Origin of the sequence: Micromonospora purpureochromogenes, from assembly GCF_900091515.1 — a bacterium.
Lineage (GTDB): Bacteria > Actinomycetota > Actinomycetes > Mycobacteriales > Micromonosporaceae > Micromonospora > Micromonospora purpureochromogenes.
This window is the reverse complement of record NZ_LT607410.1, coordinates 1,405,974-1,861,432: the sequence shown is the minus strand read 5'-3', so window position 1 is coordinate 1,861,432 and position 455,459 is coordinate 1,405,974. Positions and strand designations below refer to the sequence as shown.

The following is a 455,459-nucleotide window of genomic DNA, read 5'->3' as shown; positions in this document are numbered from 1 at the left end:
TGGTCAGCCGGCTGATCGCCGAGCGGGGCTACCCCACCGGGGATTTCTCGGACCAGATCGCCCATCTCTCCGTCGACCACGCCCGCACCCTCACCCACTACCGGGACGCGCACGAGATCCGGGTGCGCAACGAGCGCGGTGAGGCCAGCACCGAGGAACTCCGCCAGGCCGTCGTGCACTATCGCGCCCTCTTCGCCGACCTGCTCGGCGAGGAGCCGGTCGGGCACCGGCCGCCGGAGCAGCGCCGCCCGGACAGCCCGCACGACGTCACCAGCCACTGAGGAGCCGACGATGCGCCAGGAAGAGCAGCAGGGCAGCACCGACCACCCGGAGGCGGTCCGCTCCGCCCCGGTGCCGGTCCCCCCGCCGGACGCCGCGACCCGGACACCGCGGGACGACCGGGACAGCCGGGCCGACATCCCCGACGACGTGCTGGACGACCGTGGCACCTTCGACGACCCGCGGGTGGCCGCCGACCGGCGCGTCGACGACCCCGACGACACCCGCCCGTACGACGTGCGTGACCGCGACGACGCCGACGGCGACGGACGGCCGGAGTTCCACGAGCCGGCGTCGCCGCCGACCGCCTTCGCGGGCGCGACCTCCGTGGGCGACGCGGTCGCCGCGTCGGCGCTGGCCGGCGGCCCCGCGGAAGAACGCGACCCCCGGGGCGAGGACACCGTGGCGCCGGGTGACGGCGCGCCCGGGCGGACCGAGCCGTTCGACGACGAGCGGGCCGACCCGACCGCCGCGGACCGGATCCACGACCCCCAGCGGTGGGAGGCCGAGCACACCCCGGACGGGGTACGCCCGGGCGGCGACGCGCCGGCGAAGGGCGCGGCCGGGTACGGCAGCGCCGAGCCGACCATGGTCGACCCGGACGCCGAGGCGCCGGAGGGTGGCGCGACGGCGGCTGCGGCCGGCGTCGGCGCGACCGGTGCCGCCGGTGCCGCCGGGGTGGCCGAGGCGGCCCGGCCGTCCGGAGCGAACGTCCCGACGCACGCGGCGACGCTCTTCGAGGCGGACTCGGCGCAGGCTTTCCGGGACCGCTGGCGGGAGGTGCAGCTCCGCTTCGTGGACGACCCCCGCGCGGCGGTCGGCGAGGCCCAGTCGCTGGTCGAGGAGGCGATCCAGGCCCTCTCGGACGCGCTCGCCGCGCAGAAGGAGAAGCTCGGCGGCTGGCAGACCGCCGGCTCGGCGGACACCGAGCAGCTGCGGGTGGCAGTGCGCCAGTACCGCGACTTCCTGGATCGGGTCCTCGGACGCTGATCACCTACCGGACGCCCCGGCCGGATCGTCGGCCGGGGCGTCCGCGTGCGGACCGGACGAACGGCAGGAGATCGGTCGTCCAGGGGGTGACAGCCGTCCAGTACCGAGGAGGCCCGCACGGCGTGACCTCCGCCGGCATGGGCCGGTCCCAGCGGGGTACGCGAGATCAGGGACGCGCCTGGGACAGGAGGTCAGCACCATGACGGATCGTGACCCGAACCGCCGACCGCTGGAGGAGAGCCCGGAGGTGGCCGCCGCGGTCGACGACGAGACCACCGTGCCGCAGTTGGCCACCGGGGGCGGGCCCGACCGGGACAACCCGTCCTTCACCGAGCCCGGTGGCGGCGCGGGCGGCGGCGTGTCGACCGAGGATTTGCTCGGCGACCCGTACGCGGCCGGCACCGGCGCCACCGGCACCGGCACGGGGGCCGGCGGGGACAACATCCGCACCGGGGCCGAGCAGCCCTGGGAGCCGGAGGATCTGGTGATGGCCCGTGGGCAGGACATGACGCCGGCAAACCTCGAGCGGGCCCGCCGCGACCTGGCCGAGCACGGCCGGGCCGCGATCGAGCGGACGGTCCCCTGACCGGCACGCCGCCGCGGACCCGCGCGCCGGAGCGCCGGGTACGGCGGGGGCCCCTGACCCGACCGGATCGACCGGTCGGGCCAGGGGCCCGTGGGGAACCCGCCGCGGCGGTGCCTCACTCCCGCCGCGGCGGGTGGGCCGTCCGCCCGGTGCTCAGAGCGCCGGGTAGGCGTTCTTCATGAGCTCCTGGAACTGTGCGGAGAACCAGGCGCCGGAGATCGGCGCGTTCGGCAGGGCGCCGCTGAGGCTGTTGCCGTTGCGGGCGTTGCCGGTGTAGGTCGGGTCGCACATCCGGTCGAAGCCCTTGCCCTCGTTGTTCGGGATCAGGCTGCTGGAGCCGTCCGACTCGCCCGGGGGCTTGACCCAGACGTACGCGTCGATGCCCGGCTCCGGCGCGGCCTTGGGCCGCTCGCCGAGGCCCGCGCCGGCCTGGTTGCACCAGTTGCCGGCGTGGATGCGGCGGTCGATGCGGCCACCGTTGACGTAGGTGTCCACGCTGGTCGTCGCGCCCGGGCCGGTGGGTCGGGCGGTGCCGCCCCAGCCGTTGCGGGAGGTGTCGATCAGCATGCCGATGTTGGCGTCGAAGCCGGTGGAGACCAGCTTGGCGCGGAACGCCTGGGCGAACGAAAGCTCGTCGACGTACTGGTTCCAGTCGATCCACTTGGACTGCCGGACGGTCTGCCCGTTCACCGTGTCGGTGATCTTGATGTACGGCTCACGCAGCGCCGAGTAGTTCGCGGTGTTGACGATGAAGCCGTGCACGTTCTTCACGGTGCTGCCGGAGGCGGTGGCGGCCTGGTAGAGCTGGGTCGCGGTTGGGCCGAGGTTGCTGTCCCAGCCGATCCAGCCGTGGTGGGCGGCGTCGATGTAGTTGTAGACGTTGCCGATGGCGCCCAGCTTGGCCAGGGCGTACCCGACACCGTTGACGTACGCGCCGTTGGCCTTGACCGTGTCGCACATCGCGGTGCCGCCGGGCTGGCCGGAGGTGTTGGTCACCAGGTTCGGCAGCGAGTCGATCTCGATGATGTTGACGATGCGCAGGCCGGCGTACTTCGGGTCGGCCTGGATCGCCGCGATCGGGTCGATGTACTCGGCCTTGTACCGGGGCAGTTCCTCCGGACCCAGCTCACCGTTGGAGGCGAGCGCCGCGCAGTCCCGGCCGGGCAGGTTGTAGATGACGAACTGGATGTAGCCGGCCCCCTGGGCCAGGGCCTTGTCCAGGTGGTCACGCACGCCCATCGAGCCGTTGGAGCTGCTGCCGGTGGTGCCGTTGATGGCGGCGATCCGGTCCAGCCAGACGGCGGTCGGGTTGTTCGACACCCGGCTGCCGCCGGGCTCGGCGTCCGCCTTCGCCTTCCACTCCGGGTTCACGTACCCCTTGACCCCGACGTACGGGTTGTCCACCTTCTGGCCGGGGGTGGTCGGCGTCGGGGTGGGAGTGGGGTCCGTGGGCGTCGGGGTCGGGTTGGTGGGCGTCGGCGTGGGGTTCGTCGGCGTCGGCGTCGGGTTGCCGCCGTTGCAGACCGTCCCGTTCAGGGTGAACGAGGTCGGCTTCGGGTTGCTGCCGCTCCAGGCGCCGTTGAACCCGATGCTGGTGCTGGCGCCGGTGCCGAGCGACCCGTTCCAGGACTCGCTGGCCGCGGTGACGTTCTGGCCCGTCTGCGACCACTTCGCCGACCAGCCCTGCTGCACCTTCTGGCTGCTGTTCGGGAAGGTGAAGCCGAGGTTCCAGGAGCTGACCGGGTCACCGAGGTTCTTGATGGTGACGGTGGCGGTGAACCCGCCCGGCCAGTCGCTGGTGGTGTAGTCGACGCTGCACTGGGTCGCGGCCTGCGCCGCGGTGACCGGGATGGCCACCATCCCGCCCGCGACCAGGACGCTCGCACCGGCTAGCGCGACCGTCCGGCGCCGGCCGGACAGGTTTCTCCACAGATTCATGCCACTGAACTCCTTGGGCGAGACCGGATCCGCGTACGGCCCGGCGGAATGGCCCGGCTGGACGTCCCCGCGGGGACGGTCCTCGGCGCCAACGGGATATCTCGGGGGTGCCCGACCCGGACGGGCGTGGTGGTGGTGACGTCGACCGGTCACGCGGACCGGTCCAGCGGCGACGCCGTCCGGTCGGACCGGTTGCCCTCGACGTCTGCCTGCGCGGTGTGGCTCCCCGAACCGCGTGCAGCGATTCTTGCATGGGAGCGCTTCCATAGCAATGACTCGATGCGGCCCGCCACGAGGGCCGAAACGGTACGGCGTGGCCCGGGTGACGCAGCCCGAGCGCCACCGCCCGGGACGGCACGGCTGGGCCTGGACGGCCGCGAGATCCACAAAAGCCGCTTAGCACTCCAAACTCACTGATCGCCTAAAAACAACTAAACACGAATCTTTCCCCGGAAAGGTCGCGAAGCGGTCTAACGTCGGTCGTAGCTCGAGGGACGTCGGGCTCAGGACAAACAGGGATGGAGTGAAGCAGGTCATGGCTAAGAAGATGCTCGGGAAGCTCGTTGCGGGTGCCGCTCTCGGCGGCGCGTCCCTGCTGCTGTTCTCGCCCGGGGCGGCGAACGCGGCCAGCGCGTACACCGTCGACAAGCCGCAGGTCAGTCTTCCCGGTACCTGCTCTGGGGACCACGAGGACTGGGACCACAAGGACTGGGACCGCAAGGACTGGGACCGCAAGGACGAGGACCGCAAGCACGACGACGGCAAGGACCACGACGGCAAGCACGACGACGGCAAGCACGACGACGGCAAGGACCACGACGGCAAGGACGAGAACGGCAAGCACGACGACGGCAAGAACCACGACGGCAAGGACGAGAACGGCAAGCACGACGACGGCAAGAACCACGACGGCAAGGACGAGAACGGCAAGGACTGGCAGGGCAACGAGTCCTGGCAGTCGGGGGCCGATGGCCAGGGCGGCGGCATGCTTGCCGACCAGCCGGGCAAGGAGCAGGACCGCAAGGACGAGAACGGCAAGCACGACGACGGCAAGGACCACGACGGCAAGGACCGCGACCGCAAGGACGAGGACCGCAAGCACGAGGACGGCAAGCACGACGACGGCAAGGACGAGGACCGGAAGGACCACGACCGCAAGGACGAGGACCGGAAGGACTGGGACAACCGGAGCTGGGACAGCCGGGACGAGGACCGCAAGGACCACGACCGCAAGGACCGCGACCGGTACTGCATGCCGCATGGCGGCGTCGACGGCGGTGACGGTGGCATGACCACCACCAGCCTGGACCGCAACATGGCCGCCAGCGGGGTGGGCGTCATCGGTGCCGCCGCCCTGGGCGGCATGATCCTGCTGCGCCGGCGTCGGGCCGATGGCCTCGTCTGACCAGACGGCGACACGGGCCGGCGGCCGTCACGGGAGACCGTGGCGCGCCGCCGGCGCCGCCGTCGTCGTCCTGCTGGCCATGGTGGGCGCCGGCATGATCGGCGCGTCGCTGCGGACCGAACCGCCGCCCCGCCCCCCTCAGCCGCGGGCCCAGTCCGCCCCGCAGACCCCCGCCGCCGAGCCGGACGCCGTATCCGGCGAAGGCCCGGTCGAGGCGGTGGAGGTGCCCCCCGCCGCGTTGTCCCGATCCGCCCCCAGCACCATTTCGATCCCGCGCATCGGGGTCGACGCCGAGATCATGACGTTGGGCACCAACCCGGACGGCACCGTCCAGGTCCCCCCGCTGGACCAGGCCCAGCGTGCCGGCTGGTACTCCCCCGGGCCCAGCCCTGGCGAGGTCGGCAACGCGGTGATCGTCGGGCACGTCGACTCGGCGAAGCTCGGCCCCGCCGTCTTCTTCGAACTCGGCGCGCTGTTGCCGGGTGACACCATCACCGTCACCCGCGCCGACGGGGTCAAGGCCACCTTCGCCGTCGACGAGGTCCGGTCGTACCCGAAGGTGTCCTTTCCCACCGAGCTGGTGTACGGCCCGAACGACAAGCCCGCCCTGCGGGTGGTGACCTGCGGCGGCGAGTTCGACCAGGCCGCCGGCAGCTACCCCGACAACATCGTCGTCCTCGCGACGTTGACCGCGTGAACGCGACGCGCCTCCGGCGGGACTACGTCCCACCGGAGGCGCGTCGGCGTACTCGTCAGGCGGCGGCGGAGGTCCGCACCAGGGTGCGGATCTGGCGCAGCAGCACCGACAGGGCGGCCAGGTCGGCCCGCGACTCGTCGAACTCCCCCATCGCCCGGCGGGCGCGGTGGATCGAGGTGGCGTTCGACTGCTCCCACTGGAGCACCCGCTCGTTCGAGGGCAGGTTGTCCGGGGTCGAGCCGAGAACCTCCGCGGTGAGCGCGGCCAGCGCGGCGTACAGGTCGTAGCGCAGCGCCATCCGGGCCAGCGTCTGCCAGCGGTCCTCCCGCGGCAGCAGGGAGATCTTCGACAGCAGGGAGTCCACCCGGAACAGGTCGGACAGGACGAAGTAGACCGAGGCCACCTCGCCCACGTCCCGCCCGCTGGAGGTGGCCGTCTCCACCACGTCCAGCAGCCCGAAGCTGTACATCAGCCGGGTCGCCTGCTCGGCCAGGTCGCGCGGCAGGCCCCGGTCGGTCATCGAGTCGATGTGCGCCGCCAGCGATTCCCGCTCGCTGCCGTAGAAGCGGTCCTCCAGGTCCGGCAGGAGCCGGGCCACGCCGTCGCGCAGCCGGTTGATCTCGGCCGGCACGTCGATCGGCGAGCGCCGGTTGGTGACCAGCCAGCGCACCGCGCGGTCGAGCAGCCGCCGGGTGTCCAGGTAGACGCTGGTCTGCAGCTCCGGGGAGACCTTGTTGTCCAGCGCCTCGACGGCGTCCCAGAGCTCGCGCAGCCCGAAGACCTCGCGGACCACCACGTACGCCCGGATCACGTCCGCCGCCGACGCGGCCGTCTCCTCGACGACCCGGAAGACGAACGAGATGCCGCCCCGGTTGATCGCCTCGTTGACCAGCACCGTGGTGACGATGTCGCGGCGCAGCCGGTGCTGGGCCATCCGGTCGGCGAAGCGCTCGCGCATCGGCGTCGGGAAGTAGTTGACCAGGACCTCGGTCGTCCACTCCTCGTCGGCCAGCCCCTCGGCCAGGATCTCCCGCTCCAGCACGATCTTGACGTACGCGAGCAGGACCGCGAACTCCGGCGCGGTCAGCCCGGACTCGGTGCGGACCGCCAGTTCCTCGTCCGGCGGCAGCGCCTCCAGGGCCCGGTCGAGTTGACCGGCCCGCTCCAGCTCGTTGATCATCCGCCGGTGCACCGGGAGCAGCGACGCGGCCTGGGCCTGGGAGTTGTTGATCGCCCGCGCCTGGTCGTAGTTGTCCCGCAGCACCAGCTCGGCGACCTCGTCGGTCATCTCGGCGAGCAGCTCGTCCCGCGCGGGGACGTCCAGCGCGCCGTCGGCGACCGCCGTGTTGAGCAGAATCTTGATGTTCACCTCGTGGTCGGAGCAGTCCACTCCGGCCGCGTTGTCGATGAAGTCGGTGTACATCCGTCCGCCGGCCAGGGCGTACTCGATCCGGCCGAGCTGCGTGCAGCCCAGGTTGCCACCCTCGCCGACCACCCGGCAGCGCAGGCTCTTGCCGTCCACCCGGATCGCGTCGTTGGACTTGTCGCCCACCTCGGCGTTGGTCTGCGTCGACGCCTTCACGTAGGTGCCGATGCCGCCGTTCCAGAACAGGTCGACCGGCGCGGTGAGGATCGCCTTCATCAGCTCCTGCGGGCTGAGCTGCGTCGTGTCCTCGTCGAGGTCGAGCACCGCCCGGACCTGCGGCGTGATCGGGATCGACTTGGCGGTACGCGGGAAGATCCCGCCGCCCTCCGAGATCAGCTTCCGGTCGTAGTCCTCCCACGACGACCGGGGCAGCTCGAACAGCCGCTTCCGCTCGGCGTACGAGGTGGCCGCGTCCGGGTCCGGGTCCAGGAAGATGTGCCGGTGGTCGAAGGCGGCCACCAGCCGGATGTGCTCCGAGAGCAGCATCCCGTTGCCGAACACGTCACCGGACATGTCACCGACGCCGACCACCGTGAAGTCCTGGGTCTGGGTGTCGTGGCCCAGCTCGCGGAAGTGCCGCTTGACCGATTCCCAGGCGCCCCGGGCGGTGATGCCCATCTTCTTGTGGTCGTACCCGGCGGAGCCGCCGGAGGCGAACGCGTCGCCCAGCCAGAACTGGTGCGCCGCCGAGATCTCGTTGGCGATGTCGGAGAACGTGGCGGTGCCCTTGTCCGCCGCCACCACCAGGTACGGGTCGTCGGCGTCGTGCCGGACCACGTCGGTCGGCGGCACGATCTCGCCGCCGACGATGTTGTCGGTGACGTCGAGCATCGCGCCGACGAACTCCTTGTAGCAGGCGACCGCCTCGTCGCGGTCCCCCGGCTTCTGCTTGAGCACGAAGCCGCCCTTGGCGCCCACCGGCACGATCACGGCGTTCTTCACCATCTGCGCCTTGACCAGGCCGAGCACCTCGGTGCGGAAGTCCTCCCGCCGGTCGGACCAGCGCAGCCCGCCCCGGGCCACCGGCCCGAACCGCAGGTGCACGCCCTCGAACCGGGGCGAGTACACGAAGATTTCGAACTTCGGCCGCGGGGCCGGCAGGTCCGGGATGGCCTGCGGGTCCAGCTTGAACGCCACGTACGACTTGGGCCGCCCGCCGACCGGCTTCTGGTAGAAGCTCGTCCGCAGGGTGGCCTGGATCAGCGTCAGGTACGCCCGTAGGATCCGGTCCTGGTCCAGGCTGGCCACGTCGTCCAGGGCCGCGCCGATGGCGCCGACCAGCTCGTCGCTGCGCTGCCGGCGCTCCTCGATGCTCGCCGAGCCCGGGGCGAACCGCGCCTCGAAGAGCTCCACCAGCAGGGCGGCGATCTGCGGGTACGCGATGAAGGTCTGCTCCATGTAGTCCTGGGAGAAGACGGTGCCGGCCTGGCGCATGTACTTCGCGTACGCCCGCAGCACCACCACCTGCCGCCAGGTGAGACCGCCGCGCAGGACCAGCTCGTTGAAGCCGTCCACCTCGGCCTCGCCCCGCCAGGCGGCGGCGAAGGCGTTCTCCACGTGCGGACGCACCTCGGCCAGTTCCTGGTGCCCCTCGGGCAGGCGCAGGCCGAAGTCGTACAGGAAGACCCGGCCGTCGACCCGGTCCACCTCGTACGGGTGCTCGTCGACCACCGCGACGCCCAGCGAGTGCAGCACCGGCAGCACGGCGGAGAGCATCATCGGCTCGCCGTACCGGTAGACCTTGAAGCGCACGTCCATCGCGTCGTCGGCGTCCGCGCCGGGCCCGCGCGGAGCGAGCTGCTTGCGGAACAGGTGCATCTCCAGCTGGCCGGGCTCCTCCAGCAGCTCCAGCTTGGCCAGGTCCTTCATCGCCTCGTACGGCGTGTGGCCGTCCTTGTAGCCCTCCGGGAAGGCGTCGGCGTACCGGCTGAACAGGTGCTTGGCCTGCTCGTCGCCGAGCTTGCGCTCCAGCACCAGCCGGTAGTCGTCGTCCCAGAGCCGGGTGGCGTCGGCCAGTTCCTCGGCGAGCAGGTCGGCGTCGACGTCGCCGGGCGGGTGGGTCGGGTCGGTCCGGACGATGAAGTGCACCCGGGCCAGCATCGACTCGGTCACCCGGGTGGTGTAGTCCACCCCGACGCCGTTCAGCTCGTGCAGCAGGATGTCCTGCATGCGCAGCCGGTTCTGGGTGGTGAACCGGTCCCGGGGCAGGTAGATCAGGCAGGAGATGAACCGCCCGTACGCGTCCCGACGCAGGAAGACCCGCAGCTGCCGGCGACCGGCCATCCGCAGCACGCCGACCACGGCGTGGTACAGGTCGTCGGTCTTGATCTGGAACAGCTCGTCGCGCGGGTAGGTCTCCAGGATCTGCAGCAGGTCCTTGCCGGAGTGGCTGCGCTGGCTCAGGCCGGAGCGGTCCAGCACCTCGGCGACCTTGCGTCGGACCACCGGCAGCTCACGGACGCTGGTCCGGTACGCGGCGGTGGAGAACAGGCCGAGGAAGCGCCGCTCCCCGACCACCTCGCCGGCCTCGTTGAAGATCTTGAACCCGATGTAGTCCAGGTAGGCCGAGCGGTGCACGGTCGCCCGGGAGTTCGCCTTGGTGATGATCAGCAGGCGCTTCTCCATCACCTTCTCGTGCGCCTCGGGCGTCATCGACGACAGCGCCCGGGCCTCCGGCGAGTCCGACCGCAGGATGCCCAGCCCGGTGCCGAGCACCGCCTCCAGCCCCGGTCCGTCACCGCCGTCGCTGTCGACCAGCCGGTACTCCCGGTAGCCGAGGAAGGTGAAGTGGTCGTGGGCCAGCCAGCGCAGCAGCTCCACCGAGTCGGTGATGTCCTTCTCAGGCACGGGCGGACGGTTGTCGGAGGTCCGGGCCGAGGCCAGTTCGTCGGCCAGCGCCAGGGCGCGCTGGCGCATCTTCGGCCAGTCCTCCACCGCCTCGCGCACGTCGGTGAGCACCCGCTGCAGCTCGCGGCGCAGCTTCTCCCGCTCCCCCGCGTCCCGGACCGGGTCGATCTCGATCCGCATCCAGCTCTCGACCAGGTCGCCGGCGATCGCGTCGTCCGGCTCGACGTCGGCGGAGACCTCGGTCAGCCGGCCGAGCGGCTCCCGCCGCACCACGACCAGCGGGTGCACCAGCAGGTGCACGTCGAGGTGGTGGGAGTTGAGCAGCGCGGTCACCGAGTCGACCAGGAACGGCATGTCGTCGGTGACGATCTCGATGACCGTGTGGTGCTGCTCGGCGTCCGGCTCGTGGATGCGCAGTTTCAGCTCGCCCGGCACCCGCTGCTGGGCCAGGTCCCGGTGCGCCCTGGCGGCGTCGAGCATCTCCTCGGCGGTGAATCCGATCAGTTCCTCGTCGGGCGCAAACCGCCAGAAACGGCCCACCAGGGTGGCCGCGTCGTGGTCGTCGCCGGCCAGCGCCACCGCCTGGGCGACCAGCCGCTCCGCGTTGGGTACCGGCTCGTCGAGCTCCGCGTCCTCCGCGTCGTCACCGAGCGCTTCGGAAGGAAGCCCCAGGTCGTAGAGGGTGTCGATACTCGAACCGGTCATCCCGGTAACTCCTGTGTCGAGTCGGCCGACGCCGTCCCCGTCGGTCGCCGAATCGAAGCTGTCGTCCCGGCCGGTGTCAGCCTGCCGGAGGTCGGGTCCCGGTTTGATCGCCGGACGCCGGTCCATCGGTGCCACTCCCCTCGACCCACCGCGTTGTGGGTCACTCTGCCGCCCAGCCTAGGCCCTGCCACTCTGTCCGTTCGTCGGCGGACCACCGGCCGGACGTCCGGTTCGGGACTCTGTCCTTTCACCCGTTGCAGATGCGTGGTCGGCCGGCTGCGGAGTACCCCGACTCGCGATGTTCATCACACCGCCGTCGGGGTCTTCATGCAGCGTGCGGCCACGCCGGGGCGGTACGGGGAGCACGGTCGTACTAGCGTGCAGGGCAGTCCGAGATCCGGAGGTACCGCTCCATGCCCGTGTCGTACCCGCTCCGCCGTTCCCGTACGCGCATCCGGCCGGCCCTCGCGGCGCTGACCGCCACCGTGCTGGCGGCCGGCGCGCTCACCGGGTGTTCGGACGGTGACGGACCGGAGCGGACCGTCGACGCCTTCCTGGCCGGCTGGCGCTCCGGCCACCTCGGCGCGGTCGGGTTCATCGACCCGACCGGCGCCCGGCTGCCGGCCACCGAGGTCGCCAAGGAGATCAAGGACCTCTCCGGCGAGCTGGCCGCCACCCCGCCCACCCTGCGCCGCTCCGGCGACGCCGAGGTCACCAAGGACATCGCCACCGCCAAGGTCCGGGTGGAGTGGGCGCTGCCGGGAAAGACCAGCTGGGCGTACGACCGGCCGGTGCGGCTGCGTCAGGGCCGGGACGACCAGTGGCAGGTGATCTGGGAGCCGCAGCTGGTGCAGGAGCAGCTCGGCGAGGGCGACCGGTTGACGGTACGCCGGACCGCCAGCCCCCGGGCCGGGGTGCTGGACGCCGCCGGGCAGCCCATCGTGGCGCCCCGACAGGTGGTCCGGGTCGGTGTACAGCCCAGCGAGGTGACCGACGTCAAGGCGCTGGTCAGGGAGCTCGACGGGGCGTTCAAGGCGGTCCGGCCGGCGCTGGATCCCCCGGTCGACCTCTCCGACCTGCCGAAACGGCTCAGCGAGGCGGATCCGGGTGCCTTCGTCGAGGTGGTGACGCTGCGGGACGAGGCGTACCGGCAGATCAGGTCGCGCATCTACGACCTGCCCGGCACCAGGTTCCCCGCCGAGAAGCGGGACCTGGCCCCCACCCGGGAGTTCGCCCGGGCGCTGCTCGGCTCGATCGACGAGGCGCAGGCCGACGACCTGGCCGCCCACCCCGACCGGTACGCCAAGGGCGACCTGGTCGGGCACGGCGGTCTCCAGGGTCGCTACGACGACCGCCTGCGCGGCACCCCCGGGCTCGCCGTGCTCGTGCAGGGGCCGGCCGGTCCCGACGGCACCCCGGAGCCGACCGAGGTCTTCCGGCACGAGCCGCAGCCCGGCCAGCCGCTGAAGACCACCCTCGACGTGGCCACCCAGAACGCCGCCGACGCCGCCCTGCGCGCCGAGAAGCGCCGCTCGGCGCTGGTGGCGGTACGGATCAGCGACGGCGCGGTGCTCGCCGCGGCCAACGGGCCGGGCGCGGCCGGGGAGAACCTGGCCTTCACCGCCCAGGTGCCGCCCGGCTCCACCTTCAAGGTGGTCAGCGCCCTCGGCCTGCTGGACGGCGGCGCGGTCGGGGTCGACTCCGTCGTGGACTGCCCGAAGACGTTCACCGTGGACGGACGGCCCTTCAAGAACTCCGACGACTTCGTCCTCGGCAAGGTGCCGTTCCGCACCGACTTCGCCAGGTCCTGCAACACCGCCTTCGCGTCCCTGGCGCCGAAGCTCGGCCCCGACGGGCTGGCCGTCACCGGCCGTACCCTCGGCCTGGAGGGCAGCTGGGACCTCGGCACGGACGCCTTCACCGGCAAGGTCTCGGCCAACGGCTCGCCGGTCGAGCAGGCCGCCGCCGCGATCGGTCAGGGCACCACCGTGGTCAGCCCGCTGGCCATGGCCGGGGCCACCGCCGCGGTCGCCCGTGGGCGCTGGGAGCAGCCGAAACTGGTGCTCGACCCGGCCCCGGCCAGGCCGGCGGAGCCCGGCCCGCAGCTCAAGGCCGAGTCGCTGGAGCCGCTGAAGGCGATGATGCGCGAGGTGGTCACCGCCGGCACCGCGAAGGCGCTGGCGGACGTCCCCGGCGGCCCGGTGTACGGCAAGACCGGCACCGCCGAGTACGACAACAACCCGGCGCACACCCACGCCTGGTTCGTCGGCTGGCAGGGCGACGTCGCGTTCGCGGTCTTCGTCGAGCAGGGCGGTTCGAGCACGTCCAGCGCGGTCCCGATCAGCGAACGTTTCCTCCGCGCCCTCAGCTGACCCGACCCCAGCCCCACGCACCCGGCGCCGGGCATCGGCGCCGACGCGACCGGCGGCAGGAGGGCCTGACCTCGGTTGGGTGATCCGTCAGGCGATGCCGGCGGAGGACGGCGACGGGCCGTCCTCCGACGCCCCGTCCTCGTCGGCACGGGGCACCCGGCGGAGCAGGCCGGGCCCGACGGCGGCGGGCGGCCCGACCGGCTCGACGGCGACGGCGGGCACCGGCGTCTCCACCGGCGCCGACGCGAGCCCGCCGGTCGGCGGGACCCTCGCGGCCGCCGGCTCGTCCACCGCCGGTTCGCCGGACCCGAGCGGCGCGATGCCGACCGGGGAGCCCGGCCCCGGCCCGCCGGCCGGCCCGGCGCCGCCGTTGGGCGGGGTGGCGACAGCCGCGAGGGTCGCCGGCCCGGTGGACCGGACGCGCTGCAGCGGCGGGGTCGCCGGCAGCAGCCGGGGCGGCACCGCCTCCGGCGCCGACACCGGGGCCAGGCCGGCCACGACGGTGTTGACGATCTCGGCGGCGTACGAGCCGTCCGGGTCGTAGTCGGGGTCGAAGACGGTCAGCTCGACGCCGAGGCAGTGCGGGGTGTCCACCAGCCCGGCGAGCAGGATCTCCAGTTCGGCGAAGGCGATCCCGCCCGGGTCTGGCGCGTCCACCGCCGGCATCACCGCCGGGTCGAGCACGTCCACGTCGATGTGCACCCAGTAGCCGGCGCAGTCGGCGAGCTGCTCGTGCGCCCACTGGGCGGTGCGGGCCGCGCCCTCGGCGCGCAGCGCCGGCACCGGCCGGGTGATGATGCCGGCGGCCTGGAGGTCGAGGCGGTACTCGTCCTGCGCGCGGATGCCGAGCACCACCACGTCGATGTCGCGGAAGTAGGGGCGCCGCCCCTCGACGGCGGCCAGGTCGGCCTGCCCGCGCCCGGTCACCAGGGCCAGGTCCTCCCCCGCCGCCGCGCCCACGTACGAGGCGTTGCCGGGGTGCCGGAAGTCGGAGTGGCCGTCGACGAAGACCAGGCCGATCCGGCCGCCGACCGCCTCGCCGAGCCGGTGCATGGCCAGCGCCGAGCCGAGCAGCACCGAGCAGTCGCCGCCGAGCACCAGCGGGAACTCGTCCCGGTCGATGATCGCGCCGATCCGGTCCGCGAGGGCCAGCGAGTAGCCGGAGATCTCCCGGGCGTGGCAGACACCGTCGCCGGGCCGCCAGTCGCCCGGGTCGTACCGGGGTGGGGTGAGGCAGCCGGCGTCGCGGGCCCGCAGCCGGGCGAGCAGGTCGTGGTCGCGCAGCGCCCCGGGCGCCTTGCCGCAGCCGGGGACGGAGGTGGACGTGGGTGGGCGCAGTCCCAGGTTTGTCGGCGCGTCGAGGACGGCGATCCGGCGCATCATGGGCTCCCGTCCTCGGTGGTCGGGCGGGCCGGCCGGAACGCCGGCCCGCGCTGGCGTGCTACGAAGTCAGAACAGGGCGCTGGCCAGGGCCCGCCGGGCCGAGGCGACCGCGGGGTCGTCCGGGCCGGCGATGGTGAAGAGCGAGACGAGGTGCTGGCGTACCTTCTCCCGGTCGTCGCCGGCGGTCCGCCGGACCAGGCTGACCAGCCGGGCGTACGCCTGCTCGGCCAGGCCGCTGAGCACCTCGATGTCGGCGGCGAGCAGCTGGGCCTCGACGTCGTCGGGGGCGGCCTGCGCGGCGGCGACCGCCGCCTGGGGGTCGACGCCGGCGACCCGCCGGGCCACCCCGACCTGGGCCAGGCCGGCCTCCGCCGCGGCGTCCGCCGGGGACTCGGCGAGGATCTTCTTGTACGCCCGCTCGGCGGCGTCCAGGTCGCCGCTCATCAGCGCGTCGTCGGCCTCGTCGAGGCGCGGGTCCTCCGGCTCCGCCACGGCCACCCCGCCGGCCTTGAGCACCGCCGAGATCCACTGGCGCAGCTGCGGCTCGGGGACGACGCCGGGGAACGCGTCGATCGGCCGGCCGCCGACGACCGCGTAGACGGTCGGGATCGCCTGGATCTGGAACATCTGGGCGATCCGGGGGTTCTCCTGGACGTCGACCCGGGCCAGCACCCACGCACCGGCGTCCTCGGTGGCCAGCCGCTCCAGCACCGGCGCGAACTCGTCGCTCTCCGGGTATCCGGCCGCGCCGAAGAAGACGACGACGGGCGTGGCCAGCGAACGCTCGAGCACCTCGGACTGGAGGGTCGCCTCAGTCACGTCGATCACGGCGACGCCGCCCCCACCGGTGGCGGGGCCGCCCGGGAGACCGGCGGACGGGCCGGCCTGGGTCGGTGTGCTGGGGCGGGTGCTGGCCGGTGCGGTGCTGCGCAGCGCGCTGAGGTCGACCGCGCCGCGGGTGAAGATCGACGAGGTGATCCGTGGGTCGCTCATGGTTATCTAGTCTCGCACGTGTCCCGCGGAACTCAGATCAACCGCGACGGCGACAGTTGCAACTCTCACCCCTGCTCACCGCCCACCCGGCCGCTGCCGCGACCGCCCTCCGCGATCGCGCCCGCACGGGTGGCCGTTCGCACCTTTCGCGGTGCTTCGGCCACCGGCGAGGCACCGGGTCGCGGAGGGCGGGGGCGGGGTCAGAAGCGGGCGGGCTCGCGGTAGACGCCCCACTCGGCGCGCAGCGCGTCGCAGATCTCGCCGAGGGTGGCCTCGGCACGGACGGCGTCCAGCATGGCCGGGATCATGTTCTCGCCGGTGCGGCCGACCTCGACCATCCGGGCGACGGCGGCGGTGACGGCGGCGTCGTCCCGGGCGGCCTTGCGCTCGGCCAGCACCCGCCGCTGCTCCAGTTCCACCTCGTGCGAGATGCGCAGGATCTCCAGCTCCTTGGTGACCGTGCCGGTGTGGCAGTTGACGCCGACGATCCGCTTGTCGCCCTTCTCCAGCGCCTGCTGGTAGACGAAGGCCGACTCGGCGATGTGGCCGGTGAACCAGCCGTCCTCGATGCCGCGCAGGATGCCGGAGGTCATCGGGCCGATCTGGTGCGGGCCCTCGCCGCCGAGCTGCCGGATCCGGGCGAAGATCTCCTCCGCCTCGGCCTCGATCTTGTCGGTGAGCGCCTCGACGTACCAGGAGCCGCCGAGCGGGTCGGCGACGTTGACCACGCCGGTCTCCTCCATCAGCACCTGCTGGGTACGCAGGGCGATCTCGGCGGACTCGTCGGTGGGCAGGGCCAGGGTCTCGTCGAGGGCGTTGGTGTGCAGCGAGTTGGTCCCGCCGAGCACCGCGGCGAGCGCCTCCACGGCGGTCCGCACCACGTTGTTGACCGGCTGCTGCGCGGTCAGCGACACCCCGGCGGTCTGGGTGTGGAACCGCAGCCAGAGCGCCTTCTCGCTGGTCGCGCCGTAGACGTCACGCAGCCAGCGGGCCCAGATCCGGCGGGCGGCGCGGAACTTCGCGATCTCCTCGAAGAAGTCGACGTGCGAGTCGAAGAAGAAGCTCAGGCCCGGGGCGAAGACGTTGACGTCCAGCCCGCGGCTCAGCCCCAGCTCGACGTAGCCGAACCCGTCGGCCAGGGTGTACGCCAGCTCCTGCGCGGCGGTCGCCCCGGCCTCGCGGATGTGGTAGCCGGAGACCGAGAGGGGCTTGTACCGCGGGATCTCCCGGGCGCAGTACTCCATCAGGTCGCCGATCAGGCGCAGGTGCGGCTCGGGGTCGAAGAGCCACTCCTTCTGCGCGATGTACTCCTTGAAGATGTCCGTCTGCAGCGTCCCGTCCAGCTTGGACAGGTCGACGCCCTGCCGCTCGGCGGCGACCAGGTACATGCAGAAGACCGGCACGGCCGGGCCGGAGATGGTCATCGAGGTGGTGACGCCGGCCAGGTCGATGCCGTCGAAGAGCGTCTCCATGTCGGCGGCGCTGTCCACCGCGACGCCGCAGTGGCCGACCTCGCCGAGCGCCTGCGGGTCGTCGGAGTCGCGCCCCATCAGGGTCGGCATGTCGAAGGCGACGGAGAGCCCGCCGCCGCCGGCGCCCAGGATCATCTTGTAGCGCTCGTTGGTCTGCTGGGCGTTGCCGAACCCGGCGAACTGCCGGATCGTCCAGGTGCGTCCCCGGTAGCCGGTCGGGTAGAGCCCCCGGGTGTACGGGAACTCGCCCGGCCAGCCGATCCGGTCGAAGCCCGGGTACGCGGTGCCCTCCGGCGGGCCGTAGACCGGGTCGACGGTCATCCCGGACAGCGTGGTGAAGTCGGCGTCCCGCTTTCGCGCGGCGTCGTAGCGGGCCTGCCAGCGTGCCCGTCCGGCTGCGATCTCGTCGGCGTTCATCCGCGGGGCTCCTCCTCGAGTCCTCGACTGAACACCGAGTGTAGAACGGAGTCCTGAACGATCGCTAAGGAAGCCCGTACTGGTCGGTAACCTGATCAGGCCGGGGCGTCGAGCGCGACGTCGTCCACCCGGATGTTGATCTCGTCGGCGCGCAGCCCGTACGCCTCGACCGCCGCCGTCACCGCCACCCGCACCGCGTCGGTCACCTGCGGCACCGGGTGCCCGGCGGAGATCACCAGCACCAGGTTGACCACGGCCCCACCGTCGGTCACGTGCGCCGAGCAGCCCCGCCGCGCGTCGCCGACCTCATCCAGGCCGACCCGGTCGAGCACGGCGTTGAAGAACCGGGCGACGTCGCCACCGAGCTCGGCCACCCCGGTCACGGACCGGGCGGCGGCCACCGCGATCTTCTCCACCACCTCGTCGGAGACCTGCGTCGTCCCGCCCGCCACCGCGTCCGGAGTCACCGACAGCTCCTGCGTCGCCTCGTCAGCCATGGTCTACCCGCCCACTCGTCCAGCCCCACGCTCGCCATGTGGCGGTGCGAGCGTACTAGGCGGCGGTCCGCAGTGGAGCCGTCAGTCCCGGGTCCCGCCCGCGGCGATCCGGCGCAGCGCGTCGGGGGTGGCGAGTTCGGCACGCAACTCCGGGTGTGCCTGGTAGAAGGTGAGCGCGTCGAGGACCATGGCCGGGTCGTTGGCCAGCCAGTACTCCCGCACCACCAGGAAGGGGAAGAAGCGCAGCTCCCCCGTGTCGAACCGCCCGGTGTGCCGGCGTACGACGGTGTCGTCCGACCGGGCCGCCCGGACCACGATCGACGGGGTGCCGAGCCGCACCGTCCCGACCGCGTGGACGTCCCGCCACGGCACCCGGTGGAGGTGGGCGAGGCCGCGGTGCGTGATCCCGACCGGCGACAGGGTCAGTCCGCCGGGGGTCAACCGCAGCATGGTCAACAGGTACCACCCGAGCAGCAGCCCCAGCGCCGCGAACCCGACCGCGAAAACCCACCCGAGGACGCCACCGGAGAGGGCCGCGACCAGCGCCGCCCCGGTGAAGACCAGCAGGGTCACCAACAGCAGCGCGGTGAACCAGACGTAGGACCGGATCGCGTAGCCGAAGCGGACGCCCCGCTCACCGCCGTCCGGCGCCGGCGTCAGGGTCGGCGGCGGGCCCGAGCGCCGGCGCGGCAGCCAGACGTGCAGGAGGAAGCCGAGCGGCGCCCCCAGGACGAGGGCGCCCGAGGCACCCATGACGACGCGCGCGGGGTCGTGCCCGCCGACGCCCGTGGCCACCACCGCCAGAACCAGGATCAGCAGGCCGGCGAGGAGCACCATCGCGAGCACGGTGCCCACCGACGGCCGGCGGTCGGACCGACCATCCGCCTCCGGCCGCACCGGCCCCTGACCCGCGTCCATCCCGTACCCCGTCCGGAGTCACCACCGATCACGCTCGATCGATGATGACTGTGCCCGCGGGGCGGGCCCGTCAATCCCCCGGACGGGGCGACCGGACGGGTCAGGAGCCGAGCTGGGACAGCAGCTCGTCCGCGGCGGCGTACGGGTCGAGCGCGCCCTCGGCCACCTTGGCGGCGAGCGTCGACAGCTCCGTACCGTCGCGCAGTGAACCGATCCGGGCGCGGAGCACGCCGAGCGCGATCGCCTCGATCTCGGCGGCGGCCCGCGTCTCCCGGCGCCGGCGCAGCTCGTCGTGCTGCTCCAGCCAGCCGCGGTGCTTGTCGATGGCGGCGGCGATGTCGTCGATCCCCTCGCCCCGCGCGGCGATCGCCCGGACCACCTGCGGACGCCACTCGCCGGGGCCGCGCTCACCGAGAGCGATCATGCCCTGGATGTCGCGCACCGTCGCGTCGGCGCCGTCCCGGTCGGCCTTGTTGACCACGAAGACGTCGGCGATCTCCAGGATGCCGGCCTTGACCGCCTGGATCGCGTCGCCCATGCCGGGGGCCAGCAGGACCAGGGTGGTGTCGGCGAGCGAGGCCACCTCGACCTCGGCCTGGCCGACCCCGACGGTCTCCACCAGCACCACGTCGCAGCCGGCGCCCTCGAGCACCCGCACCGCCTGCGGCGTGGCCGCGGAGAGCCCGCCGAGGTGGCCGCGGCTGGACATCGAGCGGATGTAGACCCCCGGGTCGGTGGCGTGGTCCTGCATCCGGACCCGGTCGCCGAGGATCGCGCCGCCGGTGAACGGGCTGGACGGGTCGATCGCCAGCACACCGACCCGGTGACCGCGCGCCCGCAGCGCGCGCACCAGCTCGTTGGTGGTGGTCGACTTGCCCACCCCGGGCGAGCCGGTCAGGCCCACCACCTGGGCCTGACCGGCGTACGGCGCGAGGGCCGCCGCCACCTGCGGCAGCACCTCGTCACCGGACTCGACCAGGGTGATCAGCCGGGCCACCGCGCGGGGGTCACCCGCGCGGGCCCGCTCCACCAGCATCGGTACGTCCCGACTGCGGCGCACCGGCCCGGTGGCCGCCGCCGGGGCGTGGTCGACGGCGTCGCTCACTGTTGATCCTTCGTTCACGACCGCGGGGCTCGCCACACCGGCTCGCTCCTCGCGTTCACAGTTGTTCCTTCGTCCTGCGGCTGCGGGGCGGGCAGCGCCGACCCGCTCCGCGCGCTCACTGCTGGCTCTCGGCCCCAGCCGGCACGTGGATGATCAGCGCGTCACCCTGACCACCGCCGCCGCAGAGCGCGGCCGCGCCGGTGCCGCCGCCGCGGCGCTTGAGCTCCAGCGCGAGGGTGAGCACCAGCCGGGCGCCGGACATGCCGATCGGGTGGCCCAGCGCGATCGCGCCGCCGTTGACGTTGACCTTGTCCGGGCTGACCCCGAGGTCGCGGGCCGACTGGATGCCGACCTGGGCGAACGCCTCGTTGATCTCGATCAGGTCCAGATCGGAGACGCTCAGCCCGCCCTTCTTGAGGGCGTGCTGGATGGCGTTGGACGGCTGCGAGTGCAGGGAGTTGTCCGGACCCGCGACGTTGCCGTGCGCGCCGATCTCGGCCAGCCAGGTCAGCCCCAGCTCCTTGGCCTTGGCCTTGCTCATCACGACCACGGCGGCGGAGCCGTCGGAGATCGGCGAGGAGCTGCCGGCGGTGATGGTGCCGTCCTTGGTGAACGCCGGGCGCAGCTTCGCCAGCGACTCGGCCGTGGTGTCGGGACGGATGCCCTCGTCCTCGCTGATCACCAGCGGCTCGCCCTTGCGCTGCGGGATGACCACCGGGGCGATCTCGTCGGCGAAGTGGCCGTTCTTCTGCGCGGCGGCGGCCCGCTGGTGGCTGGTCGCGGCGAACGCGTCCTGCTCCTCGCGGGTGATGCCGTGCCGCACGCCGTGCTTCTCGGTGGACTCGCCCATCGCGCAGCAGTCCCAGGCGTCGGTCAGCCCGTCGAGCGCCATGTGGTCCTTGATCGTGACGTCGCCGTACTTGTAGCCGGAGCGCTGGCCGAGCAGCAGGTGCGGGGCGTTGGTCATCGACTCCATGCCGCCGGCCACCACGATGTCGAACTCACCGGCCCGGATGAGCTGGTCGGCCAGGGCGATCGCGTCCAGGCCGGAGAGGCAGACCTTGTTGATGGTCAGCGCCGGTACGGACATCGGGATGCCGGCCTCGACCGCCGCCTGCCGGGCCGGGATCTGCCCGGCGCCGGCCTGGAGCACCTGCCCCATGATCACGTACTGCACCTGGTCCGGGGCCACGCCGGCGCGCTCCAACGCCGCCTTGATCGCGACGCCGCCCAGCTTCGTCGCCGGGAGATCCTTGAGGTTGCCCAGCAGGCGCCCCATGGGGGTCCGCGCGCCGCTGATGATCACCGAAGCCATTGCCTGCCTCCGAGGGGGGTGCCGACCTGTACGCCTTAACGATTGTTCGGTCAGACTAGCGCCATGGCTGAGAACTCCCCCGTCGAGCCCGCTGCCGACTATGTCACAGACATCGGACTGCGCCGCATCGACCACGTCGGGGTCGCGGTCGCCGACCTCGACGCCGCGATCGACTTCTACCAGCGCACCTTCGGCATGCGCTGCGTGCACGTCGAGACCAACACCGAGCAGGGCGTACGCGAGGCGATGCTGGCCGTCGGCCCGACCACCGAGGGCGGCTGCGTGCAGCTGCTCGCCCCGCTGACCCCGGAGTCGACCATCGCCAAGTTCCTGGACCGCAACGGGCCGGGCGTGCAGCAGGTGGCGTACACGGTGGCCGACATCGACGCCGCCTGCGCCGCGCTGCGCGAGCGGGGCGTACGGCTGCTCTACGAGAAGCCGAAGCGCGGTACCGCCGACTCCCGGATCAACTTCGTGCACCCCAAGGACGCCGGTGGCGTCCTGGTCGAGCTGGTCGAACCGGCCGCCGACCCGCACTGACCGCCGCTGCCCGTTCCGCCCTGTCCCGCCGTTCGCGGCGTGTCGCGGTGTCCCGATCGCCGGACACCGCGACAGCTGCGAACGGTGCCGGCGGACCCCGCCGGCGGGCACCGGGAACGGGGCGGAGCGCGGGGATGCGCGGTACGGGTGCGCCGTGGACATCTCCACGCATCGGCCAATGCAGTTTTTCACACAGGACTTCCGGCCCTAGCTACCGTTCAGTAACGTCCGGCCCAACAAGGAGCGCGACCGGTGCCGGATGTGTCGATTGCCGACATGGCGGTCGGTCGCACCGGCGCCGACGATGGCAGCACCCCTGCCCCCCGGCGTGGGTGCGGACGAACGGGAGGTCACCGTGCAGGACATCCTCGAAGCGATCATGGCGGCGGAGGGCTCCGACCAGCCGGAGCGCGAGCTCGCCGGTCTCGCCGGACTTCCGGTACCGGAGACCTACCGCGGCGTGGTCGTCCGGGCCGAGGACACCCGGATGTTCGACGGGATGGCCACCCGCGACAAGGATCCGCGCAAGGCCCTGCACCTGCAGGAGGTGCCCACCCCGGAGCTCGCCCCGGGCGAGGCCCTGGTCGCGGTGATGGCCAGCGCCATCAACTACAACACGGTCTGGACCAGCATCTTCGAGCCGCTGCCGACCTTCAAGTTCCTCCAGCGCTACGGCCGGCTCTCCGAGCTGACCCGCCGGCACGACCTGCCGTACCACGTGGTGGGTTCGGACGCGGCGGGCGTGGTGCTGCGCACCGGTCCCGGCGTGACCAAGTGGAAGGCCGGCGACGAGGTCGTCGCGCACTGCCTCTCGGTGGAGCTGGAGGACGCGGCCGGCCACGACGACACCATGCTCGACCCGCAACAGCGGATCTGGGGCTTCGAGACGAACTTCGGCGGCCTCGCCGAACTCTGCGTGGTCAAGGCCAACCAGCTGATGCCCAAGCCGCGTCACCTGAGCTGGGAGGAGGCGGCCAGCCCCGGGCTGGTCAACTCGACCGCGTACCGGCAGCTGGTCTCGCACCACGGCGCCAACATGAAGCAGGGCGACGTGGTGCTGATCTGGGGCGCCTCCGGCGGCCTGGGCGGCTACGCCACCCAGATGGCGCTCAACGGCGGCGCGATCCCGGTCTGCGTGGTCTCCTCGCCCGAGAAGGCCGAGCTGTGCCGGAAGATGGGCGCCGAGCTGGTGATCGACCGCACCGCCGAGGGCTTCCGGTTCTGGAAGGACGAGCAGACCCAGGACCAGGACGAGTGGCGCCGCTTCGGCGAGCGGATCCGCGAGCTGACCGGCGGCGAGGACCCGGACATCGTCTTCGAGCACCCCGGCCGGGAGACCTTCGGCGCGAGCGTCTACGTCGCCAAGAAGGGCGGCACCATCGTCACCTGCGCCTCCACCAGCGGCTACCTGCACCAGTACGACAACCGCTACCTGTGGATGCACCTCAAGCGGATCGTCGGCAGCCACTTCGCCAACTACCGCGAGGCGTGGGAGGCCAACCGACTGGTGTCCCTCGGCCTGATCCACCCGACGGTGTCGAGGACCTACCCGCTGGAGCAGACCGGCCAGGCCGCGTACGAGGTGCACCGCAACGCCCACCAGGGCAAGGTCGGCGTGCGCTGCCTCGCCCCCACCGACGGGCTGGGCATCCGGAACACCGAGCTGCGCTCGCGGCACGAGGACGCGATCAACCGGTTCCGCGGCCACTGAGCCGTCCGGGTGATGCCGACATGCCCATTGCGGTGAGGCGGCCATTGCCTTTTCACATGGGCGTCGGACCCCCATTCGAGTGACGACGGACAAAGGGCCGCGGGCATCCCCCGCGGCCCTTTTCCCGCTCACCGCCGGTGACGTCGGCCTGCCCGGGACCTGCCAAGATCGCCGATTGGTCCGGTGTCCGCCGAGTGCGGAAGTTGACCATGTAATGAGGACACGAAAGCTCGGGACCGCTCTTGCGAACGACCCCGGGGGGTCTGCGAGTATGTCCCAATGCCCCAGCAGCAGTCCTCCCCTCTCGCGTTCTTCGATAACGCGAACTCGCAGCCAGATTTCACCGTCGGCCTGCGCGGATACAACACTCACCAGGTCGATGACTTCATCGGCCGGATGACCGCCGCGCTGACCCAGTCCGAGCAGGCCCGCGCCGAGGCCGAGCAGCGGATGAACGACGCCCAGCGTCGGCTCCGCCAGGCCGAGCAGCGCCAGAGCGCGCTCGAGCAGAAGCTCACCGACACCAACAAGCAGCTCGAGGAGAACAGCCGGCCGACCCTCTCCGGCCTGGGCACTCGCGTCGAGCAGATCCTGCGGTTGGCCGAGGAGCAGGCCAACGACCACCGCAACGAGGCCAAGCGCGAGTCGGAGGGCATCCTCTCCGCGGCCCGCCTGGAGGCCCGGGAGATCACCGACAAGGCGCGCGCCGAGGCGGCGGCGATGAAGGCCACCGCCGAGCGGGAGGCCGGCAACGTCCGCACCAGCGCCGAGCGCGAGGCCGCCGAGGTCCGCGTGCAGGCCCGCCGCGAGGCCGACACCCTGCGCGCCGACGCCGACCGGGAGACCAAGCAGCTGCGTACGGTCACCGCGCACGAGGTGGCCGAGCTGAAGTCTACGGTCGAGCGGGAGGTCGCCACCCTGCGCGCCACCGCCGAGCGGGAGATCACCCAGCAGCGGGCCAAGGCCGCGCGCGAGGCCGAGGAGAAGCGGGCCGAGGCGACCAAGCTGCTCACCGACGCCCGCGACAAGCGGGACAAGGACCTGCAGGCCCTGGAGCTGCAGCTCGCCGAGCGCCGCGAGAAGGCCGAGCGCGAGGAGTCCGAGCGGCACGCCGCGCAGGTCGCGCAGACCCAGAAGCTGGTCGGCGAGGCCGAGCAGCGGGCCCGCGCCGCCCAGGAGCGCGCCAAGGAGATCGAGCAGCGCGCCGAGGCCCGTCGGGTCGAGTCGGAGCGCACCGCCAACGAGACCGTCGACAAGGCCAAGGCGCTGGCCGAGAAGACCCTCAACGAGGCCAAGGCCGAGGCGAACCGGCAGCTCACCGAGGCGCGCACCGAGGCGGAGCTGACCACCCAGGCGGCCCGGCGCGAGGTCGAGGACCTCACCCGCCAGAAGGACGCCGTCACCTCCCAGCTCGGCCAGATGCTCTCCGGCCTGGCCGGCATCGTGCCGGGTGTGCCGATGCAGCAGCCGGCCGCCGCGCCGGCGAAGCCGGAGGCCGCCAAGGCCGCCGGCACCGAGCAGCGGGCGACCGCGGAGACGGCCAGCTGACCCACCGCACCGTCGGGGCATGAATTCACGGCGCGGGGTGACACCGGGTGACCGGTGACACCCCGCGCCGTATGCGTTTCCCAACCCCTGATACGACCGGTACGACCGCAGTGAAGTAGGTCCCAACCGGGGCGTCCGTATCGCCCCAGCAGGACCGGATGCGTGTGAGGATGGGGGCATGTCGCACGGCGAGGAACTGTTCGCTCTCGGCGGGGACGTGACCACGGAGCCCAGCTTCGAGTCCGCCCTGCGGGGGTACGAGAAACGACAGGTCGACCGGTACGTCGCTCGTGCGGAGCACGAGATCGCGACCCTGACGGCCGAGCGGGAACAGGCGTACACCCAGATCCACAAGCTGGCCGGGCAGGTCGAGCATCTCCAGCGGGACCTGGCTCAGGTGCGCAAGCAGGTGGCGGTGGTGGACCGCGCCTCCTTCAAGCACCTGGGACCCCGGGTCGAACAGATCCTCGCCCTCGCCGAGGAGCAGGCGGACGCCATCCTGAGCGCCGCCAGCGAGGAGATCGAGGCCCGTCGCGCCGCCGCCGAGCACATCATCGACGAGGCCCGCGAGCAGGCCGCCCGGGCGCTCAAGGACTTCGAGATCGCGTTGGCGGCGCGGCGCGCCGAGGAGGAGCGGCACACCGCCGCCCGCAAGGCCGAGGCGGCGGCCGCGCTCAAGAGCGCCAAGGAGGACGCGGCCCGGCTGCGGGCCACGGCCGAGGACGAGACGAATCGGCTGCGCGCCGCAGCCCAGGACGAGTCGACCCGGCTGCGCGCCGCCGCCCAGGAGGCGCTGACGAAGGCGCAGCAGGAGGCCACCCAGCTCCGCGACACGGCCAAGGAGATCCACAGCCGGGCCCAGCAGGAGGCCACCAAGCTGCGCGAGACGGCCAAAGAGGCGCTGGCGAAGGCGCAGCAGGAGGCCACCGAGCTGCGCGAGGCGGCCAAGGAGGTGCACGCCAAGGCCCAGCAGGAGGCCAAGCGGCTCACCGAGTCGGCGGCCGAGGCCGGGCGGGCCACCCACGCCAAGGCCCTCCAGGAGGCGAAGCGGATCACCGACGACGCCGAGGAGACCGCGAAGGGCACCCGGGGCCGGGCCCGGCAGGAGGCGCACCGGCTGACCACGGAGGCCGCCGAGACGGCCAAGCGCAGCCGCGCCGAGACCGAGGCGTACGTGCAGCGGATGCGCAGCGAGACCGAGGCGTACGTGCAGCACGCCCGCGCCCAGACACAGCAGGAGCTGGGCGCCTGGCGGGCGGGCGTGGAGAAGGAGGTCAACGGCCGGCGGGAGGCCGCCGACCGGGAGCTGGCCCAGCGTCGCGCCGCCATCGAGCAGGAGTACGCCAAGCGCCGCGACGAGCTGGAGAAGCAGCACAAGACCCGCCACGACCAGCTGGAGCGAGAGTGGACGGCGCGCCGCGACGAGATCGAGCAGGGCGCCGCCGAGGTCCGTCGGGCCGCCGAGGTCGACGCGCTCACGATGCGCCGCCGGGCCGAGGAGGAGGCCACCACGCTGCTCCAGCGGGCCGAGACGGACGCGGCCGACAAGCGCCGCAAGGCCGACGAGCACGTCGCGGCGTCCCGCCGGCAGTTCGAGGAGTACGCCGCCACCACCCAGCAGCACCTGGCCACCACCCAGCAGCACCTGGCCGCGACGCAGCAGGAGGCGGCGGCGGGCCGGCAGCAGCTAGCCCAGGTGATGCTGGAGATCGCGCAGGCCCAGCAGCAACTCGCCGACCTGCGCCAGGAGACCTGGCAGGCGCGGCAGGAGTCCGACGAGCTCCAGCGGCAGATCACCGAGTTCCAGCTCCGGAAGGTCACCGGGACGGCGGCCGTACCGACAACGGACGGTGCCACTCCGGCGCTCGCCGGCGTCACCCCGAGCACCGACGGCGCGAAGCCCACCGCCGACGGCGCGAAGCCCAAGGCCGACGCCGTAAAGGCCATCGCCGACGCTGCGCGGGTCACCGGCGACGGCGCGAAGACCGCGCCGGACACGGACGGGGCCAGGCCGAAGGCCGAGCCGGTCGCCGGCACGGACGGGGCGAAGCCCAAGGCACGCGAGTCGGTGACCACCGTGGACGGTGGCACGGCCAGCGCCGGCGTGGACCGGGAGCCGACGGTGGCCGCGGTGGGCGGCACGGGAGGCCGCGAGGCCAACCCGACCAAGATCACCAGCACCGGCGAGAACGGCAAGCGGCCGACCAAGCCGACCACCGACGAGCGCGGCGCGAAGCCGAGCAAGGTCACCGCCGAGTCGGAGTGACCGGGGCCGTTCCGGCGGCGGCGAGCGCCGGAACGGCTGCCCTGGTGAGCTGGGCCAGGACCGCGCCGCCGTGGTCCTGAGCCTGTCCCGGTCCTGAACCGCCTCGACTCGGCACCGCCACGACCCCGACCCACCACCGTCCCGGCACCGCCACAGCCCCGACCCACCACCGTCCCGGCACCGCCACGGTCGCGAGCCACGACGGTTCCGACTCACGACGATCCCCAGCCCGCTGCGGTCCCGATTCCGCCAGCGTCGTGGCGACCCGGCACCGACGACACCCCTGCGCCACACGCTTTGCTCTGCTGCGGTCCCGGCAACAGCGGAGCGCTCCCAGTGTTGCCGGCTGGGCAGCAGAGCAAAGGAGCCGAAGGGACCTTCCGGGTGCCCGGCGCGGTGCGACCCTCGAATGGAATGACCGACCAACGTCGGCAAGCAGCCAGCCCGGGCGGACCACCCGGGCGGAAAGCCGTCCAGCCGAGGCCCGGTCGGCGGGGCGTGGCTGGTCCGGCAGGCCTGGAGGACGGCCGGACATTACGGGCGGGGCTGGCTCGGGCACCTGCCGGCCACTACCCTCCGGGCAGGGGGGCCGGTCCGGAGCTCGGGCCGGGACGGTCCGACAGGTTCGGCGTACCGCCGGGGACACGATCCGGGGAGGTCGGGTGGGACAGGACGAACCGGTGGAGGGCGAATTCCGGGACGACGCCGGCACCCGACCCACCACGCCCGGCGGAAGACACACCCAGCGCGACGCAGAGCACCCGGCGACCGACGCCGACCCGACGGAGTTCGAGCCGGTCGCTCCGGTGGCGACCCCCTCGGGGCGCTACGGCCAGCCGGGGCGGCCGCTGCGGCGGAGCAGCTTCCTGGTCGGCTTCACCGGTGCGCTCGGCGTGCTGCTGGCGTACACGCTCTACCTGGGCATCCGCAACGCCGGCGGCATCCTCGTCCTGGTGGTCATCGCGCTCTTCCTGGCGGTCGGGCTCAACCCGGCGGTGGTCCGGTTGCGCTCCTGGGGAGTGCCGCACGGTCTCGCGGTGGCGACGGTGGTGCTCACCCTGGTGCTGCTGATCGCCGGCGGCCTGGTGGCGATCGTGCCGCCGGTGGTGACGCAGACCGAGGAGTTCGTCGACCAGATCCCCAGCTACATCGAGGAGTTGCGGCGCAACCCCACGGTCAACGACCTGGTGGAACGGTACGGCGTGATGGAGCGCGTGCGGTCGGCGGCGAACGCCGACACCGTGGGCCGGGCGCTCGGCGGTGTGCTCGGCGGCGCCCAGCTCATCTTCGGCACCCTGCTCCGGGCGCTCACCGTGCTGGTGCTGACCATCTACTTCCTGGCCTACTTCGACAAGCTGCGCACCCTGGCGTACGCGCTGGTCCCCCGCTCGCGGCGGCAGCGGGTCAGCCTGATCGGCGACGCGATCCTGACCAAGGTCGGGGCGTACATGGTGGGGGCGCTGAGCATCGCCGTGCTGGCCGGCGTGAGCACCTTCATCTTCGCGCTGATCGTCGGGCTGCCGTACCCGTTCGCGCTGGCCGTGGTCGTCGCGGTGACCGACCTGATCCCGCAGATCGGCGCCACCCTCGGCGCGGTCATCGTCGCCCTGGTCGGGTTCGCCACCGGGCTGCCGACGGGGATCGCCTGCGTGGCCTTCTTCCTGATCTACCAGCAGGTGGAGAACTACCTGATCTACCCGAAGGTGATGCGGCGGTCGGTGGAGGTCAACGAGGTGGCCGCCCTGCTCGCCGCGCTGCTGGGGGTGGCGCTGATCGGCGTGGTCGGCGCGCTGATCGCCATCCCGACGGTGGCGGCGCTCCAGCTCATCCTGCGCGAGGTGGTGCTGCCCCGGCAGGAGGACCGCTGACCCTCAGTCCCGCACCGGCCCCGGGACGGGCGTGTCGGCGAAGGAGGCCACCGTGCGGTCGGCGTACGCGCTGACGTCGCCGGTCTCGATCGGGCCGTCCCAGGTGGTGGGCAGCGGCAGCGGCACCGCCGGGTTGACCCGCCGGACGATCTCGTCCAGCACCGTCTCGGCGTCGCCCACCCAGAGGTGCTTCGCGCCGGGCACCCCGACCACCTCGGCCTGCGGCACCGCCGCGAAGCGCTCCCGCGCCTCGTCCGGCCGCAGGTAGTCGTCGAACTCGGGCACCAGCGCGGTGAGCGGGGTGCCCGACTCGGCCCACACCGCGAGATCGGCCGGCTCGGAGAAGCGCAGTGGCGGGGAGAGCAGGATGGCGCCGGCCACCGCCGGGTCGCAGCCGTGCTTCAGGGCCAGGTCGGTGCCGAACGACCAGCCCACCAGCCAGATGTTCGGCAGCTCGTGGAACTCGGCGTACTCGATGGCGGCGGCGACGTCGAACCGCTCTCCCACCGCGGCGTCGAAGGCGCCCTCGCTGGTGCCGCGGACGCTGCTGGTGCCCCGGGTGTTGAACCGGAGCACGGCCAGGTCGGCCAGGGCCGGCAGCCGCCAGGCCGCCTTGCGGAAGACGTGGCTGTCCATCATCCCGCCGTGGGTGGGCAGCGGGTGCAGGCAGACCAGGGTGGCCACCGGCTCCCGGTCGACCGGCCGGGCCAGCTCACCGACCAGGCGCAGGCCGTCGGCGGTGTGCAGCTCGATGTCCTCCCGGTGGCCGGGCAGGATCGACGACGCGCGGATCGGTGTGCTCACCACTCAAGTCTGGCGCGACTTCACCGCCGCCGCCCGCCCGGGCGGAAACAGGGTGATCCAGATCGCTCAGCCGTACTTCGGCGCGCTGCGCCCGCGCTGGGTCGCCGGGCCGCGCCGGTCCCGGGCCCGCCAGCAGCCGCTGTGCCAGTGCCGGCGGTCGGTGAGGTCGCCGGTGCCGTCCGCCGGCCAGGCCACCAGGTGCGCCACCCCGGGGCGGATCTCCTGGTCACAACCGGGGCAGCGGTACGTCTTGGTGGACGCCCCGCCGCCGATCCCGCGTACCTGCCACTCGCCGTCGCGCCACTGCTGCACCGAGGCGACGCCCTGCCGGACGCGGTCGGGCTCCAGGTGGGCGGCGTCGTCCCGGCGGGGACGATTGCGACGGGGGCTCACGCTTTCCAGCGTACGGTCCGGCCGGCGGGACCCTCCGCCGGCCGGTGCCCGGTTCAGTCCCAGCTCTCCGGCCGGGTGAGGTCGCCCGCGATCCGCGCCCCGCCCAGGACCGTGGCCGCGTCGGTCTCGGTGAACCCCTGATGCGGCCAGCCGAAGTACGCGGTCAGCGTGGTCAACTTCCCCGACTCACTGGACGTGACCCTCACCGTCGTCGCGCCCGGGGAGAAGCGGCTGGAGGTCCGCCTGGAGCGCCACTCGGAGATCGCCGGGGGTCGAGCCACTGGTAACCGGACGATCGGCGGCAGAGCCGCCTACCGCTCCCCGCGGGGCGAGCAGTTGGAGTTGCTCGGCATCCCCAAGGCGCACCTGACCGCGCAGCGCGCCAGGAATGCGTCCGCCGGCAGCGTGGTGAGCCGGAGCGGGGAGGGGCACCGGTGCGCCCGGTCCATCCGCAGCGCCCCGACGGCCGTCCGCACGGCGGTGTCGTCCGGGCCGACGGTGGTGGCCCGAGCGTGCAACGGGCCGATCCGCCAGCGCAGCACCCAGCCCGGCTCGCCGCCGGGGCCGGCCGGCTGGACCCGTTCGACCTGCCCGTCGAAGTCGGCCGAGGCGGTCCGGGCCGGGCCGTAGCTCATCCCCTCGTGGCCGGCCTGCTCGACCTCGGTCGGGCCGGGCGCCACGTCGATCGCCACCCGCCGCCCGCCGGCGACCTCGACGAGGACGCTCTCCACCCCGCGCCCGGACTCCCAGCCGAGGTAGCGCGCACGGGTGGTGTCCACCCCGAAGTGCAGCACGCCCGCGTCGGTGCCGACCAGTTCCGGCGAGACGGCCGCGACCGGCGCGTCCGGGGCCGGGGGCGGGGCGATCGAGGCGGCGGTCGGGGCCGCGTGCGACCAGGGCGTGGGCACCGGCAGCGCGCCGCCCGTGGTGGCGCCGAAGCCGAGCACCGTCACCAGCCCGAGCGCGGCGCCCGCGCCCACCCCGCGACGTCGCCGCCGGGCCCGCCCCGCGCCGACGGCCCGGGCGGTCAACAGGTCCGTGTCCACCGCGCCCTCGGCGCGCTTCCGCAGTGTGTCGGCGATCCGCTGGTCCAGGTCCGTCACGACCGGCTCCCGTTGGTGGTGGGGACGCCGTAGCGCTCCCGCAGCTGGGTGAGCGCCCGCATCGCGTGGGTGCGGACGGTGACCGGCGAGCAGTCCAGGATCTGGCCGATGGTCGCGTAGTCGAGGTCCTCGTAGTAGCGCAGCACCAGCACCGCCCGCTGGCGGTCGGGCAGCGCGAGGATCAACCGCCACATCTCGTCCCGCTCGGCCGCCTCGCCGCCGAGATCGCCACGGTGGGCCCGCTCGGCGAACTCGGAGGTGGCCAGTTCCCGGCTGGACCGCCGGCGCCACCAGGACGTGTTGGCGTTGACCAGCATCCGGCGCACGTAGACGTCCGGGTGGTCGGCACGTGGCGATCCTGCGCCAGTGCACGTAGGCACGCGCCAGCACGTCCTGGGTGAGATCCTCGGCGCGGTGCTCGTCACCGGTCAGCAGCCGGGCCAGGCGGACGAGCGCCGGGCCGCGGCTGCTGACGTGCTCCTCGAAGGTCACACCCTCAAGACGCCGTCACGGGCGCGGCGTGTTGACCGGGGTCAGCGACGGGTGTGGTCGCGGAAGCCCCGGCCGCTCTTGCGACCCAGGTAACCGGCGGTGACCAGGTGCTCCAGCAGCGGCGCGGGGGCGAAGCCCGGCTCGCGCAGCTCCAGGTAGAGCTCCCGCTGGATGGCCAGCGAGACGTCCAGCCCGACCACGTCGAGCAGCTCGAACGGGCCCATCGGGTAGCCGCAGCCGAGCTTCATCGCGTAGTCGATGTCGTCGGCGGTGGAGTAGCTGGCCTCCAGCATCTTCACCGCGTCGTTCAGGTACGGGAAGAGCAGCGCGTTGACGATGAACCCGGAGCGGTCACCGCAGACCACGCCGGTCTTGCCCAGCGTCGCGCAGACCGCCTTGGCGGTGGCGGTGGTCTCCGTCGAGGTGCGGATGGTCTGCACCACCTCGATCAGCGGCATGATCGGCGCCGGGTTGAAGAAGTGCAGCCCCACCACGTCGGCCGGCCGCTGGGTGGCCATCGCCACGTCGATCACCGGCAGCGAGGAGGTGGTGGTGGCGAGCACGACGCCCGGCTTGCAGATCTCGTCGAGGCTGGCGAAGAGGGCCTTCTTGACGCTCAGCTCCTCGACCACGGCCTCGACCACCAGGTCGACGTCGGCCAGGTGCTCCAGCGTGGCGGACCAGTTGATCCGGCCCAGCGCCGCGTCCCGGTCGGCCTCGCTGAGCTTGCCGCGCACCACGCCCTTGTTGAGCGAGGTCTTGACGGACTCGAAGACCTTGGCGGACTTCTCCGCGCCCCGGGTGACCGAGACGACCTCGTAGCCGGCCTTGGCGAAGACCTCGATGATGCCGGTGGCCATCGTCCCGGAGCCGACCACGCCGACCTTGGCGATCCCCCGGGCGCCGTCGGCGAGTGCCGACTCCGACGCCACGGGCGTCTGCTCGTCGGGTACGACCACCGGGGAGCCCGGCCGCTCGTAGGTGTAGAAGCCCCGGCCGGACTTGCGGCCGAGCAGACCCGCGGTGACCATCTGCTTGATCAGCGGCACCGGGGCGTGCCGGCGGTCGCGACCGCCCCGCCGGTACATCGTGTCCAGGATTTCGTACGCGGTGTCCAGGCCGATCAGGTCCATCAGCGCGAGCGGGCCCATCGGCAGGCCGCAGCCGAGCTTCATGGCGGCGTCGATGTCCTCGCGGGTGGCGTACCGCGCCTCGAACATGCTGACGGCGTGGTTCAGGTAGCCGAAGAGCAGCGCGTTGGCGATGAAGCCGGCCCGGTCGCTGATGGTGACGTCGACCTTGCCGAGCCGCTCGCAGAGCACCTCGACGTCGGCGACCACGTCGGCGGAGGTGACCACCGTGCGGACCACCTCGACCAGCTTCATCACCGGGGCGGGGTTGAAGAAGTGGATGCCGATCACCTGGTTGGGCCGGCTGGTGGCGACCGAGATCTCGGTGACGCTCAGCGAGGAGGTGTTGGTGGCCAGGATCGCCTCGGGCTTGCAGACCCGGTCCAGCTCGGCGAAGATCCGCTGCTTCAGGTCGAGGTGCTCGGGGACGGCCTCGATCACCAGGTCCACCGAGTGCAATGCGTCCAGCCCGACCTGGAAGTGCACCCGGGACAGCAGGGCGTCCCGGTCGGCCTCGGCGAGCTTGCCCTTGGCGACGGCCCGGTCGGTGGAGCCGGTGAGGGTGACCCGGCCACGCTCCAGGGCGGCCTCGGAGATCTCCACCGCGACGACGTCGATGCCCTTGCGGGCGAAGACCTCGACGATGCCGGCACCCATGGTGCCCAGACCCACCACACCCACACTGGTGAACTCGCGCGCCACGACCGGCCTCCCCTGTTGCTCCGCACCCCGCCGACTTGAACGGCGACTAAGGTTATGCGCCGGAGTCTGCCACGCGACGCTGCGTTGTCGAGACGCCGTGGGATATTTCACGCACCGGGTCAGTTCGTCGCGGGCACCCCCGTCAGCGCCAGCAGCTCGGCCACGAACTCGGCCGGCCGTTCCACGTGCGGGCTGTGCCCGCAGCCGGGAAGCACCACCTCCCGGTACGTGCCGCCGGCTGCGGCGTACCGCTCCAGCACCGCCCGGGTCTGCCCGACCATCGGCTGCGGCGGGCACGCCTGCTCCCCCGGCCAGCCCGGCACCATCCCCAGCGACCCCAGGTACGCCAGGTCGAACAGCGAGGTGTCCGAGACGATCACGTCGGCGTCGCCGCGTACCCAGGCGACCGGCGGCTTGACCTCGACGGCGACCAGCACGTCGGCGAGCCGGAAGTGGACGGGGGCGAGCGCGTTGAGCACGCCTCGCGATCCAGGCGCGGTGCCGGGCCAGTGCGGCGAGGTGCCGGCCGTACCGGGGTAGTTGTCGTCGCCGGTCGCGGTGGAGAGCAGGCTGTCCAGCAGTAGTTCCTCGTCCTCGCCAAGCGAGGCCGGGTCGGCGACGTAGGTCGCCCGCAGCACGCAGCGCGGGCTGGTCGGGGCGTCGGCGCTCCGGTCGCCGGCGGCGAGCCTGGCCACGAAGTCCGGGTTCACCGAGCCGGCGCCGGTGCCGGCGAAGTCGGGCGTGGTCGGGGTGCCGTCGAGGTCGCGGGTGCCACCGAAGCCGTACGGCGACACCGGGGCCTCCAGCAACAGAGCCGCCACCCGGTCCGGGTGGTCGACCAGCAGCCGCATCGCCACCCCGCCCCCGAGGGAGTGCCCGACCACCACCGGGCGCGCGCCGGCGGCGAAGAGACCCGGCTCGTCGAGCAGGGCGGCCACGTCGTCGGCGAAGTCGGCCAGTCCCCGGGGCGCGTCCACCGGGGCGGTCTCGGTGTCGCCGTACCCGCGCAGGTCGGGCGCGACCACCCGGAGCGTCGCGGGCAGCCGGCGGACCAGCGGCTCCCAGAACGCCGAGGAGGAGCCGTTGCCGTGCACCAGCAGCACCGGCACGCCGTCCGGCGGTCCGGCCACCCGTACCCGCTGGGTGATGCCGTTCGCCGTCACGGTCCGCTGCTCGATCTCCATCCGCGGCATGCTGCCACGGCGACGTCCCCTGGTCCATGGGCCGGCCGCCCACGATCCGGCGCGGCCGGATGTGCCGCGCCCCGCACGAGGACCGGGGGCGCGGCACGGCCTCCGGCGGTCAGGGACGCGGCGGCAGGTCAGGTGGCGCCGTCGGTCCCGGCCGCCGATCCGACCGGCGCGCCGCCGGCGGGCCAGGCGTCGGTCGGCCCGGTGGCGGGGGCGGCCAGCGGCAGCGGCAGGGTCGGCCGGTGGTCCCGGCGGACCGGGCCACCGCCGGCGAAGCGCAGCCCCACCGGGTCGGTGGTGGCCAGGCCCGGGTCGAAGAAGCGCAGTTCGGTACGGCCCAGCCGGACCACGTCACCGTCGCAGAGCTGCTCCGGGCCGGTGATCCGCCGGTCGTTGAGCCAGGTGCCGTTGGTGGAACCCAGGTCCACCAGGACGGCCCCGGCGTCGGTCAGCCGCACCTCGGCGTGCCGCCGGCTCAGGTGCGGGTCGGTCACCACGATGTCGGCGGTCGGCGCGCGGCCGATCACCTGCGGCCGTGGGCTCAGCCGGAAGCTGGCCCCGCGCATCGTCCCGCCCGCCACCGTCAGCAGCGGTGTCAGTTCCGGATGATCCTGCATGGACAGTCAGCTCCCCACCCACCCTCGCCCCGCGTCAGCGTGTCAGGTCCCAGCCACCCACCTCACCACCCGCGCGGACACCTCCGCGACCCCGGCCGGACAACTCCCGCTAACCGGTCGGACGGCGAGCGACGGCGCGGCGGAGCCGGCAACAGTCGGCGGCGCGCGGCACGGCCGGTCCACGACGGGCGGCCGAGGACCGCTCCAGTCACCCCTACCGGTGGGTAATCTGCGGGTCTAGACTTCCGCCATGACGGCTGTGCATGTCCCCGGCACCCCGGTCATCGAGGGCGATCGGCTGGTTTCGACGAGCCCCGCGACGGGCGCCGAAGCCGGCCGCTTCCCCGTGGCCACCCCCGACGACGTCGCCCGCGCGGTCGAGCGGGCCCGGGCCGCCGGCGAGTGGTGGGCCGGTCTGGGCTTCACCGGGCGCCGGGAGCGGCTGCTGCGCTGGCGCGGCCTGCTCGCCCGGCGGATCGAGGAGCTGGCGGAGCTGGTCCACGTCGAGGGCGGCAAGCCGGTCGCCGACGCCATCGTTGAGATCCTCACCGCGATCGAGCACATCGACTGGGCCGCCCGTAACGCCCGCCGGGTGCTGGGGCCGCGCCGGGTCCGCTCCCGGCTGATCCTGGCCGAGTTCTCCGGCCACCTCGAATACCAGCCGTACGGGGTGGTCGGGGTGATCGGCCCCTGGAACTACCCGGTCTTCACCCCGATCGGCTCCACCGCGTACGCCCTCGCCGCCGGCAACGCCGTCGTGCTCAAGCCCAGCGAGTACACCCCCGCCGTCGGGCAGTGGCTGGTGGACGCCTTCGCCGAGGTGGTGCCGGAGCAGCCGGTGCTGACCGCGGTGCACGGACTCGGCGACGTCGGCGCGGCGCTGTGCCGCTCGGGCGTGGGCAAGCTGGCCTTCACCGGCTCCACCGCCACCGCGAAGAAGGTGATGGCGGCCTGCGCCGAGTCGCTGACCCCGGTGCTGCTGGAGGCCGGCGGCAAGGACGCGATGATCGTCGACGCCGACGCCGACCTGGACGCCGCCGCCGAGGCGTGCGTCTGGGGCGCGCTGACCAACGCGGGCCAGACCTGCATCGGCATCGAGCGGGTCTACGCCGTCGAGCCGGTCTACGACGCCTTCGTCGACAAGGTGGTCGCCCGCGCCGCCCGGCTGACCGTGGGCGCGGAGGGCGCCGACATCGGCCCGATCACCATGCCCAGCCAGCTCGACGTGATCCGGCGGCACATCGACGACGCCGTCGCCGCCGGCGGCCGCGCCGTACTCGGCGGGCCGGGCGCGGTCCAGCCGCCGTACGTGCACCCGACCGTGCTGGTGGACGTCCCCGAGACCTCGGCCGCCGTTCGCGAGGAGACCTTCGGCCCCACGCTGACGATCAGCCGGGTCAGCGACGCCGACGAGGCCGTACGCCGGGCCAACGCGCTGTCGTACGGCCTGGGGGGTTCGGTCTTCGGTCGCAAGCGGGCGGTGGCGATCGCCCGGCGGCTGCGCTCGGGCATGGCCTCGGTCAACTCGGCGCTCACCTTCGCCGGCATGTCCACGCTGCCGTTCGGCGGGGTGGGTGACTCCGGCTTCGGGCGGATCCACGGCGAGGACGGGCTGCGCGAGTTCGGCCGGACCAAGTCGATCACCCGGCGCCGGGCCCGGTCGCTGCTGCCGTCGATGACCTTCGAGCGGACCCCCGCCGACGTGGCGCGCCTGGTCAAGGCCGCCAAGCTGATGTACGGCCGGCGCTGAGCGGCCGGCGGGTCAGAAGAGGGTCAGCTCGTCGCGCTCGATGCCGCGCAGCTTGTCGTAGTCGACCACCACGCACCGGATCCCCCGGTCGGTGGCGAGCACGCGGGCCTGCGGCTTGATCTCCTGCGCGGCGAAGACGCCGGAGACCGGGGCGAGCAGCGGGTCGCGGTTCATCAGCTCCAGGTAGCGGGTGAGCTGCTCCACGCCGTCGATCTCGCCGCGCCGCTTCACCTCGACGGCCACCGCGCCGGAGTTGGCGTCCCGGCAGAGCAGGTCGACCGGGCCGATGGCGGTCATGTACTCACGCCGGACCAGGGTGAAGCCCTCGCCGAGGGTCTCCGGGTTGGCGGCGAGCAGCTCCTGCAGGTGCGCCTCGACACCGTCCTTGCGCAGGCCCGGGTCGACACCCAGCTCGTACGAGGTGTCCTGGAAGATCTCCTCCAGGGTGATCCGCAGCTCCTCGCCGGCCTTGTTGACCACCCGCCAGACGCCCGGGGCCTCCTCGAGCCGGCAGGGCGGGCTCATCCAGTTCAGCGGCTTGTACGCCCGGTCGTCAGCGTGGATCGACACGGAGCCGTCCGCCTTGACCATCAGCAACCGCGTGGCCAGCGGCAGGTGAGCCGAGAGCCGTCCGACATAGTCCACCGAGCACTTCGCAATCACCAACCGCACCCGACGAGGGTAGCCGAGGACCGGACCGTCGCCACCGAGCGGCACTGGCGTGCCGGTGCGATGCTGAGATGGTGTTCGAAGTTCTCACGGGTACCGGCCTGGCCGCATCGGCCGGCCTGAACGCCTACATCCCCCTGATCATCATGGGACTGCTCGCCCGTTACACCGACCTGATCGAGCTGCCGAGCGGCTGGCAGTGGCTGGGCAACGGCTGGGTCGTGCTGATCCTGGCGGTGCTGCTCGCCGTCGAGGTCGTCGCCGACAAGGTGCCGGTGGTCGACCACGTCAACGACCTCGTGCAGACCGTCGTGCGCCCGACCGCCGGCGGCCTGGCGTTCGGCGCCGGCGCCAGCTCGGAGACCGTGACGGTCAGCGACCCGGGGAGCTTCTTCTCGTCCCACCAGTGGGTGCCGGTGGTGACCGGTGTCGTCATCGCGCTCGGCGTGCACCTGCTGAAGTCGGCCGCCCGGCCGGTCGTCAACGCCACCACCGTGGGCTTCGGCGCGCCGGTGGCGAGCACCGCCGAGGACGCGACCAGCGTGGTCATGTCCCTGGTGGCGATCGTCCTGCCGGTGCTGGTGCTGGCCTTCCTGCTGGGGCTGGCGGCCTTCTTCTTCTGGTTCCTGCGACGCCGCTCCGACCGCCGCCGGGAACGCCAGGCGGCCCGCGCCGCCGGTTTCCGCGTCTGACCCGTTCCTGGGGCGGAAACGCCGCTGGCCGGCACCCCGCTCGGGGGTGCCGGCCAGCGTGAGTGTTCAGGTGGGTCAGTTGTTCCAGTGCTTGGCGACGAGGTCGGCGGCCTGCTGCTCCCACTGGGCGTAGTGGTCGGGGTAGGCCGACACCTGCACGGTCTGGGCTGCCTTGGTCAGCGGCATGTCCTGCCAGCCGTCGACCTGCTTGAGGCCCTTGAGGAACGCCATCGTGCTGTATTCGGGGTCGGTGATCTGCTCGACCGTGCCCCAACCCGAGGACGGGCGCTGCTGGAACAGGCCCTGCGAGTCGAAGTCGTTGCGCTCACCCAGGTGACCCAGGTTCTCCAGCTTCGACTCCTGCAGCGACGTGGCGATCGCGACCACGGCGGCCCGCTCGTCCATGCCCGACTTCTTCGTCGCCGCGATGATCGCCTTCACATTCTTCGTCTGCTCGGCGCCCACATCGATGCGCGACTGCTTGCCCTGCACACCGTGCGGGATCAGCTTGCCCTTGTCCACACCCGGCTTGTCGGCCTGCACCACGGCGACGGCCTTGGCGTCGACCGGGTTGGCGTGGGCCTCGGTGACCGGGCCGGCGAAGACGCCACCGGCGAAGGCCAGACCAGCAATACCGAGAACGCTCTTACGCAGAATGGTGGTGTTCATGGGGGAAGCTCCTTCAGGGGGTTGACGCCGCCGGTCGACCGGGGGATCGACATGACAGGCGGCGTAAGCACCACGAGCAGGCGCCCAAAGAATTCAGGGGAAAGTCTTCGCCCCGGCAGGCTTCGCGAGCGGGGGGCTCGCGGCGCCGGGACCATGTAACGACCGGCGGCCCACCATCATTCCGGCGGCCGGCATCCCGGGCGGCCCACGCGTTCGGGCCAGGCCAGCGGGGCTTGCTGCTGCGATCGTCCAGAGGGTGTAACGACCCCGGGCCGGCCGCCATTCCGCCGCCGGGGTGCCGCCGGTCACGGAACAGCCCGGACCACCTAGCCCAGACCCGGACATCCGACGCCTCCAGCGGACCCTGCAGTCGGACATCCGGCACGCCGATGCCAACCCGGGGCCGATCAGCCAGGCACGCCGATCCGGCCGGAACCGGACATGCGCGCCGACTACTCCCCCGAGCCGCCACGCCGCGTGTCTCGTCGGCACGGCCGTCACCGAATGAGCGTGATACCTCAGAGTCATATTGATGCCTCTGAGGTATCACGCTCGTGGTGGTGTCATCCCCCAGACTGGTGCGACCGAATCGGCACGACAGGAGCGGGCGCAACCGAAACCGGCGCGACCGGCGCAACGCAGGAAGTCCACCACCCACGCATGCCACGCTCGTTGGTCGAGATGGCCGGGCTCGGCCCGAAAACCCGAGGAAGCCCTGGTCCCGGCCCTCGGGCCCCGCTTCACGCGGCAGGTACCGAAGTCACGGTGAGAAGGCCGGGACCGGGAGAGGCAGGACCGGGAGGGGATCGCCCCGCCGACGCTACTTCCCGTGCGGGTCGGCGGCGTTCAGCGTCTCGACCACCTGGTCGTAGTCGCCGCGCGCCTCGGCGTACCGGAGGAACTTGACCCGCTCGACCTGGATCTCCTTCGCCTCGGGCTGCGCCTCCAGCAGCCCGACCACCTCGGCCACGAACTCGTCCAGCGGCACCGCGAACTCGCTGTGCTCCTGCCCGGGCAGCAGCGAGGTACGCACGGCCGGCGGTTCGAGCTCCACGATCTTCACGGTCGTGTCCGCGAGCTGCAGCCGGATCGACTCGCTGAGCATGTGGATCGCGGCCTTGGACGCGTTGTAGCTCGGGGTGACCTTGAGGGGCGCGAACGCGAGGCCCGACGACACCGTCATGATCGTGGCGTCCGGCTGCGCCTGCAGGTGCTCGATGAACGCGGCGATGAGCCGGATCGGGCCGAGCACGTTGGTGTTCACCACCGCCTCGGCGGAGGCGAGGAACGTCTCGGGCTGGTGCCAGTCCTCGACGCGCATGATGCCGGCCATGGTGACGAGGACGTTGAGGTCCGGGTGTCGCGCCAGCACCTCCCGCGCGGCCGACGCGATGCTCGCCGCGTCCGCCGTGTCGATCGTGACCGTGTCGATGCCTGGGTGCTCGGCGGCGATCTGCCTCAGCAGATCGGTGCGGCGGCCGCCGACGATGACGGTGTTCCCCCTGGCCTGCAGTTCGAGGGCGAGGGCGAGGCCGATCCCGCTCGTGGAGCCGGGAATGAAGACGGTGTTTCCGGAGATGTTCATGCACCCACCTTCGCCGGTTTGCCGGGGGTGGATGAAGAGAGCGCTCATCGGGGGATCGGCAATCCCTGGTTCGTCCCGGCGGCAGGCGGATACTCGGATCATGGACCGTGCAGCCCTGGCCGACTTCCTCCGCCGCCGCCGGGAGGCGCTGCAGCCCGGGGACGTCGGGCTGGCAGCCGGCGCGCGGCGGCGTGCCCCGGGCCTGCGGCGCGAGGAGGTGGCCGCCCTGGCCGCCATGTCTACCGACTACTACACCCGGCTGGAGCAGCAGCGCGGCCCGCAGCCGAGCCCGCAGATGCTCGCCGCGCTGGCCCGGGCGCTGCGGCTGACGACCGGTGAGCGCGACTACCTGTTCCGGGTGGCGGGGCACAACGCCCCGGCGCGGGTGACGACGGCGACGCACGTCGCCCCGGCGCTGCTGCGCGTGCTGGACCGGCTCGACGACACCCCGGCGCTCATCCTGTCCAACCTCGGCGAGATCCTCGTGCAGAACCGGATGGCCGAAGCCCTGTTCGGGGACCGGTCGGGCCACACGGGCCTCGCCCGCAGCGAGATCTACCGGTGGTTCACCGACCCGGCCGAGCGGCTGCGCTACCCGGAGGACGACCGCCCCCGGCAGAGCCGCGCCCAGGTCGCCAACCTGCGCGCCGCGTACGGGTCGATGGGCCCGCGGTCGCGTGCCGGTGAGCTGGTGCGGGCGCTGCAGAAGGCGAGCCCGGAGTTCGCCGAGCTGTGGGAGCGGCACGAGGTCGCGCAGCGCTTCGCCGACCACAAGACGCTCATCCACCCCGAACTCGGCCCGATCGAGCTGGACTGCCAGGTCCTGTTCACCGAGGACCAGTCCCAGGCGCTGCTCGTGCTCACCGCGCCGCCGCGCAGCGAGGGCGACGAGAAGCTGCGGCTGCTGGCCGTGCTGGGGCACGAGCGCTTCCCCGCCGACACCACACCTGGTTAACCGGAAGGGGCCGTTCGGGGGCCACCACGACACCGCAGCCACTGCCATGATCACCCGGTGCTCGCGAAGAACTCCCGCGTCCTGCTCACCGCCGCCACCCTCGCCCTGGCCGCCATCGTCGCGCTCCTCGTCGGTCCCGCGCCCCATCGGGCCCCGGTACGGGCCGCCGTACTGAAGGCGCCGGCCGGCCACGGACCGGCCACGGCGGGCGGGACCGTCCTACCACCGGCCCCCGGGCAGAGCGGGCTCCCCGGGCAGAGCGGGCAGCCCGGCAACGGTGGGCTGCCCGGTGCGACGCCGCCGGGCACCTTGCCGCCGGTGGTCGACCACGGTCCGCGTACCGGGCGCAGGGTGGCCCTCACCTTCGACGCCGACATGACCGACACGATGCGCCGGCAGCTGCGCGGGCCGCACCCGCCGTCGTACGCGAACCTGGCGATCGTCGAGCTGCTGGAGCGCGAGCGGGTGCCGGCCACCTTCTTCCTCACCGGCAAGTGGGTCGAGGACTACCCGGAGCTGACCCGCCGGTTGGCCGCCAACCCGCGCTTCGAGCTGGCCAACCACACCTACGGGCACGCCGCGTTCACCCCGCGCTGCTACCACCTGCCGCCGCTGCCCCGGCGGGAGATGACCCGGGACGTGGCGCGGACGTTCGAGGTGATTGGCCGGTACGGCGGCCGGCAGACCCGCTACTTCCGCTTCCCCGGCCTCTGCCACGACCGGGCGGCGCTGGCCGAGCTGGCCCCGCTCGGACTGACCGTGGTGGACGGTGACGTGGTCAGCGGCGACCCGTTCGCCACCGCCTGGCAGCCGATCGTCCGGGCGGTGCTGAGCCAGGTCCGACCCGGTTCGGTGATCATCCTGCACGTCACCGAGGCGAACGCGGCGATGACCGACGAGACGCTGCCCCGCATCCTGGCCGGGCTGGCCGAGCGAGGTCTGGAACCGGCCGCGCTCTCCGAGGTGCTCGGCCGGTGAGCCGGAGCGCGGGCGGCGGGCTTGCGCGACCCGCCTAGCCTGCGGCCATGACGTACCAGCCGATCCCGGTGCCCCCGCGTGACAATCGCCGTACCCTGCGGATCGTCCTGATCGTGGTGGGCGCGGTGCTGGCGGTCTGCTGCCTCGGCGGCGCGGTCGGCGGCTACTTCGTCTACGGCGCGGCGAAGGAGGCGGTCGGGCCGGTCCGGGAGGCCACCACGAGCTACCTGGACGCGATCCAGAGCGGCGACCACCAGCGGGCGTACGACCTGCTCTGCCGCGAGGAGCGGGAGCGGACGTCGCTGGCCGAGTTCAGCCGGCGGTGGGAGGCCGAGCCGCGCCTGGTCGACTACGACGTCGCGGGGTCGACCGTCAACAACACCAACGGCCGGGTCCGGGGCACCGCCACGGTGCGGCTGACGACGGCGACCGGCGGCACGAGCACCCAGGTGTTGACGCTGGTCAAGGAGGACGGGGCCTGGCGCCTGTGCGGGTGACGGTCCCGCCGAACTCCGCGCCGAAGTCGGGCAAATGCCTACCATCGGTACAGGAGTCGAGAGGGAGGCCGTCATGACCGCATCGATCGAGAGGCCCCGGGTGCAGGAGTGCACCGTCGCGTCCTGCGCCTACAACCGCACCAACGACTGCCACGCCTTCGCCATCACCGTCGGCAGCAGCGACCACGCCCACTGCCACACCTTCGTGGAGATGCCGGTGCGGGGCGGGATCGAGCAGCTCATCGCCCAGGTGGGCGCGTGCAGCCGGTCGGACTGCCGGCACAACTCGGAGCTGGAGTGCCATGCCCCGGCGATCACCGTCGCCCCGGACCAGGACATGGCCGACTGCGTGACGTACCAACCGCTGACCATGTGAGCCCGCGCGACCGGGCGGTCGCGCGGGCGGTGGGCCACGGTCAGGCGGTGAGGCCGTTGGCCTGGCGGATCACGCCGACCAGTTCGTCGATGATCCCGGTCAGGGCGAAGTCCTTCGGGGTGAAGACCCGGGCGACCCCGGCGGCGCGCAGCGCCTCGGCGTCCCCGGCGGGGATGATGCCGCCGACGACCACCGGCAGGTCACCGCGCCCGGCGGCGCGCAGCCCGTCCAGCACCGCCGGCACGGCCGCCAGGTGCGAGCCGGAGAGCACCGAAAGGCCGACCAGGTCCACGTCCTCCTCGACGGCGGCGGCGACGATCTGCCCGGCGGTCAGCCGGATGCCCTGGTAGACCACCTCGAAGCCGGCGTCCCGGGCGCGTACCGCGATCTGCTCGGCGCCGTTGGAGTGCCCGTCCAGGCCCGGCTTGCCGACCAGCAGCCGCAGCCGCCCGCTGCCCAGCTCCCGGGCGGTGGCGGCGACCCGTTCCCGGACCGCGACGAGGGTGGCGTCCCCGCCGACCCCGGCCGCGCCGGTCAGCCCGGTCGGCGCCCGGTACTCGCCGAAGACCTGGCGCAGCGCGCCGGCCCACTCGCCGGTGGTCACCCCGGCCCGCACGCACTCGAGCGTCGCCGACATCAGGTTCGCCGTGGTCGCGGCGTCCGCCCGCAGCCGGGCCAGTGCCGCGTCGACGGCCGCCGCGTCCCGGCCGGCCCGCCATTCGCGTACGGAGGCGGTGGCGGCCGCCTCGACCGCCGGGTCGACCTGCTCGACGGCCTCGGCGCCGGCCGCGGTCAGCGGGGACGGCTCGGTCTCGGTGTACCGGTTCACGCCCACCACCACGTCGGCGCCGGACTCCATCCGGCGGCGCCGGTCGGCCAGCGAGGCGACCAGCGCGCTCTTGAGGTAGCCGCTCTCCACGGCGGCCACCACGCCGCCCATCTCCAGCACCTTCTCCAGCTCGACACGGGCGCCGGTGAGGATCTCGTCGACCAGCGCGGTCATCACGTGCGAGCCCTCGAAGAGGTCCGGGTACTCCAGCAGGTCCGACTCGAACGCGAGCACCTGCTGCATCCGCAACGACCACTGCTGGTCCCAGGGTCGGGGCAGGCCGAGCGCCTCGTTCCAGGCGGGCAGCTGCACCGCGCGGGCCCGGGCGTCCCGGGAGAGGGTGACGCCGAGCATCTCCAGCACGATGCGCTGGATGTTGTTCTCCGGCTGCGCCTCGGTCAGGCCGAGCGAGTTGACCTGCACGCCGTAGCGGAAGCGGCGCTGCTTGGGGTTCTCGACGCCGTAGCGCTCGCGGGTGATCTCGTCCCAGAGCGCGCCGAAGGCGCGCATCTTGGCGATCTCCTCGATGAAGCGCACCCCGGCGTTGACGAAGAACGAGATCCGCTGGACCACGTCGCCCATCCGCTCGGCGGGCACCTGGCCGGAGTCGCGGACCGCGTCGAGCACGGCGACGGCGGTGGCCAGCGCGAAGCCGACCTCCTGCACCGGCGTCGCGCCGGCCTCCTGCAGGTGGTACGAGCAGATGTTCGTCGGGTTCCAGCGCGGCATCTCGCGCAGCGTGTACGCGATGATGTCGGCGGTCAGCCGCAGCGACGCCGCCGGCGGGAAGATGTACGTCCCGCGGGACAGGTACTCCTTGATGATGTCGTTCTGCGTCGTCCCCGCGCAGCGGGACAGCTCGGCGCCCTGCTCCGCGCCGACCGTGCCGTAGAGGGCGAGCAGCCACATCGCCGGCGCGTTGATGGTCATCGAGGTGTTCATCTCGGCGAGCGGGATGCCGTCGAAGAGCGCCCGCATGTCGCCCAGGTGGGCCACCGGCACCCCGACCCGGCCCACCTCGCCGGCGGCCAGCTCGTGGTCCGGGTCGTACCCGGTCTGGGTCGGCAGGTCGAAGGCGACCGACAGACCGGTCTGCCCCTTGGCCAGGTTGCGCCGGAAGAGCGCGTTGGTGGCCGCGGCGGAGGAGTGCCCGGCATACGTGCGCATCACCCAGGGGCGGTCGCGCTCGGGCAGCCGGCCGGAGAGTGCCTTCTCGTCCATGGCCGGAGTTTAAGTTACCGTTCAGTAAAACGGGCTGTGGAAAACCACACAGGTCCATGGAGCGGATCACCGGGCACGGCCGACGCGACATGGCCGACACCGCCACACCCCGGGCGGCCGGGAGGGCGTCCCAGGTCGCACACTGGACGTCATGGATGACGAGCTCGCGATCTCCGTACGGGGACTGCGCAAGGCGTACGGCGACACCGTCGCGGTGGCGGGGGTCGACCTCGACGTCCGGCGCGGCGAGGTGTTCGCCCTGCTCGGCCCGAACGGCGCGGGCAAGACCACCACGGTGGAGATCCTGGAGGGCTACCGGCGGCGCGACGCCGGCGAGGTCTGGGTGCTGGGCAGCGACCCGGCCAGCCCGGACCCGCACTGGCGGTCCCGGGTCGGCATCGTGCTCCAGGGCACCGGCGAGTTCGACGAGCTGACCGTGGCCGAGGTGGTCCGGCACTTCTCCGGCTTCTACCCGGGCGCCGACGACCCGGACAAGGTCGTCGAACGGGTCGGCCTGGCCGGCAAGGCGAAGGCCCGCACGCACACCCTCTCCGGCGGGCAGAAGCGCCGGCTCGACGTGGCGCTGGGCATCATCGGCCGCCCCGAGCTGCTCTTCCTCGACGAGCCGACCACCGGCTTCGACCCGGAGGCCCGGCGGGAGTTCTGGGAGCTGATCCGCGACCTGGCGGCGGCCGGCACCACCATCGTGCTCACCACCCACTACCTGGACGAGGCCGAGTCGCTCGCCGACCGGGTCGGGGTGATCGCCGGCGGCCGGCTGGTCGAGGTGGCCACGCCGAACCGGCTCGGCAACCGCCAGGAGGCCCTGGCGACGGTCTCCTGGCGTACGCCGGAGGGGACGCTCGAGAGCGCCGAGAGCGCGACGCCGACGGCGCTGGTGGCGGAGCTGGCCGCGCGCCACGGCGGCGAGGTCCCCGGCCTGACCGTGACCCGGCCGACCCTGGAAGACGTCTACCTGCGGATGATCGGACAGTCATGACGACCACGACGAAGCCGGCGGCCCCGGTCGCCGCCACCGCTGGCCGACGGGTGGGGCCGGGGGCCCTCGCGCTGCGGCAGGGCCGGCTGGAGATCACCCAGTTCCTGCGCAGCCGGGAGTCCGTCGTCTTCACGATGGGCTTCCCGATCATCATGATCCTGATCTTCGCGGCGATCTTCGACGGCACCATCGGCGGCGGGGTGAAGTTCACCCAGTACTTCATCACCGGCATGATCGCGACCGGGCTGATGACCGTGAGCTTCCAGAACCTCGGCATCTGGATCCCGATCGAGCGGGACCGGGGGGTGCTCAAGCGCTACCGGGGCACGCCGATGCCGAAGTGGGTCTGGTTCGCCGGCAAGGTGATCATGGTGGTGGCGATCGGCGTCGCGGAGACCGCGCTGCTGCTGGCCGTCGCCGTGACGCTGTTCGACCTCGACCTGCCCGGCACCGCCGCGAAGTGGTTCACCTTCGGCTGGGTCTCCGTGCTCGGGGTGACCGCCTGCACCCTGTGCGGCATCGCCATCTCCTCGCTGGCCCGCACCGCCCGCAGCGGGTCGGCCGTGGTCACCCCGGTCGCCCTGGTGCTCCAGTTCATCTCCGGGGTGTTCTTCGTCTTCACCGAGCTGCCCACCTGGATGCAGCAGGTCGCGGCGCTCTTCCCGCTCAAGTGGATGTGCCAGGGGCTGCGGGCGGTCTTCCTGCCGGAGAGCTTCGGCGCCCAGGAGCCGGGCGGCTCCTTCGAACTGGGCCGGGTCGCCCTGGTGCTCGCCGCGTGGTGCGTGATCGGCCTGGTGCTCTGCCTGACCACCTTCCGCTGGACCACCAAGCGCGACGGCTGACGAGGAAGGGGGCGGGCGCACCGGCGCCCGCCCCCTTCCTCGTGCCCGGTCTCAGTACGTGTAGAAGCCCTTGCCGGTCTTACGGCCCAGGTCACCGGCGGTGACCATGCGCTGGAGCAGCTCCGGCGGGAAGAACTTCTCGTCGGCGGTGTCGGTGTAGATGTTCTTCGAGGCGTGCAGCAGCACGTCCACGCCGGTCAGGTCGGTGGTGGCCAGCGGACCCATGGCGTGGCCGAAACCGAGCTTGCAGGCGGTGTCCAGGTCCTCGGCCGACACCACGCCGGACTCGACCAGCTTGACCGCCTCGACGACCAACGCCGCGATCAGCCGGGTGGTGACGAAACCGGCGATGTCCCGGTTGACCACCACGACCGTCTTGCCGATCCCCTCGGCGAACGCCTTCACCGCCGCCAGGGTCTCGTCGCTGGTCTTGTAACCCCGGACCAGCTCGCAGAGCTTCATCATCGGCACCGGCGAGAAGAAGTGGGTACCGACGACCGCCTCCGGCCGCTGCGTCACCGATGCGATCTGGGTGACCGGGATGGCCGAGGTGTTGGTGGCCAGCACCGCGTCGGCCTTGCAGATCTTGTCCAGCGCGCGGAACACCTCGTGCTTGATCTCCAGCCGCTCGAACACCGCCTCGACCACGATGTCCGCGTCGGCGACCGCCTCGAGGTCGGTGGTGGGGGTGATCCGGCCCAGCGTCGCCTCGACCTCGGACGCGTCGATCCGGCCCTTCTCGGCGAACTTCTCCAGCGACTTCCGGATGCCGTCGACGCCCCGCCCGGTGGCCGCGTCGTCCAGGTCGCGCAGCGTCACCTGCCAGCCCGCCTGCGCCGCGACCTGGGCGATGCCCGAACCCATCAGCCCGGCACCGACGACCGCGAGTCGACCCGCCATCTACTTCTCCCTCGCTGCGAATGAGTTGTCTGTCAGCACCCTAGTCATGGCCGAACGCACCGAGCGCAGCGAGGGCCGTGAGGGCATGACAGGACAGTCCAGTCGGCGAGCCTGAGACGGCTAAGGCCCCGGCCGCGGCGGCGGGACCGGTCAGATGGTGAGGTCCGGGGCCTCCGCCGCGGTCCCCCGCTCCACCCGCACACCGAGCGCCCGCAGGTCGGCCACGAAGTCCGGATAGCCCCGGTCGACGTGGTACACGTCGGAGACCTCGGTGACCCCCTCGGCGCAGAGCCCCGCGATGATCAGACCCGCGCCGGCCCGGATGTCGGTGGCGCGTACCGGGGCGCCGGAGAGGCGGTCGCGACCGCGTACCACCGCGTGGTGGCCGTCGGTCTTGATGTCCGCCCCCAGCCGCATCATCTCGTTGGCGAACATGAACCGGCCGTCGAAGATGTTCTCGGTGATCAGCGAGGCGCCGTCGCTCACCGCGGCCAGGCCGATCGCCATCGGCAGCAGGTCGGTGGCGAAGCCCGGGTACGGCAGGGTGACCACGTCGACCGCGGTGGGCCGGTCGTCGGCGCGTACCCGGAAGGCGTCGCCGCGGGTCTCCACCAGCGCGCCGGCCGAGACCAGCTTGTCCAGCGCGACCTCCAGGTAGGCCGGGTCCACGCCGGTGACGGTGACGTCTCCCCGGGTCATCGCGGCGCCGAACGCCCAGGTGCCGGCGACGATCCGGTCCCCCACCGTGGCGTGCCGCACCGGGTGCAGTGCGGGCACCCCGACGATCCGCAGGGTGGAGGTGCCCGCGCCGGAGATCCGCGCGCCCATCTGATTGGCCATCGTGCAGATGTCGACGATCTCCGGCTCCCGGGCCGCGTTGTCGATCACCGTCACACCCCGGGCCAGGACCGCCGCCATCACCAGGTTCTCGGTCGCCCCCACGCTGGGGAAGTCCAGCACGATCTCCGCGCCGTGCAGGCCGTTCGGAGCCGAGGCGATGACGAAGCCGTGCTCACCGGAGATGTCCGCGCCCATCCGGGTCAGCCCGGAGATGTGCATGTCCAGCCCCCGGGAGCCGATCGCGTCCCCGCCCGGGTGGGCCACCCGGACGTGCCCGCGACGGGCCAGCAGCGGGCCCAGCACGCAGATCGACGCGCGCAGCCGGCGGACCAGGTCGTAGTCGGCCTCCGCGCCGGGCCGCTCCGGGACGTCGATGACGACCGAGCGGGACCGGGCGACCCCACCGCGGGCGACCATCGGGTCGACCGGATCGTCCGCTTCGAACCGCACGCCGCAGCCGAGCCGGCGCAGCACCTCCCCCATGATCGCGATGTCGGTGATCCGGGGAACGTTGGTGATCACGCTGCGTCCCGGGGCGAGCAGCGCGGCGGCCATCAGCTTGAGCGCGGAGTTCTTGGCGCCGACCACGTGCACCGTGCCGGCCAGCCGGGCGTCGCCGCCGACCCGGATGACGTCGACGTCGTTGACCGCCTGGTCGGCGGCGTCACCGGCCCCCGCTCCGCCCGGCCAGCCGCAGGCAGGGTCCGGCCGTGCCGGGATCGTCAGGTCCGGTATCCGTAGGCTGTGCGTCATGGCCGTCCACCTCACGCGCATCTACACCAAGGCCGGCGACGCCGGCATGACCAGGCTGAGCAACAACGAGCAGGTGCCGAAGACCGACCCGCGGATCGCCGCGTACGCCGACGTCGACGAGTGCAACGCCGCGATCGGCGTGGCGCTCGCCCTGGGGCAGCTCGACGAGGAGCTCCGGGCGGTGCTGGGGTCGATCCAGAACGACATGTTCGACGTCGGTGCCGACCTGGCCACCCCGGTCGAGCCGGATCCGGCGTACCCGCCGCTGCGGGTCACCGAGGAGTACGTGGAGCGCCTTGAGGGCTGGTGCGACGAGTACAACGCACGCCTGAGCAAGCTCGACTCCTTCATCCTCCCCGGCGGCACCGCTGGCGCGGCGCTGCTGCACGTGGCACGGACGGTCGCCCGGCGCGCCGAACGGGCCGCCTGGGCACTGGTCGCGCACGACCCGGATCGCACCAGCTCCCTTCCGGCAAAGTATCTCAACCGCCTCTCCGATCTGCTGTTCATCCTGTCAAGAACGGCAAATCCGAACGGGGATGTGCTATGGGTGCCGGGCGGTAAGCGCTGAGCGTCGGCGCGCTGCACCACGTCGAGGTCTGGGTGCCCGACCTCGACGCCGCCAAGGCCGGCTGGGGCTGGTTGCTGGGCGAGCTGGGCTGGGCGCCGTACCAGGACTGGCCCGCCGGCCGGTCCTGGCGACTCGGCCCGACGTACCTGGTGCTGGAGGAGTCCCCCGCGCTGTCGGGGCGGGCGCACGACCGGCTCGCTCCCGGGCTCAACCACCTCGCGTTCCACGCCGGTCCGCCCGCTGCGGTGGACCGGCTGGTCGCGGCCGCGCCCGCGCACGGCTGGACGCTGCTCTTCCCGGACCGCCACCCGCACGCCGGCGGCCCGAACACCTACGCCGCCTACCTCACCGACAACCACGGCTACGAGGTCGAACTGGTCGCCTCCACCGAATCCCGGTAACGGCGCAAGGTAAGAAGCGTCTGACGGAGCCGGAGACGTGAGGTGTTGCCGGGGAGCCCGCCCGCGGAGGGATCAAGCGTGACCGCCCGGAGCGGGTGGGCTCCCCGGAAACACCGGAGAACCGGGAGATCAGGCCGCGGGCCAGTCCTGGGAGGCCACACGCGGCGAGGCCGCCCCGGGCGGGGCGGCCTCCAACCAGCTGAGGAATCCGGTGACGGTGGAACGCGCCATGGCGATCTCGACCGGAGCGTGGTGACTGGCACACCGGAGGATCACCCAGTCGGCGGGCATCGAGAGGCGCTCCTGCCCCTCGGGCAGGCGCCGTCGCTCCACCACCAGCTCCTTGCGGGAGAGCACCCGCTTGGGCCGCAGGGCGAAGCTGAACATCCGGTACCACCGGAGCTCGTCGCCGACGAAGCGGCCGAAGCCGGGCGACCAGCCCCGGCCGTCGAGCACCGTGGTGACCCGGACGCCGAGCCGGATGATGCCTCCGCTACGGGTGACCAGGGCCCGCCGGATGAAGAGGATCAGGATGGCGGCGACGACCACCGCAAAGCCGATTCCGATCCCTTCCACGATCTCCATCGGCGGGGTCGGCTCAGCGCGCGGGGGTGGCCGGGGAGGCGCTCTCGGCGAGGACGGTGACTCCCTCACCGGTCACCGACAGGAAGCCGCCGGCGACGTCGTACGCGACCTGCTGACCGCCGGCCTGCTTGATGCGGACCTGGCTGGGCTCCGCCAGCTGGCCGAGCAGGGGCGCGTGCCCCGGCAGCACACCCAGCTCACCCTCGGTCGTCCGAGCGACGACCATCTCGGCCTCGCCGGACCAGACCTTCTCCTCGACGGCTACGAGCTCGACGTGAAGCTGCTGTGCCACGCTGTCTCCTTGCTGCGGCGGCGGAATGTCGAAAGTCTAGTCCCGCTGCCGGGAGCGCCCCAACGCGGGTGGCGAGACCTGCGCCACCCGGTGTCGTGACACGCAGAGCCGGGCCGGCGGGAAGCCGGCCCGGCGGTGGCGCGGAGGTCACTTGTTCCGGTTGCGGAACTCCGGGTGTTCGAGCAGGAACGCGTCGAGCTGTTCGTTCTTCAGCGCGGTGAAGAAGTCGTCGGCGGCCGGCAGCAGTCGCTCGCCCCGGTACGCGCTGCCGGTGCCGATGCCCTCCCCCGGCAGCTTGATCAGCTCGACGTTCTCCGACCGGACGCCCTTGAGGGCGATGGCGAAGTCGACCACGCTGTTGCCCCGGCCGTTGAAGGTCAGCGACTGGCCGGCGGCCCGGATCACCCGATCCAGCTTGATCGGGTTGGTCACCACGTCGGCGCTGAACGCCTGGTTGACCATCGCCTTGATGAACTGCTGCTGGTGGCGCTGGCGGCCGTAGTCGGCGTCCGGGACGCCGTTCTTGGGGTAGCGCTGCCGCACGTAGTCCAGCGCCTGCCAGCCGCTCAGGTGGTGGTTGCCCTTCTTGTACTCCGCCTGCGGCCCGATGTACCCCTCGCCGTAGGGGTTGCCCTTGCGGTGCGTGCCGTCCGGCTCGCGGTGCTCGGACTTCACGTCCCGCTCGATGTACATGTCGACGCCGCCCATCGCGTCGACGATCTTCTGGAAGCCGGTGAAGTTGATGATCGCGCCGGCGTCGAACCGCTCGATGCCGGTCACGTTCTGCACGGTCGTGGCGAGCAGCTCGAAGCCCTGCGGGGCGCTCGGGTTCTGCCCCTGCACGACGCTGCCGTGCGACATGGCCCCGTTGAGCTTCCCGCTGCCGCCGCCGTAGCCGGCCTTGCCGAACTCCGGGATGTCGACGTAGAGGTCGCGGGGCAGGGAGAACAGGTACGCCCGGTCCATCGAGGCCGGCACGTGCAGCACCATGATCGAGTCGGCCAGCGGCCGGTCCTCCGGCTTGCGCGGGTCGATGCCGACCAGCAGGATGTTGAGCGGGCCCTTGACGTCGCTCTTGCGCTCCTGCGCCCCGGCCGCCTGGTCGCCGAAGAGGTCGGCCTTGCCGACGGCGCCCTCGTAGCGGGCCAGCAGCGCCTCGTAGCCGACCAGCACCACGCCGCTGAGCAGCATGAGCACGGCGCCGAAGATGGTGCACGTCCTGGCCCACCGCGGCACGCCCGACCACCTGGACGGCTTGCCGCCGCCCTTGCCGGCCTTACCCACGAGTTTCTCCATTCGTCGTCACGCCCACGACTCAAGGACGGGCGGACGCAGCCGAAAAGTTGCACCGGATCGACACCGATTGGCGGGCGTCGCGCTCGAAACGGTACCTCGCCGTCATGGGAATCGCTGGCCCGACAATCGGACATCCGGTCCGAACCGGCCCGCAACGGCCGAAGGCCACCCCGGCGAACCGGGGTGGCCTTCGTCAGTTGTGGCGGAGTTCTCAGCCCTCCGACATCAGTTCCTTCGCCTTGCGCTCCAGGTCCTCGAGACCGCCGCACATGAAGAAGGCCTGCTCGGGGAAGTGGTCGTACTCGCCCTCGCTGATCTTCTTGAACGCCTCGATGGTCTCGGTGATCGGGACCGTCGAGCCCGGTACGCCGGTGAACTGCTCGGCGGCGTAGGTGTTCTGCGACAGGAAGCGCTCGATCCGCCGGGCACGCTGCACGGTGATCTTGTCTTCCTCGGAGAGCTCCTCGATGCCGAGGATGGCGATGATGTCCTGCAGGTCCTTGTAGCGCTGCAGGATCCGCTTCACCTCGGTGGCGACCTGGAAGTGCTCCGGGCCGACGAACTCCGGGGCGAGGATCCGGGACGAGGACGCCAGCGGGTCCACGGCCGGGTAGATGCCCTTGTCGGAGATCGACCGCTCCAGGTTGGTGGTCGCGTCGAGGTGGGCGAACGTGGTGGCCGGCGCCGGGTCGGTGTAGTCGTCGGCGGGCACGTAGATCGCCTGCATCGAGGTGATGGCCTGGCCCCGGACGGAGGTGATCCGCTCCTGGAGCTCGCCCATCTCGTCGGCCAGGGTCGGCTGGTAACCCACGGCGCTCGGCATGCGGCCGAGCAGCGTGGAGACCTCGGAACCGGCCTGGGTGAAGCGGAAGATGTTGTCGATGAAGAGCAGCACCTCCTGCTTCTTCACGTCCCGGAAGTACTCGGCCATGGTCAGCGCGGAGAGCGCCACCCGCAGCCGGGTGCCCGGCGGCTCGTCCATCTGGCCGTAGACCAGCGCGGTCTTGTCGATGACGCCGGACTCGGTCATCTCGGCGATGAGGTCGTTGCCCTCGCGGGTGCGCTCACCCACGCCGGCGAAGACCGAGGTACCACCGAAGTTGCGGGCGACCCGGGTGATCATCTCCTGGATGAGCACCGTCTTGCCCACGCCGGCACCGCCGAACAGGCCGATCTTGCCGCCCTTGACGTACGGGGCGAGCAGGTCGATGACCTTGATGCCGGTCTCCAGCATCTCGGTCTTCGGCTCCAGGTCCGCGAAGGCCGGGGCCTTGCGGTGGATGACCCAGTGGTCGTCCGGGGTGAGCGTCTCGCCCTCGGTGAGGTTGAGCACCTCACCGATCGCGTTGAACACGTGGCCCTTGACCGCGTCGCCCACCGGAACGGTGATCCCCGAGCCGGTGTCGCGCACCTCCGACCCACGGACCAGGCCGTCGGTCGGCTGCATCGAGATGGCGCGGACCATGTTGTCACCCAGGTGCTGGGCGACCTCCAGGGTCAGCTTCTTCTCACCGCCGGAGAGCGTCACGTTGACGTGCAGGGCGTTGAACAGGGCCGGCATGGCGTCGCGCGGGAACTCGGCGTCGACGACCGGGCCGATGACCCGGACCACGCGACCCGTGGCCGTCTTGGTCTCTACTGGGGCAGTCATCACACTTCACTTCCCGACGCGGCGAGCGCGTTGGCGCCGCCGACGATCTCGCTGATCTCCTGGGTGATCCCGGCCTGGCGGGCCGAGTTCATCTCGCGCGTGTACTTCTCGATCATCTCTTCGGCGTTGTCCGTGGCGCTCTTCATCGCCCGCCGCCGGGACGCCGACTCGCTCGCCGCCGACTCGATCAACGCCGCGTAGATCCGCGTGTTGATGTACTTCGGCAGCAGCGCGTCGAGCAGCGCCTCCGCCTCCGGCTCGAACTCGTACGCCGGCAGCAGCCCCTCGGACCTCGGACGATCCTCGACCTGCATCGGGCCGATGATCTTCGCGACCGGCGTCTGGGTCATCAGGGAGTGGAACTCGGTGTAGACGATGTGCAACTCGTCGATCCCGAGCACCCCGTCCGCCCCGGCCTGACCGTCCACGTCGTCCGCGCCGGCCGAGAACGCCTTGATCAGCGTCTCGCCCACCTCGCGGGCGTCGGCGAAGGAGGGCTGCTCCGAGAAGCCGGTCCAGTTCGCCGCCATCTCCCGGCCGCGGAACCGGTAGAACCCGACGCCCTTGCGCCCGATGACGTAGAGCACCGGCTCCTTGCCGTCGTCCTTGAGCCGGGCGATCAGCGACTCCGCCGTCCTGATCGCGTTGGAGCTGTAACCGCCGGCCAGGCCGCGGTCGCTGGTGACCAGCAGCACGCCCGCCCGCCGCACCCGCTCACGCGGGGTGAGCAGCGGGTGGTCGATCCGCGCGTTGGACGCCAGCGCCGTGAGCACGCCGGTGATGGCCCGGGCGTACGGCAGCGACGCCTCCACCCGGGCCTGGGCCTTGGCGATCCGGCTCGTCGCCACGAGCTCCATCGCCTTGGTGATCTTCTTCATCGACTTCGCCGAGCGGATCCGTTGACGAAGAACGCGAACCTGGGCCGCCATTGGATCAGCTCTCGGCCGGGCGGTCGGTCGTGCCGTCGCGGAAGCGGGTCACCGTCTCGCGGTTCTCCTCGCCCTCGAGCGGCGCGGCCGGGGCCTCGTTGATCCGACGCTCGTCCTCCTTGCCCAGGAAGACCTGCTTGAACTCGGTGATGGCCGAGTCCAGCGAGCCGACGATGTCGTCGCCCCACTTGTTGTCCGCGATCGCCGCCAGGACACCCTCGTGCTTGTGCCGCAGGTACTGGAGGAACTCGCCCTCGAAGCGACGCACCTCGCCGACCGGGATGTCGTCCAGCTTGCCCTCGGTGCCGGCCCAGACCGTGACGACCTGCTCCTGCACCGGGTACGGCGAGTAGTTCGGCTGCTTGAGCAGCTCGACCAGGCGGGAACCGCGGTCCAGCTGGGCCCGGGAGGCCCGGTCCAGGTCGGAGGCGAAGGCGGCGAACGCCTCCAGCTCGCGGTACTGGGCCAGGTTGAGCCGGAGCGAACCGGCGACCTTCTTCATCGGCTTGACCTGCGCGGCGCCACCGACCCGGGAGACCGAGGTACCGACGTTGATGGCCGGCCGGACGCCCTGGTTGAACAGGTCGGTCTCGAGGAAGATCTGGCCGTCGGTGATCGAGATGACGTTGGTCGGGATGAAGGCCGAGATGTCGTTGGCCTTCGTCTCGATGATCGGCAGACCGGTCATCGAGCCGCCACCCAGCTCGTCGGAGAGCTTCGCGCAGCGCTCCAGCAGGCGGGAGTGCAGGTAGAAGACGTCACCCGGGTACGCCTCGCGGCCCGGCGGGCGACGCAGCAGCAGCGACACGGCGCGGTACGCCTCGGCCTGCTTGCTCAGGTCGTCGAAGACGATCAGGACGTGCTTGCCGCCGTACATCCAGTGCTGCCCGATGGACGAGCCGGTGTAGGGGGCGAGGTACTTGAAGCCGGCCGGGTCGGAGGCCGGGGAGGCAACGATGGTGGTGTACTCCATCGCACCCGCCTCCTCCAGGATGCCCTTGATCGAGGCGATCGTGGAGGCCTTCTGGCCGATGGCGACGTAGATGCAGCGGACCTGCTTCTTCGGGTCGCCGGAGCGCCAGTTGTCGCGCTGGTTGAGGATGGTGTCCAGGGCGACCGTGGTCTTGCCGGTCTTCCGGTCACCGATGATCAGCTGACGCTGGCCCCGACCGACCGGGGTCATGGCGTCGATCGCCTTGATACCGGTCTGCAGCGGCTCGTCGACGGACTGCCGGGCCATCACGTTCGGGGCCTGGAGCTCCAGCTCGCGGAAGCCCTCGTTGGCGATGTCGCCGAGCCCGTCGATCGGCTGGCCGAGCGCGTCGACCACGCGGCCGAGGAAGGCGTCGCCGACCGGCACCGAGAGCACCCGGCCGGTGCGCTTGACGCGCTGCCCCTCCTCCAGCTTCGCGGAGTCACCGAGAACGACGACACCGATCTCCCGGACGTCGAGGTTCAGCGCCACGCCGAGCGTGCCGTCCTCGAACTCCAGGAGCTCGTTGGTCATGGTCGAGGGCAGGCCCTCGACGTGGGCGATGCCGTCACCGGTGTCGGCGACGGTGCCGACCTCCTCGCGGGAGACGTCGGCCGTGTAGGAGGAGACGTAGCGCTCCAGGGCGCCGCGGATCTCCTCCGTCGAGATGGTCAGCTCGGCCATCCTCTGCTTCCTTAAGTATCAGGGTCCCGGGATACCTAGTACCGACCGGTCCGAATGGCGTCGATCAGGGCTGCGGAGACGCTGGTCAGCGCTTCGCGAGCGCGTTGCGGGTCTCGTTGAGGCGGCGCAGGACGGTGCCGTCGTACAGGTCGGAGCCGACCTGCACGCTCACCCCACCGAGCACCTCCGGGTCGACCGTCTGCTTGACGGAAACCTCTCGACCGTACATCGCGGAGAGGCGGGCACCCAGGCGTCGCTCCTCCTCGTCAGTCAACGGGGCTGCCACCGTGACGTACGCCACCTGGCGGTCCCGCCGTTCGGCGGCCAGCTCGACCAGCCGGGTGAGCGATCCGGTGAAGGAACGCCCCCCGAAGCCGGCCAGCGCCACCTCGATGAGGCGGACGGTGGCCAGCTTGGCCTTGCCGGCCAGCAGCTCGCCGACCAGGACACCGCGCTGGTCCACCGGAGCGACCGGGTTCGACAGCACCGCGGAGAGCGCGGGCTGGCCGGCGACGACCTGCCCGAAACGGAACAGCTCGTCCTCGACCTCGCCCAGGTCACCCGCGGCGTCGACGCTGGCCAGCACGGCCTCCACGCCGAGCCGCTCGGCACCGTCGAGCAGTTCCGACGGCGCCGACCAACGGCCGGAGACCAGCGAGGCGAGCAGGTCGAGCGCGCCCTCGCTGATCTTGCCCCGCAGCATCTCGCCGAGCAGACCGGCGCGGTCCGCGGCGGACCGGGCGGAGTCCGAGAGCGCCCGCCGCAGCCGAGTCTCCCGCCGGAGCAGGCCGGCGACGGCGAGCAGGTCGTTCGCGGTGTGGGCCACCGCGACCGGGTCGGCACTGCGCGCGTACGCGTCGAGGTGCTCCGCCGCGACCTTGTACGACTCCCGGCTGGCGGCCTGCATCAGCGGGCCCCCGCGCTCTCGAGACCGCTCAGGAACCGGTCGACGGTGCCCTTGCGACGAGCCTCGTCGGCGAGCGACTCACCGACGATCTTGCTGGCCAGGTCGACCGCGATCGTGCCGACCTCCGTGCGCAGCTCGCGCACGATGGTGGCCCGCTCGGCGGCGAGCTGCTCCTTGCCCGCCGCGATGATCCGGTCGGACTCCTCCCGCGCCTTGGCGAGGATGTCCTGGCGGATGCCCTCGGCGTCGGCCCGGGCGTCGTCCCGGATCTTGGCGGCGTCGGTACGCGCCTCGGCGAGCTGCGCGCGGTACTGCTCGAGGAGCTGGTTGGCCTCGGCCTGGGCGGCCTCGGCGCGCTTGATGCCACCCTCGATCGCGTCGACCCGCGCCTGGAACGTCTGCTCCATGCGGGGGAAGACGAACTTCATCAGCACGAAGCAGAGCACGGCAAAGGCGACCGTCCCGACCACGAGCTCCTGCCACAGCGGGACGATCGGGTTGTGGGCCGTTTCACCACCTTCGGCGGCGAGCAGGTGGTACATGGTTACCTCCCGGTCAACAGGGGTGGATCAGGCGCCAGCCCAGATGAAGCCGAAGGCGATACCCAGCAGCGCGAGGGCCTCGATGACGGCGAAGCCGATCCAGACGTACGGCAGGGTCATCCGGGACGACTCCGGCTGGCGGGCGGTCGACTGGATGTAGGCGGCGAAGACCAGGCCGACGCCGATGCCCGGGCCGATGGCCGCGAGGCCGTAGCCGATGGCGGCGGTGCTGCCCTCTACCGCGGCGAGAACGCTAGCGTCCATTGGTGTGGTTCCTCCTGGTTATCACGCGTGACGGTCACGCGGGACGACAACGGTTGGTGCGAAGTGGATCAGTGCTCGTCGGCGAGCGCGCCCTGCACGTAGCTGGCGGTCAGCACCGTGAAGACGTACGCCTGCAGGACGATCACCAGGAACTCGAGGAAGGTCAGCGCGATGGTCATCACCCAGGACAGCACCGAGACCGGGGCCAGCCAGGTGTTGGCGCTGAGCATCGCGAAGCCGCCGAGCGTGAAGACCAGCAGGAGCATGTGGCCGGCGAACATGTTCGCGAAGAGACGGACGGCCAGCGAGAACGGCCGGACGAGGAAGGTCGAGAAGAACTCGATCGGGATCAGCAGCGGCAGGATGTACCAGGGCGCCGGCGGGATCAGCGAGTTCTTGACGAACTTGCCCGCGCCGTGGTGCCGGATGCCGGCGTAGATGAAGAGCACGTAGCTGATCACCGCGAAGATCGCTGGGAAGGCGATGTGCGAGTTCGGCGAGATCTGGAAGCCCGGCAGGATCGCGAAGAAGTTGGTCAGCAGGATGAAGCAGAACAGCGTGGTGAAGTACGGCGCGAACCGCACACCCGCGTGCCCGATCATGTCGACCGCGATGTTGTTCCGCACGAAGCCGTAGATCGACTCGGCGAACCACTGCTTCTTCGTCGGGACCAGCTGCGGCTTCCGGTAGCTGGCCAGGAAGAAGATGATCAGGATGCCGACCGCGATCCAGACCATCGCCGTGATCTTGGTGAACCAGTAGGAATCGTGCCCACCCCAGGGCAGGATGCTGGGCAGGTAGAAGTCCTCCACACTGGGTGGGAATGCCGCCTGGCCCGCTGCCAGGACGTTCGCCTGTCCGAACACCGCGTCCCTTCCTAAGTAGGCGTGCCGAGTCGGCGGACGACCAGGATGATTCCCCCGGCCATGCCGAGCACGACGCCGATCCCGGTGGCGATGCCTCCGGTGTCGAGCCACTGGTCGACCAGCCAGCCGATGAAACCCCAGAAGACCATGCCCGTGATGAGGTATCCGAGCGCGGTCCAACCCTGGCCGGCACCGGACGGAACGTCGCCTGAGCCGCCGCTGGATCGGGGGGTTTGGTCATCAGCCATGACGGGGCGAACGATATCAGCCGGGAAGACGAGGCTGTGCCTCACCCCCCGCACAACCGTCGTTGTGTGGGCCTTTGGCGGGCGCGTCGTCTGGAGGCACGCTACTCCCCTTCCGCCACCCAGAAAATGACCGAAGGTGGACAGACGCGCGCGTCGCCCGCCAGGTGGGACGGCGCTACAGATCCACCACGCTGGGTGTGCGCCAGACCGGTCAGCCGGCGACCCCGCGTCGGTGCACCCTGGTCAGCCACCAGATGTGCACCCCGGTCCAGACCGCCACGCCCGCCGCGATGCCGAGGCAGAGCGGGAGCAGGCCGGCCCAGCCGGTCGACGCCACGGCCACCATCACGACACCCAGCAGGGTGAACTTGGCGGCGTACAGGCCGAGCCCGAACGGGAGCACCAGCTGCGGGTTGACCGCGTCGGCCCAGGCCAGCACCACGGTGGTCAGTGTGTAGCTGGCCGCCGTCACCGCCACTCCGGCCGCCGCGCCCAGCGCCGCGTCGCCACCGCCGACCACCCCGCCCACCAGGGCGGCCACCGCACCCAGCAGCACCGAGGCGATCAGCAGCACCGGCAGGTGGCGCAGTCGCCAGCGCCGGTCCGCGGCCGCCTCCGGTGCGCGCACCCCGGGCTCAGCCACGGGGGTACGCCGGGAAGGCGGCGGCCAGCTCGGCGACCTCGCCGGCGATCCCGGCGAGCGAGTCCGCCCCGCCGGGTGCCGCCGGGTCGGTGCGTACCGCGCGGGCGATCAGCGAGGCGACCTGGCGCATCTCCGGGACACCCATGCCCTGGGTGGTGACGCTCGGGGTGCCCACCCGGATGCCGGAGGCCACCATCGGCTTCTGCGGGTCGTACGGGATCGCGTTCTTGTTCAGGGTGATGGTCGCGGCGTCGCAGCGGGCCTCGGCCTCCGCGCCGGTCACCCCGGTCTCGCGCAGGTCGATCAGGGCCAGGTGGGTGTCGGTGCCGCCGGAGACCGGGCGCATCCCCTCGGCGGCCAGCCCGGCGGCGAGCGCCTGGGCGTTCTGCACCACCTGCCCGGCGTACGCCCGGAACTCGGGCTGTGCGGCCTCGCGCAGCGCGACCGCCTTGGCCGCGACGGCGTGCATCAGCGGGCCGCCCTGGGTGAACGGGAAGACCGCCTTGTCGATCCGGGCGGCCAGTGACTCCCGGCAGAGGATCATGCCGCCGCGCGGGCCGCGCAGCACCTTGTGGGTGGTGAAGCAGACGACGTCGGCGTACGGCACCGGCGACGGGATGGCCCGGCCGGCGACCAACCCGATGAAGTGCGCGGCGTCCACCATCAGGTACGCGCCGACCTCGTCCGCGATCTCCCGGAACCGGGCGAAGTCGATCAGCCGGGGATAGGCGGTCGCGCCACAGATGATCAGTTTGGGCCGGTGCGCCAGGGCGAGGTCGCGGACCTCGTCGTAGTCGATCAGCTCGGTGTCCGGCCGGACCGTGTAGCCGACGGGATGGAACCACTTGCCGGAGAAGTTCACCCGGCTGCCGTGGGTGAGGTGCCCGCCGTGCGGCAGGTCCATCGCCAGCACCGTGTCGCCGGGCTGCACCAGGGCGGCGTACGCGGCGAGGTTGGCGCTGGCCCCGGAGTGCGGCTGGAGGTTGGCGTGCTCGGCGTCGAAGAGCTCCTTGGCCCGGGCGATGCCGATCTCCTCGGCCCGGTCGACCTCGCCGCAGCCGCCGTAGTAGCGCCGGCCCGGGTAGCCCTCGGCGTACTTGTTGGTCAGCGTCGAGCCGAGCGCCGCGAGCACCGCCGGGGAGGTGAGGTTCTCGCTGGCGATCAGTTGCAGGCCGCCGCGGAGCCGTTCCAGTTCCCCCAGCACCACCCCGGCGATCTCCGGGTCGACGGTACTGAGCTGCTGGAAGTCCGGCCCCCAGAAGGTGTTGCTCGCGTTCTCCACAGCGAAGGAGTCTATGGGGCCGCACACTGGAAACCGTGAGATGCCTGGTCACCGGAGCCACGGGTTACATCGGCGGACGGCTCGCGCCCCGACTGCTCGCCGAGGGGTACGAGGTGCGCTGCCTCGCGCGCAAGGCCGGGCGGCTGCGCGACGTGCCCTGGGCGGCGCGGGCCGAGGTGGTCGAGGGCGACCTGCGCCGGCCGGCGACGCTGCCCGCCGCGTTCGAGGGCGTCGACGTCGCGTACTACCTGGTGCACTCGCTCGGGCAGGCCGGCTTCGAGGCGGCCGACCGGGAGGCGGCCACCCACTTCGCCGCGGCGGCCGCCCGGTCCGGCGTACGCCGGATCGTCTACCTGGGCGGCCCGGAGCCGAAGCAGGACGGCGCCGTCCCCTCGCCGCACCTGCGCTCCCGGGCGGAGGTGGCGCGGATCCTGCTGGCCAGCGGCGTGCCGACGGTGGTGCTGCGGGCCGCCGTGATCATCGGGTCCGGCTCGGCCTCGTTCGAGATGCTGCGCTACCTCACCGAGCGGTTGCCGGGGATGGTCACCCCGCGCTGGGTGCGCAACCGGATCCAGCCGATCGCCGTCCGCGACGTGCTGCGCTACCTGGTCGCCGGCGCGACGCTGCCGCCCGAGGTGGACCGGGCCTTCGACATCGCCGGCCCGGACGTGCTCACCTTCGAGCAGATGATGCAGCGGTACGCCCGGGTGGCCGGGCTGCGCCGCCGGGTGATCCTGCGGGTGCGGGCGCTGACGCCGTCGCTCTCCTCGTACTGGGTCGGGCTGGTCACCCCGGTGCCCAACAAGATCGCCCGGCCGCTGGTGGAGAGCCTGGTCCACGAGGCGGTGGCGCACGAGCACGACATCGCCCGGTTCATCCCCGACCCGCCGGGCGGGCTGACCGGCTTCGACGAGGCCGTGGCGCTGGCGCTGGCCAAGGTGCGCGACGCCGAGGTGGAGACCCGCTGGTCCACCGCGAGCGGCCCGGACGCGCCGGCCGAGCCGCTGCCCAGCGACCCGAAGTGGTCCGGCGGCACGGTCTACACCGACATCCGGCAACGCGACGTCAACGCCCCGACCAGCGCGCTGTGGCGGGTGATCGAGGGGGTCGGCGGCGAGCACGGCTGGTACTCGTTCCCGCTGGCCTGGTCCGTGCGGGGCTGGCTGGACCGGCTGATCGGCGGGGTCGGGCTGCGCCGGGGCCGGCGGGACCCGCACCGGCTGCAGGTCGGCGAGGCGCTGGACTTCTGGCGGGTCGAGGAGATCGTTCCGGGCGAGCTGCTGCGGTTGCGCGCCGAGATGCGGCTGCCCGGCCGGGCCTGGCTGGAGATGCGCGTCGAGTCCACCACCGACGGCCGCAGCCGGTACGTGCAGCGGGCCGTCTTCCTCCCCCGCGGCCTGGCCGGGCACGCCTACTGGGGCTCGGTCGCCCCCTTCCACGCCATCGTCTTCGGCGGCATGGCCCGCAACATCGCCCGGGGCGCCGAGCACGCCACCGGCTGACCGGCTCCGGGGCGGGTCGTCTTCACGCGGGTCGTGCCGGCCAGCAGCCGGATCGGCCGGGTCAGTTGCCGTCGCGGGGACCGGTCTGGCGGTAGGTGACCGCCGCGCTGGGCGGGACGAAGTCGCGGACGGGCTGGTCCTTCAGCGCGGTGAGGAGCACCCGGCCCACCCCGTCCACCATCCGGGCCTGCACCGCCTGGCCGACCGCGTCCCGCGGGTCGTCCGGGTTCGCCGCCATCGAGGCGATCGCGAGCTGCGGGGTGAACGCGACCACCGACTCGCTCTCGTACCCCTCGGAGCTGCCGGTCTTGCCGGCCACCGGGCGGCCCAGCAGCGGCCGGAGCCGCTCCGCGGTGCCGCCGTCGCAACGGTGGTACATGGTCTGGTCGCCGACCGGGCAGCGGGCCGCGTCCACCGCCGCCCGGGCCACGTCGGTGTCGACCACCTGCCGGCAGTCCGGGCGGCCGGCGGCCACCTCGTGCCCGGCGCTGTCGGTGATCGACACCACCGGCAGCGGCGCGCACCAGGTCCCCTCGGCGGCGACCGTGGCGTACGCGTTGGCCAGGTCGAGCGGGGTGGTCGAGGAGACCCCGAGGGTGAACGAGCCCCAGTTCCGCGCGCCGGAGCGGGCCAGCCGGGCGTCGTCCTCGGCCCGGAACCGGATGCCCAGCCGCTCGGCCATCTCCACCACCCGGTCCGCGCCGACCCGCTCGATCAGCCAGGCGAAGTAGGTGTTCACCGAGCGGCCGAAGGCGGTCCACATGGTGTGCCGCCCGTCCATCCAGTCCGGCGTGGCGTTGGCCGGGCACCACTTGCCGCCGCAGCTGGCCCGCCCCCCGTCGACCGGGAACCGGGTGACGATCCGGGTCGGGGCGTCGAAACCGGTGTCCAGCGGCAGCCCGGACTCCAGGGCGGCCAGCATGGTGAAGAGCTTGAAGGTCGAGCCGCCCTGGTAGCCCTCGATGCCGCCGCCACCGGCGACGAGCTGGTTGACGGTGTTCGGGTAGTTCTTCCCGCCGCCCGGGTTGTCGGCCACGCTGTAGTTCCGGTTCACCGCCATCGCCAGCACCCGACCGGTGCCGGGCTGGACCACCGCGGTCGGCACGGCCCGCCGGTCGGTGACGGGGTAGATGTCCAGCACCTGCCGCAGGGTGGCCCGCTGCACGGCCGGGTCCAGCGACGAGACGATCCGGAAGCCACCCCGGCGCAGGGTGTCCTGCCGCTCGGCGGCGGACGCGCCGAAGGCCGGCTGGGCGCTCCACCACTGGGTGAACCAGTCGCAGAAGAAGCCCCAGTCGCTCTGCTCCCCGGACACGGCGGTGCAGTCGTTCGGGGTCTCGCTGGGGCGAAGTGCCAACGGGGCGGCCTTCGCCTGCGCCGCCTCGGCCGCCGACGCCTGCCCCGCGTCGACGAGCCGGTCCAGCACGTACGCCTTGCGGCTCAGCGCCGCGTCGGCGTCGCCGTTGATCGGGTCGTCGGTGTCCGGCGAGCGGACCAGACCGGCGAGCAGGGCCGCCTGGGGCAGCGTGAGGTTCGCCGGCGAGGTGGAGAAGTAGCGCTTGCTGGCGGCCGCGATGCCGTACGCCCCGGCGCCGAAGTAGGCGATGTTGAGGTAGCGCCGGAGGATCTCGTCCTTGTCCAGCCCGCGCTCCAGCGACAGGGCGTACCGCATCTCCCGCAGCTTGCGCGCGGCGCTGATCTCGGTGGCCGCGGTGCGCTGCTCCCGGGTCAGCCGGGGATCGCTGGCCAGCACGTTACGCACGTACTGCATGGTCAGCGTGGAGGCGCCCTGCCGGGTCGTGCCGTCGCGCCGGTTGACGGCGAAGGCCCGGACCACGCCGCGCAGGTCGACGCCCCGGTGCTGGTAGAAGCGGGTGTCCTCGGCGGCCACGATGGCCTGGCGCATCACCGGCGCCACCTTGTCCAGCGGCACCTCGACGCGGTCCTCGGTGTAGAACGAGGTGATCAGGGTGCGGCCGTCGTTGGCGTACAGGTTCGACCGCTGCGCGGTGGGTGGGGTGCGCAGGCTGGACGGCAGTTCGGAGTAGGGCGCGGAGAGCGCGCCGAAGCCCAGCCCGAGCACCAGGGCGACCGGGAGGGCCGCCGCCGCCAGCACCAGCCCGGCGAGCACGCCGGCGATCACCACGGTGAACAACTTGTCGAGATGGGCCCGGATCATCAGTACTCCCCGCAGGAGCCGTCAGGACCCGTTCAGAATGACCCGCTATGCCCCTTCCGCCCTCATATTTCGCGAAACCCGGAGGAAACTCGCGAGCGGGACGCGGCGCGGAGCACCGGACACGCCGCCCGGTTCACCCGGGCGGGGGGTCAGGGCAGCAGCGCCGCGGTGAGCGGGTGCACGGTCTCCTCGATCTCGTCGGCCACCCGGCTGAAGCACTGGTCGCCCCGGCCCCAGGGGTCGTCCAGGTCGTCGGAGTGCAGCGCGGACGCGCCCTGCCGGGCCGCGTCGGCGGCCGCCACCAGGGCCACACCCCGGGCGTACACCGCCTCGCCGGTGGCCTCCGCCGGTGGCAGGGCGGCGGCGTCCACCAGCCCGAGCAACCGGCCGAACTCGCCGAGCACGAAGGTGCGGGCCGCGGCGTCGGGACGCAGCGCCACCACGTACTCCTGCTGGTCGGCCGTGGCGGTGAGGACCAGGTCGGCCGCGTCGATCAGATCGGAGCGCAGCTTGCGGGCGGCGAAGCCGTCCACGTCACCGCCGCGCGAGAGCACCTGCCGGGCCGCCGGCGGGTTCATCTCCTCGCCGGCGTGCCAGCCGCCGGTGCCGGCGCTGTGGCTGTGCAGCAGCTCGTCGGAGCGGGTCGGGTCGACGCCGAGCCGGCCCAGCCGCTCCCGGACCGCGAGCACCAGCAGCCGCTCCGCCATCGGCGAGCGGCAGATGTTGCCCATGCACACGTGCAGGACGGTGAACGGCGGCACTCAGGCCCCCCGCTCGTCGAGGATGTCCGGCGCCACGTCGCGGAGCTTGTCCAGCCCGATCGCGCCCAGCCGGAGCACCCGCGGCACCTCGCCGGTCAGGTCGACGATCGTGCTCGGCACCGGATCCGGGCAGGGCCCGGCCTCCAGGTAGGCGCGCACCGAGTAGCCGAGCTGGTCGCGGGCCTCCTCGGCGGTCAGCGCGGCCGCCCGGCCCGCCTTGTTCGCCGACGCCACCGCCATCGGGCCGGTCTCCCGCAGCACCTCCAGCGCCACCGGGTGCAGCGGCATCCGGACCGCCACCGTGCCGGTGGCGTCGCCGAGGTCCCAGGCCAGGGTCGGCGAGTGCTCCACCACGATGGTCAGCGCACCGGGCCAGAACGCCTCGACCAGGTCGCGCGCGGCGCGCGGCAGCGAGAAGACCAGGCCGTCCAGCGTGTGCCGGGAGCCGATCAGCACCGGCGGCGCCTGGCGGCTGCCGCCCTTGGCGTCCGCCAGGGCCTTGACCGCGTACGGGGTGAAGGCGTCCGCGCCGATCCCGTAGACCGTGTCGGTCGGCAGGACGACCAGCTCGCCGTTCTTGACCGCCTCGATGGCAGCGGCGATGCCGCGGTCCCGGTCGGCGGGCGACCGACAGTCGTAGAGCATCACGAGGAGCCAGTCTGCCACGCCGGGGCCACACCGGCGTGCGGGCCGTCCGCCCGCCGGGACGCGGTGGCGAAGCGGGACCGGCCCGCCAGGTCCCGATGCTCCGCCACGTCGACGTACCGGCCGTCGGCGGCGAGCAGCGCCGGCACCGCCGCCCCGTGCGTGTCGTCGTGCTCCACGCCCAGCCCGCCGCCGGGGCGCAGCAGGTCCCCGGCGCGGGCCAGCACCGGCCGGATCACGCTCAACCCGTCCGTCCCGCCGAAGACCGCCTCGTCCGGGTCGTGCCCGGCCACCTCCGGCGGTACGGCCACCGCCCGGGGCACGTACGGCGGGTTGCAGAGCAGCACGTCCACCTCGCCGACCAGCGCGGCCAGCAGCTCCGGGTCGGTGACGTCGGCGGCGACCACCTCGATCGGCCGGTCCCCGGCGGCGGCCCGCTCGGCGGCGTTGCGCCGCAGCCACTCCAGCGCGGCGGGCGACCGCTCCACCGCCACCACCCGGGCGGCCGGCACCTCCTGGGCGACCGCGAGCGCGATCGCGCCGGAGCCGCTGCACAGGTCCACCACCAGCGGCGCCGGCCGGGTCCGGGCCACCTCGATCCCCCAGCCGGCGAGCAGCTCGGTCTCCGGCCGGGGCACGAAGACCCCCGGCCCGACCGCCAGCTCCAGGTGCCGGAACGCAGCCCGGCCGGTCAGGTGCTGCAACGGCTCCCGGTCGGCCCGGCGGGCGACCAGCGCCTCGAACCGCTCCCGCTGGGCGGCGGTGAAGCCGTCCGCCAGGGCCAGCCGGCCGCGGGGGGTGTCCAGCACGTAGGCGGCGAGCAGTTCCGCCTCGGCGTGGGCCGACTCCACCCCGGCGGCGATCAGGGCACGAGTGGCGCGGGCCACAGCGAGCGAGGGTCGCTCACGTTCTGTCCCTTCGGAGGGGTGGCGCGGAAGGAAGGTCACGACATAATCATGAAGCGTCGCGGGCCACGTCACGAGCGGGTGCGGCCGGACGCACACCGACAGGAGGTTCGCAGGTGGGGTGGCTCGACCGGGTCGATGACCAGGTTGACGCCCTCCGCCGTGCCCGGACCCTGCAGGAGGCGAGCCGATCCGCCGAGGCGTGCGCCCTGCTCGAAGGGGTGCTGGCCAGCACCACCGACCCGCACACCCGCGCCGACGCGCTGGTGCAGCGCCTCTGCGCGCTGATCAATCTCGGTCGGACGGCGGAGTTCACCGGGGCCATCGAGGAGGCGTCCACCGCCGTCCGCGATCTGCCCGAGCCGTACCTGCACGGGCACCTCAACGCGCTGGCCGCGCTCGCCGCGCACCACCAGGGCGCGCTGGACCGGTGCGTCACCCACCTGGTGCGCGCCGCCCGGGCGCTCGGCGCGGCCGAGGAGCGGGACCGGGACACCGCCTGGGGCTGGCACGACCTGGCGATGGCCTACTCGTACCTCAGCTTCCACGGCTACGCCCTCGGCGCGATCGAGCGGGCCCGGCAGCACGGGCTGGCCGCCGGGCTCCCCGAGGAGGTCTTCGCCGCGCCGGGGATCCGGCTGCGCAACGCGGTCGCCCTGGACCACAACGGCGACAGCGACGGCTGCCTGCGGGTGCTCCGGGACATCGCCATCGACCTGAACCGGTTCGTCCGCAACGGCCGGAGCGAGCGGATCCGCCCCAGCAGCCTGGCCGCGTACGGCTACGCGGCGGCGCGCCGGGCCGCCCTCGGCGACCCGCTGGAGACCGGCACCAAGACCGACCCGGTGCGGCTGCTCGCCCACGGCGGCGACAGCGCCCGCGCCCGCGACATGCGGCAGCTCGGGCAGGTCTGCCTGGCCGTCGCCGACGGTCGGCCGATCGAGGCGATCACCCGGCTGGACACGGCGCTGGTCTCCAACGAGACGCTCGGCGCGGCCGAGCCGTCCCGGCTGCGCAGCATCGCGTACGCCCGAGCCGGCGACCACGTGGCGGCGCACCGGGCCGACCGGATGGCGTTCCGGCTGGCCGCCCAGCGCAACGACCGGCTGCGCGACGTGTACATCGACGGCATCGCCGCCCGGATCGACCACGAGGAGATGCGCCGCGAGGCCGCCCGGTACGAGGGCGAGGCGCTGACCGACCCGCTCACCGGCCTGCCGAACCGGCGCCGGTTGGAGCGCTACATCGCCTCGGTGACCTCCGGGGGCGAGCGGGTGGTGATCGGCGTCTGCGACCTGGACGGGTTCAAGGCGGTCAACACCACCCACGGGCACCACTCCGGGGACCTGGTCCTGCAACGCATCGCCGGGGTGATCAACCGGGTGATGCGGCGGGGCGACTTCGTGGCCCGCTACGGCGGGGACGAGTTCGTGGTGGTGCTCTCCGGGGCCGGGATGACCGAGGCGGCCGAGGTGGCCCGGCGGATCCACGCGGCGGTGCGCACCGAGGACTGGGAGTCCCTCGTGCCCGGCACCCCGGTCGGAGTGAGCATCGGCTTCGCCGAGGTCGACGGCGCCAACGGCGCCCTGCGCGACGCGCTCGGCACCGCCTTCGAGATCGCCGACCGCGAGATGCTCCGCGCCAAAACCCGCCCCCGAGCCTCCTGACCCGTCCCTCCCCGCCCCCCCGCCCCGCCCCGCCCCGCCCCGCCCGCGCGCCGCGCTTGAGGCCTCTTTCAGAGAAAGCGTGGCTATTCGGCGCGGAATAGCCACGCTTTCTCTGAAAGTGCGTGGTGGGTGGGGCGGGCGGGGGGAGGTGGGGGGAGGTGGGTCAGCGGCGGGTCAGTTCGGTGTCGCCGGAGAGGCGGGCGGCGCGGTCGGCCTCGGTGAGGGCGTCCAGGACGCCGTCCAGGTCGCCGGCGAGCGCCAGGTCGAGGTTGTACGCCGTGTAGCCGATCCGGTGGTCGGTGATCCGGTTCTGCGGGAAGTTGTAGGTGCGGATCCGCTCCGAGCGATCCACCGTGCGCACCTGCGCCTTGCGGGCGTCCGAGGCGGCCGCGTTGGCCTGCTCCTGGGCGACCGCGAGCAGCCGGGCCCGCAGGATGCGCATCGCCTGCTCCCGGTTCTGCAGCTGGGACTTCTCGTTCTGGCAGGAGACCACCACGCCGGTCGGCAGGTGGGTGATCCGGACCGCCGAGTCGGTGGTGTTCACCGACTGGCCGCCCGGCCCGGACGAGCGGAACACGTCGATCCGCAGCTCGTTGGGGTCGATGGTGACGTCGACGTCCTCCGCCTCGGGCAGCACCAGCACCCCGGCGGCGCTGGTGTGGATACGCCCCTGCGACTCGGTGACCGGCACGCGCTGCACCCGGTGCACGCCGCCCTCCCACTTCAGCCGCGACCAGACGCCGTTGCCGCCCTCCGGGACGCCCTTGGTCTTGATCGCCAGCGAGACGTCCTTGACCCCGCCCAGGTCGGAGTCCTGCGCGTCGATCACCTCGGTGAGCCAGCCGTGCCGCTCAGCGTACCGGGTGTACATCCGCAGCAGGTCGCCCGCGAAGAGCGCGGACTCCTCGCCACCCTCGCCGGCCTTGATCTCGATGATCACGTCCTTGGCGTCGTGCGGGTCACGCGGGATCAGCAGCTCGGCCAGGCGCTCCTCCAGTGCCGGCAGGCTCGCCGCGATCGACTCCGCCTCCGCGGCGAAGGACGGGTCCTCGGCGGCCAGCTCCCGGGCCGCGGCCAGGTCGGCGCGGGCCTGCTCCAGCTCACCGGCGGCCTTGTGCAGCGGAACCAGCTCGGCGTACCGGCGACCCACCCGGCGGGCGGTGCCCTGGTCGGCGTGGATGGCCGGGTCGGCCAGCCGCTTCTCCAGCTCGGCGTACTCGTCGAGGAGGGAAGCCAGGCGCTCGCTGCTCATGCGGGGGATGCTCCTTCGACGGACGGACGGGCGTAACCGGGGGCGGAACGGACGAACGCCCGCGCCCGGCCGAAGCCGGACGCGGGCGTCGTCGGTGGAGCTACTTGGCCTTCTTCGCCTGAACCTTGGCGTACTTCTGCTGGAACTTGGCGACCCGGCCGGCGGTGTCGAGAACGCGCTGCTTACCGGTGTAGAACGGGTGGCAGGCGCTGCAGGTCTCGACGTGGATCGAGCCGCCCTTGGCGGTGCTGCGGGTCGAGAAGGTGTTACCGCAGGAGCAGGAGACCTCGGTGGTCACGTACTCCGGGTGGATGTTGGGCTTCATGTCGCCTCGGTCCTTTCGTCGGTGGTCGCCGGGTCGCCGCTGATCTCCCCGTCGCCTGGTGCGCGACGGACTCGGGCGTGAACCGGAACCGGTGGCCGATTGACCAGTGTGCCATGGGCGTGAGCCGACCCGGCAGGCGGGCCGCACGATCGGTCCGGCAGTGGTAACGCCCGCCTCCCTGCTCGCATTCCCGCCACCGGGGACCAGCATTCCCGCCCCCGGCGTACGGTGGGACCGTGCCCGATTCGTCCCTGACCGGAGTGGGATGGGCAGGATGCCCCGACTGATCGCCACCCGCGGGCTGCCCGCCTCCGGCAAGACCAGTTTCGCCCGTACCCTGCAACCGGCCGTGGCCCGGGTGAACCGGGACGACCTGCGCCGGATGCTGCACGGTGAGCGGCTGTTCACTCAGCGGGCCGAGTACCAGGTGACGCTCGCCCAGCGGGCCCAGGTGGAGGCGCTGCTGCGGGCCGGGGTCAGCGTCTGCGTGGACGACACCAACCTGCGCTCGCGCACCCTGCGGGACTGGGCCGACCTGGCCGCCCGGTACGACGCGGACTTCGAGGTGCACGACTTCACCGACGTACCGCTGGACGAGTGCCTGCGCCGCGACGCCGCGCGGGCGGAGGCGGACCGGGTCGGCGAGCCGGCCATCCGTCGCCTGCACGAGCGCTACCTGGCCAACCGGGCGCTGCCGCTGCCGGTGCCGACGGCCCGCACCGGCCGGGCCGGCACGGTCGACGCGACCCCGGCCGGCCCGCCGGAGATCGTGCTGGTGGACATCGACGGCACGGTCGCGCTGAACGTCTCCCGCAGCCCGTACGACATGACCCGGGTGGGCGAGGACGAGCCCAACGAGGCGGTGATCGCGGCGGTCCGGGCGATGCACGCCGCCGGGTACGGGGTGATCTTCTGCTCCGGACGCGACGCCACCGCCCGCGCCGCCACGGTGGCCTGGCTGGACCGGCACGTGCGGGTGCCGTACCTCGGTCTGCACCTGCGTACGGTGGGCGACTCCCGCAAGGACGCCGTGGTGAAGCAGGAAATCTACGAGCGTGAGGTGCGCGACCGCTACCGGGTGGCCGGGGTCTTCGACGACCGGCAGCAGGTGGTGCGGATGTGGCGGTCGCTCGGGCTGACCGTCTTCCAGGTCGCCGAGGGCGACTTCTGAGCGCTCGGCGACCGCGGCCCCCGGCAACGCCCAGCTCGCACGCTTTGCTCTGCTGCCGCCGGGGCAACACCCGGCGTCCGGTGTCCGGACGGTCGGTGTTGCTCCGAAGGCAGCAGAGCAAAGCAGGTGGAGGGATCGTCCTCGACCAGGCCGAGACACGCCGCCGGTCGGCCCTCGCCGAGGAGACCGACGACCGGGCCGGAGCGCGCCGCCGGTCGGCCCCTCGCCGCAGGCGGCCGACCGGCGGGCGGAATGCCCGGCGGGTGCCGGGCCGGTCAGGCGGCGGGTGCCTCCCCAGGTGTCTCCGCCGCCGTCAGCGCGACCGTCGCCTCGGCCCGAACGCCGTTCACGGTCACCGCGAGCAGCACCTGCGCGCCGGCCCGCAGCGCGGTCAGCTGCCCGGTGGTCGGGTCGAAGCGGGCCACGTGCCAGGGCCGCACCCCACCGGCGTCTCCGACGTGGACGTTCGGCGAGGCGGACCAGTCGGCGCTGACCGGCGCCGCCACGGGGACGGCACGGCCGCCCGGCTGGGTCAGCGTCGCGGTCACCGTGGCCGGCGTCCCGACCGCCACGGCGGCCGGCGCGCTCACCGCGAGCCGGTCGGTGTGGGCGTGGAACTCCGCGGCGACCCAGCGCGGCCCCTCGACCAGCGGGTCCCGGCGGGCCCGGTCGGCCTCGGCCGGGGTCACCGGGTCCACGCCGAACTCGGTCCAGCCGGTGAAGCCGCCGAGCTGCGGCGGCGTCGACGGGTTCTTGCCCGAGTTGCCGTTGATCACGTACGGCACGCCGTCCACCCGGTCGGCGTGGAAGGTGCCGACGTGCCCGCCGACGAACAGGGCGCCCTTGCCGGTGCGGTGCTGGAAGTCGGCCAGCCACTGTTCCAGCAGCGCCGCCTCCTTGCGGTCGCCGAGCTGGCTGGCCTTGGCGGGGCTCGGGTCGCGGGGCGGGTGGTGGTGCAGCACCACCACCGAGCCGACCGCCGGGTCGGCGGCGGCCGAGTCCAGCGCCTCGCGCAGCATCCGGACCTGGTCGAAGCCGCCGCCGCGCAGCGACCCGGTGGCCGAGTTCAGCGTGACGAAGCGGGTGCCCGCGTGGTCGAAGACCCGCTGGGTGTCGCCGAAGACGGCGCGGAAGTTGTCGATCGGCGCGCCCATGATCTCGTGATTGCCCGGGACGTAGTACCAGGGCAGCTCCCCGCCCAACTCCTCGTCCAGCAGCCGCTTCGCCAGCGCGAAGTCCGCCGGGTACGCGGTGTCCACGAAGTCGCCGTTGATCACCAGGAAATCCGGCTTCGCCGCCTTGACCTCGCGCAGCGTACGGCGGGCCTGGGCGACCAGGTCGCTGTCCGGGTCGGCGGCGACGAACTGGGCGTCGGACATCACCGCGAAGCGCCAGGGCGCGCCGTCCACCGTGCCGTCGCGCAGCACCACCCGGTCGGTACGGGGCGGCTCGGCCGGCGCGTCGAGGGTGGGCGGCACCTTCGCCACCAGGTCGTCGATGACCACCTCGCTGGTGTACTGCGCCGCCGGGTTGGTCTCCGCCACGTAGAACCGGCGGACCCGCACCGGGTACTGCACGCCGGCCGGCACCCCGAACTCGACGTACTTCCAGCCCTTCCAGGTGACCAGCGGGCCGCGCAGCACGTGCTGGGTGTCCTGCGCGTCGTGCAGGTGCAGGCTGGGCCACTCGCCGGTGCCGTTGCCGTGGATCCACATGCCGAACGCCTGCGGCTGGCCGGGCACCGCGATCCAGGCCGGCGGGTCGGCGTAGGCGGCCCGGGTGCCGGTGGACTGGCTGAAGTCGTACGTCATCCGCAGGCCGGTGCCGGTGTGCCCCGGCGCCGGGGCGACGGCGCCGCTGGCGCGGGCCTGGCTGAACCTCCAGGAAGCCGCGTCGTCGAAGCCGGCCACCGGCACGTCGGTCAGCCCGACGGTCACCGGCAGCACCGTGGCCTGCCGGCCGACGTGGACGGTGACCAGGGCGGAACCGCTGTCGCCGAGGGCCTTGACCGACAGGTTGCCGTCGGCGGTGGGGGTGACCGCCAGCAGCGTGCGGTCGTACTCCAGCGTCAGGTCGGCCGGCTCGACCGGCGCGGTGTTGCCCTCGGCGTCGAAGCCGACCACGCCGAACAGTCCGCTGTCGCCGGCCCGGTTCAGGCCGACCCGGTCCACGGTGGAGTCGACCCGGGCCAGCGGGCCGAGCACGGTCAGGTCGAGCGTGCCCCGGGCGTCGCCGTGCCAGGCGGTGACGGTGCTGCGGCCGGGTGCGCCGGCGCGGAAGACCCCGTCGGCCACGGTGCCCTGCGCGGCCGGGTTCGCCCGCCACGTCGGCGCGCCCTCCGCTGGGCCGTACGTCTCGTCGTAGCCCGCGGCGGTGAGCCGGCGGGTCAGTCCGGGGAAGACCCGGTCGGGCCGGCCGCCGCGCACCGGCGCGACACCCGGCGCGGCGGTCGGGTCGCTCGCGGTCTCCAGCCAGTACCCGGTGAGCCGCCCGCTGCCCTCGGGGGCGTAGACCGCCAGCCCGTTGGGGACGGCGCGCTCGGTGCCGTCGGACGGGCTGTTCTCCACCTGCACGGCCGCCGCGCCGGGCTCCCGGGCGAGCAGCGTGGACGAGCCGCCCCCGTCCAGGTTGAGCGCGTGGTACGCGCCCAGCCCGGCCATCATCTCGCCCATCTCGGTCTGCGTGACGCCCCGGCTGTCCACCTGACGCCCGTCCACGGTGAGCAGGATCATCCGCCGCCCGTCGGCGGAGAAGCCGACGGCGGTGCGCGGGGCCAGAGTCGGGTCGGAGATGTTCTGCACGGCCCCGTCGCGGACCAGGACGTTGCCCCCGCCCACGGCGGCGCGCAGGTCGCCGCCCTCGGACGGCTTCGGCTTCCAGATCAGGTCGATCGGATCGCCCGGACGCAGGGCGGCCAGGGCGTCCGCGCCGGCGTCCCGGCCGAGCAGCACGGTGGTCCCGGCCGGAATCGGCCCCTCGCCGGCCACGGCGCCGATGGTGGCGACCCGGCCGTCCCGGACCGCGACCTCGGTGACCCGGGCCGCCCCCTCCACCGCCCGCCGCCGGGGGTACGACCCCCAGAGCGGGGTGAACAGGCCGACGCCGTTGGCCTGCACCATGTTGTTGAACTGGGTCAGGGTGACCGGGCCGGACGGCAGTGTCGCGGTGCCGTCGAAGTGCACCTGGACCACCCGGCCGAGGCCGTCGCCGGTGATCGCGGCCGCGTTGTGGTGGCCGGCGACCGGCGACTGGATCAGCTCGCCGTCGCGGATGCCGACGCCCTGCGCGGCCCCCGAGTTGTTGATGTCGAAGAAGTCGCCGTTGACCGCGGCGACAGCCCGGGACCGGTCGACCGCGCCGCGCAACGGCTCGGCCCGGGCCACCTCCCCGGAGTTGACGTAGTCGACTCTCACCCCGCCGCTCAGGTCGGCGGTGAGCGCGTCGGCGCGCAGCCAGCCGGCGGCGTCGTACCGGTCGAAGGAGGTGAGGTCGAGCCCCGGCGCGACCGGTCGGGTGGTCCGGGCGGTCTCCACCCCGTCGGCCGGCGCGAGGCCGGCCGGGGCGAGCGCCACCGCGGCGGCCGGGTACGACGAGGCGCGGGGCGCGTCCTCGGCGGCGGTGCCGGCGGCGGGTGGCGCGGCGGACGCCGGGACGGCCCCGGCGAGCGCGAGCAGCGGCGTCAACAGCAGGACGCCGGGAAGGCGGGCGGTTCGGCTGCGGGTACGCATGGACGACAGTCAACCCGGCCGTGCACAGAAGTTTCAATACCCGAGGACTGAATTGAAGGAAAATTCCAGACCTCCGTCGGCCCGGGAGACGACGAAGGGCACGGCCGGTGTGGCCGTGCCCTTCGCGGGTCTCACCCGGGTGAGGTCACTCCCCCGGCGTCGACTTGGCGATCTGCATCAGGAACTCGATGTTGGTGCGGGACTTCTTGAGCCGGTCCAGCAGGAGGTCCAGCGCCGCCTGGGAGTCCAGCGAGTGCAGCACCTTGCGGAGCTTGTGGATGATGGCCAGCTCCTCCGGCGAGAGCAGGATCTCCTCCTTGCGGGTGCTGGACGCACTGACGTCGACCGCCGGGAAGGTCCGCTTGTCGGCGATCTTCCGGTCCAGCTTCAGCTCCGCGTTACCGGTGCCCTTGAACTCCTCGAAGATGACCGTGTCCGCCATGGATCCGGTCTCCACCAGCGCGGTGGCGAGGATGGTCAGCGAGCCGCCGTTCTCGATGTTGCGGGCCGCGCCGAGGAAGCGCTTCGGCGGGTAGAGCGCGGTGGAGTCGATACCACCCGACATGATCCGGCCGCTGGCCGGCGCCGCCAGGTTGTACGACCGGCCGAGCCGGGTCACCGAGTCGAGCAGCACGACCACGTCGTGCCCCAGCTCGACCAGGCGCTTGGCCCGCTCGATCGCCAGCTCGGCCACCGTGGTGTGGTCCTGCGGCGGACGGTCGAACGTGGCCGCGATGACCTCGCCCTTGACCGTGCGCTGCATGTCGGTGACCTCTTCGGGCCGCTCGTCCACCAGCACCACCATCAGGTGGCACTCCGGGTTGTTGTGCGTGATCGCGTTCGCGATCGCCTGCAGCACCATGGTCTTACCGGCCTTCGGCGGCGACACGATCAGCGCCCGCTGCCCCTTGCCGATCGGCATGACCAGGTCGATCACCCGGGTGGTGAGGATGTGCGGCTCGGTCTCCAGCCGCAACCGCTCCTGCGGATACAGCGGAGTGAGCTTGTAGAACTCGGGACGACGCTTGGCCTCGTCCAGCTCCATGCCGTTGATGGTGTCCAGCCGCACCAGCGGGTTGTACTTGTCCCGCCGCTGCTCGCCGTCCCGCGCGGAAGCCCGCACCGCACCGGTGATCGCGTCACCGCGGCGCAGCCCGTACTTCTTGATCTGGGACATCGAGACGTAGACGTCGTTCGGGCCGGCCAGGTAGCCGGTGGTCCGGACGAAGGCGTAGTTGTCGAGGATGTCGACGATGCCGGCCACCGGGACGAGCACGTCGTCCTCGCTGACCTGCGGCTCGCGACCGCCCTCGCGGCCGCCCTCGCGGCCGCCCTCGCGGCCGCCCTCGCGGCCGCCCTCGCCGCCCTCGGCCCGCTCGCCGCGGCCACGCCGACGGTCGCGGAACCGGCTGCGCCGGCCACGCCGGCCGCCGCCCTCGCCGTCCTCGTCGGTGTCGTTGTCGCGCTGGGCCCGGTCGCCACCGCGGTCGTTGCGGTCGCCCCGGTCACGCTCGGCCCGCTCACCGCGGTCGGTGCGCTCGCCGCGCTCGGCCCGGTCGGCCCGCTCACCGCGCTCGGCCCGCTCGCCGCGCTCGGCACGCTCGCCGCGCTCAGCCCGGTCGCCGCGCTCGGCACGCTCGCCGCGCTCGGCCCGGTCACCGCGCTCGGTGCGCTCGGCCCGGCCACGGCCCTCGCCGCGCTCGGCGCGCTCGCCGGTCTCGGCGGGAGCAGCCTCCTCGGTCCGCGCCTCGACGGCACGGCCCTCGGCGGGACGGCCCTCGACGGGACGGCCCTCGACGGGACGGCCCTCGGCGGGACGGCCCTCGGCGGCGGCCCGGCTGCGCCGGGTCCGGGTACGGCCCTCGGCCTCGCCGGCGGCGGCCGGTGCGGCGGCAGCCTGCTCGGCAGCCCGCTCACCGGTCTCGCGAACCTCGGCGTGCACCTCTTCACGGGCGGGGGCGGCCGCGGCCGCGACCTCGGCCCGCGGTCGAGGGGTGCCGGCGGCGCCGCCCTGCTGCCGCTCGGTGATCGCGCTGATCAGCTCGCCCTTGCGCATGCGCGCCGTCCCGGAGATGCCGAGCGACGCGGCCAGGCTCTGCAGCTCTGGCAGCAGCATCGCCGACAGACCGGTGCCGCTGCGTCGACGACGGGCGGGAGCAGCGGTGGTGGCATCGCCAGCGACGTTGGAAACATCCGACGTCACGTCGGTGGTGTCGCTCAATGGATTCCTTCCCTCGATAGGCCGGGACTGCCCGGAGTCGACAAGCTCAGGTGGCCGGGCGGCCTCGGTGCACCCGCCTCGCATGGACACGTCGCGGGAGTCTGTGGCACAGCAGCTGGTCGGTTTCCCGACTCACCAGCATCGGTGAGCAGGTCTCGCCGTCTGCGGCGACCTGTGGAAACTGCGGTGCGGCGTGGGCCTTGGCAGGGGTGACGGGCTTACCGCCGAGAGCTTCGGGGGTGCGCCGACCCGCAGGGAGATCGCATGCTTCGCGGCTGTGCTAAGTCTAGAGCGTAATCAACTCTTCCGACCTGCGGCAACAGGGTCCCGCTCGGCGTGTCCCAGTCTACCCCGCGCGACCGTTGCGCCGCGCACCTCTACCGACAACCGCCAGACCTGCCAGTCTGTTCCCGCCTGGAAGCCGCTCGGCGGCTCGCCCAGCGCCAGCACCGTCGGCCCCGCCCCACTGACCACAGCCGCCACATCCGCCGCACGTAACGCGCTGACCAGGGCCGCCGTCCCCGGCATCCCGGGCGCCCGGTAGTCCTGGTGCAGCCGGTCGACGGTCGCCGGCAGCAGCAACGCCGGCTCGGCGGTCAGGGCGTGTACCAGCAGCGCCGCCCGGCCGGCGTTCTGCGCGGCGTCGGCGTGCGGGACGGTCACCGGCAGCGCCGCCCGGGCGGTCGCGGTCAGCCCGCGCTCGGCCGGGACGAAGACGGTGGGCCGGATCCCCGCGGCGACGGGGAGCGACACCGCCCGCGCGCCGCCGGGCTCCGTCCAGGCCACGGTGAACCCGCCCAGCAGGCAGGGGGCCACGTTGTCCGGATGGCCCTCGATCTCGGCGGTCAGCCGGAGCACCCCGTCGTCGTCGAGTCGCGCCGGCCCGTCGGTGACCAGCGCGCGGGCCAGCAGCACCCCGGCCACGATCGCCGCCGAGGAGGAGCCCAGGCCACGGGCCTGCGGGATCCGGTTGACGCACTCCAGCGCCAGCCCCGGCGGCTGACCGCCGAGCAGGTCGAAGGTGACGCGCATGGCGCGGGCCACCAGGTGCCGGTCGTCCGCCGGCAGCTCACCGGCGCCCTCGCCGGTGACCGACACCCGTACGCCGCCCGAGGTCACCTCGGCCGCCACGTCGTCGTGCAGCCCGAGGGCGAGGCCCAGCGCGTCGAAGCCCGGGCCCAGGTTGGCGCTGGTGGCGGGGACCCGGACGCGAACCGGCCCGGAGGCGAAAGTCAACGGCACCGGCTCATGCTAGGGCCCGGGACCGACGTGGCGGGGTTCCGCCCGGACCGTGGGAATTGATCATTTCCGCTAGCCTGGCCCGACCCACGGCCAGACGGAGGCGGCATGGAACTCTTCGGTTACTCGCTCCTGCAGATCGGCGGGCAGCTGCCCACCCTGGCCGTGCTGGTGACCGGCCTGGTGCTGGCCGTGGCGCGCCGCGGCCGGCTGCCCCACCGGGCCCGGGCGCTGCTGATGTCGGGCATCGCGGTGCTGCTGGTGGTCAGCCTGCTCGGTCTGGCCTGGACCATCGCCTGGCCGCACCTGCTCGACTTCCGCTCGATCGACGGTGGCGACGAGTTCCGACGGTTCAGACTGCTCAGCACCGCGGTTAGCGTGCTGGCGTGGATCGGGTACCCGGTCGGCACCGGCCTGCTCGTCGCCGCGGTGCTCGCCGGCCGGCCGGTCGCCGCGCCCGCCGTCGACTGGGCGGGCTGGACGCCGCCGGCCGGGGACGACGCGGGGCACGCCGACCCCGGCCCGCCGCCACCGGCCCCCGCCGCCACCCAGTGGGGCGGTACCGACCTTCCCGCGCCCCCGCCCGCGCCCGACCGCACCTGATCCGCCGGGGACGCCGGCCGGCACGGGGCGGTCGACGGCCCTCGGAGGGCGGGCCGGTGGCCGTCAGGGGGCGGACGCGGGCGCCGCCTCCGTGGCCGGGTCGGACAGCGGGAGGCGACGGGTGGCGATCCGCCAGCCCACCGCGTAGACCAGCGTCACCAGGCCGCAGCCGGCGAGCACCACCCGCTCGTCGACCACGTCCACCACCGAGGCCACCACCAGCTGGCTGACCGAGATGGCCAGCGTCGCCAGCATCATGTCGGTGGCGAAGACCCGGCCGCGCAGCCGGTCCGGCACCTCGCCCTGCAGGGCGAAGTTCGACAGCACCCAGTTGCTGCCGCCGCCGAAGTGGGCGACGAAGACCAGGACCAGCACCAGCGGGAACCAGCCGACCACCGAGGTGCCCAGGTAGGCCAGGCCGTAGAGGGACATCGACGCGGCCAGGCCGGGCAGCAGCCAGGCCCGGTTGGTGAGCACCCGGCGCATCAGGATCGGCCCGACCAGCGCGCCCGCGCCCCGGAACGCGAAGAGCAGGCCGGCGCCGACCGGGCCGACGGCGTACACGCCGGCGAGCAGCGGAAAGACGGTCAGCACGCCGTTGCCCAGCCCGACCGCCGACTTGACCGTGACCAGCGCCAGCACCCGCGGCCGGTGCCCGATGTAGCCCAGCGCCTCGCGGATCGCCGCCCAGGTGCGCGGCGTCGGCAGGTCGGCGTCCCGGGGGGCCTGCAGGGGCCGGCGGATCAGCGCGGCCAGGCCCGCGGCCAGCGCCAGGCCGACCGCCGCCACCCAGAAGCAGGCGTACGGCCCGGCCGCCGCGCTCAGCACGCCGCCGAGCGAGGCGCCGACCACGGTCATCGTGCCCCAGGCGGAGCCGGCGACCGCGTTGCCGGCGGCCAGCTCGTCCGGGTCGAGCACGTTGGGCAGGGCGGCCTGCGCGGCCGGCGAGTAGAACGCCTTCGCCACCGCCACCGCGGCGATCGCCAGCATGGCCAGCCAGGCGGTGCCGGCGCTGCGCACGCCGAGCAGGAGCAGCACCCCGAGCAGGGCGGCGACGTTCGCCACCATCATGATCTTCTTGCGGTCGAACCGGTCGGCGATGGTCCCCGTGTACGGCAGCAGCAGCGCGACCACCCCGGTGTCCAGGGCGAGCACCAGCGCGCCCCAGACGCCGCTGCCGGTCAGCTTCGGCAGAAGCACCAGCAGCGGCACCATGACGAACCAGTCGGCGCCGAAGACCACCAGCTCGGCCAGGAAGAGGTTGCGGAAGTTCCGGTTGCGGGTGAGGACCGAGAAGGTGGGCGACACGTGCCCGAACCTTACCCGGCCACTCACACCGCAGTCGCGCGTCGCAACAGCTGGGAGACGGTGACGAAGCTGTAGCCGCGGTCACGCAGCCCGTCGATCATCGCGGGGAGGCCGCGCAGCGCCACCTGGCGGCGCTCGGCCCCCACGTCGTGGGCGAGCAGGATGGTGCCCGGCACGACGTCGGCCACGATGCGCCGCGCGTGCCCCGCCGGGTCGTTCGGGAATTCGCCCTCGACCATCTGCAGCGACCAGAGCACCAGGCGGTAGTCGAGGCGTACGGCGGCGTGCAGGACCGCGCCGCCGAGGTGCCCGTACGGGGGGCGGGCCACCCGGGGCGGGCGGCCGGTGACGTCGGTGATGGCGTCGTGGGAGCGGCGCAGGTCGTCGTGGACCTCGGCGGCGTCCAGCCGGGCCAGGTCCCGGTGTCGCCAGCTGTGGTTGCCCACCTCGTGCCGGCCCAGCCGGTCCCGGATCAGGCCGGCGTGCCGGCGGACCCGCTGGCCGACCAGGAAGAAGGTGGCCGGCACGTCGTGCTCGTCGAGGGTGTCCAGCACCATCGGCGTCCACTGTGGCAGCGGGCCGTCGTCGAAGGTCAGCGCCACCGTCCGGCCCTCGGTCGGGACATGCCAGACCACCTCCAGCGCGCCGCCGCCGACCTGCTGCCGACGGTTGCCCATGGTGGCGCTGGCCGGCCCGCCGGCGAGCGGGAGCCGCCGGTCGGCGAGGTACGCGGTCTCGGACATCCCGACCGCGCCGACCGCGGTGCCACCGGCCAGCAGCACGCCGCCGCGCAGCACCGTCCGCCGTCCCCACCGCACACCGTCCCCGCCCGCCATGCCGCGCCCCCGCCCGTGTGGTCATCCGAAGTGGATGATCGACAACCGACGGTAGGGGGCCGCCGCAACGCCGACGCAGGACGAAGGTCACGGCGGGCTGTCGGAGGTTCGACAGCACAGCGCCCCCGGCCGGTGGTACGGGGCCGGGGTCGCTGCGCGTGGTCGGACTACTCCTCGGTCGGCGGCAGCGGCGAGCGCCGGCTCTTCGGCAGCCGCAGCACCTCGAACTGGTCCGTGCCGTCCAGCAGCGCGGCCGAGGGTGCCGGCCGGGCCGGCGACTCGGCGGCGGGCGTACCGGTGGCGACGACCGTGGCCGGGACCAGCGCGTCGGCCTGGTCCCCGGCGGCGGCCGGCGCGGCCGGCTCGACCGGGGCCGGGCCACCGGAGCGGCGGGCGCGGCGGGCCCGCAGCGACTCCTTGGTGCGCTCCACCATGGTGTAGAGCGTCGGCACCAGCACCAGGGTCAGCAGCGTCGAGCTGAGCAGACCGCCGATCACCACCACGGCCAGCGGCTGGGAGATGAAGCCGCCCTCGCCGGTCAGCCCGAGGGCCATCGGCAGCAGCGCGAAGATGGTGGCGACCGCGGTCATCAGGATCGGACGCAGCCGCCGCCGGCCGCCCTCGACCACCGCCTCGGTCACGCCCATCCCCTGCGCCCGGTACTGGTTGACCAGGTCCAGCAGCACGATCGCGTTGGTCACCACGATGCCGACCAGCATCAGCACGCCGATCAGCGCCGGCACGCCCAGCGGGGTGCCGGTGACCAGCAGCAGGCCGATCGCGCCGGTCGCGGCGAACGGGATCGAGATCAGCAGGATCAGCGCCTGGGTGATGCTGCGGAAGGTCGCCACCATGATCAGGAAGACGATCGCGATCGCGGCCAGCACCGCCAGGAGCAGGTCGCCGAAGGCGTCCTCCTGCTCGGCGCTCGCGCCACCGACCGTCACCGTCGCGCCGGGCACGTCGATGTCGGCGATCCGCTTGCGCAGCTCCTGGGTGATCGCCCCCAGGTTGGAACCGGTGGCGGTGCCGGTGACGGTCACGCTGCGCTCGCCGTCGATCCGGGTGACCTGCTGCGGTCCCTCGCCCTGCGTGACGTCCGCGATGTCGTCCAGCTTGACCGGGCCGACCGGCAGGGCGCGCAGCTGCGCCACGGTCGTCGGCGGGGTGGCCGAGGTCCGCAGCACCACGTCCTGCTGACCGCCGTCCAGGGTCACCCGCCCCAGCGGGGCACCCCGGTACGCCTGCGACACCAGCTGCCCGACCGCCGCCTCGCTCAGCCCCACCCGGGCCGCGCCGAGCCGGTCGACGGTGACGTCGACCCGGGGCACCCGCGTCGCCAGGCTGGTCGAGACGTCCTCGACGTCCGGCGTACCGGCCATCGCCGCGCGAGCCTCCTCGGCGGCCCTGGCCAGCGTCTCCTGGTCGGCGGCCTGGACGACCAGCTCCAGCTGGTCACCCTGGCCCTGACCGAAGGTGAGCTCGCCAACCTCGGCGCCGAGGGCGTCGAACTTCTCCCGCAGGATCTCCTTCATCTCCTTGGCGTCGGTCTCGCCGTCGAGGGCCACCGACCAACGGGCGGTGTTGTTGCCCCCGCCGCCCAGCCACGGCTGGTCGCTGCCTCCCGCGGTGACCTGGTACGTCTCGACGCCGTCGGTCCGGCCGAGCACCTCCTCGACCCGGCGGGCCGCCTGGTCGGTGGCGGCCAGCCCGGCGCCCGCCGGCAGCTCCTGGGTGATGTTCAGGGTGTCCTGGCCGGAGTCGTCCAGGAAGTTGGTCTCCAGCTTCTGGGCGAGGCCGAACGTGCCGAGCAGCACCAGCAGCCCCACCGCGACGGTGATCCAGCGGGTCCCGCGGGTGCGGGTGGCGAACCCGATCGTCGGCAGGTACGCCCGCTGCAACGGGCTGCGCAACTCCTTCTCCTCGGCGGCCCGGCGCACCTCGGCGTCGTCCGCCCCGGCCCGGCGCGGCGTGAGGAACCAGTACGCCAGCACCGGGATCACGGTCAGCGAGACCAGCAGCGAGGCGAGCAGGGCCACCGTCACGGTGATCGCGAACGGCGCGAAGAGCTGCCCGACGAAGCCGCCCACCAGCGCGATCGGGGCGAACACCGCGACCGTGGTGAGGGTCGACGCGGTCACCGCGCCGGCCACCTCGCGGACCGCGGTGACGATCGCCTCGCGCTTGGGTTCGCCGTACTCCAGGTGACGTTTGATGTTCTCCAGCACCACGATCGAGTCGTCGACCACCCGGCCGACGGCGATGGTGAGCGCGCCGAGGGTGAGCAGGTTGAGCGAGTAGTCGCCGACCCAGAGCGCGAGCAGCGCCACCACCACCGACAGCGGGATGGAGACCGCGGTGACCAGGGTGGAACGCACCGACAGCAGGAAGACCAGGATCACCACCACGGCCATCAGCAGACCGAGCAGGCCCTCGGTGGTCAGGCTCTCGATGGACTTCTCGACGAACGGCGCCTGGTCGAAGACGACGGTCAGCTCGGCGCCGGAGGCGGAGCGCAGGGCGTCGAGCCGGTCCCGGATCTCGTGCGAGATGCGCACGGCGTTGCCGTCCGGCGCGGCGGTCACCTGGACGCCGAGGCTCTCGATGCCGTTGGTGCGAGTGATCGCGGTGGCCGGGGCGAGCTGCTGCTGCACGGCCGCGACGTCACCGAGGCGGACCGGCGGCGCCTTGGGCACGCCCGGGGTGAGCACGATGCCGCGCAGGTCGTCCAGGGTGGTGATCGGCGCGCCCACCTGCACCGGGAGCGCCCGGGTGCCGTCGGTGACCGCGCCGGCCGGCACGGAGATGCCGTTGGTCTTCAGCGCCGTCCCGATGGCGGTCGGGGCCAGCTTCGCGGCGGCGAACTTCGCCGGGTCCGGCGTGATCGTCACGACCTGGTCGCGGGTGCCGGTCACCTCGACGGTACGGACGCCGTCGATCCCCTCCAGCTCTCCTACGACGGTGCTGCGCAGCTTCTCCGCCAGCGCCCGCTCGTCGCCGCCCCCGCTGGCGGCGAGCACCACCGCGGGCAGGTCGTCGGTGCTGCCGGTGAGGACCTGCGGGTCCACCTCCGCGGGGAGCTGCGCGTCGATCCGGCCCAGCGCGGTCTGCATCTTGTTGGCCGCGTCGTCGACGTCGGTGCCGAACTCGAACTGCACCGAGACGGTCGCCGAACCCTCCCGCGAGGTGGAGGTGACCTTCTCCAGCCCGGGCAGGCCCTGGAGGCTGTTCTCGATCGGCTCGGTGACCTGCGCCTCGACGATCTCCGGCCCGGCGCCGGGGTAGACCGCGACGACAAACGCGCCGGGGAACTCCAGCGACGGCAGCAGCTGCTGCTTGAGCGAGGGGACGGCGAACGCCCCGAACGCCGCGGTCACCACCGCGATCAGGGCGACCAGTCCCCGGTTGGCGAGGCTGGATCTGGCGAGCAGCGACATCAGCGAACTCACTCCTGCAGGAGGTCGAGGGGTGACCAGAGTGTGCCCGACTCACTTTCCCCCACCCCCACCGGCCCACCGCCGCCCGACCTCCCCCGCACCACCCTCGATCATGAAGTGGTTGCCACCGGAAAGCGCTCACCAGGGCGACAACTTCATGATCGACACGCGGCCCGGCCGGGGGCCCGGGCGGCCCGGGCGGTCCGGGGAACCCGGGCGGGGGGCTGGGGGGTTAGGCGAGGTCTAGGGAGCGGGCGGCGGCCAGGGGGTCGTTGGCGATGGTGAGGGGGGCGGGGGCGGTGGAGATGGCCCACTCCGGGTCCTTGAGGCCGTGGCCGGTGACCGTGCAGACGACCGTGGAACCGGGGGGGACCCGGCCCGCGGCGGCCTGCTGGAGCAGGCCGGCCACGCTGGCCGCGCTGCCCAGCTCGACGAAGACGCCCACCTCCCGGGCGAGCAGCCGGTACGCCGACAGGATCTCCCGGTCGGTGACCGCCGCGATCAGGCCCCGCGAGGCATCCCGGGCGTCGACCGCCTTCGTCCAGCTCGCCGGGTTGCCGATCCGGATGGCGGTGGCGATCGTGGACGGCTCGTGCACCACCTGGCCGGTCACGATCGGCGCGGCGCCGGCGGCCTGGAAGCCGTACATCTTCGGGGTGCGGGTGGCGTTGCCGGCGGCCAGGTCCTCGCCGTAGCCCATCCAGTACGCGGAGATGTTGCCGGCGTTGCCGACCGGCAGGCAGTGGATGTCGGGAGCGTCGCCGAGCGCCTCGACGATCTCGAAGGCGGCGGTCTTCTGGCCGTGCAGCCGGTCCGGGTTGACCGAGTTGACCAGCGCCACCGGGAAGTCCTGGGCGAGCTTCGCGGCCATCGCCAGGCAGTCGTCGAAGTTGCCCTGGACCTGGAGCAGCTTCGCGCCGTGCACCAGCGCCTGGGCGAGCTTGCCCAGCGCGATCTTGCCCTGCGGCACCAGCACCGCGCAGGTGATCCCGGCGCGGGCCGCGTACGCCGCGGCGGAGGCGCTGGTGTTGCCGGTGGAGGCGCAGATGATCGCCTTGTCGCCCGCCTCGACCGCCTTGGACACCGCGACGGTCATGCCGCGGTCCTTGAACGAGCCGGTCGGGTTGGCCCCCTCGACCTTCAGGTGCACGTCACAGCCGAGCCGGGCGGAGAGCACCGGCGCGGGCAGCAGCGGGGTGTTCCCCTCGTGCAGGGTGACGACGGGGGTGGCGTCGGTGACCGGCAGCCGGTCCCGGTACGTCTCGATCAGACCGCGCCACATGTCCCTCTCCTCGCCTCGCCCCGTCCCGTTCGGGGGTGTCTCAAGCCTGGACCAGCCGACCGGGGCGGCGACCGGCACACCCGCCGCCACCCACCAGACGGGACGCCCTACTGCCCGCCCTCCACCCGCAGCACGCTGGTCACCGATCCGACGATGTCCAGCCCGCGCAGCTCGCGTACGGTCGCGGCGAGCGCCGCGTCCGGCGCGACGTGGGTGACGATGACCAGCTCGGCGTCGGAGCCCCGACCGGCCGGCCCGCCGCCCGCCGGGCCCTGCCGCACGGTGGCGATGGAGACCTCGTGCCGGGCGAAAACCCCCGCCACCGCCTCCAGCACACCCGGCCGGTCGGCCACGTCGAGGCTGATGTGGTAGCGGGTCAGCGCCTCCCCCATCGGCCGCACCGCCAGGTCGGCGTACGCGGACTCGCTGGCCGCCCGCGCCCCGGCGAGCCGGTTGCGGGCCACCGCCACCACGTCGCCGAGGACGGCGCTGGCGGTCGGCGCGCCACCGGCGCCCCGGCCGTAGAACATCAGCTGCCCGGCCGCCTCGGCCTCGACGAAGACCGCGTTGAACGCGTCGCCGACGCTGGCCAGCGGGTGGGTCAGCGGGATCATCGCCGGGTGCACCCGCACGCTGACCGTCTCCCGGCCCGCGGCGTCGGCGCCCCGGGCCGCGATGCAGAGCAGCTTGATCGTGCAGCCCATCGCCCGGGCGCTGGCCACGTCCGCGGCGGTCACCTCGGTGATCCCCTCGCGGTGCACGTCGGCGGCGGTGACCCGGGTGTGGAACGCCAGCGAGGCGAGGATGGCGGCCTTGGCGGCGGCGTCGAAGCCCTCCACGTCGGCGGTCGGGTCCGCCTCGGCGTACCCGAGCTCGGTGGCCTCCTCCAGCGCCTCGGCGAAGCCGGCGCCGGTGGCGTCCATCGCGGAGAGGATGAAGTTGGTGGTGCCGTTGACGATGCCGGTGACCCGGTTGATCCGGTCCCCGTGCAGCGAGTCGCGCAGCGGGCGCAGCAGCGGGATCGCCCCGGCCACCGAGGCCTCGTAGTAGAGGTCGGCGCCGCCCTCGGCGGCCGCGTCGTGCAGGGCCGCGCCGTCCTCGGCGAGCAGCGCCTTGTTGGCGGTGACCACGCTCTTGCCGGCCCGCAGCGCCTCGACCAGCCAGCCGCGCGCCGGCTCGATGCCGCCGACCACCTCGACCACCACGTCCACGTCGTCGCGCTTGATCAGCCCGAGCGGGTCGGTGGTGAACAGCGCCGGGTCGACCGGCAGGTCACCGCGGTCGCGCCCGACCCGGCGTACGGCGATGCCGGCGATCTCCAGCGGGGCGCCGATCCGGGCGGCGAGGTCGGCCGACTGCTCGTGCAGCAACCGGACCACCTCGCTGCCAACCGTCCCGCAGCCGAGCAGCGCCAAACGCACAGGTGACGTCATCCCACATCCAAAGCGAGCAGGTCCTCTTCGGTTTCCCGTCGGACGATCAGCCGGGCCCGGCCGTCGCGCACCGCGACCACCGGGGGGCGGGGCACGTGGTTGTAGTTGCTGGCCATGCTGCGGCAGTACGCGCCCGTGCCGGGCACCGCGACAAGATCTCCGGGCTGCACGTCGGCGGGCAGGAATTCATCCTTCACCACGATGTCCCCGGACTCACAATGCTTTCCCACCACGCGGGCGAGCATCGGCTCGGCCACCGACGCCCGGTTCGCCATGGTGGCCGAGTACGAGGCGTCGTAGAGCGCGGTGCGGATGTTGTCGCTCATCCCGCCGTCGACGCTGACGTAGGTGCGGATCCCGTCGACGTCCTTGACCGTGCCGACCTCGTACAGGGTGAAGACGGCCGGGCCGACGATCGCCCGGCCGGGCTCGATCGACAGGTGCGGCACGGCCAGCCGCTCGGCCGCGCACTCGCCGTCGACGATCTTGCGCAGCCGCTTGGCCAGTTCCTGCGGCGAGGCCGGGTCGTCCTGGGTGGTGTACGCGATGCCGAAGCCGCCGCCGAGGTCCAGCTCGGGCAGCTCCACCCCGCGGGCGTCGCGGATCTGCGCCTGCAGGGCGAGCACCCGGCGGGCCGAGACCTCGAAGCCGCTGGCGTCGAAGATCTGCGACCCGATGTGCGAGTGCAGGCCGCGCAGGTCGAGCACGCCCTCGTCGAGCACCTTGAAGGCGGCCGCCGCGGCCGCCCCGCCGGCGAGCGAGAAGCCGAACTTCTGGTCCTCGTGCGCGGTGGCGATGAACTCGTGGGTGTGCGCCTCGACGCCGACGGTGACCCGGATCAGCACGCCGGGGCGTACCTCGCGCTCGCGGGCGAGCGCGGTGAGCCGGTCGATCTCGGTGAACGAGTCGAGGATGATCCGGCCCACCCCGGCGTCCAGCGCCCGGGTCAGCTCGGCCACCGACTTGTTGTTGCCGTGGAAGCCCATCCGCTCCGGCGGCATCCCCGCCGACAGCGCGGTGGCCAGCTCGCCGCCGGTGCAGACGTCGAGGTGCAGACCCTCCTCGGCGATCATGCGGACCACGGCGCGGCAGAGGAACGCCTTACCCGCGTAGTAGACGTCCACGTCCGGGAAGGCGGCACGGAAGTCGCGGCAGCGCGAGCGCAGATCGTCCTCGTCGAGGACGTACAGCGGGGTGCCGTACTCGGCCGCGATGTCCCGGACGCCCAGGCCGGCGACGGCGAGCGCGCCGTCGTCGGTGCGCGTCACGTTGCGCGGCCACAGCTGCGGCACCAGGGCGTTGACGTCGGTCGGGGTACGCAGCCACGCCGGCTGGCTGCCGATGTCGCCGTGCAGGGCACCGGCCTCATGCGCGCGCACGAATCCTCACATCCTCTCCGGAGCGGTGACGCCGAGCAGGTGCAGGCCGTTGGCGATGACCACCCGGGTCGCGTCGTTGAGCCAGAGCCGGGCCCGGTGCAGGTCGGTGACCTCCTCGTCGCCGCGCGGCAGGATCCGGCAGTTGTCGTAGAACCGGTGGTACGCCCCGGCCAGTTCCTCCAGGTAGCGGGCCACCCGGTGCGGCCCCCGCAGCTCGGCGGCGGTGGCCACCACGGCGGGGAACTCGGCGAGCGCCTTGAGCAGCTCGTTCTCCTTCTCGTGCCCGAGCAGCTCGGCCCGGAAGCCGGCGGCGTCGCCGCGGGTCAGGCCGACCTCGGCGGCGTTGCGCCCGACGCTGGCCGTCCGGGCGGCGACGTACTGCACGTAGTACACCGGGTTGTCGCGGGTGGCCCGGGTCCACAGCTCGACGTCGATGTCGATCGGGGAGTCGCTGGAGTAGCGGGCCAGCGCGTACCGGGAGGCGTCCACGCCGATCGCGTCGACCAGGTCCTCCAGGGTGACCACGGTGCCGGCCCGCTTGCTCATCCGCACCGGGGCGCCCTCGCGGACCAGGCTGACCAGCTGACCGATGAGGATCTCCAGGTTGCGGTCCGGGTCGTCACCGAAGCAGGCCGCCATCGCCTTCATCCGGCCGAGGTAGCCGTGGTGGTCGGCGCCCAGCATGATCACGACCCGCTCGAAGCCGCGCTCGCGCTTGTCCAGGTAGTAGGCGCAGTCGGCGGCGAAGTACGTCCACTCGCCGTTGGACTTGCGCAGCACCCGGTCCTTGTCGTCGCCGAAGTCGGTGGTGCGCAGCCAGGTGGCGCCTTCGGCCTCGAAGAGGTGGCCCTGCTCGCGCAGCCTTTCCAGGGCGAGGTCCAGCTCGCCCCGGTCGTGCAGGTCCTTCTCGTTGAAGTAGGTGTCGAACTCCACCCCGAAGGCACGCAGCGAGGACTTGATCTCGGCGAACATCAGCGCGACGCCCTCGACCCGGAAGACCTCCTGGGCGGCGGCGTCGTCCAGCTCCAGCACGTCCGGCCGGACGGCCCGGACCTGCTCGGCGATCTCGGCGATGTACGCGCCGCCGTACCCGTCCTCGGGGGCCGGCTCGCCCTTCGCGGCGGCGAGCAGCGACCGGGCGAACCGGTCGATCTGGGAGCCGGCGTCGTTGAAGTAGTACTCGGTGCCCACGTCGGCGCCGGTGGCGCGGAGCAGCCGGCTCAGCGCGTCGCCGACGGCCGCCCAGCGGACGCCGCCGATGTGCACCGGGCCGGTGGGGTTGGCCGAGACGAACTCGAGGTTGATCTTCTGGCCGGCGAGGGCGTCGCTGCGGCCGTACTCCGCGCCGGCCTCGACGATCGACCGGGCGAGCTGGCCCGCGGCGGCGGCGTCGAGCCGGATGTTGAGGAAGCCCGGGCCGGCGATCTCCACGGACTTGACCCCCGGGGCGCGGCCGAGCTGGTCGGCCAGCGCGGCGGCCAGCTCCCGCGGCGGGACCCCCACCTTCTTGCTGAGCTGCAGCGCCAGCGTCGAGGCGTAGTCGCCGTGCTCCGGATTGCGCGGTCGCTCCACCGCCGTCCGCTCCGGGAGCGCGGCGGAGTCCAAGCCCCGCTCGGTGAAGACGGCGTGGGCTGCGGAGAGGACGACCTCGGCGAGTTCTGCGGGAGTCACCGAACCATGCTAACGGGGGTAGACTCGGGCACTCGGCGGCGACCCTGCACGTCACCCGGCCCGCCAATCCCCTGACCGACCGACCTGCGAGGCACCATGAGCATCAGCACCCCGGGCGGCCCGGAGCGCCGTCCGACCGTGGTCAGCACCGGCAAGAAGCCGGCGGCTGGCCGGCCCGCGTCCGGCGCCAAGCCCGGGGCCGGCAAGTCGGCGGGCACCCCCCGCGCGACCTCGGGTGGCAAGGGCCCCCGCAAGCCGATCGCGCCGGTCAAGGTGAGCCAGGGCCGGTCCTGGGGCCCGATCGCCCTCTTCGTGGCCGTCGGCGTGCTCGCCGCGGCGATCATCGGGTACGGCGCGTATGCGGCCTTCCAGGGCTCCAAGCCGTGGGAGAAGCGGGCCGCCGACATCGACGGCATCGTCGACTTCCGCAAGAAGGACGCCAAGCTCGTCCAGGGCGGCCAGCACCAGCAGGGCCCGATCAAGTACGACGTGAACCCGCCGGTCGCCGGTCCGCACAACGCGGCCTGGCAGAACTGCATGGGTGACGTCTACGACGCCCCGATCGCCAGCGAGCACGCGGTGCACAGCATGGAGCACGGCGCGGTCTGGATCACGTACCGCCCCGACCTGCCGGCCGACCAGGTGGCGACGCTGAAGAGCAAGGTCCAGGGCAAGGAGAAGCTGATGCTCAGCCCGTTCGACGGGCTGGACAAGCCGATCTCGCTGCAGGCCTGGGGCTACCAGCTCAAGGTCGACAACGCCGACGACGGCCGGATCGACGACTTCATCAAGACGCTGCGGGTGAACGCCTCGGTCGAGGGCCCGAACGCCAACTGCGGCCAGGGCATCACGGCCACCGGCACCACCCCGCGCGACCCGCAGCCCACCCAGCAGTAAGGACGGCGATGACCGCTCCCGTGACGACGGACAGCGCACCCGACGAGGCCCCGGTCACCGCCGACGGTGGCCGGCGGTCCGCGCGCCGCTACGGCATCCTCGCGCTGACCGCCGCCGTCGTGGTCGGGCTCCTCCTCGGGTACGCCGGCGGCCTGCTGACGCCGAGCCTCACCCGACCGGGTGACAGCTCGGCCGAGGCGGGCTTCGCGCGGGACATGACCAGCCACCACGCCCAGGCGGTGGAGATGGGGCTGATCGCCTTCCAGAAGGGCAGCGACCCGGAGGTACGCCAGATCGGCGGCGACATCGCCACCGGCCAGCAGGGCGAGATCGGCACCATGCAGACCTGGCTGCGGTCGTGGGGGCTGGACCCGACCGGCTCCGAGCCGGCGATGGCCTGGATGCCGGACGGCCGGGACAGCCTCCGGGACGGGCTGATGCCCGGCATGGCGACGCCGCAGGAGATGGCGCAGCTGCGCGCGGCGCAGGGACACGACGTCGACGTGCTCTTTTTGCGCATGATGATCAAGCACCACCTGGGTGGGATCCACATGATCCAGGGGATCCTCGACCACGGCGAGGACGACGACGTGCTCAAGGTCGCGCAGACCATGAAGAACACCCAGCAGACGGACCTGGTCAACCTCCAGAACGCCCTCAAGCGCCTGGGCGGCTGATCCCGGCATCCGGCCTGACGGAGGCCCGCGTACCGCCCCGGCGGACGCGGGCCTCCGTCCGTTCCGACCCACCCGAGTGTCCCTTTACAACCTTTTGGCAGCCTTTGGTTGCTCCGACCGATTCCGGTCGTTGGAGACTTTTCTCCCCACATATCGTGACCAGTTGCGATTCGGGCTCGTTGCGCAGGACGTGGGGGTTGCACTGAGAGACGCGCGGCGTTCGGTCACCAGTTGGTGCCGGCGCCACACCATCGGCGGTGACGGAGCGGTGGCAGCCGTCCGTCGCGGACACCGGCAGGGCGAGCCCGGAACGCTCAGCCGCGAACAGGAACTCGAACTGATCGACGTCCTGCGGGGCGTCCACCCCGACGAGTTGGGGCTGGACGAGGAGCTGTGGACGCGACAGAGCCTGACCACGCTGATCCAGCGCCAGTTCGACCTGGCGATGGATGCCGGCACCGTCGGGGCGTACCTGCGGGCCTGGGGGTTGGGTCCGCGGGAGCCGCGGGAGCGGGCCTGCGGGCTCTGCGTCGGCGCGGTCGAGCGCTGGGTACGCAGCGAGTACCCGGCGATCACCCGGGCCGCCCAGGAGCATTCCGCGGAGGTCTACTGGATCGGCCGGGTACGCCTGCGTGGCACCATGCCGGCCGCGGACGTGATCTCCGCGGTGTCGTCCCGGGGCCGGGTCCGGTTCATGGTGACCACGCCCGGCGTGGACGCGCCGCTCCCCCGCGACTTCGTGCTGCGGCTCAGCGGCGCCGAGGAGCGCACCGTGCACCTGATCGTGGACGGCTCGTGGCCCAAGAACGAGTGGCCCCGACGCCTCCCCCGCCGCATCGTCCTGCACCCCCTCCCCAGCTGCGGCCGCGCCCTCGCCGCCGCCTAACCCCCACCCCCCCACCCCCACCCTTTTCGCGTTGATCATGAAGTTGTTGTCATCCGCCCGGCGTGTCGGGACAACAACTTCATGATCAACGCGGGATTCGAGGGACACGGAGGGAGCACCGGGTGGCGATTCGGTGTTCGGGACGGGGTTTGGTACTCTTCTCGGGTCGCTGAGCCCCCGTAGCTCAGGGGATAGAGCACCGCCCTCCGGAGGCGGGGGCGCAGGTTCGAATCCTGCCGGGGGCACACAACATCGCAGGAGCGGGCTCCGCGACAAGACGAACGAGGATTCCCCGGCGGGTACGCCGGGGAATTTTTCGTTTCCGGATCGGGGCACACCCGCAAGGTCGCGGGGCCCCGGGTGACCCGGAGGCGGGGTGGACGGGGCCGGGCGGAGACCGGCGCCACAGCCGCCGATGTCTACCGCGTCACCCGGCGGCCGAGGAACCAGACAGCCCCGCCAGTCGGGGCATGGACCGGACTCCATATTGCCGGATTGTTACAACTCCCGTGCATCGGAAACTTGCGGATCGCCTTCGCGCGTGAATAAGTTGTGGTACGCAACAAAACCTCGTGAGGCCGAACCCAGCGAGAGGCATCCATGATGTTGGCGAGGTGCAGCAAGTCATGAGCGACGCGCCCATCCTCCTGGAGATGCGCTCCATCACCAAGGAGTTCCCGGGAGTCAAGGCTCTTTCCGACGTGAACCTGGTGGTGCGCGCCGGTGAGATCCACGCCATCTGCGGCGAGAACGGCGCGGGCAAGTCGACGCTGATGAAGGTGCTCAGCGGCGTCTACCCGTACGGCACGTACGACGGCGACATCGTCTACCAGGGCGCCGAGACCCGCTTCTCCGACATTCGGGCGAGCGAGGCCGCCGGCATCGTGATCATCCATCAGGAGCTCGCGCTCATCCCGCACATGTCGATCGCCGAGAACATCTTCCTCGGCAACGAGCCGCGCAAGCGCGGTGCGATCGACTGGAAGGCCGCGAACCGGATGGCGCTGGACCTGATGGCCCGGGTCGGTCTCCAGGAGGACCCGGACACCCTGATCAAGGACATCGGCGTCGGCAAGCAGCAGCTGGTGGAGATCGCCAAGGCGTTCGCCAAGGACGTCAAGCTGCTCATCCTGGACGAGCCCACCGCCGCGCTCAACGAGGCGGACTCGCGCCACCTGCTCGACCTGCTGCGCGGCTTCCGCGCGCGGGGCATCACCTCGATCATGATCTCGCACAAGCTCAACGAGATCGAGGCGATCGCCGACCAGATCACCATCCTGCGTGACGGCCGGACGGTGGAGACCCTGGACGTGCAGGCGGGCGCGGTCGACGAGGACCGGATCGTGCGGGGCATGGTCGGCCGCGAGCTGAGCAGGCGCTTCCCGGACCACACGCCCAAGATCGGCGAGGTCTTCTTCGAGGTCCGCGACTGGAACGTCCGGCACCCGATCTCGGCCGAGCGCCAGGTCTGCAAGAACGAGAGCTTCGTCGTACGCCGCGGCGAGATCGTCGGCTTCGCCGGCCTGATGGGCGCCGGCCGCACCGAGCTGGCGATGAGCGTCTTCGGCCGCTCCTACGGGGTGTACGAGTCGGGCACGATCATCAAGGACGGCAAGGAGATCGTGCTGAAGTCGGTGGCGGACGCCATCGACCACGGGCTCGCGTACGTCAGCGAGGACCGCAAGGCGATCGGCCTCAACCTGCTCGACGACATCAAGGCGTCGACGGTGGCCGCCAAGCTGTCCAAGATCTCCAAGCACGGCGTCCTGGACGAGGTCGCCGAGTACAAGGCGGCCGAGTCGTACCGCCGGGAGCTGCGGACCAAGGCCCCGTCGGTCGACGAGAGCGTCTCCAAGCTGTCGGGCGGCAACCAGCAGAAGGTCGTCCTGGCGAAGTGGATGTTCACCGACCCGGACCTGCTGATCCTCGACGAGCCCACCCGCGGCATCGACGTGGGCGCCAAGTACGAGATCTACGGCATCATCCAGCGGCTCGCCGACCAGGGGAAGGGCGTCGTCGTCATCTCCTCGGAACTGCCTGAGCTGATCGGGCTCTGCGACCGCATCTACACCGTGTTCGAAGGAACCATCACCGGCGAGATCGCCCGCGAGGATGCGGACCCGGAGACCCTCATGAAGCAGATGACCTCTACGAAGAAGATGCAGACACGATGAGCCGAATCAAGGACCTGCAGAAGAACCTCTTCGGAGGCACCACCTCCAACGCCCGCCAGTTCGGGATGATCTTCACCCTGGTGGCGATCGTCGTCCTGTTCCAGGTGCTGACCAACGGGCTGACGCTGCGATCGGACAACCTGATCGCGCTGTTCCAGCAGAACTCGTACATTCTCATCCTGGCCATCGGCATGCTGATGGTGATCGTCGCCGGGCACATCGACCTGTCGGTCGGCTCGGTCGCGGCCTTCGCCGGCATCCTGGTGGCCAAGTCGATGGCCGAGTGGGACCTGCCCTGGCCGCTCGCCATCCTGTTCGGCCTCGCCATCGGCGCGGCGATCGGCGCCTGGCAGGGCTTCTGGGTGGCCTACATCGGGGTGCCGGCGTTCATCGTCACCCTGGCCGGCATGCTGCTCTTCCGGGGCGGCAACCAGTACATCGGCAACGCCAACACCATCCCGGTGCCGGAGGAGTTCCGGACGATCGGCTCCGGGTTCCTGCCCGAGGTCGGCCCGAACACCGGCTACAACAACCTGACGTTGCTGTTGGGCCTGGCCGCCGCGGTGGCGGTGGTGTGGCGGGAGTTGCAGGCGCGCAAGACCCGCCGGGAGATGGACGCCGATCCGGCGCCGCTGTGGATCTCGATCCTCCGGATGGCCGTCATGGTCGGTGTGATCGCCTTCGCCGCGCTGCGCTTCGCCAGCGGTCGCGTCGGCACCAGCTTCCCGGTCTCCGGCATCATCCTGGTGGCGCTGGTGCTGGCGTACTCCTTCTACACCCGCAACACCTCCGGCGGCCGGCACATCTACGCCGTCGGCGGCAACTCCCGGGCCGCGGAGCTCTCCGGTGTGAAGCTCAAGCGGGTCAACTTCTTCGTCATGATGAACATGTCGGTCCTGGCCGCCCTGGCCGGCATGATCTTCGTGGCCCGTTCGGCGGCCTCCGGACCGCAGGACGGCAACGGCTGGGAACTGGACGCGATCGCCGCGGTCTTCATCGGTGGCGCGGCCGTCTCCGGCGGTATCGGGACCATCAGCGGCTCCATCGTCGGTGGTCTGGTCATGGCCGTGCTCAACAACGGCCTGCAACTGATGGGCGTGGGCACCGACCGCGTCCAGATCATCAAGGGCCTGGTCCTGCTGCTGGCCGTCGCGATCGACGTCTACAACAAGAGCCAGGGGCGGTTCTCCGTCATCGGCAGCATCACCCGCACGTTCCGCCGAGACACACCACCCGCCACTCCCCCGTCCTCGTCCGACGCGGAGCGTCAGCCCGCCACGACGACGGTGTCCGGCTGACGGCCACCGGCCTCACCCCGTATCACCTCTGCAGAAGGGCACTACCTCCTCATGCGCAATCTTCTTGCCAAGACGGTGGCGATCGGCGCCATCGCGACGCTGGCCCTGACCGGTTGCGGCTCCGGCCGTGACGGTGAGTCCGGTGGCTCGGACACCCCGACCAAGGGCTTCGCGGCCGACTCCCTGATCGGTGTCGCCCTGCCGTCGAAGACCTCGGAGAACTGGGTCCTCGCCGGTGACCTGTTCACCAACGGCCTCAAGGAGGCCGGCTTCAAGAGCGACGTGCAGTACGCCGGCGCGTCGACCACCGTTGCCGACCAGCAGGCTCAGATCACCGCCATGGTGACCAAGGGCGCCAAGGTCATCGTCATCGGCGCGACCGACGCCGCGCAGCTGTCGACCCAGGTCGCCGCGGCGCACCAGGCCGGCGCGAAGGTCATCGCGTACGACCGGCTGATCACCAACACCCCGGACCTCGACTACTACGTCGCGTTCGACAACTTTAAGGTCGGCCAGCTCCAGGGCCAGGCCCTGCTGGACGGCATGAAGGCCAAGAAGCCGAACGGCCCGTACAACGTCGAGCTCTTCTCCGGCTCCCCGGACGACAACAACGCCGGTGTCTTCTTCAACGGCGCGATGAGCGTGCTCAAGCCGGAGATCGACAAGGGCAACCTCGTCGTCGCCTCGAAGCAGACCGAGGTCAAGCAGACCGCCATCCAGGGCTGGAAGGCCGAGGGTGCGCAGGCCCGCATGGACCAGCTGCTGACCTCGGCCTACGGCAACAAGCAGCTGGACGGCGTCCTCTCCCCGAACGACACGCTGGCCCGCGCGATCATCACCTCGATCAAGGGTGCCGGCAAGCCGATCCCGGTCGTGACCGGTCAGGACTCCGAGGTCGAGTCGATCAAGTCGATCATGGCTGGCGAGCAGTACATGACGATCAACAAGGACACCCGGAACCTGGTCAAGCAGACCATCGCGATGGTGAAGTCCCTCCAGGCCGGTGACCAGCCGGAGATCAACGACACCAAGTCGTACAACAACGGCAGCAAGGTCGTCGACACGTACCTGCTCCCGCCGGTCGCCGTGACCAAGGCGAACGCGGCCGAGGCGTACGCGAACGACCCGAAGCTGGCGCCGCTCACCAAGTAACACCAGCGGGTAGTCACGACGTCGGGTCCCGGAAGTCCGTTTCCGGGACCCTTCGTTGTACTCCCCGGCAGATACCCACAACCGACCGGAGGCGGCCTGACCTTGGCGACACCCATGCGGTCCGGGCCACCCCGGCAGGGCCGCAACCCGGAACTCCTGCCGGCCTCGGCGCCCGGCGCCAGCCAGGAGGAGATCCGCCGGCAGAACCTCGGCGCCGTGCTGCGCTACATCCACGTGCACGGCCCGACCTCCCGCGCCGAGCTGACCAGTCGGCTCCGGCTCAACCGGAGCACCATCGGCGCGCTCGCCGCCGACCTCGCCGCCGCCGGACTGGTGACCGAGGAGGCGCCCACCACCGCCCGCCGCGCCGGCCGCCCCTCGCTGGTGGTCAGCCCTCGCTCCGACCGCGTCTACGCGCACGCGCTGAGCATCGAGGCGGACCGGCTGCGCGCCGCCCGGGTCGGCCTCGGCGGCCGCATCCTGGACCTGCGCGAGGCCGACCGTCCGTCCGGAATGGCGGCCCCCGACGCCGTCGCCCCGCTGGCCGACCTCGTCCGCGACATGGAACGCGCCGTCCCCGGTGACGCGCTGCTGGCCGGCGGCGCGGTCGCCGTGGTCGACACGACCCGCGACGCCGACGGCCGGATCCGGATCGGCGGCGCCGACGAGACGCTGCACGCCGCGCTCAGCGCGGAGTTCGCGGCCGGCCCCCGATTCGTCACCGGCGACCTCGCCGACATCGCCGCCCTCGCCGAGCACGTCCGGGGCGTGGCGGCGGGGGTCAACGACGTCGTCTACCTGCACGGTGACCTGGGCATCAGCGCCGGCATCATCAGCGGCGGCCGGCTGGTGCTCGGCCACCGCGGACGCAGCGGCAAGGTCGGCCACATGGTGGTCAACCCGGACGGCCTGCCCTGCGGGTGCGGCTCACGCGGCTGCTGGGAGACCGAGATCGGCGAGGCGGCGCTGCTGCGGCACGCCGGCCGCGAGCCGGGCGACCCGGACGCGGTCGCCGAGGTGCTGCGCGCGGCGGCGGCCGGGGAGCACGCGGCGGTGGCGGCCGTGGAGCGGGTCGCCGACTGGCTCGGCTTCGGCGTGGCCAACCTGGTCAACGTGGTCAACCCGAACACCGTGGTGTTCGGCGGCTCGCTGCGCGAGCTCTACCTCGCCGGCGCGGGCACGGTCCGCCGCCGCCTGGACACGATGGTCCTGCCGCCCTGCCGCGAGATCGTGCACCTGCGGGCGGCGGCGCTCGGCCGGGACGCCGCCCTGATCGGCGCCGCCGAACTGGCCTTCGACACGCTCCTGGCGGACCCGCTGCACGCCGGCGCCACCGGCTAGGGCCGGCGGCGGGGCCAGGCTGCGCGGCTGGCTGGTCGGCACCGGCGTCGGTGTCGTTCGCCGCCGACGCGGACCGTCCGGTCGGGCCGTCGCCGGTCGCGGTCAGGTGTCGGCGGCGCGGACCGTCCGGAGCAGGAAGCCGGGCAGCGCGAGCTCCCGGCCGCCGGTCTCCGCGGCCACGTCGATCTCCTCGATCTCCGTGTCGGCCCACATCGGCGCGGCGAAGCCCGTCCGCAGCAACTCCTCGGTCACGCCCCAGCCGTGGCCCGCCGCGAGGGAGACCGCCAGGACGAAGACGGTCGCGCCCGGCGCGGCGAGGCCCGGCAGCAGCGCGAGGTATGCCTCCGCCGCGCCGCCGCCGTGCCGGTGGAGACTGTGCAGCAGGCCGGAGTCGAACACCGAGTCGAACGGCGCCGACGGCAACGACAGCTCGGTGGCGTCCTGCACCTCGAAGTGCACCGTCGGGCCCTCGCCGGCGGCCTTGGCGCGGGCCATGTCGATCGCCACGCGCGAGATGTCGATCGCCGTCACCTGGTAGCCGCGGCGGGCGAGGGCGATGGCGAGATCACCGGGGCCGCAGCCGATGTCGAGCACCTTCGGGCCCTTCACCCCGCGGTCGAGCACCTTTGCGAGGGCCGGCTGCGGACCGCCGATGTCCCAGGGCGGCCCGCCCGAGGCGGCGGCGTCGCGGTAGATCGCGTCGTAGTCGTGCGGCCCGTAGCCGTGGACCTCGGCGTCGTGTGCGGTCACCGCAACCCCCCTGGACAACTCGTTCGCCGGCCGGAACGCGACCAGCGCCGTCAGATCGTCGGCATGACGCGGGTCAGCCGGCCGCCCGCCGGGCCCGGGCCCGGCGTTTTCCCTCGTGCATGGCCTGCACCCGGGCGACCGGAATGGTCCGCCCCTCGGCGACCAGGTCGGCCGGGAGCCGCTGCGGAGCGGGCAGCGCGTCGGCCCACGGATCCCGGTCGGCCACCAGCGCCGGCACCGTCCGCACCGTGAAGTCGGCCGGGGTGACCCCGTCGAGGTCGTCCCAGGCCACCGGGAAGGAGACCGGCAGGCCGGGCCGGACCCGCGGGCTGTACGCGGCCACCACGGTCGCCCCGCCGGCTCGGGTCGCGTCGACGAAGACCCGGCCACCCCGGTCCTCCCGGATGAAGGCCGTGGTGGCCAGGGCCGGGTCGAGCCGTTCGGCGTGCACGGCGAGGGCCCGGGTGGCGGCGGCCGCCTCCTCGGCGGTGGTCACCGGGTCGACCGGTACGAAGACGTGCACGCCCTTCGCCCCGCTGGTCTTCACCGCCCCGGCCAGGCCGACCTCGTCGAGCGCCCGCCGCACCAGCGCGGCGGCCCGGACCACCAGCCCGAACGGCTCCCCCTCCGGCGGGTCGAGGTCGAGCACCAGGTGGGTCGGGTGCTCGGGGTGCGCCACCGTGCTCAACGTCGGGTGGTACTCGATCGCCCGCTGGTTGGCGAACCAGAGCAGGGTGCGCCGGTCGTCGCAGAGGGCGTACGACACCTGCCGGTGGGACGCCTCCGCCCAGACGGCGGTGCGGCGCACCCAGTCCGGCGTGTACTTGGGCAGGTTCTTCTGCATGAACGGGTCCTGCCCGCGCAGCAGCCGGATCACCGAGAGCGGGCGGTCGCGCAGGCCGGGCAGGATGCGCTCGCGCACGGCGTCCAGGTAGTCGACCAGGTCCCGCTTGGTGACGTCACCGCCGGCGAGCAGCGGTTGGTCCAGGTTGGTCAGCCCGACCCCGTCCCGGGTCTCCTCCGCCCCGCTCATCAGCCCACCTTCCCGGCTGCGCCGTCCGCCCGCAAGCCGACGCGGCGGTCAGCCCGCGAACGGGTCGCCGCCGCCACGCAGCGCGTCGAGCATCCGGGCGGCCCGGGCCCGGGCCGCGTCGTACACGCCGGAGCCGAGGCTGATCCGGGCCACGCCGAGGCGGGCCAGCTCCCCGACCCCGGGCGTGCCGGGGCGCAGCAGCACGTTCACCGGCCCGTCGACCGCCGCGACGAACCGCCCCACCAGCTCGGGGTCGGCCAGCAGGATCGGGTAGACGCAGTCGGCGCCGGCGGCGCGGTAGCGACCGGCCCGGCGGACCGCCTCGTCGAACGCCCGGGCCGGGTCGCCGGCGGTGCGCAGGAAGACGTCCACCCGGGCGTTGACCACCAGGTCCGGCCCGGCCGCCGCGCGGACGGCGGCGAGCAGGTCGGCCTGCTCGTCCACCTCGCACAGCCGTCCGGTACCCGGTAGGGAGTCCTCCAGGTTGAGTCCGGCCGCCCCGGTGGCGAGCAACCGCTCGACCAGCTCGGCCGGCGGCAGGCCGTACCCCCGCTCCAGGTCGGCGGTGACCGGCACCTCGACGGTCCGGACGACCCGGGCCACCGCGGCGAGCATCTCGGCCACCGGGGTGGCCTCGCCGTCGGTGTGGCCGAGCGATTCCGCCACGGCGGCGCTGCTGGTGGCGACCGCGGGGAAGCCGGCGGCGGCGACGGCGCGGGCGGAGCCGGCGTCCCAGGCGTTCGGCAGGATCAGCGGGTCACCGGGGCGGTGCAGGGCGCGTAGCGCGGCGGCGGAACGGGTCGACGTCATGGGTCGATTCTCAACCGGGGGGTGGCCCACCCCTAAGCTCCAATCCCGTGCCGATGGACTGGGCCGGTTTCGGCGTCGACCTGCACCTGGAGCTGGACGCCAGCGGCGGCCGGCGGGCCGGGCTGGAACGCGCGCTGCGCGCGGCCATCCGGGACGGCCGGCTGCCGCCGTCGACCCGGCTGCCCGCGACCCGGGCGCTCGCCGCCGAGCTGGGCCTGGCCCGGGGCACGGTCAGCGCCGCGTACGACCAGTTGGTCGCCGAGGGCTGGCTGGTGGCCCGGGTCGGCTCCGGCACCGAGGTGAGCCCGCTGCGGCAGGCCGGGCCGCCGGCCGCCACGCCGACGCCCGGTCCGGCCGCGCCCCGGTACGACCTGCGGCCGGGCAGCCCGGACGTGGGTGCCTTCCCGGTCACCGGGTGGCTGCGGGCCACCCGCCGGGCGCTGGCCGTCGCCCCGGCGAGCGCATACGGCTACGGCGACCCGCGCGGGCGGGCCGAGCTGCGGACCGCGCTCGCCGGCTACCTGGGCCGGGCCCGCGGCGTGCTGGCCGACCCCGAGCGGATCGTCGTGACCAGCGGGTACGTCCAGGCGCTGGTGCTGCTGACCACGGTGTTGCGGGAGGCCGGCGCGCCGACGCTGGCGATGGAGGACCCGGGGCTGCCCTTCCACCGCGAGGTGGTCCGCCGGCAGGGCGGCCGGGTGCTCCCGCTGCCGGTGGACGATGGCGGGGCCCGCACCGACCTGCTCGGCGTCGGGGAGCTGGCCGGGGTGGCGGCGGCGGTGGTCACCCCGGCGCACCAGTACCCGACCGGGGTGACGCTGCGCCCGGACCGCCGGCACGCGCTGACCGGCTGGGCCCGGGACGCCGCCGCCCTGGTGGTCGAGGACGACTACGACGGCGAGTTCCGCTACGACCGGCAGCCGGTCGGCGCGGTGCAGGGCATGGCCCCGGAGCAGGTCGCCTACGTCGGCACCGCGGCGAAGACCCTCGGCCCGGCGTTGCGGCTGGCCTGGCTGGTGCTGCCGGCCCGGCTGGTCGAGCCGGTGGTGGAGGCCAAGCGACACCTGGACGTGCAGACCGAGGTGGTCGGGCAGCTCGCGCTCGCCGACCTGATCACCGGTCACGGGTACGACCGCCAGGTGCGCACCGTCCGCCGCCGCTACCGGCAGCGGCGTGACCTGCTGCTGGACCGACTGGCCGGGTGGGTGGCCGTCGGCGGGGTCGCCGCCGGGCTGCACGCCACCGTCGCGCTGCCGCCGGGCGGGCCGACCGAGGCGGAGGTGCTGGCCGCCGCGGCCGGCCGGGGGTTGGCGCTGACCGGGCTGGACGCCCATCGGCACCGCCCCGGGGCGGGCCCGCCCGGGCTGGTCGTCGGGTACGCCACCCCGCCCGCGCACCGCTACCCGGCCGCGCTGGACGAGCTGGCCACGGTGCTGCGTACCGTCTCCGGTCGGCCCTGACCCCGACGCAGCGCCACCAGGGCGACCAGCAGCGCGGCGGTGACCAGGGCGGCCGCGGCGGCGAACGCGGCGCGGTAGCCGGCGGCGAGGGCGTCGGACCCGGCCCGGCCGGCGGCGCCCAGCACGTCGGTGCGGTGGGCGGCCAGGGTGGCCAGCGCGGCCAACCCGAGCGCGCCGCCGACCTGCTGGGTGGTGTTGGCCAGCCCGGAGGCGAGGCCGGCGTCGGCCGGATCCGCGCCCGCCATGGCGAGGGTGGTGACCGCGGGCAGGGTCAGCCCGCCGGCCAGGCCGAAGACGAGGATCGCCGGGAGCACGTCGGTCGGGTAGTCGCCGTCCACCGGCAGCCGGGCCAGCAGCAGGAACCCGGGTACGGCCAGCGCCAACCCGGTGAGCAGCACCGCCCGACCGCCGAACCGGGCGATCAGGCGCCCGGCGAGGCCGAGCGAGACCACCGCGATCACCACCGGGGTGGGCAGGAAGGCCAGCCCGGTGGCGGCCGGTGCCAGCCCCAGCACGAGCTGGAGTTCGAGGGCCAGCAGGAACTGGAAGCCGAAGAACGCGGCGATGGTGAGGAACTGGACCAGGTTCGCGGCGACCAGGTCCGGCGTGCGCAGCACCCGGGGCGGCAGCAGCGGGGTGGCGGCGACCGCCTGCCGGAACGCGAACGCGCCGAGCAGCGCCCCGGCCAGCAGCGCGGCGGCGAGGGTGCGCGGGGACGTCCAGCCGTGCTCGCCGGCGCCGACGATGGCCACCACGGTGGCCATCAGGCCGGCGGTGACCAGCGCCGCGCCGGGCAGGTCGAGGCCGGCCCGCAGCCCGATGCCGGAGTCGGCCGGCACCCACCGCGTGGCGCCGCCCACGATGAGCAGGCCGATCGGCAGGTTGATCAGGAAGATCGCCGGCCAGCCGGCCAGCTCGGTGAGGAACCCGCCGGCCAGCAGGCCCAGCGAGGCGCCGGCCGCGCCGGTGAAACTGAACACCGCGATGGCCCGGGCCCGCTCGGCGGGCCCGGGGAAGAGCCCGACGACCATGCCGAGGCCGACCGCGGTGGTGAGCGCCCCACCGGTGCCCTGGAGGAACCGGGCGACGACCAGGGTGGTCGGGTCGCCGGCCAGCGCGCAGGCCACCGAGGCGAGGGTGAACAGGGCGACCCCGGCGAGGAACACCCGCCGGCGGCCGACCAGGTCGCCGAGCCGCCCGGCGAGCAGCAGCAGCCCGCCGAACGCGACCAGGTAGGCGTTGACCACCCAGGGCAGGTCGGCGGCGGCGAAGCCGAGGTCGCGCTGGATGGCGGGCAGGGCCACCGCGACGATGCTCCCGTCCAGAATGATCATCAGGCTGCCGGCGCAGAGCACCAGCAGCGCCGCCCATCGGTTCGTCATCGACGTCCTCCTTGGTGCATGGTTTGTTACCAAGGCCATCGTCTGTGACCATCAGACCGAGCGGAAGGAGGCACTTTGGTGTCCCAGGGGAACAGCTGTGTGTCCATCGGGCGCGCCCAGGCCCGCGCCTGCACCGTCCGCGAGGCGCTGGACCGGGTCGGTGGCAAGTGGAGCATCGGCATCCTGGTGGCCGCCGCCAAGGGGCCGGTCCGCTTCACCGAACTGGAACGGCAGGTGGAGGGGATCAGCCGGCGGATGCTGACCCTCACCCTGCGCAACCTGGAACGCGACGGCCTGCTGCACCGGCGGGTGTACCCGACCGTGCCGCCGAAGGTGGAGTACACCGCCACCCCGATGGCCCTGGAGCTCTACGAGTCGCTGGTGGCGCTCACCGAATGGGCCGAACGGCACCGCGGGGCGATCAGCGAGGCGCGGGCCGCGTACGACCGGGAGCACGCGGCGCAGTGACCGCGGCGGCGACCGGCACGTCCCACTCGACGTGGTGGTCGTACAGCCAGGCGAGGGAGGCGCCGCCGGTCTTCGCCATCCGCCGGGCGTACAGCGGCAGGGCGAAGTCCCGCAGCAGCCGGGCGACCGGACCGGCGGCCTTGGTGCCGCTGTTCCGCCGTCCCTGCGCCACCACCCGCTCGACCCGCTCCCGGCGCAGCCGCTCGTACGCGGTGAACGCGGCCGGCACGTCGGGCAGATCACGCAGGCACCGGGCCAGCGTCACCGCGTCCTCGAACGCCATCGCCGCGCCCTGTCCGGAGGAGGGGGCGGCGGTGTGCGCGGCGTCGCCGATGACGATCATCCGGTCGCGGTGCCAGACGGGCAGCGACGGCAGGTCGTAGGTGGGCCAGCCGTACTGGATCCGGTCGGTGGCCTCGACGACGCGCAGGGCCGGGCCGGCGTCGTCCGCGAAGAGGGCGCGCAGCCGGGCGCGCGATTCCTCGGGGCCGATGGCGGCGAGCTGGTCCGGGGTCAGTTCCGCCGGCTGGGGCGGGTTGGCGAACCACCAGATCTCGCCGTCGGCCACCGGGATCCAGCAGAAGAAGCACCGCCGACCGAAGATCATGTTCATCACGCCCGGCTCGCCGGGCAGCCCCAGGCCGCGGGTGAAGCCACTGGCGTTGAGCAGCGGGACGTAGCGGGGCGTGGGCGCCGCCGGGTCGATGATCTCCCGGGTCCGCGAGCGCAGCCCGTCCGCGCCGATCAGGAGGTCACCCTCGGCGCTCCGGCCGTCGGCGAAGCGGGCCCGTACGGCCGCGCCGGTCGGCTCGGCCGCGACCAGCCGGGCGCCGTGCACGATCGGTACGCCCTGCCGGGCGGCCTCGTCGCGCAGCGCCCGGTAGAGGTCGGACCGCCGCACCGTGGTGCTGCCCCGGCCCCGGGTGCGGGTGCCGCTGGTGCCGAACTCGCCCAGCCGGCGGCCCTGGTGGTTGAACATCGCCATCCGGGGGGTCGGGTGCCCGAGCCCGGCGACCAGCTCGTCCAGGCCGATCGCCCGCAGCGCGTCCATCCCGTTGACCGAGAGGGTCAGGAAGGAGCCCACGCCGACCGCGTCCCGCTCGTACGCCTCGTGGACCACCGAATCGATGCCGGCGCGGCGCAGGGCGAGGGCGGCGACCGGGCCGGCGATGCCGCCACCGATGATCAATGCCTTAGTCATATCATGACTATACATAGAATGACCATGACGAGGAAGACCGTCACCTAAGGTGAGGCCATGGCCGCCCGCGCACACCGCCACTCACCGCTGGCGATGATGGTGCTCGCCCTCCTGGTCGAGCAGCCGATGCACGCGTACCGGATGCAGCAGCTCATCCAGGAACGCGAGAAGCAGGACGTGGTCAACGTCGCGCAGCGCAACAGCATCTACCAGGCCATCGAGCGGCTGCGGCGCGACGAGCTGGTGCGGGTCAGCCACACCGCCCGGGACGAGCGGCGGCCGGAACGCACGGTCTACGAGTTGACCGACGCCGGCCGGCGGACGCTGGACGGCTGGCTGGTCGAGGCGCTGGCCACCCCGGCGCGCGAGTTCCCCGAGTTCCCCGCCGCGCTCTCCTTCCTGCCGCTGCTGCCACCGGCCGAGGCGGCCCGGCAGCTCGAACGGCGCGCCGAGACCCTCGCCGCGCGGCTGCGCGAGCGCGAGGCCGTCCTCGCCCGGGTCGACCTGCCGCGGCTCTTCCTGATCGAGGACGAATACCGGCTGGCCCTGCTGCGGACCGAGCTGGAGTGGGTCCGCGGCCTCGCCGCCGACCTGCACGCCGGGACGCTGACCTGGTCCGGCGAGTGGCTGGCCGGCTGGACCGGCGCGGCGGCCGGCGCCGGGGAATAACCGGTGTGGCGAACGCCACCCGACGCGTCTGACCGATCGGTCAGGCTCTGACCGATCGGTCAGGCATGCTGGAACGCATGGCACGGACGACCCCGCAGACCCACGGCGAGATCCTGGCCGCGGCGGCACGGCGGTTCGCGGTGACCGGCTACAAGGGCACCTCGTTGCAGGACATCGCCCGCGAGGTGGGCTGTTCCAAGGCGGCCGTGCTCTACCACTTCGCCAGCAAGGAAGCCCTGCTCGCCGAGCTGATGGCCCGGCCGATCGAGGTGCTGCGCCAGCTCGACGAGCGGATCACCGCCCTCGACGGCGCCGCCGCCCAGCGCGCCGCCGCCGAGGGCTTCGTGGACCTCGCGGTCCGCTTCCGGCGGGAGATCGCGCTGCTGCGCGGCGAGTTCCCCGAACTGCTGGCGCAACCGGCCTTCGCCCACGTCCAGCGCATCTCCGAACGGCTGCTCGACGCGCTCGCCGGGCACTGCGAGGGCCCGGGCGGCCGGATCGCGGCGATGGTCGTGCTGGCCGGGGTGCCGGAGGCGTGCGCCGAGTTCGTCGACGTGCCCGACGACGAGTTGCGCCCCGCCCTGCTGGCGATCGCCGCCCGGGCGCTGGCACCGCTCGACCCACCCAACCCCGAATGAGGACAAGGATCTGATGGCGACCCTGCTGTACCGGCTCGGCCGGGCCTCATTGCGCCACCGGCGACTCGTCGTCGCCGTCTGGCTCGTCGTACTCGTCGGCCTCGGCCTCGCCGCGGCGACCCTGCGCGGCCCGACGGCGAGCAACTTCACCATGCCCGGGACCGAGTCGCAGCAGGCGCTGGACCTGCTGGCCGAGCGGTTCCCGGCGGCCAGCGGCGCCACCGGGACCATCGCGGTCAAGGCGCCGGCGGACGGCCAGCTCGCCACGCCCGAGGGGCAGACGCTGGTCAAGGGCGTCGTGCAGGAGGCCGCGGCCCTGCCCGGCGTGGTCGGCGCCGTCGACCCGTTCCAGGTCCAGGCGGTCTCCCCCAACGGCCGGTACGCCCTGGTGCAGGTGCAGTTCGCGAAGGGCGCCGACGAGGTCACCGACGACCAGCGCGCGGCGTACGAGAAGGTCGGCGCGCAGGCCGAGGCGCAGGGCTGGCAGGTCGCGCCCGGCGGCGAGGTGCTCAACTCCGAGCCCGAGGTCGGCTCCACCGAGGCGCTGGGCGTGCTGGTCGCCGCGATCGTCCTGATCATCACGTTCGGCTCGCTGGTCGCCGCCGGGATGACCATGCTCAACGCCCTGATCGGCGTCGCCGTCGGCATGGCCGGCCTGTACGCGCTCAGCGGCGCGGTCGAGCTGACCAGCACCGCGCCCATCCTGGCCCTGATGCTCGGCCTGGCCGTCGGCATCGACTACTCGCTCTTCATCACCTCCCGGCACCGGCAGAACCTGCTCGACGGCCTGGAGCCGGACGAGGCGGTCGGCCGGGCCGTCGGCACCGCCGGCTCCGCCGTCGTCTTCGCCGGCGCCACCGTGGTCATCGCGCTGGCCGGTCTGGCCGTGGTCAACATCCCCTTCCTCACCGTGATGGGTCTGGCCGCCGCGGGCACCGTCACCGTGGCGGTGCTCGTCGCGATCACCCTCCAGCCGGCCCTGCTCGGCTTCGCCGGCCGCAAGGTGCTCCCCCGCAAGCTGCGCCGGGCCGAGGCCGCGCCGGCCGCCCGCGACACCCCGCCCGCCGAGGACCGCTCCGGCTTCGGCTTCCGCTGGGCGCACCGGGTCACCCGGTTGCGGATCCCGGTCATCCTGGTCGGGCTGCTCGGCCTCGGGCTGCTCGCGCTGCCGGCGCAGGACATGCGGCTGGCCCTGCCGGACGCGGCCAACGCGCCCGAGGGCAGCGCGGCCCGGGCCAGCAACGACGTCATCCGCGAGGGCTTCGGGCCCGGCTTCACCGGCCGGCTCGCCGTGGTGGTCACCTCGGACTCCCCGCAGGACACCGCAGCCGCCGTACCGCAGGTCACCGCGCTGATCCAGCGCACCGAGGGTGTGCTGGCCGTGGCTCCGCCGCAGGTCGACCCCTCCGGCCGGACGGCGCTGCTCGGCGTCATCCCCAAGACCGGGCCGACCGACGCGGCCACCGAGACGCTGGTCCACGACATCCGCGACGGCGTCGGCGCGATCGGCAACGCCGAGGTGCTGCTCACCGGCGTCACGGCGATCGGCATCGACGTCTCCGAGAAGCTCTCCGACGCGCTGCCGGTCTACCTGCTGCTCGTCGTCGGGCTGTCGATCCTGCTGCTGATGCTGGTGTTCCGCTCGATCCTGGTGCCGGTCAAGGCGGCGCTGGGCTTCCTGCTCACCGTGGCCGCCACCTTCGGCATCACCGTCGCGGTGTTCCAGCAGGGCCACCTGGCCGACCTGGTCGGGCTGGACACCCCGGGCCCGCTGATCAGCTTCCTGCCGATCCTGCTGATCGGCATCCTGTTCGGACTCGCCATGGACTACGAGGTCTTCCTGGTCTCCCGGATGCGGGAGGACTTCGTGCACGGCGACACCCCGCGCCAGGCCACCATCAACGGGATGGGCCACGGCGCCCGGGTGGTCACCGCCGCCGCGCTGATCATGATCTCGGTCTTCGGCGGCTTCGTCTTCCTCGACGACCCGGTGATCAAGTCGATGGGCTTCGCGCTCGCGATCGGCGTCGCCATCGACGCCTTCGTGGTGCGGATGACCATCGTGCCGGCGGTGATGTCGCTGCTCGACCGGACCGCCTGGTGGCTGCCCCGCTGGCTGAACCGGGCACTGCCCAACGTGGACATCGAGGGTGAGGGGCTGCGCGCCCACCTCGACCGGGAGCCGGTCGACGCCTGACGGACGGGACCTGCCCGGCCGGCCTACACGCCGGCCGGGTAGGTCTCCATCTCACCCATCGCGCTCAGCGCGGGCAGCGGATGCAGCGCGGTGGTCTCGTCGCACCAGATGAACCCGTCGTACCGCTCGGCCAGCCGGGTCGGCACGTAGTTGCCCCAGGACTCGAAGGTCGGGTCGTAGACCACCCCGATCGCCCGGTGGTCGACGGTGCCGGTGATCCACTCCGGCTCGTCGGCACCGCCGAAGACCAGCACCGCCCGCTCCGGCATCAGCTCGTGCAGCCGCCGCTCCACCGAACCCTCCCGGGCCGGCGGCACCACCATCGCCTCGGCCGGCGATCCCCAGCGCGGCGCGGCGACGACCGTCCCCCGGTAGCTGCCGAAGCCGACCAGCACGACCCCGTCCCGGCCGAGCCGTTCCCGGCCCAACTGGCCGATGTTCACCATCCCGTCGGCGGCCATGTCGGTGGCCCGGGCGTCTCCCACGTGCGTGTTGTGCGCCCAGACGATCCCCCGCGCCTGGGGGCCGTAGTGCTCCAGCAGGCGGTCCAGCGTGTCCGTCATGTGGATGTCCCGCACGTTCCACGACTCCGGGCCGCCGCGCACCATCGCCCGGTAGTAGCGCTCCGCGCCGGCCACCACCTCCGCGTTCTGCCAGGCCGCGAAGGCGTCCGGGCCGTCCGACGCGGCGTGTGCCCGGGTACGCGCCAGCAGGCGTACCACCTCCTCCTCGCAGCGCGCGGAGACGAACCGGCTGGCCGCGCCGTACTCCTCGACCTGCTTGCCGTACGGCTCGAAGCAGCGGTAGGCCTCCTGCGCCGCCTCCAGCGACTGCGGGTCCTCCTCGCCGAGGTAGTCGAAGATGGCCTGCATGGACTCCCACAGGCTGTAGACGTCCAAGCCGTGGAAGCCGGCCCGCTCCCCCGCCGGGCGTTCCATGTTCCAGGCCCGCAACCAGCGGCAGAACCGGTTCACCTCGGCGTTCGCCCACATCCAGGTGGGCCAGCGGTCGAAGCATTCCAGCGCGAGCCGCGGGTCGGCGGCGCCGCCGGGCGCGCCGGTCACCGACCGGTTCACCCGGTCGCAGTCGGGCCAGTCGCCCTCCACCGCCACGAAGGAGAAACCGTGCTCGGCGATGAGCCGGCGGGTGAACTGCTCGCGCAGCCGGTAGTAGTCGTAGCTGCCGTGCGTCGCCTCGCCGATCATCACCACCCGGGCGTCCCCGACACGCGCGAGCAACGGATCGAAGTCGCTCGGCGCGCCGAGCCGCTGAACCAGCATGTCCGCGGCTACCCGGCGGGTCGGCGACCAAACTCGGACCGTGCCCGTGGGCGTCGATGGCCGCGCCGGTCCCACCCCTCCGATCGGCCACTTCCGCCGGTCGTGGTGTGCCGGCGCGCAGGACGGGTAGCCGGGCGGCATGACCGTCACCGGGGCGCAGTTGCAGGACTACCTGGCCGGGCTCGACTACCCGGTATCCCGCGAGGACATGGTCCGCTGGGGTCAGGAGAACGGGGCCAGCACCGAGCTGTTACAGATGTTGCGGGCGTTGCCCGCGGAACAGTTCAACGACCCCGCCGAGCTGCACGAGGCGCTCGCCACCCTCGCCTGACCGCCGGGTGGGCTTCCGGCGCCGCAGGCGGTCCCGCTGGGTGCCGGTCGCGCGGGTCGCGAGCATGCAGGAGACGGAACAGGACCAACCACTGCTCCGGCCAGACCAGCCCGACCGGCGTGGCCGGGTCGAGCCGGGCCGCCCGTAGCGCGCCGTCCACCCGGCCGCGCGGGTGCGCCGTGCGCAGCGAGGCGGCGAGCGAGCCGCCGGCACCGCCGAACCCGAGCTCGACCATCCTCCGGTACGCGGGCAGCGCCGCCCGGGGCAGCAGCGGCTCGCAGCGGCGCTCGACCCGCAGGATCCCGCCGTCGACGCCGGGCACCGGCCGGAACGCGGCACGCGGCACCCGCCCGGCCAGCCGCCAGTGGTGTTCCGGCCAGGTGAGCACGGTCAGCCTGCTCCACCGGCCGTGGTCGCCGGTGCGCTTGCGGGCGTACTCCAGCTGGGTGAGCAGCGTCGCGGCCCGCAACCCGGGGGCGGCCAGGCACCAGCGGACCACCGCGGCCGTCAGCGACCAGGGGATGTTGCCGACCACGGAGAACGGCTCGTCCGGCGGCGGCGCGGCCAGGAAGTCCTCCTGCCGGTGGCTGACCTGCGGCAGTTGGGCGGCGAGAGCGGCCAGGTCAGCGGCGGCGGCCGGGTCCACCTCGTACGCGACCAGCCGCGCGCAGCGGGCGGCGAGCGGACGGGTCAGCTGACCCCGTCCCGCGCCGACCTCCAGCAGCAGGTCGTCGGGGCCGGGCCGGGCGGCCCGGACCAGCCGCGCGACGGCGGCCGGGTCGGTCAGGAAGTTCTGGGACAGTACGCGACGGGACCGGTCGCGTGCGGTGGTGCGGGGTCGGCGGGGCGCCACGGGATCGTCCTGTCTGTCGCCGGTCGGCGACGGGTACGGACAGGCAGCGCGCATGGCGGGCCGGTCCGAGCGGATCGGGACTCGGACGACCCTGGAGATTCGGCGTGGGACGCGGACGTGCGCCCGCCGACCGCGAGGGTCAGCGGTCAGCGGTGTGGCGGCGCCGGGTGTGGCCCGCGCACCGGCCCCCGGTCGGTGGACCGGTCGGCGACGGCGCGGAGGTCAGGTCAGGCGCGGCGGTGGGCGTCCCGGCCGGCCAGGGCTGGGCGCCGGACTCGCGGGCGGGCAACCAGGAGAAGGCCCCGCACGGCCGGCGCGGCGGCCACGTCGATCAGGGCATGCGTGAACATGTCGGCCAGGCTAGCGGCGGGCCGGTCGCCCCCGCGAGCGGTTTCCGGAACCGTCCGGGTCGTCGCCATCCGGCGGCCACCTGGCTGTTCGACTCGCCGAGTACCACCGACGTTGCGGCTGCGGGCCGGCGGGCTGTCGGCGGCTCGCCGGGCTACGGGCTACGGGCTACGGGCTACGGGCTACGGGCTACGGGCTACGGGCTACGGGGGGCAGCGTGCGCCCCCCAGTCTTCAGCGAGCGATATACCTCTGAGGCATATTTATGCCTCAGAGGTATATCGCTCAAGACTCATATGCCCTGGGACGGGCGACACGCCCGGCCGGCACCCACCAGCCGGGGTCACGGGGCGGCCGGACCCGCGAGGTCTCAGACGTCGACGGTGCGGCCCTCGGCGCGGGCGACCTCGGCGGCGGACAGGATCGCCACCACCTCCCGACCGAAGCGCACGTCGCAACGGTGGTCCCGGGTGCCGGCGTCGATCTCCTCGAGGAGCTGGTCGATCGCCGTGCCGAAGGCGGTGATGGCGTCGCCGTCGCCCGGCGGCACCGTCTCGGTGCCGTTCTCGCCGAAGAAGACGAAGTCGCGGGTCATCGCCTCACGAGGCGCGTCCAGGGTGAGCGAGATCCCGCTGGTGGCGCCGCCGACGTGGGTGAGCAGCAGGTGGACCAGGCCGCTCGGGCCGTTCATCGCCGCCACCCGGGTGACCCGCCCGAGCACCGGCAGGATGATCGACAGCGCGTGCGGACCGATGTCCCAGAGGGCGCCGTGCTCGATCCGCCACTGGGAGTCGCCGTACGGGCTGCCGGGCTGGTAGATCGAGGCGAACATGGTCGCCCGCGCGTGCTGCCAGCCGCCGGCCGCGGCGGTCGAGGCGAGGAAGCCGGTGACGTTCGGGTGGTAGCGCTGGGTGAAGAAGACGACCGAGGCCACCCCGGACTGCTGGGCGGCGGCGACCACCCGGTCGGCGTCGGCGAGGGTGAGCGCCAGCGGCTTGTCCAGCAGCAGGTGCCGGCCCGCGATGGCGGCGCGTACGGCGAGGTCCGCCTGGATGTCGGGCGGGAGCGCCACGGCGACCGCGTCACAGGCGTCCAGCAGCGCGTCGACGTCGCCGAACGCCGGTACGCCGTGCCGGTCGGCCAGTTGGGCGGCCCGCTCCGGGTTGCGTCCCCAGACCCCGACCAGTTCGGCGCGCGGGTGCGCGTCGATCGCGGCGGCGTGCGTCTCCGCCGCCCAGTGACCGGTGCCAAACAAGCCGAACCGCAGCACGAGTACCCCCGGTGTCGTCGTCCGCCACGGCGATGCCGTCGCGTGATCCAACCTAGTCGCCCCCGACCCGGAACGTACGGCCGACCTGGCCGAGCGACCGGGGCGAGGGCGATTACTACGCCGGTTAGTAGGCTGTGCCGGTGACCGAGACTCCGACGGTGTGCCCGCGATGACCAGCGCAGCCTCAGCCGGCTCGCCGGTGGACGGGATCCTCGCGACGGCAGCGATCGTGCTGTCGCTCGTACTCGCGCTCTGGAGCCTGGTGGCGGCGCTGCGCCACCGCGCGCCGGACCGGCTCCAGTTCGTCGGCCTGGCGGTGCTGGAGGTGGCGCTGCTCGCGCTGGCGGTGGCGGCGCTGGTCGCCCTCGGCGGCGGCGAGCGGCCGGGCGAGCCCGGCGCCTTCTTCGGCTACCTGGTGACGCTGGTCTGCCTGCCGCCGCTGGCGTGGGTGCTGGCCAGAATGGAGCCGACCCGCTGGGGCTCGGCGATCGTCTGCGCGGTCTGCCTGGTCACCCCGGTGGTCGTGGTCCGGCTCCAGCAGACCTGGGAGGTCCTCGGTGGTTGAGACCGGCACCGCCACGCAGGCCACGAACAAGGGTCCGGGTCGACTGCTGATCGCGGTCTACCTGCTCTTCGCGATCGCCGCGACCTCGCGGGCCGGGCTGCAGATCGCCACGAAGTTCGACGAGGCGCCGGTGGCGTACCTGCTCTCCGCGCTGGCCGCGGTGATCTACATCGTCGCCGCCGTCGGGCTGGCCCGCGCCGGTCACGCCGGCCGCCGGGTCGCGCTCGCCTGCTGCTCGGTGGAGCTGGTCGGGGTGGTCGGGGTGGGCGTGCTGAGCCTGGTCGACAAGGAACTCTTCCCGGACGAGACGGTCTGGTCCGGGTTCGGCAGCGGCTACGGCTACATCCCCCTCGTCCTGCCCATCCTCGGCCTCCTCTGGCTCTACCGCACCCGCAACACCCCCGCCTGAACCCCGGACACGCGCCCGCGGCCGCACTTTCCGGGAAAGAGTGGCCTCGGCAGCCGAAATGGCCACTCTTTCTCGGAAAGAGCGGCCATTCGCGGTGTGGGTGGGGTTAGTTCTTAGGGCCGCCGGCTACGTAGATGACCTGGCCGGAGACGAAGGAGGCGCCCTCGCTGGCGAGGAACGAGATGGTGTGGGCGATGTCCTCCGGGCGGCCGCAGCGGCGGACCGGGATCTCGGCGGCGGCGTGCTGCTGCAGCGCCTCGAAGTCGACCTTCATCCGGGCGGCGGTCGCGGCGGTCATGTCGGTGACGATGAAGCCCGGCGCGACCGCGTTGACCGTCACGCCGAACGGGCCCAGCTCGATGGCGAGCGTCTTGGTGAAGCCCTGGAGGCCGGCCTTGGCCGCCGAGTAGTTCGCCTGGCCCCGGTTGCCCAGCGCCGAGGTGCTGGAGAGGTTGACGATCCGGCCCCACTTCCGGTCGACCATGTGCTTCTGGGCGGCCTGGCTGAACAGGAACGCGCCCCGCAGGTGCACGCCCATCACCGTGTCCCAGTCGGCGTCGGTCATCTTGAACAGCAGGTTGTCGCGGAGCACGCCGGCGTTGTTGACCAGCACGGTCGGCCCGCCCAACTCGGCGGCGATCCGCTCGACGGCCGCCTCGACCTGGGCCCGGTCGGACACGTCGGCGCCGACCCCGAGCGCCCGGCCGCCGTCGGCGGCGATCGCGTCCACGGTCTCCTTCGTCGCCGACTCCTCGATGTCGACCACGGCGACGGCCATGCCGTCGGCGGCCAGCCGTCGGGCGGTGGCCGCGCCGATGCCGCGCGCGGCTCCGGTCACGATGGCGACGCGGGGCTCCTCCGACATGATTACCTCCCGGTAACTTGTGGGTCGATCGAAGGAGCTTAACCCAGGGGTACGCCCACCCGGACCGGCCCGCAGCGGCGGTCCGCGCCGCCGGACGCGGGCCGGCTCTGGAGAGCACATCGGACACCGCCGGGCCCGGCCGGCGGTCGGGCGGGAGGGTCAGATCTTCGCGGCCCGGCAGAGCCGGATCCAGCGGTAGCCGTAGCCGGCCAGCTTGAGGTTGTCCAGCTTGCCCACCTCGCCGTACCCCCGGTCGGCGAGGACGTCCGTCGGCAGGTCCGCCTCGGGGGCGAGCATGCTCAGGTCGACCTTGACGTCCTCGGTGCCCAGGTTGTGCAGGAAGACCATCGTCCCGGTCGGACCGTCGGCGCGGTGCGCCAGCACCCCGGCCGGCATCGGCACGTCGATGTGCGTCGTCGCGCCCGAGCCGATCTCGGAGGCCTCGCGCAGCGTACGGATCATCCGCTCGAACCAGGCCAGCAGCGACTTCGGGTCACGGCGCTGGGCGGTCACGTTGACCTTCTCGTAGCTGAACTCGCCCTTGTCGATCACCGGTCGGACCAGCTTCTCCGGGTCCGCCGTGGAGAACCCGGCGTTCGGCTTGAACGACCACTGCATCGGGGTACGGATGGACTCCCGGCCGGGCAGCGACAGGTCCTCGCCCATGCCGATCTCCTCGCCGTAGCGCAGCACCGGCGTGCCGCGCAGCGAGAACTGCAACGCGTACGCCAGCTCGATGCGGCGGCGGTCGTTGCCGAGCATCGGGGCCAGCCGACGCCGGATGCCCCGGTCGTAGATCCGCATGTCCTCGTCCGGGCCGAACTCGGCGTACACCTGGTTGCGCTGCTCGGCGGTGAGCCGGGAGAGGTCGATCTCGTCGTGGTTGCGCAGGAAGGTGGCCCACTGGCCGCCGGCGGGCAGCGCCGGGGTGTCCCGCAGCGCCTCGATCACCGACTCCGGGTCCCGCCGGGCCAGGGCCAGCATCAGCCGGCCGTTGAGCATGAAGTCGAAGAGCATGTGGATCCGGTTGCCGGAGCCGCCGCTGTCGCCGAAGAACGTGGGCAGCTGGTCCGGCTCGACGTTCGCCTCGGCCAGCAGGACCGCGTCGGCGCGGCGCCACTGCACGTGCTGGCGCAGCTCGGTGAGGAACTCGAAGTCCTTGGGCGAGTTGGGATTGCCGGGCTCGGTCAGCTCGATGATGAACGGCACCGCGTCCATCCGGAAACCGGAGACGCCGAGCTGGAGCCAGAACGACATCACCTTCTTGATCTCCGCGCGGACCTCCGGGTTGGCGAAGTTGAGGTCCGGCTGGAACTTGTAGAACCGGTGGTAGAACCAGGCCTTCGCGGTGCGGTCGTAGCTCCAGGTCTCGTTCTGCTCGCCGGGGAAGACCATGCCCTGGTGCCGGTCGTCCGGCTCGGTGTCGGACCAGACGTACCAGTCCCGGTAGCGCGAGTCGGGCGAGGAGCGGGCGGACTGGAACCAGGGGTGCTCGTCCGAGGTGTGGTTGACCACCAGGTCGATGATCACCCGGATGCCCCGGTTCTGCGCCTGGTGCAGCAGCTCGGCGAAGTCGCCGAGGGTCCCGAAGCGCGGGTCCACGTTGTAGAAGTCGGTGGCGTCGTAGCCGTCGTCCTTGTTGGGCGACGGGTGGATCGGGTGCAGCCACAGGCAGGTCACCCCGAGCCGGGCCAGGTAGTCCAGCCGGCCGATCAGCCCTCGGATGTCGCCGAACCCGTCGCCGTCGGAGTCCGCGTACGTGTCGATGTCGAGGCAGTAGACGACGGCCTCGGAGTACCACCTGTCACCCATGTCGACCTTATGTCTCCGATCGGCCGTCCCGGCAAACGCGGGGGCGGCGCCGTCGGCCGTCGGGACGGCGCCGTCGGGGCGGGTACGGTGCCGGGATGGGCGAGGACGAGACGCTGCGGGACGTCGACTGGACCGACGGCCGCTGGCTGCGCGAGCCGGTGCGGGTCGAGCGGACCGACGCGGGTGACCTGCTGGTGGAGCCGGGCGCGGAGAGCGACTTCTGGCGGCACACCAGCTACGGGTTCGTGCACGACGACGGGCCCGCCCTGCTCGCCCCGCTGCCCGGCGGCAGCGCCGTCGAGGTGAGCTTCCCGCTGGACTACGGCGAGCAGTTCGACCAGGCCGGGGTGCTGGTCCGGGTGGACGAACGGAACTGGGTCAAGGCCGGGGTGGAGGTCAGCGACGGCGAGCCGCAGCTCGGCGCGGTGGTCACCCGGGAGGTCTCCGACTGGTCGGTCGCGCCGGTGCCGGACTGGGCCGGGCGGGAGGTCACCGTCCGGGTCAGCCGGGACGGTGACGCCCTCACCGTCCGGGCCCGGGTGGACGACGAGCCGTGGCGGCTGGTCCGGCTCGCGCCGCTCGCCCCGGAGGCGACGGCGTCGGCCGGTCCGTTCTGCTGCTCGCCGACCCGGTCCGGGCTGACCGTCCGGTTCACCGGCTGGCGCCAGGGCCCGGCCGACCGGGAACTGCATCCTTCGACCTGACCCGCCACCCGCCTGCCACCGCCGCGCTCCGTCGCGACTTGCGGCGGGTCGCGGCGTCCCGGGCGCCGGATACCGCGACCCGCCGCAAGACGGGCAGGTCGGCGTGGGACCGGGCCTGAGCGGGTGGTCAGTGGGGCGGATCACCGGCAGGTGTGGGGGTCGGATGCGCGGGTACCACTGTCCGATCCCGGCAGCTCTCGGAAGGACGCCCATGGCTCTGGCCCAGAACGTCGACCCGAACCAGTTCACCGGGCTGACCGGCTGGGTGGCGAGCGTCATCGACTCGCTGGGCGCGGTCGGGGTCGCGCTGCTGGTGGCCCTGGAGAGCATCATCCCGCCGATCCCCAGCGAGGTCGTGCTGGCGATGGCCGGCTACCTCGCCAGTGCGGGCCGCTTCCACCTGGTGGTGATCGTGCTCGCCGCGACGGTCGGCTCGCTGCTGGGCGCGCTGGTGCTCTACTGGCTCGGCGCGGCGCTCGGCGAGGAGCGGCTCAAGCGCTGGCTGGACCACATCCCACTGGTGGACTCCGACGACCTGGAGAAGGCCGACCGCTGGTTCGAGCGGTACGGCCGGTGGGCGGTCCTGATCGGCCGGGTGGTGCCGGTGGTCCGCAGCCTGGTGTCGGTCCCGGCCGGGTCGAACCGGATACCGCTGGGCGAGTTCGTCCTGTTGACCACGCTGGGCAGCGGGGTGTGGAACACGCTGATCGTGGGGCTGGGCTACGCGCTCGGGTCGCGCTGGAAGGACGTCGACCGGTACAGCAACTGGTTCAACTACGCGATCTTCGCCGTCTTCGCCGTCATGATCGCGAGCTGGGTGGTGAAGAAGGTCCGCAAGCGGCGGGCGCGGCGCGACCGGCAGTCGGTGACCGCCGGTCGCTGACCGCGACGCCGCCGCTCAGTACTTCGCGGTGATCGAGGTGAACTCCCAGGTGTTCTGGGCGATCCCGGAGCAGTTGGAGACCACTCCCCCGCCTGGGCAGGGGCGGTCCCGGTTGACCGACCAGAAGGTGAAGCGGGACAGGCCGCGGGCCTTGGCCCAGTCCCGGATCTGCGTCCAGGTGGCCGGGGAGGTCAGCTCCTGCTGGTCCGAGAGGCCGTTCATGCCGGAGATGCCCATGTGCGCGTACGCGGTGGCGTCCGACCAGCCGAAGGCGGTCTTCAGCGCGTTCTTCAGGCCCTCCGCCGCGTTGACGGTGCTCTGGTACATGTTCGCGCCGCCGCCGAAGTCGAACGGCATGATGGTGAAGGTGTCGATGTTCGCGCCGAGCGCGGCGGCCCGGTTGATCAGCCGGGTGCCCCAGTAGTTCGGCCCGGTGGTCGAGGTGCCGAACGTGACGATCGTCTTGATCCCCGGGTTGTTCTGCTTGACGATCTTCAGGGCGCCGAGGATCCGGTCCTGCACCACCTCGTTCTCGAACTCGTCGCTGTTCTCGATGTCGATGTCGATCGCCTTCAGCCCGTACGCGTTGATCACCTGCTGGTACGCGCCGGCCAGGGCGGTCGCGGAGGAGCAGTTCGGGCCGAGCTTGTTGCCGCTCCACCCGCCGAAGGACGGGATCACGTCACCGCCAGCGGCCTTGATCGCGGCGATGGTGCTGGCGTGCGTGCCGCCGGTGAGCGGGCCGCTGCCGTCCCAGGCCGGGGTGCAGCCTCCGCCGGAGAGGACGAACGCGATGGTGAACCACTTGATCCCGGTCGCACCCATCACCGTCGACGGCGCGGGCGGGTCGCCCCAGCCCGGGTAGAGGTAGGGCGCGGCGGCCATCGGGGCGGTGGTGCAGCCGGTGGTGGTGGCGGAGACCGGCGCGGACTTCGCCGACTCGCCCGCCGAGTTGTACGCGGCCACGGTGTAGCTGTGCGCGGAGCAGGCGGCCAGCCCGCTGACCGTGGTCGAGGTGCCGGTGAGGGTGGCCCGGACGGTCGAGCCCTCGTACACCCGGTAGCCGGTGACCGTGCCGCCGACGGCGTTCCACGCCAGCGCGATCGAGGACGCGGTGGTGCCGGTGACCCGCAGGCCGCCGGGGGTGGCCGGGGCGGACGGGTTGCCGCCGCCTCCGCCGGTGCAGGAGCCACCGTTGACCGTGCAGTTGGTCGGGTCGCCGTTACCGCTGACCACGAAACCGAACGAGGTGCTGGCACCGGGGGCGAGGGTCCCGTTCCAGGACTGGTTCACCGCGGTGACGTGCTGACCGGAGGTGGTCAGCCGGGCGTCCCAGAAGGTGCCGAGCGAGCTGCCGGCGGGCAGGTCGAACTGCACGTTCCAGGAGCTGATGCTCGCCGAGCTGTCGTTGGTGACGGTGAACTTCGCCTCGTACCCGCTGCCCCAGCTGGAGGTGCGGACGAAGGCGGCGGTGGCGGCGGACGCGGCCGGTGGGGCCACGACGGTGGCCGCGACCAGGGCGGCGGCGAGCGCGACGACGAACGTCGCCGCGCGTGGGGAGCGGAGTTTCACGGTGGCCTCCAGGGACCTGTGGTGGGGGGACCGCCCGGGGGGTGGGCGGGCCGCCGGCCCGCAGGGGGCGGGTCGGTGGCGCGGGGAGGATCGGCCCGGCGCTGCGGTGGGCCGGCGGTGCGGACGGACCGGCCAGGGGTGGGCCGGGATGCGGACTGGCCGGCCGGGGGTGGGCCGGCGGTGCGGATGGACCGGCCAGGGGTGGGCCGGGATGCGGACGGACCGGCCGGGGGTGGGCCGGTGGTGCGGACAGCCCGGCTGGGGGGTGGGCCGGGTGCGGACCGGCCGGGTGGGCCGGGTGGTGCGGCGTGGCCGGCCCGCGGGACGGCGGACCGGCCGCGCCCGTCAGGGCAGGGTGGCCAGGTGCGGCTTGACGGTCCGGGCGAAACCGTTGCCGTTGCTGACGTCCCAGTTCACCGACCAGGTCATCGCGCCCCGGATGCCCGGGTAGGTGTGCGGCGGCCGGAAGCTGCCGCAGTTGGTGCCGCGGGCCAGGCAGTCCAGCGCCGCGTTGACCACGCTCGGCGCGACGATGCCACCGCCGGCGGCGCCCGGCCCGGCGGGCAGGCCCAGGCCGACCTGGTCGGGGCGCAGCCCCGCCTCCAGCTGGATGCAGGCGAGGGCGACGATGAAGTTCACCGTGCCCTGCGAGTACGCGGCGTTCTGGTCGCAACCGAGCATCACCCCGGAGTTGTAGAACTGGGTGTTGACCACGGTGAGGATGTCCCGGATGTCCAGCGCCAGCTTGAAGTAGCCGGTGCTGGGCGACTGCATGTCGATGGTCTGTGGTGCCATCGTGATGATCAGGCCGGCGCCGACCTTCGCCCGCAGGGCGCGCAGCGCCTGGGCCAGGTACGTCGGGTTGAGCCCGTTCTCCAGGTCGATGTCGACCCCGTCGAAGCCGTACCGCTGGATCAGCGCGTGGACGGTGTCGGCGAAGGCGGTGGCCGAGGTGGCGTCGTTGACCGCGACCCGGCCGGCCTCGCCGCCGACCGAGAGGATCACCTTCTGGCCGCGCGAGCGCAGGGTCTGCACGTCGGCGGTGAACTGCGCGTCGGTGTAGCCGCCCAGTGCGGCGGACAGTCCGGGGTCGACGGCGAACCCCACCGCGCCGGGCGTGGCGGTGGCCTCGCCGAAGGCGACGGCGACGATGTCGTACTCGGCGGGCACGTCGCGCAGTCGCAGCTCGACCGCGGGGTTGTCGAAGTTGTGCCAGTAGCCGGTGAGCAGGTGCTTCGGCAGCCCGCCGGTGGGCGGCGGCGTGGTCGGGGCCGGGGTGGTGGGCGACGGCGTCGGGGTGGTCGGCGTCGGGCTCGGCGGGGTGCTGCCGCCACCGCAGGACGCCCCGTTGAGCAGGCAGTTGGTCGGCGAGCCGGTCCCGGCGCCGAGGAAGCCGAACGACACCGAGGCGCCCGGGGCGACGGTGCCGTTCCAGGACCGGTTGGTGAAGGTGTACCGCTGGCCGAAGCTGGTGAGCAGCGCGTCCCAGTAGCTGCCGACGGTGGTCCCGGCGGGCAGGTCGAAGGAGACGGTCCAGCCCGAGATGGTGCTGCCGCCGCCGTTGGTGATCGTGTACTTCCCCTCCCAGCCGCTGCCCCAGTCGGAGGTCTTGACGAAGCTGGCGGTCGCCCCGGCCGCGTACGCGGGCAGCGCGACCCACGCCGCGCCGAGGGTCGCGACCAGCGCGGCTACCAGGGAGAGGAGCAGGGTTCTGGAACGCGTCATGCGACCCTCCGGACTGCGATCGATCCATGGATGTCGACGTGCGCGCTTATTATTAAGACTGTTAACTGATTCTGTCCAGAGTGGTCGCGACACCGATCGGGGCCCGCGTCGCCTCGACGCGGGCCCCGGGCGCGCTCAGCGCCGGAAGGTGAACCAGTTGACGTTGACGAAGTCGGCGCTCTGGCCGCTGCTGAAGGTCAGGTAGACGGCGTGCCGCCCGGTCGCCGCGGCGACGTTGCCGGGCACCGAGCGCCAGCTCTGCCAGCCGCCGGTGTTGGCGATGGCGAAGCTGCCGATCGGCGCGCTGGTCGGGCTGTCCAGGCGCACCTCGACCAGCCCGCTCACCCCGCCGGCCGCCCCGGAGGCCACCCGGGCGACGAAGTCGCGGGGCGGGGTCGCGCCGAAGTCGACGTTGTCGTAGCGGACCCAGTCACCGTTGCGCAGGGCGCCGATGTTCTGCCCGCCCTCGGCGCACGCCTCGACGATCACCCCGTTCTGCGCGGTGAACGCCTCGGCCTGGATCGTCCCGTACGCGTCGACGCCGCCGGACGGCGGCGGGGTGGTCGGCGGCGGCGTGGACGTGCCCCGCCGGTAGACCGCCACGTAGTCGACCAGCATCGACCGGCCGGAGACGGTCGAGGCGGTCGGCGTGGCGTAGCCGGCCACCCCGTTCGGGAACGAGCCACCCATCGCGACGTTGAGCAGCAGGAAGTAGCCGGCGTGGCCGGTCATCTGGGTCCAGTACGGCTCGCCGACCTGGTTCTGGCCGACGGTGTGGAACAGCTGCCCGTCGACGTACCAGCGCAGTTGCTGCGGGGCGACCGAGGCGTCCCACTCGAAGCGGTAGGTGTGGAAGGCGGACTGGCAGGTGCTGCCGGGGCAGGGCCGGGAGTTGCCCAGGCCGCTGAACTCGTTGCACGGGCCGCCCGGGGCGTACCCGCAGTGCAGCACGCCCCAGACCTGGTTCAGGCCGTTGACGTTCTCCATCACGTCGAACTCGCCGACGCCGGGCCAGTTCTGGTAGTTGCCGCGGTACGGCGAGCCGAGCGCCCAGAACGCCGGCCAGTACCCGGCGGCCTGCGCGCCGGTGACGTTGGGCATCTGGATGCGCCCCTCGATGGCGAGCACTCCCCCGGCGGCCGGCTTGAAGTCGGTGCGGATGGTCTCGATCCGGGCCGAGGTCCACCGGCCGGCGCCGTCGCGGACCGGGGTGATCCGCAGGTTGCCGGCGCCGTCGTGGGCGAGGTTGGTGGCACTGGCGGTGTACGTCTGGATCTCGCCGGTGCCCCAGTTGGCGGGGCCGCCCGGGTAGCTGGTGCCGGTGTCGATGATCCAGTTGGCCGAGGACGGCAGGGTGCCGGCGGAGCCGGTGAAGTCGTCGCTCCACATCAGGCTCCAGCCGGACGGGGGCGGCGGGACGGCGGCGTGCGCGGTCACGGTCACGCCGGTCAGTGCGGTGGTGGCGACGGCCAGCGCGACGGCCAGCGGGAGCCGTCGGCGCGACCGGGGTGGGCGGGGGGCGGCGGAGGCCGCCGGGGCAGGGTTCATCGGGGGGTGCCTCTCTGCGGGGACGGGTCGAGAGAGCGCTCTCTGACAGCGATTTGTACGCCGCCGGGCCGACAGATGTCAACGTTTGTCGATGGAGTCCCGCTGCGGCCGACGCAGCGCCACCTGCTCCAGCGCCGTCCACGCCGTGGTGGTCACCAGGTAGATCACCGCCGCCAGCGGCACCACCAGCGCCACCAGCACGGTCACGTACGGCAGCAGCGGGATCAGCCGGCCCAGCGTGGCCGCGCCCGGTCCCTCGATCGGCGTACCGGCCACGGTGCCGGTCGACGCCGCGGCGCGCTTCGCCCGCCGGGAGGAAAACCAGGCCAGGCCGGTCAGCGCCGCCAGCAGCAGGCCGAAGACCAGCACCACCGGGCCGGAGAGTCCGTCACCCAGGTGCCAGCCCAGCGGCACCCCGCCCAGCCGCTCGTCGAGCAGCCCGCCGCCGCCCTCACCGGTGGCGAAGAGCCGGTACATGACCAGGAAGAAGGGCGCCTGGAGCAGCGCCGGCAGGCAGCCGGCGACCGGATTGGCGCCGGCCCGCCGGTAGAGCCCGAACAGCTCGGACTGCAACCGCGCGGGGTCGTCGGCGTACCGCTGCTGGAGCTGGTGGACCTCGGGGGCGAGCGCCGCGCGGCGCCGCTCCCCACGGACCTGCGCCAGGGTGAGCGGCGAGATCAGCAGCCGGACGGCGATGGTGAACAGGACGATGGCGGCGGCGGTGGCCGCCCCGCCGGTCAGCGGCGCGAGCGCGTCGGAGAGCCAGGTGACGGCGGCGCCGGCGGCAGCCACCGCGTCGTGCACGGGTGAGAAGGCGAGCATGGAGTGACCCCTCGGTCCGATTCCGGATGTCCCCCGGCCGGGGCCGGCGGGACGGATGACGACGGAATCGGCCGGGCGGCGACGCGCGGGGTCAGCCCGCGACCGGGCGCCACCCGGCCGAGGGACGCCACCCCGGGGCCCGGGGACGGGGCCGGCCGGCCGCGTCCGGATCGACCTGGCGCGGCACCCGCCGGCGCCGGGCCCGCTCCCGCAGGCCCACCGCCCGCCGGCCACCCCGGGCCGGGCCGCCCACCCGGCGCGGACGCGCCGCCAGCAGCGTCGCGAGCAGCAGCGCGGCCACCACCGCCGCGCCGGCGAGAAGCTCCGCCGGACGCTGCCCGAGCAGCGTCAGCTCGGTGAGCGCGTACGCCCACAGACCCGTCACCGCCACCAGCAGACCCGGCACGCGACCAGCCTAGGGTCCGCCGTCCACTCCACCCGGCGGGATCGGCGACACGCCGCCCCGACGCGCCGGACCGGCGTTTTCCGTCGCCGCCACCCGGGGTAACCAGAGCCGCGACCGGCGCGGACGGACCGTGACCGGTGCGAACGGACGGTGGTGGCGATGACCAGCCAGGTGGCGGCGGCGAGCCAGGCAGCCCCGAACGGCACCGACCTGCTCACGGTGGGCGTCGAGGAGGAGTTCCTGCTCGTCGACCCGCACACCGGTGCCGCGGTGCCCGCCGTCGACCTGGTGATGGAGCAGGTGCCGGCGGAGCTGCGCGGCCAGGTGGAGCGGGAGTTCCAGACCAGCCAGATCGAGATCGGCAGCCCGCCCGGGCTGGAACTCCGGTCGATCCGCCACTCCCTCGGCGTGCTGCGGGCCGCGCTCGCCGACGCCGCCGAGCGGGCCGGCGTACGGCTGCTCGCCATCGGCACCGGCCCGGTCGACGGCCCGGTCCCGCCGGTGGTCGACAAGCCCCGCTTCGACCAGATGATCGAGCGGTTCCGGCTGCTGGTGCCGGGCCCCGGCAACAACGGCATGCACGTGCACGTCGGCGTCGGAGACCCGGAGACCGGCGTCCAGGTGCTCAACCACGTCCGCCCCTGGCTGCCCGTGCTGCACGCGGTGGCCACCAACTCCCCGTTCGCCCGGGGCACGGACACCGGCTACGCGAGCTGGCGCTCGGTCGAGTGGGAGCACTGGCCGTCGGTCGCCCCCACCCCGTTCCTGAGGTCGCACGAGCACTACCAGCGGCTGATCCGACAGCTCGTCGCCAGCGGCGTGATGCTCGACGAGGGGATGCTCTACTGGTACGCCCGGCTGTCGGCGAAGTATCCGACCGTGGAGATCCGCATCGGTGACGTCTGCCCGTCGGTGGACGACGCGGTGCTGGTCGCGGCCATGGTCCGGGCGATGGTGGCGACCGCGATGGCGGACATCGCCGAGGGCCGCCCCGCGGTCAACACCGACCACCACCTGCTGGTCGCCGCGCACTGGCGGGCCGCGCACGACGGGCTGGAGGGCGAGGGCGTCGACCTCACCAATGGCGAGCTGCGCCCGGCCTGGGCGCTGCTGGACGCCCTGGTCGATCGGGTGCGCCCGGCGCTGGAGAGCCACGGCGACCTCGCCGAGGTGACCGACCTGCTGGCCGGGCTGCGCCGGCACGGCAGCGGCGCCGCCCGGCAGCGGGCCGTCTTCGAGCGGACCGGCCGGCTGGAGGACGTGGTCGCGGACGTGGCGCGACAGACCCGCGGCTGATCTCCCACGTGGGAGACTGGTCACCGTGGCACAACGGCTGATCGTCATCGGCGGGGACGCCGCGGGCATGTCGGCGGCCTCCCAGGCCCGCCGCCGTCGGGGCCCCGACGACCTGGAGATCCTCGCGTTCGAGCGGGGGCACTTCACGTCGTACTCGGCGTGCGGCATCCCGTACTGGATCAGCGGGACGGTCGAGGAACGCGACGACCTGATCGTCCGCTCCCCCGCGACGTTCCGCGAAAAGCACCAGATCGACGTGCGGACCCGCACCGAGGTCACCGGCATCGACCTGGACCGCCGCGAGGTCGTCGCCCACGACCTGGACCGCGGCGGCGAGGTCCGCGAGCGGTTCGACACCCTGGTGTACGCCACCGGAGCGGTGCCGACGAAGCCCGACTGGGCCCGCGACGAGGTGGGCGGCGTCTTCGGGGTGCAGACCCTCGACGACGGCGCGGCGGTGCGCGACTGGCTGGACGCCGAGCCGAAGCCACGCCGGGCGGTGGTGGTCGGCGGCGGCTACATCGGGGTGGAGATGGCCGAGGCGCTGGTCCAGCGGGGGCTCTCGGTCACCCTCGTCGAGCAGGGCGAGCAGCCGATGTCCACCGTCGACCCGGACATGGCCGCCCTGGTGGCCACGGCGATGCGCGGCCTCGGCATCGAGATCCGCACCGGCGTCCGGGTGACCGGGATCGAGGAGCGCGACGGCCGGGTCGCCGCGGTGGTCACCGACGCCGGGTCGATGCCGACCGACCTCGTGGTCCTCGGCCTCGGGGTACGCGCGAACACCGCGCTCGCCGCGGCCGCCGGCCTGCCGGTGGGCACCACCGGCGGGATCCGCGTCGACCGGCGGATGCGGGTGCCGGGGATGCCCGACGTCTGGGCGGCCGGCGACTGCGTGGAGACGCTGCACCGGGTCAGCGGGATGGCCGTGCACGTCCCGCTCGGCACGCACGCCAACAAGCAGGGCCGGGTCGTCGGGATCAACATCGGCGGCGGGTACGCCACCTTCCCCGGCGTCATCGGCACCGCCGTGACCAAGGTCTGCGACCTGGAGGTGGGGCGTACCGGGCTGCGGGAGCGGGAAGCCGCGTCGGCCGGCTTCGAGTTCGTCACGGTGCGGGCCGAGTCGACCAGCCGGGCCGGCTACTACCCGGGAGCCCGCCCGATGACCGTCAAGCTGATCGCCGAGCGTCCCACCGGGCGGCTGCTCGGCGCCCAGATCGTCGGCCGCTCCGAGGCGGCCAAGCGGATCGACGCGCTGGCCGTGGCGCTCTGGAACGGCATGACCGTGGACGACATGACGGCGCTGGATCTCGGCTACGCCCCGCCGTACGCCCCGGTGTGGGACCCGGTGCTGATCGCCGCCCGCAAGGCGGTCGACGCACTGGCCAGCTGACCTCACCCTGTCGACTTCGGGTGCGGTTCTTGTCGCCCGGACGACAATCACCGCACCCGAAGTCCGGTGCCATGGCGGGGTGCGGATGCCGAGCGACGACGCGTCAGGGTTGGACTGGCTGCTGTTCACCCAGTCGGGGGTACTCACTTGGGGCAGGCGACCGGCGAGCTGAGCCCGTCGGCGGTGCGGCACCGCCTCGCCACGGGGCGCTGGCACCGGATCTGCCGAGGGCTGCTCCGGGTGGGCGACCCGCACGCGGCGTTCCACCGGGATCAGCAGTGGTGGGTGGCGGTGCTCGCCGCCGGGGAGGACGCCGTCCTCGCGGGACTGGCCGCGGCGCAGGCCGCGGGGCTGCGCGGCAACTGGCGGTACGAGGTCGTCGACGTGCTCGTGCCCCACGGCCGGCGGGCGGCGGACCTGCTGCGTCGGCTTCCACCGGGGCTACCGGCCGTCCGGGTCCGCCGCACCCGTGACCTGCCGGCCGAGGACCGCCAGCGCGGCCACCCCGACCGGACCGGGATGGCGCGTTCCCTGGTGGACGCGGCCGGGTGGGCCCGCACGGACGACCAGGCGCAGGAGATCCTGGCGGCCGGCTGCCAGCAGCGCCGGGCGACGCCGGACGAGATCGGCGTGGTGCTGGAGCGGATGCCACGGGCCCGTCGCCGGCTCCTGATCCGGCAGACCCTGCGGGACATCGTCGGCGGAGCCGAGGCGCTGTCGGAGATCGACCTGGTCCGGCTCTGCCGGCGGCACCGGCTACCCCTCCCCGAGGGGCAGGAACGGCGGCGCGACGCCGACGGGCGCGTGCGTTACCTGGACGCCTACTGGCGGCGATGGGGCCTGCACGTCGAGGTCGACGGCGGGCACCACATGGACGTCCGGCACTGGGCGGCGGACCTGCGTCGGCAGAACCAGATCTGGATCGAGGGCGACCGCATACTCCGGTTCACCGCCTTCGACGTCCGTCGCCGGCCCGACGAAGTGGCGGCCCAACTGCGCGCCGCGTTGACGGCCGCCGGTTGGCGCCCCTGATCGGTGCGGTGTGGGTGCGTTTCCTGTCGTCGGGGTGACAAGAAACGCACCCGAAGCCTGCATCACCCGGCCGGCGGAACGGGGTGGGTCCGGCACTGCCGGGGCGGGCAGGATGGCCGGGTGGAGATTCCGGAGGGGCTGGCGTGGGTGCGCCGCACGGCGGTCGGGCGGGACTGGCTGGCGACGCTGCCCCGGTGGCGGGACGAGTGCGCCGAGCGCTGGTCCCTGCGACTCGGGCCGCCCTTTCCGTACGCGTTCGCCTCCCTGGCGGTGCCCGCCACGCTGCCCGACGGCACCCCGGCGGTGCTCAAGCTCCAGTACCCGGACGAGGACAGCCGCTGCGAGGCCGACGCACTCGCGCACTGGGCCGGCGACGGGGCGGTACGCCTGCTCGCGCACGACCCGCGACGGCGGGCGCTGCTGGTCGAGCGGTGCCTGCCCGGCTCGCCGGTACACGAGCTGCCGCCCGACGAGGCGCTGGACGTCGTCGCCGGGCTGCTGCCCCGGCTGTGGCAACCGGCCGACGGGCCGTTCACCACGCTCGCCGAGGAGGCCGCCGGCTGGCGCGCGCGGCTGCCGGTGAACTGGGAGCGGGCCGGCCGGCCGTACGAGCGGCGGCTGCTCGACGTCGCGCTCGGCCGGCTCGCCGAACTCGTCGCCGACCAGGGCGAACAGGTGCTGGTCAACCAGGACCTGCACGCCGGCAACGTGCTGCGCGCGACCCGCGAGCCGTGGCTGGTGATCGACCCGAAGCCGCTGGTCGGCGAGCGGGAGTTCGGGGCGGTGCCGATCGTTCGCGGCCCCGAGCTGGGTCACTCGCCGGCGGCGCTGCGGCGGCGGCTCGACCGGCTCACCGGCGCGCTGGGGCTGGACCGGGACCGGGTCCGGGGCTGGGCGATCGCGCAGACGCTGGCCTGGAGCACGGACGGGGAGGTCGTCTTCCCGAACCAGGTCGAGTCGGTCCGCTGGCTCGTCGACGGCGACTGAGCCGGGCTCAACCGGCCTGGCAGGTGGCGCACCAGTAGAGGTTGCGGCCGGCCAGCGCGCCCCGGCGCACCGGGGTCGCGCAGACGTGGCAGGGGTCGCCGGGGCGGCGGTAGACGTACACCTCGCCGCCGTGCCGGTCGACGCGCGCCGGGCGGCCCATCGCCTCCGGCAGGTGCGCGTCGCGGACGGTGTCGATCCGGCCGCGGTCGACGGCCAGCGTCATCAGCTCGACCAGGTCGGCCCAGAGCGCGTCCCAGCCGGCCGGGGTCAGCTCCCGGCCGGGCAGCATCGGTGGCAGCCCCGCCCGGAACAGCGCCTCGGTGACGAAGATCAGCCCGGTGCCGGCCACCACCGACTGGTCCAGCAGCAGCGCGGCGAGCGGGGTGGGGCTGCGCCGGATCCGCACCCAGGCCCGGCGCGGGTCGGCGTCGGCGCGCAGCGGGTCCGGGCCGAGCCGGTCGCGCAGCGCGGCGACCTCGGGCGGGGTGAGCAGCTCGCAGGCGGTGGGGCCGCGCAGGTCGAGCCAGTGCCGGTCGCTGGCGAGCCGCAACCGGACCTGCCCGACCGGGGGCGGCGGCTCCCCCGGGCCGTCGGTGAATTTGCCGTACAGGCCGAGGTGCACGTGCAGGGTCAGCTCGCCGGCGTAGTGGTGCAGCAGGTGCTTGCCGTACGCCTCGGTGCCGTCGAGGACGGTGCCGGAGAGCCGGGCGGCGCCCTCGGCGAAGCGGCCCTGCGGGCTGGCGGCGATCACCTTGTCGCCGGCGAACAGCTCGGCGTGCCGGGCCGCCAGGCGGTGGATGGTGTGTCCCTCTGGCACGACGGCAACGGTAGCCCGGGTGTGGCGGATCGGGCCGCTGGGTACCACAGCGGTGATACGCGTGGCTGCCCACCGGCGCTTCCCGAGGCCTCCACGCATCGATCAGGAGGTGTTCGTGATGAAGATTCCTTCGCTGTCGCGCCGGACCGAGCCGGCGCCCACGACCGACCGTAACGGCGACGGGCACGTCGACGGACGCGACCGGAGCGCCACCGTCGACCCGGTCGACCGCCCGGCCGACCCGCCGGTGGTCAACGACCGGGACGCCGAGCCGACGACGTACCGCAGCAGCGCGCTGGCCACCGACGGCGAGCGCGACGCCGACGCGGAGCGCGCCGCGCTGGCCCGGGCGGCCACCGCCCGCTCCGAGACGACCCACGGCCCCTCCGGCCGGGTCGCCCCGATCGACGACGAGCCCCGGCGTACGACGTCGGACCGGCTCACCGGCGCGGACCCGGACACCCGGCCGGCCGCGCCCCTCGCCGACCCCACCGCCGAGCGGACGGTCGACCTGAACCGGGACGGTGTCCCCGATCGGGACGAGGCCCGCCGGGAGACCCCGGTGGTCGCCGGCCCGAAGCCGCGGGCCAGCCTGCTGGCCACCCTCGGCCTGATCGTCTCCGTGGTCGGCGCCCTGTTCGTGCTCACCGGCACCCTGGCCGGGTACGGCATCGCGGTCGGCGCGGCCGGCGCGGTGCTCTCCGTCCTCGGCCTGATGGCGACCCGACGGCGGCACGTCGCCGGCAAGACCGACGCGCTGATCGGCATCCTGCTCGGCCTCGCCGCCGTGGTGGTCGGGGTGGTCGCGATGACCGGCCAGTTCGACTGGCCGACCGCCGACGGCGAGTGGGTGTCCCGGTTCCGGGAGTGGCTCGACTCACAGTTTGTCGACCGGTTCTGACGGGCATCTTCCCGCTCGCCGGCGGTGCGCCGGTGACGCCCGATCAGTCTGGTGGTTCACCAGCCGGGCACGCATCCTTTCGGGGGCGGCGGTTCGCCGCCCCCGAAGCGCGTCCAGGGGGGCGTCACCTCCCGTTCCGGGGGTGGCGGCCCCTTCGTCATGCGGGGTTGTGGGCGAGAACGCAACAGATCACCGCGCGGACGACGCTAGACGCAATGTTTCGTCGGCGTACGCAAGCCTCGGCGGTGGATGTCGTCGACCGATGCCGCATACCGTTGACGGACGGCGCCAGCCCGTCGGCCGAGGTGGCCGGGCGCGCCCGACCCCCAGGAGCAGGACATGACGATGGACGCCATCAGCCAGCGCTTCCTGATGTGCCGGCCGACGTACTTCGCCGTCGACTACGCCATCAACCCGTGGATGGACCCGACCGCGCCGGTCGACGCCGACCTGGCGATCCGGCAGTGGGAGCAGCTGCGCCAGACCTACCTCGACCTGGGCCACTCCGTCGAGCTGATCGACCCGGTCGCCGGCCTGCCGGACATGGTCTTCGCCGCCAACGGCGGCACGGTGATCGACGACAGGGCCATGGCCGTGCAGTTCCGCGACCCGCAGCGCGCCGACGAGGCCCCCGCCTACCGCGCCTGGTTCGAGGCCGCCGGCTTCGAGATGTACGACCCGAAGCACGTCAACGAGGGCGAGGGCGACGTCCTGCTGGTCGGTGACTACCTGCTGGCCGGCACCGGCTTCCGCACCGCGCACGCCTCGCACGCGCAGCTGCAGGAGGTCTTCGGCTACCCGGTGATCACGATGCAGCTGGTCGACCCGCGCTTCTACCACCTGGACACCGCCCTGACCGTGCTCGACGAGCGGACCGTGGCGTACCTTCCGGAGGCGTTCTCTCCCGGCAGCCAGGCGGTGCTGCGCCGGCTCTTCCCGGACGCCGTGCACGCCACCATGGCCGACGCCGAGGTGCTGGGGCTGAACGCGGTCAGCGACGGCCGGCACGTGGTGCTGCCGGCGCAGGCCACCGACCTGGCCGCGAAGCTGCGCGACCGGGGTTACGAGACCATCGGCATCGACCTGTCCGAGCTGCGCAAGGCCGGCGGCGGACCGAAGTGCTGCACGTTGCGACTCCGTCAGGGAAAGGCGAGCAAGTGATCGAGGACATGCTGCGGACTCCGGCCGCGGTACGGGACGCGGAGAAGCACACCGCGCACAACTACCACCCGCTGCCGGTGGTGATCTCCTCCGCCGAGGGCGCCTGGCTCACCGACGTGGACGGCCGTCGCTACCTGGACTGCCTCGCCGGCTACTCGGCGCTGAACTTCGGCCACCGGCACCCGACGCTGATCCGCGCCGCGCACGAGCAGCTCGACAAGCTGACCCTCACCAGCCGCGCGTTCATCCACGACCAGTTCGCCGACTTCTGCAAGGAGCTGGCGGAGCTGTGCGGCAAGGACCTGGTCCTGCCGATGAACACCGGCGCCGAGGCGGTCGAGACCGGCGTCAAGGTCGCCCGCAAGTGGGGCTACCAGGTCAAGGGCGTCACCCCCGGCCAGGCCAACATCGTGGTCGCCGAGGGCAACTTCCACGGCCGGACGACCACCATCGTCAGCTTCTCCACCGACGAGGACGCGCGCGCCGACTTCGGGCCGTACACCCCGGGCTTCACGGTCGTCCCCTACGGCGACCTGGCCGCGCTGGCCGCCGCCATCGACGAGAACACCGTCGCCGTGCTGCTCGAGCCGATCCAGGGCGAGCAGGGCGTCGTGGTGCCGCCGGAGGGCTACCTGCCGGGCGTCCGCCAGGTCTGCACCGAGCGCAACGTGCTCTTCATCGCCGACGAGATCCAGTCCGGCCTCGGCCGGACCGGGCACACCTTCGCCTGCGACCACGAGGGCGTCGTGCCGGACATGTACCTGCTGGGCAAGGCGCTCGGCGGCGGCATCGTGCCGGTCTCCGCGGTCGCCGCGAACGCCGACGTGCTGGGGGTGCTGAAGCCGGGCCAGCACGGCTCGACCTTCGGCGGCAACCCGCTGGCCTGCGCGGTCGCCACCGAGGTGGTCCGGCTGCTGGCCACCGGCGAGTTCCAGCGCCGCTCCGCCGAGCTGGGCGTGCGGCTGCGCGCCGGCCTGGAGGGGCTGGTCGGCAAGGGTCTGGTCGCCGTCCGGGTCCGCGGCCTCTGGGCCGGGGTGGACATCGACCCGGCGCTGATGAGCGGCCGCCAGGCCTGCGAGCGGCTGATGGAGCGGGGCGTCCTGGCCAAGGACACCCACGGCTCCACCATCCGGCTGGCCCCGCCGCTGGTGATCACCGAGGAGGAGATCGACCACGCGGTGGCCCAGCTCGCCGCCGTGCTGGCCGGCTGACCTCGTACGCGCGAAGCGGGCGTCGGGACCACGGTCCCGACGCCCGCTCGTCGTTCGTCGGTCAGTTGCGGGGCAGGCGCATCGCCATGGTGGGCGCCTCGGCCATCACCGAGGTGGGGGTGAACGGGGCGCCGGTGGGCAGCTCGCGGGCGCGGCCGACCTGGACGCCCGGGTAGAGCTCGACCATGTCGGCGCCGCCGAGCACCCGGGACTGGTTCGGCGCGAGCGGGATCCGTTCCGCCTCGGTCATCGACCCGTGCGGGCGGATGCCGGAGCCGTTGGTGCTCACGTCGGTCACGATCACCTCGCCGACCCGCAGCTCCAGCTTGAGGTGGCTGCGGCTGATCCAGCGCCGGGCCTCGTCGTTGAGCCACTGGCCGAGCACGATCCCGCCGCCGGCCTCGGGCGCCCGCCCGATGAACACCGGCTGCTCCTCGGTGAGCACGAACCGCCGCCGGACCAGGCCACCGATCCGGACCGCCAGCACCTCGGTGCGGGGGCGCGGCCCGGCGTCACCGAGCCGGGCGCCGTGCCGGGGGCAGGTCGGCACCCCGTTGCGCAGCGCGGGTGGCGGCTGGCCGGCCGGCGCGCGCTCCACCCGGGCCAGGTCGGCGAAGGCGCCGCCGCCCCCGCCACCGCCGAAGAGGGCGCACCCCGGCTCCGGGCAGCGCCACTGCCGGGCCAGCAGCTTCGCCCCGACCGGTGAGCGGTCCCCCTCGACCGGGGTCGAGCCGCCGCCGACGTGCGCGACGAACACCGGGCCGCCGGCGCCGGGCACCGGCGCGAGCACCCGGCCCGGCTGTTCCACCAGCCACGGGAACCGGCCGCGCAGGCCGTCGAACCGGACCCGGGTGAGCACCGGCAGGCCGAGCAGGTCGGCCACCTCCAGCATCCGGTCGCCCGGGTTGTCCAGCACCTCGACCAGGCCGTCGTCGGCCCAGCGCCGGACCACCATCCGCTCGTTGGAGGTGAGGTCGGCGTCGGAGAGCAACGCCCGGTGCACCACGGCGTAGACCGGGACGCTGTCCTCCTCCAGCTCGCGGGAGAGGGCGTCGATCACCATGCCGAGCCGCAGCAGGCTGGCCGGCCGACCGCCGTCGAGGTCCTGGTAGCGGATCACCTCGGCCAGGTCGAGCACGGCCCGGGCCAGTGACGGGTCGGTGCAGACGCGCCCCTCGATGGCGTCCAGCACCTTGCTGATCTCGAATCTCATCGGGCGCTCCGGACGATGTCGTCGATCTGGCGCGCCAGCTCCACGTCCCGGTGGGTGACCCCACCGGCGGAGTGGGTGACGCAGCGGAAGGTCACGGTCCGCCACCGGATGTCGATGTCAGGGTGGTGGTCGAGTCGCTCGGCCACCACCGCCACCCGGTCGACCACGGCGATGGCGGCCGGGAAGCTGCCCAGCTCGACGGTGCGGCTGATCTGGGTCGGGTCGCCCGACCAGTCCGCCAGCCCGCCCAGCTTCTCTCGCACCGCCTCGGCGGTGAGCAGGTCTGTCATGGCCCGACCCTACCGGCACCGGCCTGGGCGGGCCGGACGCGCCGGAGGCGGGTCGGCGCCGGTTGACCGGGCGTGCCGGATCGGGCACCGACGGCGACGGCGGACGGACATCGACACCCGACTGTCGCTCCCGCCCGCTACGCTGACCGACGGCCCGGCCGGTGGGCGGCAGCACACGCCGCACCGGCCCACCCTTCACGAGGAGAAATCCACAATGAACACTCGACGGCTGGCGACCACGGGGGTCGCGCTCGTCGCCGCGCTGGGTCTGTTGACCGGCTGCGGCAACCAGGACGGAGCGGACGCTCCAGCCGCCGGCGGAAGCGCCGCGAGCGTCGCCCCGAGCAGCAGCGCGTCGGTCGCTCCGCTCGACGAGCTGACCGCCGCCGCGCTCAAGCTCAACGAGGACAGCGTCCGGGCCACCATCACCTCGTCGGTGATCAGCGGCGGTGGCCTGATGGACCCGCGTTCCAAGGCGATGGACATGACCCTCGACATGGGCAGCCAGGGCAAGGTCCGGATGATCACCCTCGGCGACGACGCCTGGATGAAGATCAGCGGCATGGCGGGCGCACCGAAGAAGTGGCTGCACATGGACGCCACCAAGCTCGGCGCCAGCGGTCAGATGAACCTGATGCCCGACGGCGACCCGGGCGGCGCCAAGCAAATGATCAAGGGGGTCACCGAGGTCGAGAAGACCGGTGAGCACGCCTTCACCGGCACCCTCGACTACAGCAAGGCCAAGCCGGACGACAAGGGCATCAAGGCGCTCGGCGCCAAGGCCAAGGCGGTGCCGTTCACCGCGAAGACCGACGACCAGGGCCGGCTGATCGAGCTGGTCGTCGACACCACCGTGCTCTCCCCCGCGGCGGGCAAGCTCAAGACCACCTACACGGACTTCGGCGCGACCGTCGCCCCGCAGAAGCCGCCGGCCAGCCAGACCCAGGAGGCCCCGGAAGAGCTGATCAAGGCGTTCGGCGGCTGATCGCCCCGCACCCCGACGCGACGGGGCGGCACCGTGACCGGTGCCGCCCCGTCGTGCGTACGAGGGTCAGCCGCGCAGCGGCCGGCCCACCTCGTGCAGGTGCGCCAGCGCCTGCCGGTACGACTCGACCAGCCCGGTCTCGACGTACGGCACCTCGCGCTCGGCGCAGTACGCGTGCACGATCGGCTGCGCCCGGCGCAGGTTGCCCCGGGGCATGTTCGGGAACAGGTGGTGCTCGATCTGGTAGTTGAGCCCGCCCAGCGCGACGTCGACGAACCGGCCGCCCCGCACGTTGCGCGAGGTGAGCGCCTGCTTACGCAGGTAGTCCAGGTTGTCTTCCTCCGTCGGCATCGGCATGCCCTTGTGGTTCGGGGCGAACGCGCAGCCCATGTAGAGACCCCAGAGGCCCTGGTGGATGGCGATGAAGGCGAGCGCCTTCGCCGGCGACATCACCGCGAAGATCAGCCCCAGGTAGCCGGCGGCGTGCGCGGCGAGCAGCAGCGCCTCCACCCCCCGGTGCCGCATCGGCGTGGACCAGCCGCCGCCCGACCGACCGACCAGGGCCCGGACGCTGGCCACGTGCAGGTGGAAGCCCTCCAGCAGCAGCATCGGGAAGAACAGCCAGGCCTGCCGCCGCGCCAGCCAGCGCAGGTAGGGCGGCGTCGCCGCCGCCTGCTCGTACGTCCAGACCAGCGCGCCGCCGCCGACGTCCGGGTCCTCGTCGGTGTGGTTGGGGTTGGCGTGGTGCCGGTTGTGCTTGTCGACCCACCAGCCGTAGCTGAGCCCGACCGCCAGGTTGCCGGCGAGCAGACCGGCCAGCTCGCTCGGGCCCCGGCGGCGGAACATCTGCCGGTGCCCGGCGTCGTGGCCGAGGAAGGCGACCTGGGTGGTGGCCACCGCCATCCCCACCGCCATCAGCAGCTGCGCCCACGAGTCGCCGACCGCCACCACCGCGGCCCAGCCCGCCAGGAAGAAGGTCGCCGTCAGCGCGATGCGCACCGCGTACCGGCCGGGGCGGCGCTCGAGCAGGCCCGCCTCGCTGATCCGTCGGGACAACACGGCATAGTCACTGCCGCGTCGTACCGGTTGGTCCGCCACCGCTGAACGCGCCATCTCCGCTCCCTGTCCTCGGTCCGGGCCGCACCCGTTGGCGGGCCCACCCTTGATTCTCGCGGCGACAATTGCGCCTGGTAATCATGGCAACACCCCGATCCGTGGTGGTGTTGCCCCTACCTCAGCCCATCCGGCCGACGGCCGCGCGCAGCCGGGTCAGGTCACGCCGCCGCCGCTCGTACGTGGCGGCGAGGGCGATCAACGCGAGCCCGCCGACGGCCAGGAAGATCCACCGGGGCAGCCGATCCCAGCCGCGGACCAGCTCGTGCAGGGCCAGCAGGGCCAGCGTGGTCCCCCCGAGCACCACCGGCGCCTGCCAGCGCCGGGTGGCCCCGGCGAGCACCACGGCCAGCGCGGCGACCCCGAGCAGCAGCCGTCGCCAGGGCTGGGGCTCGGGGGCGACCAGCACCGACACCAGGCCGGGCAGCAGCGCGGCGGCCAACCCGGGGCCGAGCGCCAGCCAACTGGTCAACCCCGGCCGGGTACGCAGCGCGACCACCCCGGCGACCAGCGCCAGTCCCGCCGCCGGCAGGGTGTACGCCTCCAGCAGCACCACCCCGCCGGCGGCGAGCAGCAGCCAGGCGCCGAGCAGTTCGCTGCCGCCGGCGATCCCCGCCAAGGCCCACCGCCCGGTGGCGGACTCGGCCCGCCGCAGCACTCGCGGCGCCACCGCCGCACCCCAGAGCACGCAGACCGCCGCCGCGTGGCGCGGGGCGGACGCGGTGAGCAGCAGCGCCACCAGCGCCACGGCCTGGGCCGCGCCCTCCGCCGCCCGGCCGGTCACCGGCGTGCGCCGGGCCAGCGGCGGCGCGGCGTACAGCACCGCCACCGCCACCGCGAGCACCGCGAAACCGGCGGTCCGCAGCGGCAGCCCCGCCGCCAGCGACGCGGTCACCGCGAGGCCGGTGGCCGCGGCGACCGCCGCCAGGCAGCCGAGCAGCCGCACCTCGGCCCGCCGCCCGGCGACGCCGGCCACCGCCGCCGCCACGACCAGCAGCGCCAGGCCGGCGAGGGTGCCAGCCCGGGTGGCGAGCAGCCCGGTCAGCCCGGCCAGGGTCCAGAGCGTCCCCACCGGCACCGCGACCGCGCCCAGCAGGGGGCCCGGACGCCGCAGCGCGGCGACCAGCAGGGCCGCCAACCCGGTGAGCAGCGCCACCGCCGGCACCACCGGCCAGGGCGCGCCGGCCGCCGCCAGCAGCACCGGCAGCGCGGCGGCGGCGAAGGGCAGTGCCAGCAGGGCCGGGACGGCCGCGCCGCCTCCGGTCCGCCGGCCGACCAGCCCGGCGGCGACCGCCAGCACCAGCAGGGCCGCGCCGCCGACCCATCCGCCGGGCAGCGGCCCGGCCGCGGGTACGCCCGACCAGGGCTCGACCGGCCCGTCGTACGGGGACAGCAGCGCCGTCACGGCCACCGGGGCGGCGGCGAGCGCCGCGAGCACCGCCAGCACGGCGGCCACCACCCGGCCGACGGCCGACGCCGGGGTGTCCCGGTCGACGACCACCAGCAGCAGCGCGGCGAGCGCGGCGTAGAGCGGGACCGGCTCGGCGGCCGGTACGACCACCGGCGCCAGCCCGAGCACGCCGAGCGCCACGGCGGCGGCGGCCGAGGCGTACCCGTCGAGGTCGGGCCAGTGGCGGCGGACCGGGCCGAGCGCGACCAGCGGGACCACGGCGGCGGCGAAGCCGGCCCGCAGCTGCCACCAGGGGGCCGAGCCGGCGGCGAGGAGCGCGACGACCGTTCCCGCCGGCACGGCGAGCAGCGCCAGGGCCAGCCCGCCCCCGGCGACGGCGTGCTGCGCCGGGGTCCCCCGGCGGGCGAGGGCCGCCATCGCCAGCCCGGCGGGCAGCAGCACCCCGAGCGTCACCAGCATGCCGCCCGGTGCGGCCAGGGCCACCAGCAGACCGTGCCCGAGCAGCGCGGCGCCGGCCAGCGCCCCGACCACCACGGTCGGGGTGCGGCGCGCCGGCCGGACGACGGCCAGCAGGAGGGCCACCCCGACGAGGAGATCGACGGCGAGCGCCGCCGGCCACGGCGTGGCGGCCACCGCCGGCAGGGCGGAACCGGTCAGCGCGACACCGACCAGCGCGGTCACCGGACGGGCGGCCCGGGGCAGCAGCAGGCCGATCGCGGCGGCGGTCAGCGCGACGGCGACCGGAAGCTGCCAGCCCCAGGCAACCGTCGGGCCGGCCGCCGCGCCCCGCCACCCGGGCAGCGACCGGGCCACCGCGCCACCGGCGACCAGCAGGGTGGCCAGGACCCCCACCTGTGCCAGCGCGCCGGCGACGAGCAGGGCGCCGATGCGGGGGCCGGAGCGCAGCCGCGCCGGGACCATCCGGGCCGCCCCGGCCAGGGCGGCGGTCACCAGGGCGGCCGCCACCAGCAGCACCCCCGGACGCAGCTCGGCCACCGGGCGCAGCAGCGCGGCGGCCAGCAGCGGCACCAGCAGCGCCGCCGCGACCTGACGGAACACCCGGCCACCGGCGGCCCACGCCGCGCCGAGCAGGACCAGCCCCACCAGCAGCAACGGCGCCCCGGCCAGCAGCGGCCGGCCGGCGGCCCGGCCCCAGGCCAGCGGCACCAGCGCGCAGCCGGCGGCGAGCGCCGTCGCGGCACCGAAGCCGAGCCAGGCGAGCACCTGTCCGGCCCGCACGACGGCCGGGACGCGCGGCCCGGCGGCCGGCCCCCCACCGGCCGCCGGCCCCCCGATCCGCGCCCCCGGCCCCGTGGCCGGCGTCCCCCCGCCGACCACGGCCGGCACCCCACCGGCGGACGCCGGCTGGCCCGGGGCCGTGCCCTGGTCCGCCGCCCCGGCGGTGGCCGCACCGGGCGGAACCGGGGCGGCGGCGGGGGACGGCACCGGGCCGAGCTCGGCCGGCGCCGCCCAGCGGCGACGCAGCGCGACCACCACCACGAGGTCGAGCAACGCCACCCCGAGCAGGACCAGGGTCCACCCGGCGGCACCGGGGCGGGCCGCCACCGCCGCCAGCGGCAGCACCGGCTGCGCGACGAGGAGCGCCGCGAACCAGGGCACGGTCAACCGGCTGAGCCGGGCGTACCCGGCGGCGATGGCCGCGCCGGCCCCCCCGACCAGCGCGGCGTATCGGGCGCCCGGCCAGTCGGCCACGCCGAACAGGTCCACCGCCCAGGCGGCGTACCCGTCGAGGACCACCAGCAGCAGCCCCACCGCGGCGAAGGTCTCCGCAGTGCCCCGCAGCCCACGCCACACCGCGACCAGCGGCGCGGCCAGGGCCAGCACGGTGACGGCGGCCAGGATCGCGGCCCGCCCGGCGACCCCGACGGCGGCCCAGGCAACGGCGGTGAAGACCACCGCCGCAGTGCCGAGCAGCAGCCCGCCGAGGACGAACAGCAGCCCCTGCACCGTCCGGGTGGAGGTCTCCGGCCGGCCCGGCGGCGGCGGAACCGGAGCGGGTCGGACCGGGACCGGCGGTACCGACGGCAGCGGACCGGCCGGCACCGGCCGGGCGATCTCCGCGCGGACCCGGGCCGCCAGCTCCGCCCGCCGACGCTGCGCCGCGAGCAGCCGATCGGCGAGCCCCTGGTACGCCTCGCGGGCCCGCGCCACCTCCCGACCGAGCGCACGGATCTCCGCGTCCAGCCGGATCACCTCGGCGGCGGGCGGGTACGGCGGGCGGCCGCAGCCGGAACAGCCGCGGACGAGATCGGCGGGCGCGCCGCAGCCGGGGCAGGGGTAGCCGGTGTTCTCCACCCGGCCATCCTCGCGGCCGGGCGGGGGCGCGCCCAGAGTGCGCGTACCTAGGTCGGTCAACCTGCCGCAGGCGGCGGTGTTTGGTCCCGTGCGGCGGTCAGCCGAGCCAGCGGCCGTCGCGCATGAGGACGCGTCCCCGCAGCTCGTTCGCCTCCCGCCAGGCCTGGATGCGCTGCGGCCGGATCAGGAAGTACTGATAGGGCTCGTCGAGTTCGCGCGGGTCGAAACCGGTCCTGGTCGCGAACGCGTCGCCCAGCTCCGGGCCGAGGTCGGCGATGGCCACCGGCTCGGCGGTGCCGTCGACGATGACGACATCGCGCGTCGGCCCGAGGCTGAGCCGCACCCGGCCGTCCGCCAGCAGGTTGCGGCCGGTGACCGAGGCGCGCGGCGTCGAGATGAGGAACGCGGTCCCGTCCCAGAGGTACGAGAGCGGGATGAGGTGGACGCCGCCCGGGGAGCCCGACGTCGCGACCCAGAGATCGACGTCGCTCTCCAGCTTCGCGCGGGTGTCCCGCAGCCTCTCCTCGAGCCCACGCGGCGGTGCGCCCGTCATGCTTCCTCCAGTCACTTCGTGGCGAGCCCTTCCTGCGTGGGTGCCAGCGAGGCGGCCTCCCAGGCGAACCCGTCCGGGTCGGTGAACGGCCCGGCAGCGCCGCCGATCACGAGCCGGTGCGATCCGGTGCCGTCGGGAGTGACGCCGACGTCCTTGGCCAGGGCACGGCGCCGGTACAGCGCCAGCTTGACGGGACTCGACCCGGCAGCGAACTCGACGTACATGCGGCTGAAGCTCTTCGCCACGGCGAGGCCGCGCTCGACGTAGAACCGCTTGCTCGCGGCCACGTCCGCGACCCCCAGCAGGAGCACGAACTCGTCGATCTGCCGGGTGGCCGGGCCGGTGTCCTTCTTCGCCGAGGTCGCGACCTTCCAGATCGTCCCGTCCGGGGCTTGTACGACACCGCCGTAGCCCCAGAGCGACTTGGCGGCAGGCTTCAGCGACGTGGCACCGGCGTCCAGGGCAGCGCCGATGAAGCCGTCGACGGTGGCCGGCTGGGACACCGTGAGGGCCAGCAGGAACCCACGGAAGCCGGTCGTCGGTGCCGCCGAGGCCCGCAGGCGGATCTGCGTGTCCAGCCCGAAGGCGGTGGTGTAGAAGCGCTCGGCGACCGTGGGGTCGGCCACTTCGAGGGTGACGGATTCGATGTTTGCCATGGTCATCACGCTAGGAGCGGCTCGGCGACCGGCGCTTCTCGATTCCTGACCGGTCTGGTCACCTGTTTCGCCACACACGGCGGCATCCCCGCCGCAGCACCCACCGCACGCCGTCGGTAGGCGCTGGGCGGCATCCCGACCAGCTCGGTGAAGCGGGTGCTGAAGGTGCCCAGCGACGAGCAGCCGACCGCGAAGCAGACCTCGGTGACGCTGAGGTCGCCACGACGCAGCAGCGCCATGGCGCGCTCGATGCGCCGCTTCATCAGATAGGAGTACGGCGATTCGCCGTAGGCCTGCCGGAACTGGCGGCTGAGGTGCCCGGCCGACATGTTCGCGCCGCGGGCGAGCGCCTCGACGTCCAGCGGCTGCGCGTACTCCCGGTCGATCCGGTCGCGGACCCGGCGCAGCCGGGCGAGGTCACTCAGGCGCTGCGCCTCGGCGAGTGCGCGCCCCCATGAGGGGTGACACATGGGAGAACTCCTTTCATCGATGTCCGTGAGCACCCGGGTCCCCTGCCGAGCAGGCGACCGGGGTGCTCGACGACCGGAGGGTTCAGCGGAGTTCCTGGATGCGGACCAGGTTGCCCGCGGGATCGCGGAAGGCGCAGTCGCGGATGCCGTACGGCTGCTCGATCGGCTCCTGGACGACCTCGGCGTCGCCGGCCTGCAGCTTCTCGAAGGTGCCGTCGAGGTCCCGGGTGGCCAGCAGGATCCAGCCGTAAGTGCCCTTGGCCATCATCTCGGCGATGGTGCGGCGCTCGTCCTCGGTGACCCCGGGGTCGACGGCCGGCGGCGCCAGGAGGATGGACGTGTCGGGCTGGCCGACGGGGCCGACCGTGATCCACCGCATCTTGCCCTGTCCGACGTCGTTGCGGACCTCGAAGCCGAGGACGTCGCGGTAGAAGGCCAGGGAGGCGTCCGGGTCGACATGCGGCAGGACGCTGGTGTGAATGGTGATGTCCATGACGATCACGTTAGGTGCGCACCATGACCCGCACTTCTCGATTCCTGATCGATCCGGCCACCTGCTCCGCCAGGTACCCCTAAATACGGGTGTTCTCGTGCACCCAGGCGGCGTACGCCGGCTCCCCGCACTCCACCCGGGACACCAGGATCTCCGGCACCTCGTACGGATGGGCGGCGCGGAGCCGGTCGACCAGCGCGACCACCCGGTCGGGGGCGGTCTTGAACTGCACCGACCACTCGCTGCCGGTCTCCACGGCGGACCGCCACCAGTAGGTGCTGTCGACCTGGCCGCCCACCTGCGCGCAGGCCGCCAGCCGCCCGGCGACCGCCTCGGCCGCGAGCGCGTCCGCGACCGGGCGCGCGTCCACCACCGTCGTGACCACGCAGATCTGTTCCATCAGCGCACCCTACGCGGCGTCGCCACGGCCGGCCCCGACCCGCGCGGTCAGCCGGTCGACACGCCGTCGCGGTTGGCGGCGACCCAGGTGTCGATCCGGGCCCACCAGTCGAAGAGCCAGTCGATGCGCTCCTGCCGGTCGGTCGGCACCTGCTCCGGCGGCACCGACCAGAAGCGCATCACGATCCGCTTGTCCATCGGCAGCTCCCGCCAGACGTCGGCCACGGTGACCATCCGGTCCAGCCCGGTGTGCGCCACGAAGATCACCCCGGCATCCGGGGCGGCGTCCAGCGCGGCGAGCAGTCCGCCGGGCTGCGGCGCCAGCACGTGCCGCATCCGCTCGGCGCGCGCCGCCATCCGCTCCAGCCCGAGCGCGCGGAGCCGGGCGATGGCCCGCAGCCGGCGGCCGGGCGTGAAGTTGCCGCCCTCCGGGAAGATCACGAACGCGTCGTCGTCGTCGAGGTCGGTGGCGAGCTGGCCGACCTGCCGGACCGCCGAGTCACGGCCGTCCGGGCCGGGCGCGATGAACCGGTTGGGCAACCGGTTGAGCAGCACGTCGATCGCCGGGTCCCACTGCAGGCTCTCCTTGAGCACGATCCGCGGCTCGCGGTGGAACCAGTTGACCAGCGCGTGGATCAGGATGAACGAGTCACCCGGCCCGGCGTGCCGGCAGAGCACCAGCTCCGGCCGGCCGGGCAGGGCCGTGTCCGGGTCGGTGCCGACCACGTCGATGCTCAGCCGCAGCGTCCAGCGAGCCTGCCAGAAGAGCACCCGCAGGAAGCGGCCGGCGAGCACGTAGTGCGCGCGCTGGAAGGCCGGCGAGCGCTTGAACAGCCCGAACCCGGACGCCAGCCAGAGCAGGAAGAGCGCGGCCAGCGCCGCCGCGTCCCAGACCAGGTAGACGGAGCCGATCCAGAGCAGGCGCAGCGGCCGCAGCCGGCCGGGCACGAAGGGCGACAGCGCCAGGCCGAGCAGCGCCCAGACCGGCACCGTGAGGACCACGGCCAGCGCGAGCAGCACCACGCCGGGGGCCAGCAGCATCCGGCGTACCCACCGGGGTGGCAGCGGCATCAGTGGTCCAGTTGGGTGGCCAGGTAGTGCCGGGAGGCGGTGTAGGCCCGGCTGATCCGCCGCCCCACCGCCGCCATGTCCCGGTAGGCCCACGGGCTGTCGTCGCGGGGCTTCAGCCCACCGGTGGGCAGCACGTGCACCTCCACCCCGTCGGGCAGCGCCGCCATCTCCCGGGCGAACCGGTGCCGCCGGGCGATCTCGAACGCGACCTGGGCGATCTCCCAGGGCCGCTGGGGCGGCGTCAGCTCCCGTTCGATCCGACCCACCTGGAGTACGAAGATCTGCCGCGCGCCCAGCGCCACCGCCTCACCGATCGGGATGGAGTTGACGATCCCCCCGTCGATGTAGTGCTGGTCGTCGATCCGGGCCGGTGGCAGCAGCCCGGGCACGGAGGCCGAGGCGAGCACGGCCGGCACCAGCGGACCGCTGTCGAACCAGTGCTCGGCGGCCCGCTCGATGTTCGCCGCGCAGCAACGGAACGGCACCTTCAGGTCGGCGAAGGTGGTCTCGGCGCCCAGTTCGGACTCCAGCAGCTTGCGCAGCGGCCGGGGCGAGTGCAGGTGGGTACGCGCGGCGAACCGGCGCAGCTGGCGGGCGACCGAGTCGCCGTACACCTCGCTCGCCTCCGGCGAGGCCCAGAGCCGGACCAGCCGGTCGGTGACCGCCTCGGTCGGGTCGGCGGCGACCAGCGCGCCGTTGACCGCCCCGATGGAGGTGCCGAGCACCACGTCCGGGCGGATCCGGGCGCGAAACAAGGCGCGCAGCATGCCCACCTCGACCGCGCCGAGCACTCCCCCGCCGCCGAGCACGAACGCCACCGGACCCCCAGCCATGTCGTTCATCCTGGCACGTGCCCGCCGCCGGGCCCGGTCCAGCCGCTGGTCACCCGGGTCCGGCCGGGTCCAGGTGGCGGCGCGCGAGCCGTCCACGACGGAGGGTGACCGCGAATTCGGACGACCGTTGACACCGCGGACACATTCCCGCAACCTGATACCGCCCCCACCCCCAGGCAGGTGCGATCACTGATGGCAGCGCTGCACGCCGGCAGGTTGCTGGCCCGCCGGTACCGGCTCGTCGACCAGATCGGGGCCGGTGGCATGTCGGTGATCTGGCGGGCCCGCGACGAGGTGCTCGACCGGATCGTCGCGGTCAAGGTGCTCGCTCCCTCCCTGGCCGCGGACGCCCGCTTCCGGGACATGGTCCGCGAGGAGGCCCGCTCCGCCGCCCAGCTGGTCCACCCGCACGTGACCTCGGTGCACGACTACGGCGAGACGCTCGCCCCGGACGGCTCGATCACCTCCTTCGTGGTGATGGAGCTGCTCACCGGGGAGGAGCTGGAGCACCGGCTCACCGAGGGGCCGCTGCCCTGGGCCGATGCGGTCGAGGTGGGCGCCCAGGTGGCCGAGGCCCTCGCGGCCGCGCACCGGCTCGGCATCGTGCACCGGGACATCACCCCGTCCAACGTGATGATGACCCGGGTCGGCGCGAAGGTGCTGGACTTCGGCATCGCCACCCACGTCGGCGCCCCGGACGAGGACGAGGACGGCGGCACCTTCGGCACCCCCGCGTACGTGGCGCCGGAGCGGCTCAACGGGGCGCCGGCCCAGCCGGCCACCGACGTCTACTCCCTCGGCGTGCTGCTCTACGAGACGCTGACCGGCCAGGTGCCGTACCCGGCGGACACCTGGGAGCAGCTCGGCGAGGCGCTGGCCGACGACGAACCGCCCACCCTGGACGGTGTGCCGGGGCTGCCGCCGGCGGTCGCCCGTACCTGCCTGCGCTGCCTGGCCCGCGACCCGCGCGACCGGCCCACCGCGCATCAGGTGGCCGCGGCACTGCGCGACCAGCTGCTGCCCGGCGACCCGCAGGCGGCCACGATGCTCGCGCCGACCGTGACCCTGCCCGCGCTGCCCGGCCAGCCGGCCGGGCAGGCGGCCGGGCAGGCGGCCGGGCAGGCGGCCGGGCAGGCGGCCGGGCAGGCGGCCGGGCAGGCGGCCGGGCAGGCGGCCGGGCAGGCGGAACCGGCCGGACGATCCGGGCAGACCGCAGCGCCGTCGCGACGGCAGCCGCTGCTGGTGGTGGCCGGGCTGGTGGTGGTGACCACGGCCGCCGCGCTGCTCGCCCCGACCCTGGTGCCGGAGTCCACGCCGCCGCCGGACGCCCGGCGGACCGGCGCCCCGGCGGTGCAGCCGGCGATCCCGCCCGCCGAACCGGCCACCCTCCCGCCACGGGAGCCGACCACGGCGGCGACCAACGCGCCGCCGCCCCGACCGCGACCCACCCCGGACGGCGGGCAGGGCGCCGGCGGGCTCACCGAGGCCGCCGAGCGGCTGCGCCGGCTCATCGACGACGGGGTACGTCTCGGCGACGTCCGCGCCGACGTCGGCACCGACCTGCGCAACGTGCTGGCCAACCTGACCCGGGCGGCCGCCGACGGGCGCTCCGACCTGGCCGAGCCGGTGGCGCTGCTGCGCGAGAAGGTCACCCACCGCGTCGACGAGGGCGGCATCACCCCGGCGTACGCACGCCGGCTCGACGCGGCCATCGTGGACCTCGGCACCAGCCGGGTCTGACCTCCGGTCGGGGCTGCGCCCGTCCGGCGGCTCGCGGTCAGCGGGTGGCGACCGGCGTCGGCTCCCGGGCGAGGGCGACCTGCCGGTACACCGCCTCGTAGCCCTCGGCCATCCGGTCGGTGGAGAAGTTCCGGGCCACGTGCGCGACGGCGGCCGCCGGGTCCAGCCGGTCCGCCGCCCGCAGCGCCGCCGGCAACTCGTCGGCGCGGTCCCGGATCAGCCCGGTGACCCCGTCCACCACCAGCTCCGGCACGGCGCCGCGTCGCAGCGCCACGACCGGCGTACCGGTCGCCATCGCCTCCACCATCACCATGCCGAACGGCTCGTCCCACTGGATCGGCATGATCAGGCAGCGCGCGTCCACCATCAGCCGGATGGTCGCCTCCCGGTCGGCGTTGAACACCACGGTGACGTCCTCGTCCAGCAGCGGCTCGACGACCTCGGCGAAGTAGCGCCGCTCGGCGGGCTCGTTGCACTTGCCGGCCAGGGTCAGCGGCAGGCCCGCCTGCCGGCAGGCGCGGATCGCGAGGTCCGGGCCCTTGTCGGGGCTGAACCGGGCCAGCCAGAGCACCGGGCCCCGGCCAGGGTCCTGCTTGTGCGGGAACTCCCGCGGGTCCATCGCGTTGTGCACGGTCCCCACCCAGGGCAGGCCCGGGTTCAGCCGGCGCTGCGTGTGCGAGATGGCCACCAGCCCCACGCCCCGGTCGACGTCGCTGAGCACGGTGCCGTACTCGCCGACGGGGTTGCCGTGCACGGTGGCCACGGTCGGTACCGCCCGCCGGCCGGCGACCAGCGGGCCGATCGTGGTGTGGTCGTGGATCACGTCGAAGTCGGCTTCGGTGACCAGGTGCTTCACCCGGGCCAGGTGGGCCAGTTCCGGCAGCGCCTCGCCGAGCCGGGCGTACTGGAGGTCCTCGACGGTGGAGACGAAATCGGCGGCGGTGCCGTGGTGCCGGCCCGCGCCGAACAGGGTCACCCCGTGGCCGCGCTCGACCAGCCGGTCCACCAGCCCGTGCACCACCTGTTCCAGCCCGCCGTAGCCGGGCGGCGGCACCGACAGCCACGGCGGGACCACCATCGCGATCCGCAGCGGCCTTCCCGGCGGGCTCTCCGACGGACGGTGGGTCACGGCCACAGGTCCTCCCCGTTGCTTCCCGGTGAGCGGGATCGGCGGCGATTTCCCCACCCCGGCTGCGCTAAACGGACATTCGGCGGACGCGGCGGGCGGCTCACCCGGTGACGACGAGACGGTCGTCGACGGCCCGTACGCCCGGTGCCGACCAGGCGACCCGCTCCGCCTCGTCCCGCTCCCACCAGGAGCGGACGGTGCCGCCCAAAACGACGATGTCGCCGGCCAGCTCGACGGTGATCGCCTCGGTGCCGGTCCGGCGGCGCAACGCCCGGCGCAGGTCCAGGGCGGTCTGCTCGGCGCTGGGCGGGGCCGGCGGCACCACCTCGACCAGGTTGGTCACCCCGCGTACGCCCCGCAGCCGGCGCAGCTCCTGCTCGGCGGTGCGCCGCTGGTAGCCGAACTCCACCTCGCCGCGCAGCATCAGCCAGCCGGCGGAGACCGTCACGTCCAGCCGCTCGGCGGGCACGAAGCTGTCCCATTCCAGCGCCCGTACGGCGGCGAGGGCGAGTTCACCGTCGTCCTGACCGTCCAGGCCGGGCAGGCGTACCTCGATGTCGTCGGCGACGGCCCGCACGCCTCGTACCCGGTGCGCGCAGCGTTGCGCCGCCCACTTGCGGGCGTAGCTGTCCACCCGGCCGGTCAGGGTGACCACGCCCTCGGCGACGCTCACCCCGATCTCGTGCGGCTGGGCCTGCGGGTCCCAGGCCAGTTCGTCGAGCACGTCGCGCTGGATGTCCGGATCGGTGCGGGTGGCCGCTGCCGTCGTCATCACGTCCCCTCCCGTGCGGTCGGCTCCTGGCGAGAATGCCGACTGCCCGGGTGAGGCCGGTTCACCCGGTTGGGGTGAACCGGCACCGGACCGGCGTCGGGTGCCACGGGGTGCGAAAAAGGCGACGGGTGACGGAGCCAACCCCCTTGGCTCCGCCACCCGCCGCCCCGGAGGAGGCAGGTCTGGTGTTATGACGTCTCGGCGAGCGTCACGGTTGCCTTCGCCTCGGCACCATTTCGCTTGTAGGTCACCTCGACCCGGTCGCCGACCTTGCCGGCCTGCACGGCGCCGACCAGGTCGTTGGAGTCCTTGACGACCTTGTCGCCGAACCGGGTGATCACGTCGCCCCGCTGGATGCCGGCCTTCTCGGCGGCGCTGCCCGGCACGACCGCGGCGACCAGCGCCCCGCCGTCCTCGGCGGCGTTGACGCTCACCCCGAGGGACGGGTGGCTGACCTTCTCGCCGCGCTGGAGCTTCTCGGCGACGTCCTTGGCCTTGTTGCTGGGGATCGCGAAGCCGACGCCGATGTTGCCGCTGCTGCCCTGTCCGGCGGTGGCGATCGCGGTGTTGATGCCGATCACCTCACCCCGGGTGTTGACCAGCGCGCCGCCGGAGTTGCCGGGGTTGATCGGCGCGTCGGTCTGGAGCAGCCCGGAGATCGAGCTGGCACCCTGCTGCGGGTTCTGCTGCCCGTTCTCGCCGGCCTGGATGGTCCGGTCCCGGGCGCTGAGGATGCCGGCGGTGACCGAGCCCTGCAGGCCCAGCGGGCTGCCCAGGGCGAGCACCTGGTCGCCGACCTGCATTCCGTCGCTGTCGCCGAACTTCGCGGCCTTCAGGTCGCTGACGCCGCTGGCCTTGACCACGGCGAGGTCGGTCTTCGGGTCGGTACCGACGATCTTGGCCTGGGCGCTCTTGCCGTCGGCGAAGACCACCCGGACCGTGTCGCCGGAGGCGGAGGCGACCACGTGGTTGTTGGTCAGCACGAAGCCGTCCGCGCTCAGGACCACGCCGGAGCCCTCGCCGTTGTCCGTGATGATGGAGACCACGCTGTCCTGCACGGCGGCGGCGATCTTCGGCAGGTCGGCGCTGTTGATCACCGGGGCGGCCGAGTAGGTGCGGGTGATGCCGCCGGAGTCGCCGTCGACCGCGAGAGCGAGCGCGCCACCGGCCACGCCGGAGCCGAGCATCAGGGCGAAGACCGCCACGCCGGCGCCGACGAACTTGGCCACCTTCGAGGGGCGCGGGCCGGCGGCCCAGGGCGGCACCGGCTGCCCGCCGTGCTGCGGCGGGACCGGCCCACCGGGCCCCTGGGCACCCGGGTAGCCCGCCGTCCAGCCGGACTGCTGGCCGGGCTGGTAGCCGGCGGCCGGGTACTGACCGGGGGACGGGTACGGCTGGTAGCCGGGTCGGTAGGCCTGCTCGCCACCGTGCGCCCCGCCCGGGTACGGCGCGGCGGAGGCCTGACCCGCCTGCGGGTACCCGGCCGACGGGTACCCGGCACCGGGAGTCTGGCCGGCGTACGGCGCGGCGGAGGTCTGCCCGGCGCCCGGGTACGGGGCGGCGGAGGTCTGGCCGGCGTACGGGGCGGCGGAGGTCTGGGCGTCCGGCGTGGTGCCGGCGCTCGGCTCGGTGCCGGCCGGCTCCCCCGCGGTGCCGGCGGCGTCGCCCGGGGCGGCCGGGCGAGGTTCGGTGGAGTCGGACTGCCCGCGCTCGACGCGGGACAGCTCGGCGGTGGCGTGCGACGGCTCCGCGTCGGGGGCGGCCGGCCGCCGCTGCGGGTCGGTCTCGAACTCGGTCATGGCTCCACTTTCTCCCGTCGCACTGGCACCAGCCTGGAACCCGCCTGAATGTTTTCTGAAAGTCACTCGGTCCCGCCGTCGACGTCCGGCAGCAGCGGCAGCCGCACCCGGAAGGTCGCCCCGCCGCCCGGGGTCTCGGCGACCTGCACGGTGCCGTGGTGGGCGGCGACCAGGGCGGCGACGATGGCCAGCCCCAGGCCGGTGCTGGTGATCCCGCTCGCCCGGCGGGTCCGCGCCGCGTCGGCGCGATAGAAGCGCTCGAACACCCGCTCGGCCTGCTCCGGGGTGAGGCCCGGGCCGGTGTCGGCCACCTCCACCACGGCCAGGTTCCCCGGCTCGGTGCGTAGCCGCAGGGTCACCGACGCCTCGGGCGGGGTGTGGGTGAGCGCGTTGGTCATCAGGTTGCCGATGACCTGCCGCAACCGGGCGTCGTCGCCGTGCACCACCAGCTGGCCCGAGCCGGGCTCGATCTCCAGCTCGATCCGCCGGTCGGGGGCGACCACCCGGGCGGCCTGCACGGCGTCGGAGGCGAGCACCGGCAGCTCGACCGGGGCCAGCGAGAGGGGGCGTTCCCGGTCCAGCCGGGCCAGCAGCAGCAGGTCCTCCACCAGCAGTCCCATCCGGGCCGCCTCGTCCTCGATGCGGCGCAGCAGGTCGGCGGTCTGCTCGGGCGCGCGGGCCGCGCCCTGCCGGTACAGCTCGGCGAAGCCCCGGATGGTGGTCAGCGGGGTACGCAGCTCGTGCGAGGCGTCCGCGACGAACTGCCGCATCCGCTCCTCCGAGCGGCGGGCCCGCGCCTCGGAGATCTGCGCGGCGTGAGCCGCGTCCCGGGCGCCGGACTCGGCCGAGCGGGCGGCGGTCTCCGACGCGGCCCGGGCGGTGAAGGCGGCCTCGATCTGGGCCAGCATCGCGTTCAGTGCGCGGGAGAGCCGGCCCAGCTCGGAGGTCGCGCACTCCTGCCCCTCCTCCGGGTCGGGCACCCGTCTGGTGAGGTCGCCCCCGGCGATCGCGGCGGCGGTGCGCTCGATCTCCACCAGCGGCTTGAGGCTGGTCCGTACGATCGCCGCGCCGATCGAGGCGAGCAGGATCAGCACCGCCCCGCCGACCAGGAGGTCTATCCAGACCAGCCGCTTGACGGCCAGGTCGACGTCGGTGAGGTGCTGCCCGACCGCCAGCACGCTGCCGTCCGGCAGCTCGCGGTAGAGCATCCGCCAGCGGTCGTGGCCGTCCTGGGCCCGGACGGTGAAGGGGTCACCCTCCTCGGCCCGGAAGCCGGCCACGTCGGCCGGGATCGGCGGCAGGTCGTCGCGCTCCAGGACCGGGTCGTATCCGATGATCTCGCCGCCGTCGGCGTTGGCCAGGGCGACGACGTAGTCGGTGGGCAGCGAGGCGCGCACCCGACCGGACTGCAGGTCGGGCAGGACCCGGCCGACCTGGACGCTGGCCGCCTGGAGCTCGGCGTCCACCTGGCCGACCAGGTAGTTGCGGAGGAAGTACGTGGTCAGCGAGCTGATCACGACCAGCGCGGCGGCGACCAGCGCCAGCACCGACGCGACCAGCTTGACCCGCAACGGGACGCTACGGAGCTTTCCCTTGGCGTCGTGGAGGACGCTCACGCTGCCGGCTTGCGCAGCACGTAGCCCACCCCGCGCAGGGTGTGGATCAGCCGGGGCTCGGTGTTGTCCACCTTGCGCCGCAGGTACGAGATGTAGGACTCGACGATGTTGTCGTCGCCCCGGAAGTCGTAGTTCCAGACGTGGTCCAGGATCTGCGCCTTGCTGAGCACCCGGTTGGCGTTGAGCATCAGGTAGCGCAGCAGCTTGAACTCGGTCGGCGAAAGCTGCACCCGCTGGCCGGCCCGGTGCACCTCGTGGGTCTCCTCGTCCAGCTCCAGGTCGGCGAAGGTGAGCCGGGAGGGGGCGTGCTCGCCGGTGGCCGTACGCCGTAGCACCGCGCGGATCCGGGCGGTCAGCTCCTCCAGGCTGAACGGCTTGGTGACGTAGTCGTCGCCGCCCAGGGTGAGGCCACGGATCTTGTCGTCGGTGGCGTCCCGCGCCGTCAGGAACACCACCGGGGTACGGGCGCCGCCCTCGCGGAGCATCCGGATGACCTCGAAGCCGTCCAGGTCGGGCAGCATCACGTCGAGGACCACGAGGTCGGGACGGTGGTCCTTCGCGGTGCTCAACGCCGCGCTGCCGCTGGTGGCGGTGGCCACGTCGAAGCCGGCGAAGCGCAGGCTGGCGGAGAGCAGTTCGAGGATGTTGGGATCGTCCTCGACGACGAGCAGTCGCGCCTCGGTCTGGGTAGCGGCCATGCTCGCCATCATCCGCGACGCGGCTGCGCCGGCGCTGGACGCTTCCTGAAAAGACCCTGTGAGCCGGGTCAGCGCAGCAGCCGGCGCAGCCCGTCGAGCGCGCCGTCGAGGACCCGGATCGCGGTTCGCAACTGGTTGTCTGAGAGCCGGTGCGCCCGGACCAGCCCGCCGACCTCCATGGTGAAGGCGGCCAGCCGCTGGTCGAACTCGGTCAGCAGCGGTGAGGCGGCGGGCCCGGGGGCCGGCGGCGGCACCGGTCGGTCCCAGCGGGTCTGCCGGGTCTGCCGGGCCGCCTCGCGCAGCTCGCGCTTGAGGTCACGGACCGAGCCGCGTACCTCGGTCTGGATCTCGCCGGCGAGGGCGGAGAGGTCCTGCACCGAGGCGGTGATGTCGGTCTCCAGGGTGGCCAGCTCGTCGGCGCGTTGCCGCAGCTCCGCCCGGCCGCCCTCGGTGATCTCGTAGACCTTGCGGCCGCCGGCCGCGGTGTGGGTGACCAGCCCCTCCACCTCCAGCCGTTGCAGGCGGGGATAGATGGTGCCGGCGCTCGGGGCGTACAGGCCGAGGAAGCGGTCCTCCAGCAGCCGGATCAGCTCGTAGCCGTGCTTCGGGCCGTCGTCGAGCAGCTTGAGCAGGTAGAGCCGGAGCCGCCCGTGACTGAACACGGCGGTCACAGCAGCTCCTCCTGGTCGTCGTCCACCGGACGGGCGAGCAGCGCGATGCTGCCCGACGTCGCGGAGGCCCAGAGCTTACCCTCGCCCGCCCCGAGGACGCCCTCGCTGTCGCGCACCGCGGCCAGCCCCCGGCTGGCCAGCACCTGGGGAAAGCCGCTGGTGATGCGGCCGGAGGTGGTGTGCAGCCGGACGGCGAGGTCGCTGTCCTCCCGGACCCGCACGGTGATGCTGCCGGAGATCGTGCTGAGCCGGATCTCGCTGCGGCGGGGGTTGTCGAAGTCGCAGGTGATGGCGCCGGAGACGGTGTGCGCGCGGACCTGGGCCGGCGCGCTGTCGGCCAGGATGACCTCGCCGGAGACGGTCTCCAGGGTGACCTCGCCGGCCACCCCGAGCGCCTCGACCGGACCGGAGACGATCTTCGCCGCGGTGGCGCCGCGCAGCCCCATCAGGGTGATCTGGCCGGAGGTCACGTCGGCCCGGGTCCGCCCGCGCAGCCCGGAGGCGACCAGCGAGCCGTCGATCAGCTTGAGGGTGGCCGCCACGTGGGCGGGGACCGCGACGGAGACGTCGACCCGGGGCCACCGGGCCAGTGGGCCGACCCACCGGAACACCTCCGACCAGCGGAACTTCCGCTCCTGGACGATGCTGAGCCGCCCGTCGCGGTGCTCGACGTGGATCGGCCGGCCCTCGCCGCCGGCCTGCGTGATGTCGACCCGGGCCGGGCCGTCGGTGGCGACCACGTTGAGCCGACCGCTGATCAGCCGCACGTCGATCTCGGTGACCGGGTCGTCCAGGGTGAAGCGTCGCGGCTGCTCGACCGTCCAGCTGGTCATGGCGTCCTCCCCTCGATGCGCATGGCCGACGGCCCGCGCTCGGGGGCAGCGTAACGCGATACATCGCGATAGAACAAGACACGTCGCGAGTCGGGTGCGCGTCAGGCCGCCCGGTCCAGCTCCCTTGCGCCTGTCGAGGCACCGAGGTCAGCCGGCGGGGACACAGCCGTCCACCCGGCAGCCGCTGCCCGGGTCGAATCTGCCGCCTGGAGGAGGCCCGGACCGGTCGGCGCGGTCACCGGACGAGACGCGACGGGCCGGGCCGGCACCAGGTGGACCGCCGACTCGGCGGCCCGGGCCAGCCCCCGCCGGTCCGCCTTCGGGGCCGGGTGCAGGGCCGCGGCGACCCGGACGGTGACCACCAGGTCGCGGGCGGCGAGCACCCGGCGTACCGACCGCCAGAGGGTGTCGTCGCCGAGGAAGGCGGCCGCCGTGGTGGCCTCGCCGGTCGCGGCGCAGCGGTAGCCGACGCGCAGCGGCACCACCGGCGCCCCGGCGTCGATCGCCGCCTGGAACACGGCCGGCCGGAACCCCCGCCCAGGCCGGCATTCGCCGGCGGTCCGGGTGCCGCACCAGGTCGTACCCTCCGGGAAGACCGCGACCGGATCACCGGCCCGCAGCGCCCCGGCGATCCGGGCGACGGTCGCCGGCAGCTCGCGGGGCCGGGCCCGGTCGACGAAGAGCGCGCCGCCCGCGCGGGCCAGCACCCCGACCAGCGGCCAGGCCCGGACCTCCCGCTTGGCCAGCATCCGGGCCGGCGTGACGGCCAGCACCGCCAGCACGTCCAGCCAGGAGACGTGGTTGGCGACCAGCAGCGCGCGCCGGCGCGGCGGCCGGCCCCGCACCTCCAGCCGCACCCCGAGGGCGCGCGCCGTGGCCCGCGCCCAGCCGCGCAGCGCGGTCGCGCGCGACGCCGCCGGCAGCACCGGCAGCAGCCCGGCCAGGCCGGCCCCCACCAGCAGCATCCCGAGTACGCCCAACAGCCGGGCCATCCGCCGGGCGGCGGGTACGGCGGGCACCTGCCCCGGCACCGGCAGGCAGTCCGGACCGCAGCCGGAGGTGGGCCGCCACAGCTCGGCGCTCACTCCTGCGCCCCGCCCAGGAAGTGCCGCAGGTAGCGCGGGTTCATCCGGTCCAGGGAGAAGAGCACGTAGAAGTCGGCCACCCCGAAGTCCGGGTCGTACGCCGGCTCCCCGGCGACCCAGGCGCCCAGCCGGAGGTAGCCGCGCAGCAGCGGCGGGATCAGCACCTGCCCGGCGGCGCCGCCCTCGGCGGTGTCCAGCGCGACCGCCCCCGGCTCGGCGAACCAGGGCCGCAGCGGACGGACCCGCAGCAGCGGCGGGGCCAGGTGCCGGGCGCGCGCCCGGGCCCACACCTCGGCGGCGGACCGGCCCCCGTCGCCCACCGGCACCGAGGCGCAGCCACCCAGCCAGCGGGAGCCACGCAGGTGCAGGTAGCGGGTGATGCCCGCCCACATCAGGTTGATCACGGCACCCGAGCGGTGGTCGGGGTGGACGCAGGAGCGCCCGGCCTCCACCAGGACGTCGCGCAGCGGGTCCAGGCAGGTCAGGTCGAACTCGCTCTCGGCGTACCGGCGGTCGGTGCGTCCCGGCGGCAGCAGCCGGTACGTGCCGACCACCGCGCCGGTGCGCTCCTCGCGCACGATCAGGTGGTCGCAGTGGGTGTCGAGGTCGTCGACGTCCAGCCCGGCCCCGCCGGGGCGCAGGGTCGCGCCCAGCTCGGTGGCGAAGACCTCGTGGCGCAGGCGTTGCGCGGCCGCGACCTGGGTGGGGTCGTCGGCGATGAGCAGGGTGTATCCGCTGGTCGTAAGGGGTGCGCCAGCGGCGTGCAGAACGGCCATGGGACCTGTGTAGGTGTCCGGGGTTGCCGGCCGCCCCGGCGAAGGATGTCGATCCGGTGAACGCCGGTCGGCGGTCCGCCCCGAATTGCCGACGCCGGGCCACCTGACCTTTCGCCGGGCCGGCGTGGCAGGCTGCCCGGGCGGACCCGGCAGCGGCGCCGGGCACGACGGAGGTGCGTCGATGATCATCGAGTCCCGGTTCAACGGGCCGCCCGGATCAGGCAACGGCGGGTGGAGCGCCGGGGTCTTCGCCGAGGCGTACGGGGGCGACCGGCCGGTCGAGGTGACGCTGCGCCGCCCGCCCCCGCTGGAGACCCCGCTGACGCTGGCCGACGGCGACGTCCTCGACCCGGCCGGGCAGCTCGTCGCCCAGGTCCACCCGACCGACGACCCGCCCGCGCCGGTCGCCCCGGTCGACCCGGCGACGGCGGCGGCCGCCTCGGCCGCGTACCCCGGCCTGCGGGACCACCCCTTCCCCGGCTGCTACGTCTGCGGCCCGGACCGCCCGGACGGGCTGCGGATCTTTCCCGGACGGCTGCCGGACGGCCGGACCGCCGCGCCGTTCCGCGCCCCCGACCGCGTGGTGCCCGCCACGGTCTGGGCGGCGCTGGACTGCCCGGGCGGCTGGGCGGTCATCGCCCCGGGCCGGCCGTACGTCCTCGGCCGGGTCGCCGCGGTCGTCGACGCACTGCCCCGGCCCGGCGACGAGTGCGTGGTGACCGGCGAGCTGGTCAGCGGCGAGGGGCGCAAGGCAATCGTGCGCACCAGCCTGTACGGCCCGACCGGCGCGCTGCTCGGCCAAGCCCGGGCCACCTGGATCGCGCTGCCCCCGGAACCCACCTCTCGTCCCTGAGGACGACCGCCTCCTGCGTGAGGTGGAGCCCGGACTACGGACCGCGCCCGATTGACCGGGTTGCGCGCCCTTGCCAGGCTGTGCCCCGGCGCTCTGGAGCAACGGCGCCGCACACCGCGGCGCGAGACGCGCCGCCGCACGGGAGGAGCACGATGTCCGACGGGCAGTGGAGCCCCAGCGCCGGGACCGGCCAGATCGTGGTGTCCGGACTGACCAAGCACTACAAGAACGTCCGGGCGGTGGACAACCTGTCCTTCACCGTCGAACCGGGGCGGGTGACCGGCTTCCTCGGCCCGAACGGCGCCGGCAAGACCACCACGCTGCGCATGCTGCTGAACCTGGTCACCCCGACCAGCGGCGACGCCACCGTGGACGGTGTCCGCTACGCCGACCTGACCGACCCGCTGCGGCACGTGGGCGCGGTGCTGGAGGCGTCCAGCGCGCACAAGGGCCGCACCGGCCTCAACCACCTGCGGGTGATCTGCGCCGCGGCCGGGCTGCCCCGACAGCGCGCCGACGAGGCGCTGGCCCTGGTCGGGCTGACCCCGGCCGCCCGGCGCAAGTTCAAGGGCTACTCGCTGGGCATGAAGCAGCGGCTCGGCATCGCCGCCGCGATGCTCGGTGACCCGCGGGTGCTGATCCTGGACGAGCCGGCCAACGGGTTGGACCCGGAGGGCATCCGGTGGATGCGCGGGTTCCTCAAGAGCCTGGCGCAGGAGGGCCGCACCGTGCTGGTCTCCAGCCACCTGCTCTCCGAGATGCAGCTGCTCGCCGACGACGTGGTGATCATCGCCGCCGGCCAGCTGGTCCGGCAGGGGCCGGTCGAGCAGGTGATCGGCTCGATGGCCCAGGGCGTGCGGGTGCGGGTACGCACCCCGCAGGCCGACGAGCTCGTCGCCGCGCTGAAGGCGCAGTCGGCCACCGTGACCCCGGACGAGCACGGCGTCCTGCTGGTGGACGGGGCGGACGCACCGACCGTCGGCCGGGTCGCCCTGGCCGCCGGCGTGGAACTGCACGAACTCACCACGGAACGACCCGACCTGGAACGGGTCTTCCTGGAGCTGACGGCCGGGAAGGCGGGCATCCGATGAACCTGGTCCGAGCCGAACTGCTCAAGATCCGTACGACCAACACCTGGTGGCTGTTCGGCCTCGGCGCGCTGGTCACCCTGGCCCTGGCGTTCCTGGTCAACGCGCTCAACGCGAACCTCACCCTCAGCGGCCCGCAGGACGTGGAGGGCCTGCCGCGGGAGCAGGCCGAGCAGGTCCTGGCCTCGGCGGACGAGGTCTACCAGGCGGCGAACCTGTTCACCTCAGGGCAGTACTTCGGGCTGCTCTTCGTGCTGCTGCTCGGCATCATCGTGGTGACGAACGAGTTCTACCACCAGACCGCGACGACCACCTTCCTCACCACCCCGCACCGGACGGTGGTGGTCACCGCCAAGCTGGTCGCGGCGGCGCTGATCGGCGCGTTCTTCTGGCTGGTCACCACCGTGCTGACCGTGCCGGCGACGCTGATCTTCTTCGCGGTCAAGGGGTGGGACGCGCACCTGGGCGACTGGGACATCACCCGCGCCATCCTGCTCAACCTGCTGGCGTACGTGCTCTGGGGCGTCTTCGGCGTCGGCTTCGGCGTGCTGATCCGCAGCCAGATCGGGGCGACCATCACCGCCGTGGTGCTCTACCTGGTCGGCACGACCGCGGCGAACCTGGTCTTCTTCCTGCTGCAGCAGTGGCTGGAGCAGGACTGGATCAGCAAGCTGGCGGTGATCGTGCCGTCCACCGCGTCCTCGCTGATGATCAGCGGCACCGCACTGCCGGGCAACCCGCCGCAGTGGGTGGGCGCGGTGGTCCTGATCGCGTACGCCGTGGTGACCTCGGCGGCCGGCAGCCTCATCATGCGGCGCCGCGACATCGCCTGAGCGGTACCCGGGCGACGGCCCCGGCGGTGGCGGTGACGTCACCGACCGGGGCCGGCCCTAACAGGAGTCGACGCGACACGCAGCGTTTACCGAACTTCTGGCATCTTCTGTGAAACGGGCCACCCGTCGGAGGCGGAAATGCCTGCGGCATTCGTACGGCGTAGCCTGGGAGCCGTCTCCCGTGCGCCCGTAACGGGCACGGGTGCCGACCGCGTGACATACGAACCCGCGTGAAAGAGGCGATTACCGGCCGTGTCGACCCAGCAGACTTCGCAGGAGAACCCACTGGCGGGTTTCGGCCCGAACGAGTGGATCGTCGAGGAGATGTACCAGCGCTACCTCGCCGACCCGTCGAGCGTCGACTCGGCCTGGCACGACTTCTTCGCCGACTACCGGCCGGCCCCGGGCGCCGCGACGCCGCGCCCCGCCGAGGAGAAGGCTCCCGCCAAGGCCGCCCCCGCCGAGCCGGCCGGCCAGCCGGAGGCCGCCGCGACCGTGACGCAGCCGGCCGCGCCCGCCAAGCCGGCCCCCGCCGCCAAGGCCCCCGCCAAGCCGGCGCCGGCCAAGGCCGCCCCGGCCAAGCCGGCCGCCAAGGCGCCGGCCGTGAGCGGCGCGGGCACCACCCCGCTGCGCGGCGTGGCCGCCAAGATCGTCCAGAACATGGACGCCTCGCTGGCGGTGCCGACCGCGACCAGCGTGCGCGCCGTCCCGGCCAAGCTGCTGGTCGACAACCGCATCGTGATCAACAACCACCTCGCCCGCGGGCGCGGTGGCAAGGTCAGCTTCACCCACCTGATCGGGTACGCGCTGGTCCGGGCGCTGGTTGAGCACCCCGAGATGAACAACTCCTTCGCCGAGGTCGACGGCAAGCCGGCGATGGTCCGCCCGGAGCACGTCAACCTGGGCATCGCCATCGACCTGGCCAAGCCGGACGGCTCCCGCAACCTGGTGGTGCCCTCCATCAAGGCCTGCGAGCAGATGGACTTCCGGCAGTTCTGGCAGGCGTACGAGGACGTGGTCCGGCGCGCTCGCCGCAACGAGCTGACGATGGAGGACTACGCCGGCACCACCATCTCGCTGACCAACCCGGGCGGCATCGGCACGGTGCACTCGATCCCCCGCCTGATGCAGGGGCAGAGCGCCATCATCGGCGTCGGCGCGATGGAGTACCCGGCGCCGTACCAGGGCATGAGCGAGACCACCCTGGCCGAGCTGGCGGTCAGCAAGATCATCACGCTGACCAGCACGTACGACCACCGGATCATCCAGGGCGCGCAGTCCGGCGAGTTCCTCAAGGTGATGCACGAGCTGCTGCTCGGTGAGCGCGCCTTCTACGACCAGATCTTCACCTCGCTGCGCATCCCGTACGAGCCGGTGCGCTGGGTGCGGGACGTCGCGGTCGACTCCGAGGGTCAGATCAACAAGACCGCGCGGGTGCACGAGCTGATCCACGCGTACCGGGTGCGCGGCCACCTGATGGCCGACACCGACCCGCTGGAGTTCAAGATCCGGAAGCACCCGGACCTGGACGTCCTCCAGCACGGGCTGACCCTGTGGGACCTCGACCGGGTCTTCCCGGTCAACGGCTTCGCCGGCCGGCAGCGGATGAAGCTGCGCGAGATCCTCGGCGTGCTGCGTGACTCGTACTGCCGCCGGGTCGGCATCGAGTACATGCACATCCAGGACCCGGAGGAGCGCCGCTGGATCCAGGAGCGGATCGAGCGCAAGTACGAGAAGCCGCCGGCCGACGAGCAGAAGCACGTGCTCAACCGGCTCAACGCCGCCGAGGCCTTCGAGACCTTCCTGCAGACCAAGTACGTCGGGCAGAAGCGCTTCTCGCTGGAGGGCGGCGAGTCGCTGATCCCGCTGCTGGGCGAGATCCTGGAGTCGTCGGCCGAGGGCGGGCTGGACGAGGTCGTCATCGGCATGGCCCACCGCGGCCGGCTCAACGTGCTGGCGAACATCGTCGGCAAGCCGTACGAGAAGATCTTCTCCGAGTTCGAGGGCCACCTGGACCCGCGCTCGACCCAGGGCTCCGGCGACGTGAAGTACCACCTGGGCCAGAACGGCAAGTTCACCACCCCGGGCGGCGAGCACGCGGTCAAGGTCTCGCTGGTGGCGAACCCGTCGCACCTGGAGGCCGTGGACCCGGTGCTGGAGGGCATCGTCCGGGCCAAGCAGGACCGGATCGACCTCAAGCTGGAGGGCTACACCGTGCTGCCGCTGGCGGTGCACGGTGACGCCGCCTTCGCCGGCCAGGGCGTGGTCGCCGAGACGCTCAACCTCTCCCAACTGCGCGGCTACCGCACCGGCGGCACCGTGCACGTGGTGGTCAACAACCAGGTCGGCTTCACCACCGCCCCGGAGTACAGCCGCTCCAGCCTCTACAGCACCGACGTGGCCCGGATGATCCAGGCGCCGATCTTCCACGTCAACGGCGACGACCCCGAGGCCGTGGTCCGGGTCGCCCGGCTGGCCTTCGAGTACCGGCAGGCGTTCAACAAGGACGTCGTGATCGACATGGTCTGCTACCGCCGGCGCGGGCACAACGAGGGCGACGACCCCTCGATGTCGAACCCGGAGATGTACAAGATCATCGACTCGAAGCGCTCGGTCCGCAAGCTCTACACCGAGGAGCTGATCGGGCGGGGTGACATCACCGTGGAGGACGCGGAGGAGCTGCTGCGCGACTACCAGGGGCAGCTGGAGCGGGTCTTCAAGGCCACCCGCGACGCCGCCACCACCCCGCGCCACCTCGGCCGGCCACGCCGGGAGGAGGAGCCGGAGCCGCAGGTGGAGAGCGCCACCGACGCCGCCGTGGTCAAGGCGATCGGCGAGGCGCACGTCAACCTCCCCGAGGGCTTCACCCCGCACAAGCGGATCCAGCAGCTGCTCGACCGGCGGGCCAAGATGTCCGTCGAGGGCAACATCGACTGGGGCTACGGCGAGATCATCGCGCTCGGCGCGCTGCTGCACGACGGGGTCACCGTCCGGCTCGCCGGGCAGGACTCCCGCCGCGGCACCTTCGTCCAGCGGCACGCCTCGATCGTGGACGCCAAGACCGGCGACGACTACCTGCCGCTGAAGTCGCTCACCGGCGACGGCGAGCGGTCCCGGTTCTTCGTGCACGACTCGCTGCTCTCCGAGTACGCCGCGATGGGCTTCGAGTACGGCTACTCGGTGGAGAACGTCAACGCGCTGGTCTGCTGGGAGGCCCAGTTCGGTGACTTCGTCAACGGCGCCCAGTCGGTGATCGACGAGTTCATCTCCTCCGGCGAGGTGAAGTGGGGCCAGCGCTCCGCGGTCACCCTGCTGCTGCCGCACGGCCACGAGGGCCAGGGCCCGGACCACACCTCGGGTCGCCCGGAGCGGTTCCTCCAGCTCTGCGCGGAGGACAACATGCGGGTGTCCATCCCGACCACCCCGGCGAACTACTTCCACCTGCTGCGTCGCCAGGCCCTGTCGCCGAAGCGCAAGCCGCTGGTGGTGTTCACGCCGAAGTCGCTGCTGCGGCACAAGCTCTGCGTCTCCCCGGTGGAGGACTTCACCACCGGCACCTTCCAGCCGGTGCTGGCCGACACCGCCGCCCCGGCGCCGGAGCAGGTGAAGCGGGTGCTGCTCTGCTCGGGCAAGGTCTACTACGACCTGTTCCAGGCCCGGGCCCAGCGCGGCGTCACCGATACCGTGATCCTGCGGATGGAGCAGCTCTACCCGCTGCCGATCGAGGAGATCCGGGCCGCGCTGGCGCAGTACCCGAACGCCGAGGACTTCGCCTGGGTGCAGGAGGAGCCGGCCAACCAGGGTGCCTGGTCGTTCGTCGCGCTCAACCTGCTGGAGCACCTGGCCGACGTCCGGCTGCGGCGGATCTCCCGCCCGGCCGCGGCGGCCCCGGCGGTCGGCTCGGCCAAGATGCACGAGGTCGAGCAGACCGCGCTGATCGAGGCGGCCCTCCCCCGCCCGTGACCTGACCGCACCGCCGAGACCCGGGGCAGCGCCGTCCGCCGACGGCGCTGCCCCGGTGCCGTCGGCGCCCTCCCGACAAGGACGTACGGATGTACTTCACCGACCGTGGCATCGAGGAACTCGTCGAGCGCCGGGCCGACGAGCAGGTCAGCATCGAGTGGCTCGCCGAGCGCCTGCGCGACTTCGTCGACCTGAACCCCGAGTTCGAGACGCCCATCGAACGCTTCGCCACCTACCTGGCCCGGCTCGACGACGAGGACGACGAGTAATCCGGGACCAACCCGTCCGGCCCGGGTGGGTGGGCCGGAGGTCCCGGGCGCGGGAGCGCGTGATCTTCTAGGGTGAGGGCGTGGCCCGCAGCGTCTACCTGACCAGCGTGGGGTCCGGCGGGGGGAAGTCGACCATCGCCCTCGGCCTCGCGGAACTCCTCTCCCGACAGGTCGAGCGGATCGGCGCGTTCCGGCCGCTGGTCGCCGACACCGGCGCCGACCCGATCCTCGCCCTGCTGATCGACCGCTACCGGGTGGACCTGCCGCAGCATGAGCTGACCGGGGCCACCTACGCCGAGGCGAGCGCCCTGGTCGCCGACGGCCGCCGGGAGGAACTGATCTCCCGGATCGTCGAGCGCTACCGCGACGTCGAGCGGCGCTGCCCGGCCGTGGTCGTGGTGGGCAGCGACTTCGCCGACGGCGGCGACGGCGCGGGCCCCCGCGAGCTGGCCTTCAACGCCCGGCTGGCCACCGAGTTCGGCAGCGTGGTGGTGCCGGTGATCGACGGCTTCGGGCAGGAGCCGGAGGCGATCGCGGCGGCGGCGCGTGGGGCGTACCACGATCTGGAGGACCTGGGCGCGACGGTGCTGGCGGTGATCGCCAACCGGGTGCCCCGGCCGATGACCCTGCCGGAGCTGCCCGTCCCCGCGTACGCCATCCCGGAGGTGCCGACCGTGTCGGCGCCGACGGTGGCCGAGGTGGCGGCGGCGCTCGGCGCCACCCTGCTCGCCGGGGACGACGCCGCGCTCGACCGCGACGTGCTGGACTACGTGGTCGGCGCCGCGCACGTGCCCACCCTGCTCGACCACCTCACCGAGGGGGCGCTGGTGATCACCCCGGGCGACCGGGCGGACCTGCTGGTCGCCGCCAGCGCCGCGCACGTCGCCGGGCAGGTCTCGGTGGCCGGGCTGGTGCTCACCCTCGGCGAGCAGCCCGATCCCCGGGCGATGCGGCTGGTCGAGGGGCTCAACACCGGGCTGGCGGTGCTGTCGGTAACCAGCGACAGCTACGACACGGTGGCCGCGTCCAGCCGGATCGAGGGGCGCCCGAGCCCGGCCAACCCACGCAAGGTGGAGGCGGCGCTCGGCGCGTTCGAGGGCAACGTGGACACCGTCGACCTGGCCCGCCGGCTGCGGGTCAGCCGGTCCGAGCGGGTCACCCCGCTGATGTTCGAGTACGACCTGATCGACCGGGCCCGGGCCACCCGCCGCCGGCTGGTGCTGCCCGAGGGAGCCGAGGAGCGCATCCTGCGGGCGGCGGAGGTGCTGCTCCGGCGGGGCGTGGCCGACCTGACCCTGCTCGGCCGCCCGGACGACGTCACCCGCCGCACCCGGGAGCTGGGCATCGACGTCGCCGGCGCCGACGTCGTGGACCCGGTCACCAGCGGGTGGCGCGACGAGTTCGCCGTCGAGTACGCGCGGCTGCGCGCCCACCGCGGCGTCACGGTCGAGCTGGCGCACGACATCGTGGCGCAGCCCAACTACTTCGGGACGATGATGGTGGCCACCGGGCACGCCGACGGCATGGTCTCCGGGGCCACCCACACCACGGCGGCGACCATCCGCCCGGCGTTCGAGATCATCCGGACGGTGCCCGGGGTCTCGGTGGCCTCCAGCGTCTTCTTCATGCTGCTCGCCGACCGGGTGCTGGTCTACGGCGACTGCGCGGTCAACCCCGACCCGGACGCCGCCCAGCTCGCCGACATCGCCATGTCGTCGGCGGACACCGCCGCCCGGTTCGGCATCGAGCCCCGGGTGGCGATGCTGTCGTACTCCACCGGCGACTCGGGGGCCGGCGCGGACGTGGAGAAGGTCGCGGCGGCCACCAAGCTGGTCCGCGAGCGCCGCCCGGAGCTGCTGGTCGAGGGCCCGATCCAGTACGACGCGGCGATCGATCCGCAGGTCGCGGCGACGAAGCTGCCGCAGAGTACGGTGGCCGGCCGGGCGACGGTCTTCATCTTCCCGGACCTGAACACCGGCAACAACACGTACAAGGCGGTGCAGCGCTCGGCGGGCGCGGTCGCGGTCGGCCCGGTGATGCAGGGCCTGCGCCGGCCGGTCAACGACCTGTCCCGGGGCGCGACGGTCGCCGACATCGTCAACACCGTGGCGATCACCGCCATCCAGGCCGCCGCGGAGGCGTCATGACCGATCGGGTGCTCGTCCTCAACTGCGGTTCCTCGTCGGTCAAGTACCGGCTCTACGACGGCGAGACGGTCCGGGACTCCGGCACCGTGGAGCGGGTCGGCGAGCCGGGGGGCGGGCCGGCCGACCACGTGACCGCCGTCCGGCAGATCCTGGACCGGCTCGACCTGGACGGGCTGGGCGCGGTCGGGCACCGGGTGGTGCACGGCGGCCGGCGGTTCAGCGAACCGGTGCTGATCGACGACGCGGTCCTCACCGCGATCCGGGAGCTGGTGCCGCTCGCGCCGCTGCACAACCCGGCCAACCTGGCCGGCATCGAGGTGGCCCGGGAGGCGCTGCCTGACGTGCCGCAGGTCGCCGTCTTCGACACCGCCTTCCACCATTCGCTGCCCGAGGCCGCCGCCACCTACGCCATCGACCGGGACATCGCCGAGCGCTACGGCGTCCGCCGGTACGGCTTCCACGGCACCTCGCACGCGTACGTCTCGCGGCGCACGGCCGAGCTGCTCGGCCGGCCGTACGAGGCGCTGCACACGATCACCCTGCACCTGGGCAACGGGGCCAGCGCCTGCGCGGTCTCCGGGGGACGCAGCGTGGCCACCTCGATGGGCATGTCGCCGCTGGAGGGCCTGGTGATGGGCACCCGCAGCGGTGACCTGGACCCGACGGTCATCTTCCACCTGCGCCGGGAGGGCGGGCTGGGGGTGGACGAGATCGACGACCTGCTCAACCACCGCAGCGGGCTGCTCGGCCTGACCGGCGCGAACGACATGCGCGAGGTGCTCCACCGGCGGGCCGCCGGGGACCCGGCCGCCGCGCTGGCCTTCGACGTCTACTGCCGCCGGATCACCGGGTACGTCGGGGCGTACTACGCGCTGCTCGGCCGGGTCGACGCGGTCACCTTCACCGCCGGCGTGGGAGAGCACTCCGCCGAGGTCCGGGCCGCGGCGCTGGCCGGGCTGGAGCGGCTGGGCATCGCCGTGGACCCGGCGCGCAACGCCGACGCCGGCGACCGGGTGATCTCGCCCGACGGCGCCGAGGTCAGCGTCAGCGTGATCGGCACCGACGAGGAGCGGGAGATCGCCCGGGAGGCCCGCGCGGTGGCGGCGACCGCCGGCTGAGCGGGACCGGGCCGGCTCCGGCTCAGCCCAGGGCCAGCCAGGCGGCGACGGCGACCAGCAGCACCGCGACCGCGGCCGCGCCGGCGATCAGCGGCAGGCGGGACGCCACCTCGACGGGCGCGGCGGGCTCCGAGTGGGCGAAGGCGCGGAACTGCTCGGTGTTGCCGCTGGGGTCAACGTACTCGTCAGACATGCCGGAGACCCTAGCGAAACCGCGCACCCCGCACGATCCCGCCGAACCCAGGGTGACGCTTGCGATCCGAGCGGTGGACGGAAACCGGCCGGGCGGCGGGCGGCACCCGGTCCGGACGGTGGGGCCGGGGTGGGCCGCCGGCCCCCTACCGTGCAGGGATGGGAGTGCCGCGGCCGGTCGTCGCGCTGATCACGGCGCTGCTGGCGGGCTGCGCACCGGCCACCGCCGCGGTCGGTGGGCCGCCGCCGGCCGGGCACGCGCCGGACCGGCTCCACCCGGTCGCGGTACGCACCCTCACGATCGACCCGGCGGGGCCCCGGCCGCTGCCGGTGACGCTCTGGTACCCGGCCGAGGATGGCCGGGTCGCCCCGGGGCGGTTCCCGGTGGTGATCTACAGCCACGGCCTGTGGAGCCTGCCCGAGCTGCACGCCGGGCTCACCACCCGCTGGGCGGCGGCGGGTTTCGTGGTGGCCGCGCCGACGTACCCGCACACCAACCTGCGGGCCCGGACGTTCACCCGCGCCGACGTGCGGAACCAGCCGGCGGACGGTTGGCGGCTGGTGCGGCACCTGGCCCAGCTCGACGCGGACCGGGCGGACCCGCTCGCCGGGCACCTGGACATCGGCCGGGTCGCCGCCGCCGGCCACTCGGCGGGCGGCATCACCACCGCCGGCATGTTCACCTCGGGACACTCGGCCCGGCTCCGCGCCGGAATCGTGATCGCCGGCGGCGGGCTGGCCGGCAGCTTCGCCGGGCCGTCCGCTCCCCTGCTCTTCGTACACGGCACCGCCGACCCGGTGGTGCCGCTGGGCGTCGGTCGGGCCGCGTACGACCGGGCCGGCGCGCCGGCGGCCTTCCTGAGCGTGCTCGGGCAGGGGCACGGCGAGTACCTGACCCCGGGCCGCCCCGGCTTCGACCAGGTGCTCGCCACCACCACGGACTTCCTCCGCTGGACGCTCTACGACGACCGGGAGGCCGCCCGACGCCTGCCGGCCGACGCCCTCCGGCCCGGCGTCACCGCCCTCGACGACCGCCTGCGTCCCTGAGCGCGGGCGCTTGGCGGCCCGGCCACCGGCCACCGGCGGTCCGGCGCAGGTCACACTACGTCCAACAGTGGCCGGACACCCCGGTGACCGGGGCACAATCGGATTCATGTCCCGTCGCCCCACCCCGGTCCTGCTCGCCACCGCACTGCTCTCCGTCGGCCTCGCCGGCTGCTCGGCGGCTCCCGCCCCGACCGCCCGGCCGGCCGCCCCGCCGCAGCCGCCGAAGGCCACCACCCCGGCGCCGCGGGTCCCCGCCGGCACCGCGCCGGCGCAGGCCTTCGCCGTCGGCGTACGCCAGGTGAAGCTGAACCGGGACGGTGACCGCCCGCTGCCGGTGACCCTCTGGTACCCAGCCCGGGGCGAGACCGGTGGCGTGCCGGAGCGGGGTGCGGACGTGGCGGACGGGCGGTTCCCGGTGGTGATGTTCAGCCACGGCCTGAACGGCCGGCCGGACGACTACGCGGAGCTGCTCACCCGCTGGGCGGGGGCCGGGTTCGTGGTGGCCGCGCCGACCTTCCCGCACACCAGCCGGGGCGCCGACGGCAACGTGCTCGACGTGCTCAACCAGCCCGCCGACGTCTCGTACGCGCTGGACAAGGTGCTCGCGCTGGACGGCAAGGCCGGTGACCCGCTGCGCGGCCGGCTGGCCACCGACCGGGTGGCCGCGGCCGGGCACTCGGCCGGCGGGGTGACCACCATCGGCCTCTTCACCGCCGGCCGGGATGAGCGCCTCGACGCCGGGGTGGTCTTCGCCGGGACCGCGCTCGGGGTCGGCACCGCCTTCGCCGGGGCCGCCGCGCCGCAGCTCTTCGTGCACGGCGAGGCCGACGAGGTGGTCGACTACGCCGCCGGCAAGGCGGTGTACGACGCGGTCCCCTGGCCGAAGGCGATGCTGAGCCTGCCGAAGGGCGACCACGGCCGGGCCCTGCTCAGCGACGGCGCGGCGCTGCGGGTGGTCGCCGACACCACGCTGGAGTTCCTCCGCTGGACCCTCTACGGCGACGCGGCGGCCCGGGACCGCCTCCCCGCCGACGCCGCCCGCGGCAACCTGGCAACCCTCGACGACCACCTCTGACCCCCGCCCGCCAGCCGGCGGCCGGCGGCCGGCGGCCGGCGAGGCACTTTCACGGAAAGAGTGGCCATCCGACGTGGAATGGCCACTCTTTCTCGGAAAGCGCAGGGGTCTTGAGGGGTCAGGCGGTGTGGTCGATGACGACCTTGCCGAAGACGTCGCCGGAGTGCAGGCGGGCGAAGGCGTCCTCGACCTTGCTGAACGGCACCACGCTGTCCACCACCGGGCGCACCTCGTGCTCGGCGCAGAAGGTCAGCAGGTCGGTCAGCTCGTCCGGGGTACCCATGGAGGTGCCGAGGATCTCCAGCTGCATGGCGAAGACCCGGCGCAGGTTGATCTTCGGCTCGTGCCCGGCGGTCGCCCCGGAGACCACGATCCGGGCCAGCGGGGCGGCGGACTTCAGCGAGTGGTCGAAGGTGGCCGCGCCGACCGTCTCGATCACCACGTCGACCCGCTCGGGCAGGCGGGCGCCGGGTTCCAGCGCGGTCGCCCCGAGGGCGGCGATCCGCTCCCGCTTGCCGGCGTCCCGGCTGGTCGCGTACACCCGCTTGCCGTGCCCCACGGCGAGCGCGACGGCCGCGGTGGCCACGCCGCCGCCCGCGCCCTGGACCAGCACCGACTCGGCGTCGTCGATCCGGCCCTTGGTGGTCAGCATTCGCCACGCGGTCAGCCAGGCCGTCGGCAGGCAGGCCGCGGCGGTCGCCGACAGACCAGTCGGCAGCGGGATCAGGTTCACCCGGGGTACGGCCACCCGCTCGGCGAGGGTGCCGGCGAAGTGCTCGGAGAGGATGGAGACGCCACGCGGGTCACCGGGGGTGGGCACCACCGGGTAGATCACCACCTCGTTGCCGTCCGGGTCGGTGCCGACCGCGTCACAGCCCAGGATCATCGGCAGCTGGTCGGGGGTCAGGCCGACCCCGCGCAGGGACCACAGGTCGTGGTGGTTGAGCGAGCTGGCCCGCACCTGCACGGTCACCCAGTCTTCCTCCGGGTGGGTCGGCTCGGGACGCTCGCCGACGGTCAACGCGGCGAGCGGATTGTCGGTGTCGAAGCTCGAGGCATAGGCGGCACGCATGGTCGGCACCGTAACAAGGAGAACCACCCCGACACAGGACCTACCCCACAACCCCGCCCTCCCCGGTCACCACCCCGCGCACATTCAGAGAAAGAGTGGCCTCCCGGCGTCGGAAGGCCACTCTTTCTCTGAAACTGCGTGTCCCGGTGGGCGGAGCCGGTCAGGCGCGGGTGACGCCGTCGCGGCGGGCCGCCTCGGCAACCGCCGCCGCCACCGCGGGAGCCACCCGGGGGTCGAGTGGGGAGGGCACGATCGCGTCGGCGGTGAGCGACTCGGCCACCACCCCGGCGATCGCGTCCGCCGCGGCCACCTTCATCCCGTCGGTGATCCGGGTGGCCCGGGCGTCCAGCGCACCCCGGAACACGCCGGGGAACGCCAACACGTTGTTGATCTGGTTGGGGTAGTCGCTGCGGCCGGTCGCCACCACCGCGACGTGCCGGGCGGCCACCTCGGGGTGCACCTCGGGGGTGGGGTTGGCCAGCGCGAAGACGATGCCGCCGGGCGCCATGCCGGCGATCGCCGCCTCGGGGATCTGCCCGCCGGAGACGCCGACCAGCACGTCCGCGCCGCGCAGCGCCTCGGTGATGTCACCCTGGCGGCCCTCGGCGTTGGTGGTCTCCGCCAACTCGGCCTTGGTGCCGGTCAGCCCGTCGCGGTGCCGGCCGATGATGCCCTTGGAGTCGCAGACCACCACCTGGTCCGGGTTCACGCCGCCGGCGACCAGCATCTTCGTCACCGCCACCCCGGCCGCGCCGGCGCCGCTGACCGCCACCCGCAGGTCGCCGAGCTTGCGGTTGAGCAGCGCCGCCGCGTTGCGCAGCGCGGCCAGCACGACGATCGCGGTGCCGTGCTGGTCGTCGTGGAAGACCGGGATGGCCAGCGCCTCGTCCAGCCGGCGCTCCACCTCGAAGCAGCGGGGGGCGCTGATGTCCTCCAGGTTGATCCCGCCGAAGGAGGGGGCGAGCGCCTTCACCGTCGCCACGATCTCGTCCACGTCCTGGGTGTCCAGACAGATCGGTACCGCGTCCACGCCGGCGAACTGCTTGAACAGCACCGCCTTGCCCTCCATCACCGGCAGCGCGGCGCGCGGGCCGATGTTGCCGAGGCCGAGTACGGCCGAGCCGTCGGTGACGACCGCGACGGTGTGCGACACCCACGTGTAGTCGTCGGCCAGGGCCGGGTCGGCGGCGATCGCCTCGCAGACCCGGGCGACGCCCGGGGTGTAGGCGAGGGAGAGGTCCTCCCGGCTGGTCAGCGGGACCGTCGAGGTGACGGCCATCTTGCCGCCGAGGTGCAACCGGAAGACGGGATCAGCGGGATCCACGGTGGACGCAGACATGGTGACTCCAGGATCTGTCGAGCAGACGGAGCGGCCGGCGCGGGCGCGAGGTGAGGCGCCTGGTGGCGGCACGCGGTGCGGGGGGTCACCCGGGCACTTTCCGAGCATAGTCACGCCAGGGGCGCGCCGATGTGAGCAGGGTCATAACGGGTGGCGTGGCACCCGGCCCGGGCGGGGCCAGTAGCGGCACACCACCCGCCCGAGCACGTCGGCCACCCCGTACGCCCGGGAGTCGTCGGCGACGAGTTCGTTGTCGCCGCGTACCCACCAGCCGCCGTCCTGCCGACGGACCGCGCGCTTGACCACCAGCAGCTCCGGCCGGGTCCGGAAGACCGCGACCACGACGTCGCCCGCCCGGACCGGCCGGCCGCCCCGCCGGACCAGTACGGCGTCCCCGTGCCGCAGCGTGGGCGCCATGGACGGGCCGGTCACGCCGACGGCCGTGAGCCACCGGCGCAGCCGCGCCGGCCGGTCTGCACCGTCGACCGTCACCAGGTTTCCCCTCCACCCCTGCCGGGGACGTCCCCAGGAGTAATGTCGGCTTGGATCATCGCAAACATCCCGTGGAGGACCCAGATGCGACTTCCCCGCATCCTTACGCCCCGTCTGACCGCCAGCGCCCACTGCGACCTGCCGTGCGGCGTCTACGACCCGGCGCAGGCCCGGATCGAGGCCGAGTCGGTCAAAATGATCTGCGAGAAGTACCAGGCGAACACCGACCCGGAGTTCCGCACCCGGGCCATCATCATCAAGGAGCAGCGCGCCGAGCTGGTCAAGCACCACCTCTGGGTGCTGTGGACCGACTACTTCAAGCCGGCCCACTTTGAGAAGTACCCGCACCTGCACCAGCTCTTCAACGAGGCCACCAAGATGGCCGGTGCGGCCGGCGCCAAGGGCGCGACCGACCCGAGCAAGGCCGACGAGCTGCTGCAGAAGATCGACGAGATCTCGAAGATCTTCTGGGAGACCAAGAAGGCGTGACGCCGGCCTCCCCGGCACCGACGATCCGGCCGGCGCGTCCCGCGGACGTGCCGGCCGTCGTCGCGATGGTGCACGAACTCGCCGACTACGAGCGCGCCGCCGACCAGTGTCGGCTCACCCCGGAACAGCTCACCGCCGCCCTCTTCGCGACTGCTCCAGGTCGCGGCGCGGCGTCAGACGCGCCGAGCTGGAGTAGTCGTAGCCCCGCACCGGCATTGTTCGGGCACGTCGCGGTGGACGACCGGGACGAGCCGGTCGGGTTCGCGCTCTGGTTCCTCAACTTCTCCACCTGGGCCGGCGTGCACGGCGTCTACCTGGAGGACCTGTACGTCCGCCCCGAGCACCGGGGCACCGGCGCCGGCCGGCTGCTGCTCGCCACGCTCGCCGCGATCTGTGTGGAGCGGGGCTACGAGCGGCTGGAGTGGTGGATGATCAACTGGAATCCGGCGGCCCGCTTCTACGCCTCCATCGGCGCGGGGCAGCTCGACGAGTGGGTGCCGTACCGGCTCAGCGGGCCGGCGCTGCACGGGCTCGCCGCCCAGTCGACCTCGGCCCCCGCCCGGCCGGTCGTCTGAGGGGGTAGAGTCCCCGACCGGGGGGATGAGGCGTGACTCAACTGACCGGCCAGCCGACGACCGACGACGACGTCGTGCACCTCACGGTGCCCGCCGACGGCGGCTATCTCGGCGTGCTGCGCACCGCCACGGCGGGACTCGCGGCCCGCCTCCAGTTCGCCCTCGACGAGATCGAGGATCTGCGCATCGCGGTCGACGAGGCCTGCGCCATGCTGCTCGCCATCGCCACCCGCGACGCCGAGCTGGAGTGCCGCTTCACGGTCACCGAGGACGCGCTCACCGTCGAGGTGACCGTGCCGACCGTGCGGGGCGCCACGCTGCCGTCGGAGTCCTCGTTCGCCTGGAAGGTGCTCACCGCGTTGACCACCGCCGCCTTCGCGGACGCGGCCGACGGCCGGGCCACCATCTCGCTGCTGACCCGCCGCTCCTCCGGCTACTGAGCCGCCGGGCGGCGCCGGCCACCCGCCGAGTCGCCCGCGGCGGTCACTGAAAGCCCAGGGCGCGCGTCGTGGGCCGGCTGACCAGCAGCCCGCAGACACCGACCCCGAGAACCATCAGCGGTACGCCGAGCCACCCCAGCCCGCCGGAGATCATGAACCAGCCGACCGGCAGCAGCATCAGCTGAAGCACCATCGCCGGCGCCCGGGCACCGGCCCGGCGACGGGCCAGCGCCGCGCCGAGAGCCCAGAGGGCGGCGGCGCCGGCGAACGCGAACCCGGTCACGAAGAGTGCCGACACCAGATCGACCTTGGTAGCGGTCAGGTCGGCCCAGATCAGCCAGGCGGCCAGCAGCGCCAGCGCGACCGCCTCGCCGCGCAGCAGCCGTACCGCCCAGCGCAGCGTGTCGGGCACCGGGCCGGAGTCGATGGTCACGCGCGCCACGATACCCGTGACGGATCGGGGTACAGTGCCGCCCATGCGGGCCGTCCTGGTGGTCAATCCGAAGGCCACCACCACCAGCGAGCGCAGCCGGGACGTCCTGGTCCGGGCCCTGCGCAGCGAAGTAGACCTGTCGGTGCGGTACACCCGGCGACGGGGTCACGCGATGGACATCGCCCGGGAGGCGGTCGCCGAAGGGGTCGACGTCGTCGTCACGCTGGGTGGCGACGGGACGGTCAACGAGGTGGTGAACGGCCTGATGGCGGCCGCGCCGCCGGCCACCCGCCGCGGCGCCACGCCCGCCGAGCGACTGCCGGCGCTGGCCACCGTGCCGGGCGGTTCGACCAACGTCTTCGCCCGCGCCCTTGGGCTGCCCCGGGAGTGGCCGGAGGGCACCAGCATGATCCTCGAAGGGCTGCGGCTGGGCCGCTCGCGCACGATCGGGCTGGGCCGGGCGGACGACCGCTACTTCACCTTCTGCGCCGGCTTCGGGGTGGACGCGGCGGTGATCCACCGGGTGGAACAGGCCCGCAAGCGCGGTCGCGTCTCCACCCCGGCGCTCTACTTCCGCTCCACGCTCAGCCAGTACTTCCTGGACTCCGACCGGCGACACCCGGCGATCACCTTGGAGCGCCCCGGTGAGGCGGCCGAGGCCGAGCTGGCGACGGTGATAATCCAGAACTGCGCCCCGTGGACGTACCTGGGCGAGCGGGAGATCAATCCAAATCCGGAGGCCTCGTTCGACCTGGGGCTGGACGTGATGGCGCTGCGTCAGCTCCGGGTGGCCAGCTCCACACGCACCGTGACGCAGTTCCTGTCCCGGCACCCCGATCCGCGCGGCAAGCAGGTGCTCCGGCTGCACGACGTGCCCGAGTTCACGCTGATCAGCGTTCGCCCGCAGGCGTTCCAGCTCGACGGCGACTACCTAGGCGAACGGGAGAAAGTCAGATTCACATCCGTTCCCGACGCACTGAGAGTAATCTGCTAGGTCTCGGGTAACGCCCTAGGTCGACGGTCGTTACACCGCACGACGCGGTGGCCGCCACAACGAGGGGTGGTGCCGGAAATGTCAGCAATGTCACGCGCACTGTACTATATTGATCCTCGACTGTGGTACGCCGGGTAACCAGGGACGCCTGAAATCCGGACAAAAGGGTCGTGAGCTTGCTCACCGTGCGGAGTTTTTCCTCGCGGCACCCTTGACATCGACACCGTTCGTGAAAGTATTCACAAGCGAACTTGAGTTACCGGGACATTGCCTGGATATGCTCGGCAGGTTGAGCTGTTCCAGCAGGTCCCGGGACTGCACAAGCCTGCTCACGCACTGCCGAATAGTCGGACGCGAACCGTCACGACCGGCACTGCGGACGCATATAAGAAAAGCACCAGCGTTATCTGCCACCCATCCAGAATGAGGAGTGTTGCCGCCATGGACTGGCGCCACGATGCCGTCTGCCGCGACGAGGACCCGGAGCTGTTCTTCCCGATCGGGACGTCCGGTCCGGCCCTCCTGCAGGTGGAGCAGGCCAAGGCCGTCTGCCGGCGCTGCCCGGTGACCGACCACTGCCTCCAGTGGGCGCTGGAGTCCGGTCAGGACGCCGGCGTCTGGGGCGGGATGAGCGAAGAGGAGCGCCGCGCGGTGAAGCGCCGCGGCGGCATCCGGGTGCTGCGCGCTCACTCCGCCTGACCGATCACACAGCCGTACGCCCCGGCCGGGTTCCACCGGTCGGGGCGTTCTGCTGTCCGGACGCCGCACGGCTGCCCCGGTACCCGGACGGCGCCCGGTCCGATCATCGACGGGCCGGTGAACCCGATCACCACCGCTGCACCGCATCGACCCGCCGCAGCACCAGCTCGGCCAGCTCGGGCGCGTCGGTCAGCGGCCCGCTGACCGCCACCGCGCCGGCCCGGCCGGCCGCCGTCACCACCCCGTCGTGGAAGAGCCCCGGCGCCAGGAAGTACGCCGCCACGGCCACCCGCCGGGCGCCGGCGGCGCGCAGCCGGGCCACCGCCACGTCGGTCGTCGGCGGCGCCGCCGAGGCGTACGAGACGGTGCAGGGGACCCGCAGTTCGGCGGCGAGCGCCGCGGCGACCCGACCCACCGAGCCGCGCGCCCGGGCGTCCCGGGTGCCCGCCGCCGCCAGCACCAGGGCGTCGAAGCCGTCCGGCTCCGCCTCCGCCAACCGCCGCCGCAGCCCGGCCAGCAGCCGGGCGTCGACCGTGCCGTCGGCGGGGCCGAGCACGTCGGTGACGCGTACCGCCAGCTCCGGCGCCGTGTCGCGGGCCGCCATGACCGCCGCCGGGATGTCCACCCGCCGGTGGTAGGCGGCGGTGAGCAGCAGCGGCACCAGCACCGCCCGGGTGTGCCCCGCCACGGCCAGCCCGCGCAGCACCGCCGTCGGGTCCGGTGCGGTGTGGTCCAGCCAGCTCGGCAGGACGGCCGTGCCGGGCCGGACCGCCTCCACCGCCCGGGCCAGCGCCCGGGTCGCCTCCGCCGCCCGGGGATCCCGGCTGCCGTGCGCCACCAGCACCACCGGCGGGCTGCCGCCGCCCGGCGCCGGGCAGGGCCTGATCCCCCACGCCGACCCCGAATGGTCGTCGACCGGCACGGCCGGTCCGCCGGCCCCCGGCGCGGTCTGCCCCGCGCCGGGAACCGGCCCGGTCAGACGTGCAGGCCGCACTCGGTCTTCTCGAACATGGCCCAACGGCCGGCCCGCGGGTCCTCGCCCGCCTTGGTGCGTCGCGTGCACGGCCAGCAGCCGATCGAGCCGTAGCCGCGGCTGAACAGCTCGTTGACCGGGATGTCGTACCGGGAGATGTAGGAGTCCACGTCGGCCTGGGTCCAGGCCGCGATCGGGTTGACCTTCACCTTGCCGCGCCGGGCGTCGAAGGTCACCACCGGCGTGTTGGCCCTGGTGGGCGACTCGTCCCGACGCAGCCCGGCGGCCCAGGCGTCGTACCCGGCCAGGGCCCGCTCCAGCGGCTCCACCTTGCGCAGCTGGCAGCAGTCGTCGGGCGAGCGGTTGAACAGCCGGGGGCCGTACTCGCCGTCCTGCTGGCCCACGGTGAGCCGGGGGCGGATCGAGCGGACGTTGACCGGCAACCGGCGGGCCACCTCGTCGCGCACCTTCAGCGTCTCCGGGAAGTGCAGCCCGGTGTCGAGGAAGACCACGTCCACGCCGGGGGCGACCCGGGACACCAGGTGCGCCAGCACTCCGTCGGCCATCGAGCTGGTCACGCAGAACCGGTCGCCGAAGGTCTCGGCGGCCCAGCGGGCGATCTCCAGCGCCGGGGCGCCCTCCAGCTCCCGGCCGGCCCGCTCGGCCAGCGCGCGCAGCTCCTCCGGATCACGCCGGGCCGGTTCGGCCGGCTTCGGGCCGCCGACGCCGACCAGGCCCAGGTTCGCGGCGGACACCAGGTTCATCGGGCCACCACCTTGGCGAGCAGGCCGGTGAACCGCACCGTGAAGACGCGGGCGCAGGCGTGGCACTCCCAGGCGCCGTGCCCGGCCTCGTTCGGCCGCAGGTCCTCCTCGCCGCAGTACGGGCAGTACAGCGGCGCGGAACGGGTTTCGCTACTCATCGGAGCTCCTCCTCGTCGACCCTGATCACCCAGTTGGCGAACGTCTCGCCCTCGCTCCGGCCGGCCAGGTAGCGGCGGGCCAGTCGTTCCACGTACTCCGGAAGCTCCTCGGCGGTGGTCTTCAGGCCGCGCAGCTTGCGCCCGAAGCCGGCGGTCTGCCCCTGGGCCATGCCCAGCCCGCCGCCGAGGTGCACCTGGAAGCCCTCCACCTGCCGGCCGTCCGGGCCCACCACCAGCTGCCCCTTGAGGCCGATGTCGGCGACCTGGGTGCGGGCGCAGGCGTTCGGGCAGCCGTTGAGGTGGATGGAGATGTCGGCGTCGAAGTCGCGCAGCCGCTCCTCCAGCCGGGCCACCAGCTCCTCGCCGCGCCGCTTGGTCTCGACGATGGCCAGCTTGCAGAACTCGATGCCGGTGCAGGCCATGGTGCCGCGCCGCCAGGCCGACGGCCGGGCCTCCAGGCCGATCCCGCGCAGCGCGTCGACCAGGGACTCCGTCCGCTCCGGCGGCACGTCGAGCACCAGCAGCTTCTGGTACGGGGTGAGCCGTACCCGGTCGCTGCCGTGCGCCTCGACCGCGTCGGCCAGTTGGGCGAGCTGACTGCCGGAGACCCGCCCGACCACCGGGGCGGCCCCGACGTAGTTGCGGCCGTCGCGCTGGCGGTGCACGCCGATGTGGTCGACCGGCCTGTCGGGCAGCTGCGGGGCCGGGCCGTCGAGCAGGGTCCGGCCCAGGTACTCCTTCTCCAGCACCTCGCGGAACTTCTCCAGGCCCCAGTCCGCCACCAGGAACTTCAGCCGGGCCCGGTTGCGCAGCCGGCGGTACCCGTAGTCGCGGAAGATGCCGACCACCCCGGCCCACACGTCCGGCACCTCGTTCAGCGGCACCCAGACGCCCAGCCGCTTGGCCAGCATCGGGTTGGTGGAGAGGCCGCCGCCGACCCAGACGTCGAAGCCGGGGCCGTGCTCCGGGTGGTCGACCCCGAGGAAGGCGACGTCGTTCGCCTCGTACGGGGTGTCGACCAGCCAGGAGATCGTCGTCTTGAACTTGCGCGGCAGGTTCGAGTACGCCTTGTCGCCGACGTACCGGCGGACGATCTCGTCGATCGCCGGGGTCGGGTCGAGCACCTCGTCGCGGGCCACCCCGGCGACCGGGCTGCCGAGCACGATGCGCGGGCAGTCGCCGCACGCCTCGGTGGTCTGCAGGCCGACGGACTCCAGCCGGCGCCAGATCTCCGGCATGTCCTCGACCCGGATCCAGTGGTACTGGATGTTCTGTCGGTCGGTGATGTCGGCGGTGTCCCGGGCGAACTCGCGGGAGATGTCGGCGATCACCCGGAGCTGAGCCAGGTTGAGCTGGCCGCCGTCGACCCGCACCCGGAGCATGAAGAACTCGTCCTCGAGCTCGTGCGGCTCCAGCACGGCGGTGCGCCCGCCGTCGATGCCGGCCTTGCGCTGGGTGTACAGGCCCCACCAGCGGAACCGGCCGCGCAGGTCCTGCGGGTCGATGGCGGCGAAGCCGCGGTGGGCGTAGATGTTCTCGATCCGGGCCCGGACGTTCAGCGGGTCGTCGTCCTTCTTGATCCGCTCGTTGGCGTTGAGCGGCTCGCGGTGGCCGAGCGCCCACTGCCCCTCGCCGCGCGGACGACGGGCTGCCCGGGCGGCGGGCGCCGCCGGGGTCTCCGGGCGGGCCGGGGTGCTGCTGACCGCCATCGCGGCGTCCTCCGTTGTCTGCTGTGCCTCAGTGGGATACGCGGGCGCGGCGGCCGACCCGTGGGACGGGCCGAGGACAACGGTGTCGGAACGGCCGGCGCGCAGTACGCGCCCGAGACGGATGGGTCGGGCGTCGTCAGTAGGCCGGACAGATCGCGCTGCGCACGCGGCCGTAGTCGACGTGGCGGCGGGCCACGAAGCGGCGGACGACAGCGGCGGTCATGCGGCCATGCTGCCACACCCCCGGGTGGCCGGCCAACGAGCGCGTGCGCCATCCCACATCACGGGCCGCGCCCCCGCCGGCGCCGCCCCCACGCTGCGACCGCCTCGGCCGGCCCTTCGACCTCCGCGAATGGGTTGCCCGAGCAGGGCCGGCATCTGCCCGGTGCTCCCTCACGCCCGGTGCTTCTTCACGCCCGGTGCTCCCTCACGCCCGGTGCTCCTTCACGCCCGACGGTTGTTTTCACGCCCGACGGTTCTTCAGGCCCGGTGGTTCTTCAGGCCCCGGCGGTCTGCACGCCCCCGTTGGTCGACACGGCCTCCCGCACTCCCCTCGGGCGGCCCGCGGTCGGCTCAGGCCCCTGCCACCACCTGCCCTGTGCAGGCCCTTTCGAGCTGATGTCGTGAACGATTCAGCCGCCCCCGCCGGACCCCTGCGGTCACGTCATCGCACCGACCGAGCGGCGCCGGTCGGGGTGGAGGGAGAGCGGCGCAGGCTGTTCGCCGCCCTGGTGAATCGTCTACGACATCAGCTCGAAAGGGCCCGCACGAGGCATCCCGCCACGCTTCCCAGGGCCAGCGCCGGGCGTCCGGCCAAGCTGCCCAGGGGTGAGCGCCGGGGTTCCGGCCACGCTGCCCAGAGCCAGCACCAGGCGTCCGATCAAGCTACGTGGGCCAACGCCGGCATCCAGCCACGCTTCCCAGGGCCAGCGCCGGGCGTGCGGCCAAATTCCCCAAGGCCAGCACCAGGCGTCCGGTCGAGGTGCGCGGGACAGCGGTAAGGCGCTGGCCCTGTTCGTGGGGATGGGCAGCTCGGCCGCCCGAGCCCGCTGTGGCAGCGCGGCCCGTGTGGGACGCTCGGCTCGTGGGCAGTATGTCCGGAAAGCGGCATGCGGTGGAGGGGTGGGCGCGGCTCGTCTGGGTGCCGCCCCTGCTGGCCACGCTGATCGCCGGGCTCTACCGCATCGGCCACGCCCAGCCCTGGCGGGACGAGCTGGCCACCTGGAGTGCCGCCACCCGCCCGCTGGGCGACCTGCTCCGGCTAACCGACACCGTGGACGCCGCCACCGGGCCGTACTACCTGCTCATGCACGGCTGGGTCCGGCTCTTCGGGGACTCGGCGACGGCGCTGCGACTGCCCTCGGCGCTGGCCATGGCGGGGGCGGCCGGGCTCACCGCCGTACTCGGCAGGTGGCTGCTGGGGACGCGGGCCGGCCTGCTCGCCGGCCTGCTCTTCGCGGTCCTTCCGGGCACCTCCCGGTACGCACAGGAGGCCCGCCCGTACGCGTTGGCCAGCCTCTTCGCGGTGCTGGCCACCCTGCTGCTGGTCGCGGCGCTGCGCCGGCCCACGTGGACCCGCTGGGCCGGGTACGCGGCCGCCGTCGCCGCGCTCGGCCTGACCCACCTGCTGGCGCTCACCCTGCTGGCCGCGCACGCCGCGGTGGTCCTGAACGGGGCGGTGCACGATCGGGACGGGCGGTTGCCGGTGCGCTGGGTGCTCGCCGTGCTGCCGGCGCTCGCCCTGCTCACCCCGCTGCTGCTCACCGCCCGGGGGCAGCGCTCCCGCCAGCTCGACTGGGTCGAACCGGCGCGGCTGGCGGACCTGGCGGCGCTGCCCGGCGGGGTGGCGCAGAGTTCGGTGGTGGGCGGTCTGCTGGTCGGGCTGGCCGCCCTCGGCGCGGTCCGGGCGGGCCGCCGGGCGCTGCTACCCGGGCTCTGCCTGCTCCTGCCGGTGCTGCTGGTCTTCGTCGGCGCGCTGGTGGTGGCCCTCTGGGTACCCCGCTACCTGGTCTTCACCGTGCCCTTCGCGAGCGTGCTCGCCGGGGCGGCGCTGGCCGGGGCACCGACTGCCGATCCGACGGCAGCGGAGCAGCGCCGGCCGGGAGCGTCCGCCCGGGCCGCGGCCGCCGGCTCAGCGGCGTCGGCGTCGGCAGCAGGGGCGTCGGTGCCGGCAGCGTGGGCGTCGGTGTCGGGGGCGCTCGCGGTCGTGGTGCTCGCCGGGCTGCTCGGCCTGCCCGACCAGGCGGCGCTGCGGCAGACGCACGGCTGGCCGCGCAGCGCGACGGTCGACTACCGGGGTGCGGCGCGGATCATCGCGGCCGGCCAGCAGCCCGGCGACGCGGTCGTCGTTCACCCCCGGGACGGCTGGCTCTTCCTCGACCTCGGGCTGGCGTACCACTTGGACGCCAGGCCGCGCGACGTGCTGGTGGTCCGCGACCAGCGGCAGCGCGCGGATCTCTGGGCCACCGAGTGCGCCCGGCCGGCCGAGTGCCTGGCCGGGGTACGGCGGGTGTGGCTGGTGGTCGCCGGCCGGGGACCCGATCCGGTGGCGGCGGTGCCCGGCGCCAAGGGGGACGCGCTGCGGGCGGGCTTCACCGTCGGTCAGGTGTGGCAGCGGCCCGGCGTCACCGTCGCCCTGCTCACCGCCCGCGGCTAGCCGCGCTCCCCGCGCGCCAGCGGCACGACCAGCACCGCCTCGGTGCCGCCGGCCGCGCCGGGGCGCAGCTCGATGCTGCCGCGCAGCTCCCCGGTGACGAGCGCCCGGACGATCTGCAGGCCCAGCTTGCCACCGCGCTCGGCGTCGAACTCGGCCGGCAGGCCGCGCCCGTTGTCGGCGACCGAGACGTGCAACTGCTTGCGGAACCGGTGCGCGGTGACCACCACCTGCGGCGCGGCGCCGCCCTCCGGGCCGGCGGCGCCGTCCTCACCGACCGGCGGGAAGCCGTGCTCGACGGCGTTGAGCAGCAACTCGTTGAGGACCATCACCAGCGAGGTGGCGATCTCGGCGGGCAGGACGCCGAAGCTGCCCTTGCGGCGCATGCCGACGCTCACCTCGGTCGCCGCGACCTCGGTGGCCGCGCTCGCCACCCGGTCGACGATCCCGTCGAACTCGACCGCCTCGTCGCTGGACATGGAGAGCGTCTCGTGGACGAGGGCGATCGAGGCGACCCGGCGTACCGACTCCTCCAGCGCCACCCGGGCCTCCGGCATGGACACCCGGCGGGCCTGCAGGCGCAGCAGCGCGGCGACGGTCTGCAGGTTGTTCTTCACCCGGTGGTGGATCTCCCGGATGGTGGCGTCCTTGGTGATCAGCGCCCGGTCGCGGCGGCGTACCTCGGTGATGTCGCGGACCAGCACCAGCGCGCCGATCGGCACGCCGGCCGGCATCAGCGGCAGCGACCGGGTGAGCATGGTGGCGCCCCGGGCGTCGATCTCCCGCCGGGGCGGGGCCTCGCCACGCAGCGCGGCGAGTACGCCGTTGGCCGCGTCGGTCCCCTCCAGCGGGTCGCTGGCCAGCCGCCGGTGCAGCTTGGCCAGGTCCTCCCCGACCAGGTGGGAGGCGTAGCCCAGCCGCCGGTACGCCGACTGCGCGTTCGGGCTGGCGTAGGTGACCTTGCCGTTGGCGTCCAGCCGGACCAGGCCGTCGCCGACCCGGGGCGCCGAGGTGGTCTCGCCCGGGTGCCGGGGCGGCGGGAAGGTGCCGTCGGCGGTCATCTGGGCCAGGTCGTCGGCGGTGGTGAGGTAGTTCAGCTCCAGCTGGCTGGGCGTCCGGGCGGTGGAGAGGTTGGTGTCCCGGCCCACCACGGCGACCACCTCACCGGACTCGCCGTCGGCGGTGCGCAGCCGGACCGGGATCGCCTCGTGCCGGGCGGGCACGTCGCCGTACCAGACCGGGTCGCCCTCCCGCCAGATCCGACCCTGCCGGTAGGCGACCTCCAGGTGCGCCACCTCCGGCCCGCCGACGATCCGCCCCACCTGGTCGTCGAGGTACGCGGTGGGGGCGGTCGTCGGGCGGACCTGGGCGACGCAGAGGAACGTCCCGTCGCCGTCCACCGGCACCCAGAGCAGCAGGTCGGCGAAGGAGAGGTCGGACAGCAGCTGCCAGTCCCCCGCGATCCGGTGCAGGTGGTCGATGTCGGCCGGCCGGAGCTGGGTGTGCTCCTCGGCGAGGTCGCGCAGCGTGGACACGAGACACAGCGTGCCACGCCGGACCTCACCTCGTCGCGGTGACCTTCTTCAGCCCGCGCGGGGCGTCCGGGTCCTCGCCCCGGGCCAGCGCCAGCGACAGCGCCAGCCGTTGCAGGGGCAGGATGTCCAGCAGCGGGGCGTACCGCTCGTCGACCTCGGGCACGGCCATCCGGGTGGCCCCCTCGACCTCGGCGGAGCCGACCACCACCACGTCGGCGCGGCGCTCGCCGAGCCGGGGCAGCACCTCCTCCATCGACCGGCCGCCCGGGCCGGAGCCGACCACGGCCAGCACCGGCACGTCCGGGTCGGTCATCGCCAGCGGGCCGTGCAGCAGGTCCGCGCCGGAGAAGGCGAGCGCGGGCAGGTAGGAGGTCTCCATCAGCTTCAGCGCGGCCTCCCGCGCGGTCGGGTACGCGTACCCCCGGCCGGTGGTGACGAGCTGGCCGGCGAAGCGGTAGCGCGGCGCGAGCTGGGCCGGGGTGGGGTCGGTCAGGGTGCGCTCGGCCAGTTCGGGCAGGGCGTCCAGCGCGGCCCGCTCGTCGGCGGGGAGCACCCCGTCGCCGGCCCGGACGCCCTCGACCAGCATCAACAGGGCCAGCAGCTCGGCGGTGTACGTCTTGGTCGCGGCGACCGCCCGCTCGTGCCCGGCGGCGATGTCCACGGAGAGCTCGGCGGTCTCGGCCAGCGGCGAGCCGGGCGCGTTGGTGACCGCCAGGGTGAGCGCCCCGGCGTCGCGGGCGGCGCGCAGCACCTCGGTGAGGTCGGGCGACCCGCCGCTCTGGCTGACCCCGACGACCAGGGCGTCGGAGAGGTCGGGGCGGGCCCCGTAGAGGGTGACCACGCTCGGCGAGGCGAGCCCGGCCGGCAGACCGAGCCGGATCTCGGTCAGGTACGCCCCGTAGAGCGCGGCGTGGTCGGAGGTGCCCCGGGCGGTGAAGACCACGTGCCGGGGCCGCCGCTGCGCGATCACCGCCGCGACCCGGGCGATCGCCCCGGCGTGCTCGGCGGTGAGCAACCGGGCGTAACCGGCCGGCTGCTCGTCGATGTCGGCGGCCATCCCGGCCCCTGGACGCGTCACGGAAGCTCCTCCCACTGCGCGATTGCCGCGCGTTTCATGCTCAGTCTTGCACCGTTGCTCGCGCCCGGGCAATCGTACGAGCAGAACTGCGCAGTGGATCACCAGATCGGCGTGTCATCCCCTAGGCTTGCCCAGCCCTGGAACTGCGAGCGAGAGGCCGACGTGTCGGAGGGACCTGACGAACCCGTGCTGTCCGCCGCGGAGGAGCTCGCGCTGGCCCGGCTGGCGCTCGACGAGGGCGACCTGCCGCACGCCGCCGGTCATCTCGCCGCCGCCATCGTCCAGGCCCCGACCCTGCCCGAGGTGCACGAGACGCTGGCCCGCATCGCGGCGGCCTCCGGCGGGGACCTGGAGCTCTTCCCGCTCGGCCAGCGGGTCTTCGTCGGCGCGGTGGTGGCCCGCGCCCACCTGCTCGCCGCCGCCGGGCGACCGGCCGAGGGGCTCGACCTGCTGGTCGCCGCCACCGGGCACGCACCCGGGGTCGACTGGGCCGCCGTGCCCTGGGTGAGCGCCCCCGAACTGGCGCGACGGCTCGACCCGGAACGCGCCGCCCGGATCCTGATGCAGGTCTGCGCCGCCGTGCCCGACCCGGTGCCCCGGGCCGGTCGGCCGCCGCTGCTGCCGTACCTCACCCTGGCCCGCAACGCGGTCGCCGCGCATCCGCGCCACGCGCTGCTGCTGGGCGCGGCGTCCGCGCTGGCCCGGCGCCTCGGCGAGGTCGCCCTCGCCGTCACCTGGGCCAGCCGGGGGGTACGCGCCGAGCCGACCAAACTCGGCGAGGTGTGGCTCGGGTACGCGTACCGCAGCGCGGGCCGCACCCGGGACGCCCTGGCCGCCCTGGAACGGGCCGTCGACCACGACCCCGACGACCTCGCCGTGTACGCGGACATCGCCGGCACCCTGGCCGACACCGGCCGGCTGGACGCGGCGCTGGAGTGGATCGACCGGGCGCTGGCCCGCGACCCCACGTTCGACTGCGCCGTGCACACCGGGCACCGGCTGCGCTACCTGCGCGACGGGGACGTGGCGCACCTGGTCGCCCTCGCCGACTTCGTCCGGGACCATCCCGACGACAGCCACGAGCACGGCGACCTGGCCGAGTGCTGCCGGGGCCGGCCCTGGTTGGGGCAGGTCACCCCGGCGGCCGGCGCGATGGTCGACGCGCTCCGCCGCGCCCTGGCCGCCGACGGCACGCCCGGCGCCTCGGTACAGCTGGCCGCCGTCGAGCCACCGAGCGCGATGCGTACCGTGGCGGCGGCCGTGCCGGGCCTCGACGTCGAGGTCACCGGCGTGGCCGACCCGGATCCGCGGGAGCCCCGCCGGGCCACCGCCTGCCAGCTCTGGCGCTACGACGGCAGCACCGCGGCGCCCGCCCTGCCGGTCCCCTCGGCCGACGCGGCGGACCGGGTCCGCCACCTGGCGCATCCCGCCTGGCCCCACCCGCCGGCCGCGTACGACGCCGCGGTCGGGCTGGCCACCCTGGAGCCGGGCGACCTGCTGGGGCTGCTGGTGCATCCGCCCGAGCCGCCCGCGACCGCGTTGGGGCGGGTGCTGACCGGGCAGGACCCATCGCTCTGGGTGCGGTGCGTGCAGGTCTGGGCCTGCCTCGGCCTGCTGCACCACCGCACCGACGAGCCGTGGGCGGACTCGACCCGGCGCCGGGTGCTGGTCGAGCTGGTCTGGGGGGTGGAGGACTGGATCACCGAGGCGGCACTGTTCGCCCTGGTCACCGCCGCCTGGGTCGACCCCGCGGTACGCCCCGACGTGGCCCGGGTCGTCGCCGAACGGATCGCGGACGCGGCGGAGGTGGCCCGGGACCGGCCGGTGCCGATCGCCACCTCGCTGGCCCACCTGGCGCTGGCCACCCCGGGGCTGGACGAGGCGACCACCGCGCTCGCCGGACAGATCGTCGCCGCCGCGACGGCGCCACCGTCGCGCCGCCCGGGGCTGCTGGCCCGCCTCCGCGCCCGCCTGGCCCGCGCCTGCCGCCGCCCCTGACCCCGTCCGACCGGGGTGGGAAAGCGGCGCGGCCGCGTCGTACCCCGGGGAGGGGACGACGCGGCCGCGACGGAGCGGGTCAGGCCACCGGGGCCTTGCCGAGCGCGGTCTCGGCCTGCTCCTCCGGGGTCGCCCCGGCCGGCGGGGCGTCGTTGGACGACCGCAGCGGGACCTCCTTGATGAACCAGGCGAGCACCGGCACCACGACGGTGAAGAGCACCGCCCACAGGAACACGTGGGAGATCGCGCCGGAGAGGCCGCCGAGCACCAGCTCGCGCGTCTGGGCCGGCAGGTCCTTGAGCTTCGCCAGGTCCATCCCCCCGCCCTCGCCGGTGCCGCCGCTGAACGCGCTGCCGGCGGCGGAGTCGGCGAGCCGGTTGGCGAAGATGGCGCCGAAGAGCGAGATGCCGAACGAGCCGCCGATGGAGCGGAAGAAGGTGGCCGCGCCGCTGGCCGCGCCGAGGTCCTTCTGCTCGACGCTGTTCTGCGCGATCAGCATCGAGGTCTGCATCAGGAAGCCCATGCCGACGCCGAGCACGACCATGTAGAGCGAGGACTCGGCCTTGCCGGTGTCCACGTCGAGGCGGCTGAGCAGGAGCATGCCGGCGGTCATCACCACGCCGCCGACGATCGGGAACATCCGGTACCGGCCGGTCTTGGTGATCGCCCGCCCGACCACCAGCGAGACCACCAGCATGCCGAACATCAGCGGGAGCAGCAGCAGGCCGCTGTTGGTGGCCGAGGCGCCCTGCACGGTCTGCTGGTAGAGCGGCAGGAAGTTCATCGCGCCGAACATCGCGAAGCCGAGCAGGAAGCCGATCACCGAGATCAGCGCGAAGTTGCGGTTGGCGAAGAGCCCCAGCGGCAGGATGGGCTCGGGAACCCGGCGCTCGACGAGGCCGAAGGCGACCAGCGCCACCACGGCGAGCACCGCCAGGCCGAGGATCTGCGGGGAGACCCAGTCGTACTCGTTGCCACCCCAGGTGGTGAGCAGCACGATCGCGGTGATGCCGACCGAGAGCAGGGCCGCACCCAGCCAGTCGATCTTGTGCTCGGTCCGGTACTTCGGCAGGTGCATGGTGGTGGCCAGCACCAGCAGCGCGACCCCGCCCAGCGGCAGGTTGACGTAGAACGCCCAGCGCCAGGAGAGGTTGTCGGTGATGAAGCCGCCGACCAGCGGGCCGGCCACCATGGCGATGGCCATGATGCCGGCGATCATGCCCTGGTAGCGGCCGCGCTCACGGGGCGGCACCAGGTCACCGATGATCGCCATCACGCCGACCATCAGGCCACCCGCGCCGAGGCCCTGCACCGCGCGGAACGCGATCAGCTCGACCATGCCGTCGGCGGGACCGCCGAGCATGTCCGAGCCGGCCATCCCGCAGAGCGCCGAGCCGATCAGGAAGATGACCACGGAGGTCAGGAAGACCGCCTTGCGCCCGTACAGGTCGCCGAGCTTGCCCCAGATCGGGGTGGAGACCGTCGTGCCCAGGACGTACGCGGTGACGACCCAGGTGAAGTGGTCGACGCCGCCGAACTCGCCGACGATCCGCGGCAGCGCGGTGCTGACGATCATGTTGTCGAGCATCGCGAGCATCATCGCGATCATCAGGCCGAACAACACGACCCTGACGTTGGGTCTCGCCGCCGTCTGGCTTTCCTGACTCATGGGTAAGCTCCCCCGGAGAAGTGACGCACTTACTTGCCGCCCGGCTAGTTACCTTACTAGCCGCACGGTAAGTTGGACAGCAAGAGACCGTCAAGCGAGTTGGGTGGTGCAGGTGAGGGAGAGCACAGGCGGCACGCGCGAGCGTATCCAGGCCGTCGCGCTGGAGCTCTTCACCGAGCAGGGGTACGAGCGGACCTCGCTGCGCGAGATCGCCGAGCGGCTCAACGTCACCAAGGCGGCGCTGTACTACCACTTCAAGAGCAAGGACGAGATCGTCAACAGCCTGGTCGAGGACCGCGTGCAGCGGATCGACGAGCTGATCGCGTGGGCCCGGTCGCAGCCGCCCACCCGGGCCACCCGGCGGGCGCTGCTGAACAAGTACGCCGACATGATGTTCGCCAGCGAGCAGCCCTCGGTGATGCGGTTCTTCGAGCAGAACCAGACCGTGCTGAAGAGCCTCTCCGCCGGCATGCAGATGCGCCAGCGGATGTTGGGCCTCGCCGACCAGCTGTGCCAGGGTGACGACTCACCCGCCGCGCAGCTGCGCGCGGCCCTGACCCTCTTCGCGGTGCACAGCAGCTGGTTCGCCGTACGCACCCCGCACATCACCGACCAGGAGCGCAAGAAGATCGCGCTGGAGGTCGCCGACGAGCTGCTCGCCGGGATCGGTGAGCCGGAGCCGGACGCGGCTCAGGACTGACCGGTCAGCTCCAGCCGCAGGCCCAGCAGGTCCACCCCGGGCACCGGCGACCAGTCCTTCTCGCGAAGCCGGACGAAGCCCATCCGCTCGTAGAGCCGGTGCGCCGGCGCGGCGAACCCACCGCGTACGCAGATCACCACCGCCGTGCAGCCCAGCGCGGCGGCCCGCTCGACGCAGGCCCGGGCCAGCGCCGCCCCGGCACCCCGACCCTGGGCCGCCGGGTCCACGGCGAGCATCCGGAACTCCGCCTCGCCGGGACCGGAGAGCTCGGCGTACGGACTGCCGGGCAGCACGAACGTCACCGAGCCGAGCACCTCGCCGGTCGCCTCGTCCACCGCCACCAGCACCTCGCCGTGGGTCGCCCGGTGCGTCACGTCGGCGAGCACCTCGGCGTACCCGTGCTCGCCCTTGAGCTGCCCGTCCGCCTCGTACGCGGCCACCGTCAGCCGGGCAATCGCGGCGAAGTCGGCCGAGGTCGCCGGGCGGACCAGCAGGCCGGTCAACCGATCACCGCGATCAGGTCACCGTCCTGCACGACGTCGCCCTCGTTGACGGCGAGCTGCTTGACCACGCCGTCGGACTCGGCGACGACGGGGATCTCCATCTTCATCGACTCCAGGATCACGAGCGTGTCCCCCTCGGACACGGTGTCCCCGGCCGACGCGACGACCTTCCAGACGTTGGCCACCATCTCGGCACGGATCTCCTCGGCCATTTCCCGGCCCTCCCTCTCGCGACTGCCTGCCGACGTATCCAATCATGCGGCGGCACGCGATGGGCGGGGAGCGGGCGGCGCCACGTCCACGACCGGAAACGCCGCGCGCTCCGGCCGCCCCGGCGGACGATGGCGGGTGCCGGCCGCACTAGCATCAGCGGGTCGGACCCTGGCGCCGGGAGGACCGGTGCGTGCACCGGCGCCGAGAGTCGCCGCAGCAGGGATCCGCCCATCACGAGGAGGTCGACATGGCGAAGAAGTCCCGTAGGAAGAAGGCCCGTAGGAAGAACGCCGCGAATCACGGCAAGCGCCCCAACTCCTGATCTCGCACGGCGGGACCCCGCCGTCGCGGTCAGCACCGCCGGCCCACCGGGGCCGGACAGACCGGTGGCCCGGGTCGAATCGACCCGGGCCACCGTCGTGTTCCACGTACGTTCAGTCGGCCAGTTCGCGCGACTCGGTCGTCTCGAAGACCACCAGCTCGGTCAGCCGGATCCGCAGCCGCTCGCGCAGCTGGTCGGGGGCGGTCTCGTTGCCGCAGCAGCGGGCGACGAGCGCCTTCACCTCCTGCTCGATGCCGTACTCGCGCAGGCAGGGCCCGCACTCGTCGAGGTGGTGGCGGATCAGCGTGCGCCGTTCCTCCCCGCACTCCAGGTCCAGGTAGAGGTAGACCTCAGCGAGTACCTCACGGCAGTCCGTCTCGTGCGGCTCTCCACAGCTCACGTCACACCTCCCGGCCGGCAGCGGCGGTCGAGCCCTTCGAGGACTGCGCGGAGCTGAAACCGCGCTCCGCGGCGTAGCGCTCGAGCAGCTTGCGCAGATTACGTCGACCCCGGTGCAGGCGGGACATCACGGTGCCGATCGGCGTGCCCATGATGTCGGCGACCTCCTTGTAGGCGAACCCCTCGACGTCGGTCAGGTAGACCGCCAGGCGGAACTCCTCCGGCAGCTGCTGGAGGGCCTCCTTGACGTCGCTGTCCGGCAGCCGGTCCAGCGCCTCGGTCTCGGCCGAGCGCAGGCCGCTGGAGGTGTGCGACTCGGCCTCGGCGAGCTGCCAGTCGGTGATCTCTTCGGTGGGCGCCTGGATGGGCTGGCGCTGCCGCTTGCGGTAGGTGTTGATGTAGGTGTTGGTCAGGATCCGGTAGAGCCAGGCCTTCAGGTTCGTGCCCTGCTCGAACTGGTGGAAGGCGGCGTACGCCTTCAGGTAGGTCTCCTGGACCAGGTCCTCGGCATCCGCGGGGTTGCGTGTCATCCGCAACCCGGCAGCGTAGAGCTGGTCGACGAAGGGCATCGCGTCCCGCTCGAAGCGGGCCCTGCGCTCGTCCGTCTTCTCGGTGGTCAACCGCACATCCCCTCGCGTCGGATGCTTCCCCGCCGAGGATACGCGTACGGACCTGCCGGCAGATTCGGTTCCGCCGGGTGTGCCCGCTCTCACCACCGCCGTGCCGCCCACCGTCGCGGGCCAGTCCGGTCCGCCCAGCAGCTGCCGGAGCTGCCGTGCTTCCCGATCGTCCCGTTCCCGGCTCCGTGTCTCGGTCGGCACCGGTCACCCCCCTCGCCAGATGTGTCGCTCCGGTGGTGGTAACGCCCGGTCAGGTCCGGACATTCCGCCGGCCGCCCCCGTTCCTGGTCCCGGCCTCGGCGGAGACCGACGCTGGGACCAGGAAGGGCCTGGGAGGACGGTGCCGTTCGCCCAAATCGGGCGGCCGGCGCCATCCGATGCAACGACCCTGCGCCGCGCCGGTCACGCTCGCCGGGGGTACGGGCGGCTACGACGCAGCCGTTCCGCCCTCGCCGCCGGCGCGTGGCCCTGGGGAAGACACCGTCATCAGCCTGATACCCCAGAGGCATCTTGATACCTCTGAGGTATCACGCTCGTAGCCGCATCCCGCCCCCGGCAGCTCACCGGACGGTGGCCGGCTACCCGCCGTGGCTCAGGGCAGCGCCCAGCCCCGCTCGCGGAGCCAGGCGAGCACGGCCGTGGCCACGGCGGCCGGGTCCTTGCGCAGGTCGTGACGCTCACCGGGGCGGACGACCACGCGGACCGAGGCGGCGGCGTCGGGGACGCCGAAGGGATCGCGGTCGCCGTTGACCACCAGGGTGGGCAGCCCGGTCAGCAGCTCGGCCGCGCGGGACCGCTCCGGCCGACCCGGCGGGTGCAGCGGGAAGGCCAGCGCGACCACCCCGGCCGCACCCACGGCCACCGCCGTACGGCAGGCCACCCGGGCACCGCTGGAACGCCCGCCGACCAGCAGCGGCCCGTCCCGGTGCCGGGCACGCAGCCCGGCGACCACCGCCGTCCACGCCTCGTCAAGGTGCCCGGCCGGTGCCGGCGCCCGCCGCCCGGCCACCCGGTACGGCTGGGTCACCCGCGCCACCGCCACCCCCGCGCCGACGGCCGCCTCCCGGACCGCGAGCAGGTCGGGGGCGTCCACGTCGCCGCCCGCCCCGTGCCCGAGCACGAGCAGGGCGACCGGCGGGCCGGCCGGCAGGTCGCTCTCGACCCGGGCCGGGCCCCGTGGAGTGTCGATCTCGTCGCGGTGCGGCACCGGCCCATTCTGCGCCGCCCGGTCGCCCGGCTCGGCGACCAGACCGGCCGGGACGCCCAATGGGTGGTCCCGGCCGGCTCAGTCGACGAGCGGTGCCGTGGCGGGCGGGTGCCGGTTCAGCTCAGCGGCACCAGCGTGAGCAGGCGGTCGCGCACCGGCGGGCCGGCGTCGTCCGCGGCGTCCGGATCCGGCTGCACCTCGCTGCGCCAGGCGACCAGCATGGCCCGCCGCTCGCGCGGCGTGGTGCCACCCCAGACACCGTGGCAGTCGCCGACCTCCAGGGCCCAGGCCAGGCACGAGCCCTGCACGTCGCAACTGCGGCAGAGCGCGACGGCGGCGTCGGCCGGTTCGTTCGGCGCCGGAAAGAACGTCTCCGGATCGACGCTCTGGCAGGTCCCTCTGGTCCGCCAGGCGTCGTCCTGGCGGCGTTCGCGCAACGCCCGCAACAGTCGCGGATCTCGTCGTGCGGCGGCCACCTCGTGCGGTCGGGGCATACGCGCCCGGGTCATCACACCCACCTCCCCCGTGGGACCGGCAAGATCGACGGGCATCGTTCGCACCGCGCGAAGACGCTCCCAGTGCCGGCGCTGTGTTCTATCGCACCCGTGGAGGCGGAGACAAGAGGCTGTGCACAAAGATGACTGAAGATCCGAGCGAAATTTCACCCGGAACTCTGGCAATTCGTACGCGACAATGTCGCGAATCGCGTTCAGAAAAGCGTCATTTCCCCCTCGACGCGCTCCTCGGGCAGCGACACCCGCTCGATCAACCCCGGCCCGTCGTTGCGCACGTCGCCCACCGCCGGACCCACCGGGCGGATCTCCAGACCGGCGAGCCAGTCGACCGGCGGCGGGGCGAGCAGCGTGGCCGGGTCGTCGGCCGGCCCGAGCCACGCCGCCCAGCGGTCGGCGGGCAGCAGCAGCGGCATCCGGTCGTGCACCTCGGCCAACTCCCCCACCGCGGCGGTGGTGAGCACGCTGAAGGTGAGCAGCGACTCCCAGCGTGACCAGATGCCGGCGAACGCCAGCACCGAGCCGTCGCGGGGGGTCATGTAGTAGGGCTGCTTGCCGCCGGCGGGGCGGCGCACCCACTCGTACCAGCCGTCGGCGGGGACCAGGCAGCGCCGGCGGGCGAACGGGTCGGCGTACGCCCGGCTGGTGGCGACCGTCTCGACCCGGGCGTTGATCATGCGGGCGGCGCCGGCCGCCGAGCGGGACCAGTGCGGCACCAGGCCCCAGCGCCCCGCCGAGAGCACCCGGCCGGCCTCGGCGGCCATCCGCACGACCGGCACCGGGTCGGTCGGCGCGACGTTGTGGTCGGGCGCGAGCCGGCCGTCGGTGTCGTCGTACGACTCGAACAGCGCGCTCAGGTCACCGGCGCTCCGGGTCGTGGCGTACCTCCCGCACATGGCGCACACGCTAACGCCCCGCCGGCTTCCCGGCTGTCCCGCCAACCGGGAGCAGGACCGACGGCCGGCTCCACGGGCCGGCGAGGTTGGCAGAATGTAACCGTGGGGAATCCGACCGCGACCCGGCCGCCGCAGCCGTGGACCGCACCGACCGCCAGCGATCCGGTTGCCGCGACGCTGCGCCTGCCCGGCTCCAAGTCGATGACCGCCCGGGCGCTGGTGCTCAGTGCCCTGGCCAGTGGTCCGTCGACCCTGCACGGGCCGCTGCGCGCGCGGGACACCGAGCTGATGGCCGGCGGGCTGCGGGCGATGGGCGCGCACATGTCGATCTCCGACGACGAGCGCTGGCTGGTCCGGCCGCACCGGCTGGTCGGTCCGGCCCACGTCGACGTCGGGCTGGCCGGCACGGTGATGCGCTTCGCGCCGCCGGTCGCCGGCCTGGCCGAGGGGCGGGTCACCTTCGACGGCGACCCGCAGGCCCGGGTCCGTCCGCTCGGTCCGCTGATCGGCGCGCTGCGTTCGCTCGGCGTACGCGTCGAGGCCCCGCCCGCCGGCAGCCTGCCGCTGACGGTGCAGGGCACCGGCCGGGTCACCGGCGGCGAGGTGGTGATCGACGCCTCCGCCTCCAGCCAGCTCGTCTCCGGCCTGCTGCTCGCCGGCGCGCGCTTCGACCGGGGCGTGGTCGTGCGCCACCAGGGCCCGCCCGTCCCCTCCGCGCCCCACCTGCGGATGACCGTCCAGATGCTGCGGGCGGCCGGCGCCGCGGTCGACGACAGCGTCCCGGACGTCTGGGTGGTCGAGCCCGGCCCGCTGGCCGGGCGCGGCTGGGAGATCGAGCCGGACCTCTCCGGCGCGGTCCCGTTCTTCGCCGCCGCGCTGGTCACCGGCGGTGAGGTGACGTTGCAGGGCTGGCCGCGCAGCAGCGCGCAGCCGGTCGAGCAGCTCCGCTCGCTGCTGCACCGGATGGGCGGCGAGGTGACCCTCGGCACCGCCGGGCTGACCGTGCGCGGCACCGGCACGGTGCACGGTCTGGAGGCCGACCTCTCCGACGTCAGCGAGCTGACCCCGGCGCTGACCGCGCTGGCCATGCTGGCCGACTCCCCGTCCCGGTTCACCGGCATCGCGCACATCCGCGGCCACGAGACCGACCGGATCGCCGCCCTGGCCCGCGAGTTCACCTCCCTCGGCGCCGACCTGACCGAGTCCTCCGACGGCCTGGAGATCCGGCCCCGCCCGCTGCGCGGCGGCACATTCCGCACCTACGCCGACCACCGGATGGCGCACGCCGCCGCGGTGGCCGGGCTGGCCGTCCCCGGTATCGAGGTGGACGATGTGGCGTGTACCTCCAAGACCATGCCCGAGTTCCCGGCACTATGGTCGGCAATGGTGACCGGCAAGAGCTGAGGCGTAGAGGGGGCGGTCCTGGCGACCAGACGGCGGGAGTACGACGAGGAAGACGTACGGGTCCGGCCCGGAAAATCCTCGCGCCCACGCACCCGTACCCGGCCCCGGCACGCCGACGCGGTCGACGGCTTCGTGATCGCCGTCGACCGGGGCCGCTACACCTGCGTGCTGGCCGGCGCCGACCCCGACGACACGGTGACCGCGATGCGGGCCCGGGAGCTGGGGCGCAAGTCGGTGGTGGTCGGCGACCGGGTGGGCCTGGTCGGGGACACCTCCGGGGCGGCCGGCGCGCTGGCCCGGATCGTCCGGATCGCCGAGCGGCGCTCGGTGCTGCGGCGGACCGCCGAGGACGACGCGACCACCGCCGAGGGGCGGCTGGAACGGGTGGTGGTCGCCAACGCCGACCAGTTGGTGATCGTCAGCGCGCTGGCCGACCCGCCGCCGCGCACCGGCTTCATCGACCGCTGCCTGGTGGCCGCGTACGACGCGGGAATCGAGCCGCTGCTCTGCCTGACCAAGGCCGACCTGGCCGGGCCCGAGCAGGTGCTCGGCTACTACACCGAGCTGGAACTGCCGTACGTGCTCGTCCGCCCGGACTCCGACCTCGACGCGCTGCGGGCGCTGCTCGCCGGCCGGGTCTCGGTCATGGTCGGGCACTCCGGGGTGGGCAAGTCGACGCTGGTCAACCGCCTGGTGCCGGAGGCCGCCCGGGCGGTCGGCGTGGTCAGCGCGATCGGCCGGGGCCGGCACACCTCCACCAGCGCCGTGGCGCTGCGGCTGCCGCCCGCGCCGGGCGTCGACGGCGACCCCGGCTGGATCATCGACACCCCCGGGGTACGCAGCTTCGGGCTCGCCCACGTCTCGGCGGAGAGCCTGCTGCACGGCTTCGCCGACCTGGTCGAGGCGACGGTGGACTGCCCGCCGAACTGCCCGCACACCGCCGACGCGCCGGACTGCGCCCTGGACGCCTGGGTGGCCGCCGGCAAGGCCGACCCGCGTCGGCTGGCGTCGTACCGTCGGCTGTTGTCCTCCCGGTCCGGGGAGGGTGACCCGCGCGGTGAGGCCGACCAGCGGAATCCGGGCGACCCGCTCGCCGGGTCCTGACCCGGGCGTGGCTACCGTTTCTCCCATGACCGGGTACGCCGACGACATCGCCCTCGCCCACCAGCTCGCGGACGCCGCCGACGCCATCTCCACGGCCCGCTTCCGCGCGCTCGACCTGCGGGTCGAGGCCAAGCCGGACCTCACCCCGGTCTCCGACGCGGACACCGCGGTGGAGCGGGCGATCCGCGCGCTGCTGGCCGACCGGCGCCCCGGCGACGGCCTGCTCGGCGAGGAGTACGGCGAGCAGCCGGCCGCCGGGCCGGGGGGTCGACGCTGGGTGGTCGACCCGATCGACGGCACCAAGAACTTCGTCCGGGGCGTGCCGGTCTGGGCCACCCTGATCGCGCTGCTGGAGGGGGACCGTCCCGTGGTCGGGCTGGTCTCCGCCCCGGCGCTTGGCCGCCGCTGGTGGGGCGCGCTCGGCGAGGGCGCGTACGCCGGGCCGGACGCCGCCTCCGGCACGCCGATCCGGGTCTCCGCCGTCGGCGACCTGGCCGACGCCAGCTTCTGCTACTCCTCGCTCAGCGGCTGGGAGGAGGCGGGCCGGCTGGACGCGATGCTCCAGCTCATGCGGGACACCTGGCGCAGCCGCGCGTACGGCGACTTCTACGGTTACATGCTGCTGGCCGAGGGTGCACTGGACGTCATGGTGGAGCCCGAGTTGTCGCTCTGGGACGTCGCCGCGCTGGTGCCGGTGGTGACCGAGGCCGGGGGCGTCCTCACCGATCTGTCCGGCCGTGGAGTCCCTGCTGGGGATGGTTCCGGGGAGCACAGCGCGGTGGCCAGCAACGGCCTGCTGCACGCCGACATCCTCGCCCGGCTGGGTCGGCCAACCGCGCGCTGACCCCCGGGCACCCTCTATCCTCGCCAGGTGGTGTCCTCCGGTTGGTGCTTCCTCGCGGCCATGATCGTCGCGTACGGCTTCGCCAACATGTTGCAGTCGGTCGCCGCCGCCCGGACGACCGTGCACCACACCTTCGATCCGGGGCTGCTGCTGAAGCTGGCCGTGCACCGCACCTACCTGGTCGGCCTGCTCTGCCAGGTGACCGGATTCGTGCTGGCCTTCCTGGCCCGCCGGGACCTGCCGCTGTTCCTGGTGCAGGCCAGCGTGGCCGCCGGGCTGGGGGTCACCGCCGTGCTGGGCGTGGTGGTGCTCAAGTGGCGGCTGCCGAAGGCGGAGGTTGCCCTGCTGGTGCTGCTCTTCGGCGGGATCACCGCGCTGGTGCTCTCCGCCCAGCCGGCGCCGTCGAAGTCCCTCGGCACCGCCGGCCTGGTCGCCCTCGCCGTGGCGCTGGGCGGCATCGGGGTGCTCGGCTTCTTCGCCGTACGCCTGCACGGGCCGCCCGGGTCGGTGGTGCTCGGCTCGCTGGCCGGGATGGCGTTCTCCGCCGCCGCGGTGGCCGCCCGCCCGCTGGCCTCCGCGTCGACGGCCGAGGCGTTCGTCCGGGACCCGCTGCTCTACCTGCTGATCGCGCACTCGCTGGTCGGGCAGCTGCTGCTCGGGCTGGCGATGCAGCGCGGCTCCACCACGGCCGCCGTCGCCGCGATGGACGCCGCCGGGGCGGTGCCCGCCGCGATCGTCGGCCTGCTGCTGCTCAACGACCGGATCTGGCCGGGCCGGGAGTGGCTGGCCGCGGTCGGCTTCCTGGTCACCCTCGCCTCGGTCATCGGGCTCACCCGGTACGCCGAACCACAGCACCACCATGCCGTCGTCCGGCGACGGGACCGGATCGCGGTCGGCGCCGGCTCCGGCCGACCACCGCTGCAGACGGGCGGTCAGGCCTCGACCGGCTTGCGCCGGAGCACCACCCGCTCGTAGAGCCGCTCCAGGGCGCTGGCGGTGCGCTCCCAGGTGTAGCTGCACCGCACCCGGTCCACCGCCGCATGCCCGTACGCGAACCGCCCGGCGTTGTCGGCCAGCAGCCGGCGCAGCGTCACGCCCAGCGTGCGGACGTCGCCCGGGGGCACCAGCCGCCCGGTGACCTCGTCGACCACGGCGTCGGCGATGCCGCCCATCGCGTACCCGACCACCGGTACGCCGCAGGCCATCGCCTCCAGCGACACCCGGCCGGCGGAGGAGTAGTGCGGGGTGCAGGCGACCACGTCGGCCGAGCGGTACCAGGTGGCCATCTGGTCGTGCGGCACCGCCCCGACCAGCTTCACCTGGTCGGCGACCCCGGTCCGCTCGGCCAGCTCGCGCAGCCGGCGGGCCTCGGCGTGGGTGGCCAGCTCCTCGGGCGGCGGGCCGCCGGCGATGACCAGCTCGGCGTCGCCCACCAGGCGCATCGCCCGGATCAGGTCCTCCTGGCCGTGGCCGGGCGACAGCCCGCCGACGGAGAGGATGCGGGCCCGCTGGTCGCGCGGTGCCGCCTCGCCGTCGGGGTGGAACCGCTCGATGTCCACCCCGGCGGGGACCATCGCCACCGCCGTGCGCTGCAGGCCCATCCGGGTCAGTTCGTCCACCTCGTCGTTGCACTGGGCGACCGCGATGTCCACGGCCCGGGTCAGCGCCCGCTCCAGCGGGATCCGCTCCCCCGGGCCGTCGTACTGCTGGCCGAGGTGGCGTAGCTGCTCGACGCCGAGGGAGTGGAAGGTCTGCACGACCGGGATGTCCGTCTCGCGTACCGCGTGGGCGGCGGCCAGGCCGCCGATCCAGTAGTGCCCGTGCACCACCTCGGGGGTCCACTCCGCGGCCCAGCGGTCGGCCAGCCACCGGCCGAACTCCGACACGTACGGCACCAGCTCGGCGGTGGGCATGACCCTGGGCGGTCCGACGGGCACCCGCTCCAGGCGGTAGCCGTCCACCTCGACGACCTCCGGCAGGGCGGGTTCGTCGCGGCGCTCGTAGACCCGTACGTCGTGGCCGCGCCCGGCCAGCTCGGCGGCGACCCGGGCGATGTGCTCGTGGGTACCGACGGCGGGGGCGTCCGCATGCCGGGCCGAGCCGGCGTGCGCGCAGACGAGGCCGACGCGCATGGTCACCTCCATGCGATTCGTGAGGGATGGTCCTCCGGTCAGAGGGTCCCATTAACCCGGCCCCGGCGAGCCGAAACCTGGCAGATCGGGAGCAGTCGGAACGCCGCCGGCCGACCGTTGCGGGCACCCCGCCGGCGAGCCGTCCGCCGGCCCCCGCCACCGGAGTTTCCGCAGGTCACATCCGCTCTCACGGCGGGTCTGGCCCGGGCGAACGGAGGCTCGTACCCGGCCGTCCGGGGTGATCGGTTTACGCCACCGTCCCGCCGACTATCCGGAAGGCCGGGTTGGCCCGGTATCGCCCCCCGGGCAGTGTCGGGGCGGGACCGCCCGACCGGGGGACCCGGGCGTGCGCGCCGGCCTCGACCGCCGCCGCCACGTCCGGGGGTTCCCGCCGAACGCCGGGACGGCCGCCCCGGCCCGGCCCCGGCCTCCCGCCGACCGCCGGTGCGGCCGATCCAGCCCGGTGCCGATCCGCGCCCACCCGGCCGCATGACCCACTCCGGTCGGGGTACCGACGAAGAATGCCGCTAACCCGCAGTCTCTCGGACGCCGTCGTGGTGGTCACCGGCGCCTCCAGCGGCATCGGAACCGCCACGGCCTACGCGCTGGCCCGCCGGGGCGCGGACATCGTCCTCGCCGCCCGCAGCGAGCCCGCCTTGGAGGATGTCGCCCGACACTGCCGGGAACTGGGCGGGCGGGCGCTGGCGGTGCCCACCGACGTGACCGACCCGGTGGCGGTCGAGGAACTGGCCGCCCGCGCCGCGGCCGAGTACGGCCGGATCGACGGCTGGGTGAACAACGCGGCGGTCAGCGCGGTCGGGCTCTTCGACGAGATCCCGGTGTCGGAGTTCCGCCGGGTGCTGGAGGTCAACCTGCTGGGCGCCGCCTACGGCATCCGCGCCGCACTGCCCTGGCTGAGCCTCTCCGGCGGCGGGGTCGTGGTCAACAACGCCTCGGTGCTGGCCGAGGTGGCGATGCCCTACCAGTCGGCGTACAACGCCACCAAGCACGGCATCCGCGGGCTGGCCGACACGGTCCGGCAGGAGCTGCGGGTCACCGGCCGGGGCAACATCTCGATCTGCACCGTGCTGCCGGCCACCATCGACACCCCGTTCTTCCGGCACGCCGGCAACCACACCGGGCGCGAACTCGTCCCGCCCCCGCCGGTGTACCCGCCCGAGATGGTGGCCGAGACCATCGTCCGGCTGCTGCGCCGGCCCCGCCGGGAGGCGTACGCCGGCGGCGCGGCCCGGCTGATCGGCCTGCAGTGGCGGCTCGCGCCGGCGCTGGCCGAGCGGGTCCTCGGCTGGTACGCCCACCGGACGCAGTTCGGGCCGTCGGGCGCGGCGGACAGCACCGGCAACGTCTTCCGCGCCGACGCCGAGGCGCAGCGCGAGGGCGGCTGGCACGGCCGACGCCGGCAGGTGGTGCGGGTGACCGCCGCGTTCGGGCTGGCCGCCGCCGGCACCGCGGTCGGCACGATGGCCGCGATGACCCGCCGCTCGCGAGCGGAACGGCGATGACCGGCACGGAGCGGCCGGGTGCGCGCCCGGCCGCCGGCATGCACAATGGGACGATCATGCCGACGGACGCGCGATGCCTGGTGGAGGCGGACGAGTCGTCCGCGACCGTGCGGCTGAGCGGGGTGCTGGAGTCCACCGCCGCCGACCGGGTCCGCGACGCCCTGCTGACGCGACTGACTGACCGGCCCGGCCCGATCGTGGTCGACGTGGCCCGGCTGCGCTCCACCGACGGCAGCGCAGCGCGACTGCTGGCCGAGGTCCGCCGCGCGATCGCCGACTGGCCCGCCGCCGACCTGCTGGTGCTCGACCCGGCCGGCACGGTCACCGGCGCCGACGCGACCGGGCTGGCGGTGTACGCGACCGCCGACGACGCGACCGCCGCGCTGGCCCGTACCCCGATGGCGGCGCTGCTCGCCGCGGACCTCGCGCCCACGGTGGGGGCTGCCCGGCAGGCCCGGGCGATGATCGCCGACGGCTGCGCCCGCTGGGGCGTGCCGCAGCTGACCGAGCCGGCGTCCATCGCGGTGACCGAGATGGTCAACAACGTGGTGGCCCACGCGCGGACGCCGATGACGGTTCGGCTCGCGCCGCGCGACAGCTCGCTGCACGTCGCGGTCCGCGACCACTCCCCCCGACAGCCCGCGTACGCCGGCCTGGCTCCGCTCACCTCGACCGGCGGCCGCGGCCTGCTGCTGATCGACACGGTGGCCCGACGCTGGGGCAGCACCCCGGTGCCGAACGGCAAGGTGGTCTGGTGCGTGCTCCACGCCGAGGACGAAGCCGCGCGCCAGGGCTGACTTCTCACCTTTCGTCCCGATCGCGGGGTCCGGCTCCGGTTACCCGGGGCATGGCAGCGGGTAGTGATCAGTCATGCGCGACGACGAGTACCCGACCCCCCTGTCCGACCCTGAGGCGGAGGGCCTGCCGCAGACCGCCGACGACGACTCCACCGCCAACGACGACGTCCTCACCGGCCGCGAGGCCGACGGCCCGGAGCCGGCCCAGCTGCCCGGCGACCGCACACCGGTCGCGGTCGACAGCTTCGGCACCACCGCCGAGGAGCAGCTCGACGGGGAGTCGCTGGACTACAAGCTCCAGCGCGAGCAGTACGAGCGCCCCGCCGACGACCCGCTGGCCGGCCCGGTCGACCCGGACATCGCCGCCGAGGCGGACAGCGACGAGGCCGCCGCCGAGGCGCAGCTGGACGCCGACGTGATGAACCCCGGTCCCACCTCGGACCCGCACTCCGCGGTCTCCATCTACGACCACGGCAAGCTGGGCACCATCGCCGACTCCCAGGTGGGCCGGCTGGTCGAACCGGACGAGGGGGCGCACACCGACCAGGAGACCGACTCGGTCGCCTACGACGCGGGCTCGGCCGGCGGCGGGGCCACCGCCGAGGAACTGGCGATCCACGAGACCCGGCCGCCGGAGTCGCACTGACCCAGCGGCTGTCGGGAAACCCCGGGGTTTGCCGACAGCCGCTCAGTCGTCGAGCCCGCGCTCGATCGCGTAGCGGGTCAGCTCGACCCGGTTGTGCAACTGGAGCTTGCCCAGCGTGTTCTGGACGTGGTTCTGCACGGTGCGGTGCGAGAGCCCCAGCCGCTCGGCGATCTGCCGGTACGACAGCCCCTTGGCGACCAGCCGCAGCACCTCGGTCTCCCGCTCGGTGAGCCGGGGTGCCGCGTCGTCCCGGCCCGGCCGGGCCCCGCCGTCGGTGACGGCCAGCCGGCGGTACTCGCCGAGGACCAGTCCCGCCAGTCCGGGCGTGAAGACCGGCTCCCCGGCGGCGGTGCGGCGCACCGCGTCCAGGAACTCGGCCGGGGCGGCGGACTTCACCAGGTAGCCGGTGGCGCCGGCCTTCACCGCGTCCAGGACGCTCTGCTGCTCGCCGCTGGCCGACAGCATCAGCACCCGCACCTCGGGCAGCACGGCCCGCAGGCCCCGGATCACCTCGACTCCGGAGATGTCGGGCAGCTGGAGGTCGAGCACCACCACGTCGGGCCGGGCCGCGGCGGCCACCCGGACCGCCTGCCGCCCCTCGCCGCTGGTCGCCACCACCCGGTGGCCGGCCTCGGTGAGGTCGCGGGCCACCCCCTCCCGCCACATCGGGTGGTCGTCGACCACCATCACCCGTACCCCGGTCACCCGTCCTCCCTCGGTACCACCAGCTCCACCTCGGTGCCCTCCCCCGACGCGGAGACGATCCGCACCTCGCCGCCGAGGTCGGCGATCCGCCCCCGGATCGACTGGCTCATGCCCAGCCGCCCCTGCCGGGCGGCCTCGACCAGCCGGCCCGCTCCGATGCCCGGGCCGGCGTCGCGCACCGACACCGTCACCGTCTCCCCCTCGTCCTCGACCAGCACCCAGGCGCGCCCGTCGGCGTGCCGCCGCACGTTGTCCAGCGCCGCCGCGGTGGCGGCGGCCAGTTCCCGGGCCACCGGGGCGGGCAGCGGGACCGGGGTGGCCGGGGCGGAGACGGAGACCGTCGCCGAGGCGTACCGGCCGAGCAGGGCGCGCAGGTCCAGGGTGCCGGTCGCCTCGTCGGCGGCGGGCGCCGGGTCGACCCCGGCGATCAGGGCGCGCAGCGCCGCCTCCTGCTCGCCGGCGAGCCGGGCCAGCTCACCGGCCTCGCCGTCGAGGTGGGCGCCGCGCCGCTGCACCAGGGCCAGCACCTGGAGCACCGAGTCGTGGATGCCCCGGGCCAGCCGCTCCCGCTCCCGGGTGGCCGCCTCCAGTTGCACCGCCCGGTGCAGCCGCTCCTCGGCGGTCACCGCCAGCCGCGCGACGTGCCCGACGATCACCCCGGCGAGCAGCAGCAGGATCACCCCGGTGAGCGAGGACGGGCCGATCCGTCCCCGGCTGGCCAGGTCCGCCGCGCCGAGCGCCAGGGCCGCGACCGCGCCGCGCCGCCGCCCGCCGGAGACCGCCCAGGCCAGCACCGGGCCGGCCAGCCAGACCACGGCCAGGGTCGGCACACCGGCGGCCAGCGCCGGGCGGCCGACCACCCACGGGGAGACGGCGAGGACGACGAGCACGACGCCCAGGTCGGCCAGGAGCAGCGGCCAGTGCCGGTTCGCCGGCCGGGCGTAGCCGGCGGCGGTCGCCCCGGACCAGGCCAGCATCGCCAGCAGGACGGCGCCGGCGGCGAGTGGGTGGGCGTACCGGTCGGCGTCGCGGAGGACCAGCAGGCAGACGTATGCCAGGGCGGCGAAGCGGAAGACGGCGATGGAACGCCACAGCGGCACCTCGAGACCACCCGGCGGCGACGGCATGGCCGTCACGATGCCACAGCCGCCGGCCGCCCGGCCGCGCCGCCGGTCGCGGGACGGAGAACCCTGACGTACGGTGGAAATGCCGCGAAACTCCGAGACCGGCTGTCGGGACAGGGCCATGACGAACGCAGATCCGCCCCCGCCGCGTACGGTTGTGCCCATCGAATCTTCCGTTCTCATCGCCGAGGCCTTCGAGCAGGCACAGGTGACCGAGCTGCGACACTCGGTCACCTCCTGCGCGCACGCCGCGGGGCTGACCGGCCAGCGGCTGGACGACTTCGTCCTCGCCGTCAACGAGCTGATCACCAACGCGGTCCGGCACGGCGGCGGCCAGGGCTGGTTGCGGCTGTGGTGGCGAGCCGACGAGCTGGTCTGCGAGGTCTCCGACCACGGCGCGGGAATCAGCGCGCAGCGGCTCGGCGACCACAGCCGCCCGGCGCCGGACACCGCCGGCGGGTGGGGGCTCTGGCTGGCCCGGGAGCTGAGCGACGCCATGGAGGTCGAGACCAGCTCGGCCGGCACCACGGTACGGATCAGCGCCCTGACCCAGGCGCTGCGCCGCGCGGGCGGCCCGGCCGGCGACTGACCCGGCCCGAGTCAGCCGAAGAGCGCGCTGACCGACTCGCCGTTGTGGATCCGCCGCATCGCCTCGGCCAACGCCGGCGCCACCGAGAGGATCTCCAGCTTCGGCACCCGCTTCTGAGCCGGGATCGGGACCGTGTTGGTGCAGACGATCTCCAGCACGCCGTCCTCCCCGCTGAGCCGCTCCAACGCGCCGCTGGAGAAGAGCCCGTGCGTGCAGGCGAGCCGGATCGAGCGCACCTTCCGCTCGCGCAGGTGCGCCATCAGCTCGATCACCGTGCTGCCCTTGGCGATCTCGTCGTCGAGGACGATGACGTCCCGGTCGGCCACGTCGCCGATCACCGTACTGATCTTCACCCGGTCGTCGCTGAACCGCTGCTTCGCCCCGGCCGCCACCGGCGTGCCGAGCATCCGGGCGAAGGCGGCGGCCTCCTTGGCGTTGCCCAGGTCCGGCGAGACCACCACGGTGTCGGTCAGGTCGTAGCGCCGGAAGTGGGCGGCCAGCTCGCGCAGCGCGTGCAGGTGGTCGACGGGGACGCCGAAGAAGCCGTGCACCTGCGGCGAGTGCAGGGTCATCGCCAGCACCCGGTGCGCCCCGGCCGAGGTGAGCAGGTCGGCGACGAGCCGCCCGCCGATCGAGATCCGCGGGGCGTCCTTCTTGTCCGACCGGGCGTACGCGTAGTGCGGCAGCACCACGGTGATCCGGCCGGCGGACGCGCCCCGGGCCGCGTCGATCATGAGCAGCAGCTCGACCAGGTGCTCCTGGACCGGCGGCACCAACGGCTGGATCAGGAAGACGTCGCGCTCCCGGCAGTTCGCCTGCAACTGCACCTCCAGGCAGTCGTTGGCGAACCGGGAGACCCGCACGGGGTGCAACGGGACGTCGAGGTGGGCACAGATCTCGGCGGCGAGTTCGGGATGGGCAGTTCCGCTGAACACGGCGATGTCACGCACGGTCCAGATCGTACGGATGCCGCCGGCCGGACGACGCGAGCTGCGGCAGTGGCGCAAGGCGGTGGCGCGCACCCTCGACTGGGTCGAGTGACTACGCCCAGCGGTTGCCGGTGAGCCTCTCGTAGACGTCGACGTAGCGGGCCCGGGTCGCCTCGACCACCTCGGCCGGCACCTCGGGGGCCGGGCCCTGCTTGTCCCAGCCGCTGTCGGTCGCCCAGTCCCGGACGTACTGCTTGTCGTAGGAGAACTGCACGCGGCCCGGCTGGTACGACTCGGCGGGCCAGAACCGGGACGAGTCGGAGGTCAGCAGCTCGTCGCCGAGCATCAGGGTGCCGTCCGGCGTCCAGCCCAGTTCGAGCTTGGTGTCGGCGACCAGGATGCCCCGGTCGGCGGCCAGCTCGGCGCCGCGGCGGTAGACGTCGATGGTGATCTGGCGCAGCCGCTCGGCGGTCTCCGCGCCGACCTTGTCCACCACCTCGGCGAAGGTGATCGGCTCGTCGTGCTCGCCCACCGGCGCCTTGGTCGACGGGGTGAAGATCGGCTCGGGCAGGATCGACGCCTCGACCAGGCCGCGCGGCAGCGCCACGCCGGAGACGGCGCCGGTGCGCTCGTACTCCTTCAGGCCGCCGCCGGTCAGGTAGCCGCGGGCGACGCACTCCACCGGGACCATCTCCAGCCGCCGGCAGCGGATCGCCCGGCCGGCGAACTCGGCGGGCACGTCGGTGGTCGAGATGACGTGGTTCGGCACCAGGTCGGCGAGCTGCTCGAACCACCAGACGGAGAGGGCGGTGAGCAGTCGACCCTTGTCCGGGATCGGCGTCGGCAGGACCACGTCGTAGATCGAGATGCGGTCGGAGGCGACCAGGATCAGGTCGTCGCCGTCGGCGTAGACGTCCCTGACCTTGCCCGAGTGCAGAAGTTCCACGCGCCCTAGTACATCAGACGACGTCGGGACGCCCGGTGCGGCCACCGGCCGTACCGACGCCGGCGTACCCGGGTCGGCTCGGCAGGTATCGATGCCGGTCAGCGCCCGCGGGACCGTCCCCGCCGCCGCCGGCCGTCCGGCGTTGACACCCGGGCTCACCGCCTGCGTGAATGGTCCGGCCCGCACCGCCGCGCACCAGGAGCCCCCCGTGCCCGCTGCCCGCCCTCCGCGCCCCCGGCCCGGCGCCGACCCGGACCGGCGGCGACTGCTCGGCGCGCTGCTGGCGGTGCCGGCGCTCGCCACCGGCGGCCTCACCGGGTGCAGCGACGGCCCGACCGCCCCGGTCGACGAGAACGGGCCGATCGAGTTGTCGGTCTTCTGGTGGGGCAACACCCGCCGGGCGCAGGCCACCGAGCGCGCGCTGCGGCTGTACTCCTCGCGCAACCCCCGGGTCACCTTCCGGGTCACCTGGCAGGCCGTCAGCGGCTACTACGACCGGCTCGCCACCCAGGCCGGCGGCGGCAACGTGCCGGACCTGTTCCAGGTCGACGACACCGTGCTGACCGAGTACGCGCAGCGCGGCATCGCCCTGGACCTCAGCCCGTACGCCGCGGACGGCCGGCTCGACCTCGGCGGCCTGCCGCCGGGGCTGGCCGACTACGGCCGGGTGGACGGGCGGCTGCACGGCGTCCCCGCCGCGCAGACGCACGCCGCCGTGGTCTACAACAAGGACCTGCTGCGCCGGCTCGGGGTGCCCGCCCCGACGATCATGCCGTGGGCCGACTACCTGGCCTGGGCCGCGCGGGTCACCCAGGCCAGCGGCGGGCGGGTGGCCGGCACCATGGACCCGTCCGGCGACCACCGGGCGCTCTGGCTCTGGCTGCGCGGGCAGGGCGGCAAGTTCTACCAGGGGCGGCAACTCGGCTTCGGCTCGGCGGCCCTGGTCGACTGGTTCGAACTCTGGCAGCGGGCCCGCAACGACCGGGCCACCCCGGCCGCCGCGCTGGTGGACCGGGCCGACGGCGGCGAACCGGCACGACAGCTCGTGGTGACCGGCCACACCGCCGCCTCGTTCGCCTGGTCGCACCAACTGCCCGAACTCCAGCGGCACACCGACGACGAGCTGGGGCTGGCCGCCTTCCCCGGGCCGCCGGCCGCCCAGTGGGACCGGGCCTCGATGTACTGGGCCGGCTTCCACGGCACCCGGCACCCCGGCGTGGTGGCCGACGTCGTCAGCTTCCTCACCACCAACGTCGAGGTCGGCCGGATCCTCGGCACCGACCGCGGGCTGCCCGCCGACCTGGCCGTGCGGCAGGCCGTCACCCAGGCGTCCGACGATCCGGTGGTCAAGCGCGTCGCCACCCTCGGCACCGCCCTGAACGACCTGGTCGGACCCGCCCCGGCCCCACCGCCCCGGGGGCACGCCCGGGTGCGCGCGCTGCTCACGGCGGCGGCCCAGGACGTCCGGTCGGGCCGGGCGGGAACGCGGGCCACGACGTCGAAGTTCATGGCGCAGGCACAGGGGGCGCTGGCCGAGTGACCCCGGCCGGCGCCTGCCGGCCGGGGCCAACCGGATCAGCTCGGCGGACGGTTGCGGCGGTTGCGCATCAGCCGCAACACCAGGAACACGATCAACCCCACCACGACGAGGCAGCACAGCAGGCCCAGGATACCGCCACCGCCCCGGGACCTGCGCCGTGCCGCCTCCACCACCAGCTCGCCCTGGCCTGTGGACGCCCAGGCCGCGACCGGTACGAAGACCGAGAGCACGACCGCACCGAGGACCGCGCTCAGCCGGCCCCACCACCTGTTCCAAGATGACATGACCCCATCCTGACCGAGGCGGGCAAGCGGGGCACGCCGGACGGACGGGAAACCCCCGGCGGGCGGAAACGGCGAAGGCCCCGGAGCTGGGCTCCGGGGCCTTCGAACGAGTAGCGGGGACAGGATTTGAACCTGCGACCTCTGGGTTATGAGCCCAGCGAGCTACCGAGCTGCTCCACCCCGCGTCGGCTCCATAAGCTTAGCGCATCCCCGGGACCGAGATCAGCCGGGTCCCGGATCGGCCACCCGGGACCCGCTCGGGCGCCGGCCACCGGGGCCGCTCGGGCAGGGAGAAAGCGAACGGCCCGAGGATCAGATCCCTCGGGCCGTTCGTCGTGGTAGCGGGGACAGGATTTGAACCTGCGACCTCTGGGTTATGAGCCCAGCGAGCTACCGAGCTGCTCCACCCCGCGTCGACTCGTTAACCGTAGCGTACGGGGCCCCGGACCCGCAAAACGGGTCCGGGCGCAGTCAGCCCAACCAGTTGCGGATCGCCAGCACCGCCCGCCGGCTGTCCGCGTCGACCTGCGGCTTCGGGCTGGAGCCGCCCTCCCAGCCCTGCTCCCAGAGCACCGTCACCACGGTCCCGACCCGGATCGCCCGGATCAGCCGTACGTCCTCGCCACCTTCACCGGCCGGGTCGCCGTTCAGGTCGACGGACGGACTGCGCATCTCGAACAGCACCGACTCGTCGCCGTAGCCGCTGCTGGGCAGCAGCTTCTGCCGGGAGGTCACGTTGCCGACCGGCTGCTCGGGGCAGTCACGCACCGCGTCGCGCAGTTCGTCGAGCGCGGCGGCGGCCCTACCGTCGCGGTAGATGGTGATGCTGTGCCGGTAGAGACCGTCCGGGATGTTCCCCTCCGGGGTGCCGGCCAGCTTGAACGGCACCGTCCGGACGCGCTGCCGCACCGTCCCCGACGCGCCCGGCTTCGCCCCGCAGAGCGCGGGCAGCACCTGACCCTCGCCGAACCGGGACCCCGCCCCGGTGTCGTTCGCCGCCGCCAGCGCGAAGAAGGCCGAGTCGGGGATCGAGGTCGGCGTCCGGACGGGCGGCGGGACGCCGACCCGCGTCGGTGACGTCGACGGCGGTTGCCGCGAGGCCGACCCGCTCGGGCCGGGCGAGATCGCCGACGGGGTGGGCGTCTCCGACGGCACAGGCGAGGGCGGGGCCGGGGTGTCGGCGGGCGGCCCGATCTGGGTGTCCGGGCCGGCGGCGAGGACGAACTGGGCGCCGACGGCCGTCCCGCCGACCAGCGCCGCCGCGGTCAGCACCCCCAGCGCCGCCCGGGTCCGCGCCCGGCGGTCGGCGTACCGGCGCACCAGGTCGGGCGCCGCCAGGCCGCGTGGGTCGGTGTCCTCGGCGAGCGAGCGGTAGAAACCGGTCAGTTCACGCGACATCGTTGACCTCCAGCTCCTCGGACGCGACCCCGGGCAGCAGCTCGGCCAGCCTCGTCCTGCCCCGGGACAGCCAGGACTTCACGGTGCCGGTGGGCACCCGCGTCTCGCGGGCGATCTCCTCCACCGGCATGTCGAACAGGTAGTGCAGGGCCAGTGCCTGCCGTTGGTTCGGCGGCAACTGCCGCAGGGCGGCGACCAGCAGGACGGTGTCCTCGCCCGGTGGCCGGACGTCCTCCGGTGGGCCGCTGCGGCTGACCGCCGTGCGCCAGCCGCGCAGCCGGCGGAACCGGTCGGTGGCCAGGCGGCTGACCACCAGCCGCAGCCACGCCTCCGGCGCCGGGTGGGTGGCCAGGTTGCCCCACTGCCGCCAGGCCCGGGCGTACGCCTCCTGCACGAGGTCCTGCGCCTCGCCGTGGTCACCCGCCACCGCGTGGCCGTACCGCAGCGTCCGCCCGGAGGTGCTCCGGTAGAACTCGTCGAAGCTCTGCGCGTCCCTCATGCTCACACCACGTCTCCCCGTTTCCCCCACCTGCTGACAAGACGGTGGACGGGGCCGATCGGTTGCGGGCAACGGGTCGGAAAAGCGACAAGCCCGCGACCGGAGGACCGGCAGGTCCTCGGGTCGCGGGCTGGTCGGATCGCCCGCGCTGCGGCTCAGCCGCTCGGCGTCGGTGCCGGCGCGGACGGGCTGCCGCTCGGCGTCGGGGCCGGCCCGGCGGCCTGCTGCGCCTGCTGGAACGCGGTCATCGCCTCGTCCAGCGCCTTGAGCGCCCGGCCGTACCGCTCGAAGTCGCCGGACGTCTGCGCGGCCTTGACCTCGACGATCGCCGTCTCCACCCGCTCCGCGGCGGCGGCCAGCTCACCGGTCAGCGGCGGCGGGTTGGCGCCGCCCGGGGGCGGCGGCGGGGTGCCGCCGGGCGGCGGCGTCGTGCCCTGCCCGGCCCGTTTGCCCTGGTCGACGAGCTGCTTGATGCCGTCGGTGAGGTTGTCGGCCAGCACCACGTAGGAACCGCCGTCGCCGTACGAGAGCAGCACCTTCTGCAGCAGCGGGTACGCGTCCTGCTGGTTGCTCTTCACGTAGACCGGCTCGACGTAGAGCATCCCGTCGGCGAACGGCAGCGACAGCAGGTTGCCGTACTGCACCTGCGCCTGGTTGGAGGAGAGCAGGTTGAGCTGCTGCCGGATGTTGGCGTTGTTGGTCATCTGCTGGTGCACCTGCACCGGCCCGGAGACCCGGGTCTGGTCCGGCAGCTCCCACACCTCCAGCTTCGGCTGACCGTCGATGTACGACCCGGAGATCAGCGCGGCCAGGTTCTGCCGCCCGTTCGGGGTGACCGCCGCGGTGATCTGGAAACGCGGCCCCTGCTGCCCGGGGAACTGGGTGAACAGGTAGTACGGCGGCTGCTTCTGCCCGCTGTCCGGCGCGTCCGGCACGTTCGGCACCTGCCAGAAGTCCTGACCGGAGTAGAAGTCGCCGGGGTCGGTCACGTGGAACTTGGTGAGCAGGTTCCGCTGCACCTTGAACATGTCGGCCGGGTAGCGGAAGTGCTCGGCCAGCTCCGCCGGGATGGCGGTCTTCGGCAGCACCAGGTCGCCGCCGAACGCCTTGTTCCAGGCCTTGAGCACCGGGTCGGTCTCGTCGAACTCGTAGAGCCGCACCGTGCCGTCGTACGCGTCGACGGTGGCCTTGACCGAGTTGCGCATGTAGTTGACGTTCTCCCGGGCCAGCTGGAACGTGCCCCGGTTGGTCAGCTCGTCGGCGGTCTCGGTCTGCAGGTTGACCCGCTCGGCGTACGGGTAGGTCGCCGCGGTGGTGTAGCCGTCGACGATCCACTGGATCCGGCCGCCCACCACCGCCGGGTACGGGTCACCGTCGAGGGTGAGGAAGGGCGCGACCTTCTCCACCCGGTCCCGCGGGTTGCGCACGTACAGCAGCCGCGAGTTGTCGTTGACCGCCTCGGAGAGCAGGAAGTTCGACTCCTGCTCCTTGATGGAGTAGAGCAGCCGGCGGGTGAACGAGCCGATCTCGACGCCGCCCTCACCGGTGTAGGTGTAGTACTGCTCGCCGCCGGTGGTCGGGGTGGGCCGGTCGAACTCGGCGTTGCGGGTCTTGTCGGACTGCCCGACGATCGCGTAGTCGTCCTCCTTCATCCGCTCGCCGTAGTAGATCCGCGGCTGGGTGGCCGGGATCTGCTCGGCCTGCGAGGAGCACGCCTCCTGCGCCTTCTCGCCGAGGAAGCCGGAGACGAAGTACGGCTGGCCGCCGCAGACCACCTGGTTGGCCGGGGCCGCGACGAGGCCGTACCCGTGGGTGAAGACGGTGTGCCGGTTGATCCAGTTGTTCTGGGTCAGCTCGCCGTAGTTGATCTCGCGGACGCCGACCACGTAGTCGGAGGTCTTGTTCGCCACCGAGTACCGGTCGATGTCGAGCTTCGGCCCGAAGTCGTAGAAGCCGCGGACCTGCTGGAGTTGCGTGTAGGTCTCGGAGACCAGCTGCGGGTCGAGGAGCCGGACGTTGGGCACCACCGAGGTGTCGGTGGCCAGGCTCGCCGGCGGGGTGAGGTTGTTCGCCGCGTACCCGCTCGTCTTGGTGTCGCCCAATCCGAACGCGGCCCGGGTGGCCCCGATGCTGCGTTCGATGTACGGCGCCTCCTTGTCCCGGGCGCTCGGCTTGACCTCGAAGGTCTGCACCGCCCACGGGTAGATGCCGCCGATCGCGACGGCGGAGACGCCGAGCAGGGCCAGCGCGATGCCGGGCCAGACCAGGTTCCGCATCACCGCGTTGGAGAAGACGATGATGGCGATCGCCACCACGACCGAGATGTACGCCAGGATCTCCTTGGCCGGCAGCAGCGCGTTGACGTCGGCGTAGCCGGCGCCGTAGAGCTTGGCGCCCTCGTTGTACTCCAGCAGCATCGCCCGCCGGTCCAGCACGTACGCGATGGCCTTGAGCAGCACGAAGACGGCGACCAGCGTGCTGAGGTGGGCCCGCGCGGCGTTGGTCATCCGGTCGCCGACGCCCTGCAGCCGCACCCCACCGAAGATGTAGTGCACGGCCAGCGCGCCGAGCAGCGCCAGCACCACCGCGGTGAAGCCGACGCCCAGCAGGTACCGCCAGAAGGGCAGCTGGAAGACGTAGAAGCCGACGTCGACGCCGAACTCCGGGTCCTTGACGCCGAAGTCGCCGCCGTTGCGGAAGAGCAGCCACTGGTTCCACCGGCTCTGCGCGGAGAGGCCGGCGAAGAGCCCGAGCACGGCCGCGGTCAGGCTGATCCAGGTGCCGATCCGGGGCGTGAGCAGCATCCGGTAGCGCTCCAGGGTGGCCTGCTCCAGCGAGTGCGGCCGCAGCGCCGGTCGCAGCCGGTACGCCAGCCAGAGGTTGCCGGCCACGAAGAGCGCCAACCCCACCCCGATGGTGAGGAAGAGCAGCAGCCGGGTGACCAGCACCCCGGTGAAGACCTGGGTGTAGCGGACCTCTTCGAACCAGAGCCAGTCCGTCCAGGCCTGGACACCCCAGCCGAGCAGGGTGAAGAGCACGAACACCCCGACCAGGACCCCGATGGTGACGCGTCCGCGCCGACTCATCCTCGGCAGGGGGCTGCTACGCATGACCACTGTTGGCTCCGCACGCTCGATGTGATCGGCTCCGGACAGGCACCCAGAGTACGGGGTGTTCCTGAACGTGTCGGCCCAAGGTCACGGCGAGCTTTCGCGACGCCCGGGCTCAGCAGTGGATCGGCTGCCCGCCCGACCGCAACGTCTCCAGCGCCGTCAATGCCTCGTCCAGCGAGCCGACCTTGATCAGGGGCAGGCCGGGCTGCGGATTGCGGACCGCCTCGGCGCAGTTGTCCGCCGGCACCAGGAAGACCTTCGCGCCGGCCTTCTTCGCCCCGACGAGTTTCTGCGCGATCCCGCCGATCGGACCGACCCGGCCCTCGTCGTCGATGGTGCCGGTGCCGGCGATGATCTTCCCGCCGGTCAGGTCGGCCGGTTCGAGCTTGTCCACGATGCCGAGGGCGAACATCAGCCCGGCGCTCGGCCCGCCGATGTTGGCCAGGTCGATCTTCAGCGAGAACGGGTGCGGCTGCCGCTGCTCCGGCACCAGCCCGACGCGCGGCCGCCCGTCCTGCTCCCGGCTGGTCACCGTGGCCGTGCCGGCCACGCCGTCGCGGGTGTAGCCGATCCGCAGCGCGGTGCCGGCCGGCTTCGCCCGGACCAGCTCCACCAGCTTGGTCGCCGTGGTCACCTTGACCCCGTCGACCGTGGTGATCACGTCGCCGGCCTTGAGCACGCCCGCCGACGGGCCGTCGGAGGCGACCTCCTTGGCCACCACCTGCACCGGGTAGCCGAGTTCCACCAGCGCGGCGGTCTCGGCGCTGGTCTGCGAGTTCTGGAAGTCCTCGGCGTTGCGCTTCTCCACCTCCTCCTGGCTCTCGTTCGGCGGGTAGACCAGCTCGCGCGGCACCACCGCCTCGTCCGCGGAGAGCCAGCCGGCGATCGCCGCGCGCAGCTTGACCGTGGGCTGCACCCCCACCGTGGTCATCCGCAGCTGGCCGGCGGAGTTGGACGTGGACCGGCCGGTGACCTGGATGACCTCCTTGCCGTCGGAGGCGCCGAGGGTGTTCACGGTCGGCCCCGGGCCGAGCACCACGTACGGGATGGGCGCGCCGAGCACGCCGATGCTGAGCAGAGTGGTGAGCAGAGCACCGAGGAGGACGGTCACGCCGCGACGTCTCATGCGGCAGAGCGTACCGATTCCGGCGGTGCCGCCCCGGCGGCCGAGGCCGACTTCGCCCTCAGCGCAACGACAGCGAGGGCGACCTGGGGCGCGGCGCGCGTACCGTAGACGTCGTGCCTGATATTCCGTTCGGTTTCGCGCTCCCGGGTGGGCAACCACCAGACCCCAACGATCCCGCGCAGATGCAGCAGTTCATGTCGCAGTTGCAGCACCTGCTCTCCGCGTCGGGCAGCGGGCCGGTCAACTGGGACCTGGCCCGGCAGGTGGCCGCCAGCCAGCTCGCCGCCGCGGGCGACCCGGCGGTGTCGCCGTACGAGCGGCACGCGGTGGAGGAGGCGCTGCGCATCGCCGACCTCTGGCTGGAGCCGGCCTCCGCGCTGCCGTCCGGCATCCGCACCTCCGTGGCGTGGAACCGCAACGAGTGGATCTACAAGACCCTCGACGTCTGGCGCAAGCTCTGCGACCCGGTGGCCAGCCGGATGGTCGGCGCGATGGGCGACCTGGTGCCGCCGGAGGCGCGGGCCCAGCTCGGCCCGATGCAGTCGATGGTGGCGACCCTGGGCGGGGCGCTCTTCGGCGGGCAGCTCGGCCAGGCGCTCGGCTCGCTCGCCGCCGAGGTGCTCTCGGCCGGCGACATCGGCCTGCCGCTGGGCCCGGCCGGCACCGCCGCGCTCATCCCGGCCAACATCCGGGCGTACGGCGAGGGCCTGGAACTGCCCGAGGACGAGGTACGCCTCTACGTCGCCCTGCGCGAGGCCGCCCACCAGCGGCTCTTCGAGCACGTCCCGTGGCTGCGCGGGCACGTGCTGACCGCGGTGGAGAACTACGCCTCCGGCATCCGGGTCAACCGGGAGGCGATCGAGGAGGCGATGGGCCGGGTCGACCCGACCGACCCGGAGTCGATGCAGGCCATCGCCCTGGAGGGCATCTTCACGCCGGAGGACACCCCGGCGCAGAAGGCGTCCCTGGCCCGCCTGGAGACGGTGCTCGCGCTGGTCGAGGGCTGGGTCTGCCACGTGGTCGACAACGCCGCCGGCGAGCGCCTGCCCAACGTGGTCCGCCTCGGCGAGGCGTTCCGCCGGCGCCGGGCCGCCGGCGGTCCGGCCGAGCAGACCTTCGCCGCGCTGGTCGGACTGGAGCTGCGGCCGCGCCGGCTGCGCGAGGCGTCGGCGCTCTGGGCCGCGCTCACCACGCACCGGGGCATCTCCGGCCGGGACGCGGTCTGGGGCCACCCCGACCTGCTCCCCTCCGACGACGACTTCGCCGACCCGGTGGCCTTCGCGACCGCCCAGCTCGACCTCGACGACGAGCTGGCGAACTTCGACTTCACCGCGCCGGGCGGCCCGGAGGAGCAGGCGCCGGGCGGCGGCACCCCGCCCCGCTCCGACGACTCCGGGGACGACACCGACAAGTCCTGATCCGCACCGCACCGGCCGGGCCGCGCACCACGCGCGCCCGGCCGGCGGCGTCCGCACGCCCCTCCGGTGGGTCGCCCATCGGCAGGCCGTGGGCGGTCAGCCTCGGCGGGCGGGGCCGGAGAGGAGTGCCCGGGTGGCCTCCCAGCCCTCGACCGCCGGGTTCAGCGCGGCCAGGTCGGCCGGGCCGCGCAGCCGCCGCCAGGCGGGAGTGACCGCCACGTCGCCCGGGGCCGGCGCCGCGCGGCGCACGTCCGCCGGCACCGCCGCGTCGAGGTCCAGCGCGGGCAACCAGCCGGGTACGGGCAGCCGGGTCGCCACCCCGAGCAGGCCGGGCCCCTCCCCCTCGACCGGGGCGACCGCCACGGGCCGGCTGGTGAGCGGACGGAGCAGCTTGCCCAGGGTCAGGCCGGGCAGGTCCGGGGCGTCAGCGGCCACCACGGCCGCCTGGTCGTACCCGGTCAGCGCGGCCAGTACGGCGTTCACCGTCGGCTCGGCCACCTCGTGCACGGCGGTACCCGGCCAGATCACGGCGTCGGCGAGCCAGCGGTCCGCCGGGGTGACCGCCACCGCGGTCTCCACCTCGCTGAGCGTGGCGAGCATGTCGACGGTGTCCTCAGCCAGCGCGGTACGCCAGTCCACCGGATCGATTCCCGGCGGCGCCCAGGTCACCGGGCCGAGCAACGCCACCACCACACGTCGGGTCACCCTCCGACCCTAACGTCCGGGTGATCGACTCCGGGTCGCCGAGATGGCGGTGTCCGAGGCGGACGGCGGCCGTCCCGTCGGCCACCTGGAGTCGATCATCGCGCGGCGGCGGGAGCGGTGCGGGCGGAGCGGTGCGGGGTCAGCCGGCAACGGGTACGGCGGAGGCGGCGGCGACGCCTTCCAGGTAGCCGCGGGCCCGCTCGGTCTTCGGGTACCGGGCGACGAGCTCCCAGAACCGGGCGTTGTGGCTGGGCACGATCAGGTGCGCCAGCTCGTGCAGCAGCACGTAGTCGAGCACCCAGTCCGGCATGTCCTGCAGGCGGTGCGAGATCCGGATGGTCCGGTCGGCCGGGGTGCAGGAACCCCACCGGCCGTTCTGGTTGGTGACCCAGCGGACGCTGGCGGGCAGGGCGTCGCTGCCCTGGTCGGGGAGGTAGAGGTTGATCAGGCGCAGCGCCCGGTCGAGCAGTTCGGTGTCGGAGCGGGCGAGCCGGCCCTCACGGGCGGCGAGCCGGGCGAGCATCCGGTCGACCCACTCGCTCTCCTCGGCCCGGGAGAACTGGTCGGGGATCAGCACCACGACCCGCTCCCCGTCGCGGTAGGCGGACACCGTGCGTCGCCGGCGCTGACTGCGCCGTACCTCGACGACCGGCTTCCGCGCCCCAGCCATCAGTGGGCCGCGCAGCCGTGCATTCCTGCCACGAGGGAAAGCTAATGCGTACTGACCAGGGGTCCGCAAGAGTCAACACCGCGACACGCGCCCGGAAAATGGTGGTTGATCGCGAGGAGTCCCGAAAAAAACTGTGGATGACCATGTCGGGCCGCCCCGATCACCCTTCGTGGTGGCCGGGGAGGCACTCGACGCTCGCGTCCCACCCACCGTAGGTGATCACCGTCCGCAGCGCCGCTCGGGCCCCGTACGGGCGTGTTTGCGGGTCTCCAACCGGCGTGTCCCCGGCAAACTCACTAATCCGGCCCATTCCGGCATGCACACTCTCGACGTCGACTTCCTCACAGTGTCGATGCACAGCTGACATGGATTCGCCCAGATCTGGGTAGGGTCCGCCAACCAGCGGTCACGAAGGTGTCCGCGGAGAAAGACCCAGCGCCTGGGCCCCGCATGGCCCGCCGCCGGGAGACCCGCCGGGCCGGCTCGCCCGGCGGACGAGACGAGGAGGCTACCGTGGCCGACCAGGCCCAGACCTACAACGGTTACTGCGTCAAGTGCAAGGAGAAGCGGGACTTCGAGGGGCGCGTCGAGGTTTCGAAGACCGGGATGAACATGGCCAAGGGCAAGTGTCCGGTGTGCGGCACAACAGTGAACCGCATCCTGGGCAAGGCCAAGGTCTGACCCGTACGCGTTCCGGGGGAGGGGCGGCCGGCGGCCGCCCCTCCCCCGCGCCGTTCCCTGGGGGACGACGCTGTCGGGAGGGCGACAGAGTTACCCGCCGGTTGTGGATATCCCGCCGCTTCCTGTGGACAGCGCTGGACAGGGCGCCGCACACCTGTGGACAACGATCGACGGACAGCGCCGGCTCGGTCACGATCCGTCGTCATGAGCCCGTCGACCCGCCCGACCCGCCCGGCCCACCCGACCCTCTCCCGCCCGCCCCTGCCCCGCCCGACGCTGCTGCCCGGCCTGACCCGGCTCTGGCGCGACCGGCACACCCTGCAACTCGGGCTCGACCCGGGGCGCGCCGTCCTGCTCGAGGTCGCCGACCCGCGCGCCGCGCGCCTGCTCGACCTGCTCGACGGCAGCCGCAGCGAGCGCGGCGTCCTGGCCGACGCCGCGGCCGCCCGGATCGGCCCGGACGAGGCCCGCGAACTGCTGGACGCGCTGCGCGCCGCCGGTCTGGTCGTACCCGCGCACACGCTGCTCCCCCGGGACCTGGCCGGTCCGGCGCGCAGCCGCCTCGCCGCGGAGGCCGGGGCGCTCGCGCTGGCCGCGCCCACCCTGCCCGGCACCCCGGCGCAGGTGCTGCGCCGGCGGCGGGCCGCCCGGGTGGTGGTCGCCGGCGCCGGCCGGCTCGGCGGCCCGGTCGCCGTCGCGTTGGCACAGGCCGGAGTGGGTCACGTGGCACCCGAGCTCACCGGCACGGCCGGCCCCGCTGACCTGGTCGGCACCGGGCTGGCCGCGCCCGACGTGGGACGCCCGCTGGCCGCCGCGCTCCGCTCGGCGATCGGCCGGACCGCCCCCGGCACGCAGACCCGCCCGTTGCGCCGCGGCCGGGTGGAGCTGGTGGTCCACCTCGGCGCCGACCGGCCGGCCGCCCTGCTCGCCGCCGGATACGCCCAGCGCCGCCAACCGCACCTGCTGCTCGGCCTGCGCGAGGGCGTACCCGTGGTCGGGCCGCTGGTGCGACCGCCGGTCGGCCCCTGCCTGCACTGCCTGGACCTGCACCGGGCCGACCGGGACCCGGGCTGGCCCGGGCTCGCCGCCCAGCTCGCGGCGGACCCGGCCGACCAGGCGTGCGCCGCCGCGACCCTGCTCGCCGCCGTCGGGTACGCGGCCGCCGAGGCGCTGGCCCACCTCGACGGCGGCGCTCCGGAAACGCTCGGCTGTGCCGTGGAGATCGGCGCGGCGGGCCGGTTCCGGCGCCGGATGTGGCCGCCGCACCCCTCCTGCGGATGCGCCGGCCGCCGGCGCTGACCGGCCGCCCGCAGCAGCGGGGGACGGCCGGCGGCGAGGTCGGGCGGCGCGTCGCCTCGGGCGGCGGGGCGGGTGGGGCCGGAGGGGGCGCGGAGGAGGGAAGCCGGGCCGAGCCCGGCTTCTCCAGCAGCAGCGAGCCCACCGAGTCGGTAACAATGACCAAGTGACCGACATCCCGCGCCGGGCCGTGTCCCGGACCGCCAAGCTCGCCGCTCTGCCGCTCGGCTTCGCCGGGCGGACCGTCCTCGGCATGGGTAAGCGCGTCACCGGGCTCGCCTCCGACGTCATCTCCGCCGAGATCCAGCAACGCACCGCCGAGCAGCTCTTCAGCGTCCTCGGGCAGCTCAAGGGCGGGGCGATGAAGTTCGGTCAGGCGCTGTCGGTCTTCGAGGCGGCGCTGCCGGAGGAGATCGCCGCCCCCTACCGGCAGGCGTTGACCAAGCTCCAGGAGGCGGCCCCGCCGCTGCCCGTGGCGAGCGTGCACAAGGTGCTCGCCGAGCAGCTCGGGCCGAACTGGCGGGACCGGTTCGTCGAGTTCAACGACACTCCGGCCGCCGCGGCGAGCATCGGGCAGGTGCACAAGGCGATCTGGCGGGACCCGGAGACCGGCGAGGCGCGGACCGCCGCCGTCAAGATCCAGTATCCGGGTGCCGGTGACGCCCTGCTCGCCGACCTCAAGCAGCTCTCCCGGTTGGGCGGGATGTTCCGGGCCATCCAGCCGGGTCTGGACGTCAAGCCGCTGCTGGTCGAGCTGCGGGAGCGGGTCACCGAGGAGCTGGACTACGAGCTGGAGGCCGAGTCGCAGCGGGCCTTCGCCGCCGCGTACGCCGACGACCCGGAGATCTTCATCCCGGCCGTGCTCTCCAGCTCGCCCCGGGTGCTGGTCACCGAGTGGATCGAGGGGACGCCGCTGGCGGACATCATCCGCGAGGGCACCGAGGAGCAGCGGGACGAGGCGGGCCGGCTGATGGCGACGCTGCACCTCTCCGCCCCACCCCGGGCCGGCCTGCTGCACGCCGATCCGCACCCCGGCAACTTCCGGCTGCTGCCCGACGGCCGGCTCGGCGTGATCGACTTCGGCGCGGTGGCCCGGATGCCGGAGGGCACCCCGGAGCCGATCGGCCGGATCGCCGGGCTGGCGTTGCGCGGCGACGCGGACGGGGTGGTGGACGGCCTGCGGAAGGAGGGCTTCGTCAGCTCCACCGAGCCGATCGACGCCCAGGCGGTGCTCGACTTCCTGCGGCCGATGCTGGAACCGATCGCCGCCGAGGAATTCCGGTTCACCCGGGCCTGGCTGCGGTCCGAGGCGGCCCGCCTGGCCAGCCCGAAGTCGCCGACCTACCAGCTCGGCCGGCAGCTCAACCTGCCCCCGTCGTACCTGATGATCCACCGCGTGACGCTGGGTTCGATCGGGGTGCTGTGCCAGTTGGAGGCCAAGGCGCCGTACCGGGGGATCCTGGAACGCTGGCTGCCCGGCTTCGCGCCGGTGGCCTGACCGGCAACGACGCGGGGGCGGTGACCGGATTCCGGTCACCGCCCCCGCGCATTGGTAGGGATCTAGAGAGCGCCCAGGTCGCGAGCCGACTGGCTCCGGCTCTTCATCGCGACGGTACGGGCGGAACGGGCTGCCTCAGTGCTCGTGGTGGTACGACCGGCCTGAGGCCGGCGCATTCGGGCACGGGACAACGCTTCGTGGAGTAGTTGCATCTCGGTTCCGTTCGGGTAGTTCAGCAGCATCGGTTTCGGCTTTCTCGCGGCCGGTGTCGGACACCGGCGGGGTTGGAACGGGAAGTTGTCAGGCCGCCAGCCGGACCGCGTTGCGCGACGTGGCCACACCACTGGCCACCAGTCGCGCCTCGGCCTCGACCCGGAGCGCCGCGTCGCGGGCGAGGTCCTCCTTGCGCGGACGGCCACGGGGCCGCTTGCGCGGGACGACCGCGCCACGCTCGAAGATCTCGCCGCCCCAGACGCCCCACGGCTCCGCCCGCTCCACCGCACCGGCCAGGCACTCGACGCGCAGCGGGCAGTCCCCGCAGAGCGACTTGGCCAACTCCAGCTCGGCGGGCTGGTCGGAGAACCACAGGTCAGGGTCGAACTTCCGGCAGGGCAGGTTCGCCTCCATCTCGACGCTCACGTCGAGCGGGGCCAACGCCAGACTCATCGCCCGGTCACCTCTCTCTCACACTTCGATCTCGTGGATCGCATTTCCGACGTACGGCGGGCAAAAAACTGAGGCCGCGGATCCCGGTGAGCGGGTTCCGCGGCCTCGAGGTGAGCCGGTGGTCTGGATTCAGACCGGTCTACCTCGAGGTGGAACGCCGCGGACATCCGTGCGCTTCTTGGCGACACCGATGCCCATGCCCGTGAAGCCACTGGTCCCCTCGACTCCGATCGGCGCGACGGTCAGGGTCAGCTCGGCCTGAGCCTGGACCTGGTGCACCTGCGGAACCGACGGTCGCGTGGCGGCAAGGGCCACCCGGACAGTCGACAGCGGAGCGCAGGCAGCTGGCATCGCCGCCGGACGCTCATAGGTGAAGATCTCCACGGGTGCCACCTCCCTCACGTTCCTCGTGCCGACTTGGTCTCCCACCCCGTGAGCAGCCGGAATGGCGCCGCTCCCGAGGTGTGCCATGAGGCTATTCCTCGCCCGGGGGCGAGGGCAAACGAATTTACGACGAGATCTCGAAACTTTTCTCCGGCGCGATGTCGTCCACCGCCGCACCGTCCACCAGGGCCAGCACCGCCTCGCCGTAGAGGCCCAGCTTGCGGGGCCCGATCCCGGCGATGGCGATCAGCTCCTCGGTCCGCCCGGGACGCCGCTCGGCCAGCGCGGTCAGGGTGGCGTCGGTGAAGACCACGTACGCCGGGACCTTCTGCGCGCCGGCCACCCGGGCCCGCCAGTCCCGCAGCCGCTCGTACAGGTCCTCGTCGATGTCGGACGGGCAGGTCGGGCAGCGGCCCAGCTTGCGGTCCGGGCCGGCGAGCAGGGTCGCGCCGCAGATCCGGCAGGAGACGATCTGGGTGGCGGGACGACGCGCGGCGGTGCGCTTCGGCACGCCGCCGCCGGCCCGCTCGCCGCCGCCGGAGCGGTCCAGCTGCGGCAGGAACCGGGACGGCCGCCGGGCCCGGCCGCCGGGCGAGCGGGCCGAGGCGTACGACAGCCAGAGCCACTGCCGGGCGCGGGTGATGCCCACGTAGAGCAGCCGGCGCTCCTCCTCGACCTGCTCCGGGGTACGGGCGTACGTGGTGGGCAGGGTGCCCTCGGAGAGCCCGACCAGGAAGACCGCGTCCCACTCCAGCCCCTTGGCCGAGTGCAGCGACGCCAGCGTCACCCCGTCGACGGTCGGCACGTGCTGCTGAGTGGCCCGGCGGGCCAGTTCCTCGTTGAAGTCGCTCAGGGTCACCGGCCGCTCCACCGCGGCGGCCTCGCCGATCGGCAGCACCTCCGACGTGGCTGCGTACTCCTCGGCGAGCTGGACCAGCGCGGCCAGCGCCTCCCACCGTTCCCGCGCGGCGCCGCCGGGCGGGGGCGCGTCGGGGGCCCAGCCCACCGCGGCGAGCGCCTCGACCACGGCGGTCGGCAGCGGGGTCTCCCCCGGGATCGAGCGGGTGGCGGCCCGCAGCGCGACCATCGCCTGGCGCACCTCGACCCGCTCGAAGAACCGCTCGGCCCCCTGCACCACGTACGGCACGCCGGCCTCGGTCAGCGCCTTCTCGTACGCCTCGGACTGCGCGTTGGTCCGGAACAGCACGGCGATCTCCTTGGCCGGGGTGCCCCCGTCGACCAGGGCCCGGCAGCGGGCGGCGACGGCGTTCGCCTCGGCCGGCTCGTCGGTGAAGATCCGCAGCTCCGGCTCGGGCCCCGGCGGGCGCTGCCCGTGCAGCTCCAGCCGCAGCCGCGCCTCGGCGCCCCGGGCCTGCGAGATCACCGCGTTGGCCAGCCCGACCACCTGCGGGGTGGAGCGGTAGTCGCGGACCAGCCGGACCACCGTCGCGCCCCGGTGCCGGCGCGGGAAGTCGACCAGGTACGACGAGGTGGCCCCGGTGAACGAGTAGATCGTCTGGCTGGCGTCGCCCACCACGGTCAGGTCGTCCCGGCCGCCGAGCCAGGCGTCCAGCAGCCGCTGCTGCAACGGGTTGACGTCCTGGTACTCGTCGACGACGAAGTGCCGGTACTGGCCGCGCACCTGCTCGGCGACGTCCCGGTGCTCCTCGATCCCCCAGACCGCGGCGCGCAGCATGTCCTCGAAGTCGATCACGCCGTTGGAGCGCTTGAGCCGCTCGTACGCGGCGAAGACCTCGGCCACCTTCGCCGGCTCGTACGGCGTCTCGCGCAGCGCCTTGGCCGCGGCGACCGCGTACTCACCCGGCTCGACCAGCGACGACTTGGCCCACTCGATCTCGCCGGCGAGGTCGCGCGCGGCGGCCCGGTCGGCGCGCAGGCCGACCTTGGCGGCGGCCAGGGTGACCACCCGCACCTTGCTGTCCAGCAGCTCGGGCATGGCGCGCCCCTCCAGCAGCCGGGGCGCGAAGTAGCGCACCTGGCGCAGCGCCGCCGCGTGGAAGGTCCGCGCCTGGACACCGGACACCCCGAGCACGGTGAGACGGGCCCGCATCTCGGCGGCGGCCCGGGCGGTGAAGGTGACCGCCAGCACGTGCCGGGGAGATATCTCGCCGGTGAGCGCGCGATGGGCGATCCGGGAGGTCACCGCGCGGGTCTTGCCGGTGCCCGCGCCGGCCAGGATGCAGACCGGGCCGGCCGGAGCGGTCACGGCCGCGCGCTGCTCCGGGTCGAGCCCGGCGAGCACGAGTTCCGCCGCTGAGTGAACCACCACAGCGAGGAATCATCTCAGCTCCCGCTGATGTTGCAGCGGTTAGCCTGACCTGAACGACAGGCCGGGCGACGCGATCACTTGGAGGACCTGACCATGTTGACGATGTATTCCACCCCGTGGTGCGGCTACTGCCACCGGCTCAAGTCGCAGCTGGACCGGGAGGGCATCGGGTACGAGGTGGTCGACATCGAGCAGGACCCGAAGGCGGCCGACTTCGTGATGAGCGTCAACGGCGGCAACCAGACCGTCCCCACGCTCCGCTTCGCCGACGGCACCGCCCTGACCAACCCCTCCATCACCCAGGTCAAGCAGCACCTGGCCAGCCTCGCCGGCTGACCCCACAGCAGTCCGGAAAAGTGGTCGTTCCCCCCGGAACGGCCGCTTTTTCCGTGTCCGGGGGCGGGCACTCAGAGCCGGGTGGCGTCGGGGGTGAGGTGTTCGGCCGGGTGGGGGCGGCGGGGCGCCGGGACTCCAGCGGGTGACCCGGGCGGCGGGGAGAGGCGGCGGCCACGCCAGAGCCAGGCGCCGGCGGCGGTGGTGACCACCCCGACCAGGACGAACAGCAGCCGGTAGTCGAACACCCCGACGAGCAGCGCGCCCGCCCCGATGGAGCAGGCCTGCGGGCCACTGACCAGCGCCTCGGACGCCGCGGCGACCCGGCCCAGCAGCCGGGGCGGGGTGCGCCGCTGGATCAGCGTGGCGAGCCCCACCATGGTCAGCGGCAACGAGACCCCGGCCAGCAGTAGCGCCAGCACCCCGAGCCGGAGGTCCGGCCAGGCCAGCGCCAGCGCGGCCGGGCCGAAGAAGGTCACCCCGGCGGCGAGCGCCCCGACCTCGCCGACCCGGCGTACCACGGCGGGTGAGAGCAGGCCGCCCACCAGCCCACCCACCCCCTGCACGGTGACCAGCACCCCGACGAACGCGGCGTCGCGGTCCAGCCCCTGGTCGACGTAGGCGAAGATCAGCGACTCGCTGAAGCCCATCACCAGCGAGCCCAGCCCGTACCCGAGCAGAGCCCGGCGCAGCGCCGGCTCGCCGGCCAGGTGCTGCAGCCCGGCGCCCAGCTCGGCCGGCCAGCGCAGGGTGGCCGCCGCCGGTTCGGCCTCGGCCACCCGGAGCAGCCCGACCACGGCGGCGGCGGTGACGAACCCGACCATCGCCAGGGTGGCGAGCAGCCAGCCACCGACCGCCGCGTAGAGGGCCGCCCCGGCCAGCGGGCCGCCGAGCCGCAGCCCCTGCCGCACGGTCTGCAGCGCCCCGTTCGCGTCGGCGAGCAGCTCGCTCGGCACCAGCTGCCGGATCAGGCCGCTGAGCGTCGCGCTGAGCGTGAGATACGACAAGCCGTACAGCGCGGCCACCACGTAGATGATCCAGACATCGGCGCGGTCCCGGACCGCGAAAAGTGGGGTGAGCAGCATGGCGGTGCCCAGGTTCGCGGCGACGAAGAACGGCCGCCGGCGGTAGCGGTCGACCACCCAGCCCACCAGCGGCGCCAGCGTCATCGGGGCGATGATCGCGAAGATGGTGGCGCCGGCCAGCCCGTCGGAGCCGGTCAGATCCTTCACCCAGATGGCGAGCGCGAGCAGCAGGATCGACTCGGCGGCCATGCTGGCCAGCAGCGCGCCGAAGAGCAGTCGGAAGTCGGGGCGGCGCAGGACGGTGCGCATGAGGGTTCCCTCCGCGGGGATGGCGCCGGTCGGCGCGTCAGGGGGAGGTGCGGCCGACCCGGTCATCGTCGCCCGGACGGCCGACACCTTCCACAGTCCTCTTTTTGTCTCGTGACACGCCCTCGCCGGAACCTCCGGCACCGGTCGCGCCGTCCATACTGACCGTGGGGGGCGAATTTCATACAGTTACCGTCGCCACCCGCGGCGGTCGAGGCGAAAGAGGACACCCGTGCCTCCTGCCGTACCCAGTCCGATCCTGCGCCGACGCAGGCTCGGCACCGAACTGCGCCGCCTGCGCGAGGCGGCGGGACTCACCGGCGACCAGGTCATCGAGCGGATCGGCTGGGCGTCGGCGTCCAAGCTGTCCCGGCTGGAGAACGGGCGCAGCCGCCCGGACCCGGACGACGTACGCCTCCTGCTCGACCTCTACGGCGCCGAGCCGGAGCTGTGCGACGACCTGATCGGGATCACCCACGAGGCCGGCGACATGCGCGGTTGGCGCAAGTCGTACCCGGTGATGACGCAGCAGCAGCTCGGCTGGGCGGAGATCGAGGCCGGCTGCGCGGAGATCCGCGAGTACAACCCGGTGCTGGTGCCGGGGCTGCTCCAGACCCCCGGCTACGCCCGGCTGCGGATCGTCTCGGCCGACCGGGCGGCCAGCGCGACCGGCGACCCCGAGGCCGGCGAGGACCCGGAGACCGAGGTACGCGCCCGGCTCGCCCGCCAGTCGTTGTTGGACCGGGTCGACGGCCCGCGCTACACGGCGGTGCTGGAGGAGGCCGCGCTGGGCCGCCGGGCCGGGCCGCCGGAGGTGCTGCACGAGCAGCTGGTGAAGCTCTGTGAGCTGGCCATCCTTCCCAACGTCACGCTGCACCTGCTGCAACGCGACACGGTGATCGGCGATTTCTACCTGCCGCCGACCGCCTTCTCGCTCTACCGGTTCGCCGATCCCCAGGATCCGGAGACCCTGGCGATCGAAGGCGGCTTCATCGACGTCATGTCACACGAGGCAAACCCGGTAAATCGCTATAAAGTGGCCTTCGAGTGGCTGTGCTCGGCGGCGCTCTCCGCATCGGACACCCTCTCCTGGCTCTTCGAGGCGACGGGGCGGCTGACCGACTCGGCAGCCCCGTCCACGTCGGCCCACGGGTCGGCGGCGCCGGTCCAGCGCCGGCGACACTCCGGGCGCCTGACGGAACGGTGATCCACACCGGACTCCGTCGGGGCCGGGCAGGTCACTCGTCCTCCATCGGAGTTCCAGGAGCAGGAGCAGAACCATGAACGACATCCGCAACACCGTCTCCGCCCGGCAGCTCGCCGACGCCCCGTGGCGCAAGAGCACCCGCAGCCAGACCTCGAACTGTGTGGAGGTGGCGCCGCTGGGAGCCAGTCCGACCGTGGTCGCGCTGCGGGACAGCAAGGACCCGAGCGGGCCCGTCCTGCTGTTCAACCGGGCCGGCTGGCTCGGCTTCGTCGGCGGGGCGAAGAACGGGCAGTTCGATCTGAACTGATCCGGTGACGCAGCGAGGGGCCGTCGGCACACCGCCGCCGGCCTCTCGTCGTCTCCGCCGGGGCGAACGTCCTGACCAGGCATCAGATGATCGGATGAGACCGGACGGATGGCCGCGTTTCACTTGCTGGGACGACGCGCGGGCGTAACATGACGAAAGAGTGACGTGGAACTTCCACAGCGTGCTCGCCCCGTCGCGGTCCATCCGGAGACAGCCATGCGTTTCCTGATCGTTCGTACCGACATCCGTACCGCCGCCGACAACGACATCGCCGCCGCCTGGGCCGGTGGCGGCCGGCTGCGGGACGAAACGACCGCGCCCGAGCCGCGCCGTCAGATCGTGCACGCCGAGGACCGCGACGCCGCGCTGCTGCTCGCCCGCGCGCTGTCCACCGTCGGCGCCGTCCGGTCCGGCCGGCAACGGGTCAAGGTGCTCCCGCTCGACGAGCCCGGCGTCGTCCACCAGGAGTGGTGGGAGGCCAGGGTCACCTGAGAACCACCGACGTCCGCCGTGGTCGGACCGGCTCCCCCGCCGTGTTCCTCGCCTCATCCGCCACGACGGTCCGTGTTCCCGGCCCGGGATCGTCGCGGCAACGACGGTCCCGGGCCGGGACCGCGTCGAGGCCCGGGCTCTCGGGCCGTCAGCCGGTCAGCAGTGCCCGTCCAGCCAGCGGTGGATGAGGAAGAGGGCGATCGAGGAGGGCGGCGGCAGGATCACCCGGTCCCCGTCGCCGGCGTCCACCGCCCGCCCGGCCAGCACCGCGCCGACCTCCCGGCGGGTGAACCAGCGGGCGTACGCGATCTCGGTCGGGTCGAGGAGGACCGGCGCCTCCGGGTCCGCCTCGGCCAGGAAACCGAGCATCAGCGAGCCGGGGAACGGCCAGGCCTGGCTGCCCGCGTACCCGATCCGCTCGACCGCGACCCCGACCTCCTCGTGCACCTCGCGCAGCACGGCCGCCTCGGCCGACTCCCCCGGCTCGACGTAGCCGGCCAGGCAGGAGAAGCGCCGCTCCCCCGCCGTGCTTGGCCAGGTCGCGTTGTTGCCGAGCAGGCAGCGCCCGTCCGGGCCGTCCACCCCGTCGTGCACCAGCACGATCATCGCCGGGTCGGTCCGCGGCCAGGCCCGGTGGCCCTGCGCGTCCACCCGGGACCAGCCACCCTCGTCGATCTCCGTCCGGTGCCCCGTCCGCGGCGACCAGCCGTGCCCGAGATGCCAGTTGACCAGCGCCAGCGCGGTGGTGAAGATGCCCGCGTCCCGGTCGCTGAGCAGGTGCCCGACGTCCCGCAGGTGCGCCGTCCGGGTGCCCGGCAGATCAGGCAGCGGCGCGTCCACCGCGAAGACCGGCGCCCCGTCCGGCTCCAGGCCGAGGAAGAGCGGCGCGGCATCGGCGATCCCGTCCAGCTCGGCCGGCTCGCGCAGCACCAGCGCCGGCGGGTTGGCATCGGTACGGACCAGCGCCATCCCCTCCCGCGACGAGTCGAGCACCAGCACCCGGGACCGCTGCCAGGCCTGCGCCAGCCAGTCCGGGTCGGTACGCCGGTGCGCCGCCCGGTCCAGGGTGGTGCGGGCCAGCGGCGGGGCGGGCTCGCCGCTCACGCCGACTCCCGGCGCACCGGGGTCAGCGCGGCCAGCTGTCCCTCGATCCGGTCGGCGTCGCCCAGCACCACAGTCACCGCCTTCGCCGGGGCGAGGTAGCGGGCCGCGACCTCCGCGACGTCCTCGGCGGTCGCCCTGGCCAGCCGGGCGGCGTGCTCGGCCAGGAAGTCCAGTCGCAGCCCGTTGCCGGCGTACGCACTGGTCAGCGAGGCGAGACCGGCCTGCGTGGACATGCCGAGCTGAAGGGTGCCCAGGGCGTACTGGCGGGCCTGCTCCAGCTCGTCCGGCTTCGGCGGCAGCGAGGCGAGCCGGCCCAGCTCGTACGTCGTCTCCAGCAGCGCCGGCCCGGTCACCTCGGTGGCCACCTCGGCGGCGGCGACCAGCACCGAGCCGGCGACCGAGTGCTCGACCGACGAGTGCGGCCCGTACGTGTAGCCCTTGTCCTCACGGATGTTCTCCACCCAGTGGGAGGAGAAGTAGCCGCCGAAGACCAGGTTGGCCAGTTGCAGCGCGGCGTGGTCCGGATGGGTGCGCGGCACCGCCGGCAGCGCCATGCGCAGCGAGGACTGCACCGAGCCGGGCCGGTCGACCAGCAGCAGCGGACCGGGCTCCAGCGGCGGGGTCGGCGGCAGGTCGACGCCCCGGGTGTCGCCGCGCCAGCCGCTCAGCGTCTGCTCGGCAGCGTCCAGCGCCCGCTCCGGCCGCACGTCGCCGACCAGCACCAGCACCGCCTCGGCCGGGTGCACCCGCTCGGCGTGCAGCTTGCGCAGCGCCGGCGGCTTCACCGCGCGGACCTGCTCGGGCTCCGGGGTCTGCACCGCGTACGAGTGGCTGCCGTAGATCCGCTTGAGCAGGGCCGTCCGGGCCAGGTGCGCCGGCTGGCTCTGCGCCACCTGGATCCGGTCGATCAGCCGGTCCCGCTCGGTGCCGACCCAGTCGGCCGGGTACGTCGCGTCGGTCAGCACGTCGGCCGCCAGCTCCAGCATCCGGTCCAGGCCGGTGACCAGGGCGGCCCCGGAGAGCATGAGCCGGTCCGGGTCGATGCCCGCCGACAGCCCGCCGCCGACCTTCTGCAACTCGGCGGCGATCTGGGTGGCGGTGTGGGTCTGGGTGCCGGAAAGGATGGTCTGCGAGAGCATCGCGCCGCGGGCCAGGTGCGTGCGGCCGAACGGCATCCACAGCCGCAGCTCGACCAGGGGCACGGCGGGGCGGCGTACCGCGATCACGGTGAGCCCGTTGGCGAGCCGCCGCTCGGCCTGCTTCGGCACCTTGAGCTTGCGGGTGGGGCCGAGCGCCGGCAGCGCGCGCGGCGTGGCGGGGGCGGTCGTCGTCACCGGGTCACCTCCGTTCGCGACTGCGGGGCTCGCAACACCGGCTCACTCCTCGCGCTCACCGGGCCACCTCCGTTCGCGACTGCGGGGCTCGCAAACCCGGCTCACTCCTCGCGCTCACCGGGTCACCTCCGTTCGCGACTGCGGGGCTCGCAAACCCGGCTCACTCCTCGCGCTCACCGGGCACCTCCGGGAATGACCTCGACGGCGGCGCGGCGCTCCGGCCGCAGGGTGGCGGCGGCGGCCCGGACCTGCTCCTCGGTGACCTCGCCGACCAGCCGGGGCAGCTCGTTGAGCAGGCCCGGCTCGCCGCGCTGCTGTTCCAGCACGGCCATCCGCAGCGCCCGGCCGAGCACCGCGTCGGTGTCCCGCAGCAGGTGGGTGGCCATCCTGGCCTGGGTACGCGCCAGCTCGCCCTCGGTCAGCCCGTCGGTGGCCAGCCGGTCCACCTCCTCGTCGATGGTGCGCAGCACCTTGTCCACGTCCCCGCTGGGGGGCAGGTGCGCCTGGAGCAGCAGCGCGGTGGGGTCGCGCACGTCGAACGGGTCGCCCATGAAGCCGAGGTAGCCGCCGAGGCCGGTGACCGTCCGGTCCCGCTGGACCAGCCGCTCCACCAGCCGGGAGGCGTCGCCGTCGGTGAGCACCTCGGCCAGCACCACGTAGGGCAGGTAGCCGGCGAAGTCGTCGATCGGATCGGGCACCCGCCAGGCCCCGGCGACCGCCGGCAGCGGCGCCAGCGTGTCGGTGTACGTGCTGCGCCGCTCGACGGTGAGGTCCGGCTCGGTGAAGTCGGGCCGCCGCGGCGCGGGTCGGGCCGGCACGTCGGAGAAGTGCCGCTCGATCAGGGTCGTCGTCTCGGCGACGTCGATGTCCCCGCTGACCGCCAGCACGGCGTTGCCGCTGGCGTAGTAGCGGCGGAAGAAGTCCGCGGCGTCGGCGACGGTGGCCGACTCCAGGTCGACGAAGGAGCCGTAGCCGTCGTGCGCGTTGGGGAAGGTGTCGAACATGACCGGCGGCAGGGTCAGCCACGGGAAGCCGCCGTACGGCCGGTTCAGCACGTTGACCCGGATCTCCTCCTTGACCACGTCGACCTGGTTGCGCAGGTTCTCCTCGGTCAGCCGGGGGCCGCGCATCCGGTCGGCCTCCAGGAACAGCGCCCGTTCCAGGGCGTTGCTCGGCAGCGTCTCGAAGTAGTCGGTGTAGTCCAGGTGGGTGGAGCCGTTGAAGGTGCCGCCGGCGCCCTGGACGTGCCGGAAGTGGGCCAGCTTCTCCAGGTTCTCCGAGCCCTGGAACATCAGGTGCTCGAAGAGGTGGGCGAAGCCGGTACGCCCCTCGGGCTCGGACCGGATGCCGACGTCGTAGACGACCGCTACCCCGATGACCGGGGCGCTGCGATCGGGGGTGAGGACCACCCGCAGGCCGTTGTCGAGGGTGTACCGCTCAACCGGATATTTCGTCGCGGGGATTCTGACTCTGCGCGTCGGCACGAGATCGACCTTAGCGCGTCGGCACCCCCGGCACCGGCGACCTTGGCGCAGCGGTCGGCACCGGCGGGTGCTCCGGCGCGGGAGGTGGTGCGCCGCCGGACGGCGGTACGGCGGTCGACCGAGCGACGCCGGCAACCCCACCGAACAGGTGGGAATTGCCGAGATTTCCGGGCAGGCCGTCCCGGATCGTGGATGGGTCTTGACGCCGGCCGACCGCTGCCCCACTCTTCCTACCAACTAAGTAGGAATACTGCGGATTGGATGGACGATGAGACGGCTCCCCTTCCGTCGGTTGGTCTCCCTCGCCACCCTCGCCGTCATCGGCGTGGCGACGGCGGGGACCACGGCGGCGTGCGGCGATGACAGCGAGGCCGGCGGCTCCGGCCCGGTCACCCTGCGGCTGGGCTACTTCCCCAACATCACTCACGCTCCGGCCGTGGTCGGCGTGGAGAAGGGCATCTTCGCCCAGAAGCTCGGCACCGACGTCAAGCTGGAGACCAAGACCTTCAACGCCGGCCCCGCCGCCATCGAGGCGGTCTTCTCCGGCGCGCTCGACGCGACGTACATCGGTCCGAACCCGACCGTGAACGCCTTCTCCAAGTCCAAGGGCGAGGCGGTCCGGGTGATCTCCGGCGCCGCCTCCGGCGGCGTGGCTCTGGTGGTCAAGCCGGAGATCACCTCGGTCGAGCAGCTTCGCGGCAAGAAGATCGCCACCCCGCAGCTGGGCAACACCCAGGACGTGGCGCTGCGCTACTGGCTCAAGGAGAAGGGCCTGAAGACCACCAAGGAGGGCGGCGGCGACGTCACGGTGGTGCCCCAGGAGAACGCCCAGACGGTGGAGACCTTCGGCAGTGGCGCGATCGACGGCGCGTGGGTGCCCGAGCCGTTCGTCTCCCGGCTGGTCAACGCTGGCGGCAAGGTGCTCGTCGACGAGCGCGACCTCTGGCCGGACCGGAAGTTCGTCATCACCAACCTGATCGTCAGCACCAAGTTCCTCAAGGCCCACCCGGACGTGGTGAAGAAGCTGGTCGAGGGGCAGGTCGCCGCGAACGAGTTCGTCAACACCAAGCCGGACGAGTCCCAGCAGGCCATCTCCGACCACATCGGCAAGATCACCGGCAAGCCGCTCGACCTGAAGCTGATCAAGCAGGCGTGGCCCACCCTGGAGTTCACCAACGATCCCATCGCCTCCTCACTGAAGACCGGGCTCGACCACGCGGTCGCGGTGGAACTCACCCAGCCGGTCAGCCTCGACGGCCTGTACGACCTGACGTACCTCAACGAGGTGCTCAAGACGCAGGGCAAGACCGAGGTGGCCCAGCCATGACGTCGACCACGACGGCGCCGAAGAGCGCGACCACCGCGGTCGCGCTCTCCGGCGTGACCAAGGTGTACGGGCGCGGGGCGAACGCCGTCCTCGCCCTCGACGGGGTGAGCCTCGACGTCGCGCCCGGCGAGTTCGTCTGCCTGGTCGGCGCCTCCGGCTGCGGCAAGAGCACGCTGCTCAACCTGGTGGCCGGCCTGGACCGGACCAGCGGTGGGCGGATCGCGCTGGCCGGCGACGCGAGCCCGGGGCTGATGTTCCAGGAGCCGGCGCTCTTTCCGTGGCTGACCGTCGAGGCCAACGTGGAGGTGCCGCTGAAGCTGCGTGGGCTGCCCCGGGCCGAGCGGCGCGAGCGGGTGGCGGAGCTGCTGCGCACCGTCCACCTGGCCGACTTCGGCCGCAAGCGCCCGCACGAACTCTCCGGCGGGATGCGCCAGCGGGTCGCGCTGGCCCGCACCCTGGCCCTCGACACCCCGATCCTGCTGATGGACGAGCCGTTCGGCGCGCTGGACGCGATGACCCGGGACATCCTGCACGACGAGCTGGAGCGGATCTGGTCCGAGCGGAAGCTGTCGGTGCTCTTCGTGACCCACAACGTCCGCGAGGCGGCCCGGCTCGCCGATCGGATCATCCTGCTCAGCAGCCGACCCGGCCGGATCATCTGGTCGACCGAGGTGGACGTGCCCCGACCCCGGCGCATCGACTCCCCGGAGGTCGCCGCGATCGCCGCCGAGGTCACCGACCGACTTCGTACGGAGGTGGGCCGTCATGGCCGGTGACACCCTCACTGGGACGCCGCGTACCGACGCGGAGATCTCCGGGCTGGACGCGCTGGAGATCGCCGGTCGGGAGAAGGAGGCCTCCCGGGGCGCCCGGCTCTGGGCGGCCACCTGGCCGAAACTCGCCGCGCTGGCCCTGGCCATCGGCATCTGGCAGGTGGTGGTCTGGAGCGGCTGGAAGCCGCCGTGGTCGCTGCCGGGGCCGGTGGTGGTGGGCGAGGAGCTGATCCGGCAGGCGAGCGGCGCCCAGCTGTGGCAGGGCATCGCGATCACGCTGCGCCGGGCTGCCGTCGGGTACGTCTTCTCGGTCGCGGTGGGCCTGCTGGTCGGCCTCGCGGTGGCCCGGTCCCGGGTGCTCCGGGCGGCCATCGGCTCGATGATCACCGCCCTGCAGACCATGCCGTCCATCGCCTGGTTCCCGCTGGCGATCCTGCTGTTCGAGCTGAGCGAGAAGGCGATCTTCTTCGTGGTGGTGCTCGGGGCCGCGCCGTCCATCGCCAACGGGGTGATCAGCGGCGTCGACTACGTGCCGCCGCTGCTGCTGCGCGCCGGCCGCAACCTCGGCGCCCGGGGACTCAACCTCTACCGGTACGTCATCGCGCCGGCCGCGCTGCCGGCGATCGTGGCCGGCCTGAAGCAGGGCTGGGCCTTCTCCTGGCGCAGCCTGATGGCCGGTGAGCTGCTCGTGGTCGGCATCTCGCAGACCTCGCTCGGCGCGCAGCTCACCTACGCCCGGGAGCTGGCGGACTCGCCCTGGCTGCTCGCCACGATGATCGTGATCCTGGTCGTCGGCCTGCTCGTCGACGCGGCCTTCGGCGCGGCGGACAAGGCGATCCGGCGCCGCTGGGGCGTGCTGGACCAGGCCGGTCAGTGACGTGTACGTCTCCGCGCGCAGCGACTACGCGCTCCGGGCGATGCTCGCCGTCGCCGCCTCGACCGGCGGCGCGGGCGGGCCGGCGGGCTCGGAGTCGCCGCCCGGGTCCGTCCCGGCGGGCGGGTCGGGTACGTCAACCGGCTCCCGGTCCGGACCGACCGGCGGGTCGGGGCCGGCCGACGGCCCGACAGCGCCCGGCGGGGCCGGCGGCGAGCTGGTGAAGGCGGCGGCCCTGGCGGAGAGCCAGGGCATCCCGCTCAGCTTCCTCCAGGGCATCCTGCTGGACCTGCGCCGGGCCGGGCTGCTGCACAGCCACCGCGGCACCGAGGGCGGGTACGCGCTGACCCGGCCCGCCGGGGAGATCAGCGTCGGAGACGTGCTGCGCGCCGTCGGCGGCTCGCTGACCACGGTGCGCGGCCTGCCGGCGGAGGACGCCGGCTACCACGGCGTGGCGACGGGGCTGCGGGACGTCTGGCTCGCGGTGCACGGCGCGATCGCCGTGGTGGTCGACCGGACCACGCTGGCCGACCTGCTGGTCCGCCGCGAGCGGTCCGCAATCGGGTGACGGCCGGTCGGTCCTCCCCCCGGAGCCCGACCGGCCACCCCCGCGTGCCGGCCCCTCGCCGGCCGCGGTCGCGGGACCGCCCCCGGTCAGCCGGAGGCCGGCCCCCCGCGTGCCGGCCCCTCGCCGGCCGCGGTCCCCGGACCATCCCCGGCTAGCCGGAGGTCAACTCCACCGCCGGGCCGGCCGAGCCGGCCGGGCTGCGCAGTTCGACCAGCCCGGCCGGGGCGGCGCGCCCCGGCCTCGGGTGCCAGGGCGCGAACGCCGCGACCATGGCGAGCACCAGCCCCGCGCCCGCCACCGCCAACACCACCAGCAGCTCGCGCACCGCCCCCGAATCGGCGTCGCCCGCCATGGTCACCCCTCCCGCGCCCGGCCGCCCCCGGCCGGGTCTTCCCCCCGGGTACCAGCTTCGATCAGGCAGGGGCCTCCGGACAGTCGCCGATCGGACCCAACCTCGCCTGTTTGCCGACTCAGCCGGCCGAACGTTCACCCAGCGTGGCCGTCCGGCCCCGCCACGTCGACGATCGCCGGCGAGCCGCGGCTCGGTGCGAAACGGGACGGGACGGGAAACGGAAACAGCGGCCGCGCGACCGCCGGCGGGCGGTGCGCGGCCGCTGCGGGCCGGAAAAGGTCAGGCGATACGCGGGCGGCGCGGGCGCCGGGAGCGGCCCGAGGTGCGGTGCGCGGAGCGCGCGCCCTCCCCGCCACCGTTGGCGATACGCGCGGCCGGCGCCGGCTGCGGGACGACGATGGTCACCGGCACGCCGGACGGCTCCCGGGCACCGGTCACCCGGGCCAGCGACCCGTCGTTGAGGCGTACCTGGGTCGACTGCGGCTTGATCCCGGCCACGGTCATCAGCCGGGAGACGTCCCGGCGCTGCTCGGGCAGGACCAGCGTGACCACGGTGCCGGACTCCCCCGCCCGGGCGGTACGACCGCCCCGGTGCAGGTAGTCCTTCGCCTCGGTCGGCGGGTCCACGTTGACGACCATGTCCAGTCCGTCCACGTGGATGCCCCGGGCCGCCACGTCGGTGGCGACCAGGGCGGTCACCTGGCCGGTGCGGAACTGCTCCAGGATCCGGGTGCGCTGCGGCTGGGACTTGCCGCCGTGCAGGGCCGCGGCGCGTACCCCCTTGGCCAGCAGCTGGCGGGCCATCCGGTCGGCGCGGTGCTTGGTGGCCATGAACATGATCGTGCGGCCCTCACGGGCGGCGATCTGGGTGAGCGCGGCCGGCTTGTCGGCCGCGTCGACGTGCAGCACGTGGTGCGTCATCGCGGTCACCGTGGCGGTGCCCGGGTCGACGGAGTGCGAGACCGGGTTGCTCAGGAAGCGGCGGACCAGCTTGTCCACGCCGCCGTCCAGGGTGGCGGAGAAGAGCATCCGCTGGCCGTCCGGAGCGACCTGCTCCAGCAGCTTGGTGACCTGCGGCAGGAAGCCCATGTCGGCCATCTGGTCGGCCTCGTCCAGCACGGTGATGGCGACCTGGTCGAGCCGGGCGTCGCCCCGGTTGATCAGGTCGTGCAGCCGGCCGGGGGTGGCCACCACGACCTCGGCGCCGGAGCGCAGCGCGTCCGCCTGCCGCTGGAGCGACAGGCCGCCGACCACGGTGGCGCAGCGCAGCCCGACGGCGCGGGCGTACGGGGTGAGGGCGGTGGTGACCTGCTGGGCCAGCTCACGGGTCGGCACCAGCACCAGCGCCAGCGGGCGACCGGGGCGGGCCCGGCGGCCGGCGGTACGCGACAGCAGCGGGAGCCCGAAGGCGAGCGTCTTGCCCGAGCCGGTACGGCCGCGGCCGAGCACGTCGCGGCCGGCGAGCGAGTCCGGCAGGGTGGCCGTCTGGATCGGGAACGGCTCGGTGATGCCCTGCGCCGTCAGCTCGGTGAGCAGCGCCGGTGCCAGGCCGGTCGCGGCGAAGGTGGGAATGGTCATGGTCATGCGGAAATGCCTTCCTCGACGCGGCACGTGTCGAGGGAGGGCGCCGGTGAATCGGCGCTGTCGCCGGCGGAGCAGATCCGCCACGACTCACAAGCACGAACCGAAGGGGTACAGGCCGGTCCGCCGCAGCACGCCACTCCCGCGTGAGCGGGGGGCGGCGCGGCGGACCGGTCCCGTCACCGCGCCCGGAGGGCGCGGAGGGTGTTACGGGTCGATCCGAAGATCAGGGTGTTACGGGTTGATCCGAGGATCAGAGCGGGCGGATGTTCTCCGCCTGCGGGCCCTTCTGGCCCTGGGTCACCTCGAACTCGACCCGCTGGTTCTCGTCCAGGCTCCGGTAGCCGGAGGACTGGATCGCCGAGAAGTGGGCGAAGACGTCGGCGCCGCCGCCGTCCGGGGTGATGAAGCCGAAGCCCTTGTCAGCGTTGAACCACTTGACGGTGCCAATAGCCATGTGTTCTGTCTCCTTGACGGAACGTCGAACCCGCACTTGTTGCGGACTCGAAGAGGAGCGCTCCGCGCGGGAATGCGCGAATCGCTTGTCGCTTCTGGTCGCCCCGCCCGGAGAACTCCGGACACAACAAAGAGCGCCTGGGGCCACAATCCGCCAGGCGCACACAGAGTCTCTGGAAACCAAAACTGCAACAGGACGAACCTATCACAGATTGCCCGGCGCGCCACCCCCGGCCGGAATTTCCGGTACGCCGCCGATCAACGCGGTGAGCCCGGCGGCGTCGAGCAGGTCCGCCGGCCGCACCGTCACGCCCTCCCGGACGTAGTGGAAGGCCGCGCCGACCCGGTCGACCGGCACCCCGGCCAGCTCGGCCCAGGCCAGCCGGTAGACGGCCAGCTGCACCGCCGCCACCTCGGCCTCCCGGCCGGTGGGCCGGCGGCCGGTCTTCCAGTCGACCACGTCGTACCGGCCGCCGGGACGGGCGAAGACGGCGTCCATCCGGCCCCGGACCACCACCCCGGCGAGCACCGTGGCGAACGGCACCTCCACCTCCACCGGCACCCGCTCGGCCCACTCGCTGGCCAGGAAGCGCTCCTGCAACTCGGCCAGCGCCTCGTCCGGCGCGGCGTCCGCATCGGCCGCGCCGGGCAGCTCGTCCACGTCGAGCAGCCGGTCGGCGCCGAAGCGCTGCTCCAGCCAGGTGTGGAAGGCGGTGCCCCGCCGCGCGTACGGGTTGGGCTCGGTCGGCATCGGCCGGCGCAGCGTCCGGGCCAGCGCCTCCGGGTCGCGGCGCAGCGCCACCAACTGGGTCACCGACAGGTGCCCGGGCAGCGCCACCTCCACGGCTTCGGCCTGCCGGAGCAGCTCGGCCCGCTCGGCGAGGAGCAGGTCGGCCTCCCGCCGCCAGCGCACCACCTCCGGGTCCTCGACCTCGGCCTCCCCACCGGTCGGCACGGCCACGGCGTCGCCAGCGGAGCCACGGGCGGCCGGTCGGGTCCCGCCGGCGGCCGGCTCGGTCCCGGCGACAGCGGGCGCGGTCCCGCCGCCAGGACGCTCCGTGCCGGTGGCGGAGGGCTCGGTGCCGTCGACGGGAGGCTCGGTCCCGCCGGCAGCGGGCGCGGCCCCGCCGACAGGACGCTCCGTCCCGGCGGCAGGGGGCTCGGTGCGGTCGGCGGCCAGCGGGCGGACCGCCGGAGCGGCGGCGGAGATGGCGGTGGCCGGTTCGCGGCGGGCCGCGGCGGGGTCGGCGAGGAACCGGCGGACCAGCGCGGCGGCCTCGGCCAGCGCCGGCCGGCGGGCGCCCAGCGGGTCCGCCGGCCACTCCGCCCGCAGCACCATCTCGGTGGTCGGGTTGACCGCGTCCCCGGCCGGCTCGGGCGCCCAGGTGTCGACCAGGTGCCCGGTCGCGCCGTCGAGGCAGGCGTCGTGCACCTCGCGGAGGAAGACCGACGGGCCCCGGAAGCGTTTGGTGCCCTCGCCCCACCAGTAGCCGGAGCAGAGCAGCAGTCGACGCGGCCGGGTCACCGCCACGTACGCCAGCCGGCGCTCCTCCCGCTCGTCGTGCACCCGCCAGGCATCGGTGAAGTCCTCCAGGGCCCGAGCCACCCCGCGCTGGTCCTCCGCCCCGGCCAGGCCCAGCTCGGGCAGCCCGTCGGCGTCGCCCCGCAGCGGGAACGGCAGCACCCCGAGCCCGCCCAGCCAGTGGTCGGAGTTGCGCACCGGCCCCGGCCAGACTCCCCGGGTCAGCCCGGCGACCGCCACCACGTCCCATTCCAGGCCCTTGGCGGCGTGCGCGGTGAGCACCTGCACGGCGCCCTCGACCACCTCCACCTCGCCGGGGGCCAGGCCGCGCTCCTCGTCCTCGGCGGCGGCGAGGTAGGCCAGGAACCCGGCGAGGGTGGCCCCCGGGGTCTCGCCGCTGAACCGGGCGGCCACGTCGCCCAGGGCGTCCAGGTGGCCTCGGGCCAGCCCGGCGTCGCCGGCGCCGTCCCGGCCGGCCCGGACCGCCACCTCCACGTCCAGGCCGATGGTCCGCTCGATGTCGGCGATCAGCTCCGGCAGGGTCTGGTCCAGCCGGTAGCGCAGCAGCGCCAGTTCCATCCCGTACGCGCGCAGCCGCGCGTAGCCCTCGGCCGAGTACGCCTGCGCCGGCCCGAGGTCGGCCAGCGCCTCGACCAGCGTCGCCTCGTCCAGCACGTCCACCGCGATCTCCGGCCCGTCGTCCCCGGTGAGCCGGTGCCGCGCCCGCGCGATCGCCCGGGCGCGCCGGTGCAGCGCCACCAGGTCACGCGGCCCGATCCGCCAGCGCGCGCCGGTGAGCAGCCGCAGCAGCGCCGCCCCGTCGGTCGGGTCGGCCAGCACCCGCAGGGTGCAGACCACGTCGCGGACCTCGGGAGTGTCCAGCAGGCCGCCCAGGCCGACCACCTCGACCGGCAGGCCGCGGGCCCGCAGCGCCGCCTCGATCGCCGGGATCTGGCTGCGCAGCCGGACCAGCACGGCGGTGGTGGGGCGCTGCGGCACCGGGATGTGCTCGGGCAGCGCCCCGGGCAGTCGGGCGGCGCCCCGCCAGGCGGCGAGCACGCTGTCGGCGATCCAGTCCGCCTCGTCGGCGTACGTCTCCAGCAGCGCGCAGTGCACCGTGCCGGCGGCGTGGCCGCCCGGGCTGCGGTGCGGGATCGGGTCCCGGACGCTCAGCGCCGCGCGCAGCTCGGGCACCCGGGCCCCGGCGGCGCGCAGCGGCAGGGAGAGCGCGTTGGCCACGCCGAGGATCTCCGGCCGGTTGCGCCAGCTCGTGGTGAGGCTCAGCACCTCGGCCGCGCTGCCGTCGGCACCGGCGAACTCGGTCGGGAACCGCTCCAGGGTGCCGGCGCTGGCCCCGCGCCAGCCGTAGATGGACTGGCACGGGTCACCGACCGCGGTGACCGGGTGGCCACCGCCGAACAGCGCGTTGAGCAGCACCACCTGGGCGTGGCTGGTGTCCTGGTACTCGTCGAGCAGCACCACCCGGAAGCGGTCCCGCTCGACCGCGCCCACGGCCGGGTGGTCACGGGCCACCCGCGCGGCCCGGGCGAGCTGGTCGGCGAAGTCCATCGCCTCGAAGTCGTCCTTGCGCCGCGCGTACGCCCGCACCAGCGGGAGCAGCTTCAGCCGGGTCTGCTGGAGCTGCAACGCCTTGCGCACGTCCGCGTAGACCCGGCCGGGGCGGGACTGCACGTCGGCGAAGAAGCGGCCGGTCCAGGCGGCCAGCTCGTCCGGGTCGACCAGGTGCTCGTCCAGCTCCCCGGCCAGCGCCAGCACCGCGTCGGTGATGGTGCTGGGCATCCGGTCGACCTCGGACATGTCGCCGTCGTAGTTGCGTACCAGCAGGTCGACCAGCTGCCAGCGGGACGCCTCGGTGAGCAGCCGGGTGGTCGGCTCGTACCCGGCGCGCAGCCCGTGCTCGGTGACGATCCGGCCGGCGTACGAGTGGTACGTGGAGACGGTCGGCTCCCCGGCGAGCGGGTCGTCCAGCGGGTCGCGCCCGCGCCGGCCCAGCCGCCGGACCAGCTGGTCGAGCCGGGTACGCACCCGGTGCGCCAGCTCACCGGCCGCCTTGCGGGTGAAGGTGAGGCCGAGGATCTGCTCCGGCCGGACGTACGAGTTGGCGACCAGCCAGACCACCCGGGCGGCCATCGTCTCGGTCTTGCCCGATCCGGCGCCCGCCACCACCAGCAGCGGTTCCACCGGCGCGGCGATGATCGCCGCCTGCTCCCGGGTCGGGGCCGGGAGGCGGAGCAGCTTCGCCAGCTCGACCGGGGTGTAGCGGGGCCCGGCGTCGGCGGCCCGGGGCGCCGGGGCGGCGGTGCTGAACAGGGTCGGCTGGGTCACGGTTCCGCCCTGGTTCGCGGGGCTCGCAGGCTCACGGGCGGTCCTCCGGAGTCCGGGTCGTTGGCGGCTCGACGACCTGACGCCCCTGCCCCGAGACCGGGCAGCTGGTGCGCACCGGGCAGACCCGGCACTTCGAGTTGGCGACCGCGGCGAAGGTGGCGGCGGCCATCGTATCGGCGGTGCGCCGGACCAGGGCGGTGGCCCAGCCGGCCTCCGGACCCTCCCCGGCGGCGGCCTGGGCCTGCTCCTTGGCATCCTTCGCCCCCGTGCCGAGCTGCACCAGCGCGGCACCGCCGGACTCCTCGCCGAACTCGGCGAACGCCCCCGCCTCCACCGCTGCCTGGTACGCCCCGAGCTGCGGGTGCTCGGCCACCTCCCGCTCGGTGACCGCCGTCGACTTGCCGGTCTTCAGATCGATCACCACGAGCCGGCCGTCGGCGTCGACCTCCAGCCGGTCGACCCGGCCGGTCAGCTCGACCGGGCGGGTCGGGTCGTCGAGGCGGACGGCGAACTCGTGCTCGATGGCGAGCAGCCGGCGCGGGTTGCCGGCGAGCCAGCGCAGCAGCTTGTCCACCATGGCCTCGGCACGAAAGCGTTCCGGACCGACCATCCACCGGGCGGCCAACTCGATCGCGTCGAACCGGGCGGCAACGTACTCCAGCAGGGCGGTGCGGTCGGCGCTGGCGTCCTCGGCGAGCATCGCGGCGGCGTGCACCAGGTTGCCGACGCCCTGCGCGGCGCTGGCCGGGCCGCTGCCGCCGTGCCGTTCCAGCAGCCAGCGCAGGCTGCACCGCAACGCGCTCTCCATTGCCGACGGGGTGACCCGGACCGGCTCGCCCTCGTCGACCAGCGGCCGGTCGTCGGAGAGGCCGCGCAGGCCCCACCAGTCGTCCGGGTGGGCGCCGGGGATGCCGGCGGCGGCCAGGCGCGCCAGCTCGGCCGCCGCCGCGCGCCGCCGGGCGGGCGGCGCCGCCGGGTCGGTGACCGCGGTACGCAGCTCCGCGACCAGCGCGGACAGGGTGAGCGCCCGGGGCGGACGCCCGACCGGCAGCTCCCCGGGTTGGTGCGGCTCGTCGTCGTCCACGGCCGACGACACGGTGGCGCCGGGCCGGGCCGTTGCCGCCGAGGCGGTCAGGGCGGCGCCGTCGCCCGGGCGGTCGGGGGCGACCCGGCCGGTCCGCGCGGCACGGTCGCCGGGCCGGTCCGGGGCGTTCGCCGCGGCGCCGTCGCCCGGCCGGTCGGCGACGGGGCCCGTCACCGCGGCCCGGTCGCCCGGCCGGTCCGCCGCCGGGACGGCCGCTGCCGCGCCGTCGCCCGGTCGATCCGCCGTCCGGCCGGTCGCCTTCGATCCGGTCGGCGTCAAGTCGGTCGGCGTCAAGCCGAGGGCCGGGCCGGTCGGCGTCGAACCGGGCGCCGGGCCGGTCGGCTTCGGTCCGGGCACCGGGTGGGTCGGCGCGGGGCCGCCGGCCCCGGTCGCGGGGGGCTCGGTGGTGCCCAGCTCGTGCAGGAAGCGGCTCGGCTGTTCCTCGTGGTCGTCGCCGCCGACCGCCGCCGAGGCGACCGCGGTGACCAGCAGCCGGCGCCGGGCCCGGGTCACCGCGACGTGGAAGAGGCGACGCTCCTCGTCGAGCAGGGCGGAGGTCTGGCCGACCAGGCTGGCCCGGGTGCCGGCGCCGTCGGCCCGGCCGGCGAGCACGTCGACCAGTCGCTCGGAGCCGAGCAGGCTGCCGCGCAGCCGGAGGTCGGGCCAGATCCCCTCCTGGACCCCGGCGACGGCGACCAGGTCCCACTCGAGGCCCTTGGCCGCGTGGGCGGTGAGCAGCCGGACCGCCTCGCCCCGGTCGGCGCTGGCGGCCAGGGTGTCGGCCGGCAGGTCCTGGCCGAGGACGTGGTCGAGGAAGACCTCGGTACGCGCGCCGGGCAGCCGGTCGGTGAAGCGGGCGGCGGCGTCGAAGAGCACCATCACCGCGTCGAGGTCGCGGTCGGCTGCCTCGGCCCGCCAGCGCTGGGCGGTCTCGTGCTCGCCGGTGGCGGCCCGGCCCCGGTTGATCGCCCCGGCCCAGCGCTCGGCGAGGCCGCTGGCCCGCCACACCGCCCAGAGCACGTCCTCGGCGGTGGCACCGGGGGTGGCCGCCGCCGTCCGCGCGGTGGCGAGCAACTCGGCCACCGTCCGGGCCGGCTCGACCCAGCGCCGGTCGATGGCGGCCAGCTCGGCCGGGTCGCGCAGCGCCTCGACGATCAGCTCGCCGGAGGGGCGGCGGTCCCCGGCCGCCAGCGCGAGCGCCCGCAGCCCCTGGCGCAGCCGTCGCTCGGCGAGCGGGTCGGCGCCGCCCAGCGGCGAGTGGAGCAGGGCGACGGCGGTCTCCTCGTCCAGCCGGTCCGGCTCCAGCGCGCAGCGCAGCAGGAGCAGCAGCGGCGCCACCGCGGGTTGCAGGTGCAGCGGCAGGTCCTCGCCGTGCACCACGGTCGGCACCCCGGCGGTGTGCAGGGCCCGGCGCAGCGAGGGCAGGTGCAGGTTGGTCGAGCGGACCAGCACCGCCATCCGCGACCAGGGCACCCCGTCGAGCAGGTGCGCCGACCGCAGCGCGTGCGCGAGCCAGGCCGACTCACTGGTGCCGGAGCGGAACGTGCGCACCTGCACCGTGCCGGGCGGCGCGTCGGGCAGCGGGTGCAGGGCCCGGTGCGCGGCCGGGCCGCGCAGCCGCCGGGCCAGCCGCCCGGTGGCGGCGAGCAGCCCCGCCCCGGCCCGGTACGACGTGGTCAGCACCACCTGCGCGGCCGGCGCGCCGGAGGCCGTCCGGAACCGGTGCGGGAAGGTGTGCACCACGGCCGGGTCGGCGCCCCGGAAGGCGTACGTGGAGGAGTCCGGGTCGGCGAACGCGACCAGGGGCTTGCCGCCGCCGGCGATGACGGCGAGCAGCTCCTGCTGGGCGGGGTCGGTGTCGGCCAGTTCGTCGACGTAGACGTGGGCCAGCCGGCGCCGCTCGGCCGCCAGCAGCTCGGGGTCGTCCAGCAGCATCCCGGTGGCGGCGCGGACCAGCTCCGCCGGGTCGTACGCGATCGAGCCGCGGTTGGCGACGTCGCGCAGGGCGAGCACGGCGACGTACTCGCGGAGGAAGCGGGCGGCGGCCGGCCAGTCGGCGCGGCCGAGCTTCTCGCCGAGGCGGGCCAGCTCGACCGGCCCGACGCCGCGCTCGGCGGCCCGCATCAGCAGGTCGCGCAGCTGGCCGGCGAAGGCCCGGGTACGCAGCGCGGGGCGCAGGTCCTCCGGCCAGCCGATCGGGTCGTCGCCGGGCTCCTCGCCCACCACGTCGAGCAGCTCGCGGATGATCAGATCCTGCTCGGGACCGGTGAGCAGCCGGGGTGACGGCTCGCCCCGCTCGGCGGCGGCGCGGCGGAGCAGCCCGAAGGCGTACGCGGGGAAGGTGCGCACCAGCGGCTCGCGGACCACTCGGGCGGGCCGGGCCGCGGTGCTGCTCCCCGCCCGCCCGTTCTCCGGGAGATCGCCGGCCCCGGCGATCCGCGCCTCGATCCGGTGGCGCAGGTCGGTGGCCTGCCGCCGGGCGAAGGTGAGCACCAGGATCCGCTCGGGGTCGACCCCCTCGGCCACCCGGGCGGCGACCGCCTCGACCAGGGTGCTGGTCTTACCGGTGCCCGGGCCGCCGATGATCAGCATCGGCCCGTCGGTGTGGCCGACGATCTCCGCCTGGAGCGGGTCGGTCAGCCGGGCACCGGGATGCGCGCCATCGACCGCCGACCCCGCGGACCGCGACTCCCCCTCGACGCCGGCGCCTGCCCGGTCGGGTCCCTGGATCGCCCCGCCGGCTGGACGGTCCCCCCGAACCGTCGCGGCGGACCGCCCCTCCCCCGGACCCGGTCCAGCAGGCCGACGCACCAGCCGGTACCCCTGCACCCCCACATCCCACCACGCCCCTCCGACACCCACCCCGCCCCCACCCCGCCGGACATTTGTCGATCATGAAGTTGTCGCCACGACACGCCGGCATCGACGACAACAACTTCATGATCAACGGGGCGGACCCGGGGTCAGGTGAGGTGGGATTCGAGGAGGTCGAGGGCGGCGGGGACGGTGTCGGCGACCCGGAGGAGGTCGAGGCCGGCGGGTTTGAGGAAGGTCTGGTCGGCGAGGGTGGCGAGCCAGTCCAGCAGCGGGCGGTAGAAGCCGTCGATGTCGACCAGCACCATCGGCTTGGTGTGCAGGGCCAGCGTGGCGGTGGTCCAGACCTCGAAGAGCTCGTCCAGGGTGCCCAGCCCGCCCGGCAGGGTGAGGAAGGCGTCCGACTTGTCGACCATCAGCGTCTTGCGACTGGCCATCCCGTCGGTGACCAGCAGCTCGTCGGAGGCCAGGTCGGCGACTTCCAGGTCGACCAGCGCCTGCGGGATCACCCCGAGGGTGCGCCCGCCGGCCGCCCGCGCGCCGTCGGCCAGGGCGCCCATCATCCCGACGCAGCCACCGCCGCTGACCAGGGTGTGTCCGCGCCTGGCGAGCTCCGCGCCCGTCTCGGCCGCCAACTCCAGCCAGCGCCGGTCGAGGGTGCGGGAGGAGGCGCAGAAGACGCAGATGGCCGCCACGGCTCAGCCCCGCCGGCCTGGGCCCGACCCGGTCGGACCGGCCGGCCCGCCGCCCGGTGCGCGGTTGCCCGCGCTGTCCGCGGCGGCCTGCTGGTCGGCGGCGGCCCGGGCGACGGCCTCCTCCCGTACGGCTTCCTGCTCGGCGGAGAGGGCGGCCTCGGCCTCGACGATGTGCCGGACGGCGGCGTCCACGTCGTCGGTGAGGCAGATCAGGTCCAGGTCGACCGGCCCGATCTTGCCCTCGGCGGCCATGCTGTCCCGCAGCCAGTCGAGCAGCCCCCGCCAGTACGCGGTGCCCATCAGCACCACCGGGAACCGGGTGACCTTGCCGGTCTGCACCAGGGTGAGCGCCTCGAAGAGCTCGTCCATGGTGCCGAAGCCGCCGGGCAGCACCACGAACGCCTGGGCGTACTTGACGAACATGGTCTTGCGGGCGAAGAAGTACCGGAAGTCGATGGCCAGGTCGACCCAGTCGTTGAGCCCCTGCTCGAAGGGGAGTTCGATGCCGAGCCCGACGGAGAGCCCGCCGGCGTCGCTGGCCCCCCGGTTGGCCGCCTCCATCACACCCGGCCCGCCGCCGGTGATCACGGCGTAGCCGGCCCGGGCCAAAGCGGCGCCCAGCTCCTCGGCCAGCCGGCACTCGGGGCTGTCCGGGTTGCTGCGGGCGGAGCCGAAGACGCTGACGGCGGGCGGCAGGTCGGCCAGGGTGTCGAAGCCCTCCACGAACTCGGAGAGGATCCGCAGCGCGCGCCAGGCGTCCTTGGTCTTCCAGTCGCCCCGGCCCCGGGAGTCGAGCAGCCGCTGGTCGGCGGTGCTGGTCGGGATCGCGCCGCGGCGCAGCGTGACCGCGCCCCGGTGCCGCTCCGGATCGCGGCCCGGCTGCCGCCCGTTGCTCTGGCTCATGGGAGCAACCGTAGTGGAGCGGCACCGGCCGGGGGTGCCGCCCGGCGAGCCGGAGAAATAGTTCGTGATCTTGGGCAACTAATTCTGTCGCTCGTACGTCTTACTATTCACATACCGGGTATGCCCCGGTCGCGCGCCTTCGGGGGAGGAGCAAGCGTGATCAACAACAACGAGCGGATCCGGATCCGCCGGCAGATGCAGCGGCGCATCCGTGACGTGGTGGCCGAGCGCCGCCGTGCCCGACAGCTGGAGTCCCCGGCGGCACCGACCGCCGACCCCGAGACCACCGACTCCCCTGCCCTGACCACCGCCTGACCCCCACCGCACTCCACACCCACGGCCCCGAACCCCGCCGGCCCCGCCGGCGCTCGCTGGTGATCAAGAGGTTTGGGTCACCTGAGGGGCCTCTTTGGACGCAAACCTCTTGATCACCGACGCGAGCGGGCCGGGGGCCGGGTCCGGGGGGCCGGGCCGGGATCAGGCGGAGGCGAGCCAGCGGTGCAGGGTGGCGGCGCCGTCGCGGATCTTGGTGATCTCGACGTGCTCGTCCTTGTGATGGGCCAGATTGGGGTCGCCGGGGCCGAAGTTCAGCGCCGGGATGCCCATCGCCGCGAACCGGGCCACGTCCGTCCAGCCCAGCTTGCCGATCGGCGCGGCGCCGACGGCGGCGAGGAACTCCTGCGCCGCGGGCGACTCCAGGCCGGGCGCCGCGCCCGCCGCCGCGTCGGTCACCGTCAGGTCGAAGCCGGCGAAGACCTCCCGCAGGTGCGCCTCGGCGGCCGCCGGGTCGCGGTCCGGGGCGTACCGGTAGTTGATCTCGATCTCGCAGCGGTCCGGGACGACGTTGCCGGCCACGCCGCCGGCGATCCGCACCGCGTTCAGTCCCTCGCGGTAGTCGCAGCCGTCGATGGTGACCCGTCGGGCCTCGTACGCCCCCAACCGGCGCAGCACCTCGCCCGCGCCGTGGATGGCGTTCACCCCGTGCCAGGACCGGGCGGCGTGGGCGCGCTCGCCGTGCGTGGTGACGACCGCCCGCATGGTGCCCTGGCAGCCGGCCTCGACGATCCCGTACGTCGGCTCCAGCAGCACCGCGAAGTCGGCCTCCAGCCACTCCGGGTGCGCCTGCGAGACCAGGGTGAGCCCGTTGTACCTCGACTCGATCTCCTCGGCCTCGTAGAAGAAGTACGTCACGTCGTAGCGCGGGTCGGGCAGGGTCACCGCCAGGTGCAGGGCGAACGCCACGCCGGACTTCATGTCCGAGGTGCCGCAGCCGTACATCAGGTCGCCGCGCATCGTCGACGGGAAGTTGTCGTTCAGCGGCACCGTGTCCAGGTGGCCCGCGAGCACCACCCGGGAGGCCCGGCCCAGGTCGGTACGGGCCATCACCGTGTTGTTGTGTCGGAACGTGGCCAGGTGCGGCACGCCCCGCAGCACCTCCTCGACGCAGTCGGCGATGGCCTTCTCGTTGAGGGAGACGGACTCTATGTCGACCAGGGCACGGGTCAGGGCCACCGGATCAGCCAAGACCTCGGGGGTCAGCGGGTTCTCCATGCTGGGCACGGTACCGTCAAATTCGGTGCGCGCGGGGAGTGAGCCCGCCTGCCCCGCAGCCGCGAACGAGAGGTGTAACAGTGACGTCCGCAGTACCCGCCTGGGGCATCGGCCTGGCCACCGTCACCGCTGACGACCAGGTGCTCGACACCTGGTACCCGACCGGCAAGCTCGGACTCGGCGAGCTGCCGCTGGTCCCCGGCGAGGACCAGGGCGACGTGCTCGACCTGCCGCCGGGCGCGATCGGCGAGCGGCCGCTGCCGGGTCTGCGTACCGTCGAGGTCACCACCGTGATCGGCTCGCTGGACGACCCGATCAAGGACGCCGCCAACGCGTACCTCCGGTTGCACCTGCTCTCCCACCGCCTGGTGCGGCCCAACGAGGTCAACCTGGACGGCATCTTCGGCAAGCTGGCGAACGTGGCCTGGACGTCGGCGGGGCCGTGCCCGCCGGAGCGGGTCGACGAGCTGCGGGTGATCGAGCGGGCCGCCGGCCGGTACCTGGCGGTGTACGGAGTGGACAAGTTCCCCCGGATGACCGACTACGTGGTTCCCTCCGGGGTCCGGATCGCCGACGCGGACCGGGTCCGGCTCGGCGCGCACCTGGCCGCCGGCACCACCGTGATGCACGAGGGCTTCGTCAACTTCAACGCCGGCACGCTGGGCACCTCGATGGTCGAGGGGCGGATCGTGCAGGGCGTCCTGGTCGGTGACGGCTCCGACATCGGCGGCGGGGCGTCGATCATGGGCACCCTCTCCGGCGGCGGCACCGAGAAGGTCAGCATCGGCGAGCGGAGCCTGATCGGCGCCAACGCCGGGGTCGGCATCTCGCTCGGCGACGACTGCGTGGTCGAGGCGGGCTGCTACATCACCGCCGCGTCGAAGATCACCCTGCCCGACGGCCGGGTGGTCAAGGCCCGCGAGCTCTCCGGTGTGGACGGCCTGCTCTTCTGGCGCAACTCGGTCACCGGCGCGCTGGAGGCGAAGCAGCGCACCGGCAAGGGCATCGAGCTGAACGCCGCCCTGCACGCCAACGACTGACGGACCGGCCGGGGCCGGGGCGACGCGCCCCGACCCCGACCGGCGTCCGGGCCCACGGCGATGGAACCGCGGGCCCGGCGTCGTTCACCGCAGCCGGTACGCCTGGACGATCCGCTCGGTCACCGTGTTGCCGGCGGTGTCCCGGGCGGTGGCCCGCAGGGAGACGTGACCGGGGCCGGCCGGGTGCCGCAGCAGCGCGACCCAGCCCTTCCCGGGCACCCGGAGCACGGCGGCCTTGCGCCAGGTCTTCCCGCCGTCGTACGAGGCGTCGACGGTCAGCTTCTCCACCCCGGCGGCCGGCGCCCCGGGCTGCCGCTGCACCTGCACCGGCACGGCGAAGAGGCGGCCGGCCGCCGCGCTGTTGTCGACCCGCAGCGGCGGGGCGAAGCGCACCGCCAGCAGGGGCAGCCGGGCCGGGGTGTCACCGGCGACGTGACCGGACCGGAAGGTCCACGTCGACTCCACCTCGGTGCTCAGGTCGGTGAAGCTCCGGGTGGCCGACACCGTCAGCTTGTAGTCGGCCGCCGCGGCCGGCACGGTGAACTCGCCGTAGCCGGCGTACTCGCTCTCGCCGACCAGCTTCCCGTTGCGCCACAGGGCGGTCCGGGCGGTGTCGGTGACCGACCCGCCGGGGTGCCCGGCGGCGTCGCTGTGCACCGGCAGGCCGACGAGGATGAGGTCACCGGTGCGGCTGACGCTCTCCTCCGGCCAGCGCGGGGCCGGGAACGACGGCCCGTACGGGGCCTGGTTCCAGGTCTCGTGGACCGTCCGCCCCGCCCGGTACGCGGTCGGCACGGAGAACAGCGCCGCCTTCGGCTCCAGCCAGCCCTCTTCGCCGACCACCCCGAAGTCGAGCTCGGACTCCCAGCGCACGCCCCTGGTGTTGTAGTGCTCGACCCGCTCACCGGGCACCTGGGTCGGCAGGACGATCGCCGAAGCCCCGGTGTTGTACTCCAGCTCCGGGATGACGATCCGCTCGGCGACCATCCCCGGGTACCCGCCCCGGAACCGGTGCACCACGGTGGCCAGGTCGCCGGCCCGGTAGTGCCGGACGAAGCCGGTCGGCATCCGGCCGGGGACCGCCTCGCTCAGCGCGTACAGGTAGGGACTGCTGGCGGCCTCCCGGTCGGCCCACTGGCTGCTGATCGTCGAGACGAACCGGTCCGCGGAGACCGGGCTGCCGAGCTGGGCGGTGGTCAGGCCGGCGAAGCTGTCGGCCCAGAGCCCGAAGCCGTAGCTGCCGCCGTCGTCGGCGAAGAAGACCGCACTGACGTCGATCAGCAGCGGCGCCGCGTCCCGCTTCGGGATCGTGGTCAGGACCGGCTTGCCCCGCCGGGCGTCCACGGTGAGCGTGAGGTCCCGGTCGACGGTCAGCTCGGGCTGGGCCAGCATGGTCAGCCCGCCGGCTTCGCCCTCGGGGGCGGGCTCGAAGATGAGCGTGCTCAGGCCGTAGCGCCCCCTGGGCAGCCGTACCTGGGCCACCCCGTCGGGGTCGTAGGCGTCCCGGATGTCGAAGCGGTCCAGGCTGGCCAGGCTGGTGTAGTAGTCGGCCGTCGGCCGGCCGGACCGGTCCAGGTGGGTCAGCGTCAGGGTGTAGCTCTCCACCTCCCGGTTCACCGCCACCGGGGTCACCGCGACGGTGCCGCCGGAGCGGGCGACGACCCGGCCGGTCCAGTAGCCGTCGGCGGCACCGAGCCGGGTGTCGGCGGTGACGGTGGTCTCCGCCCGGCCGCCCGCGGGCACGGTCACCCGGGTCGCGCCGAGGCGGAACATCCCCGCCGGCGCTTGCTGGCCACCCGGGCCGGTGATCTCGGTGCTCAGGTCGAGCGTGACCGCGGTCGGGCCGGCGTTGCGCCAGGCCACCGTGCGGGTGATCGGCGCGTCGTCGCCGTGCGGCCAGAGCGTGCGGCCGAAGGAGACGCTCACCGGGTCACTGGTCACCTGCTGGCCGATCGCGCGGCTCAGGTCGACCCGGCCGGCCCCCTGCTCGTACGCGGTCTGCGCCGGGTGCGGCTTCGCGGCGGCCATCAGCGTCGCCTTGAACTGGCCGGCCTTCCAGTCCGGGTGCTGCTGGGCCAGGAGCGCCACCGAGCCCGCCACGTGCGGGGTGGCCATCGAGGTGCCGGATAGCGCGACGTACTTCTCCCCCACCGGGTCGCCGATGGCGCCGGTGGCGGACCGGGCGGCGACGATGTCGACGCCGGGCGCGGTGATGTCGGGCTTCACCGCGTCGTCGCCCACCCGGGGGCCGCGGCTGGAGAACCCGGCGAGCTGGTCGTCGCGGTCCACCGCGCCGACGGCGAGCGCCGCGTCGGCGCTGGCCGGGGAGCCGACGGAGGCGTCCGATCCGGCGTTGCCGGCGGCGGTGACGAAGAGGGTGCCGGTCTGTGCGGTCAGCGTCTGCACCGCCTCCTCCAGCGGGTCGACCTCGGGGAAGTCCCAGCCGCTGAGGCTCATGTTGACCACGGTGGCCCGCTTGTCGACGGCGGCCCACTGCATCCCGGCCAGGATGGCCGAGTCGCTGCACCCGATGTCCTCGCAGACCTTGCCGTTGAGCAGCGTGGCGTCCGGCGCGACGCCCTTGTACCGGCCGCCGGAGGCGGCGCCGCTGCCGGCGATGGTGGAGGCGACGTGGGTGCCGTGGCCGACCGTGTCCCGGTCGTCGGTGACCTCGGTGAAGTTGCGCGATTCGGCCACCTTGCCGGCCAGGTCGGGGTGGGTCGTGTCGACGCCGGTGTCCAGCACCGCGACGCTGACGCCCTTGCCGGTGAAGCCGGCCGACCAGGCGGTGGGCGCCCCGATCTGGGGCACGCTGTGGTCCAGGGTGACCCGGCGGCGGCCGTCGAGCCAGATCCGCTCGACGCCCCCCGCTGCGCCGAGCCGGGTGCCGGTGGAGCCGGTGGTGACCGCCGACCACACCTGACCGGCGGTGGACTTGCCGGCGGTGAGGGCGGCGCCGCGGATCGCTGGCAGGTCCCGGGTCACCCGGGCGCCGGGCAGCGCGGCCACGCCGCGCCGGGCCTCCCCCGGGGCGTACGACACCAGCAGCGGCAGGTCGTCGCGGCGGGCGTCGTCGTAGCCGGCGGAGATCAGCTCGGTGACGTCGAAGAGTCGACGGTCGACCCGGCCGGCGCGGATCAGCGCCAGCGCGTCCTGCGGCACCACGGTCAGGTGCCCGCGCTCCCGGCGTACCAGGAATCGGAGGTCACCCCGGCCGGCGGCGGGCCGGACGGCGGCGTCGCCGGAGCCGGTGACGGTGACCCGGTCCCCGGTGACCAGGGTGACGGTGGTCGACCCACCGGTCGGGGTGGATGGTTTCCCGGCCGGCCGGGCGGCCCCGGCGGCATCCGCCGGTGCGGTCGGTGCGGCGGCCGAGGCGGTGGCCGGGGCGCCGAGCGCCAGGCCGAGCACCAGCCCGAGCGCGGCGGTCTTTCTTCTGGTTCTGTGCAACGGATCCTCCTCGGGAAGCGTCCTCATAGACGGGAGTCACATTGACAGCGACCAGAATTGCATACCGGGTATGCAGAAGGAAAGTCCGGAATATGACCGTCCCCGCCCCTCGCGGGGACCCAGCCGGCGATGATCGCCCGGTGAGGTCCATGCGGGAACGAATGCTGGCCGGCGAGCCCTACCTCGCCAACGAGCCCGCGATCATCGCCGACCTCGACCGCGCCACCCAGCTGATGGAGCGCTTCAACACCACCGCCGCCAACGACCCGCTGGGGCGCCTGGCCGCGCTGCGCGAGCTGCTCGGCTCGCTCGGCGAGGACACCTGGATCCGTCCGCCCTTCCACTGCGACTACGGCTGGCAGATCCACCTCGGTCCGCGCTGCTTCGTGAACTTCAACGCGGTCTTCCTCGACGTCGCCCGGATCACCATCGGCGCCGACGTCCAGATCGGACCCAACGTGCAGCTGCTCACCCCTACCCATCCGATCGAGCCCGGCCCGCGCCGGAAGAAGTGGGAGGCGGCGAAGCCGATCACCATCGGCGACAACGCCTGGCTCGGCGGCGGGGCCGTCGTGCTCGCCGGGGTGACGGTCGGCGCGAACACCGTGGTCGGCGCCGGCGCCGTCGTGACCAGGGATCTGCCACCCAACGTGGTCGCCGTCGGCAATCCCGCCCGCCCGGTGCGCACCCTGGAATAGCCGCTTGACCTGCCGAAACAGCGGATATACCGGTGGCCCCAACCCGGCATCGGGGTGCACTCTGGGTAGTGAGCGCGACACCAGGGGGCACGGATGGACGAACGGGTGCTCGAACTACGGGTGCACGGGGTGTCCAACACCCCGCCCAACCAGCTCCTCGGGCTGCGGCCCGAACCCGCCGGGTCCGGCCCGCAACCCGCCCTGGTGGCCGGCGACAAGGTCACCGGCTTCTACCGGTCCACCTCCGCCGGCCCGGACGACCCGATCACCGTCGAGGCGTACAGCTGGGGGCAGCTCACCTCCGGCGCGCGGACCGCGCGGGACGTCGAGCGGGCCCTGTGGACGGTGCTGCTGCCGTTCACCCTGGCCAACGTGGCCCTGCACGCCCGCCCCGACATCCCGCCGGACCCGGACACGGAACGCTGGGCCGGCCGCTCCGGCATCGCCGCCTGGCTGATCCGCCTCTTCTGCCTGAGCCTCACCGCCACCCTGTCGATCACGCTGACCGGGGTGGGCGTGGACCTGATCGCCTGGCAGTGCGTGGACCAGGACTGCCTCGGCCGCGTGCCCGGCCCGTGGGAGTTCCTCGGCCACGGCTGGTGGCGGGCGGACGCCCACGCGCTCGCCGTGGGCCTGCTGCTGCCGCTGGCCGTGCTGGCCGTGCTCGGCGTGGTCGCCTGGCGCACCTACCAGTACGAGGCCGAGATGCCCGCCGAGCCGCGTCCCGCCCGCCCCCGCAGCGACGCCGGACCGGACGTCGCCCTGCCGACCGACCCGCCGTCGCCGGCGAACCCGTTGCAGGACCCGACCTTCTGGTGCGGCGAGGGGCAGCTGCGCCGGGCCGCCGTGCTGCACCTGTGCACCGGGGCGGCGGTCGCCGCGTCGGTGCCGATCGCGGCGGTGCTCGTGATGGACCCGCCCCGGGGCGCCCGGGCGGTGGTCGCCTGGACCACCGTCGCCGCCCTCGCCGCGGTGGTCGGGACAGCCGTCGTCGCGATCGGCCGGCCCTACCTGACCCGACGCCGCGGGGACACCCCGCTGGGCCGGTGGACCGCCGCCGTCGGGACGCTGCTCGGCCTGGGACTGACCGGAACCTTCGTGCTCCTGGTACTGCCCGACGGGCCCGCCGGCCGACCGCTCGGGCAGTTCCGCCCGCCGGCCGGCTGCACCGGGGCCCCCGACACGCCGGGCTGCCTGGCGGACCGGTCGCTGCCCGGGTACGACACGGCCGTCGCCTGGCTGGCCACGTACCAGCTGCTGCTGCTGATCGCCATCGGCGCGGTCACGCGGTCGGGACGGCGCGCGCTGCTCGCCCCGGTGCTCTGCGCGGCGCTGCTGCCGCTCGGGGTGGGCTGGATCGAGGGCGGGCTGCCCGGAGTGCCGGCCGCACCATCTGGACTGAGCACCTGGGTGCTCGCCGTGCCGGCGATCGCGGTCGCCGCGACCGGTCTGCTGCTGCCCCGGACCCGCGGCGACGCCGACCAGCAGCCCCCCGGCCCGCACACCGACCTGGCCTGGGGTGGTCGGGGTCCGACCCTGGTCGCCGGCGCCGGCTGGATGATGGCCGTCGCCTACGGCGCCGGGCTGCTGCACTGGGCCGCCGAACGGCTCAACGACGACGCCCGGCCCGAACGGGTGATGCCGCCACTGGCGGTGTTCTGGGCCGGGCTGGCCTTCGCCGTGGCGGTGGCCGCCCTCGTCGGCATCGGGATCCGCGCCGGCCTGCTCTTCGGGCGGCTGCGCCGCCAGGAGTACGCCGCGCTGACCGGGCCCGGGACCGTCCACTCCGCCCACGACCGGCGGCGCTGCCGCGACGTCAGCGGTTACCGCGCCGTGCACCGGCTGGTCGGCGAACACGCCGTCCGGCTGGTCGGCCGCTACGCCACCGTGTCGGTGGTGCTGGCCGCCCTCTGCTGCGCGGCGGCGCTGTCCCGCAGCCGTCCCGTCCCGGGGTCCGCCGTCGGCTGGCAGGCGGTGATCCACACCGTCGCGGACGTCGGCGACATGATGCTGGGCTGGCTGCCGGTGGTGGTCGCCGGGGTGGGGCTGCTGGTCTACCGCAACGACACCGTCCGCCGCTCGGTCGGCGTCGTCTGGGACGTCGGCACCTTCTGGCCCCGCGCCGCCCACCCACTGGCCCCGCCGAGCTACGCCGAGCGGGCGGTGCCCGAACTCCAGACCCGGGTCGCCGGGATCCTCGCGCTGGCCGAGCAGGACCCGCGCCGAATGGACGGGGTGATCCTCTCCGGGCACAGCCAGGGGACCGTCATCTGCGCCTCGATGCTGCTCCAACTGCCGGCACGCTGGCGCCGGCGGATCTGGTTCTTCTCCTACGGCTGCCAGCTCACCCGGCTCTACGGCCGGGTCTTCCCGGCGTACTTCGGGCCGGACCGGCTCCGGGTGCTCGCCGGCACCCTCACCTGGCCCGACGGGTGCGTCGCCTGGACCAACTTCTGGCGCCCCACCGACCCGCTGGGCTGGCAGGTCACCGCCGGAGAGCGGGAGGTGCCGGTCGTCGACCCGGAGGCGCTGCACCCCAGCGGCGGGGAGGTCGCCGACCCGCCGATCCGCAACCACAGCGGATATCCGGAGGCGGTGGAGTTCCAGCGGGAACGTGCCATGGTCGCCCGGCTGCTGCGGCGCGGCGTCCCGTCACCCCGGCGGGGGGTCGGTTAGACGGACCACCAGGTCGGCGTAGTTCGCGGTGCCGCGGACCAGGGCGGCGTTGGTCTCGTCGGTGCCGTACGCCCAGGCCGCCGCCTGCTCCGGCGTCCGCCCGTACGCCTCGTGCCGGGCGACGAGCCGGCGCAGCCGCGACTCCGCGTCCAGGTCGACGAACCACGCCTCGTGCAGCAGCGGCCGCACGTCGTCCCACGGCGGGTCGGTGAGCAGCAGGTAGTTGCCCTCGGTCACCACCAGCCGGACCGAGGGCGGCACCTCGATCGCCCCGGCCACCGGCTCCTCCAGGTCCCGGCGGAACAGCGGCGCGTAGACCGCGGTCGGCTCCAGCCGTCGCAGTCGGCGCAGCAGCGAGACGTACCCGTTGGCGTCGAAGGTGTCGGCCGCGCCCTTGCGCGCGGCGCGGCCCAGCCGCTCCAGCTCGGCCTGGGCCAGGTGGAAGCCGTCCATCGGCACCAGCCGGGCGCTCGGGCCGACCGCCGCGACGATCCGCTCGGCCAGGGTGGACTTGCCCGCCCCGGGCGCCCCGGCGATGCCGAGCAACTGCCGGGGCCCCGCCTCGGCCAGGGCCCGGGCCCGGGCCACCAGGTCGTCGAGCGGGAGCGGGGGGGCCTCGGGCATCAGGGCAGGACCGGGTCGCTGACGGTGAACCGGGCCCGCACCACGGCGTGCACGGTCTGCGGCTGCGGGTCGAGTTCCAGCTCCGGCGGCGCGCCCTTCTCCATCCGGCGGGAGAACGCCGCGCCGGCCATCGGGGCGAACCCCTCCTCCGCGTCGGCCAGCTCCAGCAGGGCGGTGACCCGGGCGCCCAACGCCTCGGCGTACTCCCGGGCCCGGTGCAGCGCGTCGGCGATGGCGGCGTGCCGGGCCTCCCGGTGGGCCGGGCTGTCCGGCCGCAGCGACCACCAGGGGCCGGCGACCTCGACCTGCTCCTGGTCGGCCAGGCGGAGCATCAGTTCGGCGAGGACGGCGAAGTCGGTGACGGTGACGCTGGTGGTCACGCTGCCGTGGTAGCCGACCACCCGTTCGCCGGAGCGGTTGGTCTCGGGACGTACCCGCAGGTCGCCGGCCTCCCGGCGGTCCAGCGCGGCGGCGTGCTCGTCGAGCAGCACCCGCACGGCGGCGGCCCGCTCGGCGAGCCGGGTCAGGGTGACCTCCCGGTCCCGCTCGCGGGCCGTCGCGGTCACCTGGAAGCGGGCCAGCTCGGGCGCGACCTCCCGGTACGCCTCACCGCGCACCGCCACGACCGGTCCGTCCGTCACGCCCTCACCCTAGCGGCGGGCCCGGTGGGCCGCCCGGTTCCACGGCCAACCGGCGGGCCGCGTACTCGACCTGGTCGCCGGTCGTCCGGCACCCGTCGAGGTACCCGCCGGCCGCGCCCAGCTCGAGCAGGAAGCGCAGCTCCGCGTCCCCGCCGCCGGCCAGCGGGAAGGCCCGCCGCAGCTCGACCGTCGCGCGGCCGGCCAGCGCGACCCGGGCGTCGCGGCCCTCGCCGTGCCGGGCGGTGAGCGCGGCCCGGTCGTCGTCGCGCAGCGCGGCCGCCAGTTCATCGAGGAACAGGGTGACCGAGGTCAGCGCGGCCAGCACCTCCGCCCGGTTGGCGAGCAGCATGTTCGCCGTCCGCTCCGGCGGCGTGCCGGCGACCCGGGTGCCGTCGCGGAAGCTTCCGGCGGCGAGGCCGAGGACGGCGTCGCGCAGCGGGGAGCGCTCGGCCGCCCCGGCGAGGGCGCCGGCGAGCAGGTGCGGCACGTGCGAGGCGAGCGCCACGACCGCGTCGTGCCGGTCGGCCGCCATCGGCACCACCCGGGCGGCGAACACCTCCATCACCAGCACGGTGAGCCGGCGGAAGGCGGCCAGGCCGGGGCCGGGCGCGGGGCAGAGCACCCAGGCGGCGTCGTCGAAGAGCCCCGGCACCGCAGCAGTCAGGCCGGCCCGGTCGGTGCCCGCCATCGGGTGGCCGGGGACGAAGCGGTGGGTCAGCCCCTGCGCGGCGGCGAACGCGGCCAGCTCCGCCTTGGTGCTCCCGACGTCGGTGAGCAGGCAGTCCTCGCCGGTCGCCGCGGCCACCTCGACCAGGGTCCGCGGCAGGGTGGGCAGCGGCCCGCAGAGGAAGACCACGTCCCGGTCGGCCACCGCGTCGATCAGCCGCTCCGGTGCCGGTATGCCGACCCGCCGGGCCTGCCGCCGGGTCGCCTCGTCCGGGTCCCAGCCGGCCACGTCCAGCCCGGCGGCGTGCAGCCGGAGCAGCACCGAACCGCCGATCAGCCCGGTGCCGACCACCGCCGCCCGGACCACCCCGCCGGCCCCGCCCATCGGCGCGTCAGGCCTGTGCGAGCCGCGCGGCGACCGCCGCGACGTGCGCGTCGGACTCGGTCAGCGCGGCCCGGACGTGCTGCGCCCCGCCGGGGCCGTAGAAGACGCCGGCGGCGACCAGGATGCCCCGGCGGGCCAGCCAGTCCACCGTCGCCCAGCAGTCCTCGCCCCGGGTCATCCAGAGGTAGAGCCCGGCCTCGGAGTGCTCCACGGTGAAGCCCGCCCCGGTGAACGCGGCGAGCAGCGTCTCCCGCCGGGCCCGGTAGCGTTCGCGCTGCTCGTCGGCGTGCGCCTGGTCGGAGAGCGCGGCCACCATGGCGGCCTGCACCGGCGCGGGCACGATCATGCCGGCGTGCTTGCGGATCTTGAGCAGCTCGGCCACCAGCGCCGGGTCGCCGGCGACGAACCCGGCCCGGTAGCCGGCCAGGTTGGAGCGCTTGGAGAGCGAGTGCACCGCCAGCACCGACTCGTACGACCCGCCGCAGACCTCGGGCGAGAGCACCGAGACCGGCTCGGCGTCGGCCGTCCAGCCCAGCGGCAGGTAGCACTCGTCGCTGGCCACCACGGCGCCCCGCTCGCGGGCCCAGTCGACCACCTTGCGCAGGTGGGCGGGGGGCAGCACCCGACCGGTCGGGTTGCCGGGCGAGTTGACCCAGACCAGGCGTACCCGGGACGTCGGGCCGACCGCGGTCAGCGAGTCGGCGCGGACGGTGGTGGCGCCGGCGAGCCGGGCCCCGTCCTCGTACGTCGGGTAGGCGATCGACGGCACCACGACCACGTCACCGGGGCCGATCCCGAGCAGGGTGGGCAGCCAGGCGACCAGTTCCTTGGAGCCGATCGTGGGCAGGACGCCGAGCCCGTCGACCCCGGCCCCGCAGGCCCGGGCCACCCAACTGGCGATGGCGTCGCGCAGCGCCGGGGTGCCCGCGGTCAGCGGGTACCCCGGGGCGTCGGACGCGTCCGCCAGCGCCTGCCGGATCACCGGGGGGACCGGGTCGACCGGCGTGCCCATCGAGAGGTTGATCAGACCGTCCGGGTGCGCCGCGGCGATGGTGGCCGCGGCGTCCAGCGTGTCCCAGGTGAACTCGGGCAGCCGCGACGAGACCGGCGCGGGCCGGTTCAGTGGCCCTCTTCGCGCGGCGGCTGGGCGGCGACGAACGTTGCGTCCTTCTCCACCTTGCCGATCTTCGACGCGCCACCCGGCGAGCCGAGATCCTCGAAGAACTCGTAGTTGGCCCCGGTGTAGTCCTTCCACTGCTCCGGGACGTCGTCCTCGTAGAAGATCGCTTCGACCGGGCAGACCGGCTCACAGGCACCACAGTCGACGCACTCGTCGGGGTGGATGTAGAGCATCCGATTGCCCTCGTAAATGCAGTCGACCGGGCACTCCTCGATGCATGCCTTGTCGAGCACATCCACGCACGGCTCGGCGATGATGTAGGTCACCGGTCTCTCCTCCGCAAGACTCGCCGCGATCACCCGCGACGGTAAGAGCCTAGTATCTCGCCGGGGAGGAGGTCGATCGTGCTCCGACAGCAGGACGTGGGCCACCGGATCGTGGTGCGCCGCATTGTGGGGATTCGCGAGGGCCGCCCCCTCTTCTCGGACGCTCTCGGCGAGCTGGTGGAGCTGACCGAGACACATCTCACTCTCGCCACCACGCAGGGCCGGCTGCGGGTGCCGGTGACCGAGGTGCACCGGGCCAAGCGGGTGCCGCCCACTCGCCGGCCGACCGCCTCCGCCGTGATCGAGCTGGAGCTGGCCTCCGACGAGGCCTGGCCCGCCGCCGTCCGGGACCGGCTGGGCGACTGGCTGCTGCGGTCCACCGCCGGCTGGTCCGGCCGGGCCAACTCCGCGCTGCCGGTGGGCGACCCGGACCGGCCGCTGCCGGCCGCGCTGGACGCGGTGGAACGCTGGTACGCCGACCAGGGGCAACCAGCCATGGTGAACACCCCGCTCCCGCTGGCCGCGCCGGTCGGCGCGGAGCTGGACGCCCGAGGCTGGGGCAGCCGGCCACCGGTGCTGGTGCAGACCGTCGCCCTCGCCGCGATGCCGCCGGCCGCGCCGACCCCGGCCGGCTCGCCGCCGGTCGAGCTGGCCGCCGCGCCGTCGGACGACTGGCTCGCGATCGCCGCCGGTCGCAAGGGCGGCCTCCCGGACGCCGCGCGGCACGTGCTCACCGCCGTGGCCCGGGTCCGCTTCGCCCACGTGTACGCCGACGGCAGGCTGGTCGCGATCGGCCGGGGCACCGTCACCGGGCGGGGACGCTGGCTCGGACTCAGCCTGATCGAGGTGGTGCCCGAGGCCCGGCGGCGCGGGCTGGCCGGCCGGGTGGTCCGGGCCCTGGTCGACTGGGGCGTGGCGGAGGGGGCGACGCACGCCTTCCTCCAGGTGGAGCAGCGCAACACCGCCGCGGTCACGCTCTACCGGGGACTCGGCTTCACCACCCACCACACCTACCTGACCCGGGTCGCCCCGGGCTGAGCAGAGGGAAGGTTCCCGCAGGTCGTTCGGGGTACCGGAAGAACTGGAGGCGGCACGACGTACGTCGCGACGCCTCCTTCGACCCCGGACCAGGAAGGACCTGCTCGATGGCCACGCGCAGCGGATCGGGACGCGCCAGCGGCTCGACGGCGACGAAGAACGCCCCCGGCAACCAGACCCCGAACACCCCCGACGTCAACGAGAGCGAGATCGCCCGCCTCAAGGTCGACCAGCTTCGCGACCGACTCCGCCGACGCGGCATCACCGGCACCGCCGACATGCGCAAGGACGAACTGGTCAACGCCCTGATCAAGGCGCTCCGCGAAGGCCGGAGGACGACCAGCTCGGGCACGGGCCGTACGTCGCGCACGAACTCCGGTTCCCGTGGCGGCTCGGGCTCGCGCAGCACGTCCGGCTCGGCGTCAGGCGGCGGATCGGCTTCTGGTGGGGGTTCCGGATCGCGGGGCGGCGGTTCGGCGTCGGGCGGCAGGTCGGCTTCTGGTGCCGGGGCGCGGGGCGGAACCGGTGAGCAGCCGGGCAATCAGACCCCGAACACCCCCGAGGTCAACGAGAGCGAGATCGCCCGCCTCAAGGTCGACCAGCTCCGCGACCGACTCCGCCGACGCGGCATCACCGGCACCGCCGACATGCGCAAGGACGAACTCGTCGACGCCCTGATCAAGGCGCTCCGCGAGGGCCGGAAGACCACCGACTCCGGCACCGGCCGCTCGGGCTCCGGCCGCTCGACCGGCTCGGGCTCCGGCCGCTCAGCCGGCTCAGGCTCTGGCCGCTCGGCCGGCTCGGGCTCCGGGCCCTCGGCCGGCTCGGATTCCGGGCGCTCCGGCTCCGGGCGTTCGGCGACCGGCGGCACGTCGGCCGCCCCCGACCGCTCCGGCCCGCGTCGGCCTCGCTCCGAGTCGCCGGAGGTGGAGTCGCCCGAGGTGGAGTTGGCGGAGGTGGAGCGGCGAGCGGCGGAACTGGCGGACGTGACGCCGGTGGCGACGGAGGTCGAGGAGGTCGAGCGGCGGGCGGCGGAGCTGGAGGAAGCGGTGTCCGAGGCGACGACGCGGCCGTCGGCCGCGCCCCGCCGGGAGCTGGACTCCACCGCGACCCGGCCGGCGCTGCCGGCGTCCCCGTCGGACAAGGGCTCGGGCATCCGCGTCCCGCAACCCCGGTCTGGCGCCGACGACGCGGGCAGGGACACGGCGGACAGGCAGCCGGTACGGACGCGCGACGAGGACGCCGAATCGGGACCGACCGCCGACCGGGTGCTCACCTCGATGGTGCCGGCCAAGATGGAGCCGGTCGACGAGGTGGTCACCCCGGAGGGCACCGTGCTCACCGCCGAGGACGGCACCGCGGTGGCCACCCCGCCGCTGCCCGGAACGGACGGTAGGGACCGGGCCTCCTCCCCCGTTAGCTAGGCGAGCAGCAGCACCGGGTCGGGGGCCGTCACCGACGGGCCCCGACCCGGCCGGGGCCTGTCCGGCTTGAGGCGCGCCTCGCACACGAACGGATGCTCGGCCAGCGCGACCTCCCGCAACCGGGGCCGGCCGGAAGGCGTACACCCGCACGAGCGATATGCCTGAGAGTCCTAAATACGCCTCTCAGGCATATCGCTCACACCGGCGTTGCCACCCCAGGCCACGACACGCCGGACCGACGAGTGGCCCCGGCCGATGGGGGCCGGAGAACTCGACGCCTCAGCGACGGACGACGCGGCGCGGCTTGGCCGACTTGATCTCGGCGTACCGCTTGAGCTGCTGCGAGCGGTGGTCGAGGCCGAGCGCGGTGAGCACCAGGTAGCCGACCGCCACACCCGCCCCGGCGGCCAGCAGGTAGAGCCAGATCTGGGCGAAGAACAGCCCGGCGCCCCCGCCGAACGGATTGTCGCCGACCAGCAGCGGCCCGACCAGCACGGTCAGCAGCAGCGCCACCAGCACCGCCGCGCCGACGTCGGCGCCCCAGGCGCCCACCGGACGGGTACGCCCCTGCACGAAGACGACCCCGGCGAGGATCAGCCCGATCACCACGAACATGCCCAGCGAGACCCGGTCGGCGGCGCTGTCGTTCCCGTCGAAGCCGAGCTTGATGATCACCCGAGCCACCACGTTGATCGCGAACAGTGCCCCCGCGAGCACGCCGACCGCGCGCCACCGATTCCCCATCGCACGCCTCCCGCCGTACCGCCCGCCCCACCGGCGAGCCTTCTGGCAGGAATGTCTACCACCACAGGCTGTGCGGCGTCATCACCCGTCGTGACGTCGTTGCGGCGGGCCGAGGATCTGCCGGAACGCCATCACCGCGAAGGTCATCGCTCCGGCGGTGATCATGCCCAGACCCACCCAGTTGTCGCCGGCGACGAGCAGGTCGCCCTCGGTGGTGCGGACCGCCGCCACGGCCATCAGCACGAACCACGGCAACGCCGGCAGCGCCACCGCCCACCTGCGGCCGACCGTGGCGTACGCGAACCAGCTCACCGCGATCGCCGCGCCGATGGTGACCAGCACCGACACCCCGATCAGGTGACCGCCCACCCGGACGGTGGACAGCAGCAGCCCGAGCAGCGCCACCAGCACCCCGCCGACCACCGAGACCAGCCCGCCGGCGATCCGCAGGGCGACGTCGAGCAGCCGCGCGGACCGGCCCGGCGGCGGCGGCGTGACCTGCTCCTCGACCACCGTCATCGGCGCGGCCGGCAGGGTCACCGGAGCCCGGCCACCGCGACCGGGGAGCGATCGGTGCCGTCCGCACCCAGCCCGGCGAAGAGGTCGTCCTCCCAGCCGTACGGGCCCTTGCCGGGGCCCTTCTCGCCCACCGCGAGGGTGAAGTACTCCACGCCCATGAACTCGGCGCCGAAGTTGCCGGCGATCGAGTACAGCCACGAGGTGGCCGGGATCTGGGTGGCGTGGGCGCGCATCGCCGCCTCCTTGGCGGCATGCTGGTCGGTGGCGTCGATCCGCGCGGCGATCTGCGGATCGGGGGTGCCGAAGGGCAGCTCGTCGGCGCTGTCGATGCCGTCGAAGGGGTTGTCGGACGCCTCGGTGAAGGCGGTCAGGCCGGCCTCCAGCACGCTGCGCGGCATGGCCGTCCAGTAGACCTTGGCCGGGGCGCAACCCTCGGCGGCGGCCAGCTCGTGCGCCCGCATCGCCACCCGGTGGGCCTGGATGTGGTCGGGGTGCCCGTAGAAGCCGTTCGGGTCGTACGTGATCATGACCTGCGGGCGGACCTCGCGCATGATCTCCACCAGGTGCCCGGCGGCCTCGTCGAGATCGGCCTGCCAGAAGGCCCGGGGGTGCTCATTGGTGGCGAGCCCCATCATGCCGGAGTCGCGGTAGCGGCCGGCGCCGCCGAGGAAGCGGTGGTCGGTGACGCCGAGCGCGGCACAGGCGGCCGCCAGCTCGCCGATCCGGTAGCCGCCGAGCTGGTCGGCCTCGGCGGCGGCGAGCTGCGCCAGCTCGGGCACGTGGATCTCGCCCTCCTCGCCGAGAGTGCAGGTCACCAGCGTGACGTGGGCGCCGCTGGCGGCGTACCAGGCCATCGTCGACCCGGTGCCGATGGACTCGTCGTCGGGGTGCGCGTGAACCAGCAGAAGGCGTCGATCGGGCAGCGTCGTCACGTCCGTCACTCTAACCGGCGGTCTCCGTCCGCCGAGCCTGACGCGTCCGCCCAGGTCGGCCACATCACGTCGCGAGCCGCCCTACGATCTGGAGCTGTGGACTTTCCCGAGCTGGCCGCCCGCACCCGTCGGTTCAGCCACGGGGCGCCGCGCGCCGTTTCCGTGGCCGACGACGGCTCCCGGGTGGTCTTCCTCCGCTCGGGCGGTCCCGAGGACCCGGCCGAGCAACTCTGGGCGCTGGAGGTCGCCAGCGGCGAGGAGCGGCTGATCGCCGACCCGGCCGCGCTCCTCGGCGCCGACACCGCACCGGGCGCGCTCGCCCCCGGCGAGCGGGCGCTGCGCGAACGGCTGCGGCTCAGCAGCGCCGGCATCGGCTCGTACGCCCTCGACGCCGCCGGCCGGGTGGCGGTCTTCGCGCTGGCCGGGCGGCTGTTCCGGGCCGACCTGGTGCACGGCGACGTGGTCGAGGTGGAGACCGTCGGTCCGGTGATCGACCCGCGCCCGGACCCGACCGGCGAGCGGCTGGCGTACGTCACCGACGCCGCCGAGGGGGTCCGCCGGGGCCAGCTGCGGGTGGTCGAGTCCGACGGCACCGACACCCTGCTGGCCGGCGAGGACTCCGGCGTGACCTGGGGGCTGGCCGAGCACGTCGCGGCCGAGGAGTTCGACCGGTTCCGCGGCTACTGGTGGGCGCCGGACGGCCGCTCGGTGCTGGCCGCCCGGGTGGACGAGTCCCGGCTGCCGCGCTGGCACCTGCACGACCCGGCCGACCCGACGAGCCCGCCGACCACGGTCGCGTACCCCCGGGCGGGCGGGCCGAACGCCGAGGTCAGCCTGCACCTGCTCGACCTCGACGACGGCTGGGTCGACGTGCACTGGGACCGCGAGACCTACCCCTACCTGGCCTCGGTGGGCTGGGCCGACGGCGGGCCGCTGATCACGGTGCTGCGCCGCTCGCAGCAGCACGGCCTGGTGCTGGCCGTGGACCCGCGCACCGGGGAGACGCAGGTGCACGCCGAGCTGGCCGACCCGCGCTGGGTGGAGCCGATCCCGGGCACCCCGGCGCACCTGCCGGACGGCCGGGTCCTGGTCGGCGGGGAGCTGGCCCACGACGGGTACGACGCCCGCTGCCTCTTTGCCGACGGCACCCTGCTCACCCCGCCCTCGCTCTACGTACGCCGGGTGGTGGGGCGGCTGCCCACCGGCGGCGGCCCGGCCGACCTGCTGGTCGAGGCGAGCGAGGGCGAGCCGAGCCAGCGCCACCTGTACCGGGTCCGCACGGTGATCGGCGGCGGCGTGGACGCCCGCCGGATGAGCGGCACCCCCGGCTGGCACACCGCCGCGGTCGGCGGGGACGTGCTGGTGGTGGGCACCGCCTCGCTGGACGACGCGGGGACGAGCTGGTCGGTCTGGCGCGGCGACCGGGAGGTGGCCCAGTTGCGCTCGCTGGCCGCCACCCCGCCGTACGCCCCGCGCCCGATGCTGGTCCGGGTGACCGACCGACGGCTGCCGTCCGGCGTGCTCTACCCGACCGACCACGTCAAGGGCACCCGGCTGCCGGTGCTGCTGGACGTGTACGGCGGTCCGGGGCACCAGGAGGTGGTGGCCGCCCGGGCGGCCTGGCTGGAACGGCAGTGGTGGGCCGACTCCGGCTTCGCGGTGGTGACCGTCGACAACCGGGGCACGCCGGGGGTGGCGCCCTCGTTCGAGAAGGCGGTGCACCGCCGGCTGGCCGACGTGATCCTGGCCGACCAGGTGGACGCGCTGACCGCGCTGGCCGGCAAGCACCCGGACCTGGACCTGGACCGGGTGGCGATCCGGGGCTGGTCGTTCGGCGGCTGGCTGGCCGGGCTGGCCGTGCTGCGGCACCCGGAGCTGTTCCGCTGCGGCATCGCCGGCGCCCCGGTCACCGACTGGCACCTGTACGACACCGCCTACACCGAGCGCTACCTGGGCCTGCCGGACGACGGGATCGACGTGTACGGCCACCACTCGCTGGTGGAGCTGGCCGCCGAGCCGCTGCTCGAGTCGGAGCAGGCCCGACCGCTGCTGCTGGTGCACGGCCTGGTCGACGACAACGTGGTGGCCGCGCACACACTGCGGCTGTCGGCGGCGCTGCTGGCCACCGGGCGCCCGCACGCGGTGCTGCCGCTGACCGGGGCCAGCCACATGGCCGCCGACGGGTTGTCCGAGCGGCTGCTCCGGCTGGAGCTGGACTTCCTGCGTACGCACCTCTGAGACGCGGAAGGCCCCGGCCGACACCGTTGTCGACCGGGGCCCGTCCCTACCGCGAGTTACTGCTTGACGTGCGCGTTGACGAAGGACGGGTAGCCGAAGACGCTGGAGATGAAGACCCCGCCGGCCTTGGAGCCGTGCACGACGTAGGCCACGTCGACGTAGAGCGGCACCACCGGGGCGTGCTCCTTCATGATCCGCTCATCGAGCTTGCCCCACTCCGGGCCCTGGTCGGCCGGGGACATGGCCAGGATCCGGTCGAACTCGGCGTTGATGGCCGGGTCGTTGAAGTAGGACTGGTTGCTGTTGCCCTCGGCCTTGATCGACCGGCCGTCGTAGAGCACCGGCAGGATGGACGCGCCGCTCGGCCAGTCCGCCGCCCAGTTGCCGATGTACAGGTCCCAGGGGTTGTTCTTCTTCTTGATCTCGTCGAGCTTGGCGTCGTCCGGGATGTTCCGGATCGTGATCTTGAAGCCGGCCTTCTCCAGGTTGCTCTTGATCTGGGTGGCCATCTCCTGCTCCGACGAGTCGTCGGAGGCGCCGAGGACGAGCTGCGGGGTCTGGCCGCCGAGCAGTTCCTTGGCCTTGTCGATGTCGCCGCTGGCGCCCGCCGGGTACGCGTCGTACGCCTGGTAGCCGATCGTCGCCGGCGGCATCAGCGTGGTCAGCGGGGCCGCCACGGTGGAGCCGCCGATGGTCTTGATCAGGCCGTCGCGGTCGATGGCGTAGTTGAGCGCCTGCCGGACCTTGAGGTCGGTGACCCGCTGGGTGTTGATGACCAGCTGGTTGGCGCTCGGCGTCGGGGAGAGGATGGTCCGCGACTTCAGGTTGGCGTCACCGGCGACCTTGGCCACCAGCGAGGCGGGCACGAAGTTCCACGCGAGCCCGCTCTGGTCCGCGCCGTTGTCGGCGATCACCCGGTTGTTCGCGGCGTCGGCGGTCGGGCCGAACGTCCAGACGAACTGGTCCGGGTACTGGTGCCGCACCGGGTCGGTCTTCGGGTCCCAGTTCGGGTTGCGGTCCAGGGTCAGCTGCACGCCGACCTGGTGCTTGGCGACCTTGTACGGCCCCGACGAGAACGGCTTCTGGTCGAGGTTGACGCCGGTGTCCATCTCCGGCTTCAGCGGCGCGGTGGTCGGCAGTGAGACGGCGAACGGCAGGTCGCAGCGGGGCTTGGCGAACTCGAAGCGCAGCGTCTTCGCATCCGGCGTGGTCAGCCCCGGGGGTAGCCCGGTCTTGTTCTTCTTGAAGTCCCACTTGGTGTCGAACTGCGGGCTGTCGGCCAGCCACTCCTGGATGTAGGTCGGGCCGCCGGGCAGGTCCGGGTCGAAGGAGCGGGCGATGCCGTACGCGATCTCCTTGGCGGTGATCGCGCTGCCGTCCTCGAACTTCACCCCGTCCTTGATCTTGAATTCCCAGACCTTGCAGTCGTTGTTGACGTTGGTGCCGGGCGTCTCGGCCAGGTCACCGACGAGCACCAGGCCGCCCTTGCCGTCGTCCTTCCAGGTGGTCAGGTAGCGGGCGAAGAGCGGGTTGGCCATCAGGCCGGCGAACGAGTACGTCCGCTGCGGGTCCAGATGGGAGATGGGGGTCTCCCGGATGATGCTGAAGGTCCCGCCCTTCTGGGCCCCCTCGACCTCGGCCGCCGGCCCCTGGGAGTCCTTCGGGTCGGTCGCGATCACCCCGGTCTGCTTGCGGTTGTTGTCCACCACCGGGCCGTCGTCCGTGTTCTTCGTGCACGCGCCCAACGCCACAACCAGTGCGATAGCGCCGGATGCGGCTGCCGCCACCCGTGGTCGCATGTCGTACCTCCTCCACCGTGTGCTCTGCGGGCGCCGGGCGGGGACCCGCCGACGTCCCGAGGATCGTAAAGAAGAAAACCTTCGAGTTGTGTAACAGTTGTCGCTAAATTTCAACGACGCGTACATCGGGTGTCCGCTCCCGACCCGCGACGGCGTCAGCCCAGCCGCACCCGCGGGTCGATCGCGGCGTAGAGCAGGTCCACCACCAGGTTGGCGACCACCACGAAGAAGGCCGCGATCAGCACGGTGGCCATGATGGTGGGCAGGTCACCGCCCTTGACCGCGTCCACGGCGGTACGCCCCAGCCCGGTCAGGCCGAAGGTCAGCTCGGTGATCACCGTGCCGCCCAGCGCCCCGCCGACGTCCAGCCCGGCGATGGTGACCACCGGGGTGATCGCCGCGCGCAGCGCGTGCCGCCCGTACACCTGGGGTTTGGCCAGGCCCTTGGCCCGCGCGGTCCGGACGAAGTCCTCCGACAGCGTCTCCAGCATCTGCGCCCGGGACAGCCGGGCGTAGATGGCGGAGAAGAGGAAGGCCAGCGCGACCCAGGCGAGCACCAACCCGCTCGCCCACTTCAGCGGGTTGTCGAGGATCGACGTGTAGCCGGGGACCGGGAGCAGCCGCGTCGTGTAGACGAAGACCAGCAGCAGCACCGCGCCGACGAAGTAGAGCTGCAACGAGGCGCCGGTCAGCGAGAAGCCGATCGCGACCCGGTCCACCCAGGTGCCCCGACGCAGCGCGGAGATCATGCCGAGACCCACCCCGAGCAGCAACCAGAGGATCGCCGCCGGGATCACGATGCTCAGCGTCACCGGCAGCACCCGGGCGATGGTGTCGGAGACCGCCTCGTTGGCCACGTACGACCAGCCCAGGCAGGGGGCGTCACACCGACCACCCTGGGCGCTGCCCAGATCCCGGCCGGTGAAGATGCCCTTCATGTAGCCGGCGTACTGGGTGACGAGCGGATCGCGCAGCCCCAGCTCCTGGCGTACCCGCTCCAGCCGCTCCGGGTTGCAGTTCTTCGGGCACATGCCGTTGACCGGGTCGCGGGGCAGCGCGAAGAACATCAGGAAGGTCAGCACGCTCACCACGAAGAGGGTGAGGGCGGCGGAGAAGATCCGCTTGATCAGGAAACGGGCCATGTCGGCACCCCTACCGCGACGACTTCGGGTCAAGCGCGTCGCGCAGCGCGTCCCCGAAGAGGTTGAAGGCCAGCACCAGCGCGAAGATGGTGACGCCGGGGAAGAAGACGTACGCCGGGTCGGTCTGGAGGTAGTCCAGGCTCCGGTAGATCATCCGGCCGAAGCTCGGCGTCTCGTCGGTCAGGCCGACCCCGATGAAGGCCAGCGCCGCCTCGCTGGTGATGAACTGCGGCACCGCCAGCGAGAAGGCCACCAGGATCGGCGCCCAGATGTTCGGCAGCAGCTGCCGGAAGAGCATGTGCCCCAGGCCGGCGCCGCTGGCCCGGGCCGCCTCCACGAACTCCCGCTCGCGCAGCGCGATCACCTGCCCGCGGACCAGCCGGGCGGTGCTGGTCCAACCGAAGACCACGAAGATCGCGATCAGCATCGCCACGCCGAACGCCTCGGGCACCGCATCGCGCTCGCCGTAGAAGCGCAGCACCAGCGTCGGCATCAGGGCCAGCGCGATGATCAGGAACGGCATGGCCAGCACCAGGTCGGTGATCCAGGTGATCACCGCGTCGATCCAGCCGCCCAGGTAGCCGGCGACGACACCGAGCGTCATGCCGAGCGCGGTGCTGAGCACCGCCGCCGAGAAGGCGATCAGCAGGGAGGTCCGCAGGCCGTACACCATCCGGATGAAGATGTCCCGGCCGGTGCCGGGCTCCAGCCCGAACCAGTGCTCGCCGGAGATGCCGCCCAGGTAGCCCAGCGGCATGCCGCAGCACTGGTCCAGCTTGTCCTTGAAGTCCTCGCCGGGACCGACGCCGTACACCATCGAGAGCAGCGGGGCGACCAGCGCCACCACCACGAAGAAGACCAGCAGGGCGGCACTGACCCGGGCGGTCCGGTCCCGGCGCAGCCGGGCCAGCGCGAGCTGGCCGGGTGACCGGCCGACGATGCCTCTGCTCCGCGGCGCGTCGCCCTCGCCGCCGGACTCGATCTCGGCCAGCGCCAGACCCTCGACCGGGGACAGACTCACTTCGCCACCTCCTCGCCGCTCGCGCCCACCGACCCGGCCGGGGGCGTTGACCCGGCCGGAGCCGTCGACTCCGTCGGTTGCACCGGGACGACCGGGCCGGCGGCGGCCACCGGGCCGGCCTCCGGGCTCGTGCCAGCCGATTCCCCTTCGGGGAAGTGGCAGGCGGTGGCCTGCCGGCCGCCGTCCCGGGGCACCAGGGCCGGCTCCTCGGTGGCGCAGACGTCCTGCGCCTTCCAGCAGCGGGTCCGGAACCGGCAGCCCGAGGGCGGGTCCAGCGGCGTCGGGACGTCGCCGGCCAGCCGGATCCGTCCGGCCGGGCCGAGCGCCGTCACGTCCGGGATCGCCGACAGCAGGGCCCGGGTGTACGGATGCTGCGGCCGTTCGTAGATGTCGGCCCGGTCGCCGATCTCGACGATCCGGCCGAGGTACATGACGGCGACCCGCTGGCAGAAGTGCCGCACCACGGCCAGGTCGTGGGCGATGAACACGAACGCCAGATCGAGGTCGCGTTGCAGGTCCCGGAGCAGGTTGATCACCTGCGCCTGGATCGAGACGTCCAGCGCGGAGACCGGCTCGTCGGCGACGATCAGCTTCGGCCGCAGCGCCAGCGCCCGGGCGATGCCGATGCGCTGCCGCTGCCCGCCGGAGAACTCGTGCGGGTAGCGGTTGTAGTGCTCCGGGTTCAGCCCGACCAGCTCCAGCAGTTCCTGCACCCGCTTGCGCACCCCGCCGGGCGGGTCGATGCCGTTGACCTGCAACGGCATCGCCACGATCCGGCCCACGGTGTGCCGGGGGTTCAGCGAGGCGTACGGGTCCTGGAAGATGATCTGAAGGTCCTGCCGCAGCGGCCGCAGCTCCCGACGCCGGGCGTGGGTGATGTCCCGACCGGCGAACTCGATGGTCCCGGCGCTGGGCTCCAGCAGCCGCACCAGCATCCGGCCGGTGGTGGTCTTGCCGCAGCCGGACTCCCCGACCAGGCCCAGGGTCTCCCCCGGCCGCACGTCGAAGTCCAACCCGTCGACCGCCCGCACCAGCCCCCGGCTACGCAGTCCGGTGCGCACCGGGAAGTGCTTGGTCAGCCCGCGTACCCGCAGCAGCGGTTCGTCGGCTGCCACCCTGCTCTCGACCTCCGCGCTCACCGGAACCTGCCTTCGTTCGCGACTGCGGGACTCCGCTGCGCTGCGTTCCTCGCGCTCACCGAGCCACCCCCACCTGTGCGACATCCTCCTGGTAGAGCCGGGTGCGCTCCTGCGCCGACAGGTGACAGGCGACCAGGTGGCCGGCCTCGCCCGCCGGGCCCAGCTCGGGCACCTCGGTGCGCGAGCGGTCACCGTTGCGGCCGGCGTACCGGCAGCGCGGGTGGAACGCGCAGCCCGACGGCAGGTTGATCAGCGAGGGCGGCGTGCCGGGGATCGGCACCAGGTCCGCGTCCGCGTCGCCGTGCAGCGAGGGCACGCTCGACAGCAACCCCCAGGTGTACGGGTGCTGCGGGCGCCGCAGCACCTGCTCGACCGTGCCCCGCTCGACCGCCCGGCCCCCGTACATGACCAGCACGTCGTCGGCGACCTGGGAGACCACGCCCAGGTCGTGGGTGATCAGGATGATCGCCGAGTGGAACTCGGCCTGCAGGTCGGTGAGCAGGTCCAGGATCTGCGCCTGCACGGTCACGTCGAGGGCGGTGGTCGGCTCGTCGGCGATCAGCAGGTCGGGGTCGTTGATCAGCGCCATCGCGATCATCGCCCGCTGTCGCATGCCGCCGGAGAACTCGTGCGGGTACTGGTCGAAGCGACGCGCCGGCTGCGGGATGCCGACCCGGCCGAGCATGTCGACCGCCCGGGTACGCGCCTCCCGCCGACCCGCCCCCGGGTGGTGCACCCGGTACGCCTCGGCGATCTGCCGGCCCACCGTGTAGTAGGGGTGCAGCGCGGACAGCGGGTCCTGGAAGATCATCGCCATGTCCCGGCCGCGCAGCCGGCGCACCTCCTCGTCTCCGAGGCCGACCAGTTGACGGCCGCCGAGGGTGATCTCCCCGGTGATGGTGGTCCGCTTGGCGTCGTGCAGACCCAGGATGGCCAGCGAGGTGACGCTCTTGCCGGAGCCGGACTCGCCGACGATGCCGAGGGTGCGCCCGCGCGCCACGTCGAAGGAGACCCCGTCCACGGCCCGGACCACGCCGTCGGTGGTGGCGAAACTGACCCGCAGGTCGTCGACGCGCAGGTGGGGCGCCTCGGCGGCGCGCTGCTCCGGCACGCCGGGGCGGTCGTCCGAGCGCCCGGACGGCACCGGTTCCGGACTGTCCACGACCGCCTCCCTCAGGTTGTAGAGAACCTACAACAAAGCTTCGAGGGTGAAAATAAGCTACAAGCGGCGGGCTGTCAGCGGCCCACAGCGTAACGAGTCGACAACGGGCGTGAACAGCCCTCACCAGGACATCCACCCCGGCAACTGGATGTCGTGCCACCACCGTCGCACCTCGGGTGCGACCATGGTGGCGGCACCCACGGGAGGATTCGCGCCGGCACGAGGTGGAGGTGACCATGACCGCGGCGGTGTTCGACCACGAGGGACCGTGGACCGAAGAGGAGTACCTCGCCCTCGGCGAGACGCAGCAACGCGTCGAACTCTTCGACGGGAGCCTCCACGTGACCCCAGCCCCCACTCCACGCCACCAGCGCATTTCGCGCAAGTTGGGCAACATCCTCGAAGCCGCGGCGGAGACCGCCGGGCTGGAACTCCTGGAGGCGGTGAACGTCCGGCTCCGACCGGGCCGGATCCCCATTCCCGATCTCGTCATCACCGGGCCGGTCGACCTGGACGAACTCATGATCGAGGCGGCCGACGTCCGGCTCATCTGCGAGATCATCTCGCCGAGCAACGCGGCCACCGACAAGGTGCTCAAGATGCACTACTACGCCGCCTCCGGCATTGAGTGGTACCTGCTGATCGAGCAGGAGACGGGTGGCATGCGCCTCTTCCGCCGCCGGGGCCGCAACTACGTCGAACAGTCCTCGGTCAAGCGCGGCGAGACCTTGACGCTGACCGAGCCCGTGCACGCCACGATCCGGCCGGAGGATCTGGTCCCCTGACGGATGTCGGTCGGCTCGCCTAGGGTCGGGCGCATGACCGAGTTCGACGCGGCCTCCGCCGCTGTCCAGGCCGCCCTCGACGCGGGCGCCCGGTACGCGGACGCCCGGGTGATGCACCGCCGCTACGAGTCGATGTCGGCCCGCAACGGCGCCATCGAGGAGCTGACCCAGGACGAGAGCATCGGCCTGGGGGTGCGAGCGCTGGTCGGGTCGAGCTGGGGCTTCCATGCCGTACCCGAGCTCTCCGACGCCGCGGCCCGCGATGCCGGCCGGCGCGCCGCGGCGATCGCCGCCGCGAGCGCGCGGGTGCCCGGCCCGCCGATCGACCTGGTGTCGACCGGAGCGGCCGTGGCGAGCTGGGCCTCGTCGTGCCGGGTCGACCCGCTCGGCGTCGCCCTCTCCGACAAGGGCGACCTGCTGGTCGGGGCCACCGCGACGATGCGGGAGCACGGCGCCGACCTGGCCGAGGGGCTCTACCAGATCTGGGACACCGCCAAGTGGTTCGTCTCCAGCGAGGGGCACCGGATCGACCAGCGCATCCGCGAGTGCGGCGGCGGCATCTCGGCCACCTCCATCGGTGACGGCGAGACCCAGCGCCGCTCCTACCCCAGCTACCGCGGCCAGTACGGCACCACCGGCTGGGAGCTGGTCGAGTCGCTGGACCTCACCGCGCACGCCGCGCGCATCGCCGAGGAGTCCCGGGCGCTGCTCACCGCGCCCGAGTGCCCGGCCGGCGAGACCGACCTCATCCTCGGCGGCGAACAGCTCGCGTTGCAGATCCACGAGTCGGTCGGCCACGCCATCGAGCTGGACCGCATCCTCGGCTGGGAGGCCGCCTTCGCGGGCACGTCCTGGTTGGATCTGGCCCAGCTCGGCTCGCTGCGCTACGGCTCCGAGCTGATGAACGTCACCATCGACCCGACCATCCCGGGCGCGCTGGGCAGCTTCGGCTTCGACGACGAGGGCTCCCCGGCGGTCCGCCGGGACGCGGTCCGCGAGGGGCGCTGGGTGGGCGTGCTCGCCGGTCGGGACTCGGCCGCCGTCGCCGGTCTCGACTACGGCGGCAGCGTACGGGCCGACGGCTGGGCCCGGCTGCCGATGGTGCGGATGACCAACGTGGGACTGGAGCCCGGCCCGCACACGCTCGACGAGATCATCGCCGCCACCGACGACGGGGTGCTGATGGACGTCAACCGCTCCTGGTCGATCGACGACAAGCGGCTCAACTTCCAGTTCGGCTGCGAGATCGGCTGGGAGGTGAAGAACGGCCGGCGCGGGCGGATGCTGCGCAACCCCACCTACACCGGCATCGGCCCGCTCTTCTGGCGCTCGATGGACATGCTCTCGTCCGAGACCGTCGCCTGGGGCACGCCCAACTGCGGGAAGGGCCAGCCCGGCCAGGTCGGCCACACCGGCCACCCGGCCGCCCCGGCCCGCTTCCGTTCCGTCCGAGTAGGGGTGCGCGCATGACCGAGCTGGACGTCGCCGGTCAGGTGGTGGAGCTGGTCCGCCGGCTGGCCGGCCCCGACGCGCAGGCCGAGGTGGCGGTGACCCGCCACGACCTGGCGCTGACCCGGTTCGCCAACTCCTTCATCCACCAGAACGTGGCCGAGTCCGGGGTCTCGGTGCGGCTGCGGCTGCACGTCGACGGCCGGACCGCCGCCGGCGGGGGCAGCCTGGTCGACGCCGACGGCCTGTACGCGCTGGTCGAGCGGACGGTGGCGGCGGCACGGCTCTGTCCGCCGGACCCGGCCTGGCCGGGGTTGACCCCGCCCACGGCGGTGCGCTCCAGCGGCCTGCTCGACGAGGACACCGCCTACGCCGAGCCGGACGCGCGGGCGGACCGGGTCCGCGCCTTCGTCGACGCGGTGGGCGGCCTGGAGGCGGCGGGCTACTGCCGGACGTCGTACCGGTCCGGGGCGTTCGCCAACTCCGCCGGCCACACCGCGCAGGGCCGCACCACCGAGGCGGCGATGGACGGCATCGCCCGGGCCGGCGGCGCGGACGGGGTGGCCCGGCTCTGCGCCGACCGCCTGGCCGACCTCGACGGGACGGCGCTGGGCGCCCGGGCCGCCGGCAAGGCGCGCGCCGCCGCCGACCCGGTGGAGCTGTCCCCGGGCCGGTACGAGGTGGTGCTTGAGCCGGCCGCGGTGGGCGACCTGTTGCAGAACTTCTCCTGGTACGGCTTCAACGGCAAGCGGTACGCCGAGCGGCAGTCCTTCGCCGAGCCGGGCACCGCCCAGTTCGACCCGTCGGTGACCCTGGTCGACGACCCGCTGCACGCCTCCGCCCTCCCGTTCGACCTGGAGGGCACCGCCCGGCGGGCGCTGTCGCTGGTTGAGGCCGGGGTGACCCGTGCGGTGGCGCACGACCGGCGCAGCGGTGCCGAGGTGGGCACCGGGTCCACCGGCCACGGCATGGTCGGCGCGTCCACCTTCGGCCCGATCCCCCGCAACCTCCGCCTGCTCGCCGCAACCGGCCGGGGCGGGCGGCCCGACGACGGTGCCGACGGCACCCCCGGGGCGGTGGCGGACGGGGACACTGCCGCGCTGGTCGCCGGGATGGAGCGCGGGCTGCTGGTCAGCGACTTCTGGTACACCCGGGTGCTCGATCCGAAGAGCCTGGTGATCACGGGGCTGACCCGCAACGGCGTGTGGCTGGTCGAGGACGGCGTGCCGACCCGGGCGGTCCGCGACTTCCGGTTCACCGAGTCGTACCCGCGGGCGCTGGCGCCGGGCGCGGTGCTCGGCCTCGGGCAACGGCCGGTGCGCCAGCCGGACCGGCTGGACGGGGTCTGGTGGGAGGCGCCGGCGCTGCGCCTGGCGGCGTGGAACTTCACCGGCGGCGCCTCCGGCTGACCGTCCGGCGTCGACCGGGGACGATCTTTTCCGGCCACCGCATATTGATCATGCTCCGGGTCTTTCCAACGTGCGGGACACACGGGACACTGCGTTGCGCGGCCGGGCCGTGGAGATCGGCGTAACGTGTGTCACTTAGCTGCGCCGTCATGCCGGTGCGGTCGTTGGTGTGCGCAAAGACGTGGCAGTGGACCCAGTCCCACCGGTCCGCTGACCGAACGGAACGTGATCCGCCGCCCGCGAGGGCCCCGTCAGGGAGACGACTCGAATGACATCAACGGCAACGAGGCCGCTGGGGGCGCGGGCGCGCGCCGCCATCGCGGCGAAGACGTTGCGGACCGACCGCTGGTGGCTCGCCCCACTGCTCACCTTCGCCGGGCTCACCGCCTGGGTCGCGTACGCGACGGTCCGGGTCTTCATGCACAAGTGGTACTGGGTCGACGCGTACCACTACCTGACCCCGTTCTACTCCCCCTGCGTCACCGAGCGGTGCACCGAGGGCTCCTCGCACTTCGGCAGCTTCCTGCCCGGCTGGTGGGTCGTCCCGGACGCCGCGCTGACCCTGCCGTTCCTGCTGTTGTTCCGGTTGACCTGCTACTACTACCGCAAGGCGTACTACCGCTCGTTCTGGCTGTCGCCGCCGGCGTGCGCGGTGCCGGACGGGCACAAGGCGTACGGCGGCGAGACCCGGTTCCCGCTGCTCGGGCAGAACCTGCACCGCTACTTCTTCTACGCCGCCGCGATCATCTCGCTGATCAACACCTGGGACGCGATCCTGGCCTTCCACTCGCCGAAGGGCTTCGGCTTCGGGCTGGGCAACATCGTCCTGCTGGTCAACGTGGTGATGCTCTGGGCGTACACCATCTCCTGCCACTCCTGCCGGCACATCATCGGCGGCCGGCTGAAGCACTTCTCCAAGCACCCGGTGCGCTACCAGGCCTGGACCGGGGTGTCCTGGCTGAACGTCCGGCACATGCAGCTCGCCTGGATCACCCTCGGCACCCTGGCGCTCACCGACTTCTACGTCATGGCGGTCGCGGCCGAGTGGTTCAACGACCTGCGGTTCATCAACTGAAGGCCCGGGACATGACTGAGACGCGAATCGAACGACACCACTACGACGTCGTCGTGATCGGCGCCGGCGGCGCCGGCCTGCGCGCGGCGATCGAGGCCCGTCTGGCGGGCAAGAAGACGGCCATCATCTCCAAGTCGCTCTTCGGCAAGGCGCACACCGTGATGGCCGAGGGCGGCGCGGCGGCCGCCATGGGGAACGTGAACAACCGGGACAACTGGCAGGTCCACTTCCGCGACACCATGCGCGGCGGCAAGTTCCTCAACAACTTCCGGATGGCCGAGCTGCACGCGAAGGAGTCGCCGCAGCGGATCTGGGAGCTGGAGACGTACGGGGCGCTCTTCGACCGCACCAAGGACGGGAAGATCTCCCAGCGCAACTTCGGCGGCCACGAGTACCCGCGGCTGGCGCACGTCGGCGACCGCACCGGCCTGGAGCTGATCCGTACCCTCCAGCAGAAGATCGTCTCCCTCCAGCAGGAGGACAAGCGCGACCACGGCGACTACGAGGCCCGGATCAAGGTCTTCTCCGAGACCACGATCACCGAGCTGCTGCTCGACGGTGACCGGGTCGCCGGCGCGTTCGGCTACTACCGGGAGTCCGGCGAATTCATCCTCTTCGAGGCGCCGGCGGTGGTGCTGGCCACCGGTGGCGTCGGCCGGTCCTACAAGGTCACCTCGAACTCCTGGGAGTACACCGGGGACGGTCACGCGCTGGCGCTGCGCGCCGGGGCGACGCTGATCAACATGGAGTTCCTCCAGTTCCACCCCACCGGCATGGTCTGGCCGCCCTCGGTGAAGGGCATCCTGGTCACCGAGTCGGTGCGCGGCGACGGCGGCGTGCTGAAGAACTCCGAGGGCAAGCGGTTCATGTTCGACTACGTCCCCGACGTCTTCCGCAAGCAGTACGCGGAGACCGAGGAGGAGGCGGACCGCTGGTACACCGATCCGGACAACAACCGGCGCCCGCCGGAGCTGCTCCCCCGCGACGAGGTCGCCCGCGCGATCAACAGCGAGGTCAAGGCCGGCCGGGGTACGCCCGCGGGCGGCGTCTACCTGGACATCGCCTCGCGCCGCTCGGCCGAGGAGATCCGTCGCCGGCTGCCGTCGATGTACCACCAGTTCAAGGAGCTGGCCGACGTCGACATCACCGCCGAGCCGATGGAGGTCGGCCCGACCTGCCACTACGTGATGGGTGGCGTGGAGGTGGACCCGGACTCGGGCGCCGCGTACGGGACCGTGCGCGGGCTCTTCGCCGCGGGCGAGGTCTCCGGGGGCATGCACGGCTCCAACCGACTCGGCGGCAACTCCCTGTCCGACCTGCTGGTCTTCGGCAAGCGGGCCGGCGGGCACGCGGCGTCGTACACCGACCAGCTCGGCGGGCGGCCGAAGGTGTCGATCGGCGCGGTGGAGACGGCGGTGGAGACGGCGCTGGCGCCCCTGCAGCGGGACACCGGCGAGAGCCCGTACACCCTCCAGCAGGACCTCCAGGCGGTGATGGGAGACCTGGTAGGGATCATCCGGCGCGAGGGTGAGCTGGTCGACGCGCTGCGCCGGCTGGCGGAGCTGCGCGAGCGGGTGGCCAAGGTCAGCGCCAGCGGCGGCCGGCGCTACAACCCGGGCTGGCACCTGGCCCTGGACCTGCGCAACATGCTGGTGGTGTCGGAGTGCACCGCGAAGGCGGCGCTGGAGCGGCAGGAGTCCCGCGGCGGGCACACCCGGGAGGACTTCCCGGCGATGGAGCCGAAGTGGCGGCGGGTCAACCTGGTCTGCTCCCTGGACGGCGACACCGTACGCCTGGACCACAAGCGGCTGCCGACGATGCGGCCGGAGCTGATCGGCCTCTTCGACCGTGCCGAGCTGGCCAAGTACCTGACCGACGAGGAGCTCGCGGAGTTCGACACCCTCGCTGAGGAGGCGGGCAAGTAATGGGCAACAAGCGACAGTTCCGGATCTGGCGGGGCGACGAGACCGGCGGCGACCTGCAGGACTACACGGTCGAGGTGAACGAGGGCGAGGTGGTCCTCGACGTCATCCACCGACTCCAGGCCACCGACGCGCCCGACCTCGCCTGCCGGTGGAACTGCAAGGCGGGCAAGTGCGGCTCCTGCTCGATGGAGATCAACGGCAAGCCGCGGCTGAGCTGCATGACCCGGATGTCGACCTTCGAGGAGGACGAGACGGTCACGGTCACCCCGCTGCGCACCTTCCCGGTCATCCGGGACCTGGTCACCGACGTCTCGTTCAACTACGAGAAGGCCCGGGAGATGCCGGCCTTCGCGCCGCCGGCCGACGTGGCGCCCGGGGACTACCGGATGCAGCAGGTCGACGTGGAGCGCTCGCAGGAGTTCCGCAAGTGCATTGAGTGCTTCCTGTGCCAGACCGTCTGCCACGTGATCCGCGACCACGAGGAGAACAAGCAGGCCTTCGCCGGTCCCCGGTTCTTCATCCGGGCGGCGGAGCTGGACATGCACCCGCTGGACGCGAAGACGGACCGCAAGGATTTCGCGCAGGCCGAGCAGGGGCTCGGGTTCTGCAACATCACCAAGTGCTGCACCGAGGTCTGCCCCGAGCACATCAAGATCACCGACAACGGGATCATCCCCATGAAGGAGCGGGTCGTCGACCGCAGGTACGATCCCCTCGTGTGGCTTGGTAGCAAGATCTTCCGTCGGGGTGACACGCCCCAGAGCACCGCGGGCAGCGCGGGGAAGGAGTCCGCGGTGCACAGCGGCGCTCGTCAGGCTGGAGTCCACTCGCACGCGGGGGGTTCGCACGATCCGCTCGCCGAGGTGCAGGCCCAGCAGGGTGTGAACTGGCACCGCGAGGTCCCGCACCCGACCGCCCCGGCGGTCGACGCCACCGGCCGGCTGCCGCTGACGGAGCTGACCTTCGACCGGGCGGCGGCCCCGTCCCCGTTCGGCGACGACGTCACCTTCCCGCTGCCGCCGGAGCACCTCAACTTCGCTCATCCGAGCCAGGACGAGAAGCACTGATCAGGGCAAGCATCGACGGGGGCCGCGGCGACAGCCGCCGGCCCCCGTCCCCTTTTCGCCCCCCTGCCCCTTTCCCCCACGTCGCCCAGCTCGTCGATCATGAAGCTGTTGTCCGCCCGGTCGGCGTGTCGGGGCGACAACTTCATGACCGCCGGGCGGACCCGGGGGTCAGGGGGCGGTCAGCAGGAGGGGGCGGAGGGCGGCCACGATGGGGGCGTCGGCGGGGAGCCAGGTGACGGTGTCCAGTTCGGCGGCGGAGAGCCAGCGCATGGCCTGGTGCTCCAGCGCCTTCGGCTGGTCGTCGTGCAGGAGCCGGGCCGCGTACACCTTGAGCACCGAGCGGCCGTGGGCCATCCGGACGTCGCGACCCACGCGGTCGCCGATCTTGACGCGTACGGCCAGTTCCTCGGCGCACTCACGGGCCAGCGCTGCGGTCTCGCTCTCGCCCGGCTCGACCTTGCCGCCGGGGAACTCGTACATCCCGGCCACCTCGGGCGGCGCGGACCGCGCGCAGGCCAGCACCCGCCCGTCGCGGATGATCGCCGCCCCGACGATCACCTTCGGCTCGCGCCGCTCGTCCTGTCCGCTTCCGCCTACCCGTTCGGTCCACACGGGCGTCCAGCGTGCCAGATCAATCGTCGGTTTGGGTACCGTCCCCGACCGGTAGGTCAGCAGAACACGGAAGTGTGGGCGTGGACACACCGTCCCGCTGACGACAGACTAGGGAACATCGCGAGGACACGGGACGGCGACGATTTGGCCACAAGCCGGCAACGACGCCTGGGAGGTGCGGTGATGCGCGGGCTGTTCAACAGCCGGGCGAAGCACGACTACCTCAGCGACGCGCTGACGCTCCTCACCGGGTGGATCCGGGAAGGTGAGCAGATCCGGCGGACCCTCGTGATGGACGACACCCAGCACGCGGCGCTGACCGAACGGGTCAAGGTGGTCGCGGACGCGCTCCGGCTCCGTCCAGAGATCAGTCGCCGGGCCGAGGAGACCCAGATCCGGGTCGGGCACGGCGACGGTGAGCCGCTGACCGAGGGCGAGGTCCTGCTGGCGGCCCGCATCGAGGACGCGTACCGGGCAGTCACCGCTTCCTGAGCGGCACCCGTCGAGGCCGCAGTCTGGTGGCACGTGTCCATCGTCGGTCCCCGTCCCCCACCGCCGGGGGTGATCGGCGGCGTCGCTCCCAGCCTAGGGCTCGCCGGTGCCGCCCGGCCTCGCCGGAACGTGCGGGACCGGGCCCGCCGAGTGGCTGGCCGTCGACGCTCCGTCGCCCCCTCCTGAGACTTTCCTGAAAATCTGTCGTTTCGGTGAAGTCGCCCCAGGGTACAAGCTTCGGCACGGGCAGGCTGAAAAGGCCCGTAGAGGACTAACCCACACGAAGTTATCCCCCTTGGAGCTGACATGACCACGCCCACCGGCACCAACGTCACCACCCACGGCGTCGACCACGGCGACAACCTCGGCCACCACGACGTCCGCCTCGCGCGCCGGCACGGCGACGAGACCAAGCCCTCGTGGAAGACCACCGAGCTCGCCGTCTACCTGCTCTCCGTGATCGGCGTGCTGATCGCCTCGAACGCCGTCGGTGACGGCGCCGCCAACAACGGCGGGGACTACTTCGCCGCCGACAAGGCCTGGTGGTACATCACCCTGCTGACCATCGGTTACCTGGTCAGCCGGGGCCTGGCGAAGTCGGGCAGCCGCACCCGCGACGACGACCCGCGCACCAACCACTGACGACCGCACCTCCGCAGCCCCGCCGCGCCGCGTCCCCCGACGCGACCGGCGGGGCTCGTGCGTGTCAGCGCGCCGGTTCGCCCTGCACGGTGGACAGACCCAGGGCCCGGCGTACGGCCAGCTCCGTCTGCGGCTCGCGACGCTGCTCGGCCTGCGCCACCAGCCGGAGCGCCTGGTCACGGTCGGCGGTCTTCTCGGCGTCCCGCCAGTGCGCCCCGGCCTCCTGCGCCTCGGCGATCAGCTTCTCCATCGGCTCCTTGACCTGCGCCGGCCACGCCTGGGCGCTGAGCGCGAGCCAGAACCGGCCGTTGGCCGTCGCCGTCCGGGCCAGCATGGCGCGCAGCTCGTCCGGCGCGGCGGTCGGGCCCTGGGCGGCGAGGACGGCCCGGGCATCATCGAGCTCGCGGGTCGCCATCAGGTAGGCCAGCTGCTCGGGGCGGACCACCGTGGCGTCCTGGCGCAGCTGCCGCGTCAACGGCGTCGACCCGGCGGCCAGATAGCAGGTGATCTGCGGATAGGTCGGCCACTCGACCCGCGACGGGACGTACCAGCGCAGCCGCACGTCCGCCGGGAGCGAGAGCGGGTCGAGGACGTAGCTGCGCTGCTGCTGCCGGCAGGCCGTCTCGGCCCGCGCCGACAGCGCGGCCGTGCCCGGGTACGCCTCGCCGGCGTGCCGAACGTAGGCGGGCAGGCGGTCGACCAGCTCTGCGTCGTGCGGCGCGGTGCAGGGCACCGTGGTGACCTCCTCCGGCGCGGTGCGCGTACCCGTGGGGGTGTCGTCGACGCGGAAGCAGTCACCCGCCTGCAGCCCCCGGACGCCGACCGGCGGGTCGGGCCGGGACACCACCCCGGTGAGGACCAGCGCCAGCGCCAGCGCCCAGACGCCGCAGAGCACCAGGCCGGCGACCGCCAGGCCCCGGCCCCGATCCCCGGTCCGCCTGATCCGGCGCAGCGCGACCACCCCGACCACCGCCCCCAGCACGCCGCCGAGCAGGCCGAGGACGAAGGCGGCGACCGCCAGGCGGTTCATCCGCCCGTGCGACGGCCGGGACCCCGCCCACGGCTCCCACTCGCCCGCGGCCGCCTCGGCGAGGCCGGGCGACGGCGGTTGCCTCGACCTGGTGTCGTCCGTGGTCATGTCGCGTTCCTTCCCCCGTGTCCCCCTTGCGGCGTGCAGACTAGTCGACCGGACCGGTGGCGTCCGCTTCCTACCGTGGGATCCATGGCCAATGCGACGTACGACCGCAAGGAGCAGTTCCAGCAGATCCAGAGTGGACTGCTCGACGGAGAGCAGATCATCGCCGTCTACGACGCCGTCGGCACCGGTACCGGGTTCATCGGGCTCACCGACCGGCGCGTGATCATCCAGGACCGGTCGTTCATCGGCAAGCGGTACGCCATCACCAGCATCCCGTACTCGAAGATCACCAGTGTGAGCGTGGTGAGCAACAAGTCGTGGGGCGGCTCGTTCTTCTCCACCGGAGCGATCGCCGTCCACGTCGGCACGCACACCTACGAGGTGGAGTTCCGGGGCGCGCAGAAGAGCCACCACGTGCACAACGTGATCCTGCACTACATCTCCTGACCCCGGCTGTCGCAGCTTCCGGCTACCGTCGCCGGCATCGCGTACGACGACCGACGGGGAGTGGTGGATGGGCGCCAAGACCGGATTGCTGGCCTTCGCCGACGGGGACGTGCCGACCGCACTCCGGCGCGTCGGCACACCCGACGCTCGCCGCACAGCCGAACTGGTCCGCCGCACGCACCCGGGTTTCGAGGTGAGCGCCACCGATGGCAACACCCTCTCCGACGGCAGCTACCCGCCGGACAAGGTGACCTACGCCGCGAGTCTGCCCGGCGTCGACATCCTCTGCGACCGTCGGTTCATGGTGGACCGTCCATCCGAGCTGCCGGCCCATCTGCTGGGGCTGGCCGCCGGCCGGCGGGTCGTCCTGCACGCGATGCACTCAGTCGTCGACTGGCTGGCCTTCGCCGTCTGGGAGGACGGCGAGCTGGTCCGCTCACTGAGCGTCTCCCCCGACGGCGGTGTCGGCGAGGACATCGGCACGCCGTACGCGTTCGAGCTGCCGCACCGGGCGGGCCAGCACCCCGTCCTGCCCGCAGCGGAGTGGGACGACGAGGAGCCGTACCCGCTTCCCTATCACCCGCTGGAGCTGGGCGAGGAGGCGCTGCGTCACCTCTTCGGGTTCACCATCGAGGGCCGCCGGCGCCCGGGCGACGTTGACGCGGACGCGATCGCGCTGCTCGGCTTCCGGGTGGTGGACCCGACCGGCCGCGAGGCCGCCGAGCGCCGCGCCCTGCTGGAGCAGGTGCAGGCGATGGGGCCACCCCGCCAGTTCCGTTACGAGAACGGCCGGATGGTCGAGGTCGTGGACCGGTGAGCGCCCCGGACGGTTCCGCCGGCGTGTCCCGCGCGGCCGACCACGATCGGGTACGCCGGAGCTACGACACGGTGGCCGAGACGTACTGGGAACGCATCGGCGACGAACTGGCCGGCAAGCCCCTCGACCGGGCGCTGTTCGCGGCTCTCGTCGAGCGGACCGGCGACGCTCCGGTGGCCGACCTGGGGTGCGGGCCCGGGCACGTGGCGGCCTGGCTGGCGGAGCGCGGCGTCACCGCCGTCGGCGTCGACCTCTCCCCCGCGATGGTCGCCGCCGGCCGGCGCAGGTTCCCGGAGGTGGAGTTCCGCCAGGGTGACCTGCTGAGCCTGCCGGCGGCGGACGGCGAGTTCGGCGCGGCGGTGGCGCTCTACTCGGTCATCCACCTGCGCCCGGCGGAGCTGCGGCCGGCGTTCGCCGAGATGCGGCGGGTGCTGCGGCCCGGCGGCGCGCTGCTGGTGGCGTTCCACCTCGGCGCCGAGGTGCAGCGGCTGACCGACTGGTGGGGCCACGAGGTCGATGTCGACTTCCACCAGCACGAAGTGGAGACCGTCGCCGGAGCACTGCGCGCGGCCGGCTTCACCGAGGAGGCGCGGCTGGAACGGGCACATCACCCGCAGGAGGGCGAGACGCGGCGCTGCTACCTGCTGGTCCGGCGCCCGGACGAGGAAACGAGCTGAGCGGACGTGTCGAGGGCCATCGCTAGGGTGCGGCGGTGACCGGAGAACAGCTCACGCTCCCCGCTCCGAGTCCCTCTGCCGCTGAGGAGCGGGGTCCGTCCAGCGGGGCGTACGCGGGTGTCACCCGACGTGAGTCCGCACCCCCCACGACTCGTTGCCGGTTGGCTAGGGTGCTCGGGTGCGTAGATCGGCTTCCGTCCTGGCCGCGCTCCTGGCGGCCGCCCTGCTGCCCGGCTGCACCGGCGGACCCTCGGCCGAGGACCGCCCGGTGAACTTGAAGGCCCGGGTGTTCCTGAGCACCTACGCCAGCGACGCCCAGGCGAAAGCCGTCGAAACCCACCTGCGCGGCTACCAGGGGCCGCTCCGCGGCGACCTGCGCAAGCTCGACGGCGTCGACTCGGTCGTCTTTCCGGGCAGGAAATCGCAGCCGTCGGTAAACGAGTGCATGATGAGCGTCCGGACGGCAGCCGATCCCGCGCCCAAGCTCGACATCGTCGTCTTCCTCATGAACGAGGCGTCCGAGGCGGAGAAGCAGGCGGTGCAGTCACTCCTGCGGGCGGTGCCCGGCGCGCGCGACGTGCGGCTACGCGGCCGGGACGAGGGGTACGAGATCCTCAAGGAGAGCTACCGGGACGTCGCCCCCGAGATCGCCGCCTCCGCCGAGCCGGAGGACCTGCCGGAGGCGCTGGTCCTGACCATGGTGGACCGCGACGCGGTGTTCCGCGCCAACGACGACCGGATCGACGAGCAGGTCTGCCGGCTGACCGGGGTCGGACGGGTCATCGTCCCGCCGAAGCCGCTGGCCCGACGGGGTTCGGCATAGCCGTCAGCACTGGTCGAGGCGGCGGAACTCGTCGACGGAGACGACCTCCCCCGCGCGCCAGGTCCGCACCATCCCTGAGCGGAGCTGCGGATCGGCCAGCACCTGCTCGGGTACGAAGGTGACGCCGTCCAACTTCCCGTCCCCGGAGCCCGCGCCGGTGAGGACGCCGGCCAGGACGTACTCGTGGTCGGCGGTCAACGCCCGCGGGTCGCGCCCCTGCGCGGGCTGCTGCGGAGAGTCGTCCGTCCAGCCGTCCCCCGGATCGCTCAGCACGACGCTGTCGGGGCGGTCGTCGCCGGCCGGCCGGAGGGTCACCCGTACCCCGCCCTGCGCGGCGTCGGTGAGGGTCAGGCGGTCCAGCTCCTGGTCGGGGCAGAGCGCGATCAGGCCGACGAGGCGGCCCTGCGGGTCGACGGTCACGCCCAGCTCGCCGCGTAGGCGCGGGGTGCAACCCGCGAGACCCCACGCGACCAGAATCAGGGCCGTCACAACGGCCGTCGGGCGCATGAGCATCTCGTCCCCCCAGGGGTACGGCTCCCCTCAGCGTAGGGACGCCCGGACACGGGCGGGTCACAGTGGAGCCGCCCCACGTCGGACCGGCGCAGGCCGCGCCTACCATCGGCGAATGGATCATGGGCGCGGCTCGGCCCCGTTTCGGACGACTCTCTGGTCCACCTCGTCCGCGAGCTGCCCGTGACCTGGAGCGACGACTACATCTGGCGGACCTACTTCGCCGGCCGCCGACCCACGGCCGCCGCCGGCACCTGGCTGCTCGCCGACGAGGACGAGCGATGGGTACGGCTCGACCTCGGCGTCCGCGAGGCCGGCCCCGCCCGGGACCACGGGTCGCCCGACCGGTACGCGTTCGGCGACGCCCTGCTGGTCGACCACGACGGACGCGGGTTCGCGCTGCTGACATTCGACGGCTCGCCGGACGAGGGGTGGACGAACCGCTTCGACCGCTGCGCATCCTGACCGGCTGGGATCGATCGCGAGTCCCGGCAACGGTCGAGAGGAGCTTCGGGCTGGTCGTACAGCGTCGCCTACCAGCCGGACGTCGCCGCTGCGCTCCGGCAGCTACGTCAGGACGTGTACGACCGGGGCGCGTACCACCGCGAGGAGCCGGACCCGACCTACGCCCTGACCGAGGACGAGTTCCGCGCGACGCTCGATCCCGCGCACGACGACAGCGGAATCAACGAGTTCCTGCTGGACGATTGGCGAGCCGCGCAGCGGCGATCCCGGCCGGTCGACCCGGACTCGCTGTTCGCCGCGCAACCGCACTCGGGTACGCACTCCGTCATCGGCATGGTGAACGGCGGACCGGGGAGGACAGTTCCTCGCCACCGGCCGGGCGGCCATTCAGCCCCCGGCCGGTCGCGCTCTCACTGGAAACGCCTGCCGGGCCTTCTGGCACCGGTCGGCTTGTTGATCACGGAATCCTTGGCTCGGCGGCGCACCACGATCGCGCTCGCCCTCTTCCGCAACCCTTTCAGGATCCTGTCCTTCATCGCCGGCATCCCTTCTCGCGTACGTCAGATCAGTCCTGCGCGCTTCCGCACCGGACAATCGATCCTTCTCGTACCGCAGTCCGCGTACCCGATGGGACAGCAGCCATTCATCAACGTCGGGCCACCCTGCCCGGCCGACGCCGGCTGGCAGCCCGACCACCCCGCCCACCGCGCCTGACCAGGGGGAAACAGGCCGGAATCGGACGTGGAAGCGGAACGTGGCCGGTCCTCCCGCCAGCTGTGCCGACCTGGGCGGCCAGGTCGCGGGGAAAGTCCGGGCATCGACGGCGCAGATCGTGTCAGGATGCTCGGCATGTCTCGTCGCGCACTGAGCTTCGGAGTGGTGGCGGAGGCATACGAACGGTTCCGGCTGGGGTATCCCGTGGAGCTCTTCGACCTGGTGATGACGTACGCGGGTCAGCCGGTTCCGACTGCCCTGGAAATCGGCGCCGGGACCGGCAAAGCAACCCGTCTGTTCGCTGAGCAAGGGGTAACGGTCACCGCGACCGAGCCTGACGGGGCCATGCTCGCCGAGCTGCGTAAGCACGTGGCAGCAGACGTCAAGACCGTGCAAGCCGCGTTCGAGGACCTGCGACCGGGCGAGCGCTACGCGCTGGTGTACGCGGCAGCGGCGCTGCATTGGACGAACCCGGAGGGCCGGTGGTCGCGCATCGCCGCGCTGCTGGAGCCAGGTGGCGTGTTCGCCTCGTTCGGTGGACCACTCCAGCTGGCCGACCCGGCTGTGGAGGAAGCTGTTCGCGCGGCCCGCGCACCGTTCCTGGAGAGCGACGATGTTCCGTCTCCGGATGGGACGCCTCCGGGGCATGACATGCAGTGGCCGGGTACGGAGCTCCAACGGTCTGAGTGGTTCGCCGAAGTTCGGCAGTCCGTGATCGTGCGGCGGTCGACGATGAGTGCCCGCGACTACGTCGGCCACCTCTCGACCATCTCGGCTTATCTCGAACTGCCGGCCGCGGAGCGGGAACAGGTATTCAGCCGGATCATGCAGGTCCTGCCTGAGACGGTCGAGATTGCCGCCGACCTCACCGTCCATCTCGCTCGTCGGCGCTGCGAGCAGTAGTGCTTCGACACTCAGATGCAGGAGTAGCAGCCCGTTGAGCTTCCATATGCACCTGCGGGCCACGGCCTCCAACGAGGTCCCAGAGGATTTCTCGTCGCTGCTTGACTTCATGTCCACCGCCTGGGAGGCGCATCAGGAGGAGCACGCTGCTGGCATCGCCGATTCCATCGACAAGGACTTCGGCCACGTCCACGAGCTCTACACGATGGGCGCAGAGCATGGCGACGCCACGAACCCGGCCAACACTCTGCCGATCTTCGGTGGTCGGCAGATTTCCAGCCCGGCAGAAGACCAACCGCCGTTCGTCATCCTCACCCCGGCCGAGGTGCGGAGGACGGCGGAGTTCCTCCGGATCGTTCCGTTCGGCGAACGCTGGCAGATCGCGGGGACGAAGCTCTCCAAGCCGTACATCGGGTGGGAAGACGGGAACGCGGCCAGGAACATCTTCCTCGGCCACCACAACGACCTGCGCACCTTCTACGAGCGGGCCGCGCAAGCCGGCCACGCCGTGATCAAAGCCTTCTGGTATTAGCCGCTTCAGGCAACGCTCGAGGTCGGTCAGCCCGAACCGCACGGCCGATTTGGCTTCCACGCGGGCCCATATCGTGCGTTTCCGCAGGCCAACAGGATGTGTGTGTGACGGCGAACCTAGCGGGAAGGTCGGTCGGATGACCGACCCAGGGGAGCGGGCGCGAAGCGCGCTCCAGCGAATCCACAAGGCTGCCGTGCGCCATCGGGACCTTGAGCTGCACCACGCGGCCGACGAGATCGTCCGAGCGGCCAAGACGAGGGGCCTCGATCCGGGGTCCGTCGAGTCGTACCGCCCCTGCCCGGTGTGCGGCGCTGAGCCGGGTCAGTTGTGCATCAACGTTCCTGGCCGGCCGGTGCAGCCGGGCGACATGCACCCTGAGCGCACGAAATAGGGCCGCTTTCCGTTCCCGTCAGCTACCGAAGTGGACGCAGCCAAGGCGGAATCAGACGTTGAAGCGGAACTTAGAGCGGCTGTCCCGCCACCAGCGCGGACGGCGTGCGACGCCTGCTCACATGGCGTCTCAGGCTGCCATCGTTCACGGTTGCTTGACGACGTTTCACAGTGTCTTGTGCCCCCTGTGTGCCCCACACTGACGGGATGCAGCAGCGCTTGCAGCCCGCCGGACCGGCGGATTAGAGGCACAGACCGAGCGATGAGGCTCGCCGCACCGCCTCGGTTGTGGTGACGACTGAGTCTCGGCTGTGGTTGGCGCGACTCGCCTCGGTTGCTGTCGCCGTTGCTGTCACCACGACCTATGCCTTACGAGATCAAGTTGCTCACCTGGGTCTACCTGCGCGAAACCGGCGTGGCCTGCGGAAACCCTTCTCGGCATCTCTCGACGTCAGCGGTCGAGGGTCGACCTGTTGAGGACTGGATGAGGACTGAGACAGGTCACGGATGCGGCTATCTGATCCCTAGCCTCGGCGATGCCGTCCGAAGCTGTCCCGATCCGACGCTAGCCCTGAGCTCTGCGGCTTTTGCTGTCCCCGCCTGTCCCTGCCCGTCCACGGCCGTTGCTGCCAACCATTGCTGTCACTATCAGCTTGGGAATCGCACAAGATCGGCTTCGACGTGCGCCGCTTCTCCTGCTCGCCTCGGCCGTAGGCGGCCTCACGTAGCCCCCGATGACATCGGCTTCTGGCCCGTGGATGGCCCGTCTCAGGAGGCAGGCAGTAGGTGGTGTAGCAACGACGCGGCTTGTAATGTCACGAACGGGCCTCGCGACCCGGCATGCGGGTAGTGACCTCCTGCAGCGTCCAGCCGTTTCCGTCCGGGTCCTGGAATGAGGCAAACGAGTTGTAGCTATTACGTTCGGGGTCGGGGCCGGGTTGGCGCGCCTCGGGCCAGAAAGCGCCGCCGGGGCCGTGGTAGACCTCGGTGACGTCGACGCCCCGCTGGGCTAGCTCCTCCCGTGTGGCCACGACGTCGGAGGTCACTAGCTCTAGGTGCCGCATCGACCCCGGTGCAGCGGCTATCGGCAGGCCTTTGCCGAACGCGATGGACGTATGGCCGTCACCAGTCGGGGTCAGTTGCACGATGCGGACGTCGTCGCTGACCTTGATGTCTGCGTCCAGTCGCCAGCCCAGGCGATCCCGGTAGAACTCCAGCGCCCTGTCGACATCCGACACCGGGATCGTGACCACCTCAAGATTGACGTCCATCGTACCCACTCCTTGCCTGTCCTGTCTGCGGTGTTCTGTCCCGACGGCGGGAACCCTTTGGTCCTGGCCCCGGGCCACCCGGGCTCCCGCCGGCCATCGTCACCAAGACCGGACCAACGCCCCTGTGATCGAGGAGCGGGAGCGGCTACTGCCGCCGCTGTTCCTACCGCCGGACGTTACCCCCGACTGGGCCACGTCGCGGAGGATCCGGAGGTTGTGCTGGCCGGATTTCCGTCGCGAGGGTCCGTGGCCCGCTGCCGGTGAAGAGTGGTTCGGTTGCGGTCCTGTGTCGTCTGATGCCGGTCGTTGCTGTTGCTCTCGCTGCCTCCTGGCTGCCTCAGCGCGCTGCCCTCCTACTAGGCGTTGACCTGTCGGCGGCCTGGACCTGGTCTTCGTCGACGACGCGCTCGTGCCTGCGGTGCCTGTTGGCCACGGGGCTCGCGTCGGTGGCGCCAGGTAGTTTGCCGAGAGTGAGTATGTGGGTTTACTTTCAAGGGCTCGAATCCTCCGAGCTGCCCGTGAAGCCGGCGGGTTTTGAGGCCCTATTCGATGTGGAGTTTGACGAGCTGCGCCGACGAGTCCGGGCAGGTGACGCAGTATGGCTGGAGAGCGGCTTCTTCCAGCTGAATGAGCTTTACTTGCTCCAGTCGCAGCTGAGCGGAGACCGGGAGTTCCCCGTCTTCGGAGGTCGGCACATACCGGACCCCGGCGGCGGCCCGGGCCACGTGGCGCTCGGGCCGCCGGACGTGGCGCGCACGGCAGCGTACCTGGAGAGAGTTTCGTTCCCGGACCGGTGGCAGGAGTGGCGGCAACTGCCCTCATCCGAGTCCGATGAGGAGCTGCGGGAGCGCCTGGCTCAGTACCACTCAGACCTACGGGCCTTCTACGCCAGGTCCGCGGAGCGGGGCTGGGCGGTGGTCAAGCACTTCTCGTTCTGACCCGCTCGGGATTTCAGGTCGACGGCCGGAACCGCGAGGGATCGCGCAGGTAGGACGACTCCTTGACCCCCAGGCAACCAACACGGCTCGCTGACCTGGGACGGCGAGGGCTTCTAGCAGCGTCAATCGTCCACCGACGTCCGTGGTCGTCCCTTACTGATCACACCCATCGTCACCCAATTAGTCACCCGGGCTGGCCGGCCCTCGGTCGCGGCTCCATGCCGCCAGCAGCTCCACGGCAAGCCAGTGCCCATTAGCCAGGGCGTAGTCCAACGGCGTGCGGCCTTCACGATCGGCGGCGTAGGGGTTCGCGCCTCGGGCCAGCAGCAGGGCCGTAACGTCCACATGCAGAGGCCCCCCGGACTGGAGAGCACCATCGCCCTCCAAGTCCACGGCATGATGCAACAGAGTCATGCCTTGCTCGTTGGGATCCTCGACGGCGGCTCCAGCATCTAGAAGTTGCCGCAATCGGGTGAGGTCTTCCATCTCTACGGCGTGGTGAGTCGGGGTCACCCGCCCAACCTAGAACCTTTACGATCCGGCCCCACCGTCAGACGTTGAAGCGGAACTCCACCACGTCGCCGTCCTGCATGACGTACTCCTTGCCCTCGATCCGGACCTTGCCGGCGGCCTTGGCGGCCGCCATCGATCCGGCCTCGACCAGGTCGGCGTAGGAGACGACCTCGGCCTTGATGAAGCCGCGCTGGAAGTCGCTGTGGATGACGCCCGCGGCCTCCGGCGCGGTCGCGCCGACCGGGACGGTCCAGGCGCGCGCCTCCTTGGGGCCCGCCGTCAGGTACGTCTGGAGCCCGAGCGTGCGGAAACCGATCCGGACGAGCTGGTCGAGGCCGGGCTCGTGCTGCCCGATCGACTCCAGCAGCTCGCGGGCCTCCTCCTCGGGCAGGTCCACCAGCTCGGCCTCGATCTTGGCGTCCATGAAGACCGCCTCGGCGGGCGCGACCAACGCGCGCAGCTCGTCGAGGAACTCGGCGTTGGCCAGCTCGGCCTCGTCGACGTTGAAGACGTACAGGAAGGGCTTGGTGGTGAGCAGGTGCAGCTCGCGCAGGTGCTCCAGCTCGATCTTCGCGGCGGCGGCGCCGGCGTAGAGCGTGGTACCGCGGTCGAGCACGTCGACGGCGGCCTTGGCGGCGGCGACCGCGGCGGCCCGGTCCTTGCGGAGCTTGGCCTCCTTCTCCAGCCGCGGCAGCGCCTTCTCCAGGGTCTGCAGGTCGGCGAGGATCAGCTCGGTGTTGATCGTCTCGATGTCGTCGGCCGGGGAGACCTTGCCGTCGACGTGCACCACGTTCGGGTCGGAGAACGCGCGCACCACCTGGCAGATCGCCGAGGCGTCGCGGATGTTGGCCAGGAAGGCGTTGCCCCGGCCCTGCCCCTTGGAGGCGCCCCGCACCAGGCCGGCGATGTCGACGAACGACACCGGCGCCGGCAGCACCTTCTGCGAGGAGAAGATCTCGGCGAGCGTGGCCAGCCGCTCGTCCGGCAGCCCGACCACGCCGACGTTGGGCTCGATCGTGGCGAACGGGTAGTTCGCCGCGAGCACGTCGTTCTTGGTGAGCGCGTTGAACAGGGTGCTCTTGCCGACGTTGGGCAGGCCGACGATGCCGATGGTGAGACTCACGACGGGCCAGCTTACGCCGATGTCCGCCGACACCCGGCAGGTAGGCCCACCAGCCGGGGGAAAAGACGTCCCGGGTACGCCGGCAGCGTTGCTAGCCTGCCCGGATGACGAGCGGGGCGGGCGAGCGGCTGCCGGAGCTGTACGTGGCGGTGGACGTCGAGGCGGACGGCCCGATCCCCGGCCCGTACAGCATGATCTCGCTGGGCATGGCGGTGGCCGGGCGGCCCGACCTCGCCTTCTACACCGAGCTGAAGCCGATCTCCGACGACTTCGTGCCGGCCGCCCTCGCGGTCTCCGGGCTCGACCGGGACCGGCTGCTGCGGGAGGCGCCGACCGCCGAGGAGGCGATGGGCGCCGCCGCCAGCTGGGTCAACGGGCTGCGCCGGATCGGCCGGCCGGTCTTCCTGGCCGCGCCCGCCGTCTGGGACGGCATGTTCGTGCACTGGTACTTCGTCCGGTTCACCGGCCGCAGCCCGTTCGGCGCGACCGGGTCCGGGGTGGACCTGCGCAGTTGGTGGATGGGGCGGACCGGCTGCGAGTGGGTGCGGACCCGCAAGGGGATCATCAAGCACGAGCTGGGCCTGACCGACGTGCCGCACACCCACCACGCCGGGGAGGACGCGGCCGAGCTGGCCCAGGTCTTCGACGCCGCGCTCCGGCACCGCCCCGGGCGGGCCGAGGCCGGCTGAACCGGCTGCGCCGTCCGCGTACCCGAAGGGCCGGCGCTCAGGCGGTGAGCAGCCGGGGTTCGATCCGGGTCTCCCGGGCGCCGCCCGCGCCGTCCGGGGTCAGCTCGTACGCGGCGACGCCCTCGCGGTCGGCGACCGCCTCGGCCAGCCGGGTACCCCGGTAGACCAGCCCGACCCCGTCGTCGGTGCAGTGGCTGACCGGCAGGGTGCCGTCGCCGACCAGCCGGTGCATCAGCGGGCGGCGCTGCTCCTCGCTGTCGTAGTGCACCCCGTTGCCGTACGGCAGCCACCCGAGGCCGTCGGTGTAGGCGCGCAGCGTGCGGCCGAAGCTGTCGGTGGCGCCGCCGACGTGCCAGCAGATCGAGCCGGCGGAGACCCCGCCGAGCACCACACCGGCCTCCCAGCACTCGCGCAGGATCTCCGGCAGGCCGTGCACCCGCCAGACGGCGCAGAGGTTGGCGACGCTGCCCCCACCGACCCAGATGATGTCCTGGGCGAGCAGATGGGCCCGGATGTCGTCGACGGTCGGCATCGGGAACAGCGCCAGGTGCGAGGGGCGGAACCGGGTGCCGGCGAAGGCACCGTAGAAGACGGTGAACGCGGTGGGCTGGTCGCCGACCGCCTGGTTGAGGTAGCAGATCTTCGGCTCGTCGGCCCCGGCCAGCTCGGCCATCAGGTCGAAGACCGGCCCGGGCTTCGCGTCCCAGGGGCCACGGTCCCGGCTGCTGAAGCCCATGCTGGTCGCGACGATGGTGGGTTCGCTGGCGGACACGGATGATCCTTCCGTCGGGCGGGGTGACGCCCCCCATCCTGCGTCATCGCCGGCCGAGCCGTCGGCCCGGTCAGCCCGCTTCGGCGGCGGCGAGCAGCGCGCGCAGCAGATCCCCCAGGCGGGTCTGGTCCGCCGGAGGCAGCGCGTCGAGGATTCGTCGCTGCACCGTCAGGCCCGCCTCGGCGGCCTCCTCGACCGCGCGGCGGCCGGTGTCGGTCAGGGTCACCCGCAGGCCCCGCCGGTCGGCGGGGTCGGGCGCGCGGCGCAGCAGCCCGGCCCGTTCCAGCCGGTCGAGCCGGCCGGTCATCCCGCCCGAGGTGAGCATCAGCGCGGCGGCCAGCTCCTTCGGTGCCAGCGTGTACGGCTCGCCGCTGCGGCGCAGCGCGGCCAGCACGTCGAACTCGCCACGGCCGATGCCCCAGTCGGCGTAGACCCGCTCCTGCGCGTCGCCGACGATCCGGGCCAGCCGGTAGATCCGGCCGAAGACCGCCATCGGCTCGGGCCGCATCCCGGCGCGCTCGCGCCGCCACTGCTCGACGATGAGGTCGACGTCGTCCCGGTCGGTCACCCCCGGATTGTGCCCCACGTCGCCCTTCCACTCTTCGCTCACGGGTGATTAGCTTAGCACTAAGCTACTTACTGCGAAGAGAATCGAGTGCCCGATGAGCCGTCGCCGCACCGACATCGCGTTGACCGCCCTCGCGCCCACCGTCTGGGGCACCACCTACCTGGTCACCTCCGAGCTGCTGCCGCCGGACCGGCCGCTCTGGTCCGGCGCGCTGCGGGCGCTGCCCGCCGGGCTGCTGCTGCTCGCGCTGACCCGACGCCGGCCGCACGGCTCCTGGTGGTGGCGGGCCGCCCTGCTCGGCGCGCTGAACATCGGCGCCTTCTTCCCGCTGCTCTTCCTCGCGGCGTACCGGCTGCCCGGCGGCACCGCCGCCGTGCTCGGCGCGGCCCAGCCGCTGCTCGTCGCCGGCCTCACCGTGCTGGTGCTGCGGGACCGGCCGCACCGGCTCGCCCTGCTGGCCGCCGCGGCCGCCCCGCTGGGCGTCGCGCTGGTCGTGCTCCGGCCGGACGCCGGCACCGACCCGCTGGGCGTGGCCGCCGGCCTGGCCGGCACCGCCGCGATGGCCACCGGGCTGGTGCTCACCCGCCGCTGGGGCCGCCCGGCCGGGATCAGCACCCTCGCCGCGACGAGCTGGCAGCTCACCGCCGGCGGCCTGCTGGTCACGCCGGTCGCCGTCGCCGTCGAGGGCGCGCCGCCGGCCCCGGACGGCCCGGCCCTGCTCGGGTACGCCTGGCTCGGGCTGGTCGGCACCGCGCTGGCGTACGTGCTGTGGTTCCGGGGCGCGGCGCGGCTGCCGTTGACGCAGGTCTCGGTGCTCGGCGCGCTGAGCCCGCTGACCGCCGCGGCGCTGGGCTGGATCGTGCTGGACCAGGCGCTGAGCCCGACCCAGCTCACCGGCTTCGCGCTGGCGGTGGCGGCGATGGTGGTGGCGCAACTGCCCGCCCGCCCCGGCGGTGCGGCGTCCGGACCCGTCGGTCGCCCCGGCGGGGCGGCTCAGCCGGCCAGGCGCCAGTCCGCCCCGAGGGCGTCGGCCTCCGGCAGCGCCCCGGCGGGCAGCTCGGCGGCGGCGGCCAGCGGCAGGGTGAACCGGTGCGCGGCGGACGGGCCGGCCGCGTACGACTCGCCGAGCATCCAGCGCACCTCGTCGGCCGTCCAGCCCAGCCCGCGCCGGCCGGCGATCTCGCGGACCAGCCGCAGCCCCGGGCGGGTGTCGTCGTCGTAGAAGCGCATGCACCAGTGGTGCGCCCACATGCCCAGCGCCCGCACGCCGGCCGGATCCAGCGACGCGGCGAGCCGGCCACACGCCGTCTCCCCGAAGGGGCGCCCCGGCTCACCGACCCGGTCCCGCTCGATCGCCCCGTACGCCGCCGGCGCCACCGCCCGCATCCGGTCGTAGAAGCCCTGCACCACCGTGCGATCGAGCCGTGCCCGCCCCGACCGCATCAGCGGACACCCCGCCCGGCCACGCTCGCCATCGCCCCCGCACCCTTCTTGAGTTGGTGGCGGGACCGTACCGACCACTACCGACAATTTCTCGCGTCCGATCCCTTGTCCCGCAACGGATCGCTGCCCTGAGCTGCGACGCCCGGATCGGTGGGAGCGGACCGGGAGGGCGGGGCGTCGGGCGTCACACACTCAGGTCCGATTCCCGCGAGCCACCGGCCTGACCAGCGGGCATCATCGGTGTCGTGGAGTTGGACCTCGAACGGTGCTACCGGGCCGTGGACAGCCGTGACCAGCGCTTCGACGGCTGGTTCTACACCGGCGTGACGTCGACCGGGATCTACTGCCGGCCGTCCTGCCCGGCGATTCGGATCCGGTCAGGCCGGGCGGCCCTCCCCCCCGGCCCGGCCGGCGTCGCCGGCCGCCGGGCCGCCGAGGCGCTGGTGGCTCCAGTCGATCAGGGGCTGGAGCAGCGTCATCAGCTCCTGCCCGTCCCGGCTGGGGGCGTAGCGGATCTGGACCGGCGAGGTCGGGATCACCGTGCGCTCCATGAGCCGGTCACCCTCCAGCTCCTTGAGCCGCTGCGCCAGCAGGCGGTCGGAGATCCCGGTCACTGCCGCCCGGTACTCCCCGAACCGGCGCGCGCCGCGCATCCCGGCGAGCAGGATCGCCCCGGTCCACCGGCGGCCGACCAGTTCCAGCGCGTCCTGGAAGGTGCGGCAGCCCGTGTCGTCGATCCCCTGGTAACGCCGGAAGGCGGCGGTCTGATCGCTAGTCACTTACCAAATACTAGTAGCTAACCTCAGGTTTGCCGAGGCTGTGGCAGCCTCCCACCCTTGAGTCATGACCGACTACGGACACCCGATCACTTTCGGGCTAAGCCTCGATCCGTCCGCCCACGAACTGGACGCGACGCGACAACTGGCTCAGGCCGCGGACGACGGCGGTTTGGATTACCTCGCCGTCCAGGACCATCCCTACCAGCCCGGCCACCTTGACACCTGGACGATGATCAGTCACCTGGCCGCCCGGACCAGCCGGATCAACTTCCTCACCGACGTCGCCGACCTGCAACTGCGTCCGCCGACCATGCTGGCCAAGGCCGGCGCGTCACTCGGCGTGCTCACCGGCGGCCGGATCGTGCTCGGCGTCGGCGGCGGCGCGAGCGCGGACGCGGTGGCCGCCATGGGTGGCACACGGCGCACCGGCGGGGACACCGTCGCGTACACGACCGAGGCGTTGCAGATCATGCGTCGGGCGCTGGCCGGGGACGTGGTGCGCTTCGCCGGCGCCCACCTCGCGGTCGAGGGTTACCGCGGCGGACCCGTACCGCCCGCGCCGGTGCCGCTCTGGCTGGGCGGCCAACGGCCCCGGATGCTCACCGTGGCCGGCCGGCACAGCGACGGCTGGATCTCCCCGCTGAACATCTACGTCCCGCCGGAGGAGGTGCCGTCCCGCCAGCAGATCATCGACGAGGCGGCCCGCGCGGCGGGGCGGGATCCCGCGGTGGTCCGGCGGATCTACAACGTCATCGGCACGATCGGCGGGTCGGGCGGGCCCGGCGGCACCGGGCTGGTCGGAGACGCGCAACTCTGGGTGGACACTCTCACCCGGTGGGCGGTCGACCTCGGCTTCGACACGTTCATCTTCTGGCCGACCGCCTCGCCCCGCTCACAACTGCGGGCGTTCACCGAACGGGTGGTCCCGGCGGTCCGCGAGCAGGTGCGCGAGTTTCGGGGGCAGCGATGACCGCCGCCCTGGCCCGCGTCCCCGAGTCCCTCACCGGGCGGATCGTCACGCCCGGTGACCGCCGGTACGGGCTGCTGCGCTCGACGTACACCACGGCGAACTCCCCCGCCGGGGTCCTGCTGCCGGAGACCACGGCACAGGTGGTCGACGCCATCCGGTACGCGCGGGAGCAGGGGTTGCCGCTCGCCGTCCGCAGCGGCGGGCACGGCCTCTCCGGTGCCTCCTCCAACGATGGCGGCCTGGTCATCGACCTGTCCGCGCTCGACCGGGTGGAGGTGCTCGACGAGCGGTCCGGGCTGGTCCGGGTGCAGGCCGGTGCCCGTTGGGCGTCGGTCGCGGCGGCGCTGGCCCCGTACGGGCTGGTGATCAGCTCCGGCGACCACGGCAACGTCGGCGTGGGCGGCCTGGCCATCGGCGGTGGCGTCGGCTGGCTGGTCCGCTCGTACGGCCTGACCATCGACCATGTCCGGGCGGTCGAGGTGGTGCTGGCGGACGGGACCTTCGTGCGCGCGGACGCGGAGCACGAGCCGGAACTGTTCTGGGTGCTGCGCGGCGCCGGCGCGGGAGGCGGAGTGGTGGTGGCGTTCGAGATCGAGGCCACCGAGGTCCGCAACGTCGGGGTGGCGCAGATCGTCATCGAGGCGGAGCGGGACGGCCGCACCCTGCGGGAGTGGGCGGGCTACCTGGCGCAGGCGCCGCGCGAGCTGTCCACGGCTGCGGTCCTGTTCCCGCACGGGCCGTCGGCCGTGTTGTCCATCACGGCCGTGGTCACCGCCGAGAGCCTGCGGCGGGTCCGGCCCGCCGTGCAGCCGTTGCTGGAGATCGGGAAGGTGCTCGAATACCGGACCGACCTGGTGCCCTACTCCGCCCTGGTGCCGACCGGGCACCTGCACCCGAACGTCGGGCACCAGCGGAGCACCACCACCAACGGCCTGCTCACCGGCATGGACGACGCCGCGGCCCGGGCCATCATGCGGGCGGCCGCCGGGCCGGCGCGCGCACTGATCCAGCTGCGCTCGGTGGGCGGGGCGGTCAACGACGTCGATCCCGGCGCGACCGCCTACCCGCACCGGCACCAGGACACCCTGGTCACCGCCTCGGTGTTTCCGCCGCACGGCGGAGCGGCGCTGGACACCGCCTGGAAGGGCATCGCCGCACGGGCCGACGGCGCGTACGTGAACTTCGAGAGCCGGCCGGATCCGGCCGCGTTCGCCCGGATCTACCCCGGCGAGACCGGAGCCCGGGTGGCGCGGCTGTGGCGGCGGTACGACCCGGACGGCGTGTTCCGGCCGGCCCTGCTCGCCGACCGGAAGGGCCGGCGACGCCACTGACGCCCGGGTCCGATTCCCGCCAGCCGGCGGGCTGCCGAGCGGGGCATCATCGGTGGCATGGAGTTGGACTTCGAGCGGTGCTACCGGGCCGTGGACAGCCGTGACCAGCGCTTCGACGGCTGGTTCTACACCGGCGTGACGTCGACCGGGATCTACTGCCGGCCGTCCTGCCCGGCGATGACGCCGAAGCGGCAGAACGTCCGGTTCTTCCCGTCGGCCGCCGCCGCGCAGGGCGCCGGGCTGCGCGCCTGCCGCCGCTGCCGCCCGGACGCGGCGCCCGGCTCGCCGCAGTGGGACGTCCGGGCCGACGTGGTGGGCCGGGCCGTCCGGCTGATCGCCGACGGGGTGGTCGACCGGGACGGCGTACCGGGGCTGGCCACCCGGCTCGGCTACACCGAGCGGCACCTGCACCGGATGCTCCGCGCCGAACTGGGGGCCGGCCCGCTGGCGCTGGCCCGGGCCCAGCGGGCGCAGACCGCCCGCACCCTGATCGAGACGACCGGGCTGGGCATGGCCGAGATCGCCTTCGCGGCCGGGTTCGGCAGCGTCCGGCAGTTCAACGACACGGTCCGCGAGGTCTTCGGCACCGCCCCGTCGGAGCTGCGGGTGGCGCGGGGCGGCCGGTCGGTGGCGGGCGGCGCGGGGACGATCACGCTGCGGCTGGCGTACCGGCCACCGCTGCACGCCGCCGCGCTGCTGGACTTCCTCGCGCTCCGCGCGCTGCCCGGCGTGGAGGAGGTACGCGACGGGACGTACCACCGGGGGTTGCGACTGCCGCACGGCGCGGCGGAGGTGGCGCTGACCCCGGCGGCCGGCCACGTCTCGGCGACCCTGCGCCTGGCCGACATGCGCGACCTGGCCCCCGCGGTGGCCCGCTGCCGCCGGCTGCTCGACCTCGACGCGGACCCGCAGGCCATCGACGAGACCCTCGCCGCCGACCCGGCCCTGGCCGCCGCGGTCGCGGCCGAGCCCGGCATCCGCCTGCCCCGCGCGGTGGACGGCTTCGAGGCGGCCCTGCGTGCCGTGGTCGGCCAGCAGGTCTCCGTCCGCTCCGCCCGCACCACCCTCACCCGCCTCCTCACCGCCGCCCCCATCCCGCAGCCACCCGTCGATCATGAGGTTGACGGCGAGGTGAACCTCCAGAACCCCGGTCAACCTCATGATCGACCGGGGCTGCGGGGATTCCTCCGGGCGGCGGAGGTGGCGGAGTTGCCGGACTCGGCGTTCGGGATGCCGGCCGGGCGGCGGGAGACGGTGCGGGCGCTGGCCCGGGCCGTCGCCTCCGGCGAGATCGACCTCGACCCGGGCGGAGACCGGGAAGAGGTGTTCCGGCGACTGACCGCCGTGCCCGGGATCGGATCCTGGACCGCCGGCTACGTGGCCATGCGCGCCCTCGGCGACCCGGACGTCCTGCTCCCCACCGACCTGGCCGTACGCCGGGGCGCCGCCGCCCTCGGCCTGCCCACCGACCCGAAGACCCTCGACACCCACGCCGAACGCTGGCGCCCCTGGCGCTCGTACGCGGTGATCCGACTCTGGAGAGCAGCATGAGCATCGACAGCACCGTCATCGACACCCCCGTCGGCCCGCTGAGCATCCTGGCCGGCCCGGACGGGGCCGTTCGGGCGGCCGGCTTCACCCCGGCCCCGGAGAACCTGCTCCCGCTGGTGCATCCGAGCCTGCGCGGGGCGCTGCGGCACCGCACCGACCTCGGCCCCGTCACCGTCGCCGTCCGGTCCTACCTGGACGGTGACCTGACCGCCATCGACGGGGTGCCGGTGCGGCAGCACAGCGGCGGAGCGTTCATGACCTACGCTTGGGAGGTGCTGCGCGAGGTGAAGCCGGGCGAACCGGTGACGTACACCGGGTTCGCCGGGCTGGCCGGCCGGCCGGCCGCCGTACGGGCGGCGGCCGCCGCCTGCGCCCGCAACGCCGCCGCCCTCTTCGTCCCCTGCCACCGGGTGCTGCGCACCGACGGGACGCTCGGCGGCTACCGCTGGGGACTGGACGTCAAGGAATGGCTGCTCGGTCACGAACGGCGGCTGACGGCAAGCTGACACCGGCGCGGCCGTCATCTGACGCTACCGTCGGGTAGTGCCCGCGCAGCGCGACGGCGACCCGACCCACCGGGTGGACGCCCGGCCGCGCCCGCTGCACAACCTCCGGCGACTGGGCCCCTACCTGCGCCCGTACGCGGTGGAGTGGTGCCTGCTGCTGCTCGCGGCGCTGGCCGCCACCGCGGCCGGCCTGGCGGTGCCGCTGGTGGTGCAGCGGGTGGTCGACGGCCCGATCGCCCGACACGACGCGGACGGGCTGCTCCGCCTCAGCGGCCTGGCCCTGCTGCTCGGGCTCGCCGAGGCGCTGCTGATCTTCATCCGGCGGTGGGCCCAGTCCTCCTCCTCGGTGGGCATGGAGTCGGCCATCCGCGCCGACATCTACGCCCATCTGCAACGGCTCCCGGCCGGCTTCCACGACCGGTGGCAGTCCGGCCAGCTGCTCTCCCGGGTCACCAGCGACCTGTCGGTGATCCGCCGGTTCCTCTCCTTCGGCCTGCTCTTCCTGGTACTCAACCTGATCACCTACCTCGCGGTGGTGGCCCTGCTGATCCGGCTGCACGGCCCGCTGGGGCTGCTGGTGGCGGCCAGCGCGGTGCCGCTGTTCCTGATCAGTCGGCGGTTCGCCCGGCACTACCACGCCGCGTCCCGCCGGATGCAGGACCAGCAGGGCGACGTGGCCACCCTGGTCGAGGAGACCGCGCAGGGCCTGCGCACCATGAAGGCATACGGGCGGGGGCCCGAACTGGCCGCCCGGTTCGGCGAGCGGGCCCGCGCGCTGCACGACACCGGCGTCGACAAGGCCCGGCTGCTGGCCCGTACCTCCGCGCTGCTCGACCTGGTGCCCAACCTGACCCTCGGCGTGGTGCTGGTCTGCGGTGCGGCGCTCGCCGCCCGGGGCACCCTCACCATCGGCGAGCTGGTCGCCTTCGTCAGCCTGCAACTGATGCTGATCTGGCCGGTGCAGTCGCTGGGCTGGATCATCGCGAACGCCCAGGAGGCGGCGACCGCGGCCGACCGGATCCAGGAGGTGCTGGACACCCCGCCGTCCATCGTGGACGCCCCGCACGCGGTCACGCTCGCCCCGGCGGCGGTGCGGGGCCGGCTGCGCTTCGAGGCCGTCTCGTTCCGCTATCCCGGCGCCCCCGAGCCGGTGCTGCGGGAGATCGAGCTGACCGTGGAGCCGGGCGAGACGCTGGCGCTGGTGGGCGCGACCGGGAGCGGCAAGAGCACCCTGCTCTCCCTGGTGCCCCGGCTGCACGAGGTGACCGGCGGGCGGATCACCCTGGACGGGCACGACCTGCGCGACCTGCGGCTGGCCTCGCTGCGCCGGCTGGTCGGGGTGGCCTTCGAGGAGCCGACGCTGTTCTCCATGTCGGTGTGGGAGAACCTCACCCTGGGCCGCCCGGACGCCGACGAGGAGGAGGTGCGGGCCGCGCTGGCGCTGGCCCAGGCCGACTTCGCGTACGACCTGCCGTGGGGGCTGGCGACCCGGGTCGGCGAGCAGGGGCTGTCGCTCTCCGGCGGGCAGCGGCAACGGCTCGCGCTGGCCCGGGCGGTGCTCGGCCGGCCCGCGCTGCTCGTGCTGGACGACCCGCTCTCCGCCCTGGACGTGCACACCGAGGCGCTGGTCGAGGCGGCGCTGAGACGGGTGCTGCGGGACACCACCGCGCTGCTGGTGGTGCACCGACCGTCGACCGTCGCGCTGGCCGACCGGGTGGCGCTGCTCGACGGGGGCCGGATCGCCGCGGTGGGGCGGCACTCCGAGCTGCTCGCCACCGTGCCCGCGTACCGGGCGGTGCTCTCCGCCGAGCCGAACTCCACGGACGGCCTGGTGCGCTCGTGACACCCCGGCTGCCCCGGCAGCGGACCGAGCCACCGGATCTGTCCCGCTGGCGGGGGCTGGCCACCGACCCGGACACCGACCGCAGCCGCGCCGAGGACACCGCACCCGAAGCGGTGGCCCGGCTGCGCGCCCGCAGCCGGGTGCTGCTGGGCGAGCTGCTGCGCCCGCACCGGGGCCGGCTGGGCCTGGCCGTGGGCCTGCTGCTGGCGCAGAACGCGGCCGCCATGTCCGGGCCGTACCTGGTCATGCTCGGCATCGACCGGGCCATCGCGCCGCTGCGGGCCGGCGACGCGCGCCCACTGGCCGCCGTCGCCGGCGCCTTCGTGGTCGCGGCCGTGACCGAGTACGCGGCCCGGCGCGGCTTCCTCACCCTCTCCGCGCGGATCGGCCAGGCCGTCCTGCTGGAGCTGCGCCGGCGGGTGTACGGGCACTTCCTGGGCCTCTCCGTGGGCTTCCACGAGCGCTACACCTCCGGCCGGGTGGTGTCCCGGCTGACCAGCGACCTGGAATCCATCGCCGAGCTGGTCGACGGCGGCATCGACAGCCTGGTGACCGCCGCGCTGTCGGTGCTCTCCGTGGCCGCCATCCTGCTCTGGCTGGACCTGCCGCTGGCCGCGGTCACCCTGCTCGCCTTCCCGTTCCTCTACCTGCTGTCCCGCTGGTTCGCCCGCGCGTCGGCCGACGCGTACCGGCGCAGCCGGGAGGCGGTGGCGCTGGTCATCGTGCACTTCGTGGAGTCGCTGCGGGGCATCCGCGCCGTGCAGGCGTACCGCCGGGAACCGCGCAACCAGCAGATCTTCGGGGCGGTCAACGACGGGTACCGGCGGGCCAACCTGCGGGCGTTCCGCCTGATCGCCACGTACTCGCCGGGGATCAAGGTGATCGGCAACGTCACCGTGGCGGTGGTGCTCGGGTACGGCGGCTGGCGGGTGCTCGACGGCGCGACGGAGGTGGGGGTGCTCGCCGCCTTCCTGCTCTACCTGCGCCGCTTCTTCGAGCCGATGCAGGAGCTGAGCCAGTTCTACAACTCGTTGCAGTCGGCGACGGCGGCGCTGGAGAAGCTGGCCGGGGTGCTCGACGAGCGGCCCGGCGTACCCGAACCGGCGCAGCCGGTGCCGCTGCCCACCGGGCCGGGACGCGGGGCCGTGGCGTTCCGGTCGGTCTCCTTCGGCTACCGGCCGGGCACGCCGATCCTGCTCGGGCTGGACCTGCGGGTGCCGGCCGGGCAGACGGTCGCGCTGATCGGGCCGACCGGGGCGGGCAAGTCCACCGTCGCCAAGCTGCTGGCCCGCTTCCACGACCCGGACAGCGGCGCCGTCGAGCTGGACGGGATCGACCTGCGCGACCTGGCCGACCCGGAGCTGCGCCGCGCGGTGGTGCTGGTGACCCAGGAGAACCACCTGTTCAGCGGCACGGTGGCGGAGAACATCCGGTTCGGCCGCCCCGGCGCCGACGACGCGGCGGTGCAGGCCGCCGCGCGGGCGATCGGCGCGCACGACTTCATCGCCGCGCTTCCCGACGGGTACGCCACCGAGGTGCACCGACGCGGCGGCCGGCTCTCCGCCGGGCAGCGGCAGCTCGTCGCGTTCGCCCGGGCGTTCCTGGCCGACCCGCGGGTGCTGATCCTCGACGAGGCGACCTCGTCGCTGGACGTGCCGACCGAGCGGCTGGTGCAGCGGGCACTCGCCACCGTGCTGCGCGACCGCACCGCGCTGGTGATCGCGCACCGGCTCTCCACGGTCGAGACCGCCGACCGGGTGCTGGTCCTCGACGGCGGTCGGGTGGTGGAGGACGGACCGCCCGCGCGGCTCGCCGCCGCCGGTGGCCGGTACGCCGCCCTGCACCGGCAGTGGCGCGACTCGCTGGTCTAGCGGGTTGGTCCGCCGGCGCCGCCCGGGGAGACCGGCGCGGGCGACGCCGTGCCGGTGCCCGGCTCGACGCCCGGGTCGCGGCCGAACCGCTCCACCGCCCGGCTGATGCCGAGGAGCAGCACCAGGAGCACGGCGACCGCCGCCGCGTGACCCGGAACCGTGAGCAGCGACTCATCCTCGGGAACGCCGGAGAGCGACCGGATGACCACCGGTGCCAGCGCGAGCGCGGAGAGCACGAGCGCGGCCGGGCCGGTGACCAGGATCCGGAGCACCAGCGTACGGTCGCTGTCCGGCCCGGGCAGCCCCCAGGCGGCCTGGCTCAGCCCGAACGAGAGAGCGAGGCCAAGACCGGCGACGGTCAGCAGTCGCAGGGACGGCAACTCGGTGCGGACCGCCGGGGTGGACAGGAACCCGGCGACCGCGGCCACCAGCAGGCCGAGGGCGTCCCACGGCACGGCCCGGGCGGGGGCGTACCGGCCGAACGCGGCGCCCGCGGTGACGGCGGCGACCGCCGCGAGGACCAGCGGATACCCGGTTTCGGCCCGCGCCGCACTGGTCGTCTGCGCCGCGAGGAGGGCTACCGGGCCGGCGCCGAGGCAGAGCAGCACCCAGCGGGCCGCGACCACCCCACCGACCCGGTACGCGTGGCCGAGAAGCAGCACGCCGACGGCCACCACCAGCAGCACCAGGGACCACTGGCCGAACCCCGCCAGCGCCTGCTGGCGGTCGTGGCCGGACAGGCTGTTCGGGAGCGGGGAGCCGCCCGACAGCGCGGACCGGACGGCCAGGCCGGCCCCGACGAGCGCGCCCGCCGCGCCCACCACGACCACCGGGGCGACCGCCGGTCGGCCCGACGTGGGCAGCGGCGCGTACCGACCCCGCCGGTACGCGACGAGGGCTGCGCAGACCGCCGCGAGCGCGGCGAACCCGAGCTGCGCCGTCACCGGGGACACCGACTCCCGGCCGCGCACCAGAGCATGGACCGTCGCCACGCTCACCGGTTGCAGCACCAGACCGGCGGCCAGCCCGCCGCTGATCAGCCACCGGACCGACCGGGGGGCCTGCGCGACGGCCAGCAGGACGCCGCCCAGCGCCAGCCCCACCTCCAGACCGGCGAGCACCGCGACGATCCGCGCCACGGGGCGGTGGTCGGTGAGCACCAACTCCGCACCGTCGGCGATCCCGTCGGCGGCCAGGGCGACCAGCAGGGCACCCACGACCAACGGCCACGCCGGCAGGCGCGGCAGCAGCGCGGTCGTCGACACCCCGACCACCAGCAGCGCGCACGCGAGCGCGGCCAGCGGGATCAGCGAACTCTGGAACAGGTCGCCGTAGCCGGCCGTTCCCGGGAACTGCCAAGCCGGGACCATGAACGCCATGCCGACGGCGAATGCCGCCAACGCCTCCACCAGCGCGGGCCAGTCCCACCACGCCCGGCGTACACCCACCTCGTCCATGGACCGCCTTCCGGTGTACAGGACCCCGCGATCCTGGCCGCTCTCCCCGCGTGGTGGCTGATGCTCGCACGGCCACCGGCGCGGGCGCTGCCCCGAGACCGGCACCCCGTGGACGGGTCGCCCGGCTAGACTGCCGTGCGTTGATCGGCCCGGCGATCGCCCCAGGGCGACGTCCGGCCGGTCGGGCACAGCCGAAAACACGGGGAGGTTGCGGCGTGCGGATCCGACGACGAGTGGTTGTCGCGGCGGCATTGGTGATCAGCACGGTGGGCGCGGCGACGGTCGCGCTGGCGCGGGAGGACGACGCCGGTCCGGTGCCGGCCGCCGTGACGGCGGGCGCGGTCGAATCGGCCACCGCCGGGACGGCCCCGGCGGATGCGGCGCCCGGCGCGGACAGCGGCATCGGCAGCCGAGCCGGCGCGGGGCGCTCCACGGTGGACACGCGACCGGTCACGGCCGTCGGGCGACCCGCCGCTGAGGTGGCGAAGGACGCGCCCGCCTCGGTGGCCTACCTGAGCAACCGCTACCGGGTCAGCCAGGACGAGGCGGCCCGCCGGGTCGCCCTCCAGGAGTTCTCCGCGCCGCTCGCGGCCACCCTCGCCGCGAGCTACCCCACCGAGTACGCCGGCATGTGGCTGGACCAGGCCGGCGGCGGCGTCCTCACCATCGCGGCCACCGACCCGGCTCCGGTCGCGAAGGCGGTCGCCGGGGTGCCGGACGCCGCCCACGTGAAGGTCGTCCCGGTGCGCCACTCGCTGCGCGACCTCACCGAGGCGGCGGCCCGCGCGGCCGGCGCGCTCGGCGTGACCGCCGGCACCGACGTGGTGGTCGACGAGCAGGCCAACGAGGTGCTGGTCCTCACCGGCGGCGCGGTCGCGGCGGACGACGCCCGGCTGGCCGGCGCGATCGAGGCCGCCGGGGTGCCGGCCCGGACCCGACAGATTCCGCCCTCGATCGAGAAGTCGTGCGACCCGCTCAACTGCGCCCAGGCGCCGATGCGCGGCGGCATCCGGCTGGACGTGCCCCGGGACGACGGCACGGTCGGCGGCTGCACCAGCGCCTTCAACCTGCGGGCGCGGTCCGGGCGGTACTACCTGCTGACCGCCGGGCACTGCGTGGTCGGCGGGCGGCACCTGAACGTCGACCGGACCTGGCACCAGTTCCTCGGACCGAAGGTGCCGGTCGGCGTGGAGTCGACCAGCCCGGTGCTGGCCGAGAACACCACCACGTACGACTACGCGGTGATCCCGTACCAGGACGGCGCGATCGACCGGTGGGCGTACCCGCGGCGGAGCGGCGGCGACCAGGCCAGCCTGGTCAACTACTTCTGCGTGACGGACAACCCGGCCTGCGCCACCACGGACAGCCACGACGTGAAGATCACCGGGTACACCGCCTACAGCGCGGTCCAGATCGGTTGGGTCGTCTGCGCGACCGGCTCGGGGTACACGCCCAAGGCGGGCGAGGTGTACGTCGACTCCGGGGCGGGCGCCGGTTACGTCCCCGGCACCCGCTGCGGCACGGTCACCAGCAAGACCAACGGCCGCATCGGCGTGCGGGTCTGCGCCCGCCCCGGTGACAGCGGCGGCCCGCTCTTCACCGAGTCCGACGGCCGGGCGCTCGGCATCCTGAACGACGGCGACCCGGGCAGCGGCGCCTGCACGAACCCGAACGAGCAGAACTACTACATGCCGGTCTCCACCATCCTGGACCGGGTGAACGCCAACACCGGCCTCGGCATCCAGCTCGCCACCCGGGGCCCGCTGCTCAACCCGATCGGGTCCTCGAACCGTTAGGCGACACCGGCGGATAAGCCGTGGGCAGGGCGACGCGGGCTGCCTACGATCGACGGATGACTGATACGGCGAGGACGGCCCGCGCCGGCGTCCCCGAGCGTCCGACCCTGGACGGGCTCGAGGAGACCTGGGCGCGCCACTGGCAGGAGGAGGGCACGTACGCGTTCGACCGCTCGAAGGAGCGGTCGGACGTGTACGCGATCGACACCCCGCCGCCGACCGTATCGGGCGAGCTGCACATGGGGCACGTCTTCTCGTACACGCACACCGACATGGTGGCCCGCTTCCAGCGGATGCGCGGCCGGACGGTCTTCTACCCGATGGGCTGGGACGACAACGGCCTGCCCACCGAACGGCGGGTGCAGAACGTCTACGGGGTGCGCTGCGACCCGTCGCTGCCGTACGACCCGCACTGGCAGCCGCCCGCGACGCCGGTGAGCGAGGAGCGGCGCAAGGACCCGACGCCGATCGACCGGCGCAACTTCGTGGCGCTGTGCGAACGGCTGACCGCCGCCGACGAGCAGGTCTTCGAGGCGCTGTGGCGGCGGCTCGGGCTGTCGGTGGACTGGTCGCTGACGTACACGACCATCGGGCGGGTGGCGCGGGCGACCAGCCAGCGGGCGTTCCTGCGCAACCTGGCCCGGGGCGAGGCGTACCAGGCGGAGGCGCCGACGCTCTGGGACGTCGGCTTCGCCACCGCGGTGGCCCAGGCGGAGCTGGAGGACCGGGAGCGGCCCGGGGCGTACCACCGGCTGCGGTTCACCGGGCCGGGCGGGCGCGAGGTGCTCATCGACACCACCCGGCCGGAGCTGCTGCCGGCCTGCGTGGCGCTGGTCTGCCACCCCGACGACGAGCGGTACGCGGACCTGGTGGGCCGCTCGGTGCGTAGCCCGATCTTCGCTGTCGAGGTGCCGGTGCGCGCGCACCCGGTGGCGGACCCGGCCAAGGGCACCGGCATCGCGATGGTCTGCACCTTCGGCGACCTGACCGACGTGACCTGGTGGCGGGAGCTGCAGCTGGACACCCGGGTGGTGATCGGCCGGGACGGCCGGCTGCTGCCGGAGCCGCCGCACGGAGTGCCGGCCGAGCCGTACGCCGCCCTGGCCGGGCAGACCGTCAACGGGGCCCGGCGGACCATGGTGCAGTTGCTGGCCGACGCCGGTGACCTGGTCGGCGAGCCGCGCGCGATCACCCACCCGGTGAAGTTCTACGAGCGTGGCGACCGGCCACTGGAGATCGTCTCGACCCGCCAGTGGTACCTGCGCAACGGCGGGCGGGACGCCGGCCTGCGGGAACAGTTGCTGGCCCGGGGCGGCGAGCTGCGCTGGGTGCCGGAGCACATGAAGCACCGGTACGACCACTGGGTGGGCGGGCTGACCGGTGACTGGCTGGTCAGCCGGCAGCGCTTCTTCGGGGTGCCGGTGCCGGTGTGGTACCGGCTCGACGACGTTGGCGAGCCGGACTGGTCCCACCCTCTCACACCGGACGAGGCGATGTTGCCGGTCGATCCGTCCAGCGATCCCGCGCCCGGTTTCGAGGAGTCGCAGCGCGGGCTGCCGGGTGGCTTCGTCGGCGACCCGGACGTGCTGGACACCTGGGCGACCTCCTCGCTGACCCCGCAGATCGTCGGCGGGTGGGAGACCGACCCGGACCTGTTCAGCCGGGTCTTCCCGATGGACCTGCGCCCGCAGGGGCACGACATCATCCGGACCTGGCTCTTCTCCACCGTGGTCCGCGCCCACCTGGAGCACGGCGTGCTGCCCTGGCGGGACGCCGTGCTCTCCGGCTGGATCCTCGACCCGGACCGGAAGAAGATGTCCAAGTCCAAGGGGAACGTGGTGACCCCGATGGCGCTGCTGGAGCAGCACGGCTCCGACGCGGTGCGGTACTGGGCGGCCAACGGCAAGCCCGGCATGGACCTGGCCTTCGACCCGGCGCAGATCAAGGTGGGTCGGCGGCTCGCCACCAAGCTGCTCAACGCCTCCCGGTTCGCCCTGGGGCTGGGCGCCGCGGACGCGTTGCGCGCTCCGGCGACCGCGCCGCTGGACACCGCCATGCTCGCCGAACTCTCCGGCGTGGTCGCCGCCGCGACGTCCGCCTTCGACTCGTACGACCACACGGCGGCGCTCCAGGTCACCGAGGCGTTCTTCTGGCGGTTCTGCGACGACTACATCGAGCTGGTGAAGGAGCGCGCCTACGGCTCCGGGCCGGGTGCCGAGTCGGCGCGGGCGGCGCTGGCCACCGCGCTGTCGGTGCAGTTGCGGCTCTTCGCCCCGGTCCTGCCGTACGTGGCCGAGGAGGTCTGGTCGTGGTGGCGGTACGGCTCGGTGCACCGGGCCACCTGGCCGACCACGTACGAGGTGGGGCGGGCGATCGAGGGCACCGCCGACCCGCAACTGCTGCGGCTGGCCGGGGACGCGCTGGGCCAGGTGCGCCGGGCCAAGTCGGAACGGAAGCTGTCGATGAAGGCGGAGGTGCCGCTGGCCGAGGCGCTCGGCCCCGCCGCCCTGCTGGAGCAGCTCACCCTGATCGCCGACGACCTCCGCGCCGCCGGCCGCATCACCAAACTCGACCTGCTCCCCGACCGCACCCCCGACCTGGTAATCGCCTCCGCCTTCTAACCCCCCACCCCCGAGGTGCGCGCAGTTTCAGAGAAAGAGTGGCCATTCAGGGCGCTGCGGCCACTCTTTCTCTGAAAGTGCATCCCGGGGTGGGGTGGGGGTGGGTGGGGTCAGCTGGTTTCGCCGGCCATGGAGAAGGAGCGGAGGCGGTCGATCGCCAGGACGGTGAAGCCGACCGCGACGACGCCGGTCAGCACCGCCGCGACGGGGACGGAGACGGTGGTCGACAGCAGGTCGGTGGGGGCCATCCGGTCGGCCATGGCGACCACCCACTGCTGGACCGAGAGCACCTTCGTGCCGCGGACGAAGTTGCCCAGCAGCCCCTCCCAGATCAGCACGTAGACCAGGCCGAGCAGGACCGGCCGTCGGGTGAGCAGGCTCAGCGCCAGGAACAGCGCCGAGTACGCCAGCGCGCCGAGCGCCGATGCGGCGGCGAGGGCCAGCCCGAGGCGTACCGAATCGGCGAGCACGCCCGCGACGAAGAGCGGCACGGCGACGGTGGTCGCGCTGACCACGGTGGCCACCGCGAGCTTCGGCAGCACGATCTGCCAGCGCGGCAGCGGCTTGGTGAGGATGTGCACCACGGTGCCGTCGTCGATCTCGGCCCCCAGCACGCCGGTGCCCACGATCAGGGAGACCACCGGCAGCACCACGGCCAGGCCGAGGCCGACCAGCACCGGCGGCCCCCAGTCACCCGGCTCGACCCCGAGCGACCGGCAGAGCATCGCCAGCCCGAGCAGCAGGAGCGGCAACGGCAGCAGGATCAGGAAGCGACGCCGGCCGAACAGCCCGCGCGCGGTGATCCAGGAAACGGTCGACATCAGGCCTCCACCAGGTAGGAGAAGACGCTCTCCAGGGACTCGTCCTCGGGCAGCAACTGCCGGACCCGGACGCCGTGGGCCAGCGCGATCTTCGGCAGCGCCCGGGTGAAGGCGCCGTAGTCGCCGGCCTTGACGGTCAGGCCGGTGCGATCCAGCTCGACGCCGGTGACCGAGGGCTCGGCCATCAGCGCGACCGCCAACGCGCGGTCGTCGGTGGAGCGGACGGTGAACACGTGCGGCCGGTTGGTCATCAGCCGGCGGATGGTCCGGAAGTCCCCGGAGGCGGCGAGCCGGCCGGCCACCATCACCTGCACGGTGCCGGAGACCTGCTCGACCTCCTCCAGGATGTGCGAGCTGAACAGGATCGTCCGGCCCGCGTCGCCGAGAGAGTGCAGCAACCCCATCATGTGCAGCCGCTGGCGCGGGTCCATCCCGTTGAACGGCTCGTCGAGCAGCAGCACCTGCGGGTCGTGCACCAGCGCCGCGGCGACCCGGGCGCGCTGCCGCATGCCCTTGGAGTACGTCCCGATCCGCCGGTCCTGGGCTCCCTCCAGCTCGACCAGGGCGATCGCCCGTCGGGCTGCCGCCGCCGGGTCGGGCAGCCGGTGCAGCTTCGCGCTGGCCAGCACGAACTCGTACGCGGTGAGGAAGGTGTGCACCGCCTCCCGCTCGCTGACCAGCCCGAGCCGGCGGTAGACCTCCGGGTGGCGCCAGGTCGGCTCACCGTCCAGGGTCACCGCGCCCCGGGACGGGGCGAGGAAGCCGGCCATCATGTGCAGCAGGGTCGTCTTGCCGGCGCCGTTCGGCCCGAGCAGGCCGGTCACCCCGGGGCCCAGCCGCATGGTGATGTCGTTGACCGCCACCACGTTGCCGTACCAGCGGGACACCCCGGCCAGGTCGAGGGTGCTGGTGGTGGTGGTCGGGACGCTCGCCGTGGGATCGGCGCTGATCGTGGTCATCGGGCGGCCACCTTCCGGTATCGCAGCAGCAGCAGGGCGACGCAGCCGGCGACCAGCAGCACGGCGGCGAGGGCGTAGACCGGGCCGAAGCCGCCGATGTCCGGTCCACCCTGGTCCTCGGAGACCAGCAGGTCGCCCAGCGACCAGATGCCGACCCCCTGCACGATGGTCGACGGCGAGCCCAGTCCGGCCAGCTCGTTGACGGTGCGGGAGGGCAGGATGGACAGGGTGCCGACGATCGGGGTGGTCATCAGGAAGACCGCCACGATCCCGCCGGCCGCGAACGCCCGCTTGCCGGTGAGCGAGGCGACCAGCAGGCCGACCGAGGCGAAGACGACCGCCCAGAGGCCGGCGTAGAGCAGCCCCGGCAGCAGGTCGAGCAGCTCGTTCCAGACGCCGCGCATCCCGTCGCCGGTGGTGAACGCCGCGCCGAGGAACATCACCAGCTGCGGCGCGCCGAGCAGCAGCCAGAGCGCGCTGACCAGGGCCAGCAGCTTGGCCAGGGCGTAGTCGCCGCGCGGCAGCGGCCGGGAGAAGTACAGCGGCAGCACGCCGCTGCGCAGGTCGCGGGAGACCAGCTCCGGCGCGGCCACCGCGGCGAAGAAGATGACCAGCCAGCTCATCGAGTCGGCGAACTGGGCGTACGTCATCACCACCTCGCCGATCTGGCTGCGGACCGCGGTGGCGCCGGCGGCCACCATGGTGACGATGCCGACCACCAGCCAGGGGAAGATCTTGGCCTTGGCGCTGCGGCCCAGCCCGAAGGCGGTCCGCAGGCCGTGCAGGTAGAGCGCGCCGAAGACGTGCCGGCGGCCGAGGCGGGGGCCGGTGTAGCGCTGGTAGCCGATGTCGTGGATGACGCCGGTCGGCTCAGACATGGCTGGGCTCCCTCGTGGCGAAGAGTTCGGCCACCCGGTGCCGCCGCTGGTCGAGCCGGTGCAGCGGCAGGTCCAGCTCGGCGACCGCGCCGAGGATCAGGTCGTAGGTGGCCTCGTCGGCGAGCGGGACGAGCAGCATCCGCCCGTCCCGGCTGACCGGCAGGTCGAGCGCGGCGAGCCGGGTGGCCAGCTCGTCCGTACCCTCGCTGACCTCGACGGCGAGCACGTCGGTGGCGGTGGTCATGGCGGCGATCGGGCCGGCCCGCAGCAGCCGCCCGCCGTCGATGGCGACCAGCGTGTCGCAGATCCGCTCCACCTCGCCGAGCAGGTGCGAGCAGACCAGCACGGAGATGCCGAACTCGGTGCCGATCCGGTGCACCAGCGCGAGCATGTCGTCCCGGCCGGCCGGGTCGAGGCCGTTGGTCGGCTCGTCGAGCAGCAGCAGGTCCGGGTCGTGCACCAGGGCCTGAGCCAGCTTGACCCGCTGCTTCATGCCGGTCGAGTAGCCGCCGACCGGCCGGTAGCGCTCCTCGTAGAGGCCGACGTGCCGCAGCGCCTCGGACGCCCGCTCGCGGGCCGTCGTCCGGGGCAGGCCGCTGATCCGGCCGAGGTGGGTGACCAGCTCGGCGGCGGTGAGGTCGGGCGGCAGCGCGTCGTGCTCGGGCATGTAACCCACCCGGGCCCGTACGGTCGCCGGGTCGGTGGTCGGGTCGAGGCCGAGCACGGAGACCCGGCCGCTGGTCGGGGCGAGCAGGCCCAGCAGGATCTTGATCAGGGTCGACTTGCCGGCGCCGTTCGCGCCCACCAGGCCGATGATCCCGGGCTCCACCGCGACGGTCAGGTCGGCCAACGCGGTGACCCGACCCCCGTACGTCTTGGTCAGCGACTCGGTCGCTATGAGTGTCACGCCCGTCAGCGTAGGAAGCCGACGCCCGCGGGGGTATCAGGAATCGCCCGGGGTCGCCCCTGAGAACCCGTCCGGGGGACACCGGTCGGATTCCGCGCCCCGGCCCGAGCCCTCGGTAAGGGTTTCGTAACCCGGCGGCCCGATGACCGGGGCGGCCGGGGCCCGGCAGACTGGGCGACGTGGTCACCCGCCTGCTGCGTACCCCGCTGACCTGGGCCGTCGTCGTCGTTCTCGCCGCCGGGGCGGCCGTCGGGCTCTGGTGGTTCCAGCCCTGGAAGGCGGTCACCGACACCCGGGTCGCCGAGCGGCTGTCCGACGTGGACGTGGCCGCCACGCCGTCGGCCGGTCCCGCGCCCACGGGGGGCGCGGGACCGGCCGGGCCGACGCCGACCCCGGCGGGGCCGACGCTGCTCAGCCGGGGCGAGTTCGTCACCCACGAGCACGACACCTCGGGCACCGCCCGGGTCGTCCGCGGCGGTGACGGGCGGCACCGGCTGGAACTGGTGGGCCTGGCCACCTCCAACGGCCCGGACCTGCGGGTCTGGCTGACCGATCAGCCGGTCCGCGCCGGCCGCGCCGGCTGGGACGTCTTCGACGACGGCCGGTGGGTCGAGCTGGGCCGGCTCAAGGGCAACCGTGGCGACCAGGCGTACGACATCCCGCCGGGCACCGATCTGGCCGGGCTGACCAGCGTGTCCATCTGGTGCAAGCGGTTCGCGGTCTCGTTCGGGGCCGCCCCGCTCACCCCGACCGGTTGAGCCGTCCCCAACCGCCCGGACCGCAGTGGAGTGGCGCTCTCGACCGATCGCCGGTCGGCTGCGAAACTGTGTGCCGGTCGGCGAGTGAGGGGTACGGATGAGCAACGGGTGGGTGCTGCCCGACGAGGTGCTTCGGGACGCGCCGGCGTACACGCCGCGCCCGGGTGAGCTGGCCGATCTGGAGCTGTTGCTGACCGGGGCGTACGCCCCGCTGACCGGCTTCATGACCCGCGCCGACCTGGCCTCGCTGCAGCGTCGCGGCCGGCTCGCCGACGGCACGCCGTGGCCGGTGCCGGTGACCCTCCAGGTGCCGGCGGCGCTGGCCGCCGGGCTGGACCCGGCCGACCCGGGACGCCGCACGCTGGTGCTCAGCGACGGCGAGGGTGCACCGGTGGCCGCGCTGGAGGTCGCCGACGTCTGGGCGGCCCGCGAGGGTGTGGCCGGGGTGGGTGGCCCGGTCAGCCGGCTCGGCGACGGCGGGCACGGCCCGTTCCAGCGGCTGCGCCGCAGCCCGGAGGAGGTCCGGGCGCTGCTGCCCCCGGGCCGGGTGCTCGGCGTGATCGCCGACCGGCCCCTGCACCGGCCGCAGCTGGCGCAGATCGCGCACGCCGCCCGTACCCTGGGCGCCCACCTGCTGGTGATGATCCCGGTAGGTGAGGGCGGCTCCGCTGGCCTGCCGTCGGAGGCCCTGGTCCGCAGCGTCTTCGCCGCCCGCGACCGGATGCCCCCGGCGACCCTGGTCGCGGTGCCGATGCCGCGCGGCCGCGACGAGATCGGCGACGCCCTGCTGCGGGCCCGGATCTCCGCCGCGTACGGGGTGACCCACCTGCTCTCCACCGGCGAGATGCTCTCCGGCGCCGGCCTGCGGGTGCTGGTGCCCCGCGAGCTGGCCTACGACAACCGGGACGGGCAGTGGCGCTGGCGGGAGGACATCCCGCCGCGCAACCGGCGGCTGGCGCTGCGCCAGGAGGAGATCGACGACCTGCTGGACCGGGGCTTCCCGCTGCCCGAGTGGCACACCCCGCCGGCGGTGGCCAAGGAGCTGAGCCGGGCCCGCCCGCCGCGGCGGCACCGGGGTCTGGTGGTGTTCCTGACCGGCCTGTCCGGCTCCGGCAAGTCGACCATCGCCCGTGGGCTGGCGGACGTGCTGCGGGAGCAGGGCGACCGCACGGTGACCCTGCTCGACGGCGACGTGGTGCGCCGGGAGCTGTCGGCGGGGCTGGGCTTCAGCCGGGCGGATCGGGACGCCAACGTCCGCCGGATCGGCTGGGTGGCGGCCGAGGTCGCCCGGCACCGGGGGGTGGGCATCTGCTGCCCGATCGCCCCGTACGCCCAGGCGCGGGCGACCGCCCGGGAGATGGCGCTGGCGGCGGGGGCCGGTTTCGTGCTGGTCCACGTGGCCACCCCGCTGGAGGTGTGCGAGCGGCGTGACCGCAAGGGCCTGTACGCCCGGGCCCGGGCCGGCCTGCTCACCGGGATGACCGGCGTCGACGACCCGTACGAGGAGCCGACCGACGCCGAGATCGTGGTAGACACCACCGACCTGACCGTCGACGAGGCGGTGCTGTCGGTGATGAACCACCTCACCGAGACCGGCTGGGTGGAGCCCCGCCTCCAGTCCGCCTGATTCCCGCCAGGGTCACCTTCCGTCGCTGCCCCCTGCGCGCTAGTGTTCATCTTTGTTGGAACACGTTTGAGCGCGTGTGAGAGTGCGCGGGAGCCGGAGGTACGGACGGATGCTGGCGCGGCAGCGGCAGGCGGCCATCCTCGACCGGGTCCGCACCACCGGTGGCGTCCGCGTCACCGAGCTGGCGGCCGAGTTCGGCGTCTCCGACATGACCATCCGGCGTGATCTGGAGACGCTGCACGAGCAGGGCCTGCTGGCCAAGGTGCACGGTGGCGCCACCGTCCCCGGCCCCAGCTCCACCGACGAGCCGGGCTTCCACGCCAAGTCGGTGCGGCAGCTCGCGGAGAAGGCCGCCATCGCCGGCCGGGCCGCCGAGCTGGTCCACCCCGGCGCGGCGGTCGCGCTGTCGGCCGGCACCACCACCGCCGAGCTGGCCCGCCGCCTGGTCGACGTGCCCGGGCTGACCGTGGTGACCAACTCGCTGCCGGTGGCCGAGATCCTGCACGCGCAGGGCCGCACCGACCAGACCGTGGTGCTCACCGGCGGGGTGCGCACCCCGTCCGACGCGCTGGTCGGCCCGCTGGCCGTGGAGGCGATCCGCTCCCTGCACCTGGACCTGCTCTTCCTCGGCGTGCACGGGATCACCGAGCGGGCCGGCTTCACCACACCGAACCTGATGGAGGCGGAGACCGACCGGGCCCTGGTGGCCGCCGCCGACCGGTTGGTGGTGCTGGCCGACCACACCAAGTGGGGCACCGTGGGCATCTCCTCGATCGTCGGCCTCGGCGCGGCCGACGTGCTGGTCACCGACGACCGGCTGGCTCCCGAGGCGCGCCGGGTACTGGACGAGAAGGTGGGCGAGCTGGTGGTCGTGGCGAGCACGGGCCGGGCGACGACGGAGGGGACGGCGCGGTGAAAAAGCGTACGGCGATCGAACTGGCGGACGGCCGTGAGCTGATCTACTTCGACGAACGGGACGACGCGGTCCGCGACCAGCCGGACCGGCGCGAGCTGCCCCCTCCCCCGCCCGCCTCCCAGCTGCGGTACGACCCGCTGACCGACGAGTGGGTGGCGGTGGCGGTGCACCGGCAGACCCGCACCTTCCTCCCCCCGGCCGACCAGTGCCCGCTCTGCCCCACCCGGGGCGACCGGCTCAGCGAGATCCCGGCCCCCGACTACGACGTGGCCGTGTTCGAGAACCGGTTCCCCTCGCTGAGCCAGCGGGTGGCCGACGAGCCGGCCGAGATCACCCCGTTCACCCCGGTACGCCCGGGCCGGGGCCGCTGCGAGGTGGTCTGCTTCACCGACGACCACAACGCCTCGTTCGCCGGCCTGCCGCCGCGCCGGGTGCGCACCGTGCTGGACGCGCTGGCCGACCGGACCGTGGCGCTCGCCGAGCTGCCCGGCGTCGAGCAGGTGTTCTGCTTCGAGAACCGGGGCGTGGAGATCGGGGTGACCCTGCACCACCCGCACGGGCAGATCTACGCGTACCCGTTCCTGACGCCGCGGACCCGGTCGCTGCTGGCCGCCGCCCGCCGGCACGCCGAGCGCACCGGCGGGGGCAACCTCTACGCCGACGTCCTCGCCGCCGAGCGGGCCGCCGGCGACCGGGTGGTCACCAGCAACGAGCACTGGACGGCGTACGTCCCGGCGGCCGCCCGCTGGCCGTTCGAGGTGCACGTGGCGCCGCACCGGCCGGTGCCCGACATCCCGGCGTTGACCGACGCCGAGCGGGACGCGTTCGGCCCGCTCTACCTGGACGTGCTGCGCCGCTTCGACCGGCTCTTCGACCTGCCGATGCCGTACATCTCGGCCTGGCACCAGGCGCCGGTGCGGATCGACCGGGAGCTGGGTCACCTGCACCTTCAGCTGTTCAGCATCCGGCGGGCCAAGGACAAGCTGAAGTACCTGGCCGGCTCGGAGTCCGGCATGGGGGTCTTCATCAACGACATCGCGCCCGAGCGGGCCGCGGAGCGGCTCCGCGCCGCCTGACCCCGGTCCGTGTCCCGGCGGCGGTATGCGGCCACGCCAGGGGAACAGGGCGCGGGGGGCCCGGGACAGGGCCCCCGCAGGGAAGGGACGGCTGGCTGTGCGCGACAGCCGGGAAGGTTGGCTGATCGGCACTCGTGCCGCGAGGCGATCGCGGTCAACCTTCCTGGACGAGACTGGCATCACGTCCACCCACTTCAACGACCCACGCCCACCCCGGTGACGCCGGGGGCTGCGCCCACGGATTGATCGCCACCGTTCGCGGCGGGTCGCGCGGTCCGCTCGCTCGGACACCGCGGCGCGGCCCGGATACGACGGAGCCCGCCGGCGGCAGCCGGCGGGCCCGGTCGGTGACGCGGTACGAGGATCAGGCGGCGAGCTTGCGCGCCAGGTTCTCGTCGAGCGCGTTCATGAACTCGTCGGTGGTCAGCCACGGGGCGTCCCGCGAGATGAGCAGCGAGAGGTCCTTGGTCATCTGGCCGCCCTCGACGGTGTCCACGATGACCTGCTCCAGGGTGTTGGCGAACTCGGTGACCGCCTGGGTGCCGTCCAGCTTGCCCCGGTGGGCCAGGCCCCGGGTCCAGGCGTAGATCGACGCGATCGGGTTGGTCGAGGTCTTCTCGCCCTTCTGCCACTGCCGGTAGTGCCGGGTGACCGTGCCGTGCGCGGCCTCGGCCTCGACGGTGCGGCCGTCCGGGGAGAGCAGGACCGAGGTCATCAGGCCGAGCGAGCCGAAGCCCTGGGCGACGGTGTCGGACTGCACGTCACCGTCGTAGTTCTTGCAGGCCCAGACGTAGCCGCCCTCCCACTTGAGCGCGGCGGCGACCATGTCGTCGATCAGCCGGTGCTCGTAGGTGATGCCGGCGGCGTCGAACTCGGCCTTGAACTCGTTCTCGAACACCTCGGCGAAGACGTCCTTGAACCGGCCGTCGTACGCCTTGAGGATGGTGTTCTTGGTGGACAGGTAGACCGGGTAGTTGCGGTCCAGGCCGTACCGGAACGAGGCCCGGGCGAAGTCCCGGATCGAGTCGTCGAAGTTGTACATGCCCATGGCGATGCCGCCGCCGGGGAAGTTGGCGACCTCCATCTCCATCGGGGCGCCGCCGTCGGCCGGGGTGTAGGTGATGGTCACCGTGCCCGGGCCGGGGACGACGAAGTCGGTGGCCTTGTACTGGTCACCGTGGGCGTGCCGGCCGATGATGATCGGCTTGGTCCAGCCGGGGACGAGCCGCGGCACGTTGGACATGATGATCGGCTCGCGGAAGACGACGCCGCCGAGGATGTTGCGGATGGTGCCGTTCGGCGACCGCCACATCTTCTTCAGGCCGAACTCCTCGACCCGGGCCTCGTCCGGGGTGATGGTCGCGCACTTGACGCCGACGCCGTGCTCCTTGATGGCGTTGGCGGCGTCGACGGTGACCTGGTCGTCGGTCTCGTCCCGGTGCTGGATCGAGAGGTCGTAGTAGTGCAGGTCGACGTCGAGGTAGGGCAGGATCAGCTGCTCACGGATCTGCTTCCAGATGATCCGGGTCATCTCGTCGCCGTCGAGCTCCACGACCGGGTTGTTTACCTTGATCTTCGCCATCGACCGGCGCTCCTCTCGGGGGACACGTGCTCAAGCAGTACGAGCGTACTGGAAACGGGCCGGCACCCCCCAGCCGGCCTCGGTCGGCCGGATAACCGGACGCCCGGCACGGGAGATCACTGGCATCATCACCCGATGCCATTGAGCCGTACCCTCGGGTCTATCACGGTCACCGCGCTCACCGACGGCGAGGGGCCGTTCTTCCAGCCCCGCACCGAGGCGTTCCCCGACGCCACCGCGGCGCACTGGCGCGAGGCGGACCGGCGCGACCCGGCCTCGGTCACCGCCGACGGCCGCTGGTGGCTGCCGTTCCGCAGCTTCGCGTTCCGCACCGGCGACGGACCGGTCACGCTGGTCGACGCCGGCATCGGACCGGCCGGCTCGCCCGCCGCGAGCTGGGCGCCGGTGCCGGGGCGGCTCCCCGCCGAACTGGCCGCCGCCGGCATCGACCCCGCCGACGTGCGCACCGTCGTCCTCACCCACCTGCACAGCGACCACATCGGCTGGGCGGTCACCGGCACGCCCGGCCGCCCGTACTTCCCGAACGCCGACTACCTGGTGCAGCGGGCCGAGCTGGACGCGATGGAGACGATCAACCCCGGGCTGCCGGCCGGCCTGGTCGCGCCGTTGCGCGCCGCCGGCCAGCTCCGGGTGGTCGACGGCGACACCCCGCTCACCCCGGGGGACGCCTGCTGAGCACCCCCGGGCACACCCCCGGCCACCAGTCGGTGCTGGTCGACTCCGGCGACGAGCGCCTCCTGCTCACCGGCGACCTCCTGGTGCATGCCGTGCAACTCGTCGACCCCGACCTGGCCTACGCCCACGAGGAGGACTTGCCGACCGCCCGCACCTCCCGCAAGACCCTCCTCCACACCCTCGCCACCACCCCCACCCCCACCCACCTGGCCACCCCCCACCTGGGCACCCCCTTCCCCCCCTCTAGCCCCCTCCCCCACCCGCGCTCCCCCTCCCCGCCCTCCCTCGCGTTGATCAAGAAGTTTGCGTCATCCCAAGCGGCGTTTCTGACGCAGACTTGTTGATCAGGGCGGTGGGGCGGCCGGCCGGCGGGTTGGGTGGGGATGTGGAAGGGGGCACGCCGGTGGTGCTGGCGTGCCCCCTTTGGGTGGTGCTGGTGGATCACATGCTGGCGATGTCGCCCTGCTTGGCGCGGACGGCCTCGGCGGCCTCCTTCAGGCTGGCCAGCTCGTCGGCGTCCAGGTCGGTCTCGACGACCCGCTTGACGCCCTCGGCACCGATCTCGGCCTCGACACCCAGGTAGACGCCGGAGATGCCGTACTCGCCGTCGACCCAGGCGCAGACCGGCATGACCTCCCCGGAGTCCTCCGCGACGGCCTTGGCCATCCGGGCGGCGGCGGCCGACGGGGCGTAGTACGCCGAGCCGGTCTTCAGCAGCGCCACCACCTCGGCGCCACCGTTGCGGGTCTTGACGACCAGCTCCTCGATCTGCTCGGCCGGCATCGCGTCGCGCAGCGGCTTGCCGTTCACCGTGCTCTTCGACGGCACCGGGACCATGGTGTCGCCGTGCGAGCCGAGGGTCAGGGTCCGGACCGACTTCACCGGCACCTGGAGGGCCTCGGCGACGAAGTTGGTGAACCGGGCGGTGTCGAGCATGCCGGCCTGGCCGAGCACCCGGTTCTTCGGGAACTGGGTGGCGAGCTGGGCCAGCGCGGTCATCTCGTCCAGCGGGTTGGAGACCACGATGACGACCGCGTTCGGGGCGTACTTGGCGACGTTCTCGGCCACCTGACGGACGATCTTGGCGTTCGTCTCCAGCAGGTCCATCCGACTCATGCCCGGCTTGCGCGGGAGGCCGGCGGTGATGACGACGACGTCCGAGCCCTCGATGGCCTCGTAGCCCTCGCCGTTCGGGCCGGTGGTGACGCCGACGACCTTGGTCTCGAAGCCCTCGACCGCGCGGGACTGGTTGAGGTCCAGCGCGAGACCCGCCGGCTTGCCCTCCACGATGTCGGTGATCACGACGGTGTCGAAGACGTCGTACTCGGCCAGGCGCTGTGCGGTGGTGGAGCCGTAGAAGCCGGCCCCGACGACAGTGACCTTCTTACCCATGGTCGTCCCACTCCCTGATACCAGTCGGTTTTCCGGACCGTATCAGTCATCCTGGCACCGATCCGGCCAGGGGCGGCGGGCATCGCCGGGATGGGGCGAACGTCACCGCCGCCCGGTTCGCCCCGGCTCAGCCGCGCTCGGCGCGCTCGACCACGTTGGTCAGCAGCATGGCGCGGGTCATCGGACCCACGCCGCCCGGCATCGGGACCAGCCCGCCGGCCACCTCGGTCACCTGCGGGTCGACGTCACCGGTGTAGCGGCCCTTGCCGTCCGGCCCGATCACCCGGGTGATGCCGACGTCGACCACCACGGCACCGGGGCTGACCATGTCGGCGGTGAGCAGGCCGGGCACGCCGGCGGCCACGATGACGATGTCGGCGGCGCGGGTGTGCGAGGCGAGGTCGAGGGTGCCGGTGTGGCACAGCGTCACGGTGGCGTTCTCGCTGCGCCGGGTGAGCAGCAGACCCAGCGGACGGCCGACGGTGTTGCCCCGGCCGACCACGGCGACCGTCGCGCCGCGCAGTGGCACGTCGTGCCGGCGGAGCAGCTCGACGATGCCGCGCGGGGTGCAGGGCAGCGGGGCGTCGTAGCCCAGCACCAGCCGGCCGAGGTTCACCGGGTGCAGGCCGTCGGCGTCCTTGTCCGGGTCGATCATCTCCAGCGCGCGCTGGGTGTCCAGGTGGGCCGGGAGCGGCAGCTGGACGATGTAGCCGTGACAGGCCGGGTCGGCGTTCAGCTCGGCGAGGACCGCGTCGACCTGCTGCTGGGTGGCGTCGGCGGGCAGCTCGCGGCGGATGGAGGCGATCCCGACCTCGGCGCAGTCCCGGTGCTTGCCGTTGACGTACGCCTGGGAGCCCGGGTCCGCCCCGACCAGGACGGTGCCGAGGCCCGGGGTGATGCCGCACTCCGCGAGCGCCTTGACCCGCGTCCGCAACTCGTCCTTGATCTCCGCCGCGGTCGCCTTGCCGTCCAGGATCGTCGCCGTCACGTCCAGATCGTCTCACGGCGACGGCCGCAGGTTGGGACGACGACCAACCGTGACTTTCCGTGACGTGCGCTTAATCACCCAGAGTAACCATGTGTGGAGTCAACCACAACCGAGGGCGGACAGCGGGCGTGACACAGCACAGACCGGACAACAAGCCGGCAGGCACGCACGGCGATCCGGAGCGCGCCCCGGGCGCGGAACGCCAGCCTCGAAGCCGACATTGAGCAGCGGCTTCGCCGCACCACCGATAGCAGAGGGGTGGAAGCGCGACAAGACCCGGGCAGCCCTTCCGTTACTGGTTCGCAACGCTCTCGTTGCCGAACAGCCGGCCGCGACCTACCGTTGCCCAACGTTGCGCAGCGTTACCCAGCGCCGGGCCAGACTGCGCAGCGTGAGGAGATGAGGAGACTCAATGCGAGTTCGTAGGCTTGCCGCCTGGACCGCTCTCCCGCTCGCGGTGACGCTTGGCCTGGTGGCCTGCGGCTCGGGCGGCGACGGCGGATCAGGGAAGAGCGACCCCAACGCGGCCGTGCGGATCGAGATCGCCGAGCCGCAGCACCTGGTGCCCACCAACACCAACGAGACCAGTGGTTCGCAGGTGCTCGCCGCCCTGTTCAGCCCGCTGGTCGACTATGACGAGGCCAACAAGCCGTACGAGGTGGCGGCCGAGTCGGTGACGTCGTCGGACAACAAGGTCTGGACGATCAAGCTGAAGGACGGCTACACCTTCCACAACGGCGAGAAGGTCACGGCCGAGAGCTACATCGACGCCTGGAACTACGGCGCGTACGCCCCCAACGGTCAGAACTCGAGCTACTTCTTCGAGAAGGTCGCCGGCTACGCGGACCTGCAGGGCGAGAAGCCGGCCGCGAAGACGCTGTCCGGGCTGAAGAAGGTCGACGACCTCACCTTCACCGTGACGCTGACCGAGCCGTACAGCGAGTTCAAGACGATGCTCGGCTACACGGCCTTCTACCCGCTGCCGAAGGTGGCCTTCTCCGCCCCGGGCGTGCTGGCCGAGGGCTACGAGCAGGCGCCGGTCGGTCAGGGCCCGTTCAAGATCAAGGGCACCTGGCAGCACGACGCCAAGGTCGAGGTCGAGAAGTACGACGCCTTCCCCGGCCAGAAGCCGAAGGTGGCCGGCGTCGAGTTCCGGATCTACCAGCAGCCGACCGCGGCCTACGCGGACGTGCTCTCGGACAACCTGGACGTCATCAAGACCATCCCGACCGAGAGCCTGTCGACGGCCGCCACCGACCTCGGTGACCGGTTCCAGCAGAGCCCGGCCTCGTCGCTGCAGGTGCTGTCGTTCCCGACGTTCCAGAAGGAATTCAGCAAGCCCGAGGTCCGCAAGGCGATCTCCATGGCGATCGACCGGGACGAGATCACCAAGTCGATCTTCAAGGACTCGCAGCAGCCGGCCCGTTCCTTCGTCTCGCCGGTCGTGGCCGGCTACCGGGAGAACACCATCGGCGCGGCGGGCGAGTTCGACCCGGCCAAGGCCAAGGCGATGTACCAGGCCGCGGGTGGCCCGTCCAAGATCGAGCTGTCGTACAACGGCGACGGCGGTCACAAGGACTGGATCGACGCGACCTGCAACCAGCTCAAGGCCAACCTGGGCGTGGAGTGCGTCGGCACCGCCGAGCCCAAGTTCGCGGACCTGCTGACCAAGCTCAAGGCGAAGCAGCCGGTCGGCCTGTTCCGGATGGGCTGGGTCATGGACTACCCGTCCATGGAGAACTACCTGGGCCCGCTGTACAGCACCAACGGTTCCTCGAACTACTACGGCTACAGCAACCCCGAGTTCGACAAGCTGCTGGCCGAGGGCGCCAAGGCGCCGAACGAGGAAGAGGCGATCAAGAAGTACCAGGCGGCGGAGGACCTCCTGGCCGAGGACCTGCCGGTGATCCCGCTGCGGTACGGCCAGAACAACTTCGGGCACTCGACCAAGGTCAAGAACGTGGAGATGGATCTCTTCGACCGGGTCGACCTGCTGAAGATCGAGGCCGTCAAGTAACAGCGCTGGTGGGGTCGGGTCACCGCGAGGTGGCCCGACCCGCCACGCCCTTCGCCCCTTTTCAGAGAGACTTCACAGTATGTTCCGCTTTATCCTGCGGCGGCTGCTCCAGATGGTCCTCGCCTTCTTCGGGACCACGCTGATCGTCTACGCACTGATGTTCGCCGGTCAGGGCGACCCGATCCAGGCGCTCGCCGGCGAGCGCCCGGTCACCGCCGCCCAGCGGGCATACCTGACGCAGAAGTTCCACCTCGACCAGACCGGGGTCGGTGGCTTCTTCTACCGCTACTTCGACTACATCAAGAACCTGCTCCAGGGTGACCTCGGGCAGTCCCTGACCGGCCGCCAGATCAGTGACATCCTCGCCGCCGCCTGGCCGGTGACCGTCAAGCTGGCGCTCATCGCGATGGCCGTGACGATCCTGTTCGGCGTGACCGCGGGCGTGCTCGCCGGCATCCGCCGGGCCAGCATCTTCGACAACTCGACGCTGGTGCTGACCCTGCTGGTGCTGGGCATCCCGACCATCGTGCTGGCCCCGCTGGCGCAGTACCTCCTCGGCGTCAAGTGGCAGCTCTTCCCGGCCACCGCCGGCGCTGAGCCCGACCTGTACGCGCTGCTGCTCCCCGGCATCGTGCTCGGTTCGCTCTCGCTGGCCACCGCGCTGCGGCTGACCCGGACCTCGGTGGCGGAGAACCTGCGCGCCGACTACGTCCGGACGGCCCGCTCGAAGGGCCTGGTCAAGCGGCGGATCGTCAGCGTGCACGTGCTGCGCAACTCGCTCATCCCGGTGGTCACCTTCCTCGGCGTCGAGCTGGGCAACCTGATGAGCGGCGCGATCATCACCGAGGGCGTGTTCAACATCCCCGGCGTCGGCTTCAACCTCTTCCGGGGCATCCGCACCGAGGACGGCCCGCTGGTGGTGGGCATCGTCAGCGTGCTCGTCGTGGTCTACCTCCTGTCCAACCTGGTGGTGGACGTCCTGTACGCCGTACTCGACCCGAGGATCCGCTATGAGTGAGCGCAGCGAACGAATCATCAACGCAGCGTGCATGGGCGCTCATGCCGGCGCCGAGCGCAGCGAGGTGCGGGCATGAGCGACTTCGAGACCGTGGCGGCCACGGAGAACCAGGCTGCGCGGCGGGGCGTGTCCGGCGAGCCCGGGACGCCCAACCAGATCGGCGCGCCGCAGAAGGCCCGCAGCCTGGCCGGTGACGCCTGGCGCGACCTGCGCCGCAATCCGATCTTCTGGATCAGCCTCACCCTGGTCGTGGTGGTCGCCGCGATGGCCGCCGTACCCTCGCTCTTCACCGCCAACGACCCGCGCGACTGCGTGCTCTCCCGGCAGCACGACGGGGCGTCCGGCGGGGCCATCTTCGGGTACGACTTCCAGGGCTGCGACACGTACGCCCGGGCGGTCTACGGCGCCCGCGCCTCGCTGCTGGTCGGCGCGCTCTCCGCGCTGCTCACCGGCATCATCGCGCTGGTCGTCGGCATGGTGGCCGGCTACTTCGGCCGCTGGGTCGACGCGGTGCTCTCCCGCGTGATCGACATCGTGCTCGGCATCCCGCTGCTGCTCGCCGCGATCGTGCTGCTCAAGCGGGTGAGCACCAGCAGCGACAACGTCCGGCTGTTCGCGGTGATCTTCGTGCTGGCGGTGCTCGGCTGGACCACCGCGGCCCGGGTGGTCCGCTCCTCGGTGATCACCGCCAAGGAGCAGGACTACGTGGCGGCGGCCCGGATGCTCGGCGCCGGCAACGGTCGGATCATGTGGCGGCACATCCTGCCGAACGCGCTCGCCCCGGCGATCGTGGTGCTCACCATCGCGCTCGGCTCGTTCATCGCCGCCGAGGCGACGCTGAGCTTCCTCGGCATCGGTCTCAAGGCCCCGACCATCTCGTGGGGCATCGACATCGACGCCGGCCGGGTGCACATGCGCGAGTCGGCGACGCCGCTGGTCGTCCCGTCCGCCTTCCTCGCGCTGACCGTCCTCGCCTTCATCATGCTGGGCGACGCCATCCGCGACGCCTTCGACCCGAAGCTCCGGTGAACCCCGTGCGAGCGCGAGGAGTGAGCGAAGCGAGCCCCGCAGTCGCGACCGAAAGGCAAGCGCAGTGACCCAGTCCGCTGTCCACCCGACGCCGGCCTCCCCCACGCCCGAGGGCGGCCACCTGCTCGACATCCGGGACCTGCACGTCGAGTTCCGGACGAGCGAGGGCGTCGCCAAGGTGATCAACGGGGTCTCGTACCACCTGGACGCCGGCGAGACCCTCGCGGTGCTCGGCGAGTCCGGCTCCGGCAAGTCGGTCACCGCCCAGGCGATCATGGGCATCCTCGACACGCCGCCGGCGGTGATCCGCTCCGGTCAGATCCTCTACCAGGGTCGGGACCTGCTGAAGCAGTCGGAGGAGCAGCGCCGCCAGGTGCGGGGCAAGGAGATCGCGATGATCTTCCAGGACGCCCTCTCCGCGCTGAACCCGGTCTTCCCGGTCGGCTGGCAGATCGGCGAGACGCTGCGCCAGCGCGAGGGGATGTCCAAGGCGGACGCCCGGCGGCGCACGGTCGAGCTGATGGACCTGGTCCGGATCCCGGCCGCGGCGAAGCGCCTCGGCGACTACCCGCACCAGTTCTCCGGCGGCATGCGGCAGCGCGTCATGATCGCGATGGCGCTGGCGATGAACCCGAAGGTGCTGATCGCCGACGAGCCCACCACCGCGCTGGACGTCACCGTGCAGGCCCAGATCATGGACCTGCTGGCCGACCTGCGCCGGGACCTCAACATGGCGATGATCCTGATCACCCACGACCTCGGCGTGGTCGCCGGCGTCGCGGACCGGATCGCGGTCATGTACGCCGGCCGGATCATCGAGCACGCCGACGTCCGCTCGCTGTACCGGTCGCCCGCCCACCCCTACACCAAGGGCCTGCTGGAGTCGATCCCGCGCATGGACGTGCGCGGCCAGGAGTTGTCGACGATCAAGGGGCTGCCGCCGAACCTGATGCGGATCCCCTCCGGCTGCCCGTTCCACCCCCGGTGCCCGTACGTGCAGAAGGTCTGCGTGGACGTGGTGCCGCACGACCTGGTCCTCGGCGACGGCCGGACCAGCGCGTGCCACTTCGCGCAGGAGGTACGAGATGACAGCGCCCGCTAGCCCGACCAAGGTCCGTGGCGAGACCATCCTCTCCGTCGACAACCTGGTCAAGCACTTCCCGATCACCCAGGGCGTGCTGTTCCAGAAGCAGACCGGCGCGGTCCGGGCCGTCGACGGGGTCAGCTTCGAGCTGCGCCGGGGCGAGACCCTGGGCATCGTGGGCGAGTCCGGCTGCGGCAAGTCCACGCTGGCCCGACTGCTGATGCGGCTGGAGACGCCCACCTCCGGCGGAGCCACCCTGGAGGGCAAGGACCTCTTCAAGGCCTCCGGGGCCGAGCTGCGCCGGCTGCGGCGCAACATGCAGATGGTGATGCAGGACCCGTACACCTCGCTGAACCCGCGGATGACGGTCGGCGACATCATCGGCGAGCCGTTCGACATCCACCCGGAGGCGGCGCCGAAGGGCAGCAAGCAGCGGCGGGTGCAGGAGCTGCTGGACGTGGTCGGGCTCAACCCCGAGCACGTCAACCGCTACCCGCACCAGTTCTCCGGCGGCCAGCGGCAGCGCATCGGCATCGCCCGGGCGCTCGCCCTCCGGCCCGAGGTGATCGTCTGCGACGAGCCGGTCTCCGCGCTGGACGTCTCGATCCAGGCGCAGGTGATCAACCTGCTGGAGCAGCTCCAGGACGAGTTCGGGCTGTCGTACATCTTCATCGCGCACGACCTGTCGGTGGTCCGGCACATCTCGGACCGGGTCGCGGTGATGTACCTGGGCAAGATCGTGGAGATCGGCACCGAGGACGAGATCTACGAGCGGGCGACCCACCCGTACACCCAGGCGCTGCTCTCGGCGGTGCCGGTGCCGGACCCGGACGTGCGCAACGACCGGACCATCATCCGGCTCACCGGCGACGTGCCGAGCCCGGCTGATCCGCCCTCCGGCTGCCGCTTCCGTACCCGCTGCTGGAAGGCCCAGGAGGTCTGCGCCCGCGAGGAACCCCTGTCGGTCTCCCGCGCCGCCGACCCCCACCCCTCCGCCTGCCACTTCGCCGAACTCCGCCCCTCCCTCCCCTAACCCACCCCCTCGGTTCCCGCCGCCGATCATGAGGTTGTTGTCCCGACACGCCGCCGTGCCGGCCAACAACTTCATGATCGACAGGTTCAGGGCGGGGGTGGTGGCGGGAGACTGGGGGGATGGGGGTTGGTCGGGTTGTGGGGGTCGCGGTGGTGGCCGTGGTGGTGGTGGTCGTGGTGGGGGGTGGCGGGTGTGAGGGCGGGACGAGGGACGGTGCGGGGACGGGTGCGCCGGGCAGCGGGGCGGCCGGCGAGCCGGGCGGGGCGGGTTGTCCGGCGGACAACGACTATCCGGTGCGGGAAATCGCGGGTACGCCCGGCGTGCTGTGGGCGCTGCTCTTCTTCCCCGAGACCGACGGTCTGCCGGCCGGCCGGCAGACCAAGATCGCGCTGAAGGTGACCGGGACGGGTGAGCTGACCCTGCGGGCGACCGGCCCGGACGACGTCACCGTCCGCCCGGAGGAGTTCGACCAGCACGACGGCAGCAACTGGACCCGGCCCGGCGACGAGTGGGGCACCTACTGGGTCTTCCCCACCCCCGGCTGTTGGACCATCCGGGCGGACCGAGCCGACGGCACTCGTGCCGCCCTCTCCCTCCGCGCCGGCTGAACCACCTGCGCGGGCTGCCGGTCAGCCACCGGCGATCCCGGTACGGCGGTGGAGCCGATTCGTACCAGGATCGCCGCCCGCAGCGACGATGCGGTCAGGCGCAGCACCCACCCGTCGACTGCCCTGGACCGGCGGCGGCCCCGCCCCCCGGAGGATGGGGGGCGGGGCCGCCTGCCGTCGGAGCGGGCCAGGATCAGGGCCGGGCCGCGCCGCCGGTGCTCAGAGCTGGGCCAGGTTGAACGCCCAGATGCCGCGGCCGTGGGTGGCCACGTAGAGCGAGTTGTCGGCCGCGTGGTACTCGACGTCCATGCCGACGGTCAGCGGCAGGCCGGTGCCGAGCCGCTGCCAGCCGGTGGCACCCGGCGCCCGGTAGAAGGTGGCCAGGTCGGTGGCGAGCACCAGCGCGCCGTTGGGCAGCTCCTTGACCGAGCTGGCCGGCACGTCCGGCAGGTTCGTCGAGACGTCCCGCCAGGTCGCGCCCGCGTCGGTGGTCTCGTAGACGTGGCCGACACCGGCGCCCGGGCCTTCGGTGAACCGCCGGGAGAACCCGTTGATCGCGAGGAAGGCGTGCGAGCCGTTGGCCGGGTCGACTCCGACCCCCTGCACGAACCGGTTCGGGAAGTCACCCGGCAGGGTGATCTGGTGCCAGCTCGCCGGGTCGTTGACCTTGCCGACCGCGACACCCCGGGTGAAGCCCGAGTTGTTGCACGGCCCGCACCAGCCGACGTACGCGGTGCCGCCGGAGACCGCCACCGAGGTGGCGGTGTGGCCGGCGCCCAGGTCGAAGACGTTGCGCCAGCCCTTGCCGTCGGCGATCGCGTAGCCCTTGGTGTTCACCCACACGTGCTGGCCACCGGCGACCCAGGTGTTCGCGTCGTGGTCGTCGGCCGCGAACGGCGCGATGAACCGGGCCGGCTCGTCGCCCGGGGACGACGTGTACGGCTGGATGTCCCGCGAGGTGGAGGTCTCCGCCGTGCCGGGGCCCGGGTTGGCGTTGCAGTTCTCGGTCGACCGCATGGCCAGGTTGGTGTACTCCTGGACCTGGCGGCAGCCGTTGGCCGGGTCGGCCAGCGAGTCGCCGCCGTCACCACCGAAGTTCGACCCCATCACGGTGTCGCCGGCGCGCAGCACCGAGGCGCCGTTGTCCTGCAGACCACCGGAGACGACCGGGCCGGCCTTGGCCGGGTCCCTGCCCACCGAGACCGAGTAGTACTGGAGGGCGTCGATCGTGCCGTCGTTGAGGCTCTGCCAGTCGGTGGCGTGCCCCTCCTTGTCGGTCCGGCCGTTGACCGGCCGGCGGTAGATGCCGCCGTCGTTGCCGACGTAGACGAAGCCGTTGCCGACCGCCACCGAGTGCTGGTCGGAGTGAGTGGTCTTGTTGCAGGTGTTCTGCGCGTCGCTGATGTCCCAGCAGGAGAAGCCGAAGTTCCAGTACGGCCCGACGGTCTTCCAGCTGGCGCCGGCGTCGGTCGACTCGTAGACCTCCTCCAGACCCGCCCAGACGTGGTTCGGGTTGGCCGGGTCGACCGTCAGGAACTGGTTGTACCAGGCCTGGATACCCGGTCCGTAGCCCTTGCCGATCACGGTCTGCTTGAGCGCGGAACCGGAGTTGCCCAGCTTCGCCGAGTCGGCGATCTTGCTCCACGGTCCGGCGGGCGAGCCGTTGTTGGAGACGTAGATGCCGTCGAGGTAGCTGTTGACGTTGCCGGCCGGCTTGTTCAGCAGCTTCGGCGACTGGTTGATCGCGTACAGCTTACCGCCGTCGGCGGAGAAGGCGAACGTCACGTAGCCGATGTCGTCGGCCGGCATGGAGCCGGTCGGGTTGACCTTGGCCCAGCCGCCCGCGGTGTAGTCGGCGGTCTCGTAGAAGCCGTTGTAGGTGTCACCCGACCGCCAGGCCGAGGCCACCACCACGTGCCGGGGGTTGCGCGGGTCGTCGGCCACGTCGTTGACGATGTTCTTGTACGCCGCGTTGGCCGTGCCCGCGTTCGCCCCGCCCGGCAGGTAGCTCGGGTTCGGCGCCCACTCGAACTTCCACGCACCGGAGCCGCTGGCCATCGAGTGCGAGTAGAGGCCCCGGTTGGTGGCGGCCCAGACCTTGCCGTCGAAGAAGCGCAGCTTGTTGATGACCGTGCTCTCCAGCTCGGTGCCGCCGACCCGGTCGGACGCGGCGAACTGGCCGGTCCTCGGGTTGGCGAGCCGGTAGACGCCGGCACCGACGTAGGAGGTGGCGCCGGTGTTCGCCTCGCCCGTGGCGTACCAGAGGGAGCCGTCGGTGGCGAGCACCACGTCGCCGCTGGACAGGGTGGGCAGCTGGTCCGTGATCGGCGTCCAGCTCCCGCCGCCGATCGAGGACCGCCACACGCCACCGTCCGCGCCGGCCGCGTAGACGTAGCCGCTGTTGTCGGCGGCGAGGCCGGTGATCCGGCCGGTCTGCAGACCCGCGCCCCCGGAGGAGTTGGAGGCGTAGTCGCGGTAGCGCGGGTCGTCACCGTCGTACTTGATCTTTGTGACCTCGCGCCAGCTGCCGTTGGTGACCGGCAGGCTGCCCAGCTGGCTGAACGCGTTGGAGTACGCCCCCGGCGCGACGATGCCGGGCGCGGAGCGGGCCTGGGCGAACTGCTCGGCGATGATCCGGGCCTCGAACGCCTCCTCGCCGGCCTCCTCGGAGTTCTCCCCGGCCGCCATCTCGGCGAACTCCCGGGGGTGCCAGGGCAGGTTGGCGCCCGGCTCCTCGGCCAGACCGAGGAATTCCTGTACCTCGTGGTTGGTGGCCGCGACGCCACCCAGCGCGGCGGTCAGCACCAGCGCGCCCGCGATTGTCGCCGGCTTGCGCCAGCGGAACTTCGACATGCGAATCCTCCAGGATTCAGGGGATGCCGGGCAGGGTGGCCCGGCGGAGGAGAACCGCGGCGGGCGGGGATCGTCCCGCACACGTCCGTGGTCGTGGAAATGGGTCGTGGCGGCCCGGGTCGGCGGCGGCGGACGATCCGACGGGCCGGTCCGCGCAGGCGGAGTCGGGGTCGGATCGCCGGGGGCGGCGGACGACGGGTCAGGCGGTACGCGCGGGTGGCGCCCGGCTGCCGGTGGCGCCCCGGGGCGGAAGCGGCTGGGAGGGCTGCCGGTAGCCGGTGACCACCGGCACCGCTCGCGGCGGGACACCGGCCGCCGACAGCACCAGGTGCTTCTGGTCGTCCGGTCCGTCGCCGACGCCGGCGGCGCTCCGGTGGTCGGCGCAGGCGGCGGCGACGAGAACGGTGGTGCCGCTGCCGGCCCGCTCGGTGGCTACGGGGTCCGGGTGGGCGACCGGCGTGGCCGGGTCGACCCGGACGTGGCCGACCGGGGCGTGGTGCCCGGCGGGACCGTGGTCGGCGTCGTGGCCGACCGGGCAGCTGGGCACCCCGAGCCCGGCCAGGACGAACGCCAGCGCGACGGTGACGGACGTCAACCGTTCGACCATGCGCATGGCGGACCTGCCGGTACGGGATGTCCGGCGCGTCTCCGGCGGGCGACCGTGGACGGTCGCGCGGGGGAAAGGGCGGCGGAGGAAGACTGGGGAGGGTGGATCGCCGGGGCGACCTCACGCTAGCAACAACGCTTGTCGGCGGGCAACGGCCCGCCGGTCCACCCTTTCGCCCCGCTCAGCCCGCCGACCGACGCCGATCAGGGAGCCGCACTGGCCGACGTGTCGGCCTCCGCGGCTCCATGCTCGACGGATCAGTGGAAGAAGTGCCGCGTGCCGGTGAGGTACATGGTCACGCCGGCCTCCTTGCACGCGGCGATGACCTCCTCGTCGCGGATGGAGCCGCCGGGCTGCACGATCGCGCGCACCCCCGCCTCGATGAGGATCTTCGGGCCGTCGGCGAACGGGAAGAACGCGTCCGAGGCGCAGACCGCGCCGCGGGCCCGCTCGGCGCCGGCCCGGTCGACCGCCAACCGGGCCGAGTCCACCCGGTTGACCTGCCCCATGCCGACCCCGACGGTGGCGCCGTCCTTCGCCAGCAGGATCGCGTTGCTCTTCACCGCGCGGACCGCCCGCCAGGCGAAGGCCAGGTCCCGCAGGGTGGCCTCGTCGGCCGCGTCGCCGGTGGCCAGCCGCCAGTTCGCCGGGTCGTCGCCCTCGGCGTCGACCTTGTCCCGCAGCTGCACCAGGACACCGCCGGTGACCTGCCGCCACTCCGCCGGCAGCGGGTCAAAGGCCGGGGCGTGCAGCAGCCGGATGTTCTTCTTGGCCTGGAGGATCTCCACGGCGCCCTCGTCGTAGCCGGGGGCGACCACCACCTCGGTGAAGATGTCGGCCACCTGCCGAGCCATCGCCACGCTCACCGGGCGATTGACGGCGATCACCCCGCCGTACGCCGACACCGGGTCGCAGGCGTGCGCCCGGCGGTGCGCCTCGGCCACGTCCGCGCCGACCGCGATGCCGCACGGGTTGGCGTGCTTGATGATCGCCACCGCCGGCTGGTCGGTGAAGTCGTTCGCGGCCCGCCAGGCCGCGTCCGCGTCGACGTAGTTGTTGTAGGACATCTCCTTGCCGTGCAGCTGCTCGGCCTGGGCCAGGCCGGCGGGGCTGGACGGGTCGGCGTAGACGGCCGCCGCCTGGTGCGGGTTCTCCCCGTAGCGCAGCACCGCCCGGCGGCGCAGGCTCAGCCCGGCGAACTGCGGCCACCCGTCGGCGGCCGGGGCCAGGGTGGTGGCGAACCACTCGGCCACGGCGACGTCGTACTCGGCGATGTCGGCGAAGGCGCGGGCGGCGAGCGCCCGACGCTGCGTCAGCGTGAAGCCGCCGTCGGCGAGGGCGGCCACCAGGGCCGGGTACGCCGCCGGGTCGGTCACCACCGCGACCGACGCGTGGTTCTTGGCGGCGGCCCGGACCATCGCCGGCCCGCCGATGTCGATCTGCTCCACGCACTCGTCCTGGCTCGCGCCGGAGGCGACGGTGGCCTGGAACGGGTAGAGGTTGGAGACCAGCAGGTCGATCCCGGCGATGCCGTGCTCGTCGAGCTGGGCGGTGTGGCTGTCCTTGCGCAGGTCGGCCAGGAGACCCCCGTGGATCTTCGGGTGCAGGGTCTTCACCCGGCCGTCGAGGATCTCCGGGAAGCCGGTCACCTGCTCGACCGGGGTCACCGGCACCCCCGCGCCCGAGATCGTGGATGCGGTGCTGCCGGTCGAGACGATCTCCACCCCGGCGTCGTGCAGGGCCCGGGCCAGCTCGACCAGGCCGCTCTTGTCGTAGACGCTGACCAGTGCCCGCCTGATCGGGCGGCGCTCGTCCTGAGTGGAACTCACGGGACCGTGACCTTTCTTCCGGTGATCGTCCAACCTTCGCGGACCAGCCGACCGACCTGCTCGACGAGCTGGCGTCGCTCGGCCTCCTTGATGCGCTCGGTGAGCGTCTCCACGTCGTCGTCGTCGCGTACCGGCACGGCGACCTGCGCGACGATCGGCCCGGTGTCCATCCCGGCGTCGACGAAGAAGAGCGTGGCCCCGGTGACCTTGACGCCGTAGGCGAGCGCGTCCCGGGGGCCGTGGATGCCGGGGAACGCCGGCAGCAGGGTGTTGTGCGTGTTCAGGTAGCGGTCACCGAAGGCGGCCAGGAAGTGCGGCCCGACCAGCTTCAGGAAGCCGGCCGAGATCACCAGGTCGGGCCGGTGCTCGGCGACGTGCGCGGTGAGGGCACGGTCCCAGTCCTCCCGGGACGGGTGGTCCTTGACCCGGTCGACGAAGGTCGGCACCCCGGCGGCCGCGGCCCGGTCCAGGCCGGCGATCACGTCGCGGTCCGCGCCGACGGCCACCACCCGGGCCCCGTACGCGGGGTCGGCGCTGGCGTCGAGCAGCGCCTGGAGGTTGCTGCCGGAACCGGAGACGAGGACGACGAGGCGGGCGACGGACGCGGGCTCGGTCACGCGGCCACCCTATCGGGCAGGTCAGGACTCCCAGCGATCGGGCAGCGGCGATTCGGGTGATCACGCGAGTGGCACGTACGCGATACGCTGCCCGTCGCTCGGTGGCCGCCGTCCGGCCCGCCGCCGCACCCTTCACCACAAGATCAGGCACGGACAGTGCCGACGGAGCGAGGAGCACCATGCAGCCCGGTTACCCCAACCCCGCGCAGCAGCCGCCGATCAACAACAACATGACGATGTCCATCGTGGCCATCTTCTTCTTCTGGCCGCTGGCCATCCCGGCCATCATCAACGCCTCCAAGGTCAACCCGCTGCTCCAGCAGGGTGACTACGCGGGCGCCCAGGCGGCGGCGAACGAGTCGAAGAAGTGGTCGAAGTGGGCCATCATCATCGGCGCCGTCTGGCTCGTGATCGTCCTGCTGTGCTGCCTCGCCGGTGGTCTGGCCGGGATCATGGGCTCCGACACCAGCACCAGCAGCTACTGACGATCATCGACTGAGGAGTATCCGCCATGCAGCCCGGACCCCCCGGTCAGGACCCGTACGGCCAGCAGCCCCCGCACGACCCGTACGGCCAGCCCGCGTCCGGGCAGCCCTACGGGCAGCCGTACGGGCAGCCGCAGGACCCGTACGCTCAGCCCCCGCAGGCGCCGTACGGGCAGCAGCCGCACGATCCGTACGCCCCGCCGCCGCAGGCCCCGTACGGCCAGCAGCCCACCTCGGGCCAGCCGTACGGGCAGCCGGTCTCCGGTGACCCCTACGGCCAGCCCACCTCGGGCCAGCCCTACGGGGCACCCGGCCAGCCGTACGGCCAGCAGCCCTACCAGGATCCGTACGGCCAGCAGCCCTACGGCATGCCGGCGTACCCGAACGCGGGCTACCCGCAGCCGCAGGGCCAGCAGAACACGCTGGGCCTGGTGTCGATGATCCTGGGCATCGTCTCCATCCCGATGGTCTGCTGCTACCTCGGCATCCCGCTGGGCATCGCCGCGGTGATCACCGGATGGCTGGGCCGGCAGAAGGCCAACCAGGGGCTGGCCAGCAACGGCGGTCAGGCCCTCGCGGGTCTGATCTGCGGCGGAATCGGCCTGGCGCTCGGGCTGCTGCAGATCGTGGCGCTCGCCGCCGGCATCGCCATGCCGAACTCCTGAGCCGACACCCGGAAGGGGCGCCCCGGATCTCCGGGGCGCCCCTTCCGTCGTCCCGGCCCGGCGCGCCGGTCGCTGTGGGGGCACGTCGCACGCGGCAGCCGGGTGAGCGGCCTGGGACGCGGGTCAGCGGGTTGGGCGCGGGCAGCAGCCGGGTGAGCGGGCCGGGCGCGGGCAGCAGCCGGGTGAGCGGGCCGGGCGCGGGCAGCAGCCGGGTGAGCGGGCCGGGCGCGGGTCAGCGGGTCAGGCGCGGGCGGCAGGGCGGGCGAGCATCCGGGCGGCGGCGGCCCCGAGCAGCGCGCCGATCGTGACCACCGCGGTAGAGACGGCGGCCACCTGCCAGGGGACCGGGCCGATCTCGGCCAGCCGGCCACCGCCGAGCGGCCCGCCGGAGACCGCGGCGGCGAGGCCGGCGAGCAGGCCGACCACCGGGCCGGCGAGCGCCGCCGGGCCGAGCAGGGCACCCCACGCCGGCACCGCGCGCTCGTCCGCGTCGCGGAGCAGCCGCCGGGCGAGCAGCCAGCCCGCGGCCATCCCGGCCAGCACCGGCACCGCGAGCAGCGCCGCCCCGAACCCGTCGACCGGGCCGCTGGGCAACCCGGCAAGCAGGGGTACGGCCGGCAGCGAGCCCACCGAGACCTCGCTGGTGCGTACCGCCGTGCCGGTGCCGACGGCGAAGCCGGGCCCGAGCAGGTAGGCGGTCGACCAGATCGTGGCGTTCGGCGCGTAGGCGAGGCTGACCAGGGTGATGCCGGCCTGTCCGGCCACCCCGGTCCGGTACGCGCCGATCATGTCGGCGGCGTCGCCCCCGCCGGTCGCCACCGCCAACCCGGCCGCGCCGGCCCCCGCGCCGAGCAGCAGCAGCCCGGCGACCAAGCCGGTGCGCACCCCGTCGCGCAGCACCGCCGGCGCGCGCTCGGCGAGCAGGCCGGCCACGCCGGTGGTGCGCAGTGCCCCGACCAGCGCGGCGAGCGCGCCGAAGGCCGCGTGGGTGACGCCGGCGCGGACCGGGGAGACCCGCAGGTCGTCGGTGCTCACCAGCACCGCCGCGAGGGCGCCGAGCAGCCCGTACCCGAGGCCGACCGCGACCGCGGCGGTGAGTGCCTGGCGGGGCGAGCGCCCGCCCCGGGCGCCCATGGCCCGGCTGGTGTGCACGCCGGCCCGGGTCAGCCGCCAGAACGCGAGCCCGGAGAGCAGCAGCGGGACCAGGCCGAGCGGGCCGGCGGTGGTCTGCAGCGGGACCCCGTGGCCGAGCAGCCAGCCGGACAGCCCGGCGCGCAGCGCACCGGCGACGGAGCCGGCGTCCTCGCTGAACTGGGCCAGCGCCAGCACCAGGGCGACCGGCAGGTACGACGTGAGCGCCGCCCAGCCCGCGGCGACCCCGGCGGCGACGACGAGCGGCGCCCGCCCACGGCTCGACTCCGGCCGGCGGGGCGCGGGCACCCGGCCACGTGACGCAGGCCGGCCGCCGGGCCGGTCGTGCTCCCGGCGGCCGTCCTCCCGGCGGGCTTCGCTTCGGCGGGCGTCCTCCCGGCGGGGGTCGTTTCGGCGGGCGTCCCCCCGGAGGCCGTCGTCGGTCCGGAGGCCGTCGTCGGTCCGGCGGCCGTCGTCGGTCCGGCCGGCGCCGGTCCGGCGGGCATCGTCCCGGCGGGCATCGGCGCGGACGCCGGCGGGACGGCGGGGCTGATCAGGGGTGACCGAGGACATCGGGTCTACTCTGGCACGCCGCGCGGGCGGCGGCTGCCCGGCGGCCCCACCTGGCCCCGGCGAGTTCCGTGATCCACCGGTTTCCGGACCGGATTCCGGTCTAGCCTCGGCCCAGGACGCGACTGCAGTCGCGGCACGAAGCGCTGGGAGGAAGCCGTGAACGCTCCGTACCCGCCGCCACCGCCACCGCCGGCGGGCAAGGACCGCACCACGCTGTGGGGCGTGCTCGGCATCGTCCTGGGCCTGATCTGCTGCGGCATCCTGGGCATCATCTTCGGTTACCTGTCGATCCGCGACGCGAAGCGGTACGGCCAGTCGCCGGTGCTCGGCTACCTGGCGATCGCCTTCGGCGTGCTCAATATCATCGGTACCGCGATCTGGCGGGCCAGCGGGACGTACCCGCTCTGGGACGACTGAGGGGGCCGACCGTCGCCGGCCGACCCCCTCGGTGTCTCACCCGTCCGCTCAGCGGCCGACGGTGCTGCCAACGGCCGCTCAGCGGCCCGACATGATCTCCCGCATCAGCTTGGCGGTCTCGGTCGGCGTCTTGCCGACCTTGACGCCGACGGCCTCCAGGGCCGCCTGCTTCGCCTCGGCGGTGCCCGCCGAGCCGGAGATGATCGCGCCGGCGTGCCCCATGGTCTTGCCGGGGGGCGCGGTGAAGCCGGCGATGTAGCCGACCACCGGCTTGGTGACGTTGCCCTTGATGAACTCGGCGGCCCGCTCCTCGGCGTCGCCGCCGATCTCACCGATCATCACGATGGCGTCGGTCTCCGGGTCGGCCTCGAACGCGGCGAGGGCGTCGATGTGGGTGGTCCCGATGATCGGGTCACCGCCGATGCCGACGCAGGTCGAGAAGCCGATGTCCCGCAGCTCGTACATCATCTGGTAGGTCAGCGTGCCGCTCTTGCTGACCAGGCCGATCCGGCCGGAGCCGGTGATGTCGGCCGGGATGATGCCGGCGTTGGAGGCACCCGGCGAGGCGATGCCCGGGCAGTTCGGGCCGATGATCCGGGTCCTGGAACCCTTGCTCACGTTGTACGCCCAGAAGGCGGCGGTGTCGTGCACCGGGACGCCCTCGGTGATCACGACGGCCAGCGGGATCTCGGCGTCGATCGCCTCGACCACGGCGCCCTTGGTGAACTGCGGCGGCACGAAGATGACCGTGACGTCGGCCCCGGTCTCCTTCATCGCGTCCGCGACGGAGGCGAAGACCGGCAGCTCGGTGCCGTCGAAGTCGACCTTCTGGCCCGCCTTGCGCGGGTTGACGCCGCCGACGACGTTGGTGCCCGCGGCGAGCATCCGCCGGGTGTGCTTGGAACCCTCGGAACCGGTCATCCCCTGGACGATGACCTTCGAGTCCTTGGTCAGCCAGATAGCCATGATCAGACCCCCGCAGCTGCCAGCTCGGCGGCCCGCTCGGCCGCGCCGTCCATGGTGTCGACCCGCTGGATCAGCGGGTTGTTCGCGCCGTCGAGAATCCCCCGACCGGCCTCGGCGTTGTTGCCGTCGAGGCGGACGACGAGCGGCTTGGTGGCCTTCTCGCCGCGCTGCTCGAGCAGCGCCAGCGCCTGCACGATGCCGTTGGCGACCGCGTCGCACGCGGTGATGCCGCCGAAGACGTTGACGAAGACGCTCTTCACCGACGGGTCGGAGAGGACGATCTCCAGGCCGTTCGCCATCACCTCGGCGCTCGCGCCGCCGCCGATGTCGAGGAAGTTGGCCGGCTTGACGTTGCCGTGCCGCTCGCCCGCGTAGGCGACCACGTCGAGCGTGGACATGACCAGGCCCGCGCCGTTGCCGATGATGCCGACCTCGCCGTCGAGCTTGACGTAGTTGAGGTCCTTGGCCTTGGCGGCCTGCTCCAGCGGGTCCACCGCGGCCTGGTCGACCAGGGCCTCGTGGTCCGGGTGCCGGAAGCCGGCGTTCTCGTCGAGGGTGATCTTGGCGTCGAGCAGCAGCAGCTTGCCGTCGCCCGTCTTCGCCAGCGGGTTCACCTCGACCAGCGTGGCGTCCTCGGCGACGAAGGCCTTCCACAGGCCCACCGCGACCTCGACGACCTGGTCGGCGACCTCGGCCGGGAAGCCGGCGGCGTCAACGATCTCGCGGGCCTTCGCCTCGTCCACGCCCTTGACGGCGTCGATCGGGGCCTTGACCACCTTGTCGGGGGTCTCCGCGGCGACCTGCTCGATGTCCATGCCGCCGGCGACGCTGGCGATGCAGAGGAAGGTGCGGTTCGCCCGGTCGAGCAGGTACGAGAAGTAGTACTCCTCGGCCACGTCCGCGGTCACGGTGATCATGACCTTGTGGACGGTGTGACCCTTGATGTCCATGCCGAGGATGTCGGTGGCGCGGGCCACCGTCTCCTCCGCGCCCTCGGCCAGCTTGACGCCGCCGGCCTTGCCTCGGCCGCCGACCTTCACCTGCGCCTTGACGACCACCCGACCGCCGAGGCGTTCGGCGATCGCGCGGGCCTCCTCCGGGGTAGTGGCGACGCCGCCGGCGAGCACGGGCAACCCGTGCCGCTCGAACAGGTCCCGCCCCTGGTACTCGTACAGGTCCACGATTGCGCGTCCCGTCCCGTCTCCGCGGCGCGCCCTCGCGCCGCCACCAGCGTTGTGGAAACTCCGTTGACGCCCGTCATCAGTTGAAACGGGCCATCGGCCGCAGCCTAGCGAGATGAGCACCAGCGGCAACCGAGCGGGTGCGCGGTGTGCGGTAATGCACAGCGCGCCGCCCGCGACTCGCCGGTGCGCGAGCCCGGCCGGCAACCGCCGCGAAGGATGTCGACGACGACGCGTAACCCCCTGGTGGGGGCGTCGTTGAGTCTGATGTCGGAGCGCTGATTCAGCGCGAGGACGGGAGCGGCCGATGCCCTGTCGGTCGAGGGGTGGCGGCGGGGCATCGTGCATAGAAGGGCCGGGCGTGTGAGGGGTGCGTCCGGCCCTTCCCCCGTGCCCGGATCCGGCCGGCCCTCCCCAGCGCCGCCGGCAGCTCTTCGACCCACTCCAGGTACGCGATGTGGCGGCATCCACCGGATGCCGCCACCTGCGCGAGATGGAGTCGATCAGGGTGCCGGGCGCGGGCCCGGCGGCTGCCCAGTCGTCAGGCGACGGACTGGGCCACGTTCCCCCGGACCCACTCGACGATCGACTGGGTCGTCGCGCCCGGGGTGAAGATCTTCGCCACGCCGAGCTGCTGGAGCTCGGGGATGTCGGCGTTCGGGATGATGCCGCCGCCGAAGACGACGATGTCCCGGGCGTCCCGCTCGGCGAGCAGCTCCAGCACCCGCCGGAAGAGCGTCATGTGCGCCCCGGAGAGCACGGAGAGGCCGACCGCGTCGGCGTCCTCCTGGATGGCGGTCTCCACGATCTGCTCCGGGGTCTGGTGCAGGCCGGTGTAGATGACCTCCATGCCGGCGTCACGCAGGGCACGCGCGACCACCTTGGCGCCGCGGTCGTGGCCGTCGAGGCCCGGCTTCGCGACGACGACCCGGATACGAGAGCTCATCAGCGCACACCTTTCACGGGCTCCGCGGCTATCACCTGAACGAACGGTAACCCGCCCGGTCGGGGGCGGGAAATCCGGGCCGCACCCCTACCGTCCGGCCGCTCCCCGAGAAAGCCGGACGCCTCCGCCGAACGGTCACTCTGCGCGACGAACGGGCAGTAACGGGGACGGCCATCCGGCGTACCGAGCTATGACAATGATGGACGGAAAGGGACAGAAAGACTCACCGATTCGGCGGTTCCGCTTGTGACCGGCGCGGCGGAGGGCTAACGTGTCCACGGTTGTCATCAGGTCCACGGACGGGTGACGACGCGACCAACGGACGTCGGCCGAGCCTGGTCGAACGGCCGGAGATCGCATCGGATCCCCGACAACGGAGGGTGTGCGTGCGCCAGCGCCTGTCGTCTGAGCCCGATAGATATCGCGGCCGCCGTCGCGTACCCACCCCCCCGCGCAGCCGCTACGCGGCGGTCGTCACCACCGCGTTCGTCGGCGCCGGCATCGTCGCGCTGGGCGCGAACGCGCTCCCCGACGCCAAGAGCGTGAGCCCGTCGGTCCTCGACGAGCTCAAGCAGGCCTCGATCACCAGCCAGGACGCGGCGGCCCGCACCGACGCCGCCGACCGCGCCTCCCGCGACACCAACCGCGACGCCGAGGTCAACGCCGGCGACCAGGACCCGTGGCTGCTGCCCCTGCAGGGCTACGACTTCAAGTCCCCGTACGGGATGCGCTGGGGCAAGCTGCACACCGGCATCGACCTGGTCGCCGCCGAGGGCACCCCCTACGTCGCCATCCACTCCGGCACCGTCACCAAGGCCGGCTGGTTCGGCGGGTACGGCTACGCCGTGATCGTCCAGCACTCCGACGGCAGCGAGGCCATCTACGGCCACTCCTCCTCCGTGAACGTCAAGGAGGGGCAGCAGGTCAAGGCGGGCGACCAGCTCGGCCTGGTCGGCAACACCGGCCACTCGTACGGCTCCCACCTGCACCTGGAGATCCACGTCAAGGGCGAGCCGCGGGACCCGGTGCCGTGGCTCCAGGAGCGCGGAGTGGACATCAAGCTGCAAGTCGAGGCATATTACAGCGAGGTAGCGGGTTCCTGACGCTCCGTATCGCCCGATGACCGCCCGGATCACGCATCCGGGCGGTTTTTCGTGCCCGGAAGTCTGCTGGGTCACAGTGCGGACTGTGAGCGAGGCCACCGCCAACGAAGATCATGTTTCGGGGCAGAGGCGGTCATTCCGCCGCAATGGCGGACAGTTGCCCCGGCGGCCGTCGGCGACCCTGCGGTACCGGTACCCACCGCGGGCCCGGTCGACACCCAGGATGGGCAGGTCCCGCCCCCTGAGTGTGAAGGTCAGCCGTGCAGGAAGACACCCCTACCCAGAACGAGAAGACCGTGGCCGCCCCGGCCCGGCACCGGCTGCGGAAGCGGAGCGGCGGGCGCGCTCTCGTCGTCGGCGCGGTCGCGCTGGTCGGCCTCGGCCTCGCCGGCGCCTCCACCGTCGCGTTCGACCGCGACGACGCCCCCGCCTCCACCGCCGTCTCGCTGGACGCCGCGTCCCGCGCCGAGGACGCCGCCCGCGCCGACCGTTCCGACCGCGAGTCCGCGACCCCGGCCACCCCGTCGGCCAGCCCGACCACCGCGGGCCCGACCGCCACCCCGTCGGCCACGCCGACGAAGAAAGCCACCCCGAAGCCGAAGCCGACCGTCCGGAAGACGACGAAGCCGAAGCCGTCCTGGGTCGTCCCGATGGCCGGCGCGGAGATCACCTCCTGCTACGGGCAGCGCTGGGGCACCCTGCACGCCGGCATCGACTTCGCGATGCCCGCCGGCACCCCCATCCACGCCGCCGCGGCGGGCACCGTGGTCAAGGCGGGCGACGCCGGCGACGGGTACGGCAACTCGGTCTTCATCGACCACGGCAACGGCTACCTGACCCACTACGCCCACCAGAGCAGCCTCAAGGTGGGCGTCGGGGACAAGGTCAGCGCCGGCGAGGTGATCGGCTACGAGGGCTCGACCGGCGACTCGACCGGCCCGCACCTGCACTTCGAGGTGCACCAGGGTCAGCTGTGGAACCAGATCGACCCGGCGCCGTTCCTGCGCGCCCGGGGCATCGACGTGGCCTGCTGAGCCCGTCGAGGACACGTGAGGGCCCGGCCCGGCGGTTCGCCGGGCCGGGCCCTGTCGTTCACAGCTTGTCGATCGGGGCGTGCCGCAGCACCAGCCACATCGTCTGGTCCCCGAAGTCGATCTGCGCCCGGGCGCCCGGGCCGTGCCCCTCCACGGCAAGCACCCGACCGAGGCCGTAGCGCTGGTGGTTGACCCGGTCCCCCGCCGCCACCTTGGGCCCCTGCGGCAGCTCGCTGGCGGTGGCCAGCCGACTGCCGTCCACCCCGAGCCGCTTCGCCAGCTCCGCCGCCTTCGGCGTACCCCCGGCGAAGCCGCCGCGCGCGCCGGGCGCGCGGTCCGCGCGGCCACCGACGCCGCCGCCCCCGCCGGCCCACGAGGTGTACGACCCCTCGGTGCGCTCCCAGCGGACCAGCTCCGGCGGCAGTTCCTCGAGGAACCGCGACGGCGGGTTGTAGGCCGGCTGTCCCCAGGCCGAGCGGGTGACCGCCCGGGAGAGGTAGAGCCGCTGCCGGGCCCGGGTGATGCCCACGTACGCCAGCCGGCGCTCCTCCTCCAGCTCCCGGCTGTCGCCCAGCGAGCGCAGGTGTGGGAAGACGCCGTCCTCCAGGCCGGTCAGGAAGACCACCGGGAACTCCAGGCCCTTGGCCGTGTGCAGCGTCATCAGGGTGACCACGCCCTGGTGGTCCGGGTCATCGGCGGGGATCTGGTCGGCGTCGGCGACCAGCGCCACCTGCTCCAGGAACCCGGCCACCGTGGCCCGCTCGCCCTCGGCGCCCAGCGCCTCGATCCGCTCGGTGTACTCCCGGGCGACGCTGACCAGTTCCTGAAGGTTGTCCACCCGGCCGGCGTCCTGCGGGTCGAGGCTCTCCTCCAGCTCGGTGAGGTAGCCCGAGCGGGTCAGCAGCGCCTCCAGCACCTCCTCCGGGGTGCCGGTCTCGGCAAGCTCCCGCGCGCCGTCGAGCAGCGCGACGAAGTCGGCGATGCCGTTGGCCGCGCGGGTGGAGATGCCCGGCGCCTCCCGGGCCCGGCGCAGCGCGGCCCCGAACGAGATCCGGTCGCGGCTGGAGAGCGCCTCCACGCACGCCTCGGCGCGGTCGCCGATGCCCCGGCGCGGGGTGTTGAGCACCCGGCGCAGGCTGACCGTGTCGTCGTCGTTGACCACCGCGCGCAGGTAGGCCAGCGCGTCGCGGACCTCCTTGCGCTCGTAGAAGCGCACCCCGCCGACCACCTTGTACGGCAGGCCGGCCCGGATGAACACCTCTTCGAAGACCCGGGACTGGGCGTTGGTGCGGTAGAAGACGGCGACGTCGCCGGGGCGGATGTCGCCGGCGTCGACCAGCCGGTCGACCTCCCGGCCCACCCAGTCCGCCTCGGCGTGCTCGGTGTCGGCGACATAGCCGACGATCTGCTCGCCGGCCCCGGCGTCGCTCCACAGCCGCTTGGGCTTGCGGGAGGTGTTCCGGTCGATCACCGCGTTGGCGGCGTTGAGGATGGTCTGGGTGGAGCGGTAGTTCTGCTCCAGCAGGATCGTCCGGGTGTCGGTGAAGTCCCGCTCGAACTCCAGGATGTTGCGGATGGTCGCGCCCCGGAACGCGTAGATCGACTGGTCGGCGTCGCCCACCACGCAGAGCTCGGCCGGCTCGATCCCCTCGGTGCCGGAGACCAGCTCCTTGATCAGCGTGTACTGCGCGTGGTTGGTGTCCTGGTACTCGTCGACCAGGACGTGCCGGAACCGGCGGCGGTAGCTCTCGGCGACGTGCGGGTGCGACTGGAGCAGGTGCACCGTCGTCATGATCAGGTCGTCGAAGTCCAGCGCGTGGGCCTCGCGCAGCCGGCGCTGGTAGAGCGTGTACGCCTCGGCCAGCGCCCGCTCGTTGGGGCCCTTGGCCCGGGCGGCGAACGCCTCCGGGTCGACCAGCTCGTTCTTCAGGTTGGAGACCTGGGCGGCCAGCCCGCGCGCCGGGTAGCGCTTGGGGTCGAGGTCCAGCTCCCGGGTGACCAGCTGCATCAGCCGGCGCGAGTCGTCGGCGTCGTAGATCGAGAAGGTGGACTTGAGCCCGGCGTGCTCGTGCTCGGCGCGCAGGATCCGCACGCAGGCGGAGTGGAACGTCGACACCCACATCAGCCGGGCCCGCGGGCCGACCAGGTGGGCCACCCGCTCCTTCATCTCGCCGGCGGCCTTGTTGGTGAAGGTGATCGCGATGATCTCGCCGGGGTGCACGTCCCGCGCGGCGAGCAGGTACGCGATCCGGTGGGTGAGCACCCGGGTCTTGCCGGAGCCGGCGCCGGCCACGATCAGCAGCGGCGAGCCGGCGTGGGTCACCGCGTCCCGCTGGGGGCCGTTGAGCCCCTCGACCAGGGCCTGCGGGTCGAGGTGCGCGGCGGAGGACCCGGGCCGGCGCGCCGGCGGGCGGGCCGGCTCGGGCGCGGGCGGGGACGCGGGGATGTCGAAGAGAGGATGCATCGCACGGCGAGTCTATGCCGCCGGCCGGACACTTCCCGCCCGCGCACGCCCCGGGGCGAGCGTGGTCACCGCGCCGACGGGCGGTCGGCGCGGTGAGACGAACCTGTCACGGTGTCGCCTCTGGCGCCTTCGTCCCCGAGGCGCAACGATGACGGTGAAATCCCCGACTGCTCCCCCGCATCCGACTTGGGAGAACAACCATGACTGCACCGCGCTCGCGCGGTCGGGCCCTGCTGCGTCACCTCGCCGCACCGGCCCTCGCGCTGGCCGTCGTCGCCAGCCTGCCCACCACCGGACGGCCCGGACCGCAACCGGCCGCCACCGACCCGACGGCCGGCCTGGCTCCGGTCGCCGTCTCCTACGCCACGCCCACCGGCGGCGAGGTCAGGGGCAACTTCCTGAGCTACAACGACTTCCACGGCGCCATCGACCCGCCCGGCGGCAGCGGGGCCGCGGTCAACGGCACCCCCGCCGGCGGCGTCGAATACCTGGCGACCTGGCTGAAGAAGCTGCGCGCCGACGCCGCGGCCGAGGGCCGGCGCACCACCACCGTCGGCGCCGGCGACCTGATCGGCGCCAGCCCGCTGGTCAGCGCGGCCTTCCACGACGAGCCGACCATCGAGCTGATGGACGAGGTCGGGCTGGAGATCAGCTCGGTCGGCAACCACGAGTTCGACGAGGGCGTCGCCGAGCTGATCCGGATCAACAAGGGCGGTTGCCACCCGGTCGACGGCTGCCGGGACTCCGACGGCTTCGCCGGCGCGAAGTTCACCTACCTCGCCGCCAACACGCTCGACCGGAAGACCGGCCTGCCGATCCTGCCCCCGGTGGACGTGAAGTTCGTCGACGGCGTGCCGGTCGGCTTCGTCGGCGTGACCCTGGAGGGCACCCCGGGCATCGTGAACCCGGCCGGCATCGCCTCGGTCCGGTTCGCCGACGAGGTCCGGACCGCCAACAAGTGGGGCGGGCTGCTCAAGCTCTTCGGCATCCGGGCGATGGTGCTGCTGGTGCACGAGGGCGGCGCCCAGTCCGCACCGCCGGCCACCCCGGGCGTCTCGGACTGCGCCAACTTCTCCGGCCCGATCGTCGACATCGTCCGCGGCCTGCGGCCGGAGTTCGGCCTGGTGGTCTCCGGGCACACCCACCGCTTCTACTCCTGCGCGCTGCCGAACTCCTCCGGCGCGCAGAGCGTGGTCACCAGCGCCGGCAGCAACGGGCAGCTGATCACCGACATCGACTACTCGCTGGACCGGCGCACCGGCCGGTTCACCGGCATCGCCGCCCGCAACGTGGTGGTGGAGAACGGCGTCCGCAACCCGGACGGCAGCTGGCAGCAGAGCGCCCCCGGCGTCTACGTCCGCAACCCCGAGCTGGTCGACGCGGGTGCCAAGGCGCTGGCCGACAAGTACCGGGCGGCGGTCGCCCCGATCGCCAACCGGGTGGTCGGCAGGATCAGCGCGGACATCGTCCGGGACGCCAGGCCCAACGGCGAGAGCCCGCTCGGTGACGTGATCGCCGACGCGCAGCTCGCGTACACGAAGGGCGACGGGGCGCAGCTGGCGCTGATGAACCCGGGCGGCGTCCGGGCCTCCCTGTCGTACGCGGCGTCGGCCGGCGGCGAGGCGCCGGGCGAGGTGACCTACGGCGAGGCGTTCACCGTCCAACCGTTCAACAACCTGGTGGTCACCCAGACGCTGACCGGCGCGCAGCTCAGGAGCGTGCTGGAGCAGCAGTTCGTCGGCTACCAGGGGCAGACCACCCAGCGGATCCTCCAGGTCTCCGCCGGGCTCACCTACTCCTACGACAGCACCGCCCCGGCCGGCTCGCGGGTCAGCGCGCTCGCGCTGAACGGCGTGCCGGTCGACCCTGCGACCAGCTACCGGGTCACCACCAACGACTTCCTCGCCAACGGCGGCGACGGGTTCACCGCGCTGACGGCGGGCACCGGCCGCACCACCGCCGCCGGCTTCGACGTGGACGCGCTGGTGGCCCACCTGGCCGCGGGCGCGTCGGTGGCCCCGGGCCCGGCCGACCGGATCACCCGGCTGGGCTGAGCGGACGTCGCCCGGCCCCGGCGTCGGGGCCGGGCGACCTTCCCAACTGTTGGCGGAATCCTTGCGCCGCCGTACCCGCGGTCGGCATACTCGATTCCGTGTTCGGTCAGCGCTTCTACTTTTACTACGGCACCGGGAGTCCGGCAGCCGTGGGTCGCGCCTGATCAACCAGACCTACGAAAAGCCCCGGGCTCCTGGAGTCCGGGGCTTTTCGCGTTCCGGGTTCCCGACACCGGGCACGACGTCAGAGAGGTACGACCGATGATGACAGACGTGGCGGAACAGAGCGGCAACACGGCACGCTCCCGGGCGGGCGACGGCCGGAACGCGGCCCCCGGGTTCGGCACCGACGAGCCCGCGGCGGCGGCCCGGATCGCGGCCATCCGGGAGCGCATCGACGAGATCGACCGGACGCTGATCGGGCTGTGGCAGGAGCGGGCGGAGCTCTCCCAGCAGGTCGGCGCCACCCGGATGGCCTCCGGCGGCACCCGGCTGGTGCTGTCCCGGGAGCGGGAGATCCTGGAGCGGTTCCGGCGGGCGCTCGGCGCCGACGGCACCCAGTTGGCCCTGCTGCTGCTCCGCGCCGGCCGCGGACCGCTGTGACGGGTGCCGCCGGCCCGGGGAGCCGGGCGGGACGCCCGGCCCGCCGTCGTGCGGCGTACCCCCTGGCGGCCCTGACCGACAGCACGGCCCGGGCCGTTCGCGGGCGCCCGGCCCGGCGGCGGTCGAGCCCGGATACGACGAACCGCCTGCCGGCGTCACGCGGACGCCGGCAGGCGGTTCGGATCGTCTCACACCTCGTGCGTGGCGACGATCTCCCGCTTCTCGGCGAAGTGGCAGGCGCTCGGGTGGCCCGAGCCCTGTCGGATCTGCAGCAGCGGCTGCTGCTCGGCGCAGACGTCCTGCGCCTTCCAGCACCGGGTGCGGAACCGGCAGCCCGAGGGCGGGCTGATCGGCGAGGGGACGTCACCGGTGAGCCGGATGATCGCCTTGTTGTCCCGCAGCGTCGGGTCCGGCACCGGCACCGCCGACAGCAGCGCCTGGGTGTACGGGTGGGTCGGCCCCTCGTAGATCTGGTCCTCGGTGCCGATCTCCACGATCTTGCCGAGGTACATCACCGCGACCCGGTCGGAGAGGTGACGCACCACCGACAGGTCGTGCGCGATGAACACGTACGACAGGCCGAGTTCGTTCTGGAGCTTCTCCAGCAGGTTCATCACCTGCGCCTGGATCGAGACGTCCAGGGCCGAGACGGGCTCGTCACAGATGATGATCTCGGGCCGCAGGGCGAGTGCCCGGGCGATGCCGATGCGCTGACGCTGACCGCCGGAGAACTGGTGCGGGTACCGGTTGATGTGCTCCGGGTTGAGGCCGACCAGGTCGAGCAGTTCCTTGACCTTGTCCCGGCGGCTGCCCTTCGGCGCCACCTCCGGGTGGATCTCGAACGGCTCGCCGATCAGGTCGCCGACCGTCATCCGCGGGTTCAGCGAGGTGTACGGGTCCTGCATGACCAGCTGGATCTGCCGGCGCAGCCGACGCAGCGCGCCGCCGGACAGCTTGGAGATGTCCTGGCCCTTGTAGAGCACGTGGCCGGCGGTCGGCTTCTCCAGGTTCATCAGCACCCGGCTCAGCGTCGACTTGCCGCAGCCGGACTCGCCGACCACGCCCAGGGTCTCACCGGCCCGCAGGTCGAAGGAGACGCCGTCGACGGCCTTGACGTGACCGACGGTCTTCTTGAACACCACACCGCGGGTGACGGGGTAGTGCTTGACCAGGTCGCGTACCTCGAGGATGTTCTCAGACACGGTTCACCAGCTCCTCGGCGAAGTGGCAGGCGCTGGCCCGACCGGCGCCGATCTGCAGCAACGGGGGGAGCTTCTCGCGGCACACCGGCTGCGCCATCGGGCAGCGCGGGTTGAACGGGCAGCCCGGCGGGATGTTCATCAGGTTCGGCGGGAGCCCCTTGATCGTGCGGAGCTGCTGGCCCTTCTCGTCCAGTCGGGGGATCGAGTCAAGCAGGCCGAGGGTGTACGGGTGTCCCGGCTTCGCGTACAGGTCGTACACGTCGGCTTCCTCGACGATCCGGCCGGCGTACATGACCGCGATCCGGTCCGCGACGTCGGCGACCACGCCGAGGTCGTGGGTGATCAGGATCATGCCCATCCGCCGCTCCCGCTGGAGCTCGCCGAGCAGGTCCATGATCTGGGCCTGCACGGTCACGTCCAGCGCGGTGGTCGGCTCGTCGGCGATCAGCACCTCCGGGTCGAGCGCCAGCGACATCGCGATCATCGCGCGCTGCCGCATACCGCCGGAGAACTGGTGCGGGTAGTTGCTGAACCGGCCCTTGGCGTTCGGGATCTTGACCTGGTCGAGCATCTCGATCGCGCGCTTCTTGGCGTCCGCGCGGCTCATGCCGCGACGGATGCGGAACTGCTCGGCGATCTGGAACCCGACGGTGAAGACGGGGTTCAGCGCGGAGAGCGAGTCCTGGAAGATCATCGCGATGCCCTCGCCGCGGATGCGGCGGCGCTCCTCGGCGGACATCCGGAGCATGTCCTTGCCGTGGAAGCGGACCTGACCACCGGACACGTACCCCGGCGGCATGTCCAGGATGCCCATGATGGTCTGCGCGGTGACGCTCTTACCGGAGCCGGACTCGCCGAGCACGGCGAGGGTCTCCCCCGCGTCGACGTGGTACGTGACTCCGTTGATGACCTTGGCGACGCCGTCCCGGGTGCGGAACTCCACCCGCAGGTCGTCGACCTCGAGCAGCCGGCCCGAGGGGCGGCCGGATCCGTCGGCGCCGGGCGCGGTCTGCTCGGACACGAGAATGTCGGACAACTCAGTCTCCCCTAGCGGAGTTTCGGATCGAGGGCCTCGCGGACGGCCTCACCGAGCATGACGAAGCTCAGCACGGCGGTCACGAGGAACGCGGAGGGGAAGAAGAGCAGGAACGGCGACGGCCGCAGGTAGTTCTGCGCTTCGTTGATCATGATTCCCCAGGAGACCACCGGGCTCTTCAGGCCGATGCCCAGGAAGGAGAGCGTGGCCTCGGCGCCGATGAACGAGCCGATCATGATCGTCCCGTACACCAGCAGCGGCGCCAGGCAGTTCGGCAGCAGGTGCTTGAGGATGATCCGGCCGCTGCCGGCGCCCATGGCGCGGGCCGCGACGATGTAGTCGGCCTCCTTGGTGGCCAGCACCGAGGAGCGCATCAGCCGCATGACCACCGGCCAGCTCAGCAGCACGAGCGAGGCGATGACCAGACCCTTGATCTCCCACTCGCTGTTGCTCGAACCCGCGCCGTTGAAGGTGGTCAGGATGACGATGGCGCCGAGCACGAACGGCAGGCCGAAGAAGACGTCGGCGATCCGGGAGAGCAGGCCGTCGACCCAGCCGCCCTTGTAGCCGGCGATGATGCCCATCGTCCCGCCGATCAGCATGGTGCCGATCACCGAGAGCAGCGACACCACGATCGAGGCGTTGGCGCCGTAGATGACCCGGGCGTAGACGTCGCGACCCTGCACGTCGTAGCCGAACCAGGCGTCGCCCGAGGGCTCCGTCCGGCTACGGGAGAGCGCGCCGTCCGTCGGGTCAACCGAGGTGAACAGCGACGGGAAGATCGACATCACCACGAACAGCAGGATGAACGTGGCGGAGATCCAGAACAGCGGCTTGCGCCGCAGGTCCCGCCAGGCGTCACCGAGCAGGCCGCGGGGCTTCTCCTTGCGGGCGCCCTCGGGCTGACCGGCGGTGACCGGCGCACCGATCTCGGCCGGCTGCTCCGGACGGGGGGTGCTGACGATGGAAGCGGCACTCGGGTCACTCATGCCCGCACCTCCCTCTGCTCGGCGCGGGCCTGGTTGCCCGCGCACGTGGCGATGACGGTTCGTTCGCGGCGCTCACTCATAGCGGATCCTCGGGTCCAGGGCGGCGTAGAGCAGGTCCACCAGGAGGTTCATCAGGAGGTAGACGAGCACCAGGACGACCACGATGGAGACAACCGTAGCGCTTTCCTTGGTGACGATCGCCCGGAGAACCTGGCGGCCGATGCCGTTGATGCCGAAGATGCCCTCGGTGATGATCGCGCCACCCATCAGGGCGCCGAGGTCGGTGCCGAGCAGCGTCACCACCGGGATCAGGGAGTTGCGCAGCAGGTGGATGCCGACCACCCGGCGCATGGGCAGGCCCTTGGCGATGGCCGTCCGCACGTAGTCGGCCCGGCGGTTCTCCGCGATGCTGGTGCGCGAGACCCGGGCGATGTACGCCATCGACGCGCTACCCAGTACGAAGCCGGGAAGGATCAGTTCGGAGATCCGCATCTCGTTCGACACCGTCGGCGTGACGATGCCCCACTTGACGCCGAAGAGCCACTGGAGCACGAAGCCGACGACGAAGACCGGCAGCGCGATCAGGAAGAGCGTCGAGATCAGGACCAGGTTGTCCAGGAAGCCGTTACGCCGCAGACCGGTGAGCACACCGGCGGTGAGACCGATGAGCGCCTCGATGAGCAGGGCGACCGCGGCCAGCTTCAGGGTGTTGGGGTACGACGTCGCGATGATGTCGTTGACCGAGCGCCCGGACCAGGTCGAGCCGAAGTCCCCCTGGAAGAGGTTCTTCATGTAGACGGCGTACTGCACGAAAAACGGCTCGTCGAGGTGGTACTTCTCGGTCATCATGGCGATGTAGTTCTCCGGGCAGCCCCGATCACCGCACTTGCCGGCGAACGGATCACCGGGAACCGCCCAGACGAGCGCGTAGATCATTAACGTCGTCCCGATGAAGACCGGGACGAGTTGGAGCAGCCGTCTCAACAGATAACGGCCCATGGGGTGGTCCTCCAGACAGGGGGCGCGTCGGACGGCCGACACGATGGTGACAACGTTGCGAGGGAATGTTGTACACCCCCTCGCGGAACGGCCCCGGGTCGGGCTCACCGGTAGGCGAGCCCGACCCGGGGTCAGACCGTTCGGATCAGAGCTCGACCGAGGTGATGTCGAGTTCGCCGACGTTGGTCAGCTCCATCTTCTTGATCTTCTCCGAGTGACCGGACTGCTGGCCACCGAAGTAGACCGGAACAGTCGGGACGTCGGCGTCGATCTTCGCCACGGCCTGCTCGAACAGCCCGTGCGAGGCCTCGAGGCTCGGGGCACCGCTGGCCTGCTTGGCCAGGGCGTCGACCTCGGCGTTGCTGTACAGACCGTCGTTCGAGGAACCACCGGTCACGTAGAGCGGGTTGACCCAGTTCTCGACGTCCGGGTAGTCCTGCTGCCAGCCGGCGCGGTACATGCCGTCCATCTTGTGGGCGTTGATGTTCTGGCGGAACACCGCGAAGGTCGGCACGCCGACGGCGACGGCGTCGATCTGCAGGGTGGTCTTGATCTGCTGCGCGACGGCCTCCATCCACTCCTTGTGGCTGGCGTCCGCGTTGTAGTAGAGCTTCAGCTGGCCCTTGAAGCCGCCAGCCTTGGCCAGCAGCTGCTTGGCCTGCTCCGGGTCGAACTTGCAGGAGGTGCAGTTGCCCGGCTTGGCGCCCGGGGTCAGCGGGTTGGCCCAGCTGTCGGCCGGCTTGCGGTTGCCGAAGAAGATCTTGTCGCTGATCTCCTGGCGGTTGATCGACAGCGAGATCGCCTTACGCAGGTCCGCGTTCTTGAAGCGGGCGTCGTAGATCGGGAAGGCGATGATGCCGGTCACCGGGGTGGTGGAAGAGATGGCCCGGTCGCCCAGGTCGTTCTTCCAGTTGTCACCCGCGAGGGAGGAGACCGGAACCTGCTGCTGGAAGTCCAGGTTGCCGGAGACCAGGTCGTTGTAGGCCGCCGTGTCGTCCTGGTAGATCTTGACGGTGACGTCCTTGATCTTCATCTTGTCGCGCAGGGAGTAGTCGTCGAACCGCGTCAGCTTGATCGCGACGTTGTTCTCCCAGGACACGAACTTGACCGGGCCGTTACCGACCGGCTTCTTGCCGAAGTCCTCCGCCTTGCCGGCGAAGAAGGCGTCCGGCAGCGGCATGAAGGTGCTGTAGCCGAGCTTGGTCGGGAACACGGCGGTCGGCGCGGCGAGCGTGACCTCGAAGTTCCAGTCGTCGACGACCTTCAGGCCGGACATGGTCTTCGACTTGGGCTCGGGGGCCTTCTTCGGGCCGTCCTCGTCCGGGTCGGTGGTGTTGACGTCCGCGAAGCCCGCGATGTCGGCGAAGAAGCTGGAGTTCTGCGCGCCGTTCGGCGAGTAGGCGCCCCAGTTCCAGGCGTCCACGAAGTTCTTGGCCTTGACGACGGTGCCGTCGTGGAACTTCGTGTTCTGCTTGATCTTGATCTTGTAGACCTTGGAGTCGGTCGTCTCGATCGACTCGGCCAGCGCGTTCTGCGGCGCGCCACCGTTGTTCGGGTACTCGACCAGACCGGTGAACAGCCAGTCGATGATCTTGCCACCACCGGTCTCGGTGGTGTTGGACGGAACCAGGGGGTTCTCCGGCTCCGTACCGTCGACGACGATGCTGCCGTCAGAACTCTTGGCGGCGGTCTCGCCGCCGTCGTCGTTGGTGGAGCAGCCGGACGCGATGAGCGCGAATGCCGCGCCCACGGCGATGGCGCCGCTCGCCCGCTTCGAGACTCTCATTCCGAGGGGCCTCCTCTTTCGTAACCTGGTTCCGTCGTGGGTTTCACGCACGCATGGGGGTGACGCCGCCGGTGACCCCGTGTCGCAGGTCACCGGTACTTACCGCAGAGAAATCGGGACACCCCAGGGGGACCGATCCGCCGGGCCACCGCACCACTCACGCTCGACACCGCGCAGGCTCGACGGCCACGAACCGCGTTGGTGGGCGGTGCCGTGGTCGGCGGGACGTACGGGGTGCCTCACGCCAGGGGTGAGGTGCTGCCACTGTGACACCCACCGGCCCATTACGTGAAGGTGCCGTTATCAAGCCGTTAGTTGCTCGCCGCGTTGCCGATACTTGAGAAAAGATCATGAGATGCCCTGGTCATACCACTCTGAGCAGGTAAGACATCAAGGCACCGCATCTCCGCACCACCCGTAGGCTCGGGGCTTGTGAGCTTCCCCGCCTCCGCTCCGGCGCTCTCCGACGTCCACCGAGCGCTGGCCGTTTTTGCCCATCCGGATGATGTCGACTTCGGCTGTGCGGGCACCATAGCAGGCTGGGTGGAGGACGGCGTAGCGGTCGGGTACCTGATCGTCACCCGCGGCGACGCCGGCGGCTTCGACGACACCGCCCGCGAGCGGCTGCCCCGGCTGCGCGAGGCCGAGCAGCGCGCCGCGGCGGCCGCCGTCGGGGTGACCCGGGTCGACTTCCTGGACGGGTACGCCGACGGCACCGTCACGCCCACGCTCGACCTGCGGCGGGACGTCACCGCGGCCATCCGGCGGTTCCGCCCCGACCGGGTGCTGACCAACTCGCCGCTGCGCCGGTGGGAGCACCTCGCCGGGCCGAGCCACCCCGACCACCTCGCCGTGGGCGAGGCGACCACCTGCGCCGTCTACCCGGACGCCCGCAACCCCTTCGCCCACCCGGAGCTGCTCGCGCAGGGCCTCCAGCCGTGGGTGGTCCGGGAGATCTGGTACGCCGGCGGCCCCGGCCCGGACCACGCCGTCGACATCACCGACCAGATCGATCGCAAGCTCGCGGCGATGCGGGCGCACTCCTCGCAGACCGACCGGCTGGACCTGGAGACCTGGGTGCGTGACCGGCTGACCGCGGTCGCCGACAACGCGGGGCTGCCGTCGGGCCGGCTGGCCGAGGCGTTCACCGTGCTGCGTACCGAGTGACCCGCCGCCGGCCGGGCCGACCCGCACCCGGGCGGCCCGGAACGGACTCCGGCCCCGACACCACCGGGTGCCGAGGCCGGAGGGGGTGGTTCGTCAGGCGGTGAAGCGCACCTTGCGGCGGCGGACCACCAGCAGGGCGACCGCACCCACGGCCAGCAGCAGCACGCCGGCGGCGGCCGCGGCCGCGATCGGCGAACCGGTCAGCGGCAGGTCGCCGCCGTTGCCGGCCGGCGAGGTGGACGGCGCCGGGCTCTCCCCCGGGGTCGAGGGCGAGGGCGACTCGACCGGGGTCGACGGCGAGGGCGACGCCGACGGGGTGCTCGGGGACGCCGACGGGCTGGCGGGGGCGGCGGCGAAGCTCGCCGCGGCGTCGGCGGTGACGGTGGCGCCGGCGCTGCCGCCGAGGATCAGCTTCTGCTTCTCGTCCTTGCCGCCGGAGAAGAGGAACACCCGCCCGAAGGAGACCGAGTCCTGGGCGGAAACGGTCACGGTGACCGAACCGGGATCGGTCGCGGTCAGCCAGAAGGTCCCGCCGTTGGTGGTCGTGGTGACCGGCTTGCCCTCGGCGTCGACAGCGGTGCCGCCGGAGACCTTCAGCGCGATCTCGCCCGCCGGACCCTTGACGGTGAACGGGCCCGCCCTGCCACCGACGGTGGCGGTGGCCTTCGCCGGGTCGATGCTCAGCTCGGCCTTCGGCTCCGGCTGGTCCGTCGCGTTCGTCACCAGGTAGTCGTGAATCTTCTTGATCACGCCGTACTCGGCGGCGTCGGTCAGGCCCTGCTCCCAGTCGCCCAGCTCGACGCCGTCGCTGAAGTGCCAGACGGCGGTCTGGGTGCCGAAGTAGAGCAGGGTGTCGCGCCGCTTGTCGCCCAGCCCGGCCGGCAGCTCCGTCCCGGCCGCCTTGAGCAGCGCCGGCACCTCGGCGTTCGGGTAGCCGTGGGCGAGCACCCACTGCACCTTGCCGAGGTTCGCGACCTCCGACTCGCCCCAGGTGCCCTCGGTGTACTCACCGTCGCGGGCCACCGGGGTGTGGAAGTCGATGCAGAAGACCGGCACCGTGCCGTCCTTGAGCTCCAGCGCGAGCGCCGAGGTCGACAGCTTCCGGTCGTTGAGCTTCAGTACGACGCCGGTGTCCTTCACCGCGCGCGCCACGCCGGTCGCCGGCGCCTCGGCGGCGGCCGGAGCGGCCGAGCCGAGCACCATCGCGCTGCCGGCGACAAGCGCCGTGGCGATTCCGGCCCAGCGTCGTCCCAGTTGTCCGAACATCAAACTCTTACACCTCTCCCCAGGGGTGGGCCCGCATCCGGCGGGCCTGCACAGGTCGCCGTTCTCGCGGGGTTTCGCACCACCCGCGCGCGAGAAAAACGCGACGGGGCATTATGCGACATGAATGGATCTCTTGTCAGCCCCTGGGGTCGTTCGGTCCGATTGTGCCGGATCGGCCCTGCCGTCACACCAGCCGGCGGTCCGCCGCCCAGCGGGACAGCTCGTACCGGTTGGACATCTGGAGCTTGCGCAGCACGTTGGACACGTGCGTCTCGACCGTCTTGATCGAGATGAACAGCTCCTTGGCGATCTCCTTGTACGCGTACCCCCGGGCCAGCAGGCGCAGCACCTCCCGCTCCCGGTTGGTGAGCTGGTCCAGCTCCGGGTCGGCGACCGGCGCGTCCGGGCGGGCCGCGAAGGCGTCCAGCACGAACCCGGCCAGCCGGGGGCTGAACACGGCGTCGCCGTCGGCCACCCGACGGATCGCGGCGGTCAGCTCGTCCGGCGAGATGGTCTTGGTGACGTAGCCCCGCGCACCCGCCCGGATCAACCCGATCACGTCCTCGGCGGCGTCGGACACGCTCAGCGCCAGGAACTTGACCTGCGGATGGGTACGCCGCATCGCGTCCAGCACCGCCCGGCCGCCCCCGTCGGGCATGTGCACGTCCAGCAGCACCACGTCGGGCTGGGTCGCGGCGATCCGGGTGAGCGCCTCGGCCACCGTGCTCGCCTCCCCCACCACCTCGACGTGCGCGCCCAGCTCGGCCCGTACGCCCGCCCGGAACATGGCGTGGTCGTCGACGAGGAAGACCCGCAGCCGCTCCACCCGGGCGCCCGCGCCCTCGACCGGTTCCATCGACTGCTCCGCCATGATCATTTGTCCCTCTCCGCCGTGGAGCCGTTGCCGGTGATCGGCAGGATCAACCGGACCTCGGTTCCCTCTCCCGGCCCGGACCGGATCTCCGCCCGGCCGCCGTGCCGCTTCATCCGCCCGACGATCGATCCTCGTACGCCGTGCCGGTGATCCTCCACCGTATCCGGGTCGAAGCCCTTGCCCCGGTCCCGCACGAAGACGCTCACCTGCTCCGGCTCGACCTCGGCGTAGAGCGACACGGTCTGCACCCCGGCGTGCCGGGCCGCGTTGACCAGCGCCTCCCGGGCCGCGGCCACCAGCGCGCCGACCCGCTCGTCGGTCTCCCGGTCGCCCACCACCACCGCCTCGACCGTGATCGCGAAGGTGTCCTCCACCTCGGCGGCGGCCTGCTCCAGCGCGGCGGCGAAGCGTTCGGTGGGCGAGCCGGTGGGCTTGTAGAGCCAGTTGCGCAGCGAGCGCTCCTGGCCCCGGGCCAGCCGCTGCACCGTCTTGACGTCGGTGGCGTTGCGCTGAATCAGGGCGAGGGTGTGCAGCACCTGGTCGTGGACCATGGCGGCCAGCTCGGCGCGTTCCTGCTCGCGGATGCGCCCCTCCCGCTCCGAGCGGAGCTGGTTGTACGTCCGCCACAGCACCGGCGCCGCAACCACACCGACGCCGGCCAGCCCGACCAGCGCGAAGATCACGCCGTTGACCACCGCGTCGAAGTTCTGCACCGGGGAGTAGACCGCCGCCACGCCGATGATGCCGACCGCGACCAGCACCCCGCCGCCGGCGAAGCGGAGCACGAACGCCCGCCGGTCGCTCTCCTCGACCACCGCGCCGAGCCACGGCACCGGCATCGAGTCGCCCCACTGCCGGCGGCGCTCCGGCGCGGACTGGTGCCAGATCACGCCGGCGCCCACCGCGATGATCGCAACCAGCCAGCCGGCGGTGCCGGTCGCGCCCACCGAGTCGAAGACCAGCACCTGCATCAGCAGCACGCCCAGCCCGATCAGCACGAACGGCAGCAGCTGCGCGAGGTCCCGGCGGGGCGGCGCGGCGGTGTCGCCGGGACGCAGCGGGACCACCGCCCAGAAGGCGGCGTAGAGCAGCAGCCCCAGGCCGCTGAGGCCGAGCAGGACCATGAAGGCGACCCGTACCCGCAGCACCGGGATGCCGAGGTGGTCGGCGATGCCGGCGGCGACGCCGGCGGCCATCCGGTGCTCGGGTGCCCGGTAGAGGCGGGGCGGTGGGGTCGTCACGGTGCTGATCGGAGGCTCCCCTGTCCAGGGCCGGTGCGGCGCAGGTGCCGGGGTCGTCCGGCTCCGGTCCGATCGTCACACGGGGCGACGCCCGGCGACCACGGGGACGCCCCGGACATTCCCGCCCCCGGGATCTCAGGGTGGGGTCAGGGTCGGGTCCGGAGGACGCTCGGGCGTCCGGCGCAGCAGGATCGGAGCATGACCGAGGAAGCTGCCCCGCCGCCCCGCCCGTGGGCGACCGAGCCGGAGAGTCCGCCGCCCACCACCACCGGCGCGCCGGGCCCGTGGGCGTCCGCCCACGGCGGCCAGACGCCACCCCCCGGGGGGTACGCTCCGCCGCCGTCGGGCGGCGCCGGCTTCACCTCGCGGTACGGGCTGGTCCGGCCGCGCGAGGGCCGTTACCTGGCCGGGGTCTGCGCGGCGATCGGCCGGGCCACCAACACCGACCCGGTGCTCTGGCGGGTGATCCTCGCCGTGCTCGGCTTCTTCGGCGGCGTCGGCATCCTGCTCTACGTCGCGGCCCTGCTGGTCATCCCCGGCGAGGGCGACAGCGCCTCCCCGGTGGAGTCGATGCTCGGCCGGGGCCGGTCCAGCATGTCGCCGGTCACCGTCATCGTGCTGAGCATCCTGGTCGCGGTGAGCTTCGGCTTCATCGTCACGGACGCGTTCCGGGCCGTCCTGCTCGGCGCGGCGATCCTCATCGGCGGCGCGCTGCTGCTCAACCGGGACGGTCGCACCCCGCCCGCAGCCGTCCCCACCGGACCGCCGGCCCCGGCCAGCGCACCACCCGGCCCGGTGCCACCGGTCAGCTACCCCGCGCCCGGCCTCTTCACCCCCGCGCCGCCGGCCCCGACCGGCCCGCTCGCCCCGACCGCACCGCTGCCGGTCTCCGTGCCGGCGGAGCGCACGGCCGAGCAGACCGCCTGGTCGCCCGCGCCACCGGCCGCGCCGCCCGGTGCCCGGCCGGACGCCCGGACCGCCGCCTGGCCGGCCGCGCCGGGGACGGCCGAACCCGCACCGGCCAGCTGGCCGCCGGTCGCCGAGCCGACCGCCCTGGTGCCGCCGGTGGGCGCGGCGGTGCCCGCCGGTGGCTACCGCCCGCCGTTCGCGCCGCGCGGGCCGTACGCCGGGCCGTCTTCGCCGCCCCCGCCCCCGCCGCCCCGGGTGAAGCCGCCGAAGCGGCCGCGCGAGCGGTCGGCGCTCGGCGCGGTGACCTTCTCGCTCATCTTCCTCGCCCTGGGCGTGGTGGCCATCCTGGATCTGCTGGGCGTCTTCCCGGTCGGCGCCGCGGCCTACTTCGCGGCGGCGCTGGCCACCATCGGCCTCGGGCTGCTGGTGGGCACCTGGTTCGGTCGGGCCCGCTGGCTGATCGCGCTGGGGCTGGTGACCGCGGCGGCGCTCGGGGTGGCCACGGTGGCCGAGTCCTACGACCGGATCCGTGGCGTGGACGGCAACGTCACCTGGGCCCCAACCGACGTCCGCGACCTGGCCACCCGCTACGAGAACAGCTTCGGCGACGCCACGCTGGACCTGCGGGGGATCAACTTCGACAAGCGGACCACCGAGATCACCGTCGTGGTCAACTTCGGTGAGGCGACGATCGTGGTGCCGCCGAACGTCGACGTGACCACCGTGACCGACGTGAACGCCGGGGACGCCACGGTCTTCGGCCGGCGTTCGGGCGGGCTGGACGGCCGCTCCCGGGAGAGCACCGACCTCGGTCCGGACGGGGCCGGCGGGGGCACGCTGCGCCTCGACGTCCACATCAACGCCGGCAACCTGGAGGTGACCCGGTGAGGGTGCACCGCACGGACCTCGTCTCGCTCACCTTCGGGCTGCTCTTCCTCGGGCTATCCGTCTGGTGGCTGCTCGCCCAGATCCTCGGCCTCGCCCTGCCCCCGGTGGGTTGGTTCCTGGCCGGCGCGCTGGTGGTGATCGGGCTGCTCGGCCTGGTCGGCGCGCTGCGGTCGGGCCGGCATGACCGGGAGGTCCCGCCGGCCGCCGGGCCGGAGCCGACCGAACCCGACCCGTCCGCCGCCGGCTGGCCGGCCCCACCCGCCGGGCCGCGGGACACCGCCGACGGGTTCCCCGGGCCGGCCGACACCACGGTCGCGGACCGGGAACCGGCGCCGGTTTCCGTCGAGCCGGCCGACCTCCGGTACCCGCGGGACGAGGAGGCGGTCCCCACCCGCTGGGAGACCACCGAGACCCCGGGCGCCGAGCGGGAGACGGCCGAGATCCACTACACCGACGCGGGAACGGACGAGGACGCGCTCACCCGCCCGCAGGTGACCGGGCAGGAGACGGCGGCGCTCGGAACGGCCGGAGAGCAGACCGCCGAGGTCCGGTTCGCCGGTCCGGACGACGCCACCGCCCCGGTGTGGGGACCCGACGGGACCGGTGACCGTTTCACCGAGCCGCAGACCCGGGCGATCGGGTCGGCCGGCGACGCGGACGAGTGGACCACGGCGGCGATCAGCGACCGGCCCGCCGAGGCGGTCGAGGACCGGACGGCCGACGCGCCGGACGACCGGCCCCGCTGGTCGCCCGTCGAGCCGGTCAGCGGCCCGCCGGCCGGGGAACGCCGCACGCCGGACTAGGGCCCCTGTCAAAGTCCTCGGTCGAGCCGGGGACTTTGACACAGGCCCAACCGCGGCCGTGCGGTCGCCGTCGACGGACTCGTATGCTGGCCGGTGGAGATCCCGCCTCCGCCGGCCGGCCGCGCCAGCGGGCCTCGTCCGCGGCCGAGCGGTCGGGTCAGCGGTCCCGTCCGGGGCCGAGCGGACCAGGTCGCCCGTGGCGGTCCCGCCGCGACAGCCCGTCTCTACCTCGTCAGGAGCCCGTCCGACATGACCCAGTCCCCCGCCGAGCGCACCCCCGGCCGGTCCGGTCCGGTCCGCATCGGCGAGCGCGCCGCCCGCACCCTCGTCACCGAGCTGGCCCGGCGCAACGACCCGAAGGCCGCCCTCCTGGTCGGCGCGTCCCCGGAGTCCGCGGTGCTCGCCGCGGCGATCGACGCGCTGCTGCCCGGCGACACGCTCACCGTCGTGCCGGCCGAGCCGGCCGGCGCCGGCGCGCTGCGCGAGCACGTGACGGCCCAGGGCCGCTGGGTCGCCGACCGGGTACGCGTCGTCGACTCGCTAGCCGAGGCGGACGCCGCCGAGGTGGTCATCGCCGCCGAGCCGCTGACCGGCACCGCGGAGCAGGCCCGGACGACCGTCGACGGCCTGGCCAAGTACCTCAGCGATGGCTCGGTGCTCAGCGTGGCCGCGCCGGTGTTCCGTACCGAGGGGGCCGCCGCCGAACTGGACCGCCAGGGCGTGCTGCACGGGGTCGGCAGCGACCTGGTGCTGCGCAACTCCCCGCCGGTACGGGTGCACCACCTGCGGTTCACCCCGGCCAGCCCCGCGCTCGCCGCCCGGCTGGCCCCCGCCCACCGGCCCTCCAGCGTGCCGCTGACCCGCGGCATGCACATCGACTCCAACGGCGTCGCCGCGGCCGGCATCGCCCTCGGGCTGGCCGCGGTGGCCCGCGTGGTACGCCCGAAGTCCAAGCTCTGGCTGCTGCCGGCGCTGGCGGCCGGCCCGGTGGCGGCCTTCTTCCGGGACCCGGAGCGGGACGTCCCGGAGGACCCGTCGGCCGTGGTCGCGGCCGCCGACGGTCAGGTCCTCTCGGTGCAGCGGCTGCACGACGAGCGGTTCGGCGACGGCGAGTGGCTGCGGATCGCGGTCTTCCTGTCGGTGCTGGACGTGCACGTCAACCGCGCGCCGGTACCCGGCAAGGTGGTCGACTACTTCGTCGCCGACGGCGGCTTCGTCAACGCGATGAAGCCGGACGCCGAGCACAACGTGGCCGCGTACACGGTGCTGGACACCGACCACGGCACGGTGGTGGTGGCGCAGCGCACCGGGCTGATCGCCCGGCGGATCGTGCAGCGGGCGCCGATCGGCGCGCTGCTGGCCCGGGGCGAGCGCTTCGGCCTGATCCGGTTCGGCTCGCGCACCGACGTCTACCTGCCGGCCGAGGCGGCGGAGCCGCTGGTCGGGCCGGGCGACAAGGTGGTCGGCGGGTCCACGGTCATCGCCCGCTGGCGCTGACGGACGCGAGAAGGGGCGCCGCGGTCGCGGCGCCCCTTCTGCGTACGTGCGGGTGGATCAGGCGGTGCGGCGCTGGTGCAGCCAGAGCAGCGGGCCGCTGACCAGGTAGCCCACCACCACCAGGGCGAAGGTGAGCCGGATGTCGACCAGCGCGCCGATCACCGGGGCCAGCCACAGCCACGGCGGCAGCTTGAGCAGCCGGGCGAGCTTGGCGTACGGGAAGCTGGAGACCATCGCGAAGGCCAGCAGCGCCACCCCGGCGATCTGCACCACGGCCGGCAACGGCAGGCCGATCGCGACCGTGAGGGCGAGCACCGCCGCCGCCATGGTCGTCGGCACGCCGCAGAAGAACCGGCCGTCCTTCGGCGAGACGTTGAACCGGGCCAGCCGGATCGCAGCGCAGGCCGCGACGAGGGCCGCAGCCACCGCGGCGGCCGCGGTGGGGGCCGCCCCGGCCAGCGAGGCGTAGACCACCACGGGGGCGGCCAGGCCGAACGAGCACATGTCGGCCAGCGAGTCCATCTGGGCGCCGAACGGGCTGGCCACGCCGAGCTTGCGGGCGAGCGCGCCGTCGAGGCCGTCGAAGACGACGCAGGCGATCAGCAGGATCGCGGCCACCCGGGCCTCGCCGGCCATCGCCACGAAGATCGCGTTGATGCCGAGCATCAGGCTGGCCAGGGTGCAGGCGTTGACCAGCGCGAACTTCATCCGGCGCGACGCGGTGCGCTCGCCGGGGAGCAGCGGGATCGACATCGCCGACGAGTCGTCGTCCACCGACGGAGCGGGGGCGAGGGCCGGGCTGACCGGCATGACCGCCTCGATCTCCGCGCGGCGGGCGCGGTCGAAGCCGTACCGGCGGGGCCGGTCGACGAGGTGCTCGGGGACCATCAGCTCGGCGCCGATACGCGGGTCGCCGTCACGGCGGCCCACCCGGACCAGCAGCACCTGCCGGGCGAACGTGCTGCTGCGGCGCAACCGGCCCGCCCAGCGACGCCCGGCGGGGCGCGGACTGTCAGTCGTACGACGCCGGCGCCATAGGGCTCTCGGCACGTTTCCTCCATCACCGGATCGACTGGCCGCCCACGGGGGGCGGGTGTCCGGCTGTCTCGTGCCGGACCGCTCTTGGCCCGGCAGCCCGTTCAAGCGGTGTACACCATTGCACAGGGAAGTGGCGGTTGGCGATAGCTGCCGGCGGTACTTATATCTCCGTTAAACCGCGCGAACCGCTGCCTTGTTCCCATCTCGGGCTTCATCGCCCGTTTTCTCCGCCAACCTCACTTACGACTGTACCGGAGCACCCCCGCAACGGCCCGGCGAGCGGGGGCTATCGACCTCGACGTCCGGTTGCCAGTGCCGCGACCTCGGTCAGCGACAGCCTTTCCACCTGCGCCGACGTGAACCAGCCCGCCTCCGCGGTCGACCCGCCGGCCAGCTCGGTCACCTCCGGCTCGGTGGGCGCGGCGACCAGCACCCGGTAGACCACCCGGACGGCGTGCCAGTCCAGCGGGCGCCCCTCCGGCCCGAGCGCTGCGGGGTTGTGCAGATTGTCGACGGTCAACAGGTCGACAACCGTCCCGAGCTGCCCGGACTCCTCCACCAGCTCGCGCAGCAGCCCGGCGGCCGGCTGCTCGCCGTGATCCGTGCCACCACCGGGCAGGTGCCACCGGCCGGCACCCGGGTAGCCCGGTGCGATCCGGGTCAGCAGGATCCGGTCCGCGGGGTCGGTGACCAGCCCGTACGCGGCGAACCGCTGGCGCCGGTCGGCGGGCGGGGCGGCCTGCCCGGCCGGCAGCGCGCCGGGCAGGCCGGCCGGCAGGGGCGTGACGGGTAGGCCGAGCAGTTCGGCGGTGAACGGCATCAGCGGCAGGGCGGCCGCCTCGTCCGGCGTGCACCAGGCCAGCTCGTCGCTGCCGCCGGCCGGCTCCGGGCGCAGCTCGCCGCCGTGCTGCTCGACGTCGAAGACCAGCCGGTCGGTGTGCACGGCCACACCCTCGGCGCGGAACGTGGTGACGTCGGCCAGGGCGGCCCGCACCCCGGTCACCTCGACGGTCAGCCCGGTCTCCTCGGCGAACTCGCGGACCACCGCCCGCGCGGGGTGCTCCGCGTGCTCGACGCCGCCCCCCGGCACCTGCCACACGCCCGGAAACGGACAGCGGGCGGATCCCCGGGCCAGCAGCACCCGCCCCGAGGCGTCCCGCAGCACTCCGTACGCCCCGACCCTGCGCCGCTGTTCCACGCCCACCACGCTCCCCCGCCGCCCGGCCATCCGGCCGTCGATCATGAGGTTAGCGGCAGCGGGGGGCGGTATCAGGCGGTCGACGCCCAGGATCGGCGGCAGGCGGAGGTGGTCAGGTGAGGCGGGCGGCCTGGACGGCTTCGGCGGTGACCTCGGTGAGCCGGTCGGTGGGGAGGGCGCCCAGCTCCTCCCGGGCGAACCAGCGGGCCTCGCAGGTGGAGCCGCCGACGTCGGCGACGGTGGGCGGGGCGGGCTGGTCGACCACCACCCGGTAGAAGGCGCGTACCCCGTGCCAGTCGATCGGGTAGCCCTCGGGGCCGAGCGAGGCGGCGTCCCGGTGGCTGGCCACGCCGAGCAGCTCGACCAGGCGGCCGGTCTGGCCGGTCTCCTCCACCAGCTCCCGGATCAGCGCGGCGCCGGGCTGCTCGCCGTAGTCGGTGCCGCCGCCGGGCAGGTGCCAGCAGCCGGCCCCCGGATACCCGTCGGAGACCCGGGTCAGCAGCACCCGGTCGTCGGGGTCGGTCACCACCGCGTACGCGGCGAAGCGCTGCGCCCGGTGCAGGCCGTCCGGGCCGGGAACGGCGTAGAAGGAGGGGAACTCCGGCGGCTCGTCCGGGACGACGTCGGCGGAGGAGGCGGGCAGGCCCAGGGCGCGCGCGGTGAACAAGCGCAGCGGCAGGGCGCGGGCCTCGTCGAGGGTGTACCAGCGGGCCAGGTCGGTGGGACGCTCCACCCGGTCGGTGAGGGTGCCACCGCGCACCGAGACCCGGTAGAGCAGGCGGTCGGTGTGGATGGTGATGCCCCGCTCCGGCAGGGCCCGCATGTCGGCGAGGACGTCCTCCAGCCCGGAGACGGCGACCGAGAGCCCGGTCTCGGCGGCGGTCTCCCGGACGACGGTGTGCTTCGGGTCCTCACCGTGGTCGACCGCCCCGCCGGGCAGGGACCACACGCCGGGGGTGCCGGAGCGCTCCGATGCGCGGACCAGCAACACTCGGCCGACTGAATCAGCACAGACTGCGTATGCCGCGATCCTGCGGAGCGGCTCCAGCAAGGTGGTCACGGAGCCAAATTCTCCCCGCCCACGGGTACTTGGATCGAAAAGAGTCAGATTCCTGACTCATGACTGGCAGGTCAGGGATCGGTCAGGGTAGGGATCCGGGCGGTCACCGAGGTCGCCCGGCCGCCCCGCGCGGAACGTGGAGACATGACCTCGACGAGCACCCCCCAGGCCCCGTACAAGCAGCTCCGCCGACCCACCACCGACCGGATGGTGGCCGGCGTCGCCAGCGGCCTCGGCCGCTACTTCGCCGTCGACCCCACCCTGGTCCGAGTGGTCTTCGCCGTGGCGACCCTGCTCACCGGCGGGTTCGCCGCGCTGGCGTACCCGATCATGTGGTTCCTGATGCCGGAGGAGCCGGCGGGCGCGCCCGCCTGGCCGCACCCGGCGGGCGCCGCGCCGCACGGCACGCTTCCCACCCCGGGGTACGTCCCGCCGCCGGCCCCGACCACCCGACCCGAGCCGCCGACCGTCGCGCAGCCGACCTACCCGCCGCAGCAGCCGCCGACGGCGTGAGCCGACCGGCTCACTCCCACTCGATGGTGCCCGGCGGCTTGCTGGTCACGTCCAGGACCACCCGGTTTACCTCGGCGACCTCGTTGGTGATCCGGGTGGAGATCCGGGCGACCACCTCGTAGGGCAGCCGGGACCAGTCGGCGGTCATCGCGTCCTCGCTGGAGACCGGGCGCAGCACCACGGGATGCCCGTAGCTGCGCCCGTCACCCTGCACGCCGACGCTGCGCACGTCGGCCAGGAGGACCACCGGGAACTGCCAGACGCCCCGGTCCAGGCCGGCGGCGGAGAGCTCCTCGCGGGCGATCAGGTCCGCCTGGCGGAGCAGGTCCAGCCGCTCCTGGTCGACCGCGCCGATGATCCGGATGGCCAGGCCCGGGCCCGGGAACGGGTGCCGCCAGACCATCGCCTCGGGCAGCCCCAGCTGGAGGCCGAGCGCCCGGACCTCGTCCTTGAACAGCGTGCGCAGCGGCTCGACCAGGGCGAACTTCAGGTCCTCCGGCAGGCCGCCGACGTTGTGGTGGCTCTTGATGTTGGCGGTGCCGGTGCCGCCGCCGGACTCCACCACGTCGGGGTAGAGGGTGCCCTGGACCAGGAACTCGACGTCACCGTGCGAGGCGATCTCGCGGGCGGCGGCCTCGAAGACCCGGATGAACTCCCGGCCGATGATCTTGCGCTTCTGCTCCGGGTCGGTGACCCCGGCCAGCGCGCCGAGGAACCGCTCCTGCGCGTCGACCACCTTCAGCTTGATGCCGGTCGCCGCGACGTAGTCCTTCTCCACCTGCTCGGCCTCGCCGGCGCGCAGCAGGCCGTGGTCGACGAAGACGCAGGTGAGCTGGTCACCGACCGCCTTGTGCACCAGCGCGGCGGCCACCGCGGAGTCCACGCCGCCGCTCAGGCCGCAGATGACCTCCTTGTCGCCGACCTGCGCGCGGATCCGGGCGACCTGCTCGTCGATGATGTTCTCGGGCGTCCAGGTCGGCTCGATCCCGGCGATGTCGTACAGGAAGCGGGTCAGCATCTCCTGGCCGTGCGCGGTGTGCCCGACCTCCGGGTGGAACTGCACCCCGGCCCGGCGGCCGGCCAGGTCCTCGAAGGCGGCGACCGGGGCGCCGGCCGACTCGGCGGTCACCGTGAAGCCCTCGGGGGCCTCGGTCACGCAGTCGCCGTGGCTCATCCAGACCGGCAGGTCGGCCGGCAGATCGCGCAGCAGCACGCCCGGCTCGAGGAGGCGGGGGCGCAGCGGGGTGCCGCCGTACTCGCGGTTGCCGGTCTTGGCGACCGTGCCGCCGAGCGCCTGGGCCATCGCCTGGAAGCCGTAGCAGATGCCGAAGACCGGCACGCCGGAGTCGAACATCCCGGCGTCGATCTGCGGGGCATCCGGCGCGTAGACGCTGGACGGGCCGCCGGACAGGATGATCGCGGCCGGGTCCTTCGCCAGCATCTCGGCGACCGGCATCGAATGCGGGACGATCTCCGAGTAGACCTTCGCCTCGCGCACCCGGCGCGCGATGAGCTGGGCGTACTGGGCTCCGAAGTCCACCACCAGGACGGGGCGAGGCGTGCTCATGTGCAGAAAGCCTACCGACAGTCACCCCCGGCCCCGGCAGCGGCCGGGCTCCGGGCGTGCCGCGTCACGTCCCCGCCGGTCAACCGGCCGACCGCCGCCGCCGGCCGGCCGCGCCTCCGGTGCCCCCGGTCCGGCCCGGGCGATCAGCCGCGCAGCGCGCCGGGGGCCTCCGCCGGCACCGCCGGGCGGTACGGGGCCACCGGTTCGACCCGGGCGTACGCCTCGCCGAGCGGCGGACGGGGGTCGTCCTCGCCCTTGTTCGGCCAGCAGGACATCGCCCGCTCCGCCTGGGCGGTGATCGTCAGCGACGGGTTCACGCCGAGGTTCGCCGAGACCGCCGCCCCGTCCACCACGTGCAGCCCCGGGTGGCCGTAGACCCGGTGCCACGGGTCGATGACCCCGTCGGCCGGGGACGCCCCGATCACCGCCCCGCCGAGGATGTGCGCGGTCATCGGGATGTTGAACGGCTCGGTCAGCGCGCCGCCCGGCGTACCGCCGATCTCCTCGGCGAGCAGCCGGACCGCCTGGTTGCCGGCCGGAATCCAGGTCGGGTTGGGCGCGCCGTGGCCCGGGCCGGAGACCAGTCGCCGGCCGAAGAGGCCGCGCCGGAACCGGGTGGTCAGCGAGTTGTCCACCGACTGCATGACCAGGGCGATCACCGTCCGCTCCGACCAGCCGCGCACCGACAGCATCCGGGCCGCCAGCCCCGGTTGCCGGACGATGCTGCCCAGCCAGCGCCGGACCCGGTGCGGGCCACCGTCGACCAGCAGCGACTGGAGCAGCCCCATCGCGTTCGAGCCGCGGCCGTAGCGCACCGGCTCGATGTGGGTCTGCGGGTCGGGGTGGAAGGAGCTGGTGATCGCCACCCCCTCGGTGAAGTCCACCCCCTCGGCGCGGGCCCGCCCGCGGGGCACCGAAGCGCCGAGGATCGCCTCGGAGTTGGTCCGGGTCAGCTCGCCGAGCCGGTCGGACAGGCCGGGCAGCGCCCCGGTCGCCTTCATCTCGTGCAGCAGCCGCTGGGTGCCCAGCGCCCCGGCGGCGAAAACCACCTGGTCGGCGTGGACGACCTGCCGGCGCCGCCGCAGCCAGGCGCCCGTCCGCTCGGTGTGCACCTCGTACCCGCCGTCGGGCGCCGGCCGGACGGCGGTCACCGTGGTCAGCGGGTGGACCTCGACGCCGAGCCGCTCGGCCAGCCAGAGGTAGTTCTTGACCAGGGTGTTCTTCGCGCCGTGACGACAGCCGGTCATGCAGGAGCCGCAGTGCGTGCAGCCGGTGCGCTCCGGGCCGACGCCGCCGAAGTACGGGTCCGGGACCCGCTGGCCGGGGCGGCCGATGTGCACGCCCACCGGGGTGGCGTGGAAGGTCCGGCCGACCCCCATCCGCTCGGCGACCGCGCGCATCGCCCGGTCCGCGCCGGTGTCGACCGGGTACGTGGTGACGCCGAGCATCCGCTTCGCCTGGTCGTAGTGGCGGGCCAGCTCGTCGCGCCAGTCGGTGATGCCGCGCCACTGCGGATCGTCGTAGAAGGCGTCCAACGGCTCGTAGAGGGTGTTGGCGTAGACCAGCGAGCCGCCGCCCACCCCCGCCCCGGAGAGCACCATCACGCCGCCGCCGGCCTTGCGGTCGGCCGAGCGGAGCAACGTGATCCGTTGCAGGCCGTAGCAGCCGAGCTTCGGCGCCCAGAGGAAGCGCCGGGCCCGCCAGGAGGTCTGTGGGAACTCGTCGTCGGCGAACCGCCGGCCGGCCTCCAGAACGCCGACGGTGTAACCCTTTTCGGCCAGCCGGAGCGCGGTGACGCTGCCGCCGAAGCCGGACCCGATGACGACCACGTCGTACCGCATGAACGCATCATTACCGCTGAGTAGCCATCGCGCCAGCGCCAGTTTTCGCGCGATCATGATCGCGTCCACCGATCCGTCCGGCCACGCCCGCAACTCGGGGCCCCCGTCGGAGCGTTGTTTCAACGGGGGTGCCGAGCATGGCTCACGAGACAGGGGCGCGACGACCGCGCCGGGTGCTGCTGCTGGCCGCCCTCGCCGCGGTGGTCCTGGTCGCCGGGGGCGCCCTGGTGGTGAACCGGCTGGTCAGCGACGACGGGCCGCAGCGCCGGCCGGGCGCGGTCGCCGCCAGCGCCACCGCGACCGCCACGCCGAGCACCGCCGCCGAGCCCAGCCCGACCGCCCCGCCCGGGGCCGGCATCACCGGGCCGCTCAACCTGCTGCTGGTCGGGGTGGACACCCGGGTCAGCGTCCCCGGGTGGGAGCCGCACAGTGACGCGGTGCTGGTGCTGCACGTGCCGGCCGGGCTGGACCGGGCGTACCTCTTCTCGCTCCCCCGCGACCTGCTGGTGGACATCCCGGCCTTCCCCACCTCGGGCTACCGGGGCGGAAAGACCAAGCTCACCCACGCGATGGGCTACGGCAGCCGGGTGCCGGGCAAGCCCAAGGAGCACCGCGTCGCCCAGGGGTACGAGCTGCTGCGCAGCACGGTCAGCGGATACACCGGGCTGCGGTTCGACGCCGGCGCGGTGATCACCTTCAACGGCTTCGACAAGCTGGTGGACACCCTGGGCGGGGTGGACATCTACGTCGACCAGCGGGTGGTCTCGCTGCACCGCCGGCCGGACGGCAAGCACCGCGACCCGGCGCCCTCCGGCGGCGGCTACGTCGGGCCGCAGATGGTCTACGAGAAGGGCCAGCGGCACCTCAACGGCTGGCAGGCGCTGGACTACGCCCGCCAGCGCTACATCGCCGGCGGCGACTACGCCCGGCAGCGCCACCAGCAGCAGCTCATCCGGGCGCTGACCGCCAAGATCCTCGACGAGAACCTGGCCCGCCAGCCGGACCGGGTCCAGCAGGTGGTCGACGCGCTCGGCGACACCCTGATCTACGCCGGCGGTCCCCGCATCGTCGATTTCGCGTACGCCCTCGGTGGGCTGAGCGTCGACCGGTTCACCCCGGTCGCGCTCCCCGGCAGCGGGGTGGGCAAGGGCAGCGCGTACCGGGGTGAGGAGCTCAAGCCGGTCGGCCGGCAGTTCCTCACCGCGCTCAAGGCCGGCGACGCCGAGAAGTTCCTCGCCGCCCACCCCGAGCTGCGGGTGAAGAACTAGATTCGCTTCGGGGCCGGCGGGCGCTCGGTGCCGTGCAGCCAGGCGGCGAAGAGCTTGTCGAGCTGCTTGCCGGAGACCCGCTCGGCGACCGCGACGAAATCCTCGGTGGTGGCGTTGCCGTTGCGCTTCTCCGCCGCCCAGGTCTTGAGGATCTTGAAGAACGCCGCGTCACCGACCGCCACCCGCAGCGCGTGCACGGTCATCCCGCCGCGCTGGTAGACCGACTCGCTGAACAGGTTCTCCCGACCGGGCTCGGCCGGCGGCGTCTGCCAGAGGCTGCTGGACGAACCGGCGTACCGCCGGTCGAAGGCCGCCTGGGCGGTGCCGGTGCCCCGGTGCTCGGCCCAGAGCCACTCGGCGTAGGTGGCCAGCCCCTCGTTGAGCCAGATGTCCTGCCACTTCGCCAGCGAGACGCTGTTGCCGAACCACTGGTGGGCCAGCTCGTGGGCGACCACGCCGGTGTTCTCGCCGCCCCGGAAGAAGCCCGCGCCGTAGACCGGGCGGCTCTGCGTCTCCAGCGCGTACCGGATCCGCTCGTCGGCGACCACCACCCCGCCGTACGCGGCGAACGGGTACGGCCCGAAGACGCTCTCCAGGTAGTCGGCGACCTCCGTGGTGCGGGCCATCGACGCGTCGGCGGCCCCCTTGCCGAGCTTGGTGCTGACCGCGCTGAACACCGGCCGTCCCTTGTGCTCGCCGGTCTCGACCCGGTAGTCCCCGATCACCACGGTGCTCAGGTAGCTGGCCATCGGGGCGGCCTCGGACCACTTCCAGGTGGTCCAGCCGTCGGCGTCCGAGCGCCCCTTCGGCACCCCGTTGCTGACCGCGGTCAGCCCCTTCGGGACGGTGATCTCGACGTCGTAGGTCGCCTTGTCCGAGGGGTGGTCGTTGACCGGGAACCAGGTGCTCGCCGACTCCGGCTGGCCGAGCGCGATCGCGCCGTCGGTGGTGTGCAGCCAGCCGCCCTCACCGAGCACCTCGTTGGCCAGCGGCTCCGGCTTTCCCCCGTAGCTGATCTCGGCGGTGAAGCCGTTGCCGGCGGTGAGCCCGGCGGCCGGGGTGACGATCAGCTCGTCGGCCTCGCGGGCGTGCCGGGCCGGCGCGCCGTCCACGGTCACCTTCCGCACGGTCAGCCCGGCCAGGTCCAGGTGGAACGCGGACAGGTCGGCGGTGGCCGTCGCCTGCACGGTGGCGGTGCCGGTGAGCCGGTCGGTCGCCGGGTCGTAGCGGACCTTGACGGTGTACCGCCCGACGTCGTACCCGCCGTTGCCGTAGCTCGGGAAGTAGGCGTCGCCGACGCCGGCCGCGCCCGGCGCGAACTGCCGCCCGGCCGTCGGGGCCGGTGCCGTGGCCGGCGCCGGCCGCGGCTCCGGGTCGGACCCGCACCCGGCGAGCCCGAGGGCCGCCACCGTCACCAGACCGACTCCCCGCCGCATCCGCGCCATGGCCACCCGGCACCTCCCCGTGTCGTCGGCGGCAGCCTACCGACCGGCGATCACCCGCGGATCACGGCAGGGCGGGCGCGACGCCGCCGGCCAGCCAGGCGTCCAGCAGGGGGCGCAACGGGCGGCCGGCGACCCGCTCGGCGTACCCGGCGAAGTCGGCGGTGCTGGCGACGCCGCCGCGCCGCTCCTCGGTCCAGCCGCTCAGCAGGCGGAAGAACGTCTCGTCGCCGACCGTCCGGCGCAGCGCGTGCACCGCGAGGGCACCCCGCTGGTAGACCCCGTCGCCGAACATCGCCGCCCGGCCGGGATCGACCGCCGGCTGGGACCAGTCGGTGACGGCGTGCCGCAGCTCGAAGGCACGCTGCGCGGTCCGGCCGCCGTCGTGCTCCGTCCAGAGCCATTCCGCGTACGTGGCGAAGCCCTCGTTGAGCCAGATGTCCTGCCAGCTCGCCAGCGAGACGCTGTCGCCGAACCACTGGTGGGCCAGCTCGTGCACCACCACCGACGGGTTCGGCCGGCCGCCGGAGAAGAAGCCCGGCCCGTAGACCGGGCGGGACTGGGTCTCCAACGCGTACCCGATCCGGCTGTCGGTCACCACGATGCCGCCGTAGGAGTCGAACGGGTACGGCCCGAACCGGCTGGCGAGAAAGTCCGCTATCTCGCCGGTACGGGCCAGCGAGGCCGCCTCGGGGCCGGTCGCCGGCAGGTTGGCCGGTACCGCCGTGACCATCGGTCGGCCGCCGTGCGTGCCGGTCTCCACCCGGTAGTCGCCGATCACCAGGGTGGTCAGGTAGCTGGCCATCGGCGCGCGCTCGGCCCACCGCCAGGTGGTCCAGCCGCCGGTGCTGCTCCGCTCCCCCGGCACCCCGTTGCTCAGCGCGGCCAGCCCGTCGGGGACCGTCACCTCGATGTCGTAGGTGGCCTTGTCGGACGGGTGGTCGTTGACCGGGAACCAGGTGGCCGCCGACTCGGGCTGGCCGAGGGCGATCGCCCCGTCGGCGGTATGCAGGAACCCGCCGCTGCCCAGCTCGCCGTCGGGGACGGCGGTCGGCACCCCGGCGTAGTCGACCTCGACGGTGAACCCGGTGCCGCGGGGCAGCCCCCGCGGCGGCGTGATCACCAGCTCGCTGCCGTCGCGGCGGTGCCGGGCCGCCGCCCCGGAGACGGTCACCCCCGAGACGTCCATCCCGATCAGGTCCAGATTGAACCGGGAGAGGTTGCCGGTGGCGGTCGCGGTGACGGTGGCCCGGCCGGTCAACCGGTCGGTCGCCGGGTCGTACCGCACGCGCAGCCGGTAGCCGGAGACGTCGTAGCCGCCGTTGCCACGACCCGGGACGTACGGGTCACCGGCGTCGGCGGCGCCGGGCCGGAACTCGCTGCGGTCGTCGCGGTCGGACGTGCAGCCGGCGGTCGCCAGGGTCGTCGCCGCCACGACGGCGGCGACGTGCAGGACGCTGGACCGGATACGACGCACCGGCCGAGCCTAATCGGCGCGACCGGTGCGTAGGGGCGGTTTTGTCCGGGTCAGCGGTCCAGGACCAGGCCGACCTTCTGGAACTCCTTGAGGTCGCGGTAGCCGCACTTGGCCATCGCGCGGCGCAGCCCACCGAAGAGGTTGAGCTGGCCGTCCGGCTCGTCGGCCGGGCCGAAGAGCAGCTGTTCCATCGAGCCCAGCGGCTCGCCGGCGATCTCGAACGCACCGCGCGGCAGCGACGGGTGGCTGGCGGCCGAGTGCCACCAGGCGCCACCGGCCGGCGCCTCCGCGCAGAGCGACAGCGCCTCGCCGAGCATCACCGCGTCCGCGCCGCAGCCCAGCGCCTTGGCGATGTCGCCGGAGGTCTGGATGTCGCCGTCGGCAATCAGGTGCACGTACCGGCCGCCGGTCTCGTCCAGGTAGTCGCGGCGGGCCGCGGCGGCGTCGGCGATCGCGGTCGCCATCGGCACCCGGATGCCCAGCACCGACTCGGTGGTGGACCAGTCGTCGCCGCCGATACCGACGATCACGCCGGCCGCGCCCGTCCGCATCAGGTGCAGCGCCGTCTTGTAGTCGGTGCAGCCGCCCACCACGACCGGCAGGTCGAGGTCGGCGATGAACTCCTTGAGGTTCAGCGGCTCGTCGGTCGTCGAGACGTGCTCGGCCGAGACGATGGTGCCCTGGATGACCAGGATGTCGACGCCGGCGTCGAGGATCACCGGGGCCAGCGCCAGGGTGTGCTGCGGGGAGACCCGGACGGCCACCGTGCCGCCGCCGGCGCGCAGCTCGCGCACCCGCTCGGCGATCAGGTCGGGGCGGATCGGCTCGGAGTAGACCTCCTGGAGCCGCTTGGTCGCCCGGGCGTCCTCGCCGAGGCCGGCCAACTCCTCCAGGACCTTGGTCGGGTTCTCGTACCGGGTCCACAGGCCCTCGACGTTGAGCACGCCGAGCCCGCCGAGCTGGCCGAGCCGGACGGCGGTGGCCGGGCTCATCGTGGCGTCCGACGGGTGCCCGACGCAGGGAATGCCGAACTGGTACGCGTCGAGCTGCCAGCTGGTGGAGACGTCGTCGACGTCCCGGGTCCGGCGGCTCGGCACGATGGCGATGTCGTCCAGGTGGTAGCCGCGCTGCGCGGTCTTGCCCAGCCCGATCTCGACCACGTCACGCATGGGGACTCCAGGTGGTTGGGGGTGATGGTCAGCGGGAGTGGTAGTTGGGCGCCTCGACGGTCATCTGGATGTCGTGCGGGTGGCTCTCCTTGAGCCCGGCCGCCGTGATCCGGATGAGCTGGCCGCGGCGATGCAGCTCGGGGATGCTCTCCGCGCCGACGTACCCCATCGCGGCGCGCAGCCCACCGATGAGCTGGTGGGCGACCGCGGAGAGCGGCCCCCGGTAGGGCACCTGGCCCTCGACGCCCTCGGGGACCAGCTTGTCCTCGGCGAGCACGTCCTGCTGGAAGTAGCGGTCCTTGGAGTAGGACTTGCCCTGGCCGCGGGACTGCATCGCGCCGAGCGAGCCCATCCCCCGGTACGCCTTGTACTGCTTGCCGTTGATGAAGATCAGCTCGCCGGGGCTCTCCTCGCAGCCGGCCAGCAGGCTGCCGAGCATCACCGTGTCGGCGCCGGCGACCAGCGCCTTGGCGATGTCCCCGGAGTACTGGATGCCACCGTCGCCGATCACCGGCACACCGGCCGGGCGGGCGGCCCGCGCGGCCTCCATGATCGCGGTGATCTGCGGTACGCCCACCCCGGCGACGATCCGGGTGGTGCAGATCGCGCCCGGGCCGACCCCGACCTTGACGCCGTCGGCGCCCGCGTCGACCAGCGCCTTCGCCCCGGCGTACGTGGCGATGTTGCCGCCGACGATGTCGATGCCGGCGTCCTTCTTGAGCTGGCGGACCATGTCCAGCACCGCGCGCTGGTGACCGTGCGCGGTGTCCACGATGATCACGTCGACGCCGGCGTCCACCAGCGTCCGGGCCCGCTTGTACGCGTCGTCGCCGACGCCGACCGCCGCGGCGACCCGGAGCCGGCCCGCCTCGTCCTTGGTGGCGTTCGGGTACTGCTCGCTCTTGGTGAAGTCCTTGACGGTGATCAGCCCGCGCAGCCGACCCGAGCCGTCCACGATCGGCAGCTTCTCCACCTTGTGCCGGCGGAGCAGGTCGAGGGCCTCGTCCTTGCTCACCCCGACCGGAGCGGTGATCAGCGGGGGGCGGGTCATGATCTCGTGGACCGGGGTCTCCGGCGCGGAGACGAACCGCATGTCCCGGTTGGTGACGATGCCGACCAGCTGCCCGTCGCCGTCGACCACCGGCACCCCGGAGATGCGGTAGCGGCCGCAGAGCTCGTCGACCTCGCGGAGGGTGTCGTCCGGGCTGGCGGTCACCGGGTTGGTGATCATGCCGGACTCGGAACGCTTGACCAGGTCGACCTGGAGCGCCTGATCCTCCAGCGAGAGGTTGCGGTGCAGCACCCCGATGCCGCCCTGGCGGGCCATCGCGATCGCCATCCGCGCCTCGGTGACCGTGTCCATGGCGCTGGACAGCAGCGGCACGGTCAGCTCGATGTTGCGGGTGAGCCGGGTGCGGGTGTTGACCCGGCTGGGCACCACGTCCGACTCGCCCGGCTGGAGCAGCACGTCGTCGAAGGTCAGACCGAGCGGCACCACCCGCGCCGAGCCGGCCGGCAGCTCCGGCAGGTGACCACCCGGCTCGCCGTTGCCGACGCCGCCGGGAAGATCAGTGCTGGGCGAATTCTCCACGATTGCTCTCCTGAGCTGCTCGGACGGGCTTCAGCGAGGTGGCGCGCGCGGGCACCGGCGCACGCCGAGGTGACGGCGCGTCGTTTCATCGTACCCATTGAGCTGGGCCGGCCCCGGCGGTGCCGGCGCGGGTCGGCGAGGCCACCGGGGTGGCCGGGGGGACGCGTCCGGCGAGCGTTGGGACTACGGTGAGGGGGTGCACGACGAGCCCATCGACCCGTTCAACGGCGACCCGGCCGATCCGGCTGCTGGCCTGCACGATCCCCGTGAGGACGACGCGCTCGACCCGCTGACGGAGGTCGAGCGCCAGGACGTCCTGGAGGACCTGGCCGACCTGGAGATCTACCAGGCCCTGCTGGCGCCGATCGGGGTGCGCGGGCTGGTGATCGAGTGCGAGGACTGCCGCGAGCCGCACTACTTCGACTGGGACCTGCTCCGGGGCAACCTGCGCCATCTGCTCAGCTCCGGCCGGCCGCGGGTGCACGAGCCGGCCTACGACCCCGACCCCGACCACTACGTCACCTGGGACTACGCCCGCGGCTACGCCGACGGGGTGCACGACACGCTGACCGAGGCGGCGGAGGAGGAGTCCCCCTCCGACGACTGAGCCCGGACGACTGTGCCCGACCGCGGAGGGCCGGCTCAGGCGACCAGGCCGGCGCGGAAACCGGCGGCCACCGCGTGCGCGCGGTCCCGGGCGCCTAGCTTGCGGAACAGCCGTCGGGCATGCGTCTTGACGGTGTCCTCGGAGACGAACAGCTCCCGCCCGATCTCGGCGTTGCTCTTCCCCTCGGCCATCCCGAGCAGCACCTGCAGTTCCCGCTCGGTCAGGCCGACGGCGCCGCGGCCGCTGCGCGCGCCGGGCGCGCCCCGCCGGCCGGTGGGCGCGGGCACCTCCGGCTCGGCGCCGGCCTCCGGCTCGGCCTCGTCGTCGCCGCGCTGCACCGGCACCACCGACGGCCCCCCGGGCCCCTCAGCCGGTCCGGCGGACCAGCCCGGGCCCGGCTTGCCCGGGGTACGCCCGGCCGAGGGCCGGGGCGGCGCGCCCACCGCCGCGGTGTCCCGGGCCGGGTCGGTGACCCGGTTCCGGGCCGTCCGGCCGGGGGCGGAGAGCAGCAGCAGCGCCTTGGCCACCGCGCTGGTCAGGTCGTGGTCGGTGCCCTGGATCAGGCCCCGGGCCCCGGCGTTGATCGTCGCCGCGGCGGCCTCGGACTCCTCGGCGCCGAGCAGCAGCACGGCGGCCTGCGGCGCGCGGGCGAGCACCCGGCGGACGAAGCCGGCACTGTCGGGTCGGGTGAGGGCGGTGTCGGCGAGCACGACGTCGACGGGGCGCTCGGCCAGCCGCAGCATCACCTCGGGGTCGGAGACGGCGGTCCGCACGACCGCGGCCAGGCCGAGCCGGGCGGCGGCCGAGGTCAACTGCTGCGCGGCGAGCGGTGTCCGGACGCAGACGAGAACGGTACGCACGGTGGTCTCCTCTCCGCAGAGAGCAGACCATGACCGGCTGGGCCGGGGTGGAGGTTCCCGGCAATCCTCCGAACTTTTCCGACATCCAGGGCATATGCCGCGAGTTGTCCGAGGTTTTCGATCACAGAAGTGTGAGTCGGGGAAAGGTCGGGTACCGAGACGCCAGGCCGGAAACGGTGCGCCTGCGCGGACCGCCGCCCGGACACCGGATGCGAACGAGACCTCCGCGGTGCCGCGCGGGAGGAGGGGTGCTGATGTCGAACGTACGTAGACTGCCCGGACCCATCGTCGACCTGTGGGACTGGCAGCGGCTCGGTGCCTGCCGGGGCCGCGACAGCGCGCAGTTCTTCCACCCCGACGGCGAGCGTGGCTCCTCACGGCTGCGCCGCGAGTCCGGCGCCAAGGCCGTCTGCCGGGCCTGCCCGGTCCGGGCCGAGTGCGCCGCCCACGCGCTGTCCGTGCGCGAGCCGTACGGCGTCTGGGGCGGCTTCAGCGAGTCCGAGCGGCTGCGGCTGCTCGCGCTGGGCTGGGAGGACCTGGCCGACCGCCGGCAGACCCGGGTCGACGTCGCCCGGCTGGAGGCCCGCCTGGGCCGCCCCCACAAGTCCGCCGTGCCGGACCAGCGCAAGGTCGCCTGACCCGGCCGCACAGACCTCGTCGACGCCGCACCCCGCACCGGGGCGCGGCGTCGTCGTGTCGGGGCGGACGCGACGGCCGGGCGAAGTCCCCGGATCGGTGCCGACCTGCGGCGGCCGGACGGGGTCGGCGAACGCTGTCGAGCTGATGTCGTCAACGACTCAGCGGCCGCCCTCCCTACCGTGAATCGTTGACGACATCAGCTCGACAGTGCTCCAGACCGCCGCGTCCCCGGTGCGGCACGCCGGGGACGCGGCGAACGCGGCCGGGTCAGCGGACGGTGACCTTGACCGTGTGCCAGCCGGTGGCGCCGTCCGGCTCGACCGGCTGTTCCCGGCCGGTCTGCGTCTCGCCGGTGGCATCGGTCGCCCGGACCTGGAGGGTGTGCTCGCCCGGGGTGGCGTCCCAGCGCCAGGACCACTGCACCCAGGTGTCCACCGACACCGTCGGGGCGAGCGTCGCCGCCCGCCACGGGCCGCCGTTGACGCGTACCTCCACCCGGCTGATCCCCCGGTGCTGGGCCCAGGCCACCCCGGCCACCATCACCGGGCCGGTGGTGAGCCGGTTGCGCGGGCGGGGCGTGTCGATCCTGGACTGCGTCTTGACCGGTCCCTGCGCCGACCAGCCGCGCGGCACCCAGTACGCGTCGAAGTCGGCGAAGCTGGTCAGCTCCAGCTCGGTCACCCACTTGCACGCCGAGACGTAGCCGTACAGGCCGGGCACCACCATGCGGACCGGGAAGCCGTGCTCGACCGGCAACGGCTCGCCGTTCATCCCGACCGCCAGCAGGGCGTCCCGCCCGTCCCGCAGCACCGCCGTCGGGGTGCCACAGGTCCAGCCGTCGACCGAGCGCCCCACCACCTGGTCCGCGCCCTCCTCCGGGTCCGCCTCGTCCAGCAGCTCCTTGAGCGGTACGCCCAACCACCGCGCGTTGCCGATCAGGTCCCCGCCCACCTCGTTGGAGACGCAGGCCAGGGTCACGTACCGCTCCACCATCGGCCGGGCGAGCAGGTCGGCGAAGCTCAGCTCGATCGGGTTGCGCACCCGTCCGTGGATCCGCAGCCGCCAGGTCTCCGGGTCGACCTGCGGCACCACCAGGGCGGTGTCGATCCGGTAGAACCCGGTGTTCGAGGTGACGTACGGGGCGAGCTGTGCCAGCGACAGGTCGGCGCCGGCCGGGACGACCGGGGCCGCCGCCGACGGGGTGGGCAGCGCGACCGCCCGGCGGGCCGCCGACACGCCCCGGCGACCGGCGAGCCAGTGCCCGCCCAGCCCGGCCACGGCGGCCCCGCCGGCCAGCACGCCGACCCCGCGCAGGAACCGGCGCCGCGACTCCGGGTCGGTGGTCTCCAACGGCTCCCACCCGGCCGGTGGGCGGCTCACCGGATCCGGGCCGGGTACCGCCTCCGCACCGGCGGCCGGGTCGGGCGCGGCCGGCGCACCGGCGGCCGGGTCGGGCGCGGCCGGCGCACCGGCGGCCGGGTCGGGCGCGGCCGGCGTGGACGGGCCGGGCAGGGGGGTCGGCGGGGTCCAGGGCCACGGGTCGACCTCCAGCGGGCCGGCGAGGAAGGCCCAGAGCACCAACCCGCCCAGCCCCGCCCCGACCAGCGAGGGCAGCGCGTCGGCGGCGTCCGCGCCGGCCCGGGTGAGGGCGGCGGCCACGCCGAGGGCGGCGAAGCCCGCGATGCCGGTCAGGCCGATCCACAGCCGGCGGACCGCCAGCAGCCCGAGCAGCGCGGCGAACGCGGCGAGCAGCAGCGCCGTCCCGACCAGCAGGGCGATCTTGTCGTACGTGCCGAACAGGGTGATGGCGAACTGCTTCAACGGCTCGGGTACGACGTCCACGACCAGCCCGCCGACCGCGATCAGCGGGGCGGACCGGGGGCCGGTCAGGACCGCGACCGGCTCGGCGACACCGATGGCCACGGCGGCGGCCGTGATCCCGGCGAGCGCGGCGAGGCCGCGGGGCGTGGTGCTCATCGGACCAGTGTTGTCGATCAACCGGACCGACCGCCAACCACGTCAGCGTTCCGTAATGCCCGCCGCGGACGCGTCAGGGCGCACCGTCTGGCGAGACGGTGCGCCCTGAGTCGGCGTACGCCCTGGGTCAGAAACCCGGGCCGTGCTGGTGGCCGTGACCGTGGCCGTGCCCACCGGCGGCGGCCGGCTCGGCCTTCTCCGGCTTCTCCACCACAAGGCTCTCGGTGGTGAGCAGCAGGCCGGCGATCGAGGCGGCGTTGGTGACCGCGTTGCGGGTCACCTTCACCGGGTCGATGATGCCGGACTTCACCAGGTCGACGTACTGGCCGGTGGCGGCGTCGAGGCCGTTGCCCCACTCCTTGCCGGCGACCTTCTGCACCACCACGTAGCCGTCGTGGCCGGCGTTCTGGGCGATCCAGCGCAACGGCTCGACCAGCGCCTTGCGGACGATCGAGACGCCGGTCTTCTCGTCACCGGTCAGGCCCAGGTCGTCGGCGAGCACCGGCAGGATCTGCGCCAGGGCGGCACCACCACCGGGCACCGTGCCCTCCTCGACGGCGGCCTTGGTCGCGGCGATGGCGTCCTCGATGCGGTGCTTGCGCTCCTTCATCTCGACCTCGGTCGCCGCGCCCACCTTGATGACCGCGATGCCACCGGAGAGCTTCGCCAGCCGCTCGGCCAGCTTCTCCCGGTCCCACTCGGAGTCCGAGGCCTCGATCTCCTTGCGGATCTGCGCGACCCGGTCGGCGACCTCGGAGGACTGGCCGCCACCGTCGACGACGGTGGTGTTCTCCTTGTCGACCACGACGCGCCGGGCGCTGCCCAGCACCTCCAGGCCGACCTGGTCGAGCTTGTAGCCCAGCTCCGGGGCGACCAGCTCGGCGCCGGTCAGGATCGCCATGTCCTGGAGCATCGCCTTGCGGCGGTCGCCGAAGCCGGGGGCCTTCACCGCGCAGACCTTGAGGGTCTTGCGGATCGAGTTGACCACCAGGGTCGACAGCGCCTGGCCCTCGACGTCCTCGGCGACGATCAGCAGCGGCTTGCTGTTCTGGAGGACCTTCTCCAGCAGCGGCAGCAGCTCCTCGATCGCCGAAATCTTCTGCGTGGTGATGAGGATGTACGGGTCCTCCAGGACCGACTCCTGCGACTCCACGTCGGTGACGAAGTTCGGCGAGATGAAGCCCTTGTCGAACTGCAGACCCTCGGTCACCTCCAGCTCGGTGGTGAGAGCGGAGCCCTCCTCGACGGTGATGACACCGTCGCGGCCGACCTTCTCCATCGCCTCGGCGATCAGCTCGCCGATGGTGGCGTCCTGCGCGGAGATGGTGGCGACGTTCGCGACCGCCTCCTTGCTGGAGACCTCGACGGCCCGCTCGAGCAGCGCCTCGGAGACCTTGGCCGCCGCCGCGTCGATGCCCCGCTTGAGACCGGACGGGTTGGCCCCGGCGGTCACGTTGCGCAGGCCCTCGCGGACCATGGCCTGGGCCAGCACGGTCGCGGTGGTGGTCCCGTCGCCGGCGACGTCGTTGGTCTTGGTCGCCACCTCCTTGACCAGCTGCGCACCGAGGTTCTCGTAGGGGTTGGTGAGCTCGATCTCCTTGGCGATGGTCACGCCATCGTTGGTGATCGTGGGCGCACCGAATTTCTTGTCCAGGACGACGTTGCGCCCGCGCGGGCCGAGGGTGACCTTGACCGTGTCCGCGAGGGCGTTGACACCGTGCTCGAGCAGGTGCCGGGCGTCGTCCGAGAAGCTCAGGATCTTCGCCATGAATGTCCCTTCGAAGCGCCGTTGCCCCGGCCCGGCGAGCCGGACCGGGGCAACGACACTGATCGGTTGCTTACTTCTCGATGACCGCGAGGACGTCGCGGGCGGAGAGCACCAGGTACTCCTCGCCGGCGTACTTGACCTCGGTGCCGCCGTACTTCGAGTAGATGACGGTGTCGCCGACGTTCACGTCAACCGGGATCCGGTTGCCCTTGTCGTCGATGCGGCCCGGGCCGACAGCGAGGACGGTGCCCTCCTGCGGCTTCTCCTTGGCGGTGTCGGGGATCACGATGCCCGACGCCGTGGTGGTCTCAGCCTCGTTCGCCTGGACCAGGATCCGGTCCTCGAGCGGCTTGATCGCAACCTTGGTCGCGGTAGTCACGGGCATACCCTCCTGGGGTACTGGTTTCGTTGCCGGTCGACCGGGGCCGACCAGCGTCAATCTGCCACATGCCACCGGGCGGGGCCGTCGTCGCGGGTGCCGGTCCGCCTGGCGTTCAGCGCCCGCGCCGGATGGCCCGGGAGCTGGCACCCTCGGGGTGAGAGTGCTAATCGCAGGTTATTCCTCGGCTAGCACTCCGTCAAGGAGAGTGCCAGCGCGTCGCGCCCGAACGGCCACGATCGACGGAGCAGGGGCCGGTCGGACGGCCCGGGGCGGGTCGGGAGAATGGGCGCGTGGACATCGACCAGCTCGCCGCGCTGCGTACCCCCGAGGGGTCGGCCGCGCTCGCCGCGGCGGCCGAGCTGGCCGGCGGCGACCCGCTGGCCTCGGCCGCCGCGCTGCGCGCCGCCGGGGTGCCGGCCGGGCTGGCCGCGTCCGCGCTGACCCAGGCCGAGCTGCGCCGCCGGGCGGTGGGCAAGTTCGGGCCGGCGGCCGGCGGAATGTTCTTCACCCGGGCCGGGCTGGAGCAGGCCACCCGCCGGCCGGTCGCGGACCGGCGCGCCGCGCGGCTGCGCGCCGCCGGCGTGCGCACCCTCGCCGACCTCGGGTGCGGCCTCGGCGCCGACGCGCTCGCCGCCGCCCGCGCCGGCATCCGGGTGTACGGGGTGGAGGCCGACCCGGTGACCGCCGCGATGGCCGCCGCGAACGCCGAGGCGGCCGGGCTGGCCGAGGAGTTCACCGTGGAGTGCGGCGACGCCACCGCGTTCGACGTGACACGGGTGGACGGAGTGTTCTGCGACCCGGCACGACGCCGGGCGGGCACCGGCCGGCGGATCTTCGACCCGAACGCCTACTCCCCACCGTGGGACTTCGTCATCCGGCTGGCCGAGCGGGTGCCGTACACGGTGGTGAAGGTGGCCCCCGGCATCGACCACGCACTGATCCCGGCGGGCGCCGAGGCGGAGTGGGTGAGCGCGGACGGCGACCTGGTCGAGGCGGCGCTCTGGTGCGGCCGGCTGGCCGAGGTGCCCCGGCGGGCCACCGTGCTGCGCGGCGACGTCGCGCACCGGCTCACCGGCTCGGGTGCGACGGAGGCGTCCGTCGGTCCGACCCGCCGCTTCCTGTACGACCCGGACCCGGCCGTGGTCCGCGCGCACCTGGTCGCCGAGCTGGCCGACACCCTCGGCGCGACGATCGCCGACCCGAGCATCGCCTACCTGTACGCGGACACCCCGACCGTGACCCCGTTCGCCCGCTGCCTGGAGGTCACCGACGTGCTGCCGTTCTCGCTCAAGCGGCTGCGCGCGCTGCTGCGGGAGCGCCGGGTGGGCCGGGTGGAGATCCTCAAGCGCGGCTCGGCGCTGGAGCCGGAGAAGCTGCGCCGCGACCTGAGGCTGGCCGGCGACGCGGCGGCGAGCCTGGTGCTCACCCGGGTCGCGGGGGCGCCGACCGTGCTGATCTGCCGGCCCGTCGCGAGCTGACGTCCGGCGTCCGGTTAGCGTGACCGGCATGGCGGGACAGGGCACTCCGGCGACGGCGCTGCTGGCGAAGCGGAAGATCCGGCACAGCACCCACCCGTACGACGTCTCCCCTGACGCGCCGAACTACGGGGCGCTGGTCGCCGAGGCGCTCGGGGTGCCGCCGGAGCGGGTGTTCAAGTCACTGGTCACCGAGGTGGACGGGGCGCTGACGGTGGCCGTCGTCCCGGTCACCGGCGAACTGGACCTCAAGGCGCTGGCCGCGGCCGTCGGCGGCAAGCGGGCGACGATGGCCGACCGGGCGGCCGCCGAGCGGGCCACCGGTTACGTCCGGGGCGGGATCAGCCCGCTCGGCCAGCGCAGGCGGCTGCCCACGGTGCTGGACTCCTCGGCGCTGGCGTACGACACCATCTACGTCTCGGCCGGCCGTCGCGGCCTCCAGCTCCAACTGGCCCCGGACGATCTGGTCGCGCTGACCGACGCCACCACCGCCGCCCTCGCCGCCCACTGATCAGTTCCGGCCGCCGGAAAGGAAACGGCGCCGGTGTGGAAACGATTCTGCACGCCGAAACTCGTCGAGCGGCAGAGCGGATCGGAGCTGCGGAGATCGCGCCTTTTCCCGCGTTACGGGATCGTTACGGGGGTCCGCCAAACTCGTGAGCTGGCAGTCTTGCGCCGCCGACACGGGTGGCAATACGTTGCCGCTCACAACAAAACAGCCTGCCACCACCCACCCCGAAAGGACCCGTGCAGATGCGCAAGGGCCTCCTCGCACTCACCGTCGTCGGCCTGCTGGCCGGCAACGGCGTGGCCGGTTGCGGCGACCAGCTCACCAGCGGCAGCGCGGCCGATGGCGCCAGGAAACCGAAGATCGGCGTGATCCTGCCCGACAGCAAGTCCTCCGCCCGGTGGGAGGGCGCGGACCGCAGGCAGGGCTCCGGCAAAGTCGTGAGGGGTGTCCGGCTTGAGGTGGTTGGTGCAGACGCGCCCTGGGTGTGGGTAGCAAGGCGGGCATGACCGCTCCGGAAGATCATCGAGGTTCTCGAGGCCTGTTGATCTATCTGAAGTGAGTCATGCCCGCGTTGCCATCATCGCTGATCTCATCGTTGTCAACCGCACCGGCCGGGACCTCTGTGGAGGATGGTGCGGGTGGGCTGCTCACGGCGTTGGCGGATCTGCCCGATCCTCGCGCCCGCCGTGGAGTACGGCACCGTCTGGTGACCGTGGTCGCCGCGGCGGTCTGCGCGGTCGTGGCCGGTTACCGCTCCTACACGGCGATCGGGGAGTGGGTCGCTGACCTGCCCGCCGATACCGCCGTCCTGCTCGGGATCGACGCAAGCCGCCGGCCGTCCGAGGCCATGATCCGCCGACTGCTGCAGGCCCTGGACCCCGAGGTGCTCGCCGTCGTGATCGGGACCTGGCTGGCCGGATGCACTCCCGCAGCGCCGGCAGGGTCGAGCAGGGCGATCGCCGTGGATGGCAAGACGATCCGCGGTTCCCGCACCGGCGACACGACCGCCCGGCACGTCCTCGCCGCCGCCGACCAGGCCAGTGGTGTCGTGCTGGCCAGCACCGACGTCAACGGTAAGACCAACGAAATCACCCGCTTCGCACCCCTGCTCGACCAGATCCCAGACCTGCACGGCGTGGTCGTGACCGCCGACGCGTTGCATTGCCAACGTGAGCACGTCGCCTACCTCGCCGAGCGCGGCGCCCACTGGATCCTCACGGTGAAGGGCAACCAGCCCAGCCTGCACCACCAGTTGGCCGCTCTGCCCTGGCGGGCCGTGCCTGACGCCGACCGTGACACCTGCCGCGGCCATGGCCGCCGGGAGATCCGCACCCTGAAGATCCTGTCCGTCTCCACCGGGATCGATTTTCCCCACGCCGCCCAGGCGTTGCAGATCCGACGGCGTCGACGCCGGCTCGACCAGCCGAAACGCTTCACCACCGAGACCGTCTACGCGATCACCGACCTGCTCGTTCACCAGGCCAGGCCGGCGCAGCTCGCCTCGTGGATCCGCGGTCACTGGTCGATCGAGAACAGAGTCCACTGGGTCCGCGACGTGACCTACGACGAAGACCGATCCCAGATCCGTACCGGCACCGGACCCCAGGTCATGGCAGCCCTACGCAACGCCGCCATCGGCGCCCTACGCCAGGCCGGCGTCACCAACATCGCCGCCGGCAACCGCCACCACGCCCGCGACAGCAACCGACCACTGGCCCTACTCGGCATCACCTGACGACTTTGCCGGGGCCCTGGGACCGCAGGTTCCTCGAGGAGGCGTTCGACGCCGCCGGAATCGACTCCGACATCCAGAACGCACAGGGTGACAAGAGCCAGTTCTCCAACATCGCCGAGCAGATGATCACCAATGGGGCGACGGTCCTGATGATCGTCAATCTTGATTCGGGCACCGGCAAGGCGGTGCTGGAGAAGGCGCGGTCGCAGGGCATCGCCACCATCGACTACGACCGGCTCACCCTCGGCGGCTCGGCGCAGTACTACGTCAGCTTCGACAACGAGGCGGTGGGCAAGCTGCAGGGCCAGGGCCTGGCGAAGTGCCTGACCGAGAAGGGCGCCCGGAAGCCGGTCGTCGCCTTCCTCAACGGTTCACCGACGGACAACAACGCCACCCTGTTCAAGAGCGGCTACGACTCGATCCTCAAGCCGAAGTTCGACGCCGAGGAGTTCCGCAAGGGCCCGGACCAGTGGGTACCCGACTGGAACAACGCCCAGGCCGGGGTCATCTTCGAGCAGATGCTCACCCAGACCGAGGGCCGGATCGACGGCGTCCTCGCGGCCAACGACGGCCTCGGCAACGCGGCCATCTCGGTGTTGAAGAAGAACAAGCTCAACGGCAGGATCCCGGTGACCGGCCAGGACGCCACCGCCCAGGGGCTGCGCAACATCCTCGCCGGCGACCAGTGCATGACCGTCTACAAGGCGATCAAGGACGAGGCGAAGGCCGCCGCCGACCTGGCCATCGCGCTGGCCAACGGGGAGCGCAAGGAGACCGGCCAGACGGTCCGGGATCCGGAGAGCGACCGCGCCGTGGACGCCATCCTGCTCACCCCCGAGGCCATCTACGCCGATGACGTCAAGGATGTGATCGCCGACGGCTTCGTCACCAAGGACGAGGTCTGCTCCGGGGAGTACGCCAAGCTCTGCGCCGCCGCCGGCGTCAACTGACGGCACCCTGCCGACGCGCAAAGGAGAACCCCGTGTCCGCGACCCCCCTGCTGGAACTGCGCGGGATCGACAAGAGCTTCGGTCCCGTGCAGGTCCTGCGTGACGTCGCTCTCTCCGTTCACCCGGGCGAGGTGACCGCGCTGGTCGGCGACAACGGCGCCGGAAAGTCCACCCTGGTCAAGTGCATCAGCGGTATCCACCCGACGGACTCCGGGGAGTTCCTCTTCGAGGGCCGTCCGGTCACCGTCAGCAGCCCCCGCGACGCCGCCGCGCTGGGCATCGACGTCGTCTACCAGGACCTCGCGCTCTGCGACAACCTCGACATCGTGCAGAACATGTTCCTCGGGCGGGAGAAGCGCCGCGGGATCGTGCTCGACGAACCCACCATGGAGCAGATGGCCGCCGAGACGCTGGCCGGGCTGGGCGTGCGGAACCTCAAGTCGCTGCGCCAGCACATCTCCAGTCTCTCCGGCGGCCAGCGACAGACCGTCGCCATCGCCAAGGCCGTGCTCTGGAACAGCCGGCTGGTCATCCTCGACGAGCCGACCGCCGCGCTCGGTCTCGCGCAGACCGCCCAGGTCCTGGAGATAGTCCGTCGGCTGGCGGACAACGGCCTGGCCGTGGTGCTCATCTCGCACAACATGAACGACGTCTTCGCCATCTCCGACCGGATCGCCGCGCTCTACCTCGGCCAGATGGTCGCCCAGGTGAAGACCACCGACATCACCCACTCGCAGGTCGTCGAGCTGATCACCACCGGCCGCTCCCGCCAGCTCGGCCTGGGCACCGGGCCGGACGCGGGCGGCAGGCGCGACGGCAGCGAGCCAGCCCACCTGACCCCGGGAGCAGTCCGATGACCACCACCCTCCTGCCGCGGGACGGGCTCGGGGCCGGCACCCCGGCGCCGACCGTCGGCGACCACGTCCGCGACTACCTCGCCCGGGTACGCGGGGGCGACCTCGGCTCGCTGCCGGCCGTCATCGGCCTCACCGTGCTCTGCCTGGCCTTCGCGACCGTCCGGCCGGTCTTCTTCTCGGCGGCCAACTTCGCCAACCTGTTCACCCAGGGCGCCGCGGTCACCGTGATCGCGATGGGCCTGATCTTCGTGCTGCTGCTCGGCGAGATCGACCTCTCCGCCGGCTTCGCCAGCGGCGTCTGCGCCACCGTGCTGGCCAACGTGCTCAGCGTGCTCGGCTATCCCTGGTACGTCGCGGTCGTCGCGGCCATCGGCACCGGTGTCCTCATCGGCCTGACCATCGGCTTCCTGGTGGCCAAGGTCGGCATCCCGTCCTTCCTGGTCAGCCTGGCCGGCTTCCTCGCCTTCCAGGGCATCGTGCTGCTCCTGATGAAGGAGGGCACCAACATCTCGATCGACGACCAGGTGATCATCGCGATCGAGAACAACTACGTGCCGCCGGCGATCGGGTGGCTGCTGGCCGGCGTCGCCGTCGCCGGGTACGGCGCGGTGCAGTTCCTGCGCCACCGCAACCGGGTCACCCGGGGCCTGGTCACCGAGCCGGTCGCCGTGGTGGCCGCCCGGGTCGCCGGGCTGGCCCTCCTGCTCGGCAGCGCCGTCCACGTCCTCAACCAGGAACGCAGCATCAACACGGCGATCAGCTCCACCAGGGGGATGCCCGTGGTCGTACCGCTGATCGGGGCCCTGCTGGTCTTCTGGACCTTCGTGCTCAACCGCACCGCGTACGGCCGGCACCTCTACGCGGTGGGCGGCAACCCGGAGGCCGCCCGACGGGCCGGGATCAACGTGGACCGACTGAAGATCTCCGCCTTCGTCATCTGCTCCAGCATGGCGGCCGTCGGCGGCATCATCGCCGCCAGCAAGGACCGCTCGGTCGACCCGAACACCGGCGGCAGCAACGTCCTGCTCTACGCGGTCGGCGCAGCGGTCATCGGCGGCACCAGCCTCTTCGGCGGCAAGGGGCGGATGATCCACGCGGTACTCGGCGGCGCGGTGGTGGCTGTCATCATCAATGGCATGGGCCTGCTGGACCTCAGCTCCGGCCTCAAGTACACCTCGACCGGACTGGTGCTGCTGCTGGCCGCGGGCGTCGACGCGCTGTCGCGTCGCCGTTCCGTCGCCACCGGCACGCGCTGACCACGGAGTACCAGGAACGATGCGGGTAGGACCGAGCCAGGACGAGATCCGGCGGCAGAACCTCGGGGCTCTGCTGCGGCACGTGCACGTCCACGGCGCGACCTCCCGCGCGGAACTGACCACCACCCTCGGGCTCAACCGCAGCACCATCGGCGCGCTCACCGCCGACCTGGCCGGCGCCGGACTGGTCAGCGAGGGGACGCCGAAGGAGACCGGTCGCGCCGGCCGGGCGTCGCTGGTCGTCCGGCCCGAGTCGGCCCGGGTCTACGCGTACGCGTACAGCATCGAGGTGGACCGGCTGCGGGCCGCGCGGGTCGGTCTCGGCGGTGAGGTGCTCGACCGCCGGGACCTGGACCGACCGCGCGGCCTGGACGCCGGGGAGACCGCGCCGCTGCTGGCCGGCGCGCTCAAGGAGATGCACCAGCACGTGGCGCCCGGCTCGCTCTGCGTCGGCGCCGGGGTGGCGGTGTGCGGCATGGTCCGCCGCGACGACGGGCTGGTCCGGCTCGGCCCGGCCACCGGCTGGGTGGACGAGCCGATCGGCGCCGCGCTCGCCACCGAGCTGGGCATCGACGTCCCCGTCACGGTGGGCAACGTGGCGGACATGGCCGCCTTCGCCGAGCACGCCCGGGGCGTCGCCGCCGGCTGCGACAACGTGATCTACCTGTACGGCGACGTCGGCGTCGGCGCCGGCATCATCGCCGGCGGGCGGCGGCTCACCGGCCACGGCGGGTACGGCGGCGAGGTCGGACACATGGTGGTGGTCCGCGACGGCGCCCCCTGCGAGTGCGGCTCCCGGGGCTGCTGGGAGACCGAGATCGGCGAGCACGGGCTGCTCCGCGCCGCCGGCCGTTCGGACGCCCGCGGCCGCGACGCGCTGCTGGCCGTCTTCGACGCCGCCGACCGGGGCGACGCCCGGGCCCAGACGGCGGTACGCCGGGCCGGCGACTGGCTCGGCTTCGGGGTGGCGAACCTGGTGAACATCTTCAACCCGGAGATGGTCATCTTCGGCGGCACCATGCGCGACCTCTACCTGGCCGCCGCCGCCCAGGTCCGCAGCCGGCTCAACTCGATGGGGCTGCCCGCCTGCCTGGAGCACGTCCGGCTGCGCACCCCCAAGCTCGGCGGGGACGCGGCGCTGATCGGCGCGGCGGAGCTGGCCTTCGAACGGCTCCTCGCCGACCCGCTCGACGCCGGCTGACCGGCGGCTCCCGCCGACGCCCCGGCCTGCGTACCCTGTCGCACGTGGACGTCCAGCTGCGCGCCTCCGACGACGACCGGCACCGGGTGGTCGCCGAGCTGCAACGGCACACCGGCGCCGGGCGGCTCACCCTGGACGAGTTCTCCGATCGCGTCGCCGCGGTCTGGACGGCGCGCACCCTGGGCGAGCTGGCCGAGCTGACCCGCGACCTGCCCACGGCACCCGCGCCGGCCGGGGCGGCCGACGCCACCGGGCACGGCCGGCGGGAACTGCTGGTGCTCTTCGCGGTCGCCGCGGCCACCCTGCTGCTGCTCGGGATCTTCATGGCGCTGTCCCGCTGACCGGCATCCCGGGCTGACTTGCCGCTCAGCATCGGTGAACTGATCGGGTCGGCGGTCCGTACCAGTGGACGGACGGGCGGCCGGGTGCGCTGCCCGGCGTGACACGTACGGCCCGGACCGAGGAGGCACCGCAGGATGGCACCGCTGGAATCCGCACGTCGTCGGCCAGGGCACCGGACCCACCGGGTGGCGGTGCTGCTCATCGCGCTGGTGGCGGGGCTCGGCGTCCTGCCCGGCGTGGCCGTGGCCGCACCGGGCAACCAGATCAACGCCGCCGACATGACGCTGCTCAACGGGGTACGGCTGGCCGGGCTCTGGGAGATGCCGGCCGGGCAGATGGCCGCCGAGAAGGGGGTGTCCCCCCGGGTGCGCGAGATCGGGGCCGAGATCGCCCGCCAGCACGGGGTACTCGACCAGTTGGTCGTCAACGCCGCCAACAAGCTGGGCACCACCCTGCCGACGGATCCCACCACCGAGCAGAAGGGGTGGCTGACCGAGATGCAGGAGGCGAACGGCAACCAGTTCGACCAGATCTTCGTCACCCGGCTCCGGGTGGCACACGGCAAGATCTTCCCGGTGATCGGCGCGGTCCGCGCCAGCACCCGGGACGCCACCGTCCGCAAGCTCGCGGACGAGGCCAACAAATTCGTCAACGACCACATGGCGATGCTGGAGAGCACCGGGCTGGTCCGCTGGCAGCAGATGCCGCCGGCCGCGCTGCCGCCCGCTCAGAGCGACTCGCTGATCGCTGCCGCCAAGGCCGGCGCCCCCGCCCCGTCGGTCGGGGTCAGCACCACCATCGTCTGGGCGGTCTTCCTGCTCGCCCTCGGCGTCGGGGGCGTCTCCACCTGGCGCATCCTGCGCCGCAGCTGACCAGCGGGCCGCCGTCGACGGCCGGGTTCCGACGGAACCCGGCCGCCGACGGCGGTCCTCAGCGGTCGACCTGGGTGAAGTCCCAGGAGTGCGGGGGCCGGGCCACCAGCATGGCCGGCGGCTCGGGCAGCGGTTGTGGGTTGCTACGCCACTTGGAGATGACCACCACCCGGTGGTCGGTGGAGGAGAAGACCTCGCTCGACAGGTGCAGCGGGTCGTGTTCCAGCTCCGGCAGGGCGGTGTCGCAGACCCAGGTGATCAGGTCGGCGAAGCCGTACGGCTCCGCACGCGCCTCCCACATCCGCACGATCACGTCGCCGCTCCCCTTCCGTGCCGTCACACGCTGACCGTGGTCAACGGCAGGGCCGAGTCGGCCGGCAGGTCCAGCCGGCTCGGCGTCACGCCCGCAGCGACCAGGTGCGAACCGAGCGCCGCCACCATGGCGCCGTTGTCGGTGCAGAGCTTCGGCCGGGGTACGCGGACCCGGATGCCGTGCTTCGCCGCGCGGTGCTCGGCCATCGCCCGCAGCCGCGAGTTGGCCGCCACTCCCCCGCCGATCACCAGCGTCTCGATCCCGTTGGCCCGGCAGGCGTCGAGCGCCTTGGCGGTCAGCACGTCGCAGACCGCCTCCTGGAAGGAAGCCGCCACGTCGGCCACCGGCACCGGCTCACCGGCGCGCTGGCGTGCCTCGACCCAGCGGGCGACGGCGGTCTTCAGCCCGGAGAAGGAGAAGTCGTACCGGTGGGCGGCGAGGTCCTTGGCGGCGGTGAGACCGCGCGGGAACCAGATCGCCGCCGGGTCGCCGGCCCGGGCCTCCCGGTCGATGTACGGGCCGCCGGGGAAGGGCAGTCCGAGCAGGCGGGCGACCTTGTCGAAGGCCTCTCCCGCCGCGTCGTCGATGGTCGCGCCGAGCGGGGTGACCCCACGGGCGAGGTCGTCGACGAGCAGCAGGGAGGAGTGCCCGCCGGAGACCAGCATGGCGACCGCCGGCTCGGGCAGCGGACCGTGTTCCAGGGTGTCCACGGCGACGTGCGCGGCGAGGTGGTTCACCCCGTACACCGGCTTCTCGGCGGCCAGCGCGTAGCCCTTGGCGGCGGCCACGCCGACCAGCAGCGCGCCGGCCAGCCCCGGGCCGGAGGTGACCGCGATCGCGTCGATGTCGGCGAGCGTCACGCCCGCCTCCGTCAGCGCCCGGTCCATGGTGGGCACGATCGCCTCCAGGTGCGCGCGGCTGGCCACCTCGGGCACCACGCCGCCGAACCGGGCGTGCTGTTCGACGCTGGAGGCGATCGCGTCGGCGAGCAGGGTGTGCCCGCGCACGATGCCGACACCGGTCTCGTCGCAGGAGGTCTCGATTCCCAGGACCAGGGGCTCGTCAGCCATCAGTCGTCCGTCCCGTCCTCGGTCGGGTCCGCGACGCGCCGCATGACCAGCGCGTCGGTGTTGCTCGGTTGGTAGTAGCCGCGGCGGACGCCGATCGGCTCGAACCCGTACGTGGCGTAGAGCTTCTGGGCGGGCGCGTTGTCCGCCGCCACCTCCAGCAGGACGGTGCGGACGTCGCGCCGGGCCGCCTCGGCGAGCAGTTCCTCCAGCAGCATCCGGCCGACGCCGCGCCGCTGGGCGTCCCGCCGGACGGCGATGTTCTGCACCCAGGCCTCGTCCGGCTGGACGGTCAGCCCCGCGTACCCGAGCACCGTGCCGTCGACGTCGGTGGCGATCCGGTACCAGTGGCCGCTGGCCAGCTCGTTCCAGAACATCGCCGGGGACCACTGTTCGGCGCCGAAGAGGTCCGCCTCGATCGGCAGCACCTCGTCGACGTGCCACCAGCGGAACCGGGTCAGTCGTACCGGTGCGCTCACGGCAGGACCGACTTGCGGGTGGTCGCCGCCACGGCGTCCGGCCGGCGCAGGTAGAGCGGGATGAGCGCCTCCGTAGGCGCGCCGGCCCGGATCCGCTCGGCGGCCAGCGCGGCCAGCGCGCTGGCGTCGGGGTAGCGGGGCTCGACCCGCAGCGGCAGGTCGAGCACGTCGGCGTACCGGTGCGCGCCGTCGCCCACCGCGGCGGTGACGGCCAGGCCGCGGGCCCGTTCGGCGGCGACCGCGGGGGTGTCCACGTTCGGCCCGGCGATCCGCTGGCCGGCGCCGTCGTAGACGGCCCAGTAGACCTCCCGGCGGCGGGCGTCGGTGGCCGCCAGGACCGGTTCGCCGAGCGCCGCCGGGTAACCGATGGCGTCCAGCGAGCAGACGCCGTACGTGGGGACGCCGAGCACCTGGCCCATCGTGGCGGCGGTGACCAGGCCGACCCGCAGCCCGGTGAACGGGCCGGGACCGAGCCCGGCGACGATCGCGCCCAGGTCGCGCGGCCGCGCCTCCGCGTCGGCGAGCACCGCGTCCACCTGCGGCGCGAGCAGTTCGCCGTGGGCCCGCGCGTCGACCGTGCAGCGGTGCGCCCGCGGCACGACCCCGTCCGCCGAGACCTCCACCAGCGCCGCGGTCACCGCGGGGGTCGAGGAGTCCACCACCAGTACGAGCACGGTATGCCAGCCTAGTCGCCCTGCCGGTCATCCCCGGTCACACCCCGTCGAGGCGGTCCGCCATCACGCTGGGTGACCTCGCCGGAGGACAGGACCGGTGTGAGCGCGATACCTCAGAGTCATCAATATGCCTCTGAGGTATCGCGCTCACACCGGCATGGCCCACCATTCCGGGATGCCCTCGCGTCTGGTCACCCTCCTCAGCGACGTCGTGCGCCGCGAACGGGAGGCGCACGAGCTGAGCCAGCGGGAGCTGGCCGAACTGGCGTCCGTGAGCCAGGCGACGGTGGCCCGGATCGAACGCGGTGACCGCAGCCCCGGCGTCGACGTGTTGGAGCGCCTGCTCGCCGCCATGGGTCTGCAGCTCACCGTCGCGGTGGAACCACTCGACGCCCATCTCGACGCGCGGATCGACGAGCTGGCCGCGCGGCCCGTCGCCGAGCGGATCGCGCAGGCCGGCCTCGACCGGGTGCTGGACCGGCTCGGCGACCTCCCGCACGTGCTCACCGGCAGCTGCGCCGCGCTGCTGCAGGGTGCGGCCGTGCCGGTGACCGAGATCGAGATCGCTGTCCGGTGGACGGACTCCGGCCGGTTCACCCAGTGGCTCGCCGACGGCTACGGGCAGCGCTGGAACGCGCAGTGGCGGGAGTTCGGCTACCTGCGACTGGAGCCGGAGGAGCCCGGCGAGCACCTGTGGCGGACGATCTCCGGCGACGTCCGGGCCACGATGTGCGACGAGTTGCCGGAGGCGATCGAGGTGCGGCACGGAGACCGGAGCTACCCGGTGGTGCCGCTGGTCGCGCTGGAACTCAGCAATCCCCGCGCCGCCGAACTGCTGCGTCGCCACCGCCGGCGGGCGGCCGGGTCAGCCGGCTGAGCGCTCCCAGTCGACGGTGGGCAGACCGGCGTCGGCGAGCGCCTTGTTCGCGGCGCTGAACGGGCGGCTGCCGAGGAAGCCGCGCGGGTTCATCGGGCTGGGGTGCCCGGCCTCCAGCACCACGTGCTGCGGGTTGGTGACCAGGGCCGCCTTCTTGCGCGCGTAGCCGCCCCAGAGCAGGAAGACCACCCGCTGCTCCATCGCGTCGAGCGCCCGGATGGTGGCGTCGGTGAACTCCTCCCACCCCTTGTTGCCGTGCGAGCCGGGGGTGGCCTGGCGGACGGTCAGCACCGCGTTGAGCAGCAGCACGCCCTGCGCCGCCCAGCCGTTGAGGTTGCCGCTGCGCGGCTTCGGCACGCCGAGGTCCTCGCCCAGCTCCTTGAAGACGTTGCGCAGGGACGGCGGCACCGTCACCCCGTCGCGGACGCTGAAGCTGAGCCCGTGCGCCTGCCCGGCCCGGTGGTAGGGGTCCTGCCCGAGGATCAGCACCCGGGTCTCCCCCGGCGCGCACAGCCGGTAGGCGGAGAAGAGGCCCTCCAGCGGCGGGAAGACGGTCTGGGTGGCGTACTCACGGGCGACGAACTCGGCCAGCGCCGCGGTGCGGGCCGGGTCGAGGTGCGGGGTGAGCACGGCACGCCACTCCTGCGGCAGCAGCGCCAGCAGGTCCAGGGCGGGGGTGTCGTCGGGCATCGGCAACCTTTCGCAGTCTGTGCCGGCACTTTAGGCAGCTGGTACGACAGCCCTCAGCGCAGGGCTTCCAGGCGCCGCGCCCAGTCGCCCCCGACCGGCTCCAGCTCGACCAGCCGGGTGTCGTCCTCCCGCCGGTCGAGGCGTACCCGCAGGTGGGCGTCGACCAGCTGTTCGACCAGCCCCTCGCCCCACTCGACCACGGTCACCGAGTCGTCCACCGAGGCGTCCAGGTCCAGGTCGTCGATCTCGGCCCGCGGGTCGGCCGCGTCGCCCAGCCGGTACGCGTCGGCGTGCACCAGGGCCACAGTGCCGCCCCGGGCCGGATCCGGCCGGTGCACCCGGGCGATCACGAAGGTCGGCGAGGTGATGGCGCCGAGCACCCCCAGCCCGGCGCCGATGCCCTGGGTCAGCGCGGTCTTGCCGGCGCCCAGCGGGCCGGTGAGCAGCAGCAGGTCGCCGGCGCGCAGCACCCCGGCCAGCCGGCGGCCGAACGCGTGGGTGTCCTCGACCGTCGGCAGCGTGACGGTCAGCGTCACAGTCCCTCCAGGAAGTCCCAGAGCGCCTTGTTGACCTCGTCGGCGTGTTCCAGCATCACCACGTGCCCGCTGTCGTCGACCTTGATGTACTGCGCGTGCGGCAGCCGGCGCACGATCTCCTCCGAGTGGGTCACCGGCGTGATCATGTCCTTGTCACCGACCACGACCAGCACCGGCGTGCCGCTGAGCGCGGCCAGCGCCGGAAAGCGCGAGTGCGTGGCGAGGGTACGCAGATAGCGGGTGACCGTGTCGGCGGAGGTCCGCGAGTTCATCTCCTCCACATAGGAGACCAGGGCCGGGCTGGGCTTGCGGGTGCCGAAGCCGTACTTGCGGGTCAGCAGCCAGGCGACGTTGGAGGTCGACTTCCGGGCCCGGTCGATGACCGTCCCGCCGTACCGGGTGGCGTTGCTCATCATGTAGAGCACCGGCGCGCCGACCCGGCCGATCAGCGCCGGGGCCACCAGCTTGGTCTCCGCGAGCAGGCCGCCCGAGGTGGCCATCAGCACCGTGCCGACCACCCGGTCGCCGAACATCTCCGGGTACAGCTCGGCGAAGGCCATGATGGTCATCCCGCCCATCGAGTGCCCGACCAGCACCAACGGCCCCTCCGGGGCGGTCCGGTCGATCACCCGGCGCAGGGTGCGGCCCAGCGCGGCGAGGTCGTACTCGCCGCTCTCCAGCCGCCCGGAGCGGCCGTGACCGGGCTGGTCGTACGCGACGATCCGGTGCTCGCCCCGCTCGGCGAGCAGCTTGCGCTGGAAGTGGAACGTCCCCATGTCCAGGCAGAAGCCGTGCACCAGCACCACGGTCGGCCGCCCCGGCGCCGGACGGGTCGGCTCGACCACCTCGACGTGGATGTCGGTGCCGTCCGGCAACTCCAGCCGGAACGCGTCGTCGTACCGCTGCTCGCCGAAGACCTCGTGCGCGTACCGGTCGGTGGGGTCGGCCTTGAGCCGGCGGACCAGGACGCGCTCGCTCACCACGCCCGCGGCGAGCCCCGCGGCGGCGACGCCGACCGCGGCCCCGACCACGCCGGCGACCTTGCCGGCGGCGGTGCGCGGTCGGGGGATCCGGAAGCGCTGGCTCACGGTGCCAGCTCGGTTCGCGACTGCGGGGCTCGCAAGATCGGCTCACTCCTCGCGCTCACGGCCGCTCGCCGTCGTAGACCCGGGGCACCCGGCTGCTGCCGAACCGGGTGACGATCTCGTAGTTGATGGTGCCGACCGCCTCGGCCCAGTCGTCGGCGGTGGGCTCGCCGTCCGCCCCGCTGCCGAAGAGGGTGGCCACGTCCCCGGCGGCCACCGCGTCCTCGCCGCAGTCGAGCACGAACTGGTCCATGCAGACCCGGCCGGAGATGGTGCGCCGCTTCCCGCCGAGCTGCACCGGCCCGACGTTGGAGGCGTGCCGGGGCACTCCGTCGGCGTAGCCGAGCGGCACCACGGCCAGGTTCGCCTCCCGCCCGGTGGTGTAGGTGTGACCGTAGGAGACGCCCGTGCCCTCGGGCACCCGCTTGGTCAGCATCACCCGGGCCCGGCCGGTCATCGCCGGACGCAGCCCGAAGCGCTCCCCCGCCACCGGCGAGAGGCCGTAGACGGCGATCCCCGGGCGGACCAGGTCGAAGTGGGTGTCCGGGCGGGTCAGCGTGGCCGCCGAGTTGGCCAGGTGCCGGTAGCGCGGGCGCAGCCCGGCCCGCTCGACCATGGCCAGCCCCTCGTGGAAGACCGCGAGCTGGCGGTCCGTGGTGGGGTGGCCGGGCAGGTCCGCGTACACGAAGTGGCTCCACACGCCGACCACCTCGACCAGGCCGTCGGCCTGGGCCTTCGCGGCGGCCTCCAGCAGGGTCGGCCAGTCGGCGACGGTGGCCCCGCCCCGGGACAGCCCGGTGTCGATCTTCAGGTGCAGCCGGGCCGGGCGGTCCGCCCGGCGGCTCGCCTCGATCATCTCGTCCAGCTGCGGCAGGCTGGCGGCGCCCAGGTCGACCCCGGCCGCGACGCCCTCGTGCAGCGGCAGCCCGGGGGCGAGCAGCCAGGCCAGCACCGGCGCGGTGATCCCCGCCCGGCGCAGGGTCAGCGCCTCGTCCAGCGTGCAGACCCCGAGCCAGTCCGCCCCGGCATCTAGCGCGGCACGGGCCGACGGGACCATGCCGTGGCCGTACCCGTCGCCCTTCACCACCGCCATCAGCTCGGCGCTCGTACCCGACCGGAGCCGGGCCACGTTGTCACGGATCGCGTCGAGATCGACGCGTACCTCGGCCTGCCACATACGCCAAGCCTACTTGCGCCGTGATCACACGACCGTGCTCCCGCCCGCGTCGGCGACCCGCGCCACGCCGGGGAGCCCGACCGCGGCTCAGTCCACCAGCGGGGCCAGCACCGGGCGCAGGGCGGCCGCCACGTCGGACGCGGTCACCGGCCCGCCCCGGGCCGCCTCCCGTCCGGCCAGCCCGTGCAGGTACGCGGCCGTCGCCGCCGCCCGCTCCGGGGCCAGCCCGGCGGCGAGCAGCGAGCCGAGCAACCCGGCCAGCACGTCCCCGGTACCCCCGGTGGCCAGCGCGGCGGTGCCGGTCGGGTTGACGTACGCCCGGCCGTCCGGCGTGCCGATCACCGTGCGGTCCCCCTTGAGCAGGACCGTCGCGTTCATCCAGGCGGCCAGCCGCAGCGCGGCGGAGACCCGGTCGGCCCCCGGTGCCTCCCCGCAGAGCCGGGCGAACTCGCGGTCGTGCGGGGTGACCACGATCGGGGCGTCCCGGTTGCGCAGCCGGTCGGCGAGCGAGCCGTCCACCAGCAGGGTGAGCGCGTCCGCGTCGAGCACCACCGGCACCGGCGCGGAGAGCACCGCGCGCAGCTCGCCGGCGGCGTCCTCGCCGGTGCCCAGCCCGGAGCCGCAGACCCAGGCCTGGACCCGGCCGGCATCGGCGACCCGTCCGGTGGCGATCACCGAGGGGTGCTGGTGCAGCACCTCCGCCCGGGCCCCACCGGCGTAGCGGACCATGCCGGTCGGCCCGGCCAGGGCGCCACCCACCGAGAGCACCGCCGCGCCCGGGTACGTCGCCGACCCGGTCGCCACCCCGACCACGCCCCGGCTGTACTTCTCCGAGGCCGGGCCGAGCCGGGGCCACCACTCGACGATGTCCGACCACTCGGTCACCCGCAGCGCCGGTGACCCCCGCAGCCACGGCTCCAGCCCGATGTCGACCAGCTCCACCTGCCCGGCGAGGCCGGCGGCCGGCCCGACCACCAGGGCGGGCTTGAGCGCCCCGAAGGCCACCGTCACGTCGGCCCGCACCGCGCTGTGCCGGCCGGAGGCGGTCAGCGGCACGTGGCCGGTGTCCACCGCCACCCCGCTCGGCACGTCCACCGCCACCACGGTCGCCCGCGCGCCGTCGCGCCCGCAGTACCGGACCAGGCTGGCCGCGAGCTGCTCGGCGGTCTCCCGCAGCCCGCCGGTGCCGCCGATCCCGACGATGCCGTCGAGCACCAGGTCGACCCTGGCCGGGGGCCGGTCGACCAGCCGCCCGCCGGCGGCGCGCAGCGCCGCCAGCCCCTCGGCGTGCGCCCGGCCGGGGGTCAGCAGCAGCGCCGACACGGCGACCCCGCGCCGGGCCAGCAGCGCTCCGGCGTAGAGCGCGTCACCGCCGTTGTCGCCGGTGCCGACCAGCAGCAGGACCCGCGCGCCGTACACCCCGCCCCGGTCGGCGAGGAGCAGCGCGCAGCGCCGGGCCAGCCCGGCCGCGGCCCGCTTCATCAGCGTCCCGGGCGGGAGGGTGGCCATCAGGCCGGCCTCCGCCGCGCGTACGTCCGCGACCCGCCACACCGGTTTCATGCCACACCGTCCCGTCTGTCACCTCGCGAGCCGGCCCGGGGGCCCGCCCGGCCGATCAACGTTCCGCGACCACCATGGCCGAGGCGATCCCGCCGTCGTGGGAGAGCGAGAGATGCCAGCGGTTGATCCCGCGCTCCACGGCGGCGGCGGCCACGGTGCCGGAGACGGTGAGCCAGGGCCGCCCGTCCGGGTCCGGCACGATTTCGCAGTCGTGCCAGCTCAGGCCGGCCGGGGCGCCCAGCGCCTTGGCGACCGCCTCCTTGGCGGCGAACCGGGCGGCCATCGACTCCGGGGAGCGCGGGTTGCCGGAGCGGGTGTACCGCTCCGCCTCGGTGAAGAGCCGGTCGGCGAGCAGCGGCGTGCGGGCCAGCGCCCGGGCGAACCGGTCCACCAGCACGACGTCGATGCCGACCGCGACGATCACGACGCTCACCCTACCGGCGGGAAGGGCGGCAGATTAGCTGCCTGCTCGGCTGTGGGCAACGCCTGTGGAAAACCCTCGGGTACGACCACCGTCCGCCGTCCACAGGCCCTCCCAGTGACCCGGGCCGGTGCCTAGCGTCGACGTGGTGCTGACGTGAGGGGGCGCGGGTGGACGGGGAGCCGGTGCAGGTGCGGGCCGCGGTGCTGCGCGAGGTGGCGGGCGGGCTCGCCGACGAGGCGTACGCGCTGGCGCACGGGCTGGTCGGGGTGCCGGGGCTGGTGGTGGCGGCGGCCGAGTGGCGGGCGGCGGCCGCGCTGACCCGGTTGGAGTCCGCCGTGCACGACTGGCACGGCGCGCTCGCCGCCCGGGTGGCGGAGGCGGGCTCCGCCCTGCGCGCCGCGGCCGACGGGTACGACGCGGCCGACGACCGGGCCGCCGGCCGGCTCGCCGGGCTGCCCCGATGACCGGGTACGCGCAGCTCTGGCGCGCCGCGCCCGGCAGCTGGGGTGCGGCCGGGGCGGCCTGGCGCGGGCTGGCCGACCCGGTGCGGCGCCGCCGGGCGGCGCTGGCCGAGTGCGCGGCGACCCTGCGCGCGGGCTGGTCGGGTGGGGCCGCCGGGGCGGCCGACGGGCGGCTCGGCGCGCTCCGGGGCGAGCTGACCGCGCTGCTGCCCGCCCTGATCGAGGCCGACCAGGTGCTGGCCGAGTTCGCCGGCCGGCTCCGGGTGGCGAAGGCCCGGCTGGCGGAGGCGGTGGCGCTCGCCGACCGCACCGGCGTGCTCGTCGACCGCCGCGGCGGGGTCAGCGCGGCTCCGCCCAGCGCGCCGACCTGGGCCGGCCCGGAGGCCGGTGTCCTGCCCGGCGCCGGGCTCCGCTCGGGCGCACCGCCGGGCGGCCGGTCCCTGCCCGGCCGGCGTACCGGGCCGGCTGCGGCCCCGACGCCGGGCGCGGACGTCGGCGCGGCAGCCGGGCCGGGCGAGCGGGCCGGGCCGGCGGCGCTGGACCAGGTGGCCGCCGCGCTGCGGGACGCGCTGGCGTTGGCCGACGCGGCGGACCGGGAGGCCGCCACCCGACTCGACGAGCTGAGCGCGGCGGCCCGCGCCGGCTGGGCCGACCCGCCGCCACCGGGCCGTCCACCGGCCGACGCCGACCCGGCGACGGTCCGGGCCTGGTGGGCGGGGCTCACCCCGGGCCAGCGCCGCTGGCTGGTGTGGCACGAGCCGGGCCGGGTCGGGCGCCTCGACGGGGTGCCGGTCGCCGCCCGGGACCAGGCGAACCGACTGCTGCTCGACGACCGGCGGGAGGCACTGCTCGCCGCGCGGCGGCAGTTGGCGGGCCGTGCGGTCCCCGGCCCGGCGGAGCGGACCGAGCTGCGCCGCCTCGACGCGGGGCTGGCCGGCCTGGACGGGCTCGCCGGGCGGCTGGCGGCGGCGGAGCCGCCCCGGTCGTACCTGCTGGGGCTGGATCCGACCGGGGACGGGCGGGCCATCGTGGCGCTCGGCAACCCGGACCGCGCCGACCGGGTGCTGACCTACGTGCCGGGGATGACCGCCGACCTCGCCGACGCCCCGGCCGAGCTGGGCCGGGCCGGTCGGGTGCTGTCCCGCTGCGCCAGCCTCGCGCCCGGGCGGGAGACGGCGGCGGTGCTCTGGCTGGACTACGACGCGCCGGACTTCCTGCCCGAGGCGGCCCGGCCCAGCCAGGCCGGGGACGCCGGGCCGGCGCTGCACCGCTTCCAGGACGGGCTGCGCGAGACCCACGAGGGTCCACCGGCCCGACAGACGGTGCTGGGGCACAGCTACGGGTCCCTGGTGGTGGGCGCCGCCGCCCGGGACCACGGTCTCGACGCGGACGCCCTGGTCTTCGTGGGCTCGCCGGGGGTCGGGGTGGACCGGGCCGAGGCGCTGCGCCTGCCGCCGGAGCGGATCTGGGCGAGCACCGCGCCGGACGACGTGATCCGGCTGGTCGAGCCGCCCGGGCAGCTCACCGGCCGGGCGGTGCTGGCGGCGTCGCCGCTGGCCACGGCGGTGTCCCTGCTCCGCCCCGACGACCACGAGCTGTGGTTCGGCCACGACCCCAGTGACCCGGGCTTCGGCGGGCGCACCTTCCCCAGCGGCCGGTACGGCCACACCGGCTACTGGGAGGCCGGCAACCCGGCGCTGGACGGGATGGCCCGGATCGTGCTCGGCCGGTGACCGGCTCCACCCGTGCCGTCGGTCGTCCCGCCGGGCGATCGGCCCCGGTCGTCTTGGGTCGGCCGGGTCGGCCGGGCCAAGGCCGGGCCAGCGGAACGAGCGGACCCCGCCGGCCGTGGTCACGGCGGGCGGGGTCCGGTGGACGCGTCCGTCAGGTCATTCCACGGTGACCGACTTGGCCAGGTTGCGCGGCTGGTCCACGTCGTGCCCCCGGGCCGCGGCGATCTCGGCGGCGAGCACCTGCAGCGGCACGGTGGTGACCAGCGGGGCCAGCAGGGTCGGCGTACGCGGCACGTAGATCAGGTGGTCGGCGTAGCGGACGACCGCCTCGTCGCCCTCCTCCGCGATCACGATGGTCCGGGCGCCCCGGGCACGGACCTCCTGGATGTTGGAGACGACCTTGTCGTGCAGCATGCCCCGGCCGACCGGCGACGGCACCACGCAGATCACCGGGGTGCCCTTGTCGATGAGCGCGATCGGGCCGTGCTTGAGCTCACCGGCGGCGAAGCCCTCGGCGTGCATGTACGCCAGCTCCTTGAGCTTGAGCGCGCCCTCCAGGGCCACCGGGTAGCCGACGTGCCGGCCGATGAAGAGCACGGTCGGCTCGGACTTCAGCTCCCGGGCCAGCTCGCGCACCGGCTCGATCCGGTCCAGCAGCTCGCGCAGCTTGCCCGGCATCTCCTGGAGCTGGGCCACCACCGCGCCCACCTCGTCGGCGAACTTGATCCCGCGCACCTGGGCCAGGTGCAGGCCGATCAGGTAGCAGGCGACGAGCTGGGTGAGGAACGCCTTGGTGGAGGCGACGGCGATCTCCGGCCCGCCGTGGGTGTAGAGCACGGCGTCCGACTCGCGGGGGATGGTCGAGCCGTTGGTGTTGCAGATGGCCAGCACCCGGGCCTTCTGGTCCTTGGCGTGGCGCAGCGCCATCAGGGTGTCCATCGTCTCGCCGGACTGGGAGATCACCACGATCAGCGTGGACCGGTCGAGGACCGGGTCGCGGTAGCGGAACTCGCTGGCCAGTTCGACCTCGCACGGGATCCGGGTCCAGTGCTCGATGGCGTACTTGGCGACCAGGCCGGAGTGGTACGCCGTGCCGCAGGCCACGATGAAGATCTTGTCGACGTCGCGCAGGTCCTGGTCGCTGAGGCGGACCTCGTCGAGGGCGATCTCACCGGTCTCGGTGAGCCGGCCCAGCAGCGTGTCGGCGATCGCCTGCGGCTGCTCCTCGATCTCCTTGAGCATGAACCAGTCGTAGCCGCCCTTCTCGGCGGACGAGGAGTCCCAGTCGATGTGGAAGTCCTTGCCGGTGGCGGGCTGACCGGCGAAGTCGGTGATCTCGATGCTGTCACCGGTGATCAGGACGATCTGGTCCTGGCCCAGCTCGACCGCCTCGCGGGTGTGCTCGATGAACGCCGCCACGTCGCTGGCCAGGTAGTTCTCCCCGTCGCCGCGACCCACGACCAGCGGCGAGTTGCGCCGGGCGCCGACCACCGCGCCGGGGATGCCGGCGTCGACGGCCAGCAGGGTGAACGCGCCTTCCAGCCGCTGGCAGACGACCCGCATGGCCGAGGCCAGCAGCTGCGGGCTGTCGGCCTCGCCGGCGCCGCGCAGATCGGCCAGCGCCGCCGACAGCAGGTGGGCGGCGCACTCAGTGTCGGTGTCGCTGGTGAACTGGACGCCGTCGGCCTCCAGCTCGGCCCGGAGCTTGGCGAAGTTCTCGATGATGCCGTTGTGGATCACGGCGACCCGGCCGTCGGGGGCCATGTGCGGGTGGGCGTTGCGGTCGGTCGGACCGCCGTGGGTGGCCCAGCGGGTGTGCCCGATGCCGGTGGTGCCGTCCCCGATGCCGATCGGGCTGGCGGCGCAGTCGTCGGGGTTGCTGGCGGCGCGCTCGGAGAGCACCTTCTCCAGGTTGGCCAGCTTGCCGGCCTTCTTTTCGGTCAGCAGTTCGTCATCGCAGACGATCGCCACGCCGGCCGAGTCGTAGCCGCGGTACTCCAGCCGCCGCAGTCCGTCGAGCACGATGCCGAGCGCCGGGCGCGAGCCGGCGTAACCCACGATTCCACACATGGTCCGCAGCCTAACCCAGTTTCGCTCATCACGCGTGCGCGGAAGTCGGGTAAACAATCACTGAATTTGAGCGATCGGCCGGTAACGGGCGTCCTGCGGACAACCCTGCCCGCCGTTCCGCCCAGGCCACGGGGGCCGACGGGGTTGCGGGCCCGCCCCCGGTACGACAGTCTCTCGGCGGATCCAGCACGTCCCTCGGGCGGCCCGTTCGTCCCGTTCCCCTCGCCCGTTTGCGGAGCAGCCATGTCCGAACCGTCCTCGCCCGAGCCATCGCCGCCCGCACCGCAGGCCTCCGAGCCGTCGCCCGCCGCCCCGGTCGAGCCGTCGACCCCGACGGCCGGCTCCGCCCCGGCCGACCCGACCGCCCCACCGGCCCCCTCGCCGTCCACCTGGACGCCGCCGGATCCGCTGGCCGCGCCGCAGCCCTGGACGGCGCCGGACCCGTGGGCGGCCCCGTCGACCACCCCCGCGACGCCGCCGGCTCTCCCCGCCGACCCGGCCACATCTCAGGGCGGGTCAGCGCCCGACGGCTCCGCCGACTGGGGCGCGGGCGGCCGGCCGACGGCCCCGCCAGCCGCACCCCGGCCCGCGACGCCCCCCGCCGGGCCGCACGCCGCACCCGCCAGGCCCTTCGCCGCACCCGCCGGCGGGCCGGGCAGCGCGCCCGGCGGCCCGGCCGGACCGGGTACGCCGCCCGCCGGCTGGCCCCCGGCCGGCTACCCGCCGCCCTACCCGCCGTCCGGCTATCCGCCGCCCTACGCGTACCCCGGGTACCGGCCGCCACCCGACCCGGCTCAGGGACGTCGGGTGGTGGGCATCGTCATCGCCGTCGTCGCGGTGCTCGTCCTGGGCGTGTGCGGGTGCCTGGGCGTGGGCAGCGTGCTGGTCGGGCGGTACACCCCGACCGCCGACGATCCGTACTACGACGACCCGGACCCGTACTACGACGGCGACTACGACGAGGAGAGCCCATACCCCACCTGGACGCCGCCCACCCCCAGCGAGCCCGCGACGGCAGCCGCCACGCCCTCGACCGGTCGCGGCCGGATCGTCGTGTCCTACGAGGTGACCGGAAAGGGGCGCGGCGACATCCAGTACTACGACGCCAACGGCGAGTTCATCCGGCTCGAAGGCGTGCGGCTGCCCTGGCGGCAACAGATCCGCACAGACGACCCGGAGCGGGTGCTGGTGATGGCCTGGAACAACGCCGACGAGGGAAGGGTCACCTGCTCCGCCCGGGTCGGCGACCGCCGGCCGGTGACCGACGCCGGCGAGCCGGGATACCAGGTCAGCTGCGGGGCCCACTGAGGTCGGTGCCGCGCGCCCGTAGGCTGGCCGGCGTGACGACGCCAGATGTCGACCCGCTCGTGGCCCGGATGCGTCCGTTCGGCACCACGATCTTCGCCGAGATGTCCGCGCTGGCCGTCCGCACCGGCGCGGTCAACCTCGGGCAGGGCTTCCCGGACAGCGACGGCCCGCCGGAGATGCTGGCCGCGGCGGCCGAGGCGTTGCGCGGCGGGCAGAACCAGTACCCGCCGGGCCCGGGCATCCCCGCGCTGCGCCGGGCCGTCGCCGACCACCAGCGCCGTTTCCACGGACTGGAGTACGACCCGGACGGCGAAATCGTGGTCACCGCCGGCGCCACCGAGGCGATCGCCGCCAGCATCCTCGCCCTCTGCGAGCCCGGCGACGAGGTGGTCTGCTTCGAGCCGTACTACGACTCGTACGCGGCCTCCATCGCGCTGGCCGGCGCGGTCCGGCGGCCGGTGACGCTGCGTCCCGGCGACGACGGCCGGTACGCCTTCGACCCGGCGGCGCTGCGCGCCGCGTTCGGCCCGCGGACCCGGCTGGTGCTGCTGAACTCCCCGCACAACCCGACCGGCAAGGTCTTCACCCCCGACGAGCTGGCCCTGGTCGCCGAGCTCTGCCAGGAGCACGACGCGTACGCGGTCACCGACGAGGTGTACGAGCACCTGGTCTTCCCCGACGCCGCCGCGCCGCACGTGCCCCTGGCCACCCTGCCCGGGATGCGGGAGCGGACGCTGCGCATCTCGTCGGCGGGCAAGACCTTCTCCTGCACAGGTTGGAAGGTCGGCTGGGCGAGCGGCCCGGCCCCCCTGGTCTCGGCGGTGCTGCGGGTCAAGCAGTTCCTCACCTTCGTCAACGCGGCGCCGCTGCAACCGGCGGTCGCCGTGGCGCTGGCCCTGCCGGACGCCTACTTCACCGACTTCCAGGAGGGCATGCGCCGACGCCGGGACCAGCTCGTCGCCGGGCTGACCGACGCGGGCTTCGACGCGCTGACCCCGGAGGGGACGTACTTCGTCACCGCCGACGTGACCGCGCTGGGCGGGCGGGACGGGGTGGAGTTCTGCCGGTCGCTGCCCGAGCGGTGCGGCGTGGTCGCGGTGCCCACCCAGGTCTTCTACGACGACCCCGAGGCGGGCCGGCGGCTGGTCCGCTTCGCCTTCTGCAAGCGCCCCGACGTGCTCACCGAGGCGGTCACCCGCCTGCGCCAACTGAAGGAGGCCCGATGACCGACGGGTACGCCGAACGGGTCCGCCGGCTCACCGCGCTGCGCGGCTGCGACACCGTGCTATCCGGGGCCCGGCCGCCCTCGGTCGTCGAGCAGCTCGACAACATCCGCGCCGCCGCCTCCGACGAGCTGCTGCCGGACTTCTACGGCGAGGGCGGCGCGGTCGAGGCGGTGGAGCGCCGGGTGGCCGACCTGCTCGGCACCGAGGCGGCCGCCTTCTTCCCCAGCGGCACGATGGCCCAGCAGGTCGCCATGCGGTACGGCGCCGAGGTGACCGGGCGCAGCGCCGTCGGCCTGCACCCGCTGAGCCACCCGCTGATGCACGAGCGGGACGCGTACGCGGTGCTCGGCGGGCTGCGCGCGGTGCTCACCACGACGGCCCCGCGCAACCCGACCGCCGAGGAGGTCGCCGCGCTCGACGAGCCGGTCGGCACCCTGCTGCTCGAACTGCCGCTGCGCGACGCCGGTTTCGTGCTGCCGACCTGGGACGAGCTGGTGGCGGTGGTCGGGGCGGCCCGGGACCGGGGCGCGCGGGTGCACCTCGACGGTGCCCGGCTCTGGGAGTCGACCGGCCACCTCGGTCGGTCGCTGGCCGAGATCGCGGCCCTCGCCGACAGCGTCTACGTCTCGTTCTACAAGTCCCTCGGCGGCCACTCGGGTGCGGTGCTGGCCGGCCCCGCCGACCTGGTTCGCTACGCGCGGGCCTGGCGGCACCGGTACGGCGGCACCGTCTTCCAGCAGTGGCCGGCGGCGCTGGCCGCCCTCGCCGGCCTGGACCGCGAGCTGCCGCGGCTGGCCGGCTACGTCGGGCACGCGAAGGTGGTGGCCGCGGCGCTGGCCGGCCTGCCCGGCGCGCGGGTGTACCCGGCGCCGCCACACACCCACCAGTTCCGGCTGTGGCTGCCGCATCCGGCGGACGCGCTGAACGACGCGAACCTCGCCCTCGCCGAGGAGGAGAAGGCGTGGTTCGTCGGCGGCTGGCAGGACACCGAGGTGCCGGGCCTGGCCATGGCCGAGGTCACGGTGGCCGGGCCGGCGACCGAGCTGGACGCCGACCAGGTGGTCGAGTTGGGCGGGCGGTTCCTCCGCCGGGTCCGCACCGCCTGACGGGCAGCGGCCGGCCGGCGTCTCACCGGCGCCGGCCCCGCCGGGCAGGTGGAGCGCGCAGCTCAGCCGGGCACCTGAATCTCGGCTCCGTCCATTTTTCCCCGTTGTTCATTTCCGGTTGGCCCCGCCGGGGTGTGTGCGCGGTCCGCTGCGGCACACCCGGCGCATCGACCGACGGACACCATCGGCCGACCCGACAATCGCGCCGCTCACCAGCACAGATCCACTGCGTGTGAGAATTCCCCGGGCCACAAATGACCACAACCCGTTACGAGTGGCTAATGTCAATGCCCTGTCACATTTTCACACCCGCATCCAATGATGGCGGGTGATAGGCTGACCCGAGCCCGATTGCAACCAATTCGGCATGGGGGAAGAACATGCGCTACACACGGCTCGGCGGCGACGGTCCGCAAATACGAGCCATCGGCCTCGGCTGCATGGGGATGTCCTGGGGATACGACGAGGACGCGCGCGACGACGACCATTCCGTCGCGGTCATCCACCGGGCGATCGAGCTGGGCTGCAACCTTCTCGACACGGCGGACCTGTACGGCCCGTTCACCAACGAACGCCTGGTCGGCCGGGCGCTGCGCGGGCGTCGTGACCAGGTCGCGCTGGCGACCAAGGGCGGCCTGCTGGCCGACGGCAGGCGCGCGGTGCACCGCAACGGACGCCCCGAACACCTGCGGGCCGCGTGCGAGGCGAGCCTGCTCAGGCTGGGTGTGGACCATGTCGACCTCTACCAGTTGCACCGCGTCGACCCGGCCGTTCCGATCGAGGAGAGCTGGGGGACGCTGGCCGAGCTGGTGGCCGAGGGCAAGGCCCGGATGATCGGGTTGTCCGAGGTGTCGGTCGACGAGATCCGGCGCGCCGAGGCGATCCACCCGGTCGCGAGCGTCCAGTCCGAGCTGTCCCTGTGGACGCGCGAGCCGCTGGATTCGGTCCTGCCGTACTGCACAGCCAAACAGATCACATTTTTGCCGTTCGCGCCGCTCGGCCGCGGTTTCCTCACCGGTCGTTTCGCCGGCACCGCCGACCTGCCGGTCCGGGACGGTCGGCGCAACCTGCCACGTTTCCAACCAGATACAATTTCCGCAAATCAAGAAATCGCCCGGCGGGTTGTTCGTATCAGTTCTGAAATAGGTTCGACACCTGCGCAGGTGGCGCTCGCCTGGCTACTGGCGCTCGCCGACAACGTGGTTCCCATTCCGGGCACGAAGACGCTCAGTCATTTGGAAGACAACATGGCCGCGGATTCGACCACGCTGACCGCGGATGCGCGTTCGGCACTCGACGCCCTCCCCGAGCCGGTGGGCACCAGGTACTGAGCCGGCACACATTCCGCGACGCAAATTCGACGACGGTTGCCGCCCCACGTCATCGGGGCGGCAACCGTCGCTCAGTATCGACCGCCGACCGCCGGCGGCAGGGCGTCGAGCCGGGCCCGTACGTCGGCGGTGAGCACCACCGACGCCGCCTCGGCGTTCTCCGTCAGGTGCGGCCGGGTCCTGGCCCCGGGGATCGCGACCACCGCGTCGTCCTGGGCGAGTACCCAGGCGAGGGCGAGCTGCGCGGGAGTGTGCCCCGCGTCCCGAGCCACCGCGTCGAGCTCGTCGAGCAGGGCCCGGTTCTGCCGCATCGCCTCGGCGGAGAACCGCGGGAAGTAGTCGCGTCGGCCGTCCCCGGCCGGCAGGTCGCCGGGCTCGCGGAAGGCTCCGGTGAGGAACCCCCTGCCGAGCGGGCAGCAGGCGACGAAGCCGATGCCCCGCGTGCGGCAGTGGGGCAGCACGTCGGCCAGGGGCTCGCGGCTCCACAGCGACAACTCGTTCTGCACCGTGGCGACCGGATGGATCGCGTGGGCGAGGTCGATCTCCGCCACCGACACCTCGGACAGCCCGATTCCCCGCACCTTGCCCTCGGCGACCAGCTCGGCCATGGCGCCCCAGGTCTCCTCCAGCGGGACGGCCGGGTCGACCCGGTGCAGGTGCAGCAGGTCGACGTGGTCGAGACCGAGCCGCCGGAGGCTGGCCTCGCAGGAGGCGCGCAGGTGCGCGGGACTGCCGTCGCGGTGGATCGACCCGGCGTCGTCCACGGCCAGGCCGGCCTTGGTGGCCACCACCGCCCGGTCGCGGCGCCCCTTCAAGGTCCGACCGAGCAGCCGTTCGTTGCTGAACGGGCCGTACAGGTCGGCGGTGTCGAGAAGGTCGAGCCCGAGGTCGAGCGCCTGCCGGATGGTCCGGATCGCGGCCACCTCGTCACGCTCCTGCGGCGCGTAGACCCAGGACATGCCCATGCAGCCGAGCCCGATGGGGTGGACCGCCGGACCGGCGTCCCCCAGCGCGCGCGGCGCGACCACCGCCTGGTGGGTGCCGGTCATTGGTGGCTGGAGGCCTGCGGGCGGACCACGTAGACGACCCGGTGCGCGGCGTCCGCGGGCGGACCGCCGAAGTCCATCCCGTACCGGGTGGCGAGCTGGGTGAAGAACGCACCTTCCGGGTCGGGCTCCACGCGCTCCACCACGCCGCGCACCTCCAGGTACCGGTACGGCTGCTCCGGGTCGTTCACCGAGACGCTGACCCGTGGATCGGTGCGGACGTTGCGGTACTTCTGGCGGGTCGTGGTGTTGGTGAAGTACAGGAACTCGCCGTCGAAGCTGAACCACATCGGGTTCACCTGCGGCTGCCCGTCAGGCCGGGTCGTGCCCAGGTGCGCGAAGAGTGGGCGCTCCAGCAGATCACGGTGACTGTCCGGAATGGTGGTCATGGCGCCTCCAGCTGGTCGTTGACGGATACCGTCCGATGCGGACGAACGGCGGACCCGGCGGCAGTCCACCACCGACCCTACATCAGAACCCTGTCATGGATCAGCACACGATGCGCTTGCCGTCCCGCGTTCCGTCGATCCGCCCGGCGGGCCCGGTGGCCGGCCGGAGCAGCTCCGCGAGCCGGCGGCGCACCAGCTCGGCCCGGTTCCCCCCGTCACAGGCATCCACGTGACCGTCGGGCGTACCAGCACCAGGGCTCCTCGAAGCGGGCTCGAGCCGAGCCGCAGAGCCGGTCAAGGCCCGCAATAAGCCCTGTTCAGAGGGGATCGACCGGGGCCGCGCCCGTTGCTGCGGGGCCTGACAGATGGAAGACTGCTGACATGACTCCGCCGAAGGTGCCAACCCGGCCGAGGACAGGCCGCCCTCGGCAGCCGTCCGGCCCGACCGACGAGGGCTCGTCGCCCGCCAGCGCGATCGCCGCGGACCGGCTCGGGCACGTGATCAAGCGGGTCGAGCAGGCGCTGATCGGCCGGAAGAGCCAGCTCCTGCGGGAGTTCGACCTGACCGTCCCGCAGTACGCCGCGCTGCTGCTGCTCGCCTCCGCGGACGGCATGTCGGCGGCCCAGCTGGCCCGGGACTCGATGGTGACCCCGCAGACCATGGCCACCGTGCTGGCCAACCTGGAGGCCAAGGGCCTGATCGAGCGGGAGCCGTCCCGGATGCACCAGAAGCTGCTGGTCAACCGGGTCACGCCGGCGGGCCGGGCGCTGGTGGAGCGGGCCGACGAGGCCGCGCTGCGGGTGGAGAACCGGCTCGCCGCAGCGTTCGACAACGAGGAGCGGGTCCGGTTCCGCGAGTTCCTGGAGCGTACGGTCGCGGTCCTCGGCGCGGTCGACGACTGATCGACCGGGTAAAACGGCGGCACCGCCGGCGCCGTCGTTCCCCGCGCCGGGTCAGGGGCGGCGCACCAGCAGGCACCCCCAGCCGGCGTTGAGCACCCAGCGCGTACTCCCCCGGTGCCAGCAGGTCGCTGCGGGCCAGGTCCGCCAGGCTGGCGATGGCGTCGGCGGCCCCGAGGTGGGCCACCCGGCTGCGCCTCTGAAATGGCGGGGTGCCCGGCCGCGAGCCCTGAGCGCGCGGCCGGGCCGATCCGTCAGGCGGCCGGGCTGGCGGCGCGTACGTGCTCGGCGATCCGCTCGGCGACGCTCCGGGCGGTCGCCTCGGTGGCGGCCTCCACCATCACCCGCACCAGCGGCTCGGTGCCGGACGGGCGCAGCAGCACCCGGCCGGTCTCGCCCAGCTCGGCCTCGGCGCGCTCCACCTCGGCCCGTACCTCGGGGGCGCTGGCGCCGACCGTGCGGTCACCGACCGGCACGTTGATCAGCACCTGCGGCAGCTTCGTCACGACCGAGGCCAGCTCGGCCAGCGACTTGCCGGTGGCGGCGAGCCGCGACATCAGGTGCAGCCCGGTGAGCACGCCGTCGCCCGTGGTGGCGTACGCCGGCATGACGATGTGACCGCTCTGCTCGCCGCCGAGGGCGAGGCCGGAGGCGCGCAGCTCCTCCAGGACGTACCGGTCGCCCACCTTGGTCTCGATCAGCCGGATGCCCTCCGCGGACATCGCCAGGCGCAGGCCGAGGTTGCTCATCACGGTCGCGACCAGGGTGTCCTGGGCGAGCGTGCCGGCCTCCCGCATGGCGAGCGCGAGGATCGCCATCAGCTGGTCGCCGTCGACCTCGTCGCCGTCGGCGGTCACCGCCACGCACCGGTCGGCGTCGCCGTCGTGCGCGATGCCCAGGTGGGCGCCGTGCTCGACGACGGCGGCGCGCAGCCCGTCGATGTGGTTGGAACCGCAGTCGTCGTTGATGTTGAGCCCGTCCGGCTCGGCGTGGATGGCGATCACCTCGGCGCCCGCCTCCCGGTACGCCACCGGGGCCACCTCGGCGGCGGCGCCGTTGGCGCAGTCCACCACCACCTTGATCCCGTCCAGCCGGTGCGGCACCGTGCCGACCAGGTGCTGCACGTAGTGGTCGGCGCCGTCGAGCAGGTCGTGCACCCGGCCGACGCCGGCGCCGATCGGCCGGTCCCAGGCGGTGGTGGCGTTCGCCTCGACGGCCGCCTCGATCCGCATCTCGATCTCGTCCGGCAGCTTGTGCCCGCCGGCGGCGAAGAGCTTGATCCCGTTGTCCGGCATCGGGTTGTGCGAGGCGGAGAGCATCACGCCGAGGTCGGCCTTGGCCTCCGCGGTGAGGAAGGCGACCGCCGGGGTCGGCAGCACGCCGACCCGGACCACGTTGGCCCCGGCGCTGGTGAGCCCGGCGACCACGGCCGCCTCCAGCATCTCGCCGCTGGCCCGGGTGTCCCGGCCGACCACGGCGAGCGGGGGATGCGTCTTGTCCGACTCGGCCAGCGTGTGCGCGGCGGCCACCGCCACCGCCAGCGCCAACTCGGGGGTGAGATCCGCGTTCGCCCGCCCGCGTACGCCGTCCGTGCCGAACAACCGGCCCATACCCGCCAACCTCCGATGAAAGGGTCCCAGGGGAAACGGCGAACGGCCGGGCCACCTCCCGCGTGGGGAGGCGATCCCGGCCGTCCGTCAGAAGTACAACGTGTCGCTGATGATCAGCGCTTCGAGTACTGAGGAGCCTTACGGGCCTTCTTGAGGCCGTACTTCTTGCTCTCCTTGACCCGGGCGTCCCGGGTCAGGAAGCCGGCCTTCTTCAGGGCCGGGCGGTCGTCCGGATCGTTGATGATCAACGCGCGGGCGATGCCCAGCCGGAGCGCACCGGCCTGGCCGGTGGTGCCGCCGCCACGCAGGTTGGCGATGACGTCGAACTGCTCGGGCTTCTCGGCGGTGACCAGCGGGTCCTTGATCAGCTGCTGGTGCACCTTGCTCGGGAAGTACGCCTCGAGGTCCTGGCCGTTGCAGGTGATCTTGCCGGTGCCCGGGACGATGCGCACCCGGACGATGGCCTCCTTGCGGCGGCCCACGGTCTGGATCGGCCGGTCACCACGAGGCGCGCGGGCGACGGGCGCCGGCGCCTCGGTGGCCTCGGGGGCTTCCGGGGCAACCTCGGTCTCGGTGATGTCGGTCATGCTGCTTCCTTCGCCCGCGCTCACTGCGCGATCTGCTTGATCTCGAACGGCACCGGCTGCTGCGCGAGGTGCGGGTGCTCGGCACCGGCGTAGACCTTCAGCTTCTTGATCAGCTGACGGCCGAGCTTGTTGTGCGGGAGCATTCCCTTCACAGCCAGCTCGATGGCCCGCTCGGGGCGCTTGGTCAGCAGCTCGTCGTAGCCGACCTGCTTCAGACCACCCGGGTAACCGGAGTGGCGGTAGGCAACCTTGGTCTGGCGCTTGTTGCCGGTCAGCGCAACCTTGCCCGCGTTCACGATGACGACGAAGTCGCCCGTGTCGACGTGCGGCGCGAAAGTCGGCTTGTGCTTGCCGCGCAGCAGCGTGGCGGCGTGGGTGGCCAGGCGGCCCAGCACGACATCAGAGGCGTCGATAACGTGCCACTGACGCTCGATCTCACCCGGCTTCGGGCTGTACGTACGCACAGGTCTACCTTGTCTCGTCGTCGGTCTGGGGTCGCGCGCCGAGGTGACCAGCGCGCACGAACGACCAAGCGTACCTGATGCGGCACGCCTCTGGATGTCGTACAACAGCAGGCAACGATACCCGGCGCCCCGTCGGCAGGTCAAAACGGGGGTTCACCCAGCGTGGCTTGCGACGTCACGATGGTACAGGTCACACCCCGGCCAGCCGGCGCGGGCCCGGGCGCAGGTACACCGCCCAGGTCAGGGCGAAGCAGAGCGCGTACCAGCCGATGAAGGCCAGGTACGCCGCCTCGGCGTTGCCGGAGGTCAGGAACGACTGCCGGAAGGCGATGTTGACCAGCACCCCACCGGACGCGCCGACCGCCCCGGCGATGCCGATCAGCGACCCGGAGAGCCGGCGGGCCCGCCGCTCGGCCGCCTCGGGGTCGCCGGTCAGCTCCCCCTCGGCCGCCGCCTTGGCGCGGAAGATCGCCGGGATCATCTTGTACGTCGACCCGTTGCCGATCCCGGAGAAGACGAAGAGCGCCAGGAACCCGGTCAGGTAGAGCGGGAACGACTGCTCCCGGGCCGCGTACAGCACCAGCCCGGCGCCGGCGGCCATGGCCACGAAGTTGGCGAAGGTGACCCGGGCGCCGCCGAGCCGGTCGGCCAGCTGGCCGCCGAGCGGCCGGATCAGCGACCCGACCAGCGGGCCGAGGAAGGTCAGCCAGGCGGCGTCGACCGGGGTCGGAAAACGCTCGGCGAACTGGAGCTGGAGCACCTGCCCGAAGGCGAAGCCGAAGCCGATGAAGGAGCCGAAGGTGCCGATGTAGAGCAGCGACATCACCCAGGTGTGCGGTTGGCGGGCCGCCTCGCGCAGCGCGCCCGGCTCGTTGTGGGCGTTGGGGAGGTTGTCCAGCCAGCGCGCCGAGGCCAGCGCGGCCAGCACGATCAGCGGCAGGTAGACCGCCGGCACCAGCCGGGGGTACGCCGCCCCCGCGGTGGCCAGCACGGCGAGCCCGACCAGCTGCACCGCCGGTACGCCGAGGTTGCCGCCGCCGGCGTTGAGCCCCAGCGCGCGGCCCTTGAGCCGGTCCGGGAAGAAGAGGTTGATGTTCGCCATCGAGGAGGCGAAGTTGCCCCCGCCGACCCCGGTGAGGCAGGCCAGCACCATCAGCGTGGTGTACGACACCCCCGGCTCCAGCAGCACCGTCATCGGCACCGCCGGCACCAGCAGCAACAGGGCACTGACGATGGTCCAGTTCCGGCCGCCGAAGCGGGCCACCGCCAGCGTGTAGGGCAGCCGCAGCACCGCGCCCAGCGCGGCCGGCACGGCGGTGAGCAGGAACTTCCCGGCCGGGTCGATCCCGTACGCGGGACCGAGGAAGAGCACGGTGACCGACCAGAGGCTCCACACGGAGAACCCGACGTGCTCGGCGAAGATCGACACCCAGAGGTTGCGGCGGGCGATCGGCGCCCCGGTCGTACGCCAGAACGTCGGGTCCTCGGGGCGCCAGTCGTCGATCCGGTGCCGGCGCCCGGCGGCGGCCGTGGGGTCGGCGGGGGCTGTTGTCGTGGGGGCGAGCGTGCTCACGGCGGCTCCTCCTGGTCGATGTGACATCCAGGAGGCTAGGAACGGCCGGTTACCCGACCGTGCCTGTCGCGGGTCGTTCCGGAAACGGAGATCGCACGTCGGCCGACGGGCGGTGGTGAGGCGGTCAGAGCTGCTGGAGGATGCGCAGCGCCCGCCCCACCCGCTGCATGGTCTCGGTGTCGGCGACGTCGACGCACTCGGTGAACCACTTCTTCATCGGCGAGGAGAGCCGGTCGGGCATTACCACGTACCCGCCCATCGGCACGGCGAGCGGGGAGTCCCGCAGCAGCGCCGTCTCGACCACCTCGGCCACCATCACGATCGGCACGTCGGTGGAGTTGTAGACGTCGGTGCTGATCACCAGCCCGAGCCGTTCCCGGGCGCCCTCGATCCGCCAGATCTCGCCCCTACGCAGCACGCGGACGTCCGCCGAAGAGCGCGTCGTCGACCATGCCGACCTCCCGGGCGTCGGCGAGCGCGGCGGTCTCCAGGTCGAGCCCCGCCCGGCCGACCGCGGCGGCGTGCGCGGTGAAGACCTCGCGCAGCGCCTTCTCCCGGGCCGCCTGGTCCATCCACGCCGAGAGCGACAGCCCCTCGCGCTTGGCGAACCGGCGTGCTTCCTCGATCGTCTCGTCGGAGAACGACAGGGTCACCTTGGCAGTCATGCCACTGAGACTACCCATTGGTATGACCAGCAGTCATCCCGCTTCGCGCCGGTCGGCCAACGGCTCAAAACGCCCTCCCCGCGCCCCGCTCCCCTGAGCGCACTTTCAGAGGAAGAGGGGCTATCCGAGGCGGAATAGCCACGCTTTCTCTGAAAGGGCGGCGACTTGGGGCGGGGTCAGGCGGGCGGGCGGGTGCCGCCGAAGACGGCGAACCGCCACGCCTTGAAGAAGCAGTCCACGTCGACCAGCCCGGCCTCGGCGAGCCACCGGCACTGCGCGTCCACCGGCGCCGGCCGGTCGTGCCGCATCCGCTCCCGGGCGGCGGCCAGCTCCGCGTCGTCGGAGCCGAGCGCGGTGGCCTGGGCCACCCACACCTCGTCGTAGCGGCGGTCCAGCGCGGGGGTCGGGCCGGCCACCTGCTCGGCGTTGACGAACACCCCGCCGGGCGTCAGCGCCTCGGCGGCGCGCCGGTAGAGGGCGCGCTTGCCGTCGTCGTCGAGGTGGTGGACGGCCAGGGCGGAGACCACCGCGTCGTACCGGCCGGCGGGGAGCGGATCGGCCAGGTCGGCGACCACCGTCCGGTGCGGCACGCCCCGGGCGGCCAGCGCGTCGGCGGCCACCGCCAGCATCCGCGGGGCGCCGTCCAGCAGGGTCACCCGAGCCCCGGGCAGCGCCGCGGTGAGCAGCAGCGAGAGCAGCCCGGTGCCCGCGCCCAGGTCCAGCACCTCGGGGGTACGCCCCGCCGCCAGCGCGGCCCGCAGCGGCACGGCCGCCACCTCCACCGCCGTGCCGTAGAAGTCGTCGAAGCGTGGCACCAGGCGCCGTCGTGCCTGGTCGTAGCTGCCGGCCACCGCGTCGAACGCCGCCGTCACGCTCATCGTCGCCTCCCATATTTCAGGACGATTGTCCCATATCATAGACCCACCGACCGGCCGGCTGCCCGCGTGCGGTGTGAGGCGCTCTTGACAGGACCGAAACAGACGGGACCCGGAGCGGAAACCGCCCCCCGGCACGCTTCACTGGCATGACAGACCGTGCCCACTCGGCGACCCGATCGGGGGGCGACCCCCGGCAGGCGGAGACGCACTGCCCGTACTGCGCCCTGCAGTGCGGGATGGTGCTGCGCGAGACCGGCGACCGGGTGGAGGTACTCCCCCGCCAGTTCCCCACCAACCGGGGCGGGCTGTGCCAGAAGGGCTGGACCGCCGCCGAGCTGCTGGACCACCCGGACCGGCTGACCACCCCGCTGGTGCGCGACCCGGCCACCGGCGAGCTGCGCCCGGCGACCTGGGCGGCCGCGCTGGACCGGATCGCCGCCGGCATCCGCGCCGTCCAGGCCGGACACGGCCGGGACGCGGTCGCGGTCTTCGGCGGCGGCGGGCTCACCAACGAGAAGGCGTACGCGCTCGGCAAGTTCGCCCGGGTGGCGCTGCGTACCCGACACATCGACTACAACGGCCGGTGGTGCATGTCGTCGGCCGCCGCGGCCGGGATCCGCGCCTTCGGCGTCGACCGGGGGCTGCCCTTCCCGCTGGCCGACCTCGGCCGGGCGGAGACCCTGCTGCTGGTCGGCGCCAACCCGGCGGAGACCATGCCACCGCTGATGCGCCACCTGGCCGACCAGCGGGAACGCGGCGGACGCCTGATCGTGGTCGACCCCCGGGTCACCGCCACCGCCCGGCAGGCCGACCTGCACCTGCAACCGCTGCCCGGCACCGACCTCGCGGTGGCCAACGCGCTGCTGCACATCGCGCTCACCGAGGGCCTCATCGACAAGGACTACGTCGCCGCCCGGACCACCGGCTTCGACGAGGTACGCCGTACCGTGGCCGGCTACTGGCCGGCGGAGGTGGAACGGCTCTCCGGAGTGCCGGTGGCCGACCTGGAGGCGACCGCCCGCGCACTGGGCACCGCCGGCAGCGCGATCATCCTCACCGCCCGGGGCGCGGAACAGCACGCCAAGGGCGTCGACACCGTCAGCGCCTTCGTCAACCTGGCGCTCGCCCTCGGCCTGCCCGGCCGCCCCGGCTCCGGCTACGGCTGCCTGACCGGCCAGGGCAACGGCCAGGGCGGCCGGGAGCACGGGCAGAAGGCCGACCAGCTCCCCGGGTACCGGAAGATCGACGACCCGGCGGCCCGGGAGCACGTGGCGGGGGTCTGGGGCGTCGACCCCGACGACCTGCCCGGGCCGGGCGTGCCGGCATACCAGCTGCTCGACTCGCTCGGCACTCCCGGCGGCCCCCGGGCGATGCTGGTCTTCGGCTCCAACCCGGTGGTCTCCGCGCCCCGGGCCGCCCGGATCGAATCCCGGCTGCGCGGGCTCGACCTGCTGGTGGTGGCCGACTTCCTGCTCTCCGAGACGGCCGCCCTCGCCGACGTGGTGCTGCCCGTCGCGCAGTGGGCCGAGGAGGACGGCACGATGACCAACCTGGAGGGTCGCGTGCTGCGCCGCCACGCGCTGCGCCAACCCCCACCCGGGGTCCGGACCGACCTGGCGGTCCTCACCGAGCTGGCCGCCCGGCTCGACGCCCCGGCGTCCTTCCCGGCCGACCCGGCCGAGGTCTTCACCGAGCTGCGCCGGGCCTCGGCCGGCGGTGTCGCCGACTACGCCGGGGTGAGCTGGGAACGGATCGACGCCGACGAGGGCGTCTTCTGGCCCTGCCCGGACCCGGACGGGCCGGACACGCCCCGGCTCTTCGCCGACTCCTTCGCCACCCCGGACGGCCGGGCCCGGTTCCAGCCGGTGACCCACCGGCCCGCCGCCGAGCCGGTCTGCGCCGACTACCCGCTGCACTTCACCACCGGTCGGGTGCTCGCCCAGTACCAGTCCGGCACCCAGACCCGGCGGGTCGCCGCGCTGCGCCGGGCCGCCCCTGGCGGCTTCGTCGAGCTGCACCCGGACCTGGCCGCCCGGCTCGGGGTGGCCGAGGGCGACCAGGTGCGGGTCGCCTCCCGCCGGGGGGAGCTGCGGGCGCCGGCCCGGGTCACCCCGACGATCCGGCCGGACACCGTCTTCGCGCCGTTCCACTGGGGCGGCGCGGCCCGGGCCAACTCCGTGACCAGTGACGCGACGGACCCGGTCTCCGGGATGCCCGAATTCAAGATCTGCGCCGTACGGGTGGAGAAGGCATGAACGTGGTCATCGTGGGATACGGCATGGCCGGGTCCCGGCTCGCCGCCGAACTGCACGCCCGGGACGGGGACCTGAAGGTCGTCGTGCTCGGGGCGGAGCCGCACCGGGCGTACAACCGGATCATGCTCTCCACCCTGCTGGCGGGGAAGGTCGCCGAGCCGGACGTGGAGCTGGCCGAGGTCGCCGGGCAGGGCGTCGACGTGCGTACCGGCGTGCAGGTGACCACGATCGACCGGGACGCCCGCGTGGTCCACACCGACGACGGCGACCGAATCGCCTACGACCACCTGGTGCTCGCCACCGGCAGCCGGGCCATCGTGCCGCCGCTGCCCGGCCTGGACCCGGCCGACCTGCCGGAGCGGGTGGTCCCGTTCCGCACGCTGGACGACTGCCGGCGGATCCTCGCCGCCGCCGAGGGCGCCCGCAGCGCCCTGGTGCTCGGCGGCGGGCTGCTCGGGCTGGAGGCGGCGCGCGGGCTCGCCGCCCGGGGGCTCGACGTCGGCGTGGTGCACCCGGTGCCGTACCTGATGGAACGCCAGCTCGACCCGACCGGCGCGGCCGTGCTGGCCGGCACCCTCGCCGGCCTCGGGGTGACCACCCACCTGGCCGTCGCGGCCACCCGGGTGGCGGCGGACGCCGACGGGGTCCGCCTCGACCTGGCCGACGGCCGGTCGCTCTCCGCCGACCTGCTGGTGATCTCCTGCGGGGTACGCCCCGACACCGCGCTGGCCGCCGCGGCCGGGCTGGACGTGGACCGGGGCGTGGTGGTCGACGACCAGCTCCGCACCGGCGACCCCCGGATCTCGGCGATCGGCGACTGCGCCCAGCACGACGGCACGCTGACCGGGCTGGTCGCGCCGGCCTGGGCGCAGGCCCGGGTGCTGGCCCAGGCGCTCACCGGCGAGGACCCGGCCGCCCGTTACCGGCCCCGGCCGGTGGTGACCCGGCTCAAGGCGGCCGGCATCGACCTCGCCGCGATGGGCGACCCCGCCGACGGCCCGGGCGAGGAGCTGACCTTCGCCGACCCCGCCCGGGGCACCTACGCCCGACTGCGCATCCACGAGGAGCGGCTGACCGCCGCGATCCTGCTCGGGGACAACCCGTCGGTCGGCACGGTGGTGCAGCTCTTCGACCGGGGCGCGCCGGTGCCGGCCGACCGGCGGGCGCTGCTGCTGGGCCGCGCGCTGGGCGGGGCCGCGGCGGCGCCGGCGGAGTCCCCGGCGCTGATGCCGGACGCGGCCACCGTCTGCCAGTGCAACGACGTGCGCAAGGGCGCGCTGGTCGCCTGCTGGCGGGCCGGGGCCCGGACGGTGGACGAGGTGGTGGCGACGACCCGGGCGGCCACCGGCTGCGGCGGCTGCCGGGACGCGGTCGCCGGCATCGTCGACTGGCTGTCCGAGGCGGACTCGGTGGGGGCGAACCGATGACCGGACGAAAAGCGATCGACCGAACTGACGCGACAGGACCGCGAGGAGGTGACGCGATGACCGGCGGACGATTGGTCGTCGTCGGCAACGGCATGGTCGGACAACGGTTCGTCGAGGCGCTGCGCGCCCGCGACCACGACCGGCGGTGGCGGGTGACGGTGCTCGCCGAGGAAGACCGGGCGGCGTACGACCGGGTGCGGCTCTCGGCGTTCTTCGACGGGGTGGGTGCCGACGAGCTGAACCTGCACACCCCCGACGACGGGGTCGACCTGCGCCTCGGCGAGGCCGTCACCGGCGTCGACCGGGAACGCCGGGTGGTGACCACCGCGGCCGGCGCGTACCCGTACGACGCGCTGGTGCTGGCCACCGGGTCGTACCCGTTCGTGCCGCCGGTGGACGGCGCGGCGCTGCCCGGGGTCTTCGTCTACCGGACCCTGGACGACCTGGAGGCGATCCGGGCGCACGCCCGGGGTCGGCGTACCGGCGCGGTGATCGGCGGCGGCCTGCTCGGCCTGGAGGCGGCCAACGCCCTGCGCCTGCTCGGCCTGGCCACCCACGTGGTCGAGTTCGCGCCCCGGCTGATGCCGGTGCAGGTCGACGAGGCGGGCGGCGCGATGCTGCGCCGCTACGTCGAGGAGCTGGGGGTCGCCACCCACCTCGGAGTGGCCACCACCGCGCTGCGCCCTGGCCCGGACGGCTTCGTGGCCGGGCTGGAACTCTCCGACGGCAGCACGCTCGACGCCGACCTGGTCGTGGTGGCCGCCGGCATCCGCCCCCGCGACGAGCTGGCCCGGGCCGCCGGGCTGCCGCTGGGCCCGCGCGGCGGGGTGCTGGTCGACGCGACCTGCCGCAGCGACGACGAGCGGATCTGGGCGGTGGGCGAGTGCGCGGCGGTCGACGGCACCTGCCACGGCCTGGTCGCCCCCGGGTACGCGATGGCCGAGGTCGTCGCCGACCGACTGCTCGGCGGGTCGGCGACCTTCCCCGGGGCGGACACCGCCACCAAGCTCAAGCTGCTCGGTGTGGACGTGGCCTCCTTCGGCGACGCGCACGGCACGACGCCGGGCTGCCTGGACGTGACCTTCACCGACCCGGCCACCCGGTCGTACGCGAAGCTGGTCCTCTCCGACGACGCGCAGACGCTGCTCGGCGGCGTGCTGGTCGGGGACGCGAGCGCCTACCCCACGCTGCGGGCCAGCGTCGGCGGGCCGCTGCCGGCTCCCCCGCTGGCGCTGCTGGCCCCGGCCGGCGGAGCGGGCGCCGGGGCCGGGGCGCTGCCCGGCGCGGCGCAGGTCTGCTCCTGCAACGCGGTGACCCGCGACGACATCGACACCGCGATCGCCGGCGGCGCGACGGACGTACCGGCGCTGAAGGCGTGCACCCGGGCCGGCACCAGCTGCGGATCGTGCGTGCCGATGCTCAAGCAGCTGCTCGACGCGGCCGGGGTGAAGCAGTCCACCGCGCTCTGCGAGCACTTCGACGCCAGCCGGCAGGAACTCTTCGACATCGTCCGGGTGCGCGGCATCCGCACCTTCTCCGGGCTCATCGCCGAGCACGGGCGGGGGCGCGGCTGCGACATCTGCAAGCCGGTGGTGGCCTCGATCCTGGCCTCGCTGGGCACCGGGCACGTGCTCGACGGCGAGCAGGCCTCGTTGCAGGACACCAACGACCACTTCCTGGCCAACCTGCAACGCGACGGCAGCTACTCGGTGGTGCCCCGGATTCCCGGCGGGGAGATCACCCCGGAGAAGCTGATCGTGATCGGTGAGGTGGCCCGCGACTTCCGGCTCTACACCAAAATCACCGGCGGGCAGCGGATCGACCTGTTCGGCGCCCGGGTCGAGCAACTGCCGCAGATCTGGCGCCGGCTGGTCGACGCGGGCTTCGAGTCCGGCCACGCGTACGGCAAGGCGCTGCGGACGGTGAAGTCCTGCGTCGGCGAGACCTGGTGCCGGTACGGGGTGCAGGACTCGGTCGGCCTGGCCATCGCGCTGGAGCTGCGCTACCGGGGCCTGCGCGCCCCCCACAAGATCAAGTCAGCGGTCTCCGGCTGCGCCCGGGAATGTGCCGAGGCCCGCAGCAAGGACTTCGGCATCATCGCCACCGACACCGGCTGGAACCTCTACCTCGGCGGCAACGGTGGCTTCCGGCCCCGGCACGCCGACCTCTTCGCCACCGACCTGTCCACCGCCGAGCTGGTCACCCTGATCGACCGGTTCCTGATGTTCTATATCCGCACCGCCGACCGGCTGCAACGCACCGCCGCCTGGATCGAGGCGATGGACGGCGGCCTCGACCACCTGCGCTCGGTGATCGTGGACGACTCGCTCGGGCTCTGCGCCGAACTCGACGCGGCGATGGCCCGGCACGTGGCGGCCTACTCCGACGAGTGGCGCGACGTCCTCGAGGACCCGGAACGGCTGCGCCGCTTCACCTCCTTCGTCAACGCGCCGGACGTGCCCGACCCGTCGATCAGCTTCGCCGTCGAGCGCGGGCAACCGGTGCCCGCGCGCGAGGCACCACCCACCCCGGCGGCCGACCGCCGCCGCCAGCCGGTCGCCCTCGGCCTTCCGGAGGTACGGCGATGAGCCCGACGAGCACTGTGGACGGAGGCAGGGCGATGAGCCTGACGAGCACCCTGGACTGGACGGCTGTCTGCCCCCTCGACCGGTTGGATCCCGACCGGGGCGTCGCCGCGCTGGTCGACGGCGTACAGGTGGCGCTCTTCTCGACCGGCGGCGAGCTGTTCGCGGTCGACAACCTCGACCCGGTCGGCGGCGCGTACGTGATGTCCCGGGGCATCGTGGGCAGCCGCGGCGGCTTGCCGACCGTCGCCTCCCCGCTGCACAAGCAGGTCTACGACCTGCGTACCGGGCGTTGTCTGGACCTGCCCGGCGTGACGCTGCCCGTGCACCGGGTCCGCTGCCGGGACGGGCTGGTCGAGGTGCGGCTGCGACAGGAGGAGTGATGCGGGAGGAACTGGCCGGCTTCACCATCGGGGTCACCGCCGACCGGCGGCGCGACGAACTGGCCGCGCTGCTGCAACGCCGCGGCGCCCGGGTGGTGCTCGCCCCGGCCCTGCGGATCGTGCCGCTGGCCGACGACAGCGACCTGCGCGAGGCCACCCGCCTCTGCCTGGACCGGCCGCCGGACATCCTGATGGCGAACACCGGCATCGGGATGCGCGGCTGGCTGGAGGCGGCCGAGGGCTGGGGGCTCGCCGAGCCGCTGCGCTCGGTGCTGTCCCGGTCGTACGTGGTGGCCCGGGGGCCGAAGGCGCGCGGCGCGATCCGGGCCGCCGGGCTGCACGACCAGTGGTCGCCCGACTCGGAGAGCTGCGACGAGGTGGTCGACCACCTGTGCCGGCGCGGGGTGGCCGGTCAGGTCATCGCCATGCAGCTGCACGGCGACCGGCAGCCGGAGTGCACCGAGGCGCTGGAGGCGGCCGGGGCCACCGTGATCGAGGTGCCGGTCTACCGCTGGGCGCCGCCCACCGACCCGGCCCCGCTGCACCGGCTGATCGACCTGGTCGCCGGCCGGCTGGTCGACGCCGTCACCTTCACCTCCGCGCCGGCGGCGGAGGCGCTGCTGCGGGCGGCCGGCGACCGGGCCGATACGGTGCTGGAGGCGCTGCGCGGGGACGTGCTCGCCAGCTGCGTCGGCGCGGTCACCGCGGAGCCGCTGGTCCGCCGGGGCGTGCCGGTCAGCGCGCCCGCCCGGGCCCGCCTCGGGGCGCTGGTCCGGCAGATCGTCGACGAGCTGCCCCGTCGTACGGTGACCGTCAAGGCCGCCGGGCACCTGCTGACGCTGCGCGGGCACGCGGCCGTGGTCGACGGGGAGCTGCGGCCGCTCGCGCCCGCCCCGATGGCGGTGCTCCGGGCGCTCGCCGCCTCGCCCGGCCGGGTGCTGTCCCGCACCGCACTGCTGCGGACCCTGCCCCGGGGCGCGGACGAGCACGCGGTGGAGATGGCGGTGGCCCGGCTGCGGGTCGGGCTCCAGGCCCCCAGCGTGGTGCAGACCGTGGTCAAGCGGGGCTACCGCCTCCGGGTCGACTGACCCGGAGGCGGTTCAGCCCACCGGGGCGTAGCCCCGGCCGTGCTCGGACTCCAGCCGCAGCATGGCGTGCTCGACCACGGTCACCAGCACCTGCTTCACCGAGTCCCGACGCCGGGCGTCGCACATCACCAGCGGCACGTCCGGCGAGATGGCCAGCGCCTCGCGGACCTCCTCCGGCTCGTACTGCGGCGCGTCGTCGAACCGGTTCAGCGCCACCACGTACGGCAGGTTCCGGTTCTCGAAGTAGTCCAGCGGCGCGAAGGCGTCCGTGATCCGGCGGGTGTCCACCAGCACGGCGGCACCCACCGCCCCCCGGATGATCTCGTCCCACATGAACCAGAACCGGGTCTGCCCCGGAGTGCCGAACAGGTACAGGATCAGATCCTGCGCCATGGTGATCCGGCCGAAGTCCATGGCGACCGTGGTGGTCTCCTTGCCGGGCACCTTCGACGGGTCGTCGATGCCCACGCCGGCCGCCGTCATCAGCGCCTCGGTGGTCAGCGGCGTGATCTCGGAGATGGCGCCGACCATTGTCGTCTTGCCCACGCCGAAGCCACCCGCGACCACGATCTTCGCGGAGATGATCTCCCGGCTGCGGCGCGCCCCGGCGGGGTCATAGTTCGCGAAGTCCACTTAGCACCCTTCCCAGCAGGTTCATCCGCTCCTCGTAGCCCTCGGCCGGAGCGGCAGTGTGTAGCGTCAGGAGGCCCTCGGCCACCATGTCGGCGACCAGCACCCGGGTGACGCCCAGCGGCATCCGGGTGTACGCGGCGATTTCCGCCAGCGACTGTGCCCGGCCCTCGCAGACCGTGGCGATGCGGTACTTGTCGTGCCCGGCGAAGCGCGCTTCCGCACTCTGGGTGAGGCTGGCCGACAGCACCGCCTCCAGGGCGATGTCCCGGCTCGGCTCGGTACGGCCCCGGGTGACCGCGTAAGGCCGCACCAACGCCCCGCGTGGGTCCCGCCGGGGTTCCATCCGCCATCACCTCCTCCCGCCCGGAGCCCACCGGCACCGGATCGCCTGTCCTCGCCGGGCGCGAGCGCGCCCGGCGTCGTACCGCCCGGCTACGAACGCACGGCGTCGCGGGGCAGCGGCACCAGCGCGGCGCCCACCCGCTCGACGAGCAGCGCCATCTCGTAGCCGACCTGCCCGACGTCGCAGCTGCGCGCCGCGAGCACGGCCATCGACGACCCGTCACTGATCGACATCAGGAACAGGTAGCCGCTGTCCATCTCGATCACCGTCTGGAGCACACCGCCCGCGCTGAACATCCGGGCGGCCCCCTCGGTCAGGCTCACCACGCCGGAGGTGATGGCGGCGAGTTGGTCCGCCCGGTCCCCCGGTAGGTCCCGCGACGAGGCGAGCAGCAGCCCGTCCGCGGACACCGCCACCACGTGGGCGATACCCGCCACGCTGTCGGCGAAGTTGGTGAGCAGCCAACCCATGTCCTGCATGGCAGCTGGCCTGTTCATCGGCGCGTCTCCTTGGTCGAGGTGCTGTTCTGGTCCGTACCGGCCGAACGGCCGCGCTGCACCCCGCGGTGGTAGGCGGAGAGCAGGCCGCGGACCTCGTCGGGGGTGCGGCGGCTACGGTCCCGCCCGTCCTTCGGCTCGATACCGCCGGGGACGAGCTGGGCCTGGGGCACCCGCTTCGGCAGGCCGGAGCGGGTGGTGCCGCCGGTGGCCGGCTCGGCGGCCCGGGTGGCCCGGGACCAGCCTTCGTCGGCCGCCGTCCGCCAGGCGTCCGACTCCGCGGGTGGCGGGGTGGCGGGCTCCGTGGGCGGCGGGGCGGTGGGGGTCGCCGGCGGCGCGGACGGCGCCGCCTGCGGGACGTACGACGGGGGCGGCGGCGCGACCGGCGGCTGCCCGGCGGCCGACCCGACGGCTGCGGTGCCGGCGGTGGGCGACCCCACGGACGGGGTGCCGGTCGCGTTCGGGGCACTCGGCACCCGGGTCGGCAGCGGCGGCCGGCCGGGCTTCGCGGCGGAGGCGTCGGCCCGCGGCTCGTCGAAGTTGGGCCGGGTGAAGATCGCGGTGGCGTCGTCCCCGTGGGACCGGAACCAGACCGCCTCCATCTCGCGGAATATCGGCGAGTCGGCCGGCCGGGTCGGGCGGGCCACCACCGGGACGGCCGGCGCCGGGGCGGGCGGGGTGTACGGCACCGCCGTGCTCTCGGCCGCCGGGGTGGCCGGGGCGAACGGCGCCGCCGGTGCCGCCGCGAACGGGGTGAACGGTTCGGCCGGTGCCGACGGCACGCCGGCGACCGGCCCGAGGGGCAGCCCCGGGGCGGCGTCGGCGGCCGGGGTCCGCTTCGGCAGCCTCGGCAGCGGGTCGACCAGGGGCTGGGCCCCCGTCGGGCCGCCGACCGGATAGCCGGCCCCGTACGCCGGCTCCGCCGGGGCGGCCGAGAACGGCAGCGCGGAGGTGGGCGCCGCGGACGTCGGCACGGCCGAGGCCGGCACCGCGGACGTCGGCACGACGGAGGCGGGCACGGCGGAGGTGGGCGCGGACGGCGGTACCTGGCCACCGAGCGTCACCGCCGGGGCGGTGTCCCGCGCGTCGACCGGAGGCTGCCAGGGCGCCGGCGCCGGCGGGGCGGCCCGCCACTGGTCGGTCAGCGTCGCCGCGCCGGTACGCCCGCTGGTCAGCGAATCGCCGAGGCCGGCCGGGGTGAGCGGCGGCTGCTCGACCGCCAGCGGCTGGCGCGACCGGGGCAGCGACTGGTCCCGGCCCCGGTGGGCGGGCAGCACCACGGTCGAGGTGGGCAGCGTCACCTGGGCGACCGTGCCGCCCTCGACGTTGCGCCGCAGCTCCACCCGGATGCCGTACCGGGAGGCGAGCCGGCTCACCACGGCCAGACCCATCAGCCGGAACGCGGCCACGTCCACGCTCGGCGGCGCGGCCAGCCGGCGGTTGAGCGAGTCGAGCTGCTCGTCGGTGAGGCCCAGGCCCCGGTCCTCGATCTGGATCAGCACGTAGTCGCGGATCCGGCGGCCGTCGGCGACCACCGTGCTGGTCGGCGGCGAGAAGCGGGTGGCGTTGTCGAGCAGTTCGGCGACCAGGCGGACCACGTCGTTGACGGCGTGGGCGGAGACCGAGATGTCGGTGTCGACGGTGCCGAACTCGATGCGGTTGTAGAGCTCGACCTCGGACTGGGCGGCCCGCAGGACGTCGACCAGCAGCGCGTCGTCGCGGCGCGGCACCCCCGAGTCGGCGCCGGCCAGGACGAGCAGGTTCTCGTCGTTGCGACGCATCCGGGTGGCCAGGTGGTCGAGCTCGAAGAGCTGGGCGAGGCGCTTCGGGTCCTCCTCGCTGCGCTCGATCGCGTCCAGCTCGCCGATCATCCGGTCGACCAGCGTCTGACTGCGCCGGGCCAGGTTGAGGAACATCGCCGAGACGCTGGTGCGCAGGGCGGCCTGTTCGGCGGCGACCCGGACCGCCTCGCGGTGCACGACGTTGAAGGCCAGCGCCACCTGGCCGACCTCGTCGCGGTTGCGCAGCCGGATCGGGTCGCGGACCTGACGCACGATTTCGTCCACGCCGCCCTCGCCGACGCTGCCCATGTTCTGCAGCCGCCGCACCGCGTCCGGCAGGTCGTGGTTGGCCACCGACAGGGCGCCCTCGCGCAGTCGCCGCAGCGAGTGGTTGAGCGAGCGGGCCAGCACCACGGCCAGCGAGACTGCGATGATCAGGGTGAGCAGCACCAGCGCCGACTCGATCACGGCCTGCCGGATGACGTCGCTGCGGGCCTGCTCGGCCCGGTCGAGCAGGCGGCCCTGGAGCTGGATCTCGGCCCACCGCATCAGGTCGTTGACCGAGCCGATCGAGGCGCTCGCGTCGGCCGCGCCGACCAGTGGCTGCTGCCCCACCGAGCGGGTGATGTCGGCGGCCACCCGGTCGGCGAGACCGACCGCGTCGCCGGAGACGGTGCCCTCGACCAGGGCCCGCTGGTCCGGGTCGGCGGCCAGGGAGAAGGCGACCAGCGCCTCCTGCTGGCCGGTCAACGTGGTGACGAAGGCGGAGAACTGCTCCTCGTCGATCCGGCCGGCGCTGAGCGCGGTGTAGGCGACCGCCTCCTCCTCGGCGACGGCCGCCTTGGCGCGGCTGAACGCGGCCACCGCGCGCCGGGCGTCGGCGAGGCTCTCCTGGCCGGGGAGCTGGGCCAGGGCGTCGCCGTACGAGACGAGGTCGGTCAGGACGATGCCGTAGCGCAGGGTGGCCTCGGCCACCGGCATCTGCCGACGGTCGAGCACCTCCTGGCGGGTGCCGTTGAGCGTCTTGAGGTGATCGTCGATGACCTTGAGCCGGTCGCGGACGGCCGCCGGGACCTCGCCGATCCTGTCGCGCTCGGCGCGGTACTCCGCGATCCGCTGGTCGGTGGCGCGGACCCGCAGGTTGTAGTCGTCGGCCTTCTGCTGCGGCGTGGCCAGGTAGCCGGCCGCCGCCATCCGCTCCTTGTGCAGATCCTGGGTGAGCGCGGAGACGTCGACGGAGAGCGCGGTCAGCGACCGGATCCGGGTGGCGTCGTACGCGCCCTCACCGGTGGAGATCAGTCGGATAGTTGCCAGAGCAATGACCGCGGCGACCGGAACCACCAGAATGAGGGCGAGTTTGGAGCGGATCCGCGCGTCCCTCAGTCGCGGCAGCCGCCGCCCCCGGTCGCGCTGGGCGGCGTCGCCGATTTCGGGCAGGGTCGTCGGTCCGGTGCTCACGACATCGCCTCCGTCGTATCTTCCACGCCTGACCCGCCGACCCGTGCCTGGTGCAGCGGAGAGCGCCACGCGCGGCACGGCCGCGATTTCATCAGAGAAGATCGCGTTTGGGAAGCCGCAGTGAGGCAGGAAACGGTCAACCGGCGGCCTCGCCACTCTTTGGCCTCATCCTCGCCCACGCTCTGAACAGGCATTGTCACTCCAGAGAGGCCCGTCGCCTCGCCAAAGTGAGTGTCGGTAAATATCTGATGACCCCACCATGTGGGAAAGCCGTCCCGAAACCGCTCCGGGCATCCGCGCTTGACCGCGGGGCCCGGCATTGGCAAGGTTTTGCAGGCTTCGCGCACACCGTACGGCAGACAATCCCGTATCTCCACTGAGGACGGACTAGCGGCGGTGACCGGGCAGCGCCCGCGCCGCACCTGGAGGACTGAGTTGAGCCCCATCCGCTCCGCGACCATCGTGGCGCTCGCATCGGCCGTACTGGCCACCACGCTCACCGGCTGCTCGTTCGGGGCGGGGCAGGAGGACACCAGCCCCATCGTCATCGCCGCGGACCTCGAACTCTCCGGCGCGGCGGCCCCGGTCGGCAAGGCGTACCAGCGGGCGCTGGAACTGAAGGTCGAGCAGCTGAACACGTCCGGCGCCCTGGGCAGTCGAAAGATCCGGCTCGAGGTGAAGGACAACCGTTCCGACGCCAGTGAGTCACTGCGGAACATCACCGACTTCAGCGGCGATTCCAAGGTCAGCGCGATCATCATGGGCGGTTGCAACGAATGCGCCGTCGGCGCCGTACTCACCATCAACGAGAAGAAGATCCCCACCATCGCGCTCGCCCCGTCCAGCGCGATCTCCACCCCGGTCGCCGAGCGGCGGTACGTCTTCAAACTGGCCCCCAATGCCGCCGACAGCGCCGCGGCGCTCACCACGGAACTGCGCCGAAAGGGCATCCGAAAGGTCGCCGTGCTGCACAGCGACGACGACTACGGCCGGGAGGGCCTGACCGCGCTGCGCAACGAGCTCGACAAGGCCAAGATCCGGCTGGTCCGCAACGAGGCGGTGCGCACCACCGACACCGACGTCAGCCAGCCGGTCCGCCTGCTCACCTCCGGCGAGGCGCAGGCGCTGCTGCTCTGGACCCCGCCGGAGCAGGCCTCCCTCGCCGCGACCAGCGCGCAGGAGGCGGGCTTCTCCGGGTCGCTCTTCCTCGACGCGGCCGCCGCCGGCGACCTCTTCCTCGGCAACGCCGCCCGGTCCACCGAGCGGGCCACCCTGATCTTCACCCAGACGATGGTGATCGACGACGTCATCGCCACCACCCCCGCCAAGGCGGCCCGGCGGCAGTGGTTCCAGGACTACACCGCCCGGTTCGGCGGCTACAACGGCTTCTCCTCGTTCGCCGCGGACGCGGTCCAGTTGATCGCCGACGCCGCGCTGCGGGCCGGGGGCCCGACCGACCAGGTCAACCGGGACGGCATCCGGGACGTGCTGGAGACGTCCCAGATGGACGGGCTGTCCGGGCCGATCCGGATGACGCCGGACAACCACTCCGGTCTGATGCCGCAGGCGCTGACGACGCTGGTCGCCCGGGGTGGACGCTGGCGGCTGGCGGGCTGAGTTCGGCGGGACTCGCCTCGACGCGGCACTGGCCGGCTCCCCGGGTGGGGGCCGGCCAGTCGCGTCAAGAGGCCCGGTCAGCGGGCGCTGGTGGTGGCGCGTACCCAGGGCAGGGCGAGGCGCTCGACCAGGGAGAGGGCGGCGTAGAGCAGGATGCTCATCGCCGCGATCAGCACGATCGCCGCCCAGGCGGTGGCGGTGTCCCCGATGCCGTTGTACTGCAGGATCTGATAGCCGAGGCCCGGCTTGTCGGAGTAGAACTCGCCGATCACCGCGCCGATGGCGGCCAGCGGCATCGCCACCTTCAGCCCGACGAAGATCTGCGGCAACGCGGCCGGGAAGCGCACCTTGCGGAACGCCTGCCACCACGAGGCGTTCAGCGACCGGGCCAGCTCGGCCAGGTCCGCCGGGGTGGTGGTGAGCCCGGTCGCGGTGGACAGCACGATCGGGAAGAAGCAGAGCAGGAAGACCATGGTCAGGATCGGCTTCTCGCCCCAGCCGACCGAGACCACCAGCAGCGGTCCGAGGGCGATCTTCGGCACCGCGTTGATCGCCACCAGCAGCGGCGCGAACATCCGCTCGGCCCGCCGGGAGGCGGCCAGCGCCATCCCGATCAGCACCCCGGCGGCGGCGGAGAGCACGAAGCCCAGCAGCGTCATCAGCGTGGTGATCCCCAGGGCCGGCAGCAGCACGTCGGCCGCCGCGGTCAGCGCCGCCCAGACGTCCTGCGGCGGCGGCAGGGACGCCGGATGGACCAGCTTCAGCCCCGAGGTGACCAGCCACCAGACGGTCACCGCGATCACCAGGCCGAGCAGCGGCAGGCCGACCGTCGCCGGGCGTACCCCCGGGCGCCGCGACGCCGCGGCGGCCGGTGGCGTGGTCGGGGTCGCCACCCCGGGCGCGTCGGCCGCGGCGCCCGTGTCGCGCTCCGCCTCCCCCGCTCCGGAGCGGGTACGGATCTGCGTCACGTGTCCCATCCTCTCCTGCCGGCCGGGGGCCGGCACGGCCACGGGGGCGCGGCCACCGGTCGCTGTCCCGGTGACCGCACCCCCGTGGCACGGTCGGTGTCGATCAGGCCTTCGGCGTCAGGCTGAAGTCGATGATCTGGTCCGGGGTGATGTTCTGCTTGAGCGCACCGGCACCCTGCAGCAGCGCGATGCTCTTGGCGACCCGCTCGTTGTCCAGGGTGCCGATGACGGTGCCGGAGTTGCTGGACCGGACGTACCCGGCCATCAGCTGGAGCTCGGCGGCGGCCGCGGCCGGGTTGGTCGCGGCGACGTTCTTCTTCAGCAGCTCGGCGGCCTCCTGCGGGTTGGCCAGGGCGTACTCCAGGCCCTTGAGCAGCGCGGCGGTGAAGCGCTTGACCATCTCCGGCTTCTCCTTGGCCAGCTTGGTCGAGGTGATCAGGGCGTTGCCGTAGAGGTCCTGCATGACCTCGCTGTACGGCAGCACGACCGGCTTCTTCTTGGTCACCGCCTCGACGGTGGGCTGGCCGACCACGAACTGGCCGATGCCGTCGACCGTGCCGGAGGCCAGGGTGCCCATCAGGGTCTGCGCCTCACCGTTGACCCAGGTCACCTTGCTGGCGTCGACGCCGGCGAGCCGGGCGTACGTCGGGAAAAGCTGGCGGACCACGGAGGTGGGGGTGTCGGCGAGCTTCTTGCCCTCCAGGTCCTTCGGCGTGGCGATGTTCTTGCCCTCGACGGTGACCACGGCGGCCATGGTGCGCTGCTGGATCGCCGCCACCGCCACGAAGTCCTTGGCGGCGCCGTTGCCGAGCTGGAGCAGGCCACCGGTCAGGTCGATCGGGCCGAAGTCGGCCTGACCGCCGACGACGGTCTGGATGACCGAGCCGGTGCCCTGGCCCGGCTTGATCTCCACGTCGAAGCCGGCCTCCTTGAAGAAGCCCTTCTCCTTCGCCACCCAGGCGTACGAGTCACGGCCGAAGTTGCCGAAGGAGGTCAGGTAGGTCACCTTCTCCAACGCCTTGCCGTCACCGCCCTTGGCGTCGGAGTCGTCCGAGCCGCTGCTGCACGCGGAGACCAGGGCGAGGGCGGTGGCCAGGGCGGCCGCGGCGACCGTACGGGTCAGCCTTCTCATCAGTGCACCATGTCCTTTCCGACCGGGTCATGCCACCCGGAGGGGTTGTCGGTCCGGCGGTGCCGGCGTGATGGGGGGAGCCGACGCCACCGTCGTGAAGGGACTCTTCGCGGGCACAGCGTACGAGAGACCCACCGTCACGACACCAGTCGCATCGGGTTGCGGAACGGAAACAACTGACCGTCCACCCCGGACTGTTGGCAAGTGCCACACGCCGGATAGCCTTTGTCGGATTCCTGACCGCCCACTCAGGGGAGGCTCGCCGGACATGATCCGACTCGCCGACGTGTCGCGTACCTTCGACGGCCGCTCCGGCCGGGTCGAGGCGCTGCGCGGCATCGACCTGGCGGTCGCCGAGGGCGAGTTCGTCGCGGTGCTGGGCCGCTCCGGCTGCGGAAAGTCCACCCTGCTGCGCATGGTCGCCGGGCTGCTGCCGGTGACCAGCGGCGAGATCACCGTGGGCGGCACGGCGGTCACCCGGCCCCGCCAGGACATCGCGATGCTCTTCCAGCGCCCCGCCCTGCTCCCCTGGCGCACCGTGCTGGACAACGTCCTGCTACCGGTGGAGATCTTCGGCTGGAGCCGGGCCAAGCACCGCGACCGGGCCCGCCAGCTGCTGGAGATGGCCGGCCTCGGCGACTTCGAGAAGCGGCTGCCGCACGAGCTCTCCGGCGGCATGCAGCAGCGGGTGTCGCTCTGCCGGTCACTGATCGGCGAGCCCCGGGTGATGCTGATGGACGAACCCTTCTCCGCCCTGGACGCGCTCACCCGCGAGGAACTCACCGGCGAACTGCAACGCGTGCACATGGAGACCGGAGCCACCGTCGTCTTCGTCACCCACTCCATCGACGAGGCGGTGCTGCTGGCCGACCGGGTGGTCGTGCTCAGCCCGCGTCCGGGGCGGATCCGCAAGATCGTCGAGGTGACCGTTCCCCGACCGCGCACCCTCGGCCGCAACGCCCACCTGGCCGACGTCGCCCGGGTCAGCGCCGAACTGCACGAACTGCTGATGGAGCGCGAGACGCCGGCCGTGGCGGAGGGACGATGAGCATGCGCGTGGCAGTCTTCGTCGAGCCGCACCGCGGTGCCAGCTACGACGACCAGCTCCGGTTCGCCCGGCTGGTGGAGGCGGGCGGCTTCGACGGGTTCCTGCGGGCCGACCACTACCAGGCGATGGGCGACGAGCCGGGGCTGCCCGGCCCGACCGACGCCTGGCTTACCCTCGCCGCGCTGGCCCGGGAGACCACCCGGATCCGGCTCGGCACGCTGGTCACCTCGGCCACCTTCCGGCTGCCCGGGCCGCTGGCCGTGATGGTGGCCCAGGTGGACCAGATGAGCGGCGGCCGGGTCGAGCTGGGCATCGGCGCCGGCTGGTACGAGCGTGAGCACACCTCGTACGGCATCCCGTTCCCGGGCGTGGGTGAGCGCTTCGACCGGCTGGCCGAACAGCTGGAGATCATCACCGGGCTGTGGCGGACGCCGGTCGGCCACACCTACACCCACCTCGGCGACCACTACCGGCTGGTGGACGCGCCCGCGCTGCCCAAGCCCGTGCAACGGCCCGGTCCGCCGGTGATCGTCGGCGGGCGCGGCCCGAAGCGCACCCCCGAGCTGGCCGCCCGGTACGCCGACGAGTTCAACATGCCCTTCAAGTCGGTCGAGGAGACCGCCGTCGCGTACGAGCGGGTCCGCGAGGCGTGCGACCGGACCGGGCGTGCCGAGTCGGGGCGGGCCCCGCTGGTGCTCTCCGCCGGGGTGGTGGTGGCGATCGGGCGTACCGACGCCGAGGCCCGCCGCCGGGCGGCGCCGCTGCACGTCAAGAGCGCCCTGCCGCCGGAGGACCCGGTGGTCGGCTCCCCCGCGCAACTCGTCGACCGGCTCGGCGAGTTCGCCGCGATCGGCGCCACCCGGGTCCACCTGCGCCTGATTGAACTCGACGACCTCGACCACCTGGAGCTCATCGCCGGCGAGGTGCTCCCCCAACTGAACGGATCGCGATGACCGACGTGGTCGACGGTACGGATCTCGGCCCGGTGGGCCAGGAGATCGTCTTCGAGAACGACCGGGTCCGGGTGTGGCACATCCGCCTGGAGCCGGGTGAGCGGCAGCCGCTGCACCGGCACGACCACCCGTACCTGGTGGTGGCCGTCCAGGGGGCGAAGAACGTGGTGCAGATGATCGACGGCACCCGCATCGACGCCGACGAGCCCACCGGCGGGGTGGTCTACCGGGACCCGGGCGCGGTCCACATGCTCACCAACGTCGGCGGCACCACGTATCTGGCTCGCCTCGTCGAGTTGAAGTAACCCCAGGCAGTCGCCCCGCCGCGCCACAGTGGCGATCGGGCGCACCGGGCCGTAACGTGCGCGACATGGCCTTTCGGACGTGGGGCAGACTGCTGCTCACCGCATTCGGGGTGAGCGTGCTGGCCGGAGCCGGTCAGCTCGGCATCGCGTACGGGTTCGGGATCGTACGACTCAACGGCGCGTTCACGGATGTGAACCGGTGGCCGGCCCAGCTCGCCTGGGTCGGCTGGTTCGCCGTGACCGCCGCCGTGGTCGGCGCCGTGGTCACCGTCCGGCTCGCCCGCCGCGTCGGGCTGCCGGACGGCACCGGCGTGCAGCTCGCCGTCTCCGGCGCCGCCGCACTCGGCGCGACCGTCGTCGCCCCGCTCTGCATGCAACCCGCCCGGGCCGCGGAGCTGAGCACCGTCGACCCGGTCTGGGCGGTCGGGATCTGCGCAGTCGTCGGGGCGTTGGTCGGCGCGGGCGCCGCCTCGGCCGTGCTGCTCCGGCCCCCGCTGGGCTGGAACGTCGCCCTGCTGACCGGCGCGGTCTGGCTGATCGCGCTGGTCTCCGTCGCGCCGGCGCTGCTGTCGACCGGGGTGCTGCGCTCCGTACGCCTGGGGGTGCTGGAGCCGTCCTGGCTGGACGCGGCCGCGGCGCAGCGGCTGGCCATGCTGATCCTCCCCGCGGTGGCGCTGCTGGCCGGCGCGGCGACCGGTGCGCTGGCCCGCTGGCGCGGGCACGTCCCGCTGGTCAGCGGAGCGGCCGGGGCGGCCGGCCCGGTGCTGCTCGCCTTCGCCTACCTGACCGCCGGCCCGGGCGACTCCGCCGACCGCTACCAGCTCGCCCCGTACTACGGCGCGGTGATCGCGGTCGCGGCCGGCGCCCTGGGCTCGGCCACCGCCGCGCTGCTGCGCTGGCCGCTCTTCCCGGCGACCGGAGCCGGGAAGGCCGCCGGAGCCGACGACGCCATCGAGCCGACCGACATCCTGCGCCCGCTGCCGGACAGCCCGGCCCTGAGCAGCGCCTCCGGCGACGGTACGGCCACCATGGACCTGGCCGGCGCCGCCGGCGCGGGTGCCCTGCCGGGGTCCGGCACGCCGGCCGGCGCGGACCGGGCCGCTGACCGGGCCGCGACCCGGGCGACCGGGCCGACCCCGGCGCACTGGGACTGGCCGGTCACCCCCGGCACACCGACCCCGTCCGGTCCGCGCCCGGACAGCGGTTTCGCTCTCGACGCCCCGGCCGGCGCACCGGTGTCGGCGACCTGGCCGGAGCCCTCCGGCCGGACGCCGGACGAGCCGTCGTACGACGACCTACCGACCGGCCACACGCCGCAGGCCGACACCGCCGGCGCGGCGGGCGCCCGGCAGCCGCGGGACCGTCGCGGTACGCCGGAGTCCCGGTGGCCGGCGGACCGGGCCACGCCGACCGGCGAGCCGGACCCGGCGTCCCTCGCCGGCCACCGGGTGGAGCCGGCGGAGTGGGACGCGCCGGCGGGGTCGGCCACCGGGGTCGACACCAGGGAGGGAGTCGACCGGGACGGCACGGCCGGCCGGATCACGCCGGCGGTACCCACCGGGGAGCCGGTGATGGGCAGGTTCCCTGCCGCGCCGCCGGCCGTCGCGTCGGACGCATCGCGCACGGCCGACCCGGTCCAGGTTCCGCCCACTGCCGACCCGGTCCAGGTTCCGCTGGCTCCCGACCCGGTCCAGGTTCCATCGACCGCTGTCCCGTCCGACGGGTCGCGCGCGGCAGATCCCGTCCAGGCTGCACCGGCTGCCGGCCCGGCCGACGCGCCCGCAGCTCTCGCCGACGCCGGGCAAGCCGACGGTGCCGCGCGCCAGGCCGCTGCCGGCGAGGTCACACCGCAGGTCGCCGTCGGGTCGGTGGCGGCATCGCGAGTGACGGACCAGGTTGAGCAGCGGAACGCGGTCACCACAGACCGCACCGCGACGGGGGAACAGGCGGACCCCACCGAGGAGACGGCAGACGCCGCCGACCGCACCGCGCCGGCCGAGCCGGCCGAGGTCACCACCGTCGCCCCCCGGCCCCGGTCGAAGCGGACCCGCAAGTCCCGCACCGCCGGTTCGGACGAGCCGGTGACCGCCACCACCACCAGCGACGCCACCACCACCAGCGACGCCGCGTCAACCACCGACGCCGGCCCCGCCGCCACCACCGGTTCTGCCGCGTCTGCCGCCAGCACCAGCACCGCCGCTCCTGCCGCTGCCGCCACCGGCACCGCCGCCACCGGCACCGCCGCTGGGGGCACCGGCCGGCGGGGCTCGGCGAAGCGGGCGGCCCGCACCGCGGACCCGACGGCAGCCCCCGAGCCGGCCGACTCCCCCGCCTCGGCGCCCGCCGCCCGTTCCGGCGCGGACGCCCCGCCTGCCGCCGACGCCGAGCGCGCGCTCGACCGGCCCAGGCTCGACCGGCCCGGACTCGACCGGGCGGTCGACCGGAGCCGGCTCGACCGGCCGGAACTCGACACAGCCCGGCTCGACCCGGCGCCGCTCGACCCGGCCACGTCCGATCCGGCACGGTTCGACCCGGCAGCGCTCGACTCGGCCACGCTCGACCCGGCCCGCTCCGAGTACCCCTCGGCCGGGTCCACCAGGGACGACGTCCGCGACGTGCCGGTTTCCCGGCCCGGCATGCGGCCGTCGGGCGCGGATCGCGTCCCGGCGCGCCACGCCCCGCCCACCGCCGGTGCCACTCCCACGACCGCCGAGCCGGCGCCCCGCCCCCGGCACCAGTTGCCCGACCTGAACAGCGCGGCGAGCTGGAACGCCTTCACCGCTCCCCGCCCCGCGCCGGCGCCGCCCCGCGCCGACCTGCCCTTCCCGGACCACGGTCCGGAGGAGGAACCGAAGCCGGTCACCTTCCGCTGGGACGTGGACGACTCCCGGCCCGGCACCGCCCGTACGGCGAGCCGGGCGACCGACCTGCCCGCCGCCGAGGTGCCCGGTGCCGAACCGCGCGGGGCCGAGCCGTCGTCGGAGGTCGAGCCGTCGTCGGAGGTCGAGCCGTCGTCGGAGGTCGAGCCGTCGTCGGAGGTCGAGCCGGAGCCGGCGGCCGACCGGTCCCGGCCGAAGCGGAGCCTGTTCCGCCGCAACAAGGCGCGCGGTGCCGAACCGCCGGCCGAGAGCCCGGAGGCGGAGCCGCTCCCCGCGCAGGACGAGGAGTACGTCGACTGGGTCGCCGGGCTGAGCCGCCCGCTGGCCGACAACGAGCCGGAGACGGAGAGCGGCCGCCGCTCGCTGCGGTCCGGCGGCCGGCACCACCGGGACTGACGAAGCACAGCGGTCCGGCGACGGCGCCCGCCGTCGCCGGACCGGCGTCATCCAGGGTCAGGCCATCGGCAGGTACACCCGGCCGCCGGAGGAGAGGAACTCCGCCGACTTGTCCTGCATGCCGCGCGCGGCGTAGTCCTTCAGCTCCTGGGTGATCTTCATGGAGCAGAACTTCGGCCCGCACATCGAGCAGAAGTGCGCGGTCTTCGCCGGCTCGGCCGGCAGCGTCGCGTCGTGGTACGACCGGGCGGTCTCCGGGTCCAGCGAGAGGTTGAACTGATCCTCCCAGCGGAACTCGAACCGGGCCTTGGACAGCGCGTCGTCCCAGGCCTGTGCGCCAGGGTGGCCCTTGGCCAGGTCGGCGGCGTGCGCCGCGATCTTGTACGCGATCACGCCCGCCTTCACGTCGTCCCGGTCCGGCAGCCCGAGGTGCTCCTTCGGAGTGACGTAGCAGAGCATCGCAGTGCCGAACATGCCGATCATCGCCGCGCCGATGGCCGAGGTGATGTGGTCGTACGCGGGGGCGATGTCCGTGGTCAGCGGGCCGAGCGTGTAGAACGGCGCCTCGTGGCACCACTCCTGCTGGAGGTCCACGTTCTCCTTGATCTTGTGCATCGGGACGTGGCCCGGGCCCTCGATCATCACCTGCACGTCGTACTCCCAGGCGATCTTCGTCAGCTCGCCCAGGGTCCGCAGCTCGGCGAACTGGGCCTCGTCGTTGGCGTCCGCGATCGACCCGGGCCGCAGCCCGTCGCCGAGGGAGAACGTGACGTCGTACCGCGCCAGGATCTCGCACAGCTCGCGGAAGTTCGTGTAGAGGAAGTTCTCCTCGTGGTGCGCCAGGCACCAGGCCGCCATGATCGACCCGCCGCGGGAGACGATCCCGGTCACCCGGTCCACGGCAAGCGGCACGTACGGCAGCAGCACCCCGGCATGCACGGTCATGTAGTCGACGCCCTGCTCGGCCTGCTCGACGACGGTCTCCCGGAACACCTCCCAGCTCAGGTGCACCGGGTCGCCGCCGACCTTCTCCAGCGCCTGGTAGATCGGCACGGTTCCGATCGGCACCGGCGAGTTGCGCACGATGGCCTCGCGGGTCTCGTGGATCCGCTTGCCGGTGGACAGGTCCATCACGGTGTCGCCGCCCCACCGGGTCGCCCAGGTCAGCTTCTCCACCTCCTCCGCCACCGAGGAGGTGACCGCGGAGGTGCCGATGTTGGCGTTCACCTTCACCAGGAACGCCTTGCCGATGATCGCCGGCTCGCACTCCGGGTGGTTGACGTTGAGCGGCAGCACCGCCCGGCCGGCGGCGATCTCGTCCCGGACGAACTCCGGCGCCATCCCCTCCCGGATCGCCACGAACTCCATCTCCGGCGTGACGACCCCGGCGCGGGCGTACGCGAGCTGGGTGGGCCGCTTCCCGTCCGCCCCGGCCAGCGGCGTGCCGGCACCCCGGACCGGGGCCACGTCCCCGCGCTCCGCGATCCACCCCCCGCGCAGCGGCGGCAGCCCCGCCTCGGGATCGGAGCCCGGGCCGGAGGTGTCGTAAAGGCGCAGCGGCGGATTGTCCCCGGTCAGCTCCACCTCGGCGAACGGCACCCGGACGTCCGGCCGCGACCCCTCGACGTAGACCTTGCGACGTGCCTGCATGACAGCCTCCCTGATGGTCAACCGGACCAGCCGAAGTGGTCCAGCGGGCCGCGTCCCGCGCCCAGTTCCCAGTCCCGCGCGCCGGTCAGCGCACGGGTGACGTACTCCTTGGCGGCGGCGACCGCGACCGGCACCGGGTCGCCCGCCGCCAGCCGGACGGCGATCGCCGCCGAGAACGAGCAGCCGGTGCCGTGGGTGTGCCGGGTCCGCACCCGGGGCGCGCGCAGCAGGATGGTCGTCCCGCCGCCGCACAGCACGTCGACCGACTCGCCACCGGCGTCCACGTCACCGCCGGTCACCACCACGTGCGCCGGGCCGCCGGCGGCGATCGCCTCGGCGGCGACCGCCATCTCCTCGACCGTGGTCACCGGGCGTCCGGTGAGGGCGGCGGCCTCCGCGCAGTTCGGCGTCGCCACCTCCGCGTACGGCAGCAGCCGCTCGACCGCCTCCAGCGCGCCGAGCGGGTGTCCACTGGTGGCGACCAGCACCGGGTCGACGACCAGGTACGGCAGCCGGCCCGCCTTCGCCGCCTCGGCCACGGCGTCGGCGACCGCCGGGGTGCCGAGCATCCCGGTCTTCACCGCCCGGACCCGGAAGTCGCCGAGCACGCTGTCGAGCTGCTCGCTGACCGTTCGCGGGGGCAACGGCAGCACGGCGTCGACGCCCCGGGTGTTCTGCGCGGTGACCGCCGTGATCACGCTGGTCCCGTACGCGCCGAGGGCGGCGAAGACCTTGAGGTCGGCCTGGATGCCGGCGCCGGCCCCGGAGTCCGAGCCGGCGATGGTGAGGACGGTCGTGGGCGTCACTGCGTGTCTCCCGTGGTGGCTGTGGGGGGCTGTGGCCGACCGTGCCCACTCCGGGCGGTCAGGCTTGATCCCTGCGTGGGCACGGTCGGCCGCAGCCCCGTGTCGGAGACCTCCGCGCGGGGGTGCCGGCTTCGCGGCACCGGGGCGAGGGTGAGCGCCGAGCCTGCTTGGGTGGTGGCGGGGCTGGCTGCTCGGAAGGCCTCGGTCAGGGTGGCGGCTGCCTGGGTGGGGTCTTCGGCTCGCATGATGGCGCCGAGCACCGCCACGCCGACGGCGCCCGCCTCGACGCAGGCGTGCACCTGGTCGGGGGTGTCGATGCCGCCGAGGGCGAGGATCGGCACGGGGCTGGCCTGGATCAGCTCGGCGAGCCCGTCCTGGTGCAGGGGTGGGCCGTAGCCGGGCTTGGTTCTGCTGGGGAAGACGGGCGAGAGGGTGGCGTAGTCCTCTGTGGTGAGTCGGGCCAGTTCGGCCCGGTCGTGGCAGGAGCGGCCGACCAGGCCGAAGGTCGGTGGCGGGTAGGGGCCGGCCGACGGCAGGTGAACGGCGTCGCCGTCCAGGGGGTCGGGGCCGGCGACGATCAGGGTGCCGCCGGCCTCGGCGAGAATCGGACGCAGCGCGGCGGCGAGGGCGGCGCGTTCGGCGCGGGGCAGGTCCTTCTCGCGCAGCACCACCCAGCGGACTCCCCCGGCCACCGCCGCCGCGACCACCTCCGGCAGCGGCCGCCGGGCCTGCCACCGGTCGGTGAGCACCACCAGGCCCGAGGGCACCACCGGACGGGCGGGCCCGGTCGCGGCGCCCGACGCGAACCCACGCGCCGACCGCACCGGGCCGGCCGGCCGATCCGCGCCCCCCGCCGGATCGGCCGGCGCACCCGCAGGCGGGCCGGCCGGTGCGGCTCCGGTCGCGGCGAGTCGCCCCGAGCCGGCTCGACGCGGGTCCGTGCGCGTCCCGGCGGGGCGTGGAGCGCGCACCCCGCCCGCCTCGGGTGGCCCGTCGACGACCTGCCGCGTCGCCGTCACAGGTCGGGCCTTCCCTCGTCCGGGGTGGAGGCGAGGGCGTGGAAGCGGCGGGCGATCCGGCCGGCGCCGTGCGCGAGCCGGCCCGCCTCCACCGCGTACCGCATGGCGGTGGCCATCGCCACCGGGTCGGCGGCCCGGGTGACCGCGCTGGCCAGCAGTACCGCGTCGCAGCCCAACTCCATGGCGAGCGCCGCGTCGGAGGCGGTGCCGATGCCGGCGTCGAGGATCACCGGCACGGCCACGCTCTGCCGGATCAGCCGGATGTGGTGCGGGTTGGTCACGCCCAGCCCGGAGCCGATCGGCGCGCCGGCCGGCATCACCGCGGCGCAGCCCACGTCGGCCAGCCGGCGGGCCAGGATCGGGTCGTCGGAGGTGTACGGCAGCACGGTGAACCCGTCGGCGACCAGTTCCTCGGCGGCGCGCAACAGCTCCACCCCGTCGGGCAGCAGCGTGCGCTCGTCGCCGATCACCTCCAGCTTCACCCAGTCGGTGTCGAACGCCTCCCGGGCCAGGTGGGCGACCTTCACCGCCTCGCCGGCGGTGTAGCAGCCGGCGGTGTTCGGCAGCAGCCGCACCCCGCACCGGTCCAGCACGTCGAGCAGCCCGCCGGCCGCGGCGGGGGTGGTGTCCACCCGGCGCAGGGCCACGGTGACCAGCTCGGTGCCGGAGGCCCGGACGGCCTGCTCCAGCACGTGCAGGTTGGCCGCGCCGCCGGTGCCGAGGATGAGCCGCGAGGAGAGGGTGACGGTGCCGATGGTGAGCGTCACGCCGCTCACCCGCCCTGGGCGGCGCTGAGCACCTCGACCCGGTCGCCGTCGCGCAGCACGGTCGCCGGCCAGCCGGTGCGGGGCACCACCTCGCCGTTCACCGCCACCGCGAGGCCGCGCCGCTGCTCGGTGACCGCGCGGACCAGGTCCGCCACGGTCGACCCGCCGGGCAGGTCCCGGCCGGCGCCGTTGACGATCAGTTGCACGTCTCCTCCTCGGGGGTGGGTGCGCGCCGGTCTGTGGCGGCGGCGCCGGCGGTGAACCGGTCCGGCGCGAAGGGGGCGAGCAGCGGGTCCGCCGCGCCGGTGACCACCAGCTCGGTGATCAGGTCGGCGGTGACCGGGGTGAGCAGGATGCCGTGCCGGTGGTGGCCGGTGGCGACCAGCACACCGGGCCGGCCGGGCAGCGGCCCGAGGATCGGCGCGTTGTCCGGCGTCCCGGGGCGCAGCCCGGCGGCGGCCTCGACCAGGTCGTACTCGGCGAGGTCGGGCACCAGGTCGACGGCGGCGCGGAGCAGCCGCAGCACCGCCCCGGCAGTCACCTCGGTGTCGGCGCGCTCCTCGACGGTCGCCCCGAGGACCACCTCACCGTCGGCGCGCGGCACCAGGTACACCGACTCGCCGTCGGCGTACCCCCGGATCACGTGCCGGAAGTCCGGCGTGCCGCGACCGGGCGCGCGCAGCCGGAGCACCTGCCCCTTCACCGGCCGGACCGGCAGGCCGGTGAGCGCGGCGGCGCCGCAGCCGGCGGCGACCACGGTGACCCGCGCGTCCACGTCGGACAGACCTGCGACCGCGCCGGGCACCAGCGTGGCCCCGGCCCGCTCGGCCGCCGCCCGCAGCGCAGCCACCAGCCGCCGCGGATCGACCTGGTGGTCGCCGGGCGCGACCGCCCCGCCGCGCACCCGGGGCGCCAACGCCGGCTCGCGGTCCCGCAGCTCGGAGGGGCGCAGCGGCGTGATCGGCAGCCCCAACCCTTGCTGATACGACCAGAGTCGCCGCGCCTCGGCCAGGTCGTCACCGGTGAGCCCGACGACGAGGGTGCCGTCGGTGCGGTGGCCGAAGTCGGTGCCCGCGGCCTCGGCCAGCTCGGCGGCGAAGCCCGGCCAGCGGGCGGCCGACTCGGTGAGCAGCCCGGTCAGCTCGTGCTCCCCGAAGTACGCCTCGGCGACCGGCGAGAGCATCCCGGCGGCCACGTGGGACGCGCCGGAGCCGGGGGCGGGATCGTGCACGACAACGCGCAGCCCGCGCGCGGCGCAGCGCCAGGCGATCGCCAGCCCGACCGGTCCCGCCCCCACCACGGCGACGTCCGGTCGGGTCAGCACGTCAGCGCCCCGAGCAGTTCAGCCGTGGCTCGGGCCGGATCCGTTGAGCCCGACAGCGCCCCCACCACCGCCACCCCGTACGCCCCGGCGGCCCGCAGCGCCGGCACCGACGCGGCGGTCACCCCACCGATGGCGATCACCGGCACGGCGACGGCCTCGGCGACGGCGCGTACCCCGTCCGGGCCGATCGGGGCGGGCAGGCCGACCTTCGTGGTGGTGGCGTGGCAGGGGCCCACGCCCAGGTAGCTGGCCCCGGCGGCGACCGCCTCGGTGGCGGCGACCGGTTCCCGGGCGGTGGCGCCGAGCACGGCGGTGGCGCCGAGCACCCGGCGGGCCGCTCCGACCGGCAGGTCGTCCGCGCCCACGTGGCCCCCGGCAGCGCCGACCGCGAGCGCCACGTGCAGCCGGTCGTTGACCAGGCACGGCACCCCGTACGGCGCACAGAGCGCGAGCACCCGGCGGGCCAGGTCGTACGCCTGCCGGTCGGTGGCGTCGTCGTCCACCCGGACCTGCACGACGAGCTCGGTGCGGGCCACCGGCAGGGCGGCGCGCAGCACGGCGAGCGGGTCGCGCCCCGGCCGGGTGTCGGTGATCAGATGCAGTCGTCCCAGGGACGGCACGGCAACGCTCCTCCCTGCGCCGGCATTACCCGGATCAGGTTCGACGGTCGGGGGCTTCAGCCCCCCTCTCAGCCCGGTGCACCGGGCTCCCGTGGGTCACTTGCGGCATACCGTACGACGGATGCGCCGATCCGCCAAGGGCGGGGGTGCGCTTTTCCCACGGACCGTCTCAACTCGACGGTGCGGGCAGCGCGTGACGGACCGGTCACGCCATGCTGTCCGGATGCCCTCTCCACCCCGGATTCCGCGCCGCCTCGCGTTCCTGCCCTTCGTGGGCAGCCGCGCCGTCGCGGAGGGTCTGGTCAGCTGGGCGATGCTGCGGGGCCCGGCCTGGCACCGGCTGCTGCCCGACGTCTACGTGCACCGGAACAGCCTGCGAACGGCGGACCACCGGCTCTGATGCGAGGCGGTGGCACTGCTGCTGCCGTCGGACGCGGCGATCGCCGGGCGCAGTGCGGCGTACCTCTGGGGCGTCGACCTGCTCCGGCGGGACGCGCCGGTGTCCGTGCTGCTGCCTCGGGCAGCGCGGCTGCGAGCCCACCCCCGGCTTCAGGTCACCCGGTCGGCACTGCCGCGATCGGACCGCACCCGCTTCGCCGGCCTGCCGGTCACCACGGCCCTGCGGACCGCCTTCGACCTGGGGCGGCAGGGGCCCCGCGACGAGGCGCTGGTCACCGTTGACGCGCTGCTGCACCGCAGGGTGGTCAAGCTGCCGGCACTGCGCGGGTACGCCGACGCGCACTCGCGCTGGCCCGGGCTCCCGTTGCTGCGGCAGGTGCTGGCGCTGGCGGAGCCGCTGAGCGAGTCCCCGATGGAGACCCGCCCGCGGCTGCTCCTGCTTGATGCCGGACTGCCGCCGGCCACGGCGCAACACGACGTGCTCGATGCCCGTGGCCGCTTCGTGGGACGGGTCGACCTGGCCTGGCCGGCGCTCCGCGTCGCCGTCGAGTACGACGGCGACCACCACCGGGAGCGCGTGCACTTCCGGCAGGACGTGGCCCGCCTCAACGCGTTACGCGCGGCCGGTTGGCTGGTCCTCCGCTTCACCGCCGACGACGTCCTCCGCCGACCGTCGCAGACGGTGGACATGGTCGCCGACGCCCTCCGCGAGCGGCGGGACGAGTGGAACAGGGCGCACGTCAAAAGCCGCCGATGACGTCCATGGCGTACCACCCGTGCCCCTGACCGCCGAGCCGTACCAGCACCGGCGGACGGCATGCGGGCCGGCGACTGCACGGGTGGAACGCCATTGCTGTCACACGCCCGCCATGACGTACATGACGTTCCGCTCGTGGTTCCGAGGCCGCCCGCCGCGCCGGAGCAGCGCAAGACCGCGCGACACCGCGCGAGGTGACGTGTGCGACCGCCGGCGGGGCAGGCCGACCGACCGACGGTCAGAGGATGGCGTCGAGGGCGTCCAGGTCCTCGTCGGTGGGCTGCCAGGTCCCGGCTTCGGCGTTCGCCCGCACCTGCTCCGGCATGGTGGCGCCGGCGATCACCGAGGTCACCGCCGGACGGGCGGCCAGCCCGCCGATCGCCACCTGGAGCATCGACAGGCCGCGCTCGGCGGCGTACGCCTCGATGGCCTCGATGGTGTCCCAGTCCGCGGCGGCGAGACGCTGCGCGTACCGGCCGCCGCCGGAGAGCCGGCTGCCGGCGGGCGGCGCCTCGTTGCGCTTGTACTTGCCGGTGAGCAGGCCGTTGGCGAGCGGGAAGAACGGCAGCATGCCCAGGCCGAACCGCTCGCAGGCGGGCACGACCTCGGTCTCGACGGAGCGTTCCAGCAGGCTGTAGTGGTTCTGCGCGCTGATGAACCGGGCCCGCCCGTTGGACGAGGCGACCCAGTCGGCGTCGGCGATCTGCCAGCCGGCAAAGTTGGAGTTGCCGAGGTAGCGGACCTTGCCGGCGCGGACGAGGTCGTCCAGCGCGGCGAGCGTCTCGTCGATCGGGGTGCCCGGGTCGGGCTCGTGCATCTGGTACAGGTCGATGTGGTCGGTGCCGAGCCGGCGCAGCGACGCCTCCACGGCCCGGGCGATGTAGCGGCGCGCGCCCCGGGCGCCGTGGTCGGGGCCGTTCATGCCGTGCATGTCCATGCCGAACTTGCTGGCCACCACCACGTCGTCCCGGCGCCCCTTGAGCGCCTGCCCGAGCAGTTCCTCGGAGCCGCCCTGCGGTTCGCCGTAGATGTCGGCGGTGTCGAAGAAGTTGATCCCGGCGTCGAGGGCGGCGTCGACCACCGCCCGGGTGCCGTCGAGGTCGAGCTTGCGGCCGAAGTTGTTGCAGCCGAGGCCGACCACGGACACCACGAGCCCGGAGTCGCCCAACCGGCGGTAGGTCATCTCAGTCACGTGATCCACCCTATGCCCGCCGCGAGCGACGGGCCTCGGGACCGCCCGCCCGGGGAAGGCCGTCGGCCGGGGCGGGCCGTCGCCCGTCAGCGCACGTCCCAGACCGGCTCCGGCGTCTCCACCACCTCGCCGTCACCGCCGAACAGCACGAACCGGTCGAAGGACCGGGTGAACCAGCGGTCGTGGGTGACCGCGACCACCGTCCCGGAGAACGAGGCCAGCCCGACCTCCAGCGCCTCGGCGGAGGCGAGGTCGAGGTTGTCGGTCGGCTCGTCGAGCAGCAGCAGGGTCGCCCCGGACAGTTCCAGCAGCAGCACCAGGAACCGTGCCTGCTGCCCGCCGGACAGGGTGCCGAAGCGCTGGTCGCCCTGCGCGGCCAGCTCGTACCGGGACAGCGCCGCCATCGCGGCGTGCCGGTCCATCCCGGCCCGGTGCTCGTCGCCCCGCCAGAGGATCTCGACCAGCGTCTTCGCCACCAGCTCGGGCCGGTCGTGGGTCTGGGAGAAGTGGCCGGGCCGGACCCGCGCGCCGAGCCGGACCGTGCCGTCGTGGGCGACCGGGGCCAACGCGGGCGCGCCGTCGACCGGACCGTTGGCCGGGTCCGGGTCGGTGCCGCCCCGGGCGAGCAGCCGCAGGAAGTGCGACTTCCCGGTGCCGTTGGCGCCGAGCACGGCGACCCGGTCGCCGTACCAGAGTTCCAGGTCGAAGGGGTAGGTCAGGCCGTCGAGCTCCAGCTGGTCGCAGATGACCGCGCGCTTGCCGGTCCGCCCGCCGGCCAGGCGCATCCGGATGTCCTGGTCCTTCGGCGGTACGGGGGGCGGCCCGGCCTCCTCGAACTTGCGCAGCCGGGTCTGCGCCGACTGGTAGCGCGACGACATGTCGGAGTTGTACGCCGCCTTCTGCTTGTACATCAGCATCAGCTCGCGCAGCTTCTGGTGCTCCTCGTCCCAGCGCTTGCGCAGCTCGTCTAGGCGGGCGTGCCGGGCCACCCGGGCGTCGTACCAGCTGGCGAAGCCCGCCGGGTGCACCCAGGCGCTGCCGCCCTCGACGGCGACCACCCGGTCGGCGGTCTGCGCCAGCAGCTCCCGGTCATGCGAGACGTAGAGCACGGACTTGCCGGACTCGCGCAGCCGCGCCTCCAGCCAGCGCTTGCCGGGCACGTCGAGGAAGTTGTCCGGCTCGTCGAGGAGCAGGACCTCGTCGGTGCCGCGCAGCAGCAGCTCGAGGGCGAAGCGCTTCTGCTGGCCGCCGGAGAGGGTGCGCACCGGGCGGTCCCGGGCGGCGTCCCAGGGCAGGTCCAGCACGATGGTGGCGACCGTGTCGAAGAGCACCTCGGCGTCGTACCCGCCGGTCTCGCCCCAGGCGGCCAGCGCGTCCGCGTACGCCAGCTGGGCCTTGCCGGCGGCGGTGCTGTACTTGCCGCGCAACTCGGCCGACCGCATGGCCGCCTCGGTCTCGACCAGCCGGCGGCCGGCGTCGCGCAGCGCCGGTGGGGCGAGCGAGAGCGCCAGGTCGGCGAGCGTGGTGTCGTCCCCGATCATGCCGATGAACTGTCGCATCACGCCGAGGCCACCGGCCCGGGCGACGGCGCCGGTCTTCACCGGCAGGTCGCCGGCGACCATCCGCAACAGCGTCGTCTTGCCGGCGCCGTTCGGGCCGACCAGGGCGACCTTGGCGCCCTCACCGACCCGGAACGACACGTCGGCGAAGAGTTCCCGGCCGTCGGGGAGGATGTACCCGACCCCTGCCACGTCCACGTATCCCACGCCGGCATCCTGCCGGAGCGGGCGGCACGGGCGACACTCGATTACCGGGTGACCCGCAGCACCCGGTAGCCCTTCTGGCTGGCGTGCCGCGAGACCTGCCAGCCGCCGTCGACCAGCCAGCGGTGCAGCGAGTCGCCGCCGAGGTGGCGGGCGACCACCAGCCAGGCGACGCCGTCCGGGGCGAGCCGGGGCAGCCAGCGGCGCAGCAGCTCGTGCAGTTCGGCCTTGCCGATGTGGATCGGCGGGTTGGACCAGATCTGGGCGAAGGTGACGTCGGCCGGGACCTCGTCCGGGGCGACCGCCCGTAGCCGGTCGGCGGCGCCGACCCGGCGGGCGTTCTCGGTGGTGAGGGCGCGGGCCCGCTCGTTGACGTCGACCGCCCAGACGGTGGCGGCCGGCGCGCTGGTGGCCAGCACGCAGCTGATCGGCCCGAAGCCGGAGCCGATG

At 73.4% G+C, this 455,459-nt stretch carries 407 protein-coding genes, 3 tRNA genes, 9 pseudogenes and 1 riboswitch (2 of these 420 cut by a window edge); of the genes and pseudogenes, 184 read left to right on the top strand and 235 right to left on the bottom strand.

The window, feature by feature from the left end:
* The 3 genes from GA0074696_RS08695 to GA0074696_RS08685 all read left to right on the top strand — a co-directional run.
* Positions 1–281: the 3' portion of a hypothetical protein gene (locus GA0074696_RS08695; RefSeq protein WP_088960612.1), read on the top strand. It extends 313 nt beyond the left edge of the window; the window shows 281 of its 594 coding nt (coding positions 314–594); the start codon falls outside the window, past its left edge; the stop codon is at positions 279–281.
* A gap of 10 nt (positions 282–291) precedes the next feature.
* Positions 292–1,269: a hypothetical protein gene (locus tag GA0074696_RS32230; protein WP_088960611.1), complete on the top strand. Its 978-nt coding sequence runs from the start codon at positions 292–294 to the stop codon at positions 1,267–1,269.
* Between the two features lie 199 nt (positions 1,270–1,468).
* Positions 1,469–1,855 (top strand): hypothetical protein, encoded by a 387-nt coding sequence (locus GA0074696_RS08685; protein ID WP_088960610.1) that lies wholly within the window; start codon positions 1,469–1,471, stop codon positions 1,853–1,855.
* Between the two features lie 153 nt (positions 1,856–2,008).
* Here the strand turns inward: GA0074696_RS08685 and GA0074696_RS08680 are convergent, their stop codons facing one another.
* Positions 2,009–3,793: a glycoside hydrolase family 6 protein gene (locus tag GA0074696_RS08680; protein ID WP_088960609.1), complete on the bottom strand. Its 1,785-nt coding sequence runs from the start codon at positions 3,791–3,793 to the stop codon at positions 2,009–2,011.
* 535 nt (positions 3,794–4,328) lie between these two features.
* Here GA0074696_RS08680 and GA0074696_RS08675 point away from each other — a divergent pair.
* Together GA0074696_RS08675 and GA0074696_RS08670 are read left to right on the top strand one after the other, a co-directional pair.
* Positions 4,329–5,198: a hypothetical protein gene (locus GA0074696_RS08675; protein ID WP_157745856.1), complete on the top strand. Its 870-nt coding sequence runs from the start codon at positions 4,329–4,331 to the stop codon at positions 5,196–5,198.
* Positions 5,185–5,895 carry a class F sortase gene (locus GA0074696_RS08670; RefSeq protein ID WP_088960607.1) on the top strand — a complete coding sequence of 237 codons (711 nt, stop codon included), beginning with the start codon at positions 5,185–5,187 and terminating at the stop codon, positions 5,893–5,895. Before GA0074696_RS08675 ends, GA0074696_RS08670 begins: the two co-directional genes overlap by 14 nt.
* Positions 5,896–5,950: 55 nt before the next feature.
* Here the strand turns inward: GA0074696_RS08670 and GA0074696_RS08665 are convergent, their stop codons facing one another.
* Positions 5,951–10,999 (bottom strand): NAD-glutamate dehydrogenase, encoded by a 5,049-nt coding sequence (locus tag GA0074696_RS08665; protein WP_088960606.1) that lies wholly within the window; start codon positions 10,997–10,999, stop codon positions 5,951–5,953.
* A 287-nt stretch (positions 11,000–11,286) separates the two neighbouring features.
* Between GA0074696_RS08665 and GA0074696_RS08660 the strand changes: the two genes are divergently transcribed.
* Positions 11,287–13,245, top strand: a complete 1,959-nt coding sequence (locus tag GA0074696_RS08660) for a penicillin-binding transpeptidase domain-containing protein (RefSeq protein WP_088960605.1) — start codon at positions 11,287–11,289, stop codon at positions 13,243–13,245.
* An 87-nt stretch (positions 13,246–13,332) separates the two neighbouring features.
* On the opposite strand, the gene GA0074696_RS08655 is transcribed toward GA0074696_RS08660, so the two are convergent.
* The 7 genes from GA0074696_RS08655 to GA0074696_RS08625 all read right to left on the bottom strand — a co-directional run bounded on the left by GA0074696_RS08655 (position 13,333) and on the right by GA0074696_RS08625 (position 21,345).
* Positions 13,333–14,628 (bottom strand): arginase family protein, encoded by a 1,296-nt coding sequence (locus tag GA0074696_RS08655; protein ID WP_088960604.1) that lies wholly within the window; start codon positions 14,626–14,628, stop codon positions 13,333–13,335.
* A 66-nt stretch (positions 14,629–14,694) separates the two neighbouring features.
* Entirely contained in the window at positions 14,695–15,621 is a 927-nt protein-coding gene (locus tag GA0074696_RS08650) for a tetratricopeptide repeat protein (RefSeq protein WP_088960603.1), read from the bottom strand.
* A 200-nt stretch (positions 15,622–15,821) separates the two neighbouring features.
* Positions 15,822–17,510 carry an acyl-CoA mutase large subunit family protein gene (locus GA0074696_RS08645; protein WP_088960602.1) on the bottom strand — a complete coding sequence of 563 codons (1,689 nt, stop codon included), beginning with the start codon at positions 17,508–17,510 and terminating at the stop codon, positions 15,822–15,824.
* A gap of 95 nt (positions 17,511–17,605) precedes the next feature.
* Positions 17,606–18,007, bottom strand: a complete 402-nt coding sequence (locus GA0074696_RS08640; protein ID WP_088960601.1) for an Asp23/Gls24 family envelope stress response protein — start codon at positions 18,005–18,007, stop codon at positions 17,606–17,608.
* An 81-nt stretch (positions 18,008–18,088) separates the two neighbouring features.
* A complete protein-coding gene (locus tag GA0074696_RS08635; protein WP_157745854.1) occupies positions 18,089–18,844 on the bottom strand; it encodes a hypothetical protein in 756 nt (251 codons plus the stop codon).
* Positions 18,845–19,025: 181 nt separating this feature from the next.
* Positions 19,026–20,030 carry a methylmalonyl Co-A mutase-associated GTPase MeaB gene (gene meaB / locus GA0074696_RS08630; protein WP_088960599.1) on the bottom strand — a complete coding sequence of 335 codons (1,005 nt, stop codon included), beginning with the start codon at positions 20,028–20,030 and terminating at the stop codon, positions 19,026–19,028.
* A 115-nt stretch (positions 20,031–20,145) separates the two neighbouring features.
* Entirely contained in the window at positions 20,146–21,345 is a 1,200-nt protein-coding gene (locus GA0074696_RS08625) for an acetyl-CoA C-acetyltransferase (RefSeq protein ID WP_088960598.1), read from the bottom strand.
* Positions 21,346–21,408: 63 nt separating this feature from the next.
* On the opposite strand from GA0074696_RS08625, the gene mce reads away from it, so the two are divergent.
* From mce to GA0074696_RS08600, 5 genes are all read left to right on the top strand, one after another.
* A complete protein-coding gene (gene mce, locus GA0074696_RS08620) occupies positions 21,409–21,885 on the top strand; it encodes a methylmalonyl-CoA epimerase (protein ID WP_088960597.1) in 477 nt (158 codons plus the stop codon).
* 355 nt (positions 21,886–22,240) lie between these two features.
* Positions 22,241–23,596 carry a crotonyl-CoA carboxylase/reductase gene (ccrA, locus tag GA0074696_RS08615; protein WP_088964448.1) on the top strand — a complete coding sequence of 452 codons (1,356 nt, stop codon included), beginning with the start codon at positions 22,241–22,243 and terminating at the stop codon, positions 23,594–23,596.
* 279 nt (positions 23,597–23,875) lie between these two features.
* Entirely contained in the window at positions 23,876–25,144 is a 1,269-nt protein-coding gene (locus GA0074696_RS08610; protein WP_088960596.1) for a coiled-coil domain-containing protein, read from the top strand.
* Positions 25,145–25,322: 178 nt separating this feature from the next.
* Positions 25,323–27,410, top strand: coding sequence for a hypothetical protein (locus tag GA0074696_RS08605; protein WP_088960595.1), 2,088 nt, complete (start codon positions 25,323–25,325; stop codon positions 27,408–27,410).
* 806 nt (positions 27,411–28,216) lie between these two features.
* Positions 28,217–29,278, top strand: a complete 1,062-nt coding sequence (locus tag GA0074696_RS08600; RefSeq protein WP_088964447.1) for an AI-2E family transporter — start codon at positions 28,217–28,219, stop codon at positions 29,276–29,278.
* Positions 29,279–29,281: 3 nt separating this feature from the next.
* Here the strand turns inward: GA0074696_RS08600 and GA0074696_RS08595 are convergent, their stop codons facing one another.
* From GA0074696_RS08595 to GA0074696_RS08565, 8 genes and pseudogenes are all read right to left on the bottom strand, one after another.
* Complete coding sequence (locus GA0074696_RS08595) at positions 29,282–30,082, bottom strand: alpha/beta hydrolase (RefSeq protein ID WP_088960594.1); 801 nt, start codon at positions 30,080–30,082, stop codon at positions 29,282–29,284.
* A 66-nt stretch (positions 30,083–30,148) separates the two neighbouring features.
* Positions 30,149–30,430 (bottom strand): hypothetical protein, encoded by a 282-nt coding sequence (locus GA0074696_RS08590; protein ID WP_088964446.1) that lies wholly within the window; start codon positions 30,428–30,430, stop codon positions 30,149–30,151.
* A gap of 98 nt (positions 30,431–30,528) precedes the next feature.
* Complete coding sequence (locus GA0074696_RS32225) at positions 30,529–30,651, bottom strand: hypothetical protein (RefSeq protein WP_269458714.1); 123 nt, start codon at positions 30,649–30,651, stop codon at positions 30,529–30,531.
* Positions 30,652–30,786: 135 nt separating this feature from the next.
* The gene (locus GA0074696_RS08585) at positions 30,787–31,578 is read right to left on the bottom strand and encodes a hypothetical protein (protein WP_088960593.1); all 792 of its coding nucleotides are present in this window, start codon (positions 31,576–31,578) and stop codon (positions 30,787–30,789) included.
* Positions 31,575–32,070 (bottom strand): annotated as a pseudogene (locus GA0074696_RS08580) (SigE family RNA polymerase sigma factor). The gene GA0074696_RS08585 and the pseudogene GA0074696_RS08580 overlap by 4 nt, the downstream one beginning before the upstream one ends.
* 41 nt (positions 32,071–32,111) lie before the next feature.
* Positions 32,112–33,902, bottom strand: coding sequence for a 3-hydroxyacyl-CoA dehydrogenase family protein (locus tag GA0074696_RS08575; protein WP_088960592.1), 1,791 nt, complete (start codon positions 33,900–33,902; stop codon positions 32,112–32,114).
* Positions 33,903–34,021: 119 nt separating this feature from the next.
* On the bottom strand, positions 34,022–35,086 hold the full coding sequence (locus GA0074696_RS08570; protein ID WP_088960591.1) for an alpha/beta hydrolase: 1,065 nt from the start codon (positions 35,084–35,086) through the stop codon (positions 34,022–34,024).
* 137 nt (positions 35,087–35,223) lie between these two features.
* A complete protein-coding gene (locus GA0074696_RS08565) occupies positions 35,224–35,709 on the bottom strand; it encodes an FHA domain-containing protein (protein ID WP_088960590.1) in 486 nt (161 codons plus the stop codon).
* Positions 35,710–35,959: 250 nt separating this feature from the next.
* Between GA0074696_RS08565 and GA0074696_RS08560 the strand changes: the two genes are divergently transcribed.
* A complete protein-coding gene (locus GA0074696_RS08560) occupies positions 35,960–37,459 on the top strand; it encodes an aldehyde dehydrogenase family protein (RefSeq protein WP_088960589.1) in 1,500 nt (499 codons plus the stop codon).
* A 12-nt stretch (positions 37,460–37,471) separates the two neighbouring features.
* Here the strand turns inward: GA0074696_RS08560 and nucS are convergent, their stop codons facing one another.
* A complete protein-coding gene (nucS, locus tag GA0074696_RS08555) occupies positions 37,472–38,131 on the bottom strand; it encodes an endonuclease NucS (protein ID WP_088964445.1) in 660 nt (219 codons plus the stop codon).
* A 71-nt stretch (positions 38,132–38,202) separates the two neighbouring features.
* Between nucS and GA0074696_RS08550 the strand changes: the two genes are divergently transcribed.
* Positions 38,203–38,820: a DUF4126 domain-containing protein gene (locus tag GA0074696_RS08550; protein ID WP_088964444.1), complete on the top strand. Its 618-nt coding sequence runs from the start codon at positions 38,203–38,205 to the stop codon at positions 38,818–38,820.
* Between the two features lie 75 nt (positions 38,821–38,895).
* Here the strand turns inward: GA0074696_RS08550 and GA0074696_RS08545 are convergent, their stop codons facing one another.
* Positions 38,896–39,489: a hypothetical protein gene (locus GA0074696_RS08545; RefSeq protein ID WP_088960588.1), complete on the bottom strand. Its 594-nt coding sequence runs from the start codon at positions 39,487–39,489 to the stop codon at positions 38,896–38,898.
* 820 nt (positions 39,490–40,309) lie between these two features.
* Positions 40,310–41,074 carry an SDR family oxidoreductase gene (locus tag GA0074696_RS08540; protein ID WP_088960587.1) on the bottom strand — a complete coding sequence of 255 codons (765 nt, stop codon included), beginning with the start codon at positions 41,072–41,074 and terminating at the stop codon, positions 40,310–40,312.
* Positions 41,075–41,174: 100 nt separating this feature from the next.
* On the opposite strand from GA0074696_RS08540, the gene GA0074696_RS08535 reads away from it, so the two are divergent.
* From GA0074696_RS08535 to GA0074696_RS08520, 4 genes are all read left to right on the top strand, one after another.
* Complete coding sequence (locus GA0074696_RS08535; RefSeq protein WP_088960586.1) at positions 41,175–42,029, top strand: helix-turn-helix transcriptional regulator; 855 nt, start codon at positions 41,175–41,177, stop codon at positions 42,027–42,029.
* A gap of 57 nt (positions 42,030–42,086) precedes the next feature.
* Positions 42,087–43,007, top strand: coding sequence for a polysaccharide deacetylase family protein (locus tag GA0074696_RS08530; RefSeq protein WP_231925304.1), 921 nt, complete (start codon positions 42,087–42,089; stop codon positions 43,005–43,007).
* A 47-nt stretch (positions 43,008–43,054) separates the two neighbouring features.
* Positions 43,055–43,504, top strand: coding sequence for an Rv0361 family membrane protein (locus GA0074696_RS08525; protein ID WP_088960585.1), 450 nt, complete (start codon positions 43,055–43,057; stop codon positions 43,502–43,504).
* A gap of 73 nt (positions 43,505–43,577) precedes the next feature.
* Positions 43,578–43,880, top strand: a complete 303-nt coding sequence (locus tag GA0074696_RS08520) for a DUF1540 domain-containing protein (RefSeq protein ID WP_088960584.1) — start codon at positions 43,578–43,580, stop codon at positions 43,878–43,880.
* 40 nt (positions 43,881–43,920) lie between these two features.
* Here the strand turns inward: GA0074696_RS08520 and GA0074696_RS08515 are convergent, their stop codons facing one another.
* Positions 43,921–45,930 carry a protein meaA gene (locus GA0074696_RS08515; protein ID WP_088960583.1) on the bottom strand — a complete coding sequence of 670 codons (2,010 nt, stop codon included), beginning with the start codon at positions 45,928–45,930 and terminating at the stop codon, positions 43,921–43,923.
* A 151-nt stretch (positions 45,931–46,081) separates the two neighbouring features.
* Here GA0074696_RS08515 and GA0074696_RS08510 point away from each other — a divergent pair, with 151 nt between their 5' ends.
* Both GA0074696_RS08510 and GA0074696_RS08505 read left to right on the top strand, forming a co-directional pair.
* Complete coding sequence (locus GA0074696_RS08510; protein WP_088960582.1) at positions 46,082–46,930, top strand: ABC transporter ATP-binding protein; 849 nt, start codon at positions 46,082–46,084, stop codon at positions 46,928–46,930.
* Positions 46,927–47,772, top strand: a complete 846-nt coding sequence (locus GA0074696_RS08505) for an ABC transporter permease (RefSeq protein ID WP_088960581.1) — start codon at positions 46,927–46,929, stop codon at positions 47,770–47,772. The genes GA0074696_RS08510 and GA0074696_RS08505 overlap by 4 nt, the downstream gene beginning before the upstream one ends.
* 51 nt (positions 47,773–47,823) lie before the next feature.
* Here GA0074696_RS08505 and GA0074696_RS08500 read toward each other — a convergent pair whose 3' ends face one another.
* A complete protein-coding gene (locus tag GA0074696_RS08500) occupies positions 47,824–48,672 on the bottom strand; it encodes a 3-hydroxyacyl-CoA dehydrogenase family protein (RefSeq protein ID WP_088960580.1) in 849 nt (282 codons plus the stop codon).
* Between the two features lie 150 nt (positions 48,673–48,822).
* Complete coding sequence (gene murA, locus GA0074696_RS08495) at positions 48,823–50,265, bottom strand: UDP-N-acetylglucosamine 1-carboxyvinyltransferase (RefSeq protein ID WP_088960579.1); 1,443 nt, start codon at positions 50,263–50,265, stop codon at positions 48,823–48,825.
* On the opposite strand from murA, the gene GA0074696_RS08490 reads away from it, so the two are divergent.
* Entirely contained in the window at positions 50,264–50,836 is a 573-nt protein-coding gene (locus GA0074696_RS08490; protein ID WP_088960578.1) for a cob(I)yrinic acid a,c-diamide adenosyltransferase, read from the top strand. The two genes, murA and GA0074696_RS08490, sit on opposite strands and share 2 nt — an antisense overlap.
* Positions 50,833–51,237: a VOC family protein gene (locus tag GA0074696_RS08485; protein ID WP_088960577.1), complete on the top strand. Its 405-nt coding sequence runs from the start codon at positions 50,833–50,835 to the stop codon at positions 51,235–51,237. Before GA0074696_RS08490 ends, GA0074696_RS08485 begins: the two co-directional genes overlap by 4 nt.
* Positions 51,238–51,366: 129 nt before the next feature.
* Here the strand turns inward: GA0074696_RS08485 and GA0074696_RS08480 are convergent, their stop codons facing one another.
* From GA0074696_RS08480 to GA0074696_RS08420, 13 genes are all read right to left on the bottom strand, one after another.
* The gene (locus tag GA0074696_RS08480) at positions 51,367–51,822 is read right to left on the bottom strand and encodes a DUF2550 domain-containing protein (protein WP_088960576.1); all 456 of its coding nucleotides are present in this window, start codon (positions 51,820–51,822) and stop codon (positions 51,367–51,369) included.
* Positions 51,823–51,835: 13 nt separating this feature from the next.
* A complete protein-coding gene (locus tag GA0074696_RS08475; protein ID WP_088960575.1) occupies positions 51,836–52,114 on the bottom strand; it encodes a F0F1 ATP synthase subunit epsilon in 279 nt (92 codons plus the stop codon).
* Positions 52,115–52,261: 147 nt separating this feature from the next.
* Complete coding sequence (locus tag GA0074696_RS08470) at positions 52,262–53,410, bottom strand: LCP family protein (RefSeq protein WP_088960574.1); 1,149 nt, start codon at positions 53,408–53,410, stop codon at positions 52,262–52,264.
* A gap of 211 nt (positions 53,411–53,621) precedes the next feature.
* Positions 53,622–55,061: a F0F1 ATP synthase subunit beta gene (atpD, locus tag GA0074696_RS08465; protein ID WP_088960573.1), complete on the bottom strand. Its 1,440-nt coding sequence runs from the start codon at positions 55,059–55,061 to the stop codon at positions 53,622–53,624.
* Complete coding sequence (locus GA0074696_RS08460) at positions 55,061–55,990, bottom strand: F0F1 ATP synthase subunit gamma (protein ID WP_088960572.1); 930 nt, start codon at positions 55,988–55,990, stop codon at positions 55,061–55,063. The genes atpD and GA0074696_RS08460 overlap by 1 nt, the downstream gene beginning before the upstream one ends.
* 4 nt (positions 55,991–55,994) lie before the next feature.
* On the bottom strand, positions 55,995–57,647 hold the full coding sequence (gene atpA / locus GA0074696_RS08455) for a F0F1 ATP synthase subunit alpha (RefSeq protein ID WP_088960571.1): 1,653 nt from the start codon (positions 57,645–57,647) through the stop codon (positions 55,995–55,997).
* A gap of 85 nt (positions 57,648–57,732) precedes the next feature.
* Entirely contained in the window at positions 57,733–58,554 is an 822-nt protein-coding gene (locus tag GA0074696_RS08450) for a F0F1 ATP synthase subunit delta (RefSeq protein WP_088960570.1), read from the bottom strand.
* Positions 58,554–59,096, bottom strand: a complete 543-nt coding sequence (locus GA0074696_RS08445) for a F0F1 ATP synthase subunit B (RefSeq protein ID WP_088960569.1) — start codon at positions 59,094–59,096, stop codon at positions 58,554–58,556. The genes GA0074696_RS08450 and GA0074696_RS08445 overlap by 1 nt, the downstream gene beginning before the upstream one ends.
* Positions 59,097–59,123: 27 nt before the next feature.
* Positions 59,124–59,360, bottom strand: a complete 237-nt coding sequence (locus GA0074696_RS08440; RefSeq protein ID WP_088960568.1) for an ATP synthase subunit c family protein — start codon at positions 59,358–59,360, stop codon at positions 59,124–59,126.
* Between the two features lie 68 nt (positions 59,361–59,428).
* Positions 59,429–60,226, bottom strand: a complete 798-nt coding sequence (gene atpB, locus GA0074696_RS08435) for a F0F1 ATP synthase subunit A (RefSeq protein WP_088960567.1) — start codon at positions 60,224–60,226, stop codon at positions 59,429–59,431.
* A gap of 11 nt (positions 60,227–60,237) precedes the next feature.
* On the bottom strand, positions 60,238–60,474 hold the full coding sequence (locus GA0074696_RS08430) for an AtpZ/AtpI family protein (protein ID WP_088964442.1): 237 nt from the start codon (positions 60,472–60,474) through the stop codon (positions 60,238–60,240).
* A 211-nt stretch (positions 60,475–60,685) separates the two neighbouring features.
* Positions 60,686–61,117, bottom strand: a complete 432-nt coding sequence (locus GA0074696_RS08425) for a hypothetical protein (protein ID WP_088960566.1) — start codon at positions 61,115–61,117, stop codon at positions 60,686–60,688.
* Positions 61,110–62,399, bottom strand: coding sequence for a serine hydroxymethyltransferase (locus tag GA0074696_RS08420; RefSeq protein WP_172894230.1), 1,290 nt, complete (start codon positions 62,397–62,399; stop codon positions 61,110–61,112). The genes GA0074696_RS08425 and GA0074696_RS08420 overlap by 8 nt, the downstream gene beginning before the upstream one ends.
* A gap of 35 nt (positions 62,400–62,434) precedes the next feature.
* On the opposite strand from GA0074696_RS08420, the gene GA0074696_RS08415 reads away from it, so the two are divergent.
* Positions 62,435–63,901 (top strand): SDR family oxidoreductase, encoded by a 1,467-nt coding sequence (locus GA0074696_RS08415; protein WP_088960564.1) that lies wholly within the window; start codon positions 62,435–62,437, stop codon positions 63,899–63,901.
* Positions 63,902–63,962: 61 nt separating this feature from the next.
* Here GA0074696_RS08415 and GA0074696_RS08410 read toward each other — a convergent pair whose 3' ends face one another.
* The 4 genes from GA0074696_RS08410 to prmC form a co-directional block, all read right to left on the bottom strand.
* Positions 63,963–66,080 (bottom strand): transglycosylase domain-containing protein, encoded by a 2,118-nt coding sequence (locus tag GA0074696_RS08410; protein WP_088960563.1) that lies wholly within the window; start codon positions 66,078–66,080, stop codon positions 63,963–63,965.
* A gap of 149 nt (positions 66,081–66,229) precedes the next feature.
* Positions 66,230–66,841: an arsenate reductase/protein-tyrosine-phosphatase family protein gene (locus GA0074696_RS08405; protein ID WP_088960562.1), complete on the bottom strand. Its 612-nt coding sequence runs from the start codon at positions 66,839–66,841 to the stop codon at positions 66,230–66,232.
* Positions 66,842–67,486 carry an L-threonylcarbamoyladenylate synthase gene (locus GA0074696_RS08400; RefSeq protein WP_088964441.1) on the bottom strand — a complete coding sequence of 215 codons (645 nt, stop codon included), beginning with the start codon at positions 67,484–67,486 and terminating at the stop codon, positions 66,842–66,844.
* A complete protein-coding gene (prmC, locus tag GA0074696_RS08395) occupies positions 67,486–68,373 on the bottom strand; it encodes a peptide chain release factor N(5)-glutamine methyltransferase (protein WP_088960561.1) in 888 nt (295 codons plus the stop codon). The genes GA0074696_RS08400 and prmC overlap by 1 nt, the downstream gene beginning before the upstream one ends.
* 134 nt (positions 68,374–68,507) lie before the next feature.
* On the opposite strand from prmC, the gene GA0074696_RS08390 reads away from it, so the two are divergent.
* Positions 68,508–70,058, top strand: coding sequence for a GGDEF domain-containing protein (locus GA0074696_RS08390; protein WP_088960560.1), 1,551 nt, complete (start codon positions 68,508–68,510; stop codon positions 70,056–70,058).
* A gap of 163 nt (positions 70,059–70,221) precedes the next feature.
* On the opposite strand, the gene prfA is transcribed toward GA0074696_RS08390, so the two are convergent.
* Together prfA and rpmE are read right to left on the bottom strand one after the other, a co-directional pair.
* Complete coding sequence (prfA, locus tag GA0074696_RS08385; RefSeq protein ID WP_088960559.1) at positions 70,222–71,310, bottom strand: peptide chain release factor 1; 1,089 nt, start codon at positions 71,308–71,310, stop codon at positions 70,222–70,224.
* Positions 71,311–71,410: 100 nt separating this feature from the next.
* Positions 71,411–71,635, bottom strand: a complete 225-nt coding sequence (rpmE, locus tag GA0074696_RS08380; RefSeq protein ID WP_088960558.1) for a 50S ribosomal protein L31 — start codon at positions 71,633–71,635, stop codon at positions 71,411–71,413.
* Between the two features lie 274 nt (positions 71,636–71,909).
* On the opposite strand from rpmE, the gene GA0074696_RS08370 reads away from it, so the two are divergent.
* Positions 71,910–72,806 carry a phosphatase domain-containing protein gene (locus GA0074696_RS08370; RefSeq protein ID WP_088960556.1) on the top strand — a complete coding sequence of 299 codons (897 nt, stop codon included), beginning with the start codon at positions 71,910–71,912 and terminating at the stop codon, positions 72,804–72,806.
* A gap of 275 nt (positions 72,807–73,081) precedes the next feature.
* On the opposite strand, the gene GA0074696_RS08365 is transcribed toward GA0074696_RS08370, so the two are convergent.
* The 3 genes from GA0074696_RS08365 to thrB all read right to left on the bottom strand — a co-directional run bounded on the left by GA0074696_RS08365 (position 73,082) and on the right by thrB (position 79,997).
* On the bottom strand, positions 73,082–76,534 hold the full coding sequence (locus tag GA0074696_RS08365; protein ID WP_088960555.1) for a phosphodiester glycosidase family protein: 3,453 nt from the start codon (positions 76,532–76,534) through the stop codon (positions 73,082–73,084).
* Positions 76,535–76,679: 145 nt separating this feature from the next.
* A complete protein-coding gene (gene rho, locus GA0074696_RS08360) occupies positions 76,680–78,755 on the bottom strand; it encodes a transcription termination factor Rho (RefSeq protein ID WP_088960554.1) in 2,076 nt (691 codons plus the stop codon).
* A gap of 297 nt (positions 78,756–79,052) precedes the next feature.
* A complete protein-coding gene (gene thrB, locus GA0074696_RS08355; RefSeq protein ID WP_088960553.1) occupies positions 79,053–79,997 on the bottom strand; it encodes a homoserine kinase in 945 nt (314 codons plus the stop codon).
* A gap of 105 nt (positions 79,998–80,102) precedes the next feature.
* On the opposite strand from thrB, the gene GA0074696_RS08350 reads away from it, so the two are divergent.
* Positions 80,103–80,597, top strand: a complete 495-nt coding sequence (locus tag GA0074696_RS08350; protein WP_088960552.1) for a hypothetical protein — start codon at positions 80,103–80,105, stop codon at positions 80,595–80,597.
* A 63-nt stretch (positions 80,598–80,660) separates the two neighbouring features.
* On the opposite strand, the gene GA0074696_RS08345 is transcribed toward GA0074696_RS08350, so the two are convergent.
* From GA0074696_RS08345 to argS, 7 genes are all read right to left on the bottom strand, one after another.
* Positions 80,661–81,905 (bottom strand): MFS transporter, encoded by a 1,245-nt coding sequence (locus tag GA0074696_RS08345; protein ID WP_088960551.1) that lies wholly within the window; start codon positions 81,903–81,905, stop codon positions 80,661–80,663.
* Positions 81,906–81,928: 23 nt separating this feature from the next.
* Entirely contained in the window at positions 81,929–82,741 is an 813-nt protein-coding gene (locus GA0074696_RS08340; RefSeq protein ID WP_088960550.1) for a polysaccharide deacetylase family protein, read from the bottom strand.
* A gap of 167 nt (positions 82,742–82,908) precedes the next feature.
* Positions 82,909–86,178 (bottom strand): efflux RND transporter permease subunit, encoded by a 3,270-nt coding sequence (locus GA0074696_RS08335; RefSeq protein ID WP_088960549.1) that lies wholly within the window; start codon positions 86,176–86,178, stop codon positions 82,909–82,911.
* A gap of 232 nt (positions 86,179–86,410) precedes the next feature.
* Positions 86,411–87,460, bottom strand: a complete 1,050-nt coding sequence (gene thrC, locus GA0074696_RS08330; protein ID WP_088960548.1) for a threonine synthase — start codon at positions 87,458–87,460, stop codon at positions 86,411–86,413.
* A 107-nt stretch (positions 87,461–87,567) separates the two neighbouring features.
* Positions 87,568–88,881 carry a homoserine dehydrogenase gene (locus GA0074696_RS08325; protein ID WP_172894566.1) on the bottom strand — a complete coding sequence of 438 codons (1,314 nt, stop codon included), beginning with the start codon at positions 88,879–88,881 and terminating at the stop codon, positions 87,568–87,570.
* An 8-nt stretch (positions 88,882–88,889) separates the two neighbouring features.
* Entirely contained in the window at positions 88,890–90,272 is a 1,383-nt protein-coding gene (gene lysA / locus GA0074696_RS08320) for a diaminopimelate decarboxylase (protein WP_088960546.1), read from the bottom strand.
* 6 nt (positions 90,273–90,278) lie between these two features.
* Entirely contained in the window at positions 90,279–91,943 is a 1,665-nt protein-coding gene (argS, locus tag GA0074696_RS08315; RefSeq protein ID WP_088960545.1) for an arginine--tRNA ligase, read from the bottom strand.
* A gap of 96 nt (positions 91,944–92,039) precedes the next feature.
* Between argS and GA0074696_RS08310 the strand changes: the two genes are divergently transcribed.
* From GA0074696_RS08310 to GA0074696_RS08275, 8 genes are all read left to right on the top strand, one after another.
* Complete coding sequence (locus GA0074696_RS08310; RefSeq protein WP_088960544.1) at positions 92,040–92,840, top strand: DUF3105 domain-containing protein; 801 nt, start codon at positions 92,040–92,042, stop codon at positions 92,838–92,840.
* Positions 92,841–92,848: 8 nt separating this feature from the next.
* Entirely contained in the window at positions 92,849–93,517 is a 669-nt protein-coding gene (locus GA0074696_RS08305) for a DUF305 domain-containing protein (RefSeq protein WP_088960543.1), read from the top strand.
* Positions 93,518–93,707: 190 nt separating this feature from the next.
* Positions 93,708–94,403: a winged helix-turn-helix domain-containing protein gene (locus GA0074696_RS08300; RefSeq protein ID WP_088960542.1), complete on the top strand. Its 696-nt coding sequence runs from the start codon at positions 93,708–93,710 to the stop codon at positions 94,401–94,403.
* 173 nt (positions 94,404–94,576) lie between these two features.
* Positions 94,577–94,648 (top strand) — tRNA-Arg (locus GA0074696_RS08295).
* A 381-nt stretch (positions 94,649–95,029) separates the two neighbouring features.
* Entirely contained in the window at positions 95,030–96,577 is a 1,548-nt protein-coding gene (gene mmsA / locus GA0074696_RS08290; RefSeq protein WP_088960541.1) for a multiple monosaccharide ABC transporter ATP-binding protein, read from the top strand.
* Positions 96,574–97,875, top strand: coding sequence for a multiple monosaccharide ABC transporter permease (mmsB, locus tag GA0074696_RS08285; protein ID WP_088960540.1), 1,302 nt, complete (start codon positions 96,574–96,576; stop codon positions 97,873–97,875). Before mmsA ends, mmsB begins: the two co-directional genes overlap by 4 nt.
* Positions 97,876–97,926: 51 nt before the next feature.
* A complete protein-coding gene (locus tag GA0074696_RS08280) occupies positions 97,927–99,027 on the top strand; it encodes a substrate-binding domain-containing protein (protein ID WP_088960539.1) in 1,101 nt (366 codons plus the stop codon).
* Positions 99,028–99,141: 114 nt separating this feature from the next.
* On the top strand, positions 99,142–100,368 hold the full coding sequence (locus GA0074696_RS08275) for an ROK family protein (protein ID WP_172894564.1): 1,227 nt from the start codon (positions 99,142–99,144) through the stop codon (positions 100,366–100,368).
* A gap of 102 nt (positions 100,369–100,470) precedes the next feature.
* On the opposite strand, the gene GA0074696_RS08270 is transcribed toward GA0074696_RS08275, so the two are convergent.
* The 3 genes from GA0074696_RS08270 to GA0074696_RS08260 all read right to left on the bottom strand — a co-directional run bounded on the left by GA0074696_RS08270 (position 100,471) and on the right by GA0074696_RS08260 (position 102,961).
* Positions 100,471–101,118, bottom strand: coding sequence for a class I SAM-dependent methyltransferase (locus tag GA0074696_RS08270; RefSeq protein WP_088960537.1), 648 nt, complete (start codon positions 101,116–101,118; stop codon positions 100,471–100,473).
* Between the two features lie 73 nt (positions 101,119–101,191).
* A complete protein-coding gene (ligD, locus tag GA0074696_RS08265; RefSeq protein WP_088960536.1) occupies positions 101,192–102,151 on the bottom strand; it encodes a non-homologous end-joining DNA ligase in 960 nt (319 codons plus the stop codon).
* A gap of 48 nt (positions 102,152–102,199) precedes the next feature.
* The gene (locus GA0074696_RS08260) at positions 102,200–102,961 is read right to left on the bottom strand and encodes an isocitrate lyase/PEP mutase family protein (protein WP_088960535.1); all 762 of its coding nucleotides are present in this window, start codon (positions 102,959–102,961) and stop codon (positions 102,200–102,202) included.
* Between the two features lie 53 nt (positions 102,962–103,014).
* Here GA0074696_RS08260 and pdxR point away from each other — a divergent pair, with 53 nt between their 5' ends.
* On the top strand, positions 103,015–104,421 hold the full coding sequence (pdxR, locus tag GA0074696_RS08255) for a MocR-like pyridoxine biosynthesis transcription factor PdxR (protein WP_088960534.1): 1,407 nt from the start codon (positions 103,015–103,017) through the stop codon (positions 104,419–104,421).
* On the opposite strand, the gene GA0074696_RS08250 is transcribed toward pdxR, so the two are convergent.
* Positions 104,361–105,803 (bottom strand): MFS transporter, encoded by a 1,443-nt coding sequence (locus tag GA0074696_RS08250; RefSeq protein ID WP_197700823.1) that lies wholly within the window; start codon positions 105,801–105,803, stop codon positions 104,361–104,363. The two genes, pdxR and GA0074696_RS08250, sit on opposite strands and share 61 nt — an antisense overlap.
* Positions 105,804–105,881: 78 nt before the next feature.
* Between GA0074696_RS08250 and GA0074696_RS08245 the strand changes: the two genes are divergently transcribed.
* Positions 105,882–106,271 (top strand): winged helix-turn-helix transcriptional regulator, encoded by a 390-nt coding sequence (locus GA0074696_RS08245; protein WP_088960533.1) that lies wholly within the window; start codon positions 105,882–105,884, stop codon positions 106,269–106,271.
* Here GA0074696_RS08245 and GA0074696_RS08240 read toward each other — a convergent pair.
* The gene (locus GA0074696_RS08240) at positions 106,225–107,472 is read right to left on the bottom strand and encodes an FAD-dependent oxidoreductase (RefSeq protein WP_088960532.1); all 1,248 of its coding nucleotides are present in this window, start codon (positions 107,470–107,472) and stop codon (positions 106,225–106,227) included. The two genes, GA0074696_RS08245 and GA0074696_RS08240, sit on opposite strands and share 47 nt — an antisense overlap.
* 57 nt (positions 107,473–107,529) lie before the next feature.
* On the opposite strand from GA0074696_RS08240, the gene GA0074696_RS08235 reads away from it, so the two are divergent.
* From GA0074696_RS08235 to GA0074696_RS08225, 3 genes are all read left to right on the top strand, one after another.
* A complete protein-coding gene (locus GA0074696_RS08235; protein WP_088960531.1) occupies positions 107,530–108,141 on the top strand; it encodes a PadR family transcriptional regulator in 612 nt (203 codons plus the stop codon).
* Positions 108,142–108,218: 77 nt separating this feature from the next.
* Positions 108,219–108,779 (top strand): TetR/AcrR family transcriptional regulator, encoded by a 561-nt coding sequence (locus tag GA0074696_RS08230; protein WP_088964439.1) that lies wholly within the window; start codon positions 108,219–108,221, stop codon positions 108,777–108,779.
* A 13-nt stretch (positions 108,780–108,792) separates the two neighbouring features.
* Positions 108,793–110,976: an MMPL family transporter gene (locus GA0074696_RS08225; protein WP_088960530.1), complete on the top strand. Its 2,184-nt coding sequence runs from the start codon at positions 108,793–108,795 to the stop codon at positions 110,974–110,976.
* A 23-nt stretch (positions 110,977–110,999) separates the two neighbouring features.
* Here the strand turns inward: GA0074696_RS08225 and GA0074696_RS08220 are convergent, their stop codons facing one another.
* Positions 111,000–112,256: an erythromycin esterase family protein gene (locus GA0074696_RS08220; protein ID WP_088960529.1), complete on the bottom strand. Its 1,257-nt coding sequence runs from the start codon at positions 112,254–112,256 to the stop codon at positions 111,000–111,002.
* Positions 112,257–112,395: 139 nt separating this feature from the next.
* On the opposite strand from GA0074696_RS08220, the gene GA0074696_RS08215 reads away from it, so the two are divergent.
* A complete protein-coding gene (locus tag GA0074696_RS08215) occupies positions 112,396–112,587 on the top strand; it encodes a DUF2795 domain-containing protein (RefSeq protein WP_088960528.1) in 192 nt (63 codons plus the stop codon).
* Between the two features lie 61 nt (positions 112,588–112,648).
* On the opposite strand, the pseudogene erm reads toward GA0074696_RS08215, so the two are convergent.
* The 3 genes and pseudogenes from erm to GA0074696_RS08200 form a co-directional block, all read right to left on the bottom strand.
* Positions 112,649–113,440 (bottom strand): annotated as a pseudogene (gene erm, locus GA0074696_RS08210) (ErmE/ErmH/ErmO/ErmR family 23S rRNA (adenine(2058)-N(6))-methyltransferase); the annotation flags it as partial.
* A gap of 227 nt (positions 113,441–113,667) precedes the next feature.
* Positions 113,668–113,790, bottom strand: a complete 123-nt coding sequence (locus tag GA0074696_RS32220) for a hypothetical protein (RefSeq protein ID WP_255540576.1) — start codon at positions 113,788–113,790, stop codon at positions 113,668–113,670.
* 367 nt (positions 113,791–114,157) lie between these two features.
* Positions 114,158–115,057: a Gfo/Idh/MocA family protein gene (locus GA0074696_RS08200; RefSeq protein WP_172894226.1), complete on the bottom strand. Its 900-nt coding sequence runs from the start codon at positions 115,055–115,057 to the stop codon at positions 114,158–114,160.
* Positions 115,058–115,226: 169 nt separating this feature from the next.
* Between GA0074696_RS08200 and GA0074696_RS08195 the strand changes: the two genes are divergently transcribed.
* Positions 115,227–115,622 carry a hypothetical protein gene (locus tag GA0074696_RS08195; RefSeq protein ID WP_088960525.1) on the top strand — a complete coding sequence of 132 codons (396 nt, stop codon included), beginning with the start codon at positions 115,227–115,229 and terminating at the stop codon, positions 115,620–115,622.
* A complete protein-coding gene (locus GA0074696_RS08190) occupies positions 115,615–116,031 on the top strand; it encodes a hypothetical protein (RefSeq protein ID WP_088960524.1) in 417 nt (138 codons plus the stop codon). The genes GA0074696_RS08195 and GA0074696_RS08190 overlap by 8 nt, the downstream gene beginning before the upstream one ends.
* A 106-nt stretch (positions 116,032–116,137) precedes the next feature.
* On the opposite strand, the gene fabG is transcribed toward GA0074696_RS08190, so the two are convergent.
* Both fabG and GA0074696_RS08180 read right to left on the bottom strand, forming a co-directional pair.
* Positions 116,138–116,896, bottom strand: a complete 759-nt coding sequence (gene fabG / locus GA0074696_RS08185) for a 3-oxoacyl-ACP reductase FabG (protein ID WP_088960523.1) — start codon at positions 116,894–116,896, stop codon at positions 116,138–116,140.
* Between the two features lie 159 nt (positions 116,897–117,055).
* Positions 117,056–118,708 (bottom strand): alpha-amylase family protein, encoded by a 1,653-nt coding sequence (locus tag GA0074696_RS08180; protein ID WP_088960522.1) that lies wholly within the window; start codon positions 118,706–118,708, stop codon positions 117,056–117,058.
* Between the two features lie 95 nt (positions 118,709–118,803).
* On the opposite strand from GA0074696_RS08180, the gene GA0074696_RS08175 reads away from it, so the two are divergent.
* Together GA0074696_RS08175 and GA0074696_RS08170 are read left to right on the top strand one after the other, a co-directional pair.
* On the top strand, positions 118,804–119,412 hold the full coding sequence (locus tag GA0074696_RS08175; RefSeq protein ID WP_088960521.1) for a DUF1349 domain-containing protein: 609 nt from the start codon (positions 118,804–118,806) through the stop codon (positions 119,410–119,412).
* 211 nt (positions 119,413–119,623) lie between these two features.
* Positions 119,624–120,295, top strand: a complete 672-nt coding sequence (locus GA0074696_RS08170) for a DedA family protein (RefSeq protein ID WP_088960520.1) — start codon at positions 119,624–119,626, stop codon at positions 120,293–120,295.
* Positions 120,296–120,310: 15 nt separating this feature from the next.
* Here GA0074696_RS08170 and GA0074696_RS08165 read toward each other — a convergent pair whose 3' ends face one another.
* The 5 genes from GA0074696_RS08165 to GA0074696_RS08145 all read right to left on the bottom strand — a co-directional run bounded on the left by GA0074696_RS08165 (position 120,311) and on the right by GA0074696_RS08145 (position 126,368).
* A complete protein-coding gene (locus GA0074696_RS08165) occupies positions 120,311–121,867 on the bottom strand; it encodes a cellulose binding domain-containing protein (RefSeq protein WP_088960519.1) in 1,557 nt (518 codons plus the stop codon).
* 345 nt (positions 121,868–122,212) lie between these two features.
* Entirely contained in the window at positions 122,213–123,592 is a 1,380-nt protein-coding gene (locus GA0074696_RS08160) for a chitinase (protein ID WP_088960518.1), read from the bottom strand.
* A gap of 135 nt (positions 123,593–123,727) precedes the next feature.
* Entirely contained in the window at positions 123,728–125,140 is a 1,413-nt protein-coding gene (locus tag GA0074696_RS08155; RefSeq protein ID WP_088960517.1) for a carbohydrate-binding protein, read from the bottom strand.
* A gap of 78 nt (positions 125,141–125,218) precedes the next feature.
* Positions 125,219–125,962 carry a YidC/Oxa1 family membrane protein insertase gene (locus GA0074696_RS08150; RefSeq protein WP_088960516.1) on the bottom strand — a complete coding sequence of 248 codons (744 nt, stop codon included), beginning with the start codon at positions 125,960–125,962 and terminating at the stop codon, positions 125,219–125,221.
* 91 nt (positions 125,963–126,053) lie between these two features.
* Positions 126,054–126,368, bottom strand: a complete 315-nt coding sequence (locus tag GA0074696_RS08145) for a DUF6412 domain-containing protein (protein ID WP_231925303.1) — start codon at positions 126,366–126,368, stop codon at positions 126,054–126,056.
* Between the two features lie 159 nt (positions 126,369–126,527).
* Between GA0074696_RS08145 and GA0074696_RS08140 the strand changes: the two genes are divergently transcribed.
* From GA0074696_RS08140 to GA0074696_RS32215, 4 genes are all read left to right on the top strand, one after another.
* Positions 126,528–127,664 (top strand): carboxylate-amine ligase, encoded by a 1,137-nt coding sequence (locus tag GA0074696_RS08140; protein WP_088964436.1) that lies wholly within the window; start codon positions 126,528–126,530, stop codon positions 127,662–127,664.
* A 25-nt stretch (positions 127,665–127,689) separates the two neighbouring features.
* Positions 127,690–129,060, top strand: coding sequence for an FAD-dependent oxidoreductase (locus GA0074696_RS08135; RefSeq protein WP_088960515.1), 1,371 nt, complete (start codon positions 127,690–127,692; stop codon positions 129,058–129,060).
* Between the two features lie 147 nt (positions 129,061–129,207).
* A complete protein-coding gene (locus tag GA0074696_RS08130; RefSeq protein ID WP_231925302.1) occupies positions 129,208–130,092 on the top strand; it encodes an endonuclease domain-containing protein in 885 nt (294 codons plus the stop codon).
* Positions 130,093–130,212: 120 nt separating this feature from the next.
* The gene (locus GA0074696_RS32215) at positions 130,213–131,079 is read left to right on the top strand and encodes an aminoglycoside phosphotransferase family protein (protein ID WP_088960514.1); all 867 of its coding nucleotides are present in this window, start codon (positions 130,213–130,215) and stop codon (positions 131,077–131,079) included.
* A gap of 7 nt (positions 131,080–131,086) precedes the next feature.
* On the opposite strand, the gene GA0074696_RS08120 is transcribed toward GA0074696_RS32215, so the two are convergent.
* Positions 131,087–131,896 (bottom strand): Fpg/Nei family DNA glycosylase, encoded by an 810-nt coding sequence (locus GA0074696_RS08120; RefSeq protein ID WP_088960513.1) that lies wholly within the window; start codon positions 131,894–131,896, stop codon positions 131,087–131,089.
* Between the two features lie 118 nt (positions 131,897–132,014).
* On the opposite strand from GA0074696_RS08120, the gene GA0074696_RS08115 reads away from it, so the two are divergent.
* From GA0074696_RS08115 to rocD, 3 genes are all read left to right on the top strand, one after another.
* Positions 132,015–132,797, top strand: coding sequence for a DUF4190 domain-containing protein (locus GA0074696_RS08115; RefSeq protein WP_088964435.1), 783 nt, complete (start codon positions 132,015–132,017; stop codon positions 132,795–132,797).
* Positions 132,798–133,142: 345 nt separating this feature from the next.
* Positions 133,143–133,958, top strand: coding sequence for a dimethylargininase (gene ddaH, locus GA0074696_RS08110; RefSeq protein WP_172894560.1), 816 nt, complete (start codon positions 133,143–133,145; stop codon positions 133,956–133,958).
* On the top strand, positions 133,955–135,169 hold the full coding sequence (gene rocD / locus GA0074696_RS08105) for an ornithine--oxo-acid transaminase (protein WP_172894224.1): 1,215 nt from the start codon (positions 133,955–133,957) through the stop codon (positions 135,167–135,169). Before ddaH ends, rocD begins: the two co-directional genes overlap by 4 nt.
* A gap of 61 nt (positions 135,170–135,230) precedes the next feature.
* On the opposite strand, the gene GA0074696_RS08100 is transcribed toward rocD, so the two are convergent.
* Together GA0074696_RS08100 and GA0074696_RS31340 are read right to left on the bottom strand one after the other, a co-directional pair.
* Positions 135,231–136,382 carry an FHA domain-containing protein gene (locus GA0074696_RS08100; protein WP_197700822.1) on the bottom strand — a complete coding sequence of 384 codons (1,152 nt, stop codon included), beginning with the start codon at positions 136,380–136,382 and terminating at the stop codon, positions 135,231–135,233.
* Complete coding sequence (locus GA0074696_RS31340; RefSeq protein WP_197700821.1) at positions 136,379–136,672, bottom strand: 4a-hydroxytetrahydrobiopterin dehydratase; 294 nt, start codon at positions 136,670–136,672, stop codon at positions 136,379–136,381. The genes GA0074696_RS08100 and GA0074696_RS31340 overlap by 4 nt, the downstream gene beginning before the upstream one ends.
* A gap of 214 nt (positions 136,673–136,886) precedes the next feature.
* Here GA0074696_RS31340 and GA0074696_RS08095 point away from each other — a divergent pair, with 214 nt between their 5' ends.
* A complete protein-coding gene (locus tag GA0074696_RS08095; protein WP_088960511.1) occupies positions 136,887–137,657 on the top strand; it encodes a hypothetical protein in 771 nt (256 codons plus the stop codon).
* A 66-nt stretch (positions 137,658–137,723) separates the two neighbouring features.
* Here the strand turns inward: GA0074696_RS08095 and GA0074696_RS08090 are convergent, their stop codons facing one another.
* From GA0074696_RS08090 to GA0074696_RS08050, 9 genes are all read right to left on the bottom strand, one after another.
* Positions 137,724–138,770, bottom strand: coding sequence for a fatty acid desaturase family protein (locus tag GA0074696_RS08090; RefSeq protein ID WP_088960510.1), 1,047 nt, complete (start codon positions 138,768–138,770; stop codon positions 137,724–137,726).
* 121 nt (positions 138,771–138,891) lie between these two features.
* Positions 138,892–142,497 (bottom strand): SCO7613 C-terminal domain-containing membrane protein, encoded by a 3,606-nt coding sequence (locus GA0074696_RS08085; RefSeq protein ID WP_088960509.1) that lies wholly within the window; start codon positions 142,495–142,497, stop codon positions 138,892–138,894.
* Positions 142,498–142,594: 97 nt separating this feature from the next.
* A complete protein-coding gene (locus GA0074696_RS08080) occupies positions 142,595–143,050 on the bottom strand; it encodes a pyridoxamine 5'-phosphate oxidase family protein (RefSeq protein ID WP_088960508.1) in 456 nt (151 codons plus the stop codon).
* An 11-nt stretch (positions 143,051–143,061) separates the two neighbouring features.
* Positions 143,062–143,706 carry a VOC family protein gene (locus tag GA0074696_RS08075; protein WP_088964433.1) on the bottom strand — a complete coding sequence of 215 codons (645 nt, stop codon included), beginning with the start codon at positions 143,704–143,706 and terminating at the stop codon, positions 143,062–143,064.
* A gap of 5 nt (positions 143,707–143,711) precedes the next feature.
* On the bottom strand, positions 143,712–144,176 hold the full coding sequence (locus tag GA0074696_RS08070) for a helix-turn-helix transcriptional regulator (protein WP_088960507.1): 465 nt from the start codon (positions 144,174–144,176) through the stop codon (positions 143,712–143,714).
* 82 nt (positions 144,177–144,258) lie between these two features.
* Positions 144,259–144,669 carry a VOC family protein gene (locus GA0074696_RS08065; RefSeq protein ID WP_088964432.1) on the bottom strand — a complete coding sequence of 137 codons (411 nt, stop codon included), beginning with the start codon at positions 144,667–144,669 and terminating at the stop codon, positions 144,259–144,261.
* A 79-nt stretch (positions 144,670–144,748) separates the two neighbouring features.
* On the bottom strand, positions 144,749–145,069 hold the full coding sequence (cutA, locus tag GA0074696_RS08060) for a divalent-cation tolerance protein CutA (RefSeq protein WP_088960506.1): 321 nt from the start codon (positions 145,067–145,069) through the stop codon (positions 144,749–144,751).
* A gap of 47 nt (positions 145,070–145,116) precedes the next feature.
* Positions 145,117–146,139, bottom strand: a complete 1,023-nt coding sequence (locus tag GA0074696_RS08055; protein WP_088960505.1) for a 1-acyl-sn-glycerol-3-phosphate acyltransferase — start codon at positions 146,137–146,139, stop codon at positions 145,117–145,119.
* Positions 146,139–146,972 carry a patatin-like phospholipase family protein gene (locus GA0074696_RS08050; protein WP_088964431.1) on the bottom strand — a complete coding sequence of 278 codons (834 nt, stop codon included), beginning with the start codon at positions 146,970–146,972 and terminating at the stop codon, positions 146,139–146,141. Before GA0074696_RS08050 ends, GA0074696_RS08055 begins: the two co-directional genes overlap by 1 nt.
* Before the next feature lie 192 nt (positions 146,973–147,164).
* Between GA0074696_RS08050 and GA0074696_RS32210 the strand changes: the two genes are divergently transcribed.
* Positions 147,165–148,712: a serine/threonine-protein kinase gene (locus tag GA0074696_RS32210; protein ID WP_088960504.1), complete on the top strand. Its 1,548-nt coding sequence runs from the start codon at positions 147,165–147,167 to the stop codon at positions 148,710–148,712.
* Between the two features lie 37 nt (positions 148,713–148,749).
* On the opposite strand, the gene GA0074696_RS08040 is transcribed toward GA0074696_RS32210, so the two are convergent.
* The 9 genes from GA0074696_RS08040 to GA0074696_RS08000 form a co-directional block, all read right to left on the bottom strand.
* Positions 148,750–149,790 (bottom strand): glycosyltransferase family 4 protein, encoded by a 1,041-nt coding sequence (locus tag GA0074696_RS08040; RefSeq protein WP_088964430.1) that lies wholly within the window; start codon positions 149,788–149,790, stop codon positions 148,750–148,752.
* Between the two features lie 151 nt (positions 149,791–149,941).
* Positions 149,942–150,613 (bottom strand): BON domain-containing protein, encoded by a 672-nt coding sequence (locus GA0074696_RS08035; RefSeq protein WP_088960503.1) that lies wholly within the window; start codon positions 150,611–150,613, stop codon positions 149,942–149,944.
* 188 nt (positions 150,614–150,801) lie between these two features.
* Entirely contained in the window at positions 150,802–152,412 is a 1,611-nt protein-coding gene (locus GA0074696_RS08030; RefSeq protein WP_088960502.1) for a S1C family serine protease, read from the bottom strand.
* Positions 152,413–152,474: 62 nt separating this feature from the next.
* On the bottom strand, positions 152,475–154,028 hold the full coding sequence (locus tag GA0074696_RS08025; protein ID WP_088960501.1) for a sensor histidine kinase: 1,554 nt from the start codon (positions 154,026–154,028) through the stop codon (positions 152,475–152,477).
* Positions 154,025–154,726: a response regulator transcription factor gene (locus GA0074696_RS08020; protein ID WP_088964429.1), complete on the bottom strand. Its 702-nt coding sequence runs from the start codon at positions 154,724–154,726 to the stop codon at positions 154,025–154,027. Before GA0074696_RS08020 ends, GA0074696_RS08025 begins: the two co-directional genes overlap by 4 nt.
* Positions 154,727–154,794: 68 nt before the next feature.
* Positions 154,795–155,397, bottom strand: coding sequence for a PadR family transcriptional regulator (locus GA0074696_RS08015; protein WP_088960500.1), 603 nt, complete (start codon positions 155,395–155,397; stop codon positions 154,795–154,797).
* Positions 155,394–156,230: a DUF4097 family beta strand repeat-containing protein gene (locus GA0074696_RS08010; RefSeq protein WP_088960499.1), complete on the bottom strand. Its 837-nt coding sequence runs from the start codon at positions 156,228–156,230 to the stop codon at positions 155,394–155,396. The genes GA0074696_RS08015 and GA0074696_RS08010 overlap by 4 nt, the downstream gene beginning before the upstream one ends.
* 101 nt (positions 156,231–156,331) lie before the next feature.
* A complete protein-coding gene (locus GA0074696_RS08005; protein ID WP_231925301.1) occupies positions 156,332–157,315 on the bottom strand; it encodes a lysophospholipid acyltransferase family protein in 984 nt (327 codons plus the stop codon).
* Positions 157,312–158,091, bottom strand: a complete 780-nt coding sequence (locus GA0074696_RS08000; RefSeq protein WP_088960498.1) for a GNAT family N-acetyltransferase — start codon at positions 158,089–158,091, stop codon at positions 157,312–157,314. Before GA0074696_RS08000 ends, GA0074696_RS08005 begins: the two co-directional genes overlap by 4 nt.
* Before the next feature lie 181 nt (positions 158,092–158,272).
* Here GA0074696_RS08000 and GA0074696_RS07995 point away from each other — a divergent pair, with 181 nt between their 5' ends.
* The 7 genes from GA0074696_RS07995 (at position 158,273) to GA0074696_RS07965 (ending at position 168,362) form a co-directional block, all read left to right on the top strand.
* Positions 158,273–158,944, top strand: a complete 672-nt coding sequence (locus tag GA0074696_RS07995; protein WP_088960497.1) for a hypothetical protein — start codon at positions 158,273–158,275, stop codon at positions 158,942–158,944.
* Positions 158,945–159,096: 152 nt separating this feature from the next.
* A complete protein-coding gene (locus GA0074696_RS07990; protein WP_088960496.1) occupies positions 159,097–160,035 on the top strand; it encodes an ABC transporter ATP-binding protein in 939 nt (312 codons plus the stop codon).
* A complete protein-coding gene (locus GA0074696_RS07985) occupies positions 160,032–160,865 on the top strand; it encodes an ABC transporter permease subunit (RefSeq protein WP_088960495.1) in 834 nt (277 codons plus the stop codon). The genes GA0074696_RS07990 and GA0074696_RS07985 overlap by 4 nt, the downstream gene beginning before the upstream one ends.
* 252 nt (positions 160,866–161,117) lie before the next feature.
* Positions 161,118–164,828: a multifunctional oxoglutarate decarboxylase/oxoglutarate dehydrogenase thiamine pyrophosphate-binding subunit/dihydrolipoyllysine-residue succinyltransferase subunit gene (locus tag GA0074696_RS07980; RefSeq protein ID WP_088960494.1), complete on the top strand. Its 3,711-nt coding sequence runs from the start codon at positions 161,118–161,120 to the stop codon at positions 164,826–164,828.
* 89 nt (positions 164,829–164,917) lie between these two features.
* Complete coding sequence (locus GA0074696_RS07975; RefSeq protein WP_088960493.1) at positions 164,918–165,097, top strand: DUF6104 family protein; 180 nt, start codon at positions 164,918–164,920, stop codon at positions 165,095–165,097.
* Positions 165,098–165,177: 80 nt separating this feature from the next.
* On the top strand, positions 165,178–167,244 hold the full coding sequence (pta, locus tag GA0074696_RS07970; protein WP_088960492.1) for a phosphate acetyltransferase: 2,067 nt from the start codon (positions 165,178–165,180) through the stop codon (positions 167,242–167,244).
* The gene (locus tag GA0074696_RS07965; protein ID WP_088960491.1) at positions 167,241–168,362 is read left to right on the top strand and encodes an acetate/propionate family kinase; all 1,122 of its coding nucleotides are present in this window, start codon (positions 167,241–167,243) and stop codon (positions 168,360–168,362) included. The genes pta and GA0074696_RS07965 overlap by 4 nt, the downstream gene beginning before the upstream one ends.
* A 22-nt stretch (positions 168,363–168,384) precedes the next feature.
* Here the strand turns inward: GA0074696_RS07965 and GA0074696_RS31140 are convergent, their stop codons facing one another.
* A complete protein-coding gene (locus GA0074696_RS31140; protein WP_172894222.1) occupies positions 168,385–168,555 on the bottom strand; it encodes a hypothetical protein in 171 nt (56 codons plus the stop codon).
* Between the two features lie 158 nt (positions 168,556–168,713).
* Between GA0074696_RS31140 and GA0074696_RS07960 the strand changes: the two genes are divergently transcribed.
* Positions 168,714–169,601: an alpha/beta hydrolase family protein gene (locus GA0074696_RS07960; RefSeq protein ID WP_088960490.1), complete on the top strand. Its 888-nt coding sequence runs from the start codon at positions 168,714–168,716 to the stop codon at positions 169,599–169,601.
* Between the two features lie 106 nt (positions 169,602–169,707).
* Complete coding sequence (locus GA0074696_RS07955; RefSeq protein ID WP_088960489.1) at positions 169,708–170,676, top strand: alpha/beta hydrolase family protein; 969 nt, start codon at positions 169,708–169,710, stop codon at positions 170,674–170,676.
* Positions 170,677–170,794: 118 nt separating this feature from the next.
* On the opposite strand, the gene GA0074696_RS07950 is transcribed toward GA0074696_RS07955, so the two are convergent.
* The 3 genes from GA0074696_RS07950 to GA0074696_RS07940 all read right to left on the bottom strand — a co-directional run bounded on the left by GA0074696_RS07950 (position 170,795) and on the right by GA0074696_RS07940 (position 173,579).
* Positions 170,795–171,757 carry a zinc-binding dehydrogenase gene (locus GA0074696_RS07950; RefSeq protein ID WP_172894220.1) on the bottom strand — a complete coding sequence of 321 codons (963 nt, stop codon included), beginning with the start codon at positions 171,755–171,757 and terminating at the stop codon, positions 170,795–170,797.
* Between the two features lie 151 nt (positions 171,758–171,908).
* On the bottom strand, positions 171,909–173,087 hold the full coding sequence (locus tag GA0074696_RS07945) for an NAD(P)-dependent malic enzyme (protein WP_088960487.1): 1,179 nt from the start codon (positions 173,085–173,087) through the stop codon (positions 171,909–171,911).
* A gap of 141 nt (positions 173,088–173,228) precedes the next feature.
* The gene (locus GA0074696_RS07940; protein WP_231925300.1) at positions 173,229–173,579 is read right to left on the bottom strand and encodes a S26 family signal peptidase; all 351 of its coding nucleotides are present in this window, start codon (positions 173,577–173,579) and stop codon (positions 173,229–173,231) included.
* A gap of 84 nt (positions 173,580–173,663) precedes the next feature.
* Here GA0074696_RS07940 and sodN point away from each other — a divergent pair, with 84 nt between their 5' ends.
* From sodN to GA0074696_RS07925, 3 genes are read left to right on the top strand one after another with little or no spacing between them, the layout of a single operon-like run.
* The gene (sodN, locus tag GA0074696_RS07935; protein ID WP_088960486.1) at positions 173,664–174,068 is read left to right on the top strand and encodes a superoxide dismutase, Ni; all 405 of its coding nucleotides are present in this window, start codon (positions 173,664–173,666) and stop codon (positions 174,066–174,068) included.
* Positions 174,065–174,643, top strand: coding sequence for a GNAT family N-acetyltransferase (locus GA0074696_RS07930; protein WP_407940562.1), 579 nt, complete (start codon positions 174,065–174,067; stop codon positions 174,641–174,643). The genes sodN and GA0074696_RS07930 overlap by 4 nt, the downstream gene beginning before the upstream one ends.
* A 32-nt stretch (positions 174,644–174,675) precedes the next feature.
* On the top strand, positions 174,676–175,083 hold the full coding sequence (locus GA0074696_RS07925) for an ATP-binding protein (RefSeq protein ID WP_088960485.1): 408 nt from the start codon (positions 174,676–174,678) through the stop codon (positions 175,081–175,083).
* A 43-nt stretch (positions 175,084–175,126) separates the two neighbouring features.
* On the opposite strand, the gene GA0074696_RS07920 is transcribed toward GA0074696_RS07925, so the two are convergent.
* Entirely contained in the window at positions 175,127–175,516 is a 390-nt protein-coding gene (locus GA0074696_RS07920; RefSeq protein WP_088960484.1) for a hypothetical protein, read from the bottom strand.
* A gap of 43 nt (positions 175,517–175,559) precedes the next feature.
* On the opposite strand from GA0074696_RS07920, the gene GA0074696_RS07915 reads away from it, so the two are divergent.
* Positions 175,560–176,510 (top strand): diacylglycerol/lipid kinase family protein, encoded by a 951-nt coding sequence (locus GA0074696_RS07915; protein WP_088960483.1) that lies wholly within the window; start codon positions 175,560–175,562, stop codon positions 176,508–176,510.
* A gap of 441 nt (positions 176,511–176,951) precedes the next feature.
* Complete coding sequence (locus GA0074696_RS07910; RefSeq protein ID WP_088960482.1) at positions 176,952–177,209, top strand: WhiB family transcriptional regulator; 258 nt, start codon at positions 176,952–176,954, stop codon at positions 177,207–177,209.
* A 127-nt stretch (positions 177,210–177,336) separates the two neighbouring features.
* Here the strand turns inward: GA0074696_RS07910 and GA0074696_RS07905 are convergent, their stop codons facing one another.
* From GA0074696_RS07905 to GA0074696_RS07895, 4 genes are all read right to left on the bottom strand, one after another.
* Positions 177,337–178,095, bottom strand: coding sequence for a sirohydrochlorin chelatase (locus GA0074696_RS07905; RefSeq protein WP_088964425.1), 759 nt, complete (start codon positions 178,093–178,095; stop codon positions 177,337–177,339).
* Positions 178,096–178,184: 89 nt separating this feature from the next.
* A complete protein-coding gene (locus tag GA0074696_RS07900; RefSeq protein ID WP_088960481.1) occupies positions 178,185–178,946 on the bottom strand; it encodes a phosphoadenylyl-sulfate reductase in 762 nt (253 codons plus the stop codon).
* Positions 178,943–179,104 (bottom strand): hypothetical protein, encoded by a 162-nt coding sequence (locus GA0074696_RS31135; protein ID WP_170285433.1) that lies wholly within the window; start codon positions 179,102–179,104, stop codon positions 178,943–178,945. Before GA0074696_RS31135 ends, GA0074696_RS07900 begins: the two co-directional genes overlap by 4 nt.
* On the bottom strand, positions 179,101–180,813 hold the full coding sequence (locus GA0074696_RS07895; RefSeq protein WP_088960480.1) for a nitrite/sulfite reductase: 1,713 nt from the start codon (positions 180,811–180,813) through the stop codon (positions 179,101–179,103). Before GA0074696_RS07895 ends, GA0074696_RS31135 begins: the two co-directional genes overlap by 4 nt.
* A gap of 1,093 nt (positions 180,814–181,906) precedes the next feature.
* On the opposite strand from GA0074696_RS07895, the gene GA0074696_RS07890 reads away from it, so the two are divergent.
* Positions 181,907–183,469 (top strand): glycosyltransferase family 39 protein, encoded by a 1,563-nt coding sequence (locus tag GA0074696_RS07890; protein ID WP_088960479.1) that lies wholly within the window; start codon positions 181,907–181,909, stop codon positions 183,467–183,469.
* Here the strand turns inward: GA0074696_RS07890 and GA0074696_RS07885 are convergent.
* A complete protein-coding gene (locus tag GA0074696_RS07885; protein WP_088960478.1) occupies positions 183,466–185,001 on the bottom strand; it encodes a PAS domain-containing sensor histidine kinase in 1,536 nt (511 codons plus the stop codon). The genes GA0074696_RS07890 and GA0074696_RS07885 overlap by 4 nt on opposite strands.
* A gap of 25 nt (positions 185,002–185,026) precedes the next feature.
* The gene (locus GA0074696_RS07880) at positions 185,027–186,058 is read right to left on the bottom strand and encodes an SIS domain-containing protein (RefSeq protein ID WP_088960477.1); all 1,032 of its coding nucleotides are present in this window, start codon (positions 186,056–186,058) and stop codon (positions 185,027–185,029) included.
* Positions 186,059–186,241: 183 nt separating this feature from the next.
* Here GA0074696_RS07880 and GA0074696_RS07875 point away from each other — a divergent pair, with 183 nt between their 5' ends.
* Positions 186,242–188,077, top strand: a complete 1,836-nt coding sequence (locus tag GA0074696_RS07875) for a tetratricopeptide repeat protein (RefSeq protein WP_231925299.1) — start codon at positions 186,242–186,244, stop codon at positions 188,075–188,077.
* A 79-nt stretch (positions 188,078–188,156) separates the two neighbouring features.
* Here GA0074696_RS07875 and GA0074696_RS07870 read toward each other — a convergent pair whose 3' ends face one another.
* Positions 188,157–189,746 carry an MDR family MFS transporter gene (locus GA0074696_RS07870; protein WP_088960475.1) on the bottom strand — a complete coding sequence of 530 codons (1,590 nt, stop codon included), beginning with the start codon at positions 189,744–189,746 and terminating at the stop codon, positions 188,157–188,159.
* A 106-nt stretch (positions 189,747–189,852) separates the two neighbouring features.
* Between GA0074696_RS07870 and GA0074696_RS07865 the strand changes: the two genes are divergently transcribed.
* Complete coding sequence (locus GA0074696_RS07865) at positions 189,853–190,446, top strand: TetR/AcrR family transcriptional regulator (protein ID WP_172894556.1); 594 nt, start codon at positions 189,853–189,855, stop codon at positions 190,444–190,446.
* Here the strand turns inward: GA0074696_RS07865 and GA0074696_RS07860 are convergent.
* Positions 190,437–190,949 (bottom strand): GNAT family N-acetyltransferase, encoded by a 513-nt coding sequence (locus tag GA0074696_RS07860; RefSeq protein WP_088960474.1) that lies wholly within the window; start codon positions 190,947–190,949, stop codon positions 190,437–190,439. The genes GA0074696_RS07865 and GA0074696_RS07860 overlap by 10 nt on opposite strands.
* Positions 190,946–191,161, bottom strand: coding sequence for a biotin/lipoyl-binding carrier protein (locus tag GA0074696_RS07855; protein ID WP_088960473.1), 216 nt, complete (start codon positions 191,159–191,161; stop codon positions 190,946–190,948). Before GA0074696_RS07855 ends, GA0074696_RS07860 begins: the two co-directional genes overlap by 4 nt.
* 248 nt (positions 191,162–191,409) lie before the next feature.
* On the opposite strand from GA0074696_RS07855, the gene GA0074696_RS32535 reads away from it, so the two are divergent.
* Complete coding sequence (locus GA0074696_RS32535) at positions 191,410–191,484, top strand: 50S ribosomal protein bL37 (RefSeq protein WP_407940601.1); 75 nt, start codon at positions 191,410–191,412, stop codon at positions 191,482–191,484.
* 112 nt (positions 191,485–191,596) lie between these two features.
* Here GA0074696_RS32535 and rsrA read toward each other — a convergent pair whose 3' ends face one another.
* The 5 genes from rsrA to GA0074696_RS07830 all read right to left on the bottom strand — a co-directional run bounded on the left by rsrA (position 191,597) and on the right by GA0074696_RS07830 (position 195,118).
* Positions 191,597–191,884 carry a mycothiol system anti-sigma-R factor gene (gene rsrA, locus GA0074696_RS07850; protein WP_088960472.1) on the bottom strand — a complete coding sequence of 96 codons (288 nt, stop codon included), beginning with the start codon at positions 191,882–191,884 and terminating at the stop codon, positions 191,597–191,599.
* A 1-nt stretch (position 191,885) separates the two neighbouring features.
* Complete coding sequence (locus GA0074696_RS07845) at positions 191,886–192,704, bottom strand: sigma-70 family RNA polymerase sigma factor (protein ID WP_088960471.1); 819 nt, start codon at positions 192,702–192,704, stop codon at positions 191,886–191,888.
* Positions 192,705–193,095: 391 nt separating this feature from the next.
* Complete coding sequence (locus tag GA0074696_RS07840; protein ID WP_088964423.1) at positions 193,096–193,710, bottom strand: alpha/beta hydrolase family protein; 615 nt, start codon at positions 193,708–193,710, stop codon at positions 193,096–193,098.
* 116 nt (positions 193,711–193,826) lie between these two features.
* A complete protein-coding gene (locus tag GA0074696_RS07835; protein WP_088960470.1) occupies positions 193,827–194,219 on the bottom strand; it encodes a WhiB family transcriptional regulator in 393 nt (130 codons plus the stop codon).
* A gap of 200 nt (positions 194,220–194,419) precedes the next feature.
* Entirely contained in the window at positions 194,420–195,118 is a 699-nt protein-coding gene (locus GA0074696_RS07830; protein WP_088960469.1) for an SOS response-associated peptidase, read from the bottom strand.
* A 102-nt stretch (positions 195,119–195,220) separates the two neighbouring features.
* Between GA0074696_RS07830 and aroA the strand changes: the two genes are divergently transcribed.
* The 4 genes from aroA to GA0074696_RS07810 all read left to right on the top strand — a co-directional run bounded on the left by aroA (position 195,221) and on the right by GA0074696_RS07810 (position 199,445).
* Positions 195,221–196,522 carry a 3-phosphoshikimate 1-carboxyvinyltransferase gene (gene aroA, locus GA0074696_RS07825; RefSeq protein WP_088960468.1) on the top strand — a complete coding sequence of 434 codons (1,302 nt, stop codon included), beginning with the start codon at positions 195,221–195,223 and terminating at the stop codon, positions 196,520–196,522.
* A gap of 165 nt (positions 196,523–196,687) precedes the next feature.
* Positions 196,688–197,626: a ribosome small subunit-dependent GTPase A gene (gene rsgA / locus GA0074696_RS07820; RefSeq protein ID WP_088964422.1), complete on the top strand. Its 939-nt coding sequence runs from the start codon at positions 196,688–196,690 to the stop codon at positions 197,624–197,626.
* A gap of 25 nt (positions 197,627–197,651) precedes the next feature.
* Positions 197,652–198,470 (top strand): histidinol-phosphatase, encoded by an 819-nt coding sequence (gene hisN, locus GA0074696_RS07815; RefSeq protein ID WP_088960467.1) that lies wholly within the window; start codon positions 197,652–197,654, stop codon positions 198,468–198,470.
* Positions 198,471–198,530: 60 nt separating this feature from the next.
* On the top strand, positions 198,531–199,445 hold the full coding sequence (locus GA0074696_RS07810; protein ID WP_172894554.1) for a hypothetical protein: 915 nt from the start codon (positions 198,531–198,533) through the stop codon (positions 199,443–199,445).
* Here GA0074696_RS07810 and GA0074696_RS07805 read toward each other — a convergent pair.
* Positions 199,403–200,602 carry a glycosyltransferase gene (locus GA0074696_RS07805; RefSeq protein ID WP_088964421.1) on the bottom strand — a complete coding sequence of 400 codons (1,200 nt, stop codon included), beginning with the start codon at positions 200,600–200,602 and terminating at the stop codon, positions 199,403–199,405. The two genes, GA0074696_RS07810 and GA0074696_RS07805, sit on opposite strands and share 43 nt — an antisense overlap.
* A gap of 521 nt (positions 200,603–201,123) precedes the next feature.
* On the opposite strand from GA0074696_RS07805, the gene GA0074696_RS07800 reads away from it, so the two are divergent.
* The 3 genes from GA0074696_RS07800 (at position 201,124) to GA0074696_RS07790 (ending at position 203,568) form a co-directional block, all read left to right on the top strand.
* Entirely contained in the window at positions 201,124–202,125 is a 1,002-nt protein-coding gene (locus GA0074696_RS07800; RefSeq protein ID WP_088960465.1) for an SDR family oxidoreductase, read from the top strand.
* On the top strand, positions 202,122–202,922 hold the full coding sequence (locus GA0074696_RS07795) for an ATP-binding protein (protein WP_088960464.1): 801 nt from the start codon (positions 202,122–202,124) through the stop codon (positions 202,920–202,922). The genes GA0074696_RS07800 and GA0074696_RS07795 overlap by 4 nt, the downstream gene beginning before the upstream one ends.
* A 73-nt stretch (positions 202,923–202,995) precedes the next feature.
* A complete protein-coding gene (locus GA0074696_RS07790; RefSeq protein ID WP_088960463.1) occupies positions 202,996–203,568 on the top strand; it encodes a DUF5709 domain-containing protein in 573 nt (190 codons plus the stop codon).
* Between the two features lie 42 nt (positions 203,569–203,610).
* Here GA0074696_RS07790 and GA0074696_RS07785 read toward each other — a convergent pair whose 3' ends face one another.
* Together GA0074696_RS07785 and macS are read right to left on the bottom strand one after the other, a co-directional pair.
* Positions 203,611–204,255, bottom strand: a complete 645-nt coding sequence (locus GA0074696_RS07785) for a response regulator (protein ID WP_088964419.1) — start codon at positions 204,253–204,255, stop codon at positions 203,611–203,613.
* Between the two features lie 14 nt (positions 204,256–204,269).
* Positions 204,270–205,400 carry a MacS family sensor histidine kinase gene (macS, locus tag GA0074696_RS07780; protein ID WP_088964420.1) on the bottom strand — a complete coding sequence of 377 codons (1,131 nt, stop codon included), beginning with the start codon at positions 205,398–205,400 and terminating at the stop codon, positions 204,270–204,272.
* 118 nt (positions 205,401–205,518) lie between these two features.
* On the opposite strand from macS, the gene GA0074696_RS07775 reads away from it, so the two are divergent.
* The gene (locus tag GA0074696_RS07775; protein WP_088960462.1) at positions 205,519–205,986 is read left to right on the top strand and encodes an ATP-binding protein; all 468 of its coding nucleotides are present in this window, start codon (positions 205,519–205,521) and stop codon (positions 205,984–205,986) included.
* An 11-nt stretch (positions 205,987–205,997) separates the two neighbouring features.
* Here GA0074696_RS07775 and GA0074696_RS07770 read toward each other — a convergent pair whose 3' ends face one another.
* Positions 205,998–206,936: a ribose-phosphate diphosphokinase gene (locus GA0074696_RS07770; protein WP_088960461.1), complete on the bottom strand. Its 939-nt coding sequence runs from the start codon at positions 206,934–206,936 to the stop codon at positions 205,998–206,000.
* Between the two features lie 91 nt (positions 206,937–207,027).
* On the bottom strand, positions 207,028–207,861 hold the full coding sequence (locus GA0074696_RS07765) for a phosphoribosylaminoimidazolesuccinocarboxamide synthase (RefSeq protein WP_088960460.1): 834 nt from the start codon (positions 207,859–207,861) through the stop codon (positions 207,028–207,030).
* 208 nt (positions 207,862–208,069) lie between these two features.
* On the opposite strand from GA0074696_RS07765, the gene GA0074696_RS07760 reads away from it, so the two are divergent.
* Entirely contained in the window at positions 208,070–209,401 is a 1,332-nt protein-coding gene (locus tag GA0074696_RS07760; protein WP_231925297.1) for an ABC transporter substrate-binding protein, read from the top strand.
* A 35-nt stretch (positions 209,402–209,436) separates the two neighbouring features.
* Here the strand turns inward: GA0074696_RS07760 and GA0074696_RS07755 are convergent, their stop codons facing one another.
* The 7 genes from GA0074696_RS07755 to GA0074696_RS07725 all read right to left on the bottom strand — a co-directional run bounded on the left by GA0074696_RS07755 (position 209,437) and on the right by GA0074696_RS07725 (position 215,821).
* Positions 209,437–209,685, bottom strand: coding sequence for a hypothetical protein (locus GA0074696_RS07755; protein ID WP_088960458.1), 249 nt, complete (start codon positions 209,683–209,685; stop codon positions 209,437–209,439).
* A 111-nt stretch (positions 209,686–209,796) separates the two neighbouring features.
* A tRNA-Met gene (locus tag GA0074696_RS07750) sits at positions 209,797–209,870 on the bottom strand.
* 151 nt (positions 209,871–210,021) lie between these two features.
* Positions 210,022–210,098 (bottom strand) — tRNA-Met (locus tag GA0074696_RS07745).
* A 58-nt stretch (positions 210,099–210,156) separates the two neighbouring features.
* Positions 210,157–211,083, bottom strand: a complete 927-nt coding sequence (locus GA0074696_RS07740; protein ID WP_088960457.1) for a hypothetical protein — start codon at positions 211,081–211,083, stop codon at positions 210,157–210,159.
* Positions 211,073–211,582 (bottom strand): SigE family RNA polymerase sigma factor, encoded by a 510-nt coding sequence (locus GA0074696_RS07735; RefSeq protein ID WP_088960456.1) that lies wholly within the window; start codon positions 211,580–211,582, stop codon positions 211,073–211,075. Before GA0074696_RS07735 ends, GA0074696_RS07740 begins: the two co-directional genes overlap by 11 nt.
* A gap of 155 nt (positions 211,583–211,737) precedes the next feature.
* Positions 211,738–214,692: a UPF0182 family membrane protein gene (locus tag GA0074696_RS07730; protein WP_172894215.1), complete on the bottom strand. Its 2,955-nt coding sequence runs from the start codon at positions 214,690–214,692 to the stop codon at positions 211,738–211,740.
* 115 nt (positions 214,693–214,807) lie between these two features.
* Positions 214,808–215,821: a YlbL family protein gene (locus GA0074696_RS07725; protein WP_172894213.1), complete on the bottom strand. Its 1,014-nt coding sequence runs from the start codon at positions 215,819–215,821 to the stop codon at positions 214,808–214,810.
* A 182-nt stretch (positions 215,822–216,003) separates the two neighbouring features.
* Between GA0074696_RS07725 and GA0074696_RS07720 the strand changes: the two genes are divergently transcribed.
* On the top strand, positions 216,004–217,239 hold the full coding sequence (locus GA0074696_RS07720; RefSeq protein WP_172894211.1) for a zinc-dependent metalloprotease: 1,236 nt from the start codon (positions 216,004–216,006) through the stop codon (positions 217,237–217,239).
* 96 nt (positions 217,240–217,335) lie between these two features.
* Here GA0074696_RS07720 and GA0074696_RS07715 read toward each other — a convergent pair whose 3' ends face one another.
* Together GA0074696_RS07715 and GA0074696_RS07710 are read right to left on the bottom strand one after the other, a co-directional pair.
* The gene (locus GA0074696_RS07715; RefSeq protein ID WP_088960452.1) at positions 217,336–217,944 is read right to left on the bottom strand and encodes a hypothetical protein; all 609 of its coding nucleotides are present in this window, start codon (positions 217,942–217,944) and stop codon (positions 217,336–217,338) included.
* 139 nt (positions 217,945–218,083) lie between these two features.
* Complete coding sequence (locus GA0074696_RS07710) at positions 218,084–218,614, bottom strand: M48 metallopeptidase family protein (protein WP_088960451.1); 531 nt, start codon at positions 218,612–218,614, stop codon at positions 218,084–218,086.
* A 513-nt stretch (positions 218,615–219,127) separates the two neighbouring features.
* Between GA0074696_RS07710 and GA0074696_RS31130 the strand changes: the two genes are divergently transcribed.
* From GA0074696_RS31130 to GA0074696_RS07690, 4 genes are all read left to right on the top strand, one after another.
* On the top strand, positions 219,128–219,295 hold the full coding sequence (locus GA0074696_RS31130) for a DUF5679 domain-containing protein (protein ID WP_012014940.1): 168 nt from the start codon (positions 219,128–219,130) through the stop codon (positions 219,293–219,295).
* Positions 219,296–219,499: 204 nt separating this feature from the next.
* Positions 219,500–220,594, top strand: coding sequence for a ThiF family adenylyltransferase (locus GA0074696_RS07700; protein WP_088960449.1), 1,095 nt, complete (start codon positions 219,500–219,502; stop codon positions 220,592–220,594).
* Positions 220,573–220,761 (top strand): hypothetical protein, encoded by a 189-nt coding sequence (locus GA0074696_RS07695; protein WP_088960448.1) that lies wholly within the window; start codon positions 220,573–220,575, stop codon positions 220,759–220,761. The genes GA0074696_RS07700 and GA0074696_RS07695 overlap by 22 nt, the downstream gene beginning before the upstream one ends.
* Positions 220,758–222,089 carry an ABC1 kinase family protein gene (locus GA0074696_RS07690; RefSeq protein WP_088960447.1) on the top strand — a complete coding sequence of 444 codons (1,332 nt, stop codon included), beginning with the start codon at positions 220,758–220,760 and terminating at the stop codon, positions 222,087–222,089. The genes GA0074696_RS07695 and GA0074696_RS07690 overlap by 4 nt, the downstream gene beginning before the upstream one ends.
* A 300-nt stretch (positions 222,090–222,389) precedes the next feature.
* Here GA0074696_RS07690 and GA0074696_RS07680 read toward each other — a convergent pair whose 3' ends face one another.
* The 3 genes from GA0074696_RS07680 to GA0074696_RS07670 all read right to left on the bottom strand — a co-directional run bounded on the left by GA0074696_RS07680 (position 222,390) and on the right by GA0074696_RS07670 (position 225,429).
* The gene (locus tag GA0074696_RS07680; protein WP_088960445.1) at positions 222,390–222,755 is read right to left on the bottom strand and encodes a WhiB family transcriptional regulator; all 366 of its coding nucleotides are present in this window, start codon (positions 222,753–222,755) and stop codon (positions 222,390–222,392) included.
* A 129-nt stretch (positions 222,756–222,884) separates the two neighbouring features.
* Positions 222,885–223,139, bottom strand: a complete 255-nt coding sequence (locus GA0074696_RS07675; RefSeq protein WP_088964418.1) for a hypothetical protein — start codon at positions 223,137–223,139, stop codon at positions 222,885–222,887.
* Positions 223,140–223,263: 124 nt separating this feature from the next.
* Positions 223,264–225,429 (bottom strand): ATP-dependent DNA helicase UvrD2, encoded by a 2,166-nt coding sequence (locus GA0074696_RS07670; RefSeq protein ID WP_088960444.1) that lies wholly within the window; start codon positions 225,427–225,429, stop codon positions 223,264–223,266.
* Between the two features lie 93 nt (positions 225,430–225,522).
* Between GA0074696_RS07670 and GA0074696_RS07665 the strand changes: the two genes are divergently transcribed.
* On the top strand, positions 225,523–225,765 hold the full coding sequence (locus tag GA0074696_RS07665) for a mycoredoxin (protein ID WP_088960443.1): 243 nt from the start codon (positions 225,523–225,525) through the stop codon (positions 225,763–225,765).
* Between the two features lie 71 nt (positions 225,766–225,836).
* Here GA0074696_RS07665 and GA0074696_RS07660 read toward each other — a convergent pair whose 3' ends face one another.
* Positions 225,837–227,096 (bottom strand): MFS transporter, encoded by a 1,260-nt coding sequence (locus GA0074696_RS07660; protein WP_088960442.1) that lies wholly within the window; start codon positions 227,094–227,096, stop codon positions 225,837–225,839.
* Between the two features lie 229 nt (positions 227,097–227,325).
* Between GA0074696_RS07660 and GA0074696_RS07655 the strand changes: the two genes are divergently transcribed.
* The 3 genes from GA0074696_RS07655 to GA0074696_RS07645 all read left to right on the top strand — a co-directional run bounded on the left by GA0074696_RS07655 (position 227,326) and on the right by GA0074696_RS07645 (position 229,099).
* Entirely contained in the window at positions 227,326–228,300 is a 975-nt protein-coding gene (locus GA0074696_RS07655; protein WP_088960441.1) for a helix-turn-helix domain-containing protein, read from the top strand.
* Positions 228,301–228,373: 73 nt separating this feature from the next.
* Positions 228,374–228,607 (top strand): DUF397 domain-containing protein, encoded by a 234-nt coding sequence (locus GA0074696_RS07650; protein WP_088960440.1) that lies wholly within the window; start codon positions 228,374–228,376, stop codon positions 228,605–228,607.
* 216 nt (positions 228,608–228,823) lie between these two features.
* A complete protein-coding gene (locus GA0074696_RS07645) occupies positions 228,824–229,099 on the top strand; it encodes a hypothetical protein (protein ID WP_088960439.1) in 276 nt (91 codons plus the stop codon).
* A gap of 156 nt (positions 229,100–229,255) precedes the next feature.
* Here the strand turns inward: GA0074696_RS07645 and nudC are convergent, their stop codons facing one another.
* The 3 genes from nudC to GA0074696_RS07630 all read right to left on the bottom strand — a co-directional run bounded on the left by nudC (position 229,256) and on the right by GA0074696_RS07630 (position 233,021).
* A complete protein-coding gene (gene nudC / locus GA0074696_RS07640) occupies positions 229,256–230,203 on the bottom strand; it encodes an NAD(+) diphosphatase (protein ID WP_088960438.1) in 948 nt (315 codons plus the stop codon).
* Positions 230,200–231,537, bottom strand: a complete 1,338-nt coding sequence (locus GA0074696_RS07635) for a M16 family metallopeptidase (protein WP_088960437.1) — start codon at positions 231,535–231,537, stop codon at positions 230,200–230,202. Before GA0074696_RS07635 ends, nudC begins: the two co-directional genes overlap by 4 nt.
* Positions 231,538–231,710: 173 nt before the next feature.
* Positions 231,711–233,021 carry a M16 family metallopeptidase gene (locus tag GA0074696_RS07630; RefSeq protein WP_088960436.1) on the bottom strand — a complete coding sequence of 437 codons (1,311 nt, stop codon included), beginning with the start codon at positions 233,019–233,021 and terminating at the stop codon, positions 231,711–231,713.
* A 268-nt stretch (positions 233,022–233,289) separates the two neighbouring features.
* Here GA0074696_RS07630 and GA0074696_RS07625 point away from each other — a divergent pair, with 268 nt between their 5' ends.
* Genes GA0074696_RS07625 through GA0074696_RS07610 form a run of 4 tightly spaced genes read left to right on the top strand, consistent with a single transcriptional unit; the run spans position 233,290 to position 236,563 of the window.
* On the top strand, positions 233,290–234,348 hold the full coding sequence (locus GA0074696_RS07625; RefSeq protein ID WP_088960435.1) for an ABC transporter substrate-binding protein: 1,059 nt from the start codon (positions 233,290–233,292) through the stop codon (positions 234,346–234,348).
* Positions 234,345–235,124, top strand: coding sequence for an ABC transporter ATP-binding protein (locus tag GA0074696_RS07620; protein ID WP_088960434.1), 780 nt, complete (start codon positions 234,345–234,347; stop codon positions 235,122–235,124). The genes GA0074696_RS07625 and GA0074696_RS07620 overlap by 4 nt, the downstream gene beginning before the upstream one ends.
* Positions 235,114–235,998: an ABC transporter permease gene (locus tag GA0074696_RS07615; protein WP_088960433.1), complete on the top strand. Its 885-nt coding sequence runs from the start codon at positions 235,114–235,116 to the stop codon at positions 235,996–235,998. Before GA0074696_RS07620 ends, GA0074696_RS07615 begins: the two co-directional genes overlap by 11 nt.
* A gap of 1 nt (position 235,999) precedes the next feature.
* Entirely contained in the window at positions 236,000–236,563 is a 564-nt protein-coding gene (locus GA0074696_RS07610; protein WP_088960432.1) for an RrF2 family transcriptional regulator, read from the top strand.
* A gap of 151 nt (positions 236,564–236,714) precedes the next feature.
* On the opposite strand, the gene GA0074696_RS07605 is transcribed toward GA0074696_RS07610, so the two are convergent.
* From GA0074696_RS07605 to GA0074696_RS07570, 7 genes are all read right to left on the bottom strand, one after another.
* Positions 236,715–236,915: a hypothetical protein gene (locus GA0074696_RS07605; protein ID WP_088964417.1), complete on the bottom strand. Its 201-nt coding sequence runs from the start codon at positions 236,913–236,915 to the stop codon at positions 236,715–236,717.
* A gap of 279 nt (positions 236,916–237,194) precedes the next feature.
* The gene (locus GA0074696_RS07600; RefSeq protein ID WP_088960431.1) at positions 237,195–238,499 is read right to left on the bottom strand and encodes a DEAD/DEAH box helicase; all 1,305 of its coding nucleotides are present in this window, start codon (positions 238,497–238,499) and stop codon (positions 237,195–237,197) included.
* Between the two features lie 250 nt (positions 238,500–238,749).
* Positions 238,750–238,953 (bottom strand): transcription antiterminator/RNA stability regulator CspE, encoded by a 204-nt coding sequence (cspE, locus tag GA0074696_RS07595; RefSeq protein WP_007464836.1) that lies wholly within the window; start codon positions 238,951–238,953, stop codon positions 238,750–238,752.
* Positions 238,954–239,157: 204 nt separating this feature from the next.
* The gene (locus GA0074696_RS07590) at positions 239,158–242,820 is read right to left on the bottom strand and encodes a UvrD-helicase domain-containing protein (RefSeq protein ID WP_088960430.1); all 3,663 of its coding nucleotides are present in this window, start codon (positions 242,818–242,820) and stop codon (positions 239,158–239,160) included.
* A gap of 31 nt (positions 242,821–242,851) precedes the next feature.
* Positions 242,852–246,733 (bottom strand): PD-(D/E)XK nuclease family protein, encoded by a 3,882-nt coding sequence (locus tag GA0074696_RS31685; protein ID WP_407940561.1) that lies wholly within the window; start codon positions 246,731–246,733, stop codon positions 242,852–242,854.
* A 134-nt stretch (positions 246,734–246,867) separates the two neighbouring features.
* A complete protein-coding gene (locus tag GA0074696_RS07575) occupies positions 246,868–247,413 on the bottom strand; it encodes an LOG family protein (RefSeq protein WP_088960429.1) in 546 nt (181 codons plus the stop codon).
* Positions 247,414–247,416: 3 nt separating this feature from the next.
* Positions 247,417–248,316 carry an LOG family protein gene (locus GA0074696_RS07570; RefSeq protein WP_088960428.1) on the bottom strand — a complete coding sequence of 300 codons (900 nt, stop codon included), beginning with the start codon at positions 248,314–248,316 and terminating at the stop codon, positions 247,417–247,419.
* 156 nt (positions 248,317–248,472) lie between these two features.
* Between GA0074696_RS07570 and GA0074696_RS31125 the strand changes: the two genes are divergently transcribed.
* On the top strand, positions 248,473–248,631 hold the full coding sequence (locus GA0074696_RS31125) for a hypothetical protein (RefSeq protein ID WP_172894209.1): 159 nt from the start codon (positions 248,473–248,475) through the stop codon (positions 248,629–248,631).
* A 162-nt stretch (positions 248,632–248,793) separates the two neighbouring features.
* On the opposite strand, the gene dapE is transcribed toward GA0074696_RS31125, so the two are convergent.
* Positions 248,794–249,867: a succinyl-diaminopimelate desuccinylase gene (gene dapE / locus GA0074696_RS07565; RefSeq protein WP_088960427.1), complete on the bottom strand. Its 1,074-nt coding sequence runs from the start codon at positions 249,865–249,867 to the stop codon at positions 248,794–248,796.
* Between the two features lie 80 nt (positions 249,868–249,947).
* Here dapE and dapD point away from each other — a divergent pair, with 80 nt between their 5' ends.
* Positions 249,948–250,907: a 2,3,4,5-tetrahydropyridine-2,6-dicarboxylate N-succinyltransferase gene (gene dapD, locus GA0074696_RS07560; protein WP_088960426.1), complete on the top strand. Its 960-nt coding sequence runs from the start codon at positions 249,948–249,950 to the stop codon at positions 250,905–250,907.
* An 84-nt stretch (positions 250,908–250,991) separates the two neighbouring features.
* On the opposite strand, the gene GA0074696_RS07555 is transcribed toward dapD, so the two are convergent.
* Positions 250,992–254,357 carry a S8 family serine peptidase gene (locus GA0074696_RS07555; RefSeq protein WP_231925295.1) on the bottom strand — a complete coding sequence of 1,122 codons (3,366 nt, stop codon included), beginning with the start codon at positions 254,355–254,357 and terminating at the stop codon, positions 250,992–250,994.
* Between the two features lie 140 nt (positions 254,358–254,497).
* Between GA0074696_RS07555 and GA0074696_RS07550 the strand changes: the two genes are divergently transcribed.
* Together GA0074696_RS07550 and GA0074696_RS07545 are read left to right on the top strand one after the other, a co-directional pair.
* The gene (locus GA0074696_RS07550; protein ID WP_088960424.1) at positions 254,498–255,055 is read left to right on the top strand and encodes a sugar O-acetyltransferase; all 558 of its coding nucleotides are present in this window, start codon (positions 254,498–254,500) and stop codon (positions 255,053–255,055) included.
* 93 nt (positions 255,056–255,148) lie between these two features.
* Positions 255,149–257,731 (top strand): hypothetical protein, encoded by a 2,583-nt coding sequence (locus tag GA0074696_RS07545; RefSeq protein WP_088960423.1) that lies wholly within the window; start codon positions 255,149–255,151, stop codon positions 257,729–257,731.
* Here GA0074696_RS07545 and GA0074696_RS07540 read toward each other — a convergent pair.
* Genes GA0074696_RS07540 through fdxA form a run of 5 tightly spaced genes read right to left on the bottom strand, consistent with a single transcriptional unit; the run spans position 257,708 to position 261,493 of the window.
* Positions 257,708–258,355, bottom strand: coding sequence for a nucleoside/nucleotide kinase family protein (locus tag GA0074696_RS07540; protein WP_088960422.1), 648 nt, complete (start codon positions 258,353–258,355; stop codon positions 257,708–257,710). The two genes, GA0074696_RS07545 and GA0074696_RS07540, sit on opposite strands and share 24 nt — an antisense overlap.
* Positions 258,355–258,996 carry an SIMPL domain-containing protein gene (locus tag GA0074696_RS07535; protein ID WP_088960421.1) on the bottom strand — a complete coding sequence of 214 codons (642 nt, stop codon included), beginning with the start codon at positions 258,994–258,996 and terminating at the stop codon, positions 258,355–258,357. The genes GA0074696_RS07540 and GA0074696_RS07535 overlap by 1 nt, the downstream gene beginning before the upstream one ends.
* A gap of 4 nt (positions 258,997–259,000) precedes the next feature.
* Positions 259,001–260,047, bottom strand: coding sequence for a prephenate dehydrogenase (locus GA0074696_RS07530; RefSeq protein WP_088960420.1), 1,047 nt, complete (start codon positions 260,045–260,047; stop codon positions 259,001–259,003).
* Positions 260,048–260,054: 7 nt separating this feature from the next.
* Positions 260,055–261,170: a succinyldiaminopimelate transaminase gene (dapC, locus tag GA0074696_RS07525; RefSeq protein ID WP_157746162.1), complete on the bottom strand. Its 1,116-nt coding sequence runs from the start codon at positions 261,168–261,170 to the stop codon at positions 260,055–260,057.
* Positions 261,167–261,493 carry a ferredoxin gene (fdxA, locus tag GA0074696_RS07520; protein WP_157745852.1) on the bottom strand — a complete coding sequence of 109 codons (327 nt, stop codon included), beginning with the start codon at positions 261,491–261,493 and terminating at the stop codon, positions 261,167–261,169. The genes dapC and fdxA overlap by 4 nt, the downstream gene beginning before the upstream one ends.
* Before the next feature lie 78 nt (positions 261,494–261,571).
* Here fdxA and GA0074696_RS07515 point away from each other — a divergent pair, with 78 nt between their 5' ends.
* Both GA0074696_RS07515 and GA0074696_RS07510 read left to right on the top strand, forming a co-directional pair.
* Positions 261,572–262,531, top strand: a complete 960-nt coding sequence (locus GA0074696_RS07515) for a GNAT family N-acetyltransferase (RefSeq protein WP_088960418.1) — start codon at positions 261,572–261,574, stop codon at positions 262,529–262,531.
* A gap of 107 nt (positions 262,532–262,638) precedes the next feature.
* Entirely contained in the window at positions 262,639–263,955 is a 1,317-nt protein-coding gene (locus GA0074696_RS07510) for a hypothetical protein (RefSeq protein WP_088960417.1), read from the top strand.
* A 279-nt stretch (positions 263,956–264,234) separates the two neighbouring features.
* On the opposite strand, the gene GA0074696_RS07505 is transcribed toward GA0074696_RS07510, so the two are convergent.
* The 3 genes from GA0074696_RS07505 to mshB all read right to left on the bottom strand — a co-directional run bounded on the left by GA0074696_RS07505 (position 264,235) and on the right by mshB (position 266,159).
* Entirely contained in the window at positions 264,235–264,699 is a 465-nt protein-coding gene (locus GA0074696_RS07505) for a hypothetical protein (protein WP_088960416.1), read from the bottom strand.
* A gap of 81 nt (positions 264,700–264,780) precedes the next feature.
* Positions 264,781–265,218, bottom strand: a complete 438-nt coding sequence (locus GA0074696_RS07500) for a hypothetical protein (protein ID WP_088964416.1) — start codon at positions 265,216–265,218, stop codon at positions 264,781–264,783.
* Positions 265,219–265,235: 17 nt separating this feature from the next.
* The gene (gene mshB, locus GA0074696_RS07495; protein ID WP_172894207.1) at positions 265,236–266,159 is read right to left on the bottom strand and encodes an N-acetyl-1-D-myo-inositol-2-amino-2-deoxy-alpha-D-glucopyranoside deacetylase; all 924 of its coding nucleotides are present in this window, start codon (positions 266,157–266,159) and stop codon (positions 265,236–265,238) included.
* Between the two features lie 87 nt (positions 266,160–266,246).
* Here mshB and GA0074696_RS07490 point away from each other — a divergent pair, with 87 nt between their 5' ends.
* On the top strand, positions 266,247–268,388 hold the full coding sequence (locus GA0074696_RS07490; RefSeq protein ID WP_088960414.1) for a prolyl oligopeptidase family serine peptidase: 2,142 nt from the start codon (positions 266,247–266,249) through the stop codon (positions 268,386–268,388).
* 56 nt (positions 268,389–268,444) lie between these two features.
* Here GA0074696_RS07490 and GA0074696_RS07485 read toward each other — a convergent pair whose 3' ends face one another.
* From GA0074696_RS07485 to GA0074696_RS07465, 5 genes are all read right to left on the bottom strand, one after another.
* Entirely contained in the window at positions 268,445–270,139 is a 1,695-nt protein-coding gene (locus tag GA0074696_RS07485) for an ABC transporter substrate-binding protein (protein WP_231925414.1), read from the bottom strand.
* Between the two features lie 203 nt (positions 270,140–270,342).
* Positions 270,343–271,329 (bottom strand): ABC transporter permease, encoded by a 987-nt coding sequence (locus GA0074696_RS07480; RefSeq protein ID WP_088960412.1) that lies wholly within the window; start codon positions 271,327–271,329, stop codon positions 270,343–270,345.
* A gap of 10 nt (positions 271,330–271,339) precedes the next feature.
* Positions 271,340–272,350 carry an ABC transporter permease gene (locus GA0074696_RS07475; protein WP_088960411.1) on the bottom strand — a complete coding sequence of 337 codons (1,011 nt, stop codon included), beginning with the start codon at positions 272,348–272,350 and terminating at the stop codon, positions 271,340–271,342.
* Positions 272,347–273,489 carry an ABC transporter ATP-binding protein gene (locus GA0074696_RS07470; RefSeq protein ID WP_231925294.1) on the bottom strand — a complete coding sequence of 381 codons (1,143 nt, stop codon included), beginning with the start codon at positions 273,487–273,489 and terminating at the stop codon, positions 272,347–272,349. Before GA0074696_RS07470 ends, GA0074696_RS07475 begins: the two co-directional genes overlap by 4 nt.
* 55 nt (positions 273,490–273,544) lie before the next feature.
* Complete coding sequence (locus GA0074696_RS07465; protein WP_231925413.1) at positions 273,545–274,600, bottom strand: ABC transporter ATP-binding protein; 1,056 nt, start codon at positions 274,598–274,600, stop codon at positions 273,545–273,547.
* Between the two features lie 287 nt (positions 274,601–274,887).
* Here GA0074696_RS07465 and GA0074696_RS07460 point away from each other — a divergent pair, with 287 nt between their 5' ends.
* The 6 genes from GA0074696_RS07460 to GA0074696_RS07435 all read left to right on the top strand — a co-directional run bounded on the left by GA0074696_RS07460 (position 274,888) and on the right by GA0074696_RS07435 (position 282,361).
* Positions 274,888–275,436 carry a Uma2 family endonuclease gene (locus GA0074696_RS07460; RefSeq protein ID WP_088964414.1) on the top strand — a complete coding sequence of 183 codons (549 nt, stop codon included), beginning with the start codon at positions 274,888–274,890 and terminating at the stop codon, positions 275,434–275,436.
* A gap of 33 nt (positions 275,437–275,469) precedes the next feature.
* Complete coding sequence (locus GA0074696_RS07455) at positions 275,470–276,906, top strand: TldD/PmbA family protein (protein WP_088960409.1); 1,437 nt, start codon at positions 275,470–275,472, stop codon at positions 276,904–276,906.
* Complete coding sequence (locus GA0074696_RS07450) at positions 276,903–278,294, top strand: TldD/PmbA family protein (RefSeq protein WP_088960408.1); 1,392 nt, start codon at positions 276,903–276,905, stop codon at positions 278,292–278,294. Before GA0074696_RS07455 ends, GA0074696_RS07450 begins: the two co-directional genes overlap by 4 nt.
* Before the next feature lie 268 nt (positions 278,295–278,562).
* On the top strand, positions 278,563–279,369 hold the full coding sequence (locus tag GA0074696_RS07445) for a hypothetical protein (protein WP_088960407.1): 807 nt from the start codon (positions 278,563–278,565) through the stop codon (positions 279,367–279,369).
* 11 nt (positions 279,370–279,380) lie between these two features.
* Entirely contained in the window at positions 279,381–281,294 is a 1,914-nt protein-coding gene (locus tag GA0074696_RS07440) for a fumarate reductase/succinate dehydrogenase flavoprotein subunit (RefSeq protein WP_088960406.1), read from the top strand.
* Positions 281,294–282,361, top strand: coding sequence for a succinate dehydrogenase/fumarate reductase iron-sulfur subunit (locus tag GA0074696_RS07435; RefSeq protein ID WP_088960405.1), 1,068 nt, complete (start codon positions 281,294–281,296; stop codon positions 282,359–282,361). Before GA0074696_RS07440 ends, GA0074696_RS07435 begins: the two co-directional genes overlap by 1 nt.
* 168 nt (positions 282,362–282,529) lie before the next feature.
* On the opposite strand, the gene GA0074696_RS07430 is transcribed toward GA0074696_RS07435, so the two are convergent.
* On the bottom strand, positions 282,530–282,919 hold the full coding sequence (locus GA0074696_RS07430; RefSeq protein ID WP_088964413.1) for a (deoxy)nucleoside triphosphate pyrophosphohydrolase: 390 nt from the start codon (positions 282,917–282,919) through the stop codon (positions 282,530–282,532).
* A 237-nt stretch (positions 282,920–283,156) separates the two neighbouring features.
* Here GA0074696_RS07430 and GA0074696_RS07425 point away from each other — a divergent pair, with 237 nt between their 5' ends.
* Both GA0074696_RS07425 and GA0074696_RS07420 read left to right on the top strand, forming a co-directional pair.
* On the top strand, positions 283,157–283,465 hold the full coding sequence (locus tag GA0074696_RS07425) for a 4a-hydroxytetrahydrobiopterin dehydratase (RefSeq protein ID WP_088960404.1): 309 nt from the start codon (positions 283,157–283,159) through the stop codon (positions 283,463–283,465).
* A gap of 306 nt (positions 283,466–283,771) precedes the next feature.
* Positions 283,772–284,107: a hypothetical protein gene (locus GA0074696_RS07420; protein WP_088960403.1), complete on the top strand. Its 336-nt coding sequence runs from the start codon at positions 283,772–283,774 to the stop codon at positions 284,105–284,107.
* Positions 284,108–284,171: 64 nt separating this feature from the next.
* On the opposite strand, the gene GA0074696_RS07415 is transcribed toward GA0074696_RS07420, so the two are convergent.
* Positions 284,172–285,245 carry a DUF4190 domain-containing protein gene (locus GA0074696_RS07415; protein ID WP_088960402.1) on the bottom strand — a complete coding sequence of 358 codons (1,074 nt, stop codon included), beginning with the start codon at positions 285,243–285,245 and terminating at the stop codon, positions 284,172–284,174.
* Positions 285,246–285,329: 84 nt separating this feature from the next.
* Between GA0074696_RS07415 and GA0074696_RS07410 the strand changes: the two genes are divergently transcribed.
* From GA0074696_RS07410 to GA0074696_RS07395, 4 genes are all read left to right on the top strand, one after another.
* Entirely contained in the window at positions 285,330–285,692 is a 363-nt protein-coding gene (locus tag GA0074696_RS07410; protein WP_088960401.1) for a PH domain-containing protein, read from the top strand.
* Positions 285,693–285,759: 67 nt separating this feature from the next.
* Positions 285,760–286,509, top strand: a complete 750-nt coding sequence (locus GA0074696_RS07405; RefSeq protein ID WP_088960400.1) for a DUF6928 family protein — start codon at positions 285,760–285,762, stop codon at positions 286,507–286,509.
* Positions 286,506–287,186 carry a class I SAM-dependent methyltransferase gene (locus GA0074696_RS07400; RefSeq protein ID WP_197700820.1) on the top strand — a complete coding sequence of 227 codons (681 nt, stop codon included), beginning with the start codon at positions 286,506–286,508 and terminating at the stop codon, positions 287,184–287,186. The genes GA0074696_RS07405 and GA0074696_RS07400 overlap by 4 nt, the downstream gene beginning before the upstream one ends.
* 178 nt (positions 287,187–287,364) lie before the next feature.
* The gene (locus tag GA0074696_RS07395; protein ID WP_088960399.1) at positions 287,365–288,009 is read left to right on the top strand and encodes a permease-like cell division protein FtsX; all 645 of its coding nucleotides are present in this window, start codon (positions 287,365–287,367) and stop codon (positions 288,007–288,009) included.
* 3 nt (positions 288,010–288,012) lie between these two features.
* On the opposite strand, the gene GA0074696_RS07390 is transcribed toward GA0074696_RS07395, so the two are convergent.
* On the bottom strand, positions 288,013–288,429 hold the full coding sequence (locus GA0074696_RS07390; RefSeq protein WP_157745851.1) for a hypothetical protein: 417 nt from the start codon (positions 288,427–288,429) through the stop codon (positions 288,013–288,015).
* Between the two features lie 273 nt (positions 288,430–288,702).
* Between GA0074696_RS07390 and GA0074696_RS07385 the strand changes: the two genes are divergently transcribed.
* The 5 genes from GA0074696_RS07385 to GA0074696_RS32730 all read left to right on the top strand — a co-directional run bounded on the left by GA0074696_RS07385 (position 288,703) and on the right by GA0074696_RS32730 (position 291,524).
* On the top strand, positions 288,703–288,984 hold the full coding sequence (locus tag GA0074696_RS07385; protein ID WP_088960397.1) for a hypothetical protein: 282 nt from the start codon (positions 288,703–288,705) through the stop codon (positions 288,982–288,984).
* 114 nt (positions 288,985–289,098) lie between these two features.
* Positions 289,099–289,698 (top strand): hypothetical protein, encoded by a 600-nt coding sequence (locus GA0074696_RS07380; RefSeq protein WP_088960396.1) that lies wholly within the window; start codon positions 289,099–289,101, stop codon positions 289,696–289,698.
* 126 nt (positions 289,699–289,824) lie between these two features.
* Positions 289,825–290,601: a class I SAM-dependent methyltransferase gene (locus GA0074696_RS07375; RefSeq protein ID WP_231925293.1), complete on the top strand. Its 777-nt coding sequence runs from the start codon at positions 289,825–289,827 to the stop codon at positions 290,599–290,601.
* Positions 290,602–290,635: 34 nt separating this feature from the next.
* Complete coding sequence (locus GA0074696_RS07370) at positions 290,636–291,133, top strand: DUF1877 family protein (RefSeq protein WP_088960395.1); 498 nt, start codon at positions 290,636–290,638, stop codon at positions 291,131–291,133.
* Positions 291,134–291,269: 136 nt separating this feature from the next.
* Positions 291,270–291,524, top strand: a complete 255-nt coding sequence (locus GA0074696_RS32730) for a zinc finger domain-containing protein (protein WP_088960394.1) — start codon at positions 291,270–291,272, stop codon at positions 291,522–291,524.
* An 814-nt stretch (positions 291,525–292,338) separates the two neighbouring features.
* Here the strand turns inward: GA0074696_RS32730 and GA0074696_RS07360 are convergent.
* On the bottom strand, positions 292,339–292,794 hold the full coding sequence (locus tag GA0074696_RS07360) for a VOC family protein (RefSeq protein ID WP_088960393.1): 456 nt from the start codon (positions 292,792–292,794) through the stop codon (positions 292,339–292,341).
* Between the two features lie 470 nt (positions 292,795–293,264).
* On the opposite strand from GA0074696_RS07360, the gene GA0074696_RS07355 reads away from it, so the two are divergent.
* Entirely contained in the window at positions 293,265–293,732 is a 468-nt protein-coding gene (locus GA0074696_RS07355; protein ID WP_157745850.1) for a DUF1877 family protein, read from the top strand.
* 180 nt (positions 293,733–293,912) lie between these two features.
* On the opposite strand, the gene GA0074696_RS07350 is transcribed toward GA0074696_RS07355, so the two are convergent.
* Positions 293,913–294,245: an ankyrin repeat domain-containing protein gene (locus tag GA0074696_RS07350; RefSeq protein WP_231925292.1), complete on the bottom strand. Its 333-nt coding sequence runs from the start codon at positions 294,243–294,245 to the stop codon at positions 293,913–293,915.
* Positions 294,246–294,282: 37 nt separating this feature from the next.
* Positions 294,283–295,368 carry a redox-regulated ATPase YchF gene (ychF, locus tag GA0074696_RS07345; RefSeq protein ID WP_088964409.1) on the bottom strand — a complete coding sequence of 362 codons (1,086 nt, stop codon included), beginning with the start codon at positions 295,366–295,368 and terminating at the stop codon, positions 294,283–294,285.
* 104 nt (positions 295,369–295,472) lie between these two features.
* Here ychF and GA0074696_RS07340 point away from each other — a divergent pair, with 104 nt between their 5' ends.
* Positions 295,473–296,057, top strand: coding sequence for an exonuclease (locus GA0074696_RS07340; RefSeq protein WP_088960391.1), 585 nt, complete (start codon positions 295,473–295,475; stop codon positions 296,055–296,057).
* A 37-nt stretch (positions 296,058–296,094) separates the two neighbouring features.
* On the opposite strand, the gene GA0074696_RS07335 is transcribed toward GA0074696_RS07340, so the two are convergent.
* On the bottom strand, positions 296,095–296,829 hold the full coding sequence (locus GA0074696_RS07335) for a Type 1 glutamine amidotransferase-like domain-containing protein (RefSeq protein WP_088960390.1): 735 nt from the start codon (positions 296,827–296,829) through the stop codon (positions 296,095–296,097).
* Positions 296,830–296,899: 70 nt separating this feature from the next.
* Entirely contained in the window at positions 296,900–297,439 is a 540-nt protein-coding gene (locus tag GA0074696_RS07330) for a MarR family winged helix-turn-helix transcriptional regulator (RefSeq protein WP_231925291.1), read from the bottom strand.
* 52 nt (positions 297,440–297,491) lie between these two features.
* Here GA0074696_RS07330 and GA0074696_RS07325 point away from each other — a divergent pair.
* A pseudogene (locus GA0074696_RS07325) lies at positions 297,492–298,265 on the top strand (EamA family transporter); the annotation flags it as partial.
* Positions 298,266–298,390: 125 nt separating this feature from the next.
* Here the strand turns inward: GA0074696_RS07325 and GA0074696_RS31680 are convergent.
* On the bottom strand, positions 298,391–298,840 hold the full coding sequence (locus GA0074696_RS31680) for a hypothetical protein (RefSeq protein WP_231925290.1): 450 nt from the start codon (positions 298,838–298,840) through the stop codon (positions 298,391–298,393).
* A 245-nt stretch (positions 298,841–299,085) separates the two neighbouring features.
* Between GA0074696_RS31680 and GA0074696_RS07320 the strand changes: the two are divergent.
* Positions 299,086–299,209: pseudogene (locus tag GA0074696_RS07320) on the top strand (Ada metal-binding domain-containing protein); the annotation flags it as partial.
* An 8-nt stretch (positions 299,210–299,217) separates the two neighbouring features.
* Here GA0074696_RS07320 and GA0074696_RS07315 read toward each other — a convergent pair.
* On the bottom strand, positions 299,218–299,619 hold the full coding sequence (locus tag GA0074696_RS07315; protein WP_088960388.1) for a winged helix-turn-helix transcriptional regulator: 402 nt from the start codon (positions 299,617–299,619) through the stop codon (positions 299,218–299,220).
* Positions 299,620–299,683: 64 nt separating this feature from the next.
* Here GA0074696_RS07315 and GA0074696_RS07310 point away from each other — a divergent pair, with 64 nt between their 5' ends.
* Genes GA0074696_RS07310 through GA0074696_RS07285 form a run of 6 tightly spaced genes read left to right on the top strand, consistent with a single transcriptional unit; the run spans position 299,684 to position 307,691 of the window.
* A complete protein-coding gene (locus GA0074696_RS07310; RefSeq protein ID WP_088960387.1) occupies positions 299,684–300,589 on the top strand; it encodes an LLM class flavin-dependent oxidoreductase in 906 nt (301 codons plus the stop codon).
* Positions 300,586–301,920: an FAD-binding oxidoreductase gene (locus GA0074696_RS07305; RefSeq protein WP_088960386.1), complete on the top strand. Its 1,335-nt coding sequence runs from the start codon at positions 300,586–300,588 to the stop codon at positions 301,918–301,920. Before GA0074696_RS07310 ends, GA0074696_RS07305 begins: the two co-directional genes overlap by 4 nt.
* 57 nt (positions 301,921–301,977) lie before the next feature.
* The gene (locus GA0074696_RS07300; protein WP_088960385.1) at positions 301,978–303,471 is read left to right on the top strand and encodes a DNA-3-methyladenine glycosylase 2 family protein; all 1,494 of its coding nucleotides are present in this window, start codon (positions 301,978–301,980) and stop codon (positions 303,469–303,471) included.
* The gene (locus GA0074696_RS07295) at positions 303,468–303,977 is read left to right on the top strand and encodes a methylated-DNA--[protein]-cysteine S-methyltransferase (protein WP_088960384.1); all 510 of its coding nucleotides are present in this window, start codon (positions 303,468–303,470) and stop codon (positions 303,975–303,977) included. The genes GA0074696_RS07300 and GA0074696_RS07295 overlap by 4 nt, the downstream gene beginning before the upstream one ends.
* A 37-nt stretch (positions 303,978–304,014) precedes the next feature.
* Positions 304,015–305,820 (top strand): ABC transporter ATP-binding protein, encoded by a 1,806-nt coding sequence (locus GA0074696_RS07290; protein WP_088960383.1) that lies wholly within the window; start codon positions 304,015–304,017, stop codon positions 305,818–305,820.
* Positions 305,817–307,691, top strand: a complete 1,875-nt coding sequence (locus GA0074696_RS07285) for an ABC transporter ATP-binding protein (protein ID WP_088960382.1) — start codon at positions 305,817–305,819, stop codon at positions 307,689–307,691. The genes GA0074696_RS07290 and GA0074696_RS07285 overlap by 4 nt, the downstream gene beginning before the upstream one ends.
* Here the strand turns inward: GA0074696_RS07285 and GA0074696_RS07280 are convergent.
* Positions 307,688–309,148 (bottom strand): hypothetical protein, encoded by a 1,461-nt coding sequence (locus GA0074696_RS07280; RefSeq protein WP_088960381.1) that lies wholly within the window; start codon positions 309,146–309,148, stop codon positions 307,688–307,690. The genes GA0074696_RS07285 and GA0074696_RS07280 overlap by 4 nt on opposite strands.
* Before the next feature lie 254 nt (positions 309,149–309,402).
* Here GA0074696_RS07280 and GA0074696_RS07275 point away from each other — a divergent pair, with 254 nt between their 5' ends.
* Entirely contained in the window at positions 309,403–310,944 is a 1,542-nt protein-coding gene (locus GA0074696_RS07275; RefSeq protein WP_088960380.1) for a trypsin-like serine protease, read from the top strand.
* A gap of 56 nt (positions 310,945–311,000) precedes the next feature.
* Entirely contained in the window at positions 311,001–313,565 is a 2,565-nt protein-coding gene (gene valS, locus GA0074696_RS07270; protein WP_088960379.1) for a valine--tRNA ligase, read from the top strand.
* Between the two features lie 110 nt (positions 313,566–313,675).
* Here the strand turns inward: valS and GA0074696_RS07265 are convergent, their stop codons facing one another.
* The 4 genes from GA0074696_RS07265 to GA0074696_RS07250 are packed head-to-tail and all read right to left on the bottom strand — an operon-like array spanning position 313,676 to position 317,130.
* Entirely contained in the window at positions 313,676–314,386 is a 711-nt protein-coding gene (locus GA0074696_RS07265; RefSeq protein WP_088960378.1) for an ABC transporter permease, read from the bottom strand.
* Positions 314,386–315,345, bottom strand: a complete 960-nt coding sequence (locus tag GA0074696_RS07260) for an ABC transporter ATP-binding protein (RefSeq protein WP_088960377.1) — start codon at positions 315,343–315,345, stop codon at positions 314,386–314,388. The genes GA0074696_RS07265 and GA0074696_RS07260 overlap by 1 nt, the downstream gene beginning before the upstream one ends.
* A complete protein-coding gene (locus GA0074696_RS07255; protein WP_088960376.1) occupies positions 315,342–316,223 on the bottom strand; it encodes an ABC transporter permease in 882 nt (293 codons plus the stop codon). The genes GA0074696_RS07260 and GA0074696_RS07255 overlap by 4 nt, the downstream gene beginning before the upstream one ends.
* Positions 316,216–317,130, bottom strand: a complete 915-nt coding sequence (locus GA0074696_RS07250) for an ABC transporter ATP-binding protein (RefSeq protein WP_088960375.1) — start codon at positions 317,128–317,130, stop codon at positions 316,216–316,218. Before GA0074696_RS07250 ends, GA0074696_RS07255 begins: the two co-directional genes overlap by 8 nt.
* A 179-nt stretch (positions 317,131–317,309) precedes the next feature.
* On the opposite strand from GA0074696_RS07250, the gene GA0074696_RS07245 reads away from it, so the two are divergent.
* The 4 genes from GA0074696_RS07245 to galT all read left to right on the top strand — a co-directional run bounded on the left by GA0074696_RS07245 (position 317,310) and on the right by galT (position 321,507).
* Complete coding sequence (locus tag GA0074696_RS07245) at positions 317,310–317,888, top strand: DM13 domain-containing protein (protein WP_088960374.1); 579 nt, start codon at positions 317,310–317,312, stop codon at positions 317,886–317,888.
* Between the two features lie 97 nt (positions 317,889–317,985).
* Complete coding sequence (gene cysC / locus GA0074696_RS07240; RefSeq protein ID WP_088960373.1) at positions 317,986–319,515, top strand: adenylyl-sulfate kinase; 1,530 nt, start codon at positions 317,986–317,988, stop codon at positions 319,513–319,515.
* A 109-nt stretch (positions 319,516–319,624) separates the two neighbouring features.
* Positions 319,625–320,431 (top strand): DeoR/GlpR family DNA-binding transcription regulator, encoded by an 807-nt coding sequence (locus tag GA0074696_RS07235; RefSeq protein ID WP_088960372.1) that lies wholly within the window; start codon positions 319,625–319,627, stop codon positions 320,429–320,431.
* Positions 320,428–321,507, top strand: coding sequence for a galactose-1-phosphate uridylyltransferase (gene galT, locus GA0074696_RS07230; protein ID WP_088960371.1), 1,080 nt, complete (start codon positions 320,428–320,430; stop codon positions 321,505–321,507). The genes GA0074696_RS07235 and galT overlap by 4 nt, the downstream gene beginning before the upstream one ends.
* 364 nt (positions 321,508–321,871) lie before the next feature.
* Here the strand turns inward: galT and GA0074696_RS07225 are convergent, their stop codons facing one another.
* Positions 321,872–323,089 (bottom strand): NADP-dependent isocitrate dehydrogenase, encoded by a 1,218-nt coding sequence (locus GA0074696_RS07225; RefSeq protein WP_088960370.1) that lies wholly within the window; start codon positions 323,087–323,089, stop codon positions 321,872–321,874.
* A 135-nt stretch (positions 323,090–323,224) separates the two neighbouring features.
* On the opposite strand from GA0074696_RS07225, the pseudogene GA0074696_RS31675 reads away from it, so the two are divergent.
* A pseudogene (locus GA0074696_RS31675) lies at positions 323,225–324,027 on the top strand (MBL fold metallo-hydrolase); the annotation flags it as partial.
* Positions 324,028–324,226: 199 nt separating this feature from the next.
* On the opposite strand, the gene mdh reads toward GA0074696_RS31675, so the two are convergent.
* Together mdh and GA0074696_RS07210 are read right to left on the bottom strand one after the other, a co-directional pair.
* Positions 324,227–325,177 carry a malate dehydrogenase gene (gene mdh, locus GA0074696_RS07215; protein WP_088960369.1) on the bottom strand — a complete coding sequence of 317 codons (951 nt, stop codon included), beginning with the start codon at positions 325,175–325,177 and terminating at the stop codon, positions 324,227–324,229.
* Between the two features lie 127 nt (positions 325,178–325,304).
* Positions 325,305–326,165 carry a bifunctional methylenetetrahydrofolate dehydrogenase/methenyltetrahydrofolate cyclohydrolase gene (locus tag GA0074696_RS07210; protein ID WP_088960368.1) on the bottom strand — a complete coding sequence of 287 codons (861 nt, stop codon included), beginning with the start codon at positions 326,163–326,165 and terminating at the stop codon, positions 325,305–325,307.
* Between the two features lie 412 nt (positions 326,166–326,577).
* Between GA0074696_RS07210 and GA0074696_RS07205 the strand changes: the two genes are divergently transcribed.
* The 6 genes from GA0074696_RS07205 (at position 326,578) to GA0074696_RS07180 (ending at position 332,954) form a co-directional block, all read left to right on the top strand.
* On the top strand, positions 326,578–328,182 hold the full coding sequence (locus GA0074696_RS07205) for a peptide ABC transporter substrate-binding protein (RefSeq protein WP_088960367.1): 1,605 nt from the start codon (positions 326,578–326,580) through the stop codon (positions 328,180–328,182).
* A 79-nt stretch (positions 328,183–328,261) separates the two neighbouring features.
* Positions 328,262–329,200: an ABC transporter permease gene (locus GA0074696_RS07200; RefSeq protein WP_088960366.1), complete on the top strand. Its 939-nt coding sequence runs from the start codon at positions 328,262–328,264 to the stop codon at positions 329,198–329,200.
* 72 nt (positions 329,201–329,272) lie between these two features.
* Positions 329,273–330,229 (top strand): ABC transporter permease, encoded by a 957-nt coding sequence (locus tag GA0074696_RS07195; RefSeq protein ID WP_088960365.1) that lies wholly within the window; start codon positions 329,273–329,275, stop codon positions 330,227–330,229.
* Positions 330,230–330,293: 64 nt separating this feature from the next.
* Positions 330,294–331,331: an ABC transporter ATP-binding protein gene (locus GA0074696_RS07190; RefSeq protein WP_088960364.1), complete on the top strand. Its 1,038-nt coding sequence runs from the start codon at positions 330,294–330,296 to the stop codon at positions 331,329–331,331.
* A complete protein-coding gene (locus tag GA0074696_RS07185) occupies positions 331,315–332,346 on the top strand; it encodes an ABC transporter ATP-binding protein (protein ID WP_088960363.1) in 1,032 nt (343 codons plus the stop codon). Before GA0074696_RS07190 ends, GA0074696_RS07185 begins: the two co-directional genes overlap by 17 nt.
* A 119-nt stretch (positions 332,347–332,465) precedes the next feature.
* A complete protein-coding gene (locus GA0074696_RS07180; protein WP_157745849.1) occupies positions 332,466–332,954 on the top strand; it encodes a hypothetical protein in 489 nt (162 codons plus the stop codon).
* 219 nt (positions 332,955–333,173) lie between these two features.
* Here the strand turns inward: GA0074696_RS07180 and GA0074696_RS07175 are convergent, their stop codons facing one another.
* From GA0074696_RS07175 to purN, 4 genes are all read right to left on the bottom strand, one after another.
* A complete protein-coding gene (locus GA0074696_RS07175; protein ID WP_197700819.1) occupies positions 333,174–335,807 on the bottom strand; it encodes a beta propeller repeat protein in 2,634 nt (877 codons plus the stop codon).
* A gap of 199 nt (positions 335,808–336,006) precedes the next feature.
* Positions 336,007–336,402, bottom strand: coding sequence for a hypothetical protein (locus GA0074696_RS07170; RefSeq protein ID WP_157745848.1), 396 nt, complete (start codon positions 336,400–336,402; stop codon positions 336,007–336,009).
* 269 nt (positions 336,403–336,671) lie between these two features.
* Positions 336,672–338,243, bottom strand: a complete 1,572-nt coding sequence (purH, locus tag GA0074696_RS07165; protein WP_088960360.1) for a bifunctional phosphoribosylaminoimidazolecarboxamide formyltransferase/IMP cyclohydrolase — start codon at positions 338,241–338,243, stop codon at positions 336,672–336,674.
* Complete coding sequence (gene purN, locus GA0074696_RS07160) at positions 338,240–338,860, bottom strand: phosphoribosylglycinamide formyltransferase (RefSeq protein WP_088960359.1); 621 nt, start codon at positions 338,858–338,860, stop codon at positions 338,240–338,242. The genes purH and purN overlap by 4 nt, the downstream gene beginning before the upstream one ends.
* A gap of 179 nt (positions 338,861–339,039) precedes the next feature.
* On the opposite strand from purN, the gene GA0074696_RS07155 reads away from it, so the two are divergent.
* On the top strand, positions 339,040–339,345 hold the full coding sequence (locus GA0074696_RS07155) for a CD225/dispanin family protein (protein WP_088960358.1): 306 nt from the start codon (positions 339,040–339,042) through the stop codon (positions 339,343–339,345).
* 26 nt (positions 339,346–339,371) lie between these two features.
* The gene (locus tag GA0074696_RS07150; protein WP_088960357.1) at positions 339,372–340,010 is read left to right on the top strand and encodes a DUF4190 domain-containing protein; all 639 of its coding nucleotides are present in this window, start codon (positions 339,372–339,374) and stop codon (positions 340,008–340,010) included.
* A 240-nt stretch (positions 340,011–340,250) separates the two neighbouring features.
* Here the strand turns inward: GA0074696_RS07150 and GA0074696_RS07145 are convergent, their stop codons facing one another.
* Positions 340,251–341,450 carry a cell division protein PerM gene (locus GA0074696_RS07145; protein ID WP_088964406.1) on the bottom strand — a complete coding sequence of 400 codons (1,200 nt, stop codon included), beginning with the start codon at positions 341,448–341,450 and terminating at the stop codon, positions 340,251–340,253.
* Positions 341,451–341,870: 420 nt separating this feature from the next.
* On the opposite strand from GA0074696_RS07145, the gene GA0074696_RS07140 reads away from it, so the two are divergent.
* Complete coding sequence (locus GA0074696_RS07140; RefSeq protein ID WP_088960356.1) at positions 341,871–342,131, top strand: hypothetical protein; 261 nt, start codon at positions 341,871–341,873, stop codon at positions 342,129–342,131.
* Positions 342,132–342,209: 78 nt separating this feature from the next.
* Here GA0074696_RS07140 and sucD read toward each other — a convergent pair whose 3' ends face one another.
* The 3 genes from sucD to GA0074696_RS07125 form a co-directional block, all read right to left on the bottom strand.
* Entirely contained in the window at positions 342,210–343,097 is an 888-nt protein-coding gene (sucD, locus tag GA0074696_RS07135) for a succinate--CoA ligase subunit alpha (protein ID WP_088960355.1), read from the bottom strand.
* Between the two features lie 2 nt (positions 343,098–343,099).
* Positions 343,100–344,278, bottom strand: coding sequence for an ADP-forming succinate--CoA ligase subunit beta (sucC, locus tag GA0074696_RS07130; RefSeq protein ID WP_088960354.1), 1,179 nt, complete (start codon positions 344,276–344,278; stop codon positions 343,100–343,102).
* A 541-nt stretch (positions 344,279–344,819) separates the two neighbouring features.
* Positions 344,820–345,224, bottom strand: coding sequence for a cobalamin B12-binding domain-containing protein (locus tag GA0074696_RS07125; protein WP_088960353.1), 405 nt, complete (start codon positions 345,222–345,224; stop codon positions 344,820–344,822).
* 386 nt (positions 345,225–345,610) lie between these two features.
* Here GA0074696_RS07125 and GA0074696_RS07120 point away from each other — a divergent pair, with 386 nt between their 5' ends.
* Together GA0074696_RS07120 and GA0074696_RS07115 are read left to right on the top strand one after the other, a co-directional pair.
* Positions 345,611–346,327 carry a M23 family metallopeptidase gene (locus GA0074696_RS07120; protein ID WP_088960352.1) on the top strand — a complete coding sequence of 239 codons (717 nt, stop codon included), beginning with the start codon at positions 345,611–345,613 and terminating at the stop codon, positions 346,325–346,327.
* Between the two features lie 260 nt (positions 346,328–346,587).
* Positions 346,588–347,361 (top strand): M23 family metallopeptidase, encoded by a 774-nt coding sequence (locus tag GA0074696_RS07115; RefSeq protein WP_088960351.1) that lies wholly within the window; start codon positions 346,588–346,590, stop codon positions 347,359–347,361.
* Between the two features lie 58 nt (positions 347,362–347,419).
* Here GA0074696_RS07115 and pcrA read toward each other — a convergent pair whose 3' ends face one another.
* Entirely contained in the window at positions 347,420–349,825 is a 2,406-nt protein-coding gene (gene pcrA, locus GA0074696_RS07110) for a DNA helicase PcrA (RefSeq protein ID WP_088960350.1), read from the bottom strand.
* Between the two features lie 200 nt (positions 349,826–350,025).
* Between pcrA and GA0074696_RS07105 the strand changes: the two genes are divergently transcribed.
* Both GA0074696_RS07105 and GA0074696_RS07100 read left to right on the top strand, forming a co-directional pair.
* Positions 350,026–351,879 (top strand): bifunctional metallophosphatase/5'-nucleotidase, encoded by a 1,854-nt coding sequence (locus GA0074696_RS07105; protein WP_088960349.1) that lies wholly within the window; start codon positions 350,026–350,028, stop codon positions 351,877–351,879.
* Positions 351,880–352,140: 261 nt separating this feature from the next.
* The gene (locus GA0074696_RS07100) at positions 352,141–352,482 is read left to right on the top strand and encodes a chorismate mutase (RefSeq protein WP_088960348.1); all 342 of its coding nucleotides are present in this window, start codon (positions 352,141–352,143) and stop codon (positions 352,480–352,482) included.
* A gap of 188 nt (positions 352,483–352,670) precedes the next feature.
* Here GA0074696_RS07100 and GA0074696_RS07095 read toward each other — a convergent pair whose 3' ends face one another.
* The 5 genes from GA0074696_RS07095 to GA0074696_RS07075 all read right to left on the bottom strand — a co-directional run bounded on the left by GA0074696_RS07095 (position 352,671) and on the right by GA0074696_RS07075 (position 358,494).
* On the bottom strand, positions 352,671–353,684 hold the full coding sequence (locus tag GA0074696_RS07095; protein ID WP_088960347.1) for an ABC transporter ATP-binding protein: 1,014 nt from the start codon (positions 353,682–353,684) through the stop codon (positions 352,671–352,673).
* The gene (locus GA0074696_RS07090) at positions 353,677–354,705 is read right to left on the bottom strand and encodes an ABC transporter ATP-binding protein (protein ID WP_088960346.1); all 1,029 of its coding nucleotides are present in this window, start codon (positions 354,703–354,705) and stop codon (positions 353,677–353,679) included. The genes GA0074696_RS07095 and GA0074696_RS07090 overlap by 8 nt, the downstream gene beginning before the upstream one ends.
* Positions 354,706–354,731: 26 nt before the next feature.
* A complete protein-coding gene (locus tag GA0074696_RS07085; RefSeq protein ID WP_088960345.1) occupies positions 354,732–355,709 on the bottom strand; it encodes an ABC transporter permease in 978 nt (325 codons plus the stop codon).
* Between the two features lie 72 nt (positions 355,710–355,781).
* The gene (locus GA0074696_RS07080) at positions 355,782–356,708 is read right to left on the bottom strand and encodes an ABC transporter permease (protein ID WP_088960344.1); all 927 of its coding nucleotides are present in this window, start codon (positions 356,706–356,708) and stop codon (positions 355,782–355,784) included.
* A gap of 145 nt (positions 356,709–356,853) precedes the next feature.
* Positions 356,854–358,494: a peptide ABC transporter substrate-binding protein gene (locus GA0074696_RS07075; RefSeq protein WP_088960343.1), complete on the bottom strand. Its 1,641-nt coding sequence runs from the start codon at positions 358,492–358,494 to the stop codon at positions 356,854–356,856.
* A 432-nt stretch (positions 358,495–358,926) separates the two neighbouring features.
* Here GA0074696_RS07075 and GA0074696_RS07070 point away from each other — a divergent pair, with 432 nt between their 5' ends.
* On the top strand, positions 358,927–359,661 hold the full coding sequence (locus GA0074696_RS07070) for a PIG-L deacetylase family protein (RefSeq protein WP_197700818.1): 735 nt from the start codon (positions 358,927–358,929) through the stop codon (positions 359,659–359,661).
* A gap of 93 nt (positions 359,662–359,754) precedes the next feature.
* On the opposite strand, the gene GA0074696_RS07065 is transcribed toward GA0074696_RS07070, so the two are convergent.
* From GA0074696_RS07065 to GA0074696_RS07055, 3 genes are all read right to left on the bottom strand, one after another.
* The gene (locus GA0074696_RS07065) at positions 359,755–360,927 is read right to left on the bottom strand and encodes a thioester domain-containing protein (RefSeq protein ID WP_231925288.1); all 1,173 of its coding nucleotides are present in this window, start codon (positions 360,925–360,927) and stop codon (positions 359,755–359,757) included.
* Positions 360,928–361,111: 184 nt separating this feature from the next.
* The gene (locus GA0074696_RS07060; RefSeq protein ID WP_088964404.1) at positions 361,112–361,798 is read right to left on the bottom strand and encodes a response regulator; all 687 of its coding nucleotides are present in this window, start codon (positions 361,796–361,798) and stop codon (positions 361,112–361,114) included.
* 2 nt (positions 361,799–361,800) lie between these two features.
* Positions 361,801–363,042: a PspC domain-containing protein gene (locus tag GA0074696_RS07055; protein WP_407940559.1), complete on the bottom strand. Its 1,242-nt coding sequence runs from the start codon at positions 363,040–363,042 to the stop codon at positions 361,801–361,803.
* A gap of 198 nt (positions 363,043–363,240) precedes the next feature.
* Here GA0074696_RS07055 and GA0074696_RS07050 point away from each other — a divergent pair, with 198 nt between their 5' ends.
* The 3 genes and pseudogenes from GA0074696_RS07050 (at position 363,241) to GA0074696_RS07040 (ending at position 367,139) form a co-directional block, all read left to right on the top strand.
* Positions 363,241–364,839, top strand: a complete 1,599-nt coding sequence (locus GA0074696_RS07050; protein WP_088960340.1) for a PspC domain-containing protein — start codon at positions 363,241–363,243, stop codon at positions 364,837–364,839.
* Positions 364,836–365,018 (top strand): annotated as a pseudogene (locus GA0074696_RS32530) (hypothetical protein); the annotation flags it as partial. The gene GA0074696_RS07050 and the pseudogene GA0074696_RS32530, both read left to right, overlap by 4 nt.
* Positions 365,019–365,891: 873 nt before the next feature.
* The gene (locus tag GA0074696_RS07040; RefSeq protein WP_088960339.1) at positions 365,892–367,139 is read left to right on the top strand and encodes a phosphatidylserine decarboxylase; all 1,248 of its coding nucleotides are present in this window, start codon (positions 365,892–365,894) and stop codon (positions 367,137–367,139) included.
* A gap of 57 nt (positions 367,140–367,196) precedes the next feature.
* On the opposite strand, the gene GA0074696_RS07035 is transcribed toward GA0074696_RS07040, so the two are convergent.
* From GA0074696_RS07035 to GA0074696_RS07025, 3 genes are all read right to left on the bottom strand, one after another.
* A complete protein-coding gene (locus tag GA0074696_RS07035) occupies positions 367,197–368,027 on the bottom strand; it encodes a CDP-alcohol phosphatidyltransferase family protein (RefSeq protein ID WP_407940600.1) in 831 nt (276 codons plus the stop codon).
* Between the two features lie 436 nt (positions 368,028–368,463).
* Complete coding sequence (locus GA0074696_RS07030; protein WP_088964403.1) at positions 368,464–369,375, bottom strand: NUDIX hydrolase; 912 nt, start codon at positions 369,373–369,375, stop codon at positions 368,464–368,466.
* A gap of 112 nt (positions 369,376–369,487) precedes the next feature.
* On the bottom strand, positions 369,488–370,435 hold the full coding sequence (locus GA0074696_RS07025; RefSeq protein WP_088960337.1) for an NUDIX hydrolase: 948 nt from the start codon (positions 370,433–370,435) through the stop codon (positions 369,488–369,490).
* 144 nt (positions 370,436–370,579) lie between these two features.
* Between GA0074696_RS07025 and GA0074696_RS07020 the strand changes: the two genes are divergently transcribed.
* Entirely contained in the window at positions 370,580–370,948 is a 369-nt protein-coding gene (locus GA0074696_RS07020) for a PspC domain-containing protein (RefSeq protein ID WP_088960336.1), read from the top strand.
* A gap of 10 nt (positions 370,949–370,958) precedes the next feature.
* Here GA0074696_RS07020 and guaA read toward each other — a convergent pair whose 3' ends face one another.
* Positions 370,959–372,515: a glutamine-hydrolyzing GMP synthase gene (guaA, locus tag GA0074696_RS07015; RefSeq protein ID WP_088960335.1), complete on the bottom strand. Its 1,557-nt coding sequence runs from the start codon at positions 372,513–372,515 to the stop codon at positions 370,959–370,961.
* 143 nt (positions 372,516–372,658) lie between these two features.
* Positions 372,659–374,356, bottom strand: coding sequence for an FAD-dependent oxidoreductase (locus GA0074696_RS07010; RefSeq protein ID WP_088960334.1), 1,698 nt, complete (start codon positions 374,354–374,356; stop codon positions 372,659–372,661).
* A 137-nt stretch (positions 374,357–374,493) separates the two neighbouring features.
* Between GA0074696_RS07010 and GA0074696_RS07005 the strand changes: the two genes are divergently transcribed.
* Positions 374,494–375,624, top strand: coding sequence for an LCP family protein (locus GA0074696_RS07005; RefSeq protein ID WP_088960333.1), 1,131 nt, complete (start codon positions 374,494–374,496; stop codon positions 375,622–375,624).
* Here the strand turns inward: GA0074696_RS07005 and GA0074696_RS07000 are convergent.
* From GA0074696_RS07000 to guaB, 4 genes are all read right to left on the bottom strand, one after another.
* Complete coding sequence (locus GA0074696_RS07000; protein ID WP_088964402.1) at positions 375,621–377,069, bottom strand: M1 family metallopeptidase; 1,449 nt, start codon at positions 377,067–377,069, stop codon at positions 375,621–375,623. The genes GA0074696_RS07005 and GA0074696_RS07000 overlap by 4 nt on opposite strands.
* Before the next feature lie 61 nt (positions 377,070–377,130).
* Positions 377,131–378,543 (bottom strand): M1 family metallopeptidase, encoded by a 1,413-nt coding sequence (locus tag GA0074696_RS06995; protein WP_088960332.1) that lies wholly within the window; start codon positions 378,541–378,543, stop codon positions 377,131–377,133.
* A gap of 50 nt (positions 378,544–378,593) precedes the next feature.
* A complete protein-coding gene (locus GA0074696_RS06990; protein ID WP_088960331.1) occupies positions 378,594–379,712 on the bottom strand; it encodes a GuaB3 family IMP dehydrogenase-related protein in 1,119 nt (372 codons plus the stop codon).
* Between the two features lie 28 nt (positions 379,713–379,740).
* Positions 379,741–381,303, bottom strand: a complete 1,563-nt coding sequence (guaB, locus tag GA0074696_RS06985) for an IMP dehydrogenase (RefSeq protein ID WP_088960330.1) — start codon at positions 381,301–381,303, stop codon at positions 379,741–379,743.
* 196 nt (positions 381,304–381,499) lie between these two features.
* Here guaB and GA0074696_RS06980 point away from each other — a divergent pair, with 196 nt between their 5' ends.
* Positions 381,500–381,910, top strand: coding sequence for a DUF5319 domain-containing protein (locus GA0074696_RS06980; RefSeq protein WP_088960329.1), 411 nt, complete (start codon positions 381,500–381,502; stop codon positions 381,908–381,910).
* Between the two features lie 35 nt (positions 381,911–381,945).
* Here GA0074696_RS06980 and GA0074696_RS06975 read toward each other — a convergent pair whose 3' ends face one another.
* Entirely contained in the window at positions 381,946–382,770 is an 825-nt protein-coding gene (locus GA0074696_RS06975) for a helix-turn-helix transcriptional regulator (protein WP_088960328.1), read from the bottom strand.
* A 254-nt stretch (positions 382,771–383,024) separates the two neighbouring features.
* Between GA0074696_RS06975 and GA0074696_RS06970 the strand changes: the two genes are divergently transcribed.
* On the top strand, positions 383,025–383,408 hold the full coding sequence (locus GA0074696_RS06970; RefSeq protein WP_088964401.1) for a WhiB family transcriptional regulator: 384 nt from the start codon (positions 383,025–383,027) through the stop codon (positions 383,406–383,408).
* Positions 383,409–383,676: 268 nt separating this feature from the next.
* On the opposite strand, the gene GA0074696_RS06965 is transcribed toward GA0074696_RS06970, so the two are convergent.
* The 3 genes from GA0074696_RS06965 to groES form a co-directional block, all read right to left on the bottom strand.
* Positions 383,677–385,386 carry a molybdopterin-dependent oxidoreductase gene (locus tag GA0074696_RS06965; RefSeq protein WP_088960327.1) on the bottom strand — a complete coding sequence of 570 codons (1,710 nt, stop codon included), beginning with the start codon at positions 385,384–385,386 and terminating at the stop codon, positions 383,677–383,679.
* 127 nt (positions 385,387–385,513) lie between these two features.
* The gene (gene groL / locus GA0074696_RS06960) at positions 385,514–387,154 is read right to left on the bottom strand and encodes a chaperonin GroEL (RefSeq protein ID WP_088960326.1); all 1,641 of its coding nucleotides are present in this window, start codon (positions 387,152–387,154) and stop codon (positions 385,514–385,516) included.
* 70 nt (positions 387,155–387,224) lie between these two features.
* On the bottom strand, positions 387,225–387,539 hold the full coding sequence (gene groES / locus GA0074696_RS06955) for a co-chaperone GroES (protein ID WP_088960325.1): 315 nt from the start codon (positions 387,537–387,539) through the stop codon (positions 387,225–387,227).
* Positions 387,540–387,826: 287 nt separating this feature from the next.
* Here groES and GA0074696_RS06950 point away from each other — a divergent pair, with 287 nt between their 5' ends.
* The 10 genes and pseudogenes from GA0074696_RS06950 to GA0074696_RS06905 all read left to right on the top strand — a co-directional run bounded on the left by GA0074696_RS06950 (position 387,827) and on the right by GA0074696_RS06905 (position 396,735).
* Positions 387,827–389,014 carry a THUMP-like domain-containing protein gene (locus tag GA0074696_RS06950; RefSeq protein WP_088960324.1) on the top strand — a complete coding sequence of 396 codons (1,188 nt, stop codon included), beginning with the start codon at positions 387,827–387,829 and terminating at the stop codon, positions 389,012–389,014.
* Positions 389,015–389,042: 28 nt separating this feature from the next.
* Positions 389,043–389,522, top strand: a complete 480-nt coding sequence (ybaK, locus tag GA0074696_RS06945; RefSeq protein WP_088964400.1) for a Cys-tRNA(Pro) deacylase — start codon at positions 389,043–389,045, stop codon at positions 389,520–389,522.
* Between the two features lie 242 nt (positions 389,523–389,764).
* Positions 389,765–389,941: pseudogene (locus GA0074696_RS06940) on the top strand (sugar ABC transporter substrate-binding protein); the annotation flags it as partial.
* Positions 389,942–390,144: 203 nt separating this feature from the next.
* On the top strand, positions 390,145–391,257 hold the full coding sequence (locus GA0074696_RS06935) for an ISAs1 family transposase (RefSeq protein WP_172894136.1): 1,113 nt from the start codon (positions 390,145–390,147) through the stop codon (positions 391,255–391,257).
* A 20-nt stretch (positions 391,258–391,277) separates the two neighbouring features.
* Positions 391,278–392,207: pseudogene (locus GA0074696_RS06930) on the top strand (sugar ABC transporter substrate-binding protein); the annotation flags it as partial.
* A 32-nt stretch (positions 392,208–392,239) separates the two neighbouring features.
* Complete coding sequence (locus tag GA0074696_RS06925; RefSeq protein ID WP_088960322.1) at positions 392,240–393,064, top strand: ATP-binding cassette domain-containing protein; 825 nt, start codon at positions 392,240–392,242, stop codon at positions 393,062–393,064.
* Positions 393,061–394,320 carry a sugar ABC transporter permease gene (locus GA0074696_RS06920; protein WP_088960321.1) on the top strand — a complete coding sequence of 420 codons (1,260 nt, stop codon included), beginning with the start codon at positions 393,061–393,063 and terminating at the stop codon, positions 394,318–394,320. Before GA0074696_RS06925 ends, GA0074696_RS06920 begins: the two co-directional genes overlap by 4 nt.
* A gap of 19 nt (positions 394,321–394,339) precedes the next feature.
* Positions 394,340–395,521, top strand: a complete 1,182-nt coding sequence (locus GA0074696_RS06915; RefSeq protein ID WP_088960320.1) for an ROK family protein — start codon at positions 394,340–394,342, stop codon at positions 395,519–395,521.
* A gap of 44 nt (positions 395,522–395,565) precedes the next feature.
* The gene (locus GA0074696_RS06910) at positions 395,566–395,862 is read left to right on the top strand and encodes a DUF1707 SHOCT-like domain-containing protein (protein WP_088960319.1); all 297 of its coding nucleotides are present in this window, start codon (positions 395,566–395,568) and stop codon (positions 395,860–395,862) included.
* 135 nt (positions 395,863–395,997) lie between these two features.
* The gene (locus GA0074696_RS06905; protein ID WP_088960318.1) at positions 395,998–396,735 is read left to right on the top strand and encodes a DUF4142 domain-containing protein; all 738 of its coding nucleotides are present in this window, start codon (positions 395,998–396,000) and stop codon (positions 396,733–396,735) included.
* A 58-nt stretch (positions 396,736–396,793) separates the two neighbouring features.
* Here the strand turns inward: GA0074696_RS06905 and GA0074696_RS06900 are convergent, their stop codons facing one another.
* From GA0074696_RS06900 to tsaB, 4 genes are read right to left on the bottom strand one after another with little or no spacing between them, the layout of a single operon-like run.
* Entirely contained in the window at positions 396,794–397,048 is a 255-nt protein-coding gene (locus tag GA0074696_RS06900) for a hypothetical protein (protein ID WP_088964398.1), read from the bottom strand.
* Positions 397,049–397,071: 23 nt separating this feature from the next.
* Positions 397,072–398,118 carry a tRNA (adenosine(37)-N6)-threonylcarbamoyltransferase complex transferase subunit TsaD gene (gene tsaD, locus GA0074696_RS06895; RefSeq protein ID WP_088960317.1) on the bottom strand — a complete coding sequence of 349 codons (1,047 nt, stop codon included), beginning with the start codon at positions 398,116–398,118 and terminating at the stop codon, positions 397,072–397,074.
* Complete coding sequence (gene rimI / locus GA0074696_RS06890; protein ID WP_231925287.1) at positions 398,118–398,594, bottom strand: ribosomal protein S18-alanine N-acetyltransferase; 477 nt, start codon at positions 398,592–398,594, stop codon at positions 398,118–398,120. Before rimI ends, tsaD begins: the two co-directional genes overlap by 1 nt.
* Positions 398,591–399,268, bottom strand: coding sequence for a tRNA (adenosine(37)-N6)-threonylcarbamoyltransferase complex dimerization subunit type 1 TsaB (gene tsaB / locus GA0074696_RS06885; protein WP_088960316.1), 678 nt, complete (start codon positions 399,266–399,268; stop codon positions 398,591–398,593). Before tsaB ends, rimI begins: the two co-directional genes overlap by 4 nt.
* A gap of 175 nt (positions 399,269–399,443) precedes the next feature.
* On the opposite strand from tsaB, the gene GA0074696_RS06880 reads away from it, so the two are divergent.
* A complete protein-coding gene (locus tag GA0074696_RS06880; RefSeq protein ID WP_231925286.1) occupies positions 399,444–400,145 on the top strand; it encodes a helix-turn-helix domain-containing protein in 702 nt (233 codons plus the stop codon).
* Here the strand turns inward: GA0074696_RS06880 and GA0074696_RS06875 are convergent.
* The 6 genes from GA0074696_RS06875 to GA0074696_RS06850 form a co-directional block, all read right to left on the bottom strand.
* Positions 400,134–400,835, bottom strand: a complete 702-nt coding sequence (locus tag GA0074696_RS06875) for a uracil-DNA glycosylase (RefSeq protein WP_088960314.1) — start codon at positions 400,833–400,835, stop codon at positions 400,134–400,136. The two genes, GA0074696_RS06880 and GA0074696_RS06875, sit on opposite strands and share 12 nt — an antisense overlap.
* A 53-nt stretch (positions 400,836–400,888) precedes the next feature.
* On the bottom strand, positions 400,889–401,371 hold the full coding sequence (gene tsaE, locus GA0074696_RS06870) for a tRNA (adenosine(37)-N6)-threonylcarbamoyltransferase complex ATPase subunit type 1 TsaE (protein ID WP_088960313.1): 483 nt from the start codon (positions 401,369–401,371) through the stop codon (positions 400,889–400,891).
* A complete protein-coding gene (locus tag GA0074696_RS06865) occupies positions 401,368–402,459 on the bottom strand; it encodes an alpha/beta fold hydrolase (protein ID WP_088960312.1) in 1,092 nt (363 codons plus the stop codon). Before GA0074696_RS06865 ends, tsaE begins: the two co-directional genes overlap by 4 nt.
* A gap of 55 nt (positions 402,460–402,514) precedes the next feature.
* Complete coding sequence (alr, locus tag GA0074696_RS06860) at positions 402,515–403,633, bottom strand: alanine racemase (RefSeq protein WP_088960311.1); 1,119 nt, start codon at positions 403,631–403,633, stop codon at positions 402,515–402,517.
* An 87-nt stretch (positions 403,634–403,720) separates the two neighbouring features.
* Positions 403,721–405,193 (bottom strand): NAD(P)H-hydrate dehydratase, encoded by a 1,473-nt coding sequence (locus GA0074696_RS06855; RefSeq protein ID WP_088960310.1) that lies wholly within the window; start codon positions 405,191–405,193, stop codon positions 403,721–403,723.
* Between the two features lie 55 nt (positions 405,194–405,248).
* Positions 405,249–405,617 carry a holo-ACP synthase gene (locus GA0074696_RS06850; RefSeq protein WP_088960309.1) on the bottom strand — a complete coding sequence of 123 codons (369 nt, stop codon included), beginning with the start codon at positions 405,615–405,617 and terminating at the stop codon, positions 405,249–405,251.
* Between the two features lie 167 nt (positions 405,618–405,784).
* Here GA0074696_RS06850 and GA0074696_RS06845 point away from each other — a divergent pair, with 167 nt between their 5' ends.
* Together GA0074696_RS06845 and GA0074696_RS06840 are read left to right on the top strand one after the other, a co-directional pair.
* Positions 405,785–406,081: a hypothetical protein gene (locus GA0074696_RS06845; protein ID WP_088960308.1), complete on the top strand. Its 297-nt coding sequence runs from the start codon at positions 405,785–405,787 to the stop codon at positions 406,079–406,081.
* The gene (locus GA0074696_RS06840; protein ID WP_088960307.1) at positions 406,078–407,811 is read left to right on the top strand and encodes an alpha/beta hydrolase; all 1,734 of its coding nucleotides are present in this window, start codon (positions 406,078–406,080) and stop codon (positions 407,809–407,811) included. Before GA0074696_RS06845 ends, GA0074696_RS06840 begins: the two co-directional genes overlap by 4 nt.
* Before the next feature lie 156 nt (positions 407,812–407,967).
* Here the strand turns inward: GA0074696_RS06840 and glmS are convergent, their stop codons facing one another.
* On the bottom strand, positions 407,968–409,881 hold the full coding sequence (glmS, locus tag GA0074696_RS06835; protein WP_088960306.1) for a glutamine--fructose-6-phosphate transaminase (isomerizing): 1,914 nt from the start codon (positions 409,879–409,881) through the stop codon (positions 407,968–407,970).
* An 807-nt stretch (positions 409,882–410,688) separates the two neighbouring features.
* On the opposite strand from glmS, the gene GA0074696_RS30690 reads away from it, so the two are divergent.
* From GA0074696_RS30690 to GA0074696_RS06815, 4 genes are all read left to right on the top strand, one after another.
* Positions 410,689–411,189: an MmpS family transport accessory protein gene (locus GA0074696_RS30690; RefSeq protein WP_157745846.1), complete on the top strand. Its 501-nt coding sequence runs from the start codon at positions 410,689–410,691 to the stop codon at positions 411,187–411,189.
* A 32-nt stretch (positions 411,190–411,221) separates the two neighbouring features.
* A complete protein-coding gene (locus GA0074696_RS06825; RefSeq protein WP_088960304.1) occupies positions 411,222–412,415 on the top strand; it encodes a pyridoxal phosphate-dependent aminotransferase in 1,194 nt (397 codons plus the stop codon).
* Positions 412,412–413,521: a threonine aldolase family protein gene (locus GA0074696_RS06820; protein ID WP_088960303.1), complete on the top strand. Its 1,110-nt coding sequence runs from the start codon at positions 412,412–412,414 to the stop codon at positions 413,519–413,521. The genes GA0074696_RS06825 and GA0074696_RS06820 overlap by 4 nt, the downstream gene beginning before the upstream one ends.
* A gap of 380 nt (positions 413,522–413,901) precedes the next feature.
* Entirely contained in the window at positions 413,902–414,852 is a 951-nt protein-coding gene (locus GA0074696_RS06815; RefSeq protein WP_088960302.1) for an aldo/keto reductase, read from the top strand.
* A gap of 71 nt (positions 414,853–414,923) precedes the next feature.
* Here GA0074696_RS06815 and GA0074696_RS06810 read toward each other — a convergent pair whose 3' ends face one another.
* Together GA0074696_RS06810 and GA0074696_RS06805 are read right to left on the bottom strand one after the other, a co-directional pair.
* Positions 414,924–415,901, bottom strand: coding sequence for an aldo/keto reductase (locus tag GA0074696_RS06810; protein WP_088960301.1), 978 nt, complete (start codon positions 415,899–415,901; stop codon positions 414,924–414,926).
* Positions 415,898–416,287: a PPOX class F420-dependent oxidoreductase gene (locus tag GA0074696_RS06805; RefSeq protein WP_088960300.1), complete on the bottom strand. Its 390-nt coding sequence runs from the start codon at positions 416,285–416,287 to the stop codon at positions 415,898–415,900. The genes GA0074696_RS06810 and GA0074696_RS06805 overlap by 4 nt, the downstream gene beginning before the upstream one ends.
* Before the next feature lie 381 nt (positions 416,288–416,668).
* Here GA0074696_RS06805 and GA0074696_RS06800 point away from each other — a divergent pair, with 381 nt between their 5' ends.
* Positions 416,669–417,190 carry a MarR family winged helix-turn-helix transcriptional regulator gene (locus GA0074696_RS06800; RefSeq protein WP_088960299.1) on the top strand — a complete coding sequence of 174 codons (522 nt, stop codon included), beginning with the start codon at positions 416,669–416,671 and terminating at the stop codon, positions 417,188–417,190.
* Positions 417,191–417,441: 251 nt separating this feature from the next.
* Here GA0074696_RS06800 and glmM read toward each other — a convergent pair whose 3' ends face one another.
* The 7 genes from glmM to GA0074696_RS06765 all read right to left on the bottom strand — a co-directional run bounded on the left by glmM (position 417,442) and on the right by GA0074696_RS06765 (position 422,964).
* On the bottom strand, positions 417,442–418,797 hold the full coding sequence (gene glmM, locus GA0074696_RS06795) for a phosphoglucosamine mutase (protein WP_088960298.1): 1,356 nt from the start codon (positions 418,795–418,797) through the stop codon (positions 417,442–417,444).
* A gap of 113 nt (positions 418,798–418,910) precedes the next feature.
* On the bottom strand, positions 418,911–419,384 hold the full coding sequence (rpsI, locus tag GA0074696_RS06790) for a 30S ribosomal protein S9 (RefSeq protein WP_074314527.1): 474 nt from the start codon (positions 419,382–419,384) through the stop codon (positions 418,911–418,913).
* 20 nt (positions 419,385–419,404) lie between these two features.
* Positions 419,405–419,848: a 50S ribosomal protein L13 gene (gene rplM / locus GA0074696_RS06785; protein WP_007465158.1), complete on the bottom strand. Its 444-nt coding sequence runs from the start codon at positions 419,846–419,848 to the stop codon at positions 419,405–419,407.
* Between the two features lie 190 nt (positions 419,849–420,038).
* Positions 420,039–421,421 (bottom strand): nitrate/nitrite transporter, encoded by a 1,383-nt coding sequence (locus GA0074696_RS06780; protein ID WP_407940557.1) that lies wholly within the window; start codon positions 421,419–421,421, stop codon positions 420,039–420,041.
* Positions 421,422–421,545: 124 nt separating this feature from the next.
* Positions 421,546–421,839, bottom strand: coding sequence for a type II toxin-antitoxin system PemK/MazF family toxin (locus GA0074696_RS06775; RefSeq protein WP_088960296.1), 294 nt, complete (start codon positions 421,837–421,839; stop codon positions 421,546–421,548).
* The gene (locus GA0074696_RS06770; protein ID WP_154941856.1) at positions 421,829–422,086 is read right to left on the bottom strand and encodes a DUF6364 family protein; all 258 of its coding nucleotides are present in this window, start codon (positions 422,084–422,086) and stop codon (positions 421,829–421,831) included. The genes GA0074696_RS06775 and GA0074696_RS06770 overlap by 11 nt, the downstream gene beginning before the upstream one ends.
* A gap of 176 nt (positions 422,087–422,262) precedes the next feature.
* Positions 422,263–422,964, bottom strand: a complete 702-nt coding sequence (locus GA0074696_RS06765; protein ID WP_088960294.1) for a class I SAM-dependent methyltransferase — start codon at positions 422,962–422,964, stop codon at positions 422,263–422,265.
* Positions 422,965–423,110: 146 nt separating this feature from the next.
* Here GA0074696_RS06765 and GA0074696_RS06760 point away from each other — a divergent pair, with 146 nt between their 5' ends.
* From GA0074696_RS06760 to GA0074696_RS06740, 5 genes are read left to right on the top strand one after another with little or no spacing between them, the layout of a single operon-like run.
* Positions 423,111–425,219, top strand: coding sequence for a molybdopterin oxidoreductase family protein (locus tag GA0074696_RS06760; RefSeq protein WP_088960293.1), 2,109 nt, complete (start codon positions 423,111–423,113; stop codon positions 425,217–425,219).
* Entirely contained in the window at positions 425,216–426,646 is a 1,431-nt protein-coding gene (locus tag GA0074696_RS06755; protein WP_088960292.1) for an FAD-dependent oxidoreductase, read from the top strand. Before GA0074696_RS06760 ends, GA0074696_RS06755 begins: the two co-directional genes overlap by 4 nt.
* A 56-nt stretch (positions 426,647–426,702) precedes the next feature.
* Positions 426,703–429,234, top strand: coding sequence for a nitrite reductase large subunit NirB (gene nirB / locus GA0074696_RS06750; protein WP_088960291.1), 2,532 nt, complete (start codon positions 426,703–426,705; stop codon positions 429,232–429,234).
* Between the two features lie 32 nt (positions 429,235–429,266).
* Positions 429,267–429,614: a nitrite reductase small subunit NirD gene (nirD, locus tag GA0074696_RS06745; RefSeq protein ID WP_088960290.1), complete on the top strand. Its 348-nt coding sequence runs from the start codon at positions 429,267–429,269 to the stop codon at positions 429,612–429,614.
* Positions 429,614–430,702: a uroporphyrinogen-III synthase gene (locus GA0074696_RS06740; RefSeq protein WP_088960289.1), complete on the top strand. Its 1,089-nt coding sequence runs from the start codon at positions 429,614–429,616 to the stop codon at positions 430,700–430,702. The genes nirD and GA0074696_RS06740 overlap by 1 nt, the downstream gene beginning before the upstream one ends.
* Positions 430,703–430,714: 12 nt before the next feature.
* Here GA0074696_RS06740 and GA0074696_RS06735 read toward each other — a convergent pair whose 3' ends face one another.
* The 4 genes from GA0074696_RS06735 to GA0074696_RS06720 all read right to left on the bottom strand — a co-directional run bounded on the left by GA0074696_RS06735 (position 430,715) and on the right by GA0074696_RS06720 (position 435,414).
* Complete coding sequence (locus GA0074696_RS06735; RefSeq protein ID WP_088960288.1) at positions 430,715–431,335, bottom strand: GTP-binding protein; 621 nt, start codon at positions 431,333–431,335, stop codon at positions 430,715–430,717.
* Positions 431,316–431,678, bottom strand: coding sequence for a DUF742 domain-containing protein (locus tag GA0074696_RS06730; protein ID WP_088960287.1), 363 nt, complete (start codon positions 431,676–431,678; stop codon positions 431,316–431,318). Before GA0074696_RS06730 ends, GA0074696_RS06735 begins: the two co-directional genes overlap by 20 nt.
* Positions 431,679–431,767: 89 nt before the next feature.
* Entirely contained in the window at positions 431,768–432,175 is a 408-nt protein-coding gene (locus tag GA0074696_RS06725; protein ID WP_007465177.1) for a roadblock/LC7 domain-containing protein, read from the bottom strand.
* Complete coding sequence (locus tag GA0074696_RS06720; protein WP_088960286.1) at positions 432,172–435,414, bottom strand: sensor histidine kinase; 3,243 nt, start codon at positions 435,412–435,414, stop codon at positions 432,172–432,174. Before GA0074696_RS06720 ends, GA0074696_RS06725 begins: the two co-directional genes overlap by 4 nt.
* A gap of 435 nt (positions 435,415–435,849) precedes the next feature.
* Here GA0074696_RS06720 and GA0074696_RS06715 point away from each other — a divergent pair, with 435 nt between their 5' ends.
* The gene (locus GA0074696_RS06715) at positions 435,850–437,031 is read left to right on the top strand and encodes an ABC transporter substrate-binding protein (RefSeq protein ID WP_088960285.1); all 1,182 of its coding nucleotides are present in this window, start codon (positions 435,850–435,852) and stop codon (positions 437,029–437,031) included.
* 77 nt (positions 437,032–437,108) lie between these two features.
* On the opposite strand, the gene GA0074696_RS06710 is transcribed toward GA0074696_RS06715, so the two are convergent.
* Positions 437,109–437,999 carry an ABC transporter permease gene (locus GA0074696_RS06710; RefSeq protein ID WP_373367443.1) on the bottom strand — a complete coding sequence of 297 codons (891 nt, stop codon included), beginning with the start codon at positions 437,997–437,999 and terminating at the stop codon, positions 437,109–437,111.
* A 103-nt stretch (positions 438,000–438,102) separates the two neighbouring features.
* Positions 438,103–439,131 (bottom strand): ABC transporter substrate-binding protein, encoded by a 1,029-nt coding sequence (locus tag GA0074696_RS06705; protein WP_088960283.1) that lies wholly within the window; start codon positions 439,129–439,131, stop codon positions 438,103–438,105.
* Between the two features lie 268 nt (positions 439,132–439,399).
* Here GA0074696_RS06705 and GA0074696_RS06700 point away from each other — a divergent pair, with 268 nt between their 5' ends.
* The 4 genes from GA0074696_RS06700 to GA0074696_RS30685 all read left to right on the top strand — a co-directional run bounded on the left by GA0074696_RS06700 (position 439,400) and on the right by GA0074696_RS30685 (position 444,712).
* Positions 439,400–440,179, top strand: a complete 780-nt coding sequence (locus GA0074696_RS06700) for an ABC transporter ATP-binding protein (RefSeq protein WP_088960282.1) — start codon at positions 439,400–439,402, stop codon at positions 440,177–440,179.
* A 2-nt stretch (positions 440,180–440,181) separates the two neighbouring features.
* Complete coding sequence (locus tag GA0074696_RS06695; RefSeq protein WP_088960281.1) at positions 440,182–441,132, top strand: LLM class F420-dependent oxidoreductase; 951 nt, start codon at positions 440,182–440,184, stop codon at positions 441,130–441,132.
* Positions 441,129–441,437 (top strand): cupin domain-containing protein, encoded by a 309-nt coding sequence (locus GA0074696_RS06690; RefSeq protein ID WP_088960280.1) that lies wholly within the window; start codon positions 441,129–441,131, stop codon positions 441,435–441,437. Before GA0074696_RS06695 ends, GA0074696_RS06690 begins: the two co-directional genes overlap by 4 nt.
* Before the next feature lie 65 nt (positions 441,438–441,502).
* Entirely contained in the window at positions 441,503–444,712 is a 3,210-nt protein-coding gene (locus GA0074696_RS30685) for a hypothetical protein (protein ID WP_157745844.1), read from the top strand.
* 57 nt (positions 444,713–444,769) lie between these two features.
* Here the strand turns inward: GA0074696_RS30685 and thiC are convergent, their stop codons facing one another.
* The 7 genes and pseudogenes from thiC to thiE form a co-directional block, all read right to left on the bottom strand.
* Positions 444,770–446,362 (bottom strand): phosphomethylpyrimidine synthase ThiC, encoded by a 1,593-nt coding sequence (gene thiC, locus GA0074696_RS06680; RefSeq protein WP_088960279.1) that lies wholly within the window; start codon positions 446,360–446,362, stop codon positions 444,770–444,772.
* Between the two features lie 17 nt (positions 446,363–446,379).
* Positions 446,380–447,168 carry a bifunctional hydroxymethylpyrimidine kinase/phosphomethylpyrimidine kinase gene (thiD, locus tag GA0074696_RS06675; RefSeq protein ID WP_088960278.1) on the bottom strand — a complete coding sequence of 263 codons (789 nt, stop codon included), beginning with the start codon at positions 447,166–447,168 and terminating at the stop codon, positions 446,380–446,382.
* 176 nt (positions 447,169–447,344) lie between these two features.
* Positions 447,345–447,938 (bottom strand): annotated as a pseudogene (locus GA0074696_RS06670) (thiamine phosphate synthase); the annotation flags it as partial.
* Between the two features lie 245 nt (positions 447,939–448,183).
* Positions 448,184–448,963: a thiazole synthase gene (locus tag GA0074696_RS06665; protein ID WP_088960277.1), complete on the bottom strand. Its 780-nt coding sequence runs from the start codon at positions 448,961–448,963 to the stop codon at positions 448,184–448,186.
* Positions 448,960–449,160, bottom strand: coding sequence for a sulfur carrier protein ThiS (gene thiS / locus GA0074696_RS06660; protein ID WP_088960276.1), 201 nt, complete (start codon positions 449,158–449,160; stop codon positions 448,960–448,962). The genes GA0074696_RS06665 and thiS overlap by 4 nt, the downstream gene beginning before the upstream one ends.
* Positions 449,151–450,278 (bottom strand): glycine oxidase ThiO, encoded by a 1,128-nt coding sequence (thiO, locus tag GA0074696_RS06655; RefSeq protein ID WP_088960275.1) that lies wholly within the window; start codon positions 450,276–450,278, stop codon positions 449,151–449,153. The genes thiS and thiO overlap by 10 nt, the downstream gene beginning before the upstream one ends.
* Positions 450,272–450,898, bottom strand: coding sequence for a thiamine phosphate synthase (thiE, locus tag GA0074696_RS06650; RefSeq protein WP_088960274.1), 627 nt, complete (start codon positions 450,896–450,898; stop codon positions 450,272–450,274). The genes thiO and thiE overlap by 7 nt, the downstream gene beginning before the upstream one ends.
* Positions 450,893–451,001, bottom strand: a riboswitch (TPP riboswitch). It overlaps the preceding gene by 6 nt.
* A gap of 120 nt (positions 451,002–451,121) precedes the next feature.
* On the opposite strand from thiE, the gene GA0074696_RS31665 reads away from it, so the two are divergent.
* Together GA0074696_RS31665 and GA0074696_RS06645 are read left to right on the top strand one after the other, a co-directional pair.
* Entirely contained in the window at positions 451,122–451,298 is a 177-nt protein-coding gene (locus tag GA0074696_RS31665) for a hypothetical protein (protein WP_231925284.1), read from the top strand.
* Between the two features lie 9 nt (positions 451,299–451,307).
* The gene (locus GA0074696_RS06645; protein WP_231925283.1) at positions 451,308–452,054 is read left to right on the top strand and encodes an endonuclease domain-containing protein; all 747 of its coding nucleotides are present in this window, start codon (positions 451,308–451,310) and stop codon (positions 452,052–452,054) included.
* 238 nt (positions 452,055–452,292) lie between these two features.
* On the opposite strand, the gene GA0074696_RS06640 is transcribed toward GA0074696_RS06645, so the two are convergent.
* The 3 genes from GA0074696_RS06640 to GA0074696_RS06630 form a co-directional block, all read right to left on the bottom strand.
* Complete coding sequence (locus GA0074696_RS06640) at positions 452,293–453,255, bottom strand: aldo/keto reductase (protein ID WP_172894205.1); 963 nt, start codon at positions 453,253–453,255, stop codon at positions 452,293–452,295.
* A 77-nt stretch (positions 453,256–453,332) separates the two neighbouring features.
* Positions 453,333–455,012: an ABC-F family ATP-binding cassette domain-containing protein gene (locus GA0074696_RS06635; protein ID WP_088960272.1), complete on the bottom strand. Its 1,680-nt coding sequence runs from the start codon at positions 455,010–455,012 to the stop codon at positions 453,333–453,335.
* Between the two features lie 41 nt (positions 455,013–455,053).
* Positions 455,054–455,459, bottom strand: the 3' portion of a protein-coding gene (locus tag GA0074696_RS06630) for a class I SAM-dependent methyltransferase (RefSeq protein ID WP_088964395.1). 200 nt of this gene lie beyond the right edge of the window; only the last 406 of its 606 coding nucleotides appear in the window; its start codon lies off the right edge, out of view — the gene reads right to left on this strand; the stop codon is at positions 455,054–455,056.

Coding starts and splice junctions, on each gene's coding strand:
- GA0074696_RS32230 (WP_088960611.1), top strand. CDS start 292: ATGCGCCAGGAAGAGCAGCAGGGCAGCACCGACCACCCGGAGGCGGTC.
- GA0074696_RS08685 (WP_088960610.1), top strand. CDS start 1,469: ATGACGGATCGTGACCCGAACCGCCGACCGCTGGAGGAGAGCCCGGAG.
- GA0074696_RS08680 (WP_088960609.1), bottom strand. CDS start 3,793: ATGAATCTGTGGAGAAACCTGTCCGGCCGGCGCCGGACGGTCGCGCTA.
- GA0074696_RS08675 (WP_157745856.1), top strand. CDS start 4,329: ATGGCTAAGAAGATGCTCGGGAAGCTCGTTGCGGGTGCCGCTCTCGGC.
- GA0074696_RS08670 (WP_088960607.1), top strand. CDS start 5,185: ATGGCCTCGTCTGACCAGACGGCGACACGGGCCGGCGGCCGTCACGGG.
- GA0074696_RS08665 (WP_088960606.1), bottom strand. CDS start 10,999: ATGGACCGGCGTCCGGCGATCAAACCGGGACCCGACCTCCGGCAGGCT.
- GA0074696_RS08660 (WP_088960605.1), top strand. CDS start 11,287: ATGCCCGTGTCGTACCCGCTCCGCCGTTCCCGTACGCGCATCCGGCCG.
- GA0074696_RS08655 (WP_088960604.1), bottom strand. CDS start 14,628: ATGATGCGCCGGATCGCCGTCCTCGACGCGCCGACAAACCTGGGACTG.
- GA0074696_RS08650 (WP_088960603.1), bottom strand. CDS start 15,621: ATGAGCGACCCACGGATCACCTCGTCGATCTTCACCCGCGGCGCGGTC.
- GA0074696_RS08645 (WP_088960602.1), bottom strand. CDS start 17,510: ATGAACGCCGACGAGATCGCAGCCGGACGGGCACGCTGGCAGGCCCGC.
- GA0074696_RS08640 (WP_088960601.1), bottom strand. CDS start 18,007: ATGGCTGACGAGGCGACGCAGGAGCTGTCGGTGACTCCGGACGCGGTG.
- GA0074696_RS08635 (WP_157745854.1), bottom strand. CDS start 18,844: ATGGTGCTCCTCGCCGGCCTGCTGATCCTGGTTCTGGCGGTGGTGGCC.
- GA0074696_RS08625 (WP_088960598.1), bottom strand. CDS start 21,345: ATGGCTTCGGTGATCATCAGCGGCGCGCGGACCCCCATGGGGCGCCTG.
- mce (WP_088960597.1), top strand. CDS start 21,409: ATGGCTGAGAACTCCCCCGTCGAGCCCGCTGCCGACTATGTCACAGAC.
- GA0074696_RS08610 (WP_088960596.1), top strand. CDS start 23,876: ATGCCCCAGCAGCAGTCCTCCCCTCTCGCGTTCTTCGATAACGCGAAC.
- GA0074696_RS08605 (WP_088960595.1), top strand. CDS start 25,323: ATGTCGCACGGCGAGGAACTGTTCGCTCTCGGCGGGGACGTGACCACG.
- GA0074696_RS08570 (WP_088960591.1), bottom strand. CDS start 35,086: ATGGAGATCGAGCAGCGGACCGTGACGGCGAACGGCATCACCCAGCGG.
- GA0074696_RS08565 (WP_088960590.1), bottom strand. CDS start 35,709: ATGCAGGATCATCCGGAACTGACACCGCTGCTGACGGTGGCGGGCGGG.
- GA0074696_RS08560 (WP_088960589.1), top strand. CDS start 35,960: ATGACGGCTGTGCATGTCCCCGGCACCCCGGTCATCGAGGGCGATCGG.
- GA0074696_RS08545 (WP_088960588.1), bottom strand. CDS start 39,489: ATGAACACCACCATTCTGCGTAAGAGCGTTCTCGGTATTGCTGGTCTG.
- GA0074696_RS08540 (WP_088960587.1), bottom strand. CDS start 41,074: ATGAACATCTCCGGAAACACCGTCTTCATTCCCGGCTCCACGAGCGGG.
- GA0074696_RS08535 (WP_088960586.1), top strand. CDS start 41,175: ATGGACCGTGCAGCCCTGGCCGACTTCCTCCGCCGCCGCCGGGAGGCG.
- GA0074696_RS08525 (WP_088960585.1), top strand. CDS start 43,055: ATGACGTACCAGCCGATCCCGGTGCCCCCGCGTGACAATCGCCGTACC.
- GA0074696_RS08520 (WP_088960584.1), top strand. CDS start 43,578: ATGACCGCATCGATCGAGAGGCCCCGGGTGCAGGAGTGCACCGTCGCG.
- GA0074696_RS08515 (WP_088960583.1), bottom strand. CDS start 45,930: ATGGACGAGAAGGCACTCTCCGGCCGGCTGCCCGAGCGCGACCGCCCC.
- GA0074696_RS08510 (WP_088960582.1), top strand. CDS start 46,082: ATGGATGACGAGCTCGCGATCTCCGTACGGGGACTGCGCAAGGCGTAC.
- GA0074696_RS08505 (WP_088960581.1), top strand. CDS start 46,927: ATGACGACCACGACGAAGCCGGCGGCCCCGGTCGCCGCCACCGCTGGC.
- GA0074696_RS08500 (WP_088960580.1), bottom strand. CDS start 48,672: ATGGCGGGTCGACTCGCGGTCGTCGGTGCCGGGCTGATGGGTTCGGGC.
- GA0074696_RS08490 (WP_088960578.1), top strand. CDS start 50,264: ATGGCCGTCCACCTCACGCGCATCTACACCAAGGCCGGCGACGCCGGC.
- murA (WP_088960579.1), bottom strand. CDS start 50,265: ATGACGCACAGCCTACGGATACCGGACCTGACGATCCCGGCACGGCCG.
- GA0074696_RS08480 (WP_088960576.1), bottom strand. CDS start 51,822: ATGGAGATCGTGGAAGGGATCGGAATCGGCTTTGCGGTGGTCGTCGCC.
- GA0074696_RS08470 (WP_088960574.1), bottom strand. CDS start 53,410: ATGGAGAAACTCGTGGGTAAGGCCGGCAAGGGCGGCGGCAAGCCGTCC.
- atpD (WP_088960573.1), bottom strand. CDS start 55,061: ATGACTGCCCCAGTAGAGACCAAGACGGCCACGGGTCGCGTGGTCCGG.
- GA0074696_RS08460 (WP_088960572.1), bottom strand. CDS start 55,990: ATGGCGGCCCAGGTTCGCGTTCTTCGTCAACGGATCCGCTCGGCGAAG.
- atpA (WP_088960571.1), bottom strand. CDS start 57,647: ATGGCCGAGCTGACCATCTCGACGGAGGAGATCCGCGGCGCCCTGGAG.
- GA0074696_RS08450 (WP_088960570.1), bottom strand. CDS start 58,554: ATGCAGGCCGCCAGCCGGGAGTCGTACAAGGTCGCGGCGGAGCACCTC.
- GA0074696_RS08445 (WP_088960569.1), bottom strand. CDS start 59,096: ATGTACCACCTGCTCGCCGCCGAAGGTGGTGAAACGGCCCACAACCCG.
- GA0074696_RS08440 (WP_088960568.1), bottom strand. CDS start 59,360: ATGGACGCTAGCGTTCTCGCCGCGGTAGAGGGCAGCACCGCCGCCATC.
- GA0074696_RS08430 (WP_088964442.1), bottom strand. CDS start 60,474: ATGGCTGATGACCAAACCCCCCGATCCAGCGGCGGCTCAGGCGACGTT.
- GA0074696_RS08410 (WP_088960563.1), bottom strand. CDS start 66,080: ATGATCCGGGCCCATCTCGACAAGTTGTTCACCGTGGTGATCGCCGGC.
- GA0074696_RS08400 (WP_088964441.1), bottom strand. CDS start 67,486: ATGCTCTACGACTGTCGGTCGCCCGCCGACCGGGACCGCGGCATCGCC.
- prfA (WP_088960559.1), bottom strand. CDS start 71,310: ATGAGCAGCGAGCGCCTGGCTTCCCTCCTCGACGAGTACGCCGAGCTG.
- rpmE (WP_088960558.1), bottom strand. CDS start 71,635: ATGAAGCCCAACATCCACCCGGAGTACGTGACCACCGAGGTCTCCTGC.
- GA0074696_RS08370 (WP_088960556.1), top strand. CDS start 71,910: ATGCCCCGACTGATCGCCACCCGCGGGCTGCCCGCCTCCGGCAAGACC.
- GA0074696_RS08365 (WP_088960555.1), bottom strand. CDS start 76,534: ATGCGTACCCGCAGCCGAACCGCCCGCCTTCCCGGCGTCCTGCTGTTG.
- GA0074696_RS08350 (WP_088960552.1), top strand. CDS start 80,103: ATGGAACTCTTCGGTTACTCGCTCCTGCAGATCGGCGGGCAGCTGCCC.
- GA0074696_RS08340 (WP_088960550.1), bottom strand. CDS start 82,741: ATGGCGGGCGGGGACGGTGTGCGGTGGGGACGGCGGACGGTGCTGCGC.
- GA0074696_RS08335 (WP_088960549.1), bottom strand. CDS start 86,178: ATGTCGCTGCTCGCCAGATCCAGCCTCGCCAACCGGGGACTGGTCGCC.
- thrC (WP_088960548.1), bottom strand. CDS start 87,460: ATGTGGCGCGGTCTGATCGAGACGTACCGGGACCGGCTGCCGGTCACC.
- GA0074696_RS08310 (WP_088960544.1), top strand. CDS start 92,040: ATGAGCATCAGCACCCCGGGCGGCCCGGAGCGCCGTCCGACCGTGGTC.
- GA0074696_RS08305 (WP_088960543.1), top strand. CDS start 92,849: ATGACCGCTCCCGTGACGACGGACAGCGCACCCGACGAGGCCCCGGTC.
- mmsA (WP_088960541.1), top strand. CDS start 95,030: ATGAGCGACGCGCCCATCCTCCTGGAGATGCGCTCCATCACCAAGGAG.
- mmsB (WP_088960540.1), top strand. CDS start 96,574: ATGAGCCGAATCAAGGACCTGCAGAAGAACCTCTTCGGAGGCACCACC.
- GA0074696_RS08280 (WP_088960539.1), top strand. CDS start 97,927: ATGCGCAATCTTCTTGCCAAGACGGTGGCGATCGGCGCCATCGCGACG.
- GA0074696_RS08275 (WP_172894564.1), top strand. CDS start 99,142: ATGCGGTCCGGGCCACCCCGGCAGGGCCGCAACCCGGAACTCCTGCCG.
- ligD (WP_088960536.1), bottom strand. CDS start 102,151: ATGAGCGGGGCGGAGGAGACCCGGGACGGGGTCGGGCTGACCAACCTG.
- GA0074696_RS08260 (WP_088960535.1), bottom strand. CDS start 102,961: ATGACGTCGACCCGTTCCGCCGCCGCGCTACGCGCCCTGCACCGCCCC.
- pdxR (WP_088960534.1), top strand. CDS start 103,015: ATGGACTGGGCCGGTTTCGGCGTCGACCTGCACCTGGAGCTGGACGCC.
- GA0074696_RS08250 (WP_197700823.1), bottom strand. CDS start 105,803: ATGACGAACCGATGGGCGGCGCTGCTGGTGCTCTGCGCCGGCAGCCTG.
- GA0074696_RS08240 (WP_088960532.1), bottom strand. CDS start 107,472: ATGACTAAGGCATTGATCATCGGTGGCGGCATCGCCGGCCCGGTCGCC.
- GA0074696_RS08235 (WP_088960531.1), top strand. CDS start 107,530: ATGGCCGCCCGCGCACACCGCCACTCACCGCTGGCGATGATGGTGCTC.
- GA0074696_RS08230 (WP_088964439.1), top strand. CDS start 108,219: ATGGCACGGACGACCCCGCAGACCCACGGCGAGATCCTGGCCGCGGCG.
- GA0074696_RS08225 (WP_088960530.1), top strand. CDS start 108,793: ATGGCGACCCTGCTGTACCGGCTCGGCCGGGCCTCATTGCGCCACCGG.
- GA0074696_RS08220 (WP_088960529.1), bottom strand. CDS start 112,256: ATGCTGGTTCAGCGGCTCGGCGCGCCGAGCGACTTCGATCCGTTGCTC.
- GA0074696_RS08215 (WP_088960528.1), top strand. CDS start 112,396: ATGACCGTCACCGGGGCGCAGTTGCAGGACTACCTGGCCGGGCTCGAC.
- GA0074696_RS32220 (WP_255540576.1), bottom strand. CDS start 113,790: ATGTTCACGCATGCCCTGATCGACGTGGCCGCCGCGCCGGCCGTGCGG.
- GA0074696_RS08195 (WP_088960525.1), top strand. CDS start 115,227: ATGACCAGCGCAGCCTCAGCCGGCTCGCCGGTGGACGGGATCCTCGCG.
- fabG (WP_088960523.1), bottom strand. CDS start 116,896: ATGTCGGAGGAGCCCCGCGTCGCCATCGTGACCGGAGCCGCGCGCGGC.
- GA0074696_RS08180 (WP_088960522.1), bottom strand. CDS start 118,708: ATGGGTGACAGGTGGTACTCCGAGGCCGTCGTCTACTGCCTCGACATC.
- GA0074696_RS08175 (WP_088960521.1), top strand. CDS start 118,804: ATGGGCGAGGACGAGACGCTGCGGGACGTCGACTGGACCGACGGCCGC.
- GA0074696_RS08170 (WP_088960520.1), top strand. CDS start 119,624: ATGGCTCTGGCCCAGAACGTCGACCCGAACCAGTTCACCGGGCTGACC.
- GA0074696_RS08160 (WP_088960518.1), bottom strand. CDS start 123,592: ATGACGCGTTCCAGAACCCTGCTCCTCTCCCTGGTAGCCGCGCTGGTC.
- GA0074696_RS08155 (WP_088960517.1), bottom strand. CDS start 125,140: ATGAACCCTGCCCCGGCGGCCTCCGCCGCCCCCCGCCCACCCCGGTCG.
- GA0074696_RS08150 (WP_088960516.1), bottom strand. CDS start 125,962: ATGCTCGCCTTCTCACCCGTGCACGACGCGGTGGCTGCCGCCGGCGCC.
- GA0074696_RS08140 (WP_088964436.1), top strand. CDS start 126,528: ATGACCAGCCAGGTGGCGGCGGCGAGCCAGGCAGCCCCGAACGGCACC.
- GA0074696_RS08115 (WP_088964435.1), top strand. CDS start 132,015: ATGAAGATTCCTTCGCTGTCGCGCCGGACCGAGCCGGCGCCCACGACC.
- ddaH (WP_172894560.1), top strand. CDS start 133,143: ATGGACGCCATCAGCCAGCGCTTCCTGATGTGCCGGCCGACGTACTTC.
- GA0074696_RS08100 (WP_197700822.1), bottom strand. CDS start 136,382: ATGAGATTCGAGATCAGCAAGGTGCTGGACGCCATCGAGGGGCGCGTC.
- GA0074696_RS31340 (WP_197700821.1), bottom strand. CDS start 136,672: ATGACAGACCTGCTCACCGCCGAGGCGGTGCGAGAGAAGCTGGGCGGG.
- GA0074696_RS08095 (WP_088960511.1), top strand. CDS start 136,887: ATGAACACTCGACGGCTGGCGACCACGGGGGTCGCGCTCGTCGCCGCG.
- GA0074696_RS08090 (WP_088960510.1), bottom strand. CDS start 138,770: ATGGCGCGTTCAGCGGTGGCGGACCAACCGGTACGACGCGGCAGTGAC.
- GA0074696_RS08080 (WP_088960508.1), bottom strand. CDS start 143,050: ATGACGGGCGCACCGCCGCGTGGGCTCGAGGAGAGGCTGCGGGACACC.
- GA0074696_RS08075 (WP_088964433.1), bottom strand. CDS start 143,706: ATGGCAAACATCGAATCCGTCACCCTCGAAGTGGCCGACCCCACGGTC.
- GA0074696_RS08070 (WP_088960507.1), bottom strand. CDS start 144,176: ATGTGTCACCCCTCATGGGGGCGCGCACTCGCCGAGGCGCAGCGCCTG.
- GA0074696_RS08065 (WP_088964432.1), bottom strand. CDS start 144,669: ATGGACATCACCATTCACACCAGCGTCCTGCCGCATGTCGACCCGGAC.
- cutA (WP_088960506.1), bottom strand. CDS start 145,069: ATGGAACAGATCTGCGTGGTCACGACGGTGGTGGACGCGCGCCCGGTC.
- GA0074696_RS08055 (WP_088960505.1), bottom strand. CDS start 146,139: ATGCCGCTGCCACCCCGGTGGGTACGCCGGATGCTGCTGGCCCCCGGC.
- GA0074696_RS08050 (WP_088964431.1), bottom strand. CDS start 146,972: ATGGCTGGGGGTCCGGTGGCGTTCGTGCTCGGCGGCGGGGGAGTGCTC.
- GA0074696_RS32210 (WP_088960504.1), top strand. CDS start 147,165: ATGGCAGCGCTGCACGCCGGCAGGTTGCTGGCCCGCCGGTACCGGCTC.
- GA0074696_RS08040 (WP_088964430.1), bottom strand. CDS start 149,790: ATGGTGGTCCCGCCGTGGCTGTCGGTGCCGCCGCCCGGCTACGGCGGG.
- GA0074696_RS08035 (WP_088960503.1), bottom strand. CDS start 150,613: ATGACGACGGCAGCGGCCACCCGCACCGATCCGGACATCCAGCGCGAC.
- GA0074696_RS08030 (WP_088960502.1), bottom strand. CDS start 152,412: ATGACCGAGTTCGAGACCGACCCGCAGCGGCGGCCGGCCGCCCCCGAC.
- GA0074696_RS08020 (WP_088964429.1), bottom strand. CDS start 154,726: ATGGCCGCTACCCAGACCGAGGCGCGACTGCTCGTCGTCGAGGACGAT.
- GA0074696_RS08010 (WP_088960499.1), bottom strand. CDS start 156,230: ATGACCAGCTGGACGGTCGAGCAGCCGCGACGCTTCACCCTGGACGAC.
- GA0074696_RS08000 (WP_088960498.1), bottom strand. CDS start 158,091: ATGGCCGTTCTGCACGCCGCTGGCGCACCCCTTACGACCAGCGGATAC.
- GA0074696_RS07995 (WP_088960497.1), top strand. CDS start 158,273: ATGATCATCGAGTCCCGGTTCAACGGGCCGCCCGGATCAGGCAACGGC.
- GA0074696_RS07990 (WP_088960496.1), top strand. CDS start 159,097: ATGTCCGACGGGCAGTGGAGCCCCAGCGCCGGGACCGGCCAGATCGTG.
- GA0074696_RS07985 (WP_088960495.1), top strand. CDS start 160,032: ATGAACCTGGTCCGAGCCGAACTGCTCAAGATCCGTACGACCAACACC.
- GA0074696_RS07975 (WP_088960493.1), top strand. CDS start 164,918: ATGTACTTCACCGACCGTGGCATCGAGGAACTCGTCGAGCGCCGGGCC.
- GA0074696_RS07965 (WP_088960491.1), top strand. CDS start 167,241: ATGACCGATCGGGTGCTCGTCCTCAACTGCGGTTCCTCGTCGGTCAAG.
- GA0074696_RS31140 (WP_172894222.1), bottom strand. CDS start 168,555: ATGTCTGACGAGTACGTTGACCCCAGCGGCAACACCGAGCAGTTCCGC.
- GA0074696_RS07960 (WP_088960490.1), top strand. CDS start 168,714: ATGGGAGTGCCGCGGCCGGTCGTCGCGCTGATCACGGCGCTGCTGGCG.
- GA0074696_RS07955 (WP_088960489.1), top strand. CDS start 169,708: ATGTCCCGTCGCCCCACCCCGGTCCTGCTCGCCACCGCACTGCTCTCC.
- GA0074696_RS07945 (WP_088960487.1), bottom strand. CDS start 173,087: ATGTCTGCGTCCACCGTGGATCCCGCTGATCCCGTCTTCCGGTTGCAC.
- sodN (WP_088960486.1), top strand. CDS start 173,664: ATGCGACTTCCCCGCATCCTTACGCCCCGTCTGACCGCCAGCGCCCAC.
- GA0074696_RS07915 (WP_088960483.1), top strand. CDS start 175,560: ATGCGGGCCGTCCTGGTGGTCAATCCGAAGGCCACCACCACCAGCGAG.
- GA0074696_RS07910 (WP_088960482.1), top strand. CDS start 176,952: ATGGACTGGCGCCACGATGCCGTCTGCCGCGACGAGGACCCGGAGCTG.
- GA0074696_RS07900 (WP_088960481.1), bottom strand. CDS start 178,946: ATGAACCTGGTGTCCGCCGCGAACCTGGGCCTGGTCGGCGTCGGCGGC.
- GA0074696_RS31135 (WP_170285433.1), bottom strand. CDS start 179,104: ATGAGTAGCGAAACCCGTTCCGCGCCGCTGTACTGCCCGTACTGCGGC.
- GA0074696_RS07895 (WP_088960480.1), bottom strand. CDS start 180,813: ATGGCGGTCAGCAGCACCCCGGCCCGCCCGGAGACCCCGGCGGCGCCC.
- GA0074696_RS07890 (WP_088960479.1), top strand. CDS start 181,907: ATGTCCGGAAAGCGGCATGCGGTGGAGGGGTGGGCGCGGCTCGTCTGG.
- GA0074696_RS07880 (WP_088960477.1), bottom strand. CDS start 186,058: ATGGCCGCCGACATCGACGAGCAGCCGGCCGGTTACGCCCGGTTGCTC.
- GA0074696_RS07870 (WP_088960475.1), bottom strand. CDS start 189,746: ATGAGTCAGGAAAGCCAGACGGCGGCGAGACCCAACGTCAGGGTCGTG.
- GA0074696_RS07855 (WP_088960473.1), bottom strand. CDS start 191,161: ATGGCCGAGGAGATCCGTGCCGAGATGGTGGCCAACGTCTGGAAGGTC.
- GA0074696_RS07835 (WP_088960470.1), bottom strand. CDS start 194,219: ATGACCCGGGCGCGTATGCCCCGACCGCACGAGGTGGCCGCCGCACGA.
- GA0074696_RS07830 (WP_088960469.1), bottom strand. CDS start 195,118: ATGTGCGGGAGGTACGCCACGACCCGGAGCGCCGGTGACCTGAGCGCG.
- hisN (WP_088960467.1), top strand. CDS start 197,652: ATGACCGGGTACGCCGACGACATCGCCCTCGCCCACCAGCTCGCGGAC.
- GA0074696_RS07810 (WP_172894554.1), top strand. CDS start 198,531: ATGATCGTCGCGTACGGCTTCGCCAACATGTTGCAGTCGGTCGCCGCC.
- GA0074696_RS07805 (WP_088964421.1), bottom strand. CDS start 200,602: ATGCGCGTCGGCCTCGTCTGCGCGCACGCCGGCTCGGCCCGGCATGCG.
- GA0074696_RS07800 (WP_088960465.1), top strand. CDS start 201,124: ATGCCGCTAACCCGCAGTCTCTCGGACGCCGTCGTGGTGGTCACCGGC.
- GA0074696_RS07795 (WP_088960464.1), top strand. CDS start 202,122: ATGACCGGCACGGAGCGGCCGGGTGCGCGCCCGGCCGCCGGCATGCAC.
- GA0074696_RS07790 (WP_088960463.1), top strand. CDS start 202,996: ATGCGCGACGACGAGTACCCGACCCCCCTGTCCGACCCTGAGGCGGAG.
- GA0074696_RS07785 (WP_088964419.1), bottom strand. CDS start 204,255: ATGGTGGTCGACGACCACCCGATGTGGCGGGAGGGGGTGGCCCGCGAC.
- macS (WP_088964420.1), bottom strand. CDS start 205,400: ATGCCGTCGCCGCCGGGTGGTCTCGAGGTGCCGCTGTGGCGTTCCATC.
- GA0074696_RS07775 (WP_088960462.1), top strand. CDS start 205,519: ATGACGAACGCAGATCCGCCCCCGCCGCGTACGGTTGTGCCCATCGAA.
- GA0074696_RS07755 (WP_088960458.1), bottom strand. CDS start 209,685: ATGTCATCTTGGAACAGGTGGTGGGGCCGGCTGAGCGCGGTCCTCGGT.
- GA0074696_RS07740 (WP_088960457.1), bottom strand. CDS start 211,083: ATGTCGCGTGAACTGACCGGTTTCTACCGCTCGCTCGCCGAGGACACC.
- GA0074696_RS07735 (WP_088960456.1), bottom strand. CDS start 211,582: ATGAGGGACGCGCAGAGCTTCGACGAGTTCTACCGGAGCACCTCCGGG.
- GA0074696_RS07730 (WP_172894215.1), bottom strand. CDS start 214,692: ATGCGTAGCAGCCCCCTGCCGAGGATGAGTCGGCGCGGACGCGTCACC.
- GA0074696_RS07725 (WP_172894213.1), bottom strand. CDS start 215,821: ATGAGACGTCGCGGCGTGACCGTCCTCCTCGGTGCTCTGCTCACCACT.
- GA0074696_RS07720 (WP_172894211.1), top strand. CDS start 216,004: ATGCAGCAGTTCATGTCGCAGTTGCAGCACCTGCTCTCCGCGTCGGGC.
- GA0074696_RS07710 (WP_088960451.1), bottom strand. CDS start 218,614: ATGGCTGGGGCGCGGAAGCCGGTCGTCGAGGTACGGCGCAGTCAGCGC.
- GA0074696_RS07700 (WP_088960449.1), top strand. CDS start 219,500: ATGAGCCCGTCGACCCGCCCGACCCGCCCGGCCCACCCGACCCTCTCC.
- GA0074696_RS07695 (WP_088960448.1), top strand. CDS start 220,573: ATGCGCCGGCCGCCGGCGCTGACCGGCCGCCCGCAGCAGCGGGGGACG.
- GA0074696_RS07680 (WP_088960445.1), bottom strand. CDS start 222,755: ATGAGTCTGGCGTTGGCCCCGCTCGACGTGAGCGTCGAGATGGAGGCG.
- GA0074696_RS07665 (WP_088960443.1), top strand. CDS start 225,523: ATGTTGACGATGTATTCCACCCCGTGGTGCGGCTACTGCCACCGGCTC.
- GA0074696_RS07660 (WP_088960442.1), bottom strand. CDS start 227,096: ATGCGCACCGTCCTGCGCCGCCCCGACTTCCGACTGCTCTTCGGCGCG.
- GA0074696_RS07650 (WP_088960440.1), top strand. CDS start 228,374: ATGAACGACATCCGCAACACCGTCTCCGCCCGGCAGCTCGCCGACGCC.
- GA0074696_RS07645 (WP_088960439.1), top strand. CDS start 228,824: ATGCGTTTCCTGATCGTTCGTACCGACATCCGTACCGCCGCCGACAAC.
- GA0074696_RS07625 (WP_088960435.1), top strand. CDS start 233,290: ATGAGACGGCTCCCCTTCCGTCGGTTGGTCTCCCTCGCCACCCTCGCC.
- GA0074696_RS07620 (WP_088960434.1), top strand. CDS start 234,345: ATGACGTCGACCACGACGGCGCCGAAGAGCGCGACCACCGCGGTCGCG.
- GA0074696_RS07615 (WP_088960433.1), top strand. CDS start 235,114: ATGGCCGGTGACACCCTCACTGGGACGCCGCGTACCGACGCGGAGATC.
- GA0074696_RS07605 (WP_088964417.1), bottom strand. CDS start 236,915: ATGGCGGGCGACGCCGATTCGGGGGCGGTGCGCGAGCTGCTGGTGGTG.
- GA0074696_RS07600 (WP_088960431.1), bottom strand. CDS start 238,499: ATGACCATGACCATTCCCACCTTCGCCGCGACCGGCCTGGCACCGGCG.
- cspE (WP_007464836.1), bottom strand. CDS start 238,953: ATGGCTATTGGCACCGTCAAGTGGTTCAACGCTGACAAGGGCTTCGGC.
- GA0074696_RS07570 (WP_088960428.1), bottom strand. CDS start 248,316: ATGAGCCAGAGCAACGGGCGGCAGCCGGGCCGCGATCCGGAGCGGCAC.
- dapE (WP_088960427.1), bottom strand. CDS start 249,867: ATGGAGAACCCGCTGACCCCCGAGGTCTTGGCTGATCCGGTGGCCCTG.
- GA0074696_RS07545 (WP_088960423.1), top strand. CDS start 255,149: ATGGACGAACGGGTGCTCGAACTACGGGTGCACGGGGTGTCCAACACC.
- GA0074696_RS07540 (WP_088960422.1), bottom strand. CDS start 258,355: ATGCCCGAGGCCCCCCCGCTCCCGCTCGACGACCTGGTGGCCCGGGCC.
- GA0074696_RS07530 (WP_088960420.1), bottom strand. CDS start 260,047: ATGGGCGGGGCCGGCGGGGTGGTCCGGGCGGCGGTGGTCGGCACCGGG.
- GA0074696_RS07510 (WP_088960417.1), top strand. CDS start 262,639: ATGGCCACGCGCAGCGGATCGGGACGCGCCAGCGGCTCGACGGCGACG.
- GA0074696_RS07505 (WP_088960416.1), bottom strand. CDS start 264,699: ATGGGGAATCGGTGGCGCGCGGTCGGCGTGCTCGCGGGGGCACTGTTC.
- GA0074696_RS07500 (WP_088964416.1), bottom strand. CDS start 265,218: ATGACGGTGGTCGAGGAGCAGGTCACGCCGCCGCCGCCGGGCCGGTCC.
- GA0074696_RS07480 (WP_088960412.1), bottom strand. CDS start 271,329: ATGGCCCGTTTCCTGATCAAGCGGATCTTCTCCGCCGCCCTCACCCTC.
- GA0074696_RS07460 (WP_088964414.1), top strand. CDS start 274,888: ATGACCGCGGCGGTGTTCGACCACGAGGGACCGTGGACCGAAGAGGAG.
- GA0074696_RS07455 (WP_088960409.1), top strand. CDS start 275,470: ATGACCGAGTTCGACGCGGCCTCCGCCGCTGTCCAGGCCGCCCTCGAC.
- GA0074696_RS07450 (WP_088960408.1), top strand. CDS start 276,903: ATGACCGAGCTGGACGTCGCCGGTCAGGTGGTGGAGCTGGTCCGCCGG.
- GA0074696_RS07445 (WP_088960407.1), top strand. CDS start 278,563: ATGACATCAACGGCAACGAGGCCGCTGGGGGCGCGGGCGCGCGCCGCC.
- GA0074696_RS07440 (WP_088960406.1), top strand. CDS start 279,381: ATGACTGAGACGCGAATCGAACGACACCACTACGACGTCGTCGTGATC.
- GA0074696_RS07435 (WP_088960405.1), top strand. CDS start 281,294: ATGGGCAACAAGCGACAGTTCCGGATCTGGCGGGGCGACGAGACCGGC.
- GA0074696_RS07425 (WP_088960404.1), top strand. CDS start 283,157: ATGCGCGGGCTGTTCAACAGCCGGGCGAAGCACGACTACCTCAGCGAC.
- GA0074696_RS07420 (WP_088960403.1), top strand. CDS start 283,772: ATGACCACGCCCACCGGCACCAACGTCACCACCCACGGCGTCGACCAC.
- GA0074696_RS07415 (WP_088960402.1), bottom strand. CDS start 285,245: ATGACCACGGACGACACCAGGTCGAGGCAACCGCCGTCGCCCGGCCTC.
- GA0074696_RS07410 (WP_088960401.1), top strand. CDS start 285,330: ATGGCCAATGCGACGTACGACCGCAAGGAGCAGTTCCAGCAGATCCAG.
- GA0074696_RS07405 (WP_088960400.1), top strand. CDS start 285,760: ATGGGCGCCAAGACCGGATTGCTGGCCTTCGCCGACGGGGACGTGCCG.
- GA0074696_RS07375 (WP_231925293.1), top strand. CDS start 289,825: ATGCTCGGCATGTCTCGTCGCGCACTGAGCTTCGGAGTGGTGGCGGAG.
- GA0074696_RS32730 (WP_088960394.1), top strand. CDS start 291,270: ATGACCGACCCAGGGGAGCGGGCGCGAAGCGCGCTCCAGCGAATCCAC.
- GA0074696_RS07360 (WP_088960393.1), bottom strand. CDS start 292,794: ATGGACGTCAATCTTGAGGTGGTCACGATCCCGGTGTCGGATGTCGAC.
- GA0074696_RS07340 (WP_088960391.1), top strand. CDS start 295,473: ATGACGAGCGGGGCGGGCGAGCGGCTGCCGGAGCTGTACGTGGCGGTG.
- GA0074696_RS31680 (WP_231925290.1), bottom strand. CDS start 298,840: ATGCGGTCGGGGCGGGCACGGCTCGATCGCACGGTGGTGCAGGGCTTC.
- GA0074696_RS07310 (WP_088960387.1), top strand. CDS start 299,684: ATGACCGACTACGGACACCCGATCACTTTCGGGCTAAGCCTCGATCCG.
- GA0074696_RS07305 (WP_088960386.1), top strand. CDS start 300,586: ATGACCGCCGCCCTGGCCCGCGTCCCCGAGTCCCTCACCGGGCGGATC.
- GA0074696_RS07300 (WP_088960385.1), top strand. CDS start 301,978: ATGGAGTTGGACTTCGAGCGGTGCTACCGGGCCGTGGACAGCCGTGAC.
- GA0074696_RS07295 (WP_088960384.1), top strand. CDS start 303,468: ATGAGCATCGACAGCACCGTCATCGACACCCCCGTCGGCCCGCTGAGC.
- GA0074696_RS07280 (WP_088960381.1), bottom strand. CDS start 309,148: ATGGACGAGGTGGGTGTACGCCGGGCGTGGTGGGACTGGCCCGCGCTG.
- valS (WP_088960379.1), top strand. CDS start 311,001: ATGACTGATACGGCGAGGACGGCCCGCGCCGGCGTCCCCGAGCGTCCG.
- GA0074696_RS07265 (WP_088960378.1), bottom strand. CDS start 314,386: ATGTCGACCGTTTCCTGGATCACCGCGCGCGGGCTGTTCGGCCGGCGT.
- GA0074696_RS07260 (WP_088960377.1), bottom strand. CDS start 315,345: ATGACCACGATCAGCGCCGATCCCACGGCGAGCGTCCCGACCACCACC.
- GA0074696_RS07255 (WP_088960376.1), bottom strand. CDS start 316,223: ATGTCTGAGCCGACCGGCGTCATCCACGACATCGGCTACCAGCGCTAC.
- cysC (WP_088960373.1), top strand. CDS start 317,986: ATGAGCAACGGGTGGGTGCTGCCCGACGAGGTGCTTCGGGACGCGCCG.
- GA0074696_RS07235 (WP_088960372.1), top strand. CDS start 319,625: ATGCTGGCGCGGCAGCGGCAGGCGGCCATCCTCGACCGGGTCCGCACC.
- GA0074696_RS07225 (WP_088960370.1), bottom strand. CDS start 323,089: ATGGCGAAGATCAAGGTAAACAACCCGGTCGTGGAGCTCGACGGCGAC.
- mdh (WP_088960369.1), bottom strand. CDS start 325,177: ATGGGTAAGAAGGTCACTGTCGTCGGGGCCGGCTTCTACGGCTCCACC.
- GA0074696_RS07205 (WP_088960367.1), top strand. CDS start 326,578: ATGCGAGTTCGTAGGCTTGCCGCCTGGACCGCTCTCCCGCTCGCGGTG.
- GA0074696_RS07200 (WP_088960366.1), top strand. CDS start 328,262: ATGTTCCGCTTTATCCTGCGGCGGCTGCTCCAGATGGTCCTCGCCTTC.
- GA0074696_RS07195 (WP_088960365.1), top strand. CDS start 329,273: ATGAGCGACTTCGAGACCGTGGCGGCCACGGAGAACCAGGCTGCGCGG.
- GA0074696_RS07185 (WP_088960363.1), top strand. CDS start 331,315: ATGACAGCGCCCGCTAGCCCGACCAAGGTCCGTGGCGAGACCATCCTC.
- GA0074696_RS07180 (WP_157745849.1), top strand. CDS start 332,466: ATGGGGGTTGGTCGGGTTGTGGGGGTCGCGGTGGTGGCCGTGGTGGTG.
- GA0074696_RS07175 (WP_197700819.1), bottom strand. CDS start 335,807: ATGTCGAAGTTCCGCTGGCGCAAGCCGGCGACAATCGCGGGCGCGCTG.
- GA0074696_RS07155 (WP_088960358.1), top strand. CDS start 339,040: ATGCAGCCCGGTTACCCCAACCCCGCGCAGCAGCCGCCGATCAACAAC.
- GA0074696_RS07150 (WP_088960357.1), top strand. CDS start 339,372: ATGCAGCCCGGACCCCCCGGTCAGGACCCGTACGGCCAGCAGCCCCCG.
- sucD (WP_088960355.1), bottom strand. CDS start 343,097: ATGGCTATCTGGCTGACCAAGGACTCGAAGGTCATCGTCCAGGGGATG.
- GA0074696_RS07125 (WP_088960353.1), bottom strand. CDS start 345,224: ATGAGCTCTCGTATCCGGGTCGTCGTCGCGAAGCCGGGCCTCGACGGC.
- pcrA (WP_088960350.1), bottom strand. CDS start 349,825: ATGCATCCTCTCTTCGACATCCCCGCGTCCCCGCCCGCGCCCGAGCCG.
- GA0074696_RS07105 (WP_088960349.1), top strand. CDS start 350,026: ATGACTGCACCGCGCTCGCGCGGTCGGGCCCTGCTGCGTCACCTCGCC.
- GA0074696_RS07100 (WP_088960348.1), top strand. CDS start 352,141: ATGATGACAGACGTGGCGGAACAGAGCGGCAACACGGCACGCTCCCGG.
- GA0074696_RS07085 (WP_088960345.1), bottom strand. CDS start 355,709: ATGAGTGACCCGAGTGCCGCTTCCATCGTCAGCACCCCCCGTCCGGAG.
- GA0074696_RS07080 (WP_088960344.1), bottom strand. CDS start 356,708: ATGGGCCGTTATCTGTTGAGACGGCTGCTCCAACTCGTCCCGGTCTTC.
- GA0074696_RS07075 (WP_088960343.1), bottom strand. CDS start 358,494: ATGAGAGTCTCGAAGCGGGCGAGCGGCGCCATCGCCGTGGGCGCGGCA.
- GA0074696_RS07065 (WP_231925288.1), bottom strand. CDS start 360,927: ATGTTCGGACAACTGGGACGACGCTGGGCCGGAATCGCCACGGCGCTT.
- GA0074696_RS07060 (WP_088964404.1), bottom strand. CDS start 361,798: ATGGCGGAGCAGTCGATGGAACCGGTCGAGGGCGCGGGCGCCCGGGTG.
- GA0074696_RS07050 (WP_088960340.1), top strand. CDS start 363,241: ATGACCGAGGAAGCTGCCCCGCCGCCCCGCCCGTGGGCGACCGAGCCG.
- GA0074696_RS07040 (WP_088960339.1), top strand. CDS start 365,892: ATGACCCAGTCCCCCGCCGAGCGCACCCCCGGCCGGTCCGGTCCGGTC.
- GA0074696_RS07035 (WP_407940600.1), bottom strand. CDS start 368,027: ATGGTCCCCGAGCACCTCGTCGACCGGCCCCGCCGGTACGGCTTCGAC.
- GA0074696_RS07020 (WP_088960336.1), top strand. CDS start 370,580: ATGACCTCGACGAGCACCCCCCAGGCCCCGTACAAGCAGCTCCGCCGA.
- guaA (WP_088960335.1), bottom strand. CDS start 372,515: ATGAGCACGCCTCGCCCCGTCCTGGTGGTGGACTTCGGAGCCCAGTAC.
- GA0074696_RS07010 (WP_088960334.1), bottom strand. CDS start 374,356: ATGCGGTACGACGTGGTCGTCATCGGGTCCGGCTTCGGCGGCAGCGTC.
- GA0074696_RS07005 (WP_088960333.1), top strand. CDS start 374,494: ATGGCTCACGAGACAGGGGCGCGACGACCGCGCCGGGTGCTGCTGCTG.
- GA0074696_RS07000 (WP_088964402.1), bottom strand. CDS start 377,069: ATGGCGCGGATGCGGCGGGGAGTCGGTCTGGTGACGGTGGCGGCCCTC.
- GA0074696_RS06990 (WP_088960331.1), bottom strand. CDS start 379,712: ATGCGTGACGTGGTCGAGATCGGGCTGGGCAAGACCGCGCAGCGCGGC.
- GA0074696_RS06970 (WP_088964401.1), top strand. CDS start 383,025: ATGTCGAACGTACGTAGACTGCCCGGACCCATCGTCGACCTGTGGGAC.
- GA0074696_RS06965 (WP_088960327.1), bottom strand. CDS start 385,386: ATGAGCACCACGCCCCGCGGCCTCGCCGCGCTCGCCGGGATCACGGCC.
- groL (WP_088960326.1), bottom strand. CDS start 387,154: ATGGCGAAGATCCTGAGCTTCTCGGACGACGCCCGGCACCTGCTCGAG.
- groES (WP_088960325.1), bottom strand. CDS start 387,539: ATGCCCGTGACTACCGCGACCAAGGTTGCGATCAAGCCGCTCGAGGAC.
- ybaK (WP_088964400.1), top strand. CDS start 389,043: ATGGCGGGACAGGGCACTCCGGCGACGGCGCTGCTGGCGAAGCGGAAG.
- GA0074696_RS06920 (WP_088960321.1), top strand. CDS start 393,061: ATGACCACCACCCTCCTGCCGCGGGACGGGCTCGGGGCCGGCACCCCG.
- GA0074696_RS06915 (WP_088960320.1), top strand. CDS start 394,340: ATGCGGGTAGGACCGAGCCAGGACGAGATCCGGCGGCAGAACCTCGGG.
- GA0074696_RS06905 (WP_088960318.1), top strand. CDS start 395,998: ATGGCACCGCTGGAATCCGCACGTCGTCGGCCAGGGCACCGGACCCAC.
- tsaD (WP_088960317.1), bottom strand. CDS start 398,118: ATGGCTGACGAGCCCCTGGTCCTGGGAATCGAGACCTCCTGCGACGAG.
- GA0074696_RS06880 (WP_231925286.1), top strand. CDS start 399,444: ATGCCCTCGCGTCTGGTCACCCTCCTCAGCGACGTCGTGCGCCGCGAA.
- GA0074696_RS06875 (WP_088960314.1), bottom strand. CDS start 400,835: ATGCCCGACGACACCCCCGCCCTGGACCTGCTGGCGCTGCTGCCGCAG.
- alr (WP_088960311.1), bottom strand. CDS start 403,633: ATGTGGCAGGCCGAGGTACGCGTCGATCTCGACGCGATCCGTGACAAC.
- GA0074696_RS06855 (WP_088960310.1), bottom strand. CDS start 405,193: ATGAAACCGGTGTGGCGGGTCGCGGACGTACGCGCGGCGGAGGCCGGC.
- GA0074696_RS06840 (WP_088960307.1), top strand. CDS start 406,078: ATGACCGGGTACGCGCAGCTCTGGCGCGCCGCGCCCGGCAGCTGGGGT.
- glmS (WP_088960306.1), bottom strand. CDS start 409,881: ATGTGTGGAATCGTGGGTTACGCCGGCTCGCGCCCGGCGCTCGGCATC.
- GA0074696_RS06820 (WP_088960303.1), top strand. CDS start 412,412: ATGACCGACGGGTACGCCGAACGGGTCCGCCGGCTCACCGCGCTGCGC.
- GA0074696_RS06815 (WP_088960302.1), top strand. CDS start 413,902: ATGCGCTACACACGGCTCGGCGGCGACGGTCCGCAAATACGAGCCATC.
- GA0074696_RS06810 (WP_088960301.1), bottom strand. CDS start 415,901: ATGACCGGCACCCACCAGGCGGTGGTCGCGCCGCGCGCGCTGGGGGAC.
- GA0074696_RS06805 (WP_088960300.1), bottom strand. CDS start 416,287: ATGACCACCATTCCGGACAGTCACCGTGATCTGCTGGAGCGCCCACTC.
- GA0074696_RS06800 (WP_088960299.1), top strand. CDS start 416,669: ATGACTCCGCCGAAGGTGCCAACCCGGCCGAGGACAGGCCGCCCTCGG.
- glmM (WP_088960298.1), bottom strand. CDS start 418,797: ATGGGCCGGTTGTTCGGCACGGACGGCGTACGCGGGCGGGCGAACGCG.
- rpsI (WP_074314527.1), bottom strand. CDS start 419,384: ATGACCGACATCACCGAGACCGAGGTTGCCCCGGAAGCCCCCGAGGCC.
- GA0074696_RS06770 (WP_154941856.1), bottom strand. CDS start 422,086: ATGACTGCCAAGGTGACCCTGTCGTTCTCCGACGAGACGATCGAGGAA.
- GA0074696_RS06765 (WP_088960294.1), bottom strand. CDS start 422,964: ATGAGCGTGACGGCGGCGTTCGACGCGGTGGCCGGCAGCTACGACCAG.
- GA0074696_RS06760 (WP_088960293.1), top strand. CDS start 423,111: ATGACAGACCGTGCCCACTCGGCGACCCGATCGGGGGGCGACCCCCGG.
- GA0074696_RS06755 (WP_088960292.1), top strand. CDS start 425,216: ATGAACGTGGTCATCGTGGGATACGGCATGGCCGGGTCCCGGCTCGCC.
- nirB (WP_088960291.1), top strand. CDS start 426,703: ATGACCGGCGGACGATTGGTCGTCGTCGGCAACGGCATGGTCGGACAA.
- nirD (WP_088960290.1), top strand. CDS start 429,267: ATGAGCCTGACGAGCACCCTGGACTGGACGGCTGTCTGCCCCCTCGAC.
- GA0074696_RS06740 (WP_088960289.1), top strand. CDS start 429,614: ATGCGGGAGGAACTGGCCGGCTTCACCATCGGGGTCACCGCCGACCGG.
- GA0074696_RS06730 (WP_088960287.1), bottom strand. CDS start 431,678: ATGGAACCCCGGCGGGACCCACGCGGGGCGTTGGTGCGGCCTTACGCG.
- GA0074696_RS06725 (WP_007465177.1), bottom strand. CDS start 432,175: ATGAACAGGCCAGCTGCCATGCAGGACATGGGTTGGCTGCTCACCAAC.
- GA0074696_RS06705 (WP_088960283.1), bottom strand. CDS start 439,131: ATGAGAAGGCTGACCCGTACGGTCGCCGCGGCCGCCCTGGCCACCGCC.
- GA0074696_RS06700 (WP_088960282.1), top strand. CDS start 439,400: ATGATCCGACTCGCCGACGTGTCGCGTACCTTCGACGGCCGCTCCGGC.
- GA0074696_RS06695 (WP_088960281.1), top strand. CDS start 440,182: ATGCGCGTGGCAGTCTTCGTCGAGCCGCACCGCGGTGCCAGCTACGAC.
- GA0074696_RS06690 (WP_088960280.1), top strand. CDS start 441,129: ATGACCGACGTGGTCGACGGTACGGATCTCGGCCCGGTGGGCCAGGAG.
- GA0074696_RS30685 (WP_157745844.1), top strand. CDS start 441,503: ATGGCCTTTCGGACGTGGGGCAGACTGCTGCTCACCGCATTCGGGGTG.
- thiC (WP_088960279.1), bottom strand. CDS start 446,362: ATGCAGGCACGTCGCAAGGTCTACGTCGAGGGGTCGCGGCCGGACGTC.
- GA0074696_RS31665 (WP_231925284.1), top strand. CDS start 451,122: ATGCCCTCTCCACCCCGGATTCCGCGCCGCCTCGCGTTCCTGCCCTTC.